This window comes from Solitalea lacus, assembly GCF_022014595.1.
GTDB classification, from domain to species: Bacteria; Bacteroidota; Bacteroidia; order Sphingobacteriales; family Sphingobacteriaceae; genus Solitalea; species Solitalea lacus.
This window is the reverse complement of record NZ_CP091740.1, coordinates 807400-1268772: the sequence shown is the minus strand read 5'-3', so window position 1 is coordinate 1268772 and position 461373 is coordinate 807400. Positions and strand designations below refer to the sequence as shown.

373 protein-coding genes, 5 tRNA genes, 6 rRNA genes, 1 pseudogene and 1 riboswitch (2 of these 386 cut by a window edge) are annotated in these 461373 nt (G+C 37.5%); of the genes and pseudogenes, 128 read left to right on the top strand and 257 right to left on the bottom strand.

Going from position 1 to position 461373, the window contains the following annotated elements; all coding sequences use genetic code 11:
* From L2B55_RS05350 to L2B55_RS05335, 4 genes are all read left to right on the top strand, one after another.
* Window positions 1-337 carry the 3' portion of a hypothetical protein gene (locus L2B55_RS05350; protein WP_237849317.1) on the top strand. It extends 221 nt beyond the left edge of the window, so 337 of the gene's 558 nt are visible here — the last part of the coding sequence; its start codon lies off the left edge, out of view; the stop codon is at window positions 335-337.
* A 97-nt stretch (window positions 338-434) separates the two neighbouring features.
* The gene (locus L2B55_RS05345) at window positions 435-1022 is read left to right on the top strand and encodes a hypothetical protein (protein ID WP_237849314.1); all 588 of its coding nucleotides are present in this window, start codon (window positions 435-437) and stop codon (window positions 1020-1022) included.
* 20 nt (window positions 1023-1042) lie between these two features.
* Window positions 1043-1318, top strand: coding sequence for a hypothetical protein (locus tag L2B55_RS05340; RefSeq protein WP_237849311.1), 276 nt, complete (start codon window positions 1043-1045; stop codon window positions 1316-1318).
* Window positions 1319-1651: 333 nt separating this feature from the next.
* On the top strand, window positions 1652-2215 hold the full coding sequence (locus L2B55_RS05335; protein ID WP_237849308.1) for a hypothetical protein: 564 nt from the start codon (window positions 1652-1654) through the stop codon (window positions 2213-2215).
* Between the two features lie 93 nt (window positions 2216-2308).
* On the opposite strand, the gene L2B55_RS05330 is transcribed toward L2B55_RS05335, so the two are convergent.
* Window positions 2309-3532, bottom strand: coding sequence for a glycoside hydrolase family 27 protein (locus tag L2B55_RS05330; RefSeq protein WP_237849306.1), 1224 nt, complete (start codon window positions 3530-3532; stop codon window positions 2309-2311).
* A gap of 261 nt (window positions 3533-3793) precedes the next feature.
* Here L2B55_RS05330 and L2B55_RS05325 point away from each other — a divergent pair, with 261 nt between their 5' ends.
* Entirely contained in the window at window positions 3794-4681 is an 888-nt protein-coding gene (locus L2B55_RS05325) for a polysaccharide deacetylase family protein (RefSeq protein ID WP_237849303.1), read from the top strand.
* A 63-nt stretch (window positions 4682-4744) separates the two neighbouring features.
* Here the strand turns inward: L2B55_RS05325 and L2B55_RS05320 are convergent, their stop codons facing one another.
* The 35 genes from L2B55_RS05320 to L2B55_RS05150 form a co-directional block, all read right to left on the bottom strand.
* Window positions 4745-6106 (bottom strand): TlpA family protein disulfide reductase, encoded by a 1362-nt coding sequence (locus L2B55_RS05320; RefSeq protein WP_237849300.1) that lies wholly within the window; start codon window positions 6104-6106, stop codon window positions 4745-4747.
* A 3-nt stretch (window positions 6107-6109) separates the two neighbouring features.
* Window positions 6110-7465: a TlpA disulfide reductase family protein gene (locus tag L2B55_RS05315; protein ID WP_237849297.1), complete on the bottom strand. Its 1356-nt coding sequence runs from the start codon at window positions 7463-7465 to the stop codon at window positions 6110-6112.
* 68 nt (window positions 7466-7533) lie between these two features.
* Window positions 7534-9690 carry a S46 family peptidase gene (locus L2B55_RS05310; protein WP_237849294.1) on the bottom strand — a complete coding sequence of 719 codons (2157 nt, stop codon included), beginning with the start codon at window positions 9688-9690 and terminating at the stop codon, window positions 7534-7536.
* A 108-nt stretch (window positions 9691-9798) separates the two neighbouring features.
* The gene (locus tag L2B55_RS05305) at window positions 9799-10923 is read right to left on the bottom strand and encodes a TlpA disulfide reductase family protein (RefSeq protein WP_237849291.1); all 1125 of its coding nucleotides are present in this window, start codon (window positions 10921-10923) and stop codon (window positions 9799-9801) included.
* A 60-nt stretch (window positions 10924-10983) separates the two neighbouring features.
* Window positions 10984-12129, bottom strand: a complete 1146-nt coding sequence (locus L2B55_RS05300; protein WP_237849288.1) for a transglutaminase domain-containing protein — start codon at window positions 12127-12129, stop codon at window positions 10984-10986.
* A 100-nt stretch (window positions 12130-12229) separates the two neighbouring features.
* On the bottom strand, window positions 12230-13783 hold the full coding sequence (locus tag L2B55_RS05295) for a PKD-like family lipoprotein (protein WP_237849285.1): 1554 nt from the start codon (window positions 13781-13783) through the stop codon (window positions 12230-12232).
* A 50-nt stretch (window positions 13784-13833) separates the two neighbouring features.
* Complete coding sequence (locus L2B55_RS05290; protein WP_237849282.1) at window positions 13834-14577, bottom strand: DUF4843 domain-containing protein; 744 nt, start codon at window positions 14575-14577, stop codon at window positions 13834-13836.
* A gap of 43 nt (window positions 14578-14620) precedes the next feature.
* The gene (locus tag L2B55_RS05285; RefSeq protein ID WP_237849264.1) at window positions 14621-16078 is read right to left on the bottom strand and encodes a RagB/SusD family nutrient uptake outer membrane protein; all 1458 of its coding nucleotides are present in this window, start codon (window positions 16076-16078) and stop codon (window positions 14621-14623) included.
* Window positions 16079-16111: 33 nt separating this feature from the next.
* Entirely contained in the window at window positions 16112-19243 is a 3132-nt protein-coding gene (locus L2B55_RS05280; protein WP_237849262.1) for a SusC/RagA family TonB-linked outer membrane protein, read from the bottom strand.
* A 789-nt stretch (window positions 19244-20032) separates the two neighbouring features.
* Window positions 20033-22222, bottom strand: a complete 2190-nt coding sequence (locus tag L2B55_RS05275) for a TonB-dependent receptor (RefSeq protein WP_237849260.1) — start codon at window positions 22220-22222, stop codon at window positions 20033-20035.
* A 12-nt stretch (window positions 22223-22234) separates the two neighbouring features.
* A complete protein-coding gene (locus L2B55_RS05270) occupies window positions 22235-22906 on the bottom strand; it encodes a hypothetical protein (protein WP_237849258.1) in 672 nt (223 codons plus the stop codon).
* A 367-nt stretch (window positions 22907-23273) separates the two neighbouring features.
* Entirely contained in the window at window positions 23274-24377 is a 1104-nt protein-coding gene (locus L2B55_RS05265; protein WP_237849256.1) for a TlpA disulfide reductase family protein, read from the bottom strand.
* On the bottom strand, window positions 24374-25495 hold the full coding sequence (locus L2B55_RS05260) for a TlpA disulfide reductase family protein (RefSeq protein WP_237849254.1): 1122 nt from the start codon (window positions 25493-25495) through the stop codon (window positions 24374-24376). Before L2B55_RS05260 ends, L2B55_RS05265 begins: the two co-directional genes overlap by 4 nt.
* A 70-nt stretch (window positions 25496-25565) precedes the next feature.
* Window positions 25566-26465, bottom strand: a complete 900-nt coding sequence (locus L2B55_RS05255) for a PorP/SprF family type IX secretion system membrane protein (RefSeq protein WP_237849252.1) — start codon at window positions 26463-26465, stop codon at window positions 25566-25568.
* Between the two features lie 18 nt (window positions 26466-26483).
* Entirely contained in the window at window positions 26484-31670 is a 5187-nt protein-coding gene (locus L2B55_RS05250) for an MBG domain-containing protein (protein WP_237849250.1), read from the bottom strand.
* 28 nt (window positions 31671-31698) lie between these two features.
* On the bottom strand, window positions 31699-32322 hold the full coding sequence (locus L2B55_RS05245) for a hypothetical protein (protein WP_237849248.1): 624 nt from the start codon (window positions 32320-32322) through the stop codon (window positions 31699-31701).
* Window positions 32323-32735: 413 nt separating this feature from the next.
* Complete coding sequence (locus tag L2B55_RS05240; RefSeq protein ID WP_237849246.1) at window positions 32736-34220, bottom strand: retropepsin-like aspartic protease; 1485 nt, start codon at window positions 34218-34220, stop codon at window positions 32736-32738.
* 58 nt (window positions 34221-34278) lie between these two features.
* Complete coding sequence (locus L2B55_RS05235) at window positions 34279-35628, bottom strand: TlpA family protein disulfide reductase (RefSeq protein ID WP_237849244.1); 1350 nt, start codon at window positions 35626-35628, stop codon at window positions 34279-34281.
* A gap of 20 nt (window positions 35629-35648) precedes the next feature.
* Window positions 35649-37082 (bottom strand): TlpA family protein disulfide reductase, encoded by a 1434-nt coding sequence (locus L2B55_RS05230; protein ID WP_237849242.1) that lies wholly within the window; start codon window positions 37080-37082, stop codon window positions 35649-35651.
* A 159-nt stretch (window positions 37083-37241) separates the two neighbouring features.
* The gene (locus tag L2B55_RS05225) at window positions 37242-38747 is read right to left on the bottom strand and encodes a PKD-like family lipoprotein (protein ID WP_237849240.1); all 1506 of its coding nucleotides are present in this window, start codon (window positions 38745-38747) and stop codon (window positions 37242-37244) included.
* Window positions 38748-38763: 16 nt separating this feature from the next.
* Window positions 38764-39543, bottom strand: a complete 780-nt coding sequence (locus tag L2B55_RS05220) for a DUF4843 domain-containing protein (protein ID WP_237849238.1) — start codon at window positions 39541-39543, stop codon at window positions 38764-38766.
* Window positions 39544-39551: 8 nt separating this feature from the next.
* Complete coding sequence (locus L2B55_RS05215) at window positions 39552-40997, bottom strand: RagB/SusD family nutrient uptake outer membrane protein (protein ID WP_237849237.1); 1446 nt, start codon at window positions 40995-40997, stop codon at window positions 39552-39554.
* A gap of 2 nt (window positions 40998-40999) precedes the next feature.
* On the bottom strand, window positions 41000-44365 hold the full coding sequence (locus L2B55_RS05210) for a SusC/RagA family TonB-linked outer membrane protein (RefSeq protein WP_237849236.1): 3366 nt from the start codon (window positions 44363-44365) through the stop codon (window positions 41000-41002).
* A 112-nt stretch (window positions 44366-44477) separates the two neighbouring features.
* The gene (locus L2B55_RS05205) at window positions 44478-45620 is read right to left on the bottom strand and encodes a FecR family protein (protein WP_237849235.1); all 1143 of its coding nucleotides are present in this window, start codon (window positions 45618-45620) and stop codon (window positions 44478-44480) included.
* A 69-nt stretch (window positions 45621-45689) separates the two neighbouring features.
* Window positions 45690-46250, bottom strand: coding sequence for an RNA polymerase sigma factor (locus L2B55_RS05200; protein ID WP_237849233.1), 561 nt, complete (start codon window positions 46248-46250; stop codon window positions 45690-45692).
* A 333-nt stretch (window positions 46251-46583) separates the two neighbouring features.
* A complete protein-coding gene (locus tag L2B55_RS05195; protein WP_237849231.1) occupies window positions 46584-47699 on the bottom strand; it encodes a TlpA family protein disulfide reductase in 1116 nt (371 codons plus the stop codon).
* Window positions 47700-47815: 116 nt separating this feature from the next.
* A complete protein-coding gene (locus L2B55_RS05190) occupies window positions 47816-49996 on the bottom strand; it encodes a S9 family peptidase (protein WP_237849230.1) in 2181 nt (726 codons plus the stop codon).
* Window positions 49997-50628: 632 nt separating this feature from the next.
* Complete coding sequence (locus L2B55_RS05185; protein ID WP_237849229.1) at window positions 50629-51993, bottom strand: TlpA family protein disulfide reductase; 1365 nt, start codon at window positions 51991-51993, stop codon at window positions 50629-50631.
* Between the two features lie 2 nt (window positions 51994-51995).
* Window positions 51996-53357, bottom strand: a complete 1362-nt coding sequence (locus L2B55_RS05180; protein WP_237849228.1) for a TlpA disulfide reductase family protein — start codon at window positions 53355-53357, stop codon at window positions 51996-51998.
* A gap of 63 nt (window positions 53358-53420) precedes the next feature.
* Entirely contained in the window at window positions 53421-54950 is a 1530-nt protein-coding gene (locus tag L2B55_RS05175; protein WP_237849227.1) for a PKD-like family lipoprotein, read from the bottom strand.
* 18 nt (window positions 54951-54968) lie between these two features.
* The gene (locus tag L2B55_RS05170; protein WP_237849226.1) at window positions 54969-55742 is read right to left on the bottom strand and encodes a DUF4843 domain-containing protein; all 774 of its coding nucleotides are present in this window, start codon (window positions 55740-55742) and stop codon (window positions 54969-54971) included.
* An 8-nt stretch (window positions 55743-55750) separates the two neighbouring features.
* Window positions 55751-57208 carry a RagB/SusD family nutrient uptake outer membrane protein gene (locus L2B55_RS05165; protein WP_237849225.1) on the bottom strand — a complete coding sequence of 486 codons (1458 nt, stop codon included), beginning with the start codon at window positions 57206-57208 and terminating at the stop codon, window positions 55751-55753.
* 11 nt (window positions 57209-57219) lie between these two features.
* A complete protein-coding gene (locus tag L2B55_RS05160) occupies window positions 57220-60597 on the bottom strand; it encodes a SusC/RagA family TonB-linked outer membrane protein (protein ID WP_237849224.1) in 3378 nt (1125 codons plus the stop codon).
* A 110-nt stretch (window positions 60598-60707) separates the two neighbouring features.
* Window positions 60708-61901 carry a FecR family protein gene (locus tag L2B55_RS05155; RefSeq protein ID WP_237849222.1) on the bottom strand — a complete coding sequence of 398 codons (1194 nt, stop codon included), beginning with the start codon at window positions 61899-61901 and terminating at the stop codon, window positions 60708-60710.
* A 66-nt stretch (window positions 61902-61967) separates the two neighbouring features.
* Window positions 61968-62534 carry an RNA polymerase sigma-70 factor gene (locus tag L2B55_RS05150; RefSeq protein WP_237849221.1) on the bottom strand — a complete coding sequence of 189 codons (567 nt, stop codon included), beginning with the start codon at window positions 62532-62534 and terminating at the stop codon, window positions 61968-61970.
* A gap of 478 nt (window positions 62535-63012) precedes the next feature.
* On the opposite strand from L2B55_RS05150, the gene L2B55_RS05145 reads away from it, so the two are divergent.
* The 5 genes from L2B55_RS05145 to L2B55_RS05125 all read left to right on the top strand — a co-directional run bounded on the left by L2B55_RS05145 (window position 63013) and on the right by L2B55_RS05125 (window position 70085).
* Complete coding sequence (locus tag L2B55_RS05145) at window positions 63013-63969, top strand: M28 family metallopeptidase (protein WP_237849220.1); 957 nt, start codon at window positions 63013-63015, stop codon at window positions 63967-63969.
* Between the two features lie 306 nt (window positions 63970-64275).
* Entirely contained in the window at window positions 64276-65895 is a 1620-nt protein-coding gene (locus L2B55_RS05140; protein WP_237849219.1) for an ArnT family glycosyltransferase, read from the top strand.
* 68 nt (window positions 65896-65963) lie between these two features.
* Window positions 65964-66638 (top strand): response regulator transcription factor, encoded by a 675-nt coding sequence (locus tag L2B55_RS05135; RefSeq protein ID WP_237849218.1) that lies wholly within the window; start codon window positions 65964-65966, stop codon window positions 66636-66638.
* Window positions 66638-67894: a sensor histidine kinase gene (locus tag L2B55_RS05130; protein ID WP_237849216.1), complete on the top strand. Its 1257-nt coding sequence runs from the start codon at window positions 66638-66640 to the stop codon at window positions 67892-67894. Before L2B55_RS05135 ends, L2B55_RS05130 begins: the two co-directional genes overlap by 1 nt.
* A 100-nt stretch (window positions 67895-67994) precedes the next feature.
* Entirely contained in the window at window positions 67995-70085 is a 2091-nt protein-coding gene (locus tag L2B55_RS05125; protein ID WP_237849215.1) for an LTA synthase family protein, read from the top strand.
* A gap of 172 nt (window positions 70086-70257) precedes the next feature.
* Here the strand turns inward: L2B55_RS05125 and L2B55_RS05120 are convergent, their stop codons facing one another.
* From L2B55_RS05120 to L2B55_RS05095, 6 genes are all read right to left on the bottom strand, one after another.
* Window positions 70258-70410, bottom strand: coding sequence for a lmo0937 family membrane protein (locus L2B55_RS05120; RefSeq protein ID WP_237849214.1), 153 nt, complete (start codon window positions 70408-70410; stop codon window positions 70258-70260).
* A gap of 288 nt (window positions 70411-70698) precedes the next feature.
* Window positions 70699-71163: an Lrp/AsnC family transcriptional regulator gene (locus L2B55_RS05115; RefSeq protein WP_237849212.1), complete on the bottom strand. Its 465-nt coding sequence runs from the start codon at window positions 71161-71163 to the stop codon at window positions 70699-70701.
* Window positions 71164-71633: 470 nt separating this feature from the next.
* Window positions 71634-73826, bottom strand: a complete 2193-nt coding sequence (katG, locus tag L2B55_RS05110) for a catalase/peroxidase HPI (protein ID WP_237849211.1) — start codon at window positions 73824-73826, stop codon at window positions 71634-71636.
* 167 nt (window positions 73827-73993) lie between these two features.
* Entirely contained in the window at window positions 73994-74212 is a 219-nt protein-coding gene (locus tag L2B55_RS05105; RefSeq protein ID WP_237849210.1) for a DUF4287 domain-containing protein, read from the bottom strand.
* Window positions 74213-74215: 3 nt separating this feature from the next.
* Window positions 74216-74755 carry an SRPBCC family protein gene (locus L2B55_RS05100; protein ID WP_237849209.1) on the bottom strand — a complete coding sequence of 180 codons (540 nt, stop codon included), beginning with the start codon at window positions 74753-74755 and terminating at the stop codon, window positions 74216-74218.
* 28 nt (window positions 74756-74783) lie between these two features.
* Window positions 74784-75212, bottom strand: a complete 429-nt coding sequence (locus L2B55_RS05095) for a VOC family protein (protein ID WP_237849208.1) — start codon at window positions 75210-75212, stop codon at window positions 74784-74786.
* A 112-nt stretch (window positions 75213-75324) separates the two neighbouring features.
* Here L2B55_RS05095 and L2B55_RS05090 point away from each other — a divergent pair, with 112 nt between their 5' ends.
* Window positions 75325-76293 (top strand): GlxA family transcriptional regulator, encoded by a 969-nt coding sequence (locus L2B55_RS05090; protein WP_237849207.1) that lies wholly within the window; start codon window positions 75325-75327, stop codon window positions 76291-76293.
* 141 nt (window positions 76294-76434) lie between these two features.
* Here the strand turns inward: L2B55_RS05090 and L2B55_RS05085 are convergent, their stop codons facing one another.
* Genes L2B55_RS05085 through L2B55_RS05075 form a run of 3 tightly spaced genes read right to left on the bottom strand, consistent with a single transcriptional unit; the run spans window position 76435 to window position 78218 of the window.
* The gene (locus L2B55_RS05085; RefSeq protein ID WP_237849206.1) at window positions 76435-77340 is read right to left on the bottom strand and encodes an alpha/beta fold hydrolase; all 906 of its coding nucleotides are present in this window, start codon (window positions 77338-77340) and stop codon (window positions 76435-76437) included.
* Window positions 77341-77359: 19 nt separating this feature from the next.
* On the bottom strand, window positions 77360-77848 hold the full coding sequence (locus tag L2B55_RS05080; protein WP_237849205.1) for an SRPBCC family protein: 489 nt from the start codon (window positions 77846-77848) through the stop codon (window positions 77360-77362).
* Window positions 77849-77852: 4 nt separating this feature from the next.
* Window positions 77853-78218, bottom strand: coding sequence for an ArsR/SmtB family transcription factor (locus tag L2B55_RS05075; protein ID WP_237849204.1), 366 nt, complete (start codon window positions 78216-78218; stop codon window positions 77853-77855).
* A 320-nt stretch (window positions 78219-78538) separates the two neighbouring features.
* Between L2B55_RS05075 and L2B55_RS05070 the strand changes: the two genes are divergently transcribed.
* The 4 genes from L2B55_RS05070 to L2B55_RS05055 all read left to right on the top strand — a co-directional run bounded on the left by L2B55_RS05070 (window position 78539) and on the right by L2B55_RS05055 (window position 83810).
* Window positions 78539-79165, top strand: coding sequence for a DUF4142 domain-containing protein (locus L2B55_RS05070; RefSeq protein WP_237849203.1), 627 nt, complete (start codon window positions 78539-78541; stop codon window positions 79163-79165).
* Between the two features lie 147 nt (window positions 79166-79312).
* Window positions 79313-80380 (top strand): glycosyltransferase family 4 protein, encoded by a 1068-nt coding sequence (locus L2B55_RS05065; protein ID WP_237849202.1) that lies wholly within the window; start codon window positions 79313-79315, stop codon window positions 80378-80380.
* Between the two features lie 81 nt (window positions 80381-80461).
* Window positions 80462-82651, top strand: a complete 2190-nt coding sequence (locus tag L2B55_RS05060; RefSeq protein ID WP_237849201.1) for an amylo-alpha-1,6-glucosidase — start codon at window positions 80462-80464, stop codon at window positions 82649-82651.
* Between the two features lie 46 nt (window positions 82652-82697).
* A complete protein-coding gene (locus tag L2B55_RS05055; RefSeq protein WP_237849200.1) occupies window positions 82698-83810 on the top strand; it encodes an NAD(P)/FAD-dependent oxidoreductase in 1113 nt (370 codons plus the stop codon).
* A gap of 437 nt (window positions 83811-84247) precedes the next feature.
* Here the strand turns inward: L2B55_RS05055 and L2B55_RS05050 are convergent, their stop codons facing one another.
* The 5 genes from L2B55_RS05050 to L2B55_RS05030 form a co-directional block, all read right to left on the bottom strand.
* Window positions 84248-84433: a CsbD family protein gene (locus L2B55_RS05050; RefSeq protein ID WP_237849198.1), complete on the bottom strand. Its 186-nt coding sequence runs from the start codon at window positions 84431-84433 to the stop codon at window positions 84248-84250.
* A gap of 254 nt (window positions 84434-84687) precedes the next feature.
* Entirely contained in the window at window positions 84688-85029 is a 342-nt protein-coding gene (locus tag L2B55_RS05045) for a L,D-transpeptidase family protein (protein ID WP_237849197.1), read from the bottom strand.
* Window positions 85030-85200: 171 nt separating this feature from the next.
* Window positions 85201-85398, bottom strand: coding sequence for a hypothetical protein (locus L2B55_RS05040; protein WP_237849196.1), 198 nt, complete (start codon window positions 85396-85398; stop codon window positions 85201-85203).
* Window positions 85399-85664: 266 nt separating this feature from the next.
* Window positions 85665-85925: a hypothetical protein gene (locus tag L2B55_RS05035; RefSeq protein WP_237849194.1), complete on the bottom strand. Its 261-nt coding sequence runs from the start codon at window positions 85923-85925 to the stop codon at window positions 85665-85667.
* A gap of 260 nt (window positions 85926-86185) precedes the next feature.
* Window positions 86186-86512, bottom strand: a complete 327-nt coding sequence (locus L2B55_RS05030) for a YegP family protein (protein ID WP_237849192.1) — start codon at window positions 86510-86512, stop codon at window positions 86186-86188.
* Between the two features lie 201 nt (window positions 86513-86713).
* Here L2B55_RS05030 and L2B55_RS05025 point away from each other — a divergent pair, with 201 nt between their 5' ends.
* The 3 genes from L2B55_RS05025 (at window position 86714) to L2B55_RS05015 (ending at window position 89469) form a co-directional block, all read left to right on the top strand.
* Window positions 86714-87535 carry an AraC family transcriptional regulator gene (locus tag L2B55_RS05025; RefSeq protein WP_237849191.1) on the top strand — a complete coding sequence of 274 codons (822 nt, stop codon included), beginning with the start codon at window positions 86714-86716 and terminating at the stop codon, window positions 87533-87535.
* A gap of 18 nt (window positions 87536-87553) precedes the next feature.
* Window positions 87554-88222, top strand: coding sequence for a hypothetical protein (locus tag L2B55_RS05020; protein WP_237849190.1), 669 nt, complete (start codon window positions 87554-87556; stop codon window positions 88220-88222).
* A gap of 125 nt (window positions 88223-88347) precedes the next feature.
* Window positions 88348-89469, top strand: a complete 1122-nt coding sequence (locus L2B55_RS05015) for a hypothetical protein (protein WP_237849189.1) — start codon at window positions 88348-88350, stop codon at window positions 89467-89469.
* Window positions 89470-89605: 136 nt separating this feature from the next.
* Here the strand turns inward: L2B55_RS05015 and L2B55_RS18990 are convergent, their stop codons facing one another.
* From L2B55_RS18990 to L2B55_RS05000, 4 genes are read right to left on the bottom strand one after another with little or no spacing between them, the layout of a single operon-like run.
* The gene (locus L2B55_RS18990) at window positions 89606-89962 is read right to left on the bottom strand and encodes a hypothetical protein (protein ID WP_338092196.1); all 357 of its coding nucleotides are present in this window, start codon (window positions 89960-89962) and stop codon (window positions 89606-89608) included.
* A 14-nt stretch (window positions 89963-89976) separates the two neighbouring features.
* Entirely contained in the window at window positions 89977-90555 is a 579-nt protein-coding gene (locus tag L2B55_RS18985; protein WP_338092195.1) for a sulfatase-like hydrolase/transferase, read from the bottom strand.
* Between the two features lie 42 nt (window positions 90556-90597).
* The gene (locus L2B55_RS05005) at window positions 90598-91233 is read right to left on the bottom strand and encodes a response regulator (protein ID WP_237849188.1); all 636 of its coding nucleotides are present in this window, start codon (window positions 91231-91233) and stop codon (window positions 90598-90600) included.
* A 15-nt stretch (window positions 91234-91248) separates the two neighbouring features.
* The gene (locus L2B55_RS05000) at window positions 91249-93204 is read right to left on the bottom strand and encodes a tetratricopeptide repeat-containing sensor histidine kinase (RefSeq protein WP_237849187.1); all 1956 of its coding nucleotides are present in this window, start codon (window positions 93202-93204) and stop codon (window positions 91249-91251) included.
* A gap of 368 nt (window positions 93205-93572) precedes the next feature.
* Between L2B55_RS05000 and L2B55_RS04995 the strand changes: the two genes are divergently transcribed.
* The 7 genes from L2B55_RS04995 to ligD all read left to right on the top strand — a co-directional run bounded on the left by L2B55_RS04995 (window position 93573) and on the right by ligD (window position 104055).
* A complete protein-coding gene (locus tag L2B55_RS04995; protein WP_237849186.1) occupies window positions 93573-94088 on the top strand; it encodes a lipocalin family protein in 516 nt (171 codons plus the stop codon).
* Window positions 94089-94289: 201 nt separating this feature from the next.
* Complete coding sequence (locus tag L2B55_RS04990) at window positions 94290-95060, top strand: hypothetical protein (RefSeq protein WP_237849185.1); 771 nt, start codon at window positions 94290-94292, stop codon at window positions 95058-95060.
* Between the two features lie 347 nt (window positions 95061-95407).
* Window positions 95408-97336 carry a hypothetical protein gene (locus L2B55_RS04985; protein WP_237849184.1) on the top strand — a complete coding sequence of 643 codons (1929 nt, stop codon included), beginning with the start codon at window positions 95408-95410 and terminating at the stop codon, window positions 97334-97336.
* Window positions 97337-97452: 116 nt separating this feature from the next.
* Window positions 97453-98226 (top strand): M15 family metallopeptidase, encoded by a 774-nt coding sequence (locus L2B55_RS04980; RefSeq protein WP_237849183.1) that lies wholly within the window; start codon window positions 97453-97455, stop codon window positions 98224-98226.
* Window positions 98227-98280: 54 nt separating this feature from the next.
* Window positions 98281-100632 carry a hypothetical protein gene (locus L2B55_RS04975; RefSeq protein WP_237849182.1) on the top strand — a complete coding sequence of 784 codons (2352 nt, stop codon included), beginning with the start codon at window positions 98281-98283 and terminating at the stop codon, window positions 100630-100632.
* Between the two features lie 230 nt (window positions 100633-100862).
* Window positions 100863-101633, top strand: coding sequence for a non-homologous end joining protein Ku (gene ku / locus L2B55_RS04970; RefSeq protein WP_237849180.1), 771 nt, complete (start codon window positions 100863-100865; stop codon window positions 101631-101633).
* A gap of 1 nt (window position 101634) precedes the next feature.
* Window positions 101635-104055, top strand: a complete 2421-nt coding sequence (gene ligD / locus L2B55_RS04965; protein ID WP_237849178.1) for a DNA ligase D — start codon at window positions 101635-101637, stop codon at window positions 104053-104055.
* Window positions 104056-104071: 16 nt separating this feature from the next.
* On the opposite strand, the gene L2B55_RS04960 is transcribed toward ligD, so the two are convergent.
* Window positions 104072-105421, bottom strand: coding sequence for a DUF1214 domain-containing protein (locus L2B55_RS04960; protein ID WP_237849177.1), 1350 nt, complete (start codon window positions 105419-105421; stop codon window positions 104072-104074).
* A 480-nt stretch (window positions 105422-105901) separates the two neighbouring features.
* Between L2B55_RS04960 and L2B55_RS04955 the strand changes: the two genes are divergently transcribed.
* Window positions 105902-106396, top strand: a complete 495-nt coding sequence (locus tag L2B55_RS04955; protein ID WP_237849176.1) for a WG repeat-containing protein — start codon at window positions 105902-105904, stop codon at window positions 106394-106396.
* Between the two features lie 160 nt (window positions 106397-106556).
* Entirely contained in the window at window positions 106557-106823 is a 267-nt protein-coding gene (locus tag L2B55_RS04950) for a cyclic nucleotide-binding domain-containing protein (protein WP_237849175.1), read from the top strand.
* Between the two features lie 89 nt (window positions 106824-106912).
* Here L2B55_RS04950 and L2B55_RS04945 read toward each other — a convergent pair whose 3' ends face one another.
* From L2B55_RS04945 to nirK, 3 genes are all read right to left on the bottom strand, one after another.
* Window positions 106913-107512, bottom strand: coding sequence for an SCO family protein (locus L2B55_RS04945; RefSeq protein WP_237849174.1), 600 nt, complete (start codon window positions 107510-107512; stop codon window positions 106913-106915).
* Window positions 107513-107575: 63 nt separating this feature from the next.
* Window positions 107576-108397, bottom strand: coding sequence for a formylglycine-generating enzyme family protein (locus L2B55_RS04940; RefSeq protein WP_237849173.1), 822 nt, complete (start codon window positions 108395-108397; stop codon window positions 107576-107578).
* A 78-nt stretch (window positions 108398-108475) separates the two neighbouring features.
* Window positions 108476-110089, bottom strand: a complete 1614-nt coding sequence (gene nirK / locus L2B55_RS04935) for a copper-containing nitrite reductase (RefSeq protein ID WP_237849172.1) — start codon at window positions 110087-110089, stop codon at window positions 108476-108478.
* Window positions 110090-110411: 322 nt separating this feature from the next.
* On the opposite strand from nirK, the gene L2B55_RS04930 reads away from it, so the two are divergent.
* The gene (locus tag L2B55_RS04930) at window positions 110412-111131 is read left to right on the top strand and encodes a Crp/Fnr family transcriptional regulator (protein ID WP_237849170.1); all 720 of its coding nucleotides are present in this window, start codon (window positions 110412-110414) and stop codon (window positions 111129-111131) included.
* 305 nt (window positions 111132-111436) lie between these two features.
* Window positions 111437-112690, top strand: coding sequence for an alginate export family protein (locus L2B55_RS04925; RefSeq protein ID WP_237849169.1), 1254 nt, complete (start codon window positions 111437-111439; stop codon window positions 112688-112690).
* Window positions 112691-112843: 153 nt separating this feature from the next.
* Here L2B55_RS04925 and L2B55_RS04920 read toward each other — a convergent pair whose 3' ends face one another.
* Together L2B55_RS04920 and L2B55_RS04915 are read right to left on the bottom strand one after the other, a co-directional pair.
* Window positions 112844-113548 (bottom strand): DUF4242 domain-containing protein, encoded by a 705-nt coding sequence (locus L2B55_RS04920; protein ID WP_237849168.1) that lies wholly within the window; start codon window positions 113546-113548, stop codon window positions 112844-112846.
* Window positions 113549-113680: 132 nt separating this feature from the next.
* Window positions 113681-114751 carry a nickel-binding protein gene (locus L2B55_RS04915; RefSeq protein WP_237849167.1) on the bottom strand — a complete coding sequence of 357 codons (1071 nt, stop codon included), beginning with the start codon at window positions 114749-114751 and terminating at the stop codon, window positions 113681-113683.
* 606 nt (window positions 114752-115357) lie between these two features.
* On the opposite strand from L2B55_RS04915, the gene L2B55_RS04910 reads away from it, so the two are divergent.
* Both L2B55_RS04910 and L2B55_RS04905 read left to right on the top strand, forming a co-directional pair.
* Complete coding sequence (locus L2B55_RS04910) at window positions 115358-115654, top strand: helix-turn-helix transcriptional regulator (RefSeq protein ID WP_237849166.1); 297 nt, start codon at window positions 115358-115360, stop codon at window positions 115652-115654.
* Window positions 115655-116251: 597 nt separating this feature from the next.
* Complete coding sequence (locus L2B55_RS04905) at window positions 116252-116404, top strand: hypothetical protein (protein ID WP_237849165.1); 153 nt, start codon at window positions 116252-116254, stop codon at window positions 116402-116404.
* 186 nt (window positions 116405-116590) lie between these two features.
* On the opposite strand, the gene L2B55_RS04900 is transcribed toward L2B55_RS04905, so the two are convergent.
* Both L2B55_RS04900 and L2B55_RS04895 read right to left on the bottom strand, forming a co-directional pair.
* Window positions 116591-117907: an erythromycin esterase family protein gene (locus L2B55_RS04900; protein ID WP_237849164.1), complete on the bottom strand. Its 1317-nt coding sequence runs from the start codon at window positions 117905-117907 to the stop codon at window positions 116591-116593.
* A gap of 582 nt (window positions 117908-118489) precedes the next feature.
* A tRNA-Met gene (locus tag L2B55_RS04895) sits at window positions 118490-118563 on the bottom strand.
* Between the two features lie 120 nt (window positions 118564-118683).
* On the opposite strand from L2B55_RS04895, the gene L2B55_RS04890 reads away from it, so the two are divergent.
* From L2B55_RS04890 to L2B55_RS04880, 3 genes are all read left to right on the top strand, one after another.
* Complete coding sequence (locus L2B55_RS04890; protein WP_237849162.1) at window positions 118684-119064, top strand: START-like domain-containing protein; 381 nt, start codon at window positions 118684-118686, stop codon at window positions 119062-119064.
* Between the two features lie 47 nt (window positions 119065-119111).
* Entirely contained in the window at window positions 119112-120542 is a 1431-nt protein-coding gene (locus tag L2B55_RS04885; RefSeq protein WP_237849161.1) for an LptF/LptG family permease, read from the top strand.
* 75 nt (window positions 120543-120617) lie between these two features.
* Complete coding sequence (locus L2B55_RS04880; protein ID WP_237849160.1) at window positions 120618-121829, top strand: bifunctional 3,4-dihydroxy-2-butanone-4-phosphate synthase/GTP cyclohydrolase II; 1212 nt, start codon at window positions 120618-120620, stop codon at window positions 121827-121829.
* Between the two features lie 14 nt (window positions 121830-121843).
* Here L2B55_RS04880 and L2B55_RS04875 read toward each other — a convergent pair whose 3' ends face one another.
* Window positions 121844-126337: a translocation/assembly module TamB domain-containing protein gene (locus L2B55_RS04875; RefSeq protein WP_237849159.1), complete on the bottom strand. Its 4494-nt coding sequence runs from the start codon at window positions 126335-126337 to the stop codon at window positions 121844-121846.
* Between the two features lie 87 nt (window positions 126338-126424).
* On the opposite strand from L2B55_RS04875, the gene tsaD reads away from it, so the two are divergent.
* Window positions 126425-127426, top strand: coding sequence for a tRNA (adenosine(37)-N6)-threonylcarbamoyltransferase complex transferase subunit TsaD (gene tsaD, locus L2B55_RS04870; protein WP_237849158.1), 1002 nt, complete (start codon window positions 126425-126427; stop codon window positions 127424-127426).
* A gap of 139 nt (window positions 127427-127565) precedes the next feature.
* Here the strand turns inward: tsaD and L2B55_RS04865 are convergent, their stop codons facing one another.
* The 7 genes from L2B55_RS04865 to L2B55_RS04835 all read right to left on the bottom strand — a co-directional run bounded on the left by L2B55_RS04865 (window position 127566) and on the right by L2B55_RS04835 (window position 137174).
* Window positions 127566-131417 carry a TIM-barrel domain-containing protein gene (locus L2B55_RS04865; protein WP_237849157.1) on the bottom strand — a complete coding sequence of 1284 codons (3852 nt, stop codon included), beginning with the start codon at window positions 131415-131417 and terminating at the stop codon, window positions 127566-127568.
* A 364-nt stretch (window positions 131418-131781) separates the two neighbouring features.
* Window positions 131782-131893 (bottom strand): 5S ribosomal RNA (gene rrf, locus L2B55_RS04860).
* 73 nt (window positions 131894-131966) lie between these two features.
* Window positions 131967-134841, bottom strand: a 23S ribosomal RNA gene (locus tag L2B55_RS04855).
* A gap of 123 nt (window positions 134842-134964) precedes the next feature.
* Window positions 134965-135038: transfer RNA gene (locus L2B55_RS04850), tRNA-Ala, on the bottom strand.
* 42 nt (window positions 135039-135080) lie between these two features.
* A tRNA-Ile gene (locus L2B55_RS04845) sits at window positions 135081-135158 on the bottom strand.
* Between the two features lie 134 nt (window positions 135159-135292).
* A 16S ribosomal RNA gene (locus L2B55_RS04840) occupies window positions 135293-136812 on the bottom strand.
* Together the 16S, 23S and 5S rRNA genes with 2 tRNA genes alongside form the textbook arrangement of a ribosomal RNA operon.
* Before the next feature lie 152 nt (window positions 136813-136964).
* A complete protein-coding gene (locus L2B55_RS04835; protein WP_237849156.1) occupies window positions 136965-137174 on the bottom strand; it encodes a hypothetical protein in 210 nt (69 codons plus the stop codon).
* A gap of 648 nt (window positions 137175-137822) precedes the next feature.
* On the opposite strand from L2B55_RS04835, the gene L2B55_RS04830 reads away from it, so the two are divergent.
* From L2B55_RS04830 to fabV, 6 genes are all read left to right on the top strand, one after another.
* The gene (locus L2B55_RS04830) at window positions 137823-138725 is read left to right on the top strand and encodes an outer membrane protein assembly factor BamD (RefSeq protein ID WP_237849155.1); all 903 of its coding nucleotides are present in this window, start codon (window positions 137823-137825) and stop codon (window positions 138723-138725) included.
* 16 nt (window positions 138726-138741) lie between these two features.
* A complete protein-coding gene (locus L2B55_RS04825; RefSeq protein ID WP_237849154.1) occupies window positions 138742-139068 on the top strand; it encodes a DNA-directed RNA polymerase subunit omega in 327 nt (108 codons plus the stop codon).
* Between the two features lie 107 nt (window positions 139069-139175).
* The gene (gene coaBC / locus L2B55_RS04820; RefSeq protein WP_237849153.1) at window positions 139176-140378 is read left to right on the top strand and encodes a bifunctional phosphopantothenoylcysteine decarboxylase/phosphopantothenate--cysteine ligase CoaBC; all 1203 of its coding nucleotides are present in this window, start codon (window positions 139176-139178) and stop codon (window positions 140376-140378) included.
* Window positions 140371-141276 carry a type IX secretion system protein PorD gene (gene porD / locus L2B55_RS04815; protein WP_237849152.1) on the top strand — a complete coding sequence of 302 codons (906 nt, stop codon included), beginning with the start codon at window positions 140371-140373 and terminating at the stop codon, window positions 141274-141276. Before coaBC ends, porD begins: the two co-directional genes overlap by 8 nt.
* A 49-nt stretch (window positions 141277-141325) precedes the next feature.
* A complete protein-coding gene (gene recN, locus L2B55_RS04810; RefSeq protein ID WP_237849151.1) occupies window positions 141326-142993 on the top strand; it encodes a DNA repair protein RecN in 1668 nt (555 codons plus the stop codon).
* Between the two features lie 68 nt (window positions 142994-143061).
* Window positions 143062-144252, top strand: a complete 1191-nt coding sequence (gene fabV, locus L2B55_RS04805) for an enoyl-ACP reductase FabV (RefSeq protein WP_237849150.1) — start codon at window positions 143062-143064, stop codon at window positions 144250-144252.
* 82 nt (window positions 144253-144334) lie between these two features.
* Here the strand turns inward: fabV and L2B55_RS04800 are convergent, their stop codons facing one another.
* Window positions 144335-145744 (bottom strand): DUF4403 family protein, encoded by a 1410-nt coding sequence (locus L2B55_RS04800; RefSeq protein WP_237849149.1) that lies wholly within the window; start codon window positions 145742-145744, stop codon window positions 144335-144337.
* 220 nt (window positions 145745-145964) lie between these two features.
* Here L2B55_RS04800 and L2B55_RS04795 point away from each other — a divergent pair, with 220 nt between their 5' ends.
* Entirely contained in the window at window positions 145965-146780 is an 816-nt protein-coding gene (locus L2B55_RS04795) for an enoyl-ACP reductase FabI (RefSeq protein ID WP_237849148.1), read from the top strand.
* An 83-nt stretch (window positions 146781-146863) separates the two neighbouring features.
* Here L2B55_RS04795 and L2B55_RS04790 read toward each other — a convergent pair whose 3' ends face one another.
* The 7 genes from L2B55_RS04790 to L2B55_RS04760 form a co-directional block, all read right to left on the bottom strand.
* The gene (locus tag L2B55_RS04790) at window positions 146864-148312 is read right to left on the bottom strand and encodes a M60 family metallopeptidase (protein ID WP_237849147.1); all 1449 of its coding nucleotides are present in this window, start codon (window positions 148310-148312) and stop codon (window positions 146864-146866) included.
* A gap of 100 nt (window positions 148313-148412) precedes the next feature.
* Window positions 148413-149381 carry a discoidin domain-containing protein gene (locus tag L2B55_RS04785; protein ID WP_237849146.1) on the bottom strand — a complete coding sequence of 323 codons (969 nt, stop codon included), beginning with the start codon at window positions 149379-149381 and terminating at the stop codon, window positions 148413-148415.
* An 83-nt stretch (window positions 149382-149464) separates the two neighbouring features.
* Window positions 149465-151306, bottom strand: coding sequence for a RagB/SusD family nutrient uptake outer membrane protein (locus L2B55_RS04780; protein ID WP_237849145.1), 1842 nt, complete (start codon window positions 151304-151306; stop codon window positions 149465-149467).
* Window positions 151307-151316: 10 nt separating this feature from the next.
* The gene (locus L2B55_RS04775; protein ID WP_237849144.1) at window positions 151317-154643 is read right to left on the bottom strand and encodes a SusC/RagA family TonB-linked outer membrane protein; all 3327 of its coding nucleotides are present in this window, start codon (window positions 154641-154643) and stop codon (window positions 151317-151319) included.
* Window positions 154644-154833: 190 nt separating this feature from the next.
* Complete coding sequence (locus tag L2B55_RS04770; protein WP_237849143.1) at window positions 154834-155970, bottom strand: FecR family protein; 1137 nt, start codon at window positions 155968-155970, stop codon at window positions 154834-154836.
* A gap of 209 nt (window positions 155971-156179) precedes the next feature.
* Window positions 156180-156761 (bottom strand): RNA polymerase sigma-70 factor, encoded by a 582-nt coding sequence (locus tag L2B55_RS04765; protein ID WP_237849142.1) that lies wholly within the window; start codon window positions 156759-156761, stop codon window positions 156180-156182.
* A 179-nt stretch (window positions 156762-156940) separates the two neighbouring features.
* Entirely contained in the window at window positions 156941-157510 is a 570-nt protein-coding gene (locus L2B55_RS04760; protein ID WP_237849141.1) for a DUF922 domain-containing protein, read from the bottom strand.
* Between the two features lie 174 nt (window positions 157511-157684).
* Between L2B55_RS04760 and dtd the strand changes: the two genes are divergently transcribed.
* Window positions 157685-158137, top strand: coding sequence for a D-aminoacyl-tRNA deacylase (gene dtd, locus L2B55_RS04755; protein WP_237849140.1), 453 nt, complete (start codon window positions 157685-157687; stop codon window positions 158135-158137).
* A 26-nt stretch (window positions 158138-158163) separates the two neighbouring features.
* Complete coding sequence (locus L2B55_RS04750) at window positions 158164-158487, top strand: nucleotide pyrophosphohydrolase (RefSeq protein WP_237850269.1); 324 nt, start codon at window positions 158164-158166, stop codon at window positions 158485-158487.
* A 54-nt stretch (window positions 158488-158541) separates the two neighbouring features.
* Here L2B55_RS04750 and L2B55_RS04745 read toward each other — a convergent pair whose 3' ends face one another.
* The 8 genes from L2B55_RS04745 to L2B55_RS04710 form a co-directional block, all read right to left on the bottom strand.
* The gene (locus L2B55_RS04745; protein ID WP_237849139.1) at window positions 158542-159252 is read right to left on the bottom strand and encodes a 2-phosphosulfolactate phosphatase; all 711 of its coding nucleotides are present in this window, start codon (window positions 159250-159252) and stop codon (window positions 158542-158544) included.
* Between the two features lie 100 nt (window positions 159253-159352).
* Complete coding sequence (gcvT, locus tag L2B55_RS04740) at window positions 159353-160429, bottom strand: glycine cleavage system aminomethyltransferase GcvT (protein WP_237849138.1); 1077 nt, start codon at window positions 160427-160429, stop codon at window positions 159353-159355.
* Between the two features lie 111 nt (window positions 160430-160540).
* Window positions 160541-160756, bottom strand: coding sequence for a hypothetical protein (locus tag L2B55_RS04735; RefSeq protein ID WP_237849137.1), 216 nt, complete (start codon window positions 160754-160756; stop codon window positions 160541-160543).
* Between the two features lie 51 nt (window positions 160757-160807).
* Window positions 160808-161407 carry a ribonuclease HII gene (locus tag L2B55_RS04730; protein ID WP_237849136.1) on the bottom strand — a complete coding sequence of 200 codons (600 nt, stop codon included), beginning with the start codon at window positions 161405-161407 and terminating at the stop codon, window positions 160808-160810.
* Between the two features lie 3 nt (window positions 161408-161410).
* Window positions 161411-162646, bottom strand: a complete 1236-nt coding sequence (locus L2B55_RS04725) for a PP2C family protein-serine/threonine phosphatase (RefSeq protein ID WP_237849135.1) — start codon at window positions 162644-162646, stop codon at window positions 161411-161413.
* A 65-nt stretch (window positions 162647-162711) separates the two neighbouring features.
* Window positions 162712-163938, bottom strand: coding sequence for an ABC transporter permease (locus L2B55_RS04720; protein ID WP_237849134.1), 1227 nt, complete (start codon window positions 163936-163938; stop codon window positions 162712-162714).
* A gap of 65 nt (window positions 163939-164003) precedes the next feature.
* Window positions 164004-165134 carry a glycosyltransferase family 2 protein gene (locus L2B55_RS04715; RefSeq protein ID WP_237849133.1) on the bottom strand — a complete coding sequence of 377 codons (1131 nt, stop codon included), beginning with the start codon at window positions 165132-165134 and terminating at the stop codon, window positions 164004-164006.
* Window positions 165118-166095, bottom strand: a complete 978-nt coding sequence (locus tag L2B55_RS04710) for a lysylphosphatidylglycerol synthase domain-containing protein (RefSeq protein ID WP_237849132.1) — start codon at window positions 166093-166095, stop codon at window positions 165118-165120. The genes L2B55_RS04715 and L2B55_RS04710 overlap by 17 nt, the downstream gene beginning before the upstream one ends.
* Before the next feature lie 124 nt (window positions 166096-166219).
* On the opposite strand from L2B55_RS04710, the gene ruvC reads away from it, so the two are divergent.
* On the top strand, window positions 166220-166792 hold the full coding sequence (ruvC, locus tag L2B55_RS04705) for a crossover junction endodeoxyribonuclease RuvC (protein ID WP_237849131.1): 573 nt from the start codon (window positions 166220-166222) through the stop codon (window positions 166790-166792).
* A gap of 37 nt (window positions 166793-166829) precedes the next feature.
* Here ruvC and L2B55_RS04700 read toward each other — a convergent pair whose 3' ends face one another.
* The 4 genes from L2B55_RS04700 to rsmA form a co-directional block, all read right to left on the bottom strand.
* The gene (locus tag L2B55_RS04700) at window positions 166830-167219 is read right to left on the bottom strand and encodes an HIT family protein (RefSeq protein ID WP_237849130.1); all 390 of its coding nucleotides are present in this window, start codon (window positions 167217-167219) and stop codon (window positions 166830-166832) included.
* 103 nt (window positions 167220-167322) lie between these two features.
* On the bottom strand, window positions 167323-167796 hold the full coding sequence (gene greA, locus L2B55_RS04695; RefSeq protein WP_237849129.1) for a transcription elongation factor GreA: 474 nt from the start codon (window positions 167794-167796) through the stop codon (window positions 167323-167325).
* Between the two features lie 217 nt (window positions 167797-168013).
* A complete protein-coding gene (locus L2B55_RS04690; RefSeq protein WP_237849128.1) occupies window positions 168014-168952 on the bottom strand; it encodes an NAD(P)-dependent oxidoreductase in 939 nt (312 codons plus the stop codon).
* 68 nt (window positions 168953-169020) lie between these two features.
* The gene (gene rsmA, locus L2B55_RS04685) at window positions 169021-169791 is read right to left on the bottom strand and encodes a 16S rRNA (adenine(1518)-N(6)/adenine(1519)-N(6))-dimethyltransferase RsmA (protein WP_237849127.1); all 771 of its coding nucleotides are present in this window, start codon (window positions 169789-169791) and stop codon (window positions 169021-169023) included.
* Between the two features lie 166 nt (window positions 169792-169957).
* Between rsmA and pdxA the strand changes: the two genes are divergently transcribed.
* Both pdxA and L2B55_RS04675 read left to right on the top strand, forming a co-directional pair.
* Window positions 169958-171043 (top strand): 4-hydroxythreonine-4-phosphate dehydrogenase PdxA, encoded by a 1086-nt coding sequence (gene pdxA, locus L2B55_RS04680; RefSeq protein ID WP_237849126.1) that lies wholly within the window; start codon window positions 169958-169960, stop codon window positions 171041-171043.
* 75 nt (window positions 171044-171118) lie between these two features.
* On the top strand, window positions 171119-171595 hold the full coding sequence (locus L2B55_RS04675) for a nucleoside deaminase (RefSeq protein WP_276573981.1): 477 nt from the start codon (window positions 171119-171121) through the stop codon (window positions 171593-171595).
* 39 nt (window positions 171596-171634) lie between these two features.
* On the opposite strand, the gene L2B55_RS04670 is transcribed toward L2B55_RS04675, so the two are convergent.
* The 3 genes from L2B55_RS04670 to L2B55_RS04660 form a co-directional block, all read right to left on the bottom strand.
* A complete protein-coding gene (locus L2B55_RS04670; protein ID WP_237849125.1) occupies window positions 171635-172474 on the bottom strand; it encodes a glycerophosphodiester phosphodiesterase family protein in 840 nt (279 codons plus the stop codon).
* Window positions 172475-172608: 134 nt separating this feature from the next.
* A complete protein-coding gene (locus L2B55_RS04665; protein ID WP_237849124.1) occupies window positions 172609-173103 on the bottom strand; it encodes a hypothetical protein in 495 nt (164 codons plus the stop codon).
* A gap of 208 nt (window positions 173104-173311) precedes the next feature.
* Window positions 173312-175849 (bottom strand): ATP-dependent Clp protease ATP-binding subunit, encoded by a 2538-nt coding sequence (locus L2B55_RS04660; RefSeq protein WP_237849123.1) that lies wholly within the window; start codon window positions 175847-175849, stop codon window positions 173312-173314.
* Between the two features lie 300 nt (window positions 175850-176149).
* Here L2B55_RS04660 and ettA point away from each other — a divergent pair, with 300 nt between their 5' ends.
* Window positions 176150-177829 carry an energy-dependent translational throttle protein EttA gene (gene ettA, locus L2B55_RS04655; protein ID WP_237849122.1) on the top strand — a complete coding sequence of 560 codons (1680 nt, stop codon included), beginning with the start codon at window positions 176150-176152 and terminating at the stop codon, window positions 177827-177829.
* 77 nt (window positions 177830-177906) lie between these two features.
* Here the strand turns inward: ettA and L2B55_RS04650 are convergent, their stop codons facing one another.
* A complete protein-coding gene (locus L2B55_RS04650; RefSeq protein WP_237849121.1) occupies window positions 177907-179688 on the bottom strand; it encodes a sensor histidine kinase in 1782 nt (593 codons plus the stop codon).
* Between the two features lie 183 nt (window positions 179689-179871).
* On the opposite strand from L2B55_RS04650, the gene L2B55_RS04645 reads away from it, so the two are divergent.
* From L2B55_RS04645 to L2B55_RS04635, 3 genes are all read left to right on the top strand, one after another.
* A complete protein-coding gene (locus L2B55_RS04645) occupies window positions 179872-180741 on the top strand; it encodes a pirin family protein (RefSeq protein WP_237849120.1) in 870 nt (289 codons plus the stop codon).
* Window positions 180742-180890: 149 nt separating this feature from the next.
* Window positions 180891-181364, top strand: coding sequence for a ribonuclease H-like YkuK family protein (locus L2B55_RS04640; protein WP_237849119.1), 474 nt, complete (start codon window positions 180891-180893; stop codon window positions 181362-181364).
* A gap of 176 nt (window positions 181365-181540) precedes the next feature.
* Entirely contained in the window at window positions 181541-182308 is a 768-nt protein-coding gene (locus tag L2B55_RS04635) for a hypothetical protein (RefSeq protein ID WP_237849118.1), read from the top strand.
* A 36-nt stretch (window positions 182309-182344) separates the two neighbouring features.
* Here L2B55_RS04635 and htpG read toward each other — a convergent pair whose 3' ends face one another.
* On the bottom strand, window positions 182345-184210 hold the full coding sequence (gene htpG / locus L2B55_RS04630; protein ID WP_237849117.1) for a molecular chaperone HtpG: 1866 nt from the start codon (window positions 184208-184210) through the stop codon (window positions 182345-182347).
* 172 nt (window positions 184211-184382) lie between these two features.
* Here htpG and L2B55_RS04625 point away from each other — a divergent pair, with 172 nt between their 5' ends.
* A complete protein-coding gene (locus tag L2B55_RS04625) occupies window positions 184383-186191 on the top strand; it encodes a hypothetical protein (protein WP_237849116.1) in 1809 nt (602 codons plus the stop codon).
* A 61-nt stretch (window positions 186192-186252) separates the two neighbouring features.
* Here the strand turns inward: L2B55_RS04625 and mnmL are convergent, their stop codons facing one another.
* The 3 genes from mnmL to L2B55_RS04610 all read right to left on the bottom strand — a co-directional run bounded on the left by mnmL (window position 186253) and on the right by L2B55_RS04610 (window position 188814).
* Window positions 186253-187197: a tRNA modification radical SAM protein MnmL/YtqA gene (mnmL, locus tag L2B55_RS04620; protein ID WP_237849115.1), complete on the bottom strand. Its 945-nt coding sequence runs from the start codon at window positions 187195-187197 to the stop codon at window positions 186253-186255.
* Window positions 187198-187306: 109 nt separating this feature from the next.
* On the bottom strand, window positions 187307-188095 hold the full coding sequence (locus L2B55_RS04615; protein ID WP_237849114.1) for an SDR family NAD(P)-dependent oxidoreductase: 789 nt from the start codon (window positions 188093-188095) through the stop codon (window positions 187307-187309).
* Between the two features lie 218 nt (window positions 188096-188313).
* Window positions 188314-188814, bottom strand: a complete 501-nt coding sequence (locus L2B55_RS04610) for a hypothetical protein (protein ID WP_237849113.1) — start codon at window positions 188812-188814, stop codon at window positions 188314-188316.
* A gap of 158 nt (window positions 188815-188972) precedes the next feature.
* Between L2B55_RS04610 and L2B55_RS04605 the strand changes: the two genes are divergently transcribed.
* A complete protein-coding gene (locus L2B55_RS04605) occupies window positions 188973-192350 on the top strand; it encodes a methylmalonyl-CoA mutase family protein (protein WP_237849112.1) in 3378 nt (1125 codons plus the stop codon).
* A gap of 178 nt (window positions 192351-192528) precedes the next feature.
* Complete coding sequence (locus L2B55_RS04600) at window positions 192529-192837, top strand: hypothetical protein (RefSeq protein ID WP_237849111.1); 309 nt, start codon at window positions 192529-192531, stop codon at window positions 192835-192837.
* Window positions 192838-192981: 144 nt separating this feature from the next.
* Here the strand turns inward: L2B55_RS04600 and L2B55_RS04595 are convergent, their stop codons facing one another.
* The 4 genes from L2B55_RS04595 to L2B55_RS04580 all read right to left on the bottom strand — a co-directional run bounded on the left by L2B55_RS04595 (window position 192982) and on the right by L2B55_RS04580 (window position 196518).
* Window positions 192982-193356, bottom strand: coding sequence for a hypothetical protein (locus L2B55_RS04595; protein WP_237849110.1), 375 nt, complete (start codon window positions 193354-193356; stop codon window positions 192982-192984).
* A gap of 459 nt (window positions 193357-193815) precedes the next feature.
* Entirely contained in the window at window positions 193816-194388 is a 573-nt protein-coding gene (locus tag L2B55_RS04590) for a pentapeptide repeat-containing protein (protein ID WP_237849109.1), read from the bottom strand.
* Between the two features lie 107 nt (window positions 194389-194495).
* Entirely contained in the window at window positions 194496-194912 is a 417-nt protein-coding gene (locus L2B55_RS04585; protein ID WP_237849108.1) for a VOC family protein, read from the bottom strand.
* 220 nt (window positions 194913-195132) lie between these two features.
* The gene (locus L2B55_RS04580) at window positions 195133-196518 is read right to left on the bottom strand and encodes an ammonium transporter (protein ID WP_237849107.1); all 1386 of its coding nucleotides are present in this window, start codon (window positions 196516-196518) and stop codon (window positions 195133-195135) included.
* Window positions 196519-196930: 412 nt separating this feature from the next.
* Between L2B55_RS04580 and L2B55_RS04575 the strand changes: the two genes are divergently transcribed.
* Window positions 196931-198547, top strand: coding sequence for a mechanosensitive ion channel family protein (locus L2B55_RS04575; protein ID WP_237849106.1), 1617 nt, complete (start codon window positions 196931-196933; stop codon window positions 198545-198547).
* A 59-nt stretch (window positions 198548-198606) separates the two neighbouring features.
* On the opposite strand, the gene L2B55_RS04570 is transcribed toward L2B55_RS04575, so the two are convergent.
* From L2B55_RS04570 to L2B55_RS04560, 3 genes are all read right to left on the bottom strand, one after another.
* Window positions 198607-199584, bottom strand: coding sequence for an acyl-ACP desaturase (locus tag L2B55_RS04570; RefSeq protein WP_237849105.1), 978 nt, complete (start codon window positions 199582-199584; stop codon window positions 198607-198609).
* A gap of 170 nt (window positions 199585-199754) precedes the next feature.
* Complete coding sequence (gene xylA / locus L2B55_RS04565) at window positions 199755-201083, bottom strand: xylose isomerase (RefSeq protein ID WP_237849104.1); 1329 nt, start codon at window positions 201081-201083, stop codon at window positions 199755-199757.
* Entirely contained in the window at window positions 201074-202579 is a 1506-nt protein-coding gene (locus L2B55_RS04560; RefSeq protein WP_237849103.1) for a xylulokinase, read from the bottom strand. The genes xylA and L2B55_RS04560 overlap by 10 nt, the downstream gene beginning before the upstream one ends.
* A gap of 232 nt (window positions 202580-202811) precedes the next feature.
* Between L2B55_RS04560 and L2B55_RS04555 the strand changes: the two genes are divergently transcribed.
* A complete protein-coding gene (locus L2B55_RS04555) occupies window positions 202812-203828 on the top strand; it encodes a LacI family DNA-binding transcriptional regulator (protein ID WP_237849102.1) in 1017 nt (338 codons plus the stop codon).
* Window positions 203829-204151: 323 nt separating this feature from the next.
* Here the strand turns inward: L2B55_RS04555 and istB are convergent, their stop codons facing one another.
* Together istB and istA are read right to left on the bottom strand one after the other, a co-directional pair.
* Window positions 204152-204907: an IS21-like element helper ATPase IstB gene (gene istB / locus L2B55_RS04550; RefSeq protein ID WP_237844452.1), complete on the bottom strand. Its 756-nt coding sequence runs from the start codon at window positions 204905-204907 to the stop codon at window positions 204152-204154.
* Window positions 204908-204913: 6 nt separating this feature from the next.
* The gene (istA, locus tag L2B55_RS04545; protein ID WP_237844450.1) at window positions 204914-206422 is read right to left on the bottom strand and encodes an IS21 family transposase; all 1509 of its coding nucleotides are present in this window, start codon (window positions 206420-206422) and stop codon (window positions 204914-204916) included.
* Window positions 206423-206682: 260 nt separating this feature from the next.
* Between istA and L2B55_RS04540 the strand changes: the two genes are divergently transcribed.
* Entirely contained in the window at window positions 206683-207177 is a 495-nt protein-coding gene (locus tag L2B55_RS04540) for a hypothetical protein (RefSeq protein ID WP_237849101.1), read from the top strand.
* Window positions 207178-207207: 30 nt separating this feature from the next.
* Here the strand turns inward: L2B55_RS04540 and L2B55_RS04535 are convergent, their stop codons facing one another.
* The 11 genes from L2B55_RS04535 to L2B55_RS04485 all read right to left on the bottom strand — a co-directional run bounded on the left by L2B55_RS04535 (window position 207208) and on the right by L2B55_RS04485 (window position 218654).
* Entirely contained in the window at window positions 207208-207366 is a 159-nt protein-coding gene (locus L2B55_RS04535; RefSeq protein ID WP_237849100.1) for a hypothetical protein, read from the bottom strand.
* 109 nt (window positions 207367-207475) lie between these two features.
* Window positions 207476-209572, bottom strand: a complete 2097-nt coding sequence (locus L2B55_RS04530; protein WP_237849099.1) for a M48 family metalloprotease — start codon at window positions 209570-209572, stop codon at window positions 207476-207478.
* Window positions 209573-209828: 256 nt separating this feature from the next.
* Window positions 209829-209940, bottom strand: a 5S ribosomal RNA gene (rrf, locus tag L2B55_RS04525).
* A gap of 73 nt (window positions 209941-210013) precedes the next feature.
* Window positions 210014-212890, bottom strand: a 23S ribosomal RNA gene (locus L2B55_RS04520).
* Between the two features lie 123 nt (window positions 212891-213013).
* Window positions 213014-213087, bottom strand: a tRNA-Ala gene (locus tag L2B55_RS04515).
* A 42-nt stretch (window positions 213088-213129) separates the two neighbouring features.
* Window positions 213130-213207: transfer RNA gene (locus L2B55_RS04510), tRNA-Ile, on the bottom strand.
* Between the two features lie 133 nt (window positions 213208-213340).
* Window positions 213341-214860, bottom strand: a 16S ribosomal RNA gene (locus L2B55_RS04505).
* A gap of 822 nt (window positions 214861-215682) precedes the next feature.
* A complete protein-coding gene (locus L2B55_RS04500; RefSeq protein ID WP_237849098.1) occupies window positions 215683-216048 on the bottom strand; it encodes a CoA-binding protein in 366 nt (121 codons plus the stop codon).
* A 29-nt stretch (window positions 216049-216077) separates the two neighbouring features.
* Entirely contained in the window at window positions 216078-216560 is a 483-nt protein-coding gene (locus tag L2B55_RS04495) for a DinB family protein (protein ID WP_237849097.1), read from the bottom strand.
* A gap of 6 nt (window positions 216561-216566) precedes the next feature.
* Window positions 216567-217049, bottom strand: a complete 483-nt coding sequence (locus L2B55_RS04490; RefSeq protein WP_237849096.1) for a hypothetical protein — start codon at window positions 217047-217049, stop codon at window positions 216567-216569.
* 57 nt (window positions 217050-217106) lie between these two features.
* Window positions 217107-218654 carry an NAD(P)/FAD-dependent oxidoreductase gene (locus L2B55_RS04485; RefSeq protein WP_237849095.1) on the bottom strand — a complete coding sequence of 516 codons (1548 nt, stop codon included), beginning with the start codon at window positions 218652-218654 and terminating at the stop codon, window positions 217107-217109.
* Between the two features lie 111 nt (window positions 218655-218765).
* On the opposite strand from L2B55_RS04485, the gene L2B55_RS04480 reads away from it, so the two are divergent.
* The 3 genes from L2B55_RS04480 to L2B55_RS04470 all read left to right on the top strand — a co-directional run bounded on the left by L2B55_RS04480 (window position 218766) and on the right by L2B55_RS04470 (window position 220692).
* Window positions 218766-219350, top strand: coding sequence for a LemA family protein (locus tag L2B55_RS04480; RefSeq protein WP_237849094.1), 585 nt, complete (start codon window positions 218766-218768; stop codon window positions 219348-219350).
* A gap of 123 nt (window positions 219351-219473) precedes the next feature.
* Window positions 219474-219905 (top strand): TPM domain-containing protein, encoded by a 432-nt coding sequence (locus L2B55_RS04475; protein ID WP_237849093.1) that lies wholly within the window; start codon window positions 219474-219476, stop codon window positions 219903-219905.
* Entirely contained in the window at window positions 219868-220692 is an 825-nt protein-coding gene (locus tag L2B55_RS04470; protein WP_237849092.1) for a TPM domain-containing protein, read from the top strand. The genes L2B55_RS04475 and L2B55_RS04470 overlap by 38 nt, the downstream gene beginning before the upstream one ends.
* A gap of 383 nt (window positions 220693-221075) precedes the next feature.
* Here the strand turns inward: L2B55_RS04470 and dnaA are convergent, their stop codons facing one another.
* Window positions 221076-222503 (bottom strand): chromosomal replication initiator protein DnaA, encoded by a 1428-nt coding sequence (gene dnaA / locus L2B55_RS04465; RefSeq protein WP_237850267.1) that lies wholly within the window; start codon window positions 222501-222503, stop codon window positions 221076-221078.
* A 278-nt stretch (window positions 222504-222781) separates the two neighbouring features.
* Entirely contained in the window at window positions 222782-222958 is a 177-nt protein-coding gene (locus L2B55_RS04460; protein ID WP_237849091.1) for a methylmalonyl-CoA mutase family protein, read from the bottom strand.
* Between the two features lie 137 nt (window positions 222959-223095).
* Here L2B55_RS04460 and L2B55_RS04455 point away from each other — a divergent pair, with 137 nt between their 5' ends.
* Window positions 223096-224685 (top strand): IS1634 family transposase, encoded by a 1590-nt coding sequence (locus L2B55_RS04455; protein ID WP_237849090.1) that lies wholly within the window; start codon window positions 223096-223098, stop codon window positions 224683-224685.
* 406 nt (window positions 224686-225091) lie between these two features.
* On the opposite strand, the gene L2B55_RS04450 is transcribed toward L2B55_RS04455, so the two are convergent.
* The 3 genes from L2B55_RS04450 to L2B55_RS04440 form a co-directional block, all read right to left on the bottom strand.
* Complete coding sequence (locus L2B55_RS04450) at window positions 225092-226171, bottom strand: IS110 family RNA-guided transposase (RefSeq protein WP_237845150.1); 1080 nt, start codon at window positions 226169-226171, stop codon at window positions 225092-225094.
* 440 nt (window positions 226172-226611) lie between these two features.
* Complete coding sequence (locus tag L2B55_RS04445) at window positions 226612-228153, bottom strand: acyl-CoA mutase large subunit family protein (RefSeq protein WP_237849089.1); 1542 nt, start codon at window positions 228151-228153, stop codon at window positions 226612-226614.
* A 110-nt stretch (window positions 228154-228263) separates the two neighbouring features.
* Window positions 228264-228803: a DUF7935 family protein gene (locus L2B55_RS04440; RefSeq protein WP_237849088.1), complete on the bottom strand. Its 540-nt coding sequence runs from the start codon at window positions 228801-228803 to the stop codon at window positions 228264-228266.
* A 72-nt stretch (window positions 228804-228875) separates the two neighbouring features.
* On the opposite strand from L2B55_RS04440, the gene L2B55_RS04435 reads away from it, so the two are divergent.
* Together L2B55_RS04435 and L2B55_RS04430 are read left to right on the top strand one after the other, a co-directional pair.
* On the top strand, window positions 228876-229238 hold the full coding sequence (locus L2B55_RS04435; protein WP_237849087.1) for a HesB/IscA family protein: 363 nt from the start codon (window positions 228876-228878) through the stop codon (window positions 229236-229238).
* Window positions 229239-229448: 210 nt separating this feature from the next.
* The gene (locus L2B55_RS04430; protein WP_237849086.1) at window positions 229449-230681 is read left to right on the top strand and encodes an ABC transporter permease; all 1233 of its coding nucleotides are present in this window, start codon (window positions 229449-229451) and stop codon (window positions 230679-230681) included.
* Between the two features lie 136 nt (window positions 230682-230817).
* Here L2B55_RS04430 and rfbB read toward each other — a convergent pair whose 3' ends face one another.
* Genes rfbB through L2B55_RS04415 form a run of 3 tightly spaced genes read right to left on the bottom strand, consistent with a single transcriptional unit; the run spans window position 230818 to window position 234260 of the window.
* The gene (gene rfbB / locus L2B55_RS04425) at window positions 230818-231879 is read right to left on the bottom strand and encodes a dTDP-glucose 4,6-dehydratase (protein ID WP_237849085.1); all 1062 of its coding nucleotides are present in this window, start codon (window positions 231877-231879) and stop codon (window positions 230818-230820) included.
* Window positions 231880-231890: 11 nt separating this feature from the next.
* A complete protein-coding gene (gene galE / locus L2B55_RS04420) occupies window positions 231891-232934 on the bottom strand; it encodes a UDP-glucose 4-epimerase GalE (RefSeq protein ID WP_237849084.1) in 1044 nt (347 codons plus the stop codon).
* A gap of 6 nt (window positions 232935-232940) precedes the next feature.
* Entirely contained in the window at window positions 232941-234260 is a 1320-nt protein-coding gene (locus tag L2B55_RS04415) for a UDP-glucose dehydrogenase family protein (protein WP_237849083.1), read from the bottom strand.
* A 77-nt stretch (window positions 234261-234337) separates the two neighbouring features.
* On the opposite strand from L2B55_RS04415, the gene L2B55_RS04410 reads away from it, so the two are divergent.
* Together L2B55_RS04410 and L2B55_RS04405 are read left to right on the top strand one after the other, a co-directional pair.
* The gene (locus L2B55_RS04410) at window positions 234338-235579 is read left to right on the top strand and encodes a 3-deoxy-D-manno-octulosonic acid transferase (protein ID WP_237849082.1); all 1242 of its coding nucleotides are present in this window, start codon (window positions 234338-234340) and stop codon (window positions 235577-235579) included.
* Window positions 235580-235662: 83 nt separating this feature from the next.
* A complete protein-coding gene (locus L2B55_RS04405; protein WP_237849081.1) occupies window positions 235663-239682 on the top strand; it encodes a PAS domain-containing hybrid sensor histidine kinase/response regulator in 4020 nt (1339 codons plus the stop codon).
* Window positions 239683-239745: 63 nt separating this feature from the next.
* Here the strand turns inward: L2B55_RS04405 and hemH are convergent, their stop codons facing one another.
* The 4 genes from hemH to L2B55_RS04385 all read right to left on the bottom strand — a co-directional run bounded on the left by hemH (window position 239746) and on the right by L2B55_RS04385 (window position 245263).
* Entirely contained in the window at window positions 239746-240762 is a 1017-nt protein-coding gene (gene hemH / locus L2B55_RS04400; RefSeq protein ID WP_237849080.1) for a ferrochelatase, read from the bottom strand.
* A gap of 51 nt (window positions 240763-240813) precedes the next feature.
* Entirely contained in the window at window positions 240814-243189 is a 2376-nt protein-coding gene (locus L2B55_RS04395; protein WP_237849079.1) for a TonB-dependent receptor, read from the bottom strand.
* Window positions 243190-243273: 84 nt separating this feature from the next.
* Window positions 243274-244119: a 4-hydroxy-3-methylbut-2-enyl diphosphate reductase gene (locus L2B55_RS04390; protein ID WP_420854514.1), complete on the bottom strand. Its 846-nt coding sequence runs from the start codon at window positions 244117-244119 to the stop codon at window positions 243274-243276.
* Window positions 244120-244168: 49 nt separating this feature from the next.
* Window positions 244169-245263, bottom strand: a complete 1095-nt coding sequence (locus tag L2B55_RS04385; RefSeq protein WP_237849078.1) for a glycosyltransferase family 2 protein — start codon at window positions 245261-245263, stop codon at window positions 244169-244171.
* A 138-nt stretch (window positions 245264-245401) separates the two neighbouring features.
* Here L2B55_RS04385 and L2B55_RS04380 point away from each other — a divergent pair, with 138 nt between their 5' ends.
* Window positions 245402-245908 carry a DinB family protein gene (locus tag L2B55_RS04380; RefSeq protein ID WP_237849077.1) on the top strand — a complete coding sequence of 169 codons (507 nt, stop codon included), beginning with the start codon at window positions 245402-245404 and terminating at the stop codon, window positions 245906-245908.
* Between the two features lie 49 nt (window positions 245909-245957).
* On the opposite strand, the gene L2B55_RS04375 is transcribed toward L2B55_RS04380, so the two are convergent.
* Window positions 245958-246509, bottom strand: a complete 552-nt coding sequence (locus L2B55_RS04375; RefSeq protein WP_237849076.1) for an AAA family ATPase — start codon at window positions 246507-246509, stop codon at window positions 245958-245960.
* 7 nt (window positions 246510-246516) lie between these two features.
* A complete protein-coding gene (gene pnuC, locus L2B55_RS04370; protein ID WP_237849075.1) occupies window positions 246517-247203 on the bottom strand; it encodes a nicotinamide riboside transporter PnuC in 687 nt (228 codons plus the stop codon).
* A gap of 318 nt (window positions 247204-247521) precedes the next feature.
* Between pnuC and L2B55_RS04365 the strand changes: the two genes are divergently transcribed.
* Both L2B55_RS04365 and L2B55_RS04360 read left to right on the top strand, forming a co-directional pair.
* The gene (locus tag L2B55_RS04365) at window positions 247522-248649 is read left to right on the top strand and encodes a transglutaminase domain-containing protein (RefSeq protein ID WP_237849074.1); all 1128 of its coding nucleotides are present in this window, start codon (window positions 247522-247524) and stop codon (window positions 248647-248649) included.
* Window positions 248650-249038: 389 nt separating this feature from the next.
* Entirely contained in the window at window positions 249039-249410 is a 372-nt protein-coding gene (locus L2B55_RS04360; RefSeq protein ID WP_237849073.1) for a nuclear transport factor 2 family protein, read from the top strand.
* 92 nt (window positions 249411-249502) lie between these two features.
* Here the strand turns inward: L2B55_RS04360 and L2B55_RS04355 are convergent, their stop codons facing one another.
* Window positions 249503-250519, bottom strand: a complete 1017-nt coding sequence (locus L2B55_RS04355; protein ID WP_237849072.1) for an aspartate-semialdehyde dehydrogenase — start codon at window positions 250517-250519, stop codon at window positions 249503-249505.
* Between the two features lie 815 nt (window positions 250520-251334).
* Here L2B55_RS04355 and L2B55_RS04350 point away from each other — a divergent pair.
* The 4 genes from L2B55_RS04350 to L2B55_RS04335 all read left to right on the top strand — a co-directional run bounded on the left by L2B55_RS04350 (window position 251335) and on the right by L2B55_RS04335 (window position 254110).
* Window positions 251335-252300, top strand: a complete 966-nt coding sequence (locus L2B55_RS04350; RefSeq protein WP_237849071.1) for an NAD-dependent epimerase/dehydratase family protein — start codon at window positions 251335-251337, stop codon at window positions 252298-252300.
* Between the two features lie 249 nt (window positions 252301-252549).
* Window positions 252550-252855, top strand: coding sequence for a hypothetical protein (locus L2B55_RS04345; RefSeq protein WP_237849070.1), 306 nt, complete (start codon window positions 252550-252552; stop codon window positions 252853-252855).
* An 8-nt stretch (window positions 252856-252863) separates the two neighbouring features.
* Window positions 252864-253310, top strand: coding sequence for an ABA4-like family protein (locus L2B55_RS04340; protein WP_237849069.1), 447 nt, complete (start codon window positions 252864-252866; stop codon window positions 253308-253310).
* Window positions 253307-254110, top strand: a complete 804-nt coding sequence (locus tag L2B55_RS04335; RefSeq protein ID WP_237849068.1) for a hypothetical protein — start codon at window positions 253307-253309, stop codon at window positions 254108-254110. The genes L2B55_RS04340 and L2B55_RS04335 overlap by 4 nt, the downstream gene beginning before the upstream one ends.
* Here L2B55_RS04335 and L2B55_RS04330 read toward each other — a convergent pair.
* Genes L2B55_RS04330 through L2B55_RS04320 form a run of 3 tightly spaced genes read right to left on the bottom strand, consistent with a single transcriptional unit; the run spans window position 254107 to window position 257956 of the window.
* Entirely contained in the window at window positions 254107-255063 is a 957-nt protein-coding gene (locus L2B55_RS04330) for a YihY/virulence factor BrkB family protein (RefSeq protein ID WP_237849067.1), read from the bottom strand. The genes L2B55_RS04335 and L2B55_RS04330 overlap by 4 nt on opposite strands.
* A gap of 48 nt (window positions 255064-255111) precedes the next feature.
* Complete coding sequence (locus L2B55_RS04325; RefSeq protein ID WP_237849066.1) at window positions 255112-255483, bottom strand: DMT family protein; 372 nt, start codon at window positions 255481-255483, stop codon at window positions 255112-255114.
* Window positions 255484-255496: 13 nt separating this feature from the next.
* Complete coding sequence (locus L2B55_RS04320) at window positions 255497-257956, bottom strand: DUF5686 and carboxypeptidase regulatory-like domain-containing protein (protein WP_237849065.1); 2460 nt, start codon at window positions 257954-257956, stop codon at window positions 255497-255499.
* Between the two features lie 120 nt (window positions 257957-258076).
* On the opposite strand from L2B55_RS04320, the gene kbl reads away from it, so the two are divergent.
* Complete coding sequence (gene kbl / locus L2B55_RS04315) at window positions 258077-259267, top strand: glycine C-acetyltransferase (RefSeq protein WP_237849064.1); 1191 nt, start codon at window positions 258077-258079, stop codon at window positions 259265-259267.
* A gap of 66 nt (window positions 259268-259333) precedes the next feature.
* On the top strand, window positions 259334-260098 hold the full coding sequence (locus L2B55_RS04310) for an MBL fold metallo-hydrolase (protein WP_237849063.1): 765 nt from the start codon (window positions 259334-259336) through the stop codon (window positions 260096-260098).
* Window positions 260099-260133: 35 nt separating this feature from the next.
* Here the strand turns inward: L2B55_RS04310 and L2B55_RS04305 are convergent, their stop codons facing one another.
* The 3 genes from L2B55_RS04305 to L2B55_RS04295 form a co-directional block, all read right to left on the bottom strand.
* The gene (locus tag L2B55_RS04305) at window positions 260134-260811 is read right to left on the bottom strand and encodes a DUF4412 domain-containing protein (RefSeq protein ID WP_237849062.1); all 678 of its coding nucleotides are present in this window, start codon (window positions 260809-260811) and stop codon (window positions 260134-260136) included.
* A 101-nt stretch (window positions 260812-260912) separates the two neighbouring features.
* Window positions 260913-261512 (bottom strand): YceI family protein, encoded by a 600-nt coding sequence (locus L2B55_RS04300; protein WP_237849061.1) that lies wholly within the window; start codon window positions 261510-261512, stop codon window positions 260913-260915.
* A 244-nt stretch (window positions 261513-261756) separates the two neighbouring features.
* Complete coding sequence (locus tag L2B55_RS04295; protein WP_237849060.1) at window positions 261757-262374, bottom strand: YceI family protein; 618 nt, start codon at window positions 262372-262374, stop codon at window positions 261757-261759.
* Between the two features lie 90 nt (window positions 262375-262464).
* On the opposite strand from L2B55_RS04295, the gene L2B55_RS04290 reads away from it, so the two are divergent.
* The 4 genes from L2B55_RS04290 (at window position 262465) to L2B55_RS04275 (ending at window position 267455) form a co-directional block, all read left to right on the top strand.
* Window positions 262465-264429, top strand: a complete 1965-nt coding sequence (locus L2B55_RS04290; RefSeq protein WP_237849059.1) for a sensor histidine kinase — start codon at window positions 262465-262467, stop codon at window positions 264427-264429.
* A complete protein-coding gene (locus L2B55_RS04285; RefSeq protein ID WP_237849058.1) occupies window positions 264419-265054 on the top strand; it encodes a response regulator in 636 nt (211 codons plus the stop codon). Before L2B55_RS04290 ends, L2B55_RS04285 begins: the two co-directional genes overlap by 11 nt.
* Before the next feature lie 98 nt (window positions 265055-265152).
* Complete coding sequence (locus tag L2B55_RS04280; RefSeq protein WP_237849057.1) at window positions 265153-265914, top strand: class I SAM-dependent methyltransferase; 762 nt, start codon at window positions 265153-265155, stop codon at window positions 265912-265914.
* Window positions 265915-266108: 194 nt separating this feature from the next.
* A complete protein-coding gene (locus L2B55_RS04275; RefSeq protein ID WP_237849056.1) occupies window positions 266109-267455 on the top strand; it encodes an IS1380 family transposase in 1347 nt (448 codons plus the stop codon).
* A 132-nt stretch (window positions 267456-267587) separates the two neighbouring features.
* On the opposite strand, the gene gcvP is transcribed toward L2B55_RS04275, so the two are convergent.
* Window positions 267588-270479: an aminomethyl-transferring glycine dehydrogenase gene (gene gcvP / locus L2B55_RS04270; protein WP_237849055.1), complete on the bottom strand. Its 2892-nt coding sequence runs from the start codon at window positions 270477-270479 to the stop codon at window positions 267588-267590.
* Between the two features lie 358 nt (window positions 270480-270837).
* Between gcvP and L2B55_RS04265 the strand changes: the two genes are divergently transcribed.
* Entirely contained in the window at window positions 270838-271215 is a 378-nt protein-coding gene (locus tag L2B55_RS04265; protein WP_237849054.1) for a methylglyoxal synthase, read from the top strand.
* Between the two features lie 229 nt (window positions 271216-271444).
* On the opposite strand, the gene L2B55_RS04260 is transcribed toward L2B55_RS04265, so the two are convergent.
* The 3 genes from L2B55_RS04260 to L2B55_RS04250 are packed head-to-tail and all read right to left on the bottom strand — an operon-like array spanning window position 271445 to window position 274282.
* Window positions 271445-272092, bottom strand: coding sequence for a chromophore lyase CpcT/CpeT (locus L2B55_RS04260; protein WP_237849053.1), 648 nt, complete (start codon window positions 272090-272092; stop codon window positions 271445-271447).
* Between the two features lie 7 nt (window positions 272093-272099).
* The gene (locus tag L2B55_RS04255) at window positions 272100-272813 is read right to left on the bottom strand and encodes a pyridoxine 5'-phosphate synthase (protein WP_237849052.1); all 714 of its coding nucleotides are present in this window, start codon (window positions 272811-272813) and stop codon (window positions 272100-272102) included.
* A gap of 2 nt (window positions 272814-272815) precedes the next feature.
* Window positions 272816-274282 carry a helix-turn-helix domain-containing protein gene (locus tag L2B55_RS04250; protein WP_237849051.1) on the bottom strand — a complete coding sequence of 489 codons (1467 nt, stop codon included), beginning with the start codon at window positions 274280-274282 and terminating at the stop codon, window positions 272816-272818.
* Window positions 274283-274512: 230 nt separating this feature from the next.
* Here L2B55_RS04250 and aceB point away from each other — a divergent pair, with 230 nt between their 5' ends.
* Both aceB and aceA read left to right on the top strand, forming a co-directional pair.
* Window positions 274513-276126: a malate synthase A gene (gene aceB / locus L2B55_RS04245; protein ID WP_237849050.1), complete on the top strand. Its 1614-nt coding sequence runs from the start codon at window positions 274513-274515 to the stop codon at window positions 276124-276126.
* A gap of 83 nt (window positions 276127-276209) precedes the next feature.
* Window positions 276210-277493, top strand: coding sequence for an isocitrate lyase (gene aceA, locus L2B55_RS04240; protein ID WP_237849049.1), 1284 nt, complete (start codon window positions 276210-276212; stop codon window positions 277491-277493).
* Window positions 277494-277560: 67 nt separating this feature from the next.
* On the opposite strand, the gene L2B55_RS04235 is transcribed toward aceA, so the two are convergent.
* The 3 genes from L2B55_RS04235 to cls form a co-directional block, all read right to left on the bottom strand.
* Window positions 277561-277824 (bottom strand): DUF1456 family protein, encoded by a 264-nt coding sequence (locus L2B55_RS04235; RefSeq protein ID WP_237849048.1) that lies wholly within the window; start codon window positions 277822-277824, stop codon window positions 277561-277563.
* Window positions 277825-277900: 76 nt separating this feature from the next.
* Complete coding sequence (gene ahcY, locus L2B55_RS04230; RefSeq protein WP_237849047.1) at window positions 277901-279229, bottom strand: adenosylhomocysteinase; 1329 nt, start codon at window positions 279227-279229, stop codon at window positions 277901-277903.
* A gap of 82 nt (window positions 279230-279311) precedes the next feature.
* Entirely contained in the window at window positions 279312-280793 is a 1482-nt protein-coding gene (gene cls, locus L2B55_RS04225) for a cardiolipin synthase (RefSeq protein WP_237849046.1), read from the bottom strand.
* 138 nt (window positions 280794-280931) lie between these two features.
* Here cls and L2B55_RS04220 point away from each other — a divergent pair, with 138 nt between their 5' ends.
* A complete protein-coding gene (locus L2B55_RS04220) occupies window positions 280932-281342 on the top strand; it encodes a BrxA/BrxB family bacilliredoxin (protein WP_237849045.1) in 411 nt (136 codons plus the stop codon).
* Window positions 281343-281417: 75 nt separating this feature from the next.
* On the opposite strand, the gene L2B55_RS04215 is transcribed toward L2B55_RS04220, so the two are convergent.
* From L2B55_RS04215 to folP, 4 genes are all read right to left on the bottom strand, one after another.
* Entirely contained in the window at window positions 281418-282935 is a 1518-nt protein-coding gene (locus tag L2B55_RS04215) for a carbon-nitrogen hydrolase family protein (RefSeq protein WP_237849044.1), read from the bottom strand.
* Between the two features lie 87 nt (window positions 282936-283022).
* A complete protein-coding gene (locus L2B55_RS04210) occupies window positions 283023-283742 on the bottom strand; it encodes a 3-keto-disaccharide hydrolase (RefSeq protein WP_237849043.1) in 720 nt (239 codons plus the stop codon).
* Between the two features lie 59 nt (window positions 283743-283801).
* A complete protein-coding gene (cdaA, locus tag L2B55_RS04205; protein ID WP_237849042.1) occupies window positions 283802-284599 on the bottom strand; it encodes a diadenylate cyclase CdaA in 798 nt (265 codons plus the stop codon).
* A 68-nt stretch (window positions 284600-284667) separates the two neighbouring features.
* Window positions 284668-285528, bottom strand: coding sequence for a dihydropteroate synthase (gene folP / locus L2B55_RS04200; protein WP_237849041.1), 861 nt, complete (start codon window positions 285526-285528; stop codon window positions 284668-284670).
* Window positions 285529-285772: 244 nt separating this feature from the next.
* Here folP and L2B55_RS04195 point away from each other — a divergent pair, with 244 nt between their 5' ends.
* Window positions 285773-286225: a cold-shock protein gene (locus L2B55_RS04195; protein ID WP_237849040.1), complete on the top strand. Its 453-nt coding sequence runs from the start codon at window positions 285773-285775 to the stop codon at window positions 286223-286225.
* A gap of 288 nt (window positions 286226-286513) precedes the next feature.
* Here the strand turns inward: L2B55_RS04195 and L2B55_RS04190 are convergent, their stop codons facing one another.
* A complete protein-coding gene (locus tag L2B55_RS04190) occupies window positions 286514-286654 on the bottom strand; it encodes a hypothetical protein (RefSeq protein WP_237850265.1) in 141 nt (46 codons plus the stop codon).
* 624 nt (window positions 286655-287278) lie between these two features.
* Here L2B55_RS04190 and L2B55_RS04185 point away from each other — a divergent pair.
* The 4 genes from L2B55_RS04185 to L2B55_RS04170 all read left to right on the top strand — a co-directional run bounded on the left by L2B55_RS04185 (window position 287279) and on the right by L2B55_RS04170 (window position 290176).
* The gene (locus L2B55_RS04185; RefSeq protein ID WP_237849039.1) at window positions 287279-287827 is read left to right on the top strand and encodes a DUF1599 domain-containing protein; all 549 of its coding nucleotides are present in this window, start codon (window positions 287279-287281) and stop codon (window positions 287825-287827) included.
* A 14-nt stretch (window positions 287828-287841) separates the two neighbouring features.
* A complete protein-coding gene (locus L2B55_RS04180) occupies window positions 287842-289020 on the top strand; it encodes a BT_3928 family protein (RefSeq protein WP_237849038.1) in 1179 nt (392 codons plus the stop codon).
* Between the two features lie 122 nt (window positions 289021-289142).
* The gene (locus L2B55_RS04175; protein ID WP_237849037.1) at window positions 289143-289700 is read left to right on the top strand and encodes a dihydrofolate reductase family protein; all 558 of its coding nucleotides are present in this window, start codon (window positions 289143-289145) and stop codon (window positions 289698-289700) included.
* An 11-nt stretch (window positions 289701-289711) separates the two neighbouring features.
* On the top strand, window positions 289712-290176 hold the full coding sequence (locus L2B55_RS04170; protein WP_237849036.1) for an SRPBCC family protein: 465 nt from the start codon (window positions 289712-289714) through the stop codon (window positions 290174-290176).
* Window positions 290177-290201: 25 nt separating this feature from the next.
* On the opposite strand, the gene hemN is transcribed toward L2B55_RS04170, so the two are convergent.
* The gene (gene hemN, locus L2B55_RS04165) at window positions 290202-291569 is read right to left on the bottom strand and encodes an oxygen-independent coproporphyrinogen III oxidase (RefSeq protein ID WP_237849035.1); all 1368 of its coding nucleotides are present in this window, start codon (window positions 291567-291569) and stop codon (window positions 290202-290204) included.
* A gap of 154 nt (window positions 291570-291723) precedes the next feature.
* On the opposite strand from hemN, the gene L2B55_RS04160 reads away from it, so the two are divergent.
* Entirely contained in the window at window positions 291724-292782 is a 1059-nt protein-coding gene (locus tag L2B55_RS04160; RefSeq protein WP_237849034.1) for an ABC transporter permease, read from the top strand.
* 31 nt (window positions 292783-292813) lie between these two features.
* A complete protein-coding gene (locus tag L2B55_RS04155; protein ID WP_237849033.1) occupies window positions 292814-293317 on the top strand; it encodes a shikimate kinase in 504 nt (167 codons plus the stop codon).
* 71 nt (window positions 293318-293388) lie between these two features.
* On the opposite strand, the gene L2B55_RS04150 is transcribed toward L2B55_RS04155, so the two are convergent.
* Window positions 293389-294366: a cytochrome c gene (locus L2B55_RS04150; RefSeq protein ID WP_237849032.1), complete on the bottom strand. Its 978-nt coding sequence runs from the start codon at window positions 294364-294366 to the stop codon at window positions 293389-293391.
* A gap of 200 nt (window positions 294367-294566) precedes the next feature.
* Between L2B55_RS04150 and recQ the strand changes: the two genes are divergently transcribed.
* Window positions 294567-296699 (top strand): DNA helicase RecQ, encoded by a 2133-nt coding sequence (recQ, locus tag L2B55_RS04145; RefSeq protein ID WP_237849031.1) that lies wholly within the window; start codon window positions 294567-294569, stop codon window positions 296697-296699.
* A gap of 72 nt (window positions 296700-296771) precedes the next feature.
* On the opposite strand, the gene pepT is transcribed toward recQ, so the two are convergent.
* From pepT to pheS, 6 genes are all read right to left on the bottom strand, one after another.
* Window positions 296772-298016 carry a peptidase T gene (gene pepT, locus L2B55_RS04140; RefSeq protein ID WP_237849030.1) on the bottom strand — a complete coding sequence of 415 codons (1245 nt, stop codon included), beginning with the start codon at window positions 298014-298016 and terminating at the stop codon, window positions 296772-296774.
* A gap of 58 nt (window positions 298017-298074) precedes the next feature.
* Window positions 298075-298581: a phosphoribosyltransferase family protein gene (locus L2B55_RS04135; RefSeq protein ID WP_237849029.1), complete on the bottom strand. Its 507-nt coding sequence runs from the start codon at window positions 298579-298581 to the stop codon at window positions 298075-298077.
* 53 nt (window positions 298582-298634) lie between these two features.
* On the bottom strand, window positions 298635-299006 hold the full coding sequence (locus L2B55_RS04130; RefSeq protein WP_237849028.1) for a hypothetical protein: 372 nt from the start codon (window positions 299004-299006) through the stop codon (window positions 298635-298637).
* A gap of 40 nt (window positions 299007-299046) precedes the next feature.
* Entirely contained in the window at window positions 299047-300456 is a 1410-nt protein-coding gene (gene rlmD / locus L2B55_RS04125; RefSeq protein ID WP_237849027.1) for a 23S rRNA (uracil(1939)-C(5))-methyltransferase RlmD, read from the bottom strand.
* A 383-nt stretch (window positions 300457-300839) separates the two neighbouring features.
* A complete protein-coding gene (locus tag L2B55_RS04120) occupies window positions 300840-301424 on the bottom strand; it encodes a TetR/AcrR family transcriptional regulator (protein WP_237849026.1) in 585 nt (194 codons plus the stop codon).
* 12 nt (window positions 301425-301436) lie between these two features.
* Window positions 301437-302474 (bottom strand): phenylalanine--tRNA ligase subunit alpha, encoded by a 1038-nt coding sequence (pheS, locus tag L2B55_RS04115; RefSeq protein WP_237849025.1) that lies wholly within the window; start codon window positions 302472-302474, stop codon window positions 301437-301439.
* Between the two features lie 362 nt (window positions 302475-302836).
* Here pheS and recJ point away from each other — a divergent pair, with 362 nt between their 5' ends.
* The 3 genes from recJ to L2B55_RS04100 all read left to right on the top strand — a co-directional run bounded on the left by recJ (window position 302837) and on the right by L2B55_RS04100 (window position 306931).
* Window positions 302837-304531, top strand: a complete 1695-nt coding sequence (recJ, locus tag L2B55_RS04110; RefSeq protein WP_237849024.1) for a single-stranded-DNA-specific exonuclease RecJ — start codon at window positions 302837-302839, stop codon at window positions 304529-304531.
* Between the two features lie 114 nt (window positions 304532-304645).
* Complete coding sequence (gene lptB, locus L2B55_RS04105; protein ID WP_237849023.1) at window positions 304646-305383, top strand: LPS export ABC transporter ATP-binding protein; 738 nt, start codon at window positions 304646-304648, stop codon at window positions 305381-305383.
* Between the two features lie 24 nt (window positions 305384-305407).
* Window positions 305408-306931, top strand: a complete 1524-nt coding sequence (locus L2B55_RS04100) for a GH3 auxin-responsive promoter family protein (RefSeq protein WP_237849022.1) — start codon at window positions 305408-305410, stop codon at window positions 306929-306931.
* On the opposite strand, the gene L2B55_RS04095 is transcribed toward L2B55_RS04100, so the two are convergent.
* The 6 genes from L2B55_RS04095 to L2B55_RS04075 form a co-directional block, all read right to left on the bottom strand.
* Entirely contained in the window at window positions 306932-307621 is a 690-nt protein-coding gene (locus L2B55_RS04095; protein WP_237849021.1) for an aspartate/glutamate racemase family protein, read from the bottom strand.
* Window positions 307622-307700: 79 nt separating this feature from the next.
* A complete protein-coding gene (gene rocD / locus L2B55_RS04090) occupies window positions 307701-308945 on the bottom strand; it encodes an ornithine--oxo-acid transaminase (RefSeq protein ID WP_237849020.1) in 1245 nt (414 codons plus the stop codon).
* A 111-nt stretch (window positions 308946-309056) separates the two neighbouring features.
* Complete coding sequence (gene ytxJ / locus L2B55_RS04085) at window positions 309057-309389, bottom strand: bacillithiol system redox-active protein YtxJ (RefSeq protein ID WP_237849019.1); 333 nt, start codon at window positions 309387-309389, stop codon at window positions 309057-309059.
* Window positions 309389-309517: a hypothetical protein gene (locus L2B55_RS18850; RefSeq protein ID WP_255696543.1), complete on the bottom strand. Its 129-nt coding sequence runs from the start codon at window positions 309515-309517 to the stop codon at window positions 309389-309391. Before L2B55_RS18850 ends, ytxJ begins: the two co-directional genes overlap by 1 nt.
* Before the next feature lie 272 nt (window positions 309518-309789).
* Complete coding sequence (ribH, locus tag L2B55_RS04080) at window positions 309790-310284, bottom strand: 6,7-dimethyl-8-ribityllumazine synthase (protein WP_237849018.1); 495 nt, start codon at window positions 310282-310284, stop codon at window positions 309790-309792.
* A 106-nt stretch (window positions 310285-310390) separates the two neighbouring features.
* Entirely contained in the window at window positions 310391-311077 is a 687-nt protein-coding gene (locus tag L2B55_RS04075) for a YfgM family protein (RefSeq protein ID WP_237849017.1), read from the bottom strand.
* Window positions 311078-311163: 86 nt separating this feature from the next.
* Here L2B55_RS04075 and recF point away from each other — a divergent pair, with 86 nt between their 5' ends.
* From recF to arsC, 3 genes are read left to right on the top strand one after another with little or no spacing between them, the layout of a single operon-like run.
* A complete protein-coding gene (gene recF, locus L2B55_RS04070; RefSeq protein WP_237849016.1) occupies window positions 311164-312297 on the top strand; it encodes a DNA replication/repair protein RecF in 1134 nt (377 codons plus the stop codon).
* Between the two features lie 34 nt (window positions 312298-312331).
* Window positions 312332-312625, top strand: a complete 294-nt coding sequence (locus L2B55_RS04065; RefSeq protein ID WP_237849015.1) for a DciA family protein — start codon at window positions 312332-312334, stop codon at window positions 312623-312625.
* A gap of 24 nt (window positions 312626-312649) precedes the next feature.
* Window positions 312650-312991, top strand: coding sequence for an arsenate reductase (glutaredoxin) (gene arsC, locus L2B55_RS04060; protein ID WP_237849014.1), 342 nt, complete (start codon window positions 312650-312652; stop codon window positions 312989-312991).
* A gap of 74 nt (window positions 312992-313065) precedes the next feature.
* Here arsC and L2B55_RS04055 read toward each other — a convergent pair whose 3' ends face one another.
* Entirely contained in the window at window positions 313066-313485 is a 420-nt protein-coding gene (locus L2B55_RS04055; protein ID WP_237849013.1) for a nucleoside-diphosphate kinase, read from the bottom strand.
* 195 nt (window positions 313486-313680) lie between these two features.
* Here L2B55_RS04055 and L2B55_RS04050 point away from each other — a divergent pair, with 195 nt between their 5' ends.
* From L2B55_RS04050 to L2B55_RS04025, 6 genes are all read left to right on the top strand, one after another.
* On the top strand, window positions 313681-314565 hold the full coding sequence (locus L2B55_RS04050; protein WP_237849012.1) for an FKBP-type peptidyl-prolyl cis-trans isomerase: 885 nt from the start codon (window positions 313681-313683) through the stop codon (window positions 314563-314565).
* 117 nt (window positions 314566-314682) lie between these two features.
* Window positions 314683-315690 carry a DHH family phosphoesterase gene (locus L2B55_RS04045; protein ID WP_237849011.1) on the top strand — a complete coding sequence of 336 codons (1008 nt, stop codon included), beginning with the start codon at window positions 314683-314685 and terminating at the stop codon, window positions 315688-315690.
* A gap of 36 nt (window positions 315691-315726) precedes the next feature.
* Window positions 315727-316578: an FKBP-type peptidyl-prolyl cis-trans isomerase gene (locus L2B55_RS04040; RefSeq protein WP_237849010.1), complete on the top strand. Its 852-nt coding sequence runs from the start codon at window positions 315727-315729 to the stop codon at window positions 316576-316578.
* Between the two features lie 111 nt (window positions 316579-316689).
* Window positions 316690-317460 carry a TatD family hydrolase gene (locus L2B55_RS04035; RefSeq protein WP_237849009.1) on the top strand — a complete coding sequence of 257 codons (771 nt, stop codon included), beginning with the start codon at window positions 316690-316692 and terminating at the stop codon, window positions 317458-317460.
* A 50-nt stretch (window positions 317461-317510) separates the two neighbouring features.
* A complete protein-coding gene (locus tag L2B55_RS04030; protein ID WP_237849008.1) occupies window positions 317511-318548 on the top strand; it encodes an asparaginase in 1038 nt (345 codons plus the stop codon).
* Window positions 318549-318658: 110 nt separating this feature from the next.
* Complete coding sequence (locus L2B55_RS04025; RefSeq protein ID WP_237849007.1) at window positions 318659-319534, top strand: pirin family protein; 876 nt, start codon at window positions 318659-318661, stop codon at window positions 319532-319534.
* 68 nt (window positions 319535-319602) lie between these two features.
* On the opposite strand, the gene L2B55_RS04020 is transcribed toward L2B55_RS04025, so the two are convergent.
* Window positions 319603-321330 (bottom strand): DUF1508 domain-containing protein, encoded by a 1728-nt coding sequence (locus L2B55_RS04020; RefSeq protein WP_237849006.1) that lies wholly within the window; start codon window positions 321328-321330, stop codon window positions 319603-319605.
* 516 nt (window positions 321331-321846) lie between these two features.
* Here L2B55_RS04020 and L2B55_RS04015 point away from each other — a divergent pair.
* Complete coding sequence (locus tag L2B55_RS04015; protein ID WP_237849005.1) at window positions 321847-322818, top strand: polyprenyl synthetase family protein; 972 nt, start codon at window positions 321847-321849, stop codon at window positions 322816-322818.
* A 100-nt stretch (window positions 322819-322918) separates the two neighbouring features.
* Window positions 322919-323983: a TerC family protein gene (locus L2B55_RS04010; RefSeq protein ID WP_237849004.1), complete on the top strand. Its 1065-nt coding sequence runs from the start codon at window positions 322919-322921 to the stop codon at window positions 323981-323983.
* A 79-nt stretch (window positions 323984-324062) separates the two neighbouring features.
* Here the strand turns inward: L2B55_RS04010 and L2B55_RS04005 are convergent, their stop codons facing one another.
* Window positions 324063-324467, bottom strand: a complete 405-nt coding sequence (locus L2B55_RS04005) for an OsmC family protein (protein ID WP_237849003.1) — start codon at window positions 324465-324467, stop codon at window positions 324063-324065.
* A gap of 275 nt (window positions 324468-324742) precedes the next feature.
* Between L2B55_RS04005 and lipA the strand changes: the two genes are divergently transcribed.
* The 3 genes from lipA to L2B55_RS03990 are packed head-to-tail and all read left to right on the top strand — an operon-like array spanning window position 324743 to window position 326973.
* On the top strand, window positions 324743-325621 hold the full coding sequence (gene lipA, locus L2B55_RS04000; protein WP_237849002.1) for a lipoyl synthase: 879 nt from the start codon (window positions 324743-324745) through the stop codon (window positions 325619-325621).
* A gap of 18 nt (window positions 325622-325639) precedes the next feature.
* A complete protein-coding gene (locus L2B55_RS03995) occupies window positions 325640-326185 on the top strand; it encodes an RNA polymerase sigma factor (RefSeq protein ID WP_237849001.1) in 546 nt (181 codons plus the stop codon).
* Window positions 326186-326193: 8 nt separating this feature from the next.
* Window positions 326194-326973, top strand: a complete 780-nt coding sequence (locus L2B55_RS03990; protein ID WP_237849000.1) for an anti-sigma factor — start codon at window positions 326194-326196, stop codon at window positions 326971-326973.
* 83 nt (window positions 326974-327056) lie between these two features.
* Here L2B55_RS03990 and L2B55_RS03985 read toward each other — a convergent pair whose 3' ends face one another.
* From L2B55_RS03985 to L2B55_RS03975, 3 genes are all read right to left on the bottom strand, one after another.
* Window positions 327057-328559 (bottom strand): NAD(P)H-hydrate dehydratase, encoded by a 1503-nt coding sequence (locus L2B55_RS03985; RefSeq protein WP_237848999.1) that lies wholly within the window; start codon window positions 328557-328559, stop codon window positions 327057-327059.
* A 78-nt stretch (window positions 328560-328637) separates the two neighbouring features.
* Window positions 328638-328856, bottom strand: a complete 219-nt coding sequence (locus tag L2B55_RS03980) for a hypothetical protein (RefSeq protein WP_237848998.1) — start codon at window positions 328854-328856, stop codon at window positions 328638-328640.
* 126 nt (window positions 328857-328982) lie between these two features.
* Entirely contained in the window at window positions 328983-329831 is an 849-nt protein-coding gene (locus L2B55_RS03975; protein WP_237848997.1) for a hypothetical protein, read from the bottom strand.
* 230 nt (window positions 329832-330061) lie between these two features.
* Between L2B55_RS03975 and galB the strand changes: the two genes are divergently transcribed.
* The gene (gene galB / locus L2B55_RS03970) at window positions 330062-332611 is read left to right on the top strand and encodes a beta-galactosidase GalB (protein WP_237848996.1); all 2550 of its coding nucleotides are present in this window, start codon (window positions 330062-330064) and stop codon (window positions 332609-332611) included.
* 79 nt (window positions 332612-332690) lie between these two features.
* On the opposite strand, the gene L2B55_RS03965 is transcribed toward galB, so the two are convergent.
* Window positions 332691-333152 (bottom strand): SRPBCC domain-containing protein, encoded by a 462-nt coding sequence (locus L2B55_RS03965; RefSeq protein ID WP_237848995.1) that lies wholly within the window; start codon window positions 333150-333152, stop codon window positions 332691-332693.
* 46 nt (window positions 333153-333198) lie between these two features.
* A complete protein-coding gene (locus tag L2B55_RS03960) occupies window positions 333199-333690 on the bottom strand; it encodes an SRPBCC family protein (RefSeq protein ID WP_237848994.1) in 492 nt (163 codons plus the stop codon).
* 127 nt (window positions 333691-333817) lie between these two features.
* Here L2B55_RS03960 and L2B55_RS03955 point away from each other — a divergent pair, with 127 nt between their 5' ends.
* On the top strand, window positions 333818-334801 hold the full coding sequence (locus L2B55_RS03955; protein WP_237848993.1) for a GlxA family transcriptional regulator: 984 nt from the start codon (window positions 333818-333820) through the stop codon (window positions 334799-334801).
* A gap of 10 nt (window positions 334802-334811) precedes the next feature.
* Here L2B55_RS03955 and L2B55_RS03950 read toward each other — a convergent pair whose 3' ends face one another.
* The 3 genes from L2B55_RS03950 to L2B55_RS03940 all read right to left on the bottom strand — a co-directional run bounded on the left by L2B55_RS03950 (window position 334812) and on the right by L2B55_RS03940 (window position 336472).
* A complete protein-coding gene (locus L2B55_RS03950; protein ID WP_237848992.1) occupies window positions 334812-335549 on the bottom strand; it encodes a hypothetical protein in 738 nt (245 codons plus the stop codon).
* Between the two features lie 356 nt (window positions 335550-335905).
* Window positions 335906-336169, bottom strand: a complete 264-nt coding sequence (locus L2B55_RS03945) for a hypothetical protein (RefSeq protein WP_237848991.1) — start codon at window positions 336167-336169, stop codon at window positions 335906-335908.
* Window positions 336170-336238: 69 nt separating this feature from the next.
* Complete coding sequence (locus tag L2B55_RS03940; protein WP_237850264.1) at window positions 336239-336472, bottom strand: transposase; 234 nt, start codon at window positions 336470-336472, stop codon at window positions 336239-336241.
* Window positions 336473-336612: 140 nt separating this feature from the next.
* Here L2B55_RS03940 and L2B55_RS03935 point away from each other — a divergent pair, with 140 nt between their 5' ends.
* Window positions 336613-337851, top strand: coding sequence for an IS4 family transposase (locus tag L2B55_RS03935; RefSeq protein WP_338092193.1), 1239 nt, complete (start codon window positions 336613-336615; stop codon window positions 337849-337851).
* Between the two features lie 175 nt (window positions 337852-338026).
* Window positions 338027-339220: pseudogene (locus tag L2B55_RS03930) on the top strand (RNA-guided endonuclease TnpB family protein).
* A 363-nt stretch (window positions 339221-339583) separates the two neighbouring features.
* On the opposite strand, the gene L2B55_RS03925 reads toward L2B55_RS03930, so the two are convergent.
* The 11 genes from L2B55_RS03925 to L2B55_RS03875 form a co-directional block, all read right to left on the bottom strand.
* Complete coding sequence (locus L2B55_RS03925; protein ID WP_237848990.1) at window positions 339584-341299, bottom strand: tetratricopeptide repeat protein; 1716 nt, start codon at window positions 341297-341299, stop codon at window positions 339584-339586.
* 99 nt (window positions 341300-341398) lie between these two features.
* Window positions 341399-342067, bottom strand: coding sequence for a hypothetical protein (locus tag L2B55_RS03920; protein WP_237848989.1), 669 nt, complete (start codon window positions 342065-342067; stop codon window positions 341399-341401).
* A gap of 238 nt (window positions 342068-342305) precedes the next feature.
* Window positions 342306-343352, bottom strand: a complete 1047-nt coding sequence (locus L2B55_RS03915) for a methyltransferase (protein ID WP_237848988.1) — start codon at window positions 343350-343352, stop codon at window positions 342306-342308.
* Window positions 343353-343678: 326 nt separating this feature from the next.
* Complete coding sequence (locus L2B55_RS03910) at window positions 343679-344329, bottom strand: sigma-70 family RNA polymerase sigma factor (protein WP_237848987.1); 651 nt, start codon at window positions 344327-344329, stop codon at window positions 343679-343681.
* Window positions 344316-344717, bottom strand: coding sequence for a hypothetical protein (locus tag L2B55_RS03905; RefSeq protein ID WP_237848986.1), 402 nt, complete (start codon window positions 344715-344717; stop codon window positions 344316-344318). The genes L2B55_RS03910 and L2B55_RS03905 overlap by 14 nt, the downstream gene beginning before the upstream one ends.
* Window positions 344718-344865: 148 nt before the next feature.
* Window positions 344866-345306 (bottom strand): DoxX family protein, encoded by a 441-nt coding sequence (locus L2B55_RS03900; RefSeq protein WP_237848985.1) that lies wholly within the window; start codon window positions 345304-345306, stop codon window positions 344866-344868.
* 7 nt (window positions 345307-345313) lie between these two features.
* On the bottom strand, window positions 345314-345871 hold the full coding sequence (locus tag L2B55_RS03895; protein ID WP_237848984.1) for a flavodoxin family protein: 558 nt from the start codon (window positions 345869-345871) through the stop codon (window positions 345314-345316).
* A gap of 72 nt (window positions 345872-345943) precedes the next feature.
* Window positions 345944-346525 carry a Crp/Fnr family transcriptional regulator gene (locus L2B55_RS03890; protein WP_237848983.1) on the bottom strand — a complete coding sequence of 194 codons (582 nt, stop codon included), beginning with the start codon at window positions 346523-346525 and terminating at the stop codon, window positions 345944-345946.
* A gap of 45 nt (window positions 346526-346570) precedes the next feature.
* Window positions 346571-346948: a YciI family protein gene (locus tag L2B55_RS03885; RefSeq protein WP_237848982.1), complete on the bottom strand. Its 378-nt coding sequence runs from the start codon at window positions 346946-346948 to the stop codon at window positions 346571-346573.
* A 143-nt stretch (window positions 346949-347091) separates the two neighbouring features.
* The gene (locus L2B55_RS03880) at window positions 347092-347379 is read right to left on the bottom strand and encodes a YciI family protein (protein WP_237848981.1); all 288 of its coding nucleotides are present in this window, start codon (window positions 347377-347379) and stop codon (window positions 347092-347094) included.
* An 84-nt stretch (window positions 347380-347463) separates the two neighbouring features.
* Complete coding sequence (locus L2B55_RS03875) at window positions 347464-349710, bottom strand: glycosyl hydrolase family 95 catalytic domain-containing protein (RefSeq protein WP_237848980.1); 2247 nt, start codon at window positions 349708-349710, stop codon at window positions 347464-347466.
* 508 nt (window positions 349711-350218) lie between these two features.
* Window positions 350219-350418: riboswitch (cobalamin riboswitch) on the top strand.
* A gap of 110 nt (window positions 350419-350528) precedes the next feature.
* Here L2B55_RS03875 and L2B55_RS03870 point away from each other — a divergent pair.
* From L2B55_RS03870 to L2B55_RS03860, 3 genes are read left to right on the top strand one after another with little or no spacing between them, the layout of a single operon-like run.
* A complete protein-coding gene (locus L2B55_RS03870; protein WP_237848979.1) occupies window positions 350529-352577 on the top strand; it encodes a TonB-dependent receptor plug domain-containing protein in 2049 nt (682 codons plus the stop codon).
* 15 nt (window positions 352578-352592) lie between these two features.
* The gene (locus tag L2B55_RS03865; protein WP_237848978.1) at window positions 352593-353690 is read left to right on the top strand and encodes a YncE family protein; all 1098 of its coding nucleotides are present in this window, start codon (window positions 352593-352595) and stop codon (window positions 353688-353690) included.
* A 37-nt stretch (window positions 353691-353727) separates the two neighbouring features.
* Window positions 353728-354657, top strand: coding sequence for a PKD domain-containing protein (locus tag L2B55_RS03860; protein WP_237848977.1), 930 nt, complete (start codon window positions 353728-353730; stop codon window positions 354655-354657).
* Window positions 354658-354882: 225 nt separating this feature from the next.
* Here the strand turns inward: L2B55_RS03860 and L2B55_RS03855 are convergent, their stop codons facing one another.
* The 4 genes from L2B55_RS03855 to uvrA form a co-directional block, all read right to left on the bottom strand.
* Complete coding sequence (locus L2B55_RS03855) at window positions 354883-355503, bottom strand: TMEM175 family protein (RefSeq protein WP_237848976.1); 621 nt, start codon at window positions 355501-355503, stop codon at window positions 354883-354885.
* A gap of 254 nt (window positions 355504-355757) precedes the next feature.
* On the bottom strand, window positions 355758-356264 hold the full coding sequence (locus L2B55_RS03850) for a GNAT family N-acetyltransferase (protein WP_237848975.1): 507 nt from the start codon (window positions 356262-356264) through the stop codon (window positions 355758-355760).
* Between the two features lie 149 nt (window positions 356265-356413).
* Window positions 356414-357601 carry an MFS transporter gene (locus L2B55_RS03845; RefSeq protein ID WP_237848974.1) on the bottom strand — a complete coding sequence of 396 codons (1188 nt, stop codon included), beginning with the start codon at window positions 357599-357601 and terminating at the stop codon, window positions 356414-356416.
* A 185-nt stretch (window positions 357602-357786) separates the two neighbouring features.
* Window positions 357787-360633 (bottom strand): excinuclease ABC subunit UvrA, encoded by a 2847-nt coding sequence (uvrA, locus tag L2B55_RS03840; protein WP_237848973.1) that lies wholly within the window; start codon window positions 360631-360633, stop codon window positions 357787-357789.
* A 249-nt stretch (window positions 360634-360882) separates the two neighbouring features.
* On the opposite strand from uvrA, the gene L2B55_RS03835 reads away from it, so the two are divergent.
* Window positions 360883-363531 (top strand): TonB-dependent receptor, encoded by a 2649-nt coding sequence (locus L2B55_RS03835; RefSeq protein WP_237848972.1) that lies wholly within the window; start codon window positions 360883-360885, stop codon window positions 363529-363531.
* Between the two features lie 164 nt (window positions 363532-363695).
* Here L2B55_RS03835 and L2B55_RS03830 read toward each other — a convergent pair whose 3' ends face one another.
* Window positions 363696-364559 carry a lytic transglycosylase domain-containing protein gene (locus tag L2B55_RS03830; protein WP_237848971.1) on the bottom strand — a complete coding sequence of 288 codons (864 nt, stop codon included), beginning with the start codon at window positions 364557-364559 and terminating at the stop codon, window positions 363696-363698.
* Between the two features lie 99 nt (window positions 364560-364658).
* Complete coding sequence (locus L2B55_RS03825; RefSeq protein ID WP_237848970.1) at window positions 364659-365585, bottom strand: lytic transglycosylase domain-containing protein; 927 nt, start codon at window positions 365583-365585, stop codon at window positions 364659-364661.
* 371 nt (window positions 365586-365956) lie between these two features.
* On the opposite strand from L2B55_RS03825, the gene L2B55_RS03820 reads away from it, so the two are divergent.
* Window positions 365957-367615, top strand: a complete 1659-nt coding sequence (locus L2B55_RS03820) for a pseudouridine synthase (protein ID WP_237848969.1) — start codon at window positions 365957-365959, stop codon at window positions 367613-367615.
* An 89-nt stretch (window positions 367616-367704) separates the two neighbouring features.
* Here the strand turns inward: L2B55_RS03820 and bshA are convergent, their stop codons facing one another.
* Window positions 367705-368847, bottom strand: a complete 1143-nt coding sequence (gene bshA / locus L2B55_RS03815) for an N-acetyl-alpha-D-glucosaminyl L-malate synthase BshA (RefSeq protein ID WP_237848968.1) — start codon at window positions 368845-368847, stop codon at window positions 367705-367707.
* A 195-nt stretch (window positions 368848-369042) separates the two neighbouring features.
* The gene (locus L2B55_RS03810; protein WP_237848967.1) at window positions 369043-371955 is read right to left on the bottom strand and encodes a serine hydrolase domain-containing protein; all 2913 of its coding nucleotides are present in this window, start codon (window positions 371953-371955) and stop codon (window positions 369043-369045) included.
* A gap of 322 nt (window positions 371956-372277) precedes the next feature.
* Here L2B55_RS03810 and mutL point away from each other — a divergent pair, with 322 nt between their 5' ends.
* From mutL to cysS, 5 genes are all read left to right on the top strand, one after another.
* A complete protein-coding gene (gene mutL, locus L2B55_RS03805; RefSeq protein WP_237848966.1) occupies window positions 372278-374140 on the top strand; it encodes a DNA mismatch repair endonuclease MutL in 1863 nt (620 codons plus the stop codon).
* Between the two features lie 109 nt (window positions 374141-374249).
* Window positions 374250-374936: a rhomboid family intramembrane serine protease gene (locus L2B55_RS03800; protein WP_237848965.1), complete on the top strand. Its 687-nt coding sequence runs from the start codon at window positions 374250-374252 to the stop codon at window positions 374934-374936.
* Between the two features lie 2 nt (window positions 374937-374938).
* Entirely contained in the window at window positions 374939-375832 is an 894-nt protein-coding gene (locus L2B55_RS03795) for a rhomboid family protein (RefSeq protein ID WP_237848964.1), read from the top strand.
* The gene (locus tag L2B55_RS03790) at window positions 375829-376938 is read left to right on the top strand and encodes an endonuclease/exonuclease/phosphatase family protein (RefSeq protein WP_237848963.1); all 1110 of its coding nucleotides are present in this window, start codon (window positions 375829-375831) and stop codon (window positions 376936-376938) included. Before L2B55_RS03795 ends, L2B55_RS03790 begins: the two co-directional genes overlap by 4 nt.
* A 224-nt stretch (window positions 376939-377162) precedes the next feature.
* A complete protein-coding gene (cysS, locus tag L2B55_RS03785) occupies window positions 377163-378623 on the top strand; it encodes a cysteine--tRNA ligase (RefSeq protein WP_237848962.1) in 1461 nt (486 codons plus the stop codon).
* Here the strand turns inward: cysS and L2B55_RS03780 are convergent.
* On the bottom strand, window positions 378620-379294 hold the full coding sequence (locus L2B55_RS03780) for a hypothetical protein (protein ID WP_237848961.1): 675 nt from the start codon (window positions 379292-379294) through the stop codon (window positions 378620-378622). The genes cysS and L2B55_RS03780 overlap by 4 nt on opposite strands.
* A 136-nt stretch (window positions 379295-379430) precedes the next feature.
* Between L2B55_RS03780 and L2B55_RS03775 the strand changes: the two genes are divergently transcribed.
* A complete protein-coding gene (locus tag L2B55_RS03775) occupies window positions 379431-380348 on the top strand; it encodes a DUF4440 domain-containing protein (RefSeq protein WP_237848960.1) in 918 nt (305 codons plus the stop codon).
* Between the two features lie 4 nt (window positions 380349-380352).
* Here the strand turns inward: L2B55_RS03775 and L2B55_RS03770 are convergent, their stop codons facing one another.
* From L2B55_RS03770 to L2B55_RS03675, 20 genes are all read right to left on the bottom strand, one after another.
* Window positions 380353-380967 (bottom strand): SprT-like domain-containing protein, encoded by a 615-nt coding sequence (locus L2B55_RS03770; protein WP_237848959.1) that lies wholly within the window; start codon window positions 380965-380967, stop codon window positions 380353-380355.
* A 64-nt stretch (window positions 380968-381031) separates the two neighbouring features.
* The gene (feoB, locus tag L2B55_RS03765; protein ID WP_237848958.1) at window positions 381032-383146 is read right to left on the bottom strand and encodes a ferrous iron transport protein B; all 2115 of its coding nucleotides are present in this window, start codon (window positions 383144-383146) and stop codon (window positions 381032-381034) included.
* 12 nt (window positions 383147-383158) lie between these two features.
* Window positions 383159-383377 (bottom strand): FeoA family protein, encoded by a 219-nt coding sequence (locus L2B55_RS03760; RefSeq protein WP_237848957.1) that lies wholly within the window; start codon window positions 383375-383377, stop codon window positions 383159-383161.
* Window positions 383378-383642: 265 nt separating this feature from the next.
* Window positions 383643-383978, bottom strand: a complete 336-nt coding sequence (locus L2B55_RS03755; protein WP_237848956.1) for a VanZ family protein — start codon at window positions 383976-383978, stop codon at window positions 383643-383645.
* A gap of 65 nt (window positions 383979-384043) precedes the next feature.
* Entirely contained in the window at window positions 384044-384424 is a 381-nt protein-coding gene (gcvH, locus tag L2B55_RS03750; protein ID WP_237848955.1) for a glycine cleavage system protein GcvH, read from the bottom strand.
* A gap of 58 nt (window positions 384425-384482) precedes the next feature.
* Window positions 384483-391520: a T9SS outer membrane translocon Sov/SprA gene (gene sov, locus L2B55_RS03745; protein ID WP_237848954.1), complete on the bottom strand. Its 7038-nt coding sequence runs from the start codon at window positions 391518-391520 to the stop codon at window positions 384483-384485.
* Between the two features lie 43 nt (window positions 391521-391563).
* Entirely contained in the window at window positions 391564-392163 is a 600-nt protein-coding gene (gene ruvA, locus L2B55_RS03740) for a Holliday junction branch migration protein RuvA (protein WP_237848953.1), read from the bottom strand.
* 178 nt (window positions 392164-392341) lie between these two features.
* Window positions 392342-394621, bottom strand: a complete 2280-nt coding sequence (locus tag L2B55_RS03735; protein WP_237848952.1) for an NADP-dependent malic enzyme — start codon at window positions 394619-394621, stop codon at window positions 392342-392344.
* A gap of 204 nt (window positions 394622-394825) precedes the next feature.
* Window positions 394826-396271 carry a lytic transglycosylase domain-containing protein gene (locus L2B55_RS03730; protein WP_237848951.1) on the bottom strand — a complete coding sequence of 482 codons (1446 nt, stop codon included), beginning with the start codon at window positions 396269-396271 and terminating at the stop codon, window positions 394826-394828.
* A gap of 195 nt (window positions 396272-396466) precedes the next feature.
* Window positions 396467-397900 (bottom strand): Asp-tRNA(Asn)/Glu-tRNA(Gln) amidotransferase subunit GatA, encoded by a 1434-nt coding sequence (gene gatA, locus L2B55_RS03725; protein ID WP_237848950.1) that lies wholly within the window; start codon window positions 397898-397900, stop codon window positions 396467-396469.
* 54 nt (window positions 397901-397954) lie between these two features.
* Window positions 397955-398173: a Sec-independent protein translocase subunit TatA/TatB gene (locus L2B55_RS03720; protein ID WP_237848949.1), complete on the bottom strand. Its 219-nt coding sequence runs from the start codon at window positions 398171-398173 to the stop codon at window positions 397955-397957.
* Window positions 398174-398296: 123 nt separating this feature from the next.
* Window positions 398297-399595 carry a murein hydrolase activator EnvC family protein gene (locus tag L2B55_RS03715; protein ID WP_237848948.1) on the bottom strand — a complete coding sequence of 433 codons (1299 nt, stop codon included), beginning with the start codon at window positions 399593-399595 and terminating at the stop codon, window positions 398297-398299.
* Between the two features lie 9 nt (window positions 399596-399604).
* The gene (gene lolB1, locus L2B55_RS03710; protein ID WP_237848947.1) at window positions 399605-400396 is read right to left on the bottom strand and encodes a lipoprotein insertase outer membrane protein LolB1; all 792 of its coding nucleotides are present in this window, start codon (window positions 400394-400396) and stop codon (window positions 399605-399607) included.
* The gene (locus tag L2B55_RS03705) at window positions 400374-402122 is read right to left on the bottom strand and encodes a tetratricopeptide repeat protein (protein ID WP_237848946.1); all 1749 of its coding nucleotides are present in this window, start codon (window positions 402120-402122) and stop codon (window positions 400374-400376) included. The genes lolB1 and L2B55_RS03705 overlap by 23 nt, the downstream gene beginning before the upstream one ends.
* 49 nt (window positions 402123-402171) lie before the next feature.
* A complete protein-coding gene (gene dut, locus L2B55_RS03700) occupies window positions 402172-402606 on the bottom strand; it encodes a dUTP diphosphatase (RefSeq protein ID WP_237848945.1) in 435 nt (144 codons plus the stop codon).
* Window positions 402607-402635: 29 nt separating this feature from the next.
* On the bottom strand, window positions 402636-404093 hold the full coding sequence (locus L2B55_RS03695; RefSeq protein WP_237848944.1) for a lipopolysaccharide biosynthesis protein: 1458 nt from the start codon (window positions 404091-404093) through the stop codon (window positions 402636-402638).
* A 15-nt stretch (window positions 404094-404108) separates the two neighbouring features.
* Window positions 404109-404396 (bottom strand): acylphosphatase, encoded by a 288-nt coding sequence (locus L2B55_RS03690; RefSeq protein ID WP_237848943.1) that lies wholly within the window; start codon window positions 404394-404396, stop codon window positions 404109-404111.
* Window positions 404397-404414: 18 nt separating this feature from the next.
* The gene (gene idi, locus L2B55_RS03685) at window positions 404415-404924 is read right to left on the bottom strand and encodes an isopentenyl-diphosphate Delta-isomerase (RefSeq protein ID WP_237848942.1); all 510 of its coding nucleotides are present in this window, start codon (window positions 404922-404924) and stop codon (window positions 404415-404417) included.
* 10 nt (window positions 404925-404934) lie between these two features.
* A complete protein-coding gene (locus L2B55_RS03680) occupies window positions 404935-406518 on the bottom strand; it encodes a glycoside hydrolase family 27 protein (RefSeq protein WP_237848941.1) in 1584 nt (527 codons plus the stop codon).
* 52 nt (window positions 406519-406570) lie between these two features.
* The gene (locus tag L2B55_RS03675) at window positions 406571-407737 is read right to left on the bottom strand and encodes an amidohydrolase family protein (protein ID WP_237848940.1); all 1167 of its coding nucleotides are present in this window, start codon (window positions 407735-407737) and stop codon (window positions 406571-406573) included.
* Window positions 407738-407885: 148 nt separating this feature from the next.
* On the opposite strand from L2B55_RS03675, the gene rlmN reads away from it, so the two are divergent.
* The 3 genes from rlmN to L2B55_RS03660 all read left to right on the top strand — a co-directional run bounded on the left by rlmN (window position 407886) and on the right by L2B55_RS03660 (window position 410700).
* Complete coding sequence (rlmN, locus tag L2B55_RS03670) at window positions 407886-408950, top strand: dual-specificity RNA methyltransferase RlmN (protein WP_237848939.1); 1065 nt, start codon at window positions 407886-407888, stop codon at window positions 408948-408950.
* Between the two features lie 420 nt (window positions 408951-409370).
* Window positions 409371-409736 carry an ISAon1 family transposase N-terminal region protein gene (locus tag L2B55_RS03665; protein WP_237845721.1) on the top strand — a complete coding sequence of 122 codons (366 nt, stop codon included), beginning with the start codon at window positions 409371-409373 and terminating at the stop codon, window positions 409734-409736.
* A 28-nt stretch (window positions 409737-409764) separates the two neighbouring features.
* Window positions 409765-410700 carry an ISAon1 family transposase gene (locus L2B55_RS03660; RefSeq protein WP_237848938.1) on the top strand — a complete coding sequence of 312 codons (936 nt, stop codon included), beginning with the start codon at window positions 409765-409767 and terminating at the stop codon, window positions 410698-410700.
* Between the two features lie 189 nt (window positions 410701-410889).
* Here L2B55_RS03660 and glyA read toward each other — a convergent pair whose 3' ends face one another.
* Both glyA and L2B55_RS03650 read right to left on the bottom strand, forming a co-directional pair.
* Window positions 410890-412161, bottom strand: a complete 1272-nt coding sequence (gene glyA, locus L2B55_RS03655) for a serine hydroxymethyltransferase (RefSeq protein ID WP_237848937.1) — start codon at window positions 412159-412161, stop codon at window positions 410890-410892.
* A gap of 190 nt (window positions 412162-412351) precedes the next feature.
* The gene (locus L2B55_RS03650; protein WP_237848936.1) at window positions 412352-413119 is read right to left on the bottom strand and encodes a segregation and condensation protein A; all 768 of its coding nucleotides are present in this window, start codon (window positions 413117-413119) and stop codon (window positions 412352-412354) included.
* Window positions 413120-413345: 226 nt separating this feature from the next.
* On the opposite strand from L2B55_RS03650, the gene dxs reads away from it, so the two are divergent.
* Window positions 413346-415274, top strand: coding sequence for a 1-deoxy-D-xylulose-5-phosphate synthase (gene dxs / locus L2B55_RS03645; RefSeq protein ID WP_237848935.1), 1929 nt, complete (start codon window positions 413346-413348; stop codon window positions 415272-415274).
* Window positions 415275-415375: 101 nt separating this feature from the next.
* On the opposite strand, the gene ltrA is transcribed toward dxs, so the two are convergent.
* On the bottom strand, window positions 415376-416653 hold the full coding sequence (ltrA, locus tag L2B55_RS03640; protein WP_237848934.1) for a group II intron reverse transcriptase/maturase: 1278 nt from the start codon (window positions 416651-416653) through the stop codon (window positions 415376-415378).
* Window positions 416654-417572: 919 nt separating this feature from the next.
* Between ltrA and L2B55_RS03635 the strand changes: the two genes are divergently transcribed.
* Window positions 417573-418652 (top strand): IS110 family RNA-guided transposase, encoded by a 1080-nt coding sequence (locus L2B55_RS03635; protein ID WP_237845150.1) that lies wholly within the window; start codon window positions 417573-417575, stop codon window positions 418650-418652.
* Window positions 418653-419126: 474 nt separating this feature from the next.
* On the opposite strand, the gene L2B55_RS03630 is transcribed toward L2B55_RS03635, so the two are convergent.
* The 10 genes from L2B55_RS03630 to L2B55_RS03585 form a co-directional block, all read right to left on the bottom strand.
* Window positions 419127-420206, bottom strand: a complete 1080-nt coding sequence (locus L2B55_RS03630) for an IS110 family RNA-guided transposase (protein WP_237845150.1) — start codon at window positions 420204-420206, stop codon at window positions 419127-419129.
* A 248-nt stretch (window positions 420207-420454) separates the two neighbouring features.
* Window positions 420455-422077, bottom strand: a complete 1623-nt coding sequence (locus L2B55_RS03625) for a hypothetical protein (RefSeq protein WP_237848933.1) — start codon at window positions 422075-422077, stop codon at window positions 420455-420457.
* Between the two features lie 38 nt (window positions 422078-422115).
* Window positions 422116-423276 (bottom strand): MraY family glycosyltransferase, encoded by a 1161-nt coding sequence (locus tag L2B55_RS03620; RefSeq protein WP_237848932.1) that lies wholly within the window; start codon window positions 423274-423276, stop codon window positions 422116-422118.
* Between the two features lie 225 nt (window positions 423277-423501).
* Entirely contained in the window at window positions 423502-424563 is a 1062-nt protein-coding gene (locus L2B55_RS03615) for a mannose-1-phosphate guanylyltransferase (protein ID WP_237848931.1), read from the bottom strand.
* An 11-nt stretch (window positions 424564-424574) separates the two neighbouring features.
* Window positions 424575-425531 carry a GDP-L-fucose synthase family protein gene (locus L2B55_RS03610; protein WP_237848930.1) on the bottom strand — a complete coding sequence of 319 codons (957 nt, stop codon included), beginning with the start codon at window positions 425529-425531 and terminating at the stop codon, window positions 424575-424577.
* A gap of 127 nt (window positions 425532-425658) precedes the next feature.
* Entirely contained in the window at window positions 425659-426771 is a 1113-nt protein-coding gene (gene gmd, locus L2B55_RS03605; RefSeq protein ID WP_237848929.1) for a GDP-mannose 4,6-dehydratase, read from the bottom strand.
* 39 nt (window positions 426772-426810) lie between these two features.
* A complete protein-coding gene (locus tag L2B55_RS03600) occupies window positions 426811-427473 on the bottom strand; it encodes a sugar transferase (RefSeq protein WP_237848928.1) in 663 nt (220 codons plus the stop codon).
* Window positions 427474-427477: 4 nt separating this feature from the next.
* The gene (locus L2B55_RS03595; protein ID WP_237848927.1) at window positions 427478-428695 is read right to left on the bottom strand and encodes an SDR family NAD(P)-dependent oxidoreductase; all 1218 of its coding nucleotides are present in this window, start codon (window positions 428693-428695) and stop codon (window positions 427478-427480) included.
* A 297-nt stretch (window positions 428696-428992) separates the two neighbouring features.
* Window positions 428993-429940 (bottom strand): NAD-dependent epimerase/dehydratase family protein, encoded by a 948-nt coding sequence (locus L2B55_RS03590; RefSeq protein ID WP_237848926.1) that lies wholly within the window; start codon window positions 429938-429940, stop codon window positions 428993-428995.
* Window positions 429901-430653 (bottom strand): glycosyltransferase family 2 protein, encoded by a 753-nt coding sequence (locus tag L2B55_RS03585; protein ID WP_237848925.1) that lies wholly within the window; start codon window positions 430651-430653, stop codon window positions 429901-429903. Before L2B55_RS03585 ends, L2B55_RS03590 begins: the two co-directional genes overlap by 40 nt.
* A 614-nt stretch (window positions 430654-431267) precedes the next feature.
* On the opposite strand from L2B55_RS03585, the gene L2B55_RS03580 reads away from it, so the two are divergent.
* Entirely contained in the window at window positions 431268-432299 is a 1032-nt protein-coding gene (locus tag L2B55_RS03580; protein WP_237848924.1) for an acyltransferase, read from the top strand.
* Here the strand turns inward: L2B55_RS03580 and L2B55_RS03575 are convergent.
* The 28 genes from L2B55_RS03575 to L2B55_RS03440 all read right to left on the bottom strand — a co-directional run.
* A complete protein-coding gene (locus L2B55_RS03575) occupies window positions 432296-433417 on the bottom strand; it encodes a glycosyltransferase (RefSeq protein WP_237848923.1) in 1122 nt (373 codons plus the stop codon). The genes L2B55_RS03580 and L2B55_RS03575 overlap by 4 nt on opposite strands.
* Window positions 433404-433919, bottom strand: coding sequence for an acyltransferase (locus L2B55_RS03570; protein ID WP_237848922.1), 516 nt, complete (start codon window positions 433917-433919; stop codon window positions 433404-433406). The genes L2B55_RS03575 and L2B55_RS03570 overlap by 14 nt, the downstream gene beginning before the upstream one ends.
* Entirely contained in the window at window positions 433916-434920 is a 1005-nt protein-coding gene (locus tag L2B55_RS03565) for a glycosyltransferase family 4 protein (RefSeq protein ID WP_237848921.1), read from the bottom strand. Before L2B55_RS03565 ends, L2B55_RS03570 begins: the two co-directional genes overlap by 4 nt.
* The gene (locus tag L2B55_RS03560) at window positions 434920-436131 is read right to left on the bottom strand and encodes a glycosyltransferase (protein ID WP_237848920.1); all 1212 of its coding nucleotides are present in this window, start codon (window positions 436129-436131) and stop codon (window positions 434920-434922) included. The genes L2B55_RS03565 and L2B55_RS03560 overlap by 1 nt, the downstream gene beginning before the upstream one ends.
* Window positions 436112-437347, bottom strand: a complete 1236-nt coding sequence (locus tag L2B55_RS03555; protein ID WP_237848919.1) for a glycosyltransferase — start codon at window positions 437345-437347, stop codon at window positions 436112-436114. The genes L2B55_RS03560 and L2B55_RS03555 overlap by 20 nt, the downstream gene beginning before the upstream one ends.
* Window positions 437319-438461, bottom strand: coding sequence for an O-antigen ligase family protein (locus L2B55_RS03550; RefSeq protein WP_237848918.1), 1143 nt, complete (start codon window positions 438459-438461; stop codon window positions 437319-437321). Before L2B55_RS03550 ends, L2B55_RS03555 begins: the two co-directional genes overlap by 29 nt.
* A gap of 264 nt (window positions 438462-438725) precedes the next feature.
* The gene (locus L2B55_RS03545) at window positions 438726-439607 is read right to left on the bottom strand and encodes a glycosyltransferase family 2 protein (protein ID WP_237848917.1); all 882 of its coding nucleotides are present in this window, start codon (window positions 439605-439607) and stop codon (window positions 438726-438728) included.
* A complete protein-coding gene (locus tag L2B55_RS18965) occupies window positions 439607-440239 on the bottom strand; it encodes an acyltransferase (RefSeq protein WP_276573980.1) in 633 nt (210 codons plus the stop codon). Before L2B55_RS18965 ends, L2B55_RS03545 begins: the two co-directional genes overlap by 1 nt.
* Window positions 440236-441123: a glycosyltransferase family 2 protein gene (locus tag L2B55_RS03535; protein WP_237848916.1), complete on the bottom strand. Its 888-nt coding sequence runs from the start codon at window positions 441121-441123 to the stop codon at window positions 440236-440238. The genes L2B55_RS18965 and L2B55_RS03535 overlap by 4 nt, the downstream gene beginning before the upstream one ends.
* Window positions 441116-442483, bottom strand: coding sequence for a lipopolysaccharide biosynthesis protein (locus L2B55_RS03530; RefSeq protein WP_237848915.1), 1368 nt, complete (start codon window positions 442481-442483; stop codon window positions 441116-441118). The genes L2B55_RS03535 and L2B55_RS03530 overlap by 8 nt, the downstream gene beginning before the upstream one ends.
* 1 nt (window position 442484) lies before the next feature.
* Window positions 442485-443789: a lipopolysaccharide biosynthesis protein RfbH gene (gene rfbH, locus L2B55_RS03525; protein ID WP_237848914.1), complete on the bottom strand. Its 1305-nt coding sequence runs from the start codon at window positions 443787-443789 to the stop codon at window positions 442485-442487.
* A 138-nt stretch (window positions 443790-443927) separates the two neighbouring features.
* A complete protein-coding gene (locus L2B55_RS03520; protein WP_237848913.1) occupies window positions 443928-445625 on the bottom strand; it encodes a hypothetical protein in 1698 nt (565 codons plus the stop codon).
* Window positions 445626-445661: 36 nt separating this feature from the next.
* On the bottom strand, window positions 445662-446264 hold the full coding sequence (locus L2B55_RS03515; protein WP_237848912.1) for a PI-PLC domain-containing protein: 603 nt from the start codon (window positions 446262-446264) through the stop codon (window positions 445662-445664).
* 1 nt (window position 446265) lies between these two features.
* The gene (locus tag L2B55_RS03510) at window positions 446266-446964 is read right to left on the bottom strand and encodes a glycosyltransferase family 2 protein (RefSeq protein ID WP_237848911.1); all 699 of its coding nucleotides are present in this window, start codon (window positions 446962-446964) and stop codon (window positions 446266-446268) included.
* Between the two features lie 14 nt (window positions 446965-446978).
* On the bottom strand, window positions 446979-447347 hold the full coding sequence (locus tag L2B55_RS03505) for a GtrA family protein (protein WP_237848910.1): 369 nt from the start codon (window positions 447345-447347) through the stop codon (window positions 446979-446981).
* A complete protein-coding gene (locus L2B55_RS03500; RefSeq protein ID WP_237848909.1) occupies window positions 447344-448990 on the bottom strand; it encodes an NTP transferase domain-containing protein in 1647 nt (548 codons plus the stop codon). The genes L2B55_RS03505 and L2B55_RS03500 overlap by 4 nt, the downstream gene beginning before the upstream one ends.
* A gap of 13 nt (window positions 448991-449003) precedes the next feature.
* Window positions 449004-450074 (bottom strand): class II aldolase/adducin family protein, encoded by a 1071-nt coding sequence (locus tag L2B55_RS03495; protein WP_237848908.1) that lies wholly within the window; start codon window positions 450072-450074, stop codon window positions 449004-449006.
* On the bottom strand, window positions 450071-450751 hold the full coding sequence (locus L2B55_RS03490) for an HAD family hydrolase (protein ID WP_237848907.1): 681 nt from the start codon (window positions 450749-450751) through the stop codon (window positions 450071-450073). The genes L2B55_RS03495 and L2B55_RS03490 overlap by 4 nt, the downstream gene beginning before the upstream one ends.
* Complete coding sequence (locus L2B55_RS03485) at window positions 450748-452667, bottom strand: hypothetical protein (RefSeq protein WP_237848906.1); 1920 nt, start codon at window positions 452665-452667, stop codon at window positions 450748-450750. Before L2B55_RS03485 ends, L2B55_RS03490 begins: the two co-directional genes overlap by 4 nt.
* 217 nt (window positions 452668-452884) lie before the next feature.
* Window positions 452885-454606 (bottom strand): thiamine pyrophosphate-binding protein, encoded by a 1722-nt coding sequence (locus L2B55_RS03480; RefSeq protein ID WP_237848905.1) that lies wholly within the window; start codon window positions 454604-454606, stop codon window positions 452885-452887.
* A gap of 11 nt (window positions 454607-454617) precedes the next feature.
* Window positions 454618-455679, bottom strand: a complete 1062-nt coding sequence (locus L2B55_RS03475) for an NAD-dependent epimerase/dehydratase family protein (RefSeq protein ID WP_237848904.1) — start codon at window positions 455677-455679, stop codon at window positions 454618-454620.
* On the bottom strand, window positions 455676-456770 hold the full coding sequence (rfbG, locus tag L2B55_RS03470; protein ID WP_237848903.1) for a CDP-glucose 4,6-dehydratase: 1095 nt from the start codon (window positions 456768-456770) through the stop codon (window positions 455676-455678). Before rfbG ends, L2B55_RS03475 begins: the two co-directional genes overlap by 4 nt.
* A 5-nt stretch (window positions 456771-456775) precedes the next feature.
* Window positions 456776-457546, bottom strand: a complete 771-nt coding sequence (gene rfbF / locus L2B55_RS03465) for a glucose-1-phosphate cytidylyltransferase (RefSeq protein WP_237848902.1) — start codon at window positions 457544-457546, stop codon at window positions 456776-456778.
* Between the two features lie 20 nt (window positions 457547-457566).
* Entirely contained in the window at window positions 457567-458598 is a 1032-nt protein-coding gene (locus L2B55_RS03460) for a ferredoxin--NADP reductase (RefSeq protein WP_237848901.1), read from the bottom strand.
* A gap of 10 nt (window positions 458599-458608) precedes the next feature.
* A complete protein-coding gene (locus tag L2B55_RS03455; RefSeq protein ID WP_237848900.1) occupies window positions 458609-458782 on the bottom strand; it encodes a sugar nucleotide-binding protein in 174 nt (57 codons plus the stop codon).
* Window positions 458783-458882: 100 nt separating this feature from the next.
* Window positions 458883-459962: a GumC domain-containing protein gene (locus L2B55_RS03450; RefSeq protein ID WP_237848899.1), complete on the bottom strand. Its 1080-nt coding sequence runs from the start codon at window positions 459960-459962 to the stop codon at window positions 458883-458885.
* Between the two features lie 175 nt (window positions 459963-460137).
* Window positions 460138-460833 carry an acylneuraminate cytidylyltransferase family protein gene (locus L2B55_RS03445; protein WP_237848898.1) on the bottom strand — a complete coding sequence of 232 codons (696 nt, stop codon included), beginning with the start codon at window positions 460831-460833 and terminating at the stop codon, window positions 460138-460140.
* Between the two features lie 2 nt (window positions 460834-460835).
* Window positions 460836-461373 carry the 3' portion of a nucleotidyltransferase family protein gene (locus L2B55_RS03440; protein ID WP_237848897.1) on the bottom strand. The gene runs 515 nt beyond the window's last position, so the window shows 538 of its 1053 coding nt (coding positions 516-1053); the start codon falls outside the window, past its right edge; its stop codon occupies window positions 460836-460838.

The window sequence follows — 461373 nt, the reverse complement described above, 5'->3', positions numbered from 1 at the left end:
TGATTCTACATTTTATATCGTTAATGAAAAGAATAATACAATAGAAGAATTTAACAATGAGTCAGATTTTAAATCTACATTGAACAAAAAGAAACTGATTCCAGTTTTTATAACCCGATGGTATAATGTAAACTACGGCATTGATAAGTTTTGGATTCCATTTTCCCTTGTTCTGCTTCCTATTCCTTTTTTAATGCCAATTATTTGGTTGCTGTGTTTAATTAGTCTTCTTTTTAAATCGAACAAAATACTTTTATTGAGAAAATTAATTGTGTTTGGCTATCCCTTAATCGGAATTCTAATACTGATTATCTACAACTTTCCGCAAAGCTTTTAAAACCATGAACAAATTCTATAAAAAGAGGTACCCATTATCGATAATCCTACTATTATTTTTTGGAGAGGCCTGATATAATTATTGCACTTGCTTTACCATGAAAAAGCAACTATTTATTTTTTTATTCTTTGGCTTTAATAGCGCATTTCTGCATGCCCAGGTGAAGGATACTGATTTGTATTATGGAATTTCAACTGGCACATGGTTCGCGACGGGAGGAAACTGTTTACTGGGTAACCCTGTTTTACTTGGCATAAATGCTGATATTAAATTAGAAAAAAAGCTTTGGGGCTTGAATGTCGATTATCTGATTTTCCCTAAAACACAACAGCCTCTCTACCTTCAACACAATAATGAAATTATTGAAAGAAACAAAGCTTCTGGCGCACAAATAACCCTGGAATATGACGCACAACTTTTAGCTCGACAGCATTATATTCTTACGGCAGGAGCCGCTTTGGGTTATGGAAACATAATTTACTATAATCCTGATGTAAAAACTGATATAACGAAGCATAGCGTTGTAATAGCACCGGTATTGACAATGAGGTTTGTAAGAAAACGAGCTTTCTACCAACTCAAGCTTCAATATAATATTGCCAATTACAATCACTCAGCCTTACAAAACGTCAGCTTAAGAGGAAATGCCCTAATACTAAAACTATGCATTGGAAAAGGAAGCTAAAATTAAATGAACGATATACAATGAATACCAGTTTAATCATTAAAAGCCTGTTATTAATAATTCCGTTGGTTGTAATCATGCTTATTTTCTTGCACGAAGAAGGATCATCTTCAGGCATTGGTGGAGGCAGTTATAATTTGGCAAAGCTTTATTATGCATTTTTTGCAGTCGGGTTTCTGATAATCTATGAAATAATTCTGCTGATAAACGGAAAGCAAGAAAATACTGTTTTGCACATCATTGCTTTACTTCTTTTGATTGGGCACATTATCTATGGATTGGCAAAATTTAATTAACAATTTATGAGAAAAAAAACGGCTGTTCTGTTTCTAAAATATATAATAGGTTTTAATCACATACATACTCATTTTAATTATGAGAAAGAACTTTTCTTGTGTTCTTTAGATCTAAACAAATCGAATTTAGTGTTTCCACGAGGTTAGATATACAAAGTAATTGTCCAATTAGTAAGTAAATCTCTAATAGTATCCGAAGTTTTACCTTTTAAAACATTTTCATTTATAGAACATTTAAATAACTTTGGCTCAATAAATATTATCTATTAAAGAACAAAACTTATCTATTTATTAAAAATTACACCTATTATTAAATTTTAAACAAACACTGAAATGAAACTAAAAATCAAACTAGCACTTTTATTCATCTTCATTGCGGCAAGTACCCAATTAAAAGCTCAAAGCTCAACATTTTTAAAAGGAGACAAAGTATTAAATTTTGGTGTTGGTTTAGCAAGCACCGGCTACTCGGGAAATGGCTATAGCACTACTGTTCCTCCTCTTTCTGTTTCTATGGAGTTTGCAGTAAAAGATAATTTATTCAACGACAGCAAGTGTGGACTTGGTGTAGCTCCTTATATCGGATATGCCAGCTACAATTATGGTTATAACTTCGGCTTTGGAGCCACCAAAACAAAATTGACTGATTTAGTTATTGGTGTTAATGGCAATGTACACTATGAACTTGCAAAAAAATTAGATACTTACGCCGGACTTATGTTAGGATATGAAAACGTATCATGGAAAGATTCTGGTTTCAACTACGTTGCAGGAAGCGGAATGTTTGTAGGTTTAAACATTGGCGGTCGTTACTACTTTAACGATAACTTGGCTGCAATGATGGAACTTGGATACGGGGTAACCTACCTAAACTTAGGCCTTGCTCTTAAACTTTAATCGAAATCATTTTTTATAAAAAAAGGCGGTCATATCATATTGGATGACCGCCTTTTTCATTGACACTATTTTGATCTTTGATTTACTCAGGTTTTATTTAGAAGCTTGTAATCTAAACAATTTCGTTTCATGGCTTTCAACGGTTCCGTTCCATGATTTGCCTTTACCAATCATTTTATTTAGCCACAAATCATTTATTAAATAATTACCGGTTAAACCAAAGGCCTCCAGGTTAATTTTAATTGTTTGCGTTTTATCACTTCTGTTAAGTATAGCAATTGCAATATCACCATTACTCAACGGCTTCATTAGTACGTCATAAGTTTCAATTTTTATTTTCCGCACTGCAGGTTTTCCTAAAGCATCCTGATTAATAGCGATCACTTCTTTATTCATCAAAATACGTTTAGTTACTTCGTTCATTGTTCTAACATCATTACTTGCAATCAAAGGAGAAGACATCATTGCCCACAAACTCATCTGACTCCTATATTCAACATCGGTACAACCTTTACCTCCCAATTCGCCAGAAGGACCTTTTTTGCCATATAAACCTGCCATCAGCATATCCGGATCATTCCATCCTCCTGTACCCGCGTACTGGGTTAACTCAACATTAATATCGTAGATATCCATAATACCGGCTCCAAGTCTGTGTAAATCTGACGGTTTACTTGCAAGTTGTGAGCTCTTCCATTTATCACGTATATCCGCAGTAGTTCTCCATAATTGTCCTCCGGCTTCTTTGGCCCAAAGCCAAGGTTGTCTGTCTCCCCATTCGCAAACGCCAAGAACAATTTCCCTTTTGCTTTCGCGTAAGGCATTGGCCATGGCGGCATATCTTTTCTTTGCTGTTTCCGTATCTTCCGGAGCTCCACAATAATCATACTTCAAATAATCAATGTCCCAAGAAGCAAATGTTTTAGCATCTTGTTGCTCAAAATTCAAACTAGCCGTATAACCTGCACATGTCAAAGATGCCGCATCAGAATAAATTCCTAACTTAAGACCTTTACTATGAACGTAATCAGCAAGAGCCTTTATTCCAGAAGGAAATTTCATCGGATCTGGAATAATATTATTTCGATTATCCCTCCCTCCCTGCCATCCATCGTCAATAAAAATATGATTATAGCCTGCTTTGGCCATTCCTGAACTGACTAATGCATCTGCAATCTCTTTAATATCTTTTTCATTGATGTTATCCGCAAAATAATTCCAGGTCATCCAGCCCATTGGCGGGGTTTGTGCCATATTTTGCCCCTTACCCAAATAAACAAGACAGCAAAACACTGCTGAAAAAAAATACTTTTTCATAAAATTATAGTTTGTATAAATTGAAATAGTAACAAATTTATATTTATTGTTAATTTTTATTAATAAAATTTAATTTATAACCATTCAAATGCAGAAAATTACTGCCAATAATCATTTTTAAAATATAAAAAACGTATTTGGCAAACATTATACGTTTACCTAATAATACTTTTTAGCTACCATCCTAATTATATAAAATCTTTTATGTAGCAACTTTAGTTTTGCATTCATTCTTTTAACTTGCAGCACTAATAAAAATTTATGTTTAAAAATTATTTAAAATATACATTACTGGCTGGAATGCTGGTGTCTTCGGTTTCTTGTCAACAAAGTGGTAAATCAGAAGAAGAGAAGTCAACCCAAAATTCAGGCCATGTAACCGAAAAACCGATTGATTCGACTACTGCAAATGCAGCAACAGAAAATGCAGCAAATAGAAAAGAGGCGTCTGTTGCAGAAATTTTAGCTAAAAAAGAAGTCCCTATTCTTTGTTATCACCAAATCAGAGATTGGAAGGCATCAGATTCAAAAGCGGCAAAGGATTATATTATTCCAGTAAGCACGTTTAAAGCTCATATGAAAATGCTTGCAGATAGCGGTTATCATACTGTTCTACCTGATCAGGTTTATAACTATTTAGTTTACGGAGATCCGCTTCCTACAAAACCCGTAATGTTAACTTTTGACGATACTGAAGAAAATCAATTTTTAGTTGCCAATGAAGAACTAAAAAAATATGGATATAAAGGAGTTTATTTTATCATGACAGTATCTATTGGCCGTCCTAAATACATGAGCAAAGACCAGATAAAAAAACTATCAGACGAAGGCAACGTGATTGGGAGTCATACCTGGGACCATCATAACGTTAAGAAATACCAAGGACAAGACTGGGTAACTCAAATTGAAAAACCGACTAAAACACTTGAAAGCATTACTGGTAAAAAGATTGATTATTTCGCTTATCCATTTGGATTGTGGAACAAACAAGCTTTCCCGGAGTTAAAACAAAGAGGTTTTAAAGCTGCTTTCAGCCTTGCTGATAAAAAAGATCAGGAAGATCCATTATTTACCATTCGCCGCATCATTGCAAGCGGTTACTGGAGTGCCAATACCTTAAATAAGACAATGAATAACAGCTTTCATTAATAGAATGAAAAAAGGCGAATCATATTAAACGATTCGCCTTTTTGTTTCATCATTTTCGATACTTTACGATTTATTCAACAAGTCTAATAAAGTTGCTTTCAATTTCGGGTCGCTTGGACGCGGCGCATCAACATTGATGATATTACCGTTTCTATCAAACAGCATGAATCTAGGAATACCGTTGATGCCATAGGCCTTAGCAATTGTTGATTGATGCCAGCCACCGGCGAATAGCTGAACGCCTTCCATCTGATTATCGACTAGGAATTTCTTCCATTTCTCTTTGTCTTTCTGCTCATCTACCGAAACACCTATAAACACGACATCTTTCCCATGAAACTCCTCCTCTACTTTTTTCAAGTAAGGAATTTCCTTATTACATGGACCGCACCAGGTTGCCCAAACATCTACCAATACAATTTTACCCTTGAAATCTGAAAGTGAAATTTCTTTACCTGAGGCATCCCAGCCAGTAAAATTAATAGCTACTGTGCCTGGCTTATATTTCTGCAATCCTGCTTCAATTTTCTTTACACGCTCTTTTTGATCATCAGCAAGAAAATACTTGTTATAGGCATCGTATAGCTCTTGGTAATTGGTATACGATTTAACAGCAGCCATCTTGCTTAACACAAATTCGCCTTTCAAAACATCGTTTGAAATTCCAGGCAACAGCTTTTCCCAATTGCTATTGTAATAGTCTTGACTCTTAAACGCTACCAGACATCTCAACAACGTGGTGCCGTAAGGAAATTTTAACAGCTCTTCATTTTGCAAATAGCTATCGGCGTTAAAGCTTTTCACAAAAGCAGTATAGTCATTCGGATTTGGCTTTGATGCACGTGGAGAAATCAAATAGGCCATGGTAAAATAAGCCAAATCATGATTTATGGTGCTTTTCATTAACTGATCAAAATTGGCATTGCCTGTTTCTTTTCCATCCATCCAATTTTGTGATTTTTCAACCAGGCTTTGTAATTCAGGGAAGAACCCTTGCATCCTTCTTCCACCACGATTAAAATAAACCGATCTGCGTTCAACCTTGTATGCTAACTTATACCATTGGTACAATACCTGGTTCTCCTTGGAATTATTCCCGGTGAGCACATAGGCAGAGTCATTCAACTCAAGATTGATCTTATCATCACCTTTTGCGTAAATCTTGTATTTATCCAGAATTTCATATTTATCCCCAAAGCCAATAGCATAATATCCTTTGTACTCAGGTTGAAACTTTAAGTTGAATTTGCCCGCGGAATTAGGCATTGTTTTCGCGATTTCTTCAATACGGCCCATAACCACCTTAAATAGCCTAACATCATTCGGCTTGGCGGTTTTTGACACCCCGTTAATTTCTGTGTATTGAGCATTCGCAGAAAAAACAGCACTCAAAAGGAAGGCAAAAAATGCACAATATTTATTCATTGTTTATTGATTTAATAATTCAGTAAGGTAAACTTTCAGTAATGGGTTAGACGGGCGCTTGCAACAGTTATTGTTGACCATTTTGCCATTTTTGTCCAAAATCACAAATCGTGGAATTCCTGATCTGCCGATTTTTTCAAAGAATGGATCTTTTTTACCCATGATAAGTTGATGCTCATCGGTCTGATTTCTCTTCTGCAAAAAGTTTTTCCAAACCTCTGTATTATAGTCGCAAGAAACAGAAAGGAAAGCAATGTCCTTACCATGCATTTCATGCTCCATTTTCTTTAAGAAAGGCATTTCTGCAATGCATGGCCTACATCCAGTATTCCAAATATCGATATAGATAATTTTGCCTTTATAATCGCTGATTGAAACTTGTTTGCCATTTAAATCATGAAAAGCGTAAGCACTCATATCAGTACCCGTCGGAGCAGATTTGTAATTATTCAGGTTCATGGCAAGTTTGCCTTTCATTGCGTTTAATCGGGCAATGTTTTTTGGGTCCTTAATCAAAGGCAAAGCTTCTTTCAATTCTTTATTGAGAGCGAGGTCTCCATTCGAAGCAGAATAATTGATCAGGGCAAGGATAAACTCTTCCCTCAATTTTGGATGATCAACGGCATTTCCAAAATCTGCTATCCAGGTATTGATGCTGCGTACTTTCAACTGACCGGCTCTCATTTTGGCAAACATCAGCTCAGTGACAGTTTGGTTCCAGTTAGGATGAATTGTAATTTCAGGAACCAAGCGTATGTTCAGATCGGCAAAATTCACCTCCATCATATCCGGAGTACCACCATGCGCTTTGTATTCGATTACCGGACCAAATACCTTATCCAGATATTTCCCTTGTTCATTGCCCAATAAGATCGCTTTGTTGCGAATAACCTCTTCATCACTTGAATTGTGAATGGCCTTTACTCGGTCATTATAAGTTTGGGTGAAACTGGCAACCGAGCCTTGGTAGGGCATCGATTTTTGAATTTTATATAGAAACTGATTTAACCCACTTCCCTTACCGCTCATTACCACCTGATCTTTTTCCATATTGATTGAAATTTGATCCCCCGGCCTTAAGTACATTTCCACTGCGTCCAAGTTGGTCGAATTGGTTGACAACACGTAAAACCCAGGCTGCTTTAGATTCATTGACAACTGAAATTGGCCGTCGGATTCGATGGAATCAGTGATCTTAGTTTCACGCATCCCATCGCGTCTCGACATCAGGACCGATTTAATTTCTGAGCCTTGAACCGAACCTTTCACTATAGTTTTGATGCCGTCTCCAGCGTAAGCTTGGATTGTAAACATCACCCCAAATGAAATGATGGCAACTTGTCTTAATATCTTCTTCATTGTTAAAATTCAAACTAAAAAAATTGATGGGGCTGTTCACACTGAAATGACAGCCCTATCTTTATTGATTAATTTAAGTTGCTATACTGATTAGTCTTCTCAATTTCAGCTATGATTCTATTTGAACCAGAAAACTTCTCTGTAATAAACAGTAAATAACGAATGTCTACGCAGATTACTTTGTGAAGTTCTTTTTCGAAATTGAACTCCCTTGTCATCGATTCCCAGTTACAGTCGAATACCAGGCCGATAATTTCCCCATTGGCATTCATCATCGGACTGCCCGAATTTCCGCCCGTTACATCACCATTGGTTACAAAACAAACAGGCATATCATCATTTATCGCGTAAGGGTCAAAGTCTTTGTTTTGCCAAATGGACTTCAATTTTTTATTCAAATAATAATCTTTAATTGTTGTATCGGCAGCTTTGGCAATCAACCCACTGAACATGGTTTGATAAGGGATTGTCTTACCGTCCACCTGAAGGTCTGTAACAGTTCCGTACGAAAGACGAATAGTTCTATCGGCATCCGGATAATAGCGACCTCCTCTAAAATCATCAAGGCTATTTGAGTAGATAGAAGCGTATCTGTTTAGCTTGTTTGAATTAGTAGAGTTTATTTTGAAAATTTCTCTACGCTTATTCTCAATCGATTCGTTTAATAAAATCGCAGGGTCATTTTCAATCGGCACGGATGGGTTCTTTAACCAATTTTGAAGTCTGTCAGCATCCGCAAAAACTGAATTTTGGAACAGGTCGTCAACATATTGATCAATCGCTGCTTGAGAATGAAGGTTTCTTATAGCAAAAATATCGGGCAATAATTGCTCAGGGATACTATCTGCCATTAGTTTAAGCATCGCCTTGGTCACCTTCTTGTCGACATCTGCATTGAAATTTTTATAATATCCTCTGGCTGTGTTCGAAAGGTCGTTTTGAAGAGTTGGTTTGGTTTTCAAATTCTCTACATAGCTTGTATATGATTTCGCAAAAGCTGAAAGAAATTGAATCATTTCGCATGAGCCGAAGCCTTCGACATAATAATTAAGCGCCTTTTTATACTGCGCATTTGCTTCTGTTCCTTTTTTCAGATCCTGCAATAAAGTGACATAAGCGTTTTTCTTGCTTTCATCTTGAAAGGCCCATTTCATCCACTCCTTTTCATAATTTTCTTTTCGGGAAATGATATTTAACTTATCTACCCAAAAGTTCATGCCTACGGCATTCTTATAATAGTTGGCCGAGGTGGCATATTTTTCAGCATATAATTGTTTAACAAGCGGACTTTTGTTCATTTCAGCTTCCAGGATGGATTGACGAAGTTTACGGGCCGCTATCATTGCCGAATTAACCACATGGGTTTTATCCCAAATTTCTGATGAAGAAGCGTTTCGGTCGGACATAGCAGGATAACCCATTGACATAGCAAAGTCACCTTTCTTATATCCCTTCTTTGCTATATGCAGATAGTTTTTAACCGCCAATGGTACATTGCTTTTTGAATAAGCCGTAGGCGCTCCATTTTTATCTGCATATACCCTAAAGAAAGCAAAATCAGCGCTGTGGCGAGGCCACATCCAGTTATCAGTTTCACCTCCGAACTTGGCTACATTTTTAGGTGCTACACCTACAAAACGTACGTCTTTGTATTGCAGTTGAAGAAAAAGAACAAATAGACTGTTGTTCTTATATGGCTTGATTAGGACCTTATATTTAGGATACTTTTGCTGATATTTTTTCGAAATAGCATCTATTGCGCTTTGAATGTTATTAGAGCCGGGAGTTCCATTTTGCAACTGAGCCTTTACCTCTTCAGAAATATTTAAAATCTTTTTATTGATGGTAACTGTTAAATCATGAATAGGAAGTTCCTGCTCAGCAGTATTGGCCCAAAAACCATTTTGGAAAATATCGTTTGTTGGAGAAACATACTGCTGAATAGCACCGTAAGAACAGTGGTAATTTGTAAGAATTAAGCCTGAACCTGAAATGATAGAGCCGGTACATCCCGAACCAAATCCAATTACCGATTCACTCAATGAACCGTCTTCACCGGTAATTTTTTCAAGGGGAATGTTTAGTCCCATTGCTTTCATCTCCTCAGCATTATTCTTTTTTAACAAGGCCAATAGCCACATCCCTTCATCTGCACGTACCTGAGCAGTGAACGACAATAAAAAAGCTATCAGCAATGACCATTTGGAAATGGTTCTCTTATACATTTTTATACTATTGAATGGTTTAAAAAAGGAAAAAAGTTGAGTCCCTTGGAGCACCTCGGGACTCAACTCGACAAAATGTTGTTTTTTGTCTAAGGCAAAATCGAATGATTATCCTTTAGTTTTTTGAGCAAAGATTGATTCCAACACTTTATTTAACGCTTCGCCTCTTACTCCTTCAGCGATAATTTTTCCATTTGGATCAATAATCCAAATGGCAGGAATGCCATCAATACCATATTCTTTTGCAACTGGTGACTTTATACCACCCACCAAGTCAGATGCATTGTGCCATACCAAACCATCTTTCTCCAATGCACTCTTCCATTTGTCCAATTCATGATCTAATGAAAATGAAATCACCTCTAAACCCATAGAATGGTATTTTTCATAAATTTCTTTCGTATGCACGTTTTCCGCACGACAAGGCACACACCAAGACGCCCAAAAGTCAAGCATTACATACTTTCCGCGGAAAGATGAAAGCTTAATTTTTGACTTACCATCCGGTTGTAATACAGTAAAATCAGGGGCGATTGCACCTGGAGCCGTCTTACGGATTATATCAGCACGGTGCTTCATTGCAAGATAATATGGGTGCTTAGAAAAGTAGGGGGTAAAGTTTTTTAGAACAGCATCAATCTGATCATATTTCATCATCATTAAAGGAACCTTAGCCAGGTACAATGAAACAATTGAATTCGGATAATTCTTGATCAACGAATCTGTATAGGCCTTTTTTTCGGATTCTGCTTTCTTGAAAAAAGCAGCTCTTTCTTCCTTAGAATATTGCTGGCTATTCATCATCACCTGATTTCCCTTCATGGTTTGTGCCAGGGAAAACTTCTGGAAGTTATTCCAATGTTCGTTTTGAGGAGTTCCCTTCACTTCACAAGCGTAAAGTTTGTTTTTATTGCCAGTAATTTCAATGTGACCTTTTTCAGCCACGAAATTAACACCCATTCGAATCCCTTCAATTTGCAAATCATATACTTCATTAGCTAATTGAGAAGGAAGCGTAATGGAGAAATTTCCGTTAGCATCTATTGTAGATTGCTTTAAGATTTCTCGCCCCCCATGATCGCCATGGTCACGACCAACAGTTATTTTTGATGCTTTATCTATTCCATTGATCTTTCCACTAACTATGCAATCTTTGCTTTGTGCAAAACCTTGCAAACTCAAAAGGGAAATACCAAGTGTTGTGAAGTAACACTTTAGTTTATTCGTTTTCATACTATTTATTGTTAAAGGTTAAAAGTGATGAGTATAAACCGTAATAAGAATTCTTATATTCTACTGATTAACACCTTGTTGCTTCTCAGCCACCAAAGCATTGATCATTGTGTTGTTCCAAACATGTCTTTTTGATTGGAAATAAGATTCGGTTTGACCGAAATATTTGTAGGGGTGCTGGTTTAAGCCACGGTCCCAAGTACTATCAAAGTAATAATACCCGCCGTTATAGTTGGCCAAACTCCAGGCATGGGTAACATTATCTCCCTTACCTCCCACATTATAGCATTGAATTCCTGCCGCATTTGCCAACAAATTAAAAGCCCATGAATATCCACCGCAGACAGCCTTTCTATTTACAAAAACACCATAAGCCGTTTGTGAATCAAAAGGCAACTTGGGAGTATTAAAATTAAAATCGTATGAAGTTCGTGTTACATAATTGTAAATCGTAGTCAATTTTTGATCATTGGTCATATCGGGAGTTATAATACGAGTCAAAATTGCAGTAACTGAATCTTTAACAGTATTGATCTTTGATATGCAGTCGCTTATGCTTGTTGGCGCACCCGGTAAACCTTTTGGGGCAGGAGCACAGGTAATGGATGTTCCGTCAGCATTAAACATATAAACCAAATAACCATATCCACTATTAGATCCTAATACAAGCTGCAGGGTAGTAAAATCAAGATCTTTGTTGGTTATAGCAATTGGAATATTCTTCCCCAATGGAGAGTTTAATGTTGCAGTTATGATATCGTTATAGCTATTGATTTTTTTAGCACCTGCCGGCACTGTTTTCGGGTTGATACCCAGCTTATAAGGCATATATTTAATCTCACACACGAAGATCTTTGTACCTTTTTTACGAGTTGGCACAACCTTATAAGCATATTTTAAAGAATTATCCTTATTCAATGCATCATAATATGCATTTAGAACAGTGATTTTTAGTTGATTGTCTGTCATATTCATAGCAGACACATCAAAATAAATAGTTTTTGTAAGTGATTTTATACCATTCGATAACAGGTCTGACATTTCCTGTAAGGTTTTAGGCTTAGGGTAATTATATTGCTCAACTATTTTTGATTCTTTCTCCAAGCAACTGATGTTACCATTCACCACAGCAGGATATATACCAGCAAAACCTTGCAACTGTAAAAGTGAACCTCCCAAAACAATCGCCCACTTTAGTCTATTCATACTCATTTCCTTAACTTCCTTGGTATAATTGATAGTATTTAAAAAGGAATTCATCAGACTGATATGCCGATGAATTCCTTTTTATTGTTATTAGGGGTTATTATTTTGCCTTGTAGCTAATCGCTGAAATTTTGCCGAAACCTGTATATGCTTTTACAGCTCCAGATCCAACAAAAGCACCATTTGCTTCATTCACGTCGATTTGTAAAACGGTACCTGCATTTGTTGTAGGATTGTAAAGCGTTACATACAAGATTTTGCCGTCGTTAGGATGAACAGGAATTGATACCGGTGGTTTAAACAACTTCATTCCGGTAATTACACTTCCAGCATAAGAAGTTGAAACATCGTAAAGCTCTGTTGATGACTTTGAACCAGCATAGTTGTTTAGGTATATTTTGGTATCAGTAGCATGGTACATTACGTTCCCCTTGCTTCCAAAGGCAAAGTATTTCGAATTGCTCAAACCATTAGCAGCACTGATATCGATTAGATCAACTCCTCTATTCCCATCGTCCATTACGTTAAATTGACATACGTATAATTGTCTAGTGGCCGGATTATTCGGACTCTGCATTACGCAATACCATCTCGGGCCGTTACTACCATAGCCCATTTCAGCATATACCATATCCTTGCCAACATTTCTCATGTCAAATTTCGCTGCTGCACCTGGAGCAAGAAATGTTTTAACGTCTTTGTTATTATCAACGTAAAGGAAGCGCCTGTTCTTTGCATCATAAAACGCTCCGAAATAACTGAAATTATAACCTGCTCCAGACCCACCCACAGCACCGATAAAAGGAGCCGCTACATAATCCTGGCCGAAGCATTTCACGCCAAATTTGTTGAAAATGTTAGGTGTCGGCTGAGAAATAAAATAAAGATCACCCTTATTAACCAACAACTCGTTATAACTCCAGCGGTCATAGGCCTGAAATTGTACGTCACCAGATGCCATAGGCACAACGAACATATCGCTATAAGTATTCATGATGCGCAAGTCGTTCTGATTTAAACGAAATCCACCATTACTATTGTTAGTGAATACATCTACCCAGTTTTGGGTCATATGTGTTATTCCTGCACCCACACCCGCTATTTTCTTACCATTGATTTCGGAAAAAACGTTTGCTTGAACATAGTCAGCACCTGAATACTGGGTATATAATTTACTATTAACCAGGATACTTATATCACTTTGACTGTTATCTCCATGTAAAACCATTAAGCCTGGCGAAGCATAGGACCTGATGGTAAACGGTTTTTTAATGATCTGAGCCACTCCTCCGTTTGCATTATCCTTTACATACAACATCAAATAGTAATCTCCGGGAGCATCTTCTACCTTAAAAGAAAGATCCTTTGTGGTAGCCAGTTGTTTGTTAACAAAGATCCCCGTAAAAGGATCCGCAGTATAACTCTGCGTCACCAATTTCCATTCGTACGTTAAATCGTTCGAACTTCCCTCTACCTTAGAAAGACTGATGTTTACCACATCATTTTGTTTAGCAATATACACGTCAGGCATACCTGTTGCATCAACAAAATTTGTGCTTACATCCTTATAAATATAATTACCCTCATCTTTGGCGCATCCTACCCAGAATAACGAAAGGGACATTAAAGCTGCGAAACAATATTTTCTTTTCATCTAATTTCAGTTTAATAAAAAATAACTTTTGGCCTACTTTACAATAACTGTTAACCTACACCACCAACGCCAGACCAAGGACCAATTATTATATCCATTCCAAATTCATCTTTTAATGGAATAGCATGTGAGGCATTATATTCGCTTATTGCCTTTCTCACCGCGGCATTGTAATAACCCAACATTACTATATCCGCCTGATCAGGAAGGTCTGTTATGCCGCATGCATTCAAAATAAAAGCGTACTTGGTTTCTGAAAATGTACCAAATGCATTTTTATAATTTGAAATGTCCCAGATATCTGGTTTTAAGTACTTATCACCCCAGATAAAAATGGCTTTGTTATAACGATTATAGCCTATTTTGAAATCCTTACTATCCTGCACTTCTAATTGAAGACGCACAGATTTATCTTTTAATCCTGTTTTATAGATCACAATTGGGATGCGTACTTTAAAAGCGTTAGCAGGCAATACTTTGCTTGCGATTTTAAAATTCACTCCTTCAACTGCAGTTGTTTTTTCAGTATTGATCTTAATTCCAATTTCACGATCATAAGGGGTCGCATTACCCATGATACAGGCATTAAACCAAAGGGTATCTGCCTCAATTACTTTTGGATGCGCCGGGAAAGAATACATAAGAGAATCGCGCACGGCAATGTTCCCACTTCCCGGGATTTGAAAAAACATTCTGGGATCATTCTCATAGCCTGGAATATCCTTTTCAGAACAGGCACTTAAAAGAAAGCCCAATGAAAGAACTAAAGAACATGCTTTAACTATTGCTTTCATTTATATAATTTTTTTTAGGTTTTACAATATGAATTAATCCTCGCTATCTGCCATATTCTACTTCGCTGTCAGGCAGAGGAAGTATCATTTGAGCTTCTGTTATTGGAGTACCAAGATATCCTCCTGACGGAGTCCCTGGAATAACGGTCTGTTTAGTTCTTTTACAATAAGCAAATAGCTGACCTTCTCCCTGAAACTCCTTTCTGTATTCTTTCAAAATTTCAGTTTGAATCTGGTCACTGGTTAATGTAGAACTAAGTGCAGCTGTAATGCCTCTATTAGCTCTTACTTCATTCAGGTAATTAATAGCCACCTGATTATCAACACCCACATTACATTCAGCTGCGATGTAGTTCATCTCCGAGCGACGAATAAGCGGCATCATTGCTGCAAATGCTGTGTTAAAGTTGTCGGGTTGATAAAATTTATTAACGATATATGTTGTAGTTCCTACTTTCTTTGTAACGTACAACAAACGAATATCATTGGCTCCTATACTTGCGGTTTCAAACATTTGAGTATAACCAGAGGTACCGGCGGCTGCACCCGACTTTTGAAGTTGATTTGAAGCAAATGCAGCGTAGAACCAGGTATTTCCTGTTGATTTCAAATCAAATACATTCAGTGCAAAAAGGTTTTCAGTTGAAAACGTGTAATCCCTGTCCCTTTCGTTAATTGCGGTTATGTTTGATGTTAGAATCCAAGGAAATGTCTGGTTGCCAATATTGATTACCTCCATTGCGTTTGCAAGAGCATTAACTTTATCGTTCTTCCACAAGTAAGCCCTGGCTGCTATCGCCTTAACTGCATAATAATTTAAGCGTTGGTGACGATTATCAAGGAACATATCAGCTGAACGCTTCAAACCGTTTTTGATTGGATCTACACTTAAATTGTCAGAAGCATCTTTCAAGTCTTTCAAAACAGATTCCATCACCTGATTTCCTGTTGCACGTGGCGTAACATTAGTACTAAGCGTAGTAACATAAGGAATAGCTGGTTTAGTCATATCAGTTGATCCAAATAAACGCAACAGATCAAAATGAATGAAAGCCCTCATGGCCAAAGCCTCACCTTTAATGATTTGATAATTATTCCCTGTGAATTTGGCTTTGTCCGCATCAATATGATCTAAGATGTTATTCACGTTAGCGATCACATTATACATCCCTTTCCATGCATTATCTACTATTGAACGAATACCCGAAGAAGTATAGGTTAGTGGCTTTTGACTTAAATCCTTATAAGTAGTATTACTGTTAAGATCGTATTGTAGAATGGCTGCGTCCATGAAACCAAAAGTGAGTTCACGGCCGTAAAGCTGTTGTGTCTTCATTAGAGTGTAAGACCCGATCAATGCATCTTTATACCCCTGCTCATCTTGCAATAACACTTCCGATTTAATTTGTGTAGCGGGTTGAACATCCATCCATTTTTCACAAGAAGTGGTGCTAAGCAGTGTGCCAATAGTCAGTAAGCTTGCAAATATTCTATTTCTCATTTCAAATTCTTTTTGGTTGATAAAAAAGTTCCATTAAAAGCTAGCATTGAGAGTTAATGAACAGTTACGCGCAAACGGATAAGCAGTTCCTCTTTCTACTTTTACGGTGCTGAATTGGTACACATCGTTCAGATTAAGTGCTACCCTCAATCCTGATAACTTCATCTTTTTAATGAACGAATAACTATAAAAATCATAGCCAAGATTAACCGATGATATAGAGAACTCACTCAAATCTTGTACAAAGCGTGAAGTAGCAAGGGTTGTCGTATTGGTTGTGCCTATACTTCTGAACAGCACATTATCACCAGCTTGTTTCCAGCTGTTATAATAAGCTCGTGCATCAACGTTATTGCTTAATGATGCATTTTCTACTTTGTCTACCAGCGTTTGGTTATAGGTTTGACCGCCCACTCTGTAGCGACCTGTAACTGCAACATTGAAACCTTTATAAGCAAAGTTTGCACCTGTAGTTCCAATCATTTTAGGCAGGTTATTACCCACAACAACCTTATCATTAACATCCCAGGTATCAGTTAACGAACCATCTTGCTTTACAAAAATTTCTTTTCCGGTAGCCGGATCGATACCGTTTGAACGCACTGCCCAAATAGCGTTAAGCGACTGCCCTTCCTGGAATCTGGTCAAAGGCTTGTTACTGGTCCTAGATTGATTATCCAACGTGTTTGTGGTGGCCTGTAATGAATTGGATATCTTTGTAATTTTGTTAGTGTTGGCAGCTCCACTTACAAAAACATTCAACGATTGTCTTTTTGCAGGATTTGCAAACATTTTGTAATTCACTCTGAACTCATATCCATTATTTACGATCTGTCCTAAATTTGCTTTATAAGTTTGAAAACCGAGTGATGGAGGTGTAGTAATATCTGTCAGAAGGTTATTTGTCACACCTTTATAAATATCCAATCGGAGACTCAAGCGCTTCATCATCTCAGCATCAATGCCAATGTTATAGTCCGTGCGCTGTTGCCATTTTAATCCAGGGTTATTAAGGTTGTTCAAATAAGTGCCAAGCATTCCTTGATAAGAATTGTCTACAAAGTAGTTATACAATGACATTGCCTGGTAAGCATTGAAGTTTTGTGAACCTGTATTACCTATTGAACCTCTCAGTTTCAATAAATTGAGGTACTTATTATCATTTAAAAATTTCTCTTTATGAAGGTTCCAGCCGGCACCTGCCGACCAGAATAATCCCCAACGGTTATCAGTGCCGTATTGAGAAGAAGTTCCGGAGCGAAGAGAAAGATCTGCAACATACCTTTCATCAAACGAATAGTTTATCAAAGCCATTGCACCCAGTTCTCGTGTAAGAGACTCACCTCCTGTCGGCTTAAGTGCGTATGAGGCGTACTGTTTGGCGAAGATGATGTTATCCATTTTGTCGTTCGGAAAACCTGTAGCAGAGTATGCATAGTTTTCACTTTTATCCTCACGGATATTGGTAGCAACGTTGGCATAAAGCAAGTGCTTTCCCCATCTGTTGTTATAACTTGCATTCAAGTCACCGCTTACCATTGATGTCTTGCCATTTGTTTTATCGTATGACCCTCTGTTATATAAGTTATCACCGACATAGCTCATAAATTTGAGACTACTTCCCGGAATGAACACATCGGAACCATTAACTGTATTAGAAAAACCAACACGACCTACAACCTTGATATTATTGTTGACAGCATACTCAAGGTGCATATTGTTTGTAATATCTGTATACTCTGAAGTCGAACGGTAATTCAGGGTAGCATTATACATTGGATTATAAACAACGGATTGATAGGAAGTTGGGTTAACACCTAATACTTTACGAACACTACCATCATCATTGTAAGGTCTCCAGTAGGGGTTCAATTGAGCATAATCACTGAAAGTACCATATGGAGAATTTTCCGAATTCGCTTTATTCAGCGATAATTGGTTTCTGAATAAAATTTTGTCTTTGCGATAAGATACATTGAGGGCTCCTCCCAAATTATTTCTTCCACTGCCTTTCATTGCACCTTGGGTGCCATTGGAAAATAATGAAAAGCCGGTAGTCCAGTGTTCCTCGCCACCTTCAATGTTAATCATATGCCTGTTGGTCATTCCGGTTTGCAATGGCTGAGCCAACCAATCAGTGTTTACCCCACTTTGCACCTCTTTTAAATTGGCATAATACAAACTTTCGTATTCTAAACCTACAACCGGCTGTTTTTGGTTATAAGCGCCTAAGCGCCTTTCCAGATCCAATTTTTCAGCTGCATTGGTCAAATTATAGCTGCTTAAATCAGGAGCTTCAATACCAACCGTTCCGGAATAACTAATTCTTAATGCCCCAGTCTTCGCTTTTAATGTTTCAATAACAATAACGCCATTTGCTGCTCTGGCTCCATATAATGCTTTAGCCGATGCATCTTTCAAAATAGTAACCGACTCTATCCTGGTCAAAGGTAAGTCCCCTACTTTTTCTAAGGCCATCTCAAAACCATCCACAATGAACAGCGGCTGGTTAGGCTTGGTAGCATATTCTCCTTTCAAATCAGGGAATGAAGAAGATCCTCTGATCTGCATTTCAGGCAATTTATTAGGGTCAGAGCCATTGATATTATTATCAATCAGATTTAATGCAGGCTCCAAATTTTTCAACGCTTGAAAAATATTTTGCGTTCCGGCGCTTTGTAATTCCTGAGCGGTAATTTTTGTATAGGCACCTGTAAAGCTCTCGACTTTACGAGTAAAAGGAATACCAGTAACAACCACTTCCTTAATAGCAGTATTACTTTCCTTCATTACTATGTTGAATGTAGTTTTACCACCAATTCGCACTTTCTGTGATTCCATTCCCAGATAGGTAACCAGCAAAACGGCATTTTCTTCCACATTCAAATGGAAATGACCTTTTTCATTCGTAAAAGCTCCATTTTTAGTACCTAATTCCGCAACGCTAACTCTTATCAATGGAAGGTTATTCTCATCGGTAATCGTTCCGGTCACCAAAATTTTTTTAGTAGAAACGGAAGCTTTTTCTTGGCTGGCTTGCTTAGGCACTGATTGTGCCATTGTATTAAGTGTAGAGGCTGCAACTACTAAAGCAATAAGCCCCTTGCTTCTAAATATCTTTAAACTATGATATATGCTGTTAACTTTTACGTAACTCTTTTTCATTAGATTTAGGATTGGTTGAGTTAAAACAATAAATCCTTATTGTTGATTTAAAGGCAATGATTTATGAACTTACCTTGTATGGGGTTGACACACGGCCTTAGATTATTAAACTTGAGTCAATTTCTCTACATCCATTCTCCTTTCTCTCTTTGTCGTATTTTGGTTTTATTTTATTGACGGCAACAAATCGGCTTTGGGGCAAAATTTTTACTCACCAAAACAAATATTTGCGTAATCAAATTTGTTTTTGAAACGGATTCCCAAAATCACTTTAACTCACAATAAAAACAATGGACTATTTGCCTATTCGTATAGATTATTTAACCTTTTTTTAAATAAAAGTTAATCTAAAATTGCGTTTAATTGTCACCCAATTAACTAACAATCAATTAATTAAATCCAAAACATCAATCATTATAAATTATTTTAAAAAGAAGGCAGAGAATTAAAACACGGAATAGGACAATAAAATTAAAGGTGTAATAACCACACAGAGGAGCAAGATCAAACTAAGAAAAACAGAACCTTATTTGCACATCATATTTCTAAAGTTGCCATCAATTTCAGACTGCTCATTTATGCCCAAATAATATTTTTTGGGGAAATAGAAAAAAAATCAGAAGTCTACTAATTAAAAAACATTTTTAACCGTTTAGCCTTAAATAGCGAAAGGGACTCAAAATATAATTCTGCGTCCCTTTCAATTTTACTTATTAATTAAGTTGAAGTTCTTTACCGTTGCTCATTCAACTAGTGCAAGTTTAAATAATCCCTTTATTGATAAAGGTATTAGAAGGTATATTTCAAATTAACTCCGCCGTAATAATTGATTTTATCCGGACCCGGAATATATGCATCAGGCATCTGGTTAATAAATACCATGTTGTAGTTTTGTGAACCGGTGATATTATTCGCGCCAACATACATATCAGCTACAAAATGCTGTAAAAAATTACGCTGGTATCCAACTTTTGCATTCAACAAATCGAAAGATTTTGTCTTATAAGCACCATCCGAAGTAATTGCCATTGCGTCTCTGTAATTGTAATTCACATTAGCATATACGCCATGGTTAGTTACTGCATCAATACCTAAGTTATAAGTCAAAGGAGCAACGCCGGCTACTGCTAAACCTGAATAATCAGATACAACTCTCGTAGAACTTGACTGGTACTGATAGTTATCGTATTTAAAATCGTTATAGGTCAGGTTAGCAAACGGTTGAATAGTTTGGAAGAAACCATTTGACGATTGGTAAGCAAGGTATTTCACCATTACTTCAACTCCTTTATTATCCTGGCTTCCGCTATTTACAAGGTAAGAATACAAAGTAGCGGTATTGCCTGGATTAGCCACTGAAACTGAGCTCATCTTATCCGAGAAAACAGCTTCAAATAATGCTACCTGGAAAGCAAAACGGTCTTTTAACATTGAGCCCTTTGCACCGATTTCGACCTGCGAACCTCTCTCTGGTTTTAACTCAGTATTAATTTTACCCGTATAAGGGATAAACAGGTTGCCACTTACAGGCGCTCTATAACCTACGCTGTAAGAAACATAAGCCGACATGTTTTGGCCCAAGGATCTGTTTAAAGCAATACGAGGTGATACCAAATTCGAATATTTTGCACCGTATGATGTTGGTTTGTGTGTTTCAGGTGAGGCGGTATTATTAGAGGAATTATAGAATCTGTCTTGCAAACGAGCATCCATTGTACTCAAACTCAATCCTGCTGAGAAATCAAACATGAACGGCAGCTTCAGATTCCATTCAGTAAAAGCATTATAGGTTTTATTAGTTATTGCCATATTGCTCTTCATCGAACCAATAAGATTGTATCCATTGGGATTTAAATTATCAGCCACCATGTTGTAGCCGATGCTTTCATAAGTCTGCTGTTGAGCTTCAATTCCTGCAGTTCCAGTCAAATTGCGACCAAACATATTAAATTTCATATCAAATGCGGTACGGATACCCACGCTTACAGGCGACTTGTCTGTCCACCCGCCAGCTGAACTAGCGGAATTTTTGTTTGACGAACCAAAAACGAAAGTAGTGTTTGCCAGGTATTTATTAAAAGCATAAGAATGTCCTAAACCAAAACGATACCCGATAATCTCTGAATGTGCGTTGTTTTTAATATAGGCAGGGTTACCTGAGTAGTCTTTATTATTATATTGATCAACGGTTAACTCTCCGGCACGTTGGTCATAGCTGTTGGCATAACCCAAATAAGAAGAGATTTTTTGCTTTTCATTCAATTGGAAATCGCCAATTATGTTAACGAAATCTTTGGTTGATTCGTTATGTGGCATAAAACCATCTGATAACAGTTTGCCATAATTTACCAATATCGACGAATGGTTACCGCCTACCTGTAAAGTGGTAGTGTAACGACGAAGGCCAAAATCGCCCACCATTACATTCTGACCAATTGACACTTTGTTGTGCTCGGCTTTTTGAGTTTGCATATTCACCACTCCGGCAATTGCAAAACCATAAGCACTTCCTGCAGGACCTTTCAGTACTTCAACATTTGAAATAGATCCGAAATCGATATCATCCATTATGGTAATACCTTCCGCATCAGTTACCGGAATCCCATTCAAATACATTTTTAGTCCCTGACTATCAAAGTTGTTGTTCACTCCTCTTGGACCTAAACCATTACCGTAGCCACGGATATTAAATTGTTGTCCACCGGATACTGAACGACGTATCATTAACACGCCTGGAATGCCGGCATTAACTGCATCATCCATAAAAACGCCCTGGCCACGCTTAATATCGGCCAGCCCTAAAGCTATTGTAGAATGAGGCTTGTTTAATGTTTCTGTAATAACAACTTCATCTAATTTACGACTCGTTTCATTTGCTTTTGTTTTTACCGAATCAGTTGTTTTCGCCTTTGTTAAATTTTGTGCTTGCACGCCCACTGTTCCAAAAAGTGCAAGAGATGCTAATAAAAATTTATTCATTATGCTATTATATTACTCTGCTATTATATTAATGTAAAAAATTAGACAATGCCATACGCATTGGCAATTAGGATTAATGTTTAAAGAAGAATAATAAAGCCAAGGGGGAGGATATGGTGGACAAATAGCCCGATCTAAAATATCACTCTCTAATACCATGGAGTATGGAGTTGATATAGTTTCATAAAACTGATAGAAGTAGTCGTTTTTCAAATAAATACTTGCAACAACGTGTTCTACTTTTTGCTTTTGGTTTTTCTCCTTATCTATAGCATTTTGCTCTTGAATTTTCTCATGCAATGCATAAGCCGATGTATCCCTTGCATCAAGAATACAGTATATCACTGTAGAATCAGCACGGTGCTCCTGCTTAATTACATCGTAACTCTTTCCTAAATAGCAAAACTCTTGTTCTTCCTTCCATTGAAGATCATTTTGAGCTTGCTGTTTGGAGAGCTTAAACGTTAATATTTCCTTTATTGATCCTGATGAAATTTGCTCTTTGACTTCATTCTTGATTTGCTGATGCCTTATAAGAAATAATAGACCAGCCCCTTCAAACTGAAAAAACAGAATGAATAACAATATGAACACTGTTATTTTTTTTGAGGCTATTAAAGGCAAAACGGCTTCGCTAATAGTTTTTGATTGAATTTGGGGCGATTGTAGATCAATAGTTATCATTGGAAAATGGTCGTTTAATAACAACCACTTTCTAACAATAAATTTGTTTACAACAGGGCTACACTGAAAACAAGAAGTTCGTAAAGACCTTATTTCACATTCAACTCCTTGGCAAGAATCTGCGCCAATTCTTCAATTTCTGGATCCTTGGCGATTATTTTTCCATTTTTTCTCAATTAAAAAGATGGCTGGATTTTTTATGATGCCATAAGCCTCCTGCTTTTTCATAACCCTCTCATGGGTTCCGAAATTGACTTTATCAAACGATAAGAACAATAGATTAAGCTCAAATTTCTTTAGTTGACAATCATTTTTTAAAAATCATTTCAGCGTCCCTTCGTTTTTTCTTTAATTAAGTTGAAGGTATTTAAAGTTTCTCATTCAACTCTTTGGCAAGAATCTGTGCCAATTCTTCAATTTTAGGACTCTTGGCAATTACTTTCCCCTTAGCATCCACTAAAAAGGTGGCAGGGACGGCATGCACGCCATACACATTTTTAATCTTGGAATTTGCGTCTGTAACATGGTGCCAATCTGTTTTATCTTCAGCGATCGCTTTTTTCCATTGCTCTAAGGACTGATCAACTGAAACCCCTAAAACATTAAAGCCCTTTGCATTGTATTGAGTGTATAATTTCTTAACCTCTGCTCCATATGCCCGACAAGGGCCGCACCAAGATGCCCAAAAGTCAATTAAGGTTAATTTACCTTCTTTTAATACTTCTGCTAAAGAAAGATCCTTACCATCAGGTGTTTTTGAGGATATTGCAGGAACTATATCTCCTACCCGAACCTTAGTTGCATCATCGAGGCGAAACTTAACCAATTTACCCGGATCACTGCTTTTTACCGCATCAGAGAGTTTATTATAGACCAGAAGGTAAGCATCAACCGGATCCAGATAATATTGTGCAGTTGTTATAAGGACAACAGGCGAAACAAATGAATTAGGATGCTGTGTTGCAAATAAGCGAGCCAGTTCTTTTTGTTTAGCCACTATTTCCTCTGTTCTTTTAAGTAATTGCTCACGCTCGTCCTTTGTTGGTTTCTTTGGCCATGATTTTGACATAGCAAGCATTTCTTCATTTATAGGCGCAATCGTTTTTTTGAAGGCAACATATTCCGTTTCAGATGTTGAGCCGGCAACATTAGCAGATTTAAGAGAGTCGCCAACTATCTCCATTTTTGTATTTTCAATAAATAGCTGATAAGGCAAATTCCCGTTAATAAGTAAGTTAGAATATGTAGGCCCTGAAACTGATCCTTTCAGCTGAAATTTGCCATCATGAACAATTGTTGAGCCAAGGGTGTCATTTTTCTCTCCTTTTGAAAGTTTATAAGACAATAGAGTAACACTTGTTCCTTCTTTTAAATTCTTAATCTTACCTGTTAACACAAAGCCTGGGTTGGTTTGAGCACATACCCCTCCGCCAATTAACAAGGCTATTATCGATAGTATTCGCTTTTTCATTTATACAGGTTTTTACTTAATTCACCATTTAATTTTTCAACAAGAATCTGCTCCAGTTCTTTAATTTTTGGATCCTTGGCAATTATTTTTCCATTTTTATCAATCAAAAAGATGGCTGGAATTTTTATCACGCCATAAGCATCAGCAATCTTTGAATGTTTAAGTTCAGCGATATGATACCAGTCTGTTTGATCCGTTGCAATGGCTTTTTTCCATAAGTCTTCAGAGGTATCTAATGAAACACCTAATACATTAAAACCCTTCTCATGATACTGCTTATACAGTTTAAGGATTTTAGCACCTTCATCGCGGCAAGGCCCACACCAGGATGCCCAAAAATCCACAAGGGTTAGCTCTCCTTTTTTTAACACCTCGGCCAGCGAAAGATCTTTTCCATCCGGAGTTTTAGCGGCCAAAGCAGGGGCTTTATCTCCAACTTTGATCTCTAACATGGCATCACAACGTCTTTTTATCTCTTTGGCGGCCACACTGGTTTTCACTGCAAGTGAAAACTTTTCATATATAGGCAGATAAATCGCAGGGTCTAATTCAAACTTATCCGTATTTAAAATAATCACAGGAGAAACAAAGGAGTTCGGATTTGCAATAGCATAAGAACGCGCCAATTGAACTCTTTGGTTCTGCAAAGCCTCAATACTTGCTTGTATTTTAGCTATTTTAACCTGATCCTTCTGTTCATAAGCCAATTGTGCTGATTGTCCAATTTTGCGCATTTCATTTAGCAGTTGCTGCATTGAGTTATCGATTACTTGGTATTCCTCGTTTGATTTTGAACCTTTCAACTTCGCCAAAACCAAGGAATCACCGGTAAAGCTCATAGCAGCATTTTCTATAAAAAGAGGCACCTCTTCTCTCATAAGTGTGCGCAATTTCAGAAAAGTTGGATTTGCAAGCGATCCCTCTAAAGTAAAACTGCCGTTCTTAACTATAGCGGAACTAATGGTATCGATTCCCTTTGTTTTACGGTAAAGCAGCAACACTTGCTCTCCATCCTTTAGCTCTTTAATTTTTCCGTTTAGCACAAAGTTTTTGCTTTGGGCATAAAGATTTCCGCCAGCCATTAATAAGGCAGAAAAAACTAATAGTTTTAGTTTCATTTGATAAATTGATTTAATGAAATCGCCGGAGGGCTTGCAGGTTTTGCAAGCCTTCCGGCAAAAATTATTTTTAGTTGGATCTATATAACTTAACTCTCATATTAACCGACAAGCCTCCATCACTATACTGCTGGAGGTCACCGGCTTCTGAAGTATACATAGCCAATACCTTAACTCTTGATAAAACATCAACCCCCAAACCAAGGGAATAGTTACTTGTAGTGTGGTAAAGGGCCTGCAAATTGACCATTTTTGCAAATCTTAAATCGAACCCGAGGTCCCAAACGCTAGGATCATCTTTGAATTCAGTGAAACATAACTTGGGTTCGATGCTGTTGATCTGTTCGCCCAAATTAAATTTATAGGAAGCCGAGCTGTAAAAAGACGGGCGCTCGGCCGTTTGATGACTATCCTTTATAATGTGATTTCGAAAAGAAGGAACTGCGGCCTGTAGGGTCAATCCCTGAGCAGCATAGGCTAATCCGAAGTCAATATCAAAATAAGCACTCCTTGCATTATAATCGGTCAGCGATCCATCATCCCTATCGCCGTTTGATTCATCTAAATAAAGACTCCCGGTTCCAACCGCAGCAGAAAGTCCAAAACTCAGACGCTTATCCTCGGCCACCGGCAAGTGATAGGCATAAGACAGTGCAACCCGGGTTTGATTAAACAAACCGGCTTTCTGATTCAAAACGTTTAGACCCAAACCAACTCGTTTCCCAAAAAAGCCATCGACACTGGCAAAGGCGTTGACCGGCGCTCCGGGTAGGCCATTGTTTTGTTTGTTGTATGACATGGTCATACTCAAACTGGAATCAGCACCGGCAAGAGCAGCATTGCCCAGATACTGATTAAAATAATACTGTGCCGGCATCGACCTCATTTGCGCCATTGTCGGCAAGCTTATGCCAAATGACAGCACAATTGTCATTAGGCTATAAATACACTTTATATGAATACTTTTCATTGATTCTGGCTTTTTTTATTATTCATTAGTCGCTAAGTCGCGCACGATTGAGATAAAGCCTTTTAATGGCTCAGATCCGTCACCTAAATCAACGACATAATAATAGGTGCCTTCCTGCAATTTTGTCCCATTAAAAGTACCATCCCATTCGTTCAGATACCCTTTTTTAAGGTAAATGAGTCGTCCTACCTTATTAAAGATCTTCACCACGTTATTCGGATAAAACTCAATATTGCGCACTACCCATTTATCATTTCGGCCATCACCGTTTGGCGTTAAAACATTGGAGATATCCTTTTTGAACTTATCTGCCACATCAATCGTATACGATTGCTCTGTATAACAACCTGAGGCATTGTATCCTCTCACTACATAAGTTGTAGTTTGCATAGGTTGCACCGTCAAAATCGCCGAGTTTTTAACCGATTGTATTCCGGCAGCTTCTTGCCACTCAAAAGTCGAAGCCAAACCTTCCGCCTTCAACTCCACAAAATCTCCTTTGACGATTTCCCGAGGCTTATTGCTGCTGATGCTCAACTGAGGAGAGGCATTGATCGTTAAACTTCCGTTTACATAGTTAAAGTTGTAATTATTGGAAACACCACCCGTTGGTGTTAAGGAATAAGTTCCTGCTACAGATGCAGCATTAGCGGTCGTGTTTACACTTGGCGCTGTTTGCAAACTAGCCGGACTATCGCCATTCACAAAACCGCTATAGTTTATGGTAAAGGTTGGTAAACTACCCTGGCACATTTGCTTGTTATCAGCATTTGCCGTTAACTCCGCCTTACCAATCGTTAAGATGCCGTTCTGATATACAAAAGTATAGTTTGAAGAAGCGGCTCCGCCGACTGTAATCGCATGCGTACCAGCTGCACTTGCTGCTGTTGCGGTGGTCGAAGCTGTTGCAGCAGATGTTAAGCTTGAAACATTTTCGCCGTTCACAAAACCGCTGTACGATACCGTTAAGGCTGGATTGGCTGCACCATACGTTTTTGACTTATTATCCGCACTTACTATTAAGCTCGCTTTATCTACCGTTAAGTTGCCGTTTTGATATGCAAACGTATAGTTTGAAGAGGCAGCTCCGCTGGCTGTAATCGCATAAGTACCTGCGGCACTTGCTGATGTGGCATTGGTCGTAGCTGTTGCAGCAGTTGTTAAGCTTGAAGCATTATCGCCGTTCACAAAACCGCTGTATGATACCGTTAAGGCCGGATTGAAAGCGCCGTAAGCCTTTGACTTATTATCCGCACTTACTGTTAAGTTCGCTTTGCCTATAGTTAGGATCTGCGATACTGAAACCGGTTTATATACTGCATTTCCGCCCTGGCTGGCTGTAATGGTAACCGTTCCGGCTTTACGGATGGTTACTTTATTACCACTGATCGATGCAATAGAAGCATCGCTTGATGAATAGCTTAAGCTCAAATTCGAGGATGCAGTTCCTGTTAAATCAAAACTTGCATCTCCATATGTTTTGGTAGTTAAGGCCGGGAAATTAATGGTTTGATCAAAGCGATTTGCCGGAGGATCGATTGTAACAACAGTTTGAATAGTGCTTACATTACCGGCTTTATCGAAAGCGTTCCAAACAATGGTTGATTGTCCCACATTGAAATTACCGCTTGCATCAGGCCCATTACCACTTCTGGTTGTGGCACCGGTTATCTCATAGGTTAATGTTTTAATACCGCAGTTATCAGTTGAAGTAATAGCCGGAACTGTGTATACTTCTGAGATAACAAAATTAGGGTGAACTTGGTCAGTTGCTGTTAACACCGGGAAAACTTTATCAGTTACTTTAATAACCTGTGTAAAGTTATTTGAAACATTGCCGTCTTCATCGGTGAAATTCCATACGCGGGTACGAACAAATTCAACTTCATTTCCGGTAACAGTGATATCACTAACTACATTCCGCACCGGATTTACTGTCTTATTATCAGTAGCCACAGGCGCCATGGCTAAAGCAGTAGCAAGACCTGCAGCATCACTACATGCCAGTGTGGCATCTAATGCACCTGGTAATGTGCTAACAACCGGACCGATACCATCTGTAACAATTACATTGATTGTTGACGAAGATGCTTTTGCGCCCAAATTATCTGTAGCCACCACTCTTAATGAATGTGTTCCCCCTACAGTGGTCTTAAACGTAAATGTGTATGGCTGTGCTACTACTTGCCCAATTTTAGTTGCACCGTCAAAAAACTCCACTTTAGCAATCGAACCACCCACGTCGGTAGCCGTAGCGGTTATAGTAATGTCGGTATTCTGATTAAACTTCTGATTAGCCGTTGGTGCAGTTATAGTTACGACAGGCGGATCATTATATAGACAGCCACCTACATTTAATTCTACAGCAGTCACATATTGTACGTCATTTGTACCTGATATTGCTTTAAAGCGAAGATATCTTCCTTTTTTATCACCAAAAGCCACCAGCTTTTCATCCATCGTGTTGTCAAATGCCCCCTTGGCCACTGGGGTCCCCCATTGGGTTCCATCCATTGACACATAGATTTCGTAATCCTTAACCCTTCCATCTCCATTAAAACTAACCGGAAGGTATTTAAATTGATTCACCGAATAGGTAGCCCCCAAATCAAGCTGTATTTCATGCGGAAAAGAAGGAACAGGAGCATCTGATTGCGTACTCCAATACGTCAATGATGAGTTATCTATAGCCTTATCTGATGCATGATTTAACTCTGGGGCTGCACCCACTCCTTGCTGACTATCAGCATAACGCACTTTTAAATCTCCTTGAGGAATAAGTGGAGAAGAACTACACCACGGCTCTTTTAAAGTAATGTTAACCGGCGCAGAAACAGTTGACAGACCTTCATCATCAGTAGCTACAGCCGTAATGATCAAATTACCGCTTGTATTCGGCACCGTAAAAGGTACGCTATAAGGAGGAAAGGATGACTCACCAATTAGGGTTCCATTCTGATAATATTCTACTTTAGCAACGTTGCCTCCTGCATCAGCCGCATACGATTGAAGTTTTATGGCCTGATTCGTATTCAAGGTCATACCATCACCAATCGATGTGATATTCACAATGGGGGCCTGATTTGGCTGATCAGGATTACTACCGGCCAGGTAGTTTTCCCAAATCCCACGACCATAAGTGCTCACTCTTAATACGCTATTTTCTTTATTAATCGGATCATAGTAAATATCCATAGCTGATTTGAAAATGATCCCCGGCAAATTATCGGAATAAAAGGACCAATCAGACATGGTATTATCCTTATAATAAACTGCTTGTTTAGTATGAGCATATACTGCTTCTATATTTGCGCGGAGCGTATCAGCCACCAAGGTCAACACATTTTGAGAATTCATTTGCTGGGCAACAGGGCCTGCACCTACCGGGTCCCAGGTTTCTCCCTCGTTAGCCGATCGCCACACATAACCATCACTTGCCATATAAATGACACCATTTTTTAATACCGCCAATGCGCCGGTGGTCAAATTACCTGAAGCTGGCCTGGGGGCATTCGCTACCTGCTCAAATATCGGTGTTGCATCATTAATATATTTGCAACGGTGAAATGTCCTATCCTGGGAAAGCACATACAACTTATTGGGATCTACCGGCGATGTGGCTATAGCTGTTGTCAGCGATGTTTTGTCAAAAATTTTAGTCCAGGTTGGCTTCACATTGGTATTTTGAACGTCGTTTGACCGATAAATGGATTTTTGTCCAAGAAAAGCCTGATTGAGGTCAAAATAAGAAAATGCATAACGGTCAGTAGCTGCATAATTAGCAACATACATGTCAATCTTTGGACCGTTGCCCGACTTCTTTACATTGCGCTTCATTCCATAATCAGTATAATAGAAGTTATCAGTAAAATTATCGTGTGCATATTTGGTTCTTTCATCGCCACCGGTATTATTATACCAAACACCATCCTTATAATATAACTCTCCATTATCCTGCGTACCGCCACCAATTAAATACTTACTTATTGGGCTATTGCCCATGTTGTAAAACTCAGTGTTAATCATACCCCTTGTTTTAGGAGTCCAGGATAAACCATTATCCGTACTCACATACACGCCGCCATCATTAACACAGAATAACTGTGAAGTATTATATGGATTAAACCGAAGGGCGTGCATGTCGGTATGCATGGTTCTTTGCCAGCCTGTATTATAGGTTTGAGCCCATGAAACTCCGCCATCAGTACTTCCCCAGACAACATGCGCACATACATATACCTTATCAGCATTGTTCGGATCGACCGCTATATCAAAATTGTAGTCCCCTTGTCCGGCTTGTTCTGCACTATACCCGGCCAGGTTAGGACTTACATCCCCTTTTTGCATCGTAAATGATGCCCCGCGGTCAGTTGATCTGTAGATTACGCCTCCTTTTGAAGAATTGCTGCCTAAAAAAGCCACGTATACCACATTCGGATCGGCCTTACTTACCGCTACCCTTGCGCCATAACCACTTGTTATATTACCACTACTATTAATTAATTCTGTTGTAATAGTTGTTACGCCCCAGGTTTGGCCCATATCCGTGGATTTGTAAAAGTTTCCGTTTATCTGGGATACCGCGTAAATCGTAGAAGACCCCTCCTCGGGAGCGAACTGCATATCGGTAACCTTGTCTGCAGGAGTAACTAGCGTCCAATTGGCGCCGCCATCAGTTGTACGATAAATACCATCAAATGTCGCGGCCACAAGCGTATTTCTATCGGTAGGAGACATTAAAATCTCCTTGACAACACCAATCTTCCCATTCTTGAGGATCATACCCTTATTAGCTGGCTGAAAAGTGGCGCCGCCATCGGTCGATTTCCACACACCAGTTCCGGGCCCACTCAAACCCGACTCGCCACCACCTAAATAAAGTGTTTTGTTATCGGTATGATCGATACAAATGGAGGCCATTTGCGTAAGGTATGGCAAATTGTCTGTACCCAAAATTTTCCAATGCTCGGCATTGTCGTCACTTACCCAAGCCGAAAGATTAGATATAGCATAGATCCGGTTGTGATTTATTGGATCGAATTTGATCTGCATCACCTTTCCCTGTCCAGAAATAAGGGTAGGACTACCATCTACTGGCATAACATAAGGCCCTACGCTTCTCCATTGATGTTGTGCAAAGGTTTTCGCCGAGATCGCGTTGAATAGGGAGAGCAATAGAAGGTTGAAAAAGTATATTTTTTTCATTTTAAGCTTTTAGTATCAGGTAAACAGATTACTTTTTATTTTTGCTGTTAGCCGGTTTGTGCGGATCAGATTGCTGGTCCTTACGTACTTTCTCCTTTTTCTGAGTATCAGTTTGCTGGTCCTTAGGTACCTCTTTTCCATTTTTCTGAGGATCAGACTGACGATCTTTACCTGTCTCTTTTTCCTTTTGGCGAGGTTTAAACTCATAGGCCTTACGAAGCTCTTTCTCTTTTTCCCACTCACCCAAACGCTCGTCCATCGTCTTCAGCGTGCCATCCGGTTTTACAAAATCAGCTTCCATAAACTGCCAGTTTTTAAATCGCTTGTATTCACCTGCATAGATGATAGCCGGATCGCGTTTACTCAAACGCTTTTCACGTTTGCGTAATTCGCGTTCACGTTCTTCATCTCCCGCGCTCTCAAATAATTCATTTTCCTCAATAGGAGTTGTGCGCCCTTCCCAAAATCTCTCAAACTCGGCAACGGCTTGTTTATAATTCACCCCAGGCTCGTCCATCATCCTGATCCATGCAGGCACCTCTTTGTTTTTGTCCTTATTTTTTTGGGCAAATGAAATTTGAGCACTCCCTATGATGAAGATTATAAGAAGGGAGACCCTTCCTAAAAAGGACTCAATTGTAACTTTTTTCATGATTGAATTGATATAGGCTATTGATTTAATTTCTTATAGTACACAACCCTTCGGTTAATTTCAATGAATTCATTGTAAAACTTTAGGCTGAAATTTTTAAAACCAACCCATCCCGAAACACTTAAATTTGGGTTCTTAATGCTAACCTGGTTGCCTTGTTTTCTTTTCATATAAGGACAAGTCGCATGCAGTGCAAAAAAGGGTGACTGGATTTTGAAAAAAAACGAAATATTATTTTAGAGGCAGTCGCGAAAGAAAAATATTTAATAAGGCAAGCATTGTATTTGACGAAAACTCCTGACAAGGTAGCAAACGCAAAAAGCGGCTGTTTCTACTTGAAACAGCCGCTTTTGTATTTTTATGTTTCTGCAAAAATGCCTAATGATCATTATTCGTTAGTTGATCAATAAACTTTAGGCTGAAATTTTTATTACCTGCCCATCCCGCAAAACTTTAAATGAAAGCTTAGAGCCCGAAGGAATTGCTTGTAGTTCCAGAATCCTTGAAGGTTCTTTCTTTAAGGATTCAGCTTCAATATCATTGATGGATAAAACCACATCTCCTTGCTTGAATAGTTGTTCCGCTCCTATATCAGCAATCACATTCATGTTCCCATTTTCATTGAAACTGAACATTTTATCACCTAGCATAAAGTCCACCGGGGTATTAAATCGTTGGTTAGGCGTTAAATGAATGGTTTTTTCCGCAAGGTTAATCGTAAAATTGAAGCGACTGATGGTTTTTACGCCAAAAGAACCGTCTTCAGTTTTTGCATACTCATCCCCCTCACGATATTTTTTCAACGTTCCCGGAATATTACGGAGGTCTATTGCGCCTACAGCCATTTTTTCAAAATTCCCGGTAAACGTAGGTGATGACACACCCATACTTACCGTTGTAGCGGCAAAATAAGGTTTGAACCCACTGCTTAAAAGTTCATTTCTTTTCACGAAACCGCCAAAACCAATCACATAATAACCGGCACCCGTATCAAATACAAAATCACCTGTTACTTCTTTTTCTCCTACTTTTAAATTAAGAGGAAGAACAAGAATTCCTTTTCCGTTCTTAATGTTCAAGGTAGTTCCGCTTTTATCTTCTTCTTTGTAATTCCCCATCTTGTAAAGCTGCATAACCATTTTATCGAAATCAACTTTTACAATATATTGGTAGGCCAAAGTAATCCCAATGATTCCAGCGGTACCTTCCCGCACGCTCTCAAAAATCGCCACACTTTGGTTATTCACAGCAAACTTGTCGAAATGAATGGTATTGCCGGTTGAAACCTGAATTTTCATGCTGCCACCTACTACCGAGGTATTTTGCTCACGAGCTACGATCAAGCCTAAACTATCAGCCGTAGATTTTCGCATAGCCATCCCATCGGCGCCTGTATCAAACAAAAAACGCAAAGGCTTCTTGCTATCGTTAATAGTAGCTATTAAGAAAATAGAGCCATCTTTGACCTCTATTGGAATGGTGGCTTGTAAGGTAGAAACCTGATAACGGTTTAAACCGTACAATTGATCGAACAGATCAACGTATAACAACTTATTGCCCTCATCTAACCAGGCCCTGGTAGTGATAGCCGGTTCTCCATGTGGATAGACAATAAGCAGCATTGAGTTTTTGCCGGAAACCTTTTCCGATGCTTTCAGTTTAATTGAATCAACTGCAAAACTGCTTACTATATTTTGCAACATCGATTTTGCAATGGGGCTGTTATAAACACCTACCGAAAAATCAGTACTAAGAACAGGCTCCAATAAGACTACACTTTTTGCTTTAAAAGCTTGTTGAAGCTTCACGAAAACCGAATCAGATTTCACAGGTTGTGCATGGAGAGGACCAATAAGGGCCCATACACCAAACAACAACAAATAGACTATTTTACGCATTTGAATATTTTCTTGTCAGAATAAGCATCTTTTAGAATAATTACCCGCTATTACAGGTCTATTTTTTAAGTTCCTCCAGGAGTAATTGCTTTAATTCAGGAGTAGAAGGACGCGGCGCATTCATTTGAACCATATTTCCTTTCTTATCAATGACCACAAAACGAGGAATTGTACTGATCATATAATCCTTTGCGAATTTGTCCTCATTTCCCGAAAAGAGCTGATTGCCGCCCGCCTGATTATCTTTAATAGCTGTTAACCATTTCTCCTTGTCTGTAGGCTTATCAATGGTAACACTCATGAATACCACATCCTTACCGTGCATCTCTTTTTCAAGTTCATTTAAATAAGGGATTTCCTTTTTACATGGCGCACACCATGAGGCCCAAATGTCCATTAAAACTACTTTCCCGGCAAAATCACTTAATGAAACCATTTTCCCGTTTAGATCAGGGAAAGTAAATCCCGGTGCTTTAAAGTTGGCTTTGGTAATAAGGAGTTTTCTATCAAGTTCCTCAACAATCCTTTTATGATTTGGGGTTTGTAAATACTTCCCATATTTAGCCCTCATGTCTTCCAACTGCTGATAGGTTTTCATATCCTTGTATTCGGCCAAAACCATATCTGCTTTTTGACGATTGGTTGTTAAATACTGAAGCCTTTCATCAAGTGTTGTTTGCTTATCTAAACCAATTGCAAAGCGTGGGTAGATTTTCAACAACGTTTTCCCGTTTCCGGTTAAATAGATATCGTCGTCGGAATATTTATCTTTTACAACCAGGTTCTTGTAGAAAGCAGAAAGTCCATCACCGCTGGGCTTTTCATTTTGGGCCGATAAATAATAAAGCGCATAGAGGTCCAGATCATAGGTGGTTAGCTTTTTCATTAACCCATTGAACGTTGCATTCTTGGTGTTAATGCCTTTTTTAAAGGTTTCGGCTTTATCAGCTACCTGGGCAAGGCATTTCGAAAAATCATTCATGTTGCTCTTGTAGCCCTCCTCATAAATCGATCTTGCTTTTAATTCTTCTGTCAATTTCGACCACGAGGCCAGCACCTGATTTTCAGGCGTATTCTTACCAGCTAATTCAACATGATTTTTATCATCAATTGTTACCTCTACATGATCTCCCTGCTTTAAATAAATAGGAAATTGACGACCCATATCTTTTGTCCGTATAGCATAGAAACCTTCATTTGATGGTTTTACTAAAAAGGCGAATGAGCCATCTGTATTTAATTCGGTAGTAGCAAAAACCTCATACTGGCCATCCTCCACTTTTACAAGGGTTATTCCTTTTGCCTTGTCTTTGTTATTTGAACTCACTACTCCCTGTATTTCACTTAGTTGAGCAAAGGCACAAACGTTTGAAAGTAATAATGAGCCTATTAAGAATTGTTTTTTCATTTTCTGTTACGTTTGGAACCTTAGTTTTTAAGTGCAGTCACAATTATATCCTTCAATCTCGGATCGGAAGGATTCGGGGCATCCTCTGATACGATGTTTCCCTTCTTGTCAATCACCAGGAAACGTGGTATTGAATTTATTTTATAATCCTGGCTGATTTTGGTACCCTGCCCGGCATGCAGTTGAACCCCGGTCATCTCCATTTCTTTAACCATTTTAAGCCATTTGTCCTTATCTTCCAATTTATCGGTTGAAACGCTCATAAAAACGATATCCTTGCCATGAAACTCTTTTTCCAACGTTTTCATATAAGGAATTTCCTTTTTACAAGGGCCGCACCAGGTTGCCCATATGTCAACCACTACCACTTTGCCAAGGCAATCGCTTAATGAAACCATTTTTCCATCCTTATCCGGATAAGTAAAATCATAAGCTTTAAATCCTTTTTTAGGTACTTGTAATTTCGGACGCAGTTCTTCAATACGCTTTTTTTGGCTGGCCGTCTGTAAATAATTACCATACTTACTCACCAGGTCATCCAGCTCATCGGTATATTTAAAAAAGGGAGCTTTTTCTCTTAAAAGAAACTCGCCCTTTTGCAGATCAGTGCTTAAGCATGCCAGCTTATCTTCCAAAGAAGCACTTGGCTTTATGCCACCTGTGGCGTATGCAACATATAGTTGCATTAAGGTTTTAACATAAGGCAATGAAAAAATATCGTTGTTGGGGAATTTATTCTTAACTACTATCCCCTTATAGTAAGCCAGCATCTCATCCTTGGTCGGATGCACAGTGCGGGGTGTGTAAATAAATCGAAGAGCATAACTATCCATATCGTAAGCGGTCAGCTCTTTCATTAAAGTATTAAAGGTGGAGTTTTTCGTATTGATGGTTTTTTTGAAAGCTTCAGCTTTAGGTAGTACTGTTTCAAAAGCAGGGAAGAAATCACGATAGGTTTTTCCCGAAAAAGAGGTCCAATATACGGACAAGTTTTTAACTTCTTCGGTTAATGAGGCCCATGAGGCCAACACCTGGTTTTCGGGCGTATTTTTTCCAACCAGATCAACATGGAATTTATTCATATTAATAGAAACCTCCGCATTATCACCAGGTTTCAAATACAAAAGAAACTGGCCTCTATCCCAATCCTTACCACCCTGCCCAATCGCATAAAATCCTTCATAAGTTGGCTTAAACTTAAAGGCAAAGCTGCCATCCTCATTCAGCTGAGTGGTAGCGACAACTTTAAATTCACCGTCCTCCAGCTTTAAAAGCGAAACATCATTAATGATATAAAAAGGGTTGTCTTTATCCGTAACCGGTGCATTTATTTTAAAGAATGACTTTTCGCCCTCTTTTGTTTCCGCCTTAAAGACACCTTTCACGATGCTCACCTGCGCAAATGCACCGAAGCTCGAAAGCAACAGAGCAACTGCTAAAATTTTTTTCTTCATTGTTGTTTAAAATTTGGCTTTTTTTAGGCAATAGCGATCCCCTTCTCCTAATTTTTAGCAGAGTGTGATTGCTATCCTATATTTTTTTGATTAATTAGGAGCCGGCAGCAGGAAAGCTGCCGGCTCCTAATTAAAAATCACTTGAATAAATAAACACCATTACCTAAGAAAATACACGTCTCCTACTGAACCCGTACCGTCCAGAGTGAATTCAGGAGCAGTGTTTAAGTTACCAGAAGATTTCTTAAACATGCGTACTTTATAATTCCCCCCTATCTTGGTGCCAATCATTACGTAATTGTAAGAGTACGGTGCATCTATCCCTGTTCCCGTAAATTTGCGATGTTTGATAAATGTGATCACCTCATCTGCAGGAACGATGAACTGCCTTATTTCTTGTTTGTTTGTCAAGTTACGAGACCAGACCTCGTTCCCATTCGCAAAGTAAATCATGTTTTCATCTCCTGGTTGCAAAAGGGCAAAATTGGTGGCATTAAAAATTTTATCCGTGGTTTTAACAGTATCGTTTACCATTTTAAATGCGGAAGCATTTAATGTTAAGCTGGATAAAATTTTCATGTTAGCATTTGTTTTATCCTGAAAATAGGCATATGATCCATCCATAAATAACAATCTTTTATTATTATTCTTGGCGCTCATTGCCGTTTGTGGCTTACCCTGCGACGGACCAATATCAACCATTGGTGTTAAAGTATTTGCCAAAGCTGTTCCCGAAAAAAACGAACTGCTCAGGTCATCAAAGAAAAACGCGGTAGAAGAAGGGCCGGTAGTAGAGTACTTTGACAATTTATAAGGAGTATTCGCCGCATCAGCTAATTTTCGGCCACCAAACAAACCTGTGTTAGCAACAATAGCCGAAAGACCATGAAGCTGACCATTATTTAGTAAAAAATAATCAGTATTAGAAGGAGAAGGATACATTAAAAAACCGGGAACCATTAGGCTTGGCTTGTCATAAAACATTCCGCCCAAGTTTCTAATCTCCTTAAAAGAATAAATACTAACCGCTGAAAGATCCTTATCAGTTCCTGCAAACAAGGTTTTGGTAGCAGCAAGAACCCCGGATTCGAATGATTTATAATCGACTATGTAATTCAAAAATGTAGCCTTTCCTTCCATTTTTTTCCCATTGTATAAGCTAAAGATATTTTCTTGCTTACTAGCAGGCATTATGGAAGTAGGGGTCTTAAATAAATCGATATCACTTTGGCTTCCGTCATCTTTTAAAACATACCATCCTCCTGCTGAAGGAGTAGTGACTTTTAAAGGAATACGCTTGTACTGCGCAAAACCGGTTTCCTTATTTTTTGCACAAAACACCAGCGTCCAGTCACTTGGTTTTTGAGTCACAAAGTAATCCAAGGTTTTGGTCTTAGAGAGAGTGTCAAGCTTTTGGATATTGAATCCTGTTACATTTGACTCATAAATTCCCCAAAAACAATCAAATTTTGAGCTCCCATATGTAGAGCTTAGGGTTGGATCAATCGTAATCTTTTCGCTTCCCGAAATTACGGTATAGGAGTTAGCAACCCCTTCAATGCTAATTACTTCTTTGGGATTAAAGTCATAGTTGCCTAAATCTTTGGAACAGCTGATTGCCAACAAGGCCATTGCCGCCCCTGCTATCGTATATATTTTTTTCATTGATAAAATCCTTTAATTATGGAAAAACAATTAGTACCCCGTTCTCGTCCTTTAATTTATTTAATGGATTAGCATTGTTATAATCAACCCAAGCTGTTTTGGCTACGGCAATCCAAGTCAATAATTGATTATAATCATTAGCAATTAAATCATTTATCCATGCCTCACTCCATGGCTGACCGGTATGGTCGATCATGAATTTGTGTTTTACATAGCTCCAAGTTCCCACATAATTTTTCATAGTCGTTTTACTCCAAACAGGGGTCACGCTTAGACGATCTGAAAAATTTACTTTACGCCACAAGTTGGCCGTTTCACCAAGTTTAAAGTTTTCATTCTCCTGCACCTCGAATTTTAAAACTACTTCCATGGTTTTTAAAGAAGGGTCACGCAACAATACGACAGGAACCATGGTATGCACCTGGCCTGCCTTTACGACATACTTCTTTTTCAACAACTCATTATCAAAGGCCCTGAAATGTTGATCGGCAACTGCGTTGTTTGCTCCGGCAACATCCACCTGTTTCAGCGTAAAGTTTCTGTCCTGAGCAGACACACCCCCAGTGGCATAGAGATCGAAATAAACCGTGTCACTCGTTTTATTTCCTGCATATATGAACGTATAGCTTTTTGTGGTATCGGCAAGCTTAGCATTACGGTCGTAAAACAGACTCTGAACTGGACCAAATTGCACTCTGGCTACATCGGTGAACTGAAATTGATCCTTTTGGCACGAAACTAAGGCGCTTGACACCAAAGTAACTGCTAGTAAACTTTTAATACTCTTAATCTTCATAGATTCTATTATCGGTCAAGGTTAACGGTTTCTGTTTTAGGCATAGGCAAAAGATAATTTACGGTTGCCGTAGCTGGCGCAAATGTTATCAGAGATTTAGCAGCGTTTACGCGTTTATATGCGAAAAAGGCCTGCCCTTCACCATAAAATTCTTTACGATATTCCTTTATAACTTGGTCTCGTATTTGTGCTGCGTCGGTTGGAAGTGTGAAGGCTCCAAGATTTCTCGCGGTACGAAACTTATCCCAAAATTGTTGAGCCTCTCCCGCAGGAGCCGTTTCAACAGCAATTAAATACATTTCACTGAGACGCAATAATGGAATTTGTTTCAAAGTGGACGTCTCTGTATTCATCTTATATTTATTCAGAGCGTATTTGGCAGTCACCGTTTTCCAAAGACCATTAACCTCACGTATATCCTTTCCGGTGCTACCATAAAGTTGCGTATTAATCGTTGTTGAGCTTGCTCCTTTTCTCAGAGTCGCCAGTATAGCATCATTCCTTTTGAAGAGTCCGTTATCAAACACACCGAAAATTTGTTCGCAGGTTAAAACGTAATCACTATTTGCAAAATCGGCGCTAGTTCCTAAACGGAATTTAAGAGAACCGTCATTGTTTTTAGCATCAATAACTACCCGTGCACACTCATAAGCTTTTTCATTATTGCCAAACCACAAATAGGCACGAGCCTGAAGCGCTTTAATGGCATAATAGTTCATACGCAGATAGCGATAGGCTAAATAGTTGTCTGAAGGATAAAATGCATTAGCCGGCCCTGGATTACTAAGCTGTGCAAGCGAAAAATTAAGAATAGGATCTACTTTTTGGGCCAATGCAGCTGCTTCATCTAAATCCTTTAATAAGGCTTGCTGGTAAATTGAAAAAGATACTCCCGCATTCGGTGTATGTGTTAAGCTAGTAACATATGGAAGCATATTGCCTTCGGTCGTGTTGCTAGGTATGGGACCAAATAAACGCAAAATATCTAAATGGCAATAAGCTCTTAAGGCCAAACATTCTGATTTAATGGTTTCATACATGCCTGGCTTAAACACGTCTTTCTTCTCATCAATATGATCAAGAATGGCATTAATGTTGGCAATAGCTTTATACTCAGCTCCAAAAATGCTTTCAAAAGTGTTTGCTACCCCTGCATCCGTATAATTAAAAAAATTCAGTTTCTCTGATGTTGTATTCACATCCACATCCCAACTAGAAACAAGATGTTCCATGGTGGTCATGGTCATTGCCTCCCCGTAAAGTTGAGAAGATTTCATTTGCAAATAAATACCGGTAAGAGCATCCTTAAACCCGGTTTCAGTTGTATATAGTTTTTGCTGGTCCACCATGGTTTGTGGATCCACGGTTAAATAGTCCTTGCAGGAAGAAACTGATAACACCCCCAACAATGCCAGCGTTATGTATTTAATTTTTTTCATCTCTAAGCTCTTCATGATTAGAATTGTGTATTAATGCTGAATGAAAATTGTCTCGAGAAAGGATAAGTTGTACCTCGCTCTTGGTTTACGGTCGAAACATAGAATGGATCAGCAACACTTGCTGAGAAAGACATTCTCTTGATTCCTAAATGCTGAATTAAGTAGTTCGACCTTAAATCATATGCCAAATTGATGTTCTGACAGTTAAACGTGGTCTCATCCTGAACAAAGCGGGATGTTTTGTAAGTTGGGTCTGTAACCATTAAACCTTTAAACTCGGAAATATCCCCCGGCTGTTGCCAACGGTTAGTATACACGCGAGCATCTACGTTATATTTAAAATCAGCGTTTTCTACTTTGTCAATTAAGGTTGAGTTATATAATTGGCCGCCGGTGCGGTATCCAAAGGAAATATTGATCGATAAATTTTTGTATCTAAGCATTGAACTTAAATTTCCCTGAATTTTAGGGTCTACAGAGCCATAAGCTATCATGTCAGCTCCATTCCAGGTGGAAGTGGCGCCTCCATCAGCACTTCTGTACATTTCCATTCCTGTACTTGGATCAATCCCTAATGATGGAACCACGTAAATGGTAGAAGTTGAACTTCCTACTCTGTATAAAGTACTTGGACTACTGCTCTTAGCTAGTACCAACGCATTTTGTGCGTTTTTTAAAGCTTCTGAGATTTTCGTAATCTTATTGGTATTATGCATAGCAGATGCCGTTACACTCCAGGAAAACTGACGGCGAGTGTCACGTATTAAGGTCCCTGTAGCCCTTACCTCATAACCTTTATTCTCCATATCTCCCATATTTTCAATATAGCTGGTATAGCCATTCGAAGCAGGAAGGTTTACGGATGAAACCAGATCTTTGGTTTCTTTCAGATAAACGTCGGCGGTAAGTCTTAAACGGCTATTTAGGAATTCGGCATCCATACCAAGGTCTGACTGCAGTGATTGTTGCCATTTTAAATTGTCGTTGCCCAAAGAAATCAGGTTAGCACCGGTCCAATTGTAATAACGGTCATTCATTTCATATTGGTAAGCAGCCATGGCCTGATAACCTGAAAAATTTTGAGAGCCGGTAACACCTACTGAACCACGTAATTTTAATCGGTTAACGATCGACTGGTTTTTCATAAAGGCTTCTTTATCTACATTCCAACCTGCACCAACTGACCAAAAAGGAGCAAACTGTTTCTTAGCTCCAAATTGAGAAGATCCGTCCAAGCGATAAGAGGCGTCAACCATATAGCGACTGTCATAGATGTAATTCAGGTTACCCACCAAACCAATTGACCTGGTTGTCATTTCAGCTCCGGTAGGCTTACTGCTTCCCGGGTATTGCAATGCCATTGACATGAAGCTAAAATTTGGATTGCTGAAACCTTCGGCTAAAAATCCGTAACTCGAGCCTTGATTTTCATTTATGCTATAATTTAAACCGGCAAAAATGGTATGCTTTGAAGCAAAGGTTTTGGTGTAAGCTAAATTGGCATTCGCATCATAGCTAAAGTTCTTACTTGTTCCAAACTGATAATCACCCTTTCTAAACACATTCTCAGCAGTGTAAATATCGAAAGCAGTATGATCAGCAGGACGGTATTTATCACTTTGGCTCATACCTTTGTTAACACCCAAACTACCCCTCATAACCAACTCATCAAGAATTTGCCATTCAAGGGTTGTATTGTTTGTAAGACCTGTGTTTTCAGTTTTATCAAAGGTGTTTAGAGTTGCATTATACAAAGGATTCAAAGGCAATAAACCCCAACGACCTGTGTAACTACCATCCCCAGGATCTCCCAAGTACTTTAATGCCTTCCCATTTTCATCAAAAGCACTCCAATATGGGTTTTGCTTCGCGTAATCACTGAAGGCTCCATAAGGAGATTCTTGCTGATTACCTTGAGTAAACATTGCATTATTAATGAATCTTAATTTTTTAAAGGAGTAACTAAGGTTGATGGATGCGGCATAGGTTTTACGGCTCGACCCTTTCATTGCCCCCTGAACATCATTCATAGATACATTAGCCGAATAACGAAACGACTGGTCACCACCTCCCAAATTAAGGCTATGGCGCTGCCCCACTGCATTACGAATAGGCTGCGACAACCAATAGGTGTTCACCCCACTGTTTACCTGATTTAGTAAATAATTATAATAGGTTTTTCTGGTGATTTCATCTTCTGGCTTAACACCATTGTAAAGCCCTGCTTTATACTCCAGATCCAGCTTTTGTCTGGCATCCAAAAGGTTGTAGGCGCTTAAGTCAGCCGCTTCCACACTTATGTTATTGCGAAAACTTACTTCAAGCTTCCCGGCTTTAGGCGCTTTACGTGTAATGGATATTACACCATTCGACGCGCGGGAACCATAAATGGCGGTTGCTGCAGCATCCTTTAAAATCGTAATGGTTTCCACTTCATCCACGTTCAGATCCAAAAGTCTTTGCATGGTTGAGGGAAAACCATCCAGGATAACCAATGGAACGTTTAAGGCGCGCACTTGATCATCATATGCCACTTGATTTACATTTGGCAGGCTGGAGTTTCCACGGATTTGAACATCCGGTATCTTATTCGGATTAGAACCGGCTTGGTTATTAACCAGGATGTTAAACGAAGGATCAATATTACGGATGGCTGCAATAAGATTACGGTTACTAGCCGTTTCCAGTTCTTTAGCGGTAATGGTTGTAGCAGCACCCGTATAACTTTGGTCAGCCTTTTTGAAGATACCGGTGGCTACCACCACTTCTTTAAGGCCATTGCTACTCACCTTCATTATGATTTTGAAGCTGGTTTTTCCCGCTACCTGAACTTTTTGTGGAGCCATGCCCAGAGAACTAACCGTTATGCTGCCATTTTCTTCCACATTCAATTGAAACTGGCCCTTTTCATTGGTCATCGTGCCATTATTGATTCCTGTTTCAACCACACTCGCCCCCGGCAATGGTTCGTTAGTATCATCAGTTACGATACCGCTAATTGCTATTTTCTTACGGGACTGCTTATTTTCTTTCGTATTTTTTAGTCTGATAGTAACAGACTCCCCTTGTATCGAATATTCTAAATCCGAGCCTGCCAATACCTGCTCCAACACCTTTTCAAGAGGCTGGTCCTTTATATTCAGGGTTACTTTAGGTAAGGCATTTACTTCTTCATGATTATAAACGAAGTAAACCTTTGTCTGCTTTTTTAGCGTCTCAAAAACGGTTGAAACCTGAGCGTTTTTAACATTCAAGCTCACTTTTGGCACCGATTGGGCCATAACATTCATAGAAAAGGACAAAAGCATAAAGGCTGTTAGTCCCTTTTTCCTGAAACCCTTCAGGTATTTAATTGGTAAAATTCTTTTGTAATTATTTTTCATTAGATTGGATTAGGTTAAAAAGTAGAATTTAAATCCTTGCAACTTGTCCAGAAGCGATTGATTTATAAAAACTTACCTGTTCGGGTGATGCAGCAACATCGCCCGTTTTTTTTTAATTTTTTATCGATTTCTCTACAATAATGGTCCTTTCTTTAATCGTGAACTTAAGTTTGGATATACTTTGAATAATATTTAAAACATCTTCTACAGATGAGGATTTTTTGGCTATGCCTGAATAATGCCACTGCTTGATTTCTTCATCCTTAATCTGAATATCATAATCATACAAACGGCTGATTTTTTCCATCAATTCGGTCATGGTTTGGTTTTCAAAAATGATCACCCCATCCTTCCATGAAACAAATGGATAAACATCCACCTCCTCCTTTTGCAATGTACCGGTGGCACTTATAAAGTTTGCCTGTTGTCCCGGACTTAAAATCAGGAATTTGTCTGAACCTGCGCTTACCTTCACTTTGCCTTCAACTAATGTGGCCTGAATGGTTTTGGTATAGGAATTCACATTAAACGATGTGCCCACTACTTGCACATCCATCTGCCCATTGTGAACAATAAATGGCTTTTCAGGATTCTTGGTCACCTTAAAATAAGCTTCCCCGTTTTCTAAATAAACCTGACGCGTATTGGTTTTGCTCAAGTTCACTTGGTATTTGATTCGTGTATCTGCATTCACCCATACTTCGGTTCCATCTTCAAGCACCAACTTATAGTCTGATCCGCGCGGAACCACTAAGGTGTTAAATACAGGTGCATTGGTAATATTTTCTGTTTTGGAATAATCAAGGGTACTATTTTTATTAACAAGGCCTGAGAAGCCCTTTACATTTTTTGCCTGCTCCAGATCGACATTTGAACCATCCTGAAGAATCAAGGTCACCTTTTTCTTCTGGTAAGTATTCTGAGCTATTGCAACCTCCGGTATTGTATGATTGGATTTAAAAAAGAAAGCCGCCCCGATTAAAAGAGGGAAAGCTAAAATGGCCGCGTATTTCAGGAATGACTTTAACGTAATGATGCGAGGAGTCCTGAACCTTGCCTGTATTTGTTGCCAGTCAGCAGTCTTATCAATTTCATCAGTAAACTGAGCCTGCAAGCGAGCATCATTAAACCATTTCTTTTCCTTATTCAAAATCTCTGAATCACTGGTAGGAAATAAATGCTCTTCTGATGACCGATCTTCTAAGACATCATGAATCCATTTTTTACTGTTAAAATCGCCTTGTTTTCTTTTCATACAAGGACAAGTCGCACGAAGTGCAAAAAAGGGTGATTGGATTTTTATAAAAAATGAAAAAAAATTTTACTAATCCTTCTTTAGGAAGAATAATATTAGGCTAACAAGGGCGTTTTCAGAAAGTTCAGCCCGAAGTGTGGAGTACGCTTTTTTAATTTGAGTTTTTACAGTATTAATTGAAATTCCGTTTTTTTCTGCTATTTCAGCATAACTGAGCCCTTCAACATTACTCATTAAAAATATTTTGCGTCTTTCAGTCGGTAAATTATTTAATGAAGCATTCAACTTGGCGTACATTTCTGAACGTTCGTTTTCATCTTCAATTAATCCATAGGGGTCAAATGCCGTTTCGGGTAAATCATCAACCATAGAAACTGTATTCTGGCGCTTTTGTCTTCGATGATAGGTAATGCAGAGGTATTTAACGGAGCGGACAGCGTATGCGTCAAAAGCGGTTTTCAACTTAATTTGCTCATGCTTGTTCAACAAATACACAAAAAACTCTTGCACAATATCTTTCGCCAGATCAATATCATGCACATAACGAACTGCCACCATGCATAAATTTTTATAGTTTGCATGGAACAATTCCTCTATTTGATCCTTTGTAATAATTTGAACTTCAGACACAATCACAGTCACCTATATAGCAAAGGGTCTAATTTGATTTTTCCGCCACTCACAAACAATGGACTATCTCATGTTTTTGCTAGACAATTTACCACCAATATAAAGCCTGAAAGCCGATTGAGTGAATATCAAATAAATATATCAGTTGACAAATCAACAATTCCAGATTTTGAATCGTTTGTTCGAATCCATTCGCTTGATGTACTCAACCATTCGTTAAAAGACATTTTTGATGTACGAGTCGCTAGCACTCCTCTTATATTTTCATATAAAGGGCTCATAGATTTAGTTGTTAAAGGAGCGTAAACTTAGAGCATTCTAAATCCCTTTCTCTTAGTTATCCAGCTCTTTCTTAAGCATCTGATCAAGATCATCTGTTGCACTTGCACTTATTCTCATTAAAAACTTACCGTTTTTGTCCAATAAAATCTTGGTAGGAAATGCTTTAATAGCATAAGTCTTAACTAGATCCAATTTTTGCTTTTCTTCATTATTGAGGACATGGACCCAGTTTATGTCATCTTGTTTTATGGCTTCTAGCCATTTATTTCTAGCTTCATCACCTGGTGCACGCTCCTGCGCAATGGCAATGATTTCGAAGCCTTTGTCTTTATATTTTGAATAAAGTTCCTTTAGGTGCGGATGACTTGCCCGACAAGGCCCACACCAACTCCCCCAGAAATCAAGTAATACCAATTTCCCTTTAAAGTTTTCGAGATTTATTTCCTTCCCATCTTTATCCTTTTTAATAAAGTTCATGGCTTGCTTACCTGCAGCGGTTGGCTGCAAATCTCGTATGCGCTTTGCAATTTCTATTGCAGGGGCTGTTGTTTTATACCTACTCGTAAGTGAATTATAGGCTTTCTCATAGTCTCCCGCCGTAAACTTCCTTTCCATTCTATAAAGCAAAAACATACTTGCATAAGAATCAGGATACTTTTTTAAGTACTCCTTTTCTTTTTGCATCTCAGCTTTAAAAACGATTTTACTCTCTTCCAATGCTCTTTTGGATACCTCCTTATCAGGATTTTGATAAAGTTCTCTTAAGCTGGTCTGCTTCTTTATAATTTCACTAAATGATTTACGATATACGGTTAGCTCATTGTTTTCTTTATCTCCGGTAATAGAAGCTAAATAATAATCCTCCTTTGTTCCTTCGACGGTCAAGTCAGACTGCCCAATAACAAAATTTAATGGCTGCCTATTAAGCATCCCTCCATTTCCGCCTGTATTTATGTTGAACACAGCGTCAGTGGGAAATAGTTGCTTTTTTACCTTAAGAAGGAAGGTATCATTATTAGCTGAGGCTTTGTAATTGCTTCCTTTAAACCCAACAAACACATTGTCGTTACCAAGGCCTTTTATTACTCCTTTAATAGTCAAACTATCCTGAGCAAATGCAGTCAGGTTGATAAATAATATGGTTAATACTAGAATTGTCTTTTTCATAAAAATGACATGTGACGTTATGATTTCGGTTTATGACTTAATTATTTCAAAACCTTGTACAAAAAATAAGGCAGTGCCTCACACGCCCCCTTTATTATTTGGTTTTTATAATATTATTATGGCTGTCCCGTTTTCAGGTTTTCTTTAACAGGTTCTGGAAAAGATTTTTCCAGCACATACCTGTAAAAGAAACGTTTACCTCTTTCGTTAAAACTGTTCAGTTTAGGACTGAATAAGCTATGTTTGTTTTCCGGGTAAAGTGCCATTTCAAAGTCTTTGTTTAAGAGCTGGAGTTTATCAACCAATTGAAAGGTATTTTGGACATGCACGTTATCATCACTCATTCCTGCTTGCAGCAATAATTTTCCTTTTAGCTTATCGGCCCAGGTCAATACAGAACTATTTTTATACCCTTCGGGGTTTTCTGTCGGACTATCCATATAGCGTTCAGTATAGTGAGTATCATACAAACGCCAGTCAACAACGCTGCCTCCTGCTACGCCATGGGTAAAATATTCGGCACCGCGGGTTAAAGCATAGCAAGTCATATAGCCTCCATAACTATAACCACCTATGTAGATCTTTTTAGGATCAGCCGGTGTATTTGCTATTAGCCATTTCACGCATGAGATCCAATCAGTTAGTTCCCAATAACCCAAATTTCGATGAAGGTAATTTTGTCCTTCCTTACCGAATTCAGTACTACCCCTATGATCCATATATACCAAAATCCTATCCTCTCTATCTACATCCAAATTTCCATTATAATTAGAATACACCCAGTTATCACGTACATTGGTTGAATTAGGTCCACCGTAATTAGCAATAGAAACCGGATAGCTCTTGCCTGCCTTCATATTCATTGGATAGGTTATCCGCATAGGGATATCGAATTTCCCATCTTCACTTTTCACAAAAACAACTTCTGATTTAGGGAGGTTTTCCATTTTAAGATCCGAACCCTTACTATCACCCAATACCTTAATCAGTTTTCCCTTTTTATCTACAAGTGCTAATTGAGTTGGAGTACCTGTGTTGGAATATTTAGTTGTAAAAAAAGATGCATCAGGAGAAAGGGCTACTTCATGCGTATAAGGACCAAAAGTTAAACGCTTCAATCCCTTACCATTAAAATTTACCCTATAAAGATCAGAACGTACTTTGTTATCATTATTACACATGAAGTAAATAATCTGGTTCTTTTCATCAATGTATTTGATTTCACTTACCACAAATTTTCCATTAGTAATAGGATTGATCATTTTACCATTCATATCATGTAAATACATCTGCCTCCAGCCCGATTTATCACTCAGTAAAATAAAGCCGTTGCTATTTTTCAGAAAGGTAATCCGATCTGATTCATCCAGGCTAATCCAGGTTTTCTGAACCTCATTGTAAATTTCTCTTTTGCTACCGTTCATTAACGAGACTTCATAAATCTTTAAATTATCTTGACCACGGTTCATCCATTGCACCCAAAGTGATTTACTATCTGGTCGCCAGTAAGGTGTTCCGAAATACTGATCATCTTTTGAATTAAAATCGGCCCAAATTACAGCCCCACCACTTGGAGACACAATGCCAACTTTTATCTCTGGATTAGGATCTCCTGCTTTAGGATAGCGTTGCATGGTAATGGTGCCATGTATACCCTTTGATTCGGCAATGGTAAATAAAGGCACCTTACTCTCATCGGTACGAAAAAAAGCTATTGATTTACTGTCTGGACTCCACCAAAAAGCGGCACCTTTGGTCTCTCGACCTAAAATTTCCTCCATATAGACCCATGAAGCAACACCATTTAATATTACATCACTACCGTCAGTTGTTAATTGATATACTTTTCCTGTAGCAACCTCAATTGAAAGCAAGTTATGATCACGTATAAAGGCAACATATTTACCATCAGGAGAAAGCTTGGGATTACTTTCTGTTCCTTCGGTTTTGGTCAACTGTTTTGCATCCTTACCTGTCTTCAGGTAGATGTCATTTTTAATTATTACTACTCCTTCTTCACTTTTTTGCTTTCTTGATGCGACATTTTGCGTCAGGATCTCTTTTTCAGCTCCATTACGTGCATCAATCAAAATGTTTTTAGAAGCAAAACCCAGATTTTCCTTTTGCACAATGAGGTGATATGAGTCTGTCCACTCAATTATACTAGGCAGTTTTACTGTGACAATTGGTTTTTCTATGCTAGTACTTTTACTTTCGATATGCTGTGCCTTAACTGAGCTGAGACCTAAACAGGTCATCAGTAGAATTGTAGCAACAGTGTAGTTGATATACCTCATTTAATTCTTAATTATTGAATTCCTTGAATAAGATGAAATAAGGCTGCGCCTCACACACAGCCTTTATTATGGGAACTAGGTTAAATAGGTCAATTATTTAGAGCGAATAGCAACTGATTCCTCAGCCTTTTTATAATTGGATAGATCCTTTTTGATGTCTTCTTTTATATAAAGCCAATAAAAACAATGACATCAAAAGTATAAACAGAATCGTCCTCAGGCCTGCTTTTGAATCAGTGAAGGATTGGGGTTTGGTCCACGTTAAAAATGCATGAAAAAGGTAAAAAAACACACCCATTCTTAAACTTAGAATGATTGCATGAAACCGCAACTTTGAAATCCATTCAGTTTCAATTTTATCTTTTGAGAATACTAAGAAAAACAAACCCAATACAAGACTGAAATTTATAACAAAAGTTAAAAGTGTAGGGTTAATACCTTTTAAATTTATATTTAGCTGAGATATTGTATATAGTAATAATGCAAATGCGAACAGAATCAGGCCTGCTTTTTTGCAAAAAAACGGGAAGAAATAGTTTTTTTTTCATACTTAATATATTTGAGTTAAGCTTCAACTGTAGACCCTATTAAACCTACTCTCACTATGGTCGCTTCCTAATCGTTCATCCTTCTTAAATTGTCTTACTCAACCATTCATTCAAGGCTTCTTTCAACTTCGGATCACTTGGACGAGGAGCATCCACATTGATAACATTACCGTTTCTATCAAACAACATGAAACGAGGAATACCTTTTATACCATAAGCCTGAGCAATTTGTGACCAGCCACTAGCAAACAGCTGTACACCTGCCAATTGCTCATCAGCGATGAACTTTTTCCACTTTTCTTTATCCTTATCCTCATCTACCGAAACACTTAAAAACACTACATCTTTATCATGAAACTCTTTCTCTAATTCTTTTAAAGAAGGAATTTCCTTTTTGCAGGGACCACACCAGGTTGCCCAAACATCTACTAAAACAATTTTACCTTTGAAATCGGTCAGTGAAACTTGCTTACCTGCTGCATCGGGGTAAGTGAAGTTGATGGCTTTTTCGCCTGGTTTGAATGTGGCCAAACCGGCAGCGATTTTCTGAGCACGAGCCTTCTGATCTTCGGTTGTAAAATATTTACTGTATTTGTCGGACATTTCAAGGTAAATGGTGTAGGATTTTGCAGATGCTGCATTCGATAACACATATTCACCTTTTAATTTATCATTAGCAATAGTCATCACGTTCTTGTCGAAATCATATTTTTCCGGACTTTGATCTTTCATCCTAACCAAGTTGCCCAAAATTCTTGTTCCATAAGGAAACTTCAACAAATCCTCAGTTTGCAAAAACTTGTCTGCAATAAAGTTTTTCAGGTATGCGGTATAATCCTCTTTTTTAGGATGGGCAGATCGTGGGGTACTTAATAATGTTAAAGCGAAATAGGCCAGATCATAATCTACGGTTAGTTTCATTAACTTATCAAACTCCACATTACCGGTAGTTTTACCGTTAGTCCAGGTTTTCGACTGAGCAGCCACTGCTTCTAAATCAGGAAAGAAATCAACATAAGTACTTCTGGTTTTATTAAAATAAACCGATTTACGCTCAATCTTGTAGGTAAACTTCTGCCATTGTGATAGTACCTGGTTCTCTTTTGTATTTTCACCAGTAAGAACATAGGTCGAATCATTCAATTCCAGGTTGATCTTATCACCTCCCTTTACGTACAGTTTAAATTTGTCTTGGGTGCCTTGTATTGGGTTGCCGATGCCAACCATATAAAAACCTTTGTAATCAGGTTGAAAACTAAATCCAAAAGCTCCGTTAGCTGAAGGCGTGGTCGTGGCAATTTCTTCCATGCGACCGTAGACAACTTTGTAAAGCTTAACTTCAGATGGTTTCGATTTTTTGGAAACCCCTTTAATTTCAGTAAAGTTTTGGGCTTGAGCTTTAATTGCACCAAGCACCAGTAATGCCAATAGAATACTGTATTTCTTCATGATTATGATTTGTTTAGCAATTCATTTAAGTAAATATTCAACAATGGATTAGAAGGACGCTTACAGCTATTGTAATCCACCATTTTGCCTTCTTTATCAATGATGACAAAGCGAGGAATACCTGATTTTTGAATTTTCTCAAAAAACGGATCCTTAAATCCGCTACCCATTAACAATTGTGGAGTTCCCAGTAGATTACGCTTCTCCAAAAATTTTTTCCATACATCAGCCTCTGTATCGCAAGAGATTGAAACAAAAACAATGTCTTTGCCTTGCAGTTCGTGCTCCATTTTCTTTATGTAAGGAATTTCAGCGATGCAAGGATGGCAGCCTGTGTTCCAGATATCGATGAAGATGAATTTTCCTTTGTAATCGCTGAGGGCTACCTGTTTGCCATTCACATCATGGAAAGTGAAAGCACTCATATCAGTACCCGGCATTACATCTTTGTAGCGACTCAAGCCTGCTGCAATTTTTGGTTGCAAAGCGTTGATTTTAACAACATTCTTAGGGTTCTTAATTAACGGCAACGCTTCTTTAATCACCGCATTGATAGAAGTGAAATCACCCAACAAAACCGCATATTCAATAGAAGCCACCATGAAATCCTCTCTTAACTTTTGATTCTCAATAGCACCACCAAAATCGGCCACCCAAGTGTTCATGTTACGAATCTTTAACTGGCCTGCTTTCATTTTGCTGTACATGAGCTCCTGGATCGTTTGTCTCCAGTTCTCATAAACCTCAATTTCAGGCAATAAGGGGATGTTCAAATCAGTAAAATTCACCACTTTAACATCATCCGTTGCACCAAACACCTTTTCGTTGATTAACGATCCATAAACTCGATTCAGATATTCTCCTTGCGCATTACCCTGCAATAATGCTTTGTTACGAACAACTTCTTCGTTGGTAGATTGATTAATGGCATTTACACGACTCTTATAAACTCCTGTCACATCACTATTGGAGATATACGGAAAGTTTTTATCTAAATCATACAACAATTGATTAATCTCACTGCCCTTACCACTCATCACAAACCTTCCATTTTCTACCTTCATAGTTAGGTTATCACCAGGATTCAGGTATACAAAGAAGCCCGGCAATTCCCTTGTACCAGTACCTACCATAAAAAATGCAGGTTCCTTCAAATTCAAAGCCAGTTGAAACTGTCCATTTTCAACACTATCAGATAAACTTACACGGACCATTTGCTCACGCTTATGCAGGTATATCTTTTTTACAGCAACTCCGGATACTGAGCCTTGAACTACAGTTTTAATGCCTTCATCTGCAAAAGCTTGGGCAGTAATCATCCACCCACAAGCGACAAAGGCCGCTTGCCTTAATAATTTCTTCATATATTATGAGGTTAAATTGCGCTTTTTAATGGTGGCAGACTAGCTGCCACCATTGGTTTATGGTTAAAATGTATTGGTATAAGTTGATTCACTAATTGACGGTGAAATATAAATTACATCACCAACCGAGCCTGTTCCATCCAAGGTAAACACCGGATTTGCCGATAGATTGCCGGATGTTTTGGTAAACATGCGCACTTTGTAATTGGCCCCTATTTTCGTCCCGACCATTACGTAATTGTATGAGTATGGAGCTTCAGCACCCGATCCGGTATATTTTCGGTGGCGGATAAAAGTTATTTCTTCTCCTGCAGGCACAGTGTATTGCAACTGCTCAAACTTGTTCGACAAATTGCGCGACCATACCTGATTGCCAACGGTAAAGTAAAGCATATTTTCATCGCCTTGTAAAAGCGTATAGTTGGTGGCATTATAGAGCTTATCGGCAACCTTTAGCGTATCGTTTATAATAGTTAGATTAGGCAAAGCGGGCGTAATCGAAGATAGGATCTTCAAATTCGGATCGGTTTTATCCTGAAATACTGCATAGCCCGAAAAAGGAGCAGTGTTTTTATTACCCATGAACAATAACTTCTTATTGTTATTATTCGCCTTCATCTTTGTTGCAGCAGCATCTGAAACAGCGTTCACCATATTACCGGTTGCTCCAGAAGATATAAAAGAGCTGCTGGTTTCATCAAAGAAAATCGGATCGCTAAAACCATAAGTCATAAAGTACTTGGATACTTTATAAGGAGTATTTAAGTTATCCCTCATCTTTCTCACTCCAAATTGTCCTGTATTGGCACTCATGGTATAAATCGCGTAAACCTGCCCGTCGTTCACAAAGTAGTTGGCCTGAGAAGCGAAAGTAACAAAGTTGGGAGCTTTGTTTGATGGTGACTCATAAAACAAACTATTAAAACCTCTGATTTCTTTAAAGGTGTTGATATCAACCACTGTTGCATCATTATCACTCACTACAAATAGAGCCCGTGTATTTCCAAGCACACCGGTAACACTTGATTTGTAAGCTGTAAGAAAACTGAAAAGAGATGCCTTTCCATTTAGCTTTTTACCATTTACCAAACTAAACACGTTCTCCACCTTCGTTTCCGGAATAATGTTCGTAGGGTTTTTAAACAAATCCACATCTGTTTGAGTTCCGTCGTCTTTCACCACGTACCAACCACGAGTATATTGTGTTACAACGTTTACTGAGGAGGTTACATATTGAAAATATCCTGTCTTTTTATTTTTAGCCCGAAAAACCAACACCCAACCTTTAGCAGGCTGCTTAATTAAATAGTCTAAGGCTTTAGTTTTAGCGATAGTGTCAATTTTCGGAGCATAACCCTGAACATTGGTCTCATAGATACCCCAGAAATATTCAAAATCGGCATCATTAGCTGTTGTTGAAACTTCAGGATCTAAAGTGATTCTTTCCACCCCTGAAAGTTTCGTGTATGAATTATCGATACCCTTAATAGTAATTACTTCTACAGGTGAATATTCATAATTACCAATATCTTCAGAACAACTTGCAATGATGAAGATCATTGCAAGACTAAATACTGTATATAATTTCTTCATGAGATAACATCTTTAGAGTTATGGAAATACAACCAGGTCACCCATTTCATCTCTGAGCATATTTCCCGGATGAGCATTATTGTAATTAACCAAAGCATTTTTAAGTGTGCCCGTATAATACTGAAGCAAAGCATAATCATTAGGAAGCGTCGCCATGAATTCCTGATCCCATTTTTGATTGGTACTTTGGATCATGAATTGATGTTTAACAGTACTATACTTACCATAATAAAATTGAGTTGCGGATGCATTCCAGGCTGCCGGCTGACTTAGTCGATCTGTTAAATCAATTTTTCGCCATAGATTCTTAGCTTCTCCAAGCTGAAAATTCTCATTAACAACAACATTAAACTTCAATGTTACATTTGCGCTTTTTAAAGAAGGATCACGCAATATAATTACCGGAACCAAACTGTGAATCTGACCTGCTTTAATCACATAGTTTTTACTAACCGCAGGATTGGCAAAAGCCAGATAATGCGTTCCGGCAACAGCGTTATTAACACCACTTTCCTGTACTTGTTCAAGTGTAAAGCTGCGATCTTTTGATGACGTTCCACCGATAGCATATATATCAAAAAACACCGTATCCTGCTTTACATCCGGATTTTCGTAATAGAAAGTATAGGGCTTTAAGGTATCTGCCAGGTTAAAGCTGGGTTGATAAATTCTTGTTATATCCGGACCAAACTGCAACCTTGCCACATCATTAAAGAGGTAATAATCATCTTCCTTACAAGAAGCCAGGCCTAATAAAGCCAGAGCCACCACGAAATATTTTATTTTTTTCATTCGTTAGATTAATTAAGGTTAATGGTTTCCGTTTTAGGCAATGGAATTAAGTAGTTAACGGTAGCTGCAGCTGGAACAAACAACATGTTTGCCTTTGGTGCGTTTACACGTTTATAGGCAAAAAATGCCTGACCCTCTCCATAAAACTCTTTTCGGTACTCCTTCAACAATTCATATTTTAATGCAGTTGGGTCGGCAGGTAAATTAGTAACTGCAATATTTCTGGATGTGCGGAACGTATTCCATAATGCTTGTGCATCAGCAGAGGCTCCCGCTTCAATGGCAATCATGTACATTTCACTGATACGCAATAACGGAATCTGCTTAAAATCACTTGCCAAATTGGTAGGCTTCTCCACCATTTGATATTTCTTCAACACATAGCACTTAGATTGATTGGCTAAAGTAATGAGCTCCCACATATTGGCCTCACGAATGTCAGTTCCAGTATTGCCAAATAGCTGAGTGTTAATGGAGGTAGCTGTCGAACCTTTTTTCAATAAACCATTTGCAAAGTTTCCAACATATTTTGTATACAGATTGAAATCATACAAACCGCAAATGTGTTCACAAGTGAGCACATAATCCTTGTTAGTCATATCGACCGCTGTACCTAAACGAAACTTTGCAGAACCATCATTATTTTTGGCATCAATAACCAATTTAGCGCATTCATATGCCTTCTCTTTATTATTGAACCACAAATAAGCACGAGCTTGTAACGCCTTTACGGCATAGTAGTTCATGCGGTAATAACGATAAGCTAAATAAGTATCGGCAGGATTGAACGCAGCTGTCGCACGAGGATCTCGTAGTTGAACCAATGAGTATTGAGTAATCGGATCGATATCTTTCAGTAGAGCTTCTGCTTCGGTCAAGTCTTTTAATAATAATTCCTGATATTGGGAAAAAGGAATTAACTGATTAGGATTCTTAGAAAGTACTGTAACATACGCCAACATGTTTCCAGTGCTTGGATCTGTAGGAATAGGTCCAAATAAGCGCAAAAGGTCTAAGTGACAATAAGCACGTAATGCCAAGCATTCTGCCTTAATGGTTTCGTACATACCAGGTGTGTTAAAAACATCCTTTCTTTCATCAACATGATTCAAAATCGCGTTAATGCTAGCTATAATTTTATATTCTGCAGCATAAATAGTGGCTAGTGATCCTTCAACACCAGCATCCGTATAATTAAAAAGACCTAATTTCTGTGGCGTGCTATTGGCCGTCACATCCCAACTTGAGATGATCTGCTCAATTGTACCCATGGTCATCGCCATACCATAAGCATCAGAGCCCTTCATCTGAATGTAAACGCCGCTTAAAGCATCTTTAAATCCTGCTTCTGTTGAAAAAAGCACATCCTGGGTCATCTCTGTTTTAGGATTTACCGTTAAAAAATCCTTACAGGAAGTGCTTATCAAGGCTAGCACGGCAACGATAATATATTTTAGATTTTTCATCCTATCCTAGATTAAAATGTTGTACTAATTCTTAATGAGAACTGTCTGGAGAATGGATACTGGGTACCACGTTCCTGCCTAACGGTAGAGATATAAAATGCATCAGCTACACTTGCAGAAACCGAAAGAATATCCAAACCAAGATGTTTGTTCAAATACTTCGACCTTAAGTCATACATTAAATTGATATTCTGACAATTAATAGTCCCCTCATCCTGAACAAAACGCGAAGTCCTGCTGGTTGCCGCAGTAACTAATAATCCTTTAAATGCAGCGTTATCACCAGGGTTTTTCCACCGATTGTCATACACGCGAGAATCAACATTATAGTTATAATTGGCATTTTCAACCTTATCAATCAATGTCTGATTGTATAACTGTCCTCCTGTGCGGTAACCAAATGCGGCATTCAGTGATAAGTTCTTATACCGAACCATAGTACTGAAATTACCTCGGATAACAGGCTCAGTTGATCCAACAGCTTCAAGATTAGCTGGACTCCAGGTATAAGTTGGCAATCCATCTTTTCCTAAATAAAGCTCTTTCCCTGTACTTGGATCAATACCCAACGAAGGAACAACCCAAATAGCATTAGTTGAAAAGCCTTCTCTATATAAAGTACTTGGCGCTGCACCGGTTGAATTTTCAATTGCCTTTTGTGCATCTTTTAATGCCTGAGAAATTTGAACTATCTTATTTTTATTATGAATCATGGCCATTGTAACGCTCCAGGTGAAGGCACGGTCCATATTACGGATTAGAAAAGCTGTGGCCTTTAATTCTAAACCTCTGTTCTCCATTTTACCAATGTTTTCGATATAACTGGTAAATCCATTAGATGCAGGAAGATTAACAGAAGAAACTAAGTCATTGGTTTTTTCAATGTAGTAATCAGCAGTTAATTTTAGTCTTCTATCCAAAAACTCACCATCAATACCAATGTCATAATTCATTGTTTGTTGCCACTTCAAATCTTCGTTTCCAAGCCCCATTAAATAAGAGCCATTCCAATTGAAGTAGCGATCATCAGTATAATAGCGATAAGAAGAAAGTGCCTGATATGAACTAAAGTTCTGCGAACCGGTTAAACCAAATGAACCGCGAATCTTTAATCGGTTGATCACTTTAGAGTTTTTCAAAAAGTTCTCATTATGCATATTCCATCCCAAACCCGCAGACCAGAATGGCGCAAATCTTTTCTTAGACCCAAATTGTGAAGATCCGTCAATACGCATTGATCCGTCAACAAAGTATCGGTTATCGTATATATAGTTTATGTTTCCTGTTATGCCAACTGCTCTCGAAAGACCTTCAGAACCGGTAGGCTTTCCGTCCTTAGCATATTGCTGAGCCATTGAAATAAAGTCGAGGTTTGCATTTGTAAAACCTTCCGCCAAAAAACTATAGCCCGACGCCTGACTTTGACGAACGTTATAGTCAAGGCCGCCAAATAATGTATTGTTATTCTCAAAAGTTTTTGAATAACTTAAGTTCACCGATGCATCATATGACAAACTGTTTGCAACACTATAGCTATAATCTCCTTTTCTGAAAATGTCGATATCGGTATAATTTGCAAATGCCGTATGCTCGGCAGGCCTGAATTTGTCTGTTTGACTTTGCCCTTTTGTTATCCCTACACGTCCTCTTACAATTAAATCTTGAAGAATTGGTAATTCTATTGAAGTATTGTTAGTTAGTTCAGCGTTTTTGGTTTTATCAAAAACGTTGAGCGTTGCGTTATATAATGGATTTGTTGGCAATGTTGACCAGCGATTTGAATAATCTTGGTTTCCGGGATTACCTAAAAACTTGATCACATTACCATTTTCATCATAAGCTCGCCAGTATGGGTTCATACGAACGTATTCGCTAAAATCACCATAAGGAGAATTGGCCGAATTTCCGTCCACAATCATTAAATTATTACTAAATCTTACCTTCTTATAAGTATAAGACAAGTTAATGGTACCATTATATGTTTTACGCCCCGACTCTTTCATTACTCCCTTAATATCATTCAGTTGCATAGACGCCGAATAACGAAAAGTTTGGTCTCCTCCTTCTAAGCGAATGTTATGGCGTTGACCTACTCCAGTTGTTAAGGGTTTGGACAACCAGTAAGTATTAACACCACTATTAACTTCATTTAAAAGGAATCCATAGTAACGTTTTAATGGAACATCATTTTCAGCCCTAGCATTGTTATATAACCCTACAGCTTCTTCCAAAGCCAGTTTATCTCTAGCATCCAAAACACTATAAGCACTTAAATCTGGAGCCTCAACATTAACATCTCCACGATAATTTATTCTAAGTTTACCTGCAGCAGGAGCCTTGGTTGTAATCACAACCACACCGTTAGCTCCTCTTGATCCATAGATAGCCGTAGCTGAAGCATCCTTTAAAATGGTTATCGATTCCACCTCATTTTCGTTGATATCCAACATTTTTTGAAGCGTAGATTGAAAGCCATCCAAAATAATTAGTGGGGTATTTAATCCAACTCGCGTTTGGTCTTGTAAGTCGTTCACATTAGGCAAACTTGAATTACCTCTAATCTGAATCTCTGGTAAACGGTTTGGATTGGAGCCAAAAACATTGCTTTCAACAATATTAAATGAAGGATCTATATTTCGAAGTGCGGTAATAATATTTCGGTTACCAAATTGTTGTAATTCTTTAGCGGTAACGGTGGTTGAAGCTCCTGTAAAGCTCTGATCTGTCTTTTTAAAAATACCAGTAGATACAACTACTTCCTTTATCCCCACACTATTTAACTTCATTACTATATTATTGAAGTTAGTTTTACCTGCTACCGAAACTTTTAAAGGAATCATTCCTAAATAAGTAATACTGAGAACGGCATTCTCCGATACGCTCAATTCAAAATGTCCATTTGCGTCAGTAAAAGTCCCATTAGTTGAACCTATCTCACCAATACTCGCATAATACAGAGGCCTTTTATCCTCATCAACAACCACCCCAGATATGGCTAACTTTTTGCGTACAACAGAGGCCTTATCATCCCTCAACTGTTTCGGACCAATGATAACTGTATTTGATTGTACTGTATATTCTAAATTAGAACCAGTAAGTATTTGCTCCAACACCTTTTCAAGCGGTTGGTCCTTTACTTTCATTGTTACCTTAGGCAGGACATTTACTTCTTCGTGATTATAAACAATATGAAATTTAACTTGCTTCTTAAGAGCAGCAATAACTTTCGATACTTGAGCACCTTTAACATTAAGGCTTACTTTGGGAAGTGATTGAGCCATCATGTTAGCAGAAAAGGCAAAAAGCAATAAAACCAAAAAACTGGCTTTTTTGAAACTGTCTTTTAATGTGTTTGAAATTGGAATAGTTTTTTCGTAAACTTTTTTCATTAGATTTGGACTGGTTGAGTTAAACACAATAAATCCTTGTTGCTCGGTCAAAGCAAATGATTTATGAAAACTTACCTAGTCGGGCGATGAGGCAACATTGCCCGACTTTATTATTTTCTCTTCATTTTTTCTATTATAATGCTCCTTTCTTTTATGGTGAACTGAAGATTTGAAGTTCTTTGAATGATATTTAATACATCTCGTACAGACTCTGACTTATCAGCGCTGCCCGAATAATGCAATTTCTTTAAGCTTTCGTCTTTAAATTGAATATCGTAGTCATATAAACGGCCTATTTGCTCCATTAAGCCCTCCATTGTAACATTATCAAAGGCAATAATGTCATCCTTCCAGGCAACAAACGAATACACATCCACATCCTGTTTCTCAAGGCTTCCTGTTAACTCATCAAAACTTGCCTGTTGTCCTGGTGTTAAATCCAAATTCTGACTATTATTAACACTTATCTTTACCTTGCCTTCAACTAGAGTAGTTTGAATGCTTTTAGAATAGGCATTTACATTAAATGACGTACCCAACACTCGGATGTCCATATTTCTATTGTGAACAATGAAAGGTTTATCCGGATTTTTGGCCACTTTAAAATAAGCCTCGCCACTTTCAAGAAACACTTCTCTGGTTTTGGTCACATCAAAATTCACCTGATACTTTAAACGGGAATCAGCATTTACCCAAATCTCCGTTCCATCCTCCAGCATTAATTTGTATGATCCGCCTTTAGGAATTATAAGTGTATTATAACTAGCCTTGTCACCAACATTTTGCTCCGACTCATAAACTAAAGCATTTGAAGAATCAGACCGAATTCTTGCGCCGTCGGAGTTTGTGATAACCTGATTAGCGGTTAACTCCACTTTTTTCCCATCACCAAGAATTAATGTTGCTTTTCCGCGATCTCCGGCTTCCTTTTGGGCAACAGTAGAGCTTTGTGCTATCTTATCATTATTCTTTAATCCAAAATATAATGCACCCAAAATGGTTAATGGCAATATTAACACTGCAGCATAATGCAACAACCAGTTCTTTAATTGGAATACTCTCCCAGATGCATTCAATCTATCAACTTGAGTTTTAACAGCCAGCCAATCTTTTTGTAAATCAATTTCATGTAGCTGAGATACCGCCTTAGTTAATTGTCTTTTATCCACCAGTTCTGCAATAAATCCTCTTTCTTCATCACTCAATTGATTAAGCCGATCAGGATTTATTTCATCTCCTTGCGCTAAAGCACAAAGAACTTGCTCCCACTCCGGGTTACCGGTATTGTTTGGTTTATTCATCATCTGAAAATAAGTCGAGAAATAGAGAATGGAGGGTGACAAAACTTTTAAGAAAAAAAGAAATTATTTCTAAAGCTTTGATAACCAGAAATATATAATCAACAAATTAATTGATTGTTCAGCTAAATCAGTGCGTAAAAAGGCATATGCCCTTTTCATTTGAGTTTTAACTGTATTAATAGAAATATTATTACGCTCAGCAATTTGAGCATAGCTCAATCCTTCAAGATTGTGCAGCAGAAATATATTTCTGCATTCTTTGGGTAACTTATCAATGGAAGCATTGATCTTAGTATCAAGGCTCTCTTTATTAAACAAATTCTCAGTATCTGCCTGAGGATCGAAACAATCAATAGTTTCCAGAAAGTTTCTTTTAGCTTCCAGGGATTCCTGTTTACGTATATAAGAAACAGCTAAATTTTTTACAGCCCGAACTGCATAGGCTTGAAAAGTGCTTGACAATTGAATTGTATCCCGGCGTCTCCAAAAATCTATATAAAATTCTTGAACAAGATCTTTGGAGACATCAAGATCTCCCACAATTTGTGCACTTACAAGACATAAAAATTTATAATGTTTATGGAAAAACTCTTCAAAATGAGTAATCGTTATGTTTGCTTCTAACATTTGCTCCATAACATTGGTTAAAAATTATCCTGGATAAAACTATAAAATCACAGCCGGCAATATGACTCAATTTTACAAACTAAACAATAACGCCTGCGATTTTTTTAAAAAAAATCAATAAAATTGAAAATAAATAACAATTTGTTAAAAAATCAATATCTCACTAAAAACCAAAAGAAGTATACAAAACCAATAATTAAAACTTTTGCACTTAAATTAACTTAGCCAAGGAGAAAACGGCAGCAATGCTGCCGTTAAGAGAATCACTCTTCCTTTGGTTTTGATTATATGAAGAATTTTTAACCATTTTTTGAATAACGAAGTTCCTTCTTTTTAATAGTCACAATAAATAACCAATAGGGTGACAAGAATTTAACATTAATTTTCAAACTCCTCCTGCTGCTAACTAAAAACTGATAACCTTTCCGGCAAAAAGAATTTCAGAAGTAGAAATTCAACTACTGCTTTTTTAATATTTTCGCAACCTATGAGATTACTGTTAACTGCATTACTTTTTTTAGTTCCGTTTAAGAACTTGCTGGCTCAAGCCGACATTACAGAAGATGAAATCAAGCAGCACATTGAGTTTTTAGCAGCCAAAGAAAACAAAGGCCGTTATCCGGGAACGGCAGAGAATCGCAAAGTGGTAAACTATCTGATTGAAGATTTCCGAAAATCTGGTATCTCCAAAATAAACAGCACTTATCGTCAGCCTTTTAAAGCGAAACTGAAAGTAAAAAAAGGCGTACTTGATACTCCGGTTGTTAAAACATGGAATGTAATTGGAGTAATTGAGGGATCAGACCCTCAATTGAAGAGAGAGTACATTGTACTGGGAGCTCATTGCGATCATATTGGTATGGGTGGGCCTTCGTCAAAAAAGAAAGATACCGTAGCTATTCACCCAGGAGCTGATGATAACGCCAGTGGCACAGCTGCACTGCTGGAGATAGGCGAAAAATTAAGTGCTAACCGCAATCAGCTGAAACGAAGTATTATAATCATAGCTTTTGGTGCCGAAGAACAAGGTTTGTTAGGCTCAAAATATTTCACCTCACACCCAACTGTGCCGTTGGAAAGCATTAAGTTAATGATGAATATGGATATGGTAGGCCGCTTAAATGAAAAAAGAGAGATCTATATGGGCGGTGCCGGAACCTTTAATAGCGGCATGGAACTGATGAAAGGACTAGGTGCCGAATGTAATTTAAATCCTATTGTGCATGCTGGTGAAGTTGGAGGTTCCGATCATGTTTCCTTTTATAAAAAGAACATCTCAGTATTAGGCCTGCATACCGGAGGGCACCCTCAGTACCATACTCCCGAAGATGTAATCTCGTTGATTAATATTAAAGGTGAAAAGCAGGTTTGTGAGTACATTTACAAAGCTATTGTGCATATGGCCAATGTGTCTAATCCTATCTCATTTATTAATCAGAATTAGGTTTCGTATAGAACAAAAAGCTTTTTTTTACCTGCATATTGACCATACAAAGCTCAGAACGCTATATTGATATAATGGAACATCTAATCTTTCAATTATGCGAGCTTTCACCGTCAGCAACTTCAGAATTCTAACAGAATTCATTTGTAGCTTCAATACAATCACTAAATGCAATCAAAACAACAATAACTCCAAATTTTACTAGCCAATTGTGAAAACAGGTAATAAGCAGATTAATTTATGAACAAACATCCGCTTAAAGCATTATTTATATACTCAACATTTATAATCCATTAGTATAAACCAATGAAAAATTACTTAAGGGATTATTTTGCATTACTTTTTGTTTTCACAACAGTTATGTTGTTAACTAATGGGCTATGGGGGGTGCTAGAAACCAGTGAAGCCCGTTATGCAGAAATTGCCAGAGAAATGTTTCATTCAAAAAACTGGGTGGAACCAACCTTATTGGACATTCATCACTTCCATAAACCACCGCTAACTTATTGGATAACCACATTAAGCTTTCAACTATTTGGAGTGAGTTCTTTTGCTGCCCGATTTTTTTTAGTTGTGGCTTACGCTGTGCAAGTATATTTGATATTTATAATCTCATTGTCATTATTTTCTCAACCTAAGATTGCCAAATATGCAGCTTTAATATATGCCACCTTGCCTATTGTTTTGATTTCTGTCCGCACCTTAACTACTGATGCATACCTCAATACATTTATATTATTGACAATATTTGGATGGATTCGTTTTTCCCAAACTCAACAAACTAAATACTTGTGGATAACCGCTGTAGCAGCAGCTTTAGGATTTTTAACTAAAGGCCATGCCGTTTTTGTAGTCCCTTTTTTTGCAATGATTGGAATGATGAAGATATTACCTAAGCCACCATTATTTAAATTTCAGTACCTCATAGCAATTGCTGCTTTCACAATCATTTCATTTTCATGGTTTTATTTAGTGACCAGGAGCAACAATGGCTTAGGTCAATACTTTATACTCAAACACATGTTTGATCGCTATTTTCATGCTGAGGTTTTCTCAAGAAGCCAACCCTTTTATTATTATCTCCTTGTATTTCCAATGGTTACCTTGCCTTGGTTTCCATTTTTCATTAAAAATATTTTTAAAAGAACGCAACAATCATTTTCCGACCAAAAGACAGTCTATAACATCCTTGTTTGGTGGCTATTAATTCCGTTCATTGTTTACTCCATTTCAAGTTCCAAGTTAACACTATACATTCTTCCCTTGTCTTCTGGATTTAGCTTGGTTACAGCTTACTATTTTGACCAGGCATTAAATGCCATTTGGAAGTGGGTAATTTTCATAATCCACTGCTTAATTTTCCTAGCAATCAGCCTTCTTAACTTTTTTAACACCAATTTTACTGTACCAGAATGGCTGTATTTTGTACCTGCAATAGCTTTCTTAGTAGGCTTACTAACTTGTGTACTAGTAAAGCAGGAACAAAAAGCAATAGGTCTACTTAATATCTCCTTTGCATTAACACTTCTTTTGTATTCCTCTTTTTTTTTACATTATAATAGTTTCAAAGCTAATTCTATTAGGCCAATTGCTAGTTTTATTAAGGCTAATTCTTTAAATCGATCCAACATATTGGTTTATGACAAGTTTTTGCCCTCATTAGCATTTGAACTTAACACTGACATTATTTCAATTTACAATACTGAAAATTCGCTAAAAAGGGAAACTCAATTCGAAAGAACCAACGCTTGGAAAAAACACTTGATCAACTTGCATGAACAAGGGGATATATCATATCTAAAAAAACTTATGGAGAAAAAAAATGTAATCGTCACCCAAAGTGAATTACCTCCAGAAATTAAACTATTGATGAATGGGCAATGGAATCGGAAGTCTTTAGACAAATGGGTGATTTATTACAATTAATCAAAATACATCTACTCAAAACACTTTTTCCCATAATTTATTCAGTATTTTGGTTAAAAATATAGGTTTTGAAAATTTTAATCATAGAGGACGAGCCCTACCTCAACGAAAGCATGGTTGAGTACCTTTCAGCCGATGACTTTGTTTGTGAATCGGTATATACCTTCGACGATGCTTATAATAAAATTGGAGTACATGATTATGATTGCATAGTTTTAGACATTATGCTTCCAGACGGTTCCGGCCTTGACCTGTTAAAGCTTTTAAAAAAGAAGGGGAAAACAGAAGGTGTTATTATTATTTCGGCTAAAGATGCATTAGATGATAAACTTGAAGGACTTCAATTAGGAGCTGATGATTACCTTACCAAACCTTTTCACCTTTCGGAACTAAGTATTAGGATTGCAGCTATTATTCGCAGACGAAATTTTAATGGGCAATCGAGCATACAAGCAGGAGACATGCGTATTGATTTGTTGGGCAAATCTGTAACAGTTTTGGACCAGGAACTGGAGTTAACCAACAAAGAGTTTCAATTATTATTATTCCTGGTGATTAATAAAAACAAGGTATTATCAAAAAATGCTATCGCACAGCATTTATGGGGAGACATCAGGGACTTTGCTGATAATCATGACTTCATTTATACACATATTAAAAATATTAGAAAAAAGATTTTAGCTGCCGGTGGAGAAGATTGCATTAAATCCATGTATGGAATGGGATATAAAATGCTTATTTAATGAAGTTATTTACAAAATACAACCTGATAAATAGCTGGGTCACTATTATAATTTTTGGAATAGGCAGTATAGCCTTTTATTTTCTATTGCATTATATTCTTCATAGCCAATTAGATGAAACCCTTAGAGCCGAACAACTGGAAATAGAAGGATATGCCTCTTTATACCATAAGCTACCTATGATTCCGAACACAAGGCATCAATGGGTTACCTATCAAAAAGTAACAGAACCACTCTCAACAAAAAGAAAACAAACTATTTCTGTTTACAACAAAGCTGAAGATGAATTCGAACCCATCAGACAACTGATTTTCCCTATAAATGTTGACGGAATAAACTATGCTGTAACGGTAAATAAATCTGAAGTTGAATTTGAAGATCTCATGAAGCTTATCATTCCTGTTATTGTAAGCATGATTGGACTGGTTTTATTAGCAAACTTCATAATAAACCGTAGGGTGGTTAATCGGTTATTACAACCCTTCTATAATACAATTGATCGAATTGGAAGTTATCATCTCAATCAACAAACACCCTTAAAGTTGCCTTCAGAACCAATTGATGAAATTAATTTATTGAATGAGAGGCTCAATAAAATGACTTCACGGATTTATGCCGATTATCATTCCTTGAAAACATTTACTGAAAATGCGGCTCACGAAATGCAAACTCCATTAGCTGTAATACGTTCAAAAATTGAAATCCTAATTCAATCAGCTGATTTAAATGATAGCGAAATGCAGCAATTGTTGATCATTGACAATTCTGCCCATAAATTAAGTAAACTGCATCAATCACTATTGCTTTTAACCAAACTTGAAAACCGTCAATTTCTATTAAAAGAAAAAGTCGATTTAAAAGCTATAATTATTCAAAAAGTTCAGGAAACAGAGGAGTTTATATTAATTAAGAAGTTAGTTTTAGAAACTGATTTAGCGGAAGTACAAATTCCCTTTCATCCTCAGTTGGCAGAAATCATGATTAGCAACCTGATAAATAATGCTATAAGATATACGGATAATGAAGGCACTATAAGAATAAAGTTAAGTAAAACATGCCTAGTTATTAGTAATAACTCCAACCGTGGACCATTAAATGAACATCATATTTTTCAACGTTTTTATAAAGAAAATGCTCACGGAGGCACAGGATTAGGGCTTGCAATTGTTAAGGAAATCTGCTTAATAGCAGGTTTTAAATTAAGCTATAAATACAGTGACAACCAAGAACATATTTTTACTATTAACCTTATTTAAAGCTAATTGACATTATAACTTCAAAATTCCTTCAGAATTTCTTCAATATTTCTTCATTTTTAACATGCATTTTTGCGGCCTAACAATTTGTTAACAAACAATGTTGAAGCTATTTAAAAGATTTACCCCCGTTCTGATTCTTGTTTTATTAATTATTTCAATTTCCATAGTTACAAGAACTGTCCTCATATTTCATCCATCAACAGATCTCGCTCTTTCAACAAGGACAGTATTGGGCATATATGGTCTGGGACTACTGTATGACCTTAGCATGGCCTCATTCGCATCCATCCCCTTTGTACTGTACATATGGGTTTACAATGAAAAAGTTTATTCAAAACCATATATCTACGTATTGTTTGGTGCGCTTATAACATTGCTTGGAACTTTACTATTTACAAATCTATTTCCAGCTGATTATAACAAACTGCTATACAAAGCAATAGTAATCTATATCGCTTTAAGACTATGTTTTTATTTATTTCTTTGGAAAAAGGGTGAAAATTTTAGAATTAAATGGAGAAGATCAATTTTAGCAATCGACTTCTTTATTATTTGCTGGTTATTAATCTTTAACGGTGTTAGCGAATGGTTCTTTTGGAATGAATTTAGTACCCGTTATAATTTTATAGCGGTAGATTACCTTATTTATACTAATGAAGTAATAGGAAACATTAAGGAATCATATCCTCTACCTACTCTTATTTTAGGTGTGACAGTTGTCGCTACCGCAGTTTTTCTGCTGATTAGAAAGCCTGTTATAAACAGTGTCTCAAGCTCATCACAACCTGCACTACAACGCCATCTAATTGCAGTCGCCCTACTGATATGGCCCGTTGCTTCCTTCTATTTAGTAAAAAGTGACTGGAGACAGTTTAGTTCAAACGCATTTGCAAATGAGCTTGCAGGCAATGGCTTATATCAATTTGGTGTTGCATTTAATAACAATGAACTTGACTATAATAAATTTTACAAACAACTCCCAGCCAAGGAAGCATTTACTATCCTCCGAAAAGAATTAAGTGCGCCTAATGCAAAATTTATAAGCAATGATGTTTTCAATATTGAAAGAGATATTACCTCTGACAAACCAGAAAACAAAAAGAATATTGTTTTGATTAGTGTAGAAAGCTTAAGTGCGGATTTTATGAAGGCATTCGGGAACACTCAAAATATTACCCCTAACCTTGATTCTTTAGCAAATCATAGCTTGTTCTTTACTAATTTATATGCCAGTGGTACCCGGACCGTTCGAGGTTTAGAGGCACTCTCATTAGGCATTACTCCAACACCTGGCCAAAGTGTTGTAAAACGACCAAATAATGGCAATTTATTTACTATTGGCTCAGTACTTCGAAGTAAGGGATATATCACCCAATACGTTTATGGGGGATATAGTTATTTCGACAACATGAAAGAGTTTTTTGGAACAAACGGATACGAAGTGATTGATAGAAGTGCTATCCCTCTAGAAAAGATTCATTATGAAAATGTATGGGGCGTTGCTGACGAAGATTTATTTTCGCTAGCCTTGAACGTTCTGGATAAAAATTCGGCCCAGAAAAAACCGTTTTTCACTCATATTATGACGGTAAGTAACCATCGGCCATTTACTTATCCTGATGGAAGAATTGACATTCCGTCTAGCTCTCAAAGCCGAGAAGGAGGTGTAAAATATACTGACTATGCTATTGGAACATTTATAAAACAAGCTCAAAAACATGCTTGGTTCAAGAACACCATCTTCGTTATTGTAGCTGATCATTGTGCTTCCAGTGCAGGAAAAACAGACCTCCCTGTAAATAAATATCACATTCCTTGTTTAGTTTATTCTCCAGAATACATCCAACCAAGGAATGAAAATACGCTGATGGCTCAAATTGATATAATCCCTACCATTTTAGGTTTCTTAAATTTAGATTACAGAAGCAAATTTTTCGGCAAGGATATTTTTCAACCTGGTGCAAATCATAATTGTGCTTTTGTAAGCACTTACCAAAGCTTAGGATTTATAGAAAACGATACTCTATCAATTCTAAAACCTGTTCGTCATTCTGAACAATATATTCAAAACTTTACAGATGGTAGCATCAAGAAGAGTGTTGTGCATAAAGAAGCATTAAAAAAGACCATTGCATATTATCAATGCGCTTCTTGGTTGTTAAGTAATAAGAAATACAATGCAATGTAAAATTTAGATATTTACACATAAACCAGGCGAAACCTAATAATAGAAATTGATTTCGATTGGGACTTACAAGAAAAGCACAAGAGGGCGCCTTAATAATTATAAGGCGCCCTCTTGTGCTTCTCCATATAACCAACAAAAGATCAATGGAATATAAACCATGAAAATTCGTTAACTAAGGGGTATTAGCTTTTATAAATGTTAACAAAAACGATATTATTGCAATCACCAATAAAACATGAATAATATTGCCTGCATTCCAAACTGTCAGTCCCAATAACCACCCTATTACCAGGAGAACCGCTATTATATACAATAATGATCTCATAATAATTGATTTTAAGTTCAGTTTCAAAAGCTAACTTATATACCTCAAAGTTCAGGCCACAAAACTGATACAAAAAACAGGATTTATACTATTTGCCAATTGAGATTTTTTGTTTCCTATAATGACCAAAGTCTATTTTAAACTAAAAATCAAATCCTTTGTTAATGGTTACAAATCCCACATCATTTGTGAATCACAGATAAGCTAACACGAGATAAAACTTGCCCACTTAGGGGATATTTTACACTCATTACTCTATGCCTAAAATCTGAAAAAACTTCATTCAGATCACCCCAAAGGATAAGCAGTATCACTCTTGGCTTCGGATAAAACAAAAAAACTTTGAACAGTATTAATATTAGGCAACATTGCTAGCTTATTTCGATAAAAGTCGTGATAGGTATCCATATCATAGGTGGCAACACGAAGAATAAAATCAAACGACCCACTCATCTGCAAGCACTCCATTACCTCTGGAAACTTTATCACCTCCTGTTCGAACTGATTTAATGTATTAACTGTATGATCGTTTAGAAGTACGTGAGCAAATGCAATTAGTTTTCTGTTGATCTTTTTTCGATCTAAAATAGCTACTACTCGCTTAATTACTCCATTTTCATGTAGTTTTCTAACTCTGTCATGAATAGTAGCAATGGACTTACGTATCTCAAAAGCGATCTCTTTATTCGTCAAAGAAGCATCCTTTTGAAGTAGTCTTAAAATTTCAATATCAAGTGGATCTAACTGGTTCATCTATATTGCAAAATTGACTGCCGAAAAAAAAAGCAATATAGAAGGTTAAATTCATTAAAAACAGAAAAAATTGAATAAAAATCGAATTATTCCGAAAAATTTCCGATAATAACTAAAACTATTGTTATTAAAAACAAATAATAACACTTTTGACTTAACAAATTTTGACAGATTAAAGAGTATTGCTTACAAGAAATTTATCATAGCTCTTTAAATAGTCTTAACAGCCATAAGCAATAAATCATTTTTGACTGATTAAGCTTATAGCATCAAAGCTAGTTGCTGTAGTTGTGTAAAGGAGGCGCATACTGGGAATGCGCCCTCCCTGCACTTTTCAAATACAAGAGTGTATTTAGCACTCTAAAGAATCTTTCTTCATAAAACCAATCAGTAATTGCGCCAGAGTAATCTGGCGCATTATTGTTTAACGACTCAAATAATCAGGGATTAATTGAAAGATTTTTCAAAAATCAAGCTATATCAAAGCGGTCAAGGTTCATAACTTTGTTCCATGCTGCCACAAAGTCCTTTACAAACTTTTCCTGAGCATCGGAACTTCCATAAACTTCAGCTAGTGCTCTAAGCTCTGAGTTTGAGCCAAAAATAAGATCTGCACGTGTGGCAGTCCATTTTAGCTTACCGGTTTTACGATCCCGCCCTTCAAATTCTTCATTAACTTCAGAAGTAGGCTTCCAGATTGTATTCATGTCCAGTAGAGTCATAAAGAAATCGTTGGAAAGTGCTTCCGGACGATTTGTAAACATACCATGTTTAGAATGGTTATAATTGACATTCAACACCCGCATCCCTCCTAAAAGAACTGTCATTTCAGGAGCTGTAAGTGTCAATAATTGCGCTTTATCAACTAACAACTCTTCTGTAGATATGGCAAATTTTGTTTTTAGATAGTTCCTGAAACCATCAGCGACCGGCTCTAACAAAGCAAAAGAATCAACATCGGTTTGTTCCTGTGAGGCATCCATGCGACCGGGAGCAAAAGGCACTATTATATCATAACCTGCATTTTTCGCGGCCTTTTTAATGCCAACACAACCTGCCAATACAATAAGATCAGCAAGGGATACCTTTTTACCCCTCGATTGAGCTGCGTTAAATTCTTTTTGGATACCTTCCAAATTTTTTAACACTTTACCTAATTGATCTGGATTGTTTACCTCCCAGTTATTTTGAGGTGCTAACCGAATCCGAGCCCCATTTGCACCTCCGCGTTTATCCGAACCGCGAAAAGTTGAAGCCGAAGCCCAGGCAGTTGATACCATTTGAGATATGGTTAATCCCGAATTCAATATTTTATCCTTTAATACAGAAATATCATGTGAATCAATTAATGGATGATCAACAGCAGGGATTGGATCTTGCCAAATTAATTCTTCTTCTGGCACTTCTGGGCCTAGGTAACGAGCACGAGGTCCCATATCCCGATGTGTTAATTTGAACCATGCACGCGCAAAGACATCCGCCAATTGTTCAGGATTTTCGTAGAAACGTCTTGAAATCTTTTCATACACAGGATCAAACCTTAAAGAAAGGTCCGTAGTAAGCATGGTTGGCGCATGTTTTTTTGAAGGATCATGTGCATCAGGAATTGTGCCTGCTCCAGCCCCATTTTTTGCTACCCATTGATTCGCACCTGCAGGGCTTTTGGTAAGTTCCCATTCATGATTAAATAGGTTTTCGAAGTAGCTATTACTCCATTTTGTTGGTGTCTGACTCCAGGTAACTTCTGGCCCTCCAGTAAAAGTATCCCCCCCTTTCCCTGTACCAAATTTATTTATCCAGCCTAAACCTTGCTCTTCAATTGGTGCTGCTTCAGGCTCAGGCCCTACATAAGCCTGACTCCCCGCACCGTGGGCTTTACCAAAGGCGTGACCTCCAGCAATAAGTGCCACGGTTTCCTCATCATTCATGGCCATACGTCTAAAAGTTTCGCGAATATCTGTTGCTGCTGCAATGGGATCAGGATTACCATTGGGTCCTTCAGGGTTCACATAAATCAGTCCCATTTGCACGGCAGCCAGCGGATTTTCGAGATCTCGAACTCCCGAGTAACGTTTATCTTCCAGCCAGGTAGTTTCGCCCCCCCAGTAAACATCTTCTGCGGGCTCCCAAACATCTTCACGACCACCTCCAAAACCAAAGGTTTTGAATCCCATAGATTCAAGGGCAACATTACCGGTAAGAATCATAAGATCTGCCCATGAAATTTTTCGACCATATTTTTGTTTAATCGGCCAAAGCAACCTACGGGCCTTATCAAGGTTAGCATTATCCGGCCAACTGTTGAGAGGGGCAAAACGCTGTAATCCTGCACCTGCGCCGCCACGACCATCTCCTATACGGTAAGTACCTGCACTATGCCAAGCCATACGAATGAATAAAGGTCCATAATGTCCAAAATCAGCCGGCCACCAGTCTTGCGAGTCCGTCATTAGGCGGTTAAGATCACTTTTTACAGCCTTCAGATCCAGGCTTTTGAACTCTTCTGCATAGTTAAAATCTTTACCCATAGGATTTGATAAAGAAGAATGCTGACGAAGAATATTCAACTTTAATTGATTTGGCCACCAATCGCGATTACTTGGTCCTTTTTGATTTGATCCGGAAAACGGACAATTATTGGTATTGTTCGAATTATTTTCCATCGTTTTTAAAAGTTTTGTTGAATCATTTAAGCCTATTCTAAATATAACTTAAAAAAACAACACCTTTAAAAATTTAATGCGATTGTCCCAATGGAAGAAATTGAATGTCAGTAGATTTACAGAGTACAAACACTAACATTGATAATATATTAAACTAAGGGCAAGTACTATTGTTTCTTGCCCTTGAATAATGCATAAATCGCCATTGCGTGTCCATGGCCAAGGTCAAAATCGTCTTTTAACCATTGAACAATTTGCCCTGCTTTTACGGTTGGATTCAATTCTCCTGCCTGAAAAAATCCTTTTTTACTGGCAAGTTTTTTAAAATCGTCAGGACTTTTGCCTGTCTTTGCCTGAATATTGTCAAGATAAGCTTGAAACGACATATATTATTTTTCTAAGGTTGTTTTAATATTATTTAAACTTTCACCCAAATCCTTTCCAACTAGTTTTTCCATGTCTAAAAATAAAAGCATGAAATTCATTGGCCAGTTCATACCGCTGTTATATACCCATTTTACATTAGTTTGATTTGAGGATACGGTTTGCAGTTCAAAATAGCCATTAGCTGTAAATACAAATGGTGCCAAAAATCTAAGTTCAAAATCTACTCTGCTTCCATCAACCACCTTCTTTATTTCCCATTCACCTTTTCCAGTTTTCTGATCTCTACTTTCAAAGCATAAGATTGAACCGGGAGTTCCATCATGCGCTCCTTTAAACTCAATTTTCGTAGCGGGATCAAAGTTTAACCATTTACTGTATTTTTTTTGATTTTTATTAAGCTTAATGAAATCAAAAACTTCCTGCCTCGGCCGGTTGACGACAGTTTCCCTTTTAAGTGTATAGTTCTTCCTTGAGAACATGGCAATTACTAAAGCAACTGAAATTATTGCAATTAGTACCACTAAAATTTTGATAGCAATCATTTTCATTGAGGTTTGATTTTCTGAAACATTAGTTTATTGGATAATCAAAATTGATCATCCAATGAACACCATATTTATCCTGACACATTCCAAAATAAGCTCCCCAAAAGGTCTTGTTCATGGGCATTTCCACTTTTCCTCCTTTTGAAAGTTTAACAAACAGGTCCTCTGCTTCTGTTTCTGTTTCAGCCTGAATACACAAATGAATGTTATTACTGAAATGGTTATGCTCCTCCATGGATGCCAATGAATCGGTTGCCATTATGGTTGTTCCATTTGAGATTGCTAGCGACATGTGAATGATTTTGTGCTGAACATCCGCAGGCATTTTTTCACTGCCAGGCAGATCTTTGTATCGCTGAAGCCTACTGAACGTTCCGCCAAAAACAGATTGGTAAAAATTCATGGCTTCTTCCGTGTTACCCATGAAATTAAGATATGCGTTTACTGTGTACATAGTGATGCGTTAATGCACCATAAAGATAGGATGTACAACCAATTATTACATTGGGTAAATACGACATTATTAGGTGGGTGTTTACGACATATTGTTTAATTATATTTGCTGTATGAAATATATTTCCCTACTGGCCCTGAAAAATGCCGTGCTATCTTCAATAACTGACTGCCAATATGTTTTTACAATGGTAAACCGGTTTTTGAAAGAGCAGGGAAAGCCTGCAATGTTTCATGTACAAATAGTTGGACTTACCAAAGAAGTAAAATACAATGATGGCTTGTTTGTGATAAAAACTGATAAATTGCTGAACGAGGTCATGGAAAATGACTTGATAATCATACCTGCATTGTCAGGCGATATGATAAGCGCTACCCATTTAAACAGAGAATACGGTCATTGGATTGCACTGCAATATAAGGAAGGTGCAGAGGTGGCGAGTTTTTGTTCAGGGGCATTTATACTTGCCTTCACCGGCTTACTTAAAGGCAAGCAGTGTACAACACATTGGCAATATGCAAACGAATTCAAACACTTTTACCCTTCAGTAGAATTGGTGGACGAAAAAGTAATGACCGACCAAAACGGATTATATTCAAGTGGCGGAAGTACAGCTTACTGGAATTTGCTTTTGCATTTAATAGAAAAATATACGGACAGGGAAACTGCAGTATATGCAGCAAAATATTTTGTCATTGATATTGACAGAAATTTTCAGTCTCCATTTATTGTTTTTCATGGCCAGAAAGACCACTCGGATGAGGCTGTAAAAAACATACAAGAGTACATTGAACAGCATTACAAAGATAAATTAACAGTAGAGCAACTGGCCGATAAGTTTAATATCAGTAGAAGGACTTTTGAAAGAAGGTTTCGGAAAGCCACAAGGAATACGGTTGCTGAATACATCCAGAAAGTAAAAATTGAAGGAGCAAAAAAACTCCTAGAAATAGGCCGAAAAAGTATTAGTGAAGTGATGTATGACATTGGTTATTCAGACACCCAAACTTTTCGTGAAATTTTTAAACGTATAACAGGAATGACCCCTGTGGAATATAAAAACAAGTATTCTAAGAAGTAAATCATTAATGCGAGTTGGCTGCCATACTAAGGACTGGCCAACTCAGAAAAACTCCTAACCTCACTCAATGCCGTTCCCAACCAACCAGAAAGCATCCATTTTTTTGCAAACTCTCGCGATCGGCCTAATATTTCAAGTTCATCAAGGATGATATTTAGTCTCTGTTTTGTTAAGAAAATTTTCAATTAAAGGAACAATAAAATCTGATTGTTTATAATCAGGTTTTAACGTGGTTATTTCTCCAATATATTCGCCATGTCCACCAGGAATAATTGCCAACGTGCAATCAGGGATTAGTCTTGACATTGCCACAATGTGTTCTGGAGTAGCAACATCTGCATCACCATTAATGAGTAGCACTGGGGATTTTATGGATTTTATTTGCGTGTCTGGAATATCTTTGAAATTAATCATTCGGTTAGCACACTTTTGATACATACTTAACAGTTTAGTGCTGTCAGGGGTGACTTTTATAAATGCGTCTTTGTATTGCTGAGGCATTTGTACAAAGCTTCCATTCTTCATAAACTCCCAAAACTGAGGGAGTGCCCCATTGCGTTTGAGCAAAACCGAGCCTGCAATTATTTTATTGCACTGCTCAGGATGTCTTATTCCAATTTGCAACGCTGTAATTCCACCATTACTAAAGCCGAAAATATCAGCTTTCTGGATGTTTAATTTTTTTAGCAATACAGCAACATCATCTGCGTCTTGTTCAAATGAAAGCTCAGTGTTTCTATCACTCGTTCTGCCGTGGGCTTGTAACTCTATACAGATTAATTGTCGGCTAGAGGCAAGCTGGGGAATTATTCTGCCAAAAGAGGTTTGAATAGTAGAACCACCGCCGTGAAGTAGAACAAGAGGTTTTCCTTGTCCATAAATCTCGTAATACATTTTAATCCCATTGACATCAGAATAACCATTTTTCATAACCAAATTATCATTAGCTGTCTTTAGTTTTTTGTCGGCTCCTCCTGACTGGTTTCTGTTAATACACGACTGTAATGTCAGAAGTGTTAGAGCAGGATATATAATAGTCCTTTTCATTTCCTTATAATAAATACTGTTAGTTCAAACTGACCAAAACCCTCATCTTGTTTAGCATTTGTAACCAGCTTGGGTATGCCCCAGTCTTTTTTGCTAACTCTTGTAAAACAGTTTGTCTTAACTGTAATTTGGTTTTCCCATTTTCTTCTATAAACGTTACAGTAACAAGAGTTTCGCCTGGCCACTCAGGATCCATACCAATAGAGACAGGATTTATTTGATTTCCGTTTTCGTCTGCATTGATTAATGTAAAAACAATCTTTTTGTTCTGCACAATTTCTATGTATTCTCCGATACACCAACAATCTCCAAATTGAGGATTAGAAATGCATGAATGAAATTTACCTCCTGTTTCAATTTCAATTCTTTTAAAATGAATTGAGCAGCCATCTGGCGCATACCATTTCATCAATAATTCAGGATCTATCCATGCCTTAAATACTCTTTCAGAACTTGCATTAAAAGTTTCTTCTATAAAAACTTCGTTATTATTTACCTGATTTTCCATATGGTTACTTTTTTTTAATGTTCTTAGGTTTTTCCCTGTTGGTATTTAGAGTTGGTAATTCTTCCTGTTCAATAAAGTTTTTGAGAGCCTTAAATCTTGCAGACCATAATTTGTGGTATTGCTCTACCCATTCATGCACTTCATTTAATTTTTCGAGTTTTGCTTCACAAAAGCGCTCTCTGCCAAGTTGTTTTATATTTAATAAACCGCATTCAGCAAGAATCTTAAGATGTAGGGAAATCGCCTGACGGCTAACATCAAATTGCTCTGCAATTGTATTGACATTTACGGGTCGCTGAGCAATCATTCCTATTATTGCTCTTCTTGTTGGGTCGGCTATGGCCTGAAAAACATCTCTGCGCGCTTCCATTTTTTATGCAAGTATTTACTTGCAAATATATATGCAAGCATTTACTTGCGCAATTTTTTTTAATTGTTTTTTCTTTGGTTAAATGTCAATGCCTTCAAGCCAAGCCAATATAAAGCAAGGAACTTATCTCCTCATTTACAGCAACAAAGTACACACAGATCTTAAACTTACTGACCAAGCAGTATTCCATTAGCTCAATACTAAAACACCCTTCCAACTCCAGACGATATAACCATAAGAATTTACCAACAAAAAATTTAAAGTTGGCACAGTACTTTCACTATATAATAAAGATATCTGGGTAAACAGGATAACTAACAATGATTATAAAACCTATTGTAATGAAAAATAAATGTTTTGTTTTGGTTGCTGTAGCAGCAAGCATAACTTTATTATCATGTAACCAAAAAAGTGATAAAAAGGCAACAACAGTAGATTCAGCAGGCTATACCACCAACAATGATACAAACATTATTGAACATGATGGCGGTACGATGCCTGAAGCCGGCACTAAAGACATGAAAGATGATGATAAGTTTTTAATAGAAACCTATCAAGCCGGATTATTTGAAATAGAGGCATCTAAACTTGCTCAAAAAAATGCGGCATCCGCTGAAGTAAAAGTATTGGCAAAGAAAATTGAGAATGATCACAATAAAGCAAATAATCAGATTTCTGCTTTGGCAAAAAAGAATAATGTATCCTTAAGCAATGTCTTAACAGATAAAAATCAATCAAAATACAATGATCTGACTGCTTTAACAGGCAAAGATTTTGATAAAAAATATGTTAATGAAATGGTAGACAGTCATAAAATTGCAATTGATGAATTTGAAAAGAAATCAAAAAATGCAAACAGCCCTGAGATTCAAGAATTTGCTGTAAAAACACTACCAACATTAACAGCTCACAAAGCGGAAGCTGATGTTTTGAAAGAAAAAATATAGGTAGTAAAAGCCGGCAAAGTCCGGCTTTTTTCTTATATTACATGGTAATAGTAATCTAACCAGCATAGCATTTCCTTTTCATATCTCAGCCTCAAATCTCATATAAGAAAATTTATTTGCTCCTTATCAAACCAAATTTATTTTAAATTGAGAATAGCGCAAGTAGCCCCACTTTACGAAGCTACCCCCCCTAAAAAATATGGAGGTACAGAAAGGGTGGTTTCTTACCTGACCGAAGAGCTTGTGAAGAAAGGTCATGAAGTAACATTATTTGCAACAGAAGACTCCGTAACCAACGCTACACTTGTATCATGTAGTAAAACGGGTTTAAGGTTTGGCACTCCCCTTACTGACCCCTTAGCTACGCATTTTGCTATGATGCATGAAGTGGCACATCGCTCTAATCAATTTGACATCATTCATTTTCATGTTGATTATCTTCATTTTCCTTTTTCTTCGAGCAATTCATATCACCACATTACCACCTTACATGGCAGGCTAGATTTACCTGATCTCATCCCATTATATAAAAAGTATATAGATATACCTTTAGTTTCTATTTCACACAATCAGCGCAAACCGTTACCATTTGTAAATTGGCTGCAAACGGTTTATCATGGGCTACCCAATGATTTATATCAATTAAATGCTAATGCAGGTCAGTACTTAGCTTTTATAGGCAGAATCTCTCCCGAAAAAAGAGTGGATCATGCAATAGAAATAGCAAAAGCTGTAGGCATGAAAATTCGGATCGCCGCCAAAGTTGATAAAGTTGATGAAGAATACTTTAAAACAAACATTTGTCATTTATTGGATCATCCGTTAGTTGAATTTTTAGGTGAAATTGACGAAATTGAAAAGAAAAATTTTCTCAGTAATGCTGCGGCTTTATTATTTCCAATAGATTGGCCAGAGCCTTTTGGGATGGTGATGATAGAAGCAATGGCTAGCGGAACCCCAACCATCGCCTTTAACAGGGGGGCTGTTCCGGAAATAATTGAAAATGGGTTAACAGGTTTTATAGTTAATGATATCCCAAGCGCTATTAAGGCTGTTAATAACATTCCTTTAATTTGCAGAAAGAGCTGCCGTCAAATTTTTGAAGATCGGTTTACGGTTGAACATATGACCAACAATTATTTAGATGTCTATTCAAGAATTACCGCTAAAAAGAGAACAATTGCAACTTTAAACAACCAAAACACCATATCATAAATACCTCATTTAAAAAGACTTGATAAACGAATATTGAATTAAAGAATCTATTAATATTACTTTCAATAAATCAATCTAAAGATGAGTCCAAATTCAATTATCCAACTGGAAAACAAGTTCTATATTTCTGCAAATTCATCCTATGCTGATGATAGAACAAAAATTCTAAATCATACCGATACTTTCGGAATATTTGACCGCTGGGGAGATATTAAACAACTAGGAGATGAAGTAGAAGGCCTTTATCATCAAGGCACAAGATTTATAAGCAACTTAGAATTTAAACTCAACAATATGAGACCCGTATTGTTGAGCTCATCAATAAAAGAAGAAAATGAACTCCTTTCTGTTGACTTAACCAATCCTGCCATAATATTCACTGAAAAACAGGAGAAAACATCCATTCCAAAAGGGGAAATCTATATAGGAAGAAGCAAGTTCGTACGAAACGGAGAATGTTATGAGTCTATAAACATTACCAATTACGGGTCAGAAATTTACGAAGTACAAGCATCATTAAAATTTCAGGCTGATTTTAAGGACATTTTTGAAGTAAGAGGGTTCAATAGAGAAAAAAGGGGAGAAATATTTGAAATAAAACACAATAACAAACAGGAAATTATAATAAAATACAAAGGCCTGGATAAAATTATCAGAACAACATCTATTGTCTTAAATGAAAGCCCTAATGATTGGGAAGATCAGTCTAAAGCCATCTATCATTTAGTTCTTAATCCTCACCAGAGTGTCATTATTCAATATGCTATTAGGTGCACAATTGGCAATGATGTACATAAGAAGCTTATTAGTTATACCAAAGCTCAAAAGCAATTACTGGACGATTTAGATAAAAGCAAAAATATATTTGCACATATCTTAACTTCTAATGAACAGTTTACACACTGGACCAATCGGTCCTTAATGGATTTAAAATCGTTGCTGGCAGAAACAAATCACGGATACTACCCTTATGCAGGTGTTCCATGGTACAATACTGCCTTTGGCCGAGACGGAATCATCACAGCCTTAGAAACTTTATGGATAGCTCCGCAAATCGCCCAAGATACCTTATTATTTTTAGCTCATAACCAATCGGTTAAAGAAAACGCCCAACAAGATGCAGAGCCGGGGAAAATTTTACACGAAACCAGAGATGGGGAGTTAGTTGAATGTGGCGAAATCCCTTTTAAACAATATTATGGATCAGTTGATTCTACACCTTTATTTATAGTTTTATGTGGTTCATATTATAGAAGAACAGGTGACATTGAATTTATAAAAACTATATGGCCACATATTGAGACCGCACTTGAATGGATTGACAAATATGGAGATAATGATAACGACTCTTTTATTGAGTATAGTCATAAAAGTGTTAATGGATTATTTAACCAGGGATGGAAAGATTCACACGATTCAATTTCGCATTCTTCAGGTCAACTGGCCTTTCCCCCTATAGCACTATGTGAAGTGCAGGGATATGTATATGACGCTAAAATTAAAGCTGCCGAATTAGCAAAAGCCTTAGGTAAAACCGAAAAATCAATCCAATTAACCAATGAAGCTAAAAAACTGAAATTATTATTTAATAAAAGGTTTTGGAACGAAAAAAGTGGCTGGTATGCTTTAGCGTTGGATGGAAAGAAGAATCCGTGCCAGGTTAAATCATCTAATGCCGGCCATACCCTTTATTCTGAAATTGCAGATGCAAATAAGGCTAAAAGACTTGCTGAAAATTTATTGGAAGAAGATATGTTTTCAGGCTGGGGTATAAGAACACTGGCAACAGGAGAGAAAAGGTATAATCCTATGTCCTATCACAATGGCTCAGTTTGGCCACATGATGTTGCAATAATTGCAAGTGGATTTTCGAAATATGGATTTCATGAAAAAACAATGAAATTACTAGGAGCCATGTTCGACGCTTCTATTTTCCTTGAATCCCAACGGCTTCCTGAACTGTTCTGTGGCTTTTCACGAAGAACAGGTGAAGGTCCTACATCATACCCTGTAGCCTGTTCTCCTCAGGCTTGGGCAGTTGGAGCAGTTTTCATGTTGATTGAAGCCTGTTTAGGCATGGAAATAAATGCATTGGAGAAAAAAATCATTTTTAAACACCCTAACCTCCCCTCTTTTCTTAAACATATAACCATTGAAAATATTAAAATCGGAAACAACAGTGCATCTATTGAGTTTACTAGGCACAAAAACAATGTTAAAATTACAGTTATACATAAACCAGAAGGTTGGAAAATTTGCAAATCCAAATAAATAATGATTATGGATGTTATTTAGAGTTAATTCATATACATTACAAATGGGGCGTCTAATATTTTATAAGGCGCCCCATTTATGCGCTTACTATCTGGTCGAAGCGGGCCTAAAACCAACTTTAATTGATGGACGAACAGTTGCCCTCGGAAGCACCTGTGCCAGTACCTCATTGCTGCAATATGAAATTGATACTCCTCTTACCTTATTATCAGCTTTAATTGGCGAAAAGAATGCAGCCAGAAGTTACCTGCTATGCTTAAACGCCCTTGAAAAATTAAGCAAACTGGTTCTTAAAATCGGATTTAATGATTTCACTGAGAAACATAGCTTCCAATTTGCATCATATCAAAAAGATAAAGACTTGTTGAATAAGGAGTACGCAATTAGAAAACGTTGGAATATTGATATTGAACTACTGAACGAAAAAGATATTCTAAATACATTCAAATTTAAAGCTCCGGCAGGTTTGTTATCAAAAAACGGAGCACAAACAGATGCTTATTTATTAACGCACAAAATCTTGCAATATTTAATTAAGAAAGGTATTCAGGTTTATGACCGAACCCCAATAATTGAGTTTCATCATTCAAAAAACGGAGTCAGGCTGGTAACAGCCAATAATTTTAACATAAAAGCCAAAAAAGTTATTTACGCTACAGGTTATGAGTCTGTTAATCTAATAAATAAAAATATTTTAAAGCTTAAATCAACCTATGTAATTGCTAGTGAGCAATTTTCACATGCAAACTTTTGGGCATATCATAATTGCATGATTTGGGAAACAGCCCATCCTTATTTATACCTTCGAACAACTAACGATACTCGAATTATTATAGGAGGTAAAGACGTTGATTTCTACAATGCAACCCGAAGAGACAATTTGCTTAAATCAAAAAAAGCTGTATTAGAACGTTCGTTTAATCAATTATTCCCTGAAATACAATTTAAAACTGAGTTTTCCTGGTGCGGAACGTTCAGCAAAACAAAAGATGGTTTACCTTATATCGGTAACTACAGCAATATGCAAAATAGTTATATTGCTTTAGGTTTTGGAGGAAACGGAATTACATTTAGTGTTATTTCCGCTGAGATTATTAGAGACATCCTTTTAGGTAAAAAAAATAGCGATGCAGCACTCTTCAAATTTAACCGATAATGCACCAAACGAGCTGATAGGGTAACTAGAAGTGAGCTAAAATAAAATGATTATTTGGAGCCACTGGCCGGTCAAAAGGGTATTCCATTTCTTACGAGGTCTTCCATGTCGCCCTTCATACGCCCTTCCTATAGCTAATAAACTTCTTAACAAAAATTGGAATATTTTAAATTTTCGGGAACAATATGTTCAGGGTAAGCCTGGTAAAATTTTAAAACTTGGCAGTCAGATTACTTTGCATTGACGGTTTTATTGAATTAAAGCCCGATAAACGAATTATTACATTCATAAAAGAACTCTATATAAATCTAAATTATCTGATCAGCACTGAGGTTGAAACAGTTAGTGCATAACATTTTTCATTACTCTTATCCTTACACCACACCAACTATCCTAATTTCAAATTACAAGCCCCACATTTGCGAGGCTTATAAAATTTATAATGACCGTAACCACTTTATTGTTTCATCCCTTGTTTTACCAGTTTTTTGTTGGAGCCGGCCTAATAATTCATCTTCTTTACCTTCCTGATAAAGCAGTTCATCATCGGTAAAATCTGCATACTGCTGCTTAATTTTACCTTTAATCTCATTCCATTTTCCTTTTAATTCTAACTTATCCATGATCTTAATTTTAAAGTTATTCCCACTAATTAGACTAGCAGCAAAACAGCAGCCAAATCAAACACAAACAAAACCATATAAAATTAATTATCAATATATTAACTAATGAAATATTGCTGATTTATCACCCCAATGGTTACTTTATTTACACAGTTAGAGACTACAATTAACAGTTCATTAAATCGTTGATCATGGAAATAGAAATGAAAATTAATCTCGGCGCATTATGATTTAGTGAAGATTAACCTATTTTTTTATGGTCGAATTTCAATAGTTGTTCCAATTGGGGTATGCGAATAAAGCTCTTCCATTTCCTCATTGGTTACAGCAACACATCCCATTGTCCAATCAACCCAACGTTGAAATTTATGGATAAAGCCCATTCCGTTTTTAAGTCCATGAATTTTCACTTCTCCCCCTGGGGATTTTCCTAGCTTTTTTGCTTCAACAATATCCTGTTGATTAGGATAGGAAATGCCCAAATTTTTATAGTAGCCGCTGTTCGAATTTTTATCATTTATTGTATAAAGTCCCTCTGGAGTTTTCTTATCCCCCTCAACTTGTTTATCGCCGACCGGAATAAAAATAATAGACAAGAAGTCCTAAAAACAAAATTAATGGAGTCACTCTCAATAGTTTCCAAAGTTTCATAAGCATGTACAAGATGTAGTATTTTATTTATCTGTGAGTTCCAACTCATCCAAAGATCCTTTTACGGTTTTCAGTTCTTTCAGTTCCTCCTTTTTATTTTTAACTTCCGCTTCAATTTATTCGATTTTTGATTTTGGCATTTCAACTATTTCCCCTTTTAAAACTAAACTCAACACACTAACTTTTAACTCCAAATCATAATCTGAAAGATTGGGATTTTCAACAGGATACTTTTTCAAATCCCACAATTTAGGATTACCGTCTTTAGTTTGGCTCAATATAATATGTTCAGTTACTGATTCTCCTGATTCCATTATACTTTCAGCATTTCCTATAATAACAGTTTCAGATTTAATTCTTGGTGAGTCGATTTTTGCTTTACTTCAAATAAGATTGTTTTCGGTCCTTTTAGTTTGCTTTTACCTGTATATTGATAATCAACTTCTAGTTCAGGAACCATGTCGTCGAAAAAATCCGTTTTATTTACTTAATGTAAGTTATCTTAAATAGATTAAGTTTCTTCTGATTAGCTATTTTTTCGTCTTTCAATAAACTTAGAGAATCTATCTCTTTGGTAATCTTATCTATTTCTTTTTTGTTTCTCTTTTAAGATATCCTCTGCCAAATCAACAACAGACGAATAAGATAATCCATCTATCATCTTTAATGAAATATCATTGAATGACTTTCTTTCATATTTTTCAGGCTGTTCCCACTTAAGTCTCATTGCATCAAGCGCTATAACCCTCATTGCTTTTTCTAAGTTCGTTTTTTCGTCGTCATCCAGTTTTTTTCTACTTTTTCTCTCGAAACTTTGAAACTTCTTTGTCTTTTCCGTCAAACTTTTCTTGGCAAGAAAACATAATGGGTAAAATTATTAATATTAAAAATTTCTTCATGTTTTTCATTTTAGTAAGCTTGCTGTCGAAGATGTAGCTCACAAGGAAATTAAATTCTATATTGCTTGTTAGATGATTGTTTTGAGTGGAATATTTTTAAGTCTGCAAATCAATAGATGTTGGGATTGAGTGCAAACCCAAGTATGTATAATAAAGGCTGCTTTGAGTGTATAAAGCAGCCTTCCTAAGCTTTTAAACTTTATTATTCTTCTATAACAGTAGCCGCCGGTGCGTTTTTCTTTACTGACTCAATACCGTTATCACGTCCGGCTTCACTTTCATAAAGCTCGCTCTTTCCAATTACTTGTCCATTACTAGCCTTTAAAGTAAAGTAAGGCTTACCATTACTTGATGTACTGCGTTCAAAACGCCCATCATTGGAAGCATTTGTCCTTACCGACTCAATACCATTATCTCTGGCATTAGTAGTTGTATAACCTTCACTGCTAAGAATAACCTGACCGTTGTCGGCCTTAAGATTAAAGTAAAACTGACCGTCTTTACCTTTTTTTGTCACGAATTTTCCCATATGTTTTTATTAGATATATCTGCAATATACTACTAAAAAACTCTTTTCCTCTATCTTATCCATTTCAAAAGAAATATGAAAAAAACTATCTTATAGAGTATTGACCTTAGGGAAGCAAGAAAATGGAGTTTCACAATCGCAAGATCTGCACATTTTATAATTCAAATCAGAGCTACCTTTGGCTAATGAAATAAAACAAAAATGGTAAAGGAATTACTCACATATATTAGTTATCACCTGGAAGAAAAGATCTCCCTGGAGCAGCTTGCAAAAATTAGTGGCTATTCACCTTTTCATTTGCATAAAGTACTTAAACTGGAGTTACAGGATAGTATTGGTAATTACATTAAGCAGCAGAAGATGAAAAAAGCAGCTTACCTTATTGGGCTCACTAATACTCCAATCAATAAGGTAAAATTCCTTGTGGGTTATGATAATGACTCATCTTTTGCCAGAGCATTTAAAGACGTATATAACATCAGCCCTTCTGCCTTTAGAGAAAACAATGATTTAAAAAGGAAAATTGTTCATCTGGATGAAGACTACGTTTCCCTTAATTGCAAAGCCGTAAAGTTTAAGGAGCAGCAAGCTTTTGTCTTCCCTAGTTATGGCAATTATTTTTCAAAGACCATTTATCAAATTTGGAAAGATGTGGCTCTTTATTTACAAGCCAACAAACTGGACCAGGAGCAGTTCGAATATTATGCTATCCTCCATAACTGTCAGCACCTGGATATGGAAACGCCTTTACGATATGATGCAGCACTTGTCCCTAAGAATGAAGCTTTACTGCGCATTAACCCTTTCCTAAAGTTTACTATGCCATCAGAAAGATTTGCCATATATCGCTTCTGCTCAAAGGTATCTGATTATCAACAAAACTCACTCGTCATCACTCGTCATTTGATGGAGTCTTCTGGTTTTGAACACAGAGAAGGAGTAGCTTATTTTCGGTTCCATCAATTCCCCGATTGGACAGATCCTGATAATCTTTTATTGGACTGGTATATGCCCATTAAATAAATTTTAAACTATAAACTTATGAACAAAAGAGTAATTACAGGACTCACCATTATTGGTGGGGCAGGACTTCTATTTGCCTTTGGAGACCTATTAATCCCTCAGGAAAATGTAATTTTTGACGCTGTCAATCGGCCAAAAGAATTTGCCTTTTTGGTCACATCTAACCCCTATCAATGGTGGGCGGCCAGAGGATTTGTTGGGGTGTTGATGGAAATGATCGGCACAGTAACCTTATATCAATTGTTAGCAAAAACTAAAGCTGAAAGATGGGCCTTTGCAGGACTGCTACTTTCCCTTACTCATCAAATACTGGGCTGCGGAGTCTTTGCTGTTATCCAGTTCCTATTCCCTGTCATTGGCCAAGAAGTATTAAATGGTAATGATGAAATAATAAAGTATGCTTCCATGAGTGGAGGGCTGGCTATTCTATTTGGGATTTCATTAATAAGCACCTTATCGGGGCTTGGCCTAATGGCGATTGCAATATTTAAGAGCGCCGTATTACCAAAGTGGTCGGGGTGGATAGTTTTTCTCGGGTTTGCATTAATTCCCTTTCCTGGAGTGGCGCTGCAGTTTATTGCCAATACCCTTTGGGGAGGAGCCTATTTTTGGATGGCAGTTCATACCTACCGACAGTATAATAATGATTTATACTTAGAAGGTTACCCTACTACTACCAATCTCTAACTATCTAAGAGCCGTTGATAAAGCGGCTCACATCTTTGTTTTTTACAGTTTCTTATCGGCAACCTCACCCCATCCATTTCAAGTTCAGTACTACTACGTAATTTATCATATCACATTTTCTACTGATGCAGAAGCTTTTTTTACGTCCGAACTTTGTGCCAAGACAAAAGCAGGATATACCACAAATCCAGCATCACAAATTATTCAAAATCATCACAACAAATTCAACAACTAAAATGAAAGCATTGCAATTTCTTTCAACAATCCTTACTCTACTTTACAGTATAAGCAGTAATGCGCAACAACCCGTCAAATATGAAATAGCAAAAATTGCTGAAACATTAATTCTTCCATCACTTACCCCAAAAGAGGCTTATATCAAGTGTATGATAAATGGGGAGATAGATGGCATGATTATGTTCAGTCCATTTTACAACAGAATTAACAAAGTTCTTATGAAAATTAACAGCAAAACAAAAAAGCAACTTCCTACAACTACAACAATAGATAATGAAGCACTAGGAATACATGTATATGAAGATGACTTTATATCAATGAATTCATCAGAAAATGACAATCTTCAAAATTCTACAAAAGCAAGCAATTCAAGGTTTGTATTGGCAGCAAAAATGGAAGACCCCACATCTAAAAAAACACCTTATCAAAATGCAGTTTTAATACAAGAAATATCCACACAAAAAGGCATTACTGCAACTGTTGAAGCGGCTATGATGCTCAATCTATTCACGGAAGAGTTTATCAAAAAGGCATACTCTACATTTGAGACCGAAAGTGAAAGAAAGATGAAAGAATTGGATAAAAAAGAACTTAAGACACTTGCTCCAATTATGGTTGAAAAATCAAAGCTTATAAACATGGTTGGCGAGAATGCACCTGAATGGATAAACAAAAGACTCAAAGAAATCGATTTTCACGAGTTTAATATTAGAAGTGCTACGTATGAAACCAAATTACAGTTTTATCGCGATGGACTTCTTGACCTTATAGCTGCTTACAAACGCTCGGTGGCCCCTTATGATAGCTTCTTAGCTAAAGGCAATTACGGAGCTCCGTCTCAATCGTCAAAACAATCTAAAGAACTGGCACAATTGGCTAATTATCAAATTACATTGCTTAAAACCATTGTTGACATGCAAAACATTGCCAAGGATATTACAATGCAATCTGCAGGGTTTTATAAGAAAATGCTACAAATGGAAAACACTTATAATGAGCAAGCTCAATAAATGAAGCAAGCAACCTTGTCCCAAAGGGCTTTTAAATTATTTAAAAGCCTTTTCTTATTGCTTCATAATATTCTAAGTACAAAGTTTAAAGAGGTTTCCTTAAAGCATTATCCATGTATAAATGGCCAAGTACACCTCACATTTCCTCTGGTTTCAGTTTGATAGACATTAGTAAATCTGCCAATTCTTTAACTTTCTCCGGATATTTTGCCGCAAGGTTATTTTTCTCGCCTAAATCCTCCTTAAGATTATACAGCTGAGGACCCCTATCGTTGCCTGTTTCTATTCCTACCATTTTATCATATGCTGCCCCTTTACTTGGAGTAATGTATTTCCAGCCATCTTTTATGATTGACAATGCCCCACCCTGTCCAATCAATACTGAGCGACCTTTTAAGGATTTGCCAAGCAAAGCGTCAAGCTGGTTTTCACTATCTGGTGCATCCCCTTTAGGAATGAATTGATTAATCAGTTTAGAGAACGAGGCCATCATATCGATCTGACAGATTAGAGCTGAGGATACATAGGGTCATTAGCATCCAAACCAATTACTTTATGGTTTTCCAAAAACACAGTCGGCACCCTATCTGCAGTAGCTGGAAAAATAAAGGAATAATCAAAACCAACTTCATTCGGCCCAGGTTTAATATCCCCATTCCAATCTTTAGCAACAGCTTCACCTAAGCCCAAATGCCATTTACCTACAATACCTGTTTTGTAACCAGCTTTCTTAAAGAGATTAGGTAACGTTGTTTTGTTAGTTGGAATAATTAAGGCTGCATCACCCGGTAAAATACCGGTACCTTGTTTACGCCACGGATATTCTCCTGTCATAAGTGCGTAACGAGATGGAGTACATGTTGCGGAAGTAGAATGTCCATCTGAAAAACGAATTCCGGTAGCAGCCAACTGATCTAAATTTGGCGTTCTAATTTTCGAGGCCCCATAACAGCTCAAATCACCATACCCCAAATCATCGGCACAAATAAAAATAACATTAGGCCTGCTATTGGCCACTTTTGTATTTTGTCCTGAAACTGAAAGTACAACGAAAACAAGAAAAACCAGAGATAAGATTTTTTTCATGATGTAAAGAGGATGCAAAATAAGTCAGAAATCTATCGAAGTTTAAACTAATCCCCTTTTAATAGCTTCCTTAACTAACCCGGCCGTATTTTTAATATTTAGTTTTTGTGAAAGGTTTAAACGATGCGTTTCAACTGTTCGTAAACTAATGAAAAGCATGTCAGCTATATCCTGATTGCTCTTCTCTTCTGCTACCAGTTTCAAAATTTCCTTTTCACGTTTGGTTAAAGGAACCTCATAGGATGATACCTTCTTCCCTGAAAGACTTTCTTCAAGTAATACTTTCTGAATATGTCGGTCGATGAATTGCTCACCTTCATAAACCGTTTCAATGGCTTTAATTAATGTTTCCCGATCTGTGTTTTTTAAAAGATAGCCGGCAACACCATTTCTAATCATTTGCTTCACATAATGAGACGCTTCAAAATTGGTAAGAGTAATGATTTTCACTTCCGGATAAGTTTTAGCAATAATCGGACTAAGCTCCAATCCGGTCATACCAGGCATTTGAATATCTAGCAATAAGACATCAGGCTGCTGAATGGCCAATGAGTCCAACAGTTCTGTCCCATTTATATTGGTTGAAATAATGCTGATGTTTGGTTGATTCTCCAGCATCATTTTCAATCCATTTAATACGACTATATGGTCATCTGCAATAGTTACTTTAATTGGCATTTTTGTTTCTATTTCTTATACTAATTCACTTCCGGCAAGTACCTTTAATTTGGCTATGTCGAATTCGAGATAAATGGTTGTTCCTCTTTTTTCTTCTGAATCAATTTTCATACTACCATTAAACGATTCTACTCTCGAATGAAGACTTGACAAGCCAATTCCGTTTTTACCGGCTCCATTATGATTAAACCCCTTTCCATCGTCTTCAACGGTGATCGCCAATAAATCGTCATGGCAACTGATCTGTACAATGGCCTCCTTCGCTTCGGAGTGTTTAATAACGTTATTCATCAATTCCTGAACAATGCGATACACTGAAAGTTCAAAGCTTTGCTTAAAACGCGGCACCCCTCCAATAGAAACAAATTCAACTGTGGTTATAGGGGTCGATATCCGTTGACAGAAAAAAGAAAGGGCATCTTTTAGCCCATGGGTGATGAGCAACTCAGGCATCAGGTTATGAGCCGTTTTACGCACTTCATTAGCCGATTCATCAAGCAACCCTAGAGCCTTGTCGAAACCGCTAAGGTTGACCATTTGAGGATTATCAGTTTTAAACACACTGAAATGCATTTTAGCAGCTGAAAGCATTCCTCCAACGCCATCATGTAAATCTTTAGCAATTCGGGTCCGTTCCTTCTCTTCTCCATTTATCATGGCCTCAAGCACCTGTACTTCTTTTTCTTTTGCCAAAGCAATCAATTTTTGCTGATGCAATTTTTGCTTGTTTATGTAAGTCTGGTAAATGATCAAAACAATAGTTAACAACAACCCTATGGCCGATACGGTAATAATTATCCATGAGTTTTTACGCTGAATTTGCAGATCTTTTTGTGCAAGCTGCAAGTTATTATTGGCTAACTGCTTGTCTTTTTGAGAGGTATGATATCTAACTTCCAGCTCATGAATGGCTTTAACCTGGGTTTCATTAAATATCTTGTCATTTAATTGTTTGGCAAGAGATTGATATTTATAAGCCTGTTTATAATCGCCTTTAGCTTCATAAAGCTCTTGTAAAATGGAATAAGCATCGAGCGTAATATCAGAGGCATCAATTTTTTTTGATTGTTTAAGCGATTCCAATAAAATGGATTTTGCTTTTGCATAATCTCCATTTAAAAAATAAAACCTAGCCAATATGGGTTTAATTCGTTCGGTTTCATATGGAATTCCCAGTTTTAATGAATACTCCAAACTTTTTTCACCATATTGAATAGCTGATTTATAATCTTTCTTTAAACAGAAATACTCCCCAATATTAAAAGAAGTAAGCTTCATTAAATAATTATTATTAGAAAGCTCTCCAAGTTTAAGCGCCTGTAATTGCTTTTTATAAAACTCCTCTTTTTTACCCAAATCATCCAGAATCGTTCCCTGATTAATTAAGGCAATTCCCATGTTTAAGGAGTCTTTACTTTTTTGGGCCAGCTGAAACGCTTTGGAATAATAATCATAAGCTTTTTGGGATTGTTTAAGCTTACGGAATACCATTCCCATGTTATTGTATCCGCGTCCGGCAGATTCTGTAAGCCCATACTGTTGCGAAACATCAATAGCCTTCTGATAATAAATTAAGGCGCTGTCAAATTTATCCTGAAGCTGGTAACAGTTGCCAATATTACTATAGCACGAGCTCATACCCTTACCATTCCTTATGGTTCTGTACCGTGAAATTGCACTATTGAAGAAACGCCGGGCGGCCTCATATTGCGCTAAATCATATTGCACTAAACCTGAATTGTGCAATGACTTGGCTTCCCCCAAAGCATAATTAATCTTTTTACTTACTGTAATGGCAGTTTGGTAACAGTTTAAGGCAGTTTGTTTATTACTACTTTCAAGCGCCAAGGCCGAATCTAGTAAATTCTTGACTGTATTGCTGTCTTGTTTTGCTTGTCCATACACAGCTGTTGCACTCCCCACAGATAAACAACCAACTGCATAAAAACAGAATAGTTTTTTGAATAACATTTCTCTCAACAGGGCTTTTATAGGTAAAAATAGCCAGGTAATTCATTATCTGCAGAACTCTGTATTATCCTAAGTACTACTACTTATACTGGCAATTCAGTATTTCCACAGAAAAATCGCTGCTCATTAGCCGCTAATTTTGCTTCAGTAAACTTAATAAGTTATTGTTTACTAATACACATTGAAATAATAATAATACAAAAGTGACAACGAAAAACATCCGGGTTTTCACCAAATAAATTTGGTATTACTTTAAATTTTAACGCTGAAGCATCTACCTGTCACGTTGCTTGTCCACTAATTCTTTGCTCTCGAATGAGGGAAAGGCTAACGCAAAACAAATTAATTAAAAATAAAAAAACACGAATATGAAAACGAACAAAATGATTACTCTGCTATTGACAGGTATTTTATTAATCAGCGGATTCTCTGCTTGCAATAGTGACAATGATGATGATACCACACTATCCCCATCTAATGGCACTAAGACTCAATTAGTAGGAAAAAAATGGAAAATTACTGCAATGGCCATTGCTCCGGGATTTGACCTTGACGGTGATGGGGATTTAGAAACAGATTTGTATAACTATACTCCAACCTGTACCAAAGACGATTACGTAATTTTTAAGGACAATGGCAAGTCCGAAGCCTATTCTGGTCCTAATTTATGCATCGGAGAAGACGGGGCTGTTGAAAACGGAACCTGGGCTTTAGAGTCGAATAATACTAAAATGAAAGTGGTAGACAGTGAAGGGGAAACTTTCATCTGGAATATTGTTTCTCTCAATAACAACACATTTAAAGTTAGCTACACTGAAACATTTGAAGATGAAGAAGGACAGCAGCACACTCAAACTGTTTCAGCTACGCTTCAGACATTTTAAATTGTTGTTGGATCAAGCTTTGAACCCGATATCAAAATGTTAAAAGCCGCAGATAACGCGGCTTTTTTTTGCGTTTGTTTGTTAGCTCAAATTATTTAGTACTTATAGGGCAGCTTGTTTAAAAAGGCCTTAACTTTGACCATTCAACACTAACTATCTAAAAACCACATCCTTAAAGCCAAACTTAAAAAAGGAGGTATTATGAAATGTAAACATTCAGTGATTATGGTTTTCATAACTGCAATCATGCTTACAGGCTGTGGGAAGGATGAGCCTATAACTAATCAACAAGATGCTGAATTAACTGAGAATAGTGAGTTAAGTAAGGCAGTTGAGTGCGTAATGAATGGAATACCTTCCTTCCCTGGTGCATCTAAGTTTGTAGACAACATTACTAACCCTTATTTCCCACTTATTCCAAAGACCATTTATAAATATAAATCTGTAACCGACGAAGGCACCGAAATAGATATTGTTGAAGTCACCACTAAAACAAAACCCATATTGGGTGTAACTGCAAGAGTTATCCATGATCGGGCCTTTCTTGATGGAGAACTTATTGAGGACACTTTCGATTATTATGCTCAAGACAAGCAGGGAAATGTCTGGTATTTTGGAGAAGACACCAAAGAACTCGAAAATGGGCAAGTAGTGAGTACGGAAGGCACCTGGCGCGCCGGTATTAACGGAGCTACGCCTGGTATAATCATGTTGGCTGAGCCTAAAATTGGTTTAAAATATCAACAGGAGTTTGCCGAAGATGTTGCCGAAGACAGAGCCAAGGTACTAAGCCTTTCTGAAACAGTTGAAGTCCCTTTCGGCAATTTTAATAATTGTTTAAAAACCCTTGATACCACCCCTCTTGATCCTAGCATCCGTGAATTCAAGTTCTATGCTCCAGGAGTAGGTTCGGTGCTGGAAGTACAGGGTAAAGAAAGACTTGAATTAATTTCTTTAACAATCAAAAAATAATTGGCATGCAAATTTGACAAGCGATCTCAATTACAATTGGGATCGTTTGTTTATTTCAATTCTACTCATTTTTATTCATAAATATTAGCTAATTACGTACTACTACTTAGTATAAATCAGGTATTACTACTATTGCCATAACCCACTGATGCTTATAGCTTTGCATCGCAGTCAAAGGATCTTCCACACCTGCAATCTACCACTCTCTAACGCACTCACGAAATGAAATAATTGATACCATGTTTTCTCTGGTATACTTACTAGTGAATCGGAGAAATTGTGCATCAAGCTTACTTTAGTAATGAAAAACAAAATACATCTAACTTTTTTAACTAAAAATTCAACTTATGTCATTATCAAATGAATTTCTACCTGCGGGTCCGCTCTATTGCTCGGACACAATTGTTGTAAAGGCTGAGGAAGCTGGCATCAACTACTCTTTAATTGTTTTTCCTGATTTTAACAATGAGGCAATGAAAACAGGGCCACAAAAAAAGATGCACTTTTATTACATGCCTGATAAGGTGCGCTTGGCCAGAACTGATAATAACGATTATCAGTTCAGTTTTTTAAGATTTAAAGGTGTGCTTAATAAGGACTATAATATGGGCATTGAGCAAGGACAGCTTGAACCCGGGGGTGGCATTGTAAATTTTGGAGTTACCCTTAAAGTTCCGGAAGCAGTGATGCAAATAGCCAAGCAAAAAATACGCACCGACAAGGGAATAAGTAGCGATATTGCAATTGAACTAGGACAAGTGCCAATTATTGAAAGCGAAATGGAGGTAAACCTTGATGAAATTGCCACCTCATTGCCTGAAATAGTAAAAGATGATACCGGCACAAGCACTGCACTTAAAGTTTGGGGCAAGGGAAAAAACAATTGCGATGCGAACGGAGTATCGGCAATGTCGGCAACAATGGGTGTCATTCCCGCAAGCATTATTGAAGAGGGCTTTAAAGGAGCGACTGGCAATATTTCAGTAAGAAACCTTGTTAAAGCTAAGTTTAAAGTTGAACCGTATAAAGCAACACTCGAAGGGGATTACACTGCGATTTATAAGCATTTCTCGGCGGCATTAGGCGGGCATTATATGTTTGCCTCTGCCGATCTGAAAGGTGCATATAACAGTGCTGTTGAAAAAGGAGTTATCAAAAGAAGTGTTACTATGGATCCTCAGTTTCTAAAAGAAGCGGATAAAGCTGTCTATTTAGCACGACTTGATATGGTATATGACAAGTTCATGAAATGGATAGAAACTACAATGATGGATAAAAAACCAGAACCGCCTAAAGCTGCCGAAACAAAAAGTGGTGGCATAGGAAAACTATGGGGAGTTGGTTTTTCTTTTAAAGCTGAAGTTAATACAAAACAAATTAATCTGTCTTATAATGAGGAAATCCGTGAAGCCTATATTCAAGAAAATATAATTGGCGGTACACTGGAAGGTTTATTTAATGAAATAAAAGCAAACGTCGACGCCAAGGATAAGTATTTCAGAGAAGTATTTCTTGGTGAGGCTTATCAAAAAGTACACATTCAGGCTACTTCACGTGCATTCTGGCCTGAAGAAGGTGTGCTGGGAGATCCGATTGATAAAATAATGATCGAAGTCGGCTACCCTGATTCTAAAGGCAAAATGGTTATAAAAAACTCTGCTTTATATATGCCGGATAGCACAGGAGAAATTACAACTAATTCAACTGGAAAATACGTTACAAAACCTGCTGTATGGACCAAAGATAATCCAAACGCCATTTTCCTTTTTGATTTCCCTAAAATTAGCGGTCCTAATGCAGATAAAATTTTGGTAAAAAAACACATTTATTACAAAGCCAATCCTAAAGTATTAATTACCAGCAAGAAAATCGATATTGAAGAACTTACTGATCAGCATTCGATAGAAGTGTTTGCCGATACATTGGGAACACTTAGAGTAGGCCCTATAACAATTGACACCACCTTGGTTGACAATATCGATGTACTAATCATCTTTAAACAGGGTAAACGCAAAGAAATCATGAAGTTCAACACTACCAATCTAGAAGAGGAAAGGTATTTTGAAGTATTTATGAAGAGTGACACTGAAGATATTCCATGGAGTTATCAGGTTGAGGTTGTTGTGAAGAACAAACCATTAAAGCCTGCAATCAGATGGAAGGGTGAAGAAATTAAATCGGTGGGCAACGGACCTCTTGTTGCAGTTGTACCTCCTGTTCCTAAAAAATATGCCGCAGCTGTTGATGAACTGTTGGCGGAAATGGAAGAAGCATAGCCCAAGTTTTTTATAAATCAAGAAGTAGTCTTAGAGTTATTAAAGAGCCCTTTGAGGCTACTTCTTACTATTATCATTATCTATTTATCTACCTTATTTTTTAAGACTTCTATTTTATGAAAGTAATTTTAATTGGCTCTCAGGGCCAGGATGTAATCAATTGGCAATATTTCTTAATTGGCCAGCAGCTGTATGAAGGTTTAGTAACCGGCAAGTTTGATCTTGCAACAAAATCGGCAACAATTATGTTTCAACGCTTGAATGGTTTACAACCCGACGGTATTGTAGGAAACAAAACTGTTGGAACGGCTATGTTATTAGGCTTCGGAACAGTAACCGATAACCGTGAAACAAAAACCGGCGAGGCGTGGCCAGCAAAACCCGGATTTAATCCTGTAATAACAAATGAAGAGCGTGAAAAGCTGTTTGGGAAATTTAATTATGTTTCAGCTCCCTTACCTAAGGATCCTGAAAACATAAAAATCACAGATGATTGGGTAGTCAAAAACATTGAGACGGTGGATATACCTCAACTAAAAAGCATCAGAGGTTCATCAAAAATACAATTTCACAAAAAGGCTACTCCCCAACTTAAAAAATTATGGCAAGATTGGGAAAAAGCCAATTTACTTCACAACGTATTGACCTGGGAAGGCTCATATGTACCTCGTTTTGTAAGAGGAAGTCTTACCACGCTTAGCAATCACTCTTTCGGATCTGCTTTTGATATCAATTATGCATGGAACAAATTGGGAGCCGTACCTGCATTGGTGGGACAAAAAGGCTGTGTGCGTGAGTTGGTACAAATTGCTAATGAGAACGGATTTTACTGGGGTGGACATTTCTCTCGCCAAGATGGAATGCATTTCGAAATCGCTGTACTAAAGTAAGCCTTATTACATCTACCTAACTAAAGCATCTACACTTAACACAATCATACTGTTATGAGAAAAAGAAACGAAGATGAGGGCGGCGAGCCCATCATCAGAAGACCCATAAGGCAAGTAGAACCAATGGAACCTGAAAGCATTCCAGTGGTGATACCTCCACCGGTAGTTGTTGCGCCGCCAGTTGTAATTGAACAACCACCCGTTATTGTTACCCCAGTTGTGAGTACGCCCCCTCCTGTTGTACAAGTTCCCCTTCCGGTTACGGCAGAGCCGCCACCGGTTATCACTTCACCTCCATTTGTACCTCAAAGACCAGTGGTCTTTATCCAGGAACTAACCTGTCCTAAAGTGGAGGACATTACCGATTTTAGTAATTACGATGCATTAGGAAAAATGTTTGCCGATGCATCTGTTGCTAATGCCTATTGGTATTTACCATTCTATTCCATTAAAAGCCCTGAACAAGGAGGATTTAAATTCACTATTAAGAATACAGGGAATAAAACCGTAGGAGGCGAACAAATTTACAGTGCAGAAACAAAGATAGTACTGAGTAAATCGAAACATCCGGCAGTTCAGCAATTCATGGATAGTAATCCGCAGTATCAATACCAGGAAGTGAATCTGAATAAATTCGAAGGCAAACTGCAAGTTCGTTACTATAACGATAAAGGAGTTGAACAGACTGAAACCATTGATATTAAAAAGTACACTATTCTATCGAATCAAGATTTAGAGTTGATAATTGAATCTTTGTTTGATGGTACTAAACTATTGTATCATTCCTTTGCTAACGCTGAAACATATAAATCTATTGATATTTCATTTTCTTTTGATGGTTTAAAAACCTGGACCGAAAAGAGGGTGGAATCCATTGTAATTAGACGCAGACCACGGGTAAATTTACCTCTTTATAAGCTCGACCAACTCGATCAGGCTGAAGTTGCTGAGCAGGAAATCGATGAAGTACAAACAAAAGAGGTTTTCGTTCCTAAAAAAGAAGCGAGGATATGCAGAGCAGGCAACCACTTCAACTTAAATGTTTCAGTAAATGAATACCCTTATTTGTTTGAAAACCAAAACCCTGCAACAGGTGAAAATAAGCAAATAGGCGCTATTCCACCATGGAAGAATACGGAACTTCAGCTAAATTCTTATGAATTTCATGAAGAGCTAACCCAACTATTGGACAGCTACGGTGTTTCAGCCGTTTATCGTTCATTGAAATTGCAGAACACATTTTTGGTCGTACCAAAGCTCTACAAAATCATGATGGTAAAGGCTTCACGCGAGAACAATTCAGAGCATTACATCCCTTGTGCAAGAATCTCCATGAATATGGATGCAATAAATGCAGAAAACTGTTTTGCCCAGTTTCATTTCAATGTTGCACCTGCCTTAACTGATTGGAATATTTTTCAGATTGAAAGAAGGATTGCCTCAACGAAAGGGACTATTAATCCGGCCAATCCGAAGATTAATCTTGAATTTCCGACTTCGATTATTAAAGAGAAATCGGGATTAATAGCCAATCCTGAAACAAAAGTTGTTTTTGAAACTGGCAAAGGTAAATATGAATTGGGTTGGGGAGAATGTTACGGCTTTAATCTTTTGAATATTGATTTATTGCAGGCAAACTTCTTTACCGATGCTATGACCGCTCGAATAGCACCTTTATCAGCAAATGTTTGCTTCAATATTGACAAGAATTTAGAAAAGCAAACCACATTCTCCTTGAGCTTTAACAGCTTTGCCGGACCAGCGCTAAGACAAGCTGATGACAAACAATCATTAACAAACATTTCGCCTTTTCCTGTCTTTCTGAAAAAAATATTCTTAATTAATGGGGATAACACCTTTGAAGAAAAGAAAATTGAGAAACTAATTAATACAGACGGAGTTTTTGTTTTGGCTGAAAACAGCATTGTCTTAACCAACTCAACTGCCAGAATCATTTCTGATTATGAAATGAAACCAGATGCCAAAAATGTTTTAAACGTTGACGTTTCAGAAGCACAAACAATAACCGATGAGGTGTTGGTCACTTGTCCGTCAAATATTTTTAAAGACTACGGAATAAAGCAGATCGATGTGTTTGTTTGTGTATCTGATCTGCCTCAACAACAAGTGGCTTTAACTGATCGTAATAGTTTGGTACAAATTAAGTATGCACTAATGCTTAATAAATACCTTGTTGATAAAACAGCGAAATACTATGCAAAAGTAGTTTTAACAGATGGGAAAGAGGTAAGCTTGGACCCTCAGGCAATTAACTTGAACAGTGTCCAAATTATAGATATTGTTCCGGATGAGACCAAATTGAAGGAGTTCAAAAAGCAAAGCAAACCGAAAAAGAAGAAAACTACTTCAACAAAAACAACAAAGAAAAAGAAAAAAGAGGCATAAAACACATGAACCAAAGGCTTTTAGAGAAATCTAGAAGCCTTTTCCATACATAAAAGAATTGAAAATCAAGCAATATCTAAAAGGTGGACGAAATGATATTTTTTCACTAACTTACAGTATATCAATAAAATACATTATCGAATTACTTATACTCCACAAACCATTGCCGGATTGTATTTAACAGAAGCATCGGCAAATCCTGCATAATATCTTAAAACCTGCAAATTACAATGAAAGCGATTTGGAAAGGAAGTATAAGTTTTGGCTTGGTTAATATACCGATTAAGCTTTATAGTGCTACACAATCAAGCTCATTAGATCTTGACATGCTCGACAGGAAAGATCATGCACATATACGTTATAAACGCGTAAATGAAGAAAGTGGTAAAGAAGTCGCTTGGGAAAATATTGTAAAAGGATTTAAATACAAGGATGATTATGTGATTTTAGAGGATAGTGATTTCGAGGAGGCTGCTCCTGAAAAAAATAAAATCATACAAATAGAAAACTTCCTCGACCTCAACGAAGTGGACCCTATTTATTATGAAGCGCCTTATTATACGGAACCTGAAAAAGGCGGGATAAAGGCATATTCATTATTGTTTCAGGCACTTGAAAAAACTCATAAAGCGGGTTTGGCCCGATTTGTTTTAAGATCATCCGAAAATCTCTGTTTAATCCGGGCAATAGATAAGATGATTATAATTCAAAAAATCAGGTTTCCTGAAGAAATTAGAAACCATGATGAGTTGCACGTTGAAAATGAAACCATCTCCAAAAAAGAGCTAGAGATGGCTGTTGAACTTGTAAAACAATATTCAAGTCCTTTTAATATTACTAATTATCATGATTCATACACTGAATCATTAATGAACATTATTAAAGCGAAAGCAAATGGAAAAAGACCGTCAATTCGAAAGCTCAAAGTAGTACCAAAAAAATCAGAAGATCTTATGTCTCAGCTGATGGAAAGCTTATCGCAAAAGAAAAAAATATCCTAACATGGCTAAACTGGAGAAATATTATAAAAAAAGAGATTTCTCCCAGACTTCAGAACCCCTGGAAGGGAAAAGCAGCGGAAAAGAACTGGCTTTTGTTGTGCAGCGTCATCATGCATCTCGTCTGCACTATGATTTCCGTTTGGAATTGGAGGGGGTATTAAAAAGCTGGGCCGTCCCCAAAGGGCCCTCGCTAAACCCAACTGATAAACGCTTGGCTATCATGGTAGAAGATCATCCTTTAGATTATCAATATTTTGAAGGGGAAATACCCAAAGGAAATTACGGAGCCGGCAATGTAACTATTTGGGACAAAGGTTATTATCAACCTTTAGAAAACACCAAAGACCCTCAAAAAGCAATTAAAACTGGCTTAAAAAAAGGTGATTTAAAAATTATTCTCAACGGCTCCAAGCTTAAAGGCGAATTTGTACTGGTGAAAATAAAAAGCGAGGATGAGAATACCTGGCTGCTTATAAAACACAATGATAAGCATTCGGTAAGTAAAGCCTATAATAGTGAGGATTATGTATCATCCGCAATAAAAAAAAAGAAGAATACAACTTCCAATACTCCAACTCCCTCCTCCCCCAAAAAAACAAGTAAACCAATCAGAAATACCCTGAAATTTATTAAACCAATGTTAGCAACTCTATCATCGGCAACGGAGAAAGGAGAAAACTGGATATATGAACCCAAACTGGATGGTTACAGAATTATTTGTGTGGTTGAAAACGGTGTGGTTCAACTTTATAGCCGCAACGAGCAGAACTACACAGTAAAATATGAACAAATAGCTGACATATTCAAACACTTACCCCACGATGTGATATTAGACGGTGAAATTGTAAAACTAAATGAAAGAGGCGTAGTTGATTTCCTTGCTTTGCAAAACTTTAACAGCAACCCTTCAGGAAAGCTTTTCTATTATGTTTTTGACCTCATTTACCTCAATGGCTATTCATTAACAGATTTAACATTGCTGCAGCGGAAGGAAGTACTAAAAAAACTGATTGACCAAATTAACAACCCGCAAATAATATTCACCCCTTTTTACAACAATGTCAAAGAGCTGGCGAAAAATCTTAAGAAAATTAGTACAGAAGGTTTTATGGCCAAACACATTGAAAGTAAATACAATAGTGGTCAACGGAGTACCCAATGGTTAAAAATAAAAAAGGAAAGTGAGGATGAATTTCTAATCGCCGGTTATACTGATCCTGAAAATGAAAATGATTACCTAGGGGCACTACTTTTAGTAGAAAAAAAAGGAAATGAGTTTATATTCAGAGGAAAATGTGGCTCAGGCTGGAGCAATAAAACTGCAAAAGAAATGCGCAGCCTATTAACCTCACTTGAGATTTCTCAAAAACCTTTTGTAGAGCAATTTGTAAATAAAACCAAGGTCCATTATTTACATCCCTCAATAGTTTGTACTGTAAAATTTGCAGAGCGAACACAGGATGGAAAACTAAGGCACCCAGTATTAAAAGATGTAAGATTTGATAAAATGGAACCAGAAGATCTTCCTAATGAGCGAAAAGTAAAAATTGGAGGAATAACCCTAAAATTCACCAATCAAAATAAAATCTACTTTCCTGAATTAAAAATCAACAAAGGACAAGTAATCGATTACTACGATTCAGTCAGTAATTATATTCTTCCTTATTTAATGAACAGGGCCCAATCCTTAAATCGGCACCCGAATGGCATTCATGGTGAAAGTTTTTATCAAAAAGATATGCCTGAATCCTCTCCTTCCTGGTTAAAAACGGTGAGTATCTATTCAGAAAGCAATGATAAACACATCGATTATTTAATTTGCAATACTAAAGCAACACTACTCTACATGGCCAACTTAGGTTGCATTGAAATAAATCCCTGGCTTTCTCGTATCAGCAAACCCGAAAATCCCGATTACCTTGTTATTGACCTTGATCCTGAAGACATTGATTTTAATTATGTAATTGATACTGCACTTACAACTTATGATGTAATTAATGAACTGGGATTTACATCCTTTATCAAAACGTCAGGCTCTACGGGGCTGCATATTTACATGTATTTGGGAGCTAAGTACTCTTACGACTCCTCGAGAATATTTGCAGAATGGCTGGCAAACACGGTGCATAACCGCATACCAAAGTTTACCAGTGTAGAGAGAAGCCCTCAAAAAAGGCAAAAAAAAGTTTATATCGATTATTTGCAAAACAGAAAGGGTCAAACTATTGCAGCCCCTTTCAGTTTACGCCCCAAACCTAAAGCAACCGTTTCGTGGCCCCTGCATTGGAATCAGGTAAACAAGAGCCTTTCAATGAATGATTACACAATCTTCAACGTGCCTGATATGTTAAAAAGCTTTGACGACCCTTGGAAAGCACTAAATACATCGCCGATCAATTTAAGATCAATAAAAATTAAATAGAATTCATACCGTCAGTTTACTTTTTTTCAATTGGAGCCGGGAACCAATTACCACTCAAAACATCCGGCTTAGCAGCATACATGCGAAAGGTTAATGCAAAACCCTTTCCCATCGGCGTTGGCAACCAGTTAGCTTGAGGAATATTCTTGGGCATTGTAGGCGCCAGCACAATGCTTAATGATCCGTCGGCATTCATTTTCATGCCTGAAATATTGTTGCGACCATACCGCTTCAAAGAATTATCCACCACCCGGTAATCAGGGGTGCTATATAAGGTGACCGACCAGAATGCATTTACCATCGAATCGGGTAACTGCATTGCAGGGAATTTTATCTCATAGACATTGCTGCCATTCAACAGTTCTTTATTGCTATCGGTCAATCCTACAAAATAGATTGCCTCTTTTATCTCATTTGCCCATAAACCTCCGTAATTAATAATAGCTCTTGCCAATATATCATTACCAAAATGGCCTGCAGCGTACGACACCGACCACCCACCGTTTTGGGTACCAAAACCCTTCGCGTCTGCCAAAAATTCAGGAATGGCTTTGGCCTTTATCACCGAATCAATATACTGTCTGGCCGTGGTGCCTGAATTGGCATAAACCGTTACTTTTCTAACTATATCCTTCATTTGTGGCGCTTTAGGCATTAAATCCGGATAGGAAGCGATCACCATATCTGCCTTATCAAAAATTTCTCCGCCGATAGGTTTGCCAGGAGTAAAATCAGGAATGGCAAGGGGTGAATCGATTCGTATGCCTTCTGGTACGGTGAGTGTAAATTGTTTTTGAAGCTTCACAGCTTTTGCAGGGCTGTCTTTTAATTCAACACGGGCCAGCATTTTTATTTTACCCGCCGGCAGATTAATACATGCTGCATCAGAAGGAATGGATGGATTAGTTCCTTTGATGACCAAGGCAAATTTACCATAAGGATGTTTTGGATAATTATGTTCATTAATATTGGTAATCACTTCACCCCATCCATCCAGCAGTTGCGCTGTATAATAGCGGCCAGTTATCCGTGGAACATTCAGTATCACTGCATGCGATGAATCTGTGGCTATCCATGCCTCCAGGCAGGCAACATCAAGGTTGGGATTTACAAAAGCTGCCGAACCGATCGGGTTGTATTTTATCTTATTGTAACCCACTTTCTCCTTGTTGATGTCAATATTTTCCTGTTGAATCACCAGGTAGCGTCCGTACAGATAGGTCCATGCATCTATAATCTCCTGGTCAGTAGGGATAGTTGTAGTGGAGGTATCAATTACAGTTGAATTTCCGGCCCTGGTTTGGGTAGATTGATTGCAAGCGATACATGTTGATATGACCAGCAATGCTATGATTGTGTTTTTCATACTCTTCGTCTATGATTTGATACTGTTTTCCATTATGATGTTGATGCCATCAATAATTTTGTATCACTTCATCTTCACTACAACTGGCGGACTCCAACAATCATTAAGTATACACTCTTTAGGTAAAATAATAAATATTATTAACGTAGTTATTAATAGATGCGAATCTAAAACAGTTTTTAGCAAATATCCGTTCATCCCTTACGAATTTATATCAACTTAAATTCGCAAGGGATTTTTTTTGAGGTTTGAATCCAACAAAACAAAATTTATCAAAGAATGCCTTCTATCAACCTCATAATTTGCTCTTATCTGCTATGTATTTCTGTCAATATTCCATTTGATTATAAGCTGTTTAAACAATATAGTAAGCAGAGGATTGGCAATGCGAATATTAGCGCAAATATCAAATAAGAAAAAAATACTTGGAATAGATAATGGAAAAAAATAAAAACTAAATCAAAACAATCATCTCAAACCATGAAATCATTAATAAGTGCAGTTGTTTTATTGTTTTTAGTTTCTTGTCAAGTGGCAACGAAAAATTCAAAAAACAATGAATTGTTTGCCTACAGGGATTCACATAGCGGAAAAACTGGCTATAAAAACATTAAAAATGAAGTGATTGTAAAACCTCGGTTTTCATCAGGAACAACTTTTTCTAATAATGGCTATTATATTGTAACAAGGGGAAAGGTTTTAAGTCCGTACGAGAAATTTGCGATAATTGACGGCAATGGAAATTTTGTAATTAATTTTTCAAAAGGCTATCAACTTATTTCTTTCTGTAAAAACAAAGAACTTTTAAAAGTGATTAAGGCAGACAAATATGGCTACATCAATTTTAAAAATGAGGTAATCATCCCAATAAAATTTGAACAGCTTAGTGATGTTATTAATGGAAAAATTGCTGCAAAGGAAAACGAATCATCTGAAGAAATTTATTTTGATGTTAAAGGAAAAAGGATAAAGTAATTTTACAACAGGTATTCAAAACTAAAAATCTCACATTTAATTTGTAACGGCTTTTTAAAATTAACTAATTAGCTACTGGTGTCAACTGCGTTGTTCTACCAGACTTTTATTTGGTGATAACAAAAATAAAACAGCCAAACTTCCATCAACCGAAATATTGATGCTCAGCTATGATTCGAGAAAAAAATTGATAAAACAAATACCTGGCTTTGGAACAATGAGCCGCAAGCAAGTTGAACTTGCTTATAGTTCTTCAATCCAGCGTATTGAGACATTTGTCACAATGAAGTCAGCTGATCGCTATCGTCTATTGATTAAAAATAACCCAGAGATTATTAAGCATGTTCCTGCGAGAATCGTTGCAGACTACCTTGGAATTTCGCAAGAGAAACTTAGCAGGCTAAAGTCAAAAAACAACTTTATATAATACAACTGCAAAATCCACCTGGACCCATTTTGTATAGCCTACTTGCATCTGTAAGACCAGCGTAAATGTGATTTTGACTGTTTTTAGCATTAAGGCTTTATCCTGTATGCTTCTTCAATAATATATTTTACTGTTTCTTCATTATTTACATTTAAACCTTCCTGTTGATGCATCAATTCTCCATCTGCATTAAATACGCTTATGATGTTTGAATGTGAAAAATCCATCGGAGATATTCGTTTATAGTTGACAGCTAACACTGCCGCAAACTCCCTTGTATTTTCTTCGGTTGACTGGAGGAATACCCACTGATCTCCTTCCATTTTATTTACAACTGAAAACTCCTTTAAGCGCTTTGGCGTATCAGTTGCCGGGTCGATGCTTACTAAAATTAATTTTACTTTTCCTTTTATATCTTTGGGTAGTTGTGCCTCGATATTTCTCATGTCAGCTACCAATCGAGGACATGCAGCTTTACAGGAAGTATAAATCATTACCATTACTAACACTTTTCCCTTCAATTCTTTCAATTCGATTTCATTCCCATTTTGGTTTGTCCATTTTGATGGGAGATTATAAATTGATAAATCTGTAAAGTTTTGACTTTTATTTGGGCCTTCCTGCGATTGTGCTACGGCATATTGTAATGTTAAAAGGATTATTAAAAATCCTGAATAAATTGTTTTCATGTTTTGTTTTTTTTTAATGGCACATTAAATTCAACCCTGGCCTTTTTTACCGGAACTGCTTGTTCATTTTGCTTGAGAATTAACTGTTAACCTACCAGGAGATAGATTTTTTGCGCATCTGAATCCTAAGTTTCTTGTTGTAAAGTTTGCTTTCAAGCTACCTCTGAAAGCAAAACGCATAAAGGCCGCATAATCCATCAGATCACTTGCATTCACTGAACCACTACCACAGAATAAAAGTTTATCGGTGTCTTTATCCTTCCTTGATTCTCCCGAAAGAAAAATGCTATTAAAATCAAATGTCCATTCCCAAACAAGTCCGTGCATATCAAACACCCCCCATTTGTTTTTATAAGTAGATCCGACTTGATTTAAAAATGTTTGTGGTTTTTCATACCACGACAAGATGAATTTATTGAACTCCTCTTTTGTTCGTGCATCAACACTGTACTCATCCGCCATTGCTATATACTCCCATTCATCCATTGTTGGCAGCCGTTTTCCCTGGCATTCGCAATAACACTTTGCTGCAAACCAGGAAACATTTGTCACAGGAGCGTTGCCTTTTTGACTCCCGTAATCATAATTTCCCAACCAATAATACAGGTAGTTTTTTTCTGCATAAATTCCTTTTAATTCAGACTTGGAGTACTCCGGATGCTTTTTTACGAACTCTAGGAATTGCGCATTGGTTACTGGATACTTATCTATATAAAAACTTGAAACTGTTATCGGCGGTTTATCTGCATTTCCATAGAGCGGAATATAGCTTCCCTCTTTGATGTAAGCCATTGTGGAATCTTGTGCCCTTACATTTATAGTAGCTACTAGCAGTGTTAATAGCAAAAGATATTTTTTTTGGGCTACAAATAGATACGGATTCATATACAGGATAGTTTAATGTTTTAAGAAGTCATATTGCCTTGACCAATAATGTTCAGGCAATATGACACTTAGGGTATATTAATGCGCAGAGGCCACACTAACAGGTTTATTTTTTCTTTCATTTTTAACCATACTGGCGGTAATTACTTTTTTGCTGTTACCCCAACTGTGGTAAACGTATGTTAATACATTTGCAATTTCCTCGTCAGTTAAGTTTTGCGGTGTCATAACACTGTTGTATTTTTTGCCATTGACTGTAAGGTCTCCACTTAGTCCATGTATGACGGCATTAATTGCTTTTTTAGGGTTATTATTTAAAAAGTCAGATTTTGCTAATGGTGGGAAAGCATTTGGGATTCCTTGTCCCTCTGATTGGTGACATGCAAAACAAGTTTTGCTAAAAACGTTTTTTCCTGCAGCGATTTTTGCTTGTAAATTACTAGCAGTTTGTGTTTGTAAATGAGGGGCAGGTTTTAAAGGAGTAGATTCTGTTCGTAAATTTTGAGCAGAAGGTTTTGCAGGGGCAGATTTTGCAGTTTTTGCCGGAGCAGGTTTTGCAGGGGCAGTTTGTGTATTTTTTACGGAAGCAGGCTTGGTAGGAGCAGCTGTTTTTTCATCTTTTACTTTTTCCACATTTCTACTCTCTGGGTTGTAGGTTTCTTCCTTGATAACACCCGAGTAAATTGTTTTATTTTCCGGTCCTTCAACCTTTAACATGCCCAAAGCTCCTTTATTAAAAGCTCTGAATATTGAATGGTCAACTAAAATAAATGTGCCATTCACATCCACTTTGAATTCAGCAATTGCTGAACCGCCTGCAGGTATTAATGTAGTTTGAACATTTTCATTTATCTTTTCTCCCCCTTCTAAATATATTTTGTCAAATACCTCTCCGATCACATGGAAAGAGGAAACCAAATTAGGCCCGCCGTTACCTACAAAAAGACGAACTGTCTCTCCTACTTTTGCCGTAATGGCGTTTGCACCAGTTAAAGCCCCTACTTTGCCATTAAAAACAACATAATCCGGTTGTTCTTTAATTGCTTTATCCATATCAAATGGTTGACTTCCTTCTTCACCATAAGCTCCTTTGGTGTAAAAATCGCCTTGCATAATGTAATATTCTTTATCTACAGGAGGCAATCCACCCTCAGGCTCAACCAGAATTAATCCATACATTCCGTTTGCAATATGCATTCCTACCGGGGCTGTTGCACAGTGGTACACATATAAGCCGGGATTGATTACTTTGAAACTAAACGTTTTTTCATGTCCAGGTGCCACTAATGATGATGCGGCGCCACCTCCTTGTCCGGTTACGGCATGTAAATCGATATTATGAGGCAATTTGTTATCAGGATGGTTTTTCAGATGGAATTCTACCTCATCACCCACACGTGTCCTTATGAAGCTTCCAGGAACCGTACCTCCAAAAGTCCAGTAAGTATACTTCACGCCATCTGCCATTTCCCCTTCTTGTTCCTTAATTTCCATGTTTACAATTAATTTGGTGGCCGCCCGATTTCCAACAGGTTTCGGAACGAATGGTGGCGCAGTCAGTTCGGCTACAGATTGACCGACAACTGGAATTTTCGAATAATCTTTTATAGGATCGTCTTTGAAAGAGAGGAATCCAAACGTTAAAGCAGCTCCAGCAAGCACATAAGTGGTAGTTTTGAGTATTCTTTTCATGACAAAAATTGTTTTGGTTTTTTTTGTAAAAGTATCGGACAAAACTGTCCGAAATTATGTTCGCAATCATGTATAAACATTTATTTCAACCAGCCTTTTTAATGATGCCCATCATAGACCTCAAAGACGAATTAAAGGTCTTTGATTCGTACTAATTGGGTTTATATAAAGGACGTTTTTAGTGTAGTTTGCTATGCAGAATAGCTTTTTAGGAGTAAGTCTGTATTGTTTAGGGCTTTTGTCTACCAGAAAAACATGATCGATGTCATACAAAAACAGGATGATAATGCCGTGTTTTATATTGTTTTTCAAAGCACTAATTATGAGAAATCTGTACCAGCGAGTTTGCGTCCCTTCCTGCGATAAATGTGAAAGTAAATCTCAATCTTTTTTCTGCTCTTTAAGCAATGAGGATTTACAGAAGCTAAGTCTTAATAAAATAAATATTTTTTTTAAAAAAGGTCAGGAAATTTTTCACGAAGGAGGAAGACCCAATGGATTGTTTTGCATTTATTCTGGAAAAGTTAAAATTCAGAAGATTGGTGAGGATGGAAAAGATCAAATAGTTCGACTTGCAAAGAAGAGTGATATAATAGGTTACAGAGCTTTGCTCAGCAATGAGCCTTACGGGGCATCAGCCACAGCCATTGAAGACACTGTGGTTTGTCACCTTTCAAAAAGCGCATACTTTGATATATTAATGAATAATCCAGAACTCTCGATGAAAACAATTCAACAACTTTCCGCCGATCTTAAAACTGCTGAACGTTTAATAATGAGCATGGCGCAAAAACCTGTTCGCGAGCGCATGGCTGCAACATTATTGGCCCTTAAAGAATTTTATGGTACAGAAAAAGACTGCAAAACAATTAATGCAATCTTAACCAGAGAAGATATCGGTAATCTTGCGGGTACAACTACCGAATCGGCGATACGTACTCTATCAGACTTCAATAAGGAAAAAATGATAAAGCTGACTGGAAAAAAAATTACCATCATTGATATGACGCAATTGATAAAAATTGCTCGCATTGTCGATTAGACAATCCAATTCCAGGAGCATTTTTTTTCAAAAGGAGACTTCTTTTGACTTATCAAAATTGCTCTATTTCATAAATTGAAGTTGCTTTCCTAATGCTGAAATATAAAAGCAACTTCCTGCCTCCTTACAAATTCATCTCTATTTTCTATCCTAAATCATGCAGCATTACAGATAATTCTATGATGGCTGGCATAGTTTAAAATTTGTTGTCCCTATAATATTGCAAAGAACAAAGAAGAACTAAAAAGTAGGACAACCTTAATCAATTACAGATGATGAAAACTTTTACTAAAGGTACTATACTAATGACAGTTATAGTTTTAATAGCCATTACTTCAAATGCACAAATTACACTAACAGGAGAATTACGTCCTCGTTTTGAATACAGGCATGGATATAAAGCTTTGTCAGAAACGAATATGGACGCTGCGGCCTTCATTTCTCAACGTACCCGTCTGAATTTGGGATATGCAAACGATAAATTACAAACCAAATTGGCATTACAGGACGTGAGAGTTTGGGGAAACCAATCTCAACTAAATGCAAGTGACGCATTATTTTCTTTACATGAAGCATGGGGAGAATATGCGTTTACAAAAAGATTTTCTGCCAAATTGGGACGCCAGGAAATTGCTTATGATGACGAAAGAATAATGGGAGCGGTTAACTGGAGTCAGCAAGGCAGGTCGCATGATGCAGCTGTTTTAAAATATGTTGACAGCACACTGACCATGCATATTGGTTTTGCATTTAACCAGGACCAAGAGCAATTCAAAACAACAAAATATACTATTGCCAACAGTTATAAAGATATGCAGTATTTATGGCTGAATAAAAAATGGAGTAACCTTGCATTAAGTTACCTATTTCTTAATGTGGGACAGCAATCGCCTGAAATAAATAGTGATTCCCGACATAGCTTTACAACCGGAACACACCTAACATATAAGATCGGAAAATTAGCAGCTGTTGGAAAAGGATATTATTCGGGAGGCATTGATGTAAATAAGAAAGACATACAGGCCTTTCTAATTGGGGGGGATTTAACCTATGGTTCTTTACATAAATTTTCTGTAACTGCAGGTTATGAATTTCAATCCGGCCAAAGTCAGACTAATACGAGCACCAAATATAATAAGGTTAATCACTCGTTTAATCCGGTCTTTGGAACCAATCATCCATTCAACGGCTATATGGATTATTTTTATTCAGGAAATCATCTTAATAGTGTGGGGCTGCAAGATATTTTTCTGCGGTTAAAATATAAAACCGAAAAATGGTGGACTACCACTGACGTACATGGGTTTTCTTCTGCAGCTGGAGTGTTGGACAAAAAGGAATTTGCCGCAACAGGAGAATATAAGGCGATGAATTCCTATTTAGGAACGGAGATTGATTTAACCCTTAACTATGCAATTAATCCTACATTCGTTATCTCTGGTGGTTATTCACAAATGTTTGGAACGGAAAGTATGAAGGCCTTACGGGGCGGACAAACTGACGAAATAAGCAATTGGGCTTATATAATGATTGGGATTAAGCCTAATTTCTTAAAATAAACCTTCTATAATCATTTGGTACATCTGTGGCACACTGGAAAAAAGACAATAAAAGCTGAAGTAACTCAAAACCGCCCCAAACTAAAAAAGGCTTTCAGATTTCTCTAAAAGCCTTTTTTTCTTATCGGAGACGGTAGTTGAACCTGCGCTCTATCATTCGCCTTGTTTCACTTTCATAATATAAGCAGGCACTAAACCATGAGCTTCTTTATGAGTGTTTATGATTGCGGTTGAATTGGCAGCTTCAGACAAACAGAACACTACACCGTTTTTTTCGTCGACCCAATAGTTAATAAAGTTGACGCCGTATTTGCCTTCCACGGCCAAATCTTTAGCGTGTGCGCCGGCTACATCTTTTGCAGTTACTTTGCCTGGGCCTAGTTCATGAACATCAATGAATAACTGTTTTTTACCTGTCATCGCGGCTGCTTGCCCTTCGGTTACTTCGTAAATCGCGGAAGGCAGTAGACCATGTGCTTCTTTATGGGTACTTGTTATTGATTCTTCATCATTGGCTTTCGAGAGGCAATACACCTTGCCTTGTTGCTCGTCGACCCAAAAGTTAATAAAGCTTACATTGTATTTGCCTTGGGCGGCAAGGTCTTTTTTATGTGCGTCCTGTACATCGGCCAGGGAAACTTTGCCTGGCTCCAGATTATGTACATCAATGTAATAATGCGCTTTGTTAGAGTTAGAATCCTGAATACCCGCCAGATCCATGTCGGTTTCTACGTTTTTAGCATTAGCGCCGCAGGCAAGAAAAAACAATCCAAATACTGCGAAAAGCGAAATTAAAGATTTCATGGGTTTAAATTTTAAAGATGAATTAATGTGAATAACTGAAATTACTCGTTCCATGTTAATTTGTTTTAAGTTCAAACCTTGATTAACTGATATAAAATTAGGTGGAACTTTGCTGGAAGGCTTTCACATTTCATTCAAATGCTAGCAATTTTGGATCACCTCATCCCATTAGGGTAGAGACAGAGGTTACCTCTGAGCTTGAGTGGGTAATATCCCAAAACGGTTTTGGAAACTCTTTGTAAAATAGGACGGACTGCTAAATCCCACTTCAAAGGCGATTTCGGCTATGTTGCCTGATTTCTTCTTAATCAATTTCAAGGCTTTTTTCAGCCGTTGTTCCTGGATAAAATAGTTGGGGGAATGGCCTGTTAAAGAGGTCGTTTTTCGATAGAGTTGAGCTTTGCTCATGCCGACGCTTTTGCTTAGACTCTCCACACTAAATGTTGAATTGCCTTCCATTGACTCAACCGCTTCAATCAATGCGTTTACAAACTTTTCATCAACCGGAGTAATGATTCTTAATACGCCGTTTTCATTGTCAGTTGTGATGAGAGTGCCTTTAGTTAACTCCTTGACCTCTGTGGATACAATAATTTGATTGCTTTGCGCTATATCGCATAACTTATTTGCGAGTCGAATGCTGCTGCCAAAAAAATCAATCCCGTCGTTTACCGGTCCGCCCGCACTTATACCAATGCGCACTTCTACCCCATCTTTATTTGCAATTTCGAAATCAGTAAGGATTGTTTTTGCGCAATCAATTGCATGTGAACTGGAGTTAAAAACACACATTATCCGATCGCCTCCGTGGTTTGCTTCCCTGCCTTTAAATTTTTTAAATGCATTTTTAATTTGATCATAGAGATTTTGGCCATTAACCGGCGTGATAATATCAACCATTAAAATCACTCTAATCCCAGTATCCAATGTTCCATCGGGGTTTTCAACTAAATCAAATTCATTTTTAGTGCTTTCATTACCCATGTACGCGTTGTAATCGCCGCCTTGCAGTTCAATTATATTACACGCCATATTACCATGTGCTTCGTGATGTACGGCAGCACACGATTCCTTATCCGGACCTTCCATCAAACAAAAGAACAATCCTGCTTCAGTGTTAATCCAATATTGTATAAACCGAACTCCGTATTTAGCTTGTATTTTCAAGTCGGCCATATGACAACATTTTATCTCTTCAATGCTGGGCATTCCTTCCTCACCTTCGGAAGCTTTATGCAAATCCATAAAAAGTGCCATAATTGATATTATTTGAGTAATACTAAATTAATGAAAATAAGCAATTTTGGTTTTATATTAGACTTTTCGTATATGCTCATAACCTCTCCTTACAAACACATGGAGAGCTGTAATTACCCGACAGTTTATTATTTAAAGATGCATGTATCGTTTACTTTAAACTTCTTATGATTTTTTGTTTAGCTTCAGTTATTGGAGGCCAGCCTTTTTCTAAGGCTTTCTGAAATCCATATTTCAATTTGTTTAAAAGCTAAAACTTTTCCTTTTCATTCTTTCTTTTTTAGGAAAGCTGGATAAAGAAATTCGGTTTCCATGTATTTTCTTCGGAGCGCCATAGAAAATACTACTCAATGTAAGCGATGTTAGATGTAATTTTAATTTCTGGTTCTGTAAAAATTTGGCGAAGGCTCTTAGATAAACTCTAAAAGTCTTTTTTCTTTCGTAGCCCTGATGAGAAATTGTTTGAACACTTGAAGGGGATTTTAAACTAATAGATTCTATCAGAAGCTTTTCTCTTTAATGAATGAATGCATGCTATTACTCAAAGATAAATGCTGTTTATTATAAACAATAAAGTCATATTTGTTGAAAATAAACAACATTTATATGCGTTCCAAAAAGCAACCACTTCTTCCCAAATTTCAAAAAGTATTAGAGCAAATGGGAGAAAATATCAAGCTTGCCAGAAAAAGACGTACCCTAACAACCATACAAGTGGCCGAACGGGCAGGCATAGACCGTACAACTTTGTATCATATAGAAAAAGGCAATCCGAGTGTATCCCTAAGGGCTTACTTTAATGTGTTCAGAGTGCTGGGTTTGCAGGATGATTTTCTAAAGCTGGCTGCAGATGATGAGTTTGGACGGAAGTTGCAGGATTTAAAATTGATTGGGAAGTCGTAACCAACTGCTTTTTTAATCTGGCTGGTATGTTTTAAGCAGATACTTTCAAAGCCTAGATTTGGCTGTGGATCAAAATAGATCCGGAGCCAAATCTATATTAAAACAACAACTTTTGGCTGTGGATACAAATTGATCTACAGCCGAATAGTATATTTAACACGAATAGAATTAAGATAAAACAAGCAAAAGGTAAGGCGGGAACTTTGGTGGCTATTATGGAAGGGACAAAGTCCGATAATATCATCCCCTTGTTGCTAAAAATCCCCTCTATGTTCAAAAACTGACCAGCGAAGCTTTACAGGAGATCAGAATTAAATACCGGTGGGAGGCAATCGAGGTGGAAAATCAAGCATTAGAAGATGCTAAAACATTCAGTTAAAACAACTACATGCCAGAGGTTTCTACCTGCTGAGCAGGTAGTGAGAGCCAAACTCCTATTTGAAAAATAACCTGCCCTAAGAAAAACCTATGATTTAGTTCAGAAACTATCGTGGATATTTAGCGATACAAAGGATAAGTTATATGCCTTTGCAAGATTGGTGGAATGAGCAGGTAGAACAACCTGGATTCTAGACCTTCAATACCCTATCCAGAACGATGGATCATCAATCACCACAAGAACATACTCAATTATTTGACAACAAAAGCACCAATGCCTCTGCGGAATCTTTCAATGCAAAAATTAATGCCTTCAGGGTGCAATATGGGGGCGTAGGAAATGTTAATTTTTTTCCGTTTCAGGCTAACTAAACTTACTCCACAGTTTTTGATCCAGATCCGAACTTTCCATTTGTTTTCAGTTAGATTTGAATTAACGAACAAGGTGTGGAAATATGGAAAACTCATACGAGTTTACCACATTCCCACACCCAAATAATAATTACAACAAAGCCTCTTGACACAGTTTATTTTACCTACCCTGGTAAAAGTATTATATTAATTTAGAAAATGGCTCATTTTCAATGCAGTGGATGCATTAGTTTCTCTTATAAAGATAATTGCATCATACATTTTTATAAGTGCTTGATATGCTCCATCTCCACCTTTAGCTTGTTTATTTGCATGATAAACCCCTCCGATTAAACGAGAGTTTACTTTTTTATTAAGAAAATCAGCAATAATGGGATTAGTAGATGCCGTATTAAAATCTAAGATGAAATTAGGCTTATCACATTGTTTAAATACATAATCACTAGAGTTTTTAATTTGAACATCTGGAATTGAATAAGTAACACGAATCCATGTTCCGTCTTTTTGCTTGAACCCTCCTAATTTACCCGAATTAAATCCAAAGCCCATTACATAGTACTCTTGTGGAAATACTTTTGCTAAGTAATTCCCCATTGGTAGATTGTTGTTCATCGTAATATCCTTTGAAACATGGCCATTGTGCGCCCAGATAATTGCTTTTCCTTTTGATTCAAACTGATAAATCCATTTACAATTCTCTGCCATGTATTTATCTCTTACTTTATCCTGTTGAAACCAATCTTTAGCATGAATAAACTCTATGTTTTGCTCTAATACACGAATGTATTGTTTGAATAATTCCAATTGATTTGTATCAGCTTTAGCAGGAAAATATCTGTTTAACTCTGAAATGGTATTTTTCAATAAACTATTTTCAGCACCCGTGGATACATGGTAGCGCCAGTTAATGATCATGTCCAACCCTTTTTTGCTATCATCAGAAAGCAATTCTATTTTTGATCCTAAACCTTCTTTAATGGCTTGCGCTGCAAACAAACCCACCTGCATATCACAACCATAAAATTTCACCTTATCCTCCAATGCTTTTGTTGAATTATACTCCTTGATCCATTCCACCATCTCCAAAAATTCGGTCATCATCCAAACCCCTATTCCCATTTTTTTTAGACCGGTATAAGGGTCGCCTTTTCCATATAAGACATAATCGTTCATTACCTTTGAGCCTGCAAAATCAGCCTCAATAATAAATGTTTTAAACCCGAGTTCAGTTACCATAAATCGTAATAATCGATGTTTATAATCAAAGAACTCTTTGGTTGCGTGTGTAGCTTCCCCAAGACCAACAATTTTTTTGTCCTTAAATATATTCTTTAGCTGCTCAAGGTCAGAAAAATCATCACTGGGAGATAGCGTATTAACAGGAATTAGTTTATTGTTAATAGCAGTAACCAGTTCATCTTGAGCTAGTAATGAAAATGGCAACATGTAAGCCAAAGCAAAAAACAATGTTATTTTGATATACTTAGAAATAAAATTCATCATAGTTATTGAAATTCAGATGATAAAAAGGTAAATGATTTAGTTCTTAAAAACTTCTCTTGATAGCTGTTCCTCTTGAAACGATTTAAGTATTGTTTTATTATTGTTGATACAGTTTTTCGGGTGCCCAGTCAGGGTAAACAAATACGCTCTCTAATCACCTCTTCTTTCACCAGCCATAATTCTTTTACCCGATGGTTGATCCGCTGTTGCCGTTGTACTTAGGGGTTTTGCTTTTTAGAAGGTTCCAATTGGGTGTAAGGATTCCATCCTTTTTCTAAAGCTTTCTGAAACTCGAACTTTAATTTGATCAGGAGTTTTAACTGCTCCTTTCCGCTCTTGCCTTTGTTAGGAAAAATAGATAATTGCAGCTTGTTCGCGTTGTACTCCCTGTAACACTTGCCATCGTAATAGTACTCAATGTAAGCTCTTTCGTTACTAAATTTGACCTTAGGACCTGTAAACATTTTGGCGCATCTGTTGGCGAACAAGGCAAAAAAAGACCATAAAATGCTAGAAGTAGCTTAAGTTGTACAAAAACTAAAAAAGGCTTTTAGATTACCTCTAAAAGCCTTTTATCATTTGTAGCGGAGACGGGAGTTGAACCCGTGACCTCAGGGTTATGAATCCTGCGCTCTAACCATCTGAGCTACCCCGCCAATTATGGTTTTTATTTGTATCTTTACCGATACCCCTTTTCTTAAAAGGTTTGCAAATATAAGGGGAAATCACGTACTTTAAAAATATGTTCGAGTAAAAATTTAATTTTTTTGTGCTGGATGGGAGCTAAAAAGAAATACAACCTTGAGTATGAGATACATTCATCTCCAAAAATTTTATTCAATTTTATCAGTACACCTAATGGTTTAGCCCAATGGTTTGCTGATGACGTCACAGTTAGGGATGATATGTATACCTTCAAGTGGGATAATGAGCAACAAAGAGCTCGGCTATTAGGGCTTCGAGAAAACAAATCGGTGAAATTTAAGTGGGAAGACGATGAGCCTTACTGTTACTTTGAATTAGAGATATTACAAGACGAACTTACCGGAGATGTAGCACTGGCTGTCACTGATTTTACTACAGAAGCTGAAAAGGGTGAACGAAAATTAATTTGGGATAGTCAGGTCGATAGCCTGTTAAGTGTTATTGGTGCATAAAGGTATTTTGCATCTTATTTAATACCTTTGTGCCTCAAAAAGGTGGAATGAAGAAACTCCATAAACTTATTATATTATCCTATTTAAGGCCGTTTGCTGCAACTTTTTTTATTGTTTCATTCATTTTGTCAATGTTATTTTTATTTAAATACATTGATGAACTGGTGGGCAAAGGACTTGAGTGGTACACTATACTTCAATTACTTGGTTATAATTTTGCAGTAAATGTGCCATTGGCATTGCCGTTGGCTATTTTATTGGCTTCGATTATGGCTTTTGGCAACTTAGGAGAGCAGTATGAACTCGTTGCAATTAAAGCTTCTGGCATTTCCCTCTCACGTGCAATGCTCCCTTTGGTTGGAGTTATGATTCTTCTCAGTATAGCTGCTTTCTATTTTTCCAACATAGTAATGCCTCACTCATTTCTTAAAATGGGATCGTTGTTGTATGATGTTAAGCAAAAGAAGGCAGCATTTAACATTCCTGAAGGAGTTTTTTACAATGATCTTGACGGCTACTCTATAAGGGTTAACCGCAAAGACCATGATGAAAAAACCTTGCATGGCTTAATGATTTATGATCATACCCAGGGTAATGGCAATATGAATGTAGTGATGGCTAAAAAGGGTGAAATGTTTAAGTCAGATGATGGCAGATTTCTGGTACTAAACTTATACGACGGAGTTCGGTATTCTGAAAACCCGGGAGAAAAAGGTTATAATGAACGTCAGCGCCAAACACGTATCCGTTTTAAAGAATATGGCTTAAAGTTTGATCTCTCTGGCTTTAACCTTGAACGAACCAAAGAAGAACTCTTTAAAGATCATTATCAGATGCTTAATGTTAAGCAATTGATCTCAAAAGAAGACTCCTTACAAACCCTTCTTAAATCAAAACAAAAAAATCTGGATGCATATATCGAGCCAACCTTTCTAATTTTCAGGCGCAATGAAAACTATACTAAAATAAAAGCAGACACAGCCTTAAAATGGAAAAACTCGGATATCTTAAATAATATGCCGGCCACTGACCGTATGGTAGTAGCCGATGATGCTATAAACTCAATGCGGAATGTAAAAAGCTATCTGAGTACAGCAAAGGATGAAAACAAATCAACCAACGAATTATTACGTAAACATATGGTAGAGTTTCACCGTAAATTTACCCTATCATTTGCTTGTATTGTTTTGTTTTTCATAGGGGCTCCTATGGGTGCAATCGTGCGCAAAGGAGGCTTAGGATTACCGGTAATTATTTCAATTCTATTTTTCTTGGTTTTCCACGTATTATCAATGACAGGTGAAAAATTTGCAAAACAAGGTCAACTTGAAGCCTATCAGGGGATGTGGTTAGCCACAATAGTATTGGTTCCCATGGGTATATTTTTAACATATAAAGCTGCAACAGATTCGGCTATTTTCGACGTTGAAAAATACCAACGCTTTTTCAATAAGTTTTTCCCAAAAAAGAAAGATTAATAATTAATAATCCACTTGAACAGCTTGTAAAACTTTATTGCTTTTATCGTTGTTCAATCAATAAACTTTATAATAATGCTTAATACGATAGAGGAAGCAATTGAAGATATTAAGGCAGGAAAAATGCTGATTGTGGTTGATGATGAAGACCGCGAAAACGAAGGTGATTTTTTAATGGCTGCCGACATGGTAACTCCTGAGGCTATCAACTTCATGATTACTCATGGTAAAGGGTTGGTTTGCGCCCCCATTACTGCTCAGCGCTGTGATGAGTTAAAACTCGAAATGATGGTAGGTAGAAATACCGCTACTCACGAAACCAATTTCACTGTTTCAGTTGATTTATTAGGTCATGGTTGCACAACCGGCATTTCGGCTCAGGATAGAGCCAAAACGATCAAGGCAATGATCGATCCGAATATCCACCCTGATGAATTAGGTCGTCCGGGGCATATCTTCCCTTTAAGAGCTGTTGAAGGTGGTGTACTTCGTCGTGCCGGGCATACCGAAGCAGCTGTTGACTTGCCTCGTATGGCAGGCCTTTATCCGGCTGGTGTAATTTGTGAGATCATGAATGATGATGGCACAATGGCCAGGTTGCCTGATCTTCTGAAAATGGCTGAAAAATTCAACCTGAAAATCATTTCTATTGAAGACCTGATTTCACACAGGTTAAATACTGAATCACTTATTAAAAAAGAAGTTTCAGTAAAACTACCTACTGAATGGGGCAATTTTGAAATGGTTGCCTTTACTCAAATCGATACTGGAGAACACCATATAGCGTTAGCCAAAGGAACATGGGAACCAAATGAACCAATTTTGGTTCGAGTACATTCATCATGTATTACAGGCGACATTTTTGGATCTTGTCGTTGTGATTGTGGACCTCAATTACATAAAGCTATGGAAATGGTCGAAAAAGCAGGCAAGGGTCTTATAATCTACATGAACCAGGAAGGTCGTGGTATTGGCTTAATTAATAAACTTAAGGCTTACCATTTGCAAGAAAACGGCCTCGATACGGTTGAAGCCAATCTTCAATTAGGCTTTAAAATGGATGAACGTGATTACGGTGTGGGAGCTCAAATTATTCGTTCACTTGGCGTTACCAAAATGCGCTTAATGTCAAACAATCCTACTAAACGTGCCGGCTTAATTGGCTATGGTTTAGAAGTAGTTGAAACTGTGCCTATTGAGATTGAACATAATGAGCATAATGAAAATTACTTATTAACCAAGCGAGATAAAATGGGTCATGCTATAATGAAAAACGATCCTGAATAATCAGGATCGTTTTTTTATTCAAACTCAACAGGCTCACTGTCAGAATTATCATCAACTTGTTGTTTGTTTTTTTCTTCCTGTTCCTTTTTTTCTTTCTCCTGCTTCTCTTTTTCTTCCAGTTCTTTCTTTCGCTCTTCTGCTCGTTGTTGTCGCCTCAGCTCCCTTTGACGTTCCTTTTTGCGGGTATTTTCAAAAAACTCCCTCCAGGAGTCAAAATCTTTCCGGTAAAGTACTCCTATCCCTTGTTTATATTCTGAGTCATAAAAGAAATCACTGTTATTTGTGGTATTTGAGTGATTGTAGGCCTTCAAACGCAGGCTTCCATCAGGAAAGATCAAATATTCAATATCAATATCACTACTTAAGGCAGAACTGTTGTTAGTACTCATAGTAGTGCCTGTGGTGTTTTTATCTCTCGAGGTAAATGAACCGTTAATGATCAAGCGTTGATTCAACAAACGAACATTTCCACCTACCTCCGTTTCGCCTGTAGCTGATACGTTTGCGTTAATATCAAAATTCTGTGATCCGATAGCTTCATTTAACAAATTTGAAAGTTTAGAAGACACTAGGTCAACCATTGAACCTGCAATAGCTCCCCCCCCTATTCCTAGACCACTTTCTGTAGTAAACCCTCCAGTAGACAATAAGCCAAAAGCTTGTTTTTGAACATTACCTTCTCCACTAAAGTAAGAGGCAAAAGTATTTTGATATAATGATTCGTTTTGCGGAAACTCAATCTTAAAATCATAAGCCATATCTGTTAAGCTTCCGGTTACATTAATAATGGTATTAACAATAATCTTCTGATTCATTTTTTCCGTAGATTCCTGAATACGCGCTTCAGTATACAGATTGGTTAAACTTGCACGGGTAGGAAAATAAGCACTTACATTCATACGGGCTTCATAAGGATCACCATTAAACCTAACAGTACTACCATTATTAATAATGAACTCTTCTTTAACTCCCGGAATACTCATGTTATATTTCCCTTCTGTTAAAGTATACAAACCAAACATGCGGAAATCACCAAGGGTATTAATGCGCAGCTGAAGGCTTCCATTACCCTTACCGGTCATTGTTCCACCAGAATTTTCCCCTAATAAAATAGAAACTTCGGCAGTTGGGTTTACAGTTAAATCAAAATTTAGTTGTAAAGCCATCTCTTTCTTCTCTTTAATATTTTTAGTGGAAATTGTATCACGCGTAACAAATGCCACCAAATCATCGCTCCCGATACTACTTTCACTTGATATCGGCAAGAAAAACTTTGTACCTTCAGTAGTAGTAGCATTAATTGTAATGGCCATGTTGTCTAATGTTCCTTTGAACAAGAAGTTACCTGAGGCATAAGCTGTTCCATAATACAACTGGTTATCTTTAAAGGTAGTGTTCAAAGCTTGGAACCGTGTTGCATTCAATCTAAGATCAAGCTTTACGTTATTAAGATCGGATAGATCGAGAATTCCATTAGCTGTTCCTCTGTTTTTTTTCACATCAGTGAGAATGAAATTATCAAACAGAATTTTTCCATTTTCTATCCCCACTTTATCGTTAATAGTGTATCGGGTATTTAAATAATCAACCCTTACCCCTGCATTATTGAAGGCAATATTACCATTCAATTGGGGCTTTAAAATGCTGCCTCTTACTAATATATTGGCAGATGTTTTTCCGGTTAGGTCAGACACTAACCCAGTCAAAAAAGGTTGAAATATAACTAAACTGGTTTCATTCAATTCAATATCTGCAAATAAATTATCTTCTTTCTTATTAGGCAGAACGTTTCCAGAAACACTTATAGTATTTAGGTTATCGCGGGTAACATTTATAGAAAAGTTAATGTCATTAGTTTCGCTGTACCAACGTGATGAAATCTCTGCGTCGCCAAGCATATTATTATTTAACGAAAGTTCATGAATAATCATATCTGAACCTACTTTAGGAGCTTTTAATACTGCAGAGGTACTTGCATTACCGGTTACATATCCGCCTACTACTAACCCCTCCCCTTTAAGAAATGGATTAAGAATATTTAAATTCAGATTTCTTAAATTGACAATTAATGCTTCATCATCCTTCTTGGAAATGGCTCCATGCACTTCAAGGGTTTGGTCATTGTTTCTTAGGGTGAAATCCTCCACTAGGTAACCTTCCTTTGCAAATAAAATCCTAAACTTATCGTCAATTTTCCAGCTCTCATTATTAAGTTTCAGTTCTGAAGGCAGTACACTGAATATAGTGGAATCAGCTGTAAAACGAATCTCAGAGTTTAAGTCAATAGAGTTCATCTGGGCAGGGTCAGTAACTTTCAGGTTGGAAGTTACTCGGTCATTCTTTACATAATTCGACATTGCCACATCATTAAACTTCAGGCTATCAACCTCTAACGTTCCCAAGGCAATATTCAAAAACAAAGATTCATCACTGTTACCTTGGTCAAGAATAAGATTCTCTATTTCAAACTTTTGATATTGTAACTTTTCAATTGACCCGTTAATAGTAATTTGATTTTTGGCGGAATTGAAATTACCCATAAATCTGCCACCATCTTCAATTTTCAAATCTGGCAGAAAGATGGACGTAATAGGTTTAACATCTTTAATAGCAATTTCAAAATCAAAATTCTGTGGAACCGGAGCTTTTAATTGCTTCCACTTAAATGATGGCAAATATGATGACAAAAGACCTTTGGTGGCCCCTTCTAATTGAGTAAGAGAGTATTTGCCTCTAAAGGATGCATCCAACATGTCGGAACGTAGCACCAATGCTTGGGCGGTATCACCCCTTTTAACAGAAGTCAGTTGGATGCTATCAATCTTAAACGAACCAACTTTGGTTTTTAAATTAGTATTGGCAAATGTTAATGAACCTAAAATGTTATCAATATTGGCTCCAGAAAAATCACTAGTAATATAGGTTGACACTGCCAGTGTATCATTCATTAATTTAATAGCTCTGAAATCGGCATGTTTTACATCGGCTGTAAAGTCATATATAGGGCGCTTACCAGATAAATTTAGCCTCCCATCAAAATCAATTGCAATGTTTTTATCATTTATATCAAACGCTCCGTTAAATTTTTTCTGCTCTAACTTACCCGATATGGATACGTTCTGATAGCGATAGCCATTATAATCGAAGTAAGCAATTTTAGCGTTCAAATCTTCCTTGAGATTATCTATGCTAAAACCATGACCGTCCACATTAGCAACAAAGGAAGTTTTTCCTAATGATTTAACTCCGGTTAATTTCCCTAAGTCCAGATCTTGAGCATTAGCAAAACCTTTGTACAATGGTTTCTTCATATTTCGTAAATCCATTGCCAAATCGGTTAATGCCGTACCAGTTGCTGTTACTAACGCGCCTTTAACTTTAAAATTATTGTATTGCCCAATAAAAGTACCTTTGAAATTTACATTGCCAACCGTTTTTAGAACTTCAGGCAATTCCGCTTCCTTTTGATCAACACTGGCTAAAATTCTATTGATATCATCTCTGTTGGTTTGTAGTTGAGCAAATTCAAGATCAAAATCAGTTTTATTGATATCAGGCAATCCTTTAACCGCTATATTTCCTTTAATCAATGTTTCATTCCCTGCTCTGAATGTTACATTCTTGGTACGTAAATCAGTAACCGTACCCTTGATCATTCCATCTAAATCAACTTCAAGCGTATAGTTTTTTATTGCAGGTGCAAAGTATGCAATGTCTTTAAAGTCAACATGGGTTTTGCTAAAATTGGCATCCATATAAACCTTGTCAACAAAGTCATTGAAATCACTAATCTTTTTATATCTGAATGCAAGATATTTACTGATTCTACTATTTGGAGTTATAATCTTCAAGTTATTGATTTCAATTTCCTTAGGAGTATACTTAACCCGGCCTGCTAATTTGTTCAGAACAAATCCACACTTTTCATTTGCACTTAAATTCTTTAAATCAGCTAATATTACATCACCATCAATACTTACGTTTTCAGCTTGTAGATTTACCTTTGATGCTCTGATATCGGCATAATCCATGCCTCGTGCCTTTCCTGCATTTTTCTCATCAAAATAGATAAAGGTCAGATTCTTGATATCAATTGAGTTAACCCAAAATTCAAAGGGTTTTGTCGGGACTTTTTTAGTGGTATCGGGTGTTCCACTAAAGTAATTGATAAGGAAACTTAGGTTAGAAGTATTGTTTTTGAAGTCCTTATATGCAAAATGAGCATCATAAAGCTTAAGGTCATCAACTAATATTTTTCGTCCTTTGATATTAAGCTTATTTAAGTCGATCTCAATTAGTCCGGAATACAATAAAGTATCCTTCCTTAGATCTTCAATGTAAAGACCTTCAATAACCACCGATTTTACGAACTTGATATAAAGCCCCTTAATTTCAACACGGGTTTTGAGTTCTTTTGTTAGATATTCGGCACCATACTGAGCAGCTTTGGTTTGAAACCACTTGGTTTGGCCGGCAAAATACAATACCACCAGCAAGATAATAACCAAGCTGAACAAGTATAAAAGCGTTTTGCCTAATATTTTAATAACTTTGCCGATATCTCTTTGTATTATTCTTTAATTATTGAAATAATTATGCCAGTGATCTTAGGAATTGAATCATCATGTGATGAAACATCAGCATCCGTTTGTGTTGATGGTCAAATTTTATCTAATGTGATTGCCAATCAAACTGTTCATGAAGCATTTGGTGGTGTAGTACCCGAACTGGCTTCCCGTGTTCACCAACAAAACATCATTCCCGCTGTCCATAAGGCGATAAGCGACGCTAAAATAAGCAAAAAAGATATAAATGCAGTGGCTTTTACACGCGGTCCGGGCCTTTTAGGCTCTCTTTTGGTGGGCACATCTTTTGCAAAATCTTTCGCCTTGGGGTTAAATATTCCCCTTATCGATGTAAATCATATGCAGGCTCATATTTTGGCTCATTTTATCGATGATCCCAAGCCTCAATTCCCATTTTTATGCCTCACTGTTTCAGGAGGACATACGCAAATAGTTAAAGTAAACGACTATTTTGACATGGAACTCATTGGCCAAACTACCGATGATGCTGCCGGAGAAGCCTTTGATAAGGCAGCTAAGATGTTAGGCTTACCTTATCCCGGCGGGCCATTAATTGACAAGTATGCAAAAGAGGGAAATCCTAATGCTTATCAATTCCCTGAGCCGCAAATTCCTGGGTTAAATTTTAGTTTCAGTGGTTTAAAAACCGCTTTCCTCTATTTTGTAAGAGACAAACAAAAAGAGAACCCAAACTTTTTGGAAGAAAATATGGCCGATGTATGCGCATCAATTCAATACAGGATCATTTCGGTGTTAATTAACAAATTAAAGAAAGCAGTGAAAGAAACGGGGATTAATCAGGTTGCTATTGCAGGAGGTGTTTCAGCAAATTCTGGTTTGAGAAATGCATTGCTTGAGGCCGAAAAAAAATGGAAATGGCAAGTATTTATTCCACAATTTCAATACTGCACAGATAATGCTGCCATGATTGCCATAGTGGGCTATCATAAATACTTAAAAGGAGAATTTGTTGGACAAGAAGTAAGTCCTTTAGCTCGTTGGAGTGTTTAATAAGTTAAACTTTCAACTTTGAGTTAGTATCATGACACTCATTTGCGACTACCATTTCCAACTCAATTATCTCATAAAAACTGCAAGCCTTATGAAGTACTCATAAGGCTTGCAGTTTAATAATGATTGGCAGTCTTAATTAAAATTTAACTGAATTCAATCTTGCATCTATCAGCAAGCCTTCAGCTGCCTTAAGGTCATACTTAATTTTCTTCTTCGCCTTAAAACGTAAAACAAACAAATCTTGTGTACCTTTTAAAGTTTCCTTATTGCCAACGTTCACAAAAGTAGGATATAGCCCTTTTTTACCATCGGTATGTAGTCTGTCATTGGTTAAGTTTTCCATCCCTTTCGTGTTTAGCGTTTTAACGCCTACAAACTCATAATCTAACGAATTATAAGGCAATGCAAAACTCAGGGCGTTTACCGCAGAAAGATTTACACCTTTAACCGTAATTTCTATTACTTCATCCTTATTATAGTCCTGTTTTGGGACCCTTAATTCGAGGCGTCCTCCTACTTTTTCTGTTTTAGTGCCATCTATACCCCCTTCCAATTGAGTTGCCACAACAGAGATATCGTAAGCATCAATAATATCGTTTTTATTGATATCACCATTGCTGATATAACCTTCAAAATCAGCATCCCCTTTCTGTAGTCCGGTATAGTTGATGTAAGAAGTTAAGTCATTACCATCAATTAATCGGTCGTTATTAATATCACCCGGTATATAACTTTCTGTTCCAGGTACTTTAAACACATACAATTCTCTGCCCGAACCGAAGCCTCCAACACCACTGGTAACAGCAATTTTGATGTAACGCGCACTTGGCTGACCGCTAAACGTAAATGTTTTTACATCATTATTACCTTTCCAATCAAACGTTCCAGCATTAGTCCATGTTTCTTTGTTATTACTGTAGTAGATGGTGCCTTTTAATAACACACCATTTCTCCCGCCTGTACGAGGCAAGTATTCAAACCTGTCTAACTGATTAATTGATTTTAAATCGAGCACCATATCAAATGGTACTGACTGTCTATCCCACTTGGTATGCCACGTATTACCTTCATCCAAATCAAAAAGATTTTTAATTTCTTCACCTACTTGGTCTGTGGCAGTTGTCTCACCAGAAATACCCTTAATGGCAAATTGCAACGGGTTAGCGGTAGTTGTTGCGCTAAATTGCTCCCAGTTTGAATAACCATCCTTATTTACCGCACGTATCTTAAACGCATACGTAGTTTCAGGAGATAATTCTTCGAATAATAACATGGTATCTTTAATAGTACTATAATTCATGTCATTAAACATTATCTCGTAGTAATCGGCATTAACTACTTTAGTCCAGGTAGACTTTAATGTATATGGCCCACGGTTTTTATCTGTTACTTTTGCATTAAGCGGGGCTGATAATACACCGGTTTGTACACGTTGTTTATTTAAAGGTTCAAATTTAAATCCTTGAATTTCAACAATTGTACCATTAGCGGAGATATCATTTGGGGCTAATTTTACTAAAAACTGTGGATTTTTAGCAATGGTAACTTTCTCAAATTCACTGCCTTTTGTTGCAAATTGATTTAAGTTTGGGGAAGCATTGTAGTAGTAAACATTTTCTGAATTGATAAAATCACTTAATGATTTTGCTTCTGAAAGTTTTAATTTCTGCTGCCCAATTTTTGCAGAAACATCTTTAGGCTTTTCTGTAACATTAATTCTAAGCTCTGTAGCTTTTGATTTTACAAAACCTTCAAAATTACCTTGTGCCGGTTGAATTGAAATAATTGCGTTACCCTTATCACCAGTCAGTGTTTCAATTACGGTAGAAACACCAGTACCCCATTTGTAGGCCTCACTTACACCGTCATCATCATACTCTGTAAACGAATTTTTTCCACTGGCATAAATTTCATAAGTACGTATTTTATTGTTGATTTCAGAAACGTTATTGCTTGGATTACTCATTGGAATAATAGCTCCGTTTTTTACGAAAACTGGTAATTTCCATATAGGCGCATCGAAATCATTGATAATTCTGTTCCCTTCATATTTTTCTCCAGTGAAATAATCAATCCATGTTCCCTCAGGCAAATAAATACCATTTCTAATATCATTACCTTTTTCATCTGACTTGGTTGCCTGATAAATAGGAGCAATCAAAAAATATGGCCCGTACAAGTACTGATATTTAGTTGCAGCACTATGAGTATACGCATTCGGATACTCAAGGAACATTGCTCTGATTATTGGCAAATCATTTATTGCTTGTTTAGCAATACTATAGGAGTATGGTAAAAGCGCTGATTTTAGCTTTAAATAGTTACGATTAATTGAAGTAGCTGATTCACCAAGAGCTTGCGGGTATTTTTCATTAGCACCCCAACCATCCATATTGAGCTGCATAGGTGTAAAGGTTTTCCATTGGAAATCGCGAATGTTAACTGCTGCATTTCTTCCTCCGAAAATACCATCCATATCTGAAGTGATATTAGGCTGACCGGATAAGCCGGAGCCTATGTAAGTTGGAATATGAAAACGGATATATTCCCAAACACCACCGGTTTGGTCGCCAGTCCAAATAGTAGCATAACGCTGCGTTCCTGCCCACCCGTCTAACGAAATAATAAATGGCCTGCTGTTATTTCCATAATAAGGGGTAATATGTGCCACATCAGCCACACCATTTAATCCAAAAGAATAACCATCGCCAACCCAGGCCACATCTGTTTTAAGCACACGAACACCGGCGTCTTTTACTTCTTTAACAATATCTCTTTGCAAAAGAGGGGTAACCTCAGGTTTAGGATGGAGGTCAGATTGCGTCCAGAGACCAATTTCTACCCCATTTTTGCGTGCATAATCTCCAAAGCTTTTAAGATTTTGAATATTTCCATCTAAGGTTCCTGTTTGTCCGTAGCCAGCACCATAACCATCATTAGGAAGTATCCAGCCTAATGGCATATCCTGTTTTTTATAGCGATCGATAACTGCGCGGGCTGAAAACTGATAATTATTTTTTTCGCCATTAAGCGATTCCTTTATGCCACCATTATCTTTTTGGCTTTCTTTGTATTTCTTACCGTCCTCAAATAAAACTCCATTGGTATCTTCTTTCCAAAAATCACGATTATATGCATTCAGATGTCCCTGATAAAATCCAAACTTGGGTAACAAAACTGGACTTCCCGTGAGTTGATAAAAATCGTTTAAAAGCGCTACCGGGCCATCATTGACCATTACAAAAAGATCGAGATAATTGGTTTCGTGCATTAATTTTACAACACCTTTTTCTTTTGCACCGAAATCATACTTTCCTTTTTTAAAAGTATGCCACATGATGCCATAACCATTTGTAGACCAATAGTACGGACAGGGAGAAGCTACACCGCCATCAGTCCAACTATTTTGATTTTCAATAGAGATGGCTTTCCCTTTATGTGAAAAACGACCGTTTTGAACTCCTCCGCCATAAAAATATTCTTGCGGCTGCTCTTTTAAAGACATTACAACACTCTGTTTTTCAAAAATAACTGGCGTTGTTGATTCCAGGACAACAGAATTTCTTTTGCGGTTAATAACTTTAAAAGTTGAAGTATTCTTATCTATTAAAACCGAAATATCTTTTGTGTTGATAGAGATAAGATTATTTTCATCGGTGAAATTTACTTTTTCAATGGGTTTTCTTGGATTATCAACCAAAATTTTTGCCTCAGGAACAGCTTCCGGGTCACGAATAATTCTTCCAGAATTATCCCTAAAAAGTCTAAAGATGTTTTCCCCGTAAAAGTCGAAGGTCAAATTCTCATTATTAGCAAATACTACCTCTATTGTAGAAGGATTAATCTTTTGGACCTTAACAACTTTTGTGGCAGGTTGATTTTCTATTCTTACAGCGTTTTGTCTTTGTATCCCATGTGCCTTTGGGTTCGGCAGCATTATGACAAATGCAAGCAATAGAATAGCTCTGGTTTGTACTATACTATTCAATTTATTATGGTTTTAATTACAGATTTTATCAAATTTATTAATCACGTTAAATAATCTTAACAAAGTATTAATGAATAGATAAAATTATTAAAAGCCTGTAGAATAATTGGGTATAGCTAAAGTATAATAAAAAAGATACGTAATCGATTGCGTAAATAAATTTAATCAATTTTAGTATTGGGGAGACTGCTTAAAAGCTTACTCCACAACTTTTGTACTTGATGCTTAAAAGCCGATTGGAAAATTTGACACCAAAATAAATTGATTTAATAAAATAGCTAATTAAAAATAAAGTTGAAAAATAGGGCAGATGAAAGTTCCTAAAAAACGAAAGGGAACCTTTGTTGGGTTCCCTTCGTATAAAAATCGGCACCGACCTACTCTCCCACCTGTTACGGCAGTACCATCGGCTCTGGCGGGCTTAACTTCTCTGTTCGGAATGGGAAGAGGTGGACACCGCCGATATAGGCACCTGAATATCTTTTCAGTTCTGTTTCGACATATTGTTGAAAGAAGTTACTGCTGTTTTTTGGTAAACGAGGCTTTCTTTTCAGAAAGTTTCGGAGAATTAGTACTACTCGACTGTGATGTTACCACCTTTACATCTGTAGCCTATCAACGTGGTCATCTTCCACGATCCTGTATGGATATCTCATCTTGTGGTGAGTTTCGCACTTAGATGCTTTCAGCGCTTATCTCGACCGAACGTAGCTACTCAGCAGTACAGCTGGCGCCATAACTGATTCACTAGCGGTTCGTCCAACCCGGTCCTCTCGTACTAAGGTCAGGTCCACTCAAATATCCTACGCCCACAACAGATAGGGACCGAACTGTCTCGCGACGTTCTGAACCCAGCTCGCGTGCCACTTTAATCGGCGAACAGCCGAACCCTTGGGACCTTCTCCAGCCCCAGGATGTGACGAGCCGACATCGAGGTGCCAAACCTCCCCGTCGATATGAGCTCTTGGGGGAGATCAGCCTGTTATCCCCAGCGTACCTTTTATCCTTTGAGCGATGGCCCTTCCATGCAGAACCACCGGATCACTATATCCTACTTTCGTACCTGATCGGCTTGTCGGCCTCACAGTCAAGCATGCTTTTGCTATTGCACTCCACGTACGGTTACCAAGCGTACTGAGCATACCTTTGAAAGCCTCCGTTACTCTTTTGGAGGCGACCACCCCAGTCAAACTACCCACCACACAATGTCCCCCACGTCCGCGGGGTTAGACACCGAATACAGAAAGGGTGGTATTTCAACGTTGACTCCACGAATCCTAGCGAACCCGCTTCATAGTCTCCCACCTATCCTACACATCCTGTACCCAATGTCAATGTGAAGTTGTAGTGAAGGTGCATGGGGTCTTTCCGTCCCGTTGCGGGTAACCGGCGTCTTCACCGATACCACAATTTCACCGAGCTCATGGCTGAGACAGCGTCCAGATCGTTACACCATTCGTGCAGGTCGGAACTTACCCGACAAGGAATTTCGCTACCTTAGGACCGTTATAGTTACGGCCGCCGTTTACTGGGGCTTCGATTCAATGCTTCGCCTTGCGACTAACATCCCCTCTTAACCTTCCAGCACCGGGCAGGTGTCAGGCCTTATACCTCATCTTTCGATTTTGCAAAGCCATGTGTTTTTGTTAAACAGTCGCCTGGACCTTTTCACTGCGGCCCCCGTTAAGGGGCGCCCCTTCTCCCGAAGTTACAGGGCCATTTTGCCGAGTTCCTTAGCCATGATTCACTCGAGCACCTTAGGATTCTCTCCTCGACTACCTGTGTCGGTTTGCGGTACGGGTATCTATAACCTGAAGTTTAGAGGATTTTCTCGGCAGCCTTTAGGATCACTATCCGCGCCCCCGTAGGTTTGCGGTACTTTCAGCTTTCTCCATCACTCACGGATTTGCCTATGAATGATATAGGTACGGCCTTTAACGAACTATTCCGTCAGTTCGCGGATCTTTCACCACTGCGTCTCCCCATCACAATTATAGATAGTATGGGAATATTAACCCATTGTCCATCGGCTTCGCCCTTCGGCTACACCTTAGGCCCCGACTAACCCTGATCCGATTAGCGTTGATCAGGAAACCTTAGTCTTTCGGTGTGCAGGTTTCTCGCCTGCATTATCGTTACTTATGCCTACATTTGCTTTTCTAACCGCTCCAGCATTTCTGACGAAATACCTTCACCGCTGTTAGAATGCTCTCCTACCATAATACAGAGTATTATCCATAGCTTCGGTAATATACTTGATGCCCGATTATTATCCATGCCCGATCGCTCGACTAGTGAGCTGTTACGCACTCTTTAAATGAATGGCTGCTTCCAAGCCAACATCCTAGCTGTCTATGCAATCGGACCCCGTTAGTTCAACTTAGTATATATTTGGGGACCTTAGCTGATGGTCTGGGTTCTTTCCCTCTCGGCCTTGGACCTTAGCACCCAAAGCCTCACTCCAGCGTATATGTGTCTAGCATTCGGAGTTTATCTGGATTTGGTAGGATTTGACTCCCCCGCATCCAATTAGTAGCTCTACCTCTAGCACACTCAACCGCCAGGCTGTTCCTAAAAACATTTCGGAGAGTACGAGCTATTTCCCAGTTTGATTAGCCTTTCACCCCTACCCTCAAGTCATCCGAATACTTTTCAACGTAAACCGGTTCGGACCTCCATTACATGTTACTGCAACTTCATCCTGCTCAAGGGTAGATCACAAGGTTTCGCGTCTACTCCCACTGACTATGCGCCCTATTCAGACTCGCTTTCGCTTCGGCTCCGGATCTGAAATCCTTAACCTTGCCAGTGAGAAGTAACTCGTAGGCTCATTATGCAAAAGGCACGCCGTCACAGCTTTTGCTGCTCCGACCGCTTGTAAGCGCACGGTTTCAGGTTCTATTGCACTCCCCTGTTCGGGGTTCTTTTCACCTTTCCTTCACAGTACTTGTTCACTATCGGTCTCTCAGTAGTATTTAGCCTTACCAGATGGTGCTGGCAGATTCCCACAAGGCGTCTCCGACCTCGCGGTACTCAGGATACAGTTAGGTATAACAATCTTACCAATACACGGCTGTCACGTTCTATGGCTGCTCTTCCCAAAGCATTCTTGTTCTTTTGTTAAGTCCACGGCACTGTCCTACAACCCCCATATTGCCGTAACAATATAGGTTTGGGCTCTTTCGCGTTCGCTCGCCACTACTTACGAAATCACTATTGTTTTCTCTTCCTCTGCTTACTTAGATGTTTCAGTTCGGCAGGTTAGCGTATTTATACAATCAGTCTTCAACTGATTAGGTTTCCCCATTCGGAAATCATCGGATCAATTCGTATTTGCCAATCCCCGATGCTTATCGCAGCTTATCACGTCCTTCATCGCCTCTGAGAGCCAAGGCATCCCCCGTGCGCCCTTAGTAACTTTCTTTTATTACTAAGACTTGCGTCTTAATGCTTACATTATAGAAATTAATCTATCTGTTGCTCGTTTACCTTTTCAGGTAACTTCTTTCAATATGTCAAAGAACTTCATGAACCCTTTGGTTCAGTGTGGAGAATAACGGATTCGAACCGTTGACCCCCTGCGTGCAAGGCAGGTGCTCTAGCCAGCTGAGCTAATTCCCCAAGTTAAGTGCGCTTGTTTCCGCTTTATCGTTTCCTGCGCTTTGGTAGTCCCGAGCAGACTTGAACTGCTGACCCCTACATTATCAGTGTAGTGCTCTAACCAAACTGAGCTACGGGACTTTGGATTGTTCCTGCAGGCAGTAGGCTTGTTCATTCATCTACCCTTCCTACCGGTACTTGGGTTTTCTCTTGTTGAAGTGTTGAAATGAGATTGTATAGCGCAGCAGCTAGTGATAACTGCTATCCTTCTCTAGAAAGGAGGTATTCCAGCCGCACCTTCCGGTACGGCTACCTTGTTACGACTTAGCCCTAATTACCAGTTTTGCCCTAAACCGCTCCTTGCGGCTACAGTCTTTAGGCACCCCCAGCTTTCATGGCTTGACGGGCGGTGTGTACAAGGCCCGGGAACGTATTCACCGCGTCATTGCTGATACGCGATTACTAGCGAATCCAACTTCATGAGGTCGAGTTGCAGACCTCAATCCGAACTGTGAATGGCTTTTTGAGATTGGCTTCATATTGCTATGTCGCAGCCCTCTGTACCATCCATTGTAGCACGTGTGTAGCCCCGGACGTAAGGGCCATGATGACTTGACGTCGTCCCCTCCTTCCTCTCTACTTGCGTAGGCAGTCTGTTTAGAGTCCCCATCTTAATGCTGGCAACTAAACATAGGGGTTGCGCTCGTTGCGGGACTTAACCCAACACCTCACGGCACGAGCTGACGACAGCCATGCAGCACCTAGTTTCGTGTGATTGCTCACTAATCTATTTCTAGATTATTCACTAACTTTCAAGCCCGGGTAAGGTTCCTCGCGTATCATCGAATTAAACCACATGCTCCTCCGCTTGTGCGGGCCCCCGTCAATTCCTTTGAGTTTCAATCTTGCGACCGTACTCCCCAGGTGGATTACTTAACGCTTTCGCTTAGCCGCCGACTGTATATCGCCGACAGCGAGTAATCATCGTTTAGGGCGTGGACTACCAGGGTATCTAATCCTGTTTGATCCCCACGCTTTCGTGCCTCAGCGTCAGTTACACTTTAGTGAGCTGCCTTCGCAATCGGTGTTCTGTGACATATCTATGCATTTCACCGCTACTTGTCACATTCCGCCCACTTCATCTGTACTCAAGCGAACCAGTATCAAAGGCAGTTCTACAGTTGAGCTGCAGGCTTTCACCTCTGACTTAATTCGCCGCCTACGCACCCTTTAAACCCAATAAATCCGGATAACGCTTGGATCCTCCGTATTACCGCGGCTGCTGGCACGGAGTTAGCCGATCCTTATTCTTCGGGTACCTTCAACTCATTACACGTAATGAGGTTTATTCCCCGACAAAAGCAGTTTACAACCCGTAGGGCCGTCATCCTGCACGCGGCATGGCTGGTTCAGACTTGCGTCCATTGACCAATATTCCTTACTGCTGCCTCCCGTAGGAGTCTGGTCCGTGTCTCAGTACCAGTGTGGGGGACCATCCTCTCAGATCCCCTATGCATCGTAGCCTTGGTAAGCCGTTACCTTACCAACTAGCTAATGCAACGCATGCCCATCTCTAATCACCTTAGTTTTAACAGTTAAATGATGCCATTCTGCTGTTTTATGCGGTATTAATCTCCCTTTCGGAAGGCTATCCCCCAATTAGAGGTAGGTTGCATACGTGTTACGCACCCGTGCGCCACTTTCATGAAGAGCAAGCTCCTCAATCTCGTTCGACTTGCATGTATTAGGCCTGCCGCTAGCGTTCATCCTGAGCCAGGATCAAACTCTCCGTTGTATACTTTAAGTTTGTTCCTTGTATCTTGCGATACAGGTGGTTCCGAAGAACCATTGTCTCTTGGATTGACAGTTATTGTATGCTAGCTTCTTGTATTGCTACAAGTTGCTGCGCTATTCTCATCTCTTCAAAGAACGTTCGGTTAACCGCTGTTAACCTGTCGTGGATAGTACCGGAGTCGAACCGATTCGTCTTGCGACTTCCCTGTATCCTTCGTCGTTTTTTCTTTCTTCTTTTTCGCTGCCGACCTTCCGTCTCAGCGGGGCTGCAAAGGTAAGCATCTTTTTGACTTCTGCAAGAACTTTTTTAACTTTTTTTTCTCGCTTTTCTGCTTTCGATTCCTCTTCAGGCCAGTTTTTCAATTTCTTCCGCTGTTGACTTCCTCATCAGCGTCCCCGTCGTTTCGGGAGTGCAAAGGTGAAACTTTTTTTCTCTTCTGCCAAATTTATTTTAAAATAATTTTTGGCGCTCTTTTTAAGTTTCCAGATGGCTTTCCTCCTGCTCGCTCCCCCTCACCTGTCCTTCCGTCCCTCAAATCCTCCCGCCCTCCTTCCGATTGCGGAGCGCAAAAGTACGACTCTTTTCCGTTCCTCCAAATCCTTTCTCCCCCTTTTTCCGCCATCACCCCCTAACACCCTGGAGCACTGCAGGAAAAACTTCAAAAAGAATTAAAATGATAGTTTATTTCCACTTCTACTATCTATTAAGAGACTCTGTTCTCTGCTATATATAGTATTGATAGGTCTTCATAAGCAGTTATCAACTATAATTCTCCCTAATATTTCTTTTAAACAAGCACTCTACTACTAATGCAAACTAATGGCGACACTCCTTATATTATATACATGACATTATATTATATATATAGAAGTTATAACAAAAAGTTGCCTTGATAACAAGAAACTATTCATCTCTGCGTTATATATTGCGAAGCATAATAGCTACTGGGCTTATATAATTATACATATTAACCAATTGATATAAATAAAATTAAAATCTATCTTTGCAGGATGTTTAAAACTGAATCTATTAAACGCATATATATATTTGGAGCAATTTCTATTGCTGTACTTAGCGGCTGTAAGAGTAAGTATGAGAAGCTGAAAGAAAGTGGAGACAACTTGCAGAAGTACGAGAAGGCTGTGGAGTACTTTAATAAAGGAAGAGAATTAGTAAAAAACAAGAAAAGCGGAAGTTTCACTTATTTTCAACGTGCGCACGATTTGTACGAGTCGTTGCTGGTTCCTTATAGAGGAACTGCCAAAGCCGAAGATGTTTCCTATGGTATGGCTTATAGCACTTACTTTTTAGGAGCCGATTTAATGGATGCTCGTTTTCAGTTTAAAACATTGGCAGATGAATTCCCGGGAGGTAAGTATGCCGAAGAAGCTCGGTTTATGGCTGCAAAATGTTTATATGAAGAATCCCCTTCAGCTTATTCGTTAGACCAAGCCAGTACCTATAAAGCATTAGAAGCTATTCAGCTTTTTGTTGAGCTTTATCCTCAGAGCAAAAAAGTAACAGAATGCAACCGAATGATTGATGCTCTGAGAAACAAATTGGAATCAAAGTCATTCCAAAATGCTAAATTGTATTTAACTATTGGTGAATATAAATCAGCAGTAATTGCATTTAGAAACTCTTTAAGAGATTTCCCAGATACACCTTACCGCGAAGAGATTGAGTTCTTGATTGTAAAGAGCAATTATTTGTATGCTAAAAATAGTATTGAGCAAAGACAGGAAGAACGCTACAATATTACTGTTGACTCATACAACTCATTTGCTGAAACATTTCCGGAAAGCCGTTACTTAAAAGAAGCCAAACAGTACTATACTGCTTCAGTAAAGCAACTGGAAATTATTACTAAGGCTCAACAAAGTACAGAAAACAAACAAGTAAATAATCAATAATTTAGAATATACGAATATGTCTAATTTAAAAAGTACCGTTCCTAATTCGACAGTAACTCGTGATGTGAGAATGCTTGATAAAGATACCGACAACATTTACGAAAGTGTTGTTGTTATTTCAAAAAGAGCAAATCAAATCTCATCTGCTCTTAAAGAGGAGTTAGGAAACAAATTATCGGAGTTTGCAACTTCGAATGACAACCTGGAAGAAGTGTTTGAAAACAGAGAGCAAATCGAAATCTCTAAATATTACGAGCGCCTTCCAAAGCCTACCTTAATTGCAACACAGGAATTTCTGGATGATAGAGTTTACTTCAGAAATCCTTCAAAAGAAAATAACTAATGAAAGGCAGCTTAGCTGCCTTTTTTAGTTTTACACCTCTTTGATTGTCTTAAACTTATTTCTAATTTCTTTTTTGTTCTCAATCATTTTTCACGCATTTTTGATTAATGCTATCATCTAAAAAAATATTGATTGGAATATGCGGAAGTATTGCAGCATATAAATCTGCAGAACTGATACGCCTATTCATAAAGTCGGGAGCGGAAGTAAAAGTGGTAATGACTCAAAGCGCTGTAGAGTTCATTACCCCTTTAACAATAGCTACGCTTTCAAAAAATCCGGTAAACAAAGATTTTGTAAAAAACGACGCTGGAGAATGGACCAACCATGTTGAACTTGGTCTTTGGGCAGATGCCTTTATTATTGCCCCGGCAAGTGCCAATAGCATTGCAAAGTTTGCCAATGGTATTTGTGATAATTTACTCTCGGCTGTTTACCTTTCAGCTAAATGTCCGGTTTATTTTGCTCCCGCCATGGACTTAGACATGTGGAAGCATCCATCAACTCAAAAAAATATTGGCAAACTGGTAGCTTATGGTAACACATTGATAAAACCTACACACGGCGAACTGGCAAGTGGATTAATTGGCGAAGGTCGTATGGCCGAACCGGAAGATATTTTTGATTTTCTACAAATTCAGCTGAATGCAGAAAAGCCTCTGTTAAATAAAAACATTTTGGTTACTGCAGGCCCTACTTATGAAGCTATTGATCCGGTTAGATTTATCGGCAATCATTCAAGTGGAAAGATGGGATTTGCTCTTGCGGAAGAACTAGCCGATCAAGGTGCTCATGTAACCCTTATTAGCGGGCCTACTCATTTGCTGACAAATCACAAAAATATATCAATAAAGCGAGTAACGTCGGCAGGTGAAATGTTCGAGCAATGTGTTCGTTATTTTCCATCAGTAGATATTGCCATAATGAGCGCAGCCGTTGCTGATTACACTCCCGTCGAAGTGGCGACTCAGAAAATAAAAAAAACAGAAAATGAGTTTTCTTTATCACTCACCAAAACCAAAGATATTTTAGCTGAGCTTGGAAAACTTAAAAAACCGGAACAGCTTCTGGTAGGTTTTGCCTTGGAAACAACTAATGAAATCGAAAACGCTACCGGAAAGCTGAAAAAGAAAAATCTTGACTTTATCGTACTTAATTCATTGAATGATAAAGGAGCAGGTTTTCAGGGAGATACCAATAAGATTACTATATTGGACAAAAATGGAAAAACTGAAACCTTTGAGCTAAAAACCAAACAAGAGGTAGCTCAAGATATTGTAAACAAAATTGTATCAACTTTACATGCTTAAACGAATTATTATTCCATTATTCGGCGCTCTCCTACTTAGTTTTAGCTCTTTTGCTCAAGATTTAAACTGTCGTGTTTCAGTAGTTTTCGCCAAGGTCTCTACTCAGGATACCCGTGTTTTTCAAACATTGGAAACCCAGATAACCAATTTCATGAATGGTAAAAAATGGGCTAATGATAATATTCAACCACAAGAGCGCATTGAAGCAAGCATAATAATTACTGTTAACAATTGGGATGGAAGTTCGCAATTTGATGCAAGTGCACAAATTCAATCCTCCCGCCCAGTTTATGGAACCTCTTATAATACACCTGTTTTAAATATTCAAGATCGCGATTGGAAGTTCACTTACTCAGAGCTTGAAACGCTTGAATACAGTGAAAACTCGTCTAACAATAGCAACTTGGCTATGTTACTAGCATTTTATGCGAATATTATTGTTGGGATGGATTACGATACATTTTCTTTAGAGGGTGGAACGCCTAATTTCACTAAGGCCCAAAATGTGGTTAATCAGGCTCAAAATTCACCTTTCGTTGGGTGGAAAGCCTTTGAAAACAATACTAATCGTTATTGGCTGGCCGAAAATTTATTAAACGGAATGTTTAAGCCTGTAAGAGACGCCAATTACGTTTACCATCGCAAGGGATTAGATGCATTTAATTCGAACATTGATAAAGGAAGAGGCGATCTGCTAAACTCGCTCCTTTTATTTGAAAGACCTTACAGAGATAAACCAACCGCTTTTATTTTTTCGGTTTTCTTTACTGCCAAAAACGAAGAGATAGCCCATATATTGCAAAAGGCTGATATAACGCAGAAAACTAAAATTTTAGCCGTGCTAAAAAATGTAGATCCATCAAACTATAGTAAATACGAGCAAGGAAGTAAAAATTAAACGTTCGTTTTTTTTACCTTAGCGCCTCAAAATTTAGAGCTGTTTTATTGTGATAAACCGTCTTTCAATTCGTAATTATGCGATAATTGATAAACTCGACATAGAGTTTTCAAACCATCTTTCAATTATAACCGGAGAAACCGGAGCCGGAAAATCCATTATATTAGGAGCACTGGGATTGATTTTGGGTGAACGAGCTGACTCTAAATCGCTATTTAAAGGTGATATTAAATGTGTAATTGAAGGTGCATTTGATATTGCAAAATACGCTATTCAGGATTTCTTTGTTGAAAACGACATAGATTATGACCATAGTACTATTATTCGCAGAGAGATTACTACTGATGGACGCTCAAGAGCATTTGTAAATGATACGCCGGTAAATCTGACTCTATTAAAAGAGTTGGGTGAACAATTAATCGATATTCACTCTCAACACCAGACCCTACAGATAAATTCATCTGCATTTCAATTATTAGTTGTTGATGGATTTGCTCAACATAAGGAAGAAGTAGCGCAGTTTAAACAACGCTTTAAAGCTTTCAAACAACAGCAACAGCAACTTACTACCTTAATTGAACGAAGTAATGAGGGTAAGTCAGAAATTGACTATTTACAATTTCAATTCAACGAACTTGAATCGGCAAAATTAACTGAAGGTGAACAAAGTGAGCTAGAAAATGAGCAACAATTGCTATCGCATGCTGCAGAAATAAAAGGCAACCTATCAAATACAGCATTCCTGCTTAATGAGGGTGAAACACCTGTTATTGGACAGTTAAAGGAAGCCGTTCATCATATTTCAACATTAGAGAAATACAATCCTCAGCTAGCCTCAATTGCAGAACGTTTACGCAGCGTGCAAATTGAGTTAAAAGATGTAGCCGCTGAAATTGAAGGACTATCTGAACGAACTCTTATTGATCCTGAACGACTGGATTTTGTTAATGAACGCTTAGACCTAATTTATCGCTTACAACAAAAACATAAGCTGACTTCAATAACTGAATTATTGACCTTCCAGGCATCACTTAATGAGAAAATTTTGAGTGTCAGTAATGTTGACGAAGAAATAGAGCGCTTACAAAAGCAATTGGCAGAAGAGTTTGACAAATTGATTCAGTTAGCTAAAAAGTTGTCAAATCAACGTCTTAAAGCTGTTGAGTCAGTTGAACAACAGGTAAATCATTTGTTGAAAGAATTAGGTCTTAACAATGCTATTTTTAAAATAGAAATTCAACTCTTGTCTGATGACCAAATTACTGCAAGCGGATTGGATCTAGTTAAGTTCTTGTTCTCAGCTAATCAAGGATTTCAACCACAGGAGCTTCATAAAGTTGCCTCGGGTGGAGAGTTATCAAGATTAATGTTGGCTATCAAAGGTCTTTCTGCTAAATATAATGCCTTACCAACCATTGTATTTGACGAAATTGACACCGGTGTATCTGGCGAAGTGGCTAAAAAAGTAGGTAATGTAATGCATAAATATGCAGATAACATGCAGGTAATTACCATTACCCATCTTCCTCAAATTGCAAGCAAAGGACAATCGCATTTCTTTGTTTACAAGGAAAGTAAAAACGGACAAACCACTACAAGCATCCGAAAATTGAACCAGGAAGAACGTATAAAAGAGATTGCCGTAATGTTGAGTGGCGAGAATCCGGGGGAAAATGCCTTATTAAATGCCCGGGAGCTTTTAACTCAAGCCAACTAATCTTTTGCGGGAATTTTATTTAATAATATTCATCATAACTAAACTAAAATCGAAAACATACACAAAACATGATTATAGAACCTAGAATGCGAGGATTTATTTGTTTGACTGCACATCCTAATGGATGTGAACAAAACGTAATAAATCAAATCAACTATGTAAAATCAAAAGGCTTAATTGAAGGAGCAAAAAAAGTATTGGTAATTGGGGCTTCAACTGGTTTCGGATTAGCATCGAGAATTACTGCAGCCTTTGGTTCAAATGCGGCTACGATAGGAGTGTATTTCGAAAAACCACCGCAAGAAGGCAAGACAGCATCTCCAGGATGGTACAACACTGCTGCATTCGAAAAACAGGCTCATCAAGCAGGTTTATATGCAAAAAGCATTAATGGCGATGCGTTTTCAAACGAAATAAAACAACAAACCATTGATCTAATCAAAGCAGATCTAGGTCAGATTGATTTGATTATCTACAGCTTAGCGTCTCCTGTTAGAACTAACCCTAAAACCGGTGTTACTCATCGTTCTGTTTTAAAGCCAATTGGCCAGCCGTTTAGCAATAAAACTGTAGATTTTCATACCGGCGTAGTATCAGATATCACCATTCAACCTTGTACAGAAGAGGATGTTGAAAATACAGTAGCTGTTATGGGCGGTGAAGATTGGGAAATGTGGATTGATGATTTGAAAGCAGCCGGTGTCCTGGCACCGGGAGCAACAACAGTTGCTTACTCGTATATTGGCCCAGCTTTAACGGAGCCTGTATACCGCAAAGGTACCATTGGACGTGCTAAAGATCATTTAGAAGCTACAGCATTTACCATTACTGAAAAGTTAAAAGATATTAATGGTACTGCATACGTATCCGTTAACAAAGCATTAGTAACGCAAGCCAGTTCAGCCATTCCGGTAATTCCTTTATACATTTCTTTATTGTACAAAGTGATGAAAGAAAATAACATCCATGAAGGTTGTATTGAGCAAATCCAACGCTTATTCCAACAGCGTTTGTACAACGGCAGCACAGTACCATTAGATGAAAAAGGCAGAATCCGTATTGATGATTGGGAAATGCGTGAGGATGTGCAGGCTCAAGTTGCTACTTTGTGGGAACAATCAACTACTGAAGCATTACCAGCAATTGGTGATTTAGCTGGTTATAGATCAGATTTCTTAAACTTATTCGGATTTGATTTAGCTAACGTTGATTACAAAGCCGATGTAAGTGAAATGGTAGAAATTCCGGGATTGGTGTAAATATCCCCTGATTTTTCTAATAAATCAAAAACGGTTCATGTTAATTACATGAACCGTTTTTGATTCAATTAAGGATCAGAACCTACATTCCTTCAATTTTAATTGCCATATTACCTTTAGCTAAAACGGTAGCTACAATAGCATTTTCGGTGAGGTAAGTTTTATCTGGACTCAAATTGGAAATTTTACCTTTAACAAATACACCTTTAGTTATTTGATAATTATTTAGGTAAGATTGAGCAGTCTGCATTGACTCCTTCATTTGATCTGCAATAGAGAACTTAGACTGGCTCTCAATCATTTTAGTAAAGGTGCCATGAGCCAACCAATTTGCAGCCTTTATTAACTTATTCTTAGTATCCAATTCAAAGTCTACTTGTTGCAAACTTAATTCCTGTGATTTAGGATCGTAAACAGGAACTCCAGTTAAATAGACAGTCGCATTTAACGAGCCTGAGAGGGTTACTGCAGTAATCAGTTTACCTTGGTTTCCCCACAAATCAATTTGTTCTATTTTAACTTTTTTCTTCCCATCCTGAAATTCAAAAATCTTACCACCCATTGACTGTTGTAAGAGCTTTGCTGCATTTTGATAAGTAACAAAGGAAACCAGGTTAATATTAAACTCATCATTAATTTTGGCAACGTTAAACATTTCGGGTTCAAACTTAGCATTAGTTACAGTTGGTTTCTGCCCTATAGCTGTTTCAATATAGGTTTTTAATCCTAATCCTAATTTGAGCTGCTTATTCACCACTACCGGCTGAGTTGCATAAAATGATTGTGGTTGAAAATTGAGCCAAGTGTTATACTCTTTAGAAACTTCCATAGGGGTAGTAAGTTTTTTCAGGGCACCAACAACCTGCGGCTTAAAATCAACATTCTTTTCAACCTGCTCGTCAACCATTTTAGCAATACGGGTTTTAAACATGCTAATGACGGGGTTTACCAAATAAGTTACCGGTACATCACGTCCTGCAATTTTAACAGTAGGAGACTCGAGCCAATCAACCGAATTGATTTGCGTGGTACTTTGCATTTTCCAGTTAGACACATTCAGTTTTGAAGTAATATTAATATTGGCGGCAAGCTGAACCTCACGAAAATCAGAAAGCTTAATTCCAAGCTTTTCTACCTCCCAGCCAACTTTTGCCCACACTTTTATTGGCATCACAATATTAAACTGATTTCCACTGCCATCAACCTGAATATCACCAACCTTCCAAACCTTAGCCATTACATTGTCCTTATTGTTGTTTTCTAATGAATTATCTTCATACAACAAACCGTTTAGTTGCTTATTAATTTGGGCTTGAATTTCTTTAAGTGACATTTCTACCGGTAGTTGGATGGTTGACAACTCTTTGGTATAAATCACCTTGGTATTGGAATAATCGGCGGCTGGTTTAACTGGCTTAACTGCTGTTGCACAAGCATTTAATAGAAATATCGCTGCAATTAGAAAGGTATTGCGATAATTAGAATGAAACATAGACGTACTAATGATTAAATTATCCTCTTAAAAGACAAGAAATTTTGCGCAAGTATATAACAATTCATCTTTCTTTTAAAATAAAAAGCTATGCTCATCAAGGATTTTACAGACCTGCTAACTCCTTGCAAACCAACAAAAAAACATGAACGATTGAACGGCCCGGAAGAAGACAAATAATAAATTTATTTTTGCACTTAAACCATAAAAGTTTACTCAAATGGCATACAACTTATTAAAAGGAAAGCGCGGTATTATTACCGGTGCACTTGATCAAAACTCAATTGCGTGGAAAGTTGCTGAAAAAGCACACGAGGAGGGCGCTACCTTTGTGTTAACTAATGCCCCTATTGCAATGCGAATGGGCGAAATAAACCTATTGGCAGAGAAAACAAATTCGCAAATTATACCTGCCGATGCTACCAACGTAGATGAATTAACAAATTTGTTTACCCAATCTCAAGAAATTTTGGGTGGAAAAATTGACTTCGTTCTTCATTCAATCGGGATGAGTGTGAATATTCGTAAAAACATCCCATATACGGAGTCAAACTACGATTACTTTATGAAAGGCATTGACGTATCGGCAATGTCATTACATAAAATGTTAAGCGTTGCAAAAAAGTTAGATGCAATTAATGAATGGGGAAGCGTTGTAGCCCTGACCTACATGGCGGCACAACGCACATATCCTTTTTATACAGATATGGCCGATATCAAGGCCATGTTAGAATCAATTGCCCGTAGTTTCGGGTATCATTATGGAGTAGAAAAAAAGGTACGTATCAATACCGTTTCGCAATCCCCAACCAAAACAACAGCAGGCACAGGAATTAAAGGTTTTGGTGATTTTTACGATTATGCCGATGCTATTGCTCCGCTAGGAAATGCAGATGCCGAATCATGTGCTGATTACTGTATCACTTTATTTTCAGACTTGACCCGTATGGTTACCATGCAGAATTTATATCATGATGGCGGTTACTCGTCAACAGGTGTAAGCAATGCCATTATGGAAAAATTGGGTATTGGATAAATAATTAAAATGCAATAAGGCTCCTTTTCAGGAGCCTTTATTGATCTTAAACGAGAAAATATAAAAAACTTATTTAAACGCAATTAATCAGTTAACAAAGTCAGATCTTTATCAGGTTTAGTGAGCTGTAAATCACTAATGGCCTTATACGCGTCGTCTGTAAGGGCCTGAGAAGAAAGCCTTAATCCCCATTTTTTGAAGAAATCACTTAAATCTTTATCAGCAATTTTACAAGCCCTGGTCATAAAATACTTCATCTTGTCGTCATCATTGTTAATTACTGGAGGGTATGAACGAGTGTATTTATGCAATGAAGTATAAAACTGATCTCCAAAAGCAATTTGCAATTGCTGAAACATACACAAGCGTACAAACACATCGGTTACTGGAGATTTATAACGATAAATATCATGACCAGCAGCATCTTTACCATCAGTAGATCCATTAAAATCCTTATCCTCATTAGGTAACTTCAGGTAATCAATAGCTCTACCCCAATCCTTTTCATCTCTAAGACGATTAGTTGTAGGTGCCAAAGAGCGTTGAACAGCTAAACTGTATATATTAACGGTTACTTCTCCCAATGCGCCCCAGGTCCAAGCACTTTGCTGGTGCAGGTGCCCGAGCTCATGCCATGGCCCCCACCCGTTGGTTCCAATTCCTTTAAGTGTTAATAATTTATCCATCTCACTTGCGGTGTATGCCGTTCTTAAGTTCCAAGCGTACATAAAAGCGTTGGGATCATCATGCTCAGTCATCATTATTCTCAACGGACTTTCCTGATGTTCATATGAGGAATTATCCAGCCCGGAAATAACATTTTCTAAATGTGCCACTTCATCAATTTTATTCAGCACCGCATCCTGATCTTCATCTTTATATTGTAATGCCTTGGAAAATGATGAAACGATAAATGCTTTGTCACCGACCAACTGAACATCCGGCACATTATTAAGCTGAGCCAACATACTTAACCATTCCGATTTTTTCGTTTTCCCTTTTATATAGAAAGGAACCGGCTTAAAACCACTAATAAATAACACTTTTGCTTTGGCAGTAGGACTGGAGTTTGCATACCTAATGTACAGTAAACCACCCTGACCTTTCACATCTTTAATCGTATTTTCACCAGCTACCAACTGAATCTCAGGAATACCTGTCGACCAACCTGTTGGCAGAGACAAATACCTTGAGTAAGTACCAATCATTAATTTAGGTAAGCGATTTCCGGCAACCTGTTCAACCTTTATCTTTAATGTTCCATTAGCAGGCAGATAAAAACCTGTAGGTTCAAAATCTGTATGACCGAAGCTATAGCCCAAGCGAACGCGCTCTTTTTCAGCTGAAACCATTTCGGAAACTGTTAATACCGAGTCGACCTTAAAACCTACAAAGGTTACGTTTGACCCAGGATTAGGATTGGGAATCGGATTGGGCTTAACTGGAGCAGGATTTATACTATCATCAGAACAAGACGAAACTGATAATACTAAAAGAAAGGCTAAATAGCCAAAAGTATGTTTAAAAGACATGGTGATTTTCCGTCTTAAGTGGTTTTAATAGATAAAGAAGAAGGGATACTTTTGTATCCCTCCCTCCTTTTTCACTTTATAATTCCAAAAACAATTTGGCTTAAAATTGATAAACAATAAACTCAGACAAAAACGTTGAGGACATATTACCTTCAAGCATCGTAAGTTTTAAATAGCGTACTTCAGTAGGCGCAAGAGGATACTCCTGGTCAGGGTCTTCTGGGTCATACTTATACGGATCAAATATTAGATTATTCCCTAATGTAGTCCATGTTGTACCGTCCAAACTGCCTTCAATCTTAAATTTGGTAAATCCCCTATCGTCCCACTCACGCGTACGTAATGCAATTTTGGTTACCGTTCTTGCAGTGTTCATATCAAACTTTAACCAGTGAGGAAATACTGGCGCTGGTGATTGCCACCTTGAATGCCAATATGTTTCTCCTTTACCATCTAATACTGCCGAAGCTAAACCAGTATTTTCCCCTGGTTGCTCAGAAGAAGCTGTTGCAATCCAACCTGTTCTGTTGGCAAGTTTCTCAGCTACTTTGGCTATAACAAAAGCGGTACTTTTCTCTCGAGTAATAGCATATCCGCCTGCTTGCTGAAGTGTAATTGGCATTAAATATTCTTTACTAGGATTAAATTTATTTGCAATATATTTCAGCGTTAGCTGATTTGAAGTTAACTGACCTGCAGGAATAGTGGCTTCAGTACCTGAAAGTGTATAAGCATTCGTAGGGAATTTCTCATACAAAGGAAGTCCTGCTGCCTGGCGAACTGTATTAACACTATCAAATGCCCTGTCGTTAATTATAAACTTAACAGGTATATCATTTTTTGGATAGCCTAAAGCGCCAAAAGTTGCACTGAAAGTAAACGTGCGTTCTTCATTTGTAAATGGGAGAAGGGATAACTCATTAACTGATGATTTTACCTGACCCATGTACACGAATGCACCTTCTTTAGAATCTGTTAGTTCATTATAAGGTTCCGGAGCTTGCTCACATGCACTTAGTGCTATACTTGCAAGTATAAATGCCGGAGCTAATATTTTTGCTATGTTCATTATAAATCTTTTAGAATTAGTGAATGACTTTAGTTTGACATCATTTTTCAATTAATAAATCTTGAAAGGCATCATGCCTAGATTTAATAACCTGGAAACTGTACCAGTTGCTTATTACGGTCCATTTCCCATTGAGCCATCGGCATAAAATAGAATTTACGTTGCCATGCCGCCCTGGTAAATGCAACAGTACGAGTGTGGAAAGCAGGATCTGACAAAAAGGTGCCCTTTTCAATGTTCATCCCAAAGAACTGACCACCTTGGTTAGATCCTGGTTTATCTGCAATTTTCCAACGTCGAACATCGAAATAACGATGACCGGCTTCAAAGCATAGTTCAATACGTCTTTCTAAACGAAGCTCTTCACGCATTTGATCCTGGCTAATTGTCCCTGTTAATGCAGGTAAACCGGCACGAGTACGAACCTTATTAAGGTATATTAAGATATCTGCATGACCAGGATTTGCTTCATTCAATGCTTCAGCATAATTCAGGTATAACTCAGCCAAACGAATTATCATGGTAGGCCGATACAGCGCTGAGGAATTTATACTAAATGAAGGATTAAGATTTTTGCGAATGACATAGCCTGTTTTAGGAAAATCTCTGGGATGTCCAGCCTTGCCTGAGTTACCTGTATTGAAGAACTCTACACGTGAATTGTTAATCGAACCGGTACTAGCCTTAGCAATGCAAGGATTTACTGCACCATTAAAAGTTACATAAGCGTAAAAACGTGGCTCACGGTTAGTGTACATGGTGTTTGTTCCTGAAACATAGTACTGGTTCCCCGCAGCTGCATAAGTATTTTCATTATATGACGGATTTCCTGTTATTGATGAGCCGTCTTTCATTCTAAAATCATCAACCAAACTTTGAACAACAGAAAGGCCATTCCATCCTGTCCCTTCGGTTGAACGAGGAGCCACATGTGCTTCGTATAACCACATATTGGTTTGTGGTCTTAACCAAATGCCTTCTGTTTTAACACCGTCCCAATACAGGTCACGACAAGATAAAAATGCTGCTCTAAATGGATCAGAGTTTGTCACTTTGTATAAGCTCTTACCTGCACCCTCAGCTGCGTCAATTGCAGCTTTAGCAGCTTCTGCAGCCTGTGACCAACGTGAAGCATCATACGTTTGATTGAATAACTGCTTACCATCCAGATTCTTAAAATCAGCTAGTTCGGTATTCCCGTTAAATAATGGGCTGGCATGATATAACTTAATCTGCGACTCAATAGCCAGTGCAATTAATTTATTAATCCTTCCCGTTTGTAGAGGATCAACAGTACTCTCGCCGTATCGGTAATTAAGCAAGGGTAAATCTTGTTTAGCCAAGGCAATTTCTGACAGAACAAAGCTTACACACTCATCCCATGAACTTCTCGGAATTTGAAGGTTCTCATCTGGTTTTACGGAATGTAAAGGTGCTATAGCAATCGGCCCCAGCTCTTTCATCATCAACCAATAATAATAAGCTCTTAAAAAACGAGCTTCGGCTTTGTATTGGTTGATGATTTTATCACCATTAGCAGCAGATGCGATCTCTTGATTTTTATCAATGTTCTCCAACAAAATAGTCGCTAGACGAATTTTTTCATAATACTCCTCGAATTTCACCGGAGAATTATTGGGGTCAATAGCTCCACTATTGATTAAAGGACTAATCCATTGACTTGCATCAGACTCGTCACTCATTAAAGGATATAGATAGGTGTAACGTATATCCCAAATGTCAGGTACAGAGCTATAAATACCGGCAAGCCACCTTTCAGTTTGAGCACGGTTAGTAAAAACTTCTTCTGTCTTAACAATATCATCAGGAACTGTATCAAAAAAATCTTTCCTGCACCCGGTAATTGTAGTTAATGCTGCACTTAAGGCAAAAACAAAACTTGCTTTTATTAATATCTTTTTCATATGAAGTCAATTATTGAAAGTTTGCACGAACACCTACGTTATAGGTTGATATGTTTGGATACGCAGTACCTCTTCCATCACCTAATTCGGGATCCCAGAATTTCCATTTAGAGAAGGTTAATAAATTGGTTCCATTTACAAATAAGCGTAAGCGTTTTACAGCAATTTTATTCAAAAGGCGTCCATCAAAATTATAACCTAACTCAGCGCTTTTTAAGCGTAAATAGTCGGCACGACGAAGCCACCTGGTGCTTTCGTAATAGTTGGTCGTTGAAGTCACACTTGTTGATAAACGAGGATAGAACGCATTTGGATTAGGATTCTCAGGCGTCCATCTATCAAGAACTGTATCATACATGTTTCCCATAGTTGCTCCCTGAGAGAATGGTGTGGTTGCATAACCGGATGAATAGCTAAAGTCCATCATGCCTGCACCTTGGAAAAACAAACTAACATCAAAGCCTTTGAAACCGGCACCGAAATTTAAGCCATAAATAATACGAGGTGTATTACCCAAGCCAATAGCAGTTTGGTCGTCCATATTGATTATACCATCACCATTCAAATCTTTATATCTGATATCACCTGGTCGTACATCTCCGGTTTGCACAGCTGCATTATCAATCTCATTTTGATCTTTAAACAAACCCAGCGCCACATAGCCAAAACGTTGGCCGATAGAATGGCCAATATGATCTTGATATGGATATTTCCAAGCAGGTCTGCCATCATAAACCGCTAAATTTTTGTTCATATTGAAGGTACCTCTGAAGGTAATGAAGTTTTCAGGAGACCAGTTACGGGTATAATTTAATGAAATATCAATTCCTTTATTCTTTGTCTTACCAACATTGCCAATTGGAGTAACTGCCAAACCAGACATATATGGGATATTGTCATTGGCCAATAAAATACCATTCCTGTTTTCCTTGAACAATTCAACGATCAATTCCAGGTCATTTCTGAAAAGATTCATTTCAAAACCTAAGTTTTGACGATAAGCAGTTTCCCAACGAACATTAGTTCCTATCCAACTTTCATAGAAACCATCAGACCAAGATGGAGTATCGCCAAATGAATATCCACCTCCCTTTTCTATCCTTGAAATATACATGAAACGGTTATTGGGATTATTTACACTTGAGTTCCCGGAAGTACCGTATGAGTAACGCAGTTTTAAATGAGGAATGTATTCGCTTATTGATTTAAAGAACTTCTCATTTGATACTACCCAACCGGCTCCAACTGAGGGGAAAAATCCAAAACGATTAGCAGGCGAAAAGTTTTCGGAACCAGTATAACCGAAATTCGCTTCGGCATAGTATTTATCTTTATAACCATAATTAGCTCTTCCCACAAAACCTCGTTGACGATAAGGGATAGCAGCCACCCAATTCTCTACACGAGCTGTTGCATCGCTATAATCAGACTGATTAACCAGTAACAATGCAGATACATCATGAACCCCAAACTTATTGGCATAGTTTAAAGCTGCTTCCGTATAGAATCGTCTATCACCATAACGCTTAAGATCAAACGATAAGTCTTTGTTGCCTGTGTATGAAAGGTTGGTCACCAAACTGCCATCAGGTCCCCTGCCATCAAGCGCGTTCGCATAATAGGTTGGCAATTTTCTTGTCCTGATTAAATTATTAGTTGCATTAACATCAACTGCAAACATAGCCGAAGCCGATAAGCCCGTAATAATTTGACTCAGATCTTGGTTAACCTTTATATTTGATCGAATCTGGTTTTTATAGGTATTGGTAAAACCTGATTGAGTTAAATACATAAACGGGCTAGCTTCTGTTCCTGACAGTTGAGGCCATTGCCCGTTTGAATATCGTGTGGGAATAATATGCGGTGCAGTTTGTGTTGCAGCATTAAAGATGCCATTTACATTTCCTGAATTATAACCTGGTGCATTAACATTTGAAACGTACCCAGTAATACCTAAGTCTAATTTAGTAGTTTTGGTAACATTAACCCCCACATTACTGGTAAAGTTAAAGCGATCTAACTTTAAGGTAGAATTGTAGGACTGAACTGCATCGCGTTTAAACTGTCCAACCTCTCCAAAATAACCTGCAGATATATAATAGTTCGCATTTTCTGACCCCCCGCTTACATTAAGGGTAAATCGATTATTACGACCATATTTATTAAACATCTCTTTATACCAATTAACGTTTGGATAGATATCAGGGTCAACACCGCTTGCATGTTTTTCTATCTCTTCTTCTGTGTAAAGAGGGTTTTGCCCACGATTTACCAAACCTTCGTTATAAAGGGTCATAAACTGTGGAGCATCCAGAAACTTTGGTAATGAGGTAAACTGTGTAAAAGCCTGGTTAAACTCCGCATTAATTTGCGGCTTACCAACTTTACCTTTTTTGGTGTGTATTAAAATTACACCATTGGCACCACGGGTACCATAAACCGCAGTTGCTGAAGCATCTTTTAACACAGTAAAACTTTCAACATCTTCCGGATCAATATTATTAATCGATCGATCAGGAACGCCATCAACTACCAATAAAGGCCCTTGTGGACTGCTTGCAAAAGTTGCTACACCGCGAATAAAAATCTCTGCACCATCGGCTCCTGGCGCACCGCCTCTTTGAGTGGCCACTATACCAGCCAAACGACCTGCAAGGGCAGTAGAAAGATCTCTTACCGGAACTTTAAGTTCAGAAGGTTTAATTGTAGCCTGCGAACCAACAACACTAACTTTCTTTTGTTTACCGTAGGCAACAACGGCTACTGCTTCAAGTTCTTTTTCATCAGGCATCATTTTTATATTAATGTCGCCTGCTCCTGCGCGAACTGTAATAGTTTGTTTTTTGTAACCTAAAAACGAAAATTCAAGGGTATTACCTACCTCAGCCTGAATAGAGTATTTACCATTTGCATTGGTTACAGCAGCTGTACTAGTTCCTAGAACTCTAATTGTAACGCCAGGTAAAGGCTGACCAGTTTCATCTAATACAGTTCCCGAAATTTTTACTGAAGCAACCACAGTCTCAGGTGCAATAACTTCCTCTACTGCTTTAGGTTGTACAACAACCGTATTTTTAACGATAGTATAAGCTAAAGGTTGATTTTTAAAAATTTGATTTAAGGCATAATCAACACTTACGTTATTAACCTGCACCGAAACAAGCTTTGCATCTTTAAGCACTTCCGTATCATAAAGAAAATTATAGCCTGTTGACTTACGCAAGTTCTTAAATACCTTTTCTAATGAAGTATTTTTCTCAGCTATACTAACTTTTTGCCCACTAGCAAAACTCACCTGCAAAAAGGTAGTAATCATCATAATTAGGGTAAGTTTCATAACCAGTAGGAATTTGAAAATTTTACCATTTGTTTTAAATAACTTTTCAGTATAAAAAATCATACATTTGATAGTTAGGGTTTAAGTAAATAGATTCTTAGTAGGATAAGCATTTAATGAACAACCCCTTTTCAATCAGGGGCATGGCAGTGCTCCTGATTTCTTATTGTTGTTCGTCATATTGTAGAAATCACGGCATAACAATAACTCTCCTTCCTTCAATTTTAAAGTGAACTGAACCTGTTAATTCAAGCATGCTTAAAACATCATTCACATCTTTGAATCGAGATATCGATCCGCCAAATTTTTTGTTTATATTATTTCCTTTGTATTCAATGTCTACATTATACCATCTGGCAATCTTGTTCATTACAGTTTCCAAACTCTCATCATTAAACATGAAATAGCCGTTTTTCCAAGCAATTGCTTCTTCAGTATCTACCTCTACTACACTGATTTTTTCCTGATTCACAATCATTTGCTCCCCAGGCTTTAGCATTCTTGAGTCACTTGAATTAATTAAGCTTGCTTTCACGCTTCCTTCAAGAAGAGTAGTTTTTGTATCCCCATTATCATTATATGCATTAATATTAAAATGGGTTCCAAGTACTTCAACCTGTTGCTTTTGTGTAATTACTTTAAATGGATGAGCTTTGTCTTTGGCTATTTCAAAATAGCCTTCCCCGGCTAACTCCACCTTTCTCTCATTACCATTAAACATTGTTGGAAATCTTAAAGACGAAGCTGCATTGAGCCAAACTTTTGACCCGTCAGGTAAATTTATTTGGTATTCCCCTCCTCTTGGAGTTTCAATAGTATTATAAGATTCGGCTTGAGAACCTTTATTATCAGTAACAGTATATACTAATTTACCTTCAGCTGTTTTGATTACCTTAATACCGCTTTGTTGAGCTATTTCTCCAACATCCACTTTGCTTAGTAATATCGTTGAACCATCCTGAAGCGTTAGCGTAGCCTCATTGCCTCCGGGCTTAATTACATGGTTGGTAGCAATCCTGTTTTTAGAGATAATATTACCTTGTCTCACATAAACCCCAATAGAACAAACTGCTAACACGCAAGCGGCAATGGAAACTTTAACCCAGTGACGATTAAAGAAACTTCTTTCCTTACTATCAATTTCTTTATTAACTCGTTCATAAATAGATGATTGAACTTCTGCATAGTCACCATGTTCATCATCATCCCATTCCTGTCTATTCTTTTGAAATGCCTCGTAATGCTTATACAATAACTCTTGCTCTTTAGGATTTGCCTTTTCCTTTAAGAACTTATCAATTATTTCAATAAATTGTTTTTTATCCATATAAGATTGCGTCTAAATGTATGTACCAAAAAGTGCCAACATCCCCTAACGAAATGAAAGAAAATGTTAACTTTTTATTAATAAAATTTATATTTTTTTGATTATCAGTAGAATAAAAACACCTATCTTGATTAAAATCTAGAAAGTCGGGATTAAATAAAAGAAAGGATATTAGCTGGTTTAAGAAGGTTTAATTAGTACTTAGGAAGTTAATTCCAATTATTAAGCAAAAACAGCGCTACAATGAACAATACATCACCCATGGTTGATCGAATCTGACGTAAGGCTATTGTTAAATGATTTTCGACCGTTTTAGGTGAAATCCCTAATTGTTCAGCAATTTCTTTATTCGATAAATGCTCTTTCCGGCTTAATACAAACACTTGCTGGCATTTTTCCGGCAGTGTTTTTATTGCCTGATCCAATCTGTTTCGGATATCCAGCTCAATTACTCTACTTTCAGAGTTATTCTCATTAAACAACTTTTCTACTTCTTCAAATAGCTCTTCGTGGGCTTTACCATCACGAATTGCTTTAAATACCTGAAAACGAACAGCTGTATACAAATAAGATTGTAGTGTTTGTACCTGGTTAACATGACGCTTTAGCCAAAGTTGTACAAAAATTTCCTGCACAATATCCTCGGCTGCATGCCGGTTTCTCAACAGGTTGAATGCGGAAAGGTAAAGTTTACTCCAGTATTTATTATAAATCGTCTCGAATGCAGATCGATCATCATTACGCATCAAATCCAACAGATCATGATCGGGCCATAATTCCAAATTATTCATATAAAAACATAGAGAATAAACAGTAGAGAGAGTGGGGACTAAGTTATTAAAATTTCAGAGTATAGATAATGGCAATTCATTTTTTTCAATATATTGAATACAATCGCATAATTCAATATCAATAAATCAAAAATAAACACCTATAAACGAAGCATTTGCAATATAAAGTCACCTATCAATTACTCCTGCAACCATTTAATTACCTGCCGTTCCCAGCGTTCCTGCTCCGTTTTAATAATGCCATGGCGAGTTTCATTATCATACTGCTCTTGTAAGCGATTCATATCACGGTAGGATTGTATATATTGATATTGAATAATACTGTCAAAGTCAGCATCATAAGTTGTTGCCATCAAACGTTTTTTTAAGCGTTGGACAATCAAATAGGTAATATCAAAATGTAATTGTTCGTGAGCCAGAGCATAGTCCGTTTGAGCTCCTTTACGCACCCACGAAAAAGGCTTTATAAAATAGGTTTCTAAAACAAGGGCAATTATTGCGGTATCATTATCAAGTTTTATTTTACCGTTGTACCCGAACCCCGTAAATGCTGCGGCAGAATACGAACTGGTTGCTCGAGGTTCGGCCTTAAAATCAGTCCACTTCAATGGCCTATGGCTTGAATAATACAGTGTATCACCATTTTCCCCTCTTCTTTCGTCAAACTCAACTTTATAGTATTTAACGGCTTGTTTAAGATTAGCTACGTCAGACTGAGCAGTTCCATCCAATGCACTACAAAGCAGCATCGAAACTATTGATATTATTCTCCATTTAACGGTCATTCACTGTCTGAAATTTAAATAGAATTACATTAATTTATTCAACTAACTGATTATTAACAAATACAATTTATCAACCAAAACCAACCTGTTGTGATGGGTTCATTCTTATCAATTGTCATTTACTTATCTTCGCAGCCTATGAGAGCAGTAATACAACGTGTTTCAGAAGCTTCAGTTAAAATTGACGGTATAATTAAAGGCGAAATAAAAACAGGATTCATGGTTTTGCTTGGCATTGAAGAAGCCGACACGCAGGAAGATGTTGAGTGGTTATCTCAAAAAATCGCCAATATGCGTGTGTTTGGTGATGAAAACGGACTTATGAATAAATCATTAGCTGACGTTAGTGGTAATGTTCTTTTGATAAGTCAGTTTACCTTATTTGCATCAACTAAAAAAGGCAACCGACCAGGATTTACTCGCTCAGCTAAGCCCGAAAAGGCCATTCCATTGTATGAGTATTTTATAAAATCCTTGGAAATGTTACTAAACAAAAAAGTTGCTACTGGAGAATTTGGCGCCGATATGAAAGTAAGCCTGGTAAATGACGGTCCTGTTACGATTACAATGGACACTAAAAACAAAGAATAACAACAAGCTAAATGGAGAATAAAGAGATATCAATTAAACAGGCCCAAGAAATGGTTGATCAATGGATAAGAACAACCGGGGTACGCTATTTTAGTGAATTAACCAACATGACAATTTTAACTGAAGAAGTTGGAGAAGTAGCTCGTTTGATGAGTCGATTATATGGAGATCAGTCGTTTAAAGAGAATGAGAAACACAAGGAATTAAGTGATGAATTAGCAGATGTACTTTGGGTATTAATTTGTATTGCCAACCAAACAGGAGTTGATTTAACAGCTGCACTAGAAAAGAATTTTGAGAAAAAAAGTATTCGAGATGCTGAACGCCACAAAAACAATCCTAAGCTGTAAGCCTCAGTTAGGTCTTGAGTTTTTAAAGAGGTCAACTCAAGACTGACCTCATAACTATAAATCTGCTTTTACAATCTTCCCATCTTTAATTACAGGTACTGATTGTAATAAATCAACATTTAAACAAAATTCAATATCTTTCTCGATACCAAGTTTTTTCAATCGTTCGCTATGAGAAGTTTTCTTCATGTATTCATGTAAGTCATCCTTCGCCGCTTGATATAGATCTTCGGCCAAAACTGAAGAATCGCACCAAGTGTCAAATACTTCTTTCAGTTGAGTAACAACAGCACCTGCAAACAAAGTATCTTCAAGGTTAACCTTATTTTTCCATCCTGAACAAAGTAAAAACACATTTTTGTTTTGTTTAACCAGATAATCACACACTGCCGAAAGGTTCAAAAACGATCCTATAACAATTTCATCAGCATTTTTTGATTCATTGATAGCATGAGTTCCGTTTGTGGTGGTTACCACAAGAGTTTTCCCTTCTACCTTTTCTTTGGTATAACTAAATGGAGAATTACCAAAATCAAAGCCGTTTACTACCTCACCGTTACGCTCAGCTCCTAACAAATACCCATTCCCCTGATGCGACAAACACTCTTCCACACTTGCAACCGGAATAATTGCATCGGCCCCATTCTCAATGCCATACGAAATTGAGGAAGTAGCTCTGAAGATATCAATAACAACAACTATACTTCCTTTTAAATCGTAAAGTGGCAATAAGGCAGGAGTCAAACAAACTTCGAGGTGTTTCATTAATTTAAACTAGTAGTAGAACTTAAATAATCGGGTTACGAGTTTCCAATAAAGAATCTGAATTGAGAACTCGTAACCCGATGTCATTAATTAAATTATCTTATAAAAACGGATACTTAACTACTTTGGCTTTCACTTTATTATCGCGAATACCAATAAAAATATCAGTTCCTTCCTTAGCGTTTTCCAAGGTAACATAACCTAATCCAATAGCTTTTTGCATACTTGGTGATTGAGTTCCTGAAGTAACGCGACCTATTTTGGTTCCGGCTGCATCAAAAATTTCATAATCATGACGAGGAATACCACGATCAATCATTTCAAAGCCAACTAATTTATTTTTCAGGCCTGCTTCTTTTTGCGCTTTTAATGCAGCAGAATTGGTAAACTCTTTAGAGAATTTGGTAATCCAACCTAAGCCTGCTTCTAATGGAGAAGTTGTGTCGTCAATATCATTACCATATAGAGCAAATCCTTTTTCCAAACGCAAAGTATCACGAGCGCCTAAACCAATTGGCTTAATACCAAATTCAGCTCCAGCTTCAAAAACTGCATTCCAAATCTGTTCTGCATTTTCATTGTCAAAATAAATCTCAAAACCTCCAGCTCCAGTATAACCGGTTGCAGAAACAACCACATTATCAACACCGGCGAACTTGCCTTTTTTGAAGCTGTAGTATTCCATTGCAGCCAAATCAAAATCTGTCAGCTTTTGCAATGCTGCAACAGCTTTAGGACCTTGTACTGCCAATAAACTGGTTTTATCAGAAATATTGTGCATTTCCACCCCGTTTGTATTGCGCGCAGAAATCCAATTCCAATCCTTCTCAATATTTGATGCATTTACTACCAACATATAGGTTTTCTCGTCAATTCGATAAACCAATAAATCGTCAACAATACCTCCAGTTTCATTAGGCAGGCAAGAATATTGCACTTTTCCGTCAATAAGCTTTGAAGCATCATTTGACGTTACACGCTGAATTAGTTCCAAAGCATTTTCGCCTTTCAAAATAAACTCGCCCATGTGTGATACGTCAAAAACACCCACACCATTACGCACTGTAGCATGCTCATCATTTATTCCTGAGTACTGTACAGGCATGTTATAACCGGCAAAAGGCACCATTTTAGCACCTAATGCAATGTGTACATTAGTTAAAGCAGTAGATTTCATGAAGTTTCGGATTGTAATTTTGCCGCAAAGGTAGCATTCCCAATGGAATTTGCCGATTTGAAATTCAGAGAATTTAAAATTGTACTAATTTTAAAGCCTGGAAACGAATCCTTATCCGTTAAGCTTACCTTTCAATTTGCCTAATGCATCAGCCAAGGTAACTGTAGCAGCGCTTTTATTAATCAGCTCATCAATTTCCTTTTCCTGCTTTTGTAAAGCAGCAATCACGCCTGCCAACCTTAGGTTCATACGTTTTAAGTCTTTAAAATTGATGATAATCCCTTCCTGTTCGCCTTTAGTATTCGTTATATATGAGAAACTTTCCATGTAATTTATATTATAGATATAGCCAACTTTTCATTAAAGTTAGTCACATTATTAAAATTCTAACGATAGTTGTGCCGGCAAGAGCGTAAAGGACATTCTATGATATGCAGTCGGCCCAAACTCTTTTATCGCGTTCCTATGCTTTTGAGTTGGATAACCTTTATTGCTGACCCAATCATATTGTGGATATTCACTATGAATTTTGTTCATAAAATCATCCCTGCAGGTTTTAGCCAAAATTGATGCGGCTGCAATTGAAAAATACTTTGCATCTCCTTTAACAATACAAGCATGCGGTAGTTCATTAAACTTTTTAAACCGATTGCCATCAATAATTAAAAACCCAGGAGGAATGTCCATCTTTTCAACGGCTCTATGCATAGCTAAAAACGAAGCGTTAAGAATATTAATTTCGTCAATTTCGATATTATCAACCATGGCTACTCCGTAAGCTAAAGCCTGTTGTTCAATCACTGTACGCAATTCATAACGTTTGGCTTCAGAAAGCTTTTTTGAGTCATTTAAATCAGCGTGTTCAAAATCTTTGGGCAGTATTACCGCAGCAGCAAACACAGGGCCTGCTAAACATCCTCTGCCGGCTTCATCACAGCCTGCCTCCAACAAATCAGCTTGAAAAAACGACTTCAACATATTTTAATACACCTTAAATGTTAACAAGGTTATATCATCGTCTTGGCGATCCTTGCCTATTAATTTATTGATCTTAGCCATCAGCAAATTGTTTATGCTCTCGGGTTTCAAGTTCTGATGCTCAAATAAAAAGCTGATTAAGTCAACTTCTCCAAACAAATCAGCATGATCATGATCAAGCTCAACAAGTCCATCCGTATAATTAAACAGTAGCGTATCAGTATCCAGTATTTCTTCTCCAACATTAATGAACGGCAAATCTTCAAACACACCAATCATCGTGGTTCCAATTTTAAGTTCTTTAATGTCAGTATTGCTCACCATTAGCGAAGGATTATGCCCGGCGTTTACATATGTTAATTTGCGTGTTTGAATGTTATAATTACCTAAGAACAAGGTAATATGCCTATCGCCATTGGTAAGATTAAAAATAGCTTTATTAGCAGTTGAAAGCAGTAAATCGAGCGGAAGTTTTTGAAATGCCAATGCGCGCAAACTCGCCTGAAAATTGGCCATAAGCAAAGCCGCACTCATTCCTTTACCTGAAACATCGGCTATGCAAAAAATGAATTCGTTTTTATTGAGTTCAAGAAAATCGTAATAATCTCCTCCAATATTTTGTTGAGGAACATACCTGGCTGACATGCTTATCTGCTCATTATCAGGCAACTTTTTTGGAAACAGCATGGTTTGTACTTCAGCAGCCAGTTCGATGTCACGCTCCAGCCGTTCTTGCTGAATACGAATTTCCAACAGGCGTCGGTTTTCAGCGGCAACAATAATGACGTTAATAATTGTTTGAATGAGCTTTACATCAATATCTATTTGATCAATTTCAACATTCTGATAATCACCAATTAACACATAACCAAAGATCTCATTTTTGTATTCAACCGGAATCAGAATTTTGAATTCATGGAGAATATCAGAATCAAAACTATTGATGAAGGTAACCTGTTTATACTCTGAAAGAATACTCACAAGTTCACTTTTCATTTCTGCTGAAAGCTTTTCAACCCCAAAGTAAGAAGGTTGATTCCATTGACCATCAGCATCTCTTGAGAACACCCTTAACTTTCCAATTCTGAGCTGATTACTTAAGATTAACTCATTCATTTGGAAAAGCGCCTCAATAGAATAGTTATTATTAATGGCTCGTGTGATCTCAAGCAGAGAGTTTAATTCTACTTGGCGACGAATTAATAATTCTAGAATTTCTTGATTGGCTTCCTGATTCACGGGATTATTAATAAAGACTTTGGTTTAGCTATAAACTAAAATAACAAAAATCGATTTAAATAATATTAATTACCAGAAGTTTGCTCCTTTACATTAAACGCATCAGTTAAACCTACAGAAACAAGATTAAAGGCGTAAACAATTAACATGATAGCTAAACCTGGCAATGTTGCCAAATATGCAGCATCAATTATTATGTAACCATAATGTTCTTTAATCATTCCTCCCCAGGAAGGAAACGGTGGCTGGACCCCAAAGCCTAAGAAACTCAACCCTGCTTCAAGTAAAATTGCTGAAGCAAAATTAGCAGAGGCCACCACTAAAATAGGTCCTGAAATGTTTGGCAATATGTGTCGGGCGATAATTCGGGTATTGCTGAAGCCCATTGCACGACCTGCCTCAACAAATTCAACTTCCCTTATCCCAATTATTTGTCCACGAACCATACGGGCAACGTCAACCCAAGTGGTTAATCCTATGGCAATAAATACCTGAAAAAAACCTTTACCTAAGGCAAATGATATGGCAATAACAATTAAAAGTGAGGGCAATGACCACACAACATTAATCAGCCAAGAAATAAAGCGATCAATCCATCCCCCAAAATATCCGGCCATTGCACCAAGGGAAATGCCTATTATCAACGAAATAAAAACAGATACAAATCCTACCGACAAGGAAACCCTAGACCCCAAAATCAATCTGCTTAACATATCCCTACCATATAAGTCTGTACCTAGCCAATACTTATGGACAATAATATTCTCTTTAACTATTTTATCCTGCAGATCTTTAACTAAAATAATTTCATTTTGTCCATTGGTTGTTTTAAATGCCAGCTTTTCTCCTTCCTCAACTTCAACTTTCTCACCTTCAGCAATTGGAAACGCAACATGTGCTATCGAAAAACTGCGCACCAACTTTTCGTCGTCACTTACCCCGGTATATTCGTCTATAACAATACTATCTCCTTTAAAACGATAATTATTTATAGGTATATAATCAAAAAAGTCCGGCTGGCCAAATAACAGCTTTTCAAAGACATTCACCGTATCAACATGCTGATTTTTACGAATGGCTAAAAACTGAATGCTAGTCCCGGGATGTTTTGTACTTAATTGAACAGCCATCCTATTGGCCATAGGGGTGTCATCAGGCATTATCAAATACCCTAAAACTGATACAAGTAAAAAAGCAACAATGATAATCAGTCCTAAAACTGATAATTTATTTCGAAGAAAACGCTTCTTGGTTCTAGCCCAAGGAGTTTCTGGAGAATTTACCGAAGACATACAGCATCAAATATACCTGAAATAGAAAATATGCCTAATTATTTTAATCTTAAATTACAGGTTGTTTATTGTACCATTCTCCCTTTCCATTCGTATTGTTTAGCTTGCCCTGCAAAACCGATATAAACAATATAAAACAGGTGAATAAAAGCAACTATTGGAAAATAAATGACCAGGTTAAGTTTTTTCAAAAATTTTGCCACCGGGAATACCCATATTAAATCGATCATGCATTTGAATAAAAATACATAAGCGAAAACCTGAGCAAAATGTATATTAAAAACACCTAGAAGAAGGTTTAAAAGCAACGCTACATAAAAGAAAAAAATGGAAACGCCAATAACCACCATTGCTTGATTTTTATAGCGGGTGCTTTTGGAGGCCCAACGGCGACGTTGTGCAATAAATTCTTTTATTGTAGGCTTAGCGTGAGTATAAACAACTGCATCGCGCGACTTCAAAAACTTAACCTTATCAGGATAGGCAGAAAGCATTTTATGCAACAGCAATTCATCATCGCCCGAAGCAATATGATCAATACCTAAAAATCCCCCTACCTCAAAAAAAGCTTTTTTTTCATATGCCAGATTAGCCCCATTGCAACTACCTGCGCTTTTATTAGCTATAGAAGCAGCCCCAAGACTTATCAAGCACATAAATTCCAAGCTCTGCAATTTTTCAAAAACTGATTGCTCTTCAAAATATGCAACCGGAGAAGAAATCATTTTACTACCGGTTTGCTCATATTCATTCACAATGGAACTAATCCAATTTTTCCCCATTCTGCAATCACCATCAGTAGTAATAATTAAATCACCGGTAGAAATACTTATTGCGTCTGCAATTGCTTTCTTCTTATAGGAATTAAGTGCAGGATCTGCCTTTAGTTTTATAAGTTTAAGATTTGGAAATTGAATCGCTAATACTACTTCAGCAGTTCTATCAGTTGAGTGATCATCAATAACAATAATTTCCAATAAATCAGCAGGATAGTCTTGTGCCACTATATCACCAACACACTTACCAATCATCTTCTCTTCATTGCGAGCAGGAATAATTACACTAACCTTTGTTTGAGGGGATCCTTTGTGAATTGCTGGTTTATTAATTCTTCTCCAACCAATAATAAAGCTACCAGCAATAATAAAATATACAAACGTTAAAAAGTAGGTTAAAATATCAATCAGTAGTTGCACCAAAAAAATTCGCTTTTAAAACAAAATAAACACCTAGTAATGACGGGATTATTAGATTGAGAAGCCATACCCCAAAAGCCGCAGCCAACACATTTACCGCTTCCGCATCTCCAACTAAAAATCCAAAGAAATAAGTGGCTGCTGCACCTCTTATCCCTATATCAAAGAATGCGAAGGTAGGCAAAATTGATTGAACCATATAAATTACACTTATCAGCACCATGCAAATGGGGTAGGTTACCTGAGGAATAAACAGGTTGATAAGTAAATAATATTGCATAGAAAAAATCAGATAGCGAAGAAAACTCATGCCAAAAACAGTCAGCAATTCACTCTTGTCGTATCTTAACAATACACGAAAATTCTTTTTAAACTTATGTAAAAATGAAAATGAATCGAGGATAACATAGAACCACTTGATATTTAATAGCAATAACAACATACCAATACTGAACAGGATGGCTGCAAAAATTATAGATCCTAAAATCACCTTGCTTACGGGAACGAAAATAGCTACAAAAATGGCCAAGCCTATTGCTCCCATCACATTAGTAACCATCATCTGGCTGAACGCCCCTACCCCCATTGCCAGAGCCCCTCTAACTCGATTTTCAGGTGTAAGGTAAAGCACCCGGCCTCCAAACTCTCCTATTCGGCTTGGGGTAAAGGCTGCTAGTGTTAATCCGGCTAGTAAAGATTCAACTGTTCTTTTCCATGAAAGTGATTCAACTTTCTTTACCAAATAATGCCATTTAAGCGTTTCAACCAATATATTCAAATAGGCCAGGTAAATGACCAATAAAAAATATGAAATGACCCGTCCGTCCAATGCTTGGTTTGTAAATGCATCAATTTTTTTTATAGATTCTGGATTTGTGATTTTGCTATAAACAAACCAACAAGTTAAAATCAGAATTAGAACTTTTAAAGAGATTCCAAGAATCTTTCTGGAAACAGGCATGCTTTATGGAGAGTATTTTTAATTTAAAATAAAATTCAAATATCCTTATATTTTTAAACTTAGCCGCTATCTATTTTGAGTGTAACGAAAATTTCAGGTAATTCGTGTTTTAAAAAAAGAATAAGTGAACGACAAGAACGACAAGAAAGAGCGCATAATTTTAGGAATAGATCCAGGAACTGCTGTTTTAGGTTATGGATTAGTACTTGAAACCCGTAATAAACTTCAACTACTTACTCTTGGCGTTATTCATCTAAAAAAATATGAAAATCACGCATTAAAACTTCGCCGAATTTTTGAGCGAACCTCCATGCTCATAGAAGAGTATAAACCTGATTGTATGGCCCTTGAAGATCCATTTTATGGTAAAAACGTACAAGTTATGCTTAAACTTGGACGCGCCCAAGGGGTAGCTATGGCAGCTGCACTAAGCCGTGATTTGCCAATATTTGAGTATTCACCCAAGAAAATCAAACAATCAATTACCGGTAACGGAAATGCCACCAAAGAACAGGTGGCAGGCATGTTAAAGCAGTTATTGAATTTTAGCGAAACACCTGAGTTTTTAGATGCTACCGATGGTTTGGCTGTAGCCGTTTGCCATTCTTTTCAAAAAACTGGAACAGAAGGCTCCTCAAAGAAAACCTATTCCGGATGGGAAGCCTTTGTAAAAGACAATCAAAAAAGATTGAAATAAGCCATCACTCTTTTTATAGCTCAACAATTAGCTGTAATTATACACTTAATATTTTCTGTAACGTAGCAGCTAACTGTTCCATGCTAGGCGGACTAGGTTTATGGCTGAAATTCATATCACCAATTCTGTTAATTGGAATTAAATGAACATGAGCATGCGGCACTTCTAATCCAATTACAGTAACACCAATACGTTTACAAGGTATTGCTTTCTCAATTTTCTTTGCCACTTGTTTGGCAAAAATCATCATACGGCCCAACAGTTCATCTTCCATATCAAAAAGATAATCTACCTCTTTTTTGGGAATAACAAGGGTATGACCTTCGGCCAATGGTTCAATATCCAAAAAAGCCAAAAACTCATCGTTTTCTGCCACTTTAAATGCCGGTATCTCACCAGCAACAATTCTTGAGAAGATAGAAGCCATTTTTCAATAGAGAGTAAAAAAGTAATGAGTTATAATCCCTGATGATTTTTGAATCAACCTATGAGAACTTATAACTCATTACTTAAGATTTATATATAAACTATTATCTGCTGATTTCGAGAATTTCGAACTGCATTGTCCCGTTCGGAACAGTCACGTCGGCAATGTCACCTACTGATTTACCCAACAAGCCCTTTGCAATTGGTGATTGTACTGAAATTTTGCCGGTTTTAAGATCAGCTTCTTTCTCAGCCACCAATTGATAATTCATTACTGTACCGTTCTTAACGTTTTTAATTTTCACTTTAGAAAGCACTAATACTTTTGAAGTATCTAGCTTAGATTCGTCAATCACCCTAGAATTAGCCAGTACTTCTTCCAGTTTGGCGATCTTTAACTCATGTAATCCTTGCGCTTCCTTTGCAGCATCGTATTCTGCATTCTCTGAAAGATCGCCTTTATCACGAGCCTCGGCAATCTGCTTTGAAATCTCAGACCTTCCTTGTGTTTTCAGATGCACTAACTCCTGCTTAAGTTTCTCTAATCCCTCATGAGTTAAATATGTAATCTCTGCCATAATGCAAATAAATTTTTATTGACTGATATAAAAAGAAACAAGACTACTCGTCATTTACTGACGCATAGTCTTGTTATACAATGCTACAAAATTAAAACTTATTTTTCGAATTTTCTATTAACATTTTATAAACAACTGATTAACAATAACAAACAAGAATTGTTCCATTTAATCTTTATTGTTAATAAATCATCTTTATCAAATGAATCTGAAATAATTATTTCTTTTGAGTAGAGTTCCACTCAATAATTTTTTTAGCTAGAACAGCTGAAATTTTTTGGTATGACTCGACACTCCAACCACCAACATGCGGGGATAATAACACATTATCTCGTAGAATTAACTTATCAAACCAGACTTTATCTTCAGCTCTTAGCGGAAATTTTTCTTTCTGCAACACATCTAAACCTGCACCTTTAACTTTGCCGGAGTCGAGAGCCTTCAGCAATCCCGCAATTTTCACAATCTCTCCTCTTGCAGTATTTATAAACCAGATGTTTTTCTTAAATCGGTTAAAGAATTGTTCATCTACCATGAAACGGGTTTCATCAGTTAGAGGTATATGCAAGCTTAAAACATCAGCATATTCAAATAGTTGTTCTAATGAACTTTCCTGCACCCAATTATCTCCAAAATCGGTTTTATATTTATCATAAGCTAAAACCTTTACCTCAAAACCACGTAGTTTTTTGGCAAAGGCTGGCCCCATAAAACCGTAACCTATAATACCGACAGTTAACCCATCCAATTCCCAGCCGCGGTTTCCTTCCCGATCCCAAATTGCATCCCGAACTTCTTTATTCCCCTTTGGAAATTTGTTCATCACAGAAAGTAACATTCCCAACGCATGCTCTCCTACGGCATTGGCATTTCCTTCCGGAGCATTAAACAGCTCTACTTTTCTTTCAAGAGCATAGTCAACGTCAATATTATCCATCCCGGCACCTGCGCGAGCAATGAACTTCAGTTTTGTGGCACGGTCAAATAACTCCTTCTCAACCCTAAATTTTGTACGCACTACCATTCCTTCATAATTGGAAATACACGCGAGCACTTGTTCATAAGTAATTTTGGGTTGGTAATCACATTGAAAACCATTGGCGGCAAGCGCTTCCATTAAAAATGGGTGGGTTTCATCAACGACAAGTACATTCATGAAAATTCTGTTCTTTAATCTAAAACTCTACTCAAGAATTAACTATTGTGAGAATAGCTGCTACCAAATTATTTTTCTAACAGTTGCGTGATATTGACAAAATCTTCAACCGAAAGTTTCTCGGCTCGAAGCTCCAAAACCGATTCATCAATTTTTCCTTTAGGCTGAAATTGGCTTAATGCATTTCGCAATTGCTTGCGGCGCTGGTTAAAGGCAGCTTTAACAACTTGGAAAAACAGTTTTTCATTACAGCCCAGTTCTGTATTTTCTTTTCGGGTGAGTCTTATTACACCCGAATTTACTTTTGGCGGAGGATTAAACACCCCTGGCTTTACCGTAAATAAATACTCTATCTTATAATAGGCTTGAGTTAAAACGCTTAAAATACCATATTCTTTACCTCCAGGTTTGGCTGCAACCCGTTCTCCCACTTCTTTCTGAAACATCCCCACCATTTCGGGTACCATTGCCCTATTCTCTATTATTTTGAAAATAATCTGCGAAGAAATATTGTAAGGAAAATTACCTATGATAGCAAACTGCTGCTGAAATACTTTTGAAAAATCCATTTCCAAAAAATCACCATGAATAATACGGTCTTTCAATTCGGGATATTTCTTATGTAAAAACTCAATTGATTCTCCATCAATATCAATTAATGAGGTTTTATATTCCGTTTTCTTAACCAAGAAATCAGTTAAAACACCCATCCCCGGACCAACTTCAAGCACTTCAGAAAAGCCAATTTCAGGCCGCAAGCTTTCTACTATTTTTTGTGCAATATTTTTATCTGTTAAAAAATGCTGACCTAAATGTTTTTTGGCTCTTACTAGTGACATACAACTATTTTAATGGCGATTAAACTACCTATTTTAAATTTATAGTCATTATTTTTCTGTTTCAACCATTACCAGTATTAAATTCGTATCTCATTTCTGATAACTGATAACAGATTACTTTTATCTTATAACTTTGTAGTTTAATAAAATCCAAAAATCGTAATAAATGTCGAACGTATCGCAGAAAAAAATAAAAGTCGGCATCACTATCGGTGACATCAATGGCATTGGTATCGAAGTGATTCTGAAAACACTTCTAGACAATCGGATTCTGGAACATTGTATTCCAATTATTTACGGTTCAGTAAAAATCACTTCATTTCATCGTAAAGCATTAAACATTCAGGATTTCAGCTTTAATATTATTCAAAACACTGAGCAGGCTAACCCTAAACGTGCCAACCTTATAAACTGCTGGGATGAGGAAGTAAAAATAGATCTGGGCCAACAAACTGAAAACGGAGGTAAATATGCCTTCAAATCATTAGAAGCAGCAACCAATGATTTGGTAGAAGGTAAAATAGATGCCCTTTTAACCGCTCCAATCAACAAGTATAATATTCAACAACCAGGCTTCGATTTTCCTGGGCATACTGAATATTTACAACAACGCGACGGCAGCAGTGAGTCGTTAATGTTTTTAGTGAGTGAAGATTTGCGTGTTGGAGTTGTAACCGGACATATTCCTGTTAAAGACGTTGCAAGTTCAATTACTACTGAAAAAATTCTTGCAAAGCTGCGCTTAATGAATAAAAGCTTAAAGCAAGACTTTTGGATTGAAAAACCAAAGATTGCAGTTTTAGGACTTAATCCACATGCTAGTGATAATGGTTTGATTGGCGAAGAAGAACAAACCATTATTATCCCTGCTATTGAAGAGGCAAGAAAGGAAAAAATTATGGCTATCGGCCCGTATCCCGCTGATGGTTTCTTTGGCAATGGCTCATATAAGCAGTTCGATGCTGTGTTAGCAATGTATCACGACCAAGGTTTAATTCCTTTTAAAACACTATCATTTGGCTCTGGAGTTAACTTTACGGCTGGCTTATCAATTATTCGTACTTCTCCAGACCATGGAACCGGATATGATATTGCGGGAAAGAACCAAGCCAATGCTGATTCGTTCCGTGATGCCTTATTTATGGCAATTGACATTGTTCGTAACCGCAGGGAACAAGCGATGTTGCTTGAAAATCCGCTTAAAGTGGGTCAACTGAAAATGAAAGTAACCCAGGAAGACAGTGAAGAATAGTCACTTTAAACTCAATAATATACAGCAAAAAACTTCCTTGGCAATTCCTAAGGAAGTTTTTTATTATATTACCATATGAGCGAATTGATGAATGAATTTATGCAAGAAGCCATACGGCTATCAAAAGAAGGGCCCTTAAAAAATGAGGGCGGCCCCTTTGGCTGTGTGATTGTTAAAAATGGTGTAATTATCGGTCGCGGAAACAATCAGGTTTTAACCACTAATGACCCCACTGCTCATGCAGAGGTAATAGCTATTCGTGACGCATGTAAAAACCTTGGAACTTTTCAGCTTGATGGTTGCGAAATTTACACTTCATGTGAGCCTTGTCCTATGTGCTTAGGTGCTATTTATTGGGCAAGACCTTCCAAGGTCTATTTTGCAAACACTCGTAAGGATGCTGCAGAAATTGGCTTTGATGATGACTTTATTTACAGAGAAATTCCTCTTAACCATAACGAAAGGCAGATTCCAATGATTCCCTTAGGGAGAGAGGAAGCCCTTACAGTGTTTCAGTTTTGGCGCAGTATAGACAAAAAACAACTTTATTAAAAGCAACAAAGGCCTAACATTTCTAAGGCCTTTGTTCTTCTATTTTTGATAATTGCCAAATAGCTTAATGGCTTTATCAGGATAATCAGTAATGATACCATCCACACCCATCTTTGCAATCCGTTCCATATCAGCATTTTTATTAATTGTCCACGGTATCAAACTCATGTTTTTTTCATGAACACTATTTACAAGTTCTTCATTAAGAAGCTCGAAATCGGGACTATAAATAGCAGGAACAAATCCTAATACAGCCAAATTAGCCTCCAATCCCAACTCATTTTCCACCAGTAAAGCTGTTTTTATTTTAGGGTAAAGCTGATGAATCACTTGAAGTGTTCTCACATCAAATGATTGCACAATTACTCTATCTTCAATTTTCTTTTCAAGAACTACACTCATCAATAGATTGACAAACTCATTAGGATTCGGGTGAAAAACTACGTCTCCTGCAGGTGTAAGCTTGGTTTCAATGTTATAATACAATGGCTTAAGTCCTTTAGCGTTGACGTAATTCTCTACACTATCAATCAATGAAGATAACAATGGTTTTTCTACTGAAAACTTCTTTTGATCAGGAAAGCGAGGATGAACCTTACTTCCTACATCAAACATTCTTATAGCTTCATAATCCAACTGATATAAATTGAATTTGCGTTCTTCAGTTTCCTCAATCGACTCTCCGTTAGGCTGTAACACAAACTCATGTGACATAAAATTATCATGCGAAACCACCACTTTTTTATCTCTGGAAATAACACAATCCATTTCAAGCGTTTGAACACCTAGATCAATCGCTTTAATCATAGCCGGGATTGTATTTTCCGGCATTAACCCCCTACATCCTCTATGTCCCTGTATATCAATATCTGGCTTCATTTGGGCTAATGATTTTAAACAATAACAGCTGAAAAATAATGCTAAAACAAATTGCTTCATGTAATAAAATTTGAAGCAATATACCGGGCCAATATTAACTGATTATTAATTCAATAGGCCGATTTTAGCAAGAATTATTTAAAATCAATATATTTTTCAACTGGCTTTACCGCTTTTTGTACGGCGTTGTAATCTTTCAGATTGATTCCCTTATCCTTCATCATGGCAATTTGTTCAGCATCCACCAATACAATCTTGACACTTGTTGGTCCTGGACGAGAAAGCTGACTGCCATTTATGGTTTGCATATCGATCTGTACTAATCCAGGTGTTGAGGCAAAAAAATACGACACTCCATTTACCACTTGAGGCAATGCATCATAATATCCTTGGTCAAATGACATATAAACCAATACTGCTCCTGTAGCATTAAAGTTAGAAGTAATCTCAGGCATATTAACGGTAGTATAATAACCTGTTCCGTTACTATAAGCAGTCCACTCGCTAGGCAGTCTATCTGTAATTACAGTACGAGCTGGTGTTGTATAAACTTCTGTAATATCCTGACATGAGGTAGCCACTCCTAAAATCATCAAAAGTGAGCCAAGCGTATAGGTTAATCTTTTCATAAACTTCATTTTTAAATTAAGAGTAGAACTTCTGTAGAAGCAATCTCTTTAAACTATGTTTTTATTAATTAGATGTCGGCAGAAGACATTCAGTTGCATAAAACCTTGCAAGTCGACAAACAAATAACTTTACCAACTGAAAATAAAGGAATTAAATTCACTTTATAAACCAACTAAAATGGAAACGCCCCAGAGCGGGGCGTTTCTATTAACTTAAATTATCTTCTTCTTTTTTCTTGCGCTTACGCGCTTCCTTCAAAATATTGATCTTTATTTCATTGGTTTCTTTATCAACACCAATTTCCATAATATCTCCATCCTGAATCTCTCCTTTAAGTATCTCTTCCGCTATCGGATCTTCAAGATATTTTTGAATAGCACGATTTAGCGGACGAGCTCCGAAGTTTGGATCAAAGCCACGCTCAGCAATTAACTCTTTCGCATCGTCTGTCAACTGAATTGTATAGCCTAAATTTTGAATACGTCCAAACAATGATTTCAGCTCAATGTCAATAATTTTGAAGATATCTTCCTTGTTCAATGAATTGAATACAACAACGTCATCAACACGGTTTAAGAACTCAGGAGCAAAAGCACGCTTTAAAGCAGTTTCAATTACACCACGTGAATGGCTATCTGCACCTGCAAGCTTAGTCGAAGTAGTAAAACCAACACCTTGACCAAAGTCTTTTAACTGACGTGCACCAATGTTTGAAGTCATAATGATAACCGTGTTACGGAAGTCAACTTTGCGACCCAAGCTGTCGGTTAACACACCTTCATCCAGTACTTGCAACAAGATATTGAATACATCAGGATGTGCTTTTTCGATTTCATCTAATAACACAACTGAATAAGGTTTACGACGAACTTTTTCAGTTAACTGTCCGCCTTCTTCGTAGCCAACATATCCTGGAGGAGCACCCACCAAACGAGAAACTGCAAATTTCTCCATGTATTCACTCATGTCGATTTGAATCAATGAATCATCTGTATCAAACATGAATCGAGCTAAGGCTTTGGCCAACTCTGTTTTACCAACACCTGTAGGACCTAAGAATATGAAAGAACCAATAGGCTTTCTAGGGTCTTTTAACCCGGCACGTGTACGTTGAATGGCTTTTGTAAGCTTTTTAATAGCCTCATCCTGACCAATGATCTTATCTCTCAGTTCATCAGCCATATTAAGCAATTTTTGACTATCAGCCTGGCCAACTCGTTGAACAGGAATTCCTGTCATCATTGCAACAACCTCTGCCACGTTATCTTCTGAAACCACATAACGCTTAGTTTTAGTTTCAGCTTCCCATTCAGTTTTAGCTTTATCCAATTCTTCTAACAGATGTTTCTCTGTATCACGAAGCTTGGCTGCTTCCTCATATTTCTGACTACGAACTACCCGGTTTTTTTCCAGCTTAATTTCCTCAATTCGTTGCTCAATATCAATAATGTTTTGAGGCACGTGAATATTGGTTAAGTGTACGCGAGAACCGGCTTCATCCAAAGCGTCAATTGCTTTATCAGGTAAGAAACGGTCAGTAATGTAGCGATTGGTTAAATTGACACAAGCATTAATCGCTTCAGGAGTATAATTAACACCATGATGTTCTTCGTATTTCTCCTTAATTCTATTCAAAATTTCAATGGTTTCATCTACAGTAGCAGGTTCAACCATTACCTTTTGGAAACGACGATCTAATGCTCCATCTTTTTCAATATACTGACGGTACTCATCTAAAGTTGTAGCTCCAATACATTGAATCTCACCTCTTGCTAATGCAGGTTTAAACATATTAGAAGCATCCAACGATCCTGAGGCTCCTCCTGCTCCAACAATAGTATGAATTTCGTCGATGAACAGAATCACATCAGGAGATTTCTCCAATTCGTTCATGACTGCTTTCATACGCTCTTCAAATTGTCCGCGGTACTTGGTTCCGGCAACTAATGATGCCAAATCAAGGGTTACCACACGTTTATTGAAAAGTACACGGGAAACTTTACGCTGAACAATTCTTAATGCTAAACCCTCTGCAATAGCTGACTTACCAACTCCAGGTTCACCAATAAGGATCGGATTATTTTTCTTACGACGGGAAAGAATTTGAGAAACACGTTCAATTTCTTTTTCACGTCCAACGATCGGATCCAGTTTACCTTCTTCTGCAGCTTTGGTTAAATCTCGACCAAAATTATCGAGTACAGGAGTCTTAGACTTTGAATCACTGGTTTTCTTAGAGCTTCCAAAGTTTTCTTCTTCTCTGTAGTTTTCCTCATCAGAAGAACTTTGAGGCGCCTCACTTCTGATGCCACTCACATTGGCTTCAAGTTCAGCTTTAAAAACCTCATAGTTAACATTAAACTGATTCAATACTTGAGAAGCAATATTATCTTCATCTCGCAACAATGAAAGCAACAAGTGTTCTGTCCCAATCACCTCGCTTTTGAATATTTTTGCCTCCAGGTATGTAATTTTCAGAACCTTCTCCGCTTGTTTGGTTAACGGAATATTTCCCAAATTAACCGTTGTGCCAGAAGTGCCTTTAACTGCGTCTTCAATAGTTTTACGCAACTTGTAGGTATCAATACCCATCCCTTTCAGCAACTTGATGGCAATGCCATCGCCCTCACGGATCAGTCCTAAAAGCAAATGTTCTGTACCTATATAGTCGTGCCCTAATCGTAAAGCCTCCTCGCGACTGTACGAAATGACGTCTTTAACTCTCGGTGAAAATTTTGCTTCCATATAATAAGGAATATAGTGAATATTACTTAAAAACGCTTAAATTATTAAAATGTTTATACAAGTCAAGAGCTATTTGAGATTACTAACTTGTGGTAAGTTGGGCTCCTGAAACGGCCCGAGACTAATGTAAGAACTATCTTTATAAATCGAAGCGATTTATTATTAAGTTATCAACAATTACGCCAAAAGACAACTCTAAATTATATACGGTAAAACATGAAGAAAGATTGCTTAAACTATAATTTTTTTGTGAGCAGCAGGCTAATGTCGATATTTGCAAACTTAAGCAAATAAGCAATAATGTCAGACGAAAAAATCATATTTTCAATGGCTGGGGTAAACAAGATTTACCCGCCACAAAAGCAAGTTTTAAAGAATATTTACCTGTCCTTTTTTTACGGTGCTAAAATTGGTGTAATTGGTTTAAACGGCTCCGGAAAATCATCTCTTCTTAAGATCATTGCCGGTTTAGATAAGTCATATCAAGGCGAAGTAGTATTCTCACCAGGATACACTGTTGGATATTTAGCCCAAGAACCTCAATTAGATCCAGATAAAACGGTAAAAGAGGTTGTTCAAGAAGGCGCTCAACACATCATTGACATCCTGAAAGAATACGAGGAAATTAACGAACGTTTTGGACTGCCGGAGGTTTATGAAAACCCTGATGAGATGGACAAATTAATGAACCGTCAAGGCGAGTTACAAGATAAGATTGACGCTGTTGGAGCATGGGAGCTTGACAATAAACTGGAGCGTGCAATGGATGCGTTACGTTGTCCAGAACCGGACACAAAAATTGCCGTTTTGTCAGGTGGAGAACGTCGCCGCGTGGCATTATGTCGCTTATTGATTCAAGAGCCGGATGTTTTATTATTGGACGAGCCTACCAACCATTTGGACGCCGAGTCAATTGATTGGTTAGAAATGCACCTTCAACAATATAAAGGTACCGTAATAGCTGTTACTCACGACCGTTATTTTCTGGACAATGTTGCCGGTTGGATATTAGAATTAGACCGTGGAGAAGGTATTCCCTGGAAAGGTAATTACTCCTCATGGTTAGATCAGAAAGCGAAACGTTTAGCCCAGGAAGAAAAATCGGAAACCAAACGTCAAAAAACCTTGGAACGTGAGTTGGAATGGGTACGAATGGCTCCGAAAGCTCGTCATGCTAAGTCTAAAGCACGTTTATCAGCATACGACAAGCTTGCTAGCGAAGAAACCAAAGACAGGGAAGAAAAGTTGGAATTATTCATTCCTCCAGGACCTCGTTTAGGAAATGTGGTAATTGAAGCCCATGGTGTATCAAAGGCATATGGAGACCGTATCTTATTTGAAAACCTTGAATTTAGTTTACCTCCAGCTGGTATCGTGGGAATTATTGGACCGAATGGTGCTGGTAAAACCACTTTATTTAAATTGATTACCGGTCAGGAAAAATCAGATACCGGTTCATTTAAAGTGGGAGAAACTGTAAAACTAGGCTACGTGGATCAAACCCATAATGATTTGGATCCGGATAAAACAGTGTTTGAGAACATTACCGGAGGGACCGAAAATATAATGCTGGGCAACAAATCGATGAATGGTCGTGCTTATGTATCGAAATTCAATTTTAACGGTGCCGACCAACAGAAAAAAGTTGGGGTACTTTCGGGAGGGGAACGTAACAGGGCTCATCTAGCCATTACTCTAAAAGAAGGCGCTAACGTGTTACTGCTTGATGAACCTACCAATGATATTGATGTAAACACATTACGTTCATTAGAGGAAGCCTTGGAAAACTTTGGAGGCTGTGCTGTAATTATTTCCCACGACCGTTGGTTTCTGGACCGTATTTGTACGCATATTTTAGCATTTGAAGGAAATTCACAGGTTTATTTCTTTGAAGGTAATTATACCGAATATGAAGAAAATCGTAAAAAACGCTTAGGCAACGATACCCCGCATCGAATTAAGTATAAGAACTTAGTATAAATAAAAGGGCTATTGAAAATTCTGAGCCAATTGACAATGTCACGAATTTGTATTCGTGGCATTGTTAAATAAAGCAGTTAATATGCTTCCTCGTTAACCTTTCCAACCGGTAATGTAAAAGAAAATTTGCTGCCTTTATTTAATTCACTTTCTATAAACAACTGTCCTTTATTCTTTTTAACAAATTCATGGCATAACAGCAGACCTAAACCGGTACCTGTTTCATCTTGAGTTCCTCGTATAGTAAAACTTTCCTGACGCTGAAGCATTTCCAGCTCATTAGTCCCCATACCTACACCTGAATCTTCTACATAAATTACTACCGATTTATCCTCATTCAATGCAGCACCTATCAGCACCTTGCTACCTGCATGACAAAACTTTATTGCATTACTTAATAAATTTCTTACCACTAAACGAATCATTTGAAGATCTGCAAACACATTTATGTCGCCACTAATCTGTTTCTTTAATTTAACACCTTTAGCTTTGGCACTTAACTGAAAATAATGCAATTCAGTACTTACCATTTTTTTTAGATTAAAATACTCTGGTGAAATTAGCGCTCCTTCAAATTGGTTTTTGGACCAGAAAAGTAGATTTTCAAGTAAATCGAATGTATAGGCAATATTTTTAGAAAGCTTTGGCAGCATCGTTTTGAATTCCATTTCAGTCAAGAGGTTTTCTTCTGCAAGATTCAACACATCAACCAAATTAACCAAGGGACTTCTTAAATCATGTGAAATAATGGAGAATAGCTGACTTTTTAATTGATTTAAGGCCTGCAATTCTTTAGACTGTTGTTGTAATTTTAGCTCATCCTTTTTCTGACTGGTAATGTCTTTAAACATCAGGACTGCTCCCCCATATTTTCTATTATCATCAAAAATTGGAGCAACATCAACTGCTAACAACAATTCATCTTCACCTTTGGTCAATCTTATTTCTTCATTCAAAGTAACTCTATTTTGACTTATCTTATGTTGAAGAATGCAAAATGGGAGAATATCATTAAAAAAGGAACCAATGACAGCTGTACTGTTTTTGTGATTTAGATACTCTAGCATTTGTCGATTTGCATCAACAATTCGATTTTGAGTATCTAATACCAAAATGCCATCACTCATTGCGTCAATCACTTTTTCCCTTGCAACAGGAATAATATCAAAAAGCCTAAACCTTATAAAGCTTAAACCAATTATCAACCCTGTTAACATAAAAGCAAAGGGTGTTAAATCTATATGCTGATAAGGTCTCACACCGGCTAAGTAAAAAACATTAGCTACCCATGGAATAATTGATCCGATTAGCAAACTGGTATTGTGCTTTTTATAAATATCATTTGACTTTTTATATTTTAAAAAAAGCATTAATACGGCAAATGCCGTTACAAAATAAAAATATGAGATAAACACTCGATACCATAACCCTCTCTTAATCGCCAATAAAGGAAATGGCCCACTTTGTGTATCAAGAGATAAGGACAAATAATGAAAATGATGATAATCATTCGTCCATACCAAAACCAATGTTATTATTGGAATTAAGAATATGAATGTTAGGTTAAATTTATTCATCCACCTTTCCTTACCTAAGTAAAGCAGTATAAAGGCTAACCAAAACACAGGCAAAAACGATATCCCAATATACTCTATCTTAAGCCAGAATTTCATCTGCTCAAGAGTTTGACTAGATAGCTCAAAACCGTAAGCGATAGCCCATATAGATATAAAAATCAAAAGAAGACCAAACCATTTAACGGCCCGACCTGCCAATTTGTAAATTTTTAAAGCAAGAAAAATGGAGGTTAGTCCCGCCAAACACAAAAACAGCGTATAGATGTTAGTAAATAATGTCATCAATAAGTAGTAGTTAAATCGTTTTTAGGCAAGTAACTGTGATGTAAAATATAAGATACAAGAAAGATAATTAACTATAAAGTAAGTTGCAAAATTTAATTTGTGTAACCCTTGAACAGCAATTACTAAATCAACAGTTATTGTTTATGTATTTAAACATATAGATCAAATAAATTAGAAAAAATGAAAGACAGAAGCGTTTCTGCTGTATTAACAGCGCAAACAATAGATATGGAAGGAATTGCCGTTAAACAGGCTTTTCCAACGCAAAAGATTGAAAACATTGACCCGTTTTTGTTATTGCATCATGTAAAGACCGTCATACCTAATTATATCAATCCGGTAAAAGCAGGATTCGCACCTCATCCTCATCGAGGTTTTTCTCCAGTTACATTTGTTTTTGAAGGAGGCGTTCATCATCGAGATAGCCGAGGGAATAATAGCATTATTTATGAAGGTGGTGTCCAATGGATGAATTCGGGCATGGGTATAATGCATAGTGAACGACCTCCCCATGACATTCAAAACTTTGGAGGAAAGCAAGAACTTGTGCAACTTTGGATCAATACTCCAAGGGCCCATAAAATGGATCAACCCCAATATTTCCCTATAGCTTCAGCAGAAATACCTTTTATAAAAAGCGATGATGAATTAATTGAGGTCAAAATAGTTGCAGGGGAGTTAAGTGGAATCAAGGGAAGTATTCAACATATTACCCCAATTAATGCCTATGTAATTAAGGCCGAAAAAAACGGAAAAATGCAACTTGAATTACCAAGTAATCATAACGCTTTTTTGTATTTACTTAACGGTCAATTACGAATTGCGGGCTTGGGCCTTGTTGATGCTGAAACCGCTATCAAATTTAACAACGATGGCAAAGTCATTACGATAGAAGCAATCAAGGATTTGCGTGCGATTATCATGACCGGTGAACCCATTAATGAACCTATTGTTGCACACGGCCCATTTGTTATGAATTACGAAGGCGAAATTTTAGAAGCAATGCGTGATTATAGGATGGGAAAAATGGGCATTCTCATTGAAGATTAATAAAAAATGAAAATTTCCAAAAACATCTCAACAGCGTTCACAAAACTTTAACGTAACTCTTTGGTTTTTAATAATTAAAAAGCTATATCTTTATAATAACCTCACAGAAATTATTCTGGAGTAAAGTTTAATTTTTAAAATCATTGGTTATGGCTTGGAAAAAATTCAACGGAGAAATTATTCATTTCCCCATTTTAGAGGAGGTAGAAAAAGCCATTGAGAGAGAAAGTGCTCAAGGCTACAAATTAAAGGTATGCATCGGCACTGACTCACAAATTAAAGGCGACACGATCGACTATGCAACCGTAATTGTCTTTTTGCGCGAACATCATGGTGGTTTTATGTACATCCATCAGGATAAATCCATTAAAAAGATGGGTATTCGAGAGCGAATGTTAACAGAAGTCCAAAAATCAATTGATATTGCCTATGCACTTTGTCCTTTACTTGAGCTATATGAAGTTGAAATGGAAGTACATGCAGATATTAATACCAACCCTAGTTTTAAATCAAACATTGCCTTGCACGAGGCTATGGGTTATATATTAAGCATGGGCTTTGTATTTAAAGCTAAACCAGAGGCATTTGCAAGCAGTAATTGTGCTAATAAAGTGGTGCAATAGACTAACTTTCTTTAAATCGACATCTTCACCTTAACCTTAACCTTAAAATTAACAACTAAACACCTTGGTAGAAATTTATACCTCTACTTTTCACTTAACTATTTATTAGTATTTTTTTCATAATATTTTTTAGTTGCATCTCTATATTTAACCATTTAACCAAACTAATAGCTACTATGAAAAATACTTTATTACTTATTTTATTGCCCCCTACTTTATTTTTTCCCTCCTGCTCAATGACCAAATATTTCCCAACTCCGGTACAAACTCCATTATTAACTGAGAAAAATGAATTAAAAGTAACTACATCCATGCCGGGAGATATTTCTGTTGCATATGCTCCAGACAAAAATATTGGCCTATTTAGTAATATAAGCTTTTACAATGAATCGCAGCCAAGTTCAACCACAATCAATGGGAATAAGGAGGAAAATGAAAAAAATGGCCATCACCTTGTTTTTGAAGCAGGGGCAGGATACTTTAGGAAGTATGAACAAAACTTACTTTTTGAATTATATGGTGGCGTTGGATTGGGGAGATTTAAAATTGATTCGAAATTTACCAATGATCCTATTAATTATAACTATCAAATTCCTACTTATAAATTCTTTATTAACCCAAGTTTTGGAATAAAAAAGAAATATGTCGAATTGGCTTTTAGCATGCGGTTAACGGCGCTTAACTTCGGAAAAAGCACAACTAATTTCAATGGCGAAATGATAGAAGTTGATGAGCTTGGAAATTTAGATCATCAAACTACTTTTTTCTATGAGCCCTCATTCACTGTTCGGGCAGGTTTACAACCAGTTAAGTTTCATTATCAGCTAGGTTATTCACGAAAATATGGCAACAAAAGTTTAAACTACATGCCAATATTCAGTACGTTAGGCATTACGATTGATATCACTCCTAATCTTTTTAAAACACTCAAGGCAGCTAAATAGTAGCTGCCTTGAGTACATATTTGAAATTCTTCACACTTAATCAACAATCTCAAGTGAACGATGAATAAAGTTAGTAAGGGCCTCTCCTTTAAGCATACCCTGTGCTAACAAAGCTAAATCGTAAGCCTGACGGGCTAACTGACCTTGTTTTTCTTCAGTTTCTTTTAACAACTTTTGAATAAGCGGATGATTCCCATTTACCATTACTTTTTCTGCTCCGAACCCGTTAAAGCCAAACATACCCCCATTGCCGCCCGATAGTTCTTGCATTTCCATCATTCTTCGCATAAACTCAGGACGAACAATACTTACCGGCATTTCATCGCCGCTCATAGCTGCAACTTCCAAATCAAGCTTATCATTACCGGTAGCCTTTTTGAAAATTGAGTCAACTTCTTTTTTCTGCTCCTCAGTTAATGCAACGTCTAACTTTGAATCAGTTTCAACCAGTTTATCCACAGTGTCAGCATCAACACGTTTCATACGTACTTTTTCAAGCTTATATTCAACATTGCTGATAAAATGATTATCAATCAAAGCGTCCATCTTCAACACATCAAAACCTCGATTTTTAGCCGCACGAATGAAAATATCTTGTTGGGATGGACTTGAAGTATAGATTAAGGTATAATTCCCGTCTTTATCAACCTGATTATCTTTGATTTTTTCTTTGTATTCTTCTAAAGTGAAGAATTTGCTATCCAAACTTTCATATAAGCAGAATTTCTGAGCTTTTTCAAAGAATTTCTCGTCGGTCACCATGCCGTATTTCACAAACAGGCCAATGCTCTCCCATTTTTGCTCAAATAAAACTCGGTCGTTTTTAAACAATTCTTCTAACTTATCAGCTACCTTACGTGTAATGTAGTTGCTGATTTTCTTTACATTAGCATCCGACTGCAGGTATGAACGTGAAACATTCAAAGGAATATCAGGCGAATCGATAACTCCGTGCATTAAGCGTAAAAACTCAGGAACGATATTCTCTACATTATCTGTAATGAATACCTGTCGCGAGTAAAGTTGAATTTTATCTTTATGCAATGTGATGTCGTTTTTCACCTTAGGGAAATATAGTATTCCGGTAAGATTGAACGGATAATCAACATTGAGATGAATCCAGAATAATGGATCTTCAGCCATTGGATACAACTCACGATAAAAGTTCAAATAATCTTCATCTTTTAATGACTGCGGATCGCGAGCGTACAGTGGCTGAACTGAATTGATCACATGATCTTTTTCAACCGTTTTTTCTTCTTCTCCTTCTTTTATTTTTTCAGTGTCTTTACCAAATACTATCGAAATTGGCATAAAGCGACAATAACGGTTCAGAATATCACGAACTTTAATGTCTTCTAAAAACTCTTCCGAATCGCTGTTCAGATAAAGTATAATATCAGTACCTCTATCTGCCTTTTCAACTTCTTCAATGCTAAATTCCGTAGAACCATCACATGTCCATTTTACTGCAGGAGCATCTTGGTAAGACTTGGTCACCAACTCCACCTTTTCGGCTACCATAAATGCCGAATAAAAACCTAAACCGAATTTACCGATAATTGAAGTAGTATCGATGTCTTTAAATTTCTCAACAAATTCAGTTGCCCCCGAAAACGCCACCTGATTGATGTATTTCATCACTTCAGCCTCGGTCATACCAATACCGCGATCAGAAATAATCAAAGTCTTTTTATCTTTATCTACTTTGATGCGGATAGTTAAGTCGCCCAACTCTCCTTTAAAATCACCAATGCCCGCCAACTTTTGCAACTTTTGCGAAGCATCTGTAGCATTAGCTACTAATTCGCGCAAGAAAATATCATGATCGGAATAAAGAAATTTTTTAATAATAGGAAAGATGTTTTCCGTGTTTACTGAAATCGATCCTTTTTGTGCCATATCGTATGAATTATATTTTTACTTTCTACAGACTCCCTCACATCAAGGAATATACCATTAAGAAAAAAATGAAATTTTGTCAGTCGTAAAATTGTCACAGTTTTCAAAACCTGATCAAAATCATGTTTTTACACGCGCGTTTTGTTTCTCTTTACAGCAAAAAAAAATTAACATGCACAAAGTATCAGAACATACCTTTCATATTCCGGTTATGGGCTTGGCTTACACCATCGACTCTCCTGTAAAAGTGGCGCGTTATGGTATTTCATCAGTGCTGTCTATCATTGAAGACCGCTTGATTGAAATGATGCGTGGTTATTATTACCGTGAGTTGAATGAAGAGTACAAGCCCATTTCAGAAAAACAACCTGATTACCGGACTCAAAGAATTACAGATTATTTAAACCTGCTAAACCGGATTGTTAAAAAACAATTTGACGAGTTAAAGCAATCTGCATTTGAAAAAGGGTCAGAAATAGTTAAATATTTTGAGTTACTCCCTGAGGACAGTTCTCTGAAACAGCTGTACAACAAAATGTTGAATGCCAAGAATGAGATTGAAAAAATTGAGCTTCAATCTACGTTACGCCGCTTAATCACTCCCGGAAGTATTGACGTAAATATTATGACCAAGGTGGATAAGAATAACTATGATGCCAATGGTAATATCATCGACAATGGTTCCGATGCACTCACAGCGCTAAGAGGTTATGCGGAAAGTGATTTAGAGAATTCTTCTGTCATATTCTCAGCAGGAATGAACCCCAGGTTATTTAATTATCTAGAGCAATTTAAGATCTTTAGACAACAAGTTGATGGTTCATTTAAACGCAAAATTGTAGTTAAAGTTAGCGATTACCGCTCAGCTCTAATTCAGGGAAAATACTTGGCAAAAAAAGGACTTTGGGTAAGTGAGTTCCGTATTGAATCGGGTCTAAATTGTGGTGGGCACGCATTTGCTACTGACGGTTTTTTGATAGGGCCTATACTTGAAGAGTTCAAGAGCAAGCGCACCGAACTAATCTCAAGCCTGTTCGAACTTTATTCTAAAAGTATTGCGACCAAAGATGAATATGCACCAGAACAAGCTCCACCTGTAAAAATCACTTATCAGGGTGGCGTAGGAAATGCCTATGAGCATGAGTTTTTGCTAAATTATTATCAATTGGATGCAATTGGATGGGGTTCCCCTTTTCTTATGGTTCCGGAAGCAACAACTGTTGACAATCACACATTGAATTTATTAGCAAAAGCTCAGGAAGACGATATCATTCTCAGCAACAACTCTCCATTGGGAGTTCGCTTTAATTATTTGAAGCGCACAACGGCTGAGATTGAGAAAATTCAGCGGATAGCCTGCAACAAGCCTGGTAGTCCTTGCACCGAAAAATACTTGCAAAATAATACTGAGTTTACTGAACGACCAATTTGTACGGCTTCTATTGAGTATCAAAACTTAAAGATAGAATCAATTCAAAAATCAGATATTTCATCAGAAGAAAAGGAAAAACAGATTGAAGCGGTATTGGACAAAGAATGTTTGTGCATTGGATTAAGTAATGCCGCAACATTGAAATATAACACTCATTTCTTAAAAAACCTGAGTGCTGTTACTGTCTGTCCCGGTCCCAATATTGCCTACTTTAATAAATCGGTCACTTTGAATGAAATGACTGATCATATCTATGGCCGTAATAATTTATTGGCCAATGTTGCTCGGCCCGATGTTTTCACCAAAGAGCTACAGTTATACTTAAGTTATCTAAAAGAGCAAGTAAATGAATTAGGTAACCAGTTTCAAGAAAAGAAAGAGAAATATCTTATTGAATTTAGAACTAATCTTGAAAACGGCATCGCTTATTATAGGAGCTTAGCCGGAATGTTGTCGGAATATAAAATTAGTGGAAAGTTTGAAGAAGGGCTGAAAACTGCAGAGAAGCAGTTACAGCAATTGTTTAATCGAGAATTACAGTCAGTATAAATTAAATAGTCAATTAAAGCAGAACGGTAGCAAGAAATTGCTGCCGTTTTTTTTAATGACACTACAAACCATTATACAGACTTCCTTGTACGACTCCCTTTTTCTCTAGATAATTCTCAAAATACGACTGAATACCTGACTTCGGTAGCCCCCAATTAGGTGCAATTAGAAACTGCTTGTCAGATATCCCGAATAAACGCTGAATAACAATATCGGGGCGCAAACGAGGAATCAACTCACAAAGAAACTCAGCATACTCTTCCATTGAAAAAAGCTTAAATGGATCGCGCTTATACTTTACACCCATAATTGAGCCTTCAACAATGTACAGATGGTGCAGTTTTACAAAATTAATCTGAGGGAAACGGTTAATTTCATTGGCATAGGCCAACATCATTTCCTTGGTTTCTCCTGGAAGCCCGAAAATAGAATGCACGCAAATATCCAGTTTGGTGTTGGTAAGCATGTTTAAAATGTTTACCAGTTCAGTGTGAGAACAACCTCTATTCAATTGAGCCAAAGTATCTTCATAAATTGACTCCATGCCCATTTCCAGGTCAACATCAAAATTATTAGTATAACTTTCTAACAAGGCAATTTTCTCAGCATCAATACAATCAGCTCGCGTACCTACCGAAAGACCAACAATATCTTCGGTATTAACAGACAACGCTTCATCATACAGCATCTTCAGGTAATGCGCTGGTGCATATGTATTAGTATTAGGCTGAAAATAAACAATGAATTTATCGGCTTTGTACATTTGGCGAGCTCGTTCCATACCTATGGCGAGCTGGTCGCGCATTTCGGGTAAGGACCGGGTAATTTCAGGAGTAAAAGAGTCAACATTGCAATAGGTACAACCACCATATCCTTTACTTCCATCTCTGTTAGGACAAGTAAACCCACCATCCACAATCACCTTGAAAACACGTTGCCCGTTATATTTTTCCCGTAACCAAGCGCCGTAATTATTATATGTAGTTATTCCTGAAACTGTTGACATCGGCGGCAAAGGTAACGAGTTTTAAGTTATTGGCTGTAGGTTTAGCATTAAAATGACATTTAGAGTAGATTATATCTTCAAGCAAGTTTGATTTAGGTATAAAAAATACTCACACTGTGACATTTGAGGAAGTATCCTTCAAATACTCTTTCCTTGTGTCTCTTCGGAACAATCGCATGGTATTAACCAATAATTGATTCATAAACCCATTTACAGCTACTGTTTTACCTTTAATCATTGAGTGAAAGCCAAACTCAGCAACCTCCCAGTCTTTTGGAAGTTTTTTACTACGTAATAATTTATACACTTCTTGCTCTGCCAAATGCTGCAACCCCGATTGCTGTGGATCTGGACACAATGCGGTAACAGTTATCCCACTGTCTCTTAACTCATTAGCAATTGCTTCTGAAAACGACAATACAAAGGCTTTAGTGGCATAGTAAACCGCCATGTTAGGCCCGGGTTGAAAAGCAGCTGTTGACGCAACATTAAGTACGCGTCCTTTACCTCTTTTCACCATATCATTAACAAACAGCTTTGTAAGTTGCACCAAGCTCACCACATTTAAATTAATCATCTCCCGTTCCTTTTCCCAATCGGTTTCATGAAAAAATCCTAAGTCGCCAACACCTGCACTGTTAATCAGGTAATCAACTTGAAAACCGTCCTTAATTATATCGTTATACACAACTAAAGGAGCGTTAGGTTTACCAAGATCAAATGGAATAAATTTTACACGAACATTATATCGTTGATAAAGATCCAATGCCAAATCGAGAAGATAGTCTTCACTTTTATCAATTAATACTAAGTCAACTTTATTACGGGCCATAATTCGGGAGAAATAATAGCCTATTCCTTGGGTGGCACCAGTGATTAGTGCAGTTCGTTTGTTCATACCGAGAGCGATTAATGCGTAAATTAGCTTAAATTACAAAAATTAACTAAGATTGTTGCGCTCTGACCCCAACAAAAAAAAGACCAAAGCCATATTGCTAGTTATCAGACAACTAACAAAATAAAGCTCTTACTTATTTTACAGCTAAAAGATGGGTTTCTATTCTAAAAAGGAGGACTAAGAAAGAAAAATTATTTACTAACAGTGACAATATCCTATTATTTCTTTACAAATTCAGATAATTTGTCCTGATAAACTTGAGCCCTGCGTTCAGCAATTTGATCAAACACAATCAAAATTAATATCTGCAACAATAAACCACCCCCTACTCCCAACCAAACATTATGCTTGTTATAATTAAAGTAAATTAATATCGATGACAAAACCAGCATAGCTAATTCAACATAAATATTTTTTTTAAAGTTAGTTATTACCTTTTCTATCCTTGGCAGCTCTATATCTTTAAGATAGTCCGGATTCATGTCATAGCTGTAAATTACATCACTTATTTGCTTATCTGCCCGTGAATAAACGGTGTAACCAACAACTACCTCAACAATCCCTACTATAAGCAGAGGGAAAGCAGCCCCGAAATATGGTTTCGACTTAAAAAAGAAAAAAACAACTGCAATCGCAATGGCCAAACCTCCAATAAATAAAATCAACAAGGTGGCCGATTTTTCCGCTTCAAAATAGGAGCGAATATCCTGATGTGTCATAGCAGATTTTTATTTATGAAGGTAATGATTTCCAAATTGCAATTCATCAATAGCATTTTTACTCCCTTATTCAATCACTCCATCAATATCTTGATCAATCATTCTTTACATATGGGTCATTCTGTATAAATGTATAAATTTGACGATTCAATAACCTGATGATGGAAACTGTAGAAGTTTATAAACCAAAGAACAAAGTACGTTTTGTTACAGCTGCCTCGTTATTCGACGGACATGATGCCTCAATCAATATTATGCGTCGAATCCTTCAATCGAGTGGAGCCGAAGTAATACACCTGGGTCATAACCGTTCTGTTGAAGAAGTGGTCAATTGTGCCATTCAGGAAGATGTGCAAGGCATTGCCATGACCAGCTATCAAGGCGGTCATGTTGAATACTTTAAATATATGTATGACCTCTTGAATGAACGAGGGGCAGGTCATATTAAAATTTTTGGTGGCGGAGGCGGTGTAATTCTACCTGAAGAAATTGAAGAGCTCCATAACTATGGCATTAGTCGCATCTTTTCTCCCGATGATGGCCGTACCATGGGCCTACAAGGAATGATTAATTTTTTAATGGAACAATGCGATTTACCAGTAAAAGCTGCTTTAAACGGCGAAGTAAAAGGCATTGTTAAGAAAGAAGTTCCTGCCATTGCACATGCAATTTCTGTTGCTGAAAATCTTCCGGCAGAAGCTGATAAGTTTTTAGAGGAAGTTAAAAAACTTATCGGCACACATAAAATTCCGGTGCTAGGTATTACTGGAACCGGTGGAGCCGGAAAATCATCATTAGTTGATGAATTAGTTCGCCGTTACCTGCTTGAAACCGATAAAACCATCGCTATTATTTCGGTGGACCCTTCAAAACGTAAAACCGGAGGCGCATTATTAGGCGATCGAATTCGTATGAATGCCATTAACAGCCCTCGCGTTTATATGCGATCGCTAGCTACTCGTCAGGCCAATTTGGCGTTATCAAAACATGTTCAGGAAGCAATTGATATATGTAAAGCAGCATCTTATGACTTGGTAATCGTTGAAACGTCAGGTATTGGTCAGTCAGATACGGAAATTACCGAGCATTGTGATGTGTCTTTGTATGTAATGACACCTGAATTTGGTGCAGCAACTCAGCTAGAAAAAATCGACATGTTGGATTTTGCCGATTTGGTTGCCATCAACAAATTCGATAAACGTGGAGCGCTAGATGCCATTCGCGATGTAAAGAAACAGTACAAACGCAATCATAACCTTTGGGATGCCAATGATGATTCATTGCCAATTTTCGGCACTATAGCTTCTCAGTTTAATGATCCGGGAATGAACAATTTGTTCGCAGCTTTAATGTCGAAAATCAAAGAAAAAACAGGAATTGATTTTCAGGCGCATTATGAGCTTACACCTGAGGTATCAGAGAAAATATTTATCATCCCACCTGATCGAAACCGTTATTTAGCTGAAATTGTTGAGAACAATCATGAATACAAGAATTGGGTTAATGCACAATGCAGCATTGCTCAAAAGATGTATCAACTCAAAGGAACGATTGATCTGCTAAAATCAGAAGGAAACAATCAAGAAGATACTGTAACTCAACTGGAGAGTCTTTATAATCATTTAGAAGAAAATCTTGCAGGTGAGTGTAAGCGTTTATTACGTGAATGGCCGGAAACAGTAAGAAAATATAAGGAAGACTTTTTTGTGTACAAAGTTCGAGACAAAGAAATTAAACAAGCCTTGTATTATGAGTCTTTATCAAAACTAAAAGTTCCTAAAATTGCCCTGCCAAAATATGAAGCTTGGGGTGATATTTTACGTTGGTTATTAACTGAAAATGTTCCGGGTGAGTTTCCTTATGCAGCCGGAGTATTTCCATTAAAGCGTGAAGGAGAAGATCCAACCCGTATGTTTGCAGGGGAAGGGGGACCAGAGCGTACTAACAAGCGTTTCCATTACGTTTCATTGGGTCAACCTGCTCACCGCTTATCCACAGCCTTTGATTCAGTGACGCTTTACGGAGAAGATCCACATACCCGCCCTGACATTTATGGCAAAATCGGCAACTCAGGGGTTTCTATTGCCACTCTTGACGATTGTAAAAAATTGTATTCAGGTTTTGACCTTTGCCATGCCAGCACCTCGGTTTCAATGACAATTAACGGTCCAGCACCGATGCTGTTGGGCTTCTTTATGAACACCGCCATTGATCAGCAATGTGAAAAATACATTCATCATCATGGCCTAGTAAAAGAAGTTAAAGCCAAAATTGAAGAGATCTATAAGAAAAAGGGTGTTGAACGACCAAGCTATAATGGAGAACTTCCAGAAGGCAATAACGGCTTGGGTTTAATGCTTTTAGGCGTTACCGGCGATGAAGTTTTACCTTCTGATGTTTATGAAAAGATTAAAGCACATGCCATTTCCACTGTACGCGGAACAGTTCAGGCCGATATTTTAAAAGAAGATCAGGCTCAAAACACCTGTATTTTCTCTACTGAATTTGCTTTGCGCATGATGGGTGATATACAACAATATTTCATCGATCAAAAAGTACGCAACTTCTATTCGGTATCAATTTCGGGTTATCACATTGCAGAAGCCGGAGCTAACCCGATTTCTCAGTTGGCCTTTACATTAGCAAACGGTTTCACCTTTGTTGAGTATTACCTGAGCCGAGGTATGCACATTGACGACTTTGCACCAAATCTTTCATTCTTCTTCTCCAATGGTATCGATCCTGAATATTCAGTAATCGGACGTGTAGCCAGAAAAATTTGGGCCAAAGCCATCAAAAACAAATACAAAGGCAATGATCGCTCTCAAAAACTGAAGTACCATATCCAAACATCAGGACGTTCATTGCACGCACAAGAAATCGACTTTAACGATATCCGCACAACCTTACAGGCCCTTTACGCCATTTACGACAACTGTAATTCTCTTCATACTAACGCATACGATGAGGCTATTACCACGCCTACCGAAGAATCGGTACGCAGAGCAATGGCCATCCAGCTAATCATTAATCGTGAGCTTGGTTTGGCGAAGAACGAAAACCCACTACAAGGTTCATTTATTATTGAAGAGCTAACTGACTTGGTTGAAGAAGCGGTATTAACAGAGTTTAAACGAATTAATGATCGCGGCGGAGTGTTGGGAGCAATGGAAACCATGTATCAACGCAGTAAAATTCAGGAAGAATCATTGTATTACGAAACGCTGAAACATAATGGTGATTACCCAATTATTGGAGTAAATACATTCCTGAACAGTAAAGGTTCGCCTACGGTTATCCCTCAAGAAGTAATTCGTGCAACGGAAGAAGAAAAGCAATATCAGATTTCAGCTTTACATGCTTTCCAAAAGCGTAACCAAGACAAGAGTACTCAAGCGATCAAAGAGTTACAGCAAGCAGCTATTCACAACCAAAATATTTTTGAAAAGCTAATAGAAGTGACCAAATACTGCTCATTGGGACAAATCTCGGCGGCCCTTTATCAAGTTGGCGGTCAGTACAGAAGAAATATGTAGATTAAACTTTGATTGTGTAAGATTTAAAACAAAACGCCTTGTTGAAAAAAATAGCAGGGCGTTTTGTTTTGGAAACCAATAATGCTAAATCTCTACTCCGTAAGTAAAAATTGAGAATCAACGGATTAAAATGGACCAATTTTTGGCCTATACTTACTAGCTTTTAAAGGTTAAAATCATGAAAAAGCTCTTGTTAATTTTACTTTCTTGCGCATTTGCTCAAGGAGTTTATGCACAAGAAGCCCCCGCTTCACCTGCAAAAGCAGGCTCACATAAACATGCTACAAGTCCTGCTAAATTTTGGTGTCCTAAATGTGAATATTCGGCCCCAGAACGAGGAGATTGTCCTACACACAACGTAGCCTTAATTAAGGAAGGAACTTATTACTGCACCGAACACAACAGTGAAGTGAGTGCACAACCTGGCAAGTGCACCCAATGTAATAAGAAACTAACCAAAATGACTGCTAAGACCGCAAAATCATAATTTTCAGAAAGGACTTTCTTCTTCACAGCCTGACATATTGTTAGGCTGTATTTTTTAAGCGAGGTTTAATACTGTAAAAACTTCAGCGCCAAGTGATGCTACCGCTTAACATTTCAAAGAAGACAAAATTGAAAAGACTCAGTCTTAGAAATTACATTTAGAGGTAATGACAATCACTCCATTTTTGCCTTTATCTCCATAGAGTTTACGGGCTTCTTCGTCTTTTAAGACCTTAAAACTCTCGACTTTATTTGGAGATAGATTTTTAATTTCCACTTGACTAATCTCTTTCCCGTCGAGTATAAATAATGGAGACGAGAGTAAGCTTCCTTTACTTGGAGCACAAATTCTTATGTCTTTTGCTGTATCAATACCATTACTTGGGTCTAGTTTAACCCTTAAACTGTCACTCTTCTTAAGTAAACTTGTGTCTTTCAAAACCCTATTTGGTCTCACAAAAGCAGTTGCGCTGAACAAAAGTCCTCCTGCTAAAAAGCTTAGAATAACTATACGTTTCATTAGTTAGATGTTTACGGCCTAATATATAATTTTTCAACAAATTCTGACATTAAGAAAATTAACACATGTGAGTCCCAGAGGCGAATGATCTTTGCTCCAGTGTATCCCACCCTTCTTCATCAATGGATGGTTAAATACAACTGCTACTTTCATTTTGAACTGTTTACTTTAACAATTCAAAATTGAAAAGTTAATTACAAGCCAACGATAACAATTGTTAAGAAATGAACTGATCAATTAGGTTATAGATATTTTTTTTCTTTAGAAATTTAACCCAAGTAGTGTAAGCAAATTCATTTAGGTGGAGTCCGTCAGCAGCCGCATATATTATATTAAGTTCACCATTCTTATCGCTAAATAGCTTATTTATATCCACATAAATAATATGACACATGTTTGCTTGTTCCTTAAGATGCTTGTTTACTAGGCTTACACGGTTAACATGCTCATTTTTTTCTTTTAGTCAACCACAATATTGTATTTATCCAGTAACCCAATTATATTATGGGTTGAAAACCGAGCTTTGTTTATATTATTTATTTCGGGATTGATCGAGAAATTAATAGCTGTACGTAAATCGGCTTGCTCCAATAAAGTATTCTCAAAAACAGTCATCCTGAGGTCACAGTCTTTAAATAAAGCTTTGGTTAAATCGGTCTCAACAAAATCTACTTCTTCCACCCTGCAGTCGGCAAAATGGGTTCCTTTTATTTTCAGTTTATAAAACGAGGAGAAGTTTAACATACACCCTTCAAAGCTAAAGGCCAACAAAAACTGATTACAAGTATCAAATCGCAGCCCCATTAGTTTACACTTCTTAAACTTGACTTCCCTAAATGCAGTTTCGTTGATTTTAGCCATGCTTAAATCACAATAATCAAACTCACAATCAATAAACACTATTGACGAAAGGTTGGAAGTTGAAAAATTACAATTAGAAAACCTGCAGTTCTCGTATTCGCCCTTAGGTAAGGGATGATCAATATAATTTATGTCTTTATAAGTTTCGCCTTCAAAATAGGTTTTATTCATGTTTATGCAGAACAGCTACGAAGGTAATTTAATTTAGATTAACGCAAAAATGGCCCAGAGAAGCTCTGAGCCCTTATGCTATTTTCTAGTTTTAACTGGCTTGTTTATTATCCCCTAGGCATTTTACTCATATCCATGTGCAACACATTCCAGCGGTGGCCATCCAAATCAGTAAATCCGCAGCTGTACATCCAGCCATGAGCCAACCCAGGTTTACCAAATACACTACCACCTGCCATTTCCGCTTTCTTAGCAATTTCGTCTACTTCTTCGGCTGATTGAGCATCAATAGATAACAAAATTTCAGTACTCTGCTTTGTATCTGCAACAGAGTTTCTTGTAAAACCTTCAAATGTACTTTCAGAGAAAAGCATCATCACCACCTTTTGTTCACCAATTAAAAAAGATGCTGAATCACTTCCGTTGCTATATTGCGGGTTAAGTGCAAACCCGATTTTGGTGAAAAACTCTTTCGATTTACTAACATCTTTCACCGGAAGATTAATCCAAAATTGTTTTGCCATAATGGTGTTAATTTTTGTTATGTAGTAGTGTTAAGTTATGTAATCAAACTTACGTTTTGAAACTCATCTTAGGAAGACATGAAAACGACAAACTAAGGGGGCGCATAAGACAATATCCCTTGTAAAGATTTAAAATACAACTGACTACATTACTTACCAGGACGTGGTGATAAAACCCAGGCTACAAACCCGGATTCAACAAATTACTTAATTCAGATAGTTAAACACTTAGATTATCAACTGAGTCTTTTTCAATTAAAACACCATTATGATCTACCAGTAATGCGCCTTGAACATACTTTTCACCATGCTGGGTTTCATCCAATCCTATCTCTTCATCTCCTTGTGAAACTCTAATTGGATTTAAGACGTCAATAACTTTAAAGATGATTAATGAAACAGTGAAGCTATAAGCCACTACAATAACCAATCCCTTAAGCTGGGAAATAAATAAAGCTGTATCTCCGTACCATAAACCAATGCCACCTGCAGCATTCACACTTTTGGTGGCAAATACACCTGTTAGTATCATACCAACTATACCACCCAAACCATGACAAGGAAATACATCCAGCGTATCATCAATACCTGATTTTTCTTTCCAGTGAACAGCAATGTTAGATATAATGGCCGCAATCAATCCAATAGCTACGCTTTGAGGAATAGCCACATATCCTGCGGCTGGGGTAATTGCCACCAAACCAACCACAGCACCGATACAAAACCCTAAAACGCTTGGTTTTTTTCCTCTTGCATAGTCAAACAGCATCCAAGCCAAACCAGCAACGGCCGAAGCTGTGTTAGTTGTTGCAAAAGCTGAAACTGCTAAACCATTTGCTCCTAAGGCCGAACCTGCATTAAAGCCAAACCAGCCGAACCAAAGTAAACCGGTTCCTAAAATCACATAAGGAACATTAGCAGGTTGTACTTCCTTCGATTTTCTCTTTTTCAAAACTATAGCACCTGCCAAGGCCGCACAGCCGGCCGAAATATGCACTACGGTTCCACCTGCAAAATCTAAAACTCCCATTTTAAAAAGTAAACCTTCCGGATGCCAAGTCCAGTGTGCAATAGGTGCATAAATTAGTAACCCAAACAAAACAATAAACAGCAGATAAGAGGTAAACTTTATACGCTCAGCCACAGCTCCCACTACTAATGCAGGGGTAATAATGGCAAATTTCATTTGAAAGAGGGCAAACAATAACAATGGAATGGTAGGCGCCAAACTCCAAGGAGCAGAACTGTTTATATTTTTAAAGAAAAAAAATGAAGAGGGATCTCCAATAAAGCCTCCATTTGATGTGCCAAATGAAAGACTAAACCCTACTATTACCCATAGCAAACTGATAATGCCTGTAGCTACAAAGCTTTTAATCATTGTGCTGATCACATTTTTGCGGTTAACCATCCCTCCGTAAAAAAAAGACAACCCGGGAGTCATCAAAAAAACTAAAGAAGCAGCAACCGTAACCCAGGCAATGTCTGCAGCATTATACTGAGATGTATCCGAAAAGTTGGGAGCTGAAGGTATAAAAATGGCAAGAATGGCCACCAAGGTCAAAATCGAAAAGGGAAGTATTCTACTAATTGTAAATGTTTTCATAACTAAATGATTAGAAGGTTAAAAATCAATCAATCCGTACATTTATCTTAAATTTCAAGACAAAATTTATAAAAAACAAATAAACAATTCAAAAAACATCATTAAAAACAATAAAATACAAAACTAACAAATTAGCACAAGCACAAAACTCTATAAAATATATTAAAATAGAACAATAAAACATTAAAAAACAATAAAAACTATCAATTACATAGCCTACAAATCCACAAAACAACAAAACACATTATTTTTACAAATAATTACTCAAATATTTTTACAAAAACTCAAAAAATCAACAACACAATAAAACAAAAACCGAAAACTCCATTAATACAATTGTGCTGCGATTAAAATGAGGACAATGTGCCAAGTTTTCCGTATTTTCCATCTACTATTTATCTTTCAAAAGTTTATGCATATAAGAAAAGAACTACTTATTTGTTTATCGATCTTCTTATTAATAATTCAAACAACTGTCGCTCAAACCCCTGATAAGGCGCCTATTGTCTTAAATAATGATACACTGTTTTACATTTATAATGGTTTTGAAGGGATAACTATTAAGGAGCGGGCCAAGGTCATTAACATACGACTGGAAACTGTGACAAACAACCCTGATTTTAACATTGATTCACTAAAACTTATCGACACTAATAATATTTCAGTTATTTATTACAAGGAAAGAATGTTGATGATGGTAAGTGATGAAGATGCTTTGAAAGCTAATGGAAAACGTAAAGAAATAGCCACCCAATGCTTTCAAACTTTAAAAGCGGCGCTAAATGAAACTTATGAAGATAAAAGCATTGGCCATTTAGCCCTTCAATTTTTGGAAGTATTCGGGGTAATTGTTGTTGTAAGTCTCCTGATTTGGTTAACCAATAAACTTTCCCGCTTATTTCAGGTACAATTATTAAAACACAGCGAAATCCGGCTGAATACCATTCAGGAGAAAAAAGGCCTGAAAGTAAGCTATACTAAACGAGTTCTACCACTTATTGCAGGCATAGTAAAGATTCTACGAATCGCCGTACTTATTTTGATTATTTATATGGCATTGCCTGTATTGTTCAGCATCTTTCCCTGGACAGAGCCTATTGCAGGTAAACTTTTGGCATATGTATTAACTCCGCTAAAGAAGATTCTTGTTGCAGTCATTCAATACATCCCTAACCTATTAACAATTATTGTTATCTATTTGGTGACGCGTTATATCTTACGACTCATTCATTTTGTTGCCGAAGAAATTGCCAATGGAACAATAAAAATCACCAAATTTTACCCTGATTGGGCACTACCCACCTATAACATTGTTAAGTTTTTACTGTATGCATTTATGTTTGTGGTGATATTTCCCTACTTGCCAGGCTCAGAGTCCAAGGTATTTCAAGGAGTAACAGTATTTCTGGGAGTACTCTTCTCACTAGGATCATCATCTGCAATTGCCAACATGGTTTCAGGAGTGGTTTTAACATATATGAGACCCTACAAAATTGGTGACCGAGTAAAAATTGGAGAGGTTGTAGGCGATGTTATTGAAAAAAACCTACTGATAACACGTATCAGAACGATAAAAAATGAAGATATAACCGTACCCAATTCTACAATACTTTCGAATCATTCCATCAATTATTCATCATCTGCTAAAGAATTAGGACTGATCTTAAACACTAGCATTACCTTAACTTATGACACCCCTTGGAATCAAGTTTATGAACTGATGATATCCGCAGCTTTAAGAACAGATGGCATAATGCCAGACCCCAAGCCCTTTGTCCTTCAAACAGCCTTGAACGATTTTTATGTAAGTTACCAGATAAATGCTTACACCCAAAAGCCTCAACAAATGGCAAATATATATTCTCAATTACATCAAAACCTGCAAGACACCTTTAACGAGAACGGAGTTGAAATTATGTCACCTCATGTATTTGCTGTGCGCGATGGCAGTGCAATTCAAATCCCTGATCAATATAAACCTCACGGATATCAAAAACCAGGAATAAAAATTGATGGAAATAAACCATAATAAAAGAGCCCGTAAATAAACTCACGGGCTCTTTTGTTATCTTTTATGTGTTAATGCTATTAAGCATTAATCCAAGAAAATTTATATTCAAGCGTTGGCGTTTTCATACGTTCAGCAACACGATTCAATCTATCCGGCAGTGCCATCAGATAATCACGAGCTCTTTCACCTGCATCATCCAAGCCAGTTAACTGGTCTATCTTCCACTCAGTAACAAGATCTCTTAAAATATCAGTATAATCAGTTGCCGTATAAACACCTAAACGTTGAGCTGCATCAGTAAAGTGGCCAAAGGTCTGACCAATCTTTAGACCCATTTCCCTTAAGAAGTGCGCAGGCATTACAATTTTCTTTCGCATCATATCTTCAAATGCCAACAGCATTTCATTTGGATCAACTTCTAAAATACGTGCAACAAATGATTTGTAGGCCTTTGCATGACGAGCTTCATCTGCCGCAACATGACCGCAAAGCTTTGCCATTAACAAATCACCTTCTTTTTTAGCAAATTGAGATACTCTACGGTGTGAAATATTGGTTGCAGTTTCCTGAAAACTGGTGTAAATAAAGTTTCTGTAAGGATCCTTTCCGGTTCCAATATCAAATCCATCAGCAATAAGGTATTGCGTAGAAATTTCCATTTTACGCATATCCACACGGCCCGAAAGATATAAGTAACGATTTAGCACATCGCCATGGCGGTTCTCTTCAGCAGTCCAGGCTCTCACCCAACGACTCCAAGGCCCGTTATAATCTTGTGAAACATGCTCCACTCCGGCCAGCCATGATTCATACGTTGGAAGTGCTTCTTCTGTAATTGTATCACCAATTAGCACCGCTACTAAATCATATGAAAGCTCTCTTGCGCTATCCTGTAGTAATTTTACTTCTTCAAAGAAATTTTCAGAGCTGGCATCCGGTAACAAATCCGCCGGTTGCCATATTTTGTCAATTGGAGTTAAGAATTCATCCAGTGCTTCCTGAATGTCCTTCTCCAAATGTTTCATCACCTCTAATCTCGACAACGAAATATTCATCAATAAATTTAGTTTAAGTGAAAAATACCTAACGGCATTAAAACGTTAAAGGTAGATATAATTAATGGGCTTGAAGAATTAAATCAAAAATAGCTGATAGATAAGCCAATATGCAATCCAACCATAATGGAGGCTTTTAGAAAAAACCCAAAAGCCTCTAAAGCAATAACCTACAAATACCTATTTATTAAATTCTCAATGAATTCTTGCTTTCCGCTTCTAATCTCTGGTTCACCATTTGAGACAGCAAAGTCTCTTAAATCTTGTAAAGTAAGCTTACCTTGTTCAAACTCTTTTCCTGTACCACTATCAAAAGAAGCATAACGTTCTTTCTTAAGCTTTAAAAAGTCAGACTTTTGAAGAATATTATCGGCTGTTATTAAGGCGCGAGCGAAATTATCAGCCCCGCCAATATGTGCGTAAAAAATATCGGCAGGATCAGTTGAGTTTCGGCGTATTTTGGCGTCAAAATTTATTCCTCCACCCTGAAAACCTCCGGCTTGTAGAATAATCATCATTGCTTCGGTAAGTTCATTGAGATTATTGGGAAATTGGTCGGTATCCCATCCGTTCTGATAGTCACCTCTGTTCGCGTCAATTGATCCCAGTAAACCGGCATCGGCAGCCACCTGGAGCTCATGTTCAAATGTGTGCCCTGCTAATGTGGCATGATTCACTTCAATATTGAGTTTAAAATCATTAAGTAAGTCAAACTCCCTTAGGAAACCAATAACAGTTGCCGAATCATAGTCATACTGATGTTTTGAAGGTTCACATGGTTTGGGTTCAATAAAGAAAGTACCCTTAAATCCTTGCTTACGCGCATAGTCACAAGCGGCTCGTAGAAATCCTGCCAAATGCTCCTTTTCACGTTTCATATCAGTATTTAGCAACGACATGTAACCTTCCCTACCTCCCCAAAACACATAATTTTCTCCATTTAAAGCTATTGTAGAATCTAAGGCTGCTTTAACTTGCGCTGCGCCATGAGCCAAAACATGAAAATCAGGGTTGGTTGAAGCACCATTCATATAACGCTTATGTGAAAATAAATTGGCCGTTCCCCACAATAATTTGACTCCGCTCGCTGCTTGTTTTTCCTTGGCATAGGCTGTAATAGCGGCTAATCTTTTTTCATTTTCGATCACATCGTTACCAAAATCAATCAAATCGGCATCATGAAAGCAATAGTAAGGCAGATTAAGCTTTGTAATTAATTCGAAAGCTGCATCCATCTTCTCCTTTGCCTTATTAAGCACATCTTGACTTGAATTCCACGGAAATGAATGCGTTGATTCTCCAAATGGATCAGCTCCATTACCACAGAATGAATGCCAGTAGGCAACAGCAAACCGCAAGTGCTCTTTCATGGTTTTTCCTGCTACGATTCTGTTTTCATCATACCAGCGATAAGCTAACGGGTTATCTGATTCAAGACCTTCAAATTTGATTTGACCAATACCTTTATAATACTCTTTATTTCCTAAAACTACTGACATAAAACTTCTTGTTCTTTATATATAAGTTGATTATTTAGTAACTCCTTCCATAGTAAATAAGCCGCATCATAAGCAGAATCATTACCAGGTTCAATTATTTTCATGGGCCTAAGGTTAGCAAATGCTTCATTTGGAGTAGAAAATATACCAGCTCCAATACCTGCTCCTAAAGCGGCCCCAACACTACCATCATTATGATATAATTCAACAGGAACCTGATTAGTATTTACAAAAGCATCAATAAAAAGCTCGCTTAAAAACAAATTGGCACTACCTGCCTTAATTACATTTGGATGCATACCATTGGAGCGCATAATATCCAGACCATACCTAAATGCAAAGGCAACTCCCTCTTGTGTAGCTCTAAAAATATGTGCATTAGAGTGCTTATTAAGGTCGACATTGTGTATGTGAGCTCCTAACTGTAGATTGTTAAGAATGCGTTCTGCTCCATTTCCAAATGGCAAAACACTAAGTCCATCACTTCCAACAGGAATTTCATTTGCCAGCAAATTCATTTGGGAATAGGTAATTTCAGGAGAAAGTGTGTCTTTAATCCAGCGATTCATTATTCCAGTTCCATTAATGCACAACAACCAACCGAGTCTTTTTTCATGAGGCATATAGTTAACATGAGCAAATGGATTTATACGAGATTTATGATCGTAGTTTAATTGATCGGTAACCCCGTAAATAACGCCGGAAGTTCCAGCTGTAGCCGCAACTTCACCTGGGTTTAAAACATTTAATGAAAGTGCGTTATTGGGTTGGTCTCCGGCTTTATACGTCACCGGAATCCCTTTTTTCAAAGAAAGTTTACTGGCAATTTCAACAGTCAACTCACCATGTTTCGAAAAAACAGGATTGATAGAAGGAATTAAATCTGTATTAAAGCCATAATGATTCATTACATCGTCAGAGAGTGAGTCTCTTAAGAAATCATAAAATATCCCTTCAGACAGTGCAGATATACTCGTAGTGATTTCCCCAGTAAGTTTCATGGCTATATAGTCGCCCGGAAGCATTACCTTATCAACTCTATCAAAAACTTGAGGTTCGAATTGCTTTACCCAGGCTAATTTAGATGCAGTGAAATTACCCGGAGAATTTAATAAGTGCATTAAACACTGTTGATGCCCTATAGCATCAAAGGCACTAGCGCCAATTTCTACAGCCCTGCTATCGCACCAAATAATAGCATCTCGTAATACGTTCTTCTCACGATCAACCACTACCATACCATGCATCTGGTACGCAATACCAATAGCAGCAATATCAGCTGGATTATAATTGCCAATACTATGAACTTTCAAAATAGCTTGTTGAACATGTTCCCACCACATTTCTGGCTTTTGTTCAGCCCACCCTAAATTGTGTGAAATAATCCCTGATTCTTTGTCAGGGTATTGAGCCGATGCTATGCACATTTGAGTTGCAGCCTCAACAACCGAAACCTTTATAGAGGAGGTTCCAAGATCAATTCCTAATAATAACATTGGTCGAAATACTTAATGATTAATAGTTAACTGTCAGCCATTTATTATCTTTTATACATTGAAACCATTGTTTTTGTACATTTGTTCCAACGTTGGAATAAATGTAAATGTTAATTACGGATAACCAAATTTTATTTAACATTTTTACTCATTATTCCACAAACTACCATATTAATGCATTATTTGATATAATATTTATAATTACGTTTATATCAGTTAAATTCATCAGAACGTGAAAAAAACAACTATTCATGATATTGCCCGTGAACTAAACATTACTTTTTCAACTGTTGCCAAGGCGCTTAATGATCATCCACGCATAAAAGCGTCAACAAAAATTGCCGTAAAAGAAATGGCAACTAAACTTAATTATCAGCAAAACAAACTGGCTTCATCATTAAAATCGGGTAAAACAGGAATTATAGGTGTACTAGTACCCACCTTGGATGTAAGCTTTTTCAGCTCGGTCGTACATGGTATAGAAAACGTGATGAACGAAAATGGATATAGCATATTGCTTTATCAATCAAAAGAACAACAAGCTCACGAAATTAAAGGCATTGAGACTTTCTTACAGTCAAGGGTTGAAGGCATTATTTCTTCAGTTTCACTTGAAACAACTTGTTACAATCATTTCAAGGAATTAAAAGAATATGGGATCCCATTATTGTTATTTGATCGTACAGTCGATGAAATTGGTGTTCCCTATGTAAGAATAGATGATTATCAAGGTGGATTTATAGCCACAGAACATCTGATTAATAAAGGTTGCAAACGTATTATTCACATTTCTAGTCAACATAATATTAAGATCTTCCAGGAACGGTTAAGAGGATACATGGATGCACTAAGTCAATATAATATACCTATTGATGATCAACTAATTATTACGGGTAATCCCTCTATTGAATTAGGCATGAATTGCGTAAAAACTCTTTTTGAGAATAAAATATATTTTGACGGAGTTTTTGCATTTGAAGATTATACGGGATTAGGTGTTTTAAAACAATTAAATACTTTAGGCATAAAAGTACCTGAAGAAGTAAAAGTAATTGGGTTTGCAAATGAAGCCTTTGGCGCACACATCACCCCTACATTAAGCACAGTGGATCAACAAACGGTTAAAATGGGAGAAGAATCAGCCAAACTGTTTCTTAAACTTTTAAAAGGAAAAAATTATTATCAGGATAAGGCTGAGGGGATTATTTTGGAACCAATACTAATAGCGCGAAAATCAACTGGAGAGTAACCTGGATAGACAAATCTAAGTATATCATTTTATCATACACAGTAATTGGTAGGCACATCATTACAAAAAAGCTTCGCTCCACCGTGAATCCAAGACATGATGAGCGAAGCCGCTAAACTGGACTTGGAACTTTTGCAAAGTATTCATGTCAAGTAATGCCTTTTTAAAAATCATTTAACTATATCACTAAATCTTTATTTTCAGTAAATTAGGTTAACTGTCAATGGAAAGTAGCAATGTACCAATAGTGGAAAATAAGGATGTACCACTGTTTTTAACAGATCGGAAAACAAGGATGTACGATCTGCACCAAATATAAGAGGCTATTCTGAAGTTTCAAAGATTGATTTTCTGTTCTGCATGCGGTAGCTCTGGCCTCCGAGCTGGATGATCTCACAACGGTAAAGTAAGCGGTCCAAGAGTGCTGTAGTGATCACTTCATCACCCAATACTTCCACCCATTGTTTAGGCGATTTATTGGTGGTAATCACAAAAGATGTCTTTTCATGCAGAGCATTTATGAAGTGGAAGAAAGCGTTCGCTTCGACTTTGGTTTCGGAAATGATCATGATGTCATCAATCACAATGAGCTGCGCTTTTGATAACCGCCTGTACTCTGCTTTAGCCAGGGTGGAGATGTCTTTATTCCTTAACATGGTCATGAGCTGTTCCATCGTTCTGAAATAAGCCCGGTACCCATTTTTAAGGGCATGATGACATAATCCGGCCGAGAGAAAAGTTTTCCCGGTTCCACTTGGCCCCATTAGGATGATGTTATAGTTTTGATCCAGCCAGCTCAGTTCTTTGAGCTGCTCCAGGCGCACTTTAGGTAAGCTTTCAGCTGACGTACTGTCATAAAGTTCGAGTTGATGGCGGGAAGGCAATTTCGCTGCTTTTTCCCTTCGTTCCATATCGCGCAGCTTTCTGTTATCTAGTTCCAACTCAAGCAGCTTCCTGGCAAATTCCAGGTAGCTGATTCCCTCGACAGCGGCACGGTCTGCCAGCTGTTCTACGCCCGGAGTTACTGCGCCCAGGCGCAGTAACTGACATTGTTTTTTAATGGTTTCTATCGTATTCATTGCTTATTAGGGTTTATTGTTAAAAAGGGATTCATACAGGTTGATGTCGCTGGAAGCTGGCCTGGTTTCTGCTTTTTGCAAATGGGATGGATCCAACAGCTTGATGATCGCTTGTGGTGCAGCCATGTCCGCAGAAGACTTAGCATGTTTTTTTAGTACCTGTTTAAACGTGCCGGCATCAAAAAATGCATTACCCATGCATTCTTCTATGGCTGATTCTATAGTTGCCGGATTGGTTTCTCTTACCGCATCACGAATCGATAAAAGCTGATCACGGACGTACCGCGGCTTGAGTTCTTTTACTTTTAACAGGTAGCGCTCCGCTTTATCTGTATCTGGAAACAGTGCCGCAGTTTGGATGATTAGCTCACTAATTTTACCCGACTTGTCCCGCTTATGATCTGTATTTATAATCAGGTTGCCTTTGTTAAACGGCACCTTATGCCTGCAAAGCAGCTCTTCATTCGGACTGTAAACCTGTAGCATATCATCATCCAGACGAAGCTTCACATAATTTGCCTTTTTGCCAGTATAGGTTCCCAAGGGAAGTGAATAGGTATTCCCACAATAATTGAAGGTGTTGTTTTTCAGTACACTGCTCATCAGCCAGTCCGGCAGCAGGCTTACAGGTGCCCAGCTGGAAAGATGCGGTTTTTCGATCTGCCATTCCTTTTCCGGGACTTTTCCTGTGGCACCATGAACCATTGCATTGCCGGTCCGCGCCAGCCAGGATATGGCCTGTAACTGCAGGGTTTGGATATCATGGTAAACTCTGCCATACAGAAAGTTCTTTTTGATATAGCCGATAACATTCTCAATCTTCCCCTTGCTTTCAGGATCACTTTTCCGGCAAAAATACAACCGGTAATCCCGCTCCGTTACATAGGTCTTAAACTCCCTGGTCAAAAGCAGGTTCCCCAGGTTTTCATCGACTAGAAACAACCGGTCCTGATCATAAACCAGTTCCAGGGGAATACCCTCAAAGAATTTGAAAGCGGCTTCATGGGCCTCTACTGCTGTTTTGGTGGTAAAGGAACGGTCGGAAAAGTAAACAAACTTGTATCGGCTGCGCGATAGCACCATACTGAAGAAATACACTTTTTTTCTGCCCTGGTCGCACCTGAGGGTATACTGACCAAAATCAACCTGGCCTTGAGCCCCATAAGGTAGTTCTTCAACAGGAAAATAATCCCTGAGTTTAGGCTCCTGTAGAATGTGGTATTTTTGCCGTACCCAAATCACGAAGTTATATACGGTGCGAGAGCCAGTCTGGGGGAAATCAGGGTGGTGTTCTTTTAACCAGTCATGCAGTTGAGCGGCACTGGCAGAGGGAACCTGCAGCAGTTTCTCCTTTACAAAGGATTCATAGGGTGTTAGCAGCTTACGACGCTCCTCCTTCTGGCACAGGAAGGCCTCGTACTCCTGTTCGTTCATTTCTGCATATTTCCTGATCGTCCTGCGGTCCAGGCCGGTGAAGGTAGAAATCTGCCTGAGGGAAGATCCCTCGATTAGCATTTTGTGAATTTGGTGATACATGATCCAGTTAGTAATGGTTTTTTTATCCATCTTTGGTCAGCTAAATTGTTGTTAAACCTGACCGTAATTTGGCACTTTTTCAATGCGGGGCATGCCCCGCATTGAAAATTGATCATACATCCTTATTTTCCGAATTCACGGAAATGGTACATTCTTATTTTCCTTTTTGGTGCATTGCTATTTTCCGAAACTGGTACATTGTTATTTTCCGATTACAGTTAACTCAAAACTTACGCTTTATGAAAATGAAAATCTACTTATTGGCCTTGTTCATTACTGGTTTAACATTAAAAGTACAGGCACAATCAACTAATGCCGAAACCGAAGCAATGGCCAATTTACTGGGGGTCCAAAAGAAGGAAGTTATCAAAAAGTTAGTTCCTGTTACAGGCAAAGATTCAGTTGCTTTTTGGAAAATATATGAAGAATATCAAACAACTAACAATAAGAATATAAAATCAAGAATCAGACTATATGAGCGAACTGCTATGGCCTATGCAAACATGACACCTGGCTTAGCCGATTCATTAGCGCAACTATACTTCGTAAATCGCGATGAGAATGAAAAAAACCTTCAGCTCTACTATAATAAAATTAAAAAATCAAATAATGCCGTCACGGCTTTTGAATTCTACCAAGCTGAAATTTATCTCTTAACCCAACTACGGGCCCAAATCATGCAGCAAGTCCACACCTACGGCGAGGTACAACGATCGATTAAAAAGACTAATTGACTTTATTTGTTCGATGTAATTTGTTATTGGTTAAGTGGATTTTGAAAACCATTTTGCACTGCCATTCCCTGCCTGCATCCCACTTTCCATTCCAAGCCCTCGCAGCTGACGCAAGGCCATCAGCTTCGCTGCGGTCATTCCATTGAAATCGGGGTTGAGGAGGGCTGAACCGTGCGTTGAAAGTAACATTAGAAAACAACAGTGCGAATTTTCGATTTAAATAAGGCACTTGTTGATCATAGCCGTTCATAAAGACTGCATTAAAAATCCGAACGACTTTCTTTTTCCTTAAATGAACCTAATGTTGAACTGATTCAAGTTCAATTCCCTTCTCATCTTTAACCAGTTCCAGTTCTGCCATAAAGTTTAAATAGTTCTTTTTTACCTTAAATATGGTTGCTGATAACAATACCTGATAGCTTTTAATTCCCTTCATCATTACCTCTAATGCATCATTGTCATAGTTAGGTCGCTTAAAATAAACCCAGTCTTGAGACAGATACTTGGTGATATCCTTCCGCATTTCCTTATTCAACTCTAATTGAAAAATAGTTGAACTCATCATTTTTTCCAGCTCTTGTTTAAAAGCGACCTCTACCTTCGTTAGCTCCTGAATTTTTTGTTCAATTATATCAAATGGGGTTGTGTCATATATGAAATTGGCTGCATTAAGCATATCAACATAATGTTTCTCCTTAGTATCGTATTCCAAATCTATTTCATGATATAAGTGAACATGTTTTTCAAATTCGCCAAGCCTTCCAAGTTGCATTGATCTTTGTTTAAAATAAAGATAAATACACTTATCATTTTTTATAATTTCAGTCTTCAAGCGATGGGCTTCCCTTTCCAGAGTAGCAATAAGTTCAAAACAATCCTCTGGAGTATATCGATTTCCATCATAATCGAATGATTTCACCCCAAACGTTTTCTCATAAATTTGTTTTAAGGTTACAATATCAGTTTCCAATGAATTGAAAGTATAAACTAAGTCCAATATCTCATCACCGAACAGTTGATCAAATTCAATTTTCAGATCTTCCTCTTCAATTCCGATTAAATCATTTCCGCTCAATGGATTTTTAGTATCGTAATACCCATTAAAAACTTCATTAAAGGAATTATCATTAAATCGACCTGTAAATTCATTCATAAACACCGTGGTGTCTATGAACGTTTCCTCCTTTGAATATTCAACTCCTGAAAACAGGTGCTCAGTCAACTGTTGCTGTAACTTAGATGGATCAGAAAATAAAGACCACGCAGCATTACCTGTATTCTCTGCAACCTCAATATTTAGGTTCTCAAGAGCCGCAACCCTGTCGACAGTAGATGGGTGTGAAGCCCATTGATCTTTAATGACCAATTTCGTTTTATTATACCTGCTTAAATGCTGAAAGTGTACTTGAGGTAGATTTTGCTCAAATGGAAGCTTATTGGCCATAGCCAAAAAATTCATCACATTAAGTTGTTGATCATACAAATTCTTCGTTTTAACAGCTTCATCGATCTTCTGATCATAATAACCCAGAACTGTCTGATAAGCCTGGTTAGCTAAATCAAGACGTAATAAAGATGTAATTAAAGGTTTAGAACCTGTAACATGGGCAGCAACCGCATCGGCGTGAAATTCCATCTCCCTGGACAAACTCATATGGTTTAAATTAACGATGTTATATACTTTTCGGAGAATCCATTGAATCCCGAAAACAATTCTTACGGCACCGTTTACAAAAATTGAGAAATAACTACTTACATTGGCCCAGTCTTGCGCCAGAGACAAATACGAATCATTATCATAGAGCATATTATAGATTACTCTATTAACATTATACACGTAACTACCGATCTTCATCGTCCTTTGTGAAAAATGACCAAATTCATGGGCTAAAATTGCTTTAAACTCTTCTTCGCTTACCGAATTCACCAGGCCTAGCCCTATTTGAAGGTTCTTTTTAATTGGCAGAAACATACTCCAAAAACTGGAATCATAAAACACTGAAGCATTCACATCGTTAGACAAATAAATTTTCTTAGGAAACTCAGTTTTCACCTCAATAACTATCGACTGGATAAATTCAAACAAACGCGGTTCATCTGAAGCAGAAATTTCAATAAGGTAAGATCGATCAACTGTATGTTTTTGGGCAAGAAATTTAAGCAAGAAAATAATGGTTAATAACCCCATACTAACTAAACCCAAACCAATCATAAGAGTAATGAACATAGGTTTTAAGGCTACAAGCATTATACCTGCATAGCCACATAAAACGGTAAGACAAATTGATAAAATGACCAACAAAATATAGGAAAATACAAAAAAGAAAATTGCTGAGATCGCCTTAACTGTTTGTTTCTTAAAATTTGAAGATGTGAATACAATGTTTTTATTCATAGCATATAAATGATAGAAGCACAAGATAAGCACCGGATCAATTCATTGATAGGCCAAAACGAAACAAAGGGCCAATCAACTGACTGTCAAGACAAAAAAATCAATAATGCTCCAAAAATGAAACCATGAAAGCAGTAGGATGTAGGCAAAAATATAGAATAGTTATGGAATCATGAACGAATACCGGAGTATAATATTGAGGTAAATTCAGCCTAAAAAACGAAAGGGAACCTTTGCGGGGTTCCCTTCGTATAAAAATCGGCACCGACCTACTCTCCCACCTGTTACGGCAGTACCATCGGCTCTGGCGGGCTTAACTTCTCTGTTCGGAATGGGAAGAGGTGGACACCGCCGATATAGGCACCTGAATATCTTTTCAGTTCTGTTTCGACATATTGTTGAAAGAAGTTACTGCTGTTTTTTGGTAAACGAGGCTTTCTTTTCAGAAAGTTTCGGAGAATTAGTACTACTCGACTGTGATGTTACCACCTTTACATCTGTAGCCTATCAACGTGGTCATCTTCCACGATCCTGTATGGATATCTCATCTTGTGGTGAGTTTCGCACTTAGATGCTTTCAGCGCTTATCTCGACCGAACGTAGCTACTCAGCAGTACAGCTGGCGCCATAACTGATTCACTAGCGGTTCGTCCAACCCGGTCCTCTCGTACTAAGGTCAGGTCCACTCAAATATCCTACGCCCACAACAGATAGGGACCGAACTGTCTCGCGACGTTCTGAACCCAGCTCGCGTGCCACTTTAATCGGCGAACAGCCGAACCCTTGGGACCTTCTCCAGCCCCAGGATGTGACGAGCCGACATCGAGGTGCCAAACCTCCCCGTCGATATGAGCTCTTGGGGGAGATCAGCCTGTTATCCCCAGCGTACCTTTTATCCTTTGAGCGATGGCCCTTCCATGCAGAACCACCGGATCACTATATCCTACTTTCGTACCTGATCGGCTTGTCGGCCTCACAGTCAAGCATGCTTTTGCTATTGCACTCCACGTACGGTTACCAAGCGTACTGAGCATACCTTTGAAAGCCTCCGTTACTCTTTTGGAGGCGACCACCCCAGTCAAACTACCCACCACACAATGTCCCCCACGTCCGCGGGGTTAGACACCGAATACAGAAAGGGTGGTATTTCAACGTTGACTCCACGAATCCTAGCGAACCCGCTTCATAGTCTCCCACCTATCCTACACATCCTGTACCCAATGTCAATGTGAAGTTGTAGTGAAGGTGCATGGGGTCTTTCCGTCCCGTTGCGGGTAACCGGCGTCTTCACCGATACCACAATTTCACCGAGCTCATGGCTGAGACAGCGTCCAGATCGTTACACCATTCGTGCAGGTCGGAACTTACCCGACAAGGAATTTCGCTACCTTAGGACCGTTATAGTTACGGCCGCCGTTTACTGGGGCTTCGATTCAATGCTTCGCCCTTTCGGACTAACATCCCCTCTTAACCTTCCAGCACCGGGCAGGTGTCAGGCCTTATACCTCATCTTTCGATTTTGCAAAGCCATGTGTTTTTGTTAAACAGTCGCCTGGACCTTTTCACTGCGGCCCCCGTTAAGGGGCGCCCCTTCTCCCGAAGTTACAGGGCCATTTTGCCGAGTTCCTTAGCCATGATTCACTCGAGCACCTTAGGATTCTCTCCTCGACTACCTGTGTCGGTTTGCGGTACGGGTATCTATAACCTGAAGTTTAGAGGATTTTCTCGGCAGCCTTTAGGATCACTATCCGCGCCCCCGTAGGTTTGCGGTACTTTCAGCTTTCTCCATCACTCACGGATTTGCCTATGAATGATATAGGTACGGCCTTTAACGAACTATTCCGTCAGTTCGCGGATCTTTCACCACTGCGTCTCCCCGTCACAATTATAGATAGTATGGGAATATTAACCCATTGTCCATCGGCTTCGCCCTTCGGCTACACCTTAGGCCCCGACTAACCCTGATCCGATTAGCGTTGATCAGGAAACCTTAGTCTTTCGGTGTGCAGGTTTCTCGCCTGCATTATCGTTACTTATGCCTACATTTGCTTTTCTAACCGCTCCAGCATTTCTGACGAAATACCTTCACCGCTGTTAGAATGCTCTCCTACCATAATACAGAGTATTATCCATAGCTTCGGTAATATACTTGATGCCCGATTATTATCCATGCCCGATCGCTCGACTAGTGAGCTGTTACGCACTCTTTAAATGAATGGCTGCTTCCAAGCCAACATCCTAGCTGTCTATGCAATCGGACCCCGTTAGTTCAACTTAGTATATATTTGGGGACCTTAGCTGATGGTCTGGGTTCTTTCCCTCTCGGCCTTGGACCTTAGCACCCAAAGCCTCACTCCAGCGTATATGTGTCTAGCATTCGGAGTTTATCTGGATTTGGTAGGATTTGACTCCCCCGCATCCAATTAGTAGCTCTACCTCTAGCACACTCAACCGCCAGGCTGTTCCTAAAAACATTTCGGAGAGTACGAGCTATTTCCCAGTTTGATTAGCCTTTCACCCCTACCCTCAAGTCATCCGAATACTTTTCAACGTAAACCGGTTCGGACCTCCATTACATGTTACTGCAACTTCATCCTGCTCAAGGGTAGATCACAAGGTTTCGCGTCTACTCCCACTGACTATGCGCCCTATTCAGACTCGCTTTCGCTTCGGCTCCGGATCTGAAATCCTTAACCTTGCCAGTGAGAAGTAACTCGTAGGCTCATTATGCAAAAGGCACGCCGTCACAGCTTTCGCTGCTCCGACCGCTTGTAAGCGCACGGTTTCAGGTTCTATTGCACTCCCCTGTTCGGGGTTCTTTTCACCTTTCCTTCACAGTACTTGTTCACTATCGGTCTCTCAGTAGTATTTAGCCTTACCAGATGGTGCTGGCAGATTCCCACAAGGCGTCTCCGACCTCGCGGTACTCAGGATACAGTTAGGTATAACAATCTTACCAATACACGGCTGTCACGTTCTATGGCTGCTCTTCCCAAAGCATTCTTGTTCTTTTGTTAAGTCCACGGCACTGTCCTACAACCCCCATATTGCCGTAACAATATAGGTTTGGGCTCTTTCGCGTTCGCTCGCCACTACTTACGAAATCACTATTGTTTTCTCTTCCTCTGCTTACTTAGATGTTTCAGTTCGGCAGGTTAGCGTATTTATACAATCAGTCTTCAACTGATTAGGTTTCCCCATTCGGAAATCATCGGATCAATTCGTATTTGCCAATCCCCGATGCTTATCGCAGCTTATCACGTCCTTCATCGCCTCTGAGAGCCAAGGCATCCCCCGTGCGCCCTTAGTAACTTTCTTTTATTACTAAGACTTGCGTCTTAATGCTTACATTATAGAAATTAATCTATCTGTTGCTCGTTTACCTTTTCAGGTAACTTCTTTCAATATGTCAAAGAACTTCATGAACCCTTTGGTTCAGTGTGGAGAATAACGGATTCGAACCGTTGACCCCCTGCGTGCAAGGCAGGTGCTCTAGCCAGCTGAGCTAATTCCCCAAGTTAAGTGCGCTTGTTTCCGCTTTATCGTTTCCTGCGCTTTGGTAGTCCCGAGCAGACTTGAACTGCTGACCCCTACATTATCAGTGTAGTGCTCTAACCAAACTGAGCTACGGGACTTTGGATTGTTCCTGCAGGCAGTAGGCTTGTTCATTCATCTACCCTTCCTACCGGTACTTGGGTTTTCTCTTGTTGAAGTCTGAAATGAGATTGTATAGCGCAGCAGCTAGTGATAACTGCTATCCTTCTCTAGAAAGGAGGTATTCCAGCCGCACCTTCCGGTACGGCTACCTTGTTACGACTTAGCCCTAATTACCAGTTTTGCCCTAAACCGCTCCTTGCGGCTACAGTCTTTAGGCACCCCCAGCTTTCATGGCTTGACGGGCGGTGTGTACAAGGCCCGGGAACGTATTCACCGCGTCATTGCTGATACGCGATTACTAGCGAATCCAACTTCATGAGGTCGAGTTGCAGACCTCAATCCGAACTGTGAATGGCTTTTTGAGATTGGCTTCATATTGCTATGTCGCAGCCCTCTGTACCATCCATTGTAGCACGTGTGTAGCCCCGGACGTAAGGGCCATGATGACTTGACGTCGTCCCCTCCTTCCTCTCTACTTGCGTAGGCAGTCTGTTTAGAGTCCCCATCTTAATGCTGGCAACTAAACATAGGGGTTGCGCTCGTTGCGGGACTTAACCCAACACCTCACGGCACGAGCTGACGACAGCCATGCAGCACCTAGTTTCGTGTGATTGCTCACTAATCTATTTCTAGATTATTCACTAACTTTCAAGCCCGGGTAAGGTTCCTCGCGTATCATCGAATTAAACCACATGCTCCTCCGCTTGTGCGGGCCCCCGTCAATTCCTTTGAGTTTCAATCTTGCGACCGTACTCCCCAGGTGGATTACTTAACGCTTTCGCTTAGCCGCCGACTGTATATCGCCGACAGCGAGTAATCATCGTTTAGGGCGTGGACTACCAGGGTATCTAATCCTGTTTGATCCCCACGCTTTCGTGCCTCAGCGTCAGTTACACTTTAGTGAGCTGCCTTCGCAATCGGTGTTCTGTGACATATCTATGCATTTCACCGCTACTTGTCACATTCCGCCCACTTCATCTGTACTCAAGCGAACCAGTATCAAAGGCAGTTCTACAGTTGAGCTGCAGGCTTTCACCTCTGACTTAATTCGCCGCCTACGCACCCTTTAAACCCAATAAATCCGGATAACGCTTGGATCCTCCGTATTACCGCGGCTGCTGGCACGGAGTTAGCCGATCCTTATTCTTCGGGTACCTTCAACTCACTACACGTAATGAGGTTTATTCCCCGACAAAAGCAGTTTACAACCCGTAGGGCCGTCATCCTGCACGCGGCATGGCTGGTTCAGACTTGCGTCCATTGACCAATATTCCTTACTGCTGCCTCCCGTAGGAGTCTGGTCCGTGTCTCAGTACCAGTGTGGGGGACCATCCTCTCAGATCCCCTATGCATCGTAGCCTTGGTAAGCCGTTACCTTACCAACTAGCTAATGCAACGCATGCCCATCTCTAATCACCTTAGTTTTAACAGTTAAATGATGCCATTCTGCTGTTTTATGCGGTATTAATCTCCCTTTCGGAAGGCTATCCCCCAATTAGAGGTAGGTTGCATACGTGTTACGCACCCGTGCGCCACTTTCATAGGGACCGAAGCCCCTAATCTCGTTCGACTTGCATGTATTAGGCCTGCCGCTAGCGTTCATCCTGAGCCAGGATCAAACTCTCCGTTGTATACTTTAAGTTTGTTCCTTGTATCCTTGCGGATACAGGTGGTTCCGAAGAACCATTGTCTCTTGGATTGACAGTTATTGTATGCTAGCTTATTGTATTGCTACAATTTGCTGCGCTATTCTCATCTCTTCAAAGAACGTTCGGTTAACCGCTGTTAACTTGTCGTGGATAGTACCGGAGTCGAACCGATTCGTCTTGCGACTTCCCTGTATCCTTCGTCGTTTTTTCTTTCTTCTTTTTCGCTGCCGACCTTCCGTCTCAGCGGGGCTGCAAAGGTAAGCATCTTTTTGATTTCTGCAAGAACTTTTTTAACTTTTTTTCTCGCTTTTCTGCTTTCGATTCCTCTTCAGGCCAGTTTTTCAATTTCTTCCGCTGTTGACTTCCTCATCAGCGTCCCCGTCGTTTCGGGAGTGCAAAGGTGAAACTTTTTTTCTCTTCTGCCAAATTTATTTTAAAATAATTTTTGGCGTTTTTTTTGTTTCCAGGTAGCCTTCCGCTCGCTTCGCTTCCTTCCCTCACCTGTCCTTTCGTCCCTCAATTCCTGCCGCCTTCCTTCCGATTGCGGAGCGCAAAAGTACGACTCTTTTCCGTTCCTCCAAATCCTTGCTCCCCCTTTTTCCGCCATCACCCCCTAACACCCTGGAGCACTGCAGGAAAAATTTGAAAGCACCCTAATACAACCTAATGAATTAAACTAGAAACTTGTCTTTCTTACACAAAAACGCTGCAAAACATTATAAAAAATGCGTGTAGAGTCGATTAAATATCTATTAAGAAAGAATACCTGAGCGACATCCTGGCATTAAAATTCTAAGATTAATATCAAAAATCACCTATTGATAGCAAGACAAGGGTACAGGCTTCTTCAAATTGAATCCCATTTTGAGTAAGCATTTGTTGCAATTCAATATTTTCAGTCCCTGGATTAAAAATAACACGTTTGGGCTTGGTTTGTAGAATATAATCAAAGTAGACCGGTTGGTGCGCCGGCCCAACGTACAAAGAAATTGTATCAATATCATTATGTATTGTTTGTGGCTTTTCTATTTCAACTCCAGCCACATTGCCTTCCCTTAAACCTACAGCTACAACTGGATGCTTGTGCTGAACCAATCTATTAATTGCTTTAAATGAATAACGTTCTGGATTTGTGGAGGCTCCTAGCACAAGAGTTTTCTTTCCTGACATAAATAAACTATAAACTAAATAAGCATGTTCTATTTTAGCATTTTTGAGAGTAATGCAATCTGACCTCCGTGATAAGCATGATGTTGAGCTAAACCATGAAGCATAACTTCATAGGTTAAACCTGATCCTAAAGGAGTATCCCTTTCAGCTCCTATTATATTTTGCAAATTATCATCCGAAAAATCTTGCAAGTTTAAAATAAGCAATTGGTGAGCTGCACTTAAATCAAAAAGAATTTTATTCCAATCCTCTTCATTCAATGTGTCAACCGATGGCCAATCACCTCTTTCAGGCATTGAAGAAGGATGCCCTTCCAATCGATCGGCAATCTCCTCCGTCCAAGCAATTAAGTGCATAACAATTTCTGCAATAGAATGAACTTGAGGAACAGGCCGACTATTTGCCATTGCAAAGTTGACGGATTTCAAAATATCGCGCAAGGAAGGACCATGCCAAGGTTCTCCACTAACAGCAGCCTCTAGTTCTTCAATTAATACCTGTTTTGTTGACATAGCATTTTAATGCAAATAAAGAGAATGAGGGTTTGTTATTGACAATAAGGTGAGTTCCTGAACATCCAATTTTGACAACAGTCGATCTTCAAGCATATCTGCCCATGTATTCATATACAAGGCTACATCTTTTGCAACGTTAAATCGAAGTGATTGCGTTCCGGAATTAATTCTTCGCAGGACGGATGGATCAGATAATCGTTCAAGATGAGCCAAGTCTTCAATACTTAAACCTGATTGAAGTAAATCGAATATCAAATTATCCATTGGATAACCTGACTGTGGACAATAATCGTTTAGTTGCTCAGACCAGTCTCCAATTCGATTCATTGCACTTATATGAATTTCTGCTGCAGTTAAGCCTGTTAAGTTTTGAGCTAAATAGCCACAATTGCAGCTCCCCATATGTCCCCACTGGTATTTTGGAGCCTTTTCAATTTCAATGGCAGTTTGACGAAGGGCCATTATTAGATTTAATTGCTTTTCCATAGCAACAACGTTTACAATAAAGTTAGTGCTTTACTTGTAAAGAAGCTTAATGAAAAATCAGATAGATTTCATTATCGCTTCTGCGCATTTGATCCCATCAATAGCGGCAGAAACGATTCCTCCTGCATAACCAGCACCTTCGGCACAAGGAAATAAACCTTTTATCTGAGGATGCTCCAATGTATCCTTATCTCTAGGAATACGGACAGGTGAAGAAGTTCTTGATTCAACCCCTACCAAAACTGCTTCATTGGTAAAATACCCCCGCATCTTTTTATCAAATAAAGGAAGTGCATTTTTTAAACTTTGAGCAACAAAGCCGGGAAGCACATCATATAAATCGGCGCTTACAATTCCTGGATGGTATGAACAATCTGGCAAATCTTTAGAGATTTTATTGTTGACAAAATCAACCATACGCTGGGCCGGCGCTTTTAGCAATCCTCCACCAACTTGAAATGCTTTACGCTCTATAGATTGCTGAAACTTTAAAACTGCCAATGAATCGTTTTCAACACCCTTAACATCTTCTAAATTGATTTGGACAACGGTACCTGAATTTGCGTAAGGATTATTACGTTTAGAAGGCGACCAGCCATTTACCACAATTTCCTCGGGTTCAGTAGCACATGGAGCAATGATCCCCCCTGGGCACATACAAAACGAAAATGCACCTCGCCCATTTACCTGCTCAACTAAACTATAATAAGCCGGTGGCAAATTTTCATGTCTTATATCGCATCGGTATTGTGCTTTATCAATTAACCGCTGAGGATGCTCAATACGAACACCCAAAGCGAATGGCTTAGCTTCAATGAGGATATTCCTTTGATGAAGGAGATAAAAAATATCACGTGCAGAATGGCCTGTTGCTAAAACAACATTATCAGCCTGAAAATCACCTTTGGAGGTTTTCACTCCTTTTACCTGACTGAAAGGAATATCAAAATCAATGACTTTTGTATCAAAATGAATTTCCCCGCCGGCATTTAAAATGGATTCGCGTATGGCCACAATAATTTGTGGCAATTTATTCGTCCCTATATGTGGACGAGCATCAACAAGAATATCTTCAGAAGCTCCATGAGCTACAAAAGTCTCCAGCACTTTATTAACATCCCCTCGTTTTGTCGAACGAGTGTATAGTTTACCATCAGAATAGGTTCCTGCCCCTCCTTCTCCATAACAATAATTGCTTTCAGGGTTTACCTCACCTTCCTTATTAATGGCGGCTAGATCACGACGACGGGATTTCACATCCTTTCCTCGCTCCAAAACGATCGGCTTTAGCCCCAATTCAATTAAACGTAAAGCAGCAAATAGGCCTGCAGGACCAGCTCCAATAACCAAAACCTGTTTTCGGTCATTCACTTTTTCGTATAAGGAATTATAAACATGGGGAGCAGGGGCAGGTTCATCAATATAAACCAACACTTTTGCGCGATAAACAGTGACACGTGATCGTGCATCTATAGATCTTTTTTCTACTTTAAATCCATTAATCCGTTTAGTTGAAATACGCAGGTCATTAGCAATTTGCTGTTGTATATGCCCGATATCCTGAATAAATTCAGGTAAAATTGTCAGTTCAAGTTCTTTAATCATTTCTATTTGTCAGATAGCTATTCTGAAATCGACGCAAAATTAAAGATTTATAGGGTAATAATGCCCTTGCATAAATTTTGTAGATTTGAGTAGAAAATTTTAACTAGTTCTATGAAGAAAATCGCATTAGGCGTAATTGCCATTTTAGCTTTAATATTTGTAGTAGGCGGATGTAACGGCTACAACAAAATGGTGACCCTTGATCAGGATGTTAAGCAACAATGGGGACAAGTTCAAAACGTTTACCAACGTCGTTCCGATCTAATTCCCAATTTGGTAAATACCGTAAAAGGATATGCTAATTTTGAAAAAGAAACCTTGACCCAAGTTATTGAAGCTCGATCAAAAGCAACTGCAGTTAATATTGATGCAAGCAAATTAACACCGGAAACATTTCAAAAGTTTCAACAGGCACAGGACGGCCTAAGTTCTGCACTTAGCCGTTTAATGGTTGTGGTCGAAAAATACCCGGATTTAAAAGCCAATCAAAACTTTCTGGAGTTACAGGCTCAGCTAGAAGGCACGGAAAATAGAATTGCTGTTGAACGGAACAAGTTCAATGAGGTTACAGGAAATTACAATAAAAAGGTAAAAACATTTCCGAATAACTTATTAGCTGGGATGTTTGGGTTTAGTGAAAAACCATATTTCCAGGCTCAACCGGGTAGCGAAAAAGCACCAACAGTTCAATTCTAAAAAAATAGGTCAGATTACATATAATTGACTATCAAATATTTGTAAAGTTTTATTGAGGATTTGTTTAAACGTACAAATCCTCAATTTTCATTCTGAACAGGATTAAAACTAAACTCCTTAAGCATGCCTTTATTTGAAGAACAAAACCGGAAAATTATTAAAGAGGCCATAAAATGGGCCGAATCCATAACATCAGGAGAAATTCGTGTTTGCGTTGAGAAAGTTTGCCCAGAAGACGTTTTAAATCGTGCTGCATACTATTTTAAGCATTTGGAGATGCATAAAACCAGTTTGCGCAATGGCGTACTGATTTACATTGCAATTGAAGACCAAAAATTTGCCATTATTGGAGATGCGGGTATTAACAAGCATGTAGGTGAAAATTTCTGGCAGGACACAAAACAAGCAATGTTACAACAATTCAAACAAGGCCTATTGGTTGAGGGGGTTGTAAAAGGAATTGAAATGGCAGGCAAAGCATTATCAGAATACTTCCCTCCGGTTAATAAAGACGTAAATGAATTATCAGATGACATCCATTTTGGCCATGAATAAACTTAAAGGTTTCTTTCTATTTTTCTTTCTATTCCTCTCATTCCTTGTCGTAGGCCAGGATATACCCGAGAAACCTAATCCACCTAGGTTAGTAAATGATTATACACAAACATTAACCACTTCCCAAAAGGATGAATTAGAACGAAAACTAGTTGCTTATAATGATTCCACTTCAAATCAAATTGCTGTAGTAATTGTTCAGTCACTTAATGGCTATGAAATTGCTGATTATGCAATCAAACTTGGACAAAAATGGGGAGTAGGACAAAAGGAGAAGCGTAATGGTGTAGTACTGCTCGTCTCTATGGGCGATCGAAAAGTATTTATTGCTGTAGGCTATGGACTTGAAGGTGCAATCCCAGATGCCTATGCAAAGCGTATAACCTCAACCATTATAAAGCCCGAATTTAAAGCAGGAAATTATTTTAAAGGTATTAACGACGGCACCGATGCCATCATGAAATTTGCTTCTGGTGAATATACCGTTGGGCCAGACGACGTGGTATCGAACAATAAAGGAGGTGGCAGTGGAGGCGTATTGTTTGTGGTATTTTTAATCTTTGGCTTGATTATCATTTTCTCATTACTAAGAAGAAAACGATACCAACATATAGCCAATAGAGGTGCGGGCTCAGACTTACCATTTTGGGTATTAATGAGTATGTTAGGCAACAGTGGTAGAAATAGCGGCAATAACGATTGGGGTGATTTTAGTGGCGGAGGTGGTGATTTTGGTGGTTTTGGAGGTGGTGATTTCGGGGGAGGAGGAGCCGGAGACAGTTGGTAAAAGAGAGCAAAAATACTGCAATTATTACCACAATTAATTTGCTCATTTACAATAATTTAACTAACTTTATAATCCTGATGTGAATCAGGAAATAACAGTACCACGGGAGTTAATATCCCGGATGTTCATACCAAAGCCGAGGTACAGGTGAGGATTTAAGAAACAGGAAGAAAATTAAAAGATATTCTTGTTTCGCAGCAAGTCTGTTAAGGTGAAGTAAATATAAAGGTAATCGTTAAGTTGATTAGTGATTAGTTTTAGATAGAAAAATCTTAATGGACTTGTTGGTTTATGGATAATTCCAACTAAAAACCAAGCCGTCCAGAAATATTTCCGGACGGCTTTTGTTTTTATAAAACTCATTAAGTAATAGTCTTTATTGTTTAGCTCATTTTGAGCTTTTTCTGAATATCCTGAACCCAGTTTTTAAACTTCTTATCGGTCTCAATTAGATCTTCTACTGTTTGGCAAGCATAAATTACCGTAGAGTGGTCGCGACCTCCATAAAATTGACCAATTGACTTAAGCGATGCCTTAGTATGGCTTTTTGCCAAATACATTGAAATCTGACGGGCTTGAACAATTTCTCTTTTACGAGTTTTTGACTTTACCATTTCCAGTGGAATCTCAAAATACTCACATACAAGTTTTTGAATATATTCCATCGAAATTTCCTTGGTCGAATGCTTAATAAAGTTCTTAAGCATTTGCTTAGCCAAAGGCAAATCAATCTCCTTACGGTTTAAAGTTGAATGAGCTAATAAAGAAATTAAAGCTCCTTCTAACTCACGAATATTGTTATCAATGTTGTGTGCAACATACTCAATAACATCCTGAGGTAATTGAATACCATCAGCCTTCATCTTCATTTGAAGAATGGCAATACGGGTTTCAATATCAGGCACCTGCAAATCAGCCGACAATCCCCATTTAAAACGAGACAGCAATCGCTCTTCAAGACCAACCAAGTCCTTAGGAGCCTTATCGCAAGTCATAATGATTTGTTTACCACTAGTATGTAGGTGATTAAAGATCGTAAAGAAAATATCCTGCATTTTCTCTTTGCCGGAGAAAAACTGAACATCATCCACCACTAAAATATCTATTAACTGATAAAAGTTAACAAAATCATTAATGGTATTGTTCTTTAATGAATCTACAAACTGCTGTCCGAATTTTTCAGCCTGAACATATAACACCAACTTATCCGGGTACATAGTTTTAACTGCCGATCCTATAGCTTGTGCAAGGTGTGTCTTACCTAATCCGGCACCTCCATATATAAACAAAGGATTAAACGAGGTTCCACCTGGTTTTTGTGCAACAGCAAACCCTGCTGAACGGGCAAGACGGTTACATTCCCCTTCAACAAAATTGTCGAAAGAGTACTTGGCATTCAACTGAGGGTCGATATTCAGCTTTTTCAATCCTGGTATAACGAACGGATTCTTAATCGATTCATTGATACTTACAGGCATTGGTACCGGCTGATTTTTCAACTCACCATTACTATTTGTTGGATAATTAACCGTATAAGGATTTTTAGAACCCGACGATTTATCCATCACAATATTATACTCCAAACGTCCGTCGGAACCCAGTTGATGTTTAATGGTTTTGCGAAGCAACGAAACATAGTGTTCCTCCAACCACTCATAGAAAAAAACGCTAGGCACTTGTATGGTTAAAACATTGGTGTCTAATTTCAAAGCCTTGATGGGCTCGAACCAAGTTCGGAAACTCTGGGCCGGCACATTGTCTTTGATAATTTTAAGACAGTTTTCCCATACAGAATGACAAGTTCTATCCATATTCATTAGGTAAAAACAGTATAAAAGATTGATTATGAATGAATGGGAAATGAGAGCTGGTTTCCCGGTTCGTTTTTCAAGTATAGAACAAAAAATGTGGATAAAAAAGTTTTTTTGAAAATAACAAAAAACCGCATTTAATCCTATTTAAACGCGATTTTTTGCTCTATTTCGCCCTTAATTTACGCTAAGGTATGTTGATATTTTTTATTTGTTAATTACTTTTTGGATTTAATGTAAAGTTAAATTATATACCTTAAAGTTAACAAAATATTAGCTTAAAACTCTCCAAAAACACCTCTTAGCACATCTGCAATTTCGCCCAGAGTGGCATAGTTTTCAACCGATTGTAAAATGTGTGGCATTAAGTTCGATCCGTCTTTGGCAGCACCTTTCAATGCCTCAAGCGATTTTCTCACTGCGTCATTGTCCCGTTCAGCTTTTAGCTTCTTCAATTTTTCTTGAGTTTGACAGCACTATTTTCTAAAACCTCATTTTTAGGTATGCAGGGCCCATTTTTGGATTGATTTTTCAAAAAAGTGTAGTGTGCCAACTTTTTGTTTTTTCCCTATAGGGACTTTAGATTTGGCCCATGGCCTTTCTAAGGGTAGAAAACAAGAAGTCAGGAAAGTATTTACGCATCGTTGAAAGCTATCGCGATGAGAGCGGGATAAGCCGTCATCGTATTTTATATACCCTTGGTAAACTGGAAGACTATACACCAGAAGAGCTAAAACGTATCGGCTCAAAACTTTACGAACTTGGCGGAGGCGACCTGAAAGATCTTCTGGAAATTACCACGGGCGAAAAAGCCCGTTTCAATTATGGTTACTTTCAGGTTTTCTCCAAAGCCCTGTCCCATTATAAACTCCCCCGTTTATTCGGGCAGATCGGCAGCAAGCATAAACTTGGCTTTGACCTGCAGAATGCTGTGCTGTTAATGATTCTTGAGCGCTTGCAGGATCCCTGCAGCAAACGAAGCTCCTATTTCAACCAAAACGAATACCTGGGCATTGAGAAAGTAGAGCTGCAGCATCTGTACCGTTCTTTAGATAAGCTGGCCGATTATAACAAAGCGATCCAAAAGCAGATCTATCAAACGGGCCGGGATTTATTCAATCAGCAACTGGATGTTGTTTTCTATGATGTCACCACACTTTATTTTGAAAGTGAACTAGAACAAGAGGGGGCTTTACGACAAAAGGGCTTTAGTAAAGATGGTAAGATTGGTACTACCCAGATCTTGTTTTGCCTGCTGATTGACCGGGATAAACAGCCTATAGGGTATCAGGTATTCAAAGGCGACACGTTCGAAGGTCATACGTTTGAAAAAGCGGTAAAAGACCTGAAGAAAGACTATCAGATCAATCAGGTGATTGTAGTGGCTGACCGGGGGATGCTTTCCAAAAACAATCTTGATGTTACCACCGAAAGCGGTTATGAATTTATTGTAGGCGAAAGGTTAAAGAAGCTTCCCGGTTCCCTCCAGGATTTCCTGCTGGACTTGAAGAACTACCATGGAGAATGGAGCTATAGCGATAGTGAAGATCAGCTTGTTATGGTTCGCTATGCAACGATCGAATATCAGGGAAGGGTGATTATTGGGACCTATTCGGCTAAAAGGGCAAAAAAAGATGCCCACGACCGGGCAGAAAAGCTGCAGACAGCCGAAACTTTATTATCCCGCCCCGAACTCCTCAGTAAAAAGGCGGGTCGTTTCTATTTGAAAAAACAAGGTTCACAAACCTATCAGCTGGACCAGGAAAAAATAAAACGCGATGAACGTTTTGACGGCTTTCTGGCTATTGCCACTAACAATAAGAGTCTCTCGGTAAGTGAAACGCTGGAGCAGTATAAACACCTTTACAAAATTGAACATACCTTCCGCACATTTAAATCCCATCTGGAAACCCGTCCAATGTTTCATTGGACAGATAAGCGGATAGAAGGTCATATCTGCCTTTGTTACCTGTCCTATACCTTACTGAACTTCACCTTGCTAAAACTGGAAAAAGCCGGGTTCAAGACGACCGAAGGAAAACTGCGGAAACTTCTCGATAAAATGCAGGTGAGTTTAGTGGAGCAACAGGACAAAAACTATTTCCTACGATCTGCAGCCTCTGAGGAAGAAACTGACTTTCAGCAGAAACTTGGCCTAAAATCGCTCCCTTCTATGTTGTAAAGCAAGAGATCTGGAAGTTTTTTTAATGATTACCTTTGTGATATAAATCCGAAGAGGAAGTGGGCGCTGCTGGAGAGCAACTCACCAGCAATAGGATTTATGACGGTGAATATAGCTTTGAAGCCCCACAATGACAGGGGCTTTTTTGCTGTATTCATTGTCCTAAATGGCTAAAGAAAACTCTCTTGCCCTGAATCTTCAGACACACCTGTCTTTTCAATGAACTAAAAGCCTATAAAAACATCCTTCTATTAGCAGAACCGGTAAATCGGGCTGCAATGCCGTGTTTAATTTTTTATAGATAGTGAGCTGTAGCCTTCAGATAGCAGATACAGAATGACCAGCACTGCAGGAAGCGTGTTATCAGTCTCAGATTAAAAGGATGTTTTTATATGGCGTTTTAGTTTTATTTAACCACTGCACACTCATATTCTTGTTTGTTTATTAATACATACCTGATTCTGTTGAGTAATTTCCGGGCTATTCTTACGATGGCCTTATTCGGTTCCATTCGCCGGCAATACTCATGAAAACTTTTAGTCAGTGCCGGATCCAGGCGTGCGGCTACCCATGCACTTTCAATCAGGGCGCTGCGCAGCACGCTATGCCCCCGTCGGGTGATAGTACCGGCTAGTTCTTTTTCCCCACTTGAATGCGTCGAGGGGATGAGTCCTATAAAACTGCAGAGTTGATCCGTGTTTTTAAACCGGTTAATCGTCTCCAGCTCGGTTAATAAGGTCATGGCCGTTAATAATCCGATGCCAGGGATACTTCGCAGTAAAGCGATGGCTTCCTGGTAAGTACCTGTTTTTGATAGCTCTAGTAAATGCCGGGTGAGTTGCAATACAGAGGCTCTCAAATGTTTCGCTTCTAAAATCATGGCCTGCAGGGCCGTTTTACTACTCTGCTCAGCCATAGCGATGCTTTCCAGCCAATCAACAAAAGGTTTCGACCAGTGGGACTGTTTTTTGGTGAAGGGCGCAGGTAGTTCAATGCCATGAAAGTACAGGAACGATTTTACCCGGTTTTTATACCGGGCAAGGTCCTTGGTCAGTATGGACCGGGTGCGAACTAAACAACGGTCCTCTAGGGTTTTACTGGAAGGAACATAAATCGGGATTAAGGCGCCACTTCTTAATGAGTGTGCGATTTTACGGCTATCCCTGGAATCCTCTTTTTGCACTTTTTCTTTATCGGTGGTGGGAATATCGGCAGGATTGACCACGATGGAGTGAATGCCCAGAGCCTCCAAGCGGTTATGGATCCAGTAGCCGCAGAAGCCTGCTTCGTAGGCGGAATGATAGGTGCCGCCGGGGAAATTCTGCCGGAGATACTGGTGTAATACTTCGGGTTTAGGTGGCTGCGAAAAGGTTTTATGGGTGAGCAGTTCAGTCATAACGGTAACCTGCCAGCTTTTTAAGTGCACGTCAAAACCAACATAAATGTTTTGACCGCTAAAATCTAATTGATTAACTTGTGGTTGCATAAGTTCCAGTGTTATAAAATTTTAGGGGTTCTTTCTTAAATTTACATAACTTCCTGGAACTTATTCCTTTACAAACATACGGCCTTCAGTATTGAATGTAGCCTCCTTGAATCAATATCTTTAAAATCAACCACTTAGCTATTTCTTGTAGTGTGCCTGATTTTTCGTATCTATTTGGTTATAAATATTTTATGTTATTTTGCTGTCAAACTCAAGAGCTGGTTTCCCGGTTCGTTTTTCAAGTATAGAACAAAAAATGTGGATAAAAAAGTTTTTTTGAAAATAACAAAAAACCGCATTTAATCCTATTTAAACGCGATTTTTTGCTCTATTTCGCCCTTAATTTACGCTAAGGTATGTTGATATTTTTTATTTGTTAATTACTTTTTGGATTTAATGTAAAGTTAAATTATATACCTTAAAGTTAACAAAATATTAGCTTAAAACTCTCCAAAAACACCTCTTAGCACATCTGCAATTTCGCCCAGAGTGGCATAGTTTTCAACCGATTGTAAAATGTGTGGCATTAAGTTCGATCCGTCTTTGGCAGCACCTTTCAATGCCTCAAGCGATTTTCTCACTGCGTCATTGTCCCGTTCAGCTTTTAGCTTCTTCAATTTTTCAATTTGCAGGTTTCGAATAGAGTCATCAACCCTGAACACCTCTCCCATAGGAGGTTCTTCAACCTGAAATTTGTTCACCCCAACAATAACTCGTGCACCGTTCTCAACATCCTTCTGATACTGATAAGCAGCATCAGCTATTTGTTGTTGAATATATCCTTCCTCAATTGCAGTAACAGCTCCGCCCATGACATCAATTTTTTCTATATAAGCCCAAGCAGCCGCCTCAATTTCATCGGTAAGGGTTTCAACAAAATATGAGCCTGCCAGTGGATCCACCGTTTCCGGCACCCCACTTTCAAAAGCAATTAGTTGTTGAGTACGTAATGCAATTCGAGCAGCTTCCTCAGTCGGCAACGACAATGCCTCATCAAAGCCATTGGTATGCAATGACTGAGTTCCTCCCATAACAGCGGCCATTGCCTGAACCGCAACACGAATAATGTTATTTTGGGGTTGTTGAGCTGTTAATGTAGACCCTCCCGTTTGAGTATGAAAACGCAATTGCTGTGCTCTTGGGTCTGTTGCCCCTAATTCCTTGGTAATAGTAGCCCACATTCTACGAGCTGCCCTAAATTTGGCCACTTCTTCAAAGAAATTGTTATGACAATTAAAGAAGAAAGATAATCGCTTAGCAAACACATTGATATCCAATCCGGCAGCAAGGGCCGCCTTTAAATAAGCTTTACCATTAGCCAATGTAAATGCCAGTTCCTGAACTGCAGTTGAGCCGGCTTCACGAATATGGTAACCTGAAATCGAAATGGTGTTCCATTTAGGAAGCTCCTTGCTACAGTATTCAAAAATGTCTGTAATGATGCGCATTGAAGGTTTAGGAGGATAAATGTAAGTCCCCCTGGCTGCATATTCCTTTAATATATCATTTTGGATAGTTCCTGAAATTTGCCTTAAGTCAGCACCTTGTTTTTTTGCCAAAGCAATATACATGGCCAATAATATAGATGCTGTAGCATTAATGGTCATTGAAGTTGTTATTTTTTGCAATTCAATGCCATCAAAAAGAATCTCAATATCCTTCAATGAATCAATTGCCACACCTACCTTGCCAACTTCTCCTTCTGCCAATTCATGATCAGAGTCATATCCTATTTGAGTTGGCAAATCAAAAGCCACCGAAAGCCCCATTGTTCCGTTCTGCAGCAAATAATGATAGCGCTTATTGGATTCTTCAGCAGTAGAAAACCCTGCATATTGCCGCATTGTCCACAGCTTACCACGATACATATCAGGCTGAATTCCTCTTGTAAACGGAAACTCTCCTGGCTTTTCAGTTATGGTTTTGGCTTCGGTATAAAGCTGTTTAATTTCTATACCAGAAGTGGTCATAAATTTTTTCATAATTTCTTGATTGGCTTTATTTCATCAGTGAACGGTGCAAAGAAAAACAAAACATCAACTAAACTCCCCGATTAGTTTTCTATTGTTCAAATACAGCCGATTTATTCCTATTAATATAATTTGCTCACTTCTGCTCTTAACAAGGAATTAGTTTGTGCATAAGGATCTGAAGGCATTTTACTAACATGCTCCAACACTGCCCTGCTTAATTCAAAAGCGGTAGTATTGGCTGGCATAGAAGAGGCAATAGTGTTAATAAGCAAAATAGTTTCATCTTTTGTCTTTTTTACTGCCTGCCATGCAGCTTCACTAACATAAACCTGTTGTGACAAGTTATGCTCAAATTCATTCCTAATTTCATTTAAACATACAGCCTGCATGTCAGTTGCTGTTAGTCCTTGTGGCGAAACACGGATAAATAAACTGGCAGGAGTAATTCTTTCGATTAATAAAGTTAAACGTTCATATGCTGCTAAACGCAATGGCAATGTTTGATTTTGAGCATTTTTTTTCAGCTCAAACAAGTGATCCCCTAATCCTTTATTTTTTTTACTGAAGTACTCCTTAATCGAGAAAACAAAAAGAATCAGTAATCCCACTACAGGAATACCAATGTTAAAAAGTTGTTGAGTTGAAATTTCTAAAAGCATGATATGATTTAATTCGAAAAACAAAAATGACAATTAGGATGTATATTTGTAAAAAAATTTAGTGTATTTAATATGGAAGCTACAGTTCAGTCAAATACAAACACCTTTGTACCGGTAACGTTTACCCCTGGTGCAGTTAAGGAATTAAAGAAACTGATAGAGCAAAAAGAACTTACCGAAGAATTTGGGTTACGCGTAGGCGTTGAAGGCGGAGGTTGTTCAGGCATGAACTATGTTCTTGGTTTTGACAAGAAAAAAGAAGGGGATGAAATCTTCTTTGTTGAAGGTATTCAGATATTTTTAAACAAGGCACATAACCTTTACCTTGTTGGCATGCAGGTTGACTGGCAGGATGGTTTAAATGCCCGAGGCTTTATATTTAACAACCCAAACGCCACTAGTACATGTGGCTGTGGAAGCTCATTTTCAGCTTAAAAGACCTTTAAATATCTCTCAAGAGGAACTCGCTAATTCAAGTTCCTCTTTTTCTTTGGCATTTGCGATAGAATTTGCAGATAAGCCAATAGCGATTTCCTGTAAAATTTCCGTGAAACATATCACTTCTTCTATCTCTTCATTATTTTAGTTGGTCAATCATTCGCTCTGAGAATTCTATTTATCAATTCTTATTTAGAAATTTACCACATGGACCCGCGTGAAAATCTGAAAGTAGGCGTACAATCAATAAAAGCTAACCGCTTGAGAACTACTCTTACTGCCTTAATTATTTCCATAGGAATTATGGCCCTTGTTGGTATTTTAACGGCTATTGACGGTGTAAAAAGTTACGCTAATAATACCTTTGCGAGCATGGGATCCAATTCGTTCACCATCAGGAACAGAGGAATGGGAATACGAATTGGGGGAGGAGGTTCAGCCCCAAAGAGGTTTCCGGCTATTAAATACGACGAAGCTCAAGAATTCAAGCAGCGTTTCAACCATGGCGGATTGGTTTCGGTTTCAACAGTAAGTTCATGGGGAGCCACAATAAAATATGCAAACAAGAAAACCAACCCTAATATCAACGTAACTGGGGGAGATGAAAACTACCTATTAACATCAGGCTATAAGCTTGGCGAAGGCCGGAATTTCTCCAATTCAGAAGTTCAAAATGGATGGAATGTAGTAATAATTGGAAATGAAATAAAGAAAAACCTGTTTGAAAATTCCGATCCGATCAATAAAATCATCAGTATTGGAAACGATAAATACAAAGTAATTGGAGTATTGGCTGAAAAGGGAACTGCTGCAGTAGGCCCAGGCGACCGTTTTTGTTTAATTCCAGTACTTAGAGCTAAAATGGTATCAGGAAGCCAAAATAAAAGCTACACCATTACCGTAAGTGTACAAACTCCACAAAATATGGAACCAGCCATAGGAGAAGCCACCGCATCAATGCGTAACATTAGAAAATTGAACATTACGCAAGAGAACAACTTTGAGATCACCAAAAGCGATGCTCTTGCTAATACATTTTTAGACATTATAAGTTATCTTACCATTGCGGCTATTATTATAGGGTCTATTACGCTTATTGGAGCATCGGTAGGATTAATGAACATAATGCTGGTTTCCGTTACCGAACGTACTCGTGAAATAGGCATACGTAAATCACTTGGCGCCACTCCACATGTTATCCGCAGTCAGTTTTTATTTGAAGCCATTATCATTTGTCTTATAGGAGGTGCAGGCGGTATAATACTTGGCATTCTAGCCGGCAACGGACTTTCCATTTTAATTGGCGGAGGGTTTATAATTCCCTGGCTATGGATATCTGCTGGCATTTGCCTTTGCGTTGCGGTAGGCTTAATATCAGGACTCTACCCAGCGGTCAAAGCATCACGCCTTGACCCGGTTGAAGCACTGCGTTATGAATAAAATTAACTTCCTGAGCCAGGAGAGGGAATTATTGATCAGACTGTGAATAATGTCTTGTACTAAGTAGTATTGGCTATTCGCAAAACCTACAACACAGAAACTACAAAAAAACCGGCATAAAGCCGGTTTCTATATATTACTGGGTGTACTGCTTATTATAATAATCCTGATAAGCCCCTGAGGTTACTCGCTCAAGCCACTCTTCATTGGCTAAATACCAATCTACCGTTTTTTCTAAACCTTCTTCAAACTGAAGCGAAGGTTTCCACCCTAATTCATTCTGAAGTTTAGTTGAATCGATAGCATAACGTAAATCATGGCCTGCACGGTCTTTCACAAATGTGATTAATTTTTCTGAAGTTCCGGTTGCCTTATTAAGTTTCCTGTCCATAATAGTACATAGCAAGCGAATAACATCTATATTTTTCCACTCGTTATGTCCTCCTATGTTATAGGTTGTTCCGTTTTTAGCCGTATGGAATATCACATCGATTGCACGTGCATGATCCTCAACAAAAAGCCAGTCGCGAACGTTTTCTCCTTTGCCATAAATTGGAAGCGGTTTACTGTTCTTTATATTGTTGATACAAAGAGGAATCAGTTTTTCCGGAAAATGGAAAGGTCCATAGTTGTTTGAACAATTTGAAATCACTACTGGTAATCCGTAAGTATCTCCGTACGCTCTTACAAAATGGTCAGACCCTGCCTTTGAGGCGGAATAAGGGCTATGCGGATCATACTTAGTTTCTTCTGTAAACATTCCCGTTTCGCCTAAACTTCCGTACACCTCATCAGTTGATACGTGATAAAAGCGCTTACCAGCAATTTCTTTACCTAAAGATGGACTCCATATTTTTTTTGCAGCATTTAACAAATTCACCGTTCCTATAATGTTGGTCATCACAAAATCCAAAGGATTCTCAATTGAACGATCCACATGAGATTCGGCCGCAAGATGAATAACTGCATCAAATTGCTCTATTTCAAACAACTCATTAATAAATGACGCATCAACAATATCACCTTTCACAAAACGGTAGTTTTCCCTGTTTTCAATATCAATCAGGTTCATTAAATTACCTGCATAGGTAAGCTTGTCCAAATTAACAACTTGTAAATTTGGGTACTTGGTTACAAACAAACGAACCACATGCGAACCAATAAATCCGGCTCCTCCGGTAATCAATATTTTTTTCATTTATAGATTTTTTAAACTTCAACAGTTCCTTCGTGCAATTTAACCTCCCAAGCCCATGCCGAGCTTAACATCTCTTCTAAGCCAAGCTCTGCTTTCCAGCCCAGCTTTTCATTAGCAAGTTTAGTTTCAGCGTAAAGCGATTCAACGTCTCCTTCACGACGTGGACCGATTTTATAGTTCAGTTTTTGACCGGTTACTTTTTCAAATGCATTTACAATTTCCAATACTGAGGTACCTTTTCCTGTACCAAGATTAAACACTTCGTAATTACTTTCAGCTTTTTCGGCAATCAGGCGTTCACAGGCTTTAACATGCGCTTTTGCTAAGTCCACCACATGAATATAATCACGAATGCAAGTACCATCAGGAGTTGAATAGTCATCCCCAAAAATTGTCAACATTTCACGTTTACCAATTCCGGTTTGAGTAACAAACGGCATTAAGTTATTAGGAACTCCAACCGGCAATTCGCCAATCAATGCACTTTTATGTGCGCCAACCGGGTTAAAGTAACGCAGAGCAATTGATTTAATAATTGTTGCAGACGAAACCTTCTCTAATATCTCCTCACCCATTTGTTTAGTACTTCCATAAGCCGAAAGAGCCTTTTGGAAAGGAGTAGCTTCTGTAGCCGGCAAAACATCTGGTTGGCCATAAACCGTAGCCGATGATGAAAAAACAATGTTATTAACACCTTTTTCATTCATCACCTCAAGTAAATTGATTAATGAAAGATTATTATTCCTAAAATACTTCAATGGTTCTTTTACCGATTCACCAACTGCTTTAAATGCTGCGAAGTGAATAACCGCTTTTATATCGCTTTCCGCATTGAAAAGATCTTCTACTTTCGCCTTATCACAAAGGTCAATTTCATAAAATTTCGGTCTTACTCCTGCAATTTGTTCTATACGATCTAAAATAAAACGCTCGGAGTTACTCAAATTATCTGCAATAACGGTTTCATAACCGGCATTGATCAATTCAACAACTGTATGTGAACCAATGTAACCTGTTCCGCCGGTAACGAGTACTTTTTTGTTTGTGTTTGTCATTATTTATTATGAGTTTGGGTCGACAATTTCACGGCCAATACTATTGTAGTAAAAGCCTAATTCATTCATTCTTTCAAGGCTGTACAAATTTCTGCCATCGAAAATTGTTTTTCCCTTCAGCTTATCAGCCATTTGTTCAAAATCAGGATTACGAAAGTTTTTCCACTCTGTTACAATCACTAAAGCATCTGCATCTTCCAAACAGTCGTATTGATTTTTAGCGTATTTGATCTTATCTCCTAATTGCTTTTGGGTGTTCTCCATTGCGACAGGATCATAAGCAATAATTTCAGCCCCTAAGTTTAAAAGCTCCACAATGAGGTACAATGCAGGAGCCTCACGCAAATCATCCGTTTCAGGCTTAAAGGCCAATCCCCAAAAGGCTAACTTTTTTCCTTTTAAATTGGCTGCAAAGTAATTAATGATTTTATCAAGGAATTTTTCACGCTGAGCATAGTTGGTTTTCATTACAGCCTCAACTATTCGAAAGTCTCCACCAATTTCAGTGGCGGTTTTAGCAAGAGCTTGCACATCTTTTGGAAAACAACTACCTCCATATCCAACGCCTGCATACAAAAACTGTTTTCCTATACGGTCATCTGTTCCTATTCCCCTACGAATATGTTCAATATCGGCTCCTAAAATCTCACATAGTCCGGCAATTTCATTCATAAATGATATTTTTGTTGCCAAAAACGCGTTCGCAGCATACTTGGTTAACTCAGCGCTTCGCTCGTCCATAAAAATCAGCCTTTCACTTTGTCGCATATATGGAGCATAAAGTTCACCAAAAATCTTTTTCACCTTTTCCGAACTTGTACCTACAATAACTCGACTAGGCTTCATAAAATCATGTACAGCCACACCCTCACGCAAAAACTCCGGATTTGACACAACGTCAAATTCATATTTACTGTTCAGCAATACCACTTCGCGAACTTTATCTGCAGTTCCAACCGGAACCGTGCTCTTATTCACAATAATCTTGTAGCCATTCATTAATTTACCAATAGCCTCCGCAGTATTCACCACATAAGATAAATCAGCAGAGCCATCTTCTGAAGGAGGTGTCGGTAATGCAAGAATGATGATTAGCGATTCACGTACGGCATCTTCAAGGCTGGTAGTAAATGATAAAGTTCCATTAGCTATATTTCTCTTAAAAAGTGGTTCGAGATCTGGCTCATAAAAAGGAACAATACTGCGTTGCATTTTGGCAACCTTTTCAGCATTAATGTCAACACAAATTACATTGTTTCCAGTTTCTGCCAAACATGTTCCGGTTACTAAACCAACGTAGCCAGTACCAATAACAGCTATTTTCATTCAAAGAAGGTTTTTGTTTTTGTAAATCGAGGCGAATATACTTAAATATCTTTGCAAGCCTTACCTTAGCGTCCGATATGATGGTTTTACTATATAATTTATCCATCCGTTTTTACCACGGATTAGTGCTCTTGTTCTCAACGTTTAATTCTAAGGCAAAATTATTTATCAAGGGAAGAAAAAATATTTTTAAGCACATTGCCTTGAAACTTAATGATGAGCCGCGAGACCGTGTTTGGTTTCATTTTGCCTCATTAGGAGAGTTCGAACAAGGGCGACCTGTTTTAGAAAAATTAAAAGCATCTAATCCTGAATTAGCAATTGTCATGACGTTCTTTTCTCCTTCGGGATATGAGGTACGTAAAAATTACAATCAAGCAGATTATATATTCTATTTACCACTTGACACCAAGGCTAACGCTTCCAAGTTCATAGATTTAGTACAACCCCAAAAGGTATTTTTTACCAAATATGAATATTGGTTTCATTACTTCACAGAATTGAAATCGAGGAAGATTCCCCTTTATATGATTTCGGCAATATTCAGGCCCTCGCAGCCTTTTTTTAAGTGGTATGGCTCCTTTAACAGAGAAATGCTTAGCTGTGTAACAATGTTTTTTGTACAAAATAAGCTTTCAGGAGAACTCTTAAATTCAATTGGCATAAACAACTGGATCGTAAGCGGCGACACCCGCTTCGACAGGGTTTATGAAAACAGCTTACAGCCTAAGCAAATACCATTGATTGAGGAATTCATTGAAAACAAAAAAATACTTATTGCCGGAAGTAGCTGGCCTGATGACGAGGCCTTGTTAATTCCACTCGCTCAAACATTTAGTACTGATTGGAAAATGATTATTGCTCCACATGAGGTTGACAAAGCGCATGTAGAAAACATTATGAAACTTAGTGGAGATAGGGCCATTCGCTTTTCAGAACTTGAGAAGAGTTCAGCGAAAACAAAATATCAGTTTTTAATTATTGACAATATTGGAATGCTCTCCTCACTTTATCAGTATGGAACCGTTGCCTACATCGGGGGAGGATTTAATAAATCAGGAATACACAACACCCTGGAAGCTGCTGCTTTTGGTTTACCGGTAATTTTTGGACCAAACTATAAAAAATTTGCCGAAGCTGTAGAATTAATTGCAAACCGTGGAGGATTTTCAATAAAGGATTTTAATGAATTAAAAGACAGCTTTACCCATTTGAGCAGCAATCCAATCAATCTCCAACAATCTTCCTCTGCATCAAAGAATTATGTCAAAACAAACATCAATGCAACAACTATAATTTTCAACACTTTAGGGATATAATTCCTTTTTATTTTTATATATATTAGTCATCTTGCTACTTACATCACACTCTAGCACAAAATTTAAAACAGGTAAGCATGCAGATGAAACCAAACTCAAAGCTTTCTAAAAATACATTTATCAACTTCTCAAAGCTTGTTGGGCAGGCTGCCGTAATTGTTCCTATCCTAACTTTTATAGGATGGATTGCGGACTTAGAGGTTTTCCGATCAATTATTCATGCGTACGCTCCTATGAAACCTTCATCCGCCATTGGAATTATGGCGTTGGGGCTGTCATTAGGTGTTTTGGCCAAAAAAACACCATACTCTAAAGAACAAATAATTAGTATTAACTGTCTTTTACTAGTTGTTTTAGGGGTGATTATTTACACTCTTTATCAATACAACCATAGCAAACTTTATATCAATGATTATTTATTAAGTACTAACACGACGTATTCCGGCCCTGACATTCTACTCATGTCGCCAGCAAGTTTAACATGTTTGCTAATATTTCTGTTTACCATACCAATGATGTACAGAAACAGATATACCTATGCAACACAAATACTTCTCTCCCTCGTCATAATTATTGGGGCTACTCGTCTTTTAGGATTTGTATTTCAATTCAATAGCTTTTTAAAGCTACTGTATTTTGCTCCAATGGCTATTCACACCTCAATATTATTCACATTGTTGGGTTTAGGCTACCTATTTGTTCAACCTGACAAAGGCTTTATAAGCATCCTTTCTTCTGACTTACAAGGAGGCCGAATTGCACGAAAGTTAATTCCAAACGCCATAGTAATACCTATCTTTTTGTTACTGCTACGCTTTGCCAGTAATTTTTACAACTTCTTACCATATGGAATTAGCATTATTATTATAACCATCAGTATTATTATACTCTCTGTAGTAGCAATTATTACTGCCGCCAATCGCTTAAACTATATAGATTTTATAAGAAATGAGCAAGAAAAAGGTTTAAAGAAAAGTGAAGAATTCTTGCGTATTTCACAAGGAATTGCCCATTTAGGCAGTTGGGAATACGACCTGGAAAGCAATCAAATTCTATGGTCGGAAGAAACGTATAAGATTTTTGAATTACCCCCCAATGCAAACATTGATAATGATTTCCCTCTAAAACAAGGCTTTAAAGACAGCAATGAAGTATTACTCAAGGCTTCCCTGGATGCCATCAACACTGGACTACCGTTTGATCTTGAACTTGAATATTTCACACATAAAAACCGAAAAATCACTACTCGGGTCTCAGGTCAGCCTGAATATAAAAATGGAAAGGTTTATAAACTTTCAGGTATAATTCAAGACATCACTGAAAAGAAAAGGCTGGAATCAAAGCTTAAGCAAAAAGAAGCCAATTTAACGGTATTGCTTGAAAATACTGATGCCTTAGTTTGGTCTGTAGATAGAGAATACCGCTTTATTACCTCAAACCACAAATACCTTGAGTATTTTGAAAAGACACATCATTTCACCCCGATTAAAGGCTACAATCTATTAACCCACTTATCCGGAAGCATATACTTTCACAAATGGAAAGATCTTTATGACAAGGCCTTGGATGGCATTTATTTCTCTGAAGAGCTTGCTATGGAATTTAATGGGCACAAGGAATATTTTCAATATGCCTTTACACCCATCATTACTAACAATGAAATTGAAGGCATCACCATTTATGGAATTGAAACTACCCAACAGAAAATAAATGAACAACGCATTGATGAAATGGCTCAATTGCAAAAAGCCATATTGGATAATGCAGGCTATGCTGTAATTGTAACTGATGTAGACTACAGCATTAAAATTTTTAACAGGGCGGCTGAGAAAATGCTTGGCTACCGGGCAGATGAAGTGCTCGATAAAAAATCGTACGAACGATTCAATGATCCCTTGGAGCGCGTGACCTTTGCTGAACGTTTTTCAAAAGAACTGGGCATTGAGGTACCACTACCTGATGCCCTCACGATCAAAGCCAAGCTTAATTTACCCTGCGAGCATGAATGCAATTTTATTCACAAAAATGGATACAGAATACCGGTTTCAATTAATATAAGTGCCTTACGTGATAATTTCGGAGAGCTCTTGGGCTACATTTGCTTTGCAAATGACATTACTGAGAAAAAGAAAATTGAGCAAACTATAAAACAAAACGAGTCGAACTTAATGGCTTTGATTGATAATATCGACGAGCCAATTTGGTCGATAAGTATCAACCAAAAACTGATCACAGCCAATTCCTCGTTTCGAAAGCGTTTATTGGAAATTTATGGGGTTGATATGAGCAAACCCCGTTCACCAAGCAACGGATTTTCTAATGAAGATTTTGAGTATTGGAAAAAGCTTTACCAACGTGCCTTTTCCGGTGAGCGCTTTACTCTACAAAACGAATTCTTCAATGCCAATAAAAAGGTGCATTACGAAACTTCTTTCAATCCGATTTTTGATGAAAACCGCAATGTGATTGGAGCTGCTATGTTCGGCAAAAACATTACTCACATCAAAAAATTTGAGCAAGAGTTGATTGAAGCCAAAGTAAAAGCAGAGCATGCAGCTGACATCAAATCTCAGTTCTTATCTACCATGAGTCACGAAATACGCACGCCATTAAATGCTGTTATTGGCATGGCTCATTTACTTTTAGATGAGAACACTCAAGAAAGTCAACGCGAAAAACTTGAAACCTTACGTTTTTCATCTGAAAACCTGCTCGCTCTGATTAATGATATATTGGATTACAACAAAATTGAATCAAGCGTAATTGATTTTGAAAATATTCCATTCAACCTCGAAGACCTCTTAGAGCATATTTACAACTCATTTTTGTATCAAGCCGATCAAAAAAGCATTAATCTGGATATAGAATTTGCTGACGATTTGCATAAATTGGTCATTGGAGATCCTTCTAGATTATCTCAAATTTTGACCAATTTGATTGGTAATGCTATCAAGTTTACAGAACGCGGCGGTGTAACCATAGAAGTTAAGCAATTATTCAGTGACAAGGACCATTCCGACTTATATTTTGCTGTCACAGATACAGGAATTGGTATTCCTCCAGATAAAATTGACCTTATTTTTGATCATTTCACACAAGCAAGTTCTGAAACCACACGTAAATTTGGAGGGACAGGTCTGGGCTTAGCGATTACCAAACGCTTGCTTCAACTAATGAATAGTGAAATTCATGTGATCAGTGAAAAAGGAGAAGGTTCTACATTTTGCTTTACATTACGTTTAAAAAAATACAAAGGACAATCAATTTCTACAATTGTCCATTCCGAATCAATTGGCAAACCTTCGTTGGACGGCATTCATATTTTAGTTGTGGAAGACAATTCTACGAACCGTGTTGTAATTGAAAAGTTTCTGCTAAAATGGAATGCTAATGTCTCTTTTGCCAACAATGGAAAGCAGGCAATTGAGATGGTGCAACAACATAATTTTGACATTGTATTAATGGATTTACTAATGCCGGAAATGGACGGATACCAGGCGACCCAAAAAATTCGTTCATTAATAGACGAGCATTATCAAAATCTACCAATAATTGCACTTTCAGCTGCCGCATTGGTAGAAGTGAGAGAACGTGTTTATAATGTGGGAATGAATGCTTATCTTACTAAACCGTTTGATCCTCATGACCTTTACTTAACCATTGTAAAATGCTTAAACCGAACTCATGAGTTTTCGGAAACACCGTTATTGTCAGATAGTATGAATAAGGAGCAGATTGATTTTACTAAGATTTTAGAAATTACGGAGGATAGTCCTGATTTCTTTAAAGAGTTTCTTGAAATTGCCATTGACTCAATTAATGAGCTTACTGGAAACTTTGAAACATTTTTACGCCGTAATGACCTTAATGGCATTAGAGAAACAAATCACAAGCACACGCCTTTAATGGAAATGATGAATCTTGCTCTCTTTAAGAAAGGATTTGAAGAAGCTAAGACATATTTAATTTCAGAAAGCCGTGATCAGCAGCAAATGGAATTGATGATTAAAAAAACTAAGGAATTTGGAGCGCAAGTGATTGCTGAAATGAGAGAACGTCTGGATAATGTTGAGAAACAGCTCAGTACCCGAACGGAATTTTAAACGATAAAAGGGTCAAAAGAAACTTTTCTTTTGACCCTTTGTTTTTTACAGACCTACAAAACCTTAGTTTCTTGCAATATCTTCAAGTGCATCAATCCAACGTACATGGTCATTCAACCCCTCTACTAATTGTACTTTTTCTCCACCCATATGTCTAAATTCTTCATCATATTCCATTCCAATTTCAAAGGTGGTTTCTAAACAATCCGCCACAAAAGCAGGACAAAATACAAGTAATTTCTTTTTACCTTCTTTTGCCAATCGTTCGATCACTTCACTCGTATAAGGTTCCACCCAAGGATCTTTGCCAAGTCGGGATTGAAAACAAATACTGTATTTTTCTTTAGGCAGATTAAGCTTTTCTGCAATTAACCTGGCTGTTAAGTGCGACTGAGCGCTATAACAATATTGATTATTTACATTGATCTTTGCGCAACAGCTATCAATTTGTTGACAATGACATCCGCTAGGATCCGCTTTCATCAATTGTCGTTTTGGCAAGCCATGAAAACTAAAGAGTACGTGATCAAACGAATTAACATCATATTTACTCCCCAACTGAGCAAAAGCATCGATCATAATGGGATGATCGGGGAAGCTGTTTACCAATTCAATATCAGGAACAATTTGCCAATTCTTCACTAAGGTCATAATCATATCATGTACCGAGCCGGTGGTTGCAGATGCATATTGAGGGAAAAGCGGAATAACCTTTATGTTAAAAACTTTTTCCTTTCTAAAACGCTCCAAAACCTTCTCAATGCTAGGATTTTGATATCTCATGGCATATTCAACCATATATTCATCTCCTAGACGCTCAGCCAAAAGTTCAGTTTGACGTATGGTATAGCGCAGAAGGGGCGAACCTTCTTCAGTCCATATTTTTTGATAAGTGGCCGCTGATTTGGGCGAACGAGTAGGTAAGATAATCCCTTTCACTAGAAAAAATCGACCAATAGGATTCACGTCAATCACTCTTGGGTCAGACAAAAACTCATCCAAGTACCTTCGCACATCAGCCGTTGAGGGGCTATCTGGTGTACCTAAATTTACCAGCAGTATTCCTTTTTTACTTTTCATACCAAAATTTCCGTGTATCGAAAATTCCTTTCTTTTTATTTTTGGTGATTCCTATAATTCTAAAATAATACCTAGGGTTGGCAACATGTTCCCAATATCATTTTTTACCGATTTCATTTGCCAGCGCGACGGATCACTAGGGTCCGTCACGGGTTTACCATCTGCGTCTTTTACCACATCAATATACGGTTGTCCCTCGTAAACAAAATTGGTCAGATTTTGAATATCAACGTAGAAGTTCAACGTCCATTTTTTAAACGGATACTTTTTATCAACCCGGGCATCCAATTGATAGAAATTTCCTAACCGAAGGGTATTGAGCTGGTCATAATCAAGAGTTCCCTGAGGATTGATTAACCAGTTAGTTTTGAGCGAAGAGAAAGGCACATCGTACGGAGTATAAGGCGCCCCTCCAGTAAATCTGAACTTTGCTCCCACTTCCCAATTGCGTTTAAACAGCTTTCCGGCAGTAATTGTCAAAATATACCGGCTATCCCAACCTGAAGGGACAAATTGACTACTCTTGTCTTTAAACTCACTACGCACCAATGTTAAAGCCGCAATGCCATAAAACCCTTTATTTAAGCGTTGCTGTGCCATCAGTTCAAAGCCGTAAGTTCGGCCTCCATTTAAACCAACAACCGGTTGATTTCCTACTACCCCGAAATCGGCTCCAAGGTTGGCTAAATTAACGGTATCGCCTTGGAATTCGATCATTGGATAGTCATAATATTTTTTATAGAACGCTTCTGCTGTAAAACGAAGATTGGAGCCAGAGTTCACTTCAAGCCCCAGCACCGTATGGTAATTAGAAATATATTTTACGTTCTTATTGGTTAATTCCCCTGTTTCATTACGATAACCCAAAACTGTGTAGGCAGGCAATTGATAATACAAGCCTGTATTAAAATTCAAACTCACAGCCGGATTAATAGAATAAGAAGCGGAAAAGCGGGGAGATAATTGTTTAAGCGGATTATTTGTTAACGAGGAAAAATCGGAACCATCTGCTCGAACTCCAGCAGAAAGTGTAAGATTATCATCAAATAATTCTTTACTCACCTGGCCGTAAAAGCCATATTTTAAATCATCCAATTTTGAACTGTAATTAACTGTCGGGCCATAAGGATTTAAATAAAAGGTTTCAGTGCTATATCTCCCTGTTTCAATGTTAGCTCCATAAGAAACCTTCCAGTCATTGTATTTATCTGAGCGTTCCAACCGCAGTTTATTTTCAATTTCTTTGGATGAGTAATCCATCTTCTTTGGCAGTTCTTCATTATTATCAAAATATTTCTCCGCCCTATTATTCAAGTAGTTTCTACTGATTGCAAGCGTCGTAAATCCTGTGGTTCTGTAATGCTTGTATGAAGCTCCAACAGTATAATTATCCTGAGTATTGGTTGCAAGATTTGCCAAAATGTATTGCTTAGCTTCCGTATCATTAGCTTGTGTATTTAGGGCGAATCTGTCAATTGCTCCTAAGCCAATAAAAGTAAGCTCATTCTTTGAGTCGATTTTGGTTTTAATTTTAAACTGAGCATCATTATACGTTGGCAAAAACGGCAGGTCAAATGCTTTAAATAAGAATTGCAAATACGATCGACGAAAAGAAGCCAAGTAGGTAGTCTTTTGTGAAATGGGCCCTTCTGCAGAAATGGCAAAATCAGAGGCACCAATTGTTAATGCTCCTGACTGACGATCACTCCGACCATCTTTTTGCCTGAATTGAAATACCGAGCTCAATGCATTCCCACGATTAGCAGGAAAGGCTCCCGAATAAAAGTCTACCTGGTTAATAAAATCAACATTTATCATCCCTACTGGACCACCTGATGAACCTTGAGTGGTAAAGTGGTTTAAGTTTGGGATTTCAATATCATCCAAGAAAAATCGATTCTCATTTGGAGCGCCTCCCCTAATAATTATATCATTTCTAAAGCTCACCGGTTGGGCCACGCCTGGTAAAGATTGTACCACCTTGGAAATATCTCGATTCCCACCCGGATTACGCTTAATTTCAGCAACCCCAATCGTTCTTAACGACAACGGCGTTTCTTCAGACTTATAAGAACTAGAGCGAACCTCCACTTCTCCTAAACTTTTGGCATCGGTCTCTAAAGTGATATTTACAATGGTTGCCTTGGCATTGGTAACTTGAATTTCATGAATTGTTTTTGGTTTATAACCAATATAGGTAACTGAAATATTGTAAAATCCGGGGGTAAGCTTATCAAGAGTAAACCTCCCAATACTATCTGTAACGGTAACTTTATTTGTTTTTTGAATCAGAAGGGTTACCCCTGCTAAAGATTCATTCGAAAACACATCAGTTACGACACCCTTTATTATGCCCTTTTGAGCAAATGTATTTTGAGCGAGTGTAAAAATTAAAACTAGGATAAGTAAACGTTTTAACTGGTTCATAAGTTGGATAAAAAATCAAAGATGAGAACTGATAACCATTGCATTCGTTCTCATCTTCATTATTTTTTCTTTACACCTGAAACATTATAACGCCTCAAGTGCTTTCTTTACATCTTCCATTAACCACATTGGAGTTGATGTAGCCCCCGCTATTCCTACTTTGTCATTTTGAGTGAACAATGATGCATCAATTTCTTCAACTGAGGAGATAAAAAACGTATTAGGATTAGTTTTTCGACAAACTTCAAACAAAACCTTCCCATTTGACGATTTCTTACCAGAAACAAACACCACTTTATCATACTTCGAAGCAAATTCAGGGAGGTCTTTATCTCGGTTTGACACCTGACGACAAATCGTGTCATTGGCTTTCACCTCATAACCACGGGCAAGCAATTCATCCTTTATCTTATAAAAGTTATCGGTACTCTTGGTTGTTTGACTATATAAAGAAAACTTTTTGGGAAGCTCCACCCCATCCAATTCAGAAATATCCTGAAACACTAATGCCTTGCCATCTGTTTGACCATGCAAACCGATCACTTCAGCGTGCCCATGTTTGCCGTAAATCAGAATAGGCTCATTACTGTCATGTGTATTTTTAATGCGATTCTGCAATTTAAGCACAACCGGACATGAGGCATCAATCAATTGGATGTTATTTTCTACAGCCAATCGGTAAGTTTCCGGTGCTTCTCCATGTGCCCTGATCAGCACTTTTTCATTTTGCAACTCTTTTAAACGCTCATGATCTATAATACGCAAGCCTTTGGCTTTTAAACGAGCTACTTCTTCATCGTTGTGCACAATATCTCCCAAGCAATACAGATAACCTTGCTCATCAAGAATTTCTTCCGCCATATCAATGGCATAAACCACCCCGAAACAAAAACCTGATTCCTTATCTATATCAACTTTTAAATTGAGCATTATCGCAGTGAATTATTTTTTTTGCAAAGATAAAACTATTCACAATTACCTAACGCAAAATATAGCGTCCCTTGGAAATCATGGTTTTGGTTAAATACATGTGAATTGAAAGTATACTGATGATTACCAAGGTTATCATTTGGAAAGGATGTAGCAGAAAATTAAGTACCACATTTTGGTGACTCATAAGTGAAACCATGTAGCGCATACCTATGATCAAAAAAATCACAACACCTAATAGTTCATACCGTGGTAACAACAATAGCAGGCTGTAGCCAAAAAATACCAATAATAAGAAAACCAAAAGCCATATAACGCTATAACTAAAACCGGCAAGCAATTTATTACTGAACCCCAAAATACCACTTGAATAAGAGGTATAAGTTCTGGAATCTGCAAAACCAGCAGCAAGTAATACCTCACCTTTGTAACGGGCTGCTTTTAAAAGTTTCATTATCTCAAGTTCGCCAGCTGGAAATGTTTTTACCTGTTCATGCCACTGATTACGATGGTAATTATGAGCATCAAAGAACATAAACTGACCGCTGGCTGCAGAAAAAATAGGCGACTTAGTCAATGATACTAACCGTAAAGGAAGAGTGGTTAGCAAGACATAATTGAACAAAGGGACCACCAATCGCTCGCCTAATGAAAGCATTTTTTGATTGACCAGTAAGGACAATAACCCCAATTTAAAAACCTTAATTCTGTACAAGGCATTATCAATTAAACGATTATGAACCATTACATTCGCATCAATAAATAACAGATAATCACCTTTGGCTTCTTTGGATAATTGGTAACAAGCATAGTTTTTCCCAAGCCAATCTGGAGGCAATGTATTTCCGCGGATAACCCTAAAACGGCTATCGGTTTGAGCAAATGCCTCGGCTAATGCATAAGTGTTATCGGATGAATTATCATCCAAAATCAACACTTCATAATTCTGGTAATCCTGATTTTTTATTGACTCCAAAACGGGTAAAATCGAATCACCCTCATTTCTGGCGGGAATTAGAATAGAAACAAAGTCGCTGTAATGACGTGGCGACCTTGACAATTTGGGTTTCGAAATAAAGTTAAACAACGTAACACAAAAGCGAATGACCAAAAAAACGGTTACGGCTGTAAGTACTGAAATCATTTGAATGTGTTTAACTGTCCTATCCTATCAAACGCAAATTAATTAATTATATTGACCAAATACTACGCATTTTGTTTGCTTTTTAGCTTGTCATACTCATGGCAAACTTTATCTTTGGCGAATAACTAAACGCTTATCATGAGACCGAAAGAAGGAACCTACGCACTTTACTTTGAACACTACATAGACCTTGTTGAGCACAACAATGTCAAAGAAGCTTTACAGGCTAATACTGAAGAATTATTTGACTTTATTGATTCATTACCTGAAAACAAAGGAGACTTTGCTTATGCTGAGGGCAAATGGTCACTAAAAGAAGTTTTACTTCACCTCACTGATGCAGAACGTATTTTCAGTTACCGTGCTTTACGTTTCTCAAGAAACGATACTACCCCATTGCCAAGCTTTGATGAAAATGAATTTATTGAAAACGCAAAAACTAGCAAAAGAACATTACAAAGCCTTGTTGATGAGTTTAAATCGGTGAGAAATTCAACTTTGAGCCTATTTAACGCAATGGATGAAGAAGAGCTAACTCGTCAGGGTATAAGCAGTAGTCAGCCTTGTACAGCTCTAGCCCTTGGCTACATTATAGCTGGTCATGCCAAACATCATAAAAACGTTATTACTGACTGCTATTTATAAATGATTATTGATTTATGAGTGATGAATAACTTTAAAAACTATTCATCATTCATATATATAATGTATTCTCCTCGTCAAAAAGCTCCCTGATTATATTCACCGCAAACTGCTGGCGTTCCTGAAAACTTCCTTGAACAAGGTAATACTTAATGTTTCGCTTGTCCAGTTCGGATTTAAAGCGTTCAAACATTTCAGCTCTGTTATGCCATAAGCCACGCAAGCCGTCTGGCACCCAGGGAACGTCAATATCTGTAAGGAAATAAAGGTCATAACTTACTTTTTTCTCAAGCTCATAAAGTTCCTCAGGTATCACCCCTAAATAATAGTCTGAATAAATTTGGGTTGTAATCAAATCAGTATCACAAAACAAGAATTTATTTGCAGTAGCACTTTGGGTTAACACCGCTTCGGTTTGCGCTCTTCCAATTTCCACAATATCTTCAACGGTAAAATCATTGGAAGTGATAAAATCTCTAGCTATTTCCGGCACGCAAACCGATTCAAATTTCACAGCTAAATAAGCGGCCAGAGTACTTTTCCCTGTACTTTCAGGTCCGTAAATACAAATTTTTATTATTGGTAATGATGCTTTTTTATCCAAAGACAATTTAGTTAATAACAGCGCTTGCTTGACCTTTATAGGATTTATATTCCTTATTCCAATACCAGTAACCAAACGCTGCAATAATGCAAAAGACAAAGTACTCTATGGAAATAAGTTTTACTCCTTTTATATAATAAATATAGGTACAAATTACATCTACAGCTATCCATAAAATCCAGCATTCAATCTTTTTCCTTATCATCATAAATGTGCCGATAATACTGAACGATAAAACAAATGAATCGAGATAAGGGAAAGCGCTAGGCTGCTTAAAGATAACTGGGAACCAGTTGTGCAGATTTTGCGCCATGTGACCGATTGCATAGGTAGCCCCCAGTCCAAGGCCCAGTAACATTAACAATAACTTTGCTTGAGTATAACTAACCTTCAGTTCGTGCCTATGATCAGACTGTTCAGGTTTAGGGTGAGTCCAGGTCCACCAGCCAATAACATTGGTAATGAAAAAGAACACTTGCAAGAACATATCAGGGTATAATTGAATTTGATAGAAGATAAAGAAAAACAGGACCACATTGATTAGCCCTAGCGGCCAACTCCAAATATTGGCTTTAGAAGACAACCACACGGCTAAGGCTCCGGCAATGGTACCCCAAAATTCAATATGACTCATGGGATACCCTAAAATGGTAAACCAGATATGGTCAATGCTAAAGAAATCGATCCTATCCATTCGGAACAAAAATAAGTGACAATAATGATGTTGCCAACATCTGCGTATTTTGATCAGCAAATTAGTAAAACTATGCAAATCTATAGGTTTCAGCAGTACAATCATTCTTTAGAAAGCCCCAAGAAACCAGCAAGAAAATCTGATCAAAAAAGCTAATTTAGCAAGTGAAAGCGTTTCCTGATTCTACCAACAATAAAATTGAAGATGTTAAGCCATTTTAAATTTAAAGGCCCCTTTTAATGGAAACCCAAAGACAATTCTGCTTAGGGACTCATTATGCATCATGTTAAATAAATACCACATATTAATAGAATGACTATGAAGAAGACAACTATTTTATTTACAGCCTTTTTAATAATCGGACAGTTTACTTTTGGACAAACTAAGGTTATAAGAGCAACATCAACGTCTGTTTCCATTCGTGATGGAAACCAGTTCCGAAAAAACGCCTGGACAATTTCACCAAAGGTTAACCCGGATGTTTATACTACATCATCGAAAGGTGAAAACGTTACTTTTTACACGGACCGGGACTCAATAACTATAAAAGTTACAACTGACACCAGGTTCGATTTTGTTATATTACTCAATGATTCTGTAAAAGCTTTTACTCAAATAAAGTATGAGCCAAGCTATTTAGACAGGTTGAAATCGGCAGAAAAATACAACACAAAAGACACCCGAACAATTCCTCAGTTTCAATATCAGGACAAAAACAATCCAAACCTGATAGCCTTAAGAAAGGAATTAAAATTGGATTCGATAGCTGGTCAGGGTAGTGAAACGTTGAAAGTATTGAACCTGCTGCATTGGATACATAATTTAATTCCACACGATGGGAATCATGAAAATCCTATTGTAAAAAATGCACTGAGTATGATTAACCAGTGCAAAAAAGAAGTACGAGGCCTGAATTGCAGAGGCTTAGCAACCGTTTTAAATGAATGCTATCTTTCCTTAGGAATAAAATCAAGGTTTGTTACGTGTATGCCTAAAGATTCAGTTTTTGCTGATTGTCATGTAATCAACATGGTTTATCTTGAAGAAAAGAAGAAATGGATTTGGGTCGATCCAACAAATAATGCTTATGTAATGAACGAATATGGAGATTTATTAAGTATTGAAGAAGTAAGAGAACGACTTGTGTATGGCAAACCTTTATTACTTAATGCTGATGCAAACTGGAACAATAAGTCAACTACTACAAAGGATAATTATTTATATACTTACATGGCTAAAAATTTATACCGATTTAAGTGTCCTTTAATTAGTGAATACAACACAGAGACATGGGCAGATGGCAAAAAGGTTAGTTATGTTGAATTATTACCGCTAGATGCATATCAACAAAAACCTGATAAAGAATCGCAGAAAAATAGCGAAACAGGAACAATCTTTACAAACTACAAAACGAATAACCCCAATATATTTTGGCAAATTCCTTAAAGGCTTTCACGTATACTACTTACTAGGGCTTTGCCGTAACCGCAAAGCCCTGAACTATCCGCCCCAATTACTGTGATTAAATTAATACCTATACCTGTTGCTCAACAATCCATAAAAAAGCTTTTATTGTCAATGCACATATCTCGACACATTATACATACATATATGTTGACAATAAAGTTAAAAGTATCGCTAAAAAGGTAATAAAACTTTGAACTTTCCTTTAAATTAATATCTTTATATAGCGGTTGAACATGATAACCAGGTTTTTATTGTGTATTCATCGTTAACGCATGATAAAATGAAGCTTACATATATTCCATGAGCTTCCTCATCAACCAAAGCTCTTTTTAAGAAAGCATCATTACCGGTCACTAAACACTAATGCTATGGAACAGCAATTTATGGCCCTTGAAACAAGATGGATGAATGCCTGGAAAAATAAAGATGAGGCTACTGCCCGAAAACTAATTGCCGACGAGTTTACTTTAACAAGCTCCTTATCTACGGGCGAACTGATAAACAAAGAGGGTTGGATAAACAAAGCCATGCATCATTATGATTGCAAAGATTTTCGGTTTGATCAATTGATGGTTCGCGTATATGACAAAACTGCTGTATTAAACATTTGGTTTCATCAGGAGGCATGGGCCAAAAACAAGGATTGGAGTGGAGATTTTCTACTCACTGATGTTTGGATTCAGAAAAATAACGAATGGCAGGTTGTTGCACGACATTCGAGTTGGCTCCAGCATAAATAGGCGATTTTTTACTTGCTAACGCTTTTCAGGTTTCAGAAAAAAGGCGTTAAAGCAATTGCTCTAACGCCTTTATAACTGTAATAATATTTCAACTATGCTTCAATGCTTGAACTGGCTTTTACCAATTCGCTTTTTAGCAAGTATTCAGCAATCTGAACTGCGTTGGTCGCTGCACCTTTACGAAGATTATCTGAAACAATCCACATATTTAAGGTATTTGGCTGCGATTCATCCCTGCGTAAACGACCTACAAATACATCATCTTTATCATGTGCATCTTTAGGCATTGGATATTTTAAATTGGCAATATCATCAACCAAAACAACCCCTGGAGCTGCTGCTAACAATTGTTTAACTTCTTCCAAATCAAAATCATTTGCGAACTCTACGTTGGCAGACTCTGAGTGACCACCCATTACTGGAATACGAACAGTAGTGGCAGTAACTTTAATACTGTCATCGCCCATAATTTTGTTCGTTTCCTTTATCATTTTCATTTCCTCTTTAGTGTAACCATTTTCAAGGAATACATCAATTTGAGGAATTACATTTAAGTCAATTTCATAAGGATAAGCCTTAACACCGTCTTTAATACCTTGACGCTCTTCCATCAACTGGTCAACCGCTTTAACACCGGTACCGGTAACTGACTGATAAGTAGAAACCACAACACGATTGATTTTATATTTATCATGCAATGGCTTTAATGCTACCACCATTTGAATGGTTGAACAGTTAGGGTTGGCAATAATTTTATCTTCAGCTGTTAACACATTTGCATTAACCTCAGGAACAACCAGTTTTTTGGTTGGATCCATACGCCAAGCTGATGAGTTATCAATTACGGTAGTTCCTACTTCGGCAAATTTAGGAGCAAACTCTGCAGAGGTACTACCTCCAGCCGAAAAGATTGCGATCTCAGGCTTCTTCGCAATAGCATCTTCCATTGAAACAACCTTGAACTTTTTACCCTTATACTCAATTTCCTTACCAACGCTCTTTTCAGAAGCAACCGGAATCAATTCAGATATAGGGAAATTTCTTTCCGCCAAAACTTGTAACATTTTCGTGCCCACCAAACCGGTAGCACCAACTACTGCGACTTTCATTTAACTATTGTTTAATTAATTTTAACTTGATATTTTACTCAACATCATCAGCCGCAATATTACCAATTATGAAAAACATTTTCAGTATTTTAATAACATTTTTAAACCTTAACGCCCACTCTCAATTGAAATATTTTTATCAAAACGATCGTTTTTAATCAAATTTATAATAAAACAATTGTTTTAGTAAATAATTTTCAAATTATCCCTCATAATTGCAAATAAAAAAAATAGATTATTCAAAGCGCTATTCTTTCAATTCCTAATGACTTAACAGTCAGCACTTATGGAAATATTCCGTACAGTTAAATTTTAATCCTTCAACTTCTAACCAATTACGCATTTACCTTATTGTTGATCAATCGGAATTAACCCAACCTTTAGCATTATTTTATTCCAATTGTAGAAAGGGCACTCCCTGTATTGCCAAACAAGTGCCACCCCTATTAAGATTTTTGATGGACAGGCAAAACCCAGAAAAAATAGTATAGCCCTAATAACCAGTATAGCTGTCCGCGATCATGGAGCCACACATTATTTATATTGAAACGTTTAGCACATCATGCAAAGTAAAATCATACAAAAAGAAAGTAATTCTTGATAAAAAACTAAATTAAATGCCTTGTTCATGTCAATAAGCCTTCTTATCCAAGCTATAATGCTGTAGGTCAACCACATTTTTCACCTAATAAAACATTGTTAAAAAATTTTAAAGCATCAAAAATTCTGCATAAAACCTTATTAACAAAATGATTTTCATTTACTTCTCACCTATTGGTTGAAAAGCTACATTTGCAAAGAACCAATTCAGGAATATGAAGACTGAAACGATTGTAGTTATTGGCTCTAACGGACAAATAGGCACTGAGTTAGTGACCAACCTGAGAAGCATTTACGGAGCTTCGAATGTAGTGGCCACAGACATTAAAGAACCTGATTATGACTTTAAAAACGCCGGACCGTTTGAGATATCTGATGTGCTTGACAAAGACAATTTGCAAAGCATTTTAACGAAGTATAAACCCACACAGGTTTATCTTTTAGCAGCTTTACTTTCGGCAACCGGAGAGCAGCGTCCTAAACGTGCTTGGGAGTTGAACATGGACGGCTTGATCAATATTCTTGATTATGCATTAGAATATAAGATCAACAAAGTTTACTGGCCTAGTTCAATTGCCGTTTTCGGACCTAATTCGCCAAAAACGAATACTCCTCAATACTGTGCCATGGACCCTAATACGGTTTACGGAATCAGTAAATTAGCCGGAGAGCGTTGGTGCGAATATTACCACCAAAAGTACGGCTTGGATGTTCGCGGCTTACGTTACCCAGGCCTTATCAGTTGGAAATCTCAACCTGGAGGTGGAACTACGGACTATGCCGTTCATATTTTCCATGAGGCATTGAAACATGGCACTTATGAATGTTTCCTATCGGAGAATACCGAGCTACCGATGATGTATATGGATGATGCTATTAATGCGACCATTTCATTAATGGAAGCTGAAGCGGAAAAAGTTAAAATCCGCTCGAGCTATAACGTTGCTGCAACTAGCTTTACTCCAGCACAATTGGCAGATGAAATCAGAAAACATATTCCTGATTTTCAGATAACGTATGGATCTAACGACCCTCGTCAACAAATTGCCGACTCGTGGCCAAAAAGCATTGATGACAGCTATGCTCGCAAAGACTGGGGCTGGAACCATAAATTTGATTTAGCGGCTATGACTAGTGATATGATTAGCAATTTGAAAGCTCACTCAGAGTTAGTAAAATAATCGATACGATATAAAAAGCAGATAATTTTTCAATTACTTGCATTATCCATTCGCTAATCAATGACCCATTATACGGGCCGGTTTTCTTAGAAACCGGCCTTTTTTATAACAAAATCAGTTAGCAGCTTTCAACAACAAACAACCAACAGATGGCCATCTATTTTCAATATTTAAAACCGTCTGAACTCAGATTCCTATTTCCATATTGATTTGTTATTTTGCAACTGCATACCTTTTTATTTCCGGAAGATGACTTTTGAAGAGTTTTTTTTAAAGAAGAAAATAGATCTTGACGCATTGAGAACGGCACGACCTGAAGTGTATACTGAGCTAAAATACCACTATGAACAAATGAGTGAAAAAAGCTTTGATCACACAAAAAAGTTTTGGTTCAATAAGCTCCGCTTAGAGTTTAGCTTAAAAGAAGAGAGCAAACCTGTTCCTGAAATAGTTGAAAAAGAAAATGCATCTCCGGCAGAGACAAGCACCGAAGCTAGCCCTGCCAAATCGGGGAGTTATAAACCTTTGTTCAGAAAAAAAACCGACACACAATAAAGAACTCTATGGATTTATCTTCTATATTTCAAATTGCGAGTACTTTGGCTTTAATAGGCTGGATTATGTTAATAGTAGTTCCCAAATGGAAACAAACTGCAATTTTAGTTTTCAACTTCATAGTAATTTTATTTTCCATTGCATATCTAAGTATTATCATTTTAAATTTTGATAAATTTAGTATGAACTCGTTCTCCACACTAGATAGCGTGGCCTCGCTATTTGAAAATAGAAGCTTACTGTTAGGCGGATGGATTCATTACTTAGCTTTTGACTTAATTATTGGTTTGCTTATAACCGAACATGCTCTGAAAAATAATTTCAACGGACCATTATTGATTTTGTGCCAATTACTTACATTTATATTAGGACCAATTGGCTTTTTAATTTACTACATTACCAATGCCATTAAACAAAAAACCACTGCTCCTAAAATAATTGAGATTGCCGAATGATCATTGTTAATTTCTTAGGCGAGATTAATCATCGAAACAGAACACTTTACCTGTGGGGACTCTTTTACGTCCTGCTTTTTTTCTTAGCCCTATTAACCTCATTATTTGATCATAGACAGCTATTGGGTATTAACGTTTGGGTTAAACCCAGCAAATTTGCTATCTCAATAGCCATCAACATGTTTACAATGGCTTGGTTAACTTATTATTTGCCCGATAAACGGACCGTAAGAGTATATACCTATACAGCAGTGATTGTGTTTCTTATTGAGATATTTGCAATTTTTACGCAAGCAGGGCGTGGTGTAATGTCGCATTTTAACATTTCAACCAGGATTGATGCGCTTATATTTCAAACCATGGGGATAGCCATTGCCATTAATAGCCTGTTTGTTTTATACTTCTGCGTATTATTTTTTATTAGAAAAACATCCCTCCCCCAACCGTTTTTATGGGCTATCCGATTGGGCCTATTATTTTTTGTAATTTTCACTTTTGAGGGTTTTGTAATGGCCCTACAATTGGCCCATACAGTTGGGGCTCCAGACGGGGGTCCAGGCTTACCTTATCTGAATTGGAGTAAACAACATGGAGATTTAAGAATTGCTCACTTACTTGGTATTCATTCGATTCAACTTTTACCCCTATGTGGTTGGTTAGTAGGTGAATCGAGCAAAAGCTTCTTTACCCGCTTTGGCACTCTTTTTATTATCCTCTTAGCCAGTTTATATTTATTATTTACTATTTCTACTTACCAGCAAGCCATTCAGGGTATATCAATTACACGGTTTACCTTTTAACTTCTTGTGTCTTTGTACATTCTTTCTTTATCAGCATCAGTTATTACAACCTCTTTTTTCTCAATCCACTCTGCGTAATCATTAGGATGTAAATCATTCCCAAACATTTGAGCATAAACTTGTGTAAACTCAGCACCCAGGTACAAGATCACTGCTGAATAATAGACCCATAATAATGTTAGAATTAAGGAACCCGCCGCCCCATAAGCATTTGAAATGGTATTAATTCTTAAATACATGCCAATTGCAAATTTGCCAATCATAAACAGAAAGGCTGTTACAAAAGCGCCAATCCAAATATCTCTCCAGTGAATATGAGCATCCGGCAAAACCTTAAATATGATCGCAAACAACCCGGCTGTTACAAAAAAGGTTATTACCAAGTTCACTCCATAAATAAAATAAAGTTGGCCAAAAGGCAATAAATCAGACAAACGATTAATAAACGTTTCAATAAACCCATTCAAGAGCAATGAAACCATTAGAATAAACCCCAAACTGATAATCATTGAAAATGAAACTAATCTATTGATCAGGATCTTCAGCCAACCTTTTTTCCCCTTTTGAGGTTTAAGTCGCAAACCCCAGATTTGATTAATCGAATCCTGAATTTCACTAAAAACCCCGGTTGCACCAAAGAATAATGTTACAATACCAATTACAGTAGCAATGGTGGCATTTTGCGTAATAGCTACATTTTTCAACGTCGATTCAATTAGTGCTGCAGGTTTGTCACCAACAATTCCCCTTATTTGCTCAAAAACTGCACCTTCAATGGCATCTTTTCCGTAGAAAATATCACATAATGAAATAATGATCAACAGCATTGGTGGCAATGAAAAAACAGTATAATAAGCTAATGAAGCACTGAGTTTCATTATTTTATCCTGCTGAAATTCTAATACCGTTTGCCTGAATAAGCGACTTAAGTTTTTATATCCTTTTTTGAGCATTATTTCATTAAAAAGTTTCAGGTCATGAATAATTATTGCACTAAATATCTACCACTTTTTAAAAGCAAAGAAAACAGCAAGAATGATGAGTGCAAAGGCAACAAAATGATTCCAGGCAATTCTTTCGGTTTTAAAAAGCAGCGTTGTAAAAAGCAAAAAAATGGAAATTGAAACTGCTTCCTGAATCACCTTTAATTGCAACAAATTGAACGGACCTCCATTATGGTTAAATCCAATTTTATTGGCAGGCACTTGAAACATGTATTCGAACAAAGCTATCCCCCAGCTTATGATGATAATGGCAATAAGTCCAAGATTTTTGCTCCATTCCATTTGGCTAAATTTCAAATGCCCATACCAAGCAAACGTCATAAAAACATTCGACACTGTAAGTAAGCCTATCGTTTGCAGTTCTTTCATCCTTATAATCTATCTAAAACGAAGTTGACAATCTAATACCCGACTGATATGCTTTTCCGGCCATCCATGAGAAACCGAACTCAGCCCTAAACATTAACCTTTGTAAACCTAAGTATACTTCGGCATAATTCTTCAATGAATCAGTATTCAAATAATTAGTTCCAACTATTTCTTCCAATCTTAGTTTTCTCAACAACGGTATTTTGTTCATAAAAAACCCCGAAAAATTATGTTCAACATGCCCTTCCAAATAATAATTATTTGTACTATGCTGATAATAATCCAGAAAACGGAACACGTTTGTACTACTTCCCTCATAAAAGGTAACCCGACTGCCTTTGAAGTGTTTATAGTCCATAAACCATATGGACTTATTACTTAAAAATTTACCCGTACCTACACTAAATGCCACATTTCCAAGCAGACCTAATCGAATACCGCTATCATACAGGCGGGCATTTATAGAATGGAAATCAACATCTGAGCCCAACACAGGTAATCCGCCTCTATAATTCAACGTCAGTTTTGGCCATTTGCTGCCTACATAAAATTTTCCATCAGGGCGGGTAATGTACTCTGAACCGAACATAATGGTGGCACTCATTGAAATTGTCAAAGCCTGGTTCTTTTCAAAGGCCGGATTATTATTTAAACCGTAATATGGATTATTGGCTGTAAAAGTTATAGCTGAGTCTTGTTTGAAAGAGTAATAATTTGTGTTTACTAAAGGTAAGCGGTTGGCATAGTCAGCTAATACATTAAATTGAACGCCATTAAACAGTTCCTGACTAAAAGAAACACTTGCAAACTGCCGCTCATACAATTTCATGTAATTAGTACTCTTAACAAGGGTATTATACGAATTGATCAACGGATTAATTGAGCCTAGTGAATTAAAATCAACCACATCGGTTCCTGCTTTTATTGCAATAGAGCCTAATTTAACCGGATTAAAACTATAATAAACCTGAACGTTTCCGTTTAAATGTCTATTGCTAAACCCGTAACGCAACTCTGGAACAATAGCAAAGTTTTGACGGCTTTCGTAATTTTTCCTAAACGAACCTCTAAGGGTTAAACATACGCCTTCAACTGTATTAAACTGCAAGTTATCAGGCAACAGAGGTGACAATTGCCAGTTTTGTTTTTTATACCGCTGTTGGTAATTATATCCCCCTAAAACAAGCGAAAAAGGCTTGAATTTATTGTTTTTTCTATCAATGGAATCAAGATATACTACTGATTTGCGCAACGTTTCTAAACTGTCTTTTCGGATGTAGTCTATTTTTTCCTCTGAAGTTAACGGTATAGGTCGTGCCTGAGACCAATACAATGAATCTTTTTGGTTCGATTCTTTGGCTACATTTAACACTTCACCATTAAAAAAACCTTCGGGATGCTTAGGGTTAATTTCGTAGTTTTTATACACTCCTATGTAATCTCCTCCGAACTTAAACCCTAGAAGCCCACCGTTAAAACTAAACTTTTGCGATGCTAACATCCATACTTCCTTGTTGGCAGGATAAAATTGCTGACTGATAGTTAAACTGTCAAGAACCCTTATTTGAGCGTCTTGAGTAAGCAAAATATCCGTACTATGCAAGCGCCAGCTATCCTCCAATATGTAAACAAATCCTCTGAACACCGGGTCATTTTTCCTTCTCGGAATGAGTTCAATTTTATTAATCAATAAGTTTCCTTCATAAGATGTACCCACTAACCTGTACTTATAGTAAAACAAAGCATTATCAGCAATAGGTGAAACCAAGCCACGAGGACTTAAATGCCCAACCTCTACCAAATTATCGTAAAGATTAATAATTAAGTCTGATGCCCGATTAAAACTGAAGCCATTGCTCCGACCGCTAACTTTGGAAGAAATCATCTCCTCACGAACTTTGTTTGGCCGTTGGAAATTAAACTTTGATTCTGACTCTGAAAGATAGATTACCCCTTTTCGATTTGAATCCAGGCCAATTTCTTTTCCAACTTGATCAACATCAACTCCTAAAAATTTTTTGGGAGCTCCGCGTAAACGTTGCAAACCTTTAATATAAACATCACAAGAAAAGCCTTTTACTTCATTTAAATGCTGCTTCCTTTTTTTTATGGCATTTCTGATAACCTCATATGCAGGATCTTCTTGCTTCGCACTTACTCTTATCTCATTTAAAACGAATACTTCCTTTTGTAGGTTTATATTTAATACTACGTCCTCATCTTTAACAACAACTGTTCTCACTTCCTGCTTATACCCGACGGCCCTAAATACTATCTTATGAGAACCTGAAGTCACTTTCAAAAAATAATGACCATCAGCATTAGCCATAGTACCTGTTGTGGTGTTTTCGAGATAAACATTAACAAATGCCACCGGTTTACCCGAAGCATCAGTCACTCTGCCGGCAATAGAGGATGCCAGTATAGTTTTTGAAACGAAAATTAACAGCAACGGTAGAATATACTTTGTCATATAACTTTGATCGGGCGCAAATTACAAATTTTAACTTTGGCCACTAATCACAAATAACGGCCAATTGCTAGGTTTATTTCTTATTTTTGTGCTTCGCTAAACAAATACTATAAACACATTATGTACGAAACACTTAAACCTGTATTAGAGGCTGAGCTTAAAGGTATTGAGGAGGCCGGATTATATAAAAGGGAACGAATTATTACTACTCCACAAGGTGCAGATATTAAAATTACCGGAGGTAAGGAGGTAATTAACTTTTGTGCCAACAATTACCTTGGCTTATCATCACATCCGAAAGTAATTGCAGCGGCTAAAGAGGCAATTGACTCACATGGTTACGGCATGAGCAGTGTTCGTTTCATCTGCGGAACTCAAGATATTCATATAGAACTTGAAAAAAAGATTTCAGAGTTCTTAGGTACAGAGGACACCATTTTGTACGCTGCGGCCTTTGATGCAAACGGCGGTGTTTTTGAACCATTGTTTAATGATCAGGATGCAATTATCTCTGATGAGCTTAATCATGCATCAATTATTGACGGCGTTCGTTTATGTAAGGCGGCTCGTTTCCGTTATAAACATAACGATATGGCTGATCTTGAAGAGCAATTAAAAGCTTCACAAGACAAGCGTCACCGTATCATTGTTACAGATGGTTCATTCTCTATGGATGGCACCATTGCACAATTAGATAAAATTGCTGACTTGGCTGATAAATACAAAGCCTTAATCATGGTTGATGAGTGCCATTCTTCAGGCTTTTTAGGCAAGACCGGCCGTGGAACACATGAGCACTGCGGAGTAATGGGTCGTATAGACATTATTACCGGCACCTTAGGCAAAGCTTTGGGTGGAGCATCAGGAGGTTTTACTTCGGGCCGTAAAGAAATAATCGACATGCTTCGCCAGCGTTCACGTCCTTATTTATTCTCTAACACATTAGCTCCAAGTATTGTTGGTGCCTCTATTGCCGTATTGGATATGTTGAGTGAAACAACCGAATTACGTGACAAATTAGAGTTTAACACCAAATATTTCCGTGAGAAAATGACTGATGCCGGTTTCGATATCAAGCCAGGCTTACACCCTATTGTACCTGTAATGTTATATGATGCACCTTTGGCTCAAAAATTTGCTGAAAAGATGCTAGAGGAAGGCATTTATGTAATTGGATTCTACTATCCGGTTGTACCTCAAGGCAAAGCTCGTATTCGTGTACAAATTTCTGCCGGACATGATGTTAAACACCTTGATAAAGCTATCACCGCATTTACCAAAGTAGGTAAAGAGCTAGGTGTAATTAAATAGACAATAGAATAAAGACAAAAGACATTGAATTCGTTCTTTGTTCTTTTGTCTTTTATCTTTGCACCCATGAAAATTTTCCCGCTCCACGAAGGGTCCTTCTCTGTAGATTCAAGCAAAAAATTTATTCCGTTTAATCCGGAACTTCATAATCCTAAAGATCGACCAGGATCACTTTTTATTTACGTTCAACCATTTCTGGTTCAAACTCCAAATGATCTGCTATTGATTGATGCCGGTTTGGGAGTAAGAGAAGCCAATGGCGAATTGCAGTTATACAACAACATTCGCAAAGCCGGTTTTCAACCTGATGATGTAACCAAAGTATTGATGAGTCATTTGCACTATGACCACTCAGGCGGGATGATGTATGAAGAGGATGGCAATTGGAAACTGAGCTTTCCGCATGCTGATTATTATGTACAACGTGGAGAAATGGAAACCGGATTGGTAAAACAATCAAAATCCTATAAAGCACCGGTTTTAGAGCATTTATGGCGCACACCCAACCTGCATCTAATTGAAGGAAATGGCAAAATCACCGACGAAATCAGTTTTGAACTAACAGGAGGACATTGCGAATTTCATCAGGTATTTTTAATTGAGGCCGATGGAGAAAAAATATTTATGGGTGGTGATATATTACCTGAGCCGGAACAATTAATTCGAAAATTTATTGCCAAATACGATTTTGACGGCCGTAAAGCCATGGAACTTCGTGAATATTACGGCAAACGAGCTGCAGAAAACGATTGGACCTGTTTATTTTATCATGCTAAAAGTAAAGCTGTTGGCAAGGTAAAATATGAAAATGGCAGCTTTTCCATAATTTAAGGCTCTTTGTGCAGAACAAAGAACCTTAAATTCCACTATTCTTTCTTTCCTCCTCCCATCATGGGATTTGACATAATGTTATACCCCTCAGAACTAAAAACCGACTCTGGAGGTATTCTTTTTTGTATATCTTTAATTAATACTGTAGCCTTAGATCCCTTTTTCTTATCAACTACAACGGTTTCCAAAGATGGCCCTTTAAAGTATTTAGCGTAATGTCCTAAATTGTTCATCCCTCCTCCTTTTGCCCCCTTCATATTTACAAACAATTCTTTCAGGTCGAAATCCATATCCTGAGCTACCCATAAATCTATTACTGCATCTTCTGTTTCGGAGATAAATTTCTTACATGAATGCCCATCAATAGTTTTCGATTCATTTGTTTCAGTAATCTTAGGTGGATTCTTCTCCATTATTACATCCTGCAGCTCCTTAGTTTTCGATTTAAACCCCATTTTGTTGCCATTCATGTCCATTAAAATCAGACCCTCCTGCGTGGAATAATCGTAAATCATTCGCATTTTTCCACCCTTCATCTGCTCTGGCGACATTTCTGTTGCTATTTTTTTGTCTTTGTAGTAGCACATCATTTCGATCGGTTGCTTCATGTTGTCACCCGTAATAATCATTTTAAAACTGCCTGTAAAAACCTGAGCCATAGATGTCGCTCCCACAAGCATGAGTAGTAGAATTAGAGAAAAAGACTTTTTCATAAAATAAACATTTGATTATCTGAAAATTACAAAGAAAATATTGATAAACAGAAACAAAAAAAGCGGCCACAAGGACCGCTTAGATAAACTTTTTGCTTTAATTATTTAGCAGCTACTAATGCAATTTTCAATGTAAAATCATCATTGATAGCTTTATCGCCTAAGTTAAAGAAACTTGCTGAACCGTATTTAATATCAAACTGAGTACGGTTAATAGTTACATCAGCAGCAGCAACAATAGAGTTTTTAACTTTCTTAATTGTTGCAGGGAAAGTAATTGGTTTAGTAACACCTTTAATGGTTATGTTACCATTGATCTCATATTTATCACCGCCTAAAGCTTTTGAGTCGGTGATATCTAACTTGGCTGTAGGAAATTTATCTGTACCAAAAAAATCATCATTTTTCAAATGACCTACAAATTTAGCGTTATAATCAGCGTTTGTAATATCGATACAAGTAATTGAGGTCATATCAACAATAAATGAACCGCCATTTACTTTTTTACCATCAAACAAAAGAGTACCGTTGGCAAATTTGATGTTTCCACTATGTTCACCAGTTACTTTTTTGCCATTCCAAGCAATAGAGCTTTTAGATACGTCCACTTTAAAGGTCTCGCCTGCTTTTTTCTCAGGAGCTGTAAATGCAAACAAAACTGTTGCAACGACTAGTGCTAATACAGAAGTTAACTTTTTCATATCGGGTTTTCTATTTTTTTTAATCTTAACGGAACAAATATAATGTTAAAACATTATTTGTTGCAACAAACATATTGTATTTTTTACGTTACACTTATTTATTTGAGAGAACTTCGATAGATAGAATTATTACTACAGTTCAAAAGTAGAAATTGTTTTTACCTGTCCTAAAAATTGAAAAAGATTTTACACTACATAAAAAAAGCAGCCTATAATAGCTGCTTGTAACGATTATGCTTTCTTATTATTGACGACGGGCAATCATCTGAGTCACTTCAAGTTCAAAATCATCATCAATAGCTTTATCACCAATATCTTCAACGAAGTTTGCTGACCGATATTTAATATCGAACTGAATACGATTAATTTTAAACTTATTAGTAATTACAGCAACAGCCCCACCATTATCAGAAATGGAAACAAATGCAGGAATCATCACTTCTTTGGTAATGCCTTTTACTGTTAGATTTCCGGTTACAGCATATTGATTTTTACCCAAATGCTTTGCCTTGGTAATTTCAAATTTAGCCGTAGGAAACTTATCAACCGCAAAAAAATCATCTGATTTAAGGTGACTAACCAATTTTTGATTGTAATTAGGGTCTTTCAAATCAGAAACAGTGATTGATTTCATATCAAACTCAAACGTTCCACCAGCCAACTTCTCATTTTTCATGGTTATATACCCTTCTGAGAGTTGCAAGGCCCCCGAGTGCATTCCGGTAACCTTTTTACCAAACCAAACAATATTAGTTTGTGAAGGATCAATTTTATACGTTACAACGTCTTTGTTAGTTGCTGGAATAAAAGAAAATGAAACAAAGGCTATCAACGATAGGGTAAAAAAAAGAATCTTTTTCATTGTGTTTATTAATTTGGATTAACGTGTTTCAAAAGTGAATACAGGCTTGCAATTTAACAAACGTTACCAACTAGTAAAAATGTACATACGATGAAAATGATTTTAATGGATATTTATTATTTGATCTTATTTACTATTTTACGTCAATATCTAATCCAGCGCCTCAACTTCATAAAACCTTGTTTTTTAATGTTTTCCAGGTTGATAAAGGGTGCACTTTTGTTTTTTTCCTTATTACTATTAAATTTTCAGTTTACGACCGCTAAACCGGCTCAATCAAGAACGCCCTTTTATCTTTATGCAGATAGTTCTTTAAAACTAAATGCGCGGCAGGCTTTTGAATTATTTAAAAACAATAAGTTCAGGAAACTTGAGAGCAATGAGCTGAATTTTGGCTTTACTCATTCCGTTTTCTGGTTGGTATACTATCATACTAATCCCGAATCCTATCTATTGCAAATTGGCAACAACCAGATTAATTCCATTGATCTCTACTTCGTCAACGATAACAATTGCGCCCTTAGCTACCGTTCAGGGGATTTCTTTCCTTTTGCCCATCGGCCTGTAAAAACTACTGAATTCACTTTCCCACTTGAGAAAAAAGGTTATTATATCGCACGAATAGACAAACATAATGAGTCTTTGCAATTATCATTTAATGTTGGCCCTGCAGCCACGATCCTAGAAAATGCTATGGAAGACACGGCCGTTATCGCGGTTTTATCAGGCATGATCATATTACTCGTTTTATTCAGTGGTTATCTCTCCATATTGTCGAAGGATATTTTGTATTTGTACTATATTTTATATGCCAGCACTGGGTGGCTTTATGTATTAGCAAATACCGGTCATGGATTTGAATACATTTGGCCCAACTCAACCTGGTTTGCAAGTCGGGCCCGGCCGTTATTCGGAACCTTGCCGATTCCATTCTCTATTTTATTTGTAAAACATTACTTAGGGTGTATTAATGGCAAAATCTTGCGTTTTATGTTGCAATTTATCATGTATATCTCATTTGTTGCTTCAGCAATCATAGCATGTACCTCGACCATATTCATGCATTCACCAATTTGGCTTTACGCACAGTACAGTACACCATTATTGGCTGCCGTCTTTATTATCCTAACATTATATCTAATCATCAGTCAATCTATACAAGGAAACAGATTAGCCATTTTCTATTTGGTAGCCATTATTCCAATTTCCATCATGATTGTTCTATTCATAGGATTTTACTCTGGAAGTTATGGCACCGAAAATGTATTTATCGGTCGTTATGGCCTAGCAGTTGGTTTTATATTAGAAGTAATTATTCTGATGGCCGGACTTGCCTATCGCTTTAATCGATTTAAAGTGGACAAAGAACAATTGCTAATTGAAATGAATAAAAAGCAAGCAGAAAATACGCGCATAATTATGAATGTGCAGGAAACAGAGCGAAATCAAATTGCAAATCAATTACATGACATTGCGGGATCTCTATTATCAGCTGCTAAGCTGAATCTGTCTTCCATTCGCGAGAAAAATGGCTTTCATAGTGTAGAAGTGATTCAAAAAATTGAGAAAGCAGAAGAAGCAGTTGGGATTGTATCCGATACAGTTAGAAACCTTAGTCACGCACTTAGCCCAGTTATGCTTTCGAAAGTTGGTTTTAAAACCTCGCTTGAAAAAATCATTTCAATTTTCAACGCATCTGGAAAAATCAACATTGAATTGGCCATAATCGGATTTGAAACTTATAATGACAACCATGCTAATCTCTATACAAACTTATATAGCATTATTTATGAGCTATTAAATAATATAGCTAAGCATGCAAAGGCTAAAAATGCTTTAATTCAGGTTATTGAACATGAAGATATTTTTTCGTTAATGGTTGAGGATGATGGAATCGGTTTTGACCCCGAACTCTCCAAAAATCAACAAACACAAGGGCTTCATGCAATTAGTTCAAAAGTTAATTACTTTGAAGGGCATATTGAAATAGAGAGAAACTCGCCTCACGGCTCCATTATTACTATAGAAATTCCGAAGAAAGAATATGCAATATAAATTATTACTTGCCGACGATCATGAATTGCTGTTAGAAGGCCTTTGCTCCATTTTACGGGATTTATCAAATATCACCGTGGTTGCAACTGCAAAAAATGGCTTAGAGGTTATTTCAGGAATCATGCTTCATCAGCCACATTTAGTATTACTAGACCTGAATATGCCTACTTTTGATGGCATGCAATGCTTACAAAGCATAAAAAAAGATTTTCATGATGTTAAAGTTTTGGTTCTCACCAACTACAACCAACCCGAACTTGTTAATGAAGTAAAAAAACTGGGGGCAAACGGGTTTATGGTAAAAAACTCTACTGCTGCAGAATTAGCGTACGCAATTCAATGCGTTTTGTCAGGAAAACAACATTTTCCTACAGAAAACAAAACTGACAGTGTCATCAAAAACTCTGTTTTCTTCGATGGATTCTTAAGAAAATACCAACTCACCAAAAGAGAAGTAAATATTATCCTTCAAATTTGCGAAGGTCAAAACACCAAGCAGATAGCCGACAAATTGTTTTTAAGCGAATTTACAGTAAATACACACCGCAGAAACATTATGAAAAAACTTGATTTAAAAAATGTAACAAACCTAATTCTCTTTGCAAAGAATAACCAGTTAATTTAAAGTCAGGTTTTTATATTGTATTGGGTAAAAATAGTTTAACTGGAGACTTTCACTTATATAAAATTCGTAACTTAACAACTCCTCATGTTCAAGAGACGATGAAAGACATTTTCTCCGGCATTGCAAAAGAGTATTCTCAGTTTAGGCCGGGATACCCCGAAGAATTGTTTGATTTTTTACTCCAGCAAGTAAATAACCGAAAGCTCGCCTGGGATTGCGGCACCGGAAACGGACAAGTTGCTGTGAAGCTTGCTAATTACTTTGATCAAGTTTATGCAACCGATATTAGTGAAAATCAGCTTTTAAATGCTTTAAAAAAAGAAAATATAACTTACCAATGCGCAGCAGCAGAACATACTACTTTCAGTAATTCAACATTTGATCTTATTACAGTTGCACAAGCTATCCATTGGTTTAATTTTGAGCAGTTTTACACAGAAGTAAAGCGCACCTTAAAACCCAATGGAATTATAGCCGTAATCGGTTACGGCCTATTAAAAACAGAACCTCAAACCAACACCTTGATCAATTACTTTTACAACGATGTTCTTGGCTCCTATTGGGATGACGAGCGAAAATACATCGATGAAGGATATCAAACAATTCCATTTCCTTTTAAAGAAATAAATGCCCCTACATTTACGAACACCTACCATTGGACCAAAGAACAGTTTATCGGTTATTTAAATACCTGGTCAGCTGTGCAACATTACATTAGCAAGAATGGAGAAAATCCTCTAGATTTAATTGAAAAAGAGCTAAATTCTTTTTGGAAAAACGATGAAGTAAAAGCCGTCACTTTTCCAATATTACTTCGCATTGGAAAGTATGACGCTCCTAGTCACTCATCACCCAGCTAATGAAACAGGTGGTTATCCTGCATTTCCAAGTGTATCTACATTTAACTGGCGCGAAAAAAAAGAATCTATAATATTCGCAACAATGCTTAAAAGCAATAAACCCAAAAAAGTCATTAGCCTCAATTTCTAATGACCGCCATTAGAAATTAAGAGTGTTAACTTGTTGATAACTATTGGTTTTATACCAATGTAAATTGGAGGAAATTGCAGTAAGTAAACCTTATTTGAACTTGGACCTGAAAATTGACTTTACAGACAAAGAAATAACGCCCTGGTCGGGCATTGTTTTACTGAAAAAAATGCTGGACAGGATGGAGTTTGAAGCAGCCTTGGATCGGTTGCCATTGCCAGCCCCAGGGTCAAACCGGGGCTATTCCCCGCATCAACTCATCCAACAGTTTATGACCAGCATATGGTGTGGGGCCAACAAGTTTGAACATTGCGAGGTAACACGCCATGATGCGGTAATGAAACAATGCTGGGGTTTCAAACAAATGGCAGGCAGTAAAGCCATCCAGCGCTTTTTCAACAAACATACCCTGGCCACCAACCAGCAGATCTTCACCCCTTTATACCAATGGTTTTTTGGCAATCTGCAGTATGATAATTACACCCTGGATGTCGACTCCACCATCCTTACCCGATACGGCGGGCAACAGGGTAGTAAAAAAGGATACAACCCCCTTAAGCCCGGCCGCAACAGTCATCATCCATTAATCGCCTTTATTGAGGAAACAAAAATGGTCGCCAATTTTTGGCTGCGAAGCGGCGACAGCTATACGAGCAATAATTTCCAAGGCTTTTTAGCCGATACGATAGAAAAACTAAACGGTAAAAAAATAGGCTTATTCAGGGCCGACAGTGGATTTTACGGTAAAGAAGTATTTGAGTATCTGGAGCAAAGTCCACAAGTGGGCAACTACATCATTGCCGCCCGGCAGTACAAACCGATCCAACAAAAACTCGCCGCACAACAGCTGTGGGTAAAAGTTACCGCTGGTATCGAAGTGGCCGAAAGCACTTATCAAAGTCCCCTGTGGGATCAACCCAGAAGGCTGGTCATGGTCCGCCAGCAAGTCAGTGAACGCCCCTGTGCAACGGGCAAAACGCTGAAACTATTTGAAGACGAGGGCATTTATAAAAATTACCGCTACAGTTGTTTTGTCACCGATTTAACCCTGCCGGCGCTTCAGGTGTGGAATCTGTACCGGCAAAGGGCCAATTGCGAAAACCGGATCAAAGAACTGAAATACGATTTTGGGGCAGACAGCTTCAATCTTAAAAACTTTGATGCTACCGAAGCGGCCCTGAACTGGGTGATGATGGCCTATAACTTCATCAGCCTTTTCAGGCAGGTCGTGCTTAATACCCAAGTAGAACAACGCCTGAAAACATTACGCTACAAGGTGTTTGCCATTGGCGGGTATATGGTAAAAAACGGCAGCCAGAAAATCCTAAAACTGTCGCTAGCCATGAAACGAAGAGAATGGTTTACCGGCCTATGGAATTGCAATAAAACGTTTGACTTGACAAAAACTTAAATCCCTAATGACTTTTTTGGGATAAATAAACAATTTTGGATTGCCCAAAAAATGCACTGCCCCCAAAAAGTGAGACACTTATTGGGGGCAGTGCATTTTCCGTGTTTTGTTTATCTAACTCAGTTTTGAATATTAATTTGTCTCAACTGACTCCTCCATATAACTTTCAATTGGAGGACATGAACAAACTAATGTTCTGTCACCGTAAGTATCATTTACCCTTGCTACTGAAGGCCAGAATTTATTTGCAGCAACCCAGTGCAATGGGAAAGCAGCTTTTTGACGACTATATGAATGTTCCCACTCATTTGCAGTAATTACAGCAGCGGTATGCGGAGCATTCTTCAACACGTTATCATTTTTATCAGCTTTACCTTGTTCTACTTCATTGATCTCATGTTTAATAGAAATCATTGCATCACAAAAACGATCTAACTCCACTTTTGGCTCCGACTCCGTAGGTTCAATCATTACGGTTCCAGGCACAGGGAATGAAACTGTAGGAGCGTGGAAACCATAGTCCATTAAGCGTTTAGCGATATCAGTTACTTCAATACCAAAGTTTTTGAATGAACGACAATCCAAAATCATTTCGTGAGCACAACGACCATTTGCACCTGAATACAATACTTTATAATCATTCTCTAAACGAGACTTGATATAATTGGCGTTTAGTATAGCATATTTTGTAGCATTGGTTAAACCTTCAGCTCCCATCATAGCAATGTAAGCATGTGAAATAACCAAAATACTTGCACTACCCCATGGAGCAGAAGAAACTGCATGGATAGCATTATCACCTCCGGTTTGAACAACGGAGTGACCTGGTAAGAATGGAGCAAGGTGTTTTGCAACACAAATTGGACCCATACCAGGACCTCCTCCTCCATGAGGGATACAGAAAGTTTTATGAAGGTTCAAGTGACAAACGTCGGCTCCAATGTTTGCAGGACTGGTTAATCCAACCTGAGCATTCATATTAGCACCGTCCATGTAAACTTGACCACCATTATCATGTATGATTTGACAAATTTCAATGATAGCTTCTTCAAACACACCATGAGTTGACGGATAAGTAACCATTAATCCAGCCAAATCATCTTTATGCTCAATAGCTTTAGCACGAAGATCTTCTACATCGATGTTTCCATTTTCATCACACTTGGTAATTACAATTTTGAATCCTGCAATTGCAGCAGAAGCAGGATTTGTTCCGTGAGCCGATGAAGGAATCAAAATTACATTACGGTTGTGGTGTCCACGACTTTCGTGATAAGCACGGATAACCATTAACCCAGTATACTCACCTTGTGCACCTGAGTTAGGCTGTAAACTAGCTCCGGCAAAACCGGTAATTTCGCATAACCATTGCTCTAATTCAGAAATCATTTGTGCATAACCGCCCACTTGATCAGTTGGAGCAAATGGGTGTAGTTTTCCAAACTCCGCCCAAGTAACCGGAATCATTTCGGCTGTTGCATTCAATTTCATGGTACAAGAACCCAAAGAGATCATTGAGTGATTCAATGAAAGGTCTTTATTCTCTAAGTTCTTGATATAACGCAACATTTCATGCTCTGAGTGGTGCGTATTGAATATAGGGTGCGTAAAGAATGGAGATTTGCGCTGAAGACTTTCAACCAGTGGAGATTCCAATTTAGCAGCAAATCCATCAACATCAACATCGTTTAAGTTTTTACCTACTACTTTGGCGAATACCTTAACAATAGTTTTAATGTCTTCAATTGAAGTAGTTTCATCTACAGCAATACCTACTTTAGAACCTTTATAATAGAAGTTCATCTCAGCATCAACTGCTTCTTTATGAATTGAGCCCACATTGCTACCGGCATCAACTTTAATGGTATCAAAGAATACTTTAGTTAAAACATTGTAACCAAGAGAAGTTAATGAATCTCTTAATAGCACAGCCATAGCATGTGTACGGTTAGCAATTTTCTTCACACCTTCCTGACCATGGTACACACCATACATTGAAGCCATGATCGCTAATAAGGCCTGAGCAGTACAAATATTTGAAGTAGCTTTATCTCTGCGGATGTGTTGCTCGCGGGTTTGCAAAGCCATACGCAAAGCCTGATTGCCCTGAGCGTCAATTGTTACCCCAATAATACGACCAGGCATAGAACGCTTATACTCTTCTTTAGTAGCGAAGAATGCTGCATGAGGGCCTCCGTAACCCATTGGAACACCAAAACGCTGAGCTGAACCTACAACGATATCAGCACCAAACTCAGATGGAGGTGTCAATAAAGCTAAACTTAAAATATCAGCAGCTACTGTAATCTTAATGTTTTTAGCATGGCATTTATTGCCAAATTCGGTGTAATCATATACCTCGCCGTTAGCAGCAGGGTATTGAACGATTGCTCCAAACATGTTTTCTGATAATTCAACAGTTTCATGATCGCCAATCAACAACTCAATACCCAATGGTTTAGAGCGGGTCATTAAGATATCGATAGTTTGAGGTAATACCTCTTGAGAAACAAAGAACACATTTGCGCCGGCATTTTTACGCAATGAATATTGCATAAACATTGCCTCGGCAGCAGCAGTACCTTCATCTAACAACGAAGCGTTGGCAATCTCCATACCGGTAAGATCAATAATCATGGTTTGGAAATTCAGCAACGCTTGTAAACGACCTTGAGCAATCTCTGCCTGGTAAGGAGTATACTGTGTGTACCATCCCGGATTTTCAAGGATGTTACGCAAAATTACATTTGGTGTATAGTTATCGTAATAACCACGACCGATATACGATTTGAAAACTTTATTTTTAGATGCGGTTTGCTTCAGGCTAGCCAGGTATTCAAACTCTGTTTTTGCCGGAGGTAGATTTAACGGCTGCTTTAACCTGATTTTTTGAGGAACAGTTTCATTAATTAACTGATCAATTGAATCAACTCCGATTACCTTCAACATCTTTTGAGTATCTTCCGTATTCGGAGCAATATGACGGCTTTCAAAAGCCTCTTTGTAGCTGATATCTAACTTCATGCGGATCTATTTGAAGTCGCAAAATTAGTTAATTAACAAGCCATTAACAACGATTTTATAGTTTGACAAAATAACATCACAATTGCCGTTTTGCAATAATTTCACAACAAACCACAACTACAAAACATAGAAAACAACTACCCTGAAATACCATAATTTTATTTTACAGAACAAACAATTTCAAAATTATTATTTTACAAACCTATTTTAAAATTAAATCATTTTTTTACCATCAATTGATAAAATTATACCCTTAGTTGATCTTTCAGCACTTACGCTTAGGCCCAATTTAGATTCAGAATCATTCTTTCAACAAATTACATTTACCATACTCGTATATTTGCATCAAACTTGAACTATGGAAATTGCAATTATAGCACACGACGGAAAGAAAGATGAAATGCTGGTTTTTTTGAACCATTACATTGAAATATTTAAACAAGAACATATTCAATTAATTGCAACCGGAACAACCGGCAAAAGAGCTGAAGAGATGGGCTTAAAGGTTCATCGTTATCTTTCAGGGCCGCTGGGTGGAGATGCTCAGATTGCTGCCCGTGTTGCCGAGGGCAAAACCAACATGGTTCTATTCTTTCGCGATCCGTTAAATGCCCACCCTCACGAACCAGATATCATGATGTTAATGCGTCAATGCGATGTTCACAATGTGCCATTAGCCAGTAATCCTGCCACTGCCGAATTACTTATACAGTCAATTGCCCTTTTTGGGGAATAGTTTCTTCTATAAATGAGTCTCCTTAGCTAAATACCAGCCGAAATACTTTTTATTTTACTGTAAATCAATCAGATAAAAACAGTAAATAATTTTAGCACAATATTAGCATTGATTCAAGCGGGACTCTTCACCCTATTTAGTACAAAAAGGCCCTTGACTCGTAAAAAAGCAAGGGTCTTTTTTTATATCAAACTTTCAGCAAAAATTTATTACCTCAGAAACAATATTTTTAATAATTAAACTGTTCAGTTTTTCTGTAGATAATTCCTCCCTTTTCAGGACCAAAAACAAGCTGCTCCCCTGCATTGAAACCTCTTTCCCACCACATCAAAGTACTTTCGCTACTGTAAAACTCGATGGTTTTATATGCAGCACCGTTTAATGTTGCAATGCACGTTTTTTCCCGTGTTCCTCCAGTAAACTCGATCATCGTTTTACGAACAATATACATGACACAAGTTTCTTTTGTCAATTTAGATTCATCTATATTATTAGCTAGCAAGGGCGGTTTCCCTTTCCATTCAACTATGACTTGTTTCGGATTGTTCAAGGCGAAAACCTCAACCAAAAACCTGTTTTGATCAGTTTGCGTAACATGCCAAACAAATTGCTTGTAGGGATTTTTAACTGAATCAACCACAGCTTGCTCTCCATAAAACCATAAACCATCAGTTCGCTCAGGCCAAACTTGTTTCATTATAAAACTTTCAGGTTTATAAGCAGGATTGAAACGTGTTTGATCTTCATTAGTAAATTTTCCGCTTAAATTTTCTCTTAATTGCTTAAGCTCCTTACTTAACTTTTGTGCAAAAAGCCCCGACGCAGACAAACAAAGCAACACTAATAAAATGAACTTTCTCATAGAATGTGCTTTCATTTCAGAACTACCTTAATTGACGCAAGTACTGCTGAATTGTATTTTCAAGCCCTAAATACAATGCATCACAGATTAATGCATGTCCTATAGAAACTTCCAGCAATTCAGGCATATTGTCTTTTAGGTATTTCAAGTTGTGTAAGTCCAAATCATGACCGGCATTTACCCCTAAACCTAACTCTGCAGCCAGTTTAGCCGCATCCAAATAAGGCTTGATAACTTCTTCCTTATTTTGATGGTAACCTGTTGCATAAGCCTCCGTGTATAACTCAATACGATCAGTACCCGTTTCTGCAGCGCCGTCTAACATATCGATCACCGGATCAACAAAAATTGAGGTTCGAATACCATTTGCTTTAAACTCCGCAATTATATCTTTCAAATAAGAACGATGACGAATGGTGTCCCAACCTGCATTAGAAGTAATTGCATCCGGGGCATCCGGCACTAATGTTACCTGTGCAGGTTTCACGGTTAACACCAAATCCATAAAACGCTCATCTGGCCGACCCTCTATATTAAATTCTGTAGTTAACAATGGCTTTAGATCAATGCAGTCCTGATAGCGGATATGGCGCTCATCCGGCCGTGGATGTACTGTAATACCCTGTGCTCCAAAACGTTCACAATCAAGGGCCACTTTTATAACATCGGGATTATTTCCACCTCTAGCGTTACGAATGGTGGCTACTTTATTAATATTGACACTTAACTTTGGCATTTCTATTTGGTTAAATATTCTTGAATTGCAATCATTAATTGCTCTTGTTGCTGTTGTTGCAGGTAAATTTTGGGTTCGGCCCCACGCACTTCACAATCAGATAAACGGCAGCGTTCACAGGTAATATTTACTAAACGTCGCGGAATGGTTTCATCATTTAAGAACTTCACCTTTTGTGCTAAGGTGGCATTAATCAATAAGCCAATACTAACCGTACTTTTTTGATTTTGAGAGCGTCTTGCCACACTGAACAGTAAATATTCATTGGTTGAATCAACATAAGAAGAGCGTTGAATACCTGAGATCCATTGCTCTTCAGGTGCATTTTCCAAATCATTTAACAACCAAATTGAAATCCAGCGATTGCAGTAATGCTCATTCATAAAGCTAGCATGTGGATTATGCAATCCTGAAAGATGGAGTTCTTTGGATAGATGAACTTCCGTTTCTGATTTATCTAGGTCAAATTTAAGAAAGAAAAGCTGATTAAGTCCGAAGAATTTGGGAAGAATACTCGTTAAACGGTACATGAACACCTCTGGAGTTGCCATATATTGCCGCATAATGGCATTTAATCGTTCGGCCGACCATTTTCTTTGGGCAAAGAAACCTTCCATGTCTTCAATCAGCTGATCACATGAAACAAGAAGTGCCCCTGCAAAATAAGAAGTCCTGAAATTGTTCAGAACCGCGTCAAACGACTCCGCCTTTACCCAGGCCGAAGTATATGAACGATTTTCAATATTCAGCAATTGAAACCCAATTTCTTTTGCCAAAACAAAAGCTTTTTGTTCGATACTTAAATCTGCATTTATCAGTAGTTCTTTATTATTGAAATCATATAAAGAGCGAAGCTGCTTAAAGGATTCATGCTGCTGCAGTGTATATTTTACTACTATTGAATAATCCGTAAGAAGAATTTTCTCAAGCTGTTTTAACAAATTATCAGAGGAGCAATCTATATTTTTATCTTCTATAAAGCCTGAAGCAAGCTGTTCTAAGTCTCCAAAATAATTTTCCCGCATTTCCTGATACGAGCGGAGTGCATCAAAATAAAACTGTTCAACACTGATATCTCTGCTTCGTGCTATCTCTATCAATGTATTTACGAAAGCTCCGAATTTTGCCGGAGCTGTGGCAAACACATCAACCAAGGTTGAAGTATCAATACCAAAATGCTCAAGAGGAAGCTCCTTCATCACCTCAGAGCTTAGCAAGCGAGCAACAGCCAATAGTTTTTTATCAATCTCCAATGAGACCAGTTGGTCATAGGGCACATCTAATGCATCGGCGATTAAAGCTATTTTGCTGGGCTTAGGGTGTTTTTTCCCTTTCTCAATTTCATTGAGGTAGGACACCGAAACACCTGTTTGTTGTGCCAGTTCGGTCAGTGAAATGCCCTTATCAGCCCTTGAGCTACGGATTTTCAACCCCAAAATAAGCCGTATCGTTTCTTCGTTAAGTATCAAGTTTGTTGTTTTCCGTCTTAAAATTAACCTGAATAATTATCATGAATAACCTTTTCAAATAGCACTTATCGTTTAAATCAGCTACCTCATAAGATCTTTTGCACATTCTGCATTCAATTATAAACAAAAGAGAGAAAACTCACAAAAAGCGAAAAAATATTTTCAGCGAATTTTCGCTATTAAAGAATTTTTACTATATTAGTTATAATCAATCTTTAAACTATATCATTATGGAGCAGACTACTACAGGTTATTTGGTTGAGATCAACAAAGATAACAACGGCCTCGCAGCAACATTACTTACCCCAGAAGCTATTGACTTTTTGGTTACATTACACCAGCATTTCGAACATGAACGACGCGAATTACTTATTCTCCGTATGGAGCGTCAGCGTGATATTAACAATGGCAAACTTCCTGATTTTTTAAAAGAAACAGAGAAAGTCAGAAAAGACACCTGGAAAGTAGCTCCTATTCCAGCCGATATACAGAATCGTAAAGTTGAAATAACTGGCCCTACGGATAAGAAAATGATAATTAATGCGCTTAATTCTGGCGCTAATGTATTCATGGCCGATTTTGAAGATGCCACCACTCCTACTTGGGACAACATTCTTTCCGGACAGCAAAACTTAAAGGATGCCATTAGAAGAACAATTGATTTTGAAACTGAAGAAGGAAAACAATATAAATTAAATGAAAAAACTTCCGTATTAATGGTTCGCCCACGCGGGTGGCACTTAACAGAAGCCCACTTCAAAATTGAGAATCGGCCTATGTCTGCCTCTCTATTCGATTTTGGACTATACTTTTTCCATAATGCCCGTAAATTAATGAGTCAAGGAACGGCTCCTTACTTCTATTTACCAAAACTTGAAAGTCATTTAGAGGCCCGTCTGTGGAACCAGGTATTTGAGTTTGCTCAGGAATATATGAGCATTCCGCGCGGAACAGTAAAAGCCACTGTTTTAATAGAGACCATTTTAGCCGCATTTGAAATGGATGAAATTTTATACGAATTGAAGGAGCATGCAGCAGGTTTAAATGCAGGAAGATGGGACTATATTTTCAGTGTTATCAAAAAATTCCGCATGGTACAATCCTTTGTCCTTCCCGACCGTTCCTTGGTTACCATGCGTGTTCCATTTATGCGTGCCTATACACAACTATTAGTTCAAACTTGTCATAAACGCGGCGCACATGCAATTGGGGGCATGGCAGCTTTTATTCCTAACAGAAAAGATGAAGAAGCTACCCATTTAGCTTTAGACAAAGTTAAAGATGACAAAGAATTTGAAGCTCAAAACGGCTTTGATGGCACTTGGGTGGCCCATCCTGATTTAATACCAATTGCCAAAAATGCTTTCGATGAAGTGCTAAATGGTAAACCTCATCAAAAAAATGTTTTGGTTGAAGACAGGGTAATAACGGCTAAAGAGCTACTGAACATCTCATCTGCCGGCAATACCATTACCGAGCAAGGCGTACGCACAAATGTAAACGTTGGCATTCGCTATATCGCGTCATGGTTAAACGGAATTGGGGCAGCCGGTATCAACAACTTAATGGAAGATGCTGCCACTGCTGAAATTTCACGTGCACAAATCTGGCAATGGGTTCGTCACGGCTGTATAACTGATCAATGGAAACTCATTGACCGTCATTATGTGAATGATATTATTGACGAAGAAAGAGCAAAGATTAAAGAAGAAGTAGGTTTTGAGAGATATCATTCAGAAAACTACATGTTGGCAGGATGCCTCTTTCATGATTTGGTTTTCAGCAAACAATTTCCTGAGTTCTTAACTCTTCAGGCATATTTCTACATACAACAAAACGATTAACTTCTAATTAAGATCAATCAATCAACAACTTGCCTTTACCCTCTTAAACAGAGAGGGTAAGGCAAGATAAATCCACTAGCTTTATGAATTCAATTGAAAGAGCACAGCACTTAGCTGATCAATGGGCAACTAATGCCCGCTGGCAGGGCGTTAAACGCAGCTATTCTGCAGATCAGGTTATAAAACTAAAAGGAAGTATTAATATAGAATATACGCTTGCCCGCTTAGGAGCAGAACGCTTATGGAATCTGTTAAACGATGATTATTACGTATCTGCCTTAGGAGCATTAACAGGAAATCAGGCAATCCAAGCGGTACAAGCCGGATTGAAAGCTATTTATTTAAGTGGATGGCAGGTAGCCGCCGATGCAAATCTGGCAGGTGAAATGTATCCCGACCAAAGTTTGTATCCGGCGGATAGTGTACCGAAAGTTGTAAAAAAGATCAACAACGCTTTATTAAGAGCCGATCAGATTCAAACTATGGAAGGCCGTGATGATGTACATTGGCTGGCTCCAATTGTAGCCGATGCCGAAGCAGGCTTTGGTGGCAACCTTAATGCATTTGAATTGATGAAGTCCATGATTGAGGCTGGAGCTGCAGGAGTGCATTTTGAAGACCAGTTGGCCTCTGCAAAAAAATGCGGCCATATGGGAGGAAAAGTACTGGTTCCTACCGGAGAGTTTGTTGCAAAATTAAATGCCGCAAGGCTGGCGTCGGACGTTATGGGAGTACCTACTTTGCTGGTTGCCCGTACGGATGCCGATGCTGCTACCTTATTAACCAGCGACTGCGATGAGCGCGATCATCCGTTCATCACCTCTACTGAAAGAACTACTGAAGGCTTCTATAAAGTAAAGGCAGGCATTGACCAAGCCATTTCCCGCGGTTTATCATACGCTCCTTATGCCGATTTAGTTTGGTGCGAAACGTCAAAACCAGATATTGGACAAGCTCGTGAGTTTGCCCAGGCTATTAAAGCTGAATTTCCAGATAAATTATTGGCCTACAATTGCTCGCCTTCGTTCAACTGGAAAAAGAATTTAGATGATCAAACAATGCTTACTTTCCGTGAACAGCTGGCAGATATGGGGTATAAATTTCAGTTTATTACGCTCGCAGGTTTTCACGCATTAAATACAGCCATGTTTGAAATAGCATTAGCTTATAAGGAACAAGGCATGTTAGGTTTCTCAAATTTGCAGCAACGCGAATTTGCTTTACAGGAAAGCCATGGATTCAAAGCAGTTAAGCACCAGGCTTTTGTTGGAACTGGTTATTTTGATGAAGTACAAAATACAATTATGAATGGGCTGGCCTCAACTACTGCCTTGAAAGGATCCACAGAGGAGGAACAGTTTCATTAGTACTAAGGATTAAGATTTATACTAATCAACCCTTAGACAAACGCCTTCTCTGAAAAGAGGGGCGTTTTTACTTATTCTTGGCCTTATTCACAGAATGAGATTGAGTTTTTTCTTCCTTTGCTCCCCTTTTGTAGATGATCAATCCATTAAGAAAATTACGAAGAATCTGGTCTCCCATCGGCTTAAAATTCGGATGATCCTCGGAACGGAAAAATGAAGATAGTTCAGTAGTTGTGATTCGAAAATCAACTAAAGCCAGAATCTCAACAATATCTATGTCACGTAACTTTAAAGCTACGCGAAGTTTTTTAATTACGTCGTTATTATTCATATGATTTAAAGATACAAAAAGCAAAGGAGCCGAACATTAAACATTCGGCTCCTTAAAATTCTATTAGGTGGGTAAATTAGTAACGGTATGTTTCCGGTTTAAACGGACCATCAACTGTTACACCAATATATGCAGCTTGCTCAGCTGTTAATTCATCCAGTTCAACACCGATTTTAGCTAAATGTAAACGAGCTACTTTTTCATCCAAATGCTTAGGCAAAGTATAAACCTTGTTTTCGTATTTATCCGATTGCAACCACAACTCTAATTGCGCTAAGGTTTGGTTCGTGAATGAATTCGACATTACAAACGATGGGTGACCGGTAGCACAGCCCAAGTTCACCAAACGACCTTCAGCCAATACAATCACATCTTTGCCATCAATGGTATATTTATCAACCTGTGGCTTAATTTCAATTTTGGCATTGCCATAGTTTGAATTCAACCAAGCCATATCAATTTCATTATCAAAGTGACCGATGTTACAAACAATCGCTTTATCTTTTAATGCTTTGAAATGTTCACCGGTTACAATATTGAAGTTACCAGTTGCAGTTACCACGATGTCAGCTTCCTTAATGGCATCTTTCATTTTCTTTACTTCGTAACCTTCCATTGCCGCTTGTAAAGCACAAATCGGGTCAATCTCAGTAACGATTACACGTACGCCTGCCGAGCTTAACGATTCCGCAGAACCTTTACCTACGTCTCCATAACCAGCAACTACAGCAACCTTACCAGCAAGCATTACATCAGTAGCACGACGAATAGCGTCAACTAATGATTCGCGGCAACCGTATTTGTTATCAAATTTTGACTTAGTAACTGAATCGTTTACGTTGATGGCTGGCATGTATAATGTACCGTTCTTCATGCGCTCGTGCAAGCGGTGAACGCCGGTAGTAGTTTCTTCTGATAAACCTTTAATGTTCGGAATCAACTCGGTGTAAACATCAAATACCATATTGGTTAAATCACCACCATCATCCAAAATCATATTCAATGGTTTATCTTCTGAACCAAAGAACAGTGTTTGCTCAATACACCAATCGAACTCTTGAGCATTCATACCTTTCCAAGCAAAAACAGGAATACCGGCAGCGGCAATAGCAGCGGCAGCATGGTCTTGCGTTGAAAAGATGTTACACGAACTCCAGCGAACTTCGGCACCTAAATGAATCAATGTTTCAATTAACACCGCTGTTTGAATAGTCATGTGTAAACAGCCTGCAATGCGTGCGCCTTTCAAAGGTTTTGAATCGCCGTACTCAGATCTAATTGCCATCAAACCAGGCATTTCAGCTTCAGCCAATTCAATTTCCTTGCGGCCCCACTCAGCCAGCGACATATCTTTTACCTTATAAGGCAAATTCAAATCAATCTTTGATTTACTGATAGTTGACATACTATTATAAATTTTGTGCAAAGGTACGGAACTCCGCAACAAGATGAAAACAGAAGTACGAAGTATGAGATTAGTATTGGATCTACAAAATTGGTGAGAGCAACCTGCACATTGATTCAAAAAAGTGCTTAAACCAGCGGCGTCTATGCCAATATGCGGTAGAAATTTCACGACTTTGGTGCAAATCTTCTAAAAAAACCTGTTTTAACTGCTGATTAATTTCTTCATCAAACACGACAGCATTCACTTCAAAATTAAGGTCGAAACTCCGAATATCCATATTAGCCGTTCCAACCATCGAAATCACGTCATCCACAATCATGGTTTTAGCATGCACAAAGCCTTTCTTATACCTAAAAATTCGAACACCACACTCTAACAGTTCTTCATAGTATGATTGAGATGCGGCATTTACAAATCTTGAATCAGAAATACCAGGAACCAACAGTTTCACATCCAATCGGCTTAAGGCTGCATTTTTTAAAGCATTTAAAATGCTTTCATTAGGAATAAAATAGGGAGTGGTCAAATACACGCACTTACGTGCGCTTGAAATAGCAGAAAGATAACTTAACATGATACTTGCGTGGTCAGAATCGGGACCGCTAACTGCAATCTGCACTTTTTTATCGCCCGCATGTTCATATTTCGGAAAATACTCATTTTGAAAAAAGAGTCCTTCATCGGTGCAAAAACTCCAGTTAAGCGCAAAAAAAAGTTGCAATGATCGCACCGCCTCTCCTTCTATCTTCAAATGGGTATCACGCCAGAAAAGTTCATTATTCATCCCTTCGTTTTGATACTTATCTGACAGGTTTATACCGCCAACAAATCCTACTTCTCCATCGATAACCACAATTTTCCTATGATCTCGATAGTTTTGCCTATTAGATAAAAATGGGATATGTATTTTATAAAAAGGAACCGCTCTAATATTGGCCTCTGCTATTTTTTTGAGAAACTTTTTACTTAGGGAACATCCAAAATCATCATAAATAAGTCTGATCTCAACCCCCTCAGCTGCTTTTTTAAATAAAATATCAAAAAGTCGATCTACAATAAATCCTTCTTCAATGATGTAATATTCAATGTGAATATGATGTTTAGCATTCTCAAGCGCATCAAATAACACCGGAAACTTCTCCTCCCCATTAATCAATATCTGAACATGATTATTATCGGTTAATGGAAAACGTCCTTCATAGGTAAGCAAACGAACCAGCTTTTCATAGTCTTTAAGTTGCAGTTCATTTTCTTTCAATTTTTCTTCAGACCGTTGGTATACATAGGCATTTAACCTTTTTTGAAGCTTTTCATCTTCAAGGGCTTTTAACCTGTATAATTTCTTCTTCCGGTAGTTTTCACCAAATACATAATAAATGATAATACCCAAAAAAGGAAGCAAGAAGAAAAGCAACAAATACGCAAGTGTTTTTGCAGGACTTCTATTTTCAGAAATCACCAATACAGAAACAATAAATGCAGCCAAATAACCCACCCCCAGCAAAATGGTAGTAAATGATAATGTTTCAGATACATTGACAAACAGGTCCTTAAAGTGCATTTTCCAAGCAGATTGTTTGATGCTCTAAATTTAGAAATTAATCCAACAACCATACAAATCGGTTTTTGACAAAACAATTGCAACAACTTTGGGTTATTCCTTTTAATTTTGCATAAAATATCAGACAAATAAAAGCTTATGTACCCAGAATACATGGTTGCGCCTATGCGCGAAGAATTGACTAATGATGGTTTTGAGCAGTTAATGACTGCAGACGATGTTGAAAAAGCCATTACTTCGGAAGGAACCGTCTTTGTAGTAGTTAACTCAGTTTGTGGATGTGCAGCGGCTAATGCACGCCCGGCAGCTCGCATCGCTGTTAAAAATGAAAAGAAGCCAACTAAAATTGTTACTGTTTTTGCTGGTATGGAGAAAGAAGCAGTTGATAAGGCTCGTTCATACATGTTGCCATATCCTCCATCATCTCCATCAATGGCATTATTTAAAGATGGCAAATTAGTTCATATGATTGAGCGTCATCATATTGAAGGACGCCCTGCCCAAATGATCGCTGACAGTCTAATTGGAGCATTTGAACAATATTGTTAATCAGAAAATTCTAATAAAAGCAAAGCCGAAGTTTTTAAAAACTTCGGCTTTGCTTTTTATAAACTCTTATGAAAATCAAAACTTCCATTTTAATTCATACAAATCTTTTCGCCTGTCATTAAGTGTACGCACAGAACCATAGTAATGTAACTCATTCAACAAGGTTAAATCCAAATCTGCTACAACTATAGTTTCTGTATTGGGGGTAGCTTCAGCCTGAATAGCATTTACAGGAAATGCAAAGTCGGATGGTGTAAATATTGCCGATTGTGCAAATTGCAAATCCATATTATTCACTTTTGGCAGATTGCCAACATTACCGGCAATGGCAACAAAACACTCATTTTCTATAGCTCTTGCCTGTGAACAAATCCGTACCCGATTATATGCATTCTGGGTATCCGTTAAAAATGGTACGAACAAAATTTGCATGCCTTCTTCTGCCAACAACCGTGGCAATTCCGGAAACTCCACATCATAACAAATCAGCATACCAATTTTACAAACATCTGTTTGTATCACATGAATCTTGTCTCCTCCAGTGAATGCCCATTCTTTCACTTCGGCAGGAGTTGGATGAATTTTATAATAATAATCCACCGCACCCGATCGCTGCAAACAATACGCAGCATTATACAACTTACCTTTATCAATACGAGGCATGCTGCCCGCAATAATATTTACATTATATGATACTGCTAATTTGGATAAACGCTCCGCTAATTCATCGGTGTAAACAGCCAGGCTTCGCATGGCTTCATTGGGAGCTTGATCATTGAATTTACCCATTAATGGAGCATTAAAAAGCTCAGGAAACAATACAAAATCAGAGTGATAATCACTTACTGCATCAATAAAGTATTCCATATGCCCTAATACCTCATCAATACTGTTGTATGGACGCATTTGCCATTGCACAATACCTATCCGAATATAATCACGGCGCAACAACATCTGTTGATCAGGATCATAAAATGCATTATGCCAGATTAACAAAGTGGCGTATCCCATCGATTCGTTATCCAAAGGAAGGTAGTTCTTCAACACTTTCTTCACTCTGAAGTCATTTGAAAGCTGAAAGCTTAACGTTGTATCATATATCTCTTTAGATTGAACCTTCTGAATGTATTGGCGGGGACTCATAGCATCGGCATACTGATGGTAGCCAGGGATTCTGCCACCGGCAATGATGCCCTCCAAATTCAAACTCTCACATAAAAACTTGCGTGCATCATATAACCTACGGGCTAATCTTAACCCTCTATAATCTGGGTGGATAAAAACCTCTATACCATAAAGTGTATCCCCTTTAGCATCATGCGTATTAAACGTATAGTTCCCCGTAATCTTTGCATAATCATGATTATCGCCAAACCTTTCATAAGGCACAATAATTGACAAGGCACAGCCAACAACCTGCCCATTTAAGGTAACACATATCTGACCTTCAGGAAATTTGGCAATTAGACGTTTTATATCCTCCTTTGTCCAATGATGCCCTCCTATAGCTTCATAGGCCGTTATCATTGATGTTTTTAGCTGCAGATAATCTTCGGGAGTAAGATTGCGAACCTCAACATTTGTGGCTTCCATATTACAGGTTAAGAGCATTTACCCTTAAGCTACAAAAAAGAAAAGCTCTCACCAAGAAACACTTAGATAAACGTGCACAATATTTGATTACAATTTTTTAATCATAATATTTCGATACCATACCTCATCCCCATGATCTTGCAAAGCAATTTTACCCGATTGGAATTCGCCAAATCCAGGCATAGTGGCAAACTTGCTTCCTTCAACCAATCTCTTCCAGTTCGAATCCCACAATATTGTTGATACTACTTTATCACCATTTAAATAAAAAACGAGCTTCCCATTTTTACTTATAATTTCAACCTTATTCCATTCTCCGGCAGGCTTTACCGTTTCTTTTTGGCAAGAGATTAAATCATAAAGATCACCAGCTCTGTGCTTTTTTATTTTAGCATCCGGATGGCCATTATTGTCCAATACTTGCATTTCTAACCCTGTATTAAATGCATTTGGATATTTAGCAAGGTCCTCCTGTACATAAATGAATATCCCGCTGTTTCCTTTAGGTGCAATTTTCCATTCTAATTTCAAATGAAAATTTTCAAAAGAAGCATCTGTTATTAAGTCTCCTCTTCCTTCTTTTTCAGTATTCACCAGGTGCAACCATCCATTATCTACTTCCCAGGCACTACCTGCATTTTCCTTACCATAGGTATGCCATTCCGATTTGGACTTTCCATCAAAAAGTATCTTCCAACCACCTGATTCATTTTTATGAAAATCCTCACTGGTTGTAAGCGATATTTTTTTAGGATTGAAGCCAGTTATTACCAAGATTGAAATTAAAGAAACAACAAAAGCATTCATACTATGAAGATTTTTAGTGACTCAATTAACTGTGCTCTAAAAAGGATTTTTGGCACCATTTAAATCAAATCCTTACGCAGATTCCGCTCTAAATCATTCAGTGAAATGTTTGATTTAATTTTCCCCTGGCGAGCATAAGCAAGATTCCCGGTTTCTTCCGAAACTACCAAAGCTGACACATCGGCAACTTCTGAAATACCCAAGGCCGCCCGGTGACGCAGACCCATGTAAGGTGGAATATCCTGATTATCTGTCAATGGTAAAATACAGGCTGCTGCCATAATTTTCCCTTCGGATATAATCACGGCACCATCATGCAGAGGGCTGTATTTATTAAAAATTGATTCGAGCAACCGCTTTGAAACCATCGCTTCAATTTCTTCACCGTTTTTATAAAAATGCTCCTCTTCAGGATTCTTCGCAAAAACAATCAAGGCTCCGGTTTTGGTTTCCTGCATTACCTTACATGCATCTAAAATTGGTTTAATCTGTGTTTGTTCAAGTTCTTTTTGGATGACCTTATTACGAACAAATAAACGGTACCAATATTCGTTGCGATACAATTTAAAGTTCTTACCGACCATTAACAGAAACTTCCTTATTTCGGGCTGAAAAACAACTATTAATGCCATTACACCTACCTGAAAAAATCCGTTAAAAAGGGTGGTAAGCAAACGCATCTCCAATGATTTTACCAGCAAATAGAACAAATAAATAAGAAGGTAACCGACAAGGATATTAATAGCGATAGTGCCGCGCAATAAACTGTAAAACAGATATATTAGAATAGCTACCAGCAGTATATCTATTAAGTCGAATATGCCAAAATCGGAAAATACCAGATCAAATGAGTTCATTTTGTTTTGATTACAGAGACAATATAGTTTTACTTCTTCACTGTTTAACAACAGTGATTAGATTATAATCAATAGTTATTATTTAGTGCATTAAAAATCTTCACCACCTCAACGGCCTCTTTTACGTCATGCACCCTTAAAATGTTTGCTCCTTGCTGTAATGAAACCATATTTAATATTGATGTACCATTTAATGCCGACTGCGAATCAGTTTGCAGCAATCTATAAATCATTGACTTACGTGAAACACCTACAAGTAAAGGCAAATCAAAGATTTTAAAATCATCCAAATGAGCCATAAGTTTATAATTCTGTTCAACTGTTTTAGCAAAACCAAAACCTGGATCCAACACAATATCATTCACCCCTAATGTCCTTAAACGAGCGACCTTTTCATAAAAATAACGGATTATTTCACTTAATAAATCATCGTACGTCGTTAATTGCAGCATTGTATCAGGGGTACCACGCATGTGCATTAGTATATAAGGAACTTTTAATAAACCAACCGTTTCAAACATTTTCTCATCCAACTCTCCTCCTGACACGTCATTAATTAAAGCGGCTCCCTCATTTACAGCCACCCGGGCAACTTCAGCCCTGAATGTATCAATGGAGATAATTGCTTGGGGAAATTGCCGGCAGATTTCTTGCAAAACTGTCCGCACTCGTTCTATTTCTTCCATTTCGGAAATAACAGCTGCCCCTGGGCGAGTAGAGTATGCTCCCAAGTCAATTATATCAGCTCCTTCGGTTAGTAATTGCTCACAACGTTGTAATGATGCATTTACCGAATTATATTTCCCTCCGTCAAAAAATGAATCGGGGGTAATGTTTAAAATCCCCATTACTTTAGGATCGGACAAAACAAGCAGCCGGCCGCCGCAATTCAGGGTTCTATGCTTATCAAAAAATGGGCTATTGTGCATTAAAAGGCTAGTTCTCGGCCTAAATTAAATAAATCAATTGAAAACAGTCGAAATTGACATTTTTAAAATTTTGTTCTTGATGAAAATGGTCATTAATGCCCTGATTTGTATAACAATAGCCTGAACGGCATGCTCACCATTTTTACCAAACAATTTAATTTTCTAAAAATCAAAAACTTACGAATAAAAAAAACCTACCTTTGCACTGCGGAAGATCCGCAAACAACGAAACAAAATCAGAATTATGGGTAAATCCTCAGAAACATTTAGTAAGAAAGAAAACGAGAAAAAACGATTAAAAAAGCAAAAAGACAAAGAGCAAAAGAAAGAAGAGCGCAAAGCCAATTCGAGCAAGGGCAAAAGCCTTGAAAACATGATGGCCTATGTTGATGAGTTTGGCAATATTACCTCTTCCCCTCCAGATCCTACAAAAAAGGTGAAAATAAATTCTGAAGACATTCAAATTGCTGTTGCCAGAACTGAAGCTATTGATTTAACACAAGAAAGCAGAAAAGGAACAGTTACCTTTTTTAATGAATCAAAAGGGTTTGGATTTATTAAGGATCACCAAACGCAGGAAAGTATTTTTGTGCATGTCAACAACCTTATCAGCCCAATTAAAGAAAATGATAAGGTGACTTTCAAAACAGAAAAAGGGCCGAAGGGACTCAGCGCAATTGAAGTTCAAAAAAGCTAATTATTAATTATTTTATAAAGCGTAAATGCATTTCTGAAACAACTCGTTACCGATAGTTTAGATACAGCAACGCAAGATTATAGTCGAGTAGGTAAAGGGGGATTTCACCCCTAAACCTCTCACAGCACTGTACGTGACAGTCTCCCGTCATACGGCTCTTCGCATTCAGTCGGGTTGTTCTTTTATTATCTTCAGAACAGCTTGTATCATAATCCCCAATGATAGAATAAGTTAGGATATGACTTTCCAATCATCTTGAGCCAGGCAATAGCTTTAAGTTTGCTTCCTCTAAAACGAGTGTACTTGTTCAGAACCCAACTTATGGCTTGTTGATGCAGATAGTAGAACACCGGACTCAAACTTCTTCGGCTTATTGTCCCATAAATAGTTTATCCAACCTCTGATTTTGGGATTTAGCTTGTTGGCTATATCCTCTAGCGTAAATTGGCTTTTATTGCTTTGTTCGGCAATCGTTAACCGACCATCACCTTGAATGGTGTAACCTAAAAATTTGCTTTCATTGACCGGGCAAACCTTACTCTTTTCTCTGTTGATTTTCAGTTTTAGTGTACTTTCTTATACAGCACAATTTTATATAGCTTTTTTAAGCGCCAATTTTTTTCGGTTTGTTTGGAAATAAACTTCTAGGCAACGTATCCTTAAATCCGCTCTCTTTAATTGCTTTCATTATGGCTGGATAATGCAGCTCTTGAAACTCATCAATTTCATTCGGTCCAGGAAAGCTAGCGGCATGGCAATGGGCTATGTATTGATGATTATCACAAGCTCTTGGGTTAGCAATTGTTCACATCGATGTAAAGATTCATTTACAGAAATATATTTACCCCCATCAGGATGCCCATAACCTTAGGCTCTGACAAGTCAACCAACTGACCATTGCAATTAAGGGTTGTTCGCTTCGAAAAAAATGTATTTTTGCCTTTTAACATATCACTGTATAAAGATAACCTGCATTTAAACAATGTACAAAAACGATAAATAGTATAACATGCTGGTTAGATATTTAAACTAATACTCTTAAAAAGTTAAGAATTGCAAACTACTACAGGAACACAGTACGATTCGGTTATAGCACAGTGCCAACAGCTGTTTCTAAAAAAAGCTAAAGATTATGGCACCGCCTGGCGTATTCTCCGCCCCGAATCTATTACCGATCAAATTTTTATCAAAGCACAGCGCATTCGCACCCTGGAAGAAAAAAAAATAAGCAAGGTGAACGAGGGTATCGCTCCCGAATACATCGGCATTATCAACTATTGTGTTATTGCTTTAATTCAGTTACAACTTACTGAAAACGATCCGCTGGAGTTGCCATTTGATGAAACCGAGCGATTGTACAACCTTAAAATAGCCGAAACCAAAGCCTTGATGCAAGACAAAAATCATGACTATGGTGAGGCATGGCGCGAAATGCGTGTAAGTTCATTAACTGATTTAATCTTAATGAAAATCTTACGCGTTAAGCAAATTGAGGATAATAAAGGTTTAACCCTGGTTTCTGAAGGTGTTGAAGCCAACTATCAGGATATGATTAACTATGCTGTATTTGCGCTCATCAAATTGAATGTTCATAGCTCATAGCAACTTGTACATTTATGAACCATGAACAACCCTTAACTATCAACCAAAACATGAAATACCTAACCAACTTTTGCCGCATCTTTGTCGGTTTACTGTTTATTTTCTCCGGGTTAGTAAAACAAAACGACCCTTTAGGCTTTTCGTATAAACTCGAAGAGTATTTTGAAGTCTTTCACCTTGCTTTTTTAAATTCTTTTGCACTAGCCTTGGCCATTTTTTTATGTGCACTGGAAATTATAATGGGTATTGCCTTATTGTTTGGAGTAAAAATTAAACAGACTGCTTGGGGACTGCTTTTACTTATTGTATTTTTTAGTTTCTTAACCTTCTATTCAGCCTACTTTGATGTAGTAAAAACCTGTGGCTGTTTTGGCGACGCCATTCCTTTAACCCCTTGGCAGTCGTTTACCAAGGATTTGATTTTATTACTGATGATTATGATCATCTTCTTCAACACGGATAAAATCAAGGCCCTTTTCAGCGAAAAAGGATCATGGATTACCTTAGCTCTTGCTATTTTATTTAGCTTTGGATTTGGGATTTATACCTACCAAAACTTACCTTTTGTTGATTTTCTTCCATATAAAATCGGCAATAACCTACCTTCATTAATGAAAGCCCCAGAAGGGGCACCGGCAGATGAATACAAGATCATTTACACGTTAAAAAACAAAAAGACAGGCGAACTTAAAGAGTTGGACGACAAGCAATATATAGCTTCCAAAATTTATGAAAACCCTGATTGGGAATATGTAAAAGCATCGGACCCTATTTTGGTTAAGGAAGGATATAAGGTTCCGATTCGCGACTTAAAGATTAATGACGAAGACGGAAACGATGCAACCTCTGTAGTTCTTGAAGACCCACAGTACTCTTTCTGGATCATTGAGTATGATTTAGACAATGCCAATAAAGGAGTACAAGAAAAATTAAACCAGCTCACATTGATGACTGAAAAGTATCATGCTCGCACCTTGGCTTTAACCTCAGCAACGCCATTAAATGCAGACAATTTCCGTCATGAAAACAACCTGTATTATGAGTTCTTTTACGCCGATGCAGTTCCGCTTAAATCAATGGTACGAGCTAACCCAGGAGTATTGTTAATGAAAAACGGCACCGTGATTAACAAATGGCATTTCCGCAACTTACCAAGCATTGAAGAACTAGAAACAATGTGTTTTAAAAAGTAGTTTTCCGGTCAAACAATATTAAAACGGTCAGTGAGTTTGAACTTACTGGCCGTTTTTATTGGCAAGAATTACATATTAATTTTCTAGCTGATTATGACTAAATTAAACCTCATTTAAATTCTATGAGAAAACTATCTGTCTTTAACTTTATATCCCTAAATGGCTTTTACAAAGACCAACATGGTGATATCAGCTGGCACAAACACGGCCCTGAAGAAAATGAATTTGCAGCCAATAGCTTGCAAGCCGATAATTGTTTATTATTTGGACGCATCACTTATGAGCTGATGGCCAGTTATTGGCCAACTCCAATGGCAATGGAGAACGATCCAAAAGTAGCGACAGGAATGAATAATGCTGAAAAAATCGTTTTCTCACGATCATTAAAATCTGTTACCTGGAACAAAACCAGACTAATAAGCGAGAACATTGTTGACGAAATACGCAAACTGAAGGAGTCAGATGGCAAAGACTTTACCATATTGGGCAGCGGAAGTATTGTTACTCAGTTTGCTGAACATGGTCTTATAGATGAATACCAGTTCATGATCGATCCTGTTGCATTAGGAGCTGGAACTCCAATTTTCAACGAAATAAACAAACAATTAAACCTAAAACTCACCTCCATTCATTCTTTTAAAAGCGGAGTAGTTTTACTAAGATATCAGCCTGTTAATTAACCCCTTAAGCTATGACCACACAAAATTTTGCAAAAGCTGAAATGCTAATCCGCAAACCTGTTTCAGAGGTTTTTGAAGCAATCATTAACCCTGCCATCACATCCAAGTTTTGGTTCACTAAGGGCTCCGGACGACTGGATGAACATAACGAAGTCCAATGGACATGGGAGATGTATAGCTTTACAATACCCGTTCAAGTAAAAGTTATTGAACCCAACAGTAAAATTGTAATTGATTGGGGCAACTATGACAACACCACAAAAGTTGAATGGAACTTTAAACCTTTAAACAACGAGTTAACCTTTGTTAGTATTATCAATAGCGGATTTAAGGGTACCACCGAAGAAATAATCAATCAGGTACGTGATTCTACTGAAGGATTTACCTTAGTACTTGCAGGCTTAAAAGCATTTTTAGAGCACGCCATTCAACTTAATCTAGTTGCAGATCGATTTCCTAAAGAGTTAAACTATTAGTTAACCACTCCTTTTCAATTCAATATTAAACCGTCATCGAAAACAAACGGGTTTCAGGTTGGTTACGGATCATACGTAAATCAAAAGCCATACAAATGTTCCTTACAAAAGGCACTCCTTCAGGTGTTATTTCAATTCCATCTTTTACAAAGTGAAGCAGCCCATCTGCAGCCATTTCTTCTAATCTTGAAACCACTTCCGGCAATTCTTTAAATTGAGCTTGAGACTCACTCCATTCGGTTTTTAACTGACACATCAGATTTAGAATATGTTTTCGAACAATCAAATCTTCATCAGTTAATTTATGGCCTCTAAAGACCGGAAGTTCATCTTTGGAAATTAATTCATAATACTCTTCGATGGTCTTAACATTCTGAGCAAAGGAATTCCATGAGTCGCTAATGGCCGAAACGCCTAGCCCAATCATTAATTGCGTTTTGGAAGATGTATATCCCATAAAATTCCGGTGCAGCTTTTTCTCTGTTAACGATTGATAAAGACTATCCGATTTTAATGCAAAATGATCCATTCCAATTTCTATATAACCGTTTTCTTCAAAAAGCAGCTTTCCTAAATTATATAGCACTCTTTTATCATCATCCTTTGGCAAATCATTTTCATCAAAGCCGCGTTGGCCGTTACCTTTTAACCAAGGCACATGAGCATAACTGTAAAAAGCCAGCCTATCGGGCCTTAGCAAATTAGTTTTAGCAATTGTTTCGGCAATGCTCAAGCGGGTTTGTTTTGGGAGGCCAAACACAAGATCATGCCCAATGGAAGTATAACCAATTTGACGAGCCCAGTTATGCACGCGTTCAACATTTGCAAACGGCTGAATGCGATGAATTGCTTTCTGAATCACCGGATCATAATCCTGCACTCCAAAACTTACTCGCCTAAATCCCAAGCTGAACAAAGTTTGCAGATGCTCTTTTGTGGTATTATTCGGATGGCCTTCAAAGCTAAATTCCCACTCTGGGGTACGGTCGGCATAAAGGAACAATCCGTTGATTAATCTTTGCAGATTTTCCGGTTTAAAAAAGGTTGGTGTTCCCCCTCCCAAATGAATCTCTTTAATTTTTGGGCGAGAAGGAAACAGCTTGCAGTACAGGCTCCATTCTCTTAACAAAGCATTTATATATGGCTCTTCAACACTATGGTTGGTTGTAATTCGTTTATTACAACCACAAAACGTGCATAAACTTTCGCAGTAAGGTAAGTGGACATATAGACTAATCCCTTCGTCGTCATTATTGCTCTTTAGAAAAGTTGCTAAAACAGATTGTTCCCAACCCTTAGTAGTAAAGTTGTTCTCCTCCCAGTAGGGAACTGTTGGATAACTAGTATAGCGAGGCCCCGGAACATTATATTTTTGTATAAGACTATGATTCATGTGTTTTTACATTCCAATACCACAAAAATCAAAGAACTTAACCTAATAAAAACTGACAATAATCAGGTTTATAAAGTTTTATGCGAGCAACTGTCATCCCAGATTCATTTCTGCCTTAATTTTCATTAAATTCGGCGGCCAAGTAATTGATTAAATGCTTTCATATATACTCAATAAAACATTTTACGGTCTGTTGGTTATGCTAGGCATCGTGGTAGCGGTGTTTTTCCTATTCAATATTTTACCTGCCGATCCTGCACGTATGACCATGGGACAACGCTCCGATGTGCAATCGCTGGAAGCAGTACGTAAAGAACTTGGTTTGGACAAACCAATGCCTGTACAGTTTGCCTTATTTTTAAATGATATTTCACCCATTGGCTTACACCCTACCGACTCGGCTTCACAAGCAAAATACAACTATATACAACTTTTGCCGGTAGGCAAAGAAGACGCGATTGCACTAAAATGGCCTTATTTACGTCGCTCTTATCAAACTAAAAAGGAAGTTTCAGAAATACTGAAAGAAACCATTCCGAATACACTGGTTTTGGCATTTACCTCAATGCTTTTCGCCTCAATATTAGGAATAGCATTAGGAGTTATTTCGGCAATAAATAAAGACAGCTGGATTGATAAAGTTTCAATTGGATTTTCCATTATAGGCATTTCGGCACCGTCTTTTTTTGCTGGCATTATTATAGCCTGGTTATTTGGGTTTGTTTTGAGTGATTACACGGGATTAAACATGTCGGGTAGTTTACACAATTACGATCCATTCAAAGGAGAAGTGCTTAGCTTAAAAAACCTTTGGCTACCGATGATTACCTTAGGTTTGCGCCCATTGGCAATTATTGTTCAACTTACCCGAAGTGCAATGCTCGACGTACTTGCCATGGATTACATCCGTACGGCTAAGGCAAAAGGATTAAACAATTATACCGTGGTGATGAAGCATGCTTTGCGCAACGCCCTAAACCCGGTAGTTACAGCAATATCGGGATGGTTTGCCTCTCTAATTGCAGGTTCATTTTTCATCGAATACATTTTCGGATATAACGGCCTGGGAAAGGCAACAGTTGACGCTCTTGGCTTAGCCGATTTTCCGGTTGTAATGGGCTCCATACTTTTCTGTGGGTTTATTTTTGTGGTGTTGAATATTTTGGTAGACGTACTTTACGGCATTCTTGATCCACGTGTTAGGGTGAGATAATTGAACTTGAAGATCTAAAATCGATAATCTTTTGAAAATATTTCTGATCGGCTTCATGGGAGCCGGAAAAACTACTTTAGGTAAGAGGCTTGCTAAGAAACTGAATCTTCCTTTTTTAGATCTTGATCATTTAATTGAAGAAATTACAGGTGGCACCATTGCAGAGTATTTCGCTAAAAATGGTGAGGAAAAATTCAGGGAGTTGGAAAAAGACGTGCTACAAAAGCATATACTTCCAGAACAATTTGTGCTCTCAACTGGAGGGGGCGCCCCTTGTTTTCATAATAACCTTGAATGGATGAACCGAAACGGTCAAACCATTTACCTAAAGCTCTCACCCAAAGCTATTGCACAGCGGCTGGAGAATGCAAAGGAAGAACGCCCTTTAATTAAAGGATTAAAAGGAGATGACCTTATAAAATTTATTGAAGAGCGTTTAGCTCTCCGTGAACCTTTTTATAATCAGGCTCAATTGACAGTAGATGGACTAAGTATTAATGCTGATACTCTAATCAAACAACTAAGTATTCAATAGCCCTGCATAAAAATTCCGTCCGAACGACTTTTAAAAAAGTTGTCAGACGGAAAATTAAAATCTGTACAAAATCAACTCCTTGGCTTAAATTTCACTATCGGATTATTTATCGGTTTAACCGTTCGTAAATAGGTATAAATAGCAGCTAAATCCTCGTCTTTCATGTGTGAAAACATTGTCCAAGGCATTACTGTATTAAAATCAGACGGACCAACCTTTTGGTGCGCAGCGATACTATCAACATAGGTTTTAAATCGATTAATAAATTGCTCCTTACTCCATAAGCCAATACCGGTTTTGTTATCTGGAGTAATGTTTGATGTTGATAATTGTCCTCCTGGCAACTCAAACACCCTACCTCCTCCAAAACCCATACCTTCCACAAACTCACCGTTATCAAACTGAGTGTGACAATCATAACAAGCTGCCGCTGTTACCAAATACTTACCGTATTGTACCGCATCAGTTGACAGAGGTCTCTTTTGTAAATTGGCTTTTACCGGTATTGTATTTATAATGAAATTCATCGGAAAATCTGACTCAGATTGGCTCACAACATTTTCAATAGCTGGCAATGAGCGTAAGTAGGCAATTATTGCTTTTATGTCTTCTTCATCTAATTGACCATAATTAGCATGGGGCATAACTGGAAAAATAGGCTGATTGTCTTTCTTCACCCCGGCCGTTATTGCTCGAAAAATTTCACCGTCTGTCCAATTGCCAATACCGGCAGGGGTAATATTAGAAGCAAAATATCTCCCCGGAAATCCCATTTTCTGATTAAACTCATCCCCTCCTTTGCCCAACGTGCCAGGCATAATCGGACCAGAAAATTCAGCCCAGTTCCGTGTACTATGACAGTCCATACAAACCATTACAGAGTTGGCTAAATATTCCCCTCTTTTAATCCTCTCAGGAGTTAGCTCAACTTTCATTTCAGGTGTAGGTCCAACATTGGGCAATGCGGTTTTTACATACACACCTAATCCTGCTATACTTATAATAAGGAACAGAAAAATAACACCCAGAACTTTAAATACTTTTTTCATGGCACAGTATTATATTAACTAACAAATTACAAATTAACCTTTTAAGAAACAGCCTTAAAAGAAAGCACAAAAATAGTATACAAAAAAGAATCCTTTTTAAGTAGTATTACGCAAAATAAAATTTAGGTAGAATTACGCTAAGGTTAAAAAAATCAGCCTTCATCATTTCGTTTATTTACTCAAAACAGCATTTTTGCACTATGATTGAACAGGCCCGTGTTGCATTGAAGGCTTATTTTGGTTACGATGAATTCCGGCCGCTACAAAACGAAGTAATACAATCCATTCTTGATAAAAAAGACACCTTGGTTTTGATGCCAACCGGTGGTGGAAAATCCATTTGCTATCAGGTTCCAGCCCTAATCATGGAAGGTTTATGCATTGTCATTTCGCCGCTTATTTCATTAATGAAGGACCAAGTGGATGCTCTACGGATTAATGGCATAGGTGCCGCTTATCTAAACAGCAGCCAGGATTTTACTGAAGAAGAAACCATAATAGAACAATGCTTAAACGGCAGCATTAAACTACTTTACCTTTCTCCAGAGAAACTAAAATCGAGCATGGCCATGTTGTCTGAGTTCAACATTAAATTATTTGCCATTGATGAGGCTCATTGCATTTCTGCATGGGGACATGATTTTCGCCCGGAATACACTCAACTCAATGTCATTAAAGAACGCTTTCCGACAATTCCAATAATAGCCTTAACAGCCACAGCTGATAAAGTAACCCGAAAGGACATTATCAAACAACTAAGCTTAAAAAGACCTAATACCTTTATCGCATCTTTTGATCGGCCGAACTTAAGTTTGAACGTAAAAATGGGCGTTAAAACGCGAGAAAAGGACTTCGAAATCATTGATTTCATTTTACGAAAACCCAATCAATCAGGCATTATCTACTGTTTGAGCAGGAAGATTACAGAAGAACTGGCTGAAAAACTTCGGGGACATTCAATAAACGCCGCAGCCTATCATGCCGGCATGAACGCAGATGAACGTAATGAGACTCAAGATGACTTTATCAATGACCGGGTTCAGTTGGTTTGTGCCACAGTTGCCTTTGGAATGGGTATAGATAAGTCGAACGTTCGTTGGGTTATTCATTATAATCTGCCTAAAAATATCGAAAGCTATTATCAGGAAATTGGCCGTGCGGGGCGAGATGGATTAAAGAGTGAAACTATTCTTTATTATAGCTTAAGCGATTTGGTGTTATTGACTCAATTTGCGGAACAAAGCCAACAGCGCGAGCTAAACATTGAAAAACTGAGGAGGATACAACAATTTGCAGAGGCAAATCTTTGCCGGCGCAGAATCCTAATTAATTACTTTGGAGAAAATCTGGAGCAAGATTGCGGCAATTGTGATGTTTGTAAAAAACCTCGCAGCCGATTTGACGGAACCATTTTAGTTCAAAAAGCTTTATCAGCCTTACTTCGAATTAATGAGCCCATAGGTATCAATATGCTTATTGAGGTTTTAAGAGGTTCGAATAAATCAGAGATCATTGAAAAAGGCTATGATAAAATTAAAACCTATGGAATTGGAAGTGATGTAGGCTTTCCACATTGGCAACAATTTATTATGCAAATGCTAAGTTTAGGGCTTTTAGAAATGGTTTATGATGAAGGATTTAGTTTAAAAGCTACCAGTCTTGGCAAAGAAATTCTTTTTGGAAAAAAAACGACCGAATTAGCATATCCTTTGATTCGGGAAATTAAAAAACACACATTGAGCCTTGATGAAGAGACACATATTCCTACTCAAACGGCTAACGAAAAATTATTTGATACTTTGCGCCGTTTAAGAAGAGAATTTGCTGAACAAGAGGATGTACCGGCCTACGCAATTTTTAGTGATGCTACGCTGGAAAGAATGGTTATGGAAAAGCCTACAACAGAAATCGCCTTTTTGGCAATTCAAGGAGTTGGCCAACGTAAGCTAGAAAAGTACGGACGGAAATTTATTGAATTAATAAGCCGTCATCAGTATAAAAACACTGTAACTCCTCGCGAAAAAACGGATACACTCAAGGAAACATTCCGTTTGCTGCAACATAATCATTCACCCGAAGATATTTCAAAACTTCGAAACATCCATTTAACCACCGTTTACTCACACATTTCTACGCTGTACCTCAATGGAAGTCCAATTAATTTAAGGCAATTTATTTCCATGGAAGAAATAGAGCGGGTAAAACTGGCTCAGAAAGCCCTAGGACAAAGTAATAAGTTAAAAGACTATTTTGATTTTTTAAAGGGAGAAATTGCCTATCACAAAATACGATTAGCGTTGAGTTGGATTGAAAAACAGGATAAGCTAATTTGAAAATCGGGAAATTTGAAAATGATGCATCATCGCAAATTCACTTCAAACTCCCCAATTATCAAACTATATTAATTAAGCTTTTTCTTCCCAAACGCTGGCAATATTCACAATGGTTTCAACGGCTTTTTGCATGTCTTGCACTGAGGCCCATTCGTGTTTAGAGTGGAAAGCGTGCTCCCCTGCAAAAACATTAGGACAAGGCAATCCCATAAATGACAAGCGAGAACCATCGGTACCGCCTCGGATACTTTGTAATTTAGGTTCCATACCGCTACGGCGAATTCCTTCTAAAGCATTTTCAATTACTTGAGGATACTGATCCAAGACCTCTTTAAAGTTTCTGTACTGCTCAGTAACCTTGATCTCATATTTTGAAAACGGATAATTGGCAATCACCTGATCAGCAATTTGTTTAATTACACCTTCATGTTTAGCCAAATTAGCTGTCACATGATCTCTGATAATGAAAGATACTTTCGATTCTTCAACAGTCCCACCGATCTCTACCGGATGCACAAAGCCTTCTTTACCTTCTGTAGTTTCAGGTGAGAGATGACCTTTTGGCAAAGCAGCAACAATTTCAGAAGCAATTTTAATAGCACTTTCCATTTTGCCTTTAGCAAAACCCGGATGTGAGCTTACACCATGAATTAACAACGTTAAGCCATTAGCCGAAAAGGTCTCGTTTTCAAGCGAACCTAAAGTCTCACCGTCCATTGTGTACCCAAAATCGGCGCCCAGTTTTTTCATATCCACATTATTCACCCCACGACCAACTTCTTCGTCGGGAGTAAATAGAATGCGAATTTTACCGTGTTTTACTTCTGGATGTTGCATAAAATAATTGGCAGCATCCATGATTTCAGCTACACCGGCTTTATTATCGGCTCCTAAAAGGGTAGTTCCACTGGCGGTAATAATATCATTGCCAATTTGTTCGGCCAAATCTTGATGATCTGCTTTTTTTATAACTTGAGAAGGATCATCAGGCAACACTAAATCTTGTCCTTGATAATTTTTATGAATGATTGGCTTAACTCCGGCTCCGCTACAATCCGGCGAAGTATCTACATGTGAACAAAAACACAAAACCGGAACATTCTTTTCACTCGTAGCAGGAATGGTTGCATATACATAGCCGAAATCATCTAAATGAGCATCATCAATGCCCATTGCTTTTAGCTCTTCAACTAAAATGCGGCTTAGATTTTTCTGTTTTTGGGTAGTAGGTGCGGCTGTTGAATGCGGATCAGATTGAGTATCAACCTGAACGTAACGCATAAAACGCTCGGTAACGGTAAATTTATAATTGTTCATAAAATTTATTGGGATATAAAAGAAACCATAGCCCATAGAATAAACTATGGTTTAAATTTTAAACAAGGTATACGGCATCTTCCTGACCTTCAATGCCCAAAACCACATCAATATGTTCTTGAGCAACCGTTGAAAGTTCCAGCCCTACAAAATCATTGTGTATAGGAAAAAGCTTATGACTTCTATCAACCAATACTACAGTACGCACTTTTTTGGTTGGAATATTAAGAAATATTCCTAGTCCGTACACTAATGTACGACCAGTATTCAGCACATCGTCAACCACTACAATTACTTTATTGGCGCATTCTTCAATAGGAAGATCGGTTTTGGCATTTAACGAGCTGCTGGTTTTCTCCAACTCAATATTTACCAATGTTACTTTTATATCTCCTATTGATTCAATAACCTTTTTTAAACGGGCAGCCAAAGTGTTCCCACGCGGAACGATACCTGCAAGAACAATCTCCTTTTCATCAAAGTTATCTTCAAAAATCTGATACGCTATACGATCAACTTTTTGCTGTATCTGTTTTTTATCGAGAATCTTTATTTTATCACTCATGAGTAAAATTTAGGAGTTAAAAATAACGGTAAATAGTGCAATTGCCAATAGGTTTACTTATACGGATAAAAAACAAAATTAGCCCCTTCAGGAATTACTACAAATAAGCACATGTATTGTTTAGGGTCTTTGTAGTTGTTCACAAAATATTCCTGACGCTCTTTTGCAATAATATTCTTCTCAGTAAACTCTTCAAGCGTTGAAGCATTAATATTCCATGAGGTCTTCAGCTCTTTGCTGCTCAGGATAGTTTGTCCCAGACTTACTTCATGCTGATGTGCTACAAAAATTGGAAAATCCGAAAATTTAGCCTCAATAATATCAAGCGCTACTTCTTTAATTGCCTCATTATATAATTTAAGATCCTTTTCCAAACCAATTAATGGACTCGGACCTTGGGGTTGTTGTTCGTTTTCTAACTGCATAATACTATTCTGAATGAGTCTGCCCTCATTATGTAGTTCATTATTTTCTTTTTAGCAATACTACATTCTCAACGTGAATGGTTTGTGGGAACATATCAACCGATTGAATTTTCGCAACTTCGTATTTTTCACTTAATAAAGCTAAGTCACGAGCTTGCGTGGCCGGATTACAACTTACGTACACAATCTTTTCGGGCTCCATTTCGTTAATACGGGCAACCACATCAGCATGCATACCAGCCCTTGGCGGATCGGTAATTACCACATCAGGCTTGCCATGCTGGGCAATAAACTCAGCATTAAGCACATCCTTCATGTCGCCTGCATAAAACAAAGTATTATCAATTCCATTTATGGCAGAATTGATTTTGGCGTCTTCAATGGCATCTGGCACATACTCAACCCCTATTACTTGTTTTACTTTTCGGGCAACAAAGTTTGCAATAGTTCCGGCGCCTGTATATAAGTCGTATACCAATTCATCGCCTTTAAAATCAGCAAAATTGCGTGCTATTTTATATAGATTATAGGCTTGTTCCGAATTGGTTTGATAGAAAGATTTAGGAGAAATTTTGAACTTAATCCCCTCCATTTCTTCAAAAATATGATCGTTACCTTTAAAGGTAATCACTTCTTGATCAAAAATGGTATCATTCCTTTTTTGATTAACGATATATAACAATGAAGTTATTTGAGGGAAATGGTTATCAATATAATTCATCAAGCCATTAATAGTATCCTCATCGTTTCTGGCAAAAACAACAATCACCATCAGCTCGCCGGTACTGGCAGTACGAATGATTAGATTACGTAAAAAACCATGATGCTCTTTAAGATCATAAAATTCGAGTTTATGTTCCAAGGCATAGCTTCTTACTGCATTTCTGATTGAGTTGGAAGGATCTTGCTGCAAATAGCAATGTTCAATATCAATAATCTTATCGAAACGTTGCGGAACATGGAAGCCTAAAGCTTCGGTCTGCTCCAGGTTGTGACGATTGTCCATATCTTCTTCCGTAAGCCATCGCTTATTGGAAAAAGTGAATTCCATTTTGTTGCGGTAATACGCTGTTTTTTCTGAACCCAATATCGGAGTAAGTGTTTCCGTACTTAAACCTCCAATGCGCTCCAGGGCGTCTACAACCTGCTTTTGTTTATATTTTAACTGACCTTCATAGGTTAAATGTTGCCATTTGCAACCACCACAAATACCAAAATGTTCACAAAAAGGCTGGGCGCGATATTCAGAAGGTTTATGCAAAACATCTACCTTCCCCTCAAACAACTGTCTCCTTCTGTAGGTTACATTAATATCCACTACATCGCCAGGTACTGCTTTATCAACAAAAATTACCCGATCATTGTGTCTACCAATTGCACGTCCATCGTGTGCAATGTCAACTATTTCTACTCCCTCTGCAATATAGGGTTCAAACTTCTTTTTTGCCATCAGGCTGCAAAAATACAATTTTTAAGACTGTGGTTAAACTGTTAGTTTAAGCTAAGAAAAACTCGAATCATCTTTTAAAGGCAAACTGAATATACCATAAAAGAAAACCCCGTCAGCATTTCTACTATACGGGGCTCAACCTAAACCAATTTATCTATGAAACTTTACAATTTGAAAAGTCTAATTATGAAACGGGAAAAGCTACACTTTGTTTTATTATAAAGCTCAATTTTTTGTTCAAGCTCTTGTGAGAAGTCTTTTAATTCTCGCCTCATAATGAAATGAGCTTATTTCATGCTGCAAAAATAAAACATTTATACCAAAAACCAAAACGGTATATTTGTAAAAATGGTGTAACAATTACACTTACCTATGCAACAAACTTATGCAAAAGCTCCTCTGATTAAATAAGGAAGGATTTCATTTCGGAAGGCAATGAAATTTTTTTTCACATCAGCATCCGAAACAGATGTAAAGGCAAAGGAGAACACAATGCTTTTACTGGCGGTTACTAAAAATTGAATACGACGTGCCTGGTCACTTTTATCTTCGACATTACGAACCCTCATTACCAAATCCATTATGAGACTTTCAATCTCTGTGGAAAGATTTTTAAGAAAAGCTTGTGCATTTGCCGATTCACGAATAAAATCCCAGCCGATAAACTCATTACAAGCAGTGTAAGTTAGGCGGCTGGTTTTTAATATAAGGCTTGAAATTTCTTCAACACTTAATTTTGACTGCTTGGGATCAACGCTATCTGCAATTTCCTGGATATGCTTTTCAAGATAATCCATGATAATTGCATTGAGGATCAATTCCTTACTTTCAAAATATTTATAGATGGTGGCTTTTGCCAAATTAGCCTTTGCTGCAATTTCATTCACACTGGTTTTATGGTAACCATAACGGCGAAATAAATGCTGTGCTGCATTTTTTATACTAAGTGATATTTTATCAACATCCATCTACAGGTATCCTTAAATAATTTCTGATTGGAATTGTTTAAGGAAACGAACGTCGTTTTCAAAAAACAGTCGTAGGTCTTTGATCTGATATTTCAGCATGGTAATTCGTTCAATACCCATACCAAATGCAAAACCGGTATACTTATTCGAGTCGATGCCGCAATTCTCCAACACATTAGGATCAACCATACCACATCCTAAAATCTCAACCCAACCGGTGTATTTACAAACATTACAACCGCTACCTCCACAGATCATACAGGTTACATCCATTTCTGCCGATGGCTCGGTAAAAGGAAAGAAAGATGGACGGAAACGAACTTCTGTACCTTTGCCGTACAGTTCCTGAACGAAATAATAAAGCGTTTGCTTTAAATCCGCAAACGAAACGTTTTCGTCAATATACAAACCTTCTACCTGATGGAAGATACAGTGAGCACGGGCCGATATAGCTTCATTACGGAACACTCGTCCCGGCATAATGGCTCTAAACGGCGGTTTACCGTTTTCCATCATACGTACCTGTACTGATGAAGTATGAGTACGAAGGGCAATATCTCCCTTATCCGAACCTGTATTTTTTTGAATGAAGAAGGTATCCTGCATATCGCGAGCAGGGTGTTCTTCAGGGAAGTTCAATGCCGTAAAGTTATGCCAATCGTCTTCAATCTCCGGTCCTTCAGCTACATTGAAACCAATGCGCGAAAAAATCTCAACAATTTCTTTGCGCACGAGTGATATTGGATGACGGGATCCAATATTCACCGGATTCCCAGGTAAGGTTAAATCAATACTACTTTGCTGTTGCTGATGATTTTCAAACTGCTCTTTAAATTCAAGCACTTTTGCTTCAGCCGCCTGCTTACATTCATTTAATACTTTACCTAAAGCCCGCTTTTCTTCCGGGGTAGTTTGCTTAAATTCTTCAAACAAATCACCAATAATTCCTTTTCTACCTAAAAACTTAATCCGAAACTGCTCTAGTTCGTCGGCATTGGCCGGAGTAAATGCGTTGATTTCCGCTATGTAACCTTCAATTTTCGATTGCATGCGGCAAAGATAAAATTTTTACACATCTGAATTACATTCAATTCGCCACAAAATATACCCAAAACCAAAGAAGTACAGTTAACTCAACTCTATTTACAATAAGACTCACCCAACAAAAACCACAATCTGTTAACAAAAACTTAAACAAGTCCTGGCATTTTCATACAAATTTCCATGGGAAACCAACATCTAAAAAGACTCAGAGTTTTTCTTTCCACTTTCTCTTTTTTTCCACAAAATCACCATCTCACTTCTGTTTATCAACTAAATGATTCATATTAAGCCCAAGTAAAATAAATTAAGCCTCTGGGACAAAAAATAGATTCCGTAAAAACTCTTATTTTTACCCCCTTGAAATAATTATGGACAAAAGGTGGATCACACATTCGGATTATAATAATGAAGTAATTGACTTACTAACTCAGGAGCTGAATGTTTCCCCTATTATTGCCCAGTTATTGGAGCGACAAGGCATTACTTCTTTTGAAGAAGCCAAGTGTTTTTTCAGGCCTGACATCAACCATCTTCATGATCCTTTTTTAATGAAGGATATGGAGAGTGCAATTGAACGCATTGAAGCTGCCATTAAATCGAACGAAAAAATTTTGATTTATGGCGATTACGATGTTGACGGTACAACTTCCGTTTCATTGGTATATAGCTTCTTCCGCAAATTCTACAATCATCTCGACTACTATATTCCCGATCGTTATAAAGAAGGCTATGGCATTTCCTTCCAAGGCATAGATTATGCGAATGCACATGGCTTCAGCTTAATAATTGCTTTGGATTGTGGAATCAAATCAATTGACAAAGTTGATTATGCCCTTGAGAAAGGCATTGATTTTATTATTTGTGATCACCACTTACCTGGCGAGCAAATTCCTACAGCAGTTGCCGTACTGGACCCTAAACGAAAAGATTGTGAATATCCATACAAAGAGCTGTCTGGGTGTGGCATTGGCTTTAAACTGATTCAGGCCTTTGCCGAAAAGAATCATATGCCTTTTAGCTACCTTGAAAATTTCCTCGACTTGGTAGCCGTAAGCATTGCTTCTGATATTGTACCTATAACTGGTGAAAATAGAACATTGGCTTTTTTCGGCTTAAAGCGGTTGAATGAGAACCCTTGCGAAGGCTTACGCGCTTTAATAGATCTTTCTGCTCAAAAAGAAGAATTAACCATTACTGATATTGTTTTCCAGATAGGTCCGCGAATTAATGCAGCTGGTCGGATTGACGACGCGAAGCATGCCGTACACTTGTTAATTTCGGGTTCGTCGGAGTTGGCAACAGAAAAAGGGCAGATTGTAAATCTTAAAAACACCGAACGTAAAGAGTTTGACAACAACATCACCGTTGAGGCTCTTTCGATGATAGAAAATACACCCGAGCTACAAAACAAAAAATCTACGGTATTATTTTCTCCAAACTGGCATAAAGGGGTGATTGGTATTGTTGCCTCACGCTTAATCGAAAAATATTACCGCCCAACCATCATTCTTACTGAATCCAATGGTAAAGCAACTGGCTCTGCTCGTTCGGTAAGTGGCTTTGACATCCATGAGGCTATCGGCGCCTGCAGCGACCTACTTGAGCAGTTCGGCGGGCATAAATATGCTGCAGGACTAACCATTAGCTTGGATAATGTAGATGCTTTCATCCAGAAATTTGAGGAGGTTGTTTCTTCAACCATTGAAGAACGTTCACTTTCACAGGAAATAGAGATAGATGAATATATAAAGCTGGGTGATATTACCCCAAAACTGATGCGCATCATTAAGCAATTTGCTCCTTTTGGGCCTGGCAATATGAAACCGATATTTGCCACTAAAAATGTTTGGTGCAAATTTGAGCCGCAAATTGTGGGCAATAATCATTTAAAATTTACCGTTCAACAATCCGAAGGCTATAGCTTTGATTGCATAGGATTTAATTTAGGACAACATTATCAGCGCATTCGAAAGGGTATTCCTTTTGATATTTGCTATAGTATTGAAGAAAACACATGGAATGGTAAAACAACCATTCAATTGAGTATTAAAGATATAAAGTAAGTCTTTCCATCTCCTTAATTATCAGGAGTTAAAAAATAGGGACAAACTAAGTATTAAAATTGTTATTACGTATTAAAAATACCCTTCCCGTTGGGGAGAGATTTGGAGGAGTTCATGCTTGAGTTACGCGCCGAAAATCTGGTGAAAACATATAAAAAACGTACAGTAGTAAACCATGTTTCATTTAACGTAAAACAAGGTGAAATTGTCGGTTTGTTAGGACCAAATGGAGCAGGGAAGACTACTTCGTTTTATATGATTACCGGTCTTATTAAACCTAATGAAGGACATGTTTACCTAGACGACCAGGAAATCACCTATGACGCTATGTATAAGAGGGCTCAAAAAGGTATTGGCTACCTTGCACAGGAGGCCTCGGTATTTCGTAAGCTAAGTGTTGAAGACAACATCATGGCAATTTTAGAAATGACGAAATTAAACAAGGAAGAACGTCATGATAAATTAGAATACTTGCTAAATGAGTTCAGCTTGCAAAAAGTTAGAAAAAACAGAGGTGATTTACTATCGGGAGGTGAGCGCAGAAGAACCGAAATTGCACGTTGTTTAGCAGTTGACCCTAAGTTTATTTTGTTAGATGAGCCTTTTGCAGGAGTAGACCCTATTGCCGTTGAAGAGATTCAGAGCATTGTGGCTAAACTAAAAACCAAAAACATAGGCATCCTGATTACCGACCACAACGTACAGGAAACTCTTTCTATTACCGACAGAGCTTATTTATTGTTTGAAGGCTCAATCCTAAAATCGGGATCAGCAGAGGAGTTAGCCGAAGACGAACAGGTTCGCAGGGTTTATCTTGGTCGAAATTTCGTATTACGAAGCAAAGTTTTGTAACTTAAGGACTATCATACAAAAGAAATGTCAATCATCAACAATATTGTTTCATGGATCATGAAAAAGCGAATTCATCAGATTGAGCTTTTCATGAAATATCCTCATGAGGTGCAGCAAGAATGGCTTTCTAATCTTGTAAATACGGCCCGTAATACCGAATGGGGTAAACAATATGACTTTAAATCAATTGACAGTCCGCAAGAATTTAAACAGCGTTTTCCAATACAGAATTACGATTCAGTGAAACCTTTCATTGAACGTATGATGAAGGGAGAGAAAAATATCTTATGGCCCAGCAATATAACATGGTTTGCTAAATCATCAGGCACTACCAGTGATAAGAGCAAGTTTATTCCGGTAAGTGAAGAATCGCTGGAAGAATGCCATTACAAAGGCGGTAAAGACATGCTGGCCATCTATTGCAATAATCGACCTGAAACAAAAATATTTACTGGCAAAAGCCTTGTAATGGGCGGCAGCCATCAGATTAATCAGTTAAATGACGAATCTTGCTATGGTGACCTTTCAGCTGTTTTGATTCAGAACCTTCCTATATGGGCAGAATTTTTACGTGTGCCTGACATCTCAATTGCCTTAATGGATGAGTGGGAAGCCAAAATTGAAAAAATGGCGCATGCCACCATGCATGAAGATGTAACAAACATCAGCGGTGTACCAACCTGGACATTGATTCTAGCCAAACGTATTCTAGAACTTACAGGAAAGTCCAATTTGTTGGAAGTTTGGCCCAATCTTGAACTATATATCCATGGAGCAGTAAACTTCACTCCATATCGTGATCAGTTTCACAAACTCATTCCTTCAAAGGAAATGTATTATTTGGAAACCTATAATGCATCCGAAGGCTTTTTCGGCATCCAGGATCAAAGCAATAACAATGATATGTTGTTAATGCTTGATTACGGTATTTATTATGAGTTTTTGCCAATGGAAGATTATGGAAATCCTTTCGCCAAAACGTTGGATTTGAGTGAAGTTGAGTTAAATAAAAATTACGCCATTATTATTTCTACCAATGGTGGTTTATGGCGCTATCTTATTGGTGATACGATTAGGTTTACTTGCTTAAATCCATTCCGCATACAAATTACTGGCAGAACCCGTCATTTTATCAATGCTTTTGGAGAAGAGCTAATTATTGAGAATGCTGAACAAGCATTAACTGCTGCTACCAAAGCAACCAACTCTATTATCAAAGATTATACTGCAGGACCAATCTATTTCTCTGAAAAAGAAAATGGAGGTCATGAGTGGATCATTGAATTTGAAAAACAGCCGGAAAACATTGAGGCTTTTATAGACCTATTGGACGAAAACCTTAAAAGGCAAAACTCCGACTATGAAGCTAAGCGACACAAAGACATGGCTTTACACCGACCGTTGTTACACCTTGCGCCAAGTGGAACGTTTTACACTTGGATGAAAAGCAAAGGTAAACTGGGAGGACAACATAAAGTCCCTCGTTTAGCAAATGACCGCAAATACCTCAATGAACTATTGGAAATATTGGTAGAGCAAGCGATTTAACTAAGAGAGAATAAATTCAACTGCAGCCTTGGAATGTATCAATGTTGTATCAAAAACCGGTTTGCTAACATCCTCTTGTTTAATAATTAACGGAATTTCGGTACATCCTAAAATTATTCCATCAGCACCTTGATGAATAAGATTGTTAATTATTGAAATGTAACGTTGTTTGGTTTCTTGTTTAACAATGCCTTTGCCAAGTTCATAATAGATAGTATCTTGAATAAAGTCTCTGTCCCCTACTTCCGGAATCAAGGCTTCAATAGATTGATTCGATAACTTATTTTTAAAAAAGTCGAGCTCCATGGTAAACTTAGTTCCCAATAATCCAACTTTCTTGATTCCTAGCTGATGAATCACATTGGCTGTTTCTGTTGCAATGTGAATAACAGGCAAGCCTATAATCTCCTCTAAATCATCAGCTATTTTATGCATTGTATTTGCGCATAAAATAATTGCCTCTGCACCACTCAGTTTCAAGCCTAATGATGCCTGAGTAATCATTTTTAAGGTGCTATCCCAATCATTATTATCATTATTTCTTTTGATATCAGCATAATTGAATGAGTGAATCATGCATTCTGCGAAATTTAATCCACCCAAACGCTCATTTACACCTTCATTGATCAATTTGTAATAATCGGCTGTTGAAACCCAGCTTATTCCACCGATCAGACCAAGCTTTTTCATATTCTGTTAATTTTATGTAATCAAAAAACGGCAACTCAGTATTGAATTGCCGTTTTTAATTTTTTAGAAAATTAGTTTTTTATTTCTTAAACGCTAAAACAGTTTTGCGGATGATGTTCACACATTCCATCAACTGCTCCTCAGTCATAACCAATGGAGGCGCAAAACGAATAATATTTCCATGAGTTGGTTTTGCCAATAACCCATTCTCTTTAAGCTGTACACATAGTTCCCATGCGGTTGAACTATCTTCTGTATCGTTCACAACTACTGCATTTAATAAGCCCTTACCACGCACCAAAACTAACAGCTCTGTTTCATCCACTAGCTTCTGCATCTCAGCACGAAACAATCTCCCTAAGCGTTCTGCATTTTCAGCTAATTGTTCATCTCTAACTACCGATAATGCAGCCATTGCCACCTTATTGGCTAGCGGATTCCCGCCAAAAGTAGACCCATGAGTTCCCGGGGTAATAACTTCCATGATTTCATCATTACACAAAACAGCAGACACTGGAAGTACTCCTCCCGAAATGGCTTTACCTAAAATCAATACATCCGGATGAATGCTCTCATGGTCGCATGCTAGTAATTTACCGGTACGGGCAATTCCGGTTTGCACCTCATCGGCGATAAACAACACATTATTCGACTTACATAACGAGTGAGCTTTAGTAAGGTAACCTTCATCAGGCACAAAAACACCTGCTTCCCCTTGAATAGGTTCCACTAAGAAACCGGCAACATTAGGATTTTCTAAAGCTTTCGCCAAGGCATCAATATCATTATAAGGAATACGGATAAAACCCTCAGGATATGGTCCAAAGTTTTTATTGGCACCCTTGTCGCTTGAAAAAGATACAATTGTGGTAGTACGTCCGTGAAAATTCTGTTCACAAACTATAATTTGGGCAGAGTTCTCGACGAGACCTTTTTTCTCGTATGCCCATTTTCTGCAAATTTTAATTGCAGTTTCAACAGCCTCGGCTCCTGTATTCATAGGAAGCACCTTATCAAACCCAAAGTACCCTGTTACAAATTTTTCATACTCGCCTAATGTACTGTTGTAAAACGCTCGTGAAGTGAGTGTAAGCTTTTGGGCTTGCTCAATTAAAGTGCTGATAATTTTAGGGTGACAATGCCCTTGGTTTACGGCAGAATATGCAGAAAGAAAATCGTAATAACGTTTACCTTCAACATCCCAAACATATACTCCTTCACCCTTATCAAGTACAACGGGTAAAGGATGATAGTTATGTGCACCATACTTATTCTCCAATTCAATCAGCTCTGTTGAAAGTGATCCTAAAACTGCTTCTGTCATAATTATGTAATTGAGTAGGGCAACAAAGATAGCCTTAATAAAACTGACTTTGAACTTATTCTCAACAAATTACCATAATCAACAAAGCCCGGACAATCCGGGCTTTGTTACTTATATAATCATCTGTTCCAGGGTATCTGAAACGTTTATTTCACCATGGGACGATTCATAGATGCACTCCCCATCCTTAATCAATAATAATTGAGGAGATTCGTGATGCACCTGAAAAATCTCAGCAATGGCTGCCGAAACAGGGCGATAATTCAACAAATCGAGAAAATATAGCTCAGTTTCAGCAGGTAATTCAGTCCAATCCTGCTCAAATCGTTTTTTAGCAAATAAGCTGATTGAACAACGGCTACTGTGCTTAAAAATAATACTAAAACTTTTTTTTGCCTTGATCTGTTGCAATTGCACTTCAGCAGTCAGCTCAATCCAATTCATTAATAATATCTTGATTTTTTACCTTTTTTAACTGTAGAGTAAGCCGGACATTTTTCGCCGCTGCGGCAAGAGTCTAAAACAGTACCTGCAACAAATGCACAGAGAAGGAGAATAGCAATACGTTTCATTAGCTATGAGTTTAGTTGATTAATTTAACAGAATAATCAATAAAACGAAATAAGGTTTACTGATTATAAATACTATGCAAAAATTAGTCCTTAAATCGATCTTTCTTTTTGCCTTTAGATTTTACCGGTTTTGCTTTTTTTACCGAACTATAGGCGGGACACTGATATGAGGAACAAGCCTCTAGTACCGGCACTGCTAATATACAGGCAAGCATGAACAGTAGAACTGATTTTTTCATAACCATTTATACGTAAAACTTGCCTTTTGGTTATTAATTTTTCATTTTTTTAGCAAATTCAACCATTTTAATTGCTGTAACAGCGGCTTCATCGCCCTTGTTGCCATGACGCCCACCCGATCGCTCAATTGCTTGTTGCATATTGTCGGTAGTAAGAACTCCAAAAATCACTGGTTTTTTATATTGTAGAGCCACGTTTGTAATACCATGCGATACCGCATCACAAATAAAATCAAAATGACGAGTCTCACCCTGAACAACGCAACCCAAGCAAATTACGGCATCAAAATCACCATATTCTAATAGCAGTTGCGCTCCGGTACTTAATTCAAAAGTACCAGGTACCGCATGAACAACTATCTGCTCCTCAGAAGCACCATATTTTTTTAGCGTTTCAATAGCGCCATGCAACAATGCCCCGGTTACTTTTTGATTCCATTCAGAAACCGCAATCCCAAACTTAAACCCTTCTGCAGAAGGAACCTCTGATTCTGAAAAATCGGAAAGATTTTTATATGCTGTAGCCATCTTGATAAATGGTTAATTAATGATTAAAAATATTTACTTTAAAATAAAAAAACGGTGAGCAGCTAAAACACCGTTCACCGTTTTCAATCTCTTTCAATTCAACTGATTACAACTTAGCTTCTGCGCGAGCAATGTACTCATCAATTGTACGAGCTTGCTGAGAATCACTATATTCAGTTTTAATTGTATTGTATGCTTCAATAGCTTTATCGTTCTTTTTCAACTCTTCGTAAATCATACCCAATTTCATTAAATAAATTGGCGAAAAGCTTTGCAATTTTTTATCAGCTGCCTTTTGGTAAAAATCAGCGGCTTTCTCATATTGCTTTAACTCACTGTAAGCATCACCGATAGCTCCTAATGAAGTAGCACTGGTGACTTCGTCTTTTGAACTGTAGCTTTCAAGATGGTCAATGGCTTTTTGGTACTCACCTTTTTTCAGGTAGCAAATACCTGCATAGTAATAAGCAAGGTTAGCAGCTTTAGTACCACTATATTCATCAATAATTTTTGCAAAGCCCGGATAGTTTCCATCACCGTTCAGCGCCTTATCTAATGAATCAACCTCAAAATATTGCTCAGCTCTGAACATTTGGTCTTGCGCTTCTTTATCCTGGCTTTTATGGTACAGGTTCCATCCAATGAATAAACCACCCATAACAACCACTGCGCCTAAAATGATTAAAAGGCTTTTTTTATTTTCTGTAACAAATTGTTCTGTTTTACCGAACTGCCCTTGTAAATCTAAACCACCACCGATATCTTGATGATTATTCTCTTGATTATTTGCCATTTGTACTATATTGAGTGCGCAAAAATACTATTTTAATCTTTTTACGCAAGTCCGATTTTTATTTGGAGGATGCTTAATTTTGTCGGATGTACCTGCAAAAACTTACATTACTCAATTTTAAGAATTACCCGGAGGCAGAACTAGAGTTTCATCCGGAGGTAAATTGTTTTGTGGGGCATAATGGCGCCGGGAAAACCAATTTACTGGATGCCATTCATTATTTATCGCTGTGCAAAAGTTACTTTAATCCGGTTGATAGCCAACAAATACGTTACGAGCAAGACTATTTTATGCTGCAGGGTGTATTTGAAAAACAAGAACTGCAAGAAACTATTTATTGCGGACTGAAGCGCAATCAAAAGAAACAGTTTAAACGTAACAAAAAAGATTATACACGTCTGGCTGACCATATTGGACAGTTTCCATTGGTGATGATATCGCCCTACGACATTAGTTTGGTAATTGAAGGCAGTGAAGAACGAAGAAAGTTTATTGACAATGTTATTTCGCAAACCGATAACAAATATTTAGACACCCTCATTCTGTACAATAAAAATCTAACCAATCGCAACAGTTTGTTACGTCGGTTTGCTGAAACTGGTCAATATGATACTGATTTGTTGTCCATTTATGATCAGCAGCTCATTGTCACCGGAACGGAGATTTATCAAAAACGTAAAACTTTTTTAGAGATATTCACTCCTATTTTTGACGAACATTATCGCTACCTTAGTGGAGAAGCGGAACAGGTAACCTTACAATACAATTCACAGCTAAATAATGAGAGTTACCAAGTCGGACTAGCCCGTAACTTTCAAAAAGATCGTCTTTTACAGAGAACAGGATTTGGCATCCATAAAGATGAACTAGAATTTTCAATTCATGGCTATCCCCTGAAGAAATTCGGTTCACAAGGACAGCAAAAATCTTTTTTAATAGCACTAAAACTTGCCCAATACAGTTATCTTACTCAAATTAAGAGCTTTAAGCCACTTTTATTGCTTGATGATATTTTTGACAAGCTTGATGATTTGCGTATCAAAAAGCTGATGGAAATGGTAGTACATGACAATTTTGGACAAATTTTCATTACCGACACTAATCGTGAGCGAGTTGAAAAAGTCTTTAATGAGATTGCGAGAGAGATAAAAGTGTTTAAAGTAGATAAAGGCGCCGTAGAAGGCGGTCATTTAAAAAACATCGAAGTATTTAATGCATAAGCAAACAGCAACTGATCGATGAAACCAATCAATTATGTTTAAAAAATCAAACGAACAAAGTCTTAAAGAAGCAATAGAGCTATTGCTTAACACCTATAAACTGAAGGATAAATACAATGAAGTGAACATTGTGCAATCCTGGTCCGATATTATGGGCCCAATGGTGGCTAACAGAACTTCTGAACTATTTATTCGGAACCGTAAGCTATTTGTTCGGCTCGACTCAGCCGCGCTTCGCCATGAACTTACCCGTGCAAAAGATAAAATTGTTGAAGTTGTAAACGACAGAACTGGAAGCAAGCTGATTGATGATGTTGTTTTCTTATAGATAATTCCTCATTAACATTATAAAATGAAAATATTACATAACCCTCGTTGCAGCACCAGCAGGAATGTTCTGAAAACCTTGGAAGAAAAAGGACTGCAGATAGAAATTATCAAATACATTGATAATAAACTTGACTTTGATCAGCTAAAAGGAATTATCGAACTAATTGGCATTAAACCAATTGAGCTGGTTCGCACGAAAGAAGAATTATGGAAAGAGCAGTTTGCAGGAAAAAGTCTTTCTGATGATGAAATAATTAAAGCGATGATTGATTTCCCGCAATTAATGGAGCGCCCGGTAATTATTGATGGTAACAAAGCAGTAATTGGGCGTCCAATAGAAAAGGTTATTGAATTTATAAAGTAATAGACAATCATTGAAAAAGAAAGAGCGCCGATTAATTTAACCGGCGCTCTTATTATAACTAGCCAATAAGCTTATTAGAAACGCTCAAAGCTTGAGAAGAAGAAGTTGCCTTCAATAGCAGCGTTTTCATCTGAATCAGAACCATGAATTGCATTTGCATCAATAGATTTTGCAAAGTCAGCACGGATAGTACCTGCATCAGCTTTTGCTGGATCAGTAGCACCGATAAATTTACGAAAATCCTCTACTGCGTTATCCTTCTCTAAAATAGCCGCGTAAATCGGACCTGAAGACATGAAGCTTACTAAATCATTGTAAAAAGGTCGCTCACTGTGAATGGCATAAAACTGTCCTGCAGTTTCCGCTGATAATTTAGTGTATTTTAACGCAACAACTTTATAGCCTGCTTTAATCATGCGATCTAAAATAGCGCCTGAATGGCCATTTGCCACTGCATCAGGCTTAATCATTGTGAAGGTTCTGTTTGTAGCCATCTTTTATTGATAAATTTTATTGTACTTAACTTGACTGGTTCTACTAGGCTTAATCAATCTTAAAAGCTGTCATACAACGAGATAAGCTTGATTAAAGCTATTTTAAAAATTTGCCGCAAAGATAGACTTTTAAATTTTATTTTAGCCCTCCATTTTAAAGTTGATTGTATTTGATATAACTCTTATCTCCATTTGATGATGTCTGTAAAAAAAATCGCAGCCGTTTTGGTTGCCGCTAGCCTTAGTTCTATTGCGTTCACTACTGGTTTTTTGCAAACCAAACGTGGCTTATACTATAAAATACTAAAAACATCCACCTCTCCGCAAAAGGTAAAAATTAAACAAGGTGATTACGTAAAGTTTCATTTGGTCTATAAAACCGACAAAGACTCGGTTTTGCAGAGCACTTACAAACTGAAACAGCCTATAGAAACAACTGTTAAACTTGACACATTAATGGACAAGGCCCAAGTGATGGACGCTCTTACTTTGCTTGCTAAAGGAGACAGTGCAACTTTTAAAATAAGCAGCGCCCATTTATTTAAAGGAGCTCCGACAGACGCACAACGTCCTTCATTCTTAGGGGCTAACCGATTCTTATGTTATACAATTAAAGTTATTGATGTAAAAACACCACAGCAATTAGCTGCTGAAGCTAAGGCTGCGGCCGCAAAACGTAAAGCAACAGAAGACAAAGCCATTGCTGACTACGCGCTGACAAACAAACTTCTATTAAAAAACACAATATCCGGACTTCGATACTCTATTCTTAATATAGGCGAAGGAGAGAAAGCCAAAGCTGGAGACACGATCAGTGTACATTATACAGGCAAATTATTAAATGGCAAGAAATTCGACTCTTCGTATGATCGAAACCAGCCTATTGAGTTTGTGGTAGGACAAAAAATGGTAATTGCGGGTTGGGATGAAGGTTTACAATTACTAAAAAAAGGAGAAAAAGCAATTTTGGTAATACCTTCAGGTTTAGCTTATGGTGAAAGAGCCATGGGAGCAGATATACCGGCTAATAGTATTTTAGCTTTTGATGTAGAATTAATAGATATAAAGCCTAAAAAATAGCTTGCCTATTATAGATCATTGATTTCGGGTCATAAACTAAGCAGATTAGGTACACTTGCTAATTCGTGACTCGAAATTAACATTAAATCCCTATATTCGACCCTTTTAATAAATTATATGCAAGCGATTACGGATTTAAAGCCGCTTTTACAAACCCCTAAAAACATTGTTATTACCACTCACCCTAAACCTGATGGCGATGCAATGGGATCATCTTTAGGCTTGTATCATTATTTGCTGCTTAAAGGTCACAATGTGCATGTAATTACGCCCACTGATTATCCATTCTTTTTACATTGGCTACCGGGCAATGGGGAGGTGTTGGTTTATACTGAAAAGCAAGCCGAAGCTGAAAAATTAATAGCTGATGCAGATTTTATTTTCTGCCTAGATTTTAACGGCCTACGCAGGATAAATGGCATGGGGGATGTTATAGGTGCCTCCTTGGCGCAAAAAGTAATGATCGACCACCACTTAGAGCCGGAAGGGTTTGACAATTTCCGTTTATGGAATGCAGCTGCTTGTGCAACCGCTGAACTGGTATATGATTTTATGGTACAAATGGGCGACAAGCATTTACTAAACAAGCAAATTGCTTCTTGCTTATATTGTGGAATAATGACAGACTCTGGTTCTTTCCGTTTTAACTCAGTAACTTCACATGTTCATAAGGTTGTTGCTGATTTAATAGAAGCGGGAGCAGACAACTCACGTATCCATGAGTTGGTTTATGATACTTATTCTGAAAATAGAACTCGCTTTTTAGGTTATTGTTTAAAAGACAAATTACAGGTTTTCCCTGAATTCAGAACAGCTCTCATCGCACTAACTCAACAAGATTTAGCCAAATATGAAGTTACTTCCGGAGATACGGAGGGAATCGTAAATTACGCACTTTCAATCAATAACATTAAATTCGCAGTCATTATTATTGACAGGGCCGAAATAGTGAAATTATCTTTACGCTCAAAGGGTGAGTTTCCGGCAAACGAAGTGGCAAAAAAGTACTTTGAAGGAGGGGGACATCATAATGCAGCAGGTGGTCAATCGAACCTGTCACTAGAGGCAACTGTAGAAAAGTTTATTTCCATATTGCCAGAATATAAAGAATTGTTGAACGTTTAACCAAATAGCATAAAAAAAATAAAGTCAATTATTGAAATGAAAGTAAAATTTGCAGTAGTAGCAGTAGCCCTAGCCGGTGTGCTGTTTGCTTGTAACAAAGACGGTTACAAGAAAGATGATTCGGGCTTATTGTACAAAATATATACCGAAAATAAAGGCGAAAAAATTAAAGAAGGAGACTTTGTAAAAGTAAACTTAATTTATAAAACCGATAGTGATTCAGTATTATTAAATACCTATAAGGGTCGTGGTCCGCTTGAATTAATCATTCAGCCATCAATGTTTAAAGGAGATATGATGCATGCCTTTAAATTACTTACCAAAGGAGATAGTGCTTCCTTCAAAATATTAGCTGATTCTATTTTCTCTCCAAAGCTTGGAATGCAGCAAATGCCTCCATTTATTAAGTCTGGCAGCTATTTAACGTTTACAGTTAAGATTGAAGATGTTAAAACTAAAGTTTCAATGGAATCTGATGCGAATAAAGCAATGGACAAATTCCAAGCGACTAGCAAATTAGCCTACACAAAAACTGCATCGGGTTTGCGTTACCATATCAGCACCCCTGCTCCTACAGGAACACCTATCAAAGTAGGCGATACTGTTAAAGTTCATTATACGGGCAAATTATTAGACGGAACTAAATTTGATTCATCAGTTGATCGCGGTCAGCCATTTGAATTACCAGTTCAAAAAGGAATGGTAATTGACGGTTGGGTTGAAGCTTTACAATTATTGAAAAAAGGTGAATCCGCAACATTTGTAATTCCTGCCAAATTGGCTTATGGCGAAATGGGCAATGGTCCAATTCCTCCAAACAGTCCATTAGTGTTTGATTTACAAGTTATTGATGTAAAACCTGCAAAAGCTCCAACAGCAGCAAAATAATTTTTTTTGCAAAACATATTCCATATTGCAAAAAACTGCGGGTGAACATTCATCCGCAGTTTTTTGTTTAAATGAACGTACTTAAAGCTCATTTAGTCAATTTATCCAACAATGATCCTTACCGACACCCATACTCATCAATACTATTCACCTGAAGACGCATCAGAAAGAGCCCAAGCTATTCAACGTGCATTTGACAATGGTGTATCTCGTTTGTTTTTACCCAATGTTGACAGTGCTACCATTCCTCAAGTATTTCAATTAGCTACTCAATTCCCATCTAATTGTTTTCCTATGCTTGGATTACATCCATGCTCAGTTAAAGATGATTTTGAGTTGGAACTCCACCATATCCGAACTGCAATTGACTCTAATAGAATATATGCAATAGGCGAAATCGGAATCGACCTTTATTGGGATAAAACCCATATTGAACAGCAAAAGCAAGCTTTCAAAACACAAATTCATTGGGCTAAAGATTTAAACCTACCGATCGTTATTCATTGCCGGGATGCGTTCGATGAAATTTTGGAAATACTGGAACAAGAAAAAGACGAAAAACTCCGGGGAATCTTCCATTGTTTTACAGGCACAATTGAGCAAGCAAAGCATGTTATTGACTTGAATTTCTATTTAGGTATTGGCGGAGTGGTTACTTATAAAAACGCCGGACTCGACAAAGTGGTTCAACAAGTCGACCCAAAACACATCGTTCTAGAAACTGATTCTCCATACTTAACGCCGGTGCCGTTTAGAGGAAAACCCAATGAAAGCAGCTACCTGGTTCATGTTGCACAAAAAGTGGCCGACTTGCACCAAATGGAAATTGAAAAATTGGCAAAAATAACCACTGAAAATTCTAAATCTATTTTTGGAGTTTAATTTGGAATGGTTTTATTTGCAAATTCATCAATAAACCAAGAATAACCTAAATGACCAATATTCTGATAATATATACCGGTGGTACAATTGGAATGGTAAATGACCCCAAAACCGGGGCCCTTAAACCTTTCAATTTTTCGCATATTACCGGAAATGTACCTGAGCTGAAACGGCTGAACTATAATTTCGCAGTGCATTCGTTTAACCCAACTCTCGACTCTTCGAACATGACACCTGAGATTTGGGTAGAGCTTGCCATAATCATTGAAGATAATTATAGTAGGTATGATGGCTTTGTGGTACTTCATGGATCAGATACAATGGCCTATTCAGCTTCTGCGCTAAGTTATGCATTGGAGAATTTGGCCAAACCTGTAGTTTTTACCGGATCCCAATTACCGATTGGTGAAATTAGGACGGATGCAAAAGAAAACTTGTTAACCGCCCTCGAAATTGCTGCAGCCAAACGTGAAGACGGCAAGGCAATGGTACCTGAAGTATGTATCTACTTTGATTATATGCTTTATCGGGGCAATCGTTCAACAAAATTTGACTCTGAAAAATTCCAGGCCTTTACCTCAACCAATTACCATCCCCTGGCAGAGGCTGGCATACGCTTGAAATACAACGAGAAATATATTCTCCCTCACACTGAAAAACCTTTAAAAGTTTACAAATACTTTGACACGTCTGTGGGTTCGCTGAAACTATTCCCAGGCATGGATCCACGATTTGTAAGTGGAGTTTTAAGCACCCCTGGACTCCGGGCTGTCATAATGGAGGCCTTCGGATCAGGCAATGCAAGTACCAATCCTGCTTTTTTAACTGTTTTACGAGACGCAATCAACAGAGGTGTCATCATTTTGGATATTTCCCAATGCATGGGTGGCACCGTTACTTTGGGGCATTATGAAACCAGCGATGAATTATCTGCAATGGGAATTTTAAGCGGTTATGATATGACATATGAGGCTGCTATCACTAAACTAATGTTTGTTATGGCGCAGAACATCCCACTCGATGAACAAAAGAAGATGCTTACTACCTCAATAAGAGGCGAGCTCACCAAATTGAACGGACAGAGATAATAAATTAATAGTTGAGAAAAATCCCTTTAAGTATTCTTGAAGGGATTTTTAATTTTATACTAAGATCAATTTAGTTGTAACTTAACACTTGTTATCATAAATAAAATATAATGTCAAACGTTGGATTAATCATAGAAGAGCGACCTGCCGACATTGGCAATTTCTTAGTGGGTAGATTGTTGCCTTTTAGAGGGAAAAGAATGGTGGGGCCTTACATTTTTATTGACCATATGGGCCCTGCCGCTTTAAAAGATTATCAAAACTTGGACGTTCCACCCCATCCACATATTGGCCTGTCAACTCTTACATACTTATTTGAAGGAGCCATAATGCATCGAGATAGTCTAGGAACTGAACAAGAAATTAAACCAGGGGCAGTTAACTGGATGACTGCAGGAAAGGGGATTGTTCATTCAGAGCGCACGCCTCAATATCTTCGTAACTCTGAGAAAAATATACATGGGTTACAAATATGGGTTGCACTACCTAAAGACAAGGAAAGCATGGAACCTGCCTTTCAGCATATTGAATCGGAACATCTGCCTGCATGGAAAATCGGAGAAGTTTCCTTTAAATTGATAGCAGGCGAAGCATTCGGATATAAATCTCCGGTGGCTACCTACAGCAAACAATTTTTATTAGAAATACATAGCCCTGTGCGCCAAAATTTAAAAATTGGCCAAGAATTATTTGGAGAAGCAGGCATGTATATTTTGGAAGGAAGCATTGAAAATGATGGTTTTACATATGAGCCTAAACAAATTTTAGTGGCAAAGGAAGCCTCTCTGTGTGAATTCACCATCAATGCTGATACAACTATTTACATTTTTGGAGGCATTCCTTTTGAAGAAGAGCGTTTTATTTACTGGAACTTTGTTTCATCAAGTAAAGAAACTATAGAACTCGCCAAACAGAAATGGCTTAACCAAGAATTCCAACCGGTACCTGAAGAAACTGACTTTGTTCCATTGCCTGCAGAAAAATAATTCGTAAAAACAAAACGCCATGGCACTAATTTCACATTGTACTATGGCGCTTTTTGTTAAAAAACAATTTATTCTTTCAAGTCAGATGGTACATTAATTGAATCAACAATATTTACATCTTTACCACTCTCAAGAACTCTGATTTCCACTCTCCTATTGTAATGGCGACCTTGCTCACTATCTGAACCATCTGGCAAGTGATTTTTCGCAATCGGATTGCTTTTTCCAAAATTATCTGCCGTTATCCTGTTTACAGCAATTCCTTTTTTCAAAAGATAATCCTTGGCAGCTTTTGCCCTTCGCTTGCTTAAAGCAACATTATACTTAACACTACCTTTTGCATCAGTGTAGGCTCTCAATTCAGCTGTATAATTTGGATTATTTTCAAGCACACTAACCAACTTATCGAGTTGTGCAACCGCATCAGACATTAATTCTGCGCTATCAAAGTCAAACAAAATGGATCCCAGCCTAACTTCAGAGGTTGAAGCTTTCGGAGTCATTTGCTGCATCGTATCAACCTTCATTGTATCAGCAGGAACCACAGCTGGCGCAGGAGGGGCCACTTCCTCTGCTTTTTTATTGCAACTTCTCCACCAAAAGAATGCCGCTAAGAGTAACAATGGCAACAAAATCCACCACCAGTTAAAGCCAGCAGAAGGTTCTGGCACAGGAACAGGAACAGGAGCTGCTACAGGAGGAGGTGGAGGTGGCACCACTACTATTTTCTCAGGACAAGTGCGGCCAATTTCCCTTCCGGTTTCATCTTTCAACACCCTAATTCTATAACCTGCTTTTTCTATAGCATCATACCTACTTTCATTATTCCTGTACTTTAACACCAAATTAAGTTCTTCCTTCAAAGCCTGCTCTGTTTCAAATCCTTCTGACCGAAGCAAAACCTTCCCATTTCCGTCATACCAAGCAAAATAATATTGATTGTTTTTTTCAAAACGGGCTATTTCATTCTCATCTGCATTATATCCGGTATATTCATGACAGCCTAGATAGTCATCTTCTTTCGTACCTATTTTTAAGCCCATACCCAAAGGTGCAAGCAATGGAAACAATGCAAACAATGTATTATCATCATCAATTGGACAACTACGGCCAATTTCCTTTCTATTTGCAGCAAACAACATTACCATACGTGCTCCACTTGTAAAATGACGAACAGAATAGCGTTCTGGAGTATCCTTATTCTTAATAACTGACTCTATCCCATTATCCCTTCCCTGTGGTGTGGCATACCCTTCACTTCTTAGTAAAACTTTGTTATCTGTGTTTATTAATGCAAAATAGTATTGTCCGTTTGCTTCATGCTGAAAGCTTACAAAATCAGCATAATTTGATTTAGGCTTATGTTCGTAATCAGCACAATGTAAATAATTATCTTCTCTACTGGATGACTCAATTGCAGTCAATGCAGCCTTTGCCATTTTACGTTCAGAGGGGAGTAATGCTTGAGCTTCTGCCTTTGAGTAGAAATAATTACTGCGGGCAATCTCTTGATTGTTCGCAGCCCTCATACTCAAGAAGTAACGACCATCTTCTAACGATTTAACCAAATATCGCTCATCCAAATCACGATTAGTCATTACCGATTTAATCCCGTTATCACGGATTTCTTCATTAGGATAACCTTCACTAATAAATAATACGGTTGTTTTATCATCATCAAGCATTGCGAAATAATGCTTACCGGATTCCTCATCAAAAAAAACAGAGAACCCTTCATGCTCTGAAGCAGGTTGATTTTGATAACGAGTAAACTTTAGATAGTCTTCTGATAGCATAGTAATATGTTTTTAAATTATCTCACCATTAAACAATTGGGCATTATAAAAGAGATGCAGGAACAACAACAGGAATGATTGTAAAAAGTGACCAACAAGAATAAACCTAAACAATAAATCAAAATCATTAACCTATCGGTTATTTCAAGTCAGCCATTTACAATTTAATATTTATTCTGAAAATCAGCAAATTATATTATAGTGAATAATTCATTATTATAAATGCTGGTATTTGTTTTAATATTTAATTGGGATAAAATCTGATTGGGCAAGACAAAATAATTTTATAATCTTAAATTATTATAATGAAGGCTAACTAAGTATATTTGGCCCCTAAAGATTTTAACAGAGGTTGTTTATTCTCATGTGGAGATAGAGATATTTCGGAATACCGGAATATCATTTTTTTGTAAAGTTTTTCCACTTTATCATTCTTATAAACAATTCCCGTTAAGCATCAGCACAAATGCTGAACAATTTTAGTTATAACAATGCAATAAGCAGCACCGAACGTGAATGCCGACATTAGACGAAATTAAAAAACCTATAGCCGCCGAAATTGATTTATTTGAAGATAAATTCAAAAAATCAATGCAGAGCTCCGTTCCATTGCTCGATCGTATTACCCATTACATTTACAAACGTAAAGGCAAGCAAATGCGCCCTATGTTTGTGTTTTTTTCAGCTAAAGTTTGTGGTGAAATAACGGAAGCAACATATAGGGGTGCGGCTTTGGTTGAGTTGCTGCATACTGCAACCCTTGTTCATGATGATGTAGTAGACGATGCTCATGAACGTAGAGGATTTTTCTCTATCAATGCACTTTGGAAAAACAAAATTGCTGTTTTAGTTGGCGACTTTTTGCTTTCAAAAGGATTACTGCTCTCGGTTGAACACAAAGATTACAATCTGTTGGAAATTGTATCTAATGCTGTTCGTGAAATGAGTGAAGGCGAATTACTTCAGGTGGAAAAAGTGCGTCGAATGGATATCGAGGAGGAAATATACTTTGAAGTCATCCGTCAGAAAACTGCCTCATTAATTGCCTCTTGTTGTGCATGCGGAGCAGCTTCCTCAGGGGCTTCGGCAGAAGAAATTGAACGCATGCGTTTATTTGGCGAAAAAATTGGTATCGCTTTCCAAATAAAAGATGATTTGTTTGATTTTGGACATGACGATGTTGGTAAGCCTAGAGGCATTGATATTAAGGAGAAAAAGGTTACTCTGCCCTTAATATATGCCTTAAAACAATGCGATAAAACCGAAAAAAGAAGAATCATCAATCTGGTAAAAAATCATAATGAAGAACCGGACAAAATTCAGGAAGTGATTGCTTTTGTAAAACGCACAGGAGGCCTGGAACTGGCAGAGAAAATCATGTTTAATTACCAGGAAGAAGCTTTTGATATCTTAAGAACGTTTCCTGATACTGAGCAACGAAGATCGCTTGAACAACTGGTTAGATACACCACGGAGCGAAAAAAATAACAAAAAACATGAAGAGAATAGTTATTGGAACTATTCTCCCTCGTCAAGCATTCTTCTTGCAATAGTAAAACCCTGTATATTTCATATTTTATCATAAATCATGTCAAACGAATTAATTTATTTCGGTAGTTTTTTACTTTTCATTATCGCAATGTTGAGCCTAGATTTGGGGGTTTTCAACAAAAAAGACCATGAAGTGAGTCTTAAAGAGGCACTGATAATGAGTATCATTTGGGTTTCGCTGGCTCTAGGGTTCTATACGGCGATCTATTTCAAAGGTGATCTACTGCATGGAATTACCGACATGACTCGTTTACAGGAGGTAGTAAAAGCCCACAAGCATAATATTTCATTAATTCCGGACAACTTTGAGGCCAGCTTAGATCTGTATCGTCAAAATTTATCCCTCGAGTTTATTACCGGATACGTAGTTGAATATGCACTTTCTGTCGATAATATTTTCGTTATCGTATTAATTTTCACAGCTTTTGGCGTTGAAAAGAAACTTTATCACCGCGTATTATTCTGGGGGATTTTGGGTGCCATCATCATGCGCTTCTTTTTCATCTTCGTTGGTGCAACGTTAATTGCAAAATTTGGATGGATCCTTTACCTTTTCGGGGCCTTCTTAGTATACACTGGCGTGATGATGTTTATTAATCGTGACCACGATGACGAAATTGATCCGCAAAATCACAAAGTTGTTCGCTGGGCACAAAAGGTTTTTGCAGTTTGGCCGCACTATGAGGGTAATCATTTCTTTGTGCACAAGCACGGTAAAAACATGGTAACTCCATTGTTTATCGTGTTACTTGTAATTGAGTTTACCGATTTAATTTTCGCAGTCGATTCCATCCCTGCCATCTTCGCGGTAACCAAAGACCCTTATATTGTGTTCTTCTCAAACATATTCGCCATTTTGGGTTTACGATCAATGTTCTTCCTGTTGGTTAACATTATCCATAAATTTCACTACCTTAAAATCGGACTTTCATTCCTATTGGTATTCATTGGTGTAAAAATGTTAGCCCATAACTATCTCCAAACAATAGGATTTACAACATCCCATTCATTGATTATTATCTTGTCTATTCTAAGTATAAGTGTAATTGCCTCATTGATGTTCCCTAAAAAAGAAAAAGAAGAGGTAGTAAAACAACATTAAAATCACACTTGTTTATAAATAAAAAAATGCCCGTAATGTATAGTTACGGGCATTTTTATTCACTATTAAGCGTGTTGTATTACCAGTTGAATTTGATATTCTGTACCAGTTCTGCACTTAAACTTTTGGCTACCGGACAGGTCAATGCAGCATTCTCTAGCAAATTACGCTGACGCTCGTCTATATCCAATTTTGGGAAATTAAAAACCACCTGGACTTCCACAATACGACGAGGATCAGTCCCCATAATTTTAGTAACTTCAAAATCGGTTCCTTTTAGGTCAATATTTTCTCTATTAGCCACAATACCCATAATAGTCATAGCACAACTACCCAGAGCAGCAGCCACTAAATCTGTTGGTGAAAAAGCCTCTCCCTTCCCATTATTATCAGTTGGGGCATCTGTAATGATCTTTGTTCCGGATTGTAAATGCGTTGCTTCTGTACGTAAATCGCCTTTATAAATTGTTTTAACTGTAGCCATTTAATATTAAAGTTTAAACCAGCATTATTTGTTCAGGCTTTTATTTTTCGCCTGATCAAAATTAAGCTTATTACCTTCCAAAACTACTAAAAAACGATTCAAGTTGTCAACCTTAACAATAGATCTCACTATTTGCAAGGAATTTCAAAAAAAGCTGAATCAACTAATTACCAATTAACAAAAAAGTAATAAACTAAATTAAGATATTTGCACTTTGAAATTTTGCCCAACAATTTAAGTAAATTGGGGTTTTAGTTTAAGTTATTGTTGTTGATATGATTGAACTTCCGGTAGTAAAAGCCGAACCCAGAATAAAGAAACCAGATTGGTTGCGCGTAAAACTGCCAACCGGGAAAGAATATGCACACGTTCGTTCACTGGTTGATGATCATAAACTTCATACTATTTGCGAGAGTGGCAACTGTCCGAATATGGGAGAGTGCTGGGGAGCTGGCACAGCTACATTTATGATTTTGGGCAATATTTGTACACGGTCTTGTTCATTTTGTTCCGTTGCAACCGGCCGTCCGTTAGCGGTTGATTTAGAAGAACCTGAGCGCGTAGCAACCTCTGTAGCATTAATGCAGGTAAAGCACTGTGTTATTACTTCAGTTGACCGTGACGATTTAAAAGACGGGGGTTCTACAATTTGGGCGGAAACCATCAGAGCTATTCGTGCTAAAAGTCCCGAGACTTCTATGGAAACCTTGTTGCCGGATTTTAAAGGTCAATGGGATAACCTAGAGAGAGTTTTGGCAGAAAAACCAGAGGTTGTTTCACATAATATTGAAACAATTCGCCGTTTAACAAGAGAAATTCGTATTCAAGCTAAGTACGATCGTAGCTTAGAGTGTTTAAAACGTATTAATCAGGCTGGTTTACGTACCAAATCAGGCATCATGCTTGGTTTTGGCGAAACTGAGGATGAAATATTTGAAGCAATGGATGATTTACTAGAAGCGGGCGTACACATTCTTACCATTGGTCAGTACTTGCAGCCGACCAAAAATCACCATGCAATTATTGAGTTTATTCACCCTGATCAATTTGCTAAATACAAAGAAGTTGGATTGGCAAAAGGATTCAGATATGTAGAAAGCGGGCCGCTGGTACGTTCTTCTTATCATGCCGAAAAGCATTTGTTCCCCTTATAATCTTAAGCTGATTTCATCTTGAAGAAACGTTTAACATTATCTGAAGAAGAACTTGTAACCGGGCTCAAGCAAAAGCAAAAGCTGGCAATTGAAGCATTGTATAACATGTATTCTGCAGCATTAAATGGTATAATCTTTCGTATCGTTCAATCTGAAGAGGAATCAAACGATATTTTACAAGAGGTTTTTCTAAAAATCTGGAACAATGCCACCCAATATGATACCAGTAAAGGACGCTTGTTTACCTGGATGGCTAATATTGCACGAAATCAAGCCATAGACCACCTACGTTCCAAATCGTTCAGAAATGAAAGTAAAAACCTGGAGCTGGATAATAGCGTAAGTACTATTGATCTTCTGACAAGCATTTCCTTATCGCCTGAGCATGTAGGCATAAAGGACTTGTTGCTTAATCTTAAACCTGAACAAAAGATCATCGTTGAAATGATATACTTTCAAGGATTTAAGCAAAGTGAAGTTGCCGAAGAGCTAAACATTCCTTTAGGCACGGTAAAAACACGCTTACGTATGGCAATTATGGAATTAAGGAAATTTTTTAACTGATATTTGCTGTGGACGTAAAAGAATATATAGAATCAGGAATACTTGAAACATACGTTTACGGAGCGTTGTCTGAAGCTGAGGCTCAAGAAGTCCTTACATTAGCTGCTCGCTACCCCGAAATTGCAGAAGAACTCGCTAAAATTGAAGAAAATTTTGAAAGCACATCACTTGCTATGGGAATGGAACCTAATCCAGTTGTTAAACAGCAGATCTTAGAGCAGATTTCTGTCCATAAATCTGAAAAACCAGAAATTCCCTTATACCCTACACGTTTATTTGCCTATGGAATGGCAGCCTGTCTTACTTTATTACTAGTAAGTAGTATTGCAGCCTTTACATACTGGGAACGCTGGCAATCTTCTGAACAACTGTTAGTTGCTGAACGTGAAACAAATACAAAAACAGCAGCCGACATGGCTTCCATGAAAGCAGATATGAACACCTATAAAGGCGTGTTACATAATCCTGATATCATAAAAATCCATTTGGCATCTACCCCCTCATTTCCGGGAAACGGAGTTATGGTTTATTGGAATGCAAAGAATGCGGATGTGATGATCGATATGCTTAATTTACCCGAAAACGACAATAACCACCAATATCAACTTTGGGCTCTTGTTAATGGCAAACCTGTTGATGCCGGAGTTTTCGATGTTAAAAAGGGCGAAAAAACAATGTTTAAAATGAAAGACATTAAAGGGGCCCAAGCATTTGCCATAACCCTGGAACCACGAGGCGGCAGCCCTAATCCAACAATGGAAAAAATGTACGTTAAGGGAAACATTTAGACAAATAAAACTTCAAAGTATAATAAACAAAAAGCACCGATTAAATTTAGAGTCGGTGCTTTTGCTTTTACTCCGATTGTAGATCATATTTTATTATTTAGCTGAAAAATCGTTTTATTAATTTGCCTGGCTAAATTACTTGGGAGAATTACAGACAAACCAAGTTCCTCCAATGCGTCCCCTGCCCTCCCATGCAAATAAACTCCTGTTAGTGCAGCTTGCGAGGCAGTATAACCCTGGGCCAACAAAGCAACAATTAGTCCCGTAAGAACATCCCCTGAACCTCCAATGGCCATAGCAGGAGTCCCTGTTTTATTAAAGTAAACATGGCCAGTTGGTGTAGCTATTATGGTATATCTGTTTTTTAAAACAATAATTAACTCTAGCTCAACAGCCTTCTTTTGCATTGTGACTACCCTTTCATTCCAATTCTCGTGCATGCCAAATAAACGATCGAATTCCTTAACGTGTGGCGTAAGGATTGCTTGTTCAGGCACTAAATCAAACAATGTTTTATCCTCCGCCAGCATATTTAAAGCATCGGCATCAAATACACAAGCACCTCTGAAATTATAAAGAGTATCGTTGAGCTGCCGCATCGATTCATTATCAGTCCCCAATCCTGGGCCAATTGCTAATGCAGTGTATTTGTCCCAATCCAAATTCGTCTTATTTCTTATGACCGCCATCACCTCTGGCAAACGACAGTTAAATGCCGCTAAACCGTTCGAAGGTATATAGGCTGAAGTAAGTCCTGCTCCTGAATTTAAACAAGCCTCCGCACATAAAAGAGCTGCGCCCATAGTTTCTTCCTTCCCCGCTATTATTAAAGCATGTCCAAAAGTTCCTTTGTGACTAAAGTTTTCGCGTTTCATTAAAACTGATCGAATATCATTTTCTTCAATCAGGGCATAATTGCTACTACAATGATGTATAAAGTGTTCATTCAATCCAATGTTCACAGCACTCCATCGGCTCATAAACTTCGCCGACTCAGGAAGTAAAAAGTTTAATTTAGGCTGCTGAAAACAGATTACCCAATCAGATTTAAACACAATGTTGTTTTTATTAATCGGTTCATCTGCCAGCATCCCGGTAGGTAAATCGACCGCAACCACCTTTTTATTCAATTGATTCAATTGTTGAATCCAAAAAGCTAGCACACCTTCTAATGGCTTGTTAAGCCCTGAACCTAAAACAGCATCAATCAATATATCAGCATTTTCAGCTGGCAAATCCAAATTTTCCTGTACCAAAATTATCTCTATAGAAGAAATTTTGCGAAGGCGTCTCAGGTTTTCATCAAAATCAGGAGACGTTTTGAAGGAATGCTGCAAAATAATAACCCTAACATGCTCATAATGCATATTGTGCAATAAGCGGGCAATTGCCAATCCATCCCCTCCATTATTACCAGTTCCACAGTAAACCGTTATAGAGGTATTCTTTTTTGTAATTTCCTGCACAAATCTGTTTACAAAGGCATTACTTGCCCGCTCCATTAAATCAATAGAGGCGATGGGTTCATTTTCAATTGTATATTGATCTGCCTGACGTATCTGAGATGATGATAATATTTTTTGCACTAACTGATTTTGTTTTTGGCAATAAAACAAAAGAAAGACCTTGGCAATTAAGGTCTTTCTTTTGTGTCTTTATATAAATTAATGATGAACACGCGGAGAGTGTTTCTTGCCCTGCACATCAGGATTGGTCGTTCCTCTGTTTATGGTAGCCTGTTTATTATCGGTTTGAAAAGATAGTTGTCCGCCACTATTAGAGATGCCTCTCTTTTTTTGTTCAACTCTACCCGACAAAAATGCGCGATTGGCAGTTGTACCGGAAATCATATCCTCATGGAATTTGTTTCTAAGCTCTTTCATAACATCAGGATTAAAATAAAACCACCTATAAATTTAACCAATTTCGGCTTAAAAAGAATGTCGCTTTTTACACTCTTTGATAAACCGGAATGAAAAACACAAAGATTACGAGTCACTAATAGTCACTTATTCAGTCTCATTTTCTGCCATATGATCAACTTCACATGCTTTTTGAACAATTTGGTGAATAATAGAATCAAGATCCTCGGCAGCTGCTTTAAGATTTGTAAGAACTTCAGTATCCAGAGTGCCATCCTCATTATTGGATTTAATTAAATTAATCAACCCTAAAATATTTGCCACTGGAGCTCTTACCATGTGAGACTGTATGTGTGCAATTTCAGTAAGCTTTTCATTCTTCAACTTTAAAGCTTCTTCCGATTGCTTACGCAACATCAGCTCTTCCTGGGTTTTGGTTAATGCACCACGTAATTTCTCTACGGACAAGTTTTCAAGAAAACAAAGCAGAATAATACTTGTGGATGTATGTATCCAATATGTTAATGACGAAAGCCCTATTGGCTCCTTAACCGGCAGAAAATTATAAGAGTCAACAACAACAAGAATTAGCCCTATCAAAATGGCAGCGACACCAAATACCCATAATTCTTTTTTTCCCATTGTTAACCCGGCAAACAAAACTACAATTGGCAAAATTCTAATCCCATGACTTTTCATCCCCCCTCCAAACAAGGAAAACCCAAAAATCAAGAACAGTAATAAAGTGATATAAAGAATGGCGATTAATCGAACATTCTCTCCTTTCTGAACCAGATAGAGAAAGCCAATACTTTGCGTCCAAATAAGAATTAAGAGTAAACTGTAACGCAAGCTATGTTCATTCTCTATTATCGCAGCAGAAAGAAATGAAATAGAAAGAATAAGAAGAACTGCCCAGATTATTTTTACCAAAATCACTCTTTTTCCTATTATACCATTTTCATGAGACTCGATAAATGAAATACGTTCTCTCATAGCGTAACATTTTTGGTTAAGATCTTAATCTTCGGCATCAATTATTTTCCGATTATAATATACAATATACACAGATAGTCAATAGTATACCTACTTATACATGAACAATCTTATTCAGCAATTTTCTAGTACTTTTAAACATGCTGAAACGTTTTAGCTTTGCCACTTTAATACAAATTATGGATATTCGGCTCAGATATTTAATCTAATCCTAATTTATCTTGAAAAAAATGAAAATAAAGAAACAAATAACAACTGCTTTCCTGGCGTTTATTATTGGAATCTTTGTCAGTCCTACTCCGCTACTTGCCCAAAAAAACAAATCAATAATTCGGCTAGGGGAAGCCAATACGCAGAATTTTGATCAAGGCTGGTTGTTCAAAAGATTTGGATTACAAGCAGATGGATCCAGACTAGAAGAACCTAAAGGAATAGAAAACTTATCATACTTTGATGCTTCCTGGCAAAAATTAGATCTGCCCCACGATTGGGCAATCACCGGGCCGTTCCGTATAGATTTGGCAGGTGAAACAGGCAAACTTCCATGGAAAGGCATTGGTTGGTACCGAAAACATTTTATGATAGCTAAAGAGGATGCCAACAAAAGGATGTTCATAGATTTTGACGGAGCAATGGCCTATGCTGAAATATGGCTAAACGGAAAATATATAGGAACTTGGCCATACGGCTACAGCTCATTTCGAATGGAGTTAACGCCATATATCTTACCGGGAAAAGAAAATGTTCTGGCCGTAAGATTAAATACTGAAAAATGGGACTCTCGTTGGTATCCAGGAGCTGGCATCTACAGGCATGTATGGTTAGTAAAAACCAATCCCGTACATGTAGGGCACTGGGGGACATATATTACAACTCCCGATATTACTGAACAATCAGCTAAAGTTAATATTGACGTAACGGTAGACAATCAAAGTAAAGAAACTATTGAAGCTACCCTTCAAACTCAAATTTATGAAGCTGGAATTGGGAATAATATCGGTAAGAGTGTGGCAAATTCAAATGATATTCGTCTGACAATTCAACCAGGAGGCAATACTCTTGCTTCTACAATAATAAACCTTACTCAACCAAAACTTTGGACTATTGAGCAACCCAACCGCTATTTTACGAAAACGAATGTATTAGTAAAAGGCAAAGTGGTGGACACTTATTACAGCACTTTTGGCGTACGAAAATTAGAATTTACCGCCCGAAATGGTTTTCTACTTAACGGAAAGAGGGTTGAGATAAAAGGAACTTGTAATCATCATGACCTTGGTGCATTAGGCGCTGCAATAAATACCAGTGCATTAAAACGTCAGTTACAGATGCTTAAAGAGATGGGATGTAACTCATTACGTACTTCACATAATCCTCCTGCTCCTGAACTTTTGCAATTAGCAGATGAAATGGGATTTCTAGTTTGGGATGAAGCCTTTGACGCCTGGAAAACTGGCAAAAAACCTAACGATTATAATAAAATATATGACGAGTGGCATGAAAAGGATTTAAAAGCATTGATTCATCGAGACAGAAACCATCCTAGTGTGTTTATCTGGAGTATTGGCAATGAAGTAATGAATCAGCGAGACATAGAAATGACAAAGCACCTTGCCGATATCGTAAAAAGAGAAGATCCTACTCGTCCGGTATCCAATGGATATAATGATCCTGATGGTGGACGCGAAGTTGGAGCGGTGGAAGCTTTGGATATCATGGGGGTAAATTATTTTTTCAGTCAACAAGCCCGGTGGGATGCTGACCCTCGTTATGCAAATAAACCGACAATCGGGAGTGAAACTTCCAGCTGCGTGAGTTCCCGTGGAGAGTATTTTTTTGGAAAGGAATATCAAAACTGGCAAATCACCTCTTACGATTCAGCAAAACCAGGTTGGGGTTGTTCTCCTGACGTTCAATTTAAAACCAATGCCCAATACATGCATCTACTAGGTGAGTATGTTTGGACAGGGTTTGACTATTTGGGAGAGCCTACACCATATGGATCTGATGAAACCAATTTGCTCAACTTCCGCAACGATCCCTCTAAAAAGGAAGAATTGAAGAAAAAGTTGGAGGAAATGCAAAAAAGTAATCCACCCTCAAGAAGCAGCTATTTTGGCATCATTGATTTGGCAGGTTTTCCTAAAGATCGTTATTACTTGTACCAAGCACACTGGCGACCTGATTTACCAATGGCACATATTCTTCCTCACTGGAATTGGGAAGAACGCATAGACTCAATTGTTCCTGTGCATGTATACACTTCAGGAGATGCAGCAGAACTATTCCTTAATGGGCAGAGTCTTGGGCGCAAAACGAAAAAACCTGGAGAAGATTTTCGTTTGGTTTGGAATGAGGTTAAATATAAGCCGGGAGAGCTAAAAGTAATTTCCTATAAAAATGGCAAAGAATGGGCGAAAGATATGGTAAAGACCACTGGAAAGGCAGCAAAGCTTTCTCTCAAATCTAATCATTCTCAAATTGCAAATGATGGATTAGACTTAGCATTTATAACATTGCGGGTAGAAGACAAGGATGGCTTGCTGGTACCACGTTCTAAACCAGAAATTCAATTCGAAGTTGAGGGGCCCGGAGAAATAGTTGCAACCGATAACGGAGATGCCACCAGTTTTGAATCTTTCCAAAGTTCAACCAAACATGCTTATAACGGATTAGCCTTGGTAATTGTAAAAGCAAAGAAGGGGGCAAAAGGTACAATTATAATTAAAGCTAAAAGCAATAATATAACCAGTGCCCAAACAACTGTTTTGGCAAAGTAGACTTTTGATTCCAAAGCCACACAAAACTCCATTGCAAACAAATGGAGTTTTGTGTTTCATAATTGGATACAGCATTCTATTACGAAGATATAATCGGATCCTTAAGAGTTGGCAGTCCTTTACCGGTAGTTATCAAATTGTACAAGCTATTATTTATGTAATCACTCCAAGCGTTTGAGCAATCTTTATAGCATTCCAACTCAGGTACCAATCCAATTTGAGTAAAAACAAGCTGTGATTTATCGCCCTGCTTAGAAATCTCAAAAATTATCTTGGTATTCGTCCATTCCCTTTTGCTCTTAATAAAATTGAGATTACTTTCAGTAACAAGCCAAACCACTTTTTTGTCGGGTATAACTTCTATCAGCCTTTGCTTAGAATAATGCACGTCTCCAAATCGAACATCGAATTCATCATTTAACTTTTCAGAATTGCCTTCAGCGTTCTCCGTCCACCATCCCCGCACATTATTAATAGCGTCGAAAATTTCTTTTGGGCTTTGATCTACCAGAAACTTGGTAGTGAAACTATGATTTTCCATACTTTTATTAATTAACAGAAGATTATTGAAAGTACTTGGATATAAACTATTGCAGTTTCCATTTCTTAGCCAACTCAGCATTGTATCCTTCGCCTTCTTTAGGATTAGGCAGTCCGTTTCCAGTTTCTATTAGATTACGCAAACTGTTGTGTACATAATTGCTCCAAGCCTCGTTACAAATATTGAAACATTCGTATTCCGGCACTAAACCTTCATGAGTAAAATGAAGCAGAGTTTGGCTCTCCTTTTCAGAAATTTCAAAACAAACCTTGGTATCCCGCCATTCGCTTTTGTCATTAGTGAAGTTAAAGTAGTTGTCTAAAACATACCAAACCACTTTTTTTTGGGGCTCAACTTCTATTAATTTCATTTTACAATAATGAATGTCTTTGTAATGATAAATAAACTCATCATTGAGTTTATCGGTATTGCCTTCAATTTCTTCTGACCACCATCCGCGAACGTTGTTGATGGCATTAAAAACTTCCAGGGGAGTGTTATCTACCAGCAAAGTGGTAGTAAAATCAGATGTGTTCATTTTTATAAATTTTATTAGTTTACTCCAAAGCTATTATCTAAAACAGAAATAGTTACGGTGCAAATCAGACTTTATCACAGGTTGATTTGGACAATCCATTTAGCTACATTTAGCTAAAGTTTTTCTTATGAAATATATCACAATAGTTGTCCCCGAATGTGAATTAAACTTGAACAGCATAGCCGGAGCCTATGAAATTCTTAGCCGGGCCAATGATTTTTGGAAAAGTACTGGACACAGTTCCAAACTTGAAATTCGCATTGCTGGTTTAGTATCAGAGTCAAAAATAAATAACGGTTATTTTTCGGTGCACCCCATTCACCTTAGTCAGGTTCCCAAAACTGACTTGCTAATCATTCCTTCCATTTTTGGAGATTATGCCAAAACAGTAAAAATGAATGAGGAGCTCATTGATTGGATTGACCAACAATATAAATGCGGCGCTGAAATTGCAAGCATGTGCTCAGGAGCCTTTCTACTGGCAGCGACAGGTTTACTTGAAGGAAAAACATGCTCAACCCATTGGAATGCGGTTGAAAAATTCAGACAGATGTTTCCTTCTGTTAAAACTGCTGAGGATAAAATCATTACCGACGAAAATGGCATTTACACCAATGGGGGTGGATATTCATTCTTAAACCTGATGCTTTACCTGGTTGAAAAGATTTTCGATAGAACAACAGCGGTTTTCTGCTCAAAAATTTTCCAGATTGACATTGAAAGAACCACTCAATCGCCTTTTACCATTTTTCATATTCAAAAAGGACATGGAGATGAATTAATAAATAAGGCCCAAACCTATATTGAAGAAAATATTGAAATGAGGATTTCTTTCGAAAAACTTGCTTCAAAACTAGCAATTAGCCGGCGAAACTTTGACCGCAGATTTATTAAAGCCACCGGAAACACACCAGTTGAATATCTGCAACGTGTAAAGGTGGAAGCTGCAAAGAAAGAGCTGGAAAATGGGCGCAAAACAATCTTTGAAATTATGAACGATGTGGGTTATTCAGACGATAAAGCTTTTAGGGAAGTATTTAAAAAGATAACAGGATTATCTCCTTTGGACTACAAGAATAAATATAATAAAGCAAGCAATGTACTTTACTGACACCCAACCATTATTTTTGTTTTGTCAGATGTATAAATTTAGCCCCGCAATCACTAAACTTTACATAATAATTCATTGAATTACCGTAATTCTGAAAAACAATTTCATTTTCACTCAACAAACCCTCTATTCCAATTGGGAGTTTCAAATTTTTAACTTTTGGTTCTCCATCTTCATCTAATGCCCCTTCGTACTCGGCCCATTCAATTCCTGTGAGTGTTAAATAAACCCTCCCCTCTTCCAAACTTCTATAAAAGGTCAACTTGCCAGTTAAATCTTTTTCGCTTGTTTGCAATCGGTAAAAGAACCTGCCAACTTGCTGATAAATACTGAGGATAAACTTGCACTTTGGATCTTCGGTGTTTTGGTAGCTGCCCCATAAATTTTTAGGCAGTTCGGGAACTTTCAAGTTTGTGGTTTTTAATTCCAAAGAGGCCTCTTTGCTGGTTTTATCCTTCCAAATGCCACGCAAATTTTTATCATCAAACTTTGCAGTAATTACTGCTGTTTTATTTTTATTGTAATCTAACTCGTAAATAGTTAAAACATTGTTTTCAATTTTCCCTGTAAGATTAATATTTATACCGACGTTCTGGTAAAAATAATAACCAGTAATATCCGAGTTGTTAAACTCCAAATGGAAAACCACATCCGCTTTACCTAATTTCCCTACATAGTTTTGAGTTTCAGCCTTTGCAAAATTGAACAGACAAAAAGTTAAGATAGCCAGAAGATTCAATAATTTCATTTTGTGGATTTCACTAATCAGTAGTTGTGCCGTAAAGATATTAAATGCTTTAGGTTTTACTATTTCTCAATATCCTTTTCTGTACTAACGGGATTATGCTCGCTGTATATTTTTTGTCCGATTTTCCCTTTATCTCCTAAAGCGCGTCCTTTAATTAGCCATGCAATACCAAAGGCAAATAGCGCTAGAGATTCAAAGACCAAGGTTGAATATGGAATTTTTTTTAAATTTATCCGAGATGGGAACCCTAATAATGAACACTAATATCGAATAGTCACAGAATTTGTAGATATTGTTTTCATTGAAGATACTTTTGGGGACGTTGAACTTTTCTTCCTGACCAATAGTAAAAACATTTATAGCCAACAAAGTAAAAACCAAAAACAACACACTGCAAATACATAATGAAGTGTTCCCAGCCATTCTTGAGCGTATGGAATAAAGCTGTAAATTTTATCAGCTGCCTGATTGGGATTGGTTGGAACTAATGCCACCACAATGGCCATAATTCCGGCGATATTTGTGAGCAGGTTATCGTTTTTCCAAATCAACACATTACCATGCCCTTTATAAAAAGGAGCGTAAAACCCATCAGTCAACCGATGGGATGTAAGCGACAAACGCTAACCTAGAGCAAACAAAATATCCATCGCTCCAAAAGGTGTGTTCTTTCCAAAAGTTCTTTGACACTATGTTTTTGTACTTTTGCCAAATTGCAAGGTGCTTTCCTGCTTCAATTTACGAACAATGGAAGTAACCGAAAGAGGTGGAATGTAGCGAATAAGGAAATGGATCTGGTCTATGTCAGATTCAAATACTTCAAGTTCAAAATCAGATTTAGAAGTAATTGAAAGCAAGATAGACTTCATGTCATTATCCCAATCACCTACAAGCAGCTTTTTACGGTATTTGCAAACAAAAATGAGATGGCATTTAAGATAATGCTTTGAACGATTTGTGGAAACGTAATTACTTTTTTTAGACCTGGTAGCACAACTATCCGAAAGTCCAAAATTAAAAAAGGCGAAAAAAGTCCAAATTTGAGGTGACCAAACTTCAAAAGATGAGCCTTTTTCGCCGCACCAAAAATAATGATAAACCTTTAATCCGCCAGATAATTGATTTAATTCCTCGTTATCTACTGAATCAATCCATTAAGAAATATCATAGTGATAAATACTGCCATAAATACAAGACTTACGACCATTTAGTCGCGCTTTTGTTCGGACAGCTGTGTAAATGCAGCACTTTGGAGGATATTTCGGTGGGCATCGGAGTATCCGAAACCTTCATTAAAGACCTCGGATTGCAGCAAAGCCCCGCCAAAAGCACCATGAGCGATGGAAATAAAAAACGCAACTGGCAAGTGTTTGACCATCTTTATACGGCCCTGTTGAAGCATTACGGCAGCAGCCTGAGTAAATACTCCAATCAGCAAATTGTGGAGGAAGTCAAAGACAAAACCCTGTTGATTCGAGATAGCAGCACGATTAGCGTTTGTTTAAGCATGTTTGACTGGGCAAAGTTTCGGACAGCTAAAGGAGGTCTTAAAATCCACACCCAATGGGATGAAAGCATGATGTTGCCCAACCTGGTCAACATCAGCCAGGCCCAAACGCATGACAGCAAAGGTTTCGAACAAACTATCTTTCCAAAGGATACCATCATCCTGGAAGACAAGGGCTATTGGGATTATGAGGTAATCCTGGCCAGCATAAAAGCTCAAAACACCTTTGTCACCCGCATAAAGGACAATACGGTATATGAAGTGATCGAAGAACTGGAGCTGCCTGAGCAGGAAGACCAACACATACTAAAGGACGAATTGATTCATTTAACCGGCACGAAAGCAAAAGCCAACAGGCTATCGCTAGAGATTCTGCGAAGAGTGGTGGTGTTTGATCAGGAAAACAATCTGCAACTGGAAATCATCACCAATAATACTTCCTGGAAGGCTGCCACCATTGCCGCCCTTTACAAACGCCGCTGGGATATTGAAATATTTTTCAAACAACTCAAACAAAACCTGAATGTTAAAACATTCATCGGCACGAGTGAAAACGCCGTTAAATCGCAAATCTTTGTAGCCCTGATCACCTACCTGCTGTTGGAACTGCTCAGAAGAGTGAAAGCCAAAGGCAGAACCGCCTTTTCCAACTTTGTAGAGAAAATCCGTATCTGCCTGTGCTATTACCTGACCCTTGATTATGTGATTGAACGAATACAGCCCCTCGTCCGAAGTATCCGTCCGGTACAGGCTACTATGAAAAATGAACGGGAGCATACGCTTTTTGCCACCTGACTCCCTACTTGTTTTCTGCCGTTTTCATAGCAAAACCCCTGTATTCATTCGCTAAGCCCTTAAATTTAGACGAAATGGAAAAAGTTCGGATGAGTGTGACCTGGTAGCGAAGTTTTGGTGAAACAATCTTTACCCTTATCGGGATTGTAAAAAAAGTATTATCATTACACCGAAAATGAAAACAATATATAAGACCTATCGTTTTGCGTTGTTACCGACAAAGGAACAGGAAGTTCTTTTGAATAAGCATTTCGGGAGTGTCCGCTTTGTATTCAATCATTTTTTGAATAAAAGAATTGAACAATATAAGGAACGTAAAAAATCCGACAATTACCATAAACAAGCAGGCTCATTGACATTGCTAAAGAAGCAAGAAGAAACGGAGTGGTTAAAAGCGGTCAATAGCCAAACCTTGCAAACGGCATTACGAAGTTTAGATACCGCCTTTGTAAACTTTTTCAGGGGCAATGCGAAATTTCCACGCTTTAAAAGCAAACGCAAAAAGAATAGTTTCACTGTTCCGCAATTTGTTGAGATTGAACATGGCCAATTGGTTTTCCCTAAATTCAAAGAGGGTATCCAAATAATTGAACACAGGGAATTAAGAGGCCAAGTGAAACATTGCACAGTTTCAAAAACACCGACAGGTAACTATTTTGCTTCTATTCTTTGTGAAGTGCAGCATACGCAAATTCAACCAACGGAAAAACAAGTTGGTATCGACTTAGGAATTAAAGATGTTGCTGTTACTTCCGATGGTACAAGGTTTAAAAATAACTATCATTTAAAAAGATATGAAAGGCAATTAGCAAAAGCATAAAAACATCTTTCAAGAAAGGTAAAAGGTTCAAACAGTCGAAACAGGCAAAGACTAAAAGTAGCTGCAATACATGAAAAGATTGCAAATGCAAGACTTGACGTGTTGCATAAAGTATCTACACAGATAACCAATGAGTACGATATTATATGTTTGGAAGATTTGAACGTAAAGGGAATGATGACCAACCATAAACTTGCAAAGCATATAGCGGATGCAAGTTGGGGAACATTCGTCAAGCTTTTAGCATATAAAGCAAACTGGAATGATAAACGAATCGTTAAAATCAATCGCTTCTATCCATCGTCAAAGACTTGCAACGAATGTGGATATATCCATCAGGACTTAACTCTTTCTGAAAGAATATGGACTTGTCCAAATGGGCATACTTTAGACAGGGACATAAATGCAAGTAAAAATATCCTTGAAGAAGGATTAAGAATAATCGGGGCGGAACTCTCCGATAACACGGGCAGAGCCTTAAATAAGACTTCTGAAAAGAAGCACAAGGCGTTGAAGTCCGAAGCCCATTTGTCTTTAGCAAATGGGTAGTTCACACCTGATAAGAAACAGTCCTACACCTACATACAGCGCTTAAAGTTCCTGTAAGGATCTCTCGAAAATTGGTATAGCAATAATCACTTATCGAAGGCTGAATTGGAGTTTTGAAAAAACTAAAAAGAGAAAGAATGACAAGGATGATTGGCAAAAAAATCCTAAGTAACCTATTGCTCGCCTGACTCTTCTGTAGGTAAAAATAATATAATCCTCAAGTTCTGTTTTTTCAGTAAGCAGTGTTTTCATATGGATAGGTTTGAGAAGTAATTTAGATAAAAACCTAAAAATTACCCAATTGAGATAGTTCAATTTGTCCGTCACACCCTTAACCAACTGTTATTGAGTCACTAAATGACTTTAGCGAATAGTAGAATACAAAGCTCCTTTCTTTTTTATAAACATCTTAGCCGCTTCAAGTTCAGGCCTGCTGGCCCCAGGTGAATTCGCAATTGCTATAAGTTTTCTGTAATAAAACGCTGCCCTTTCAATCTGATTTGATTTTTCGGCTGCTAATCCGGCTCCATATAGGCCATTAAACCGGTTAGGATGTTTTTTAAGATCTGCTTCATAGGCAATTAAGGCTTCCGCGGATTTATCCATTTGCAACAACATATCTCCTAATAGTTCTCTAGCAGGCATCACCTCTCCGGGAGTAACTGGATGCTTTTCTGTTTTGTCTTCCATATCGGCTGCCACGTACAACAATTTTAGTGCTTCATCCTCCTGCCCTTCTTTAAATAAAAGCCATGCCTCAGATGCCTTAATTTGAATTAATACCTGGTTGGCTTTGTACTCATCTTTTTGATTCACCAGTATATCATGAATCGAATTTAATTGTTTTAGCTCTACCCTGGCTGAATCTAAATTACCAATATGTATTGAGCCAAGCAAACGTGCAAAATGGAGGATTGCTCTTTGCCACGGATAATCATTCCAGTTAACATTTGTCTTCTGAATTTGCAAACCTGCAGCTTCTTTCCAAAGTTTATTTTCCAATAAGTAACGAGCTGGAACAGCGGCAAAAGCGTATGCAACTTTGAAATTAACCGGATTAGCCACTTGAATTGATTGAAGGTAATCACATTCCTTTTTTGCCAACACATTCTCTCCTTTTTGCAGATAAGCATAAACGAGGTAATCAAGGCCGTGAAGTTCCTCATCCCAGTGCCCCTTTATTCCAGTTTGTTCAGCATAACATTGGGCTGAGGCAATAGATTCAAGATTTGATTTAACACTTTCAGACCATAATCCCAGCCTTGTAAAAATATGCGAAGGCATGTGCAGCGCATGTGCAGACGATGGAGCAATAGACGCATATTGCCTTGCAGCAAGCAATGCATTTTCTGCCAGCTCCGGAGAATCATAAGCATGAATAATATAATGGACAACTCCCGGATGATTAGGTTCTTGACGATAGAGTTCATTTAAAATAGAACCAGCTTTCCTTTGATTTTCAAACGTCTTATCAGCTGGATTTGCAGCAGCAATAAGTGATAAGGCATAAAAAATGGCGGCTTCTTTATCGTTCTGATATTCTTTATAAATTACTTCCATCGCCTTTTCAAATCGGAGGCTTCGGGTGCGATGATCTATTTTATCCCAATTTTTATAAAATGAAGCAATAGCATCAAGGTAATCCGACTCTCTTTTTGACTTTGATGTAAGGGATTTGGCAATTATGATGGCTTTGGAACCCTTTTTTAGCTCGGATTGCGAAGGAGGGGCCCAAAGAGGATGATAATTACACATGGCTACTCCCCAATAGGCCATCATGCAGTCCGGGGCCAAATCAATAACCTTTGCAAACATCTTTTCAGCTTCGTCATATTCAAACGAATGCAAGAGTGCTAAAGCCAGTTCAAACTCTTTCTGTATCTTTTCGGAACATGATGTTCCAAACCCTACAGCCCCAAATTGCTTGTCAGCAGGACCGCAAAAAGGAATCTCTCCCACCTTAAGGTTCATGGAATTTATTGCTTCCGATGTTGGTGCTTTATTTTTTTCACGACAGGAGACAAATACCAACAAAAAAACACAAAGCAGTTCGGATACCTTGTTTAGTACTTTTCGCATATCAATTGAGTGAGATATGTCATTAGGCTGGAGAATGCCACCCTAACAAGCACTAAATTAATGTTTTTCAACTACTTAAAACGAACGAACATGAATGAATTAAACCTCTTCAAGAATTGGCTCTGTTTCGGCCAAGACCGAAGTAATCTGAGTAAAACAAACCCTACTGAAGAAGACGAACCAACTTATAATACCCATTAATTTAAGGCCGTCTTCAAATAGAAATTCCCAGCCTTTTTGATCGAAAAACACATCCATAGACATCGACAAGGCAAAAAAGCAATAAGCGAGGAATATTATCAAAAAATCATTTTTAAGAATTACCTTATAATATTTATAGAGATAAAGCACCGTAAGCATTACATATAGAGAGTCAAACACCTTTTCCGGTAAGTGAAAAATTTTAGGAAAGACATATTCATGAAACATAAAGAAGTCATCCAACATTAGAAAAGAAGTAAATAACCCGGAAATGAATAAAAACCCGGTATATTCATTCTCCCTAGTAAACCTGATAATTGATACTGTAAAAAAGCAAATTGCCACCGTAATGCACCAGATAAGCACGCCCAGATTCGACATAATACCTGTAAAAGGATGACAACCCAAAACAGCTGCAATATCTCTGGTTAGATGGTAAACAGGAATATGGAGTAAGTGGCTTGTTATTGCTACAACAGGTATTATTAAGAAAGCTATAATGTAACTGAAATACAACAAGAATTTATACCCCAGAAAAGATTTAGATTGAAATTTGATTTTTTCCATAGAAATTGAGAGCTTAATAGATCATGCGTTAATGATCCATTCTTGACTGACTGCCTTTACAATTAACAATTAATTAACGATTGGTTAATGTCAAGAATAGTGCCAATGATTCCTAATAGTAGGGCAATCTCAAACTCTATGAATGGATTTAATCAATCTGTTCTCAAGTTCTTTCTAGGGAAGATTTTAAATCTCCAACTGCTTTGTTTTATAGCCTAATAATTCTTGTAAATAAATGTTATTTATAGGCAACTGCCGCACTGGATGGACCTGCAAGCGGTATAATTTCGACCCGACTAAACCCGGCTTCTTTAACCCATGATTCAAAATCAGCTCCGGTAAAGTCAAAAGCTACACCAAACTCTATCAGCATATTTAGCGACATCATCAAACCAAAAATATTTTTTCTCCTGTCATCATCTATCAGTGCTTCAATGGCTATAAAAGCACCTCCTTCGGGCAAAGCATTATACGCTTTCTTAATCAACATTTTTTTGTTTTCGAGGTCCCAGTCATGCAGAATCATACCCATTGTTATCACATCTGATTTCGGAAATTCATCCGTAAAGAAATCAACTACACCGGTTTTCACTCTGTCGTTAAGCCCATGGGACGCAATAGTTTCATTGGCTATAGGAGCCACTTGTGGCAGATCAAGAGTGGTGCAGTTCATGTGGGGATTATGCTTGGCAACCTGAATGGATAATATTCCCGCAGCTCCTCCTATATCGCAAAGCGTTTGGTAAGGGGAAAAATCGAACTTATTAGCAAGTGCAATAAAATTGCCCGTTGATATACCCGACATTGCATTCATAAATTGTTTAAGACGTGCAGAGTCGGCATACAACTCGTCAAACATTGAAATTCCATGATGCTTCATCTCATTTTGAGGCTTGCCAGTGATGAGAGCTTCATCTAAATCAGCCCAAAATCTATATAGGCGATCATTGGCCATTTCCAGAATACCCCCAAGATAAGAGGGTTTGTTTTTATCAAGAAATAATTCAGTCTCATCCGTATTACTGTATTCTGCAGTTTCAAGTAGCCCCGTTCTATTTAAAAAACCAGCAGCAACCAATCCGTCCAAAAAATCATATACACCTCGATCATGCAATCCTAAAGCTTTTTGAATTTCTTTTCCACTCAGCTTCTTATTTCCGCCAAGAAGCGTAAATACTCCCAACTTAACGGCTGAAAGTAACGTTTTTGACACCCAAAAAGCCAATCCTGTTTCCATGATGCGTGCGGGCGTTATTTGAGTTTGCGCGTTTGTTAAATTTGTCATATTGCTGCTTTATTTTCTATTTAAATTGAGAAATTATTTTGGGATAATCAATCTTTCCATTTGACATAAAAAAGCAAACATTGAATTCTATGATTTGTACGATCAGACGAATGAGGGGATATGACCGAGAGGAGGGTATAAAGATTCTGACTAATGTTTTTCAATTATTGGCTTAATGTAACTTTAAACCGCTTTTTTATCCTCATGAATTTCAAACTTTGCTACTAGGTTAAACGTTAGCCGAAGGAATCAATTCCTTTGAAATAGGGAGGATTACAGATAACGTTTACCGGGAAACGTTATCTGTATTTAGTGGCAGATCCTCTTCAATAGAGTTCATTTATTTTATTCAATACATTTTTTACCATCGCATCACAATAGATTAAATTAAATTCAAATAGTTCATGAGCAGTGTATGTTTTCTCTATCTCGGCTCTCAGCATAGCTTTCGACCTATTAAGCCTCACTTTTACATTAGATTCGCTGATATTAAGCAAGCCGGCAGTTTCTGATACATTCAGTCCGTTTATTTCTCTTAATGAAAATACTATTCGGTAATCAAAAGGAATTTTACCAAGAGCATTTTCAATAATGTGCCCCAATTCCCGGTTTTGAACTATTTTATCGGTGTCATTATTCGAACTTGTAAACATTGGCGTTGAATTGTCATCAGTATCTTGTGTAACTTCATTTTTAAGACTCAACTTTTTTCTTTTTCGGTAACAGTTGTTGAGCATGATGCGGATAATCCAGGTTTTAAAATCCGAGCGACCTTCAAACTGTAACAGGTTTTTATAGGCATCAATAAAGGTTTCCTGCATCAAATCCTGCGTGTCTTCATGATTATAATTATACGACCGGCCTATTTTGTACAAATATGGATTAAACCTTCTTACAATAACTTCGTAAAGGGATTTTTCTCCATTTGTTATCCGCTCAACAAGTTCTGCTTCGGTAAACCTTTCAAACTGTGCCATAATTTAAAGCAATAATTTTAGCTATTCTTGCCATAGCAAAAGCTGCAACCGCCATTACCAGATCACGGACTGCTACATCGACATAGTTGAGGCCAGGCAACAATGTCAGTGCAACAATAGTGAGCCAGGCAGCAACAATGTATCCGCCAATTTCGGTTTTTTTAAGCACGATAAGTCCTGCAATAATTTCAACAACACCTACCATCATCATAAAGGTAGAGCCGGAAAACGGCAGCAAACCTTCAATGGAAGGATTGATATATTGCTCCCAATTTGTAAGCAGATTAGTGAACTTGTCAGCCCCTGCAACGATCGGTACAATCCCGAATGTAAACTTTAACAGTTTGAATGTTAGTATCAATGACTGTTCTGTGTTTTTACTTTCCATTTCTTTTAAATTGTTAGTAATTGATTAGAGTAAAAGAGGTATGGAAAGGTTACAAAAAATTTGACCAAGTGGTAAGACTTTAATGAGCTAATAGCTGACAATAAGCGGGGCCACACAAAACCACTGTTATTGGCAGCCCCACCTAATGTTACTTTACAATTTTTGAATCAACCGAAAACTTGCCACTACCGTTAATAAGCGTAACGATTGAAAGCCCAATTACCAACAAATGAAATTCAAAACCTTCTCCTTTCTGATTACCAAACCAATTCATAAAAAACCCATTAGTTAGGTGTGATGTAAGGATGATTCCCAACATCAAAACTATTGCTAAAGCACTCCAAATTCGGCTGGCCCAACCGGCTATCAATGATAATGAACCAATAAATTCAATAACTATTACCATAAAAGCTATTAACCATGGCAAGTGCATTGTGTCGGTAAAAAAGCTCATAGTACCTGTAAAACCGAAACCACCAAACCAACCAAGCATTTTTTGAGCTCCATGAGGAAATAAAATTAATCCTATAGAAAGACGGGTAATTGTACCTGTCCAATCATTGTTTGTTTTAAAAATTTGATTTTTCATAGTCTTATTAATTTGACTGTTTATACTGTTGTGTAATTTCTGCGATTCGTTTACCGAATAGTTCAGCGGTTACAAGTCCTTTAGGCTGATTAACTTCCTTTATAGCGTTATCAGAAAGTGTCATCAGTCCTAAATAACTGGCAAGTCCATTGGGTTCATCCAATTGTATATCATTCTCAAACCTGGGTAATATCCCTGCTGAAATCCACAGCATGGAGTGTTGTGCAGCAAAAATTGAAAGTTGCTGAAGGGTATTTAATTTGTCTCCATTGAGTGTAGAGGAATTGGTAAAGCCAGCCGCAAATTTATTTTTCCATTGTTGGGCATACCAAAATTTGCTAGTGGCTTCCATAAATTTTTTGAACTCTGCCGAAACAGTACCCATATAAGTAGGACTGCCAAAAACAAGCGTGTCGGCTTTGTGAAGCAAGTCGAAATTGTTTTGTGCTTCTATGGTGGATAACAATTCCACATCGGGTAGAATTGACAAGCCACCTTTCTGGATATACTCGGCTACAATTTTTGTATGCCCATATCCGCTGTGGTAAACGATTATTACTTTCACTGTTGCATTGTTTAATTAACATCACAAAGCAACAACGAAAGAATAGGATAAAAATTAAACTACTTTAATAAATCACTTATGAACTATTTTTTTCCTTAACATACTTAAAAACACAGGCGTTATACCCAAATACGCGGCTACCTGTTTCTGAGGAATTCTTTGTTCGAGGAGTGGATAATTTTTTATGAAATCTAAGTAGCGTTGTTCGGCAGTAAATGAGAGATTTTGGTTGATACGGTTTTGCTGAGCAATGAAAGCATTTTGAATGATTATGCGAAAAAATCTTTCGAACTTAGGAACTCGTTCATATAGTATGTCTAGCTTTTGCTTTGAAATTTGTAATATCTCGGTATCTTCTAATGCGTCAATATAAAAATTTGCAGGTGTAGCTGTTAGAAAACTGTAAAGATCCCCAACCCACCAGTCTTCCTTTCCAAACATCACAATGCGCTCAACCCCATTCTCGTTAATTGAATAGGTCCGTAAGCACCCTTTTATGATGAAATTTTCGGTTTTACAAATGTCGCCTTGTTTTAAAAGGTAGTCTTTTCTTTTGATTGATTTGTGTTGAAGTAATGAAAGAAAAAAGTCGGTTTCAGTTTTATCAAGTCGCACATGTTTGGCAACGTTGTTAAGAATAAGATCAAAATTCATGATATGGTCGTTTTTAATCTTCGGTAATTTTGACTATCACTATAACTATGTTGGGTAAACAAAACTAGTTTCTTCTTCTTTTGTTTTTATTTGATGAATTTCAATTTTAGCTGATGGTACATACTCAAACTCCGGATTAAGTTTTGCTATCTCAATTGCTTCGTCCATGCTCTCTGCTAAAATGTGGTAGTATCCGACTTGCACTTCCTTTGTCGGGTCAAGTGCAACTTTTGTCCAATTGTTGGCTGACTTAGCAATCACAAAACCTTCTCGAATTATGGGCTGAGCAGCGATTAATTTCCCTTCGGATTTTAGTTTTCCAATATATACTTCACACTTTTTTACAAAAGCTAAATGATCCTCCGAAGATAGCGCGGCTTTGGCATCTCCTGAGTTTCGGATGTAAAACATGAATTCTTTCATTGTTTAGCTAATTTGAGAATCATTGATTTTTTCATTAACCTTCTATCGGTTTTGTTGACACATGATTTATACATAAACTTAAGTTCGACATCTGCCAACCAAACCTCTTGTTATATGCGCTTTGGGGCAACTGTTGGCAAAGTTTATTCTATGAAACAAGCAAAGTCTTCATCATATTTAGTCGGAACTACTTCAGTGATGTCGTAGTCTGCAATTTCGTTTTGATAGAAAGGATCTTGTTTAATAATTTCCATTAATGCATTCTTGTCCACGTTGCGAACCACTATAATTCCGCCCGTTCGTGGATTTTTCCTGCCCGAAAAAATAAATTTCTTCTCTGAATAGTATTTGTCCAAAAATTGGACATGTGGCTCGATGAACCTTTCTACTTCAGCAATTTCTTTTTTGTATGATAATGAAACAATAAACATTTTACTTGTCTTAAATATTAATTGCCGGTTGCGTTAACATTGATTTACTCGATAAAGAAAGTAGCTATACCATACTGAAAATTATTATTCCACGGCCGTTATCGTTAATGTTTCCCCAGGTAAAGTAGGCAGCTGTATTCTTTCACCATTTAATTGCTGCGTTCTTCTTTTATTACTTTTTACTAGCAAAACCTTGTCTGGCCATGGATTTTCCAAAATACAGACTCTACCTTTCTCACTTATAATTTTTACAAACTGAACTGACTGATCCTTTAAAGTTGATGAAACTAAAAAAGCTCCTTCACTTCTAATATTCGAAAAGGAAGCATTTATTTTATGAGGCCATACTTTAAAAACACGCAACACCTGCTGGTTGGACATGCAAAGCATTTCGTTAATGGTATTAGGAACCGTACTGCAATTTTCTATTCCATGTGGGTTATTCTTTTGAAAACCATTGGGGTAGATACGTAAACTGTAGTTGTGTATATTTGCCAAAATGCTATCAGCATTATAACCAACCCTGACCGCAGCCGGATAAAAACTGTTCGTTCCATTAAAATCTTTCCAACGATGCAATTCATCAATGGTATTTTTTGCTATCTGTAATGTAGTGCTGTCGCTTTCTAATCCAATTAGGCCGGCAGGATAAATATGCTGAATACCTAATGTATTATCGGGCCACCAATCTGTTCCTCTCTCACTGTATCTGAAAACTGTTTTACCATTACGAATTTGCGTGCTGAATTTTGCTACATGATTCATTTTAAATTGCCAATCACTCCGCAAGTCTTTATCTGTATTCAACAAGATACTCATGTCAATTGCAGTACTAAACACCATTGGAACCAATCCCAGTGAAAGAATCGGATTCATAGTTCCGATCGTTCCTTCATGGATCGCATCGTTTAAAATAATGTAACGGTCATTTTCCTTTTGAAGATAGTGCTGCCAAAATACAGCTACAGACCTGATGAACGGATATACACGCTTTGCATACTCAGCATCATGAGTCCGATAAAAGGTCATGGATAAATTCGTTACACAATAGGCAGCGTTACTCTTTTGTCCCAGAAACAAACCTTCCTCTTCTACAGCAGCTCCCCTGCCGCCAGTAGGCTCCTTTACTCGGGTAGTTTCAATACCAAGCGGACCAATACCAACAGGATACAGCACGCCATCAGGTACATCTGTCATATAGGTAGAATAATACCTTCCGCGTTCCATGAAATCCAGCAGCGGAGCCTCATAAGGCAATAGTTGCTGCAAATGATTTGAAGAATGCAAAGCATAAAAAGGAGCACTGTAATTGTAATTGAGATGGTAGTCGCCATTCCATGCTGGAGTTTCCTTAGTAATCCAAGTGCCAAAAATTCCAGGAGGAAATTTGGAGTCGCGACTGCACGAAGCCATGTTATACTGAGAACGATAATATTGGTGCTCAATAACGGAATCGGCTATATCTACATAGCTTTCATTCCAGAAACGATGCCACCATTTTACATGCCCAGTTTGTATCTCTTTGATCTCCTGTAATGTAATTTGCTGTACGTACTGACACACTGTACGAAGACAATCACCAGATTTAAAATTGCTGGACAATGAACAGACAACCGTAATTTTCTGACCTGAGGCAAGCGTAAATCGATCACTGTTTTTTCCAACTATCTTCAGCGCAGCGGCTGCCATACTTTTTATAGTTACATCCTTAACAAACCCTCTTTGAATCCACTGAACACCACTGGCATCACTTCCAAAGGCCAGTGTGTCGGGAAATCTTTCCTGATTGGAAACCTGATCCTTTTGAGGTAATAGCAATAGCAAACTACCGTTTATAGTAGCGGCTCCGGTGTTGGTAATTTCAACCAGCAACAGATCTTGAGTAGCCATCAGAGTCGACTGAATAATAACGGAAGTATCTGCTTTGCTGAAATTAGAAATCGTAGCGGCATTATAGATATCCTGTTCTACCCTGTAATGAGCCTGCTTTAATGCCGGTATATTGATCTGCAGCTTGCCTAACACAGCAGGAAATGCCTGATCATAACCCGTTTTCAATCTCCAGAAATCATTACGGGACAGGTAATAGGTTTGTTGTTCGGGCGGACCGGCAAGGGCTGCCGCACAAGAACCATTTCCAAGCAAAGGTGCATCCACCGCCACATTAGAAGGCGTTTTTTGTGGAGGCATTTCAAACACATTCCGGTATTTACTGATAATCGTTTCTGCGGATTTATCTTGTGCTTTTACCTTCCCAACAAAAAAAGCAGTCAATAATACAACAGCAATTAATGGATTTTTTGAAATTATTACTGAGCCTATTTTTTTCATTAATACTTTTTAAAATATCGTGATATCATGCCGTATTCACATCAGTCCACCTTCGCCTAATATCAATAGCTTGAGTTAAACTACCAATATCACAGGTAAAAGCTGGTTTATGGTTATTTTAGTAGAAAATCACTCTTGCAAGTGCCAAACCGTTGCTAATGGCAATTTCACTTCGTTTCTTAATTCTTTATTTATATTCTCCTTTGTTAAGCTAACTGTTTTTAATATTGTCCACAAGTCACTTTCTGATTTTAGCAGCCCGATTAGTTTGTCTTTGCCATATACTCGCATAGTCCTTTCATATTTGTCTCGCCAAACTGTTTGTTGGCTATGTTTTTTTACTTCGCACGGTGCTTGCCCGAAGACACCATGAAAACTGCACCGCCTTAGCCCGCCGTGTGGTAAAGATATTAATGGTTTTGTGATTTCCTAGTTACAAGTCACGCACTTATCCTCCACAATGGACTACCTACATCCAATTCTTTACCGATATTTTCTTCTCATTTATTATCTTTGGCCCCGCTATGGTTTAACAAGCGTTGTTCAATGCTTGTTGATTAAAAGGGAATCAGGTGAAAATCCTGAACAGACCCGCTGCTGTAAGTCCTTAAAAAGATGTTGAGCAAACACTAATGCCACTGTCGATAAGATGGGAAGGCGCTCAACATTGGGATAAGTCAGAAGACCTGCCATGTATGCATACAGTTTAAGCTTTCGTGGACTGAAGCTTGAATCCTAACGTTGGCCAATTAAAGGTTAACCATTGGTTTTCATTTTATTCTATGGAGGCTATTTGATTAAACATCAACATAGCTAGCATGTCATTACCAGTTAATGGGTATTCTTCATTGGGAAGATTATATCCACATATTCTTTTTTTGTGCTTTTTTACCGGCGTCTCCAGCAAGGAGGCCCTTGGCCAAACCGATACGCTTAAACGCCTAAAAGAGGTGGAGATAACAAGTAAAGCGTTGCCGACCCAGCCCGGTATGGCGCCCGTGCAAACAATTAACCGCTACAGTCTGCAGCAAATTCAAGCGTTTCAATTATCAGATGTGGTTAAGCATTTTGCCGGTGTTACCGTAAAAGACTACGGGGGCATCGGTGGCCTTAAAACCGTTTCGGTACGCGGATTAGGTGCCAATCACACAGGTTTTTGCTATGATGGAATTACCATTACCGACAATCAAACCGGACAAATTGATTTAGGTAAATTCTCTGTAAACAATGTCGATCAGATTTCACTCACAATTGGCAATCCTGAAAGTATTTTAAACACCGCCAGGTCATTTTCATCGGCCAGTTTATTAACCGTAAATACTACAGCTCCGGTTTTTACATCAGGGGAAAACATGGCAATGAATGGCCTGCTCAAGGTCGGGTCATTTGGATTAATTTCACCATCTATTACTATTCACAATAAACTTAGTGATAAAGTTTCCAATTCATTTCTATCTGAATTTCAAAATGCAAACGGAAAGTACCCATTTGTTTTACACTATGGAGGTAGCGGTTCAAAAGATGACAGTGTTTCCAGTGAGAAAAGGTCTAATACCGATATAGTAACCCTCCGTTTAGAAGAAAACTTCTTTATAACCCTCAATGAAAAGGAAAAACTCAGTTCCAAAATCTATTACTTTCAAAGCGAACGAGGTCTGCCTGGAGCTACTATTCTGTACAATACGCATTCATCCGAACGTTTGTGGGATAAAACCTTTTTTGTTCAATCTAAATACGAAAAATCTTTCTCAGCTAAAATTGAAGCCCTTTTTAACGTAAAGTATGCAAAAAGCTACTTGCGCTATCTCAACCCCGATTACCTGGGCGTGATAGTAGACGTGCAAGACAACAACTATCACCAAAACGAAGTTTATGGCTCGGCCGCCGCAGTATATAAAGCGTCGAACGAATTTCAGGTTGGTCTTTCAAGTGATGTTTTTTACAACAGCATGGACGCCGACCTCCACCAGTTTGCCTACCCGTCTCGCTTTACCTGGCTTACGGCCCTTAACTCAAAATGGACAAGTAATCGTTTTAATATTCAATTGGGAGTTCTGTCTTCTGCCGTGTATGAAGCTGTAAAACAAGGAGATACTCCTAAAAATCATTTTCGTTTTTCACCTTCTGTACTTGTAAGTTATCAGCCCTTTGCAAACAATAAGCTGAGCTTCCGTTTCTTTTACAAGGATATATTCCGGATGCCTACATTCAATGACCTGTTTTACACGCAAATAGGCAACACCAAACTTAAACCTGAGAATGCACATCAGTTCAACCTGGGACTTTCTTATAATTACTTTACTGCGACGGATGGCTCATACCTGTCCTCTTCATTGGATGCATACCACAACAAGGTGAGGGATAAAATAGTAGCCAAGCCAACGAAAAACCTGTTTATCTGGACGATGAGGAATATTGGCCTTGTTTACATTAATGGCATTGATCTCAGTGTAAAAGCAGGTAAGAAAATAGGCAATTCGGTTTTTGCAGCCATTGAAGGCACCTATACTTTTCAGCAAGTGTTAGACATGACTAACCCTGAGGAGAAAACCTATGGAGATCAGCTAGCTTATACGCCTAAGCATTCAGGCTCGGCAATCTTCAGTTTGAGCACCCCGCCAGTTGATTTGGCCTATAATCTTCTTTTTGCCGGCAGCAGGTATATACTTAATGAAAACATTCCTCAAAACTACCTATCGGCTTATTCAGAGCATGGGCTTACTCTTTCTAAAGCATTCAAAGTATATAAACTAAAAAATAAACTAAGCCTAGAAGTACTAAACATACTTAATACACAATACGAAGTTGTGCGGAACTTTCCCATGCCCGGCCGCTCTTTGCGTGTATCCTATTCACTGAAATTTTAAAAGTAAAACAAGTATATGACAAAACACCAATTAACAGCAATCGGACTAAAATCATTAGCACTGGCCGGTGCCATCTTTTTTGCAGGTTGCCGAAAAAATGACGATCCAGCTCCTCAACCTTTTCAGGCAAGCTTATACGTATTAAACGAAGGTCTATTTAACATGAACAATACCACCCTTACGGGCATTGACACTTTAACAGGAGTGGCCAAAACCGATTATTTCGAGCAGAAAAACAAACGTGGTTTAGGAGATACAGGGAATGATTTGAAGATCTATGGATCAAAAATGTATGCTGTGGTAAACGTTTCAAGTCAACTGGAAGTGATTGATCCTAACACCGGAAAGTCGCTAAAGCAGATTTCGATGCTTGATGAACAAGGAGTACCGCGCCAGCCGAGGTATATCGCTTTTCATGCAGGCAAGGCTTATGTATGTTCGTTTGATGGTACAGTTGGCCGCCTCGATACAGCTACCCTGCAGTTCGACAAGTTTGTTAAAGCCGGTCGCCAGCCTGATGGAATTTGTGTAGCCAACAACAAACTGTATGTGAGTAATTCAGGCGGATTAGATTTTCCAAATTATGACAATACTGTATCTGTAATTGATATTCCTTCATTTACCGAGCTTAAAAAAATTAGTGTTCAAGTAAATCCTTATACCATTCAGGCTGACGATTACGGTGATGTATACGTGGTTTCAAGGGGGGATTATGGTGATATTCATTGCACGTTCCAGGCGATTGACAGCAAAACTGATCAGGTGAAAAAAGTATTCGAGGGGCTCGAAGTACTCAACTTTACCATTAACGGAGATTTAGCTTATCTGTACAACTACAACTTTACTACCCAGCAAGCAAGCTTTAAATTGTTAAATGTGAAGACCGAAGAAATTGTTACAGAAAACTTTATAACAGACGAAACAAAAATCACTACACCTTATGGCATTGATGTAAATCCATCTAACGGAGATGTATACATAACTGATGTTTACGACTTTACCACAACCGGCGACGTCTATTGTTTCTCCAAAGAAGGCAAGCTAAAGTTTAAGTTCCAGGCCGGGCTAAACCCTAACAATGTGGTGTTTGTACAAAAGCCCAAAAAGCAGTAAATACAACCTTATCCTACTAACTATACAATCCTAACTAATGAAAAAACTATTTACAATTACCAGCATGGCAGCGGTTCTTCTTGCCGGATGCAAGGAGAACGAAACAGTTGATTTTAAAGAATCTAATTTAAAACAACCGGAAGCTAGGGAAACCAATGCCTTGATTGGAACTTCAAAATACATCACACAGGTTTTTGAGTATCTCCCGGCTCCAGGTCAGTTTATCAACACACTGCCTGCTTACGCTAGCGGAGATAACGCGCAAACAATGGCAGCAAAGGTGGCTACGTCATTAGTAGGCAAAACAAACGGGCTGGTTTGTTTAGGCGGATATGGCGGTTACCTTATTGTAGGTTTTGATCACACCATTTCCAATGTGGCTAACGCCCGCGATTTTAAGGTTTACACTAATGCATTTGCCAATAATGCGGAACCAGGCATTGTAATGGTTGCTTATGATGCCAATGGTAATGGGTTGCCTGATGATACCTGGTACGAGCTGGCCGGTAGTGAGTATTATAAACCAGGCACGATTAAGAATTACCAGATTACCTATTCAAAGCCAAATCCCTTAAATGGCAATGTAGCTTGGACCGACAATCAAGGAGGTTCAGGGTTCATAAAAAGAAATAGTTATCATACGCAAGCTTCTTACTATCCACTGTGGGCAGGCAGTCAGCTTACATTTACAGGAACTAAAATTCCAAACAATGCATATGATAGTAATCCTGATCCGGTGGCACAGAGCTGGGTGTTACCGGCTTACCCTTGGGGCTATGCAGATAATCAAATCAACACACATGCCGATGCCACATTTGATATTGCATGGGCGGTTGATGCGAATGGCCAACCGGTTAATCTTTCGGGAATTAATTTCATTAAGATTTATACCGCCGTTAACCAAGAGGCCGGCTGGCTCGGCGAAACTTCTACCGAAATTGCAGGAATTGAAGATTTGAATTTCTAAGTTGCGCGGACTTATCATAAAAAGCCTCTGAAAATTGCTCGTTCAATTTTCAGGGGCTTTTTGCTGAAGGCTCGAAGAAAATTGTACCGTCGTATTGTATTAATGGTTTTTAAACTTCCCTTCTGCGTATTGTGTTAGCTTATCCGCTCTTTTTATTTTTCATGCTGTTTTACAAAATGTCTGTTAGCAAAATTGGCGATCGGGTTTATCTTATCGTCTCTACGCTTAGAATTTCCTTTTAATTTTAGAGGAAACATATATCCAAAAACTCCATAAAATAAGACTAATGATCAAGGCTATATAAGGGAACCACCATGACAATACCAAAATTGCGACGCTTGCAATAGTGCCCATTCGGTTACTCCTCATTGCCTCATTAATTTTTTGTATATGCTCTGGTGATTTTGCAAGCTGTTTCGGTTTTTTAGTACTATTAAGTAATAGTCGCCATCCCAAATTATGCACCAGGCAACAAAAGCTATAGAATACATTAGCAGGTTGAGCATAAAGTGTGTTAAGGTATTCGGCCATGAAAGCGGTAGGAAATGGAAGTATTACTACGGTTAGCAGAAAAAAACCACTGGCAAACAGAAACCGGTCGGAAGCTTTATCGAGGGCATCAAACAATACATGATGCCCGTACCAACTAATAAAAATAAGGATGAAACTCAGAAAAAGCGCAAAGAAGGACGGCCAAAGATGGATAGTAGCATTCCAAACATCACTGGTGGAACCCATCAAGTTGAGCGCCGGAACTTTTATTTCAATAATGAGTAATGTAATTGCAATGGCAAAAACACCATCAGAAAACATTTCAAGACGCTTATTTGGGTTTTCTTCTCTCATGATGAGCTAGTTTTTCATGACTATCCACTAATGTATCAATTTGTTCGGTTACATCCTTTAACCCACCACGGATTACCGCTATCTATCAAGTGTAAATGCTATAGACTTTATGAAAATGACTGGAAAGAGAAAGGATAACTAATAATATTTTTTGGCAGACCGGATTGCATGACGCGATAGTTAGCTTAGCAGCTGGAAATAATGAAGAATAGGGTTAATTTAATAAATCAATCCTTCATTTTGAAAAGTTTGAGTCATTTGTTTCCTAAGATTTTCTCATAGGCTTTGCGTGGCGCTCCACCGAAAAAAATTTCACCACAATAATTATAATCTAATCTTTCCAATATTTTAAGCATTGGAATGTTGTCATAATTAGTGTCAACTTTTATGCTAAAAATGTTATTCTCAAGGGATAAATCCTCAATCATATTGAACAATTTAGTTGCCACACCTTGTTTCTTAACCGCATTTGATGTAGCTACACGATGAACTACAACATAATCACCGTTTGTCAACCAACGTCCTTTAATTTCGTTGTAAGCTGGTTCAACCCCAAAGATAATGGCAGCGTAGGCAATTATCGCGTTATTGTCGTCAATGACATATCCGTATTCATTTGTAATGTCATCATAAACAGTCTGTTCATTTGGATAACCATTTTGCCATTGCTCACTACCATCTGCCTTTCTTTGGGCGATAGCTTGTTGCAGTATTTCCCAAATTGAGGCTGCATCTGAAAGATTTGCTTTTCTAAGTTTCATTGCATTCATGGTAAATTTCAGATTGGTTGCCATCCATACTGGATTTCGAAGCACCCAAACTGTCAAACCAATTCAAAGATAATTTATTGCGCACACTTTCAACAAATGGAAAGGTGTTGTTTCCAGTAAACCATTATCTGTAGTTATTATTATTTAGTGCCATTGGTTATTATTGTCGGCTTAGGAAATGTCAAAAAATAAACGATTACGAATAAAGTTACTGTTGCGGTTGTCAATAATGCAGCTGTGGCATTGAACTGAAACCAAATTAATCCGGTCAGAGAGCTTGCTAACATTGTACAGATGCTTTGCAATGCCGAAAAAGTCCCGATTGCTGTTGCTGTATCCTTTTCGTATACGATGTTTGAAATCCACGCTTTTGAAATCCCCTCCGTTGCAGCAGCATAAACACCATAAAGAAAAAATAGCCCGAAAAAAAAGTAAAGATTTGTATTTACCGACATGCCAAAATATACTATCGCAAACAAGAAAAGCCCGAAAATGAAAATTGTTTTCAGCCCCACATTATCGGCAATGACACCAATAGGAAAGGCAAATAAGGCATATATGAGATTGTAAAAAATATAAACTCCGATAATCGATGTATCACCAAATCCTTCTTGCTTTGCCTTTAATAAAAGGAAGACATCTGAACTGTTGAAAAGAGTAAATACTAAAAGCCCAATTACCACTTTTCTGTATTCTGTCGAGCTTACTTTCCAATATTTCAGGAATGAAAAAAACGGTGTTGAAACTTTGGCTTTATGTCCTATGGATCTTTTGTCCTTCAAGTATAGCGAAGATAAAACCGCAAGTAGCCCGGGAATAAATGCGATTAAAAAAAGCGTTTTATAATCTTGTGGGTAATAATACAAATAAAGCAAAGCGAATGAAGGTCCAATTACTGCTCCTAAAGTGTCCATTGAACGATGGAAACCAAAAACTTTCCCTTTTGTTGCCGGAGTTGCTTCATCTGAAAGGATTGCGTCTCTTGGACCCGTCCGAATACCTTTTCCTAAACGGTCAATGGTCCTCGCAAAAAATATCCAAAGCGGATAAATGAAAACTGACATCATTGGTTTTGAGATCGCACTAAAAGCGTAACCGATTTGCACAAACGGAACTCGTTTGCCCGACATGTCAGAAAGTTTACCAAAATAACCTTTACTCAGCCCCGCTGTTGCTTCTGCAACGCCTTCAAGTATTCCGATAAGTAAAATTGAAAAACCAACTGATTTTAAATAAATCGGCATTATCGGATACAGCATTTCGCTTGCCGTATCTGTCAGCAAACTAACGACTGATAAGATCCAAATTGTTCGTGTGATGTACTTCAAACTTTATCTTGTTACTTGATAATCTTAAGATCGCTGTTCATTTTAGAACTGGCAATGTTTCGGTTATTGAATTCGTCACCAAGCATCTGTAAAATACTGCATTCAGAGTAATAGAAGTCAATATTCCTTAACCTAATATTTAATTAATACTATGCAATAATATCCAGGTTGGCTATCGTCTGTTCTTATATAGCCATCTCCTTTTTCAAAAACTCACCGGTAAAGCTGTTAGTGCATTCAATTAGCCCTTCTGGTGTACCCTCAAATACAATAGTTCCACCACCTTTTCCACCTTCCGGACCAAGGTCAATCACATGGTCGGCTACTTTTACTACATCCAGGTTATGCTCAATTACCAACACCGTATTACCCTTTTCCACCAATCGGTTTAATACACCCAACAAAATGCGAATGTCTTCAAAATGCAAACCAGTTGTAGGTTCATCTAAAATGTAAAAGGTTTTGCCGGTATCTTTTTTAGAAAGCTCTGTGGCCAGTTTTACGCGCTGAGCTTCCCCTCCGGAAAGTGTTACCGACGATTGCCCTAAAGTGATGTAGCCCAAGCCTACATCTAACAAAGTCTTAATTTTACGATGAATAGCCGGAATATTCTCAAAAAACGGAACAGCATCCTCCACACTCATGTCCAATACATCACTAATGGATTTACCTTTGTAGCGCACTTCCAAAGTTTCACGGTTATAGCGTCGTCCCTGGCACTCTTCACAATTTACCATCACATCGGGTAAGAAATTCATCTCAATTACCTTCATCCCCGCACCCTGACAAGTTTCGCAGCGCCCGCCTTTTACATTAAACGAAAATCGACCTGGTTTATAACCGCGAATTTTAGATTCGGGCAGTTGGGTAAACAGGTTACGTATATCTGAAAATACACCCGTATAAGTCGACGGATTAGAACGCGGAGTACGTCCAATTGGCGTCTGGTCAATCTCAATCACCTTGTCGACATGCTCCAGGCCTTCAATTTTTTCATACTCCAACGGCTTTTTCTTGGCATTGAAGAAATACTGGTTTAAAATTGGGTAAAGAGTTTCAGTAATTAAAGTTGATTTACCGCTACCTGAAACACCTGTAACGGTAATAAACTTACCCAAAGGCAGTTCTATACTTACATTCTTTAGGTTATTGCCTTTAGCCCCAACCAATTTCAGGACATGTCCATTTCCTTCCCTGCGTTTTTCAGGAAGCTCAATTTCCTTTATACCATTAATATAATCGGTGGTGATGGTATGGAAACCCAGCAGCTGATCGGGCGCACCTTGTGCCACCACCTGACCGCCATGTACGCCTGCGGCAGGTCCCATGTCAATTACATAATCGGCCTCCACAATCATGTCTTTATCATGTTCAACAACCAACACAGTATTACCTACATCACGCAGGCTTTTCAGCGCTTCAATCAAGCGGTTATTATCACGTTGATGCAACCCAATGCTTGGTTCATCTAAAATATACAGCACGTTAACCAGTTGCGAGCCTATTTGAGTAGCCAAACGGATACGTTGCGCTTCCCCTCCTGAAAGGGTACGAGAGGTACGGTCAAGTGTTAAATAGGTCAAGCCAACATCCACCAAAAATCCAATGCGCGCCCTTATCTCTTTCAGAATTTCTTTAGCGATGATATTTTTCCGTTCTGAGAGTCGCACTTCAATACCAGCAAACCATTGTTTAAGCGAATTGATATCCATACAACTCAGCTCAAAAATGTTTTTATCATCAATTTTAAAATGCAGCGCCTCTTGTTTTAATCGGGCACCATTACATTCGGGGCAAACCTTCAAAGTTCTGAAACCTTCCAGATCGCTTCTGTCTTCATCATCTTTACGGTTTTCCTGCTGCTCTTCCAGAGTTTTAATTAAACCGTCAAACGTCACCTGGTAGTTTTGGGTGTTATAGCTTCCGTACTTTACAGGAACAGTAATAATATCCGGAGCTCCGTTAAGGATGATTTCCTTTATCTCGGGCTTTAACTTTTCAATTGGGACTGAAAGCGAAAAATCATACTTCTTTGAAAGCGCTTTCAATATTTGGAACATCCAGGTTTCGCGGTATTCGCCCAATGGAGCCAAACCGCCTTCCATAATGCTCAATTTCGGATTTGGAATGACTGTATGCTCGTCAATTTCAAAAATGTAGCCTAGGCCACTGCACCGTGGACAAGCGCCATAAGGTGAGTTAAATGAAAAAGTATTCGGCTGCGGCTCATCGTATGAAATACCCGTTGTAGGGCACATCAAAAACTTAGAGAAATGCGAAACATTACCTTCCTTGTCGGCAATTTTAATAATGCCTTTGGCTTGTTTCATCGCTGCGGCCACTGAATCTACAATACGTTTGCGATTATCCGCCTTTACTTCTACCCGATCAATAACAATTTCAATATCGTGGATTTTGTAACGGTCGAGCTGCATTTTAGGAGTTACATCCTGTATCTCTCCATCAACCCTCACCTTCGTATACCCCTGCTTTCGAATTTGTTCAAACAGCTCGCGGTAATGCCCTTTACGTCCTTTTACAACAGGAGCCAAAATATTGATGGGCTTGCCTTCGTACTGCTCCATAATGCTGTTGATGATCTGATCTTCAGACATTTTCTGCATCAACTCGCCTGTATTATACGAAAAAGCATCACCAACGCGGGCATACAGCAAACGCAAAAAGTCATAAATCTCGGTGATGGTGCCTACTGTTGAACGTGGATTTTTGGAAGTCGTTTTTTGTTCAATAGCAATAACAGGACTCAGCCCTGAAACCTTGTCCACATCCGGACGCTCCATCCCCCCCATAAACTGGCGCGAGTATGCACTGAAGGTTTCCATATAACGGCGCTGGCCTTCGGCATAAATTGTATCAAAAGCCAATGACGACTTACCGCTACCACTTAAACCAGTTATAACCACCAGCTTATTGCGCGGAAAAGAAACATCTATGTTTTTCAGGTTATGAACACGTGCGCCATAAACCTCTACTTCCGATTGCTCACCTAAATCGGTAAAGTTTTCACTCATAGTCAACAAAAAACAAAATCCGAAACGCAAAGATAAGTAATTTAAGTTTCGGGCTAAGGAGCAGAATTATTGATTACACCTGCAAGACGTAGGTTGCAGAAAAGTTGAATGCAGGTTAGATCAATTCCACCGTTCTTTTAACACTCCATAATTTACCTGAGCCTTCAGGTAACTGTAATGTTGCACATCAAAATTAAACCATACTCCATTCCATTCATCTATTTTTGAAACTAATCTAAACGAGAAAAAGTGAATTCAATTTCTACATTTTTATCAAAGGCACTGGGACTATTTATGCTAGCCTTTATTGGCTTGCCTGTTTTAACACATGCTCAAACAACAGCAAGCACCAAGCCTGTAACAACGGGGAAAATTACCGGTAAGGTAATTGATGCAAAAACACAGGAGCCTGTTGACTTTGTGACCATTTCCCTATTAAAATCTACAGAAACTGCTGCAACCAAGGGCACATACAGCAACGAAAGCGGTGAATTCATCTTTCAGAAGATACCCTTTGGAGCCTATAAGATTACGTTCAGCTTTGTTGGCTACGAAACCTATACGTTAACCAATGTTGTTCTATCGGCAGAGAAACCAGTTTTAAAATATGATGAAATAAAACTGAAGCAAGCTTCCACCAAACTTAATGAGGTTACGGTAACCGCTCAACGCAGTCCGTTTCAGGTAGGCGCCGATGGTTTAACTTATAATGTTGAAGAGAGCTTGCAAAACTCAGGAGCTTCAGCAGTTGAAGCCCTTCAAAGAATTCCCTCGGTTCAGGTTGATGCCGATGGAAAAATTACTGTGCGCGGCAGCAGTGATATTAAAGTATTGATTGATGGAGAACCCACCGAACTGTCAAAAGTATTGGATATGATTCCGGCCAACGCCCTGCAAAAGATTGAGGTACTAACCAATCCATCAGCCAAGTACACTGCCGAAGGATCTGGAGGCATTATCAATATAGTTACCAAAAACAGGGCAGGTCTTCGTGGCAGCAGTCTTACCGTTGGAGCTAACGCTAATACCCGTAACCGCTACAGCGGACGTTTAAGCTATAATTATTTTACTCGCAAATTTTCAAGCTTTAACAACTATAACTATAGTCCGTTTAACAACAACACATCGAGTGAGTTGTTCCGCGAAAATTACAGCAACAACGGCATTAGTTATCTTAACCAAAGAAGTTCAGGTAACAACAACTCACAAAACCACAACTTTTTCTCAAATAACACCATCCGTTTTAATACAACCAATAGTATGACGGTGAACCTGGGCGTTACCGGAAGCACTAATAACAACACCAATTCATCACTCAATTCTCAATTAAACAGCGAGTTGGTTGAATATGGAAACTTTACAAGAAACAACAACTCATCAAATGATAATTTAACATTAAAAGTAGGGGTTGGTTACCGCCATATATTTGTTAATAAGTCTCAACAGCAAAACTTCGACCGGATAGCTAAAAGAATGGATTCCATTCGCAACCAAATGTCAAAAGATCCGGCCTTCGCCGACTCGATTCGTAAGGTTATGCAAAATCCTGAAAATGCCCGTATGGCACAACAAGCAGGATTTACTATGCAAGGTGGTGGTGGAAACCGCGGCGGACAAGGAGGTGGCGGTATGCGTATGCGCGGTTTCGATTTTCAAAATCAAAAGGAGCTAAAAACCGAGCTGAATTTCTCAAGAAGTAACAGAGCCAGCAACAACGCTTACAACCAATATTATTATGTGCCTGCGCTCGATACTTCCTTACAAAATAACTACTCTACGGATTATGGCAATACTTTAGGCTTTAAAGCTGATCTAACATGGCCATTCAACCAAAACAAAAGCCGCTTTGAAACAGGGGTCAGCTCAAACTTGGCATTTGACACCAACAGATACCGCCTCGACACCTTAGCCAATAATGGTTCTTTCGAGGAGAACCGCTTGTTAAGAAACGATTTTGATAAAACTGACTTTGTAGGAGCTATTTACTCACAGTTTTCGCACACTATTAAGAAGTTCACTTTTACCGGCGGCTTACGTCTTGAATACTATAAATTGAATGCAGACTTGATTTCAAGGTCATTTAATTTCGATAAAGATTTTTTAACACTGCATCCAAGCTTGAATATTTTCTATAAGATGGATGATGTACAAAGCTTCAAGCTTTCGTACAGCAATCGTATCAATCGACCTTCTATGAATCAATTGAACCCTTATATTGACAATTCAGACCCCTTAAATATACGTTTTGGTGATATCAACCTGGATCCTTCAAGGGGACATTCATTTGAGTTAGGGTATAATCGTTTCACTTCTCAAGGCAGCATCAGCTCCTCAGTATATTATCGTCAAACTGACGATATGATTAACAGCATAACCTTAGTTCGAGAACGTGATACCTCATTTACTACCTATGGCAATATTGGACAAAATAGGGCCTATGGCGTTGAATTAAACGGCAACTTAATGCTCTTTGCCGGCAAACTTAATCTTAGTGGCGGCGCCAGCTTAAACAAAAACAGTTTTGTAAATAAAAGAAATAGTGAATTTAACAGAGATCGCTTAACTTTTAATGCCAATAGCGATGCGCGTTTAAGTTTACCTCAAAACTGGAACCTGAGCGCCAACCTGCGTTACTTTGGGCCTCAAGCCTTTATTCAAGGCTATACCGAAGGCTATTTTACAGCTGGTATGGATTTAAGAAAAACCTTCTTAAACCGAAAGCTTAACCTTACCATAAGTGCCGACGATTTATTTAACACCCGTAATGCAGCTCGTATAACTTCGGGAAGCTTTGTTCAAACCAGTAAGAACCAAACCGTAACAAGGGTAATCAGGCTGGGCTTGAATTATAACTTCGGAGGATTTAATGCTGCAGGCGGACCGCAAAGGGGCAGATAAGACTTTTCCAAAATATAAGTTTAGCAAGGGAGCAACGGATCACGTTTGCTCCTTTTGTTTTATACAGTTTCTATAAATTGCTAATACTTTAAAAGGCAAGATATAAAAAGCAAAAGCCGAAAATATTTCTACTTTCGGCTTTGTGCAATGTGCTCTACCTGCTGTTATTTGGCAGGTTTTTGTTCTAAATTCTTTAAGGATGAATAACCAAAATGCTTAAGCATATCAGTTATAAACTCCGGACTGTAAGAATACAGGTTACTTAAATTAATTGTGTAGCCTGCTGTCAGCGTTTTAGGAGCTTTGTTTTGTACAGCATTATTTACCGGAGTTCTGTTTATGGCAGTTTTAACCGCAATAAGTTTGTACACATAAATTGAGGTTTCTTTATTTAATTTCAACTTAAAATAATCATCCTCTTTTTGTTGCTTCGAATGCATTTGAAGCTTTGTCGATCCAATGTTATAGGCTGCAGCTACCATTGTCCAAGATCCAAACTCTCTGTACAGATCTTTTAAATATCGGCATGCTGCATGAGTTGATTTAATTGGATCATAACGTTCATCAACCCCTTCTCTCACTGCCAAGCCGTAGCTCCGGGCGGTGGATGGCATAAACTGCCAAAATCCTGCGGCTCCCTTTCTTGATGTGTCAGAACCAAAATCATAACCTGATTCGATCACTGGTATGTATTTAAAATCCTGAGGAATACCATGCTTTGCCAGTATTGGCTCCATGACTTTAAACCACCGTTTCGCTCTGGCCTTCGCGTTACCAACCTGACGAAGCGTCAGTTTGGTTTGTTTAAGCGTAGCGATAAACCGTTTTTTTACCCAGGCATCGTGAAGCGGAATTTCTTCACCGGCAAAATCAACTGATTTTTGAACCGTCGCCTTTGTACTTGCTGGTGTTGTGCTCAGAGGTTCCTTATTTACAGAAAACCCCGAATTTGAATTAAAGAACAAAAAATTAATGAGAGCGAACACTATTACACCAGAAGCACACGCAATTACGTGTTTTCTAATCATAGTCTTTCATTTTTAATATGACCAGCTTTCGCCAATCAATACCAAAACTAATATCTATTTACTGGCATGACCACAACTATCATACCAGTTAATTCTCATTTATATCCAGTTAAACAGACGACCTGCTTTGGCAATCAGTTTCTTTTTCGAATTCGCCGTTTTGGGCTGTACACGAGTGGTTACCGGTTTTGGCAGATGATTAGTATTACTGCCATTTTCTGTACCCATACCTGTCAACGCTCCTAAACTTAACAATCCAATGCTACCAATGGCTTGCAAATCAGCTACACGTACAGACGATTCATCGAAATACAAATCAAAGTCTCCGGCATGTTGAAGAATATGCTTAAAAACCAATACTTTATATACATAATTACCGGTTTCTTTATTAAGCTTCAGATCAAAATAGTCGCTTTCGTTTTGACGATTCATTGCCGACTCTAGCGCCCCATGACCTACATTGTAGGCAGCAGCAACTAATGTCCATGAGCCCAAACGCTCATACAAATCATTCAAATACCTGCAAGCTGCAACTGTTGATTTAACAATATCCTTCCTATCGTCTACTTTTCTACTCACCTTTAAACCATATGCTTTTGCTGTTGCTGGCATAAACTGCCAGTATCCAACTGCACCTGCATGTGAACGGGCATTTTGCTTGAATCCTGATTCAATAGCGGGTAAAAATTTAAAATCTTCAGGAATTCCATACTGGGCTAAAATGGGTTCAATAATCGGGAACCATTTTAGAGCCACTCCTTGCAAATTCTCAATAAACCCTTGCGAAATACGCAAATTCAAGTTTCTGATGAATTTTTGATAAACATCATTGTTATCAAACGGAACAGCTTCCCCTGAGAAAGTTAAGGCTTCAATTAAATAACTTTGAGCCTTTTTGTCGTCTAATGATTTCATCATTAGAGCTGTATTGTACGGATCATCCAGTTTAGCAGCTTTTGCTTTACTTACGAATAATGACCCTGAAAACGCAATCAACAATGCGCACATAAAAAAGTGTTTCTTCATCCCTATTTCTTTAAACCTTTCAGTTGATTAACACCTGGAATGACTGTTGACACCATTCCCTCACAAAAATCCAGCGGCAAAAGTAAGGTATATTTTACTGATTAACAAGCATTTGTGAAAAATATACAATTCACCACCCCTTTTCACTCCCTCAAAAAGCAGCAAAATCGACGATTAAAAACCGTATGCAACGATTTTGAACTGGCATCCTTTTCTGAGAAAAAATTAAAACAAACTATTCTGAGCCGTTGCCGATTAAAACCGTACCTTTGCAATTCTTTGAACAACCTTAACAACTGATAATGAAGCTTTAATGAGAAGTTTTAACATAGCTTTAAAGGTGTTCAATTTTGCACTTATAGAAATTTAACATGAAAAGACCAAGGAAAAGTCGTGAAGACATCTCCGCTAAACGTGGACGAGGGGATAGTGCCGGATATTCAGCAAGACCTGCTGGAACCAGCCGTGATGAAAAAAAATCATTCAATACCGACCGCGGCGATCGCAAACCATATGGAACCGGTAGATCAGATGAAAGAAAAACTTCTTATTCTGACAGAGGCGAGCGCAAATCATTTGGCGGCGACAGAGATAACAAACCATATGGAACCGGTAGATCAGATGAAAGAAAAACTTCTTACTCTGACAGAGGCGAACGCAAATCATTTGGCGGCGACAGAGATCGTAAGCCATATGGAGCCGGAAGATCAGAGGACAGAAAAACTTCTTACTCTGACAGAGGCGAACGCAAATCATTTGGCGGCGACAGAGATCGTAAGCCATATGGAGCCGGAAGATCAGAGGACAGAAAAACTTCTTACTCTGACAGAGGCGAACGCAAATCATTTGGCGGCGATAAAGACCGTAAGCCATATGGAGCCGGAAGATCAGAGGACAGAAAAACTTCTTACTCTGACAGAGGTGAACGCAAATCATTTGGCGGTGACAAGGATCGCAAACCATACGGAGCCGGCAGATTTGACGATAAAAAGTCATTTGGCGGAGATCGTGAGCGCAAATCATACAGTGACCGTGAGCGCAAACCTTATGACTCAGAACGGGGAGAAAGGAAACCATACGGTTCCGAGCGCTCCTTTGAAAAGAAGCCATTCAGCGACAGAAATGAACGTGGTGGTGATGAAAGAAAATCATACGGAGCAAAGAAATTTGAGGGAAGAAGAAGCAGCGAAGACAGCCGTGGATTTAATGAGCGAAGCTACATCGAACGCCAGCATCCAAATAAATCCTTTAAAGACAGAGGATTCAGAGATCGCAAACCTTCAAAGAAAAAAGAGGACGACTCTAATGTCAACTATGATGAGATCCGTCTAAACCGTTACATTGCCAATGCGGGAGTATGCTCGCGTAGAAAAGCTGACGAGTTAATTGCTTTAGGTGAAATTTCAGTTAACGGACAAGTGGTTACCGAATTGGGCTTTAAAGTTAACGTTAGTGATACTGTACACTTTAACGGGCAGCTGTTACGCAGGGAGAAGATGGTGTATGTGCTTTTGAACAAACCTAAGGACTATATTACCACTACTGACGACCCACGTGAGCGTAAAACGGTGATGGATTTGGTTGAAAAGGCTTCAAGAGAGCGCATTTACCCTGTTGGACGATTAGACCGCAATACAACCGGTTTATTATTATTGACCAATGACGGAGACTTAGCTGAAAAACTGGCACATCCTAAAAATCAAATTCCTAAAATTTATCACGCAACGCTAAACAAAAGCTTCCGCAAAGAAGACTTTGAGCGCTTGTCAGAAGGAATTGAATTAGAAGATGGCTTTATTAAGCCTGATGATCTGGCGTTTGTTGAGGGAGCAAGTAAAAAAGAAATAGGAATTCAGATTCACAGTGGTAAAAACCGAATAGTGCGTCGTATTTTCGAAACTATGGGTTACGAAGTTGAAAAACTTGACCGTGTGGTTTATGCTAACTTAACGAAAAAGGACTTGCCTCGCAGTCGCTGGAGACACCTAACAAAAGAAGAGTTAGTTTTCATAAAACGTTTGGTAAAATAATTTGATATCATATCAAATTACTTGCATACAAAGAAGGCTGTTTCATCTCAATGAAACAGCCTTCTTGCTTATCTTAATACTCTCGTTTATTAAATTACAGCCAGCTTATTCTTCTCAATTACTTCCGAGTAAAATTGTTCGTACATCGGCATTATATAGTTAATGTCAAACTCTTTTGCTCGCGCTAAAGCCTGGCTCTTGAATAAGGCTAAACGTCCCTCATCTTCCAAAATGTAGATTGCATTTTTTGCCATATCCTCAACATCTCCCACATTACTCATAAATCCAGTGACACCATGTACATTCAATTCCGGCATACCCCCTGCATTTGAACAAATCACTGGTACCTGACAAGCCATTGCTTCCAAAGCTGCCAATCCAAAACTTTCATTCTCCGAAGGCATGATAAATAAATCTGAAATGGAAAGGACTTCTTCTACTGCTTCCTGCTTACCCAAAAAGCGAACATCCTCACAAATTCCTAAGGTTCGGCACAACTGCTCCGCATTCACCCGTTCAGGACCATCTCCTACCATCAATAATTTTGAAGGCACCTTTTCAATTAATTTTGCAAAAACTTCAACCACGTCAGTTACACGCTTTACTTTCCTAAAGTTAGAAGTGTGCGTGATGATTTTCTCACCGTTAGGCGCAATTGCTTTTTTAAAATGATCGCGTGGCTTTAAGCTAAAACGGCGAAAATCAATAAAATTTGGGATTACCCGGATATCATTTTCAATCGCGAAATGCTGGTAAGTATCTTCTTTCAAATGCTGAGAAACAGAGGTTACCCCATCCGATTGGTTTATGGAGAAGGTAACAGCAGGTTTATAAGTGATATCTTTACCAACAAGTGTTATATCAGTACCGTGCAAAGTGGTTATAAATGGGATATGAATGCCATTAGACGCTAAAATTTGGCGGGCCATATAAGCCGCCGATGCATGGGGGATTGCATAGTGCACATGCAATAAATCAAGTTTCTCATACATCACCACATCTACCAGCTTGCTTGCCAATGCCAACTCATAGGGAGGATAATCAAACAATGGATAGTTTGAAACTGAAACTTCGTGATAAAAAAGATTTTCTGAGAAAAAATCGAGCCGTGCAGGCTGACTATAGGTTATAAAGTGCACTTTATGGCCTTTTTCTGCCAGTGCTTTCCCTAGCTCAGTGGCAACCACTCCGCTGCCTCCAAAAGTAGGGTAACAAACTATACCAATCTTCATATAATTTAGGTTTATGTTAGCAGCCTAACAGCTTATTTGGTTGCCCGAAATTACTGATAAAATACAAGTTATAAGTTAAGTAAACAGGTTTATGTTAAGTAACATTAAAGATGCACAGCTATAAACTTATAGTGTACTTCAACTAACCTATAATTCTTAATTAAATTAACTTACACTATAAAGAAAAAAAGTGCCTTATTGTTTGGCACTTCTTTCAACTTTTAATATTGCATCATAAACCACCTGATGAATTTTAGGTCGTATCGACATGCCTCCCAGCTTATTACTATCTTCTGCTGACATCAAACGGTTAGAAAGAAATATATAAGTAAGCTTATATTTCGGATCAACCCAAACACAAGTTCCGGTAAAACCGGTGTGACCAAAAGTTTCATCAGAAACTTCTTTTGCCGTAGATCCATACGAACGTTCTGCTAAAGAAACCTCAGGCTTATCAAACCCTAAACCTCTTCTGCTTATCTCCGGGTTTTGATAAACAATAAATTTCTTGATCGTTTCGGGTTGAAAGTAACGCAAACCACCGTATTCACCTTCATTCAGCAGCATCTGCATTAATACAGCTAAATCATTGGCACTAGAGAACAGTCCGGCATGCCCGGCAACACCACCCGCCATTGCTGCACCCTGATCATGTACATCACCAGTCACTACTTGATGACGGAAAGCACGATCATTCTCCGTTGGCACTAGCCTGTTCACAGAAAGAAAGCTCCTGGGGTTGTAACCCATGGTGGTAAGTCCTAAAGGCTTGTAAAAGTTCGTTTTCAAATAGGTATACAACGGCTGACCGGAAACCTCCTGAACAACCTGCTGCATAAAATACATGCTTAAATCGCTGTAAACGTATTTACCCGGTGCATTTAAACGAGAAGCAAGCATTTGAGGGAGCATCACATTATTAAAATAGCCTTTACGGATATAAAAATTTTGCGCTACACGGGTAGGAAAAGTTGCAGAAGAATCATAATTATAATCACCAGAGGCTAAATTTTTATAAAACGGGATAAAAGGTGTAAGTCCGGCTTGATGGGTCATGAGGTCCTTAATCAATAACTGCGATTTGTCATACCCGCGTGCCACAGGCACATAACTTCCCAAAGTTGAATTCAGATCGATTCGACCTTGTTCATAAAGACGCATGACACCCTGCGTAGTTGCTGCAATCTTGGTTACAGACGCCAGGTCGAATACATCTGTTACCTTATCAGGTACAGTATTCTCAAAAGAATGATAACCAAATGCCTTCTCATAAATCACTTTTCCATCTTTGGCGACTAATACAACACATCCCGGATAGGCACGTTTATTCACGCCATCCTGTGCTATTGAATCTATTCTATTCAAATCAGACAATTGAATCCCTACAGCTTCCGGCATAGCATACTCGAGGCGTGTTGGTTTGGTTGCAACCCCATCACCTTTTTTAAATCCCACACCAACTGTCACGGGCAATTTTCCACTAAGACCAATCCCTCCAAAAACAGCCTGTGCCGCCAAACTTTTAGCCAAGGCGTTGTCATCATAAGCCACTAATATGGCTGGCAAATAGTCGAAATTGGTAATGCAATAAGGATTGCCAAAAATTGCAAGTATAATATTACTTGTTTTGCTAAGCCTTACTATCAGCTTACGGGCATTTTCGGAAATCGCAAAATTATCCTTAACGTTTGTATCAATGCTATGCAAACCAATAATTACTGTTTGCATATCTGCTAATGATTGGTAAAGTTTTTCGTACTCAGCCTCTTCATCATTCATCCAGACCGAATATCGGCTTACCGGCCCATACTTTGCCAACGTGTTTAAAAACGCATTATCAAGCTCAGCACCAATACTGACGGCTCCAATCTTCTGCTTTTCAACGTCAATAATTGGCAATAAATTCTTTTGATTGCGAACTAGGGTCAATGAGTTTTTCACTAATTCGTAGTTCAGGTATTTGGCAGCATCCAACTTTAAATCTGTAATAACATTTTTTGTTGAAACTAACCTGTTTTTATTCAGCCCAACCAAAAACTTTGCAGCCAAAACTTTCTTCACTTTTGCATCAACTTCTTTCCATGACAGGCGTCCTTTGCTTATAGCCGTTTTTATACTGTAAATAGTTGCAGGAACACTTTCAGGATTCAATAAAATATCATTACCTGCAATGAGTGACTTCACTGCAGATTCTGTTGAAGAGAAATTCCCATTGGCTCCTTTCATCAATAAATCATCAGTAATTACCAAGCCCTTAAACCCCAGTTGATTTTTCAGTAAAGAGGTGGATATTGCATACGACTGACTTGAGGGAGAATTAGAAGCATCATATGCAGGCACGCCAATATGCCCAATCATTACCCCACATAAGCCCGCTGGTATTAGTTGTTTATATGGATAAAGCTCCACTGAATCCAATGCAGCTTTGCTTCTAAATAGAGATGGCAATGAGGTATGAGAATCATTATCGGTATCACCATGGCCAGGAAAATGCTTTGCACAAGCCAACACTCCTCCATCTTGTAATCCTTTCATGTATTGCAAGGCGCGTTCGGCCACTTGTTTCTTGTCACTCCCAAACGAGCGGGTACTAATTACCGGATTCCACTGATTGCTATTGATATCAAGCACAGGAGAGAAGCTTATATGAGCACCGACCCTGCGTAATTGCCTGGCCATTTCTAATCCAAACTCATAAATAAGCTTATCATCATTAATTGCCCCTAAAGGCATTTGGCGAGGGAAACTGATCGTACTATCTAAGCGCATTGAAAGCCCCCACTCCGCATCCATTGAAACCAATAACGGAACATGAGCAATTGATTGAAAGTAATTCACCAGATTCACCTGCCTTTGTGGCCCACCTTGAGCCATCATCACCCCCCCAATGTGGTAATACCTGATTAACTCAGCAATGCGTTCGGTTTGTATTCTGTCAGCATGAGAATATGCTGTAACCATGATTAACTGTCCGAGCTTTTGATCAGGACTCAATGTTTTAAATACTGAATCAACCCAAGCTGAGGGAGCCTCAAGCTGCTCACCTGTAATTTTAGGCTGATTTTGTGCACGAGTGCAACTTGAAATAAATAAAGCAATAATGATCAAAAAAATGTGCTTAGCGCAGTTAAACATTGTTTTTAACGAATATTTAATTGTTAGAATTGAATTTTATACTTTTACGGAAACCTTATTTGTTTTCACCTCGTCTTTCAACACTTTGATTTTGAACGAAATACGAGCAACTGAAAACCCAAATAATAATAACCCCGACAAAACTAAGTATTTTACCATAGAGTAGCATCGATCTATCTGTATGGTTTATGTAAAACAAACGGTTTACTTTCGGGTTTAATTCATCGTATTTATTACTAGAAGACTAGCTACATTCCTAAGTAAAAGGAACAATCAAATTGATTAACACAAAGGCATGTCAGACATCATACAACTATTACCGGATTCGGTAGCCAACCAGATTGCAGCAGGAGAAGTAGTGCAGCGACCCGCATCAGCGGTAAAAGAGTTGATTGAAAACTCTATTGATGCCGGGGCTAGCACTATTAAACTGATTGTTAAAGATGCCGGAAAAGCACTTTTACAAGTAATTGACGACGGTTGTGGAATGAGCGCCACCGACAGTCGCATGGCCTTTGAACGGCATGCCACCTCAAAAATACGTAAAGCAGAGGACCTTTTTTCTATTCGGACCATGGGTTTCCGGGGAGAAGCTCTCGCCTCTATTGCCGCAGTTGCCCAGGTTGAATTAAAAACCCGTCGCCATGAGGACGAAGTAGGCACACAGTTGTTGATTGAAGGCTCTGAAATCAAGTTGCAAGAAGCATGCAGTTGCAGTGCGGGCACTTCCTTTTCTGCCAAAAATCTATTTTTCAACATTCCGGCTCGTCGTAACTTTTTAAAAAGCAACCCTGTTGAAATGCGTCATATTATTGACGAGTTTCAGCGAATAGCATTGGCTAATCCTAACGTTTTTTTCAGTCTGCATCACGATGGGCAAGAAGTGTTTCATTTGCCAAAGGGAACACTAAAACAACGCATTGTCCATATTTTTGGAAATAGTTATAACGAACGTTTAGTTCCACTAGAGGAACAAACCGATATTATCAGCATTAAAGGTTTTATAGGCAAACCCGAGTATTCAAAAAAAACCAGGGGTGAACAATTTTTCTTTGTCAACAACAGGTTTATTAAGGACGCCTATTTAAATCATGCAATAACTACCGCTTATGAGGAGCTGTTACCTGCCGATTCATTCCCGTTTTATGTATTGTTCATTAATATCGATCCTATTCATATCGACATCAATGTTCATCCAACCAAAACGGAGATCAAATTTGACAATGAGAAAGTAATTTACGCCATCATCCGATCGGCAGTAAGACGCTCTTTAGGACAGTATAACATCAGCCCTGCTATTGATTTTGATGCGGCACCAACCAGCACAGCCTTGCGTGATTTTGTGCCGTCAACAGCAGCAGTTCGTATGCCGACTATAACTGTTAATCCTGAATTTAATCCATTTGAGCAGCAGAACGGCCGCTCTGGAGGTTCTTCATTCAGACAACCGACCTCACAGCCTGCTATAAACGTGGGTAATTGGGAGCAACTCTATAAAATTGTTAGAGAAGATGAAGACAAAAAAGATGTTCATACCCATCCATTATTTGATCTCCCTGCTCCAAAAGAAGAATCGCCTAAGTTTAAGCTAAATGAAAACCAGTCGTTTCAAATTCACAACCGTTACATTATTTCACCCATAAAATCAGGATTTATTGTAATTGATCAGCAAGCAGCACACGAACGGATTCTATATGAGCGTTATTTAAACTCATTGGAAACACATAAAGGGAGCAGTCAGCAAAGTTTGTTTCCGCAAACACTGGAATTGTCACCTTCCGATTTTGAACTTTTAAAAGAGATGATGAATGAGGTAAAAGCCTTGGGATTTGATATCAGGGAATTTGGGCGGAATTCAGTGGTGGTTGATGGGGTGCCGTCGGACGTGGCCAGTGGTAATGAGGCCCGTTTGCTTGAGAACCTTTTAGAAAGTTTTAAACAAAATGCTACTATTTTAAAGGTAGATAAACGAGATAACCTTGCTCGTTCCCTAGCTCGAACGGCTGCCATAAAATCAGGAACAGCATTGAGCAAAGAAGAAATGAGCCTGTTAATTGATGAGCTATTTGCATGTCAGATGCCTAAAGTAGCTGTGTCGGGGAAACCAACATTCATAACAATTGGCTTGGAAGAATTGGTAAAAAGATTTTCTTCATAAAGCTTTAACATGAAGCAGGAAACGCACAAATATTTGAATTTAATTGATTAAATTATTGAACATTCCATCAATAACATAACACCCACATATTGATTATACGCTGTTTAATATGAGTAATTACAGACCACCGTCGGCCTTTAGCATGCTACCTCCGGTAGTAAAGAATATATTAATTATTAATGTTATTTGTTTTTTAGCGCAACTCAATCCAGTCATTAATGCATGGCTGACTGAACATTGTGCCGCATTTTACGTTGACTCTCCCAATTTCAGGATTTGGCAGGTATTTACTTATGCCTTTTTACATGGAGGATATGCACACTTGTTCTTTAATATGTTTGCCGTATTCGTTTTCGGCCCTGTCATTGAAAACTATTTAGGCTCAAAACGGTTTTTAACTTATTATATGCTTACTGTTATTGGAGCAATCGCCATGCATTTTCTGATAACTGGTATTCAGATATATAATTTAAGTGGCAGCTTTTTTCCAATTCATCAGGATATCATATCCGCCAATGAGTTTCGTTACCCACCGGTATTGGGTGCATCTGGAGCAGTTTTTGGACTGCTAATAGCATTTGGGCTGCTATTCCCAAATATGATGCTTTATATTTACTTTTTTTTCCCAATTAAGGCAAAATATTTTGTAATTATTTACGGAGCTATCGAACTTTATATGGCAATACAGAATAACCCGAATGACAATGTTGCTCACTATGCACATTTAGGCGGCATGCTATTTGGTTTCATTTTATTAAAAGTGTGGAAAATCCGTAAACCCGGTTCATATTATTAATCATGAGCTTAGTTGAAGAGTTAAAACAGGTTCTTTTCCGTCCACGTCGAAAACTGCATCAGTTTATCGCAGTAAACGTTTTTGTCTTTTTTGTCATCAAACTGGTTTTTGTTTTTGAAACTTTATTTAAGCTTCCCTCTAATTTTTCCACAAAAATCATTGAGTATTTATCTATACCGGCATCGTTTGATATTCTAATCAAACAGCCATGGAGTGTGTTTACCTATATGTTTTTGCATAAAGATTTTTTCCACCTTTTGTTCAACATGTTAGGTTTATATTGGTTCGGTCAGCTATTGGAGGAATACCTGGGAGGTAAGAAGTTCTCTCTTATCTACATATTTGGAGGGTTAGTAGGCGGGCTACTATTCATTGCAGTTTACAACCTTTTCCCTGTATTTGAAAATGTTGTGGCTCAATCCAGAACCGTAGGCGCTTCTGCAGGTGTATTAGCTATTGCTGTTGCTACTGCAACTTTATTGCCCGATCATCAGTTTATGTTATTGTTTTTGGGCTTAGTAAAAATAAAGTACCTGGTTTTATTCTTTGTATTAATTGATTTGATAAATATCACCGGTGATAATGCAGGTGGGCATATTGCTCACTTGGGAGGAGCTATAATCGGGTTCGTCTATATTAAGCAGTTACGAAAGGGGCGTGATGTAAGTTCTCCTTTCCAATCTTTCTTCAGGTTCTTTACCAAACTTTTTAAACGAAAACCCAAGTTGAAAGTGACGTACCGCAATCCCGCAAATGACAAGAAAAACGTTAAAAAGCAACTAGATAAACAAGAAATCATTGACCGGATTCTCGACAAAATATCTAAGTATGGTTACGAAGGGTTAACCAAAGAAGAAAAGGATATCCTGTTCAGAGCAAGCCAGGAAAAAGAATGAAAAACCATAAAAGAAGAAGTTTAGCCCATAAATTCGTTTTTACCGCTAATATTGTTGCCGCTATTTTTTTGCTGGTATGCTATCTGGCTCCATTTATTGATCCTGTATATTTATGGCCAATCGCCTTTTTTGGATTGGCTTATCCATTTATTCTATTAATTAATTTATTATTTTTCTTATTCTGGCTTATTATTTGGCGCAGACCTGCCTGGCTATCCCTAATAGTTATAGCCGCTGGTACCCCATTCCATAAAAACAGTTTTGGTTTCAACTTACCCTATGACATTGAACACAAACCCGACAGCTCTATTAGGGTAATGAGTTACAATACGCATTATTTCCGTCCTATCAACAAACGAAGTAATGATGACTCCACCAAGAACAAAATATTGGAGCTGATACGTAATGAAAATCCGGATATACTTTGTATTCAGGAATTCTATACCAGAAAGAAAGGTAAGTTCAATATTAAAGACAGCATACAGCATATAATGGGAACCAAGGATGTGTATGTAAAAAAAATTATTGGAGATGATTACGAATCAACAGGATTGGCAATATTTTCAAAATATCCTATAGAAAGCAGTAAGGAAATACCTTTTTCAGGCGAAAGAACTGACAATACCTGTATTTATGCCGACCTGAATATTCATGGAAGAATCGTACGGATTTTTAACATTCACTTACAATCGATAAGTTTTCAACAACAAGATTATAAATATTATCAAAAAATAAGGGATTCCCTTAGCACCGATCCGGTACTTACCCGCAGGATAGCAAGAATGCTGAAAAAAGCATTTGAAAAACGAAGTATTCAAGCCAAGCTTGTTGCAGAAGCGGTCCAAAGTAGCCCATATCCGGTCTTACTCTGTGGAGATTTTAATGACACTCCACTTTCTTATGCTTATTGTACTGTTTCAAAGGGCATGAACAGTGCATTTACTCAACGGGGTGTAGGCTTTGGAAAAACTTATGGTGGGGCCTTCCCTAATTTTCAAATCGACTTTATTCTATTTGACAATTATTTCAAAGCCAAAACCTATAAAATCACACCCAAAAAGCTATCGGATCACTATCCGGTGCGAAGTGACATAATGTTTAATTAGCTTCGGCTCCTTTTTTATTAAAATTTGGAAAGCTTTTTGATGCGATCAAGCTGAACTGACGGATTATTAACATATAGAACGAATCGCTAGCTATTAAATTAAAAGAATCTAAAACGCAACAAAAATCTACCTATTCTGTTATGCCTTAACAACTATTAGTAGTTCGTTGACATAAAGATTGTTAATTTTGTGGCAATTCAATAAAGAGTAAAAGTTTAACGCACATGCAACAACCTGTAATTATTTACAACACTTTAAGCAGAAGTAAGGAAGAATTTAAGCCGATCAATCCCCCACTTGTTGGTATGTATGTATGCGGCCCGACCGTTTACAGCGATGTGCATTTGGGTAATTGTCGCACTTTTATCTCTTTCGACATTATTTTCAGGTACTTAAGCCATTTAGGCTATAAGGTTAGGTATGTACGCAACGTTACCGATGCCGGTCATTTGGAAAGCGATGCCGATGTAGGCGAAGATAAAATTGCAAAAAAAGCAAAACTTGCCCAAGTGGAACCGATGGAGATTGTACAAAAGTACACTGTAGGATTCAGACAGGTAATGGAAGTATTTAACGTTTTGCCGCCAAGTATTGAACCTACAGCAACGGGACATATCATTGAGCAAATTGAAATGACTCGCAAACTGTTGGAAAATGGCTATGCGTACGAGGTTAACGGCAGCATTTATTTTGATGTTGACAAATACAATAAAGAGCAAAATTATGGTATTCTAAGTGGTCGTAACATAGAGGATTTGCTTAATAATACCCGCGATTTGGACGGACAAGAAGAAAAGCGTGGAGCACTTGACTTTGCCCTCTGGATAAAAGCAAAACCTGAGCATTTAATGCAATGGCCTTCTCCATGGGGAATGGGCTTTCCGGGCTGGCACCTTGAATGCTCGGCTATGAGCAACAAATACCTGGGTTCACATTTTGATATTCACGGTGGAGGCATGGACCTTATTCCAACTCACCACACTAACGAAATAGCTCAAAATATTGCATTCTGTGGTAAACACCCAGCCAACTATTGGGTTCACACAAATATGCTTACTGTTAACGGACAAAAAATGTCAAAATCATTAGGCAACAGCTTCTTGCCTCATGAACTTTTCACAGGTCTCCATCCGTTACTGAACAAAGGCTATAGCCCTATGGTAGTTCGCTTTTTTATGCTTCAAGCTCATTACCGTAGTACATTAGATTTTTCAAATGAAGCCTTAGATGCCTCTGAAAAAGGGTTTAAACGCATGATGGCGGCTTATGATTTATTAGAGGACTTAAGCACGTCAGACCAGTCTACTTCTGATATCATGGCCTTAAAGAAAAGATGTTATGATGCCATGAGTGATGATTTCAATACACCTATTGCAATCGCTGAATTGTTTGAGGGAGTACGAATCATCAATTCTGTAAAAGCAGGATTGGAAACCATTACTCCTGAAGACCTGGAAGCATTAAAACAATTATTTAACAGCTTTTTATTCAATATTTTTGGACTAACCAAGGACGAACATGCTGCAAATAATGTTGGAAAAGTAATAGACCTTCTGATCGATATCCGTAATAATGCTAAAGCAAATAGAGATTATGCTACTTCGGATGCAATCAGAAATAAACTACTTGAAATAGGGTATCAACTAAAAGACAGTAAAGAAGGTACCACTTGGAGTACTGTTTAAAGATTGTCTAAGTACACAAATAAATTTGTCAATTGGGCTTCATCACTCAGTTTTACCTTATTTGTTTTAATATAATTTTGAACCTGCTGTTGTTTATCATTAGATAACGTTAACAGCAGGTTTTTTATATTTTTATCAAGCTTTACCAGCTGATTAGTACCCTGCTGAAAATATAGCGCTTGATAATCAGTAAAACTTTTTTCTGTGGTAGCACTTGTCATATCAGACACTGTTACTTCAGTTTTCTTCACATATTTTACAAGTTTAGTTTTGCCATCATACAATACCTGACAAAATACAGGCTTGGGCTTAACGACCGGTTCAATAAAATAGCGTCTAAAAACATATTCCGTTGCAATGTCTCCCAAAGAATCATATAATACAAACTCTGCAACAGGCTCACTAACCAGATATACTTTTTTATCATAAATATATTGCAACTCCTCTGCGAACATATCAAACCTTAAACTAATGGGATTGATAACTCTGCCGCTTACGGTTGTAAGTTTTCCTTTTAAAAAGGATTCTTTAAAAAATGGCAGTTGCTTATAGGTTGTATATGCTTTGGGAGCAATATAGGCACCGCCTGAAAGTCGGTAGCCATCAAGATCTTGAGCATTTGAGCAATATCCAATTATCCCTAGAAAAAATAGATGCAATAACTTTTTCATATGTTTATGCGTTAATACTGATAAGAGACTTATTTTTCAAAATAGATAGGCATTCTATTAAAATTATCACTTTTTTCTCTAACTTTTGCAGTATCCACCTATTTTTACAATTATTAAAAATACCGTTAAGGCTCAAATGACAGTAAAACGAATCGTTATAAAACTCATTTCTACTTTATACCTAGTTACCATCCTAACTTCTAATTTATTTTCCCAAACTGTACCCGACTTTATAGAGAATATTATCCATAGGGATAAACAGTTTAGTGCGATGGCGGGACAAAAAGGAATAAAGGAGGCATATTTATCTGTTTTACATAAAGATGGTATTATATTCCGACCCGAGCCGGTGAATGGAATCAATTATTTTAAACTCCTCCCAAACGATATACCTGGAACTCTTACGCGAGAACCTGTTTTTGCAGATGTTTCCAATGACCAGACCTTGGGATTTACAACAGGACCATACGATTACAAAGGAGAAAATGATGGGGTTATTAGTATCAATTCCGGCGAATATGTTTCTATTTGGATTAAGGAGAAAAAGAAATGGGAGTTGATGCTGGACCTAGGTATTGCCCATGGAAAAACTGCGTTCACTCCACAATTCACCTATGCAAACCCTATGACATTTGGGATGAAGCGCGCAACACTTGACTTTATTGCCGAAGAGCAGCAAAAAAACTCCATGGAAATATTAAAAGCCACCGATGAACTTTATTGTGGCGCCATAACAAATGGAAAAACTGAAACTACCTATAAGGAGTTTCTTAGTTCAAGCATACGGTTATTAAGAAATAATCAGTTACCAATTTTAGGAAAATCACCTGCATTAACCTATTTGAATTCACAATACGTCGAGTACTCTTATCGTAACTCACACGTGTACGTAGCCCCTTCCCGAGATCTAGGCTATACAACTGGCACAGGAAGCATTACAACAATCGTTAAAAACCAAAAAACGACTCAAAACATTAATTATTTAAGAGTTTGGCGCAAAGAAAATTCTGGATTCTGGAGAATTGTATTGGATATTGAGGCTCCGGCTCAATAAGAAGTTAGTGATTGTTGAGCTCTACCACTTCAGCCAAAGGGTTGAAAAGATACATTCTTTTAGTACTCAGCTCAACACAACGGTAACGTTTTCTGATTAGTTCTAACTTTTGAAACTTCCGTCCATTGGGTAAAGAAAAAACTGCATTAAACGGTAATTTTTCTACGGCAAGCAAAACCTCTTGCTTTTTATCGTAATTCTTTAGAACTCGCAACAAATTCATATCACTGCAGCTCGATGCTGCCGGATTTTGCATGTATGCTTTTAATGCAGACTCAACATCAACCGGAAAAATATTCATTTCGAAAAAAGGATGCATCATTTCTTGAAATGCCTTTTTCCATTCCGTACCATGAGGCTTTACCTTATTTTTATGTCGATTATAATTTAAGAGGTGGGCGAACTCATGTACCAGGGTGATCAAAAATGAATATTGATTGAGATTATAATTCACCGAAATCCGATGTCCTTTACCGCCATAAGGATGACGATAATCTCCTAACTTGGTACTACGATTTCTACTGATTTTAAGCTCAGCCTTATAATAATCTATCCACTTTACAATTAGCGGAGCTGCAGGTGCAGGAATATACTTTTGAAGAATACTGATTTTATCCAAGAAAACTAATTAAATTTCTAGGGAGCTAAAATAAAAACAACTACTACAAAGAACAGATAAATTTTTATTTCAATACCTGATAAACAATAAGGCTTGCCACATATGCCAGTGTAGTCATGTATGCCAATTGAATTATGGGCCATTTAACACTCTTGGTTTCACGATAAACAACGGCTATAGTACTTGCACATTGCATAGCAAAAGCATAAAAAAACATTAAAGATATCGCAGTAGCTAAGCTAAACACGGGTAGTCCGGTTTCGGTATTTATTGCCGTTGCCAACTTTTGCCTTACCGAAACAATATTTTCTCCATCACCCTCAACACTATAAATAGTAGACATGGTTCCTACAAACACTTCTCGAGCAGCGAATGAAGTAATTAACGCAATGCCTATCTTCCAATCATAACCCAAAGGCTTTATCACAGGCTCAATGGCTTTGCCTAATATACCTGCATAAGAAGCTTCCAGTTTTTGGGCACCCTTCTCTTGCTCTAACAATCCGATGTTCGCTCCAGGCACTTTTGCTAAAGTCTCGAAATGTGTATCTATAGTGCTCATTTTATCACTTGGCCCGTATGTAGATAATACCCACAAGATTACAGAAACTGCAATAATTACCTTTCCTGCTTCAATAACAAAGGTCCTGGCTTTTTCATATAACTGCAATCCTATGTTCGACCAGCGAGGCATACGGTAAATTGGCAATTCCATTATAAAATAGCCGCGCTCTCGGCTTCTTACAATCCTTTTCATGATCCAGGCAGCCCCGATAGCAGCAAAAAAGCCCACTAAGTACATTGATAATAATGCTAGTCCTTGCAAGCTTAAGAATCCAAGTATTTTTTGATCAGGAACAACTAAGGAAATAAGCAAAGTATAAACCGGCAAGCGAGCAGAGCAGCTCATTAAAGGAGTGACCAAAATGGTAATAATCCGGTCCTTCCAGCTTTCAATAGTCCGTGTTGCCATAATAGCCGGCACAGCACAAGCAACACCGCTAATTAAAGGTACTACCGACTTTCCATTTAACCCCACTTTACGCATCAGTTTATCCATCATGAACGTAACGCGTGCCATGTAGCCAGTATCTTCAAGAATAGCAATAAAAAAGAAGAGAATAACAATTTGCGGAAGAAAGACCAATACTCCGCTTAATCCCGCCAGAACACCATCAATAAGCAGATTGGTAAACACGCCAACAGGTAAAACTCCAGAAAGCCATTGTTCAATACTTAAAAAGCCCTTCTCTATAAATGACATTGGATATTCAGCAAATGTAAAAATCGACTGAAACACCAAAAACAGTATTATAACGAAAATAACCAGTCCGAATACACGATGTGTTAATACTTTATCAATTTTATTGCTAAACGTTTCACCTTTAGCTGATTCATCTTGTTTGACTGTGTCAAATAACAGATCGTTGATGAAATTATAACGAGCAATGGTTTCTTTTGACTGAGAATTAGCTGAATGAAATGCATGCTTTTGCTCCAAGCTTTCAATAAAATCGCTTTGTTCAATTGTTAAGCTGCTAAGATTTTCATGCTGGTGCGCAAGCTGTAATGCTTCATAAGGGCTGCTTGTTTCAAAGCTTCCACTGATTTCATCAATTAAGGCTGGAGCCAATTCTTCAACTTCAATTGTTTTTACTTGCGTGGCAATTTTAGTTGCTTCACCAATAGCCAATTTTACCTCATTAACGCCTTTGTTCTCACGAGCGTTTACAGGTATGACTCGTATCCCTAAACGAGCAGCGAGCCTATCAACGTCAATTCTTAATCCGTTCTTCTCAGCAACATCAATCATGTTGAGCACCAGAATAACCGGAATATTCAAATCGGCCACCTGCGTGTATAGCAACAAATTGCGTTTTAAGTTAGAAGCATCAGCAACAACTACAACCAAATCAGGACGTAGTTTACCTTTACGATCATACAGTACTTCAAAAGCTATTTGCTCATCTTTGGATTTTGCATAAAGACTGTAAATACCGGGAAGGTCAATAATTTCGGCCGATTGGCCATTAGAAAGTTTTACAAGGCCTGTTTTTTTATCAACTGTAACCCCCGGAAAGTTTCCAACTTTCTGGTTTAACCCCGTAAGATCATTAAATAAAGTTGATTTTCCAGTATTTGGATTGCCAATAAGGGCTACTTTAAGGTGTTCACTCACTCGCTATGGCTCTTACTTTTTTAATAAAATGGTTGCAGCTTCATTAATGCGCAGGCTCAATTTGTAGCCCGCAACGGTTATAGCAATTGGATCGCCCAGAGGAGCGACTTGTTCCAACTTCACCAATTCACCCGGCAAACATCCCATCTCCATTAGCTTTACCGACATTTCCTGATCGGTAAACTCTAAAATGGTAGCGCTATCACCAACCATTAACTCCGAAAGTTTCATAACATTATCCTAACAAACAGGCGCAAGATACCCCTTATTTATAATAATTCCAAGTAAGCAAAAAGGGTGTACCAATACTATTACAATGGTAGATAAGAATAATGATCAAAAATATGATTTTGGTCAGCTAAAGGCTAATAAATTAAGTATTTAAACAAACAGTTATTACCTTACTTTATACTTTACTGTTGGGCAACCACAACGGCTTGATGCACAGGAAACCATAGTAAAAGTAAAAAGGGCAAATGCAATAAATAAGGCCCGTTTAAGCAATTTGTTCATGGGGTCTGGATATAATTTTTTTATAAACATAAAATGGAATGATTCCTAAAAATGTTCCAACGGCATCGGCTATGAAGTCATCCCATTCTCCAGAGCGATAGGTGAACACTTTTAGCTGAATCAATTCTATTAAACCTCCGTAAAATAAACAAATAAATGTTGCAAAAGTTACAGGTAAAAGCTTTAATAGCTTAAAGCGGGTTTGCAGATAAAATCCCCGGCTTAACAGAAAGGTCAAGACAAAATAAAATACAGCATGTACGAATTTGTCAAACCCTGGAAAGAACAATGAGGCCTTCGGTAATTCCGAGGGCCTCATGTTGCATAAAATGAATATAACAACAATCCAAACAAGCGCTAATTTTAGCTGTTTGAGAAACATCCTTATTCGCCTATTTGTTGTTTATAATCAGCATCAGATAATAATGAAGCTAACTGAGCGTCATCGGCAATTTTAATACGAATCATCCAGCCATCACCATATGGATCCGAGTTTACCAATTCAGGATTAGCGTCCAATTTTGGATTGAACTCTAAAACCTCACCACTAACAGGCATGTAAAGGTCAGAAACAGTTTTAACCGCTTCAACTGTACCGAAAACTTCGCCTTCATTTACTGATTGGCCTACTGTATTAATATCAACGTATACAATATCACCCAACTCACGTTGTGCAAATTCTGTAATACCAACAATGGCTACGCCACCATCAACTTTTACCCATTCGTGATCTTTCGTATACTTTAATTCTGCTGGAAAATTCATAAGTTTTTAATTTTTTATTAAGTGCCCAAAAGTACAGTTCTTTTTTTAAAAAATAAACCTATAATGTAAGTCTTAACCCAACTCCAACATTGGTATAAGAAGTTTTATAGGTATTCGAAGTTTCGGGCTTAGTCACGTTTCTATCAACGTATAATCTAAAATTGAATCGTTGGTTAATTACATAGTCGACAGAAGGGCGTACTGAAAGGGTGGTGGTTCCTCCTGCAACTTGTGCGACGGTGTTATCCAACTGATAAATAATAGTTCTATTTCCACGTAAACTAAAATCCATCCTAAAGTTCAAATCATTATTAGTTGTATGCAAATTACCCACTCTGAATGGCAGTTTAAATTTCTGCGTGCGATAACCCAACCCAAACGTAACCTGATTATCTTTCATCTGCGACATTTGAGTATTGGCCAAACTAAAGCTCAACAAACGACTTTTTCTAAACTCAAAATTGGCAGTCATGTTGTTTTTAAACTTCATGTCCATACCCAATAATGGCAAAAAATCTTCTGACAAGGTTACAAAACCCATTTGGTATTCAGGCAAGAAATTGAAATTGCCATTGTCATCGGAAAGGGCACTTCTACTGGTTACGTTACCGTTTGCATCCACCGCATAATTAATCAAGGTTGTAAAACTGGTGATTGTGTAAACCGATTTATACGAATGATTAATATTGATTGACGAGAACAGTTCTGAAACAAAAGGAATCTTTGTCAATCCGTTATATGTTACACGCCAGTTAGGCAAAGGAATACTAGGAAATGCGTTAAGCGACATCGAATTAGCATCCTTGCGTAAATAGGCCGATAAAAACGCATTTACCACCACATCTTGTTGCGTACGACCATACCCGTCAGCATATCCTTGAGCATCCTTTCCAATGGAATTATCTACATTAGCGCTGCCCAGACGTTCCGAAATCACCTTACGGCTTTGATCAAATTGTGTAAAGGTTGAAGAAATGTGATCAATATTATTCTCTGTTTCGAATGCAGTATTTAATGCAATGGTACTAATAGTGAACATTCCTGTTCTTACAGGACTAAACTCCTGGAAGGTACCTGTTAAATCATCATACCTAAAATTCGACTGATCATTCATTTGTTTACCCCAGGTACCCGAAAGCTCAATCCTAAAATCCTTAATCGGCTCAACAATTACTCTGTAACTTAAATCTTCTTTACGATTTTGCATGTATAAGCTGTTCATGCTAGCGTAAGTAGTAAGTTGTCCCTTACTAGCCACCTCGTAACGGATATCCTTCTGGCTTCCCATCATAAATCCTAGACCCGGATTAGAACCGAAAACACTAGTTTGCGGTAAATATCCTGGCAAAAATGTCCCATCACTCAAAGTATAGGTACCATTAGCATTTTTTAACATGGTTAAAAAACCTCGGTAAATGTCGCCGGCTTCAAAGTCTTTGGGATCCGGATCTCTTAAGAATCTGATTTTACCAAATAGCTGTGCAAAATTTAACTGACCTGTAAACCCAACTGTTCGTGCATTTTGAATGGTATTACCAAATCGTTCACTTTCAACCTTCATGGTCGACAGGGGTTCTGACCGCCAGTTATAGTCAACTGCATAACGAACATTAAACGAGGTCCAAGAAAGGGGTTTAATGCGATTAAGCGGGACGTTATAGGTTAAACCAAGCCTTTGACTAAACTCTACCGGGCGACCAAATTTAAACAGGTTACTTTGAATAGAATCTTTGACCTGAGGAGTAATAGCACCCGAAGGCTCATCAACTGATGACAAACTTCGAGCACTGTAATCGAACCTTAAGGCCGAACTCATGTCCCATCCAACATTATAAATTCCTGTAAGGTAATAGGATTTGTTATACGTACTAGGCGCAATAAAATATGATGATTCTTCAGTGGCCCTCAACGTATTCTCGCTGTAATAACGATCCAACATAAACTGCACGTCAATAACCTGAGGCGCCAGGTTCATATTGAGATCTCTAATTAAGCTCCAGCCTTTCTTAAATACTTTCCCGAAAGGTTTAAAGTTTTTCGATTCCTTTTGGAAGTTATATGCAATTATCGCCTTATAAGTCCGTACCTCGTTATTTTGAACTGTATAAGAACGATTTCTGAATTCAGTATGGGCAAAGGTAAAGTTGAAGTTTTCAAAATCATAGAAATTAACCTTATCTCCGGGGTTTCTATTTTTTCGCACATTGGTAAAGTTGATACTTCTACGCGTAGTAACATCATTCACTACACTTGCTAGCGAATCCCTTCTTTCTCTATTATCTCCTCTATATGAATTTAATACATCATTTAGCAAAAGATCTGGAGAAATTGGACTGTACTCAGGCTTTTTGGTATCACGAGCATAGGAGATATACATTGGAATTGAGAAATTAACTTTCTTTGGAAAGAACTTCCCTAACTCTATGTTCGATGAAACATCGTAAGTAGCATTCTGACTTCTGTTTATCTGGCTTACTTTTCTATCCAACGAACCGAATCCAAAGGTGCTCATGCTTCCAGCCAAGCTCACGGTGGCAAAATCAGCCAACTTAGCATTCATTAAACCAGTCATGGCCATACCACCTTCTTCCTTAAACTCGGCTATGCGCAATTCGTCGAACCAAAGTTCAGCAGACTTAGGTAAACCATCATCAAAGCCCGAATTATTCCCCTGGTATGGATTTCTTACACCCAGCATCAGCACTCTTGTTTTACTCAAATCAGGCTGTCCCTTTATTGAAATTCGATAACGTCCCTCTACAATGGTATATAATTCATTAATCGGTAAGTTCAAGGCATTCCTGTCACGCTTAAGCTTCTGTAACGTTTCAAAGGCAATGTCAAGGTTATTATCAGAAGGCCAAATCACATCCGGATTTTTAGAACCTGGAGGTGTTACTGTTAATGGAACTTCGTACTCGTAATAATTTTGGTCATAATCAGTTCCCAAACGAACAATAGCCCTAACGTCTCCAGAAGAAAGCCCTCCTTCAGCATGGACAAACATTTTAAGACGCTTATAGGATCTAAAGTCAAAATTGATTGTTTTATAAGAAGCACGGGAAAATCCATCACTCAGATTATCAACCCTTAACAATAATGATTGCTCATTCAGGCGCACATTTTCACGATAAACACCTTGAACTTGTTGTTGCTCAATACCTGGAGGAATCACATATGGAATGGGTTCACGATTACCATTTTCTTCAAGATTGATTGCAGCTAAATTAAGGTTGGAATTATCTGTAGTTGAAGCAGGCAGTCCTTGTTCACGCAAAACCATCAAAGGGTTATTGTCAGGATTAAACTCCTTCCATTCGCCTCTTACCAATTGCAGTTTGGCAAAACGCATAATCACCGAATCAGTGAAACCTGTCATGAACATACGAATGAAACGAATAGACCTGAAGTCCTGGATATTACCTACCCGTGATTGAAACGCAGTGATAGGAATTCGGAATTGATACCATGTTGTAGGTTGCACTTTTCCATTTTGCAATTTCACGTTAGTTACCACTTTATCATTCAGGAAGTTTTGGCCAATAACCAAATCCTGTTGACGAATGGAAACTTTATACTGAAAATATTCTTCAGAAGCACTCATGTTGTTGTCGCGGTTAATATCTTCTCCATCTGGGTTAGGAGTTGATGCCGCATTTTCAATTCCAACAATCTGCTGTGCCTGCGAACTGGTTTTTGAGTTACTTTCGGTACCGTTAAAACGGCTGTAGCGCTGAAGAATCAATGCATTCTGAGCATCAAGTGCCGGTCCACGGAAATACACAAAATCATCAGAGGAAGGGTCTTTTTCAGCCTGTTCTAATGCAGAAGAACCTGCAGGAAGTACACTACGCAACTGATTTAAATAAACTTGAAAGAAAGCACTTTCTTGTTCTGAACTTAAACCATCCAATCCCACATCCTGACGTTGACGAGCTGATGGGTCATTATCAAAAGCCTGAGTAACAGGCTGATTTTTACCCACATTACCCCAGACGGTAGAAGTTACCAAATTAGGGTCGCCACCAGCAGGCAAGGCATTTTCAACACTTTTAGAACCATCCTTTAAAATATCTTCTGAAATGTTCCCTAAGTTAAAATAGAGATCACCTCCTTTAGAGTTAGGATTCCCCAAGAAGGGGTCCATCACCCAAAACTCAATGTATTCAACATTTAGCGCCTGAAAATCATTCTGCTCCAACTTTCTAAACATCCCCCCCCAACGACTTTGCGGGTTACTTAATGTTCCATCAGGCAAAACTCCTGTTGTTGTATAGTTATACGGACCACGTTTTTTAGGGTAGAAAGCAACGTCGAGAGTTGGTAAAAGCAAAGGTGTTCCAGTTACTGCTTGTTTATTAGGGAACACCTCTTGTTCGGTTACTTCACGCACGTAAGGGTTGGACTGCTCTTCTTTGTTATTTTTAATATTTGAAGGTGTAGTGCTGTTTCCGATAGAATAAAAGATTGGGTCAATAGTATAAAAAGCTAATAACGAACGATTATAACCATAGCTTAAATCGTTGCTAAACTGAGCTTCAGGAAACAACTGTGGTGTACCCGAGATAAACCAGTTATTAAAATTCTTAAGATCAATTATTGAACGGGTGGTTTCAAAATCATCCAGATAAGACACCCCACCTTTGTCGCCGGCAATATTCAAGGCCCTGGCATGACCCGGCATAAACTGAGCAAACTCTCCGTTAAAACTAATTGATGATGGCTCTTTAGTTGAAATGAATGGCAACTTATCGACCAGCCTGGTTAAGAGCTTTGATTCAGACCTAAAGTTGGCATCAAAACCATAAATGGTATTAGAAATTGACTCGTCGCCAATATTTACTTTTTGTGTTAATGGTCGTTCACTTAGGCTTAGGATTGTACTCCCAAGATTCAGCTTATCGTTTACATTATAATCGAATCTTGCCCCCATCATTGTCCGCGATTGAATACCAAACAACTCCGTACTTTCAAGCTTGATCTTAATTGGCATACCGGAATTCAACAATGCTTCATTTAAAATCTTCACTCTACCTAAATTATAATCAACCGTAAAATCCACTCCTTCCACCATTTGGGTTGGACCAGCCATTAATAGTACCGAACCCTGTGGCACATTAATGGCATTAAGGTTAAACTCAGAGCTGGTGCTTGATTTGTAAATACCCTTTAAATAATATCTGTTTAACGATGGAAACTGCTGAGCAACAAATCGGGTTGAATCATATAAAGGTTGATAAACATACTTTCTTATTAGGTCAACTTCTGTTGGAGAAAACTTGGAAGCCAAATCTTTACCAAAAGGCTCTACTACCGGAAATACAATCCGACCGTTCAAAGGATCAATGGTAACACCGTTTATAAAGTCAAAAACTCCATCTGGTTCATTATTTTGTTGATTATTTATCCGGTCCAGATTGGCTAACTGAATGTATGGCTTGCCCTTGGTATTTAATCCTTCAGGCATTACAGGTTGTTCTACACCTGATTTTTCATCCAGTCGAATTACATTTAATCTAAAGCCATCCTGACTAACCTGATAAGCATTTAAGCTGTAAATGTTTTTCATCATCAGATCCCAGGTTGGCAAATACGTTTTCAGCAATTCATTCTTCAGCAGTTTTACATAAAGCACAACTGGTTTTGAAGGGTCTTGCGGAACATCCGTTGAAAATTCACCCACTTGGTACTGAACACCATTTAATGTGTAACGGTAAGCAACCGCCAATACTTCGTCGTTATTTAAAGGCTGGTTTAGGGAAATATAACCTAGCACAGGATCAAACTTATACTCTCTGTCGTTAAGTTTACGAGCATAGGTAAGTTTTGCATAATTGTCGCTACCTCCTGTACCTTGAAAGTATGCATTTACGGTGTTGTCATTAGTAAACCTTAACTGCGAAGGAATCGTAGTTAATAAATTATTAGACTGAGGTGTTACTCCGTCATTAAAACCTGATGGATTTAACGCCTGCCCACTTAGGAACAAAGTTGAATTATAAGGTTTATTCTCACCCAAATCCAAAAACGCAAGTATATCCCTTGAGTCGCTATTATTGTTTGTTCGATTGGTTACCCAAACTTCAATTTTATTAATTACCACCCCTGAATTGACGATAGGAGGACGTGATAATGCTTCATTGTACTTATCACGAAAATAGGTGGCTAAGAAATAATGTTTGTTGGCTTCGTAGTTATCCACCTGAATCATGAACTCACTCTCTTGCGCACCATTGGTAATATTGATCTCCTTCATCTCGCTTCGCTGTTGCGAGAATAGTCCGGTTACTCCAAGACGACCAAACTGCATTTGAGTTTTAATACCAAAAAGGCTTTGGCTTCCGTTGATCAATGTTCCGGCAATGGGCATGCTCACATTACCTACTTCAACCTTCCGTACAATCTCATCTTCTTTACCGGTATACTCAAACTTCATCTGATTCTCAAAATCAAACTGAGCTTGCGTATTAAAATTGGTATTTATCTTCAACTTTTCACCGATCTGTCCGGTTAAGTTTAATTGAAGCCGCTCATCAAAATCCAAACTGGCTTGCTGGCGCTGACGGGTATTGAATAAAGGATTTTCATTTTTATTGAATCGGGTAGAAAGATTAACTTCAGCAAAACCCTGTGGACGAATATCAATAAAACTTCCACCGAATAAATCGTTAAACGTTTTGCTTTGAAAAGTTAGCTTAGGGAGCAAGCCTCTGTTCTGCACAATTTCATTACTTTGCCCCGTTTTTTGCTGCCAGTAACTTCGCTTTGCTTCTTCTAACGTATATCTTTTATATTCCTCAAATGTTAATTTTTGAGGAGAACGATACGTCCTTCCGCCAATTGTTTCTATGATCTCATAAGTATTGGTTTTAGGATCATATTCAACACGTCGGGAAACATTTGAAGGATCTTTTAAACCAATAATAGAATTATAACGATTTAAAACGTCTCTTCTTTCCTTAAAAGGGTATCGCAAATTGTTCGTGTCAGCTTTAGTAGTTGATGAAATAGCTTGCCCTTGAGCATTGCTACAACACCCACAAAGAAAAACAAACAACAACCCCGCTAAAAAGACAATAGTAAATTTTGGTTTCAAATTCGTTTAATTATTGGATAATAGGTCATTAAAATAAAAATTATCAAAGATTTTTCAATGACTCTTTAATCAACCCTTCAACAGTCATACCATTTGTTGATTTTTTCAGAACATTGTCAATAACTTTTTCTGCAGCACTTTTTACAAACCCTAGCATTACCAAAGCAGATAATGCTTCATCTTTGATACTATTATTTTGTGGTATTTGAATAAGTGAATTACCTATTTCTTTTTTAAGCTTATCCTGAAGTTCCAAAACCAGCCTTTGCGCTGATTTAGGCCCAATTCCTTTTATACGCTGAATTTGAGGAACATCTCCTTTAATAATTGCCTGCTCAATTTCAACAGGTGTAATAGAAGAAAGCATCATGCGAGCTGTGTTTGGCCCAACTCCAGAAACTGAAATCAAATGAACAAACAACCTCTTCTCACCCTCTTCTGCAAAACCATACAAAGTATGGGCATCTTCCTTAATACTTAGATAGGTATGCAGCTTTAAAAGAGCATTGCCATTATTAATTGAATCAGCAATTAATGAATAGGTATTTAATGATATATGAATCTGATAGCCAACCCCTGCAGTCTCCATAAGTACATATGTTGGGCAGATGAAGGTTACTTTTCCGTGTATATATGCAATCATACGAATGTGATTAAAAACATAGTGCCAAACATAATGTTAATGCACAAATAATCTGATAATTATACTCAAAAATATAACTAAAGGTTACTTTCAAGCCATGTTTTATAAAAACAAATCCGGTGGTTAATTAAATAAAATATAATTAACCACCGGACTTATCTATGGTGTAAAAAATTGCCTATTGGGCAAGTTTTTCGCGTTGCTGAGCATCAACAACTGCTACTGTAACCATGTTTACAATTTCACGAACAGAACTATCCATCTGCAAAACATGCACCGGTTTGTTCAAACCAAGTAGAATAGGCCCCACAGCCTCTGCTCCACCAACTTCCTGCAATAACTTGTATGCAATATTACCCGACTCAAGGTTAGGAAAAATTAACGTATTAGCAGGACCATCAGCCAAACATGAGAATGGATAATTAGCCTGCATCATTTCAGTGTTAATCGCAAAATTGGCCTGCACTTCACCGTCAACTAATACACTAGGATGTTCTTTGTGTAAAATCGAAACAGCCTCCCTCATTTTCACAGCAGAGGCACCAGCACTAGATCCAAAGTTTGAGTAAGACAACAATGCCACTCGAGGCTTAATATTAAAGGTTTCTACTGCCTCGCTAACTAACAAAGTGATATCTACAATCTCTGACGGTGTTGGATCTAAGTTCACAGTAGTATCAGCAAAGAAGATAGGTCCTCTTTTTGAAAGCATCATGTACATACCGGCAACTTTTTTCACACCAGGACGAGTACCAATAACTTCCAATGCAGGTTTCACCACATTTTTATAGCTTTTAGTCAAACCGGAAATCATTGCATCAGCTTCGCCTAACTCAACCATAATTGAACCAAAATAGTTACGGTCGCGAACCAGCTTAAGAGCATCGCTCATGCTCACTCCTCTACGCTGACGTTTCTTGTAAAGAATCGCAGCGTATTTCTGTAAAGTTTTCGGCTCTTTAAAAGGATCGATAATAGTAGTACCTGCTAAATCAAGATTATGCTGTTCAATAAGCGCGTTGATTTTTTCTATATCGCCTAATAGAATAGGAATTGCAATGTTATCATCCTTTACAATTTGTGCAGCCTTCAACATTTTATAGTTATCGGCCTCGGCAAATACAACTCTTTTCGGAGTTGTTTTAGCTCGCTGCGAAATGCTGCGCATCAGTTTATCGTCTAAGCCAAGACGTTTTTTCAGACCTTCAATATAAGCATCCCAATCAGTAATTGGCTTACGAGCTACACCCGATTCCATTGCGGCTTTAGCTACTGCAGGAGCCACATGCGTAATCAAACGCATATCCAAAGGTTTAGGAATGATATAGTCTTTACCAAAAACAATATTACTTTGATTATACGCAAGATTTACTGCTTCAGGAACAGGTTTCTTTGCAAGCTCTGCAATGGCTTTTACTGCAGCAAGCTTCATTTCCTCATTAATTTGAGTCGACTGAACGTCCAACGCTCCACGGAAAATGTAAGGGAAGCCCAATACATTGTTTACCTGGTTAGGATAATCAGAACGACCAGTAGCCATGATAATATCGTTACGGGTTGCAGTTGCAAGTTCATAACCAATTTCAGGATCAGGGTTAGCCATCGCAAATACAATGGCATTAGCAGCCATCGTCTTTAACATATCAGCAGATACAGTATCTGCAGCAGATAAACCAATGAACACATCGGCGTTCACCATGGCTTCAGCTAAATCTTTAACATCACGGCGTTCAGTAGCAAATTCTTTCTTAGAAGCATCCAACCCATCACGGTCAGAACGAATAACCCCTTTACTATCGAGCATTACAATGTTCTCTTTACGTGCACCTAATGATACATATAAACGAGTACATGACATTGCAGCAGCGCCTGCACCACCAACCACAATCTTAACATTCTCAATCTTCTTATTTTGCAACTCTAGTGCATTTAATAATGCAGCAGCAGAAATAATAGCAGTACCGTGCTGATCGTCATGCATTACAGGAATATTCATTTCTTCCTTTAAGCGACGCTCAATTTCAAAGCACTCTGGAGCTTTAATATCCTCAAGGTTAACCCCACCGAATGTTGGTTCAAGCGCCTTTACAGTGCGGACAAACTCATCCACATCGGTAACATTCAGCTCTATATCAAAGACATCAATATCAGCAAAAATCTTAAACAAAACCCCTTTACCTTCCATTACTGGCTTTCCGGCTTCAGGCCCAATATTACCTAAACCAAGCACGGCCGTACCGTTGCTGATTACGGCAACTAAGTTTCCTTTTGCAGTATATTTATAAACGTCGTCTTTATTTTCGGCAATTCTAAGGCATGGTTCGGCAACTCCGGGAGAGTACGCTAATGATAAGTCGCGTTGAGAATTTGTTGCTTTGGTAGGAACAACTTCTACTTTTCCAGGGCGTCCTAATGCGTGATAATCAAGTGCATCCTGTTTACGAGTGGTCTTACTCATTTATATATTTTATTTAGTGAATCGCCAAAAATATAAAATCATATAAAAACTTTCAGATTTATATTTTATTAGATGAATTATTGAAAAATGCTTAATACTGCCATAATCCTTTCATTATCAATTTAAATATTAACAAAAAAGCCCCAATAAGGGGCCTTTTATGATTGGTTAATTTCCGCTTACACAATACACCATCTTTTCATGCTAACCAACCTTTAATATTTTACCGGGATAAATAGATTTAGCATTTTTAATATTGTTAAGCTTTTTTAATTTTTCAACAGTCATACCTTTGAACTTTTCTGCAATAGTCGATAGCGTATCGCCGGATCTTACTTTATAAGTTAAAGGCGATTTTGATTTATTGGCAGCCAGATATGCGTCCTTCGATGCATAAATTTTCAATCGCTGGCCGCTTGCAATCTTGTTCGATCTCAACTCATTCCAGGTTTTCAAATCTTTAACTGTACATTTATGATGAGCTGCTATGGAACCTAAATTATCATTCCTTTTAACCTTGTAATAGATTATGGTTCGTTTTTTACGACTGTTTTTCAGCAGCTTTACAAACTCGTCATCTGTATTATTTCGCTCCGAAGATGCTGAATACTTAGCCAGTTGAACTACGCATTGATCAAGCAAAGAGGTATTTAAACTTGCAAAATAGTCTCCTGCGTATTTAGGCAACAGGATTTCTTGAGGATTATCAACAGTGGCGTTCACTACATGTTTCTTATACTTCGGATTTAAAAATTTTAACGCTTCAGCTGAAATATTAAGCACTGAAGCCATTTTGGTTAAAGAAACCGCTTTATCAACTACTAGTGTATCCGTTTCCGCACTAAACTCCACATCCATCTGCTGTATATTATGCTGTGGAGCATAGGTCATAACATAGGTTGCAGCAATAAAGGCTGGTACATAGTTAGCCGTTTCTCTTGGTAAAAAAGGGCGAATATCCCAGAAATTACTGCTACCACCTGCACGGGAAATAGCTCTATCCACATTACCAGGTCCACAGTTATAGGCCGCAATTACTAATAACCAGTCATTATACCTGTCATATAAATCACTTAAGAAATTGACTGCCGCAATAGTTGATGCAATTGGATCACGACGTTCATCAATATAATAATCAACATCCAAGTCGTACATCTTACCGGTACCGTACATAAATTGCCATAAACCAGTGGCTCCCACTCTTGAAATTGCTGATGGGTTTAAGGCTGATTCAATAATTGGAAGATACTTTAATTCAACAGGCAGGCCTTCTTCCTTAAGATATTTTTCAAAAATGGGGAAATAATATTTTCCGACTCCAAGCATGCGAGAGACCAATCCTCTGTACTTAAAAGCATACAAATCGATATGCTTTTGCACAAACTCATTATAATCAAGAGGAATCTCACTTTTAATGGAGTCTAATCGAAGTTTATAAATATGATTTTCGTAGAACGGAATTTCATCCGGATCAGAGGGCAGAACGAATAAGGTATCGGTAGTTAAACAGGCCATTACTTCGGCCGCAAGTGAATCTTTGTCTCCGGGAGGAATTGAGTTCCTTTTAAAACCCGAAGCATACATGTCTCCTGGTGCTAATGAAACACCGAATACAATTGAAACAATGAGAGAAAGTATAGTTTTTTTCATCTGTAATTTCATTTGCTTTTACCTAGATTAAAACTCACACTTATATATTCACAAGAGTAAAACCATAATCTATGCCATTCAGGCTTAAACAAATTGTAAAACGATGAACAAAGAACGTTTGTTATGTTTTAATCTATAAAAAAGCGCTGATTTTCAAGCACAAAACCCAACTTGTTAAGTTTCAGCTATTTTAAGTTACGCTTTTTTATTAATACTTAAAAGTAATTTCGAAAAAGAAAACAGGCCACTTTCATCAAACTTCTTCCCGATAAGTTGTAACCCAATAGGCAGCTTATTAGAATGAATTCCAACCGGAACAGAGATTGCCGGCAACCCTGCTAATGAAGCTTGAACGGTAAAAATATCTTCCAGATACATCACCACTGGATCTTTAAGTTTTTCACCCAAATTCCAAGCTGTAGTTGGCGCATTGGGCAGTAGAATAAAGTCGTATTGAGAAAGAATTTCGTTGAGATTATCGCGAATCAATCGACGTACCTTTTGAGCCTTGGCATAGTATGCATCATAATAACCGGCACTTAAAACAAAAGTACCTAGCATGATCCGTCGTTTAACCTCTAAACCAAATCCTTCTGTTCTTGATTTTTTATAGGTGGATTCCAAATCTGTGGCATTCGGACTTCTATAACCATAATGCACACCATCATAACGCGCTAGGTTAGACGAAGCCTCTGCCGTTGTTAATATGTAATAAGTTGGAACAACGTAGTCAAGTAGTGGGAAATGCGCTTCTTCCACCACATGACCCTCTGCTCGCAACAAATCAATGTTATGCTGCATTAAGGCTTTAATTTCCGGATCTAGTCCTTCGCTACTTAATGTTTCACTTAAATATGCAATACGAGCTTTGCCGCTAAACGATGGTTGTTTCGAATAAGCGGGCACTGGATGAGATGAAGCAGTACTGTCATATTCATCCTTACCTGCAATAATTTCAAGCAATAAAGCTGCATCATCGATTGTCTTAGTTATAGGACCAACCTGATCAAAAGAAGATGCATAAGCAATAATTCCGTGACGAGATACCCGACCATAAGTCGGTTTAATACCTACCGTACCGCAAAAAGCAGCAGGCTGACGAACAGATCCGCCTGTATCTGTCCCCAAGGCTGCTAAACACAAATCCGCTTGTACTGCAACAGCCGAGCCTCCGGAAGACCCTCCTGAAACCTTAGCATTATCAGCCGCATTTAATACCGGCCCATAATATGACGTTTCATTAGAACCACCCATTGCAAATTCATCGCAATTTAGCCGACCAATAATGATTGCATCTTCAGCTAACAAGCGCTCAACAACTGTTGATGAATAAACAGAAGTAAATCCTTGCAATATTTTAGAGGAAGCACTTACCTGATGATCTTTATAACAAATATTATCCTTTATACCGATTACCATACCGGCTAATTTACCGGCAGAGCCATTCTTAAGCTTTTGATCAATTTGCTGTGCTTTCTGAACAGCTTCATCAGAAAACACCTCAACAAAAGCGTTGAGGTGTTTATTGGACTCAATACGAGTCAGATAATTATTTACTATCTGTTCCAGCGTAATAGCTCTTTCGCTCAGAGCTTCCTGAACAGCTTTTAAAGAATCGTAAGATTGCAAGGTCTAAAAAGTGTATTTCTTTTAAACGAAAATTATTTTGATGACTTAACAAGACTACTTCTGTTCTCTTTTTGGAGGTTCAGGATTATTCATGCTGTCTTCAATCTCCTGCTTAATGCCGCTAGATGCGTCTTTAAACTCTCGGATACCTTTTCCCAAACCACGAGCCAATTCAGGGAGCTTTTTACCACCGAACAACAATAACACAACAAGTACGATAAGTACAATCTCTCCTGTACCTAGGTTTAAAAACAATAAACTGCTATTTAACATCGCTTTAAATTTTGGCAAATATACGAACAATTATTCTTAAGCATCTTAATTAATCCCAATCATCATGCAAAGATAGCAATGGTCTGATGAAGATTAAATGAAGAATAACTCATTTGAACACAATTAATTGGCTAACCATCCTTCCGGATTCATGGCAGTTTGGCCTTTACGTACCTGGAAATTCACTTCTGCATTTCCTTCCGCATCTGTTGCCACCGTACCTATTACTTGTTTGATTCCTACTTTCTCTCCTGATCTAACTGAAGCTGACCGTAAGTTTGAATAAACCGTAAAATACTCACCATGCCTGATTATGATAGCATACTCACCAAATATCTGGGTTACGGCAACTACCTCACCTGAAAATACAGCTCGTACAGCGGCACCTGAATTTGTTTTAATATCAATACCATCATTGTTTACTGTAATCTTAGAAAGCACCTCATGCTGGTGAGTGCCAAAACGATCCACAATAACACCTTTCTCAACCGGCCAAGGCAAGCGTCCACGGTTACTTACAAAGTCGGCAGTAAGTTTAGCTGCCTCTGGTGTTGCAGAAAGAACTGCAGAACCTGTAGCAGTTGGCTTCGCAGCTTCAACCGGAGCCGTTGATCCCTTGGCCTTAGCCTCGGCTTCTGCTTTGCGGCGAGCCTCTTCCTCAGCTTTTCTCCTTGCAATTTCAATCTCTCTGCGAATAATATCTTGTATTGCTTTATTCAGCTTTTGCGCTTCTCGTTGTTTTTTGGCAATCTCCTGACGTAATGCTTTCTCTCTGCTTTGTAACTGCCCAACAACTTCTGTCTGCTTAACTTTCTCCTTGGTTAGGGTCGCCTTTTCCTTTTGTTCTTCTACAAGCAATGTATTTTTCTCTTTCTTGTTGGTACTAAGCTCCATCACTTTTACGTTCAGAGCCGTTTGGGTGCGATTAATGTATTCGGCTTGCTTTCGGCGATAAGTCCCAAACTGCTGCAAGTATTTCATTCGCTTATAGGCCTGATTAAAATCTGTAGCGGCAAAAATGAACATCATTTTATTATAGGCACTTTGGTTACGAAAGGCAAATAATACCATACCTGAATACTCCTTTTTCAACTGTTCAAGTTGACGCTGAAGCGAGGATATATTTTGATTCTTTGCCACAATTTCCGAGTTAAGCACCTTAATTTGGGTATTAATTGTACCTATTACTTTTTCACGCGTATTAATCTGACTATTTAGTACCCGTAATCCTTTTAAAGAAGTGGCTTTTTTTTCTTGAGTTTGCTTTAGAATTTTATTGGTGTATTCTATATCCTGATTTAGCTGTTTTTTCTTCTTTTCAAGTTCTTCTCTTGATTGTCCAAGTACAACCAAAGAACTACCCGAAAGCATCAAACAGAAAAGAGCGCAGTAAAAATTCTTTTTATGAAGAAGCAATTTCATCGGTATAGTTTAATTAAATCTTTTAGGCACAGAAAAAGGGAACTCAAGCGGTTCATTAACCGTAATTTTATTATATCGAAGGGAAACTCCCAACTTTTTACCACCTGTTTGTGAGGAAATTGATAACTCTAAAGGCACCAGGCGATCATTATATGTTGCATAAGTGCCGTAATTGACATCCAAATGCTGATCAGGTGTTGAATTCTCAATTGAGAAACTATTTGTTTTAAACTGATTATTATAGTTGAATTTATATTTCAACGTGTCATCGCCTCCTGTAATAATAAAAAATAGATCTTCGATCTTAAAATCATCATTCGGAGAAGAAAAGTTTCGCACCTTGTTCCCTACCAAAATTGCCTGTAGTGTTTTAAAATCGACTTTCTTATTGGTCAATTGTTGAATGTAGTCAAAACCCTTACTGATATAAGCATTCTTTCCTAAACGCACTAAAACCTTAATACTATCGGGAGTAATATATGCACGAGCAGCTTCGAACCCCAAAGCACTTACTGAAGCCCAAATGATTTCATCTTTTTTAATACGAAGATTGATTGTAGCATTATCCTCACGGCCTTCGGCAGCAATAACAGCTTTTGCCTTACCGCTAAAATAATTGAACGACAACTCTGCGCTGTCAACTTGTTTTTCAAAGCGGAGCTTTGCTTTTTCTAGCTCTGTAAGCTCCTTTTTATTTAAAGGACCTGTTTCTACTATCGCTTTTTTGGTTTTACAGGCCGTTGTAAACAACCCTAATAGACTAATAATTATAAAGAACTTATTCGTGTAAAGCTTGATCATTTATTTTTCTTTCTAACAACTCTGATTTACTCCCAAATTCCTTTGCTTTTTTCCAATAAGACAGCGCCGAATCACGATCGCCTAACTTAAACAAAACATCACCATAATGTTCAACCAAGGTTGCACTTTTTGACACATTATTACTTAATGCTTTTTCAATCCACATTTTTGCTTCCTGATAACGCCCTAACCTATACAACACCCAGCCGTAGGTATCTTCGAATGAAGTATTATTAGGTTCGATTTGATTTGCCCGACGAGCCATTCGCTCTGCTTTAAGCAAATCTTTGCCGCGCAAACTTAAGTAATATGCATAATTATTCAATACCATTGCGTTATCATAATCCAGCATTAATGAACTATCATATGCTTTATCTGACTCCGGATAGCTACCAATTGCATGATAAGCATCTCCCAAATAGGCATAAAACTGGGCGGAAAGCGCCTTATTATCAGAGCTTAACTGCAGTCCTTTCGTTAATGAAACAATGGCAGCTTGTTTATTTCCGACTTGGGATTTAGCCAAACCATCATATAAATATAAATTCACCTGGTCAGGAAAGTATTGCAATGCTTCGGAAGTTACTGGCTCAGCTTGTTTAAAATCATTTAAGCTGATCTGTATTCTTATTAATTGCTCCCAAACTGCATAATTGCTTCTATCGATTTTAAGAACCTTTTGATAAAGCTCGCACGCCTCTTTCTTTTTATCAAGCAATAACATCAGATCAGCCCTCAAAGCGAATACTCTTGCATCCTTAGGATACCGATCCATTAAAATTGAAGAAAGCACCAAGGCCTCATTCTTGACGCTATGCTCGTTGTTATTTACATAATTGTTATAAACAATTCTCACCTTTGACTCAAGATCTACTTCATCAGAGCCGAAGGCCTTTTTCACCTCTTCAAAAACTAAATTTCTATTGCCTTTAACCCTATAGTAATCAGCCAAAGCAAGGTGCAAGTATCCATTATCAGGAGCAATTTTTAATGCCTGTTGATATTTCTCAAATGCCTTATCATATAAATTATTTGATTCATATAACTCGGCTATCATTAAATAATATCGAATTTCATCCGGGTACCGCTTCATCAATCCCTCCATCTCTCTTACGGCATCTTGCAGATTACCCGCTTTTAGGTAAACACGCTGCCGCTGAAGAATCAGGTCTTCACTATACCCAAACTCATTCTCTATTTTTGAATAGATATCAAGTGCTTCATTTAGCTTATCAGCTAATACCAATGCGCTTGCTTTCAAAAAATAAAACTCCTCGTTTTCAGGCTGCAAAGCAACAAGCATCCCATATGTTTGAGCAGCCATAACGAATTGACCTAATTGCTGCTGCAAGGAAGCTTTAAGCTTATAATACCAAACTTGCTCTTTGTTAAACTGGATAGCCTTTTCAATGGCAATTAAAGCATTTTCATTTTGCTCAAGGGCCTGATAAGCTAAGGCTAGTTCATAATAGGCTGCGTCATTGGCAGGATCCAAATCAACACTTAGAAGGAAGTTGCGTATAGCGTTATTAGTTTCCCCTAAAGTTTTTTCACGAAGACCACTTAGAAAATAATACTTCACTTTGGCGCTGTCACGAGAGGTAAGACTCTTAACCATAACTCCTCCAGGACGCGAAATAGCGCCTTTTGTTGTTTGGCTGTAGGAGGCCTCCATGGCAACAACCATTACAAAAAATGAAAGTATTATTCTCTTCTCAAGACCCATCTTAGTAGCAATAACGTAATAATAAACAGTCTATTGCGCTAGCCATTTATTATTGCAAGCCGGTATGTCCATAACCGCCGGCACCACGTTCAGTTTCGGTCAAATTTTCAACTTCCAACCATTCTGCCTGTTCATGCTTGGCGATCACCATTTGAGCTATACGATCACCATTGTTTACTTCGAAATTAACATCTGATAAATTTATCAATAATACTTTAACTTCCCCACGATAATCTGCATCAATTGTTCCGGGTGAGTTTAAAACAGTTATACCATGTTTTAACGCTAAACCACTTCTTGGACGCACTTGAGCCTCGTAACCAATAGGCAACTCCATGTACAAACCTGTTGAAATCAATTTACGCTCAAACGGCTTAATCACTACTTTATCTTCTAAAAATGCTCTCAAGTCCATTCCTGCTGAGGCTACAGTTTCATATGAAGGTGTTGGATTATTTGATTGATTTATGACTTTAATTTTCATGCGTTCTCCTCTAAATTTTAATAATTGAATTAAGCCTTAATAAGTTTTTTAAAATTATCTTTCTCCTTGATAAATGCAAAAGCTAGCAAGGTAATAACCATCAGATTTCTTATAAAAATATTATTACCAAAAACAGTCTGTAATAAAATCACCATTACTACCGACATTCCGATATATATCAATGCATCTTTTAATTGATAAGGAATAGGATAATTTTTCTGTCCAAGCACATAAGAGATCACCATCATGACAAGATAAGCAACTAAGCTGGTCCAGGCAGAAGCCATAAAACTATATTTTGGAATAAATAAAACATTTAAACCAATGGTTAAAATGGCTCCAATTGCCGAAATATACAGCCCATAACGTGTTTGATCAGAAAGTTTGTACCAAACTGATAAGTTCATGTAAATTCCCAAACAAACGTAAGCAAATAGCAGAATAGGGACCACTGACAAACCAACCCAGAACTTTGAGTCGATAAAATGTTTAAGGATATCAATATTGGCCATTAGCCCTACATTGATAACGCATATCGTTATGATAAAATAGTGCATAATGGTAGCGTATGTTTTAGTCGCATTTTCTTTATGGGCATGACTAAAGAAAAAAGGCTCAGCTCCTAACCTAAACGCCTGAATAAAAATATTCATAAAAATTGCCAGTTTACAACAACTTCCGTAAATACCGACTTCTTTTAATGACAGATACCGGTCGAGTAAGATTTTATCCAGGTTTTCATTAATAATAAAAGATAAGTTGGCAATTAAAATTGGCCAGCTATAACTCAGCATTCCTGTCAGCAACTGCCAGCTGAAATGTGCCTGTACTTTTGCTATTTCCGGCAGCAAAAGCAGTAATGTAACTATACTGGCAATAAGATTTGCCAGAAACACATACCCCACCCAATTAGTTTGAATAGTAACAAACAACTGATAACCTGGCCAATGGTGCTTTAACAACAGTGGCACAATAAAAATAAAGAATAAATTCAGCCCAATGAATGTCCCGATATTTATCACCTTAACAAATGCATATTTAATAGCCTTATCATCTGCACGTAACTTAGCAAACGGAATAACACAGATGGCATCAATGGCTAAAATCCATACAAAATAGCGGACGAATGGCAAATAATCCACATTAATACTATCTGATTGCAACCAATCAGCGATATTACGCGATGCGGATAATCCTAAGAATAAAAATGCTACTGCAACAATGGTGACACTCCAAAATGAATTGGAATATACCTTATCTTTATCCTTTTCCTTGTTTAGAAAACGGAAATAAGTAGTCTCCATACCAAAAGCCAAAATGGCATTAATAATGGATGCATAGCTATACAGGTTGGTAAAAATACCGTAAACCGCCTGCGAGTAAATTTTGGTATAAAGAGGGGTTAAGAAGAAGTTGAGAATGCGTGTAGCAATGTTGCTCAGGCCATAAATAGCCGTTTGACCTGCAAATTTCTTTAAAGTTGACAAAACTGCGTTTAAATTTTAGAAGCCAAAAATACTCTTTTTTCGAACTTCAAAAGTTTTAAAACCCTTTAACTCTCCTTCAGAAATATCAACTTTTTGAACAATGGCCCTTTCCGTCCCTTTTTTGCACCATTCAATAAAGCGAGTTAACTGGTCAGCGTTTCCTTCAGCTTCAATGTAAACCGAACCATCATTTTGATTTTCCACGAAACCTTTTAAGCCAAGCAGATCGGCAGTTTCCTTAGTTGCGGCGCGATAAAATACTCCCTGCACTTTTCCGTTTACCAATATTTTGAGATGTTTCATAGCTAAATATTTTCCAAGCTAACTAATTTCCGATATTCTTGCCAAAATATGCTTAAACCATTCGGTATATTTTTCAGGATAAAGCTTTGCTTCTGATACAACGTCAGCAGCTTTAACCCACCTAAAGCCTTCTGCTTCTTCAGGATTCGGCATCACTTCACCATTGAACATACCTGTATAAACATAGTCCAGCTCATACTCAGTCAGCCCATTATCAAAATTGTACTTATAAATAAACTTATACTTATATGTTAACGGGCAGGTAAACCCCATTTCTTCTTTCAGCTTTCGTTGAAGAGTATCTTCCAACACTTCATCTTTCAACGGATGACTGCAACAAGTGTTAGTCCACAAACCTCCGGAGTGATACTTTCCTTTTGCTCTTTTTTGAATCAGCATTTCACCTTTACTATTAAATATGACTATGGAAAAGGCTCTATGCAACAAACCTTTTTGATGCACAGGCAGTTTTTCATCATATCCAATTACATTATCCTCTTCATCAACCAATAAAAGCAACTGACTCATTTTTATTTTCTTAATTTTTTATTGTCAATAACACAATACCATGTGCTGGAATTTGTGTTTCAAAAACATTTTCAAACGTACCCAAATCTTTTTGCCTCCAAACATCTCGCAAGGCAACCTTTCCTCTTAACCCTATCTTTTCAAACTCAAACAAAGCGTTAAGGCTTGTATTGAAAGGATTTAATAATCCTACTGCAATTCGACCTTCTTCCAAAGGTTTGCTCCATATCTGGATACCATTCTCTAAAGTTGCAACTATAGATGCAGCTTTACCCAAAGCATCCTGATTAATCTCAAGAACCTCGGTATTGGTAAGTAGATTAAGTGTAAAGTCATCAAGCTTTTCAACATTAGCACCAATCAACAAGGGGGCTGACAACAGACACCACATGCTCATATGCGTGTATTGTTCTGTTGGTGTAAGTTTAGATTGATGACCAATACCGTTTTCATTAGCCGCAACATAGCCAATCTGCAAAATATCCGGATCATTCCAATTTCCAGGCTTAACCCACTCGGCTTTATCCGATAATTTTAAAAACGCATTATAAACAGAGTTCCAGTTATCACGTATATCATGATCCGTACGCCATAGCTGTCCGCCAGCCTCACCTCCCCATTCCCAAACATCACTCATCCCATACTGACAAATTGAAAATACAATATCTCTTTTTTGTTTACGAAGAATTTCAGCCATAAATGAATAGGGTTTCATCATTTCACTACGAGAATAATTTTTAGCCAGAACCCCATAACTACACCAATCATACTTTAAATAATCAAAGCCAATCTCGGCCCATGATCGTGCATCTAAATGTTCGTACCCATAGCTTCCCGCCACACCGCAACAGGTTAAAGGACCAGGGGAACTATAAATACCCACTTTAAAACCTAAACGATGTAAATCCCTTACCAACGGTTTTATAGCGGTGAAGTTCTTATTGGGCATCAACGTTCCATCCTTATCTCTGGGGTGTCCGGATATTTCAGGCAATGTCCCCGATCTTTCATAATAATCGTATACATTTCCCTCTTTAACACTAAGTTTATTCCAAACTGAATCAATTTGATCGGGTTGATTAGTCCAGGGATCATCAATTTCGATAATGTTCCACCCATAATGCTGCAACCCTCTATCTTTAATAAGTTGAGCGGTCTTACTTATTTTTTCTTGCGTTACAGTGCGACCAAAACTATACCAACTGCTCCATCCCATTGGAGGTGTTAGAGCCAGCTGATCTCCGATCACAAGCGTAAATTCCTTTGTTACTTCACCTAAACTGTTTTTAGCACTAAGGACAATTTTATAATTGCCTAACTTCAAGACAGTCCCGGTTATCACACCACTGATTTTATCAATCCGCACTCCTTTAGGAAGCCCTTTAGCCATAATTTGCATTGGCCGCCTTCCTGAAACTGGCACAGGATAAATAAATTCTTTACCCGGACGAGCTCCATATAAGCGAGGACCATTAATTTTAGGCAACTCCGTAGCTTTCGGCGTTAAAATATAATAATTGGTTGTATCAGACGAAGCCATGAGGTTATGACTAATCGTACAAATAATGCTGACAAAGAGTAGCCTTCTTAACATGAACGGAAGTTTTTTAGCTAAAAACGATTGAACTCCAATTAAATACTATCGATTAAATTATTTTTTTAACAGTTGATTGATTATTAATAAAAAACTTACCTCCATTAACACTAACAGACTCAATTAAATTAACTCCAGGTTTCTTACCTTTTTTTAATGATCCCAAATCATTCCAATTAAAAAATTCCGCACCGTTTTTACACGCCCAATTCAGCATCTGCTCCAAATCAACCAATGGAAAATTTGCTGCAATTGTTTGCATTTCAGCAAAAATGGACAATTGAGTATTTGATGAAAGGCTATCCGTGCCCAAAACCAGCTTTAAACCTGATTCAATAAATAAGCTAATATCAGGCAAGGCGTCCTCAATGTAGATATTCGCATTAGGACATAAACACCAATAATTTTCATCTGAACATGCAAACTTTAAATCTTCAGCGGTTGTAAAAGTATTATGAACAAAGAGCTTTTTATCTGCCCCCATCCAAGGCAGATAAGTTTGTAAGGAACTCTTACCGCTTGGCTCAAAAAATGAAATATCTAACCCGAATCCTTTGTATAAATCCAGGAATAGTCCGGTCTTTCCTTGAAAAAACAAGGCTTCTTCCTGCGTCTCCTGGTTATGAATGGTCCTTAGCTCTGAATTAGGCGATAGGTGATTGCTGCTACTGATTAATTCAAACAACTGCTTAGACACTGAGTAGGGTGCATGCGGAGTAATAGATGCAGTTTGCGGGGCAATTTTATATAACTCTTCCGAACGATTGTAAATAGTTTCAGCATTTGCAGGATTAAACCCAAAAGCTTCAACAAAAGTATGGTAGCGTAATTTTCTGAGTGATTTTTGAGAAAAGGAATGATTAGAATTAGAAATATCGCCTACACCAACAATACCATTGGCAATCATTTCAGATTCTGCCGTTTTTATCGCATCAAGAATTTCTTCTTCTGAAGCATTTCTAAACTTTTGAACATTTTGAATAAAACCTACCAACCCTGTTTTCTGAGGCAATTTGTTTGTAAGGTGAGATAACTCAAGATGGCAATGAGCATTGATAAATCCAGGACAAAGAATCCCTTTAAAACGCTCAACACCTTGCAATCCTTCAGAGGTTGGCAAAACATCAACAATCTGGTTTTCTTTATCGACCAAAATCACTCCATTTTGCAGTGGAGCATATTCAAGAGTTACTATCCAATCAGCAGAGAGTTTTCGCATGTTCCAAAGATAATGGATAACTGTTTTATACTATAATGATGAATAATGATAGAAACAAAGTATTAAATAAAACAACTTAGAAAGGAGCATGCAGAAGCGTAGTTCTAAAATTTAAATCAACAATTAACAAAATCCGTATCTTTGCGCCATGGAAAAGGCATTGGTTAAGAAGGATATACGTGCATATTCACCTGAAGATCTGAAGAAACTATTCTCCGATATGGGCGAACAGGGATTCAGGGCAAAGCAGGTTTATGAATGGTTATGGAAGAAGTCAGCAACTAGTTTTGATGAAATGACTAACCTTTCAAAAGATTTACGTGAGAAACTTAACCAGCATTTTTTAATTAATGCTGTTAAAATTGACAAACAGCAAATCAGTTCTGACAGGACAATAAAAAACACCTTTAAGCTTTACGACGGCAATATCATTGAAGGGGTCTTAATTCCAACAGAAGACAGAATGACGGCCTGTGTTTCATCACAAGTAGGCTGCAGCTTAACATGTAAATTCTGTGCTACCGGTTATATGGATCGAAAACGTAACCTGAATGCTGATGAAATTTATGACCAGGTTGTTTTAATTGACAAACAGGCTCGTGAAAACTATGGCATACCACTTAGCAACATTGTTTACATGGGTATGGGCGAACCATTACTAAACTACAGTGGCATGATGAAGTCCGTGGAGCGCTTGACTTCTGAGGACGGATTAAACATGGCCGCCAAACGCATCACTGTTTCTACTGCAGGAATTGCCAAAATGATTAAAAAGCTAGGCGATGACAATGTTAAATTCAACCTTGCACTGTCACTACATGCTGCAAATGACACCAAACGCAATGAGATAATGCCTATTAATGAACAAAACTCATTGTTAGCCCTGCGTGACGCCTTGAAATATTACTTTGCAAAAACTAAAAATCCGGTTACTTACGAATATATTGTATTCAATGATTTCAACGACGGTTTAGAAGATGCAAAAGAATTGGTTCAGTTTTGTAAACATGTTCCATGTAAGGTTAATATAATTGAATATAACCCAATTGTATTTGCGGACTTTATCAATACCAAAGAGGACAAATTAGAAGCATTTGCCAATTACTTACGAAAAAACAATGTTAACGTACACATCCGTAGAAGTAGGGGCAAAGATATAGATGCGGCATGCGGTCAATTAGCCGTAAAAGAAGGCCAAGAACTCAAATCTTAGTTTTTTCTTATTACATAAAAAAGTAAGCCTGCAAACAATGGACTGCAGGCTTACTTTTTTATGTCATCTTGTGGTTGCTTGAATAGAATTGAAGGAACTAAAGTTAGCTTTACATCAATTGTATACACAACCAACCTTTTTAAAAATGTTCTTAAAAATATTTTCTATTGACTTTCAACTATTTACAATACCGTTTAAATATTTTTTATTTTTTTGTAACCTTTTCCAATGGGTCGCGTAAAAGGACATAGAGAGCGTAAATTTAGATAGAAGGCGGGATTAACTTAGTTAATCTTGCTTTCTTTTTTTATAGCGGTTTCAAGCCGGCAAAAGTCATAAATCCGTCGCAATTTCCGGATCAAGTACAAAAGTTGTGGAGTAGGGAATAAAAGTTCATTTTTGGGCATCCTAAAAAACACCATGCACGAGTCCTATAAAGCCCTGATCCCACTGATCCTTCCTGAATCCATTGAGGAATATTTTGAATTAACTGAGGTGGAGAAAAAAGACGCCGCTATCCATATCTATTTAAAGGAAGTAAACAAGACCCCTGAAGAGTATTCGGCAAACAAATTGCACTCCAAAGGCTTTTTTGAGCCCATCACCCTGCAGGATTTTCCCATTCGTGGTTTTCAGGTGTACCTCCACATTACCCGCCGCCGCTGGATGAACGAGGATACCGGCAAAGTCGTTTACCGCAATTGGGATTTAGTGGCCCAAGGCACCCGCATTACCAAGGGTTTTGCGGCTTTTTTAAAAGCATTCAGCCGATACACAGGCGCATAGCCTGCAAACCATCGCCGGTTTCTATGGCGTGAATGGCAAGAAACTTCATCGCAGCTACCGGAACCGCTTAAGTAATTTTAACTCCTGGAAAGCGGGCAACGATATCGAAAAAGGACTTTTGTTTCCCCAAAACATGGGACCTTATCTTTCCATTGACGAAACTTCGTTGTCCTTAGGGGAACTCTATACCATCATCACAAATAAAGACGCCAGGGGCAAAAAAGGGACCGTTGTGGCCATCGTCAAGGGCACACAGTCCGATGGGATTATTCCCCTGCTCAAGCGGCTTCCCAAACGGTTACGGAACGAAGTAAAAGAAGTAACCATGGACCTGGCAGGAAGCATGAACCTTATTGTCAAACATTGTTTTCCCTATGCCAAACAGGTGATCGATCGTTTTCATGTGCAACAACTGGGGGGAGAGGCCTTGCAGGAAATTCGCATCCAGCATCGCTGGAAGGCCATAGAGGCGGAAAACAAGGCCTTGGAAAAGGCCCGAAAAACCCAAGCAGAATATCATCCGAAGATCTATGCCAACGGGGATACGCTCAAGCAATTGCTGGCCCGCAGCCGCCACCTGCTGTATAAAGCCCAGGTGAACTGGAGCCAGGAACAAGAAAAACGGGCAAGTCTCCTCTTTGAGCTATATCCAGATCTGGGACAGGCTTATGCATTGGCTCAAAAGCTCTCCTGGATTTACAACCACTCCTCATCTAAATCCCTGGCCTTAACACGCTTGGCCCAATGGTATGACCAGGTAGAAAAGGCCGGCTTTAAAACGTTTAATACCCTGTCCAAAACCATACAGCTCCATTACGAACGGATCCTGAACTACTTTGACAACCGCAGCACCAACGCTTCGGCCGAATCGTTCAATGCTAAAATCAAAGCCTTCCGGAGTCAATTCAGGGGTGTAAAGGATGTACCTTTTTTCCTTTTCAGGCTTACTAAATTATTTGCTTAAGAAAGGGTTGCTCCACAGGTTTTGGGATTGATCCCAATTTCCCAATACTTCTACTCTATTTATTTTAACGTTTCAAACAAAAATCTTCAAGTCTATAAAGTCTTAAAGAAAATTATATTCACTTTAACACAATGAAAAAAGGCGATGATTTTCGTCATCGCCCTGAATATATCCTAATCAGTTTTACCACTATTTGTAAAGAGGAAAATCGTGCATCCACGTATTAACCTTTTTCTTCACCTCTTTGATCTCAGCATCATTATCTATGTTCATTAATACTCGATCGATCAACTCAACAATGGTATCCATATGCTGCTCTTGCATACCACGAGTGGTAATTGCTGCCGTACCCACACGGAAACCTGAAGTAACAAACGGAGATTTATCATCAAAAGGAACCATGTTTTTATTAGTGGTAATATCCGCAGCAACTAAAGCATTTTCTGCAGCCTTACCGGTTACATTTTTATTACGTAGATCGATCAACATTAAATGATTGTCAGTTCCGCCTGAAATAATTTGATAACCACGCTCAATAAAGGCTTGTGCCATGCGAGCAGCATTTTTCTGCACCTGAACAATGTAATTTTTATAATCGTCTGTCAATGCTTCGCCAAATGCAACAGCTTTACCGGCAATTACATGCTCCAAAGGACCGCCCTGCATTCCAGGAAATACGGCGCCATCCAAAATAGCTGACATCATCTTTAACTCACCTTTAGGCGTTTTTTGTCCCCATGGATTTTCGAAATCCTGACCCATCATAATCATACCGCCACGAGGACCTCGTAATGTTTTATGTGTAGTAGTTGAAACTACATGGCAATGTTTCATTGGATCATTCAACAACCCTTTTGCAATTAAGCCTGCAGGGTGAGCAATATCAGCTAATAGTAAAGCTCCCACCTGATCAGCAATAGCTCGGATACGAGCATAATCCCAATCGCGAGAATAAGCCGAGGCACCACAAATCATCATTTTAGGCTTTTCGCGCATTGCAACTTCTTCCATTTGCTTATAATCAATCAAGCCTGTTTCTTTTTCAACTCCATAAAAATGAGGCTGATATAAACGGCCCGAGAAATTAACCGGAGAACCATGCGTTAAGTGGCCACCATGAGAAAGATCAAATCCTAAAATCTTATCGCCAGCTTGCAATAATGCCAAAAACACTGCAGCGTTAGCAGAAGCACCTGAATGCGGCTGTACGTTTACCCAAGCAGCGCCAAACAATTGCTTTGCACGGTCAATAGCCAATTGTTCAACTTGGTCAACAACTTGACAACCTCCGTAATAGCGTTTGTTAGGCAAACCTTCGGCGTACTTGTTAGTCAAACAAGAGCCTTGTGCTTCCATTACTTGCTTACTAGTAAAGTTTTCTGATGCAATTAGTTCAATGCCTTCTTCCTGGCGTACTTCTTCTTTAGCGATTAGATCGAATAGAACGGAATCTCTGTTCATGTGAGAATTTGTTTTTTTAGTGTGTTTATTTAGGGGAAACCAATTGTTTCATCGGACAGAAAACAAATAGCTACCACTTTGAAATTCAGGAGTCGCGAATTTAATAACTCTTTTTTAGAATTAAGAAGAAGCTGTTAATATTGAATTGATTTAGGACAGAAAATAACAAATTGATAAATTCAGAATCCGTCTATTTTTCCATTTCCTCTACCGGTTCTTCAACTGACTCTTTAGGGGATATCCAGAAATTATTATATCCCAGCCCAATGCTGATATCCAGAATTTGCTGCTGCAGTAATTCTAAAACCGCCAGAAAACTATAAACCAATTGCACCTTATCTTGGCTGATCGCCAGTACATCCTCATAACTCACCCTGTTCTCCGATTCAAACAACTTCATCACTGCCACCTTTTGCTCTTCAATAGAATATGGATATTGAACAACTGTATGCACCACTTGCTGTTTGCCTGCAGCAAAACGTTGCATTACTTTTTCATAAACAGTCAATAGGCGATATAAATCCAGCGTTTGAAGCTCCTCTCCTGGTGCAGCCTGACTGGCAATTTGTTCAAGTTCACGAGCTATATTGCCGCGCCTCTCCTGCTTAAACCGCTCATCTTCCAGTTGGTGAAACTCATTTAAGACTGCCTTATACTTTTTGTATTCAAGAAGTTTTTGTACCAAATCCTGACGAGGGTCAATCTCATTACCCTCTGCATCCAATTCAGGGCGAGGGATTAACAGTTTGGCTTTAATACGCATTAAGGTAGCTGCCACCAAAATAAACTCACTGGCCAATTCAATATTCATGGCTTGCATAGCATGAATATAATCTAGAAAGTCATTAGTGATTTTTGCAATCGGGATGTCGTGAATATCCAATTCATCACGCTCTATAAAGAATAGAAGTAGATCAAATGGACCCTCAAACTGGGCTAACTTAATTTCGAAACTCAAAGCTTAATTTCTGTTTGCCGCAAAAATACATTTCCCAATTAATTATCAATACTATAATTTCAATCTTCACACAATAACTTTCTTAAACCTAGCTTATTAATTGAATTAACAATCAATCATTTATTACTACATTTATTAATAGAGCAGTGAAACCAAAGCGATTTTCTACCGTTTAAGTCATATATTTGCTGGCTTAAACAAATTAGTGTTTATTTAAACTAGAACAATGCAGGTTGAAGCGGGACCATTGTTAAAAACAATTAATTATCCTTCTGATTTAAGAAACTTGAAGGAAGAGCAACTGAAGGAAGTTTGTGAAGAATTAAGGCAGTATATAATTGACATCGTTTCTGTAAACGGTGGACATTTTGCAGCCAGTTTAGGTGTGGTCGAATTAACAGTTGCCCTGCACTATGTATTTAACACCCCTTATGACCAATTGATTTTTGACGTAGGCCACCAGGCTTACGGACACAAAATACTTACCGGGAGAAGGGAGGTTTTCCATACTAACCGTTTGTACAATGGAATCAGTGGATTCCCGAAACGTTCGGAAAGTGAATACGACACTTTTGGCGTTGGCCACTCATCAACCTCTATTTCTGCTGCCTTAGGAATGGCAGTAGCCTCTCATTATAAAGGAGAAAAAGATCGGCAACATGTTGCTATTATCGGTGATGGCTCAATGACAGCCGGGATGGCATTTGAAGCGTTGAATCATGCCGGAGTTGAAAACTCCAATCTGCTAGTAATCCTAAACGACAATTGTATGGCAATTGACCCTAACGTGGGAGCACTAAAAGAATACTTAACCGACATAACCACTTCTCAATCATACAATCAATTTAAAAGTGATGTTTGGAAGATATTAGGGCCAATAAGTAAGTTCGGTCCCAATGCCCGTGAAATTGTAAAAAAGATTGAAAAAGCTATTAAAGGTAGCATCCTAAAGCAAAGCAATTTCTTTGAAGCATTAAAATTCCGCTATTTCGGACCTATAGATGGTCACAATGTGGAGCATATGGCTAAAGTCCTGGAGGATTTGAAGCACATTCCAGGACCGAAATTATTGCATTGCCTCACTGTAAAAGGGAAAGGCTACGCTTTAGCAGAGCAAGATCAAACCAAGTGGCATGCTCCTGGTTTATTTGATAAAATCACTGGAGAGATAAAAAAATCAACGTCCACTTCTCCTCAACCCCCAAAATACCAGGATGTATTTGGACATACCATAGTTGAATTAGCTGAACAAAACCCTAAAATTATGGGTATTACTCCAGCTATGCCTTCCGGATGCTCATTAAATATTATGATGAAAGTCATGCCAAACCGAGCTTTTGATGTGGGCATTGCTGAACAGCACGCTGTTACCTTCTCCGCTGGCTTAGCCACGCAAGGAATGGTTCCGTTCTGTAATATCTACTCCTCATTTATGCAGCGAGCATACGATCAGGTAATCCATGACGTAGCCATACAGAAGCTTAATGTGGTATTTTGCCTAGACAGAGCAGGCATTGCCGGAGCCGATGGCCCAACTCACCATGGTGCATATGATTTAGCTTATATGCGTTGCATTCCGAATATGACTGTTTCGGCTCCAATGAATGAAGAAGAGTTGCGTAACCTCATGTTTACTGCTCAACAAGAAAATATGGGACCATTCGTAATTCGTTACCCAAGAGGCAACGGCGTTATGCCTGATTGGAAACGTCCAATGCAAGCTATACCGGTGGGAAAAGGCAGAAAAATTTGTGATGGCGAGGAAATTGTCATATTAACAATTGGAGCAATTGGAAACCAAGCATTAAAAGCTTGTAAAGAATTAAGTGCCGAAGGTATTAATCCTGCACATTATGATTTGCGTTTTGTAAAACCACTTGATGAAGAGCTGCTTCATGAAGTATTCAAAAAATACAAAAAGATTATAACTGTCGAAGACGGCTGCATTGTTGGAGGCATGGGTTCAGCAGTTTTAGAGTTCATGGCAGACAATGGCTATTCAGCCCAAGTTAAACGCTTAGGCATCCCGGACTCAGTTATTGAGCATGGTGAACAAATAGAACTTTATGCAGAATGTGGCTACGATTCAAATGCAATTATTGCCGCAGTAAAAACGATGACAGAAATTAATCCGACAAAACTTTTGGCAATATAGATTTGACTTTTGTTAATATTAATCGAGTAGGAAGATAGGGATTATTTCCCTATCTGTCCTCTCACACCACCGTACGTACGGTTCTCGTATACGGCGGTTTGTTAAAATAACGACGGTTGCCCATCGGCTTGCCATTGACAATAATAATGCTGAAAACCCCAATAGCCTTTCTTTTTCCAGTAGCTGACATTCAGCGTTCTAAGTAAAATGGGGCTGTGTGCAACTCTGGCTGCACCTTTACTTGTGTTGCCCCACTGATAGGCCAATGATTTTCCTACTTCGAGTTTTATTAGGTTGGAGACTTTGGTTCGTATCCGTTTCCATCTCCTCCAGGTGTTGATTCGCAATCGGGTTCTTAACCATTCATCAAGTTTCTCCATTTTACTTCTCGCATTGGCGATTTTAAAGTAGTTTACCCAGCCTCTGATGATTTCATCGAGCTTTTTAAGCTTGTTTGCTTCTGGGCTGGGGTTACTTGATTGGGTTATCCTTTTACATTTCGCTTTCACCCTTTGGAAGGGCTGTTCTCCTATTCTAATCTGCCAGCCTTTCTTTGTTTTATAAAAGCTGAAGCCAAGCAGGTAGCTGTTGGAGGGTCGGCTGATTTTCGTCTTTACCCTGTTTACCTTTAGTAGTAGCTCCTTTTCTATGTATTCTATGATTCCGGCAGCTACTCTTTGGGCTGCTTTCTTACTTTGTACATAGATACTGCAATCATCGGCATAACGCACAAATTTATGTCCCCGCTTTACCAACTCCTTGTCCAGCTCATTTAAAATGATGTTGGAAAGCAATGGGCTTAACGGGCTACCTTGAGGGGTACCTTCGCTGCGAGGGCTTAGCACTCCGCCTTCCATTATGCCGCTTTTCAGGTAAAGGCTGACTAGTTTTAGGGTGCGTTTGTCTGCAATCTTCTTACTTAGTAAACCCAGTAGTTGCTGGTGGTTTACCTTGTCGAAGAATTTCTCCAAATCCAGCTCTATTATCCATTCCCGGCCTGTGTTAAGGTACTTTTGGGCAGTCATTACTGCCTTATGGGCATTCTTACCCGGCCTGAAACCAAAGCTGTTTTCGTTAAATTCCTGTTCGTACTGCGGAATTAGCCATTGGGAGACCGCTTGTTGCAGCATCCTGTCCACTACACAAGGAATTCCTAGCATCCTTTTGCCGCCCTGTGGTTTGAGTATTTCTACTTTCCGCACGGGTTGTGGCTCATAAGTGCCTTGGAGTATACTTTTCAGTAGGGCTTGATAGTGGGCATTTACATAGGGGCGAAGTTCATCGCTCTGCAGATGGTCAATACCCGCTGCCCCTTGGTTGCGTTCTACGGCAACAAGGGCTCTTTCAAGGTTCCTTCTGTCGAATATTCTCTCTAGCATTACTTTAACCGATAGCGCATTCGGGCAATTCCGTCAGTTTCTTTCATTTTCTGCTAAGCTCCTTCTGCAGTCTACTTTCGGTTTCCGACCTTTCCTCATGCAGACAGTTCTCTTACGTGTTTCGGCTTTTTTTTTTCCGCTTCAAATGATTTAGCTGTTTCCTTGCCAATTTTAACATTCAGCCCTTTTCCCAACATTACTTGGAATACTATGGCTTCTGCTGACTTCTGATAACACCAGTTCTTGCATCCCTGCAAGCTGTTTCCGCTTTGGGTTGCGCTTCTCCCGCTGCCAGATTGTTATCAGATCTCTCAGGGTAAGTCTAATCGCTTTCCTCTCATGTAGCCTCTGCATATACATTCATGGCATCTGTGTAGTGTGGGACTTTGATTTCTTTAGCAATCTTATCCTGCCATGGCTGCCTCTTATACAGTTTCTGTTCGTAGGCTCGAGAGTTTGCCTTGGGCTTCCTTCTATGTTGTAAAGCAAGAGATCTGGAAGTTTTTTTAATGATTACCTTTGTGATATAAATCCGAAGAGGAAGTGGGCGCTGCTGGAGAGCAACTCACCAGCAATAGGATTTATGACGGTGAATATAGCTTTGAAGCCCCACAATGACAGGGGCTTTTTTGCTGTATTCATTGTCCTAAATGGCTAAAGAAAACTCTCTTGCCCTGAATCTTCAGACACACCTGTCTTTTCAATGAACTAAAAGCCTATAAAAACATCCTTCTATTAGCAGAACCGGTAAATCGGGCTGCAATGCCGTGTTTAATTTTTTATAGATAGTGAGCTGTAGCCTTCAGATAGCAGATACAGAATGACCAGCACTGCAGGCCGTATGTTTGTAAAGGAATAAGTTCCAGGAAGTTATGTAAATTTAAGAAAGAACCCCTAAAATTTTATAACACTGGAACTTATGCAACCACAAGTTAATCAATTAGATTTTAGCGGTCAAAACATTTATGTTGGTTTTGACGTGCACTTAAAAAGCTGGCAGGTTACCGTTATGACTGAACTGCTCACCCATAAAACCTTTTCGCAGCCACCTAAACCCGAAGTATTACACCAGTATCTCCGGCAGAATTTCCCCGGCGGCACCTATCATTCCGCCTACGAAGCAGGCTTCTGCGGCTACTGGATCCATAACCGCTTGGAGGCTCTGGGCATTCACTCCATCGTGGTCAATCCTGCCGATATTCCCACCACCGATAAAGAAAAAGTGCAAAAAGAGGATTCCAGGGATAGCCGTAAAATCGCACACTCATTAAGAAGTGGCGCCTTAATCCCGATTTATGTTCCTTCCAGTAAAACCCTAGAGGACCGTTGTTTAGTTCGCACCCGGTCCATACTGACCAAGGACCTTGCCCGGTATAAAAACCGGGTAAAATCGTTCCTGTACTTTCATGGCATTGAACTACCTGCGCCCTTCACCAAAAAACAGTCCCACTGGTCGAAACCTTTTGTTGATTGGCTGGAAAGCATCGCTATGGCTGAGCAGAGTAGTAAAACGGCCCTGCAGGCCATGATTTTAGAAGCGAAACATTTGAGAGCCTCTGTATTGCAACTCACCCGGCATTTACTAGAGCTATCAAAAACAGGTACTTACCAGGAAGCCATCGCTTTACTGCGAAGTATCCCTGGCATCGGATTATTAACGGCCATGACCTTATTAACCGAGCTGGAGACGATTAACCGGTTTAAAAACACGGATCAACTCTGCAGTTTTATAGGACTCATCCCCTCGACGCATTCAAGTGGGGAAAAAGAACTAGCCGGTACTATCACCCGACGGGGGCATAGCGTGCTGCGCAGCGCCCTGATTGAAAGTGCATGGGTAGCCGCACGCCTGGATCCGGCACTGACTAAAAGTTTTCATGAGTATTGCCGGCGAATGGAACCGAATAAGGCCATCGTAAGAATAGCCCGGAAATTACTCAACAGAATCAGGTATGTATTAATAAACAAACAAGAATATGAGTGTGCAGTGGTTAAATAAAACTAAAACGCCATATAAAAACATCCTTTTAATCTGAGACTGATAACACGCTTCCTGCAGTGCTGGTCATTCTGTATCTGCTATCTGAAGGCTACAGCTCACTATCTATAAAAAATTAAACACGGCATTGCAGCCCGATTTACCGGTTCTGCTAATAGAAGGATGTTTTTATAGGCTTTTAGTTCATTGAAAAGACAGGTGTGTCTGAAGATTCAGGGCAAGAGAGTTTTCTTTAGCCATTTAGGACAATGAATACAGCAAAAAAGCCCCTGTCATTGTGGGGCTTCAAAGCTATATTCACCGTCATAAATCCCATTGCTGGTGAGTTGCTCTCCAGCAGCGCCCACTTCCTCTTCGGATTTATATCACAAAGGTAATCATTAAAAAAACTTCCAGATCTCTTGCTTTACAACATAGAAGGAAGCGTGTTATCAGTCTCAGATTAAAAGGATGTTTTTATATGGCGTTTTAGTTTTATTTAACCACTGCACACTCATATTCTTGTTTGTTTATTAATACATACCTGATTCTGTTGAGTAATTTCCGGGCTATTCTTACGATGGCCTTATTCGGTTCCATTCGCCGGCAATACTCATGAAAACTTTTAGTCAGTGCCGGATCCAGGCGTGCGGCTACCCATGCACTTTCAATCAGGGCGCTGCGCAGCACGCTATGCCCCCGTCGGGTGATAGTACCGGCTAGTTCTTTTTCCCCACTTGAATGCGTCGAGGGGATGAGTCCTATAAAACTGCAGAGTTGATCCGTGTTTTTAAACCGGTTAATCGTCTCCAGCTCGGTTAATAAGGTCATGGCCGTTAATAATCCGATGCCAGGGATACTTCGCAGTAAAGCGATGGCTTCCTGGTAAGTACCTGTTTTTGATAGCTCTAGTAAATGCCGGGTGAGTTGCAATACAGAGGCTCTCAAATGTTTCGCTTCTAAAATCATGGCCTGCAGGGCCGTTTTACTACTCTGCTCAGCCATAGCGATGCTTTCCAGCCAATCAACAAAAGGTTTCGACCAGTGGGACTGTTTTTTGGTGAAGGGCGCAGGTAGTTCAATGCCATGAAAGTACAGGAACGATTTTACCCGGTTTTTATACCGGGCAAGGTCCTTGGTCAGTATGGACCGGGTGCGAACTAAACAACGGTCCTCTAGGGTTTTACTGGAAGGAACATAAATCGGGATTAAGGCGCCACTTCTTAATGAGTGTGCGATTTTACGGCTATCCCTGGAATCCTCTTTTTGCACTTTTTCTTTATCGGTGGTGGGAATATCGGCAGGATTGACCACGATGGAGTGAATGCCCAGAGCCTCCAAGCGGTTATGGATCCAGTAGCCGCAGAAGCCTGCTTCGTAGGCGGAATGATAGGTGCCGCCGGGGAAATTCTGCCGGAGATACTGGTGTAATACTTCGGGTTTAGGTGGCTGCGAAAAGGTTTTATGGGTGAGCAGTTCAGTCATAACGGTAACCTGCCAGCTTTTTAAGTGCACGTCAAAACCAACATAAATGTTTTGACCGCTAAAATCTAATTGATTAACTTGTGGTTGCATAAGTTCCAGTGTTATAAAATTTTAGGGGTTCTTTCTTAAATTTACATAACTTCCTGGAACTTATTCCTTTACAAACATACGGCCTTCAGATTCCTTCTCGCGAAGGACACCCTTGCCGTCGGCTAACACTTCCCACTACAAAGCGTGTTCGGGACTTGCACCCTAGAGCTATTAAACATGCCTGACGCACTAAAAAGAAATCGTCCGAAACTCTAGAGTTCGGACGATTTCTTTTTATCTGCTTAATTTTAAAAGTCGTAATACAAGTTACGGAAGGAGCTTCTTAGACCAATACTAATGATAGTACTCTTATTGGGGGCTACATCATTTTGCTCATTACGGTAGGTCAATCCTGTTTCTATCCGTAAATTATACTTTGAATTTAGAACATAAGCAACTTTTACATCTCCATAATACAAATTAGTTGTAATTCCTTGTCCAATTTTATTTTCGTAATCACTCACACGCGTATCGTAAGGTTTTAAAACATCTTTCCCATAATTAAGACCTTCAGGGTCCAATCCATAATAACCATAAGAGAACTGCCCCCGAAAATCAAATCGTTTCCAGGTGTAGTTAACAATTCCTAAAAACTCTTCAAAGTTAGCCCCCCATGGGTGAGCCAGTGGCTGGGAAAAATGTACATAGTTATTGGTTGGTTTTCCATTATTAGGATTCACAACACCTTCAACAATTGGGATACGAGCCGTATAGGTATATGGACGAACAATGTTCATTTCTCCCTGAAAATGAAGATTAGGAATCTTGAACAGATCAAACGAACGGAACCCTATTTGCGTCCCCCATTTATTGGCCCAGTAACCATTTCCTCCAAAGAATTCTTCAGCGGTAAATTCATTCAAGGCGAACTGCCCGTACCACGTAAATTTAGGCAACATTTTATACTTGGCCGTTAATCCAACTAAAGCCTTATCGGGAGAGCCATTGGCAAACTCTACGGGACGGAAAAACAACAGAGGATTAAGGTAGCTCCAATCAAATCCACGTTTACCCAGAGAGTCAGCGTCCATCCAGATAATATTTTCAAATAACCCAACTGAAACCTTCGGCGAAATATTCCAATCTAAATAATGAAACACGCCCCATTTCTTACGATAACCATTTTGATAATCTAACTTAGGCGATTCCCGATCAATCATTTGTGACCACATGATCATATATCGAAGATTCCAAACAGTTCCTGTTAGCTTCAAATAAGGATATGGAGCTGTAGCGTCGGACAATAACAAGGAACGATAGCCATCTCCAATGAAGTTCTTATCATATCCAAAATCTACATTTAGAAACTTAGAAGGAGTATAGGAAATGCGGCCTTGCGAATAAGAGTAGTCAAATCCATTATCTCCATAATTTTTAAACTCACCCTGACCAGGTATTACACCAAGATTTCTAGCCTGCTTTTCAACATAAACCGGAAACACGCCTTGATTTTCATAAAAAGAAGTATAGAATGAAAATTCTTTCCCAATTCTTCCACCAACCAAAAAGCCTCGGGTATTCAACCAGGTTGTCCTTTCGTTATTAAAATCCTTGCCAACCAGAAAATCTGGCAAGAAATCTAAGTACAGGTCAAAATCCGGCTTTTGCAACTGCAATAAATGCTCATCAAACAGCTTTCTTCCAAACCAGGTCTTGTGTTTAACTGAGTCTTGCTTAAGAAACACTGAATCCTTATCGTTTAAAACATAAGGACGAAAAGAGGTGTGCCTGGTTACAGTATCAGCATAGAGTAGCTTTGCTTCTTGAGGAGTTAAATACGTCCCAAGACGACCAACTGTTTGGGCTTTAGAAAATTGAATTGAAATAAGTGTAAAGACACAAAGAAGAATACTCTTGTATGAATATCTCATGCAATTAGATAAATGAAAAATATAGGGGAGCGAAATTTTTAGTTTTTTGCAATACGCTCAAGGATCGACTCCACAAACTTATCTTTTTCTTCTTTTAACGTTGGTTCAATTGTTTTGCTTGTTCGTTTCACCTCTAATTGAATTCCTTTTTTCTTGCGCTGACTAAGCAAAATAGTGAGAGCTGAGTTACAAAGAATTGCAAAAACCGCAAGCGTCATCAGCAATTGTATAGTACCAATATATTGAAAGGTCAAGGCTAGTCCAATAAACAGCACGTTAACACCCACCAAAATCAAAGCACCCATGGTATGCGATAAATTCAAGTCGATCAAGCGGTGATGCAGGTGATTTCTATCAGCTTTAAAAGGAGACTCACTATTTAAAATGCGCAAAGTAAAAACACGCGTTGTATCAAATAATGGAATAATCAGAATTGCCATAACCAAAGCTGGTGATGGATGAACACCCAGTCCCAAAGCGGTAATTGTATGCGTATTACTTGAATCAACAAACTGAATACTAAGCACAGCACATATCATTCCGACTAATAGAGAACCCGTGTCGCCCATAAATATTTTAGCAGGAGATACATTATAAATCAGAAATCCAATTAAGGAACCGGCCATAGCGATAGCCATATAAGACCAACCCGGTTCACCCATCATATAGAATAACAAGGAATAAGTCAATGATACAACGACACCAAGGCCACCAGCCAATCCGTCAATTCCATCAACCAGATTAAAGGCATTTACAACGGCAACAATAACAAAAACTGTTAAAGCTACACTTGCCGGATAAACTATTTCAGTCAATCCGAATAAGCCATACATGCTTTTAATGCGAATATCGGCTAAGACAGCTATTATCAACGCGGCAACAATTTGCGCTATTAATTTCCTCACAGGACTCATTCCTACCAAGTCATCTTTCAAGCCTACAACGAACAGGATTATTCCAGATGCTAAAATGATACCTGCCTCTGGCAATACTGTACTTTTAACAAACAGAGAAGTAGAAAATAAGAAGCCTGTAAAAATGGCAACACCACCCAAATTAGGAATAATCTTTTTATGAATTTTACGATCTTCGGTAGGTACATCAAATAAACGTTTCCTAAACGCCACGTATATAATTGATGGAATAGAGAAACTAACCACCAAGAGGGCTGAAAGGAAGATGAGTAAATGTAAAATCATAAAATAGTATAAAAACGATAGGCACTAATCCAAATCAAAGGCCAAAGATACAACATTTTAGTATTTTGCAAGGCCGATTGTGAATGGATACATTAACTTATCATTAATTTTATTTACAATGTTAATTTTAAGATTCCATGCCTTAAAAAATGAAAAACCATCTTGAATTTTAATCTCATGGATGTTCATTTTTTCCACTTTGATCTCAACGTATTATTTTCAGTACTATAGTAAAGCTACTTGTTCAGAAACTTGCTTAATCTCCTGTTCTAATTCCTTGGGGTAAATCAACAACACATCCTTATCATCTACAATAATAAAGTTATTCAAGCCTTTAACGACCGCCTTCTTCCCTTCAGGCAGATGCATAATGTTGCCTTCCGCTTCAAAGCTGAGAATCTGATCTGAGTTACTTACGTTTTGGTTTTCATCTTTTTCAGCCACTTCATATAATGAAGCCCATGTCCCCAAATCAGACCAACCGAAATCAGCAGGGAGCGTAAATACATTGTCCGCCTTCTCCATAATTGCATAATCAATGGAGATATTAGCCGACTGCGGATAAAACTCATCAACAAATGCCTTTTCCGAAGATGTATTATAATGAACCATTCCAGCCTTGAATAACTCATAAATCTCGGGAGAATTTTGCTGAAATGCTTTCAGGGCCGATTTAACATTCCAAATGAAAATGCCTGCATTCCACACATAATCTCCTGAAATTAAAAATTCCTGAGCCTTTTCCAGTTTAGGCTTTTCAGTAAAACGGATTACCTTTTTAATGGCACCTGCATCAGTCTTCATGTAATTGATATAACCATATCCGGTATCGGGACGGGTCGGGGTTATCCCTAAAGTAAGTAATGAATCATTGGTAGCTGTGAATTCCAAAGCAGAAAGAATCTTCTCAACAAATACTTCTTCCTTTAAGATAAAATGGTCGGAAGGAGCCACAACTACATTGGCATTCGGATTTTTAGCAAACAACTTAAACGAAGCATAAGCAACACAAGGAGCCGTATTATTACGAGACGGCTCACAAATAATCTGTTCTGCGGCAAAATGCGGCAATTGCTCTTTCACCAATTCTCTGTATTGTTCATTGGTAACAATAAATATATTTTCCTGAGGCGCTACATTTTTGAACCGCTCCACAGTTAACTGCAAAAATGATTTACCAACACCTAAAATATCGATAAACTGTTTAGGATATTCTATCCGACTTTTCGGCCAAAAACGAGACCCCACACCCCCGGCCATTATGAGGATATAATTACTTTGATTCATTATGTTCTAGTTTATTTTGATACACTATCGGTATAATCATTTATAAAAGTATCTTTAATTTCTTCATAAACTTTCTTTATACCTTCTTCCAAAGATATACTGGCTTTCCATCCTAAACTTGTCAGCTTATCAACATTCATTAGTTTACGCGGTGTTCCGTCTGGTTTTGAAGTATCGGTTAAAATTTCCCCTTTAAATCCAACAATTTTCTTTATCAGTTTGGCTAATTCGAGAATCGAAATATCTTCTCCTACGCCAATGTTAACCAATCCCGGTTCATTGTAAGTTTTCATTAAAAACACACAAGCATCAGCCATATCCTGAGCATGCAAAAACTCACGTTTAGGACAGCCTGTCCCCCAAATGGTAACAGCTGATTCATTGTTTTCTTTTGCCGTTATTAACTTTCGCAATAAGGCCGGTAAAACATGCGAATTATTTAAATCGTAATTATCATTAGGTCCATACAAGTTGGTAGGCATTACCGAAATAAAATTACAACCATATTGATCCCTGTAAGCATCACACATTTTAATACCAGCAATTTTGGCGATTGCATAAGGCTCGTTAGTAGGTTCTAATTCCCCAGTTAACAAATAATCTTCTTTCAATGGCTGAGGCGCCAGCTTAGGATAAACACAAGAGGACCCTAAAAACATAAGTTTCTTCACCCCATGTAAATAAGATTGATGAATCACATTATTCTGAATCATCAGATTCTCGTAAATAAACTGTCCCCTATAGGTATTATTTGCAAGTATACCTCCTACTTTAGCCGCTGCTAGAAATACATATTCGGGCTTTCCCTCGGCAAAAAATTGGGCTACAGTAGCCTGATCTGTTAGGTTTAATTCTTTTGAAGAACGGCAAATAATATTAGTAAACCCTTCTGCCTGAAGCTTTCCCATGATCGCTGATCCAACCATCCCGCGATGACCGGCAATGTATATTTTAGCGTCTTTTTCCATTTTTAACATAAGAAAAGCGGCTTTTAGGTCCGCTTAATTAGATTTATTTAAAACTAAAACTCTATTCTACTCTGTGTAGCTCCGTGGTTAAATTATATTACCGCAGAGTTGCATAGAGTTTACAATATTATTCATATTGATTTTTAACCGCATACCCAGCATCGGCCAGCATTTTTTCCTTGCGGAAATGTGTAACATCAGCAGCCATCATTTCTTTAACCAAGGCAGGAAGGTCGTATTTGGGTTCCCAACCCAATTTTGTTTTGGATTTGGTTGGATCACCAATTAATAAATCCACTTCAGTTGGCCGGAAATAGCGTGGATCAACAGCAACTACTTCAGCTCCCTCTTCAAGAATAAAATCAAGATTTGAACATGAAACCACATAAGCCTTTTCATCCACACCTTCTCCTTTGAATTCAATTTCGACTCCAACCTCAGCAAAAGACATACGCACGAAATCGCGCACAGTAGTGGTTACACCAGTAGCAATGACATAATCTTCCGGTTGGTCTTGTTGCAAGATTAACCACATGGCTTCAACATAATCCTTCGCATGTCCCCAATCTCGCTTCGCATCCAGGTTACCTAAGTATAATTTATCCTGTAAGCCTAAAGCAATTTTTGCAGTACCACGCGTTATTTTACGGGTAACAAAGGTTTCGCCACGTAAAGGACTTTCATGGTTGAACAAAATGCCGTTGCAAGCAAACATATTATAAGCCTCGCGGTAATTCACCGTAATCCAATATGCATACATTTTTGCTACTGCATAAGGAGAACGCGGGTAGAAGGGAGTCGTTTCTGATTGTGGAACTGCTTGTACCAAACCATACAGCTCAGAAGTTGAAGCCTGATAGATTTTTGTTTTTTTCTCCAAACCTAAAATCCGAATGGCTTCTAAAATACGAAGAGTACCAATTCCATCTGCATTAGCCGTATATTCAGGTGTATCAAAGCTCACCTTAACATGACTCATAGCCCCCAAATTGTATATTTCATCAGGCTGCACTTCCTGAATGATGCGAATTAGATTCGTTGAATCACTTAAATCTCCATAATGCAATTTAAAACGTACATTTTCATCGTGAGGATCCTGGTATAAATGATCAATACGATCAGTATTAAATAATGAAGAACGGCGCTTTATACCGTGTACTTCATATCCTTTTTTTAATAAAAATTCTGCTAAATATGCTCCGTCTTGGCCTGTGACACCTGTAAGTAGTGCTTTTTTCATTAAAATATTTATGCTCTAATTGTGTTAATACTATATTTTTTAAAAATCCCTGATTGGCAAATCCTCAAGAAATCTATAAGGAAGATCACTATTGGGAAACACTATTACCCATGCAGTAAGAAATATTAGTTTAAAATCCGTCAATAAAGATTGGTTCTTTTGATACCACATTTCCAAATCTCCTTTATATGGGGCAATAATTTTTTCATAATATTCGTGTGGTGGCAACTTAGAATTAGATATCAAGAATTCTTCATCGCGAAAGATAATTGAACCTATACCTGTTATACCTGGTTTCGAATTATAAACCACTGCTCTAACACTTTCCGGATAAGCACTAAAAGTTTTATCAACCAGCGGCCGTGGGCCTACTATACTCATATCCCCTTTAAGAACATTAATTATTTGTGGCAATTCATTTATTTTGGTTTTGCGAAGAAATCCTCCCATAGGCGTTACACGAGGATCGTTTCTTAAAGTAATGGAGCCTGTCCCCAAATTAGGGCTATCTTTAAGCATGGTCGCAAATTTCCAGATATCAAAATAATTATTTCTAAAGCCTATTCTTCTCTGAAAATAAAACACATAACCTTCTCCACTTAATTTTAACAGAATAACAATTGGAATAAATAAAGGCAAAAGTATCAATAAAGCAATGGTTGATATCAATATATCGAATAACCTTTTAATCAAATTATACATAAAATTACATGCGTTGGTCTAGACTTTTTCCTTTTTCAATGTGTTCAAAATTTGGCAAATATATTTTTAAAGCTTCTACGATATCAGCCTTGGTTATTTCATCATTTTCAAAAAGTTGCATTAACACGCTAAACGTTTCTTCAATTTCTGAAATTTCCTTTCTTTGAGCATCTTTGATTACCCCGAGCTGTGCAAAAGTATTCATATCTTTCATCTCATTTTCAGTATAAAACTCTTCATATGGCTTTTCTCCTGAAGTATCGGACTCGAAGAAATAAACAGGATAATGAGTTGATTGGCTATCTAAAACCAACGCTTTTTTACGTGCTTCATCTTCTGTAGAACAAAAATCAGCTTGATATCCTAATGTTTCCAATAGTTTTACAGCGATTTCAGAAAAAGTCTTCATATCCTTTTCATTAAGTTTAGGAAAAAATATTTCACCCGATTTTCCCAGGATACAAGCCAATAAGCACAACTCACCTGATTCTTGAGGGGAAACAAAATATCTTCGAATGTTTGAAGGACTCGAAAGTGGTTGCTTCTTCATCAATCTCTCAATGAACCCAAAAGGGAGACTCCCATTAGAAAACGCCACATTAGCAAAGCGCGCTGTAGTAATTGGCATCTTAGCTGAATAAGCCAAAATTACATCTTCCATTAACTTTTTCGAAGCGCCCATAACATTTACAGGATTAGCCGCCTTATCGGTAGAGACACAAAAGAAATGTTCAGGTGGTGAATCTAACAGTAGATCCAACAACTTCTTCGCCTTGATCACGTTATTCTCGATCATTGCCTCAATTGAGAACTGATCCTTTTCACTTCTAACATGTTTATGAGCCGCAAAATTTGCAACGATATGAAATGGACCTTCTTTTTTGAATATCTTTTCAAAAACAGAATCACTAAAGTTAATTGGATAGGTTTTAATATCAACTGGAACGAATAAATCATCAGAACTACGTAAATCCCTTACCAACTCCGTTAAGCCATTTTCGTTTATATCTACTACAACAAGCTTCTTTACTTTAAATCGCAGCAATGCTTTAATATATGAGGAGCCGATCGTTCCTGCACCTCCTATTACTAATACATTTTTGTCTGTGATTTTCTTTTCCAGTTCAGTATGAAAACTACTTAAATCCTCTTTAAATAAACTATTGTCTCTTTCTGTGATAAATTGCTTGATAAATTCATCAATTCTTAAAATGCTTTTCATATGTCTTAGTCGCCTCAACTTTCGTCAATTGTTTAATTGAAGTTTTTGTTTTTATGTTGTTTTGAAATACTTAATTCAGGCCTTCAATTCAACCTAACATTTTACTGTGATTTTTTAGTTTAAATAATTGGCACTTTAGACCCACTCATTTCTCCTGTTTTAGAAATTAATACAGCTAACTAGTAAGAAAAATGTAGCGGCGTCCTCTTATTTAATTGTTTAGCACTGTTTGAAGAACTCAGCAAAAGATGCAATGATAACCATTTTGTTCTATAAACCCTCTTATAAGGGACCTTTTCATTTATATAGTTTTTTTTTTCTAAACGAAATAAACGTTCTCCTCAACCCCTCTTCTGAGGAAATAGGCAATGATTTACCGATTGCCTTTACAATTTTATCATTACTCACTATATAATTCTCTGTCAGCTTTTGCAGTCGCTCTGAATTTAATGGTAAACACAAATGGTCTCCAATTTTGGCCATTCTTTTAATCCAAGAAACAGAAATTGGCCAAATACTACATTTTCGTTCCAAAGTATTGCTTAATAATTGAATTAATTCGTTTGTAGATAATGATTCATCATCTGCAAGTTGGTACACACCAGATGGAATATTTTCATTTTCCAGTAATTCCTTTATAACAAAACACAGATTTTCAATACTCAAAAACGAACGTTTGTTTTCAAAGGCTCCCAACGGCCATGGAAATCCTTTTTCTACCAGTTGATATAACAAATTAAGATTTCCCTTATTTCCGGGTCCATGTATAATACATGGCCTCAAAATATAAACTCGTTTCTCCGATGGTAATTCTTTTGATAGAATATACTGTTCAGCCTGATATTTAGCGATACCATAATGTGTTTTAGGATTAGGATTGGTTTGTTCAGTTAAAACCCCTTTGACTTCATCTGCCACAGCTTTTACAGTACTCATAAAAATAAAAACAGAGGCTTTAGATGTTAAAAAGGCATCAAACATTTGTCGGGTCAGCTCAAAATTGGATTCGTAATATTCCCGAGGATTTGATACTTTTTTTAAATCGTGAGCTTTCCCCGCTAAATGAATTATCGCATCACTTTTTATCTCAAATCGCGGATTAGGCAAATAGCGGACACTTAATAATTCCATTTCAAAAGTTGGAGACAAATAGCTTTGCAAGCTTTTACCAACAAACCCTGTCGCACCAGTAATTAAAGTCTGTTTTACTTTTCCCATTTCTTCAAAAAACCAATAATTTTCCAAAAAAAACGCAATTTAATCTTCAATGGAGAAAATACAATCCCATTCATACTTAATGCCTTTTGAATTTCTTTTGTAATTAATTTATATGATGAAGATCCCGAGCTACTTACCCCACCAACCAACATAGTAGTTGTTGTTATTCCTGAGTATTTCCAAGTAATATTATTTTTAAGAAAAAAACGAGCAATTAACTCATAATCGGCACCGATTTTAAAAAAAAGATCATAATTGCCAAATTTATTAAAAAGTTCTTTTCTAAAAAAAATGGAAGGATGAGGTGGCATAAATCCAATTTTTAGTTTATCCGGATTCCAATATTTGGAAGAATATAGTCGCACTATTTTACCATTTTCTTTATGCTGAATAACATTGCCAATAGTGGCGTCAACATTATTTTGCTTATGAAAATTAGCTATTTGCTCTATAATAGTATTTGAATTAAAAGTATCATCAGAATTAAGAATACCTATTAAATCACCTGTAGCCAAAGATATACCTTTATTCATGGCATCATAAAGGCCTTTATCTTGTTCAGAAATAAAACAATTTAACTGATCTTTATATTCTTCAATTATTGACACGGTTTTATCTGTAGATTTACCATCTATAATTATATATTCTATATTTAAATAAGTTTGATTAAGTACTGATTCTATAGCCTGCCTTATTGTAGCTTCGTTGTTAAAAACAACTGTTATTATGGAAATTTTCACTATTAAATTCTTGAAATTTATTTATTAAACTTAATAAAACCTATATTCTATCTTAAACCAAATTAAAGTATTATTATAAACTTCCTCATTTGGAGCTTTAGTTGAACTTTAAAATTTTGTTATCTATTATCTGTCCAATATTTTCTATCTAAAGGAAATATTTCATTTTTTTCTGATCGCATCCTTTAAGGCTTCATGGGTCAGACTGAGTTAGTCCGCCTTATCGTTGTTTCCATTTATAAAATGTGGCATTGCTAATGCCCACTTCCCTACATATCACCAGGGCTGTAGGGTCATTTTCGTGTTACTTGATTTCTTTTACAATCTGCGTTTCAGCAAATCTGATCTTTTTTTCATATTACCTATTTACCAATTCAAAGTTAATTCCTTTTGGGCCAATCCCCTCGCTGCGCTGCGGGGAGAATTCTACTTTTAATTGGCCCAACTTCTGGGAAGTGTCCTAAAAAAACAGTTTTAACAATTTCCAAAAATTAGTTCTGTAAATTTTTCTTTATTAAATAATATGAAATAATACCATTCACATTAATTAAAACGCAATCGGAAATAACTAAAACAATACTATTTAACTTCCATATCTTCGCAAAAAATTTAACATGAAAGAAACTAAATTACAATGGGCAGATAGTTTACGAGCTCTAACTACTATTGCTGTAATTATTTTACATGTTACGGCACCACTATTAACAAGCATGGAGTCTTTAACAGATTGGTGGATTGGTAATATTATAGAAAGCTTAGTTAGGTTTAGTGTTCCTGTTTTTTTCATGTTAACTGGAGCCTTACTTTTTGATAAAGAATACTCTATTAGCATTTTTCTAAAAAAGAGGTTTTTTAGAGTTGTAATTCCATTTATTTTCTGGAGCATTCCTTATATTTTATTTAGCTTGACGCTAAAAGTAATGCACAAAGAGCATTTAGATTATTTTCAAGTTTTCACGTTTATAATTGATCAATTCAAAAACGGCAGCTCCTATCATCTATGGTTTGTATATACACTATTGGGTATTTACCTTTTCACTCCTATAATCAGCAAGTGGATTCGCAGCAGTACTAATAAAGAGATTTTATATTTTTTAATTATTTGGTTAATTACAGTTTTATTTACTTATCCAATTCTATCCATTTTTGAGACTAAAGTAGATCTTTCGTATTTCAATGGCTTTCTGGGTTATACTATATTAGGGTATTACTTAAGAAAAGTAAATTTTGAGAGTACAAGAAAAAAGGATTCCATAGCAATATTTTTATTTTTCCCAGGTCTTATAATAACTATTGCAGGAACCTATTTTTTATTTATTCTCAAGGGAGAAAAAGATGAGTTATATTATTCATATTTAACATTTAATGTATTAATGTGCGCTATTGGTGTTTATCTCTATGTTAAGGACAAATATGTAAAGAATCAATTTATTTTAAAGTTTTTAAATTTAATAAATAGATTTAGTTATGGCATTTATTTAGTACACGTATTAATTTTAATATTTCTCACAAAAGCCGGCATTACTTGTTTCTTTATTCACCCTTTAATTGGAATCCCGGCAACTACTATATTATGTTTAACATTTTCAGTCTTAATAATATATATCGTAAATAAACTGCCTTATGGAAAATATATCTCAGGTTAATTTAGATCTAGAATTCTAAATACTCTTTGTATATTTTTTGCATTATCAAACTTGTCCTTGATTTTATTCTGAGCAGCTGTCCTAATTTTGATATTATTCTCTTTATCGTGTATTAATTCATATATAATTTCAGCCATCAGTGTGGTTTTGAAGGCTGGAATTAAAAAACCGTTTATTTTATCATCAATAATTTCATGAAGAGCACCAACCTTAAAAGCAACAACAGGCACGCCAAAAGACATAGCTTCAGCCACAACAAAACCGAAAGATTCACTTTCGGAAGGATGGACTAATAAATCTGATTGTCTATACCAATCAGATATATTGTTTACATTTCCCAGCACTTCAATTTCATTATTTAAATTTAATCGATTTATTTCGCTGATAAAAAAGTCTTGATACTCTTTATCAGAAGACTCAGAATACCAACCTAAAAGGGTCCATTTGAATTCAGCTTTATCTTTTAATATCGAAAGCACCTCTAACAAATGATGAGCTCCTTTATGAGGAACAGGATGAGCGATAGAAAGTATTTTATAATTCGCTTTTCTTTCCAATTCTGCATTAATTTCTTTCTGTAGATTTACACCATTGTATACAACTTCAATATTTTTTCTGATACCCTGCAGCTTTAAAGATTCTTTAACCGCTTTTGAAACAGCTAAATATTTGAAAACAAAAGTTTTTTGAAAAAGAAGCAATACTTTATTCAAAAAGCCATTCTTTTTAAAAGAAAGTGAGTGTACAACTACATAAACATTTGAAAATAACCAAGGCACCAATAATGAATAAGAATATAATTCTGTATTTATTAGACACTTTGAATACTTTTGTTTTCTAAAAATATTGAGGTAAAAAAATATTAAATAAAACTCGCTACTGAATCTTATTAAGGTTTTAAGAAAAAAATTTTTAATATGTTTTAGTGAAATATGCTTATTATAAATCACATTTATCCCTAATGATTCCATCTCTTCCGAAATTAGATCCTTTTCCGGATAAATAACCGTTAATTTTATATTTGAATAATCTAAATTCCGATAGAAATTTTTCAAAAAAGTATTGGGTCCAATGTTACCCGTCCACGGATTTACAATTAATAAATTATCTAATTTCATGTATCTCCAATTTTTTAATTTCTTTAGCTGGTACCCCACCATATATAGTATTTTTGGCTACAGACTTATTCACTACACTTCCTGCTGCGATAATTGCTCCGTCTTCAATCGTCACTCCGCCCAAAATTAAACTTCCATATCCTATCCAAACACCAGCCCCAATCGTAATATCATTACTTATTCCTTTACCGGCTCTACGCATAACATCACCAATTTCATGTGATCCGCATATTAAACTAACATTTGATGAAATATCACAATTCTTTCCAATTGTAATAGTAGAACTCCCGCCCATAAACAATGTTCTATGCCCTACAAACACCTCGTTTCCAACATCCAATTTTATCAATCCGAGAACCTCAACTGAACTATACAGCAAAGATTTTTTTCCAATTTTATGTCCCATTAGAAGCAAACAATACCGATTTAGTTTTGGAAAAGCTTGTAGAGGTAATAATTTTAGTAAAATTCTACCTAAAAACATCTTTAATCTTCTAATCATAAAAAGCAGTTAACATAATTATTCGAGATTTCATTAAAATTAATTGAATTAATATTTTTGCACTGCAACATATATTGATCAACATTTGTAATTTTTTCTATTTTCTCGGTTAAATCAACTAAATCATCCATAGCAAAAACTTGTCCCGTATCGTACCCCTTAACTAAATCCTCATTACAGCCTACTTTATCAGACACCACCACAGGTAAACCATGATACAAAGCTTCTTCGATTACCAACCCCCATGGTTCGACTCTTGAGGCTAAAATAAAAACGTCATTATAACTGAATATATCTTTCAATTCATTTCTATTCTTATAACCATGGTAAGTTACATTTTGCAATGTTGAAATAATATCCAAATATTTTTCATCCTCAACACTTCCAACAATATTTAGATGGAGTTCCGGATTTTTTTCGAAAAAAGTAAATAATAACTCAACTCCTTTATCTTTAGATACTCTACCCACATAAAGAAAGTTCATGACTTTCTCTGGTCTAATCTTTTCTTTCGGCTCATAATTAAAATCGAGAACTCCAACACCTTTTGATATTGTTATTTTTCCTTTAAAACCTAAATGCCTTATTAATCGATAATGTGGTTGTCCACTTACAATACATTCTGAAATACCTTTAACGAAAATTTTTTTCAATGGTGTAAGTGCCGAATCATTAAATTCGTAAATACTTGACTCAACAATTAATCTCAGTTTTCGTTTTGGTACAATGAAACGTAAAAACCAGAAATACAAATCGTCCCAGCCACCTAAGGTCACATACTCAGCTTTTTTACTTTCTAAATAAAGTTTTTTTAAATTATTAAATACATTTGTTTTTTCTATAATATCTTCATTATTTAAACCATTATTAAAGAAATCCCCTTCTCGTTTTATTTTTGAATCAAATGTAAAAAATACCTTAAGAATACCATGTTCAGATATTTTTTTGAACGCTATATTCTTATAAAAACTTGGCAGGCAAGTTACTATAAGTTGTTTCATTAGAATAATCGATTAATTATTTTCTTCCCTATATTTTCAAAACCCCAATTTTCATTTGCAAATTGTTTTGCATTGCCGCCAATTTCGATTATGCTTTCATGGTTTATTTTAGATAGAATAGATATGATGTTTTGTGGAGAGTATTCACTCAAAACAAAACAAGTATTGTTAGGTAAATTAATGTAATCTCCAATAGGAGTAACAATTACTGCTTTACCTGAGGCCATATACTCATAACCTTTTGAAGGTGTTTTTTGCTGTGCATTTCGACCAGTTGGATTTTGCAATACTAAGCAGACATGAGTCTTTTTTAATATAGCATTGAATTCTGATGAACTAACAAATCCGTAATAGGTTAAATCTAAATTAACGAACCTTGCCAGAGAAGCTTTCAGGGATTCTTCATTTAACGAAAGACCACATATATTGAATTTAAATCTTTTTGCAAATTTTTCGTTGTTTTTTACAATATCTAATGTTTGCAAATACAAATCAATTCCTTGTTCCTCATCTAACATACCTGCCAATAAAACAGTGATTTTTTCATCCTCAAAATTTAACTTTGTATCTCCTGAAACATCAATGCAGCCATCTATAACAAGATAATTTTTATTCTCTATTGTTTTAAACAAGAATTTTGAAGATGGAATGATAATTAAATCTGATAACCATATAGATATTCTCATTAAAAAACCACCAATTGCCTGCTGTAATGAGAACATTATTGGTTTACTAAACCAGTCACTCAATTTAGGCGTTACAATATCTTCTAAATCTTCAATTATTTTTATTCTTTGAATTTTAGCAATTAATCCCACAATAATTGTTGATGGATAATAGCAATAGAGCATTGCAACCCTAATATTTCTTAAGAAAGTCAATCCTAAAAAAATCCATGCCATTGAAAAGAACTCAAACAAAATACTGAAATAAGGAATTGCAAGGGCAGGAGCATAAATAACTATAATTCCATTTTTTCTGGCAATACGGGCAGGGTGAACTATTTTAGAGTTAAACTTAATTCTTGCACTGCAGGCAGGCGAAATTATATAGGACAAAAAGCCTTGACTCTGAACGGCTTTAGACATCCTCCACATTCGATTGGAACCAGCTGGATTAGGAGCTAGTAAACCACGCTCATTTTGTATACTCTCATCTAGATAATTACCAATAAAAACTGAACTATTGGTATTATTTTTTCCTTTCCTCACTTAAAATCTCTTTATAAATTAATTTATATTTAATAGCACAATTCTTTATTGAAAATTTCTTTTCTGAATCTATGGCTATGTTTATTCTATCAAATTTAGTATTTAAACAATAAGACAATCCATTTACAACATCGTCAACGTTTTTAAATTTTGCCAGATATCCTGTAACTTTATGATTGATAATATCGCTTGGGCCTGTTTCCTCAAATGCAATTGCAGGCGTACCGCAGCATTGTGCTTCGGCTACGGTCATTCCAAAACCTTCTGCTACCGATGTACACAAAAAAACATCTGCTACCGTATATAAATCGGCCATTTCTTTTGGATTTGAAACAAATCCAAAATTTATAATTTGATGAAGGGGGTTTGATAAAACAATTTCTCCGCCACCAAATGTTATTATTTTTAATTTTTTATCTTGATATTGATTTAATGCGTCTATACTTAGCTGGACTCCTTTAAAAGGAGAATTTAAATGTTGAGCTCCCATTAAGACAATTGTGTCGTCAATTTTAAGATTAAGCTTTTCACGCAAATCTAAACTGGTTGTTGAGTTATAGACATTACAATCTATACCACTTGGAATCACATCGACTGATTCATTTTTAAGAAGAGTACCAAGCTTAGCTTGTTCCTTCATCCAATTACTTATTGCTAAAAATTTAATATTTAATTTTGGATAATACTTTTTTTTCCTTTTAAATATATAATTGGATAAATCATTTTGCTTTCCACTATTTAGCACCTGGCATTTACCACAATCTTTCTTAAAATGATCACAAGAAAAAAAGTAATGACATCCTCCTGTAAAAGTCCAGCAGTCATGCATTGTCCAAACAATTGGCTTATTTAATTTAAATAAATCTTTAATGTCTATAAACGCATGATTAATCCAATGAAGATGAATAATGTCTGCACTTTGAACATCTGTATTTGTTGATAAATCTATTCCAAACAACCCCGGTGAAAATATTTCAGGTTTCCTTCTAGTGTAGTATTTGAGAAGAAATCTATCAGCAAAAGTTAGTAATTTACGTTTTAACTTCTTTAAACTTGTATTTTCATAAAATGAAGAATTTGTGCAACCTGCGGATTGTCTAGTTAAAAACAATATCTTAGATTCCACATTTTCGTTCAATAATGCCTCATGTAATTTAACACAGGCCATCCCTGCTCCTACTGATGAATTAGCTGCTGAGATATGTACTATTTTCATTGACTTTAGAATTAAATTTAGCTAATTGCGCAATTAACAACCAATACATGAACCCTACTCCATCATATACAATGTGTTGTCCAGAAAGGCCAAATGCTAAGTAGATAGAAGTAAAAGAAAGAATTATAAAACATTCTATCTTATTTGATAAACTTTTAAAAGCAAAATATAAAGTTCTAAAAAGTAAAAAAGTAAAAAAAAGCATACAAAAAACACCTGTCTGACGGCCAATTTCCAAAAAAATATTATGTGATCCCTCTGGCCATTCGGTCCATTTATCTATATAATCGAAATAGACTTCAAGTGAACTACCCGAAGGAGCAATAAAAAAATTCTGGTTACTCATTTGAAGAACTGTGGCATCCCATATTGGCTTTCTGTCTCCAATTAGTTTAAATTTCACATACCCCATAATACTTGTAAAATCATAACCCATTTTATCAACAGGCATATGAATAACATAAATTGTTATCAAGATTGGAATAAGTATAAAGAGTGGACCTAAATATTTTAAATTTTTTTGATTAAGAATCTTAAATTTAGCAAGAAACAGAAAGATAAAGCTAAGTAAAATCATTGTTACAATTGTAATAGTTGTTTCTAATCCAACAAAAATCCTCCCTAAGCATAAAATAATTACGGCCTTTAATAGAATTGATTTAAATCTGTACCATAAATAGGGTAAAAAAGCAAAGGATATAAAGAGCCAATGAGCGTTCATTAAACCAAGGCCCAATGAAACAGCTGACAATATGAAAATTTTATCAAATTGCTTTAAAAATTTTTCTTTTGATGAAACTAGCGTGGGTATCAGAACAACCCCCATTGTTAGTGCAATCCTAAAGCCAACCGTAAGACCTGCTTTATTTTCAAGTCCGGAAAAAAATGAAACAAACAATCCTATTATTGAAAATATTACAGCTAAATACCAAAGTGCCAGTAACCAGTAAGGTTTTGTTTTTTCTAAATTCAATATTGCTCTTACAGGTGTTGCAAGTGCAAAAGCCAATTTAGTTGACAACGCTATTGGCCCAATTATTAATACATTTTTAAACAATGCATAAATCCCTACATTAATACTGAGTACATTTTCGGCTTCAGCATTCTGCCCCATACAAATGTTCGTATATAGCAGTAAAAAAACTACATACAAGTCTATTTCCTTCTTAAAACAGAAATAAAAAAAAGCATAACATGAGCTAATAATAATAGCGAGATTGGCTATTATACCGCCACAGAGATGAAGTATTATGAGAAAATATAAGCCCCCGTATTTTTTTAAATGAGACTGAAGGTCTTTCAACTTAATAAATTCTAGTTAATTATTAATAATGTAAAGTATATCGAACTTTATTATAGATTTTGAAGCAATCTAGATTTAACTATACCATTTTCGATTCTTGTACATAAATGACCAATATTGAATCTTTTCATCTTTTTTGAGCATCTTAAAGATTATCAATCGGCTTACGATTGTTGTGTATTCAACTACTTTTAATATAGTACAATAGAAACTATTATATGAGACACTATATAGCGTCCTTATACCATCCAAACGTCTTTTTTGTCTATTTTCTGAAAACTGAAAACTTTTCCCATCCAAATGGGTGATTTTTGCTGAAGGTACATTAAAAATCAAAAAACCTACTTTTCTAATTCTATTACACAATTCTTCTTCTTCTCCATATATAAAAAATTTAGGATTAAAGACTCCTACTTTTTCTATTACTTCTTTTTTAATCATCATTGCAGCTCCAACAACACTTTGGGTCTGAATCGCTTCGTCTGTTTCATTTATGCACTGTTTATTTTGGAGAAACATAAGATGAAACAAGTTGCTTAATTCAACTTTAAGAGAAGGATACATCTGAGAAAAAGAAGGTTGATAAGTGCCATCATCGTTGTACAGATTTGCTCCAGCAACTCCTGTCAAAGAATTATCATCAAGAAAATCAGATAAAATTTTTACGGCATTATTCTGTAAAATAGTATCGGGATTTAGTAAAAAAACATTTCTGCCTTTTGCAATTTCAAATCCTTTATTGTTTGCTCTCCCGAATCCAATATTCTCGGTCAATGCCATGTATTTAACCTGAGTATTATACTTTTGACCTATTATAAATTGTGAATTATCATTTGAATTATTGTCAACAACGATTATCTCATATACCACATCCTTTGTTTTTTCCAAAACACTATCAATAGCATCTATCAATAAAGAAATTGTATTATAATTGACAATTATTATAGAAACATCCATTATATTAATTCTTTAATTATTTTGGCTGGATTACCAGCTGCAACAGAATTCTTAGGAACCGATTTTGTGACTACTGTATTGGCGCCAATAATACTATTTTCACCAATTGTAACACCAGATAAAATAACTGCCCCTTCTCCTATCCAAACATTATTCTCAATATAAATTGGCCCTTTACTGATTAAAGGACGCTCAAGAGGAGGCAAAAGAATAGAAGATAACGACGTATCACCATGAGAATGATCTGAAATAAAAATTTTACTCCCCATTAATACATTATTACCAATCACAATTTTATCAATTGCTCCTATATGACAATCTTTTTGCATAGTGACATTATTCCCAATTACAATACTTGGAGTAAAAACCTGATTATTGTATGCGTCAATAGCGTCCAATCTTAATCTATGATCACAGTGAAAGTTATCTCCTATGGTTATGTATTTCCCACCTGTCAAATATATAGGTTTATTAATCCCTGAATTATTACCAAAATCTTTAAACTGTTTTGAAATCCATATTGTATAATAGCTATTCTTTCGAACATTCAAATTTTGGAAAAATTGAAATGTAAAGATTCTTGAAAAAAGTTGTACAAGCTGTTTAATGATGAAACCAAACAATTTCCTCATGATCTAATTTTATGAATAAAAAATTTCAAACAAATGATATAGAAATAAGGCTCATACCAATATTTATTAAAAAGTGTTTTGAATGCTCCATCTGTTTGAAAGCTATATTTTTTACTCTCAAATACAAATAATTTCAAAATCCAGGGATATACAAAGTTTTTGCAAAGCTGATATTTCTCTCTTTCATAAGTTAATGCCGAAAGCTTGTGTTGTTTGAGAATAAGAAGATAGTTGGATACAAAAACCTTAAAAACATTGTATCCGCCTTTTTTCTTTGGAGATTCTATATCGTAAAAATCATTAAAATAGATATTGCTTGAACTATCAGTTGTGAATAGTTGCAGATTCCAATCAACTTGAACGAGCTGCTTATCTACATATTTATCTATATCTTTAAGATTTAAAAAATTATCTTTCCAGGTACCAAAGTTCGCTATCCATGTAGAGTAAAAACTAACTTCTTTAATGTATTCGCTTAAACTATTAACCTTAACAATTGTATTTTTATGTAAAAAAGTTTCACCATAAAAATACACGTTTCTTTTTGAATCGAGATTTTCTTGAATTTTGCAAATCATAAAACGAAGCATATTAGGTTTAAAAGATAAGGTATCATTAAACAACCTTACATACTCCCCATTAGCATAATTTAACGCAATAGCAAAATTGGCATCTTTTACATTTTCTTCGTTTCGAAAATATTTAACTTTTGGATATCGTTTTACAACTTCTTTTGTATCATCTGTTGAACAATTGTCTGAGACCAAAACCTCTATCAAATCGCTATCAAATTCAGGATTGTTAATTAGGGACTTTAATGTATTGTTTAATATTTCACTACGATTATAAGTAGGAATGCACAAAGAAAGGATTGGTCTATTCACAATGCCAGTTGCGTTTATTATTTTTGTAAATAAAGTAAGTCCAGCTGAAACTTATAAAAGAAATAGCCAAGTAACCCGTAGTAATACCATTAACACCATAAGCATGGCCAAAAACAAAAGTTGAGGCAGAGCACATAATTGCAATGATAATACTTTGTACAAGCATGGGCTCTTTTTTGTGGCATCTTAAATAGGTTGCCCAACCTGCAATAATGTGATTTAATGTAATAGGAATTGCCATAAATAGCATAGACTTATAATCTAAGAATCTATCGCCAAATGGCTTTCCGTTAATAGATATTTGAAAATAACGTAAAACAAATACCAGAAAGAAAAATACACATAATCCAAAAACATTTAATATAGTAGACTGAATTAATGCTATGTTAAATAATTTATCCAGTTGTTTGTATTCTTTCCTTGCAATTAATACCGAGAAAGTTGGCGTCTTAGTACTCACCCAACTTAATGTTAACATTAAAATAGAATTTAAAACAGTAATAGTCATCCCCATTTGTCCAGCCACTACTGCACCTTCTGTAGCAAAGAGTACAGGATTGAATAATTGAAATATAAAAAATCCACTAATCCAACTTAGTGCTATTTTCCATTGGAAAGGAAATATTTCTTTTTTATAATCAACTCTAAAAGAATCGATTTTGTTCCATATATTCTTCAAAATTTGTTTTTGCCTACTACAAAAAATCCAAATAGGTATTACGCTCAATGCAATTGTATAAGCAATTGGCGCAGAATAAAGTTTAAAACCAAAGGAAAATAGGATAAGCATTAAAGGCAATTGAATTATTTGTTGAACAACCCTCACCTTTGCCACTTCTTTCATTTTGCCTAATCCTTCCAAATATGCCATAACAGGTGCTGCAAACAATGCTAAAGCAGTTGTTACGGCTAATAAAAACCAAGGTCCTTGCCATTCAACAAAATCATTAACATTTCCAAATTTCTTAAAAAAGACATAACCAGTTATTAACAACCCAATTATAAATAGAATAGAAATTACAACAAACCACTTTACAGTAAATCTTAATAATGATGACAAACGAGAAATTGATTCAACTGACCCTTCAAACGTTGCATCATCCCTCCACGTTATAGTTGCATTTTCATGGGCTACAAATTGGATAATGATATTACATAAACCAAGCTCAAAGAAAATTTGAATTGCTAAAATACTACCAAAAGTATAATAATATCCTTGCTCTGCTTTAGTTAAAAAGCGAGCAACAAACGCAAGGGTAGCAACGCCTCCAACAGCTTGGATAATTTTAGAAATTACTGTAAAAGCAATAGTTTGATCAATCCCAACTTTAGTCAAGGATTTTCTTGCAAGAGTAATCATCTTAAGAATTTAGATACTCTCTAATTACTTCTACCATGTAGTCACAATGTCCTTCATCCAGTCCAGGCCAAACACCTAACCAAAACGATTGGTTCATAATGATATCTGTATTTGTTAAATCGCCAACCACACGATGTTGAATATTTGCATAAGCTGGTTGACGCAATAAATTACCACCAAATAACAAACGAGTACCTATTTTATTTTTTTCTAAATGTTGTACCAACATATGGCGATCTGCAGCATCACCTTCACGAAGGGTCAATAAGAAGCCGAACCAGGAAGGATCTGAATTAGGTGTCGCTTCAGGTAAAATGAAAATATCCTCGAACTGCTTCATACGTTCATATAAAGCTTTGTAGTTTTCACGACGCTTGGCTACAAAAGAATCCAACTTTTTGAACTGAGAAACGCCTAAAGCTGCCTGCATATCGGTTACTTTAAGATTAAAGCCAATATGAGAATAAGTGTATTTATGATCGTAACCATAAGGCAAAGAACCCAACTGTTGACCGAAACGACATCCACAAGTATTATCTTTACCAGGTTCACAATAACAATCACGTCCCCAATCTCGGTAGCTTTCTGCTATTTTGGCTAATTCAGGATTATTAATTACAACTGCCCCACCTTCTCCCATAGTAATATGGTGGGCCGGATAAAAAGAAAAAGTTGATATATCTCCGAATGTTCCGGTTTTTTGGCCATTATAAGTAGCACCCAATGAATCGCAGTCATCTTCTACTACCCATAAATTATATTTTTTAGCAATACGCATTACCTCATCCAAATTAAATGGATTTCCTAATGTATGAGCAATCATGATTGCTTTAGTTTTCGGAGAAACGGCTGCTTCAATCATTTCTGCTTTAATATTATGTGTAGAGATATCAACATCAACAAACACCGGAACCGCTCCAAACTGAATCATTGGATTGATAGTTGTAGGGAAACCGGCTGCTACAGTAATTACCTCATCCCCTGGTTTAATTGCTCTTTGACCAAGCTTAGGAGAAGTTAATGTATAAAAAGCTACAAGATTCGCCGACGATCCTGAGTTTACCAATAATGCTTTGCAAGCCCCAAAATAGGACGCAAATTCACTCTCAAATTGTTTTGAGAATCGTCCTGCTGTCAACCAGCCATCCAAAACCGACTCTATTCCTAATAATAAATCTTCTTCGTCAAGTACTTTACCTGTTACAGGAATATAATTCTCACCGGGAATAATTATTTGGGTTGTTTTCTTTCGAGCAATTTCTCTCCAACTGTCCTGAAGAAAAACGTCTTGTAAATTTTTTAACATTTTTTTATTTTTTTTTCTTAAAACCTATGGCAAATTCTAATTCAATCGAAAAAATTCGCAATATTAAATTCTAAAAAACAAACTTTTGTATATTAGATTCAATATATTTCCGATGAAAACCCCAAAATTAACCATAATTTATTTGATCATTCCAGATGTATTAATCAAGATATTTATTTTCTCTAAAAAACTAATCCTGTTATTTGTATAAAAAATATTTACAAATATAACTGCAAATGAATTAACAATCGGCCCAATTGTTATTAAAACCATCAAAAAGTACAGGCTCCATTTTGATAGAATACGGCTTTCAAATAGAAAATTCAAACAGAGCACTAAACAAATCATACCTAAAAAATAACCTAAAATAAGGAATCTACTTAATTCCCACTTATATCCAGAAATGGAGAAAAACAAATTGAATATTAATCCAATAAAAAAAACAAAGAATGCGACAAAAATTAATTTGTTATAATCCAATGCTAATTGCTTGGAGAAAAGATTTCCGTTTTTTATAGTATTTGTTTTTATTATTAGAATCAACCCAATAATCCCTAACATAGGCCAAAATACCACTTTAAGACTATTCGTTACTAATTGCTCTATAATTAAAATTTTCGAAACCACCAAACTTAATTTAGGAGATGATGTGATCTGTTTCTTAACATCTGAAACCTGTGTTATCACATTTTTATTCCCATATTCCCAAGCTCCACCTATACCTACAAAGAAGGGAACACCAGGATTTATAGCTATACCACCGCTACCAATCTCCATCATTCCAGGCAAAACAATACTTTCTTTAAATTTCGAAGGGGTATACATTCCTCCTTGAAAAATGCCGACACATGAAAAGACTAAAAACAACATAAATATTTTAAATGTTGCTTTTATATTATTTTTAAAAGAGAAAATCAGTACTAAACCAATTAGGAATCCAAAAAACATAGAATCCTGTGGGGCAGCAATATTCCAAAAAACAGAAACAGAAAAAATTAATACTATTTCTTTTATGGAATCCCTAAAACTAGAGTCATTGGCCAAGGTATCTTTCAGAAAAAACAATACAACGATAAAAGTTCCAATTGAAGCTATTGAATCTGTATATCCATTCAGGATAAATGGACTACCAGAATCTATACTTAATATGTGAAAAAATGAAATTGCTGTATTTCCGAAAAGAACTAAAAAAGTAGCGAGTGTAGAAAATTTAGCGCTACAATTCAAATACAAACACAATGAATAAATCAATAAAGAAAAATTAATCATTGTGATACTCAACCAGAAGTTCAATGCTAGTAAAGGACTATTAAATCCCAAAAACATAGGAATTGAAGCTAACATGGATTGTCCATAGTTCTGACCTAAGACAGGAACCCTATTAAATTCAACTACATAAGTGGCAAAATTAGCGTATCGGGGACTATGTAAGGATCCAATAATTGTAAAGGGATTTAATTCATTAAATGACCCAATCCAATATAACCCAACAAAAAAAAATATAGAAATCGAAAACAGCAAATACCATTTAGATTTTATCAATTCAAAAAAATCAAAAAAGAATGATTGGCATGTTTGTTTCCAGTTAAAAAAAATCATTGCGACTGCAATCATTAAAGTAACTCCCAATGAAAGTAGTGCGTTATCCGTTATTAACGAAAAGGTCCTCCAAATTGCCAAGAAAACTGCCATCCCAAGAAAATAAGTACAGCTTACGATTAGAGGTATAGTAGTTTTATTTTTTATATTCGCAATTACTAGAATTACCCTTCCGGTTAAAACAAATAAAGTAGAAAGCAAACACAAAGTAATTAATATTCCTATTAAGTTTATCATTTTAAATTGAGTTATGGTTTGGCTAATTACTACCCATTATGGTCGTGAGACGGGAAGCCATTTAACTATATTGTAAATTTTACAGCAAATAGCATCAAATTTTATTTCCTGTGAATTAATATAATCTTTATATCCATTCATTTTTTCTTCTTGTTTCTGAAGTTCTGGTGAAACAAGGCAGAATTTATAGCCGAGGTCTTTTAGGATTGTGTAATTTTCTTTTGTGATTGATAATTTTGTAAAGCAATCAACCCAAATCCAATCTATTTTTCCTGCCATGGCGAGTAATGTATCCATTCCTTCAAATTCTGAAAACCTCAGAGCAATTTTTTTTTCTCCACCTTTTGAAAGTTGATGTATCATTGGGAATGAACTATCGAGAAAAAAATATTTTTTAATATTGTATTGTTTAATCAATTCTAAAACTCTATGTTCAATTCTTTCACTTTTAATATTCAATATCAAAGTGCCATGTTTGTAGTGATTGAGATATTCTTCAAAATCTTCCCCGTCTTTAAATGGGTCATGTTGGAGTATTAACTTTTCTCCATAATCTCTTAAATCAAGTTCGACTCCATATTCATTCGGAACTTGTTTCAATTCTTTTATTGTATTAATTCTATGGGCAATAAATTCCATATCACAGTTCTCTTTTTAACTTAACACTAAATTCTATTGTTCTCTTGATAAACTTCCATTTTGAAGCTAATCCCTTATTCCAACTAGATTCACCAAAAATTCGAGGAGGGAAAATTACATCGAATCGAATAACTTTAAGACCTCGTTTTTTTGCCATATAGAGTAAATATAAATCGAGAGAAAAATCCTTAGGGAAATTATCTAAACCTGTAAAAAAACTTCTGTGAAATATATTTGGTTGCGCATTGATGTCCCAAAGTTTTGTGCCCAAATAAATCGATTCAAACAAACTCATACCCGAAGTAAAAAACTGATCAAAAAAAGGTCTTCCTTTCCTATCTCCTTTCACATAGCAATTTTTGGGATTTACTTGTTTTACGATAATTTCTAGTGATTTCAGGACATCAGTAGGATCTGTTTGCATATCGGCATGTGTATAGCCTATAAATTCACCACTCGCTTCTTTGAGACCTGAATAGATTCCAAAACCATAGCCTTCATTTACTTTTACCTTTACAACTTTTGCAAAAGAATAATTAGGCGTTAGTTTATTAAAAACATTTTGACTATTATCTGTCGATCCATTATCTACTAAAATAACTTCAATATCATCTCTTTTTATAATTTCATTAAATTTTTCTAATATAACTGGTATGTTTTTCTCTTCATTGTAACAAGGTACTATTATTGATAGTTTCATATCTATTGCCTAATTCATTTAAATACCCAAAATTTTTGACCAATAAAATTTAAGACTGTACTAAATCCAGTAGCTACAAAAAATGCAATAAATACAATTTGAGTATTATCTAAAACTATCTTATTTGTCATAACATTTACCCCAAGTGTGCAACTATACAGTATAGCGAATTGAAATATTTCCTTTAAAGATTTTTGATTTTTTTCAAAAGTCCAATATTTATTAATTAAATAGGCCACAATCGTACCTAAAAGAAATGAAATTGCTTTTGATAATCCAATGGAGAAAAAATTCAGGAATATATAGTACATAAATAGATCAGTACCTACTGCACTTAATCCGGCGACTAAAAATCTTTTTAATTCTTTTCGTATTCTACTCAATTGTATGATTGCTCAAATGCGTAATACTTCTTATTTAATTCTTCTATTTTGTCTTTGCTTACGGTAATATCGCTTTCTAATCGATAGGGATGCCAAGATGCTTTATGAAAAAAACTTTGCCAATAAACAAATGTCTCGTAATCCTCAGGAGTTCCCCAACAGATATAATCATCAACTTCAAGAACTTTCACATTAAGACCAAGATCTATAAGTTCCCCCATTAAACTATCAACATAAAACTCCCCATTTACTTTTATATCCTTTTCTAACAAACTTTGCAAAGCTTTCTTGAAATATGCTATTTTCCTAAAATAAAATGTGCCTACTATAGCATGATCATTAAATGGATTTTCAGAAATTGGAACTTTTACAGAAACCTTAACAGCATTATCATTTTCGTCTGTTTTTATCCAACCATACATTTGAGGATTATTTTTACTAGAGATATGGTGTCTAAATGTAAAAATAATAGCATCCACGTTTTCGTCGTCTATTAATTTTTGATATTTTTCCTTATCATAAATCATCCCATTATCTGTTGCAGCTATTAATAGCGAAGAATTCTCATCTACTTCTTTCAAACCCAAATTACAAGTAATAGCTTGTCCTTCTGTAACATTATTAATTGCTATTATTTTAGAATCAGGAAATTCGCTTTTTAAAGCTTTTTCCAATGGATAATTATTCAAGTGTTCCTGCAACGTTACAAAAACTTGTTCTTGACTATTAGGTAAGGAGTTTGCAGCCTGAATAATCATGGGTTTTCCACTAATTTCTAAAAGAGGTTTTGGATCTTTATAGCCTGCTTTGGCAAATCTATTACCTCGACCAGCAAGTGGAATCAAGGTAATACTGTTTTCTAATGCCTGTGGTTTAATCGTTTCATTACAAGCGTCCTTGAAATATTTTGACCAATTTAAGTACTCCTCTACATCCTGAGGTGTCCCCCATTGAAGCATATGCTGAATATCATAAATGGATACTTTTAAATTATCCTGAACCAAAAGATTATAGATAAGCGATACGTAATATTCACCATTTAGGCTAATCCCTTTATCCATTAATTCTTTAAAATACTTTTTTACATAAGATCCTTTTTTGAAATAATAAGTCCCATTTGAAGCATACTCATTTGTGCGATCGTTTGTAAATGGCTCTTTTTCTTTTATTTCAAGCATCCATTGCTTTTCATCTCTCATAAAAGCATAGTTGGTAGTTCCTAACATATGAGGATGAAATCTTTTATAGGCAGGAATTGCACCATCAGCACCTCTTTCTCTGGTATGACTTAAAAATTCATGATAATTCCAATAGGTTCCGAAATCACAATAATTTACAATTACCTCTTCCTCATTTTCTATCAAATCCTCCACAAAAGAAACTGCATATACAGGACCTTTTTTATGATTTGGTATCTCAATTATATTTGCATTTGGCTTGATTCTTAGTAAAACCGATCTAATATTCGTCTCAGCCAAATGTTTAGAATTACAAATAAATGTAAACTTTGTTTCTCCTGGAAATAAATCACAAACATGCTCAATGATTGGCTTTCCGTCAATTATTATTAAAGGTTTAGGCTCACTGTAACCAGCTTCAATAAATCTATTACCAACTCCGGACATTGGTATTACTATGTGCATTTCTATTTATTTTTTATAATTCCTGTCTAAATTTTTCAGCTTCCCAATTTGCGAGATAAGCCAATTCTTCCTTCTCTAAGAAGTTTATAGTTTTATTTTCGTTTTGTGATAAAACCATAATATGAAATTTAAAAACTTCTTCTATTTCTTTTGCTTTCTTTATAGTCAAAGCCCTAAAAAAAAGCTTACCATCGTAGATTACTATCTTTGGAAATTCGTTACACTTCACCTTATAATCTATTAGGCTTTTTTTATCAGATAAACTTTCAAGCTTAACTGGGCTAACATTGCAATAAACGAAAGTATCAGGGCAAAAAGGAGAATTAAAAAACAGTTTCTCGCTTTTTAGTAATTGTTCATTTAAAAACTTATCCTCACATAGATAGGAAATATTCGGGTTGTCCGAGATACTATTAAATAAATTACTAATATCGTTCGTGAGTTTATATCTTGACATATCGATATTCATAAACTTTTCGATCTTTTCTAAAACATCCTCAGTAAGAGTTTTAATCTCATCTTTGTCATCAGATGTAACAATCAAACCATGGTTTTGTAAAAAAATGATATTCGGAATTTTATCAAATCTTTGCAATTCTTTATCTAAAGCAATAGCTAATTCAATTCCCGGCGTTTCATATCCAACGTAAGCTAGTACCTCTTCTTTGAAAATAGAATTTAATATCTCTTTCCAGTTATTCTGTACAACTACCATATTCACTACTATTGAATGCGTATGAAGTGTATATTTCAGAAGAAATGAATGAAGTAATGTTTCAATTGAAGGACGGTTTTGTTTATCTATCGTTGCCTCTTTTAAAAGTTGTGCTGTTAACAATTCTCTTTGACGTTTGTTAACGGAGTTAATAATGACTTCATTTTTCACAATTGCAGCTACGGGTGCAGTAAAAACTCTTGAATACCCTGCCTCTTCATTAATATCACTTAGCAAAAATCCGGATGCTTTAATAAGCATCTGACCATTACTTAACTTAACCGAACTGTTCCCTCCAGCTGACTGAATTAAATCAAGTCGTTCTCCAGCATATTTTGATATTTCTACAAAATCTTTTACTTCCCTCATAATAACTCTAGAATATCTTTGAAATTCCGTACCTCTCTTATAAGGATATTATCACATGACACTATTTTCTCCTCATGATTAAACCAAATAGATTCAATACCGAAAGCCGTTGCACCAATGATATCTTTTTTAAAGCTATCTCCGATCATGCACACTTCACCAGGTCTTAAATTCAATTTATTTAACGCTAACATAAACATATAAGGATGAGGCTTTTCTCTCCCCGCCTCTTCACTCGTAACAATCATAGAGCAATGTTTTTCAAGCCCCATTTTTTTTATTTTACGGTATTGTATATGAGCTGTAAGGTCTGTGATTAAACAAATTTTATTTTCATACTTCTCAAGCAAATCATATATTCCATCAAATGGTTTTAATACTTCTAAGAAATTATCCCAATAGATATTATATAGCTCAAAACTATACTGTAGAGTATTGATTTTAAGAATTTCTAACATCTTTTGAAAATACAATAGTCTGTTATGCGAAGCAGCTGTTTCACTTAATTCAACATGAACATTATTTCTAGCCTTATCATAAGCTAAACTAATTTCAGTTTTTGATAAATGAAATTCTCTAATACAATAATCGAATACTTTATTTTTTGCAAAAGAGTGAGTTAAATTATAGTCATAAAGTGTATTATCTATATCAAGTAGTATTCCTTTATATCTCATTTATGATTCTCTTTTAATTTTTCACTGATCATTTTTAAAGATATTAGTTGAATTAAACCTTCATATCCATCTTCCCATTTAATTTCTGAAGCTATAATCTCACTTATATTTTCAATAGAATCAAATGCTATATTTTCAAAATTTGCCTGAGGTCTATTCTCAACTTCTATAAATTGGGACTTTAAATCATCATTATAGTCCCATGTAAATTGACAATTTAATCTATCCAAAATACCTTCAATGTGTATATTAGCATCAAAAGTAATTCTCAAACCTAAACTTATTGCTTCATTTTCTTTTCCTAGAACAAAAGTATTTACTGGATAATATTTAATAATCATATCCGCAAACTCTTTTTGAGGATAGATATATTTTTTTGCATCTTCCATTCTAATCTCAATTTGTTCTAGTATCTTCTGAGTACTATAACCTCTTTTCTTAGTATCTCTTATGATTTTCCAATGCCTTCTTAAAGTATCGTCCGTATCTATATAAATTTTCAGATCTATATTTTTTCTCAGTTTTGGCAAATAAAATGGATGCAACCCTGCAATAACTATGAACTCTTTTGGCTTAACTTTTTTAGGCTTCGAAAATTTACCATTACAATGTAGATACTCACTCCGAAATATAGTTTTATTATGTTTTAAACTAAATATTGCTTCGGATTGTCTATGTATATGATTTGCTTTAGGATCCAAATGTGTAAACTTATTCCAGTTGTCATCGCCTCTTTCCCATTTATGTTCTCCGTCTCCTTCGATTTTTAGTAGTTTATTACCTAATAAATTTTGTAGATTATTCAAAAGTGTTGTTTTTCCTACTCCACTATCACCACCGATACCAATTATTAAATTTAACTGCTTTCTATACATAGAATTACTTTTGATTCCGTATTTATAAAATGCATACATTATAGAAACAAGGGTAACTTCTAATAAAGTAAAGGAAATATCTGCAAATCTGTCATTGTGTATTTTCCAATTTATATCATCACCAAAAAAGAAAATGTCTTTGTACTCACTTTTATGAAAGAAAATAAAAAATATCAGATAAACAATTGAAAAACCTATGTAAAGTAATTTACTTTTTTTATTGTTGTTTTGAATAAAGTACATTGAAACAAAAGGAACCATCCAGACATACCAAGCTGCAGCAGGATAAATAAAAAAGATAATTGCAGAAAATAGAATTCCAAAATAAAAATAAAGCAAATCATTATTTACTTTATCCTGATTGAAAAAATGATAATAAATCGTTAAAATAGCCGCTATTGGAAGCAATATATTGACTGATCCAATATTGTAAAATGAATCGAACAGCAATGACTGTTTTGGATTTAAAAGTACCATTTGAACAAAGCCATCCGAAAATAGAAACGGAAGGTCAAATAATAAAAATATGGCTAGAGAAACCACTATATACTTGATTGCAACTTTAATATTTTCAATTTTATACAGATAAAAAAATATTAATGGCAATGCTATAATTACATGAATTTTTGTTGCTAGGGCCAATCCAAACACTACAGAAGAATAGTTGTGCTTATTAACCATTAGTAAATAAATTCCATATAACAATATTGCAGTAGGTATTATATCTAGTTGAGAATGTATGTAGATGGCATATATAATAATTGGATTAAAGAAATAATACAGATAAACGCTTTTCTCTTTATTTGGAAAAGATTTAAGTAGTATATATAAAATCCCCAAGTCTCCCAGCAACAATGGAAGCTTAAAGAAAGCTTCAGTATGTAATAAATAGCTTAATGTTGCAAATGGGCTCAAAATCAGCAACATTAATGAATGATAAGGGAATGAATCCGAATTCAAATTATGCTCAAAATAAAACTGCCATGGATTTACTACTAAACCATTATTTATAAAAGTATTTACGAAAGGTTGAAATAACATACTATTATACTCTGATGAAAACACAAATAGTATAATTATTTTTATTAACAGAGTAACTTTAAATTTATAACTCATTGAATATTATGTTAGAATCTATCCTTCGACAGGATGTAATTTATCTGTGCTCCGAAAGCTCTAAATGAGGATAGTATGTAACTTTTTTTAATACTAAATTATTTTTTGGATCTAATTATCGCATCATTTTTTTAGCGGATGTCTAAGTTCCTTCCATTTCAATTGGTTTTGCAAATGGCTCCATTTCAGTTAATGGTTTGCCAAATGCTATTTTAGGATAAGTATTAGTATGAGTATCAATCATAACCTGTAACAACAATGGCATATCACTATTGTCATTATCCCATAACCATTTAACAGCTTGTCCAATTTCTTCCGGTGCTGTGATTGTTTTAGCTTCTATGCCATAAGCCACTGCAACTTTTTCAAAATCAGGAGCATCATAGCCCCAGTATGTAGATTGGTATCTGGAGTCAAAATAACTATCCTGAAATTGTCTAATCATTCCTAAACTCCTATTGTTCATCACCACCATTTTAACAGGTAGCTTATTGCGAACAATCGTTTGCATCTCTTGAATATTAATCTGCATACAACCATCCCCTACTATGACAACAACAGGAGCATTTTCATGGGCGATACAGGCACCGATACCAGCTGGCAATGCAAATCCCATAGCCCCCATTCCACCTGAAGTTATAAAGAACTGATCCTTCCTTAGCCTTAAAGATTGAGCTGCCCACATTTGATGGCTACCTACGTCAGCTAAATATGCAAAAGCCTTTTCACTTGCTTCAGATAACTGACACATGAATACATTAGGGTTTATACCTACAGGATCTAACTCTTTTGTGTCAGGCCATTGAGTTCTTAAATCGTTTATATATTGGAGCCATTCAGTCGGCTTAGAAAATTCGAACTTACTGCTAAGTGCAGCGAATTGTTTAAAGAAGATCTTTAAATCTGTTAGAAATGGGACACAGCCCTTAACCCTATTATTAATTTCACCTGCTTCACAATCTACATGATAGATTTTCCTATTCTCAATAAATTTGGTATCAGCTCCTGTTTGACGAATATCTAATCTACTTCCCAAAACAATTAAAAGGTCACATTCGCCGAAAGCTATATTTGCCCATCGGTTACCATAGCTGCCTATAAAACCAACCCGCAATTCATGTTCATATTCAATGGCATCAACCGCAAGTAAAGTGCTCATAACAGGTACTTGTGTTTGTTCTACAAATTGATCAAATTCAAATTGACACTGAGCAGCCTTAACCCCTCTACCTACTAGTATTAAAGGCTTCTTAGCCTTTTGTATTTCTGCAATTAAATTCAATATTTCATTCTCGGGAAGGAGAGTTGAATAACTTTCCTGGTGGTCAATGAAAGGTTTCGATTCAATTTGAGCCCTTTGAACATCCATTGGAATATCAATTAAAACAGGCCCTGGTCTACCCTCTAATGCTATTTTAAAAGCTTCATCAAAGACATTGGGAATAGCTTCAGCATTTTGAATTTGAAAACATGCTTTTGTTATAGGTTTTGCCATAGCAACAATATCAGTTTCTTGAAAACCTAATTGTCTTATTGCTTTATTCCCTTTTTGTTCATGACGATTAACCTGACCAGTAATAAAAATTGCAGGAGAAGAATCAAAATAACAACTTCCAATACCGGTTAACAAATTGGTAGCTCCAGGCCCACTTGTAGCCAAAGCAATACCAGGCAAACCGGTAACTCTACCATAAGCATCTGCTGCAAATGCAGCAGATTGCTCGTGATGCATAGTAACAATATTTATATTTGTACGCAGGCTAATAGAATCTAAAAGGTGAGTGATCATCCCTCCTGAAAGTTCAAAAACACTTTTAATGCCTTTTTTTTCCAAGAAATCAGCTATAAAATCTGATGCTTTCATAATTGAATTTATTAAAAAGTTAAATCTAAATTAGATTCATAACTAATTACTGTTCGAGTAAATCCTTCTTCAATTGAAACTTTGGGTTTCCATCCTAAAGAAGTAACCTTATCTATATTTGGGATAACTTTATTTGCTTTAGAAGGAATATAATTTGAATCCATATTTTCCTTTCTTATCACTTTTAGTTTTTTCTCTGGGAAAGATGAAACTAATTTATTAGCTAAATCAATTACACTGCATACACCTTGAGGGTTCCCTATATTATAACTTTCAGCTTGAGCCCCTTTTAACAATACTAAAAAATAGGCGATGATTGCATCAGATAAATAACAATAGGCTCTAACTGCTGTCCCATCACTTTTCATTATTATATCACGATTGAGAACTATATCAGCAACAAAATCTGCAAATACTCTCCCATCGGTTAAATCCATCATAGGTCCGTAAGTATGAAATGGTCTTACAATTTTCACATCAACCCCATACTGATGTGCCCAGCTTACACAAATTGTTTCTCCCATTCTTTTACTTTCCGCATAACAAGACCTAACAGAAGTTGGATTTAAATAACCATAACCATCCTCTTTAATAGGAATAAAATCCTCTTCAACTTCACCGTAAACTTCACTGGAACTAAAAAACAGACAACTTTGAGCAGAAGATTTAACAGCTAATGATAATAGATTTATTGTTCCAAAAATATTTGCATTCAGAGTTCCGACAGGATCGATTGAATAATACTTTGGACTAGCTTGACTTGCTGCATGAATAATATAATCTACTTTAATATTAAGATCAATTGGTTGACAAACGTCTTGAACCAAGATTTCTAATAAGTGATTATTTAAATAATTTCTAAATCTTTTTTCCGCCTTTTCTTTGTTTCTGACTAATGCGATTACTCTTGTATTCTGATTCAGCAAATTATTTACAAACAACAATGATTCAACCAGATAAGATGGAATGAATCCATTTGCTCCCGAAATAAGAACTGTTTTATCCTTAAATCTACCCCATTCAATACCTGAGTTACTTATATATTCCAGGTCTTGTCTAATGATTTCATTCACTGAATTTCAGTATTTAGTATCTCAAAATTGTTTATTTGGCTATTCGTAAACCCATCTATATCATCTCTATTGATATCAAATTGTTTATACCAATCAATGGTAAACTGAATTGCTTGACTAGCATTCATTTTAGGCCGCCAAACTAAATCCACTCCAGCTTTACTTATATCAAGCTTTAGCAAAGCTGCTTCATGTGGTTGATCAGCAGCATTCTTTATTTTGTAATTTCCGCATCCCCAAGCCTTAATGGCCAATTCAACCATATCAACTACCGGCAAGGCATCAGTAGCATAAGGGCCGAAATTGTAGGCTTGTGCGAATCGAATCGGGTCTTCTTTCAATTTTAATCCTAATAAAAGGTAACCCATAACCGGTTCCAATACATGTTGCCAAGGCCTAACGGAATTAGGATTGCGAATTTCAATAGTTTCGTTCTTAACCAATGCGCGTGCAATATCAGGCATCAATCGATCTTTTGCCCAATCGCCTCCCCCTATCACATTCCCGGCTCGAGTTACCGCAATAGCTTTTTGATGTTCATCGTATTTCTTAAGGTTGAAAAAAGAATTACGATAAGAATCAATCACTAATTCCGCGCAAGCTTTACTGGCACTGTAAGGATCATAACCACCTAAACGGTCAGTTTCACGATAAGGATATTCCCATTCGTTATTGTGATATACCTTGTCAGTAGTGATTAAAACAACATTACAGGGTTTATTCAATAAACGTACACCATCCAATAAGTTGGCGGTGCCAATAGCGTTTACCTCAAATGTTTCAGAAGGAATTTCATAAGACAATCGAACAAGAGGCTGCGCTGCCAAATGAAAAATAAAATCGGGTTGAAAACTAAGAATTGTATTCTTTAAAAGTTCTTTATCCCTCAAATCGCCAATGGTTGAAGTACATAGCTTGTCTCCATCAATAAGATGATAGAGATCAAACTCATTTTCAGGTGCCAATGCATAGCCTTGAACTTTAGCACCTAACATTGATAAGATTTTCAACATCCACGCTCCTTTGAAGCCTGTATGCCCTGTTAAAAAAACTTTTTTGCCTTTATATGTTTCCTCTAATGACTTAAACATGATGCTTACCAAATTTTCCAGGGGGCTTTATTAGCAGTCCAGTTTTCTTCTAATTCTATTTTATCGCGCAATGTATCCATAGGTTTCCAAAAGCCTTCATGCTGATAAGCAACCATCTGCCCATCAGAAGCTAATTTTTCCATAGGGGCACGCTCAAAAATGGTTGAATCATTTTCGATATAATCAAACACCTCCGGTTGACAAACAAAGAAGCCGCCATTGATCCAGGAACCGTCCCCTTTGGGTTTCTCGAGGAAAGAGTGAACTGAGCTATCTCCATTAATATTCAAAGAGCCAAATCTTCCAGTTGGCTGCACCGAAGTAACAGTACAATGCTTACCACTTTTCTTATGGAAATCAACCAAGGCTTTAATATCTACGTTAGCTAAACCATCACCATAGGTTAGCATGAAAGGCTCATTGCCAATATGATGCTGAATACGCTTTACGCGTCCTCCGGTCATTGATTCATTACCGGTGTCAACTAAAGTGATATTCCAAGGCTCTGCCTGTGAGTCATGCACTTTTACTGCATTACTTTTGAGATCAATGGTAACATCCGATTTATGTAAAAAGTAGTTTGCAAAATACTCTTTGATCACATAACCTTTGTAACCAAGACAGATCACAAAGTCATTGAATCCATGAGCGGAATAGATCTTCATGATGTGCCAAAGAATGGGCATGCCACCAATTTCAACCATGGGTTTTGGTTTTAGTACTGTTTCTTCTGATAAACGGGTACCTAAGCCCCCTGCCAGTAAAACTACTTTCATATTTAGTGTTGTATATATTTCTAATTTATTTGGATCTGAACATTATCGGTTAATGGATGTGAGCAACAAAGAAGGCATTCATCAGCCATTAATTCGTTTGGAACCTTTTCCATGCCTATCATTCTAACATCACCTTTTAAAATTTTCCCTTTACATTCTAAGCAAGTTCCAATTTGACAACTATACGGTAAATCAAACCCAGAGTCTAAAGCGGCATCTAAAAAGGATTTTCCTTTCTCCACTATTATAATTGAATTCGTTCCATTAAAGCAGATCGAAATTTCTCGATCCTCTACCCCTTCGAATTCTTTTGGACCAATCGTTTTCTCAAAGTTTTCAAAATAAATTTGATTTTCCGGAAGACCTAAAGAGGTAAGTTCATTAACAACTGTATCCTTTATTCCTTTTGGGCCACAGATATAATGAAGTGTATTTATAGGATCAATAATTCCTTCTATTATCTTATGAACCATCTGCTTATTAAGTCTTCCCGTCTGAAAGATATTATGATCCTCCCTTTTAGGTTTAGAATAGATATAATATACTTTTAGTCGGTCAGCATTTTGCTCAACCATCTCATCAAGAATTTCCTTAAAGGTTACCGAATCATGATCCCGATTACAATAAACCAGACTTATGTGACCAGTTGAATTGATTAGAGAAGTTTTCAGAATTGATAATAGAGGTGTTATACCACTTCCTGCACCCCATAATAATAGGTTTGCTGAATTCCGATTCTCATCTATGATAAAATCCCCAGTAGGTTCTAAAACTTCCATCATCTGTCCTTCAACAACGGAATCATTTAAGAAATTAGATACCACTCCTCCTTCAACACGTTTTACAGTAACATCAACAGTCGAATCAATACCTGGTGCAGATGAAATAGAATATGGACGTCTATATTTACGTCCATTAACGTTTACACAAATGGTAAGATATTGGCCAGGTTTATACTTAACTTTTTTCAAGGCAGGTTGCTTGAAACGAATAGTGACAGTATCATTCGTTTCAATTACAACTTCCTGAACTTTTAAGGTATACTTTTGCATAACCACCTGTTTATTTAATCAGTTCTAAACAATCTTTCAAACTTTCCCTCCAGTATGGAATTTGCAAACCAAATTCAGCTTTCACCTTTTGCTTATCCATCACACTAAAGTGAGGACGGATATGAGTCAATAATCTCAATTCATTTCCTAACTGACCATTTGCACCCGTTACTATTATATTCATGTGCCTCAAAAAGGTTAGTTTTTTGTTTTGTTAAATTGTTTTATTGTTTAACCACCCAAATCGGTATAATCCCACCTTCAAAATCGGTGAAATACACTTCCTATTCCATGATTCCCGAAAACACCTTTCTTCCCAACAATCCCACCACTGTCAAAAATCCAGCGAGTATTCCTCCCATCATCAATCCCTTCATCTTCCCATATTTTTCCTTACTCAGCGGCAAAATAGGTTCATCAATTACCTGAATAAAAGGTGTTTCCCGCATCAAAGCCATTTTGGATATTTCCAGATTTTTAACCACCTCACCATAAGCAGCACTTAATACTTGTATATCAACTGTCTTACGTTGCGATGGGACAGTTGCTGTTTGACGGGCTGGATTTAAATTAAGTGTTTGATCAACAGCAGCTGCTCTACCGTACATGGCACGATTCATTTCATTACGTAAGGAATCGGCTTTATTTTGAAGAATAGCCACACTTTTAGCAGAACGGCCTGTTTTGGTTTTTACATAAAAATCAGTCACCGTTTGCACCAGATTTTCAGTAAAGTATTTTGAAAACAGTTCGTCTTGAGATTTACAAGTTATGGCAATGATGCTTAACTTTTTATCAGTTTTATCTACTGAAATACTGCTTTTCTTAAGATTTTCTGTTATAGTATTTAACACGCTATCCTGCACCCGAGTAAATTTGGAACGGTTAGTGTTAAACGTGAAGTTAATATTTAAAAGCTCTGGTTTCTTAGCCCACATTTCCCTTAGCTTATTAATTGAAATGTAATAATCGGCCAAGCTTTGTTTTTTACCGTTTATTTCAACTTCGCTCAATAAAGTTCGTTCTATCATTGAACGGGACTTCATTAGCTCCAAAAGGTTATCGCCTGAAAACACACCACCACCTGCACCGCCTAAATCAATACCGAACTGCGAAGCTAAACCGGCATATGCGCCTATACCTCCTCCCTTATCCTCTTCCAGGGCAAAAGTTAGTCTTGCTGTATATTGAGGCCTCTGAGATAAGGCGTAAGTAAAACCAATGGTTCCACCGAAAATTCCAGCAGCAATAATAATTACCCATTTGGACAACAAGTATTGCCCCCATTCTTTCAGTTTCAGTATAATCTCTTTTAAGGAAATTTCGTCGTCATTTACTGCCGTATTGGTTTGTTGGTTGGTCATGCAGGTGTTCAAAATTATTTTAAGGCCGCTAAATTCGGAAGATTTATTAACTCTTCAAACTCAATTCATTAATTAATATTAACTTAATATTAAAAACGAGTGATTGTTAGGTGTATGTAGGTTTTTGAGAAAATATTTTGGGTATAAATACTTATACTCGATTGATGCAGTACCACTACTTCACCATTCCTTTTTCTAAAACAAATTCAGCCCAGGCCCAATCTAAAGGAGTATCCAAATCAATTGATGAGATCTCGTCCATCACGTATTTTTTTATTTTGGAAAACTGATGGACTGGCTGTTTTAATAATGATTCAACATTAATTACATAAATTGCTCCATTGTAGGCGTAAACCTTTGGACAATCTTGCCTTCTTACAAAGTTACTTTCCTTTGATTTCTTTAGGTAACCTGCCGCGTTTTCCTCAAACAAGGTATAATAAGGAGAGTCTGACGATTCCCTTACCGAAACAATCATATCCAATTTCTCATTATACAATTCAATTGCTTCTTTTACTTGCTTGATGGATCTAAATGGAGAAGTGGGTTGTAATAACACCACATTTTTATATTCTTTCCCTTTCTCTTTATAAAATTGTAAAGCATGTAATAGTACTTCATAGGTACCTGCATTATCTGTAGCTAATTCTTGAGGTCTTAAAAATGGAACTTTAAGACCAGTTTGCTCTGCAACTTCTTTTATTTTCTCGCTATCGGTACTTACACAAATATTTTCATCTTCGGTTAATGCTCTGGCAATAGCTATCGACCAATGAATTAAGGGCTTTCCTCCTAAAGGCTTGATATTCTTATCGGGAATACCTTTGGAGCCTCCTCGTGCAGGAATAATGAATAAAGTATCAGTTATCATTTTTACCATTTAACATGCTTCACTTCTTCCTGGGCTTTAGCGAAATCTTCATGGCGACCAATATCTAACCAATAACTTAACAAGGGATAGTGAGCAACTTTCCTTCCTTCTTTAATTAATTCTTCCATCAAATCGGTGGCATTGTAAAATGAATTCGATGGAATCATTTCCTTTAAAGCCGATCGCATGAAATAAATACCGCCGTTTGAATAGTAGGTATAAGTGGGCTTTTCTTTAAATGAAAGTATGCTATTCTCGTTTGTTTCCAACACAGCATAAGGAATCTTCACTTTATACGGAATACTGGCCACGCATAAATCAGCCCCCGATTCAATATAGAACTTAAAGAAATCCTCGTAATCAATATTAGTTAATATGTCGGAATTCATAACCAAAAGATGCTCATGCTTAATCTCTTTTACCAAAGCAAGTGCTCCCAAGGTTCCCAAAGGTTGATCTTCCTGAATATATTTTATCGAAATCTCCTTCGCCTGGCCATCTCCAAAATAATCTTCAATTTGACTTCCCAAATACTTAATA

Coding starts and splice junctions, on each gene's coding strand:
- L2B55_RS05345 (WP_237849314.1), top strand. CDS start 435: ATGAAAAAGCAACTATTTATTTTTTTATTCTTTGGCTTTAATAGCGCA.
- L2B55_RS05340 (WP_237849311.1), top strand. CDS start 1,043: ATGAATACCAGTTTAATCATTAAAAGCCTGTTATTAATAATTCCGTTG.
- L2B55_RS05335 (WP_237849308.1), top strand. CDS start 1,652: ATGAAACTAAAAATCAAACTAGCACTTTTATTCATCTTCATTGCGGCA.
- L2B55_RS05330 (WP_237849306.1), bottom strand. CDS start 3,532: ATGAAAAAGTATTTTTTTTCAGCAGTGTTTTGCTGTCTTGTTTATTTG.
- L2B55_RS05325 (WP_237849303.1), top strand. CDS start 3,794: ATGTTTAAAAATTATTTAAAATATACATTACTGGCTGGAATGCTGGTG.
- L2B55_RS05320 (WP_237849300.1), bottom strand. CDS start 6,106: ATGAATAAATATTGTGCATTTTTTGCCTTCCTTTTGAGTGCTGTTTTT.
- L2B55_RS05315 (WP_237849297.1), bottom strand. CDS start 7,465: ATGAAGAAGATATTAAGACAAGTTGCCATCATTTCATTTGGGGTGATG.
- L2B55_RS05310 (WP_237849294.1), bottom strand. CDS start 9,690: ATGTATAAGAGAACCATTTCCAAATGGTCATTGCTGATAGCTTTTTTA.
- L2B55_RS05305 (WP_237849291.1), bottom strand. CDS start 10,923: ATGAAAACGAATAAACTAAAGTGTTACTTCACAACACTTGGTATTTCC.
- L2B55_RS05300 (WP_237849288.1), bottom strand. CDS start 12,129: ATGAATAGACTAAAGTGGGCGATTGTTTTGGGAGGTTCACTTTTACAG.
- L2B55_RS05295 (WP_237849285.1), bottom strand. CDS start 13,783: ATGAAAAGAAAATATTGTTTCGCAGCTTTAATGTCCCTTTCGTTATTC.
- L2B55_RS05290 (WP_237849282.1), bottom strand. CDS start 14,577: ATGAAAGCAATAGTTAAAGCATGTTCTTTAGTTCTTTCATTGGGCTTT.
- L2B55_RS05285 (WP_237849264.1), bottom strand. CDS start 16,078: ATGAGAAATAGAATATTTGCAAGCTTACTGACTATTGGCACACTGCTT.
- L2B55_RS05280 (WP_237849262.1), bottom strand. CDS start 19,243: ATGAAAAAGAGTTACGTAAAAGTTAACAGCATATATCATAGTTTAAAG.
- L2B55_RS05275 (WP_237849260.1), bottom strand. CDS start 22,222: ATGAATAAATTTTTATTAGCATCTCTTGCACTTTTTGGAACAGTGGGC.
- L2B55_RS05270 (WP_237849258.1), bottom strand. CDS start 22,906: ATGATAACTATTGATCTACAATCGCCCCAAATTCAATCAAAAACTATT.
- L2B55_RS05265 (WP_237849256.1), bottom strand. CDS start 24,377: ATGAAAAAGCGAATACTATCGATAATAGCCTTGTTAATTGGCGGAGGG.
- L2B55_RS05260 (WP_237849254.1), bottom strand. CDS start 25,495: ATGAAACTAAAACTATTAGTTTTTTCTGCCTTATTAATGGCTGGCGGA.
- L2B55_RS05255 (WP_237849252.1), bottom strand. CDS start 26,465: ATGAAAAGTATTCATATAAAGTGTATTTATAGCCTAATGACAATTGTG.
- L2B55_RS05250 (WP_237849250.1), bottom strand. CDS start 31,670: ATGAAAAAAATATACTTTTTCAACCTTCTATTGCTCTCCCTATTCAAC.
- L2B55_RS05245 (WP_237849248.1), bottom strand. CDS start 32,322: ATGAAAAAAGTTACAATTGAGTCCTTTTTAGGAAGGGTCTCCCTTCTT.
- L2B55_RS05240 (WP_237849246.1), bottom strand. CDS start 34,220: ATGCGTAAAATAGTCTATTTGTTGTTGTTTGGTGTATGGGCCCTTATT.
- L2B55_RS05235 (WP_237849244.1), bottom strand. CDS start 35,628: ATGAAAAAACAATTCTTAATAGGCTCATTATTACTTTCAAACGTTTGT.
- L2B55_RS05230 (WP_237849242.1), bottom strand. CDS start 37,082: ATGAAGAAAAAAATTTTAGCAGTTGCTCTGTTGCTTTCGAGCTTCGGT.
- L2B55_RS05225 (WP_237849240.1), bottom strand. CDS start 38,747: ATGAAAAAAATATATACGATAGCAGGGGCGGCAATGGCCTTGTTGGCA.
- L2B55_RS05220 (WP_237849238.1), bottom strand. CDS start 39,543: ATGAAGATTAAGAGTATTAAAAGTTTACTAGCAGTTACTTTGGTGTCA.
- L2B55_RS05215 (WP_237849237.1), bottom strand. CDS start 40,997: ATGAAGAGCTTAGAGATGAAAAAAATTAAATACATAACGCTGGCATTG.
- L2B55_RS05210 (WP_237849236.1), bottom strand. CDS start 44,365: ATGAAAAATAATTACAAAAGAATTTTACCAATTAAATACCTGAAGGGT.
- L2B55_RS05205 (WP_237849235.1), bottom strand. CDS start 45,620: ATGAAAAGAAAACAAGGCGATTTTAACAGTAAAAAATGGATTCATGAT.
- L2B55_RS05195 (WP_237849231.1), bottom strand. CDS start 47,699: ATGAAAAAGACAATTCTAGTATTAACCATATTATTTATCAACCTGACT.
- L2B55_RS05190 (WP_237849230.1), bottom strand. CDS start 49,996: ATGAGGTATATCAACTACACTGTTGCTACAATTCTACTGATGACCTGT.
- L2B55_RS05185 (WP_237849229.1), bottom strand. CDS start 51,993: ATGAAGAAATACAGTATTCTATTGGCATTACTGGTGCTTGGTGCAATT.
- L2B55_RS05180 (WP_237849228.1), bottom strand. CDS start 53,357: ATGAAGAAATTATTAAGGCAAGCGGCCTTTGTCGCTTGTGGGTGGATG.
- L2B55_RS05175 (WP_237849227.1), bottom strand. CDS start 54,950: ATGAAGAAATTATATACAGTATTTAGTCTTGCAATGATCTTCATCATT.
- L2B55_RS05170 (WP_237849226.1), bottom strand. CDS start 55,742: ATGAAAAAAATAAAATATTTCGTGGTGGCTCTGGCTTTATTAGGCCTG.
- L2B55_RS05165 (WP_237849225.1), bottom strand. CDS start 57,208: ATGAAAAATCTAAAATATATTATCGTTGCCGTGCTAGCCTTGATAAGC.
- L2B55_RS05160 (WP_237849224.1), bottom strand. CDS start 60,597: ATGAAAAAAGTTTACGAAAAAACTATTCCAATTTCAAACACATTAAAA.
- L2B55_RS05155 (WP_237849222.1), bottom strand. CDS start 61,901: ATGATGAATAAACCAAACAATACCGGTAACCCGGAGTGGGAGCAAGTT.
- L2B55_RS05150 (WP_237849221.1), bottom strand. CDS start 62,534: ATGGAGCAAATGTTAGAAGCAAACATAACGATTACTCATTTTGAAGAG.
- L2B55_RS05145 (WP_237849220.1), top strand. CDS start 63,013: ATGAGATTACTGTTAACTGCATTACTTTTTTTAGTTCCGTTTAAGAAC.
- L2B55_RS05140 (WP_237849219.1), top strand. CDS start 64,276: ATGAAAAATTACTTAAGGGATTATTTTGCATTACTTTTTGTTTTCACA.
- L2B55_RS05130 (WP_237849216.1), top strand. CDS start 66,638: ATGAAGTTATTTACAAAATACAACCTGATAAATAGCTGGGTCACTATT.
- L2B55_RS05125 (WP_237849215.1), top strand. CDS start 67,995: ATGTTGAAGCTATTTAAAAGATTTACCCCCGTTCTGATTCTTGTTTTA.
- L2B55_RS05120 (WP_237849214.1), bottom strand. CDS start 70,410: ATGAGATCATTATTGTATATAATAGCGGTTCTCCTGGTAATAGGGTGG.
- L2B55_RS05115 (WP_237849212.1), bottom strand. CDS start 71,163: ATGAACCAGTTAGATCCACTTGATATTGAAATTTTAAGACTACTTCAA.
- katG (WP_237849211.1), bottom strand. CDS start 73,826: ATGGAAAATAATTCGAACAATACCAATAATTGTCCGTTTTCCGGATCA.
- L2B55_RS05105 (WP_237849210.1), bottom strand. CDS start 74,212: ATGTCGTTTCAAGCTTATCTTGACAATATTCAGGCAAAGACAGGCAAA.
- L2B55_RS05100 (WP_237849209.1), bottom strand. CDS start 74,755: ATGATTGCTATCAAAATTTTAGTGGTACTAATTGCAATAATTTCAGTT.
- L2B55_RS05095 (WP_237849208.1), bottom strand. CDS start 75,212: ATGTACACAGTAAACGCATATCTTAATTTCATGGGTAACACGGAAGAA.
- L2B55_RS05090 (WP_237849207.1), top strand. CDS start 75,325: ATGAAATATATTTCCCTACTGGCCCTGAAAAATGCCGTGCTATCTTCA.
- L2B55_RS05085 (WP_237849206.1), bottom strand. CDS start 77,340: ATGAAAAGGACTATTATATATCCTGCTCTAACACTTCTGACATTACAG.
- L2B55_RS05080 (WP_237849205.1), bottom strand. CDS start 77,848: ATGGAAAATCAGGTAAATAATAACGAAGTTTTTATAGAAGAAACTTTT.
- L2B55_RS05075 (WP_237849204.1), bottom strand. CDS start 78,218: ATGGAAGCGCGCAGAGATGTTTTTCAGGCCATAGCCGACCCAACAAGA.
- L2B55_RS05070 (WP_237849203.1), top strand. CDS start 78,539: ATGATTATAAAACCTATTGTAATGAAAAATAAATGTTTTGTTTTGGTT.
- L2B55_RS05060 (WP_237849201.1), top strand. CDS start 80,462: ATGAGTCCAAATTCAATTATCCAACTGGAAAACAAGTTCTATATTTCT.
- L2B55_RS05055 (WP_237849200.1), top strand. CDS start 82,698: ATGGGGCGTCTAATATTTTATAAGGCGCCCCATTTATGCGCTTACTAT.
- L2B55_RS05050 (WP_237849198.1), bottom strand. CDS start 84,433: ATGGATAAGTTAGAATTAAAAGGAAAATGGAATGAGATTAAAGGTAAA.
- L2B55_RS05040 (WP_237849196.1), bottom strand. CDS start 85,398: ATGGAATCAGGAGAATCAGTAACTGAACATATTATATTGAGCCAAACT.
- L2B55_RS05030 (WP_237849192.1), bottom strand. CDS start 86,512: ATGGGAAAATTCGTGACAAAAAAAGGTAAAGACGGTCAGTTTTACTTT.
- L2B55_RS05025 (WP_237849191.1), top strand. CDS start 86,714: ATGGTAAAGGAATTACTCACATATATTAGTTATCACCTGGAAGAAAAG.
- L2B55_RS05020 (WP_237849190.1), top strand. CDS start 87,554: ATGAACAAAAGAGTAATTACAGGACTCACCATTATTGGTGGGGCAGGA.
- L2B55_RS05015 (WP_237849189.1), top strand. CDS start 88,348: ATGCAGAAGCTTTTTTTACGTCCGAACTTTGTGCCAAGACAAAAGCAG.
- L2B55_RS18990 (WP_338092196.1), bottom strand. CDS start 89,962: ATGATGGCCTCGTTCTCTAAACTGATTAATCAATTCATTCCTAAAGGG.
- L2B55_RS18985 (WP_338092195.1), bottom strand. CDS start 90,555: ATGAAAAAAATCTTATCTCTGGTTTTTCTTGTTTTCGTTGTACTTTCA.
- L2B55_RS05005 (WP_237849188.1), bottom strand. CDS start 91,233: ATGCCAATTAAAGTAACTATTGCAGATGACCATATAGTCGTATTAAAT.
- L2B55_RS05000 (WP_237849187.1), bottom strand. CDS start 93,204: ATGTTATTCAAAAAACTATTCTGTTTTTATGCAGTTGGTTGTTTATCT.
- L2B55_RS04995 (WP_237849186.1), top strand. CDS start 93,573: ATGAAAACGAACAAAATGATTACTCTGCTATTGACAGGTATTTTATTA.
- L2B55_RS04990 (WP_237849185.1), top strand. CDS start 94,290: ATGAAATGTAAACATTCAGTGATTATGGTTTTCATAACTGCAATCATG.
- L2B55_RS04985 (WP_237849184.1), top strand. CDS start 95,408: ATGTCATTATCAAATGAATTTCTACCTGCGGGTCCGCTCTATTGCTCG.
- L2B55_RS04980 (WP_237849183.1), top strand. CDS start 97,453: ATGAAAGTAATTTTAATTGGCTCTCAGGGCCAGGATGTAATCAATTGG.
- L2B55_RS04975 (WP_237849182.1), top strand. CDS start 98,281: ATGAGAAAAAGAAACGAAGATGAGGGCGGCGAGCCCATCATCAGAAGA.
- ku (WP_237849180.1), top strand. CDS start 100,863: ATGAAAGCGATTTGGAAAGGAAGTATAAGTTTTGGCTTGGTTAATATA.
- ligD (WP_237849178.1), top strand. CDS start 101,635: ATGGCTAAACTGGAGAAATATTATAAAAAAAGAGATTTCTCCCAGACT.
- L2B55_RS04960 (WP_237849177.1), bottom strand. CDS start 105,421: ATGAAAAACACAATCATAGCATTGCTGGTCATATCAACATGTATCGCT.
- L2B55_RS04955 (WP_237849176.1), top strand. CDS start 105,902: ATGAAATCATTAATAAGTGCAGTTGTTTTATTGTTTTTAGTTTCTTGT.
- L2B55_RS04950 (WP_237849175.1), top strand. CDS start 106,557: ATGCTCAGCTATGATTCGAGAAAAAAATTGATAAAACAAATACCTGGC.
- L2B55_RS04945 (WP_237849174.1), bottom strand. CDS start 107,512: ATGAAAACAATTTATTCAGGATTTTTAATAATCCTTTTAACATTACAA.
- L2B55_RS04940 (WP_237849173.1), bottom strand. CDS start 108,397: ATGAATCCGTATCTATTTGTAGCCCAAAAAAAATATCTTTTGCTATTA.
- nirK (WP_237849172.1), bottom strand. CDS start 110,089: ATGAAAAGAATACTCAAAACTACCACTTATGTGCTTGCTGGAGCTGCT.
- L2B55_RS04930 (WP_237849170.1), top strand. CDS start 110,412: ATGAGAAATCTGTACCAGCGAGTTTGCGTCCCTTCCTGCGATAAATGT.
- L2B55_RS04925 (WP_237849169.1), top strand. CDS start 111,437: ATGACAGTTATAGTTTTAATAGCCATTACTTCAAATGCACAAATTACA.
- L2B55_RS04920 (WP_237849168.1), bottom strand. CDS start 113,548: ATGGAACGAGTAATTTCAGTTATTCACATTAATTCATCTTTAAAATTT.
- L2B55_RS04915 (WP_237849167.1), bottom strand. CDS start 114,751: ATGGCACTTTTTATGGATTTGCATAAAGCTTCCGAAGGTGAGGAAGGA.
- L2B55_RS04910 (WP_237849166.1), top strand. CDS start 115,358: ATGCGTTCCAAAAAGCAACCACTTCTTCCCAAATTTCAAAAAGTATTA.
- L2B55_RS04905 (WP_237849165.1), top strand. CDS start 116,252: ATGGATCATCAATCACCACAAGAACATACTCAATTATTTGACAACAAA.
- L2B55_RS04900 (WP_237849164.1), bottom strand. CDS start 117,907: ATGATGAATTTTATTTCTAAGTATATCAAAATAACATTGTTTTTTGCT.
- L2B55_RS04890 (WP_237849162.1), top strand. CDS start 118,684: ATGGGAGCTAAAAAGAAATACAACCTTGAGTATGAGATACATTCATCT.
- L2B55_RS04885 (WP_237849161.1), top strand. CDS start 119,112: ATGAAGAAACTCCATAAACTTATTATATTATCCTATTTAAGGCCGTTT.
- L2B55_RS04880 (WP_237849160.1), top strand. CDS start 120,618: ATGCTTAATACGATAGAGGAAGCAATTGAAGATATTAAGGCAGGAAAA.
- tsaD (WP_237849158.1), top strand. CDS start 126,425: ATGCCAGTGATCTTAGGAATTGAATCATCATGTGATGAAACATCAGCA.
- L2B55_RS04830 (WP_237849155.1), top strand. CDS start 137,823: ATGTTTAAAACTGAATCTATTAAACGCATATATATATTTGGAGCAATT.
- L2B55_RS04825 (WP_237849154.1), top strand. CDS start 138,742: ATGTCTAATTTAAAAAGTACCGTTCCTAATTCGACAGTAACTCGTGAT.
- coaBC (WP_237849153.1), top strand. CDS start 139,176: ATGCTATCATCTAAAAAAATATTGATTGGAATATGCGGAAGTATTGCA.
- porD (WP_237849152.1), top strand. CDS start 140,371: ATGCTTAAACGAATTATTATTCCATTATTCGGCGCTCTCCTACTTAGT.
- fabV (WP_237849150.1), top strand. CDS start 143,062: ATGATTATAGAACCTAGAATGCGAGGATTTATTTGTTTGACTGCACAT.
- L2B55_RS04800 (WP_237849149.1), bottom strand. CDS start 145,744: ATGTTTCATTCTAATTATCGCAATACCTTTCTAATTGCAGCGATATTT.
- L2B55_RS04795 (WP_237849148.1), top strand. CDS start 145,965: ATGGCATACAACTTATTAAAAGGAAAGCGCGGTATTATTACCGGTGCA.
- L2B55_RS04790 (WP_237849147.1), bottom strand. CDS start 148,312: ATGTCTTTTAAACATACTTTTGGCTATTTAGCCTTTCTTTTAGTATTA.
- L2B55_RS04785 (WP_237849146.1), bottom strand. CDS start 149,381: ATGAACATAGCAAAAATATTAGCTCCGGCATTTATACTTGCAAGTATA.
- L2B55_RS04780 (WP_237849145.1), bottom strand. CDS start 151,306: ATGAAAAAGATATTAATAAAAGCAAGTTTTGTTTTTGCCTTAAGTGCA.
- L2B55_RS04775 (WP_237849144.1), bottom strand. CDS start 154,643: ATGAAACTTACCCTAATTATGATGATTACTACCTTTTTGCAGGTGAGT.
- L2B55_RS04770 (WP_237849143.1), bottom strand. CDS start 155,970: ATGGATAAAAAACAATTTATTGAAATAATTGATAAGTTCTTAAAGGAA.
- L2B55_RS04765 (WP_237849142.1), bottom strand. CDS start 156,761: ATGAATAATTTGGAATTATGGCCCGATCATGATCTGTTGGATTTGATG.
- L2B55_RS04760 (WP_237849141.1), bottom strand. CDS start 157,510: ATGCTGCTTTGTAGTGCATTGGATGGAACTGCTCAGTCTGACGTAGCT.
- dtd (WP_237849140.1), top strand. CDS start 157,685: ATGAGAGCAGTAATACAACGTGTTTCAGAAGCTTCAGTTAAAATTGAC.
- L2B55_RS04745 (WP_237849139.1), bottom strand. CDS start 159,252: ATGAAACACCTCGAAGTTTGTTTGACTCCTGCCTTATTGCCACTTTAC.
- gcvT (WP_237849138.1), bottom strand. CDS start 160,429: ATGAAATCTACTGCTTTAACTAATGTACACATTGCATTAGGTGCTAAA.
- L2B55_RS04735 (WP_237849137.1), bottom strand. CDS start 160,756: ATGGAAAGTTTCTCATATATAACGAATACTAAAGGCGAACAGGAAGGG.
- L2B55_RS04730 (WP_237849136.1), bottom strand. CDS start 161,407: ATGTTGAAGTCGTTTTTTCAAGCTGATTTGTTGGAGGCAGGCTGTGAT.
- L2B55_RS04720 (WP_237849134.1), bottom strand. CDS start 163,938: ATGTCTTCGGTAAATTCTCCAGAAACTCCTTGGGCTAGAACCAAGAAG.
- L2B55_RS04710 (WP_237849132.1), bottom strand. CDS start 166,095: ATGCCTGTTTCCAGAAAGATTCTTGGAATCTCTTTAAAAGTTCTAATT.
- L2B55_RS04700 (WP_237849130.1), bottom strand. CDS start 167,219: ATGGCTTCTATCTTCTCAAGAATTGTTGCTGGTGAGATACCGGCATTT.
- greA (WP_237849129.1), bottom strand. CDS start 167,796: ATGGCAGAGATTACATATTTAACTCATGAGGGATTAGAGAAACTTAAG.
- L2B55_RS04690 (WP_237849128.1), bottom strand. CDS start 168,952: ATGAATGTACTTGTCGTTGATGAAACCCACCCATTTTTAATGGAAGCG.
- rsmA (WP_237849127.1), bottom strand. CDS start 169,791: ATGTCACTAGTAAGAGCCAAAAAACATTTAGGTCAGCATTTTTTAACA.
- pdxA (WP_237849126.1), top strand. CDS start 169,958: ATGTCGAACGTATCGCAGAAAAAAATAAAAGTCGGCATCACTATCGGT.
- L2B55_RS04675 (WP_276573981.1), top strand. CDS start 171,119: ATGAGCGAATTGATGAATGAATTTATGCAAGAAGCCATACGGCTATCA.
- L2B55_RS04670 (WP_237849125.1), bottom strand. CDS start 172,474: ATGAAGCCAGATATTGATATACAGGGACATAGAGGATGTAGGGGGTTA.
- L2B55_RS04665 (WP_237849124.1), bottom strand. CDS start 173,103: ATGAAAAGATTAACCTATACGCTTGGCTCACTTTTGATGATTTTAGGA.
- L2B55_RS04660 (WP_237849123.1), bottom strand. CDS start 175,849: ATGGAAGCAAAATTTTCACCGAGAGTTAAAGACGTCATTTCGTACAGT.
- ettA (WP_237849122.1), top strand. CDS start 176,150: ATGTCAGACGAAAAAATCATATTTTCAATGGCTGGGGTAAACAAGATT.
- L2B55_RS04650 (WP_237849121.1), bottom strand. CDS start 179,688: ATGACATTATTTACTAACATCTATACGCTGTTTTTGTGTTTGGCGGGA.
- L2B55_RS04645 (WP_237849120.1), top strand. CDS start 179,872: ATGAAAGACAGAAGCGTTTCTGCTGTATTAACAGCGCAAACAATAGAT.
- L2B55_RS04640 (WP_237849119.1), top strand. CDS start 180,891: ATGGCTTGGAAAAAATTCAACGGAGAAATTATTCATTTCCCCATTTTA.
- L2B55_RS04635 (WP_237849118.1), top strand. CDS start 181,541: ATGAAAAATACTTTATTACTTATTTTATTGCCCCCTACTTTATTTTTT.
- htpG (WP_237849117.1), bottom strand. CDS start 184,210: ATGGCACAAAAAGGATCGATTTCAGTAAACACGGAAAACATCTTTCCT.
- L2B55_RS04625 (WP_237849116.1), top strand. CDS start 184,383: ATGCACAAAGTATCAGAACATACCTTTCATATTCCGGTTATGGGCTTG.
- mnmL (WP_237849115.1), bottom strand. CDS start 187,197: ATGTCAACAGTTTCAGGAATAACTACATATAATAATTACGGCGCTTGG.
- L2B55_RS04615 (WP_237849114.1), bottom strand. CDS start 188,095: ATGAACAAACGAACTGCACTAATCACTGGTGCCACCCAAGGAATAGGC.
- L2B55_RS04610 (WP_237849113.1), bottom strand. CDS start 188,814: ATGACACATCAGGATATTCGCTCCTATTTTGAAGCGGAAAAATCGGCC.
- L2B55_RS04605 (WP_237849112.1), top strand. CDS start 188,973: ATGATGGAAACTGTAGAAGTTTATAAACCAAAGAACAAAGTACGTTTT.
- L2B55_RS04600 (WP_237849111.1), top strand. CDS start 192,529: ATGAAAAAGCTCTTGTTAATTTTACTTTCTTGCGCATTTGCTCAAGGA.
- L2B55_RS04595 (WP_237849110.1), bottom strand. CDS start 193,356: ATGAAACGTATAGTTATTCTAAGCTTTTTAGCAGGAGGACTTTTGTTC.
- L2B55_RS04590 (WP_237849109.1), bottom strand. CDS start 194,388: ATGAATAAAACCTATTTTGAAGGCGAAACTTATAAAGACATAAATTAT.
- L2B55_RS04585 (WP_237849108.1), bottom strand. CDS start 194,912: ATGGCAAAACAATTTTGGATTAATCTTCCGGTGAAAGATGTTAGTAAA.
- L2B55_RS04580 (WP_237849107.1), bottom strand. CDS start 196,518: ATGAAAACATTTACAATTAGTAGAATACTTCCCTTTTCGATTTTGACC.
- L2B55_RS04575 (WP_237849106.1), top strand. CDS start 196,931: ATGCATATAAGAAAAGAACTACTTATTTGTTTATCGATCTTCTTATTA.
- L2B55_RS04570 (WP_237849105.1), bottom strand. CDS start 199,584: ATGAATATTTCGTTGTCGAGATTAGAGGTGATGAAACATTTGGAGAAG.
- xylA (WP_237849104.1), bottom strand. CDS start 201,083: ATGTCAGTAGTTTTAGGAAATAAAGAGTATTATAAAGGTATTGGTCAA.
- L2B55_RS04560 (WP_237849103.1), bottom strand. CDS start 202,579: ATGTTATTATTAGGAATTGATCTTGGAACCTCCTCTATAAAGGTTTCG.
- istB (WP_237844452.1), bottom strand. CDS start 204,907: ATGAATACGATAGAAACCATTAAAAAACAATGTCAGTTACTGCGCCTG.
- istA (WP_237844450.1), bottom strand. CDS start 206,422: ATGCTAATCGAGGGATCTTCCCTCAGGCAGATTTCTACCTTCACCGGC.
- L2B55_RS04540 (WP_237849101.1), top strand. CDS start 206,683: ATGAAAATGAAAATCTACTTATTGGCCTTGTTCATTACTGGTTTAACA.
- L2B55_RS04535 (WP_237849100.1), bottom strand. CDS start 207,366: ATGTTACTTTCAACGCACGGTTCAGCCCTCCTCAACCCCGATTTCAAT.
- L2B55_RS04530 (WP_237849099.1), bottom strand. CDS start 209,572: ATGAATAAAAACATTGTATTCACATCTTCAAATTTTAAGAAACAAACA.
- L2B55_RS04500 (WP_237849098.1), bottom strand. CDS start 216,048: ATGTCAGGAAAGAAAACTCTTGTGCTAGGAGCCTCCACAAATCCAGAA.
- L2B55_RS04495 (WP_237849097.1), bottom strand. CDS start 216,560: ATGTCAACAAAACAGGTATTAATTGAAGAACTAGAGGCTGCTGTTAGT.
- L2B55_RS04490 (WP_237849096.1), bottom strand. CDS start 217,049: ATGGAAAAGCAATTAAATCTAATAATGGCCCTTCGTCAAACTGCCATT.
- L2B55_RS04485 (WP_237849095.1), bottom strand. CDS start 218,654: ATGATTAAAGAACTTGAACTGACAATTTTACCTGAATTTATTCAGGAT.
- L2B55_RS04480 (WP_237849094.1), top strand. CDS start 218,766: ATGAAGAAAATCGCATTAGGCGTAATTGCCATTTTAGCTTTAATATTT.
- L2B55_RS04475 (WP_237849093.1), top strand. CDS start 219,474: ATGCCTTTATTTGAAGAACAAAACCGGAAAATTATTAAAGAGGCCATA.
- L2B55_RS04470 (WP_237849092.1), top strand. CDS start 219,868: ATGAATTATCAGATGACATCCATTTTGGCCATGAATAAACTTAAAGGT.
- dnaA (WP_237850267.1), bottom strand. CDS start 222,503: ATGGATAGAACTTGTCATTCTGTATGGGAAAACTGTCTTAAAATTATC.
- L2B55_RS04455 (WP_237849090.1), top strand. CDS start 223,096: ATGGCCTTTCTAAGGGTAGAAAACAAGAAGTCAGGAAAGTATTTACGC.
- L2B55_RS04450 (WP_237845150.1), bottom strand. CDS start 226,171: ATGCAACCACAAGTTAATCAATTAGATTTTAGCGGTCAAAACATTTAT.
- L2B55_RS04445 (WP_237849089.1), bottom strand. CDS start 228,153: ATGAAAAAATTTATGACCACTTCTGGTATAGAAATTAAACAGCTTTAT.
- L2B55_RS04440 (WP_237849088.1), bottom strand. CDS start 228,803: ATGCTTTTAGAAATTTCAACTCAACAACTTTTTAACATTGGTATTCCT.
- L2B55_RS04435 (WP_237849087.1), top strand. CDS start 228,876: ATGGAAGCTACAGTTCAGTCAAATACAAACACCTTTGTACCGGTAACG.
- L2B55_RS04430 (WP_237849086.1), top strand. CDS start 229,449: ATGGACCCGCGTGAAAATCTGAAAGTAGGCGTACAATCAATAAAAGCT.
- rfbB (WP_237849085.1), bottom strand. CDS start 231,879: ATGAAAAAAATATTGATTACCGGAGGAGCCGGATTTATTGGTTCGCAT.
- galE (WP_237849084.1), bottom strand. CDS start 232,934: ATGACAAACACAAACAAAAAAGTACTCGTTACCGGCGGAACAGGTTAC.
- L2B55_RS04415 (WP_237849083.1), bottom strand. CDS start 234,260: ATGAAAATAGCTGTTATTGGTACTGGCTACGTTGGTTTAGTAACCGGA.
- L2B55_RS04410 (WP_237849082.1), top strand. CDS start 234,338: ATGATGGTTTTACTATATAATTTATCCATCCGTTTTTACCACGGATTA.
- L2B55_RS04405 (WP_237849081.1), top strand. CDS start 235,663: ATGAAACCAAACTCAAAGCTTTCTAAAAATACATTTATCAACTTCTCA.
- hemH (WP_237849080.1), bottom strand. CDS start 240,762: ATGAAAAGTAAAAAAGGAATACTGCTGGTAAATTTAGGTACACCAGAT.
- L2B55_RS04395 (WP_237849079.1), bottom strand. CDS start 243,189: ATGAACCAGTTAAAACGTTTACTTATCCTAGTTTTAATTTTTACACTC.
- L2B55_RS04390 (WP_420854514.1), bottom strand. CDS start 244,119: ATGCTCAATTTAAAAGTTGATATAGATAAGGAATCAGGTTTTTGTTTC.
- L2B55_RS04385 (WP_237849078.1), bottom strand. CDS start 245,263: ATGATTTCAGTACTTACAGCCGTAACCGTTTTTTTGGTCATTCGCTTT.
- L2B55_RS04380 (WP_237849077.1), top strand. CDS start 245,402: ATGAGACCGAAAGAAGGAACCTACGCACTTTACTTTGAACACTACATA.
- pnuC (WP_237849075.1), bottom strand. CDS start 247,203: ATGGATAGGATCGATTTCTTTAGCATTGACCATATCTGGTTTACCATT.
- L2B55_RS04365 (WP_237849074.1), top strand. CDS start 247,522: ATGAAGAAGACAACTATTTTATTTACAGCCTTTTTAATAATCGGACAG.
- L2B55_RS04360 (WP_237849073.1), top strand. CDS start 249,039: ATGGAACAGCAATTTATGGCCCTTGAAACAAGATGGATGAATGCCTGG.
- L2B55_RS04355 (WP_237849072.1), bottom strand. CDS start 250,519: ATGAAAGTCGCAGTAGTTGGTGCTACCGGTTTGGTGGGCACGAAAATG.
- L2B55_RS04350 (WP_237849071.1), top strand. CDS start 251,335: ATGAAGACTGAAACGATTGTAGTTATTGGCTCTAACGGACAAATAGGC.
- L2B55_RS04345 (WP_237849070.1), top strand. CDS start 252,550: ATGACTTTTGAAGAGTTTTTTTTAAAGAAGAAAATAGATCTTGACGCA.
- L2B55_RS04340 (WP_237849069.1), top strand. CDS start 252,864: ATGGATTTATCTTCTATATTTCAAATTGCGAGTACTTTGGCTTTAATA.
- L2B55_RS04335 (WP_237849068.1), top strand. CDS start 253,307: ATGATCATTGTTAATTTCTTAGGCGAGATTAATCATCGAAACAGAACA.
- L2B55_RS04330 (WP_237849067.1), bottom strand. CDS start 255,063: ATGCTCAAAAAAGGATATAAAAACTTAAGTCGCTTATTCAGGCAAACG.
- L2B55_RS04325 (WP_237849066.1), bottom strand. CDS start 255,483: ATGAAAGAACTGCAAACGATAGGCTTACTTACAGTGTCGAATGTTTTT.
- L2B55_RS04320 (WP_237849065.1), bottom strand. CDS start 257,956: ATGACAAAGTATATTCTACCGTTGCTGTTAATTTTCGTTTCAAAAACT.
- kbl (WP_237849064.1), top strand. CDS start 258,077: ATGTACGAAACACTTAAACCTGTATTAGAGGCTGAGCTTAAAGGTATT.
- L2B55_RS04310 (WP_237849063.1), top strand. CDS start 259,334: ATGAAAATTTTCCCGCTCCACGAAGGGTCCTTCTCTGTAGATTCAAGC.
- L2B55_RS04305 (WP_237849062.1), bottom strand. CDS start 260,811: ATGAAAAAGTCTTTTTCTCTAATTCTACTACTCATGCTTGTGGGAGCG.
- L2B55_RS04300 (WP_237849061.1), bottom strand. CDS start 261,512: ATGAAAAAGTTAACTTCTGTATTAGCACTAGTCGTTGCAACAGTTTTG.
- L2B55_RS04295 (WP_237849060.1), bottom strand. CDS start 262,374: ATGAAAAAGATTCTTTTTTTTACCCTATCGTTGATAGCCTTTGTTTCA.
- L2B55_RS04290 (WP_237849059.1), top strand. CDS start 262,465: ATGAAAATGATTTTAATGGATATTTATTATTTGATCTTATTTACTATT.
- L2B55_RS04285 (WP_237849058.1), top strand. CDS start 264,419: ATGCAATATAAATTATTACTTGCCGACGATCATGAATTGCTGTTAGAA.
- L2B55_RS04280 (WP_237849057.1), top strand. CDS start 265,153: ATGAAAGACATTTTCTCCGGCATTGCAAAAGAGTATTCTCAGTTTAGG.
- gcvP (WP_237849055.1), bottom strand. CDS start 270,479: ATGAAGTTAGATATCAGCTACAAAGAGGCTTTTGAAAGCCGTCATATT.
- L2B55_RS04265 (WP_237849054.1), top strand. CDS start 270,838: ATGGAAATTGCAATTATAGCACACGACGGAAAGAAAGATGAAATGCTG.
- L2B55_RS04260 (WP_237849053.1), bottom strand. CDS start 272,092: ATGAAAGCACATTCTATGAGAAAGTTCATTTTATTAGTGTTGCTTTGT.
- L2B55_RS04255 (WP_237849052.1), bottom strand. CDS start 272,813: ATGCCAAAGTTAAGTGTCAATATTAATAAAGTAGCCACCATTCGTAAC.
- aceB (WP_237849050.1), top strand. CDS start 274,513: ATGGAGCAGACTACTACAGGTTATTTGGTTGAGATCAACAAAGATAAC.
- aceA (WP_237849049.1), top strand. CDS start 276,210: ATGAATTCAATTGAAAGAGCACAGCACTTAGCTGATCAATGGGCAACT.
- L2B55_RS04235 (WP_237849048.1), bottom strand. CDS start 277,824: ATGAATAATAACGACGTAATTAAAAAACTTCGCGTAGCTTTAAAGTTA.
- ahcY (WP_237849047.1), bottom strand. CDS start 279,229: ATGTCAACTATCAGTAAATCAAAGATTGATTTGAATTTGCCTTATAAG.
- cls (WP_237849046.1), bottom strand. CDS start 280,793: ATGCACTTTAAGGACCTGTTTGTCAATGTATCTGAAACATTATCATTT.
- L2B55_RS04220 (WP_237849045.1), top strand. CDS start 280,932: ATGTACCCAGAATACATGGTTGCGCCTATGCGCGAAGAATTGACTAAT.
- L2B55_RS04215 (WP_237849044.1), bottom strand. CDS start 282,935: ATGGAAGCCACAAATGTTGAGGTTCGCAATCTTACTCCCGAAGATTAT.
- L2B55_RS04210 (WP_237849043.1), bottom strand. CDS start 283,742: ATGAATGCTTTTGTTGTTTCTTTAATTTCAATCTTGGTAATAACTGGC.
- cdaA (WP_237849042.1), bottom strand. CDS start 284,599: ATGAACTCATTTGATCTGGTATTTTCCGATTTTGGCATATTCGACTTA.
- folP (WP_237849041.1), bottom strand. CDS start 285,528: ATGCACAATAGCCCATTTTTTGATAAGCATAGAACCCTGAATTGCGGC.
- L2B55_RS04195 (WP_237849040.1), top strand. CDS start 285,773: ATGGGTAAATCCTCAGAAACATTTAGTAAGAAAGAAAACGAGAAAAAA.
- L2B55_RS04180 (WP_237849038.1), top strand. CDS start 287,842: ATGAACCATGAACAACCCTTAACTATCAACCAAAACATGAAATACCTA.
- L2B55_RS04175 (WP_237849037.1), top strand. CDS start 289,143: ATGAGAAAACTATCTGTCTTTAACTTTATATCCCTAAATGGCTTTTAC.
- L2B55_RS04170 (WP_237849036.1), top strand. CDS start 289,712: ATGACCACACAAAATTTTGCAAAAGCTGAAATGCTAATCCGCAAACCT.
- hemN (WP_237849035.1), bottom strand. CDS start 291,569: ATGAATCATAGTCTTATACAAAAATATAATGTTCCGGGGCCTCGCTAT.
- L2B55_RS04160 (WP_237849034.1), top strand. CDS start 291,724: ATGCTTTCATATATACTCAATAAAACATTTTACGGTCTGTTGGTTATG.
- L2B55_RS04150 (WP_237849032.1), bottom strand. CDS start 294,366: ATGAAAAAAGTATTTAAAGTTCTGGGTGTTATTTTTCTGTTCCTTATT.
- recQ (WP_237849031.1), top strand. CDS start 294,567: ATGATTGAACAGGCCCGTGTTGCATTGAAGGCTTATTTTGGTTACGAT.
- pepT (WP_237849030.1), bottom strand. CDS start 298,016: ATGAACAATTATAAATTTACCGTTACCGAGCGTTTTATGCGTTACGTT.
- L2B55_RS04135 (WP_237849029.1), bottom strand. CDS start 298,581: ATGAGTGATAAAATAAAGATTCTCGATAAAAAACAGATACAGCAAAAA.
- L2B55_RS04130 (WP_237849028.1), bottom strand. CDS start 299,006: ATGCAGTTAGAAAACGAACAACAACCCCAAGGTCCGAGTCCATTAATT.
- rlmD (WP_237849027.1), bottom strand. CDS start 300,456: ATGGCAAAAAAGAAGTTTGAACCCTATATTGCAGAGGGAGTAGAAATA.
- L2B55_RS04120 (WP_237849026.1), bottom strand. CDS start 301,424: ATGGATGTTGATAAAATATCACTTAGTATAAAAAATGCAGCACAGCAT.
- pheS (WP_237849025.1), bottom strand. CDS start 302,474: ATGCAATCGAAAATTGAAGGTTACATAGCGGAAATCAACGCATTTACT.
- recJ (WP_237849024.1), top strand. CDS start 302,837: ATGGACAAAAGGTGGATCACACATTCGGATTATAATAATGAAGTAATT.
- lptB (WP_237849023.1), top strand. CDS start 304,646: ATGCTTGAGTTACGCGCCGAAAATCTGGTGAAAACATATAAAAAACGT.
- L2B55_RS04100 (WP_237849022.1), top strand. CDS start 305,408: ATGTCAATCATCAACAATATTGTTTCATGGATCATGAAAAAGCGAATT.
- L2B55_RS04095 (WP_237849021.1), bottom strand. CDS start 307,621: ATGAAAAAGCTTGGTCTGATCGGTGGAATAAGCTGGGTTTCAACAGCC.
- rocD (WP_237849020.1), bottom strand. CDS start 308,945: ATGACAGAAGCAGTTTTAGGATCACTTTCAACAGAGCTGATTGAATTG.
- ytxJ (WP_237849019.1), bottom strand. CDS start 309,389: ATGAATTGGATTGAGCTGACTGCTGAAGTGCAATTGCAACAGATCAAG.
- L2B55_RS18850 (WP_255696543.1), bottom strand. CDS start 309,517: ATGAAACGTATTGCTATTCTCCTTCTCTGTGCATTTGTTGCAGGTACT.
- ribH (WP_237849018.1), bottom strand. CDS start 310,284: ATGGCTACAGCATATAAAAATCTTTCCGATTTTTCAGAATCAGAGGTT.
- L2B55_RS04075 (WP_237849017.1), bottom strand. CDS start 311,077: ATGGCAAATAATCAAGAGAATAATCATCAAGATATCGGTGGTGGTTTA.
- recF (WP_237849016.1), top strand. CDS start 311,164: ATGTACCTGCAAAAACTTACATTACTCAATTTTAAGAATTACCCGGAG.
- L2B55_RS04065 (WP_237849015.1), top strand. CDS start 312,332: ATGTTTAAAAAATCAAACGAACAAAGTCTTAAAGAAGCAATAGAGCTA.
- arsC (WP_237849014.1), top strand. CDS start 312,650: ATGAAAATATTACATAACCCTCGTTGCAGCACCAGCAGGAATGTTCTG.
- L2B55_RS04055 (WP_237849013.1), bottom strand. CDS start 313,485: ATGGCTACAAACAGAACCTTCACAATGATTAAGCCTGATGCAGTGGCA.
- L2B55_RS04050 (WP_237849012.1), top strand. CDS start 313,681: ATGATGTCTGTAAAAAAAATCGCAGCCGTTTTGGTTGCCGCTAGCCTT.
- L2B55_RS04045 (WP_237849011.1), top strand. CDS start 314,683: ATGCAAGCGATTACGGATTTAAAGCCGCTTTTACAAACCCCTAAAAAC.
- L2B55_RS04040 (WP_237849010.1), top strand. CDS start 315,727: ATGAAAGTAAAATTTGCAGTAGTAGCAGTAGCCCTAGCCGGTGTGCTG.
- L2B55_RS04035 (WP_237849009.1), top strand. CDS start 316,690: ATGATCCTTACCGACACCCATACTCATCAATACTATTCACCTGAAGAC.
- L2B55_RS04030 (WP_237849008.1), top strand. CDS start 317,511: ATGACCAATATTCTGATAATATATACCGGTGGTACAATTGGAATGGTA.
- L2B55_RS04025 (WP_237849007.1), top strand. CDS start 318,659: ATGTCAAACGTTGGATTAATCATAGAAGAGCGACCTGCCGACATTGGC.
- L2B55_RS04020 (WP_237849006.1), bottom strand. CDS start 321,330: ATGCTATCAGAAGACTATCTAAAGTTTACTCGTTATCAAAATCAACCT.
- L2B55_RS04015 (WP_237849005.1), top strand. CDS start 321,847: ATGCCGACATTAGACGAAATTAAAAAACCTATAGCCGCCGAAATTGAT.
- L2B55_RS04010 (WP_237849004.1), top strand. CDS start 322,919: ATGTCAAACGAATTAATTTATTTCGGTAGTTTTTTACTTTTCATTATC.
- L2B55_RS04005 (WP_237849003.1), bottom strand. CDS start 324,467: ATGGCTACAGTTAAAACAATTTATAAAGGCGATTTACGTACAGAAGCA.
- lipA (WP_237849002.1), top strand. CDS start 324,743: ATGATTGAACTTCCGGTAGTAAAAGCCGAACCCAGAATAAAGAAACCA.
- L2B55_RS03980 (WP_237848998.1), bottom strand. CDS start 328,856: ATGAAAGAGCTTAGAAACAAATTCCATGAGGATATGATTTCCGGTACA.
- L2B55_RS03975 (WP_237848997.1), bottom strand. CDS start 329,831: ATGAGAGAACGTATTTCATTTATCGAGTCTCATGAAAATGGTATAATA.
- galB (WP_237848996.1), top strand. CDS start 330,062: ATGAAAATAAAGAAACAAATAACAACTGCTTTCCTGGCGTTTATTATT.
- L2B55_RS03965 (WP_237848995.1), bottom strand. CDS start 333,152: ATGGAAAATCATAGTTTCACTACCAAGTTTCTGGTAGATCAAAGCCCA.
- L2B55_RS03960 (WP_237848994.1), bottom strand. CDS start 333,690: ATGAACACATCTGATTTTACTACCACTTTGCTGGTAGATAACACTCCC.
- L2B55_RS03955 (WP_237848993.1), top strand. CDS start 333,818: ATGAAATATATCACAATAGTTGTCCCCGAATGTGAATTAAACTTGAAC.
- L2B55_RS03950 (WP_237848992.1), bottom strand. CDS start 335,549: ATGAAATTATTGAATCTTCTGGCTATCTTAACTTTTTGTCTGTTCAAT.
- L2B55_RS03935 (WP_338092193.1), top strand. CDS start 336,613: ATGAGCCTTTTTCGCCGCACCAAAAATAATGATAAACCTTTAATCCGC.
- L2B55_RS03925 (WP_237848990.1), bottom strand. CDS start 341,299: ATGCGAAAAGTACTAAACAAGGTATCCGAACTGCTTTGTGTTTTTTTG.
- L2B55_RS03920 (WP_237848989.1), bottom strand. CDS start 342,067: ATGGAAAAAATCAAATTTCAATCTAAATCTTTTCTGGGGTATAAATTC.
- L2B55_RS03915 (WP_237848988.1), bottom strand. CDS start 343,352: ATGACAAATTTAACAAACGCGCAAACTCAAATAACGCCCGCACGCATC.
- L2B55_RS03910 (WP_237848987.1), bottom strand. CDS start 344,329: ATGGCACAGTTTGAAAGGTTTACCGAAGCAGAACTTGTTGAGCGGATA.
- L2B55_RS03905 (WP_237848986.1), bottom strand. CDS start 344,717: ATGGAAAGTAAAAACACAGAACAGTCATTGATACTAACATTCAAACTG.
- L2B55_RS03900 (WP_237848985.1), bottom strand. CDS start 345,306: ATGAAAAATCAAATTTTTAAAACAAACAATGATTGGACAGGTACAATT.
- L2B55_RS03890 (WP_237848983.1), bottom strand. CDS start 346,525: ATGAATTTTGATCTTATTCTTAACAACGTTGCCAAACATGTGCGACTT.
- L2B55_RS03885 (WP_237848982.1), bottom strand. CDS start 346,948: ATGAAAGAATTCATGTTTTACATCCGAAACTCAGGAGATGCCAAAGCC.
- L2B55_RS03880 (WP_237848981.1), bottom strand. CDS start 347,379: ATGTTTATTGTTTCATTATCATACAAAAAAGAAATTGCTGAAGTAGAA.
- L2B55_RS03875 (WP_237848980.1), bottom strand. CDS start 349,710: ATGAAAAAAATAGGCTCAGTAATAATTTCAAAAAATCCATTAATTGCT.
- L2B55_RS03870 (WP_237848979.1), top strand. CDS start 350,529: ATGTCATTACCAGTTAATGGGTATTCTTCATTGGGAAGATTATATCCA.
- L2B55_RS03865 (WP_237848978.1), top strand. CDS start 352,593: ATGACAAAACACCAATTAACAGCAATCGGACTAAAATCATTAGCACTG.
- L2B55_RS03860 (WP_237848977.1), top strand. CDS start 353,728: ATGAAAAAACTATTTACAATTACCAGCATGGCAGCGGTTCTTCTTGCC.
- L2B55_RS03855 (WP_237848976.1), bottom strand. CDS start 355,503: ATGAGAGAAGAAAACCCAAATAAGCGTCTTGAAATGTTTTCTGATGGT.
- L2B55_RS03850 (WP_237848975.1), bottom strand. CDS start 356,264: ATGAAACTTAGAAAAGCAAATCTTTCAGATGCAGCCTCAATTTGGGAA.
- uvrA (WP_237848973.1), bottom strand. CDS start 360,633: ATGAGTGAAAACTTTACCGATTTAGGTGAGCAATCGGAAGTAGAGGTT.
- L2B55_RS03830 (WP_237848971.1), bottom strand. CDS start 364,559: ATGATTAGAAAACACGTAATTGCGTGTGCTTCTGGTGTAATAGTGTTC.
- L2B55_RS03825 (WP_237848970.1), bottom strand. CDS start 365,585: ATGAAGAAACACTTTTTTATGTGCGCATTGTTGATTGCGTTTTCAGGG.
- L2B55_RS03820 (WP_237848969.1), top strand. CDS start 365,957: ATGAAAAGACCAAGGAAAAGTCGTGAAGACATCTCCGCTAAACGTGGA.
- bshA (WP_237848968.1), bottom strand. CDS start 368,847: ATGAAGATTGGTATAGTTTGTTACCCTACTTTTGGAGGCAGCGGAGTG.
- mutL (WP_237848966.1), top strand. CDS start 372,278: ATGTCAGACATCATACAACTATTACCGGATTCGGTAGCCAACCAGATT.
- L2B55_RS03800 (WP_237848965.1), top strand. CDS start 374,250: ATGAGTAATTACAGACCACCGTCGGCCTTTAGCATGCTACCTCCGGTA.
- L2B55_RS03795 (WP_237848964.1), top strand. CDS start 374,939: ATGAGCTTAGTTGAAGAGTTAAAACAGGTTCTTTTCCGTCCACGTCGA.
- L2B55_RS03790 (WP_237848963.1), top strand. CDS start 375,829: ATGAAAAACCATAAAAGAAGAAGTTTAGCCCATAAATTCGTTTTTACC.
- cysS (WP_237848962.1), top strand. CDS start 377,163: ATGCAACAACCTGTAATTATTTACAACACTTTAAGCAGAAGTAAGGAA.
- L2B55_RS03780 (WP_237848961.1), bottom strand. CDS start 379,294: ATGAAAAAGTTATTGCATCTATTTTTTCTAGGGATAATTGGATATTGC.
- L2B55_RS03775 (WP_237848960.1), top strand. CDS start 379,431: ATGACAGTAAAACGAATCGTTATAAAACTCATTTCTACTTTATACCTA.
- L2B55_RS03760 (WP_237848957.1), bottom strand. CDS start 383,377: ATGAAACTTTCGGAGTTAATGGTTGGTGATAGCGCTACCATTTTAGAG.
- L2B55_RS03755 (WP_237848956.1), bottom strand. CDS start 383,978: ATGAGGCCCTCGGAATTACCGAAGGCCTCATTGTTCTTTCCAGGGTTT.
- gcvH (WP_237848955.1), bottom strand. CDS start 384,424: ATGAATTTTCCAGCAGAATTAAAGTATACGAAAGATCACGAATGGGTA.
- ruvA (WP_237848953.1), bottom strand. CDS start 392,163: ATGATTGCATATATACACGGAAAAGTAACCTTCATCTGCCCAACATAT.
- L2B55_RS03735 (WP_237848952.1), bottom strand. CDS start 394,621: ATGAGTAAGACCACTCGTAAACAGGATGCACTTGATTATCACGCATTA.
- L2B55_RS03730 (WP_237848951.1), bottom strand. CDS start 396,271: ATGAAAAAAACTATACTTTCTCTCATTGTTTCAATTGTATTCGGTGTT.
- L2B55_RS03720 (WP_237848949.1), bottom strand. CDS start 398,173: ATGTTAAATAGCAGTTTATTGTTTTTAAACCTAGGTACAGGAGAGATT.
- L2B55_RS03715 (WP_237848948.1), bottom strand. CDS start 399,595: ATGAAATTGCTTCTTCATAAAAAGAATTTTTACTGCGCTCTTTTCTGT.
- lolB1 (WP_237848947.1), bottom strand. CDS start 400,396: ATGATCAAGCTTTACACGAATAAGTTCTTTATAATTATTAGTCTATTA.
- L2B55_RS03705 (WP_237848946.1), bottom strand. CDS start 402,122: ATGGGTCTTGAGAAGAGAATAATACTTTCATTTTTTGTAATGGTTGTT.
- dut (WP_237848945.1), bottom strand. CDS start 402,606: ATGAAAATTAAAGTCATAAATCAATCAAATAATCCAACACCTTCATAT.
- L2B55_RS03690 (WP_237848943.1), bottom strand. CDS start 404,396: ATGAAACATCTCAAAATATTGGTAAACGGAAAAGTGCAGGGAGTATTT.
- idi (WP_237848942.1), bottom strand. CDS start 404,924: ATGAGTCAGTTGCTTTTATTGGTTGATGAAGAGGATAATGTAATTGGA.
- L2B55_RS03680 (WP_237848941.1), bottom strand. CDS start 406,518: ATGTTAAGAAGGCTACTCTTTGTCAGCATTATTTGTACGATTAGTCAT.
- L2B55_RS03675 (WP_237848940.1), bottom strand. CDS start 407,737: ATGCGAAAACTCTCTGCTGATTGGATAGTAACTCTTGAATATGCTCCA.
- rlmN (WP_237848939.1), top strand. CDS start 407,886: ATGGAAAAGGCATTGGTTAAGAAGGATATACGTGCATATTCACCTGAA.
- L2B55_RS03665 (WP_237845721.1), top strand. CDS start 409,371: ATGCACGAGTCCTATAAAGCCCTGATCCCACTGATCCTTCCTGAATCC.
- glyA (WP_237848937.1), bottom strand. CDS start 412,161: ATGAACAGAGATTCCGTTCTATTCGATCTAATCGCTAAAGAAGAAGTA.
- dxs (WP_237848935.1), top strand. CDS start 413,346: ATGCAGGTTGAAGCGGGACCATTGTTAAAAACAATTAATTATCCTTCT.
- ltrA (WP_237848934.1), bottom strand. CDS start 416,653: ATGCTAGAGAGAATATTCGACAGAAGGAACCTTGAAAGAGCCCTTGTT.
- L2B55_RS03635 (WP_237845150.1), top strand. CDS start 417,573: ATGCAACCACAAGTTAATCAATTAGATTTTAGCGGTCAAAACATTTAT.
- L2B55_RS03630 (WP_237845150.1), bottom strand. CDS start 420,206: ATGCAACCACAAGTTAATCAATTAGATTTTAGCGGTCAAAACATTTAT.
- L2B55_RS03625 (WP_237848933.1), bottom strand. CDS start 422,077: ATGAGATATTCATACAAGAGTATTCTTCTTTGTGTCTTTACACTTATT.
- L2B55_RS03620 (WP_237848932.1), bottom strand. CDS start 423,276: ATGATTTTACATTTACTCATCTTCCTTTCAGCCCTCTTGGTGGTTAGT.
- L2B55_RS03615 (WP_237848931.1), bottom strand. CDS start 424,563: ATGAATCAAAGTAATTATATCCTCATAATGGCCGGGGGTGTGGGGTCT.
- L2B55_RS03610 (WP_237848930.1), bottom strand. CDS start 425,531: ATGGAAAAAGACGCTAAAATATACATTGCCGGTCATCGCGGGATGGTT.
- gmd (WP_237848929.1), bottom strand. CDS start 426,771: ATGAAAAAAGCACTACTTACAGGTGTCACAGGCCAAGACGGAGCATAT.
- L2B55_RS03600 (WP_237848928.1), bottom strand. CDS start 427,473: ATGTATAATTTGATTAAAAGGTTATTCGATATATTGATATCAACCATT.
- L2B55_RS03595 (WP_237848927.1), bottom strand. CDS start 428,695: ATGAAAAGCATTTTAAGAATTGATGAATTTATCAAGCAATTTATCACA.
- L2B55_RS03580 (WP_237848924.1), top strand. CDS start 431,268: ATGAAAGAAACTAAATTACAATGGGCAGATAGTTTACGAGCTCTAACT.
- L2B55_RS03575 (WP_237848923.1), bottom strand. CDS start 433,417: ATGAAATTAGATAATTTATTAATTGTAAATCCGTGGACGGGTAACATT.
- L2B55_RS03570 (WP_237848922.1), bottom strand. CDS start 433,919: ATGATTAGAAGATTAAAGATGTTTTTAGGTAGAATTTTACTAAAATTA.
- L2B55_RS03565 (WP_237848921.1), bottom strand. CDS start 434,920: ATGAAACAACTTATAGTAACTTGCCTGCCAAGTTTTTATAAGAATATA.
- L2B55_RS03555 (WP_237848919.1), bottom strand. CDS start 437,347: ATGAAAATAGTACATATCTCAGCAGCTAATTCATCAGTAGGAGCAGGG.
- L2B55_RS03550 (WP_237848918.1), bottom strand. CDS start 438,461: ATGGGGCAGAATGCTGAAGCCGAAAATGTACTCAGTATTAATGTAGGG.
- L2B55_RS03545 (WP_237848917.1), bottom strand. CDS start 439,607: ATGGATGTTTCTATAATAATTGTCAATTATAATACAATTTCTTTATTG.
- L2B55_RS18965 (WP_276573980.1), bottom strand. CDS start 440,239: ATGAGGAAATTGTTTGGTTTCATCATTAAACAGCTTGTACAACTTTTT.
- L2B55_RS03530 (WP_237848915.1), bottom strand. CDS start 442,483: ATGATTACTCTTGCAAGAAAATCCTTGACTAAAGTTGGGATTGATCAA.
- rfbH (WP_237848914.1), bottom strand. CDS start 443,789: ATGTTAAAAAATTTACAAGACGTTTTTCTTCAGGACAGTTGGAGAGAA.
- L2B55_RS03520 (WP_237848913.1), bottom strand. CDS start 445,625: ATGATAAACTTAATAGGAATATTAATTACTTTGTGTTTGCTTTCTACT.
- L2B55_RS03515 (WP_237848912.1), bottom strand. CDS start 446,264: ATGGAATTTATTGCCCATAGAATTAATACAATAAAAGAATTGAAACAA.
- L2B55_RS03510 (WP_237848911.1), bottom strand. CDS start 446,964: ATGAAACTATCAATAATAGTACCTTGTTACAATGAAGAGAAAAACATA.
- L2B55_RS03500 (WP_237848909.1), bottom strand. CDS start 448,990: ATGCACATAGTAATACCAATGTCCGGAGTTGGTAATAGATTTATTGAA.
- L2B55_RS03495 (WP_237848908.1), bottom strand. CDS start 450,074: ATGAGGGAAGTAAAAGATTTTGTAGAAATATCAAAATATGCTGGAGAA.
- L2B55_RS03490 (WP_237848907.1), bottom strand. CDS start 450,751: ATGAGATATAAAGGAATACTACTTGATATAGATAATACACTTTATGAC.
- L2B55_RS03485 (WP_237848906.1), bottom strand. CDS start 452,667: ATGTTATTTCAACCTTTCGTAAATACTTTTATAAATAATGGTTTAGTA.
- L2B55_RS03480 (WP_237848905.1), bottom strand. CDS start 454,606: ATGAAAGCATCAGATTTTATAGCTGATTTCTTGGAAAAAAAAGGCATT.
- rfbG (WP_237848903.1), bottom strand. CDS start 456,770: ATGTTTAAGTCATTAGAGGAAACATATAAAGGCAAAAAAGTTTTTTTA.
- rfbF (WP_237848902.1), bottom strand. CDS start 457,546: ATGAAAGTAGTTTTACTGGCAGGGGGCTTAGGTACCCGTTTATCAGAA.
- L2B55_RS03460 (WP_237848901.1), bottom strand. CDS start 458,598: ATGCAAAAGTATACCTTAAAAGTTCAGGAAGTTGTAATTGAAACGAAT.
- L2B55_RS03455 (WP_237848900.1), bottom strand. CDS start 458,782: ATGAATATAATAGTAACGGGTGCAAATGGTCAGTTAGGAAATGAATTG.
- L2B55_RS03450 (WP_237848899.1), bottom strand. CDS start 459,962: ATGACCAACCAACAAACCAATACGGCAGTAAATGACGACGAAATTTCC.
- L2B55_RS03445 (WP_237848898.1), bottom strand. CDS start 460,833: ATGATAACTGATACTTTATTCATTATTCCTGCACGAGGAGGCTCCAAA.